Raw genomic sequence first — 444,353 nt, forward strand, 5'->3', positions numbered from 1 at the left:
CGAGCGCACATCGACAGTTGTTATTTATTTTTCAATCTCAGCAACCGTCATTTCGCTGGCGAGCATTCCTTTTGGCTGGGTTATGCCAAGTGGCCCGCAGCTGGCAATGTTGATTGGCGCGGGCATCGCTGGTGGCATCGCTCAAATTCTACTCACCGAATGCTATCGTCATGCCCCCATGAGCACGATCGCACCGTTTGAATATACATCGATGCTGCTCGGTTTGGCGATTGGCTTCTTCTTTTTCGGCGATATTCCGACATTGGAAATGCTGTTAGGCAGCGCGATTGTCATGAGCGCCGGCGGCTATATTATCTATCGTGAGCATAAGCTTGCAATTGCGCCGCATAAGACCAATACGCCGCAACAAGCACAGTGAGACCCATGTCTGGACGATTTATTCTGATCTTGGATCAAGCTGCATGGTTTCAGGCGTGGGCTGCCCGTCGGGTGTATAAATCTTGAACTCAGTTTTCTGATCGCTGACGGCTGGGCGCTCAAAGCGGCGGATACGCCAAAAAGCATGCAGCCCATAGGCGGCATAGGAAACGGCCATTGTGACAAAGAAGCCGGAGGCCCCCATAACATCCATGAGCTGGCCTGATAGCGCAGGACCAATAACGCTGCCCGCTCCGTAAATGATAAGCAACCCGCTTGAAACTTTCACGAATTCGCTGGCATCAGCATAGTCATTCGCATGAGCGACATTGAGGCTATAGACCGGATAGATGACCGAGCCGAAGAGAAACATCATCGTATAAAGTGCATAGGGTGATGTGGGGTGCACGATCAGCATGATCAATGAGATTACAAAGCCGATAACACCGGCGATAACCATCACATAACGGCGATCGACAACATCAGAAGCGCGACCAAGCGGATATTGGAAAATAACACCGCCTATCATGGCGCATGCCAGCATTGTCGCTATACTAAAGGTCGAAAGCCCGTTCATCTCGCCGTAAATCGCAGCAAGAAAGCTCCATGTGCCAGCAACGATTCCGGCAATCAGTGAACCAACAGCTGCCGCAGGAGATCGGCGGTAAAGACCTTTGAGATCGAGTGTGACCTGTGTCAGTGGGTTTGGTGATTGTGCGCTGGAAAGAGCGGTCGGCAGAAGCGCGCTGGCGTAGATGATCGCACAGATAATGAAGAGGGTCTGCGTCGTGGCATTGCCAAAGGGCAAAATATACTGCCCGCACATGAGCCCGAGCATGGTGATGATCATATAGATCGAGAAGACGCGGCCACGTGATTCATTGGTCACGCGTTCGTTCAACCAGCTTTCGATGATCATGTAGGAACCGGCCAGCGAAAACCCCGCAATGCCGCGAAAAACCATCCAAGCATAGGGATTGACGATAAGCGAGTGGAGCAGCAGCGCGATGGATAAAAGCGTCAGCAGCGCGGAGAAGACGCGGACATGGCCGACACGGCGCACCAGATGGGGGATAACGATGCAGCCAATCGTGAAAGCAAGCGCATAGGTCGTGCCCATCCAGCCGATTGTTGTCGTGGACCAGCCCTCAAGCCCGCCGCGGATCGGCAGAAGAATGCCCGCAAGGCCACCGGCAAGCAGCATGAGAAATGTGCTTGTAAGCAAAGCGGCTATGGGCAGAAGCTGGCCAGCCATGAAAAACTCCACCAAGAGCTATGTAAAAAGAATATCAGTCACGTCGATATGGCCGATTAATAGAAGTTTACGGCATGTTGGTGACATGTGGCTCTGCCGATGCCATTCAAATCAGTGAAGATCAATCGCCAAATTCGGCGAGCTTCATTTTTACGGCAAGAAAATCGCGCCATGCAAAGCGCTTTTGTGAAGGCGTGCGCAACAAATAAGACGGATGCAGGGTTGGCATAACAGGAATTTCAATGCCTGAAGCCGTGCGGTGTATTTTCCAGTGGCCACGCAAACGCAAAATGCCTTCCGTCGCCCCAGTCAAAGCTTTGCCTGCGGGGCCACCAAGCGCAACAATCACTTTGGGAGCTGCAAGCTCAATCTGTCGTTCGATGAACGGGCGGCACAATTCTGCTTCCAGCGGCGTCGGTGTGCGATTTCCCGGCGGGCGCCATGGTATCGTATTGGCGATATAGACGTTCTCGCGCTTAAAACCGATGGCCTCGATCATATGATCAAGAAGCTGGCCCGACTTGCCGACGAATGGCAAGCCTTCCATATCCTCGTCACGTCCTGGAGCCTCACCAACAAACATAATGTCTGAAGACGGATCACCATCCGCAAAACATAGATTCTTGGCGGTAAATTTGAGATTGCAGCCATCAAATGCTGCAAGCTTTTCACGCAATTCATCAAGCGTTGCGGCTTGTGAAGCCAGTTCATGGGCCAGAGCGATCTGGCTATTGTCGGGAACGTCGGCGGCAGCCTGCACGGGGCGGCTGGTCGGGGAAGGCGTTGCTGCTGGGCGTGGGGGCTGTTGTTGCGCGCGCTGGCGCTCCACTTGCGACGATGGTCTGCTTTCCGGCGCTGCTGGTGAATGCGCTGATTGACGCTGCGGCTCAGCAAAGCGATCAATGGGTGTATCGGAAAGCGGCATGTCAACGCCCGCTTCCGCATAAAAGCGCAGCAGACCTTCCATATCCAGCGTTTCCCGATCATTGATCATGTTTCTACCTCACAGATTGAGGTGGCGAATTTTGATCGTGAATGCAAGAGCAAGGCGTATAATTCCGGTTCATAGAGTGACTGGGCGCGCAGAAATATGTGTTGCGTCACAATAGCCCACAGCCCGTTCACCGCTTTTTTCAATTGACGTTTACGTTAAGGTAAATATTATCATTGCTGTTATTGCAGTGATTTTGGACAATTGGACGCATATGCGCCAGTCTTTAACTCTGCGAGAGGGTAAGACGTCAATGGGAACAAGACCAGTAAGATATGGTTTATCGCCATTCGCGATAGGTTCATGAGCAAAAAACAATTGGATGCATCACCTGCGCTGAAATAGTGAGGGGGAATGTAAACCAGACGGAGGCACGAATGTCTGAAGGCCCAGCAATCGCGAGCCATGAGCTTCCCGAACGCGAAAGCATGGAATTTGATGTTGTGATTGTCGGCGCAGGCCCTGCTGGCCTTGCTGCGGCGATCCGGTTCAAGCAGATCAATCCTGAGCTTTCAGTCGTTGTTCTTGAAAAGGGCGGGGAAGTCGGCGCGCATATTCTCTCAGGCGCAGTCGTTGATCCAAGCGGTATTGATCAGCTTCTTCCGGGCTGGCGAGAGGAAGAGGGGCACCCCTTCAAGACGCCAGTGACGGCTGACCATTTTTTGTTGCTGGGTCCTGCTGGCTCTGCGCGCTTGCCAAATTTCATCATGCCGCCGCTGATGAACAATCACGGCAATTACATTGTATCGCTTGGCAATGTCTGCCGCTGGCTTGGTACGAAGGCTGAAGAGCTTGGCGTTGAAATCTATCCGGGCTTTGCTGCGACGGAAGTGCTTTATAATGATGAAGGCGCTGTGATCGGTGTGGCAACGGGCGACATGGGCATTGAGCGCGATGGCACACATGGCCCGAATTACACGCGCGGCATGGCATTGCTTGGCAAATATGTGCTGATTGGCGAAGGTGCGCGCGGTTCGCTGGCCAAGGAACTGATCACCAAGTTCAAGCTTGATGAGGGGCGCGAGCCAGCCAAATTTGGTATTGGCCTCAAAGAGCTTTGGCAAGTCGATCCATCCCAGCATAAGCCTGGCTTGGTGCAGCATTCATTCGGCTGGCCGCTGGACATGAAAACCGGCGGTGGCGCGTTTCTGTATCACCTTGAAGACAATATGGTTGCGGTTGGTTTTGTGCTGCATCTCAACTATAAAAACCCGTATTTGTCGCCGTTTGAAGAATTTCAGCGCTTCAAGACGCATCCGGCAATCCGCGCTACTTTTGAAGGTGGCAAGCGCCTGTCTTATGGCGCGCGCGCGATCACCGAAGGCGGATACCAATCGGTGCCAAAACTGTCTTTCCCTGGCGGCGCGCTGATCGGTTGTTCGGCAGGCTTTGTCAATGTTCCACGCATTAAAGGCAGCCACAACGCGGTTCTGTCTGGCATTCTTGCCGCCAATAAAATTGCAGAAGCCTTGGCGGCTGGCCGTGCCAATGATGAGCCGATTGAAATCGAAAACAGCTGGCGCAACAGTGCCATCGGCAAGGATTTGAAGCGCGTTCGCAACGTGAAGCCGCTGTGGTCGAAGCTTGGAACAGTTGTGGGTGTTACTCTTGGTGGTCTTGATATGTGGACCAATCAGCTGTTTGGCTTTTCGTTCTTCGGCACGCTGAAGCATGGCAAGACCGATGCGCAGGCATTGGAACCTGCAGCAAAGCATAAGAAGATTGACTATCCGAAGCCGGATGGCGTTCTGACTTTTGATCGTCTGTCGTCAGTGTTTCTGTCGAACACCAATCACGACGAAAACGAGCCAGTGCACTTACAAGTCGCTGATATGAAATTGCAGCAGACGTCAGAACATGATGTTTTTGCTGGTCCATCGACACGCTATTGCCCGGCGGGCGTTTATGAATGGGTGGATGCTGACGGCAATTCTGCAACTGACCCACAGGCCAAAGACGTTCGCTTTGTAATCAATGCGCAGAACTGCGTGCATTGCAAAACGTGCGACATCAAGGACCCGAACCAGAACATCAACTGGGTTCCGCCACAAGGCGGCGAAGGACCAGTTTATGTAAACATGTAATGTTTACAGGAACTGTGTCCGTCTCGTCCGCCGCTGAAAAATGCCGGCGAAGGACCGGTTTATGTAAACATGTAATGTTTACAGGAACTGTGTCCGTCTCGACCGCCGTTGAAAAATGTCGGCGAAGGACCAGTTTAGGAAAACATGTAAATGGAAAAGGCGGTTTCAAACCGCCTTTTTTATTGAAGCATAACGGATTGCGTTTCCGGCTCATCAGTATCGGGCCGGACAGGCAAAGGAACTGAAAAATCAAGCCTGACGGGCAGATGATCCGACCCTACGTTGTCGCGTGAAATGGCAACAGGTTCTTGGATTTCGTCGCTTACGAGAACCTGATCAATAGGCAAACCGATATAAGGCGCGAGTACCACGGAAAGACTTTGTGGCATCCATGTGCCGCCGATTCCGGTCAACGCCCTCGTGGCCGAAGCCTTTTCAATACGATGGACTGCATTGCTCCACGGCGTTGCGTTGAAGTCACCCGCAATCATCGACGGGCCGTTGAATTTTTGCAATTCCGGCGCCAATGCATCAATGGTCGTGGCTTGATTAAATGGCCATGGAAGGGCGGCGTGATAAGCCGCAACGTTGACGCTTGTGCCACTGAAATCGATCGCTGTCATAGCAAGGCGGTTATCGCCAAGGCAGAGTTGTTTGCTGCCTTCACTGAATGGGCGGCGGGACAAAATACCCACGCCCATCTTGCCGCCATCGATGTGGCATTCAAAATGATAAGGATATGTGCCTTTGAGAATATCGATCCACATAGCCCAATCGGAACCGGCTTCCTGATAGGTGATCACATCAGGTTTTTCCTGCGCAATCATTTGCAAGACGCGTTTTGGTTCAGGATTATTATAGCGTAGATTGATCTGCACCAGACTATAACGCGCAGCAGATGCTGGTGTCGTGGCCTGGGCTGCGGATGATCCTTCAAGCAGATTGCGTGCCGCGCTCACTGTTGTGCTGAAAGCAAGGATTGCAAACAGCAGGATCATTGCTCCCTCTCGCCGCATCGTTGTGAACAGAAGCGGCAGCGCAAAGAGCCCCATCAGAATTGCAAGATGTGGCCGGAAATGCGCAAGTGAATCAAACATCGGATGCGCTGCGCCGAGAAATCCGAGCACAAGCGGAACTGACACCAGAACGGCGGTGATCAGCAGGAAAAATGAAAGGCTTTCACGGCGTTTTGACATGACAGGCGCTTAGCGTTTGATTGCGGCGTGATGATGGTGCCGCAAGTAAACCCGCAGCACCCTTATCATTATTGAAACGCCGTCTCGTAGAAGCTCCTGAGTTTGCGTGAATGCAGCCTTTCGTCTGGCATGGCGGCAATCTTTTCCATGGCGCGAATACCAATCTGCAAATGCTGCGCGACCTGTCGTTTGTAAAAGTCCGTTGCCATGCCCGGCAGCTTCAATTCGCCATGCAGCGGCTTGTCGGAAACGCACAAAAGCGTGCCATAGGGAACGCGGAAGCGGAAACCATTGGCTGCAATTGTGGCTGACTCCATATCAAGTGCAACGGCCCGCGCCTGCGAAAGACGCTGAACCGGGCCGCGCTGGTCGCGCAATTCCCAGTTTCGATTGTCGATTGTGGCAACAGTGCCGGTGCGCATGATGCGCTTTAAATCATAGCCTTCAAGGCCGGTGACTTCCTCAACGGCTTCTTCCAGGGCAACCTGAATTTCTGCAAGAGCTGGCAGAGGCACCCACACAGGAAGATCGTCATCAAGAACGTGGTCTTCACGCATATAGGCATGCGCAAGCACATAATCGCCAAGCTCTTGACTGTTGCGCAGCCCAGCGCAATGTCCCAGCATCAGCCAGGCGTGCGGGCGCAACACCGCAATATGGTCTGTAATCGTCTTTGCGTTGGATGGGCCAACACCGATATTGACCATGGTGATACCGGAATGATCAGCCCGTTGCAGATGGTAGGCTGGCATCTGCGGCATACGCTGTAATGCGTTGCCGATACTCGGCGCAGATTCTCCGGCGTGCGTTATCGCGTTACCCGGCTCGACGAAACTGTCGTAACCGCCGCCACCTTCTGCCATAAGCTTGCGTGCATAGTCGCAAAACTCGTCCATATAGAACTGGTAGTTGGTGAACAGCACGAAATTTTGGAAATGTTTCGGGCTGGTTGCGGTGTAATGGGCAAGCCGGTGCAGCGAATAGTCAACGCGCTGTGCGGTGAAAGGAGCGAGCGGCATTGGCTCGCCGGGTATTGGATCAAAGTCCGCATTGACGATTTTGTCGTCAGTGGCAGCCAAATCCGGCACGTCAAACAGATCGCGCATTGGGTGCGTGAAGGCATTGGCAACCGATGCCTCGACATAGGTGCCTTCCATGAAGGCAAAATGGATCGGAATGGGGGTTGCCGATTCCCGAACGGTGACGGCAACACCGTGATTGCGCATCAGCAGGCGGATTTGTTCGTTGAGATAATGATCAAACAGATCAGGTCGTGTAATTGTTGCTGCATAATCGCCGGGCATGGTCACGTGGCCATAAGCAAGCCGTGTATCGACGTGGGCGAAGCTCGACGTAGACAGGCAAATTTCGGGATAAAAAGCCCTATACCGCTGCGGGCGGACCTCTCCCTTTGCCAATTGCTCAAAAGCCTTGCGGAGAAATGCGGTGTTGCGATCATAAAGTTTGCGCAGCGCGGCAACAGCCGCGCCAGCATCGGTAAAAACTTGCGGCTCCATAAAGGGCGGCATTTTAATTTCGTTGAGAAATGGATGATCGATTCGCTGTGTCATAGCCTAGTATAACAAAGTCTTTGACACGCGCATGTCTCACTTTATGAGCTTCGTTGCAGACTCACGTAAAGAACGAGTCCGGCGGCACTCATCTGTGCTTTCTGGCCGATTTGCGTATAGGCAAATGTAGCAGCAGGTCCGGTAAAAGCCGCTGTGAACAGTAAAACGCGCAATGCAATCAGTGCGGAGAGACGGCAACGTGAAATCATAGCCTTGTCTCTTCGCGCGCAGGTTTGAGATGCATCACGGTCATCGGGCTGATAACGGGGTTGTCACGATAGACATCATATTTTCGATCAACAAAGAGACCTGCAATGATTGCAAAACCTGCAATCATCAAACAGACTATTGTGACACGCCATAACAGCATATTTCCCCCGGCTTCAAAATCGTTTGATCTATGCGGTTGAGTTTAAAGCTGCCATCTGAACTGCTCCTGAGAGCTGCATTCATCCGGCGTTCAAAAATATTGATGTTTCATTAACTTGATCGCTTCGCACTTGTGCCAAGCTGCACGAATCTTATGTTAACTCGCATCGGAAATACGCACAAAGCCAAGAAAGCGGGAGACAAATACCTATGGCTGAGCAGATAAAACCCATTGAGCTTTACTATTGGCCCACCCCAAATGGCTTTAAGATCAGCATCATGCTGGAGGAATTAGGCGTTCCCTATGAAGTCAAATATGTGAATATCGGCAAGGGGGATCAGTTCCAGCCGGACTTCCTCAAAATCGCACCGAACAACCGTATGCCTGCGATTATCGATCCGGAAGGTCCGGGCGGTGAGCCGATCTCGGTGTTTGAATCCGGTGCGATCCTGCAATATCTCGGCAGGAAGTTCGGCAAGTTCTATCCAGCAGACGAACGCAAGCGCGTTGCCGTTGATGAATGGCTGATGTGGCAGATGGGCGGACTTGGTCCTATGTCGGGGCAGGCAGGGCACTTCCGCGTTTATGCGCCGGAAAAGGTGCAGTACGGCATCGACCGCTATACCAATGAAGTCAACCGTCTTTATGGCGTGCTCGATCGCCAGCTTGAAGGCAAAGATTATATCGCAGGCGAATATTCCATCGCTGATATGGCGAGTATCGGTTGGATCAATGCTTACAAAAATTTTGACCAGAAGCTGGAGGATTTTCCCAACCTCAAGCGCTGGCATGAAACCATGAATGCGCGACCTGCCGTACAGCGTGGTCTTGTGGTTGGTAAGGAAGAGCGCGAACGCGCATTGGCCTCGGCAAACAAGGAAGAAGAGCAGAAAGTGCTCTTTGGTCAGAAAGCGCGATAATGATAAAAGGCGGCTGAGAAGCCGCCTTTTATATATAGGTCTATTGCCTTGTGAGGCTTTCACTTTTGCAAATCAAGCCGCCCATAACGCAGCCCGAGAGTGATAGCGTGTTGCCCTTGACGCTTGCCTTGCCCGTATAGGTCTTGCCTTCGTCGAGCTTGTTGACTTCACCCTTATAGCTGCCGTCCTCGCCCGACATGGTGCCGATCGACTTGCCCTTATATTCGCCGGTCTGCACAGTGCCGCAATATTTGCCGCCACCACAGGCGGCATAGCTGATGATCGTGCCATTCGGACGTTTCCATGTGCCGACAATTGCCTCATTGGCAAAGGCAGGTGCTGCAAGCGTCGCGCTCAATGCAACAGTTGCCGTTATTCCCAAAAACAGTTTACGGATCATGCATTCCTCCCAAAATGCGGCAAGGCAATCAGCCTTGCGGAAAACTTACGCAAACGTAAACGTAATGGAGTTTTCGTCGAAGTGGAAGAGGGATAATTTGCGCACGGCAGCAATGTTTCTGACATGATCAATCTGCGTCATGGTTATCATCTGGTTTAAAGGTCCGCTGCCGCAAAATTGCGTTATTTTAGAAAAGCACAGCAATTGTCGGCCTTTGGATGTTTAACAAATTCCGAAGTTTACCCCTTGTTTGTATTTCGTTGTCGCGTTGTTAAGCATCTGTTTTAACGCGCATTTTAATCCTGTGGCTTATCTTGAAGACCATGAACGGAACGACAGATCCGACAATCTGCGGCGGCGAAAGCCCGTCACGGAAACAAAGAGCGGACGGTTCTCGGGATTTAACAGGGACAAAGAAAATGACACAGTTTCAGAGCGTTACACAGCACCACACGAAAACTTCACAGGATCGCATCCTGCTGGAGATGGGTTTGAAATATGCTATTGGTCGCGACTGTGAAATCGATGTGGTTGAAGCGCATAAATGGCTCAACATCGCAGCCATTCGCGGCAACCAGAAAGCTGAACGTATGCGCAATCAGGTTGCCGCAACCATGAGCAAAAGCGAATTGGCCGCAGCCCTTCGTGGCGCGCGTGAGTGGATGACCTCTCACTGACGGCAATATTCGGATTTTAACTCTGTTTCAATAAAAACGAGACAAGGGCATGTAATTTCGATATATTTACTTTGCGTATCTAAGCTAAGTAACACATAAAAAATGACAGTCAGAAATTTTGTGTTGTAGATAATGTTAATATTAAGCAATTGATTGACATATACCTTGTATCATATCAAGCTTAGTAGAGTAAGAAATATAAAAGCTATTGCGGTCGATCAAACACATTCGCTGTTTTGAAATATCGTGAGAAGCGATCCGTATACAACGAATTCAATAGTCCGTATCCGACAGGGAGCGACGCGATGTCTATTCGTACCTTCACAGCCATGGCCGGCACCGCAATGATTTTGGGCGCATCTGCCTTCGTTTTCTCATCCCCGGCAAGCGCACTGACCATGAAAGAGTGTAGCGCGAAGTATCAGGCTGCCAAAGATGCTGGAACGCTTGGCGGTGTAAAATGGAATGATTTCCGTAAATCGCAGTGTGGTGACGATGCAGCTGCAGCGCCCGCTGCTCCGGTTGTTCCGGCGAATAAAGCCGCAGCCCCTGCCAAAAATGCAGCCGCTCCTGCTGCAGATGATGCTGGCAAAGGCCTTAGCATGAAGCAGTGCAGCACAAAATATCAGGCAGCAAAAGATGCCGGTACCGATGGCGGTGTCAAGTGGAACGACTTCCGTAAGTCGGAATGTGGACCGGGTGCGGATCCGGTTGCGCTGACCACCGATGGCAATTCAGAGCCTCCTGCGCCAACTGTTGCTGCACCGCGTGGTGTGAAATTCCCGACAGCTGTTTCTGCCAAGTTCTCAAATGAATCTCCGGGCAAGGCGCGCATGCATACTTGCCTTGAGCAGTATCATGCGGCCAAGGATGCAAATGCGCTTGGCGGACTTAAGTGGGTCCAGAAGGGCGGCGGCTACTACAGCCTTTGCAATGCACGCCTGAAGGGCAATTCGTAAGTTCAGAGCTGTTCCCGCACGTTACAAACGGCGGGGACAGCCCTGTTTTTGCTCTACGCATTATTCAACGCAAAGGTTTTTCGCACTTTTGCTGGGGATACTTTATCTTAAACGGCTTTAAGTCGGTTTGAACTTGCACCGTTTTAGATGGAAGGGCCTTGCTGATCGGCAAGGCCCTTTTTTATTCGGGTGGCTGTTGCTCAGCCTCTTTTAAACCAGCCGCTCACTCCCACCACGAGCCAGCCCAGAATCAGGAGGCTCCCGCCGGTAGGCGCCGCCATCGGAAATAGCCTGTTCCCGATCATATCCCGCATAAACAGATCGCCACAGAACAGCGCCAGCCCCGCCACCAGCAATGCCGCGCCAATATTTGCGACACGGCTGTTTGGAATAATCAGTGACAAAACCAGCAGGGCAGGGGCGTGGCCGAGCAATATCGGAGCGATGGCACTTAGATGATTCTCCCCGCCATGTGCTGCACCGGCATAGGCCGCTATGGCCAGAGCACCACAAAGGCCTGCAAGTGTGCCAAACAGAATATTGCGGGGTTGGCTGCTGTTTTGGATCGACATATCATTACTCCGCTCTCAGGCTTTGTTTAAAGCGTTTCGGGCACTTGCAAGTGCAGCGGGCAATGCTGCTTCAAACATATCCAGTTGTTCATTCACCCCAACACTCACGCGAATGCAGCGATCAAGGACAGGCGCGCCGGGTTTGCGGACAAAAATGTCCCGTTCAATCAGACCATTGAGAACAGCGGTCGCAAAAGCTCCGTCATGTCCGCAATCAATGGTGACGAAATTCGTGGCTGAAGGAATAGGTTTTAGCCCCTGCTGTTCTGCGATTTTCGCTACTCGATCCCGGCCCGCATGAATCTTCCCTACGATCGCGTGCAGATAATCCTGATCTTTCAATGCAGCAATTGCAGCCGCCTGTGCAATCCGGCTGACCGCAAAATGGTCGCGGATTTTGTCAAATGACTTGATCGCATCTGCACAGCCTACAGCATAGCCGACGCGAATCCCTGCAAGTCCGTAAGCCTTGGAAAAAGTGCGCATGCGCAGGATGTTTGTGCGGTCGGTCTCAAAGGCCGGGAATGCTGAGGCTGGTCCGGTTTCGCAGTAAGCTTCATCGAGAATTAGCATTGTTGTTTCTGGGATGCGCTCGATAAATGCCTGAATATCCGCCCCGTCATGCCATGTCCCCATCGGATTGTCCGGATTGGAAATATAAAGCAGCGCCGGCTTTTCCTGATGCGCTTTATCAATAAGAGCGTCGAGGTCAGGCTTGTCAGCATTGTAAGGGACAGTCAGCAGATTTCCGCCAAAGCCCGCTACATGATAATTAAAGGTAGGATAACCACCGAGTGAATTGATGACTTTATCACCTTGTTGAACATATAGCCTGACAACAAGCCCCAGCAGCGCATCGACGCCTGCACCCGGCATGATGTTTTCAGGCTTTACCCGGTGATGAGCGGCAATTGCCTGACGAAGCGCATAGTTTTCCGGATCGCCATACTTCCAGACCTCTGAGGCTTCTTCCTGCATGGCCTGAATGACGGATGGAGCGGGGCCAAAGCTGCTTTCATTTGCACCGATGCGCGCTGTGAAAGGCTTTCCGCGCTGTAATTCCAGCGTTTCAGGCCCGGTGAAAGGAACGGTGGAGGGGAGGCTTTCAACAAGCGGCGTAAGTCGAGGCGATGCCATTTTGCTTCCGATTGATTTCTTTGTAAGTCTAAGAACGACAGAAGATGGAAACCTGTGTTCACAAACTCACGAATAATGACTTTTCCCTAGCCATATCAACTTGGATCAGTTTCTGCCAGTTGCAGACGGAAGCACAGCCGAATTATTGCAATATTTTGTCTTCGGCTTATCGGCTCTGCCAGAGCAACGAATATGCACCGCATATGATCGCTGTTTTGCTCTTCGAAAAAAAGCGCGTCATATCGCTGATACTGCGATCACAGCGCTTAAAGAATATCGCAACGCAACGGGGTCGAGCCTTTTTAACACAGTAGCCGGGCGGCTGGGCCACATCCTTCGGGCACCAAAATGAACAGGCGATCTGCTGCGTCAAGCCGTTGAGATGGGGACAGGTCCCATTCTTCGCGTCTTTCCTTGCATAGCTGGCCGTTATAGGTGTCATTTTCATTCAATGAATAGGCGTGAGCCTAACGATCAAGCTGTGATGATAACCAGAAAGAGCCTGACGCCGTTTCTAAGGCCAATGAGTGGATATCAACAGGGGGGGGCGGTTTTCGGATAGGATACGCGTTGTACTTACCCCGTTTCGTGCGTGAACCGCACCGCAGTGAGATGAGGATCGATAAGATTATGCTTGGAGCGCCGATCTGATCCAATCAAATCACCGCTCTAAGCATTTGTTTTAACGCGCATCTTTCCCGAAAGCCGTTTCACACTTTTCGGGATGCGCTCTAAAATGAAATTGGGCAGAGCACAGATCTGATTTAATCAGATCAAACCGCGCTTAGATGGTAGAAATAACTGACAAAATCGGTGCCAGTGCTTGTATCCCGACAGCCCTGAGTAAGAGCATTTCCTGTTTTGACTGAAGGGTTGGAAATGCTCTCCCTGTTTGTTTTTACGCATTATCCCACGCAGAACCGCTTCGCGCTTTTGCTGGAAACGCTCTACTGAATCTCCAGAACCTTCACACACGAATCGAGATCATGGGTTGCGAGATGGGCGTAACGCATTGTCATCTGCAAAGTTTGATGACCCAGCCACATTTGAACACGTCGAATATCGATCCCTCCGCGCACGAGACGCGATGCGCAGGTATGGCGCAAAATATGCGGAACGACCTGATCATCCGCCCCAAGGCCAACTTCAATTTTGGCATCGTTCCATACCTGGCGGAAACGAACCTGATTGAGCATCGAGAAAGGCCCTTTAAGGCGCTGTCGTTCAATCGTAGTCGCTTTGCGTGCACGGCGGGTCAAAGGAACTGTGCGGCTTCTGTTGGATTTTGTCAGCCAGAAGGTAACACGCTGATCCTGCAGGTCATTCCAGGTCAGCCCTATGGCTTCTCCGAGGCGACAGCCAGTATCGACAAGAAAAACGGCTAATCTGTAACTTTCTTCACATCGATATTTGATGGCAGCGAATAGTCGCTTTTCTTCCTCATATTCGAGAAATCGAATCCGTCCCACGCGCTCTTTTTGTCGGACAAATTCCGGCAGACTGTAAATATCCCCCATCTTGTTCGCCTTTCGCAGCAGCTTGCTCAAAGCAGCCATCTTTCTATTGATGGTTGCATTGCTGTTACCGCGCTCACGAAGCGAACCAATGACAAAGTCGAGCATTTCCTGATCGAAACCCGAAAAGCGGGTGCCTTTCAAAATCTCGTCTATCTCACCGAGAAACGATTTAACATTATACTTGTGCGATCCGTCATCCCAGAGAATGTTAATATATTTTCCTGTCAGTTCAGCCAGTGAGAATTGCTCGACAATTCTGTGTTTCTGATTTCTGACAGATGTATATTCCAGATTATAATCGACAACTGGCGAATATGTATCGCCACTATCAATCGTCGTGCCCCCAACGATGATCATAGTAGGTCCCCCATATTATTATGGAGAACACACTTAGAGAAATAACAAGTAAAGCACAAGATAAGCAAGCTAACATTAGTTGGAGACATATTACGATCCTCTAAAGACCCCATTGCCCCCTTTTTATTCGTTCCCGTAACTCTTCATTTTGTTCTATCGAAATCCCCATTTCGAAAGAACACAGGTTCAAGCACCTAAGAGCGCTTGCTTGGTAGCTGACGCCAACTTCGAGTGGTTGGCGTCAGTTCTTCATATCAGGTGACTTTTAGAAAGAACGCTGGAAGCGGATAATGCCGCCGAAAGCATCCTTGTTATAGGCGCGTCCGTCCATGAGGGCAGGGTGATCGCTATCCCAACGGGTGTAATTGACTTCTGGGGTGATGGTGAAGCCTGGAACGAGCTCATATGCAACGTTCGCAGCGATTGCGGTTTTGCCCCAGTCTTCGTAAGCGGCCTGTATGTTGAAAGTTGCTTTTTCGGTTGCGTTGAACTTCGCACCGCCCCAGACAGCCCAATTACCACCCCAGTTTCCGTACATGCCGATTGCATCCTCGTAAGAGGAATAACCGCCCTGCGCCCAGATCGAGAACTGGTCTGTGATGTTCACATCGACACGAACCTTGCCAGCCCATTCTTCTAGCAGCGAATCGTAAGCAGCAACACCGGCGATCGAACCCCAGCCCTGAGCATACTTCAGACCACCCACAACATGCGGCATGTAGTCGTCGATAACATTGGATTCCAGAAAGTCGCCGTCATTATCGAAATCGTCATTGTCAATATAGCTGCCGCCGCCCTGTTCAAGCGACAGGATTGCTGAGAAACCATTGCCACCGGAGAAGGTGTAGCTGATCAGATTTGTGCGATATACGCCTGCTGCAACAACGTCATCGTTGATGATGTCGCCGAGATAACCCGTGAAGGTGTGGAATGCCGATTCATCAAGACCAAGACGAAGGCCACCGAGCTGAATGTAAGCGAAGTTCAGCGTGTGGTCACCCTGATAGCCGTTCGTGAAGTTGAAACGGTTTTCTGTGTAGGTCTTCAGGGTGCCGAGTTCGGTTTCAGAAGCGGTTGAGGTGCGCAGCGTGAAGCGCGTGTTCTTGTTCCAGGTCTTTGAGTCGTACCCATCATACGCGTCACGGCCAGCGGCTGCATCATAACGGACATAACCGTGGATGCGCAGGCAGGTTTCGGTGCCTGGGATGTAGAAGTAGCCAGCGCCGTATGCATCGCAAACGCGGACATATTCAACTGCTTCTGGCTCTGGAGCGACGATAGCGTCTGCTGCCTGAGCGCCGGAAGCTGCAACGAGAGCTGCAGCGGAGCCGAGGAGAAGGCTCTTAATGTTCATTTCTGACCTCCAGTCAAGAATCGACTGGAACTCAATAAATGTCATTAAATCAATAACTTACAAATTTTCTACTGCGAAGATACGAGAAGACAGAAAGTTATAGAGGCTGGTAAAAAGCAGCCGCTCTCAGCTTGAAAGCTGAATTATTCGTTCTGAATGGGAACACAACCTCTATGTTGATGGCGGAGAGGATGGGATTCGAACCCACGAGACCCTTCCGGGTCTACTCCCTTAGCAGGGGAGCGCCTTCGACCACTCGGCCACCTCTCCGGTAAGGGCGAGATAGCCGGTACGCTTCATCATTTCAAGCGATTTGATAGGTGAATGGCAAATTTCACAGTAAAATTTATACTTTAATATATGCAGACGTGTTCATAAGTACGAATTTCCGGACATTCATCCATCATTTCAATGCCCGTATTGCGTGGATTCAGCATGAGGGATTTGCGCGGGTGGAATTCAGATTGTGGCGGATTCGATGCTGAGAGCTGATTTGCGACAGATTTCGATATTTATGCAGGGATTCGCTGTTTCGATTTTGCGGAATTGCTAAAAAATCCATGTTTTCAAACGTTAAGACAGATTAACCGCTGTTCATAAACACTAATAAAACCTTAATTTCCGAATTAAAGTCGGGCAATTTCGTGTCATTTCTGCAACAACGAGCTGTCATAGAGTGCCTCTGAGGACTGGTTGGCAATATTCGATGTTGAATAGAAAACGATGACGAGTATCTTCACATCCAGAAGAAGGAGCGCTTCGGGGCGACTTTTTCATCAGGGGATGGGGACAGGTTGTCCTTCAGCCAAATCAGAATGCCCAGACCCATTTTTAACTTTGACTGGAGGTCAGAAATGAACATTAAGAGCCTTCTCCTCGGCTCCGCTGCAGCTCTCGTTGCAGCTTCCGGCGCTCAGGCAGCAGACGCTATCGTCGCTCCAGAGCCAGAAGCAGTTGAATATGTCCGCGTTTGCGATGCATACGGCGCTGGCTACTTCTACATCCCAGGCACCGAAACCTGCCTGCGCATCCACGGTTATGTCCGCGCTGACGTTAAGGGCGGCGACGACGTTTACTACCGTGGCGGTGGTCTTACCCGTAACCCTGACGGCAGCACTGTTTTCGCTCAATCGGGTAAAAAAGATCGTGACACTTACGACTTCTTGACACGCTTCTCGCTGCGTCTGTCGACCGCTTCGGAAACCGAACTCGGTACTCTGAAGACCTATTCGGAAGTTCGCTTCCAGTACCAGAACGGTGCAGATTCAGGTTCGACCGGTACTCTGCGTTATGGCTATATCCAGCTCGGCGGTCTGCGCGTTGGTCTTGATGAATCCGCATTCGTAACCTTCCCTGGTTACCTCGGCGATGTCATCAACGACGACGTGATCCTTGCTGGTGGCTATCGCACCAACGCAATCAGCTACACCTTCACTGGCGGCAATGGCTTCTCGGCTATCATCGCTCTTGAACAGGGCAGCAACGGCGACGTAGACTACAATGGTATCATTGATGACTACACACCACATGTTGTTGGTGGCCTGAAGTATGCTCAGGGCTGGGGTTCGATCACTGGTGTTGCAGCTTACGACGCACGTAACGAAGAATGGGCTGGTAAAGTTCGCCTCGACGTAAACGTAACTGACCAGTTCTCCGTATGGGTAATGGGTGGCTATAAGTCCAATAACGACACCTACTACGGTTTCACAGATGCTAACGGTCAGTTCCGTGGTATCCGTGCAATCGACAGCTTCTACGGCACCTGGGGTGGCGATTGGGCTGTTTGGGGTGGCGCGAAGTTCAAGGCAACCGACAAGGCTACCTTCAACCTTCAGCTCGCTTACGAAGATGCGAAGACCTTCGCAGCAACTGCAAACGTTGCTTACGAACTGGTTCCAGGCTTCACCATTACTCCTGAAGTTTCCTACACCAAGTGGGACGACAAGCTTTCTGTCCTTAAGGGCCAGGACGCTTGGCAGGGTATGGTTCGCTTCCAGCGTTCGTTCTAATCCTAACGGATTGGTTACAGGAAACCCGGCAGCTCAGCTGCCGGGTTTTTTGTTATGTCTGTCTCTTAAATCCCGCGTAGCTCTTGCTTTTTCAGGCCTGGGGGTTTCTCTTTTGCTAAAGACAAGACACAGTTTCAGCGGAGATACTGGCTCATGTTAAAATGGTTCTGGCCAGGCGTGACGTGGACCGCGGCCCTGACCGCATTGGCGCTATGGTTCGGTACGGATCGCATTGAAGCCGATATTTCGGCACGTTCGGCGCAAGCATTGTCCTCCTATAGCTGGAGCGGTTTTGATGTCGATGGCCGTAACCTTGTGCTTAAAGGTGTGGCACCGGATCCCGAAACCCAAAGGGCGGCTATCCTCGCCTTGCGCAGTGTGCCGGGCGTTGGTGACATTTCAGATTTGACAACCGTGCTTGAGGCAGCCAGCCCATACATTTTCAAACTGACCAAAAGCGGGGAGGGAATCGTTCTATCCGGCTATATTCCCGACAATTCCATGCGTGATGCGATCATGGTTGCTGCCGAGTCGGCTGTGCAGAACGGATTGGTCGATGACGAGATGGCGCTGGCGCGGGGCGCTCAGCCGGAATTCGAAGACCGTGTTCTCTTCGCTGTTGATCTCGCCAGAAAACTCTCAAATGCGGAAATCGAAATTTCCGATACGAAACTATCGCTCAAGGGGATAGCTCTGAGCAATCAGGATTATGATGCTTTGATTGCTTTGTTGAATGCGCCGCTGGCCCTTGGATTGGAGCTTGCCGGTTCAAATATTGCAAGACCCTGATTCCAGAAAACTTTATTCGCTATGATCCCCTGTTTCTTCGCCGTACATGATTGACACCGGACCTCCGAGTGCCTTTCTGTATAAAGTGGCGGGTGTTTCGAAATGAATGTTAGGCGGACTCCATATGCTTTATCTTGCTGAGATGTTTTGGCCAGTGCTCCTGATTTCATGTGCAATCGGTGTCGCTGTCGGTTGGCTTACTGCTGGCAATTGATATAGGTCTGCGTAATTCTGGAACTGAATATCTGTGCGGGGTTTTTTGATTTGCTGCTGTGGCCATTTTGGTTGTGCGCAAAAGCGTTGAGTATGAGGGAACCTACATGCCGATGTTGATCATCCAACTGGCGATTTTGATTGCCGTTGCTTTTATAATTGGCTGCATTCTCGGACGCTTTGCCAAAGGCCGAAAGACCGTGGATACAAGCCAGGAAGACACGATCATTGCGGCGGCTCTTTCAAAGCCAGCGTTGAGTGAAAAACCTGAGCCTGTTGCAACGCCCAAGGCAGTCACAGTGGAAGAGCCTGTGAAAGATCAGGTTGAAGCTGCGGCTGAACCCGTAGACGAGACCGTTCAAACGGTGGGTTCAAAAGTCCCGGAAGCGGAGGCCGCGCAGACAGAAGAGATCACGATAGAAGATGAAATTGTAGAAGTCGGAGATCCTCATCGCCCGGAATTGCTGGATGCGCCGTTGAAAGCAGTTCCTGATGATTTGACGGCTATCCATGGCATCGGAAAATCAGTGGAAACGATGCTGCAGAAGCTTGGCGTTTTTCATTACGCGCAAATCGCTCAATGGAACTTGGATCAAGCCGCATGGATTGAGCGTCACATCGGTTTCGCCGGTCGTGTGTCGCGCGAGAACTGGATTGGGCAGGCAGCCAAACTCTTGCAATCGAATCAGCGCAGTGCCGCCAAAAAACGGGCAAAGCCTAAGAAATCCGGCGTCAAATCCAAAGCTCCCGCCCGCGCCAAGAAAACGCAAGCCTAGAGCACATCCCGAAAAGTGGGAACCGGTTTTCGGCACAGGATGCGCGTGAAAACAAAGAGATAGAGCATTTCCAATAATTCAATCAAAACAGGAAATACTCTAGCGTCGGCCATAGATAAGGTCAGTGCGAATATCCGCGCTACCTGTAAGGCGGGCTTTATAAACCTCGTAGTTTTCCATCACCCGCTGTACATAGTTGCGTGTTTCGGAAAATGGGATGCGCTCAATCCAGTCGACAACGTCTTCGATGGGCTTGCCGCGTGGATCGCCATATCGGTCCATCCATTCGATTGCCCGTCTTGGACCGGCATTATATCCGGCAAAAGTCAGCACATAAGAACCGTTAAAACGGTCGAGCTGTTCGCCGAGGAAATGCGCGCCCAGCGTTGCATTATAGGCCGCGTCATTGGTCAGTCTCTGGTCGGAATAGGCCATTCCATTGCGGGTCGCGATGCTTTTTGCGGTGGCTGGCATCAATTGCAGCAGCCCACGTGCACCGGCCTTGGAAACAGCCCCGACATTAAACTCGCTTTCCTGGCGTGCAATCGCGTAGGCCAGCGCTTTGCCGGAGCCGCTGATATTAGCATTTGCCGGAATGGCACCAATCGGATGTGACAATGCACCGACATCCAGCCCACGGAAAGCCGCAGTCTTGCCCACCCGCAGCGCGAGATAATGGTTCTTGTTGTGCTCCGCCATTACCGCGAGCAGCGCCAGCTCTCCAACGCTGTTGAGTTCTTGTGAAAGCTGCATGTAAAGAGCGTTGGCGCGATTGCCATAGCCGATCTGCTCAAGGCGCTTGATCGCCTGCACGGCAGGGCGGCCAGAGAAACGCACGCGATCTGCATCGCTTGGCCGAGGATAGGCCAGTTCGGGCGCTTTTTCGCGAAGCTTGGCTGCTGAAAGCTGTCCATAAAAGGTTGTACCAAAATGTGCAGAACGCCGATAATAATGCACTGCATCGCCGCCGGCACCTGCTTCTGCCGCACGTCCCAGCCAGTAATAGGCGCGGGAGGCGGAAATCGGACGGGATGAAATTTCGGCGATCCTGGCAAAATGCGGGGCAGCAAGTTTGGGTTGGTTGAGCGCGCGCAAAGCATACCAACCCGCATGGAATTCCGCCTCTGCGGCCATCGTGGGTGATTCTGCGGCATGGGCTGCGGCAAGCTTGTAGGCAAGCTGCGGCTTGTTAATGTCGAGAAGCTCGCGCGACAGGATACGGCGCTCTACCCACCACGCATCAGGATCAAGCAGCGACGATGCATTCTTTGGTGCTTTCAGCATCAAGTTGGTTGCTTCATCAAAACGATCGGCACGGCGCAAAAAGCGGATTTGCAGAAACATATAGGCAGGATTGGCGTGCCAGGAGCGATCCACAGCAGCAATCGCTTGCGCGGTGTTGGGTGATTTCTGTGCCAGTGCTGCATAGGCATTATAAAGCGACTGCGCCTGTGCAGGGCCAGCCAGAAGCTTTGCCGATTGCATGCGATCATTATAGAGCGCGCGCAGCAGGCGGTGCTGGTGATCATCACGCGTAAGAATGTTGGAAAATTCTTTCAGCACCCGTGTTTCATCGTCTGCGGAAAGGCGTTCACTTCTCCACCAGGGTGCGAGAAGCTGATGCGCCTTGGCGTTGCTTCCAATACTGACATAGGCGCGGGCAAGCGCGATCATGCCTTCCGTTGTCTGCGGTCGCGTGTTGTTAAACGTGGCAATCACTGTCGCAGCGGGCGCATTTTCCCGAAACAAAGCGCGCTCCGAATTGCGGCGCAGCGCCGACATGCCCGGCCAGCCTGCCAGTTCAGACGCCGCTGCCGAGATTTCACTGCTCGGAATGCCCGTGATGCCGGATGTTGCAATCGACCACGTCAGAATCTGGCGATCGAGAGAGCCTTTTGTCATGCCATTGCGATAGGCAATCGCTTCGACAATATTGTGCGCGTAAAGCGCATCAAGCCCGGCTTTCAGGGTGCCACTGATCGCGGCGGGATTTTCGCCACGGCGGAATGAAGAGGTAATGACAGGGTCTGGCGGTGCGGGGCGGGCCTTGGGCGTTACCAGATTGATCGGTGATTCATGCGACGATGTTGGTGCAAAAGGACGCGCCAGCGGGGTGGGAATATCCGTTGGGAAAGCGGATTGCGCGTAAGCGGCACTGATCTGCCCTGCTAAAAGCGAGGCAACAATCATCATTCCGCCCGAAACGAGCGCCCTTTGCTTTAATGGCTTATTTAAAGTTTTTCTACGCATGACCGAATGAGAATAGAGTGCCTGATAGCGGGCAAAATATTGTGCAAATCTGGCTTTTCTAAGCCTGATCTACCGAGAGGAGATTCTGCATAAGACTATGATGGTGATGGATGAAGCATTGGTTAATAAAAGGTTATATTTTTCTTTACGACCTAGTATTGGTTGGCCGGTTATTCGTGACCAAACAGGCACAGAAAAAAGCGGCGGGATTTTCGTAAAACTGTCACTTACGCGCTGATTTACGCTTTTCCCCCGCTTGCCGGAATTGCGCTGCGAGATTATGGTGCATCACCTCGCAGGCATTCTGGCTTATATGATCGTCGGGATGGTATTGTCGGGTTATGACTTATTTCTCAGGAGTTCACAGATGCTGAAAGGCTCGATCACTGCACTTGTCACGCCATTCGATAGTGAAGGAGCGTTCGACGAGAAAGCCTTTCGTGCCTTTGTGAACTGGCAGATTGAAGAGGGCACCAAAGGGCTCGTTCCTGTCGGCACAACGGGCGAAACACCGACCTTGTCACATGACGAGCATAAGCGCGTTATTGAGGTTTGTATTGAAGTCGCCGCTGGCCGTGTGCCGGTGATTGCGGGTGCCGGTTCCAACAATACGGTTGAAGCGATTGAGCTTGCACAGCACGCTGAAAAGGCTGGTGCAGATGCGGCTCTGGTTGTCACCCCTTATTACAACAAGCCGAACCAGCGCGGTCTTTACGAGCATTTTTCGCGTGTTGCCCGTTCGATCTCCATTCCGCTGATCATTTACAACATTCCGGGTCGTTCGATCATCGATATGACGCCTGAAACCATGGGCGCACTGGCGCGCGATCACAAAAACATCGTGGGCGTTAAGGATGCCACCGGCAAGATTGAGCGTGTTTCCGAGCAGCGCGCCACCTGCGGCAAGGATTTCATCCAGCTTTCGGGCGAGGATGCGACAGCGCTTGGTTTCAATGCGCATGGCGGTGTCGGCTGCATTTCGGTTACGTCCAATATTGCGCCGCGTCTTTGTGCAGACTTTCAGGATGCTTGTGAGGCGGGTGATTATCCAAAGGCCCTTGAATTGCAGGATCGCCTGATGCCGCTGCACAAGGCATTGTTTATTGAGCCTAACCCATCCGGTCCGAAATATGCTCTGTCGCGCCTTGGTCGCGTCGAAAATGTTCTGCGCTCGCCCATGGTCACAATTGAAGCCGCGACGGCTGAAAAGATCGATCAGGCCATGAAACATGCAGGGCTTGTCAATTAAGGCTGTTCAATTTGCCTGGTTGACTGATTTTTACGCTCTCGCCCGCGCGAGAGCGTTTTCATTTCCGGCAATGAGCATTATATGGTTGTATTATGAATAAGCCGAAAAACTCTCCCGCTCGCAAAATGGTCGCTGAAAACCGTAAAGCGCGCTACAATTTCGAAATCATCTATACGCTTGAGGCCGGTCTGGTTTTGACCGGAACTGAAGTGAAGTCGTTGCGCGCCAATCAGGCCAATATTGCTGAAAGCTACGCAAGCTTTGAGAATGGTGAATTCTGGCTGATCAATTCCTATATCCCGGAATATACACAAGGCAATCGCTTCAATCATGAGCCGCGCCGGTTGCGTAAACTGCTGATAAGCCGTCGCGAAATGTCGCGGATTTTCCAGTCCGTTTCGCGCGAAGGCATGACAGTGGTGCCGTTGAAACTCTACTTCAACGATCGCGGTCGGGCGAAACTCGAAATTGGTGTGGCGCGCGGTAAGAAGAATCACGACAAGCGTGAGACTGAAAAGCAGCGCGATTGGAACCGTGAAAAGTCGCGCCTCCTGCGTGATCGTGGCTGACGTTCACAGGTGAAGCTTTCAAAAATAAAAAGCGCCTTCAGGCGCTTTTTTCATTCAGAAAAGCACGCACATTTCTAAAAATATCCCGAAACATTGGATCAGTCAGCTTGCCGGTATTGGTATTATAGCGCGAGCAGTGATAGCTCGAAAATATCCGCAAGCCATTGATATTTGTCTCTTTGCCATGCCCGAACGGATGGCGGGACACCGGTGCGCCCATCGCACGAACCGTCGACTGATGGGCAATGGTACCCAGCGTTACAACGGCGCGCAGATTTTTAAAATGCGTGAGCAGGGGGCTGAAAAACTGACGGCAATTGTTGATTTCACTGCCAACCGGTTTGTTTTCAGGTGGCACACAGCGCACCGCATTGACAATACCGGCGTCAACAAGCCGCAGACTATCATCGGGCCGTGCTTCAAACTTGCCGCTCGCAAAGCCAAATTCGCATAGGGTGCTGTAGAGAAGTTCGCCTGCATAATCGCCGGTAAAAGGGCGCCCAGTTCGATTGGCCCCGCGCAAGCCGGGAGCAAGGCCAACGATCAGAAGCTGCACGTCATCGTCATGGGCAGGCAGAAATGGCGCAACCGGTGCGTTGTGCCATTCAGGCTCTTTGTGTCGCCATTCCTGAAGAAAAGCATGCAATCGCGGACAAATCGCACAGTTCGGTGAAGGTTCTGAAATCATAACCTTGCATGAACCGGACAATTGTCCGCGTCAATAGATCTGATCGCAGTGCATTCCGAAAACTGTGAAATGGCTTTCGGACAAGATGCACTTTCAATCAATAATCGTAATCCTGATCATCATCCTGACGACGCTGCTGCTGCGGGCGTTCAGATGGATCGCGACCAATTTCAGACTTCAGCGAAACAAGGTCGATGAAATGATCGGCCTGGCGGCGCAATTCATCGGAAATCATTGCTGGCTGGGTTGTCAGCGTGGAAACAACGGAAACTTTGCGGCCCTTGCGCTGCAACGCTTCTGCAAGCGAGCGGAAATCACCGTCGCCCGAGAAAATCACGAAGTGATCGACAGTGTCGGTAAGCTGCATAGCATCGACGGTGAGTTCGATGTCCATATTGCCCTTGACCTTGCGGCGACCCGTTGAATCCGTAAATTCTTTGGCGGCTTTGGTAACGACCTTATAGCCGTTATAGTCAAGCCAGTCGATGAGGGGACGGATCGACGAATATTCCTGATCCTCAACCAGAGCGGTGTAATAATACGCACGCAGCAAATAACCGCGTTTCTGGAAAGCCTTCAAAAGTTTCCGGTAATCAATATCGAAACCGAGTGTCTTGGAAGCTGCATATAAATTTGCACCGTCAATAAATAGCGCAATTTTTTCACGAGAATCGAACATCGTGCAATATATCCACTCTGCGACCTACAGGGAGTGGACCTGCGACCGCGTATTCAGATTTGTTTCTTAAACGACGGGGGTATTCTTTTTTTGTACCAATGACGTTTATTGGGTTCTACGGGGATATTATAGAAAAACAAGCAACTCATGGTTGTTATTTGCTGGTGCTTAATTGCTTATGCGAGATATTTGCCTTAAGCAATCGATAATTGACTAAAATCTATTGTCTCAATCGCGTCCTGCGCCTGTATTTGTCAGACAGATTTATAAACTGTGTTAAATCCGCTGGGCGTAATAAACGGCGTCGGACAGATTATCCGCTTTTGCTTGTAATTTCGGCGCATAAGCGTTATGTGCAAGAAAAATTCCGTTAAAGTTTAGGAAATGAAAGGGACCGCCCATGGCTCGCGTCACCGTTGAGGACTGCGTAGATAAGGTCGAGAACCGTTTTGAACTGGTTCTGCTGGCCGGTCACCGTGCCCGCCAGATTTCTCAGGGCGCTCAGATCACGATCGACCGCGACAATGATAAAAACCCGGTTGTTGCCCTGCGTGAAATCGCTGACGAAACTCTTTCGCCAGATGACCTGAAAGAAGATCTTATTCATTCGCTGCAGAAGCATGTTGAGGTTGACGAGCCGGAAGCAGCAGCACCTGCTCTTCTCGCCGATGCTTCCGGTGAACTGGCTGAGGGCATTGCCGAGGCTGGAGAAGAAGACATTGTTTCCTTCGACCGTATGTCGGAAGAAGAACTGCTTGCTGGTATCGAAGGCCTCGTTGCTCCAGAAAAGAACGACGACTTCTGATTGCCTTCCAGACTACCGTATTTTGCATGCGCTGTAGCCCGGCAAGGCTATGGCGCATGTTTTTATATGCATGCAGGCAATGTACAAAATGCGTTTCAGACGAATTTAAGGGCTAATTCGTCAGGAAATTAAGGTTGTTTGCAGAAAATGGGTCGGCAAGATCGCAAATTATTATATTTTTTAGCGATTTCCGTTCAAACTGGCCGCTGAATATGTGACGGGTAGGGAGTTTGCGTAGATGATGCGCCAATATGAGCTTGTGGAGCGTGTCCAGCGATACAAGCCAGACGTGAATGAGGCGCTTCTTAATAAGGCATATGTTTATGCCATGCAGAAGCACGGCAGTCAGAAGCGCGCGTCCGGAGATCCGTATTTTTCGCATCCGCTCGAAGTCGCAGCCATTCTCACAGACATGCATCTGGATGAAGCCACAATCGCCATCGCTCTCCTGCATGACACCATCGAAGATACCACTGCCACCCGTCAGGAAATCGACCAGCTTTTTGGGCCTGAAATCGGCAAGCTTGTCGAAGGACTAACGAAGCTCAAGAAACTGGATCTGGTTTCCAAGAAGGCCGTGCAGGCTGAAAACCTGCGCAAGTTGCTGCTCGCAATCTCTGAAGATGTACGCGTACTTCTGGTGAAGCTTGCAGATCGTCTGCATAATATGCGCACACTTGGCGTCATGCGCGAAGACAAGCGCTTGCGGATTGCTGAAGAAACCATGGATATTTATGCGCCGCTTGCTGGCCGCATGGGTATGCAGGATACGCGCGAAGAGCTTGAAGAACTTGCCTTTCGCTATATCAATCCCGATGCGTGGCGCGCGGTGACAGACCGTCTTGCGGAACTTCTTGAGAAGAATCGCGGCCTTCTGCAAAAGATTGAAGAAGACCTTTCTGATATTTTTCAGAAGAACGGCATCAAGGCGACTGTCAAAAGCCGCCAGAAGAAGCCATGGTCGGTTTTCCGCAAGATGGAAACCAAGGGCCTGTCATTTGAACAGCTTTCCGATATTTTCGGTTTCCGCGTCATGGTGGAATCAACACAGGATTGCTACCGCGCACTGGGTTTGATCCACACCACATGGTCGATGGTTCCCGGACGCTTCAAAGACTATATTTCTACACCAAAGCAGAACGATTATCGTTCGCTGCATACCACAATCATCGGTCCGTCCCGGCAGCGTATTGAGTTGCAGATCCGCACGCGCATGATGGATGAAATCGCGGAATTCGGTGTTGCGGCCCATTCGATTTACAAGGATCGCGGCAGCGCCAACAATCCGCACAAGATTTCCACTGAAACCAACGCCTATGCCTGGCTGCGCCAGACCATTGAGCAGCTTTCCGAAGGTGATAACCCGGAAGAATTCCTCGAGCATACCAAGCTCGAACTCTTTCAGGATCAGGTTTTCTGTTTCACGCCAAAGGGACGTTTGATTGCGCTGCCGCGTGGCGCGACGCCGATTGATTTTGCTTACGCAGTCCATACGGATATTGGCGATAGCTGCGTGGGCGCGAAGGTCAATGGCCGCATCATGCCGCTGATGACCGAGCTTAAAAACGGCGATGAAGTGGATATCATCCGCTCCAAAGCGCAGGTGCCGCCTGCTGCATGGGAATCGCTGGTTGCAACGGGCAAGGCACGCGCTGCCATTCGCCGGGCAACGCGCTCAGCAGTCCGCAAGCAATATTCGGGCCTTGGCATGCGCATTCTTGAGCGCGCATTTGAGCGGGCTGGAAAGACTTACAGCAAAGATATTCTTAAACCGCATCTGCCGCGTCTGGCGCGTAAGGAAGTCGAAGATGTTCTGGCGGCGGTTGGTCGTGGTGAATTGCCATCCACCGATGTTGTGAAGGCAGTCTATCCTGACTATCAGGACACCCGCGTAACGACACAGAACAGCCCGGCAAAGACCGGTGAAAAGGGCTGGTTCAATATTCAGAACGCGGCAGGCATGATTTTCAAGGTGCCGGAAGGTTCTGAAGGCGCGCACGAACCGGGAGAGACCGGTGACAAGCAAAAGCGCAAGGCTGTGCCAATCCGCGGCACCAATTCTGATTTGCCGGTGCGTTTTGCCCCGGAAGGCGCTGTCCCCGGTGATCGTATCGTCGGCATCATGCAGCCGGGCGCGGGCATCACCATCTATCCGATCCAGTCGCCGGCGCTGACAGCTTATGACGATCAGCCTGAGCGCTGGATTGATGTGCGCTGGGATATTGATGAGGGGATGCATGAGCGCTTCCCGGCCCGCATTAGCGTGTCTGCGATCAACTCACCCGGATCTCTGGCTGAAATTGCGCAGATCGTGGCCGCCAATGACGCCAATATTCATAACCTCTCAATGGTGCGCACTGCACCCGATTTTACTGAAATGATCATTGATGTTGAGGTCTGGGATCTTAAACACCTCAATCGTATCATTTCGCAGTTGAAAGAAAGCGCAAGCGTCAGTGGCGCAACGCGCGTGAACGGATAAGGCACTATGAAAACCGAAGACGTCCTTGCTGTCTTCCGCGAAGCGGGAGCGATCCTTGAAGGCCATTTTATTCTGACATCTGGTCTCCGCAGCCCGATCTTCTTGCAAAAGGCGCGCGTTTTCATGCATGCCGATAAAACAGAGAAGCTCTGCAAAGCCCTCGCGGAAAAGATCAGGGCGGCTGACCTTGGCCAGATTGATTATGTGGTCGGCCCTGCAATTGGGGGGCTTATCCCTTCTTATGAAACATCGCGTCATCTCGGTGTGCCGTCGGTCTGGGTCGAGCGCGAAAATGGCACTTTCCGCCTGCGCCGCTTTGATGTGCCAAAGGGCGCGCGGGTTGTGATTGTCGAAGACATTGTCACAACGGGCCTGTCGATTCGCGAAACTATAGAATGCATGACGGCGATTGGCGTTGAGGTTGTTGCCGCTGCCTGTATTGTGGATCGATCGGCAGGTAAGGCTGATGTCGGCACCAAGCTGATCGCGCTTGCCGAATATGAAGTCCCTGCTTATGCGCCTGATGATTTGCCGCCGGAACTGGCTGCAATTCCAGCAATTAAGCCGGGTAGCCGGAATATTTGATCGTTTTTGAATATAATCTTGATTGTGTTGAGCGCAATTTTGTCGTGCGGCGAAATTGCGCTTTGCGTTATTGGCCCCACCCCCCTATTTTAGGGAAAGGGCAATCCAATGCTCATATCCCCCCTGACTAGGAATTCGTCGTGGCTGTTGTGCCTCTTATATTCGACAAAAAGCCCTCTCATCGAACAGCCTGTGGCGTCTGTGTGGACTGTGACGTCCGCCGCATGGCAGTTTGCTCTGCACTCGATGATCGCGATCTTGGTGCGCTTGAAGCCATCATGACGTCGAAAAAGCTCGGCGCCAATGAAATGCTGGTGGAAGAGGGTGATCTCAAGCGCAGGGTCTTTAGTCTGACATCAGGCATGCTGCGTATTTATACATCTCTGCCCGATGGCCGTCGCCAGATTGCGGGTTTTCTGGTGCCAGGCGATTATCTGGGGCTGGCTGACGATGACGTCTATTCACAGTCTGCCGAAGCTGTTGTTCCTTCTGTTCTTTGCGCTTTCTCGGCAAAGGAAATGGATGGGCTGATGGAGAGCTTCCCGAAGCTGAAAGAGCGTCTTTACCAGATGACACGTGAGGCATTGCGTACCGCGCGTGACAATCAGCTTGTGCTGGGGCGTCTTGCGCCGGTGGAAAAGCTTGCAAGTTTTCTTCTCGTTCTGGCCGCACGGATCGAAAAGCATGGCGGCAAGGCCAATGTGGTTCATTTGTCGATGAACCGCACCGATATCGCGGATTATCTGGGCCTGACGATTGAAACAGTCAGTCGCAGTTTTACGAAGCTGAAAACGCAAGGCCTCATTCAGTTGCTTGATGCGAATACCGTGGAAATACTTTCGCGCCGGTCGCTTGCATCTGTTGCAGGCATGGACCCTGAAAATATCTGACCCCCAACTTCTTTGTTGCAGTTTCGTTGATCCAAATCAATGAAGATTGCCCGTGTGTCCATTACATCTGATCGTACAAATTGAGGCAGCTTATTGAGGCGCTGCCCGATGATAACGAGGTGAGCAGGTGTCATTGTGGCTGGCAATACCAATATCGGCTGTCATGTGTGCGGGATTCCTTGCAGACTCATGCCGACTTGCCCGGCAGAATGCCCGTCTTCTTCAAATGCGCGTAAGGGTGGGAGAATCTCACCGGATCGTCAGGAGCGGGGAGTGCAATCACCATGCATGAAGACGCGATAAGAAGATATGCGGCGCTTGCCGTTCCTCGCTACACGTCGTTCCCGACGGCCGTGGATTTCACCCCGATTACTGCTGACAGCACCAAAAGCTGGTTGCGTCAGATCGGTCCGCGAGAGAGTGTCTCGCTTTATATCCATGTGCCCTATTGCAAAGAGATTTGTCATTACTGCGGATGCCATTCCAAAATGGCCGTCCGCGAGGATGTTATTGAAAATTTCGTGATCGCTCTTTTGAGTGAGATCGAAACGGTAGGTGCAAGCCTGACGGTGCGTCCGCAGGTGGTGCATCTACATTGGGGCGGGGGCACCCCTTCAATTCTGCATGCAGACCAGTTCAAGCGCATTGTAGCTGCACTTCGTCTGTCGTTTGATTTCCACCCGGATATGGAACATGCCATTGAACTTGATCCGCGCACGGTCAATCCTGTTCTGGTCGAGGCTCTGGCCCAGATTGGTGTCAATCGTGCGAGTCTTGGCGTGCAGGATGTCAATGCAGAGGTACAAAAGGCGATCGGTCGCATCCAGCCGATAGAAACCGTTGCAAGAGCAGTAACACTTTTGCGCGAAGCTGGCATTGATCGCCTGAATTTTGATCTGATTTATGGTCTGCCACTTCAAACTGTGGAGAGCCTTCGCGAAACCTGCGAACGTGTGGCCGAGATGAAGCCGGATCGCATCGCTTGCTTTGGGTATGCACATCTGCCGCAACGTCGCGCGAACCAGAGATTGATTGACGAAAGTAGCCTGCCGGATGCGGATGAGCGCTTTGCGCAGGCAAGCGCAGTGGCCGAGAGCTTTATTGGTTTCGGTTATAAGCCAGTCGGCATTGACCATTTTGCATTGCCGGATGATGCGCTGGCCATTGCCGCAGAAAATGGCACGTTGCATCGTAATTTCCAAGGATACACGACAGACCGGTGTCAGACGCTGATTGGCTTCGGACCATCGTCGATATCCCAATATCCGGCTGGTTATACGCAGAACATCTCCGATGTTGGGCAATATAGCAAACGTGTTGTGACCGGGGGGCTTGCAACTGTGCGTGGTTATCCGATGCACGACAATGACAGACTGCGTGCAAGCATCATTACGGCACTCATGTGCAACTTCCGGGTTGATTTGAACCTTGCTGCACCGGGCGTTGAGTTCTCGGACGAAATGGCTTTGCTGCGCCCGCTCGTTGCTGACGGGCTGGTAGAAGTGCGCGATGGTGTCATCACGGCAACAGAGGATGGAAAGCCGCTGATTCGTCTGGTTGCGGCAACCTTTGATGAGTTCCGCAGAGAGAGCGTAAACGGCTTCAGCTCCGCTGTGTAAAATATTTCAGAGCTGCCGCTGTACCGGGCCGTCAGAAGGTCAGTGGCATCAGGAGCACCGTTCGTTGGGGGATGAGCGGTGCTCCATTTTTTCATAAGGGCTAAGTTTATTGAGCTCTTTGCATCTTTGGCAGGAAGATGGTCAGAAGGCCGAGAAGCGGCAGATACGAACAAATCTGATAGACAAACTCGATGCTTGTTCTATCGGCCACGATTCCGAGCAGCGCGGCGGCAATACCGGCGATACCAAAGGCAAGGCCGAAGAACAGCCCGGATACCATGCCAACACGTCCCGGAAGCAATTCCTGTGCAAAGACGATGATTGCCGGGAAAGCTGAAGCCAAAACGAAGCCGATGATGATGGTCAGAATTGCTGTGACTTCCAGGTTTGCATAAGGCAGTGCCAGCGTGAAAGGCAGAATACCGAGGATCGAAACCCAGATCACGGTCCGGGTGCCGATCCTGTCGCCGATAGGACCGCCAATGATCGTGCCTGCCGCAACTGCACCAAGAAACAGGAACAGCAAAAGCTGCGATGCCTGTACGGTCACGCCGAAATGGCTGATAGTATAGAAGGTATAATAGCTCGTCAGGCTCGCCATATAGACATATTTGGTGAAAATCAGCAGGGCGAGGATGCCAATCGAAGCAATCACCTTGTTGCGCGGCAGCGGCAGTGTCTTATCGGCCTTTGGCTTGTGCTTATTGGCCAGATTGTGCTGATTGTACCAGTTTCCAACATACCAGAGCAGGGCCATGCCGATCAGTGCTGCAATGGAAAACCACGACACGCTGGCCTGTCCGAAAGGCAGAACAACGAAGGCCGCAAGCAATGGTCCAATGGATGAGCCGAAGTTACCGCCCACCTGAAACATTGATTGTGCAAAGCCGTGGCGACCACCCGATGCAAGACGCGCGACGCGCGCAGCTTCCGGATGAAACACAGAAGAGCCAAAGCCGATAAAGGCTGCACCCAATAACAGGAATGAGAAATGGTATGCTGTTGCGAGCAGGATCAGGCCAATCAGCGTGCACCCCATGCCGAATGGCAATGAATAAGGCATTGGACGTCGATCCGTGTAAATGCCAACGATTGGCTGTAGAATGGATGCCGTTACCTGAAAGGTGAAGGTGAGTAGGCCGATCTGCCAGAAAGACAGGCTGTAGTTGTCCTTGAGCATCGGATAGATCGCCGGAAGGAGCGACTGCATCATGTCGTTGAGAAAGTGGCCCATACTCGTGGCCAGAATAATGGCGAGAACCGTATTGTTCGCGCCGGTGCTTGTTGGCTGCTCGGCAGCACTCGTGCTCATAAGTCCTACTCCGAAGGTAATTGGGAACGGGATTCGCCCGTCAATTGGCATGTTAGGGGTGGGACCCCTATTCGTCGTTCACAAATATTTCTAAACTGATCAATTCATAATTATATTGTTTCACGCCTGCTTTCGTGATTTGGTCCATTACCTTCGAGAGTGGGCCAAAGCGGATGAAGCAAAAATTGCCAGCGGGGCGAATATTGCCTCAAAGTGAGGAACTGCAACGGTTTCATGAACAGCGCATAGCCATGCTGGAGAATTTGCACGGACCAGTCATTGCTCTGCCGACAGAATACCCCGACGGTTATTTCGTGCCTCAGCACAGCCATAGTCGCGCGCAGCTGCTGTGTGCTTCACAAGGTGTCGTTCTAGTCACCACGCAGGCCGGTCGTTGGATGATTCCCAGTGACCATGCCATTTGGATTCCCGCCGGCGTCGAACATTCTGTCGAAATCGTTGGCGATGTATTGATGCGCTCAATCTACATTGCAGTTGACGTGATTTCTGGCGTGCCTGATTATCTTCATGTGGTTGGCATGACCGATCTGATGCGCTGCCTTATCATTGATGCGACCCTTGTCGATAGCATCCCCGAGCCGGGAAGCCGAGATGCTCTGGTAATCGAACTGATCTTGAAAGATCTGCGCACTTTGCCGCAAAGGCCACTTGGTCTGCCTTTCCCGACGGATATTCGTCTGCAGAAGCTTTGCCGTGAATTCGTAAAAACACCTTCAGCGCGCGCGACAATTGATGACTGGGCGAACCGTATGGCCATGAGCAGGCGCTCATTCACCCGTCATTTTCAGCGTGAAACGGGTGTAAGCCTGTCGATATGGCGGCAGCAAGCCTGTCTTTTCGCTGCTCTTCCGCGCCTGACGGAAGGCGAGCCGGTGACAAGTGTGGCGCTTGATCTTGGCTATGACAGCGTATCTGCATTTACGACAATGTTTCGCCGTATGCTGGGCGTATCGCCGAAGTTCTATTCGCCACGTATGCATGCGGCATCGGTCGAAGGGAATGGTCGGCACCCGTCCGCATCGTTATGATAATAACAATTGTTTCGGGGCGAAGAGAGCAGTATGAGAAGCCATGTTATTTCAACGCCGAAATCCGCCGACCCGCACTGAGCGTTTCCGAACGCTGGTTTGGCCGCGCCGTTCTTTTGCCCGCTCGTTTAAATATGGCGGCAAGCGCGTGCTGCGCATCACTGCGTCACCCCACGCAGTTGCTGCGGGGCTGGCCGTTGGCGTCTTTTCAGCTTTCACGCCGTTTTTCGGTTTCCATCTGATTATAGCAATTGTTCTGGCATATTTTCTGGCTGGAAATATTGCTGCCGCAGCGCTCGGCACGACGTTGGCCAACCCGCTGACGCTGCCTTTCATTTGGGGAAGCACCTATGAGCTGGGCCGTTTTGTGATCAGTGGCGATATTGAAAGCGCACCACCTCTGCATCTGGGCCACGCGCTTCAGACAATGAAATTCGGTGAAGTGTGGACGCCACTGTTAAAGCCCATGCTTTTCGGATCGACCATTCTCGGTGCAGTTTTCGCAGTGATTGCATATTTTGCCACACGCTTTGCCGTGAAGGCATTTCGCCGCCGCAGGCTTGAGCGGCTTGCTGCAAAGCAAAATTTGGCTGTTAAGCAGGAGCCGCAGAAAATATGATTGTCGGCATTGGCAGCGATCTGATCGATATTCGCCGCGTAGAAAAGACCCTCGAAAAGCATGGTGATCGCTTTATCCAGCGTGTATTTACCGAGATTGAACAGGCAAAATCGGATGGGCGCAAACAACGCGCAGCATCTTATGCAAAGCGGTTTGCGGCGAAGGAAGCTTGCTCCAAAGCTCTTGGCACTGGCCTTTCAAACGGTGTTTTCTGGCGGGATATGGGTGTGGTCAACACATCGTCGGGCAAGCCAACCATGAAGCTTACGGGTGGTGCTGCCGAACAGTTGAAAAACATACTGCCAGAAGGGATGCGCGCTGCCATACATCTGACAATTACAGATGATTTTCCTCTCGCGCAGGCCTTCGTTATTATCGAAGCTCTACCGGAAACCGACTAATCCATATTGCCGAATAACGGCATACACCAAAACAATTGCGATTGTGACAGGTAAACTCCTGCTCATAATCGTGCGAGAAGCGGGTGATTGGATTGCCTCAGGCAATCTTAGCCGTTATTAGATCGCACATCGGCAAGCGGAGATACAATGAGCGTGTCCAGCAAAAGTGAAACTAAAAAATCAGGCGGCATTCGCGAAACCGTCAGTGTTATCGTGCAGGCACTGCTGCTGGCACTGATCATTCGCAGCCTGCTTTTCCAACCGTTTAGCATTCCGTCTGGCTCAATGCGCCCGACTTTGCTGGAAGGCGATTATCTTTTCGTATCGAAATACGCCTATGGCTATTCGCGTTACTCGCTGCCCTTTGGTTTCGATCTGTTCAACGGTCGCATCTGGGGTGCAGAACCAAAACGTGGTGACGTTGTTGTCTTCAAGCTGCCAAGCGACACCAATATTGATTACATCAAACGCGTGATTGGCCTTCCGGGTGATCGCATTCAGATGCGCGGCGGCGTTCTTTATATCAATGATGTAGCCGTTAAGCGCGAGCGCGTTGGGACAATCGACAATCCCGATGTGACCGAGGTCAACCGTCCGGTGGAGGTCTATCGCGAAACGCTGCCCAATGGCGTGAGCTACGATACGCTTGATCTTGCGCCAAATTCCATTGGCGATGACACCCGCGTGTTCGAAGTGCCTGCCGGTCATTATTTCATGATGGGTGACAATCGCGATAATTCGCTCGATAGCCGTTTTGGTGTTGGCTATGTGCCGTTTGAAAATCTGGTCGGTCGGGCGAATATTATTTTCTTCTCAATTGCTGATAAGGCAAGCCCGCTCGAAATCTGGAAATGGCCGACTGATGTTCGTTTCAGCCGTCTTTTCTCATGGGTGAGCGGAAAGCCGCACACTGCCGTAACCGGAAACTGAGATGATTTCTGCAAATAAGGCAGCATCGATCCTGGAAGAGCGCACTGGACACCGTTTTCTTAATCTGAAACGGCTTGAACGGGCGCTCACCCATTCGAGTGTGCAGGGGCCATCGCGCCCAAATTATGAACGGCTGGAATTTCTCGGTGACCGTGTATTGGGTTTGGTTGTTGCGGAAATGCTTTTCGAGTCATTTCCCGACGCGCCCGAAGGTGAGCTGTCTGTTCGCCTCAACGCGCTGGTGAATGCCGAAACCTGTGCTGCAATTGCTGATGAGATCAGACTTGCAGACCTTATCCAAACAGGTTCAGACATAAAATCTTTAAATGACAAACGCCTGCTGAATGTGCGCGCAGATGTCGTGGAAGCTTTGATCGCAACGATTTATATGGATGGCGGACTTGATGCGGCCCGCCGCTTTATAAAGCGTTATTGGCAGGGCCGCTCACTTGAGACAGGTGCTGCGCGTCGCGATGCTAAAACTGAGTTGCAGGAATGGGCGCATCAGCAGGGCAATGTGCACCCATCCTATGTTATTCTGGATCGCAGCGGCCCTGATCACGATCCTTCATTTACGGTAGAAGTGACCGTGAAGGGGTTCGCGCCTGAAACGGGTGAGGGGCGATCCAAGCGGATTGCCGAGCAAAGCGCGGCCGAAGCCATGCTTTATAGGGAATCTGTCTGGAAGCGTGATGGTTCTTCTTAATGCGGCCCTCTGCTTTTTTCTGTAAAACTCGGCTATAATCAATCAAACAACAGCAGCAATAGGCTGCTGCCTGAGCAAGGCGGTGTCGGGGGACACCTTTTTGCGATTAATTTCGTCTCAAAGGATGACTAATGAACAACCCAACCGTGCCGTCAGATGGCGCAACTGAAACCTTGCAGACCCGCTCCGGCTTTGTTGCACTTATCGGCGCGCCAAATGCCGGAAAGTCCACGCTGGTCAATCAGCTCGTGGGAACCAAGGTTTCAATCGTCACACATAAAGTGCAGACCACGCGCGCGCTGGTTCGCGGTATCTTCATTGAGAATAATGCGCAGATCGTCCTTGTCGATACACCCGGCATTTTTCGTCCAAAGCGCAGGCTCGATCGTGCCATGGTCACGACCGCATGGGGTGGCGCGAAGGATGCCGACATCATTCTGGTGATCCTTGATGCGCAGGGCAGCCTCAACGAGAATGCGGAAGCTCTTCTCGAAAGCATGGCCAATGTTCGTCAGAAGAAAGTTCTTGTACTCAATAAAGTGGACCGCGTTGATCCGCCAAAGTTGCTTGAACTGGCGCAAAAGGCAAATGAGAAGGTCGCTTTCGACCGTACATTCATGATCTCGGCGCTCAACGGTTCGGGCTGTAAGGATCTGGCAAAATTCCTGGCTGAGAGCGTTCCAAACGGTCCTTGGTATTATCCGGAAGATCAGATCTCCGATATGCCGATGCGCCAGCTTGCGGCAGAAATCACCCGTGAAAAGCTTTATCTGCGCCTGCATGAAGAACTGCCTTATTCCTCGACGGTCGAGACAGAGCGTTGGGAAGAGCGTAAGGATGGCTCGGTGCGGATTGAGCAGGTGATTTATGTCGAGCGCGAAAGCCAGAAAAAGATTGTTCTTGGCCATAAGGGCGAGACGATCAAGGCAATCGGCCAATCTGCACGCAAAGAGATCAGCGAAATCCTTGAGCAGAATGTGCATCTCTTCCTGTTTGTGAAAGTGCGCGAAAATTGGGGCAATGATCCAGAGCGTTATCGCGAAATGGGTCTGGACTTCCCAACGTAAGGTGTATCAAAAAAGCCCATGGAATGGCGCGATGAAGGCATAATTCTCGGCACGCGGCGACACGGCGAAACAAGCGCCATTGTTGAAGTGATGACGCGCGAACATGGCCGTCATATGGGTATGGTGCGTGGTGGGCGATCCCGCCGCATGCAGCCGCTGCTCCAGCCCGGCAATCACGTTGATCTGACATGGTGGGCGCGGCTGGATGAACATATGGGTTCGTTCACAATTGAGCCGCTTGGCTTTGCTGCTGCCCGCCTCATTGAAACGCCTGTTGCGCTTTATGGCATCCAGCTTGTTGCCGCGCATTTGCGGCTTTTACCCGAGCGTGATCCACAACGTGCGCTTTATGAAACGCTGCGCCTCATCATCGAGCATTTTGATGACCCACTTTCATCAGGTGAGTTGCTGTTGCGTTTTGAAGTGATGATGCTGGAAGAACTGGGCTTCGGCCTTGATCTAAAAGAGTGCGCGGCGACGGGCGTTAGTGAAAACCTGATCTATGTTTCGCCCAAATCAGGACGAGCGGTTTGTGGCGATGCGGGTGCGCCATGGGCTGACAAGATGTTGCCGCTGCCTGCATTCGTCAACAGCACATCAGTGCGTCCATCCTGCTACGACGATCTTAATGATGCATTCAGGATGACGGGTTTCTTCTTCCTGCGCCATGTGTGGGAACCACGCGCACAAACTCCGCCTGACGCGCGGGGCGGCTTTCTCAATGCAGTGTCACGAAGTCTCAACCTGCAACAGGCAGGCTGAAAACATTGCCTTCAAACGCATCTTTTCCGCGGCCTATGGCGCGAATGGCCGTGACCATGCGGCCGCCGCGACCAAGCAACTGATCAGCCAGTTCGACTAATCGGATATTGGGCGTTGCAGAGGGGGAAAGCTGGCGCAGCCTTGCTGCAAGAGCCACTTCATCGAGCGCATGATTAAGCGCCATGGCAATGATATAGGCGCTGGCAGTGGAGCGCGAAATACCTGCGTAACAATGGATTAGCAGCGGCCTTTCCCGCTCCCATGTTGTCACAAATTCAAGCAACTCTTCCACATGGTTGTGTTGTGGCATCACCAAACCATCACGCGGCTCAACAATATCGTTGAAAATGAGGCTGAGCCGCTTCATTTCGCCGGGCAGGGAAGGCACATCGCCACTGCTCAGTGTTACGATATGACTTGGCTGATGCAGCGCAATTTGCGCCTCAAGCTTTGAAAGCGGGCTGACCACGATATGCGTCATGGCTTGTTTCTTTGTGCCTGTTCCAATGTTGCAAAGCGCGCCAGAAAATCATTCTGCACGTTTTGTGTCGGGCGCGGTGTCAGATCCAGCCCTGCTGGATCAAATCCGCGCGGACGCCCAAAATACTTGATCGCTTCCGTTTCGCTAAAGCCGGCAAGGCGGGTGGCCTCAAAGAAAGCTGCGACCTGATCAGCGCGCTTGATCAGCTTTTTGAGCGAAGCTGATATGGATGCGGGCAGCGAAAAACGCACATGAATGGCGCTTTCAAGCCGCGCTTCGATCAGCTTATAGTTCCCGCCCATCACTGCCTTGAATGGCGAGATCATGTCTCCAATCACATATTCAGGCGCATCATGCAGAAGGGTTAGCATCTGCTGCTCGACGCTTGCATCAGGCACAAGCCGATTGAAAATCTGTTCCACCAGCAGGGAGTGCTGGGCGACAGAATAGGCATGCTCGCCGACGGTCTGCCCATTCCAGCGCGCCACACGCGCAAGACCATGCGCAATGTCTTCAATCTCGACATCAAGCGGTGACGGATCAAGCAGGTCGAGCCTGCGGCCAGACAACATGCGTTGCCATGCGCGGTCTTTGCCAGATGAATGATCTGCGGACGCCATTAGTCTTTGTCCGTCTCGGTGGTGGGAAATGTGAAACGCACATGCGGTGGCAGCGCGAGTGTAATTTCGCTTTCACCGGCCAGAATCGGGGTGCCGGAATCAAGCGCATCCTTCACCCGATCAATACGCACCAGTGCAAGGCCAATCCGACCCGACGAGCTGCCGAGTGTTCCAACATCGCGTCCGGCCACCGTGATTGGAGTGCCCATGGCGGGCAGGGGCATATCCGATTTGGCGACAAGCACCCGGCGGCGTGGCGTGCCGCGATGATGCATACGCGAGACGACTTCTTGTCCGATGAAACAGCCTTTTGGGAAACTCACGCCGCCCGTCTGATCGAAGTTAATGTCGTGAGGAAACACGTCATTATAAGCAAAATCGGCTTCGCCTTCGGCAATGCCATATTCGGCCCGAAGCGCCACCCATGCGCTTTCATCGCTGATTTCACCGGCCTGTCCATAAATGCGGGTCACTTTCAGCTCTTCAGGAAAGCGCGTATCGCGCTTCATTGAATCACTTTCTGAGGAAGCGGAATCATTGTGCCAGCAAACGCTGACAAGGGATTCTGGCAATTGGATAATTTCCGCTTTGGCGCGCAGGCGATAAAGCGTCATCCGCTTGGCAAAATCGGCTGCGATGCTTGCTGGCATATCGAAACGAAAACCGTTTTCTATGCGTGACACGACAAAGTCGAACATGATCTTGCCTTGCGGTGCCAGCAATGCGCCCGGTTTCAATTCATCGGCGCCAAGCATGTCGAGATTGGTCGTAATCACGGCTTGTACGAATTTTTCCGCGTCTTCGCCCGTGATGTGAACCAGTGCTCTGTTGGAAAGATTGATCAATTCCGCTACCGTCGCCATCGCTTCTTCCTTGCCTTTATCACCATCGTTACGTAAGCCGCATTGAAAAGGCTCGCAAGTCCCATTCAGCCAGCAGGAGACAACAATGGCCCAAACGTTTGATACGATCCTGAAAGGTGCAACCATCGTCAATCATGACGGTATAGGAAGCCGTGATATTGGTATTCGTAACGGGCGCATAGAGGCGATTGGTTCACTCTCCACACATTCGGCTGGCGAAGTGATTGACTGCACGGGCCTGCATATTCTGCCGGGCGTGGTCGATAGTCAGGTTCATTTTCGTGAGCCGGGGCTGGAACACAAGGAAGATCTGGAGACCGGTTCACTTGCCGCTGTTCTGGGTGGTGTGACTTCGGTTTTTGAAATGCCGAACACCAAGCCGCTGACGACTTCTGCCGAAGCGCTGGAAGACAAGATTCGTCGCGGTCGTCACCGTATGCATTGCGATTTCGCATTTTGGGTCGGCGGAACACGCGACAATGCAAAAGACGTTGCCGAGCTTGAGCGCCTTCCGGGCGCTGCCGGTATCAAGGTCTTCATGGGGTCTTCGACTGGTAACCTCTTGGTTGAGGATGATGAAGGTGTCCGGTCCATCCTCAAGAACACGCGCCGCCGTGCGGCCTTCCATTCGGAAGATGAATTCCGTTTGAAGGATCGCGAAAATCTGCGGGTTGAAGGCGATCCATCAAGCCACCCTGTGTGGCGCGATGAAATTGCTGCCCTGCAATGCACGCAACGTCTCGTGCGCATCGCACGCGAAACCGGCGCGCGCATTCATGTGCTGCATATCTCGACTGCGGAAGAAATCGACTTCTTGCAGGGCCATAAAGATGTGGCAACCTGTGAAGCAACGCCCCATCACCTCACATTGTCGGCAGATGAATATGCGACCCTCGGTAATCTTATTCAGATGAACCCGCCTGTGCGCGACAAGCGCCATCGTGACGGCATCTGGAAGGGAATTGATCAGGGTATCGTCGATGTGCTCGGCTCCGACCATGCGCCACATACACTGGAAGAAAAGCAGAAGCCTTACCCGGCATCACCGTCTGGCATGACCGGCGTTCAGACGCTGGTGCCGATCATGCTCGATCACGTCAATGCTGGTAAGCTTTCGTTGGAACGCTTTGTCGATCTGTCGAGCCACGGCCCGAACCGCATTTTCGGCATGGCGCGCAAAGGCCGCATTGCTGTTGGCTATGATGCCGATCTCACCATCGTCGATATGAAGCGACGCGAAACCATTACCCATGAGCAGGCTGGCTCTAAGGCTGGCTGGACGCCTTATCACGGCAAGACTGTCACCGGCTGGCCGGTTGGTACTTTCGTGCGCGGTATCAAGGTTATGTGGGAAGCGGAAGTGGTTAATCCGAACAAGGGCGAGCCGGTCGAGTTTTTGGAAGCTTTGCCTCACCGCTAAACGCTTATCGATTGGCGCGATCTGTCCGGTCTTTGTCCGAACTCAATCTTTCGGCTTGGGTTGTGGGCGTTAATATCTCCTTGTATAAATTTGCAAGGAGCAAAAAATGTCCGCGAATGACACCGCACTGCTGGTTATCGATGTTCAGGAATCTTTTCGACATCGCCCCTATTACCGTGATGAAGAGGTTGCCGCTTACATAGAGCGGCAGCAGGCGCTCATTGATGGTGCGAAGCGCAAGGGTATTCCCGTTGTTCAAATTTTCCATGTCGAAAATGAAGGAGCGTTTTCGGAAGCCTCAGGTTTTGTGAAGGCGCTTTCACCTCTTTCGATTGAGCCGGATGTGGTTTTCCGAAAGAGCCGCCACAGTGCGCTGGTCGGAACCGGACTTGATGTCTGGCTTGTCGATAATGGCATTCATCACATTATCATTTCTGGCATTCGAACCGAACAATGCTGTGAGACGACGACACGTCACGCTTCTGATCTTGGTTATAAGATTGATTTCGTCGGTGAAGCGACACTGACATTTCCCATGACGGATGGGGCTGGTCGCGAATGGAGCGCTGCTGAAATTCGTGCACGCACCGAGCTGGTACTTGCGGATCGCTTTGCAAGGATAGCAACCGTGGAACAGGCTCTTGCGGGCAGCGCAGAACGGAAAGCTGCATGAACCAAGCCGCCGACAGCCATAAAACTGTGCGGGTCTTCGTTGTCGTCCCGCCGCGCACGCTTTTGCTTGACGTGGCGGGGCCGATAGAGGTTTTGCGCAAGGCCAATCTGGAGCAAAACAAGGTGCAGTTTGAGGTGAGCTTTATTGGGCCATCCGAGACCGCGTTAAGCTCCATTGGCCTCACGCTTGCCAATATCGATCCGATGCCGGAAAATCTCCCGGATAACGCGCTGGTGGTCATATCCGGCTCGGCAGATGCGCCACTTGGATCATCAGGCGTCAATCGCGACCATGACAGCGTGCTTGAAGTGCAAATTGTGCGCTGGTTGCAGCACACAATTCGCCCCGGTATCAGATTGGTTTCAATCTGCTCTGGTGCACTTCTTGCGGCACGTGCCGGACTGCTTGAGGGCTATGACTGCACCACGCATCATATGGCGATTGATGAGCTGCATCGACTCGCACCGACTGCGCATGTTCTGCAAAACCGTTTGTTTGTCGAGGATCGCGACAGGCTGACCAGTGCGGGCATCACTGCTGGTATTGATCTGATGTTGCATATTCTGGCCGAGATGGCAGGACATGCACTGGCTTTATCCGTGGCGCGTTATCTTGTGGTTTATCTGCGTCGCAGCGGTGGCGATCCGCAGCTTTCACCATGGCTTGAAGGCCGCAATCATATGCACCCTGTTGTGCATCGCGCACAGGATGCTGTGGCTGCAAATCCAGCCGAAAACTGGTCTGTTGAAAAACTCGCTGGAGCGAGCGGGGCGAGCCCACGCAATCTGTCACGCCTGTTCAATGAACATGCGGGCATGAGTGTCACGGAGTATGCCAATCGGCTGAAAATAAGCCTTGCGCGTGAAATGCTGTTGAACTCGGCTTTGGATATGGAAAGCGTTGCCGAAAAATCCGGCTTTGCTTCAACGCGACAGTTCCGCAGAGTCTGGGAGCGGGTCTATGACTTCCCGCCCAGCCATATGCGATCTTTTGTGGCAGACAGTTGCGTTTATTGAAGAACGCGATTTTGCAGGAAGGTTCCTGCAATGATCTGTTCGCGCATTTTCTCAATAAGGTCGAGCGCGCTGTCTTCGCCAGACGAACGCATCAGCTCAGTCAAGGCTGTGGTGAAAGCAGCTTCCGCCAGAATTTCCGGCTCAATCCCTTCGGAAATGCCATCCGCCCAGGCTTCGTTCTGGTACTCAATCGCCACAAGCTTCTTTTCGCGGGCGATCATCTCGTCCAGATCGGCTGGCATATATTCCATTGGTTTCATCCCGGCTTGCGCCCTTCTGGCTTCTCAAATGATCTCTCACCGCAATAGGGAGCGCGAACACTTGCGTAGCCTGCCTATCATTTAAGATAGTGTTAACAGATTAAAACGGACTTGAATGAGGCAATTTATGCCCATCCGCAAAAGACTGAATAATTGGTTAATTCCCATAGCGCGAGATCAGCTCGTTCGACAAGTTTTCTCCCTCTTTCATGTAGCGATCAATCGCCGCAAGAGCAGAAGGTGTGCAGCGGACATAATTGTCGCTGAAAACGCGGTATCCATGGTTGAAGCTTGAAACAAGGCGCACGCGCTCGGCTTCATCGGGCTTTTCGGCGGCAAGGAGGGCGTCCATCCGTTCGCGCCATTCATTGCTGGTTTCTCCGCAAAGATTACGCAGATAGTGAAGCGAGCCAAGCACTTCCGCAATTCTGAGCATTTTGCCCTCATAAGGCGCGTCCTGAGCAGAAAAGGCCGGTGACAGAATGCCCAGCCAGAATGCAATCGCCCATATGGAAAGCCGCTTTCCCTGCACTATGATCCCCCTGAATGAAACACAGTTTTGATGAAGAATCAGGGCCACTTCAAGGCGATCATGCGTTTAGCCCTGAACCATCTTCAGCCTCAGCGACCGATCGCGCAACGTCTAACGTGCTATCTGTCACATTGGCATGCGCCATTTCATCAATGCTTAACCAGTATATCGCTGCAGCATCGTCACCGGCCTGCTCAATGCCCGAAACATCCAAAGCACGATAGACAGAAAGAAAATAGCTCTTCGCGTAAGCTTTGCCCTCAAGCGCCAGATCAACGGTGATGACATGGCTCAAAGAGCGAACGTCCAAAGCTGTTTCTTCTTTGAGTTCCCGAATGGCCGCTTCTTCCGGCGTTTCTCCGGCCTCAATGCTGCCACCCGGAAAAGCCAGCCAACCCTTCCATGGCTCCTTGCCGCGTTCAACCAGCAGAAAGCGGCCATCGCGGCGGCAGATGAGAGAAACACCATGGATTTGAACGGGGGCGGGGATGACGGGAATTGTAACCATACACAAGCTATGATCCGGCCAGCCGCTTTTGGCAACAGCAAACCCCACTTGACCATTTCCGCAAAAGCTTGAACATGGACACTATGTGTGGACGTTTTTCTCTGACTGCCAGCCGCGAAGAAGTTGAAGCATTGCTTGGTGCAATGATTGAGGAGGATTTTCCTCCGCGTTACAATATCGCGCCAACCCAGCCGATACTCTCTATTCTTGCCGGTGAGACGCCGCCGCCGGGAAGCAATCGCCCTGACCGTATCGGCATGTTGGTGCGTTGGGGCTTTGTGCCGTCCTGGGTCAAAGATCCCAATGACTGGAATCTGGTTTTCAATATTCGCTCTGAAACGGCGGCAGAGAAGAACTCATTCCGGGCAGCTCTTCATCATCGGCGCGCACTGATTCCGGCCTCTGGCTTCTATGAATGGCGGCGTGAGGGTAAGAACAAGGCGCAGGCCTATTGGATCAGACCGCGCAACGGCGGCATTGTGGCCTTTGGTGCGCTGGTCGAAACATGGAGCAGTGCAGATGGCTCGCAAATTGACACTGCGGGTATTCTGACGACAGGCGCGAACACATATTTGCGTCCCATCCACGAGCGCATGCCGGTGGTGGTGAAGCCGGAGGATTATGCCCGTTGGCTGAATTGCAAGACGCTACTTCCACGCGAAGTGGCTGACATCATGCGGCCCGTTCAGGATGATTTTTTCGAAGCCATTCCGGTGTCGGACAAGGTCAACAAGGTCGCCAACACATCACCTGATATACAGGAGAGGGTAGACGAAAAACTTGTGGCGTCATCGTCAGCTCAATCCAAGAGCAAGAAAAAGCCTGACGATCAGCTTTCCATGTTCTGACAATTTTTTCGTCTGCCAAAAGGCAAAGCAAATCAGCCGATCTTTTTGACCGCCAGAATTGAATGGCGCGTATTGTCACCACGTTCTTCGTTTTTTCGATTTGTCTTGCTCATCAACGCTGCAACCAGCACCGCAGGCCCGATTTCACGATATTGGTCAATGAGCTTATCTTGTCGTGGCTGCAGTTCATTTTTAGACATTGGTCCATCCTCTTCCAATTCATCCTCACTATTGTGTGATTGATTGGGACAGAATGAAGGCTGTTTGGAGCCGGTTTTATGGATTCCCGGCCAACATGCACTGATCATCCCTGAAGTTGCTGAAATGTCACAGCGTTTTTAATGGAAAGCTCTTGACGGCCAAGGCTTCGATGAGGATAAGTAACGCCATGAAAACGCCGACCACGATCATTTGTACTGGTTCGATTATTATTGGCTAGCAGCTTGCTGGCCCGGCCGTTTTCGTCTCCCCATCATAAAACAGGATGATAACGCCCCGGCCAGTCGGCTGCGGTCTTTCGTACCCGTATTTCAGGTCCTTTTGGGGAATTACAATGGCTGATGCGCCGCAACTACGTCTATACAACACCGCCACCCGCATGAAGGAGGATTTCACTCCTATCGACGCGAATAATGTGCGCATGTATGTCTGCGGACCGACTGTTTATGACTTTGCCCATATCGGCAATGCACGTCCGGTTATTGTTTTTGATGTGCTGTTTCGTCTGCTGCGCCATGTCTATGGCGCGGAAAAAGTCACTTATGCGCGCAACATCACCGATGTTGACGACAAGATCAACGCGCGCGCAGCCAGCGAATATCCTGATCTGCCGCTCAATGAAGCCATTCGCCGGGTAACGGAGGGCACAAACAGCCAGTTTCAGGCGGATATCAAGGCGCTGGCCAATCTTGAGCCGTCGAGCCAGCCGCGTGCGACGGAGCATCTTGATGATATGCGCAATATCATTGAAAAGCTGGTTGAGCGCGGTGTTGCTTATGTTGCCGATGATCATGTGCTGTTTTCGCCATCTGCAATGAATGCATTGGGCGGCGCACATTATGGTGCGCTCTCGCACCGTCCGTTCGATGAAATGCTGGCAGGCGCGCGCGTTGATGTTGCTTCTTACAAGCGCGATGAAATGGATTTCGTGCTCTGGAAACCATCGCGCAATGGTGAACCGGGCTGGCCATCGCCGGCAGGGATTGAAACACTTGGTCGTCCGGGATGGCATATCGAGTGCTCGGCTATGTCGATGGCCAAGCTGCTGGCCCCGTTTGGCGGCGGTCTGAAATGCGATGATCCGCTTAAAAATCAGTTTGATATCCATGGTGGTGGTATCGATCTCGTCTTCCCGCATCACGAGAACGAGATTGCGCAATCATGCTGCGCCTTTGGCACCGAGCGGATGGCAAGCATCTGGATGCACAACGGCTTTCTTCAGGTCGAAGGCCAGAAGATGTCAAAATCTCTCGGCAACTTCATCACCATTCGTAATGTTTTGAATGATGGCCTGCCGCAGCTTGGGTCTTGGGACGACAAGGATGCGCGCGATCGCTGGGCTGGTTTGGCTGCACGGCTTTCGATGCTGCAAACGCATTATCGCGAGCCGATCAACTGGACGGCACAGCGTCTGGCGGAATCGGCCGAGGAACTGCATCGTTGGTACGGTCTTCTTCGTGATACGGGGTTTGCAGAGCCTTCAACGCTTTCAAGGGTTGCTGAGGTCGAAGAAGCGCTGTCAGACGATCTGAACACATGGATCGCCATCACAGCGTTGCGCAAGGCATTCAAGGCTAAGGACGTTGCCGCCTTGGGCGAGGGCATGGCGCTGTTGGGCCTGTTCGACCCTTATTTTGTGACGGCGCAGGATGTGCCGGTATTTGCGAAGGCGGATGTTGATGCCGCTGACATCGAAGCGCGTATTGCCGAACGCCTGAATTTCATCGCTGGCAAGAAGTGGGCCGAAGCTGATCGTATCCGTGATGAACTTTTGGCGCAGGGCATTCAGTTGAAAGACGGCAAGCATCCTGACACCGGCGAACGCATCACGACCTGGGATGTGGTAAGTTAAGCTCTTCTATGGGGAGGAGAGGACACGATGACGCTTGATAATAAGCCGCTTTATAGCGGGGGATGCCAGTGCGGTGCGGTGCGCTTTCATGTTGAGGGCGCACTCGGCTCTGCTTCAATCTGTCATTGCCGCATGTGCCAGAAGGCCTTTGGAAGTTTTTATGCGCCGCTGGTTTCTGTGGGGGAGGCAAAACTCACCTGGACCCGTGACGAGCCGAAGCGGTTTCAGTCTTCCAATCATGTCAAGCGCGGCTTCTGCTCTGAATGCGGAACCCCGCTCACCTATGAAGCACCGGATGGTGTTGCGCTCTCCATAGGCGCTTTCGATGCACCCGAAGAGATTGAGCCGACAGTACAATGGGGTGTCGAGGTCAAGCTTCCCTATGTCGATAACCTCGCAAAATTGCCGGGTTTTGAGACCGAACGTGATCCTGAAAGTATTGAGTTCGTAAGAACTCTTGTGTCTTACCAGCATCCCGACCACGATACTGACCATTCATAGATTACCCACCGACAGGCAGGCAAAATGGCACGCGAACGCATCTATATCTACGACACGACCTTGCGGGACGGACAGCAGACACCCGGCGTTGATTTCTCTGTCGAAGACAAAAAAGCGATTGTTATTCTGCTTGAAGAACTGGGCGTTGATTATGTGGAAGGCGGCTATCCGGGTGCCAATCCAACGGATACGGCCTTCTTCAAGAACCGTCAGACCGCGAAGGCCAAATTTGCAGCTTTCGGCATGACCAAGCGCGCAGGCGTTTCGGCCTCGAACGATCCGGGACTGACCGCGCTTTTGCAGGCTTCTAGCGATGCAGTTTGTTTTGTTGCCAAAAGTTGGGATTACCATGTGCGTGTCGCACTTGGCTGCACCAATGAAGAAAATCTGGAATCGATCACATCCTCGGTAACGGCTGTGCGTATGGCTGGCCGTGAGGCGCTGGTTGATTGCGAACACTTCTTCGATGGGTATAAAGCCAATCCAGACTATGCGCTGGCTTGCGCCAAGGCTGCCTACGAGGCCGGTGCGCGCTGGGTCGTGCTTTGCGACACCAATGGCGGCACACAGCCATCGGAAGTGGCTGAAATCATCAATGTTGTGAAAGCATATGTTCCCGGCGAAAGCCTTGGCATTCATGCCCACAACGATACCGAACAGGCAGTCGCTGTTACGCTTGCTGCCATTGATGCAGGTGTGCGTCATGTGCAGGGAACACTGAACGGCATCGGCGAACGCTGCGGCAATGCAAACCTCGTTTCCCTGATCCCGACATTGGCGCTAAAGCCTTACTGGGCGGAGCGCTTTGAGCTTGGTGTGCAGCCGGATGCGCTCAAAGCGATCACCCGTATTTCGCGCGCTTTCGACGATATTCTCAATCGTGCACCGACTGAGCAGGCCCCTTACACGGGCACATCCGCTTTTGCGACCAAGGCTGGCATTCATGCGTCCGCATTGCTGAAAGACCCGCAGACTTATGAGCATGTTCCGCCGGAAAGTGTCGGAAACCGCCGTCGCGTCATGGTTTCGGATCAGGGCGGCAAGTCAAACTTCATTGCTGAACTGGAGCGCCGCGGTATTCGGGTTGCCAAGAATGATGCGCGACTGGATACGCTTATTTCGCTCGTTAAAGAGCGTGAAGCGGAAGGCTATGCCTATGAAGGCGCTGATGCGAGCTTTGAGCTTCTGGCGCGCAACATGCTTTCTCCTCAGCCGGAATTTTTCAAGGTCGATTCTTTTCGTTGCCTTGTCGAGCGCCGCTTTGATGCCAATGGCTCTTTGAAAACCGTCTCAGAGGCCGTTGTAAAAGTCGAGGTCGATGGGGAAATGCACATGTCGGTCGCCGAAGGTCATGGACCGGTCAATGCGCTTGATATTGCGCTGCGCAAGGATCTTGGCCGCTATCAGAAAGAGATTGAAGATCTCGAATTGGTGGATTTCAAGGTGCGTATCCTCAATGGCGGTACTGCAGCGATCACCCGCGTTTTGATCGAATCTGGTGATGCTACGGGCGCGCGTTGGCGCACGGTCGGTGTTTCCGACAATATCATTGATGCATCGTTTCAGGCCCTGATGGATTCAGTCAATTACAAACTGATGAAAAACCGCGCGCTTGCAGGTCTTTTGGCGGCTGAATAGGCGTCAGTCATCACGAAGATTGATGCTTTGATCAGTTTAATTGAATGGATTTTATGGATTGATGCGCGCATAGCAAATGATATGACCCTGAATAGACAGTCTTTTTTAGGGAGTAATTATTTTATCGGAGATAGAAATGACCGAACAGACCTTATCCGGGGGGCAGCTTTCGGACGGAAGCCGTGGCTTCCTGATGGCTATAGGGGCTTATGGTCTTTGGGCAGTTCTGCCGTTCTATCTCAAGGCTTTGTCGCATTTGCCGGCCCTTGAAATCGTTGCACATCGCGTCATTTGGTCGGTTCCGGTTGCAGCCGTTCTGCTTGTGTGCATCGGACAGTTCAGAGCCATTCTGGATGCCTTGCGCAATCCGCGAATGCTTGCAATGGCGGCACTCACTGCATCGCTGATCACCATTAACTGGTCGGTGTATGTCTGGGCTGTTGCGCATGATCAGCTCATAGGAGCCGCTCTTGGATATTACATCAATCCGTTATTTAACGTGGTTCTGGGTGGATTGTTTTTGGGCGAGCGCCTGACAAAAGTTCAATATGTTGCGGTTGGCTTTGCTTTTGCAGCTGTGCTGGTGCTCACTTTAGATGCCGGTGGCTTGCCGTGGGTTTCGCTGGTTCTGCCGGTAACATTTGGTCTTTACGGCTTTTTCCGTAAGTCTTTGCCTGTGCAGCCTTTGCAGGGCTTTACGCTTGAAGTGGTTATTCTCTCCATCCCGGCCACAGCTTACATTTTCTGGCTTCTGGCCCACGGTCAGGACCATTTTTTCTCTGGCTCTGTTTACGATGTTTCGCTGCTTTTGCTCGCTGGCCCCTTCACGGCGATCCCGCTCATTCTTTATGCTGGCGGGGCGAAGCTTCTGCGTTATACGACACTTGGATTGATGCAGTACCTCACACCAACATTGCTATTCATCTTCGCAATTTTTATTTTTAATGAACCGTTCTCAACGGCACAGCTTGTGGCTTTCGTCCTGATTTGGATCGGATTAATAATTTATACGTGGTCTTCTTTCGCCAATCATCGCCGCAATCGTGTCAAAGCATGATAAATTTATCTTGAGGGATTAAAGCTTTGTTTCGGTTGATTGTGACCCTCAGAGCCTTAATTTAGCCGCGCTCTGGCCTTCTGGTTTATTTGTTAATTCAAATGAATTTCGGAGAATCGCGCTGCATGGTATTTCGTGCCGTCCACAGAGATAAGCAGATTCATGTGGTGGCGTTGCCGGATCTGATGATCCGGTCGGATAGGGCGCATGCGAAAATGGCACCGCTTTCGCCCTTTATGCTAAAGCCGTTGCAGCGGGTTCAGTTTTCTTTCAAAACGCATTATCGTGCCTGTGTGGCACTGGCGTCTGCAACCCTTATTGCGGGGGGGGCGTTGACGCTGCTCACGAGTGGCCTTGTGCGCCATGGCCATGCGTCCCAACCTGTGATGGTTGATCCGGCGACACTTGTTCATAGCCATGCAGCCATGAAGGAAGCCAGGCTGCTTCCTCACAATGCCATCGAGGATGATCGGCGCATTGCAAAGCGCATTGATATTGCAGAAGGCAGCCATGATGGTGCAGCCACACTCTTTACCTACCAGCATGTCATCCTTGATCTGCAAAATGATGCTGCAAAAGCGCCTTTGACGCGCAATCTCATGAAATCACAGGCCGAAGCCGATCCGCAAATATTGGCGCTCGCCAATCAAAAAGGTGTACCGCTCAATGTAAGCTTCGCAAGACCGGTCGATATGGCTCGGCAGAACGTCCATGAAATCGTTCTTGCACCGCAATCGCAGGAAAAATTGAGTGTTCTCATGCAAGCCGCTGGCATAGCCACACAGGATGCAGAGAACCTTCAGCAAGCCCTTGCGCGTAAAGAACTGGTGCCGGGGGACAATCTGGTATTGCTTCTCGATCAGTCGTCCAAAGCGCCTGCACGTATTCTGGTCGCAAGATTCAAGCATGGAAGCGCACCTGATTCTGTTTATGGTCGCACCGATGACGGGCTTTTCCGCTCCAATGGCAATCAGCGGCTTTTCGCACGTCTTTCTCATGATGCAATGCTAACTGCGGCCCATCCGCCCGTGAAGCTCGGTCACAACAGCTCTGTTCAATCCCGATTAATTGCAGCTGGTGTTCCCCGTGTAGTCGCGGACGATGTCAGAAAGCTCGCTCGCGAAAATAATATAGCGTTTGATAAGGGGGCGAATGCGGCGCAGAAGATTGAACTGCTTTTCCGGGAAAGCGTCGATACCCATCCGGAACTCGTTTTTGTTGAGTTTGACACAAAAGGCGAGAAAAAGCGTCTTTACAGGCACGAGGTTGAAGGAAACGCCGATTATTTCAACGAAGACGGCTCTTCAATGACCAAATATCTTATGCATAAGCCTTTGCCAAATGGCCGTTTGAATGACGGGTTTGGCTGGCGTATTCATCCGGTTCTGCATGTGCGCAAGCATCATAATGGTGTGGATTATGATGCGCCAATTGGCTCTCCAATCGTTGCAGCGGGAGACGGTGTTGTTGAACTGATTTCATCGCAAAAGGGCTATGGCAAATATGTCCGTATCCGCCATCAGGGAGGCTACAGCACAACCTATGCCCATCTTTCGGGTGAGGTCAAAGGTTTGAAAGTCGGCCAGCATGTAAAGCAGGGAGAGGTGATCGCCTATGTGGGATCAACCGGCTATTCGACCGGTCCGCACCTCTATTATGAGCTCAAGGTCGGAGATCATTATGTTGATCCACTTAAAGCGAATCTCAAGGCCGGTGAAAAGCTGACGGGTTCGTCCATGTCGAGCTTCCGTTCGGAAATCAATCACGTTGATAAGGTTTTCAAGCAAATGAGCCTGACGCCAACCATGGATGGCGACAGCAATCACACTGGACGGTAGGCGTTTGCAAGGGCTACGAATTCCTCGACGCTTAATGTTTCGGCGCGGCGTGTTCCATCAATGCCAGTCTTTTCCAGCAAGGTTGCACCGCCGACGGGCTTCAGGCTCTGACGCAGCATTTTACGGCGCTGGCCAAAGGCTGCCTGCGTAATCTGACCAAGCGCATCTGCGCGGCATGGCAGCGGATTTTCACGCGGGATAATATGCACCACCGAAGACATGACTTTTGGTGGCGGCGTGAACGCCTGTGGCGAAACATCAAACGCGATTTTCGACTGCGTGCGCCAGCCTGCCAGAACACCAAGGCGTCCATAATGATCCGTATCAGGCGCAGCCACGATTCGCTCAGCCACTTCGCGTTGAAACATCAACGTCATGGACGAATAAAACGGTGGCCATGGCTCGGTCAAAAGCCAGTTAAGCAGTAATTGTGTACCGACATTATACGGCAGGTTTGCAACGATCCGTGGCTTTGGACCGTCGGGAAACAGTGCCTTGAAATCCTGCTCCAGCGCATCACCTGAAATGATCCGCAATCGGCCCGGATAATGCGCTTCGATCTCTGAGAGCGCATCCAGACAACGCTCATCGCGTTCAATCGCCGTAACATAAGCCCCTTGTGCCAGAAGCGCGCGGGTGAGGCCGCCGGGGCCGGGGCCAACTTCAATGACCGGCTGGTCTTCAAGTGGGCCGGATTGTCGTGCAATCTTCGATGTCAGGTTCAGATCGAACAGAAAATTTTGTCCGAGCGACTTTTTGGGCATAAGATCATGGCGCTCGATGACCTCACGCAGCGGCGGAAGAGTATCTATGCTCATGATTTGCGTCCTGCCTGATTTTCTGCAAGTTCCTGCGCAAGACGAATGGCGGCAATCAGGCTGTCAGGTCGGGCAATGCTTTTTCCCGCAATGTCAAAGGCTGTGCCGTGATCGGGCGACGTGCGGATAAAGGGCAGGCCCAGCGTGACATTGACCGTTTCATCAAAGGCCAGCGCCTTGGCAGGGATCAGCGCCTGATCGTGATACATACAAATCGCCACGTCATAGGTTGCGCGTGCGGGAGCGTGAAACATCGTATCAGCTGGCAGCGGCCCCCAGGCATTGATGCCTGAAGTCTGCAATTCTTCCACGGCTGGACGGATGATCGCGTCATCTTCCTTGCCGAGTGCTCCGCCTTCACCCGCATGCGGGTTAAGACCGGAAATGGCAAGGCGAGGGGAGGCAATGCCGAAGCGGTCGGTCAGTTCCTGCGCTGTGATATAGGCCACTTCCAGAATATCATCCTTGGTCAGTAAACGTGGCACGTCCGCAAGCGGTATGTGGATCGTCACGGGCACTGCGCGCAGTTCGGGGCCGGCAAGCATCATCACCGGAATGACTGTGCGCCCCAGGTGTTTGCTCGCGAGCTCTGCGAGAAATTCCGTATGGCCGGGGTGTTGAAAACCTGCATCATAAAGCGGCTTTTTTGCAATCGGACACGTCACAACCGCAGACGTTTCGCCTGCTATTGTGAGACTTACGGCGCGCTCAATGGCTTCAAGGATACCCGCAGCATTTTCTGGCAAAGGCTTTCCGGGGCTTTCCTTGTGCCGGTTGACAAGCGGCAACACCGGCAGCTGCGTATCGAAAATCTCTACGGCCTGTGAGGGTGCCGTTATGGCTGCAACAGGCACATTCAAACCAAGAAGTTCGGCACGCGCCAAGAGCTGTTGTGGATCGGCAATTATCAGAAATGGCGGCAAAGAAAGCTCTGCGCGCTTTAGCCATGTATTCAGAGCGACGTCAGCCCCAACGCCTGAAGGGTCGCCAATGCTTATGGCGAGCGGAGGAACCGATTGAATGCGCATATGTTTTTCTCGAATTATAGAATAAGGGGGCAGAAGCCCCCTCAAATTATACTGTCATTTGGCGACTGCCAAGGCTTTAACGATTAACGATGGTTGCCTTTTCACGCAGTTCATCGACATATTTCTTGCTCAACGCTTCGGCTTTCTTCTCTTGCCCGGATGCAGAATCGGCACCTTCCATTGAGAAAACAAGCTGTGCAACGCGGTCATCGGAAACCTGACGTGTCGAGCACACTGCGAGAATTTCTACGCCTTTTTCCGTGTCATGCGGAGGTGTCGCACGATTAACGCTGGTGGCTTTTATGTCCTTGGCCCATTCGCCCGGAAGCTGCTGCTCAATAATGCGTCCCAGATCGCGCACAGTGACGTCGATCATGCCTTTGGTAAGCTGACGCGTGCTGTCGCAGCTTTGAAAACGCGAACGCAATGCATTTGCTTCCTGACGGCGCTTGCCCATTTCCGCTGGCGAACGCTTTGCGCTGGGAACAACAAAGATAACTTGCTGCAACTGATACTCGGTTGCGACCGGCTTTTTGCCACCATCCTTGAGCATGCGCTGTACCGCATCCTGCTCGCTGACCATACCCGTTGCGCGGAAACGGGCGCTGACAAGACGGCCCCAGCCCATCTGGACCATGATGTATTTTTTAAAATGGTCAGGCGTAATTCCAGCCTGATTCATAACCTGATTGAGCTGGGCGACACTCATCTTGTTTCGCGATGCAAACCCAGCATAAGCTTCGTCGACTTCCTTGTCGGAAATGTTCATGCCGCGCGTCTTCATTTCGATGCGCTTGAGCATTTCTTCCGTCAGTTCCTGACGAGCGGTCTGGTTAAGGTTGCCACCTTTGCGCTGCAACTTCAAAAAGTTGACGCGGCGTTGAATGTCACCATTGGTAATGACATTACCCGAGACAATGATCTTGGCCTCTGCTGAATTTGACGCGGCATGGGCCGGGCTCAGCATCGCAGCCGATCCAAGCGCCGTGAAGCATACGGCGGCGCCTATCATGGAGGCGAAAAGAGGTTTAGCAAACATCATCTTTCTTTCCCGGTTCCTTCAGGTCGGCAACGCAAAGCTTCGCCTGATCTTGTAACGTATCAGAGGTTCGCACGACAAAGCGACCCCAATACAAGCCAATCATATTAAGATGACTGTATAGAGGACCCAGTGCGGCGAAACAATGACCCGCGAGCATTTTACGACGTCTTTGAAGAGGCTTGGCTCAATAAAATTGATAAAAGCGCGTAGTATTCAGACCAAAAAACCGGAAGCAGTTTGGCTGCGTCCGGTTTTTCTTCTTTTAGAAGGACTGTGAACCGCTCCCAATATCGCCGAGTGTTCGGAACGATATATTGAAGCCCACACTATGCGTTGCCTTGCTTTCACCCGGATTACGCGTCTGTACGTAAGCCATCGAATAGGTAAAGCACTCATCGTCATAGGCAAGACCGGACGAGGCGCGAACCAATGTATCGGAAACCAGATCGTAGGTACCCGAACCAAACACACGCCAGTTGTCATTGACCTTGACGTTTGTGGAGCCGCTGACTTCCTGGCGCAATTCCGAATAGCCGTATGCAGGCTGCGGCGCGATATAAGCATAACGCGCGGAAACGCTCAGGCGAGACCAGTTCTGTTGGGCTTCAAGTTCACCGCGTTTGAGTGCGAGGCTGTCTTTATCAAAGCGTCCACGGGCTGCAAATGCGAGGCCGGTTGAATTCGACGTTCCAATCATGCCAACATAGTCGGAACGCGCATCCTGCAGGCCCGAATCTTCGCCGACATTGACAAAATCGCTCGTACCGAACGAGTTTAAACCGCCGAGTTGAATCGACTGACCGCCAAGGGCGTAAAGACTCCAATCGCTGTAGTCGAAGCTGCCCGAATAACGCAGCCCGAAATTGGCGCGAGTGCCCCCTTCAACGCGATCATAGCCGGAGAACTTGTCACGCGAGAAAAGATTCGTCGCATCAAACACGAAGCTCTGCGCATCTTCATTTGGAAGCTGGCCTGCATAGCGTTCATTGTTGCGCATATAGATCTGGGCAATTGGCTCCAGAATATGCGTCGAACTTGTGCTTGAGAACAGGATCGGCCAGCGCAGTTCAAGACCCGCAGTCGCCATCGCACGCAGTGCCTCAGACTTGACCACCGCATCCGTGAAACCCGCGACAGCGGGATCAAAATTCGTACTCACGTTGATCGCATCGGCGCGAAGCGCCAACAAAGGCGTAATCACGAGACCGGAATCGGTGATGATCGTGCGCTTCCACTCAACTTCGCCTGTCAGGCGGGTATTTGTGCCACTGAAACCTGGAATGCGTGGGTATGGCTGTGGAACAAACCTATCAAGAGCAGGATCATAAACCTGCGAAGCAGTGTTATTCGCGTTCTTGCGGTAAAGAACCTGCAAATTGCTGGTGAAGTTCAGCTCGCCGCCATAAACGGATTCAGGTGCTGTATAAGAATAGTCGAGGCTTGGGAAAACCCAAGGTTGCTTTGAGTGCATCTCCACATCGCTATAATCAGATGTGGCAGGATAGGATTCCTGCACGTTGAAGCGATAGAAGTTGAGGTCAAAGTAATTGCGATTATTGATGCCGCGCAGGTAAATATTGGAAACCTGTGTCTGGCTTGAATAACCTTCCAAACTATATGTGCGGCTGAAATTCCGATCAGTCTGGGCCATAATATCCCAGCCAGCCTTCCAGCGCGCATTGATGTCGAAATCACCTTTCGATGCGATCATGCCGCGATTTTTTTCTTCGCGATCAATTGTGTTTGCATCGAACTCGCCGGGCTTCATCTGGTGAATGCCCGCGATCTGGAGATTATAGGTGCCGTTCTCGAGACGATGACGCCATTCAGCCTGTGTCAGAAAACCTTGCTTTGTGTAAGCGGTGGTTGAAAGTGTCAGGTCATAATTGGGTGCAAGCGCCCAGAAATAAGCGTTCTTGATGCCGAAACCGAGCTTGTCTTTATATGCAAAGCCCGGAAACAGGAAGCCGCTCTTCCGCTTGACTGTTGGATCAGCCATCTCGAAAGCGGGGAAATAAGCGAGCGGCATTCCGAAAAGTTCAAATTTGCCGCGCTCGAAACGCACGGTTTTGGTCGCGCTGTTCCAGATGATTTTGCGTGCCTTGATCTGCCAGAGAACCGGCTTGTCAGGATTCTTTTCGCAAGCCTGACAGGCTGTGTAGACACCATTATTGAATGTGGTGATCTCGCCATTGCTGCGTTCCGCACTTTCGGCTGCAAAGCGCGTGTTGTCTGTCGTCTCAACGCGCAGACCATTGACGAAGCCATCGCGGAAACTATCCGTCACATCCAGATGATCGGAATAAATCTTGTTACCGTCGCGTTCGACGATCTCGACATTGCCTGTCGCTGTCATGCGACGGGTCTGCTGATTGTACGTTACCTGATCCGCAACGAGGCGATTGCCATCATATTCGATGCGCACTTTACCTTGAGCGGTAACAACATTGACGTCACGATCATAGACGAGCTCATCCGCCTGCAAAATCATGCGCGCATTGGGATCGCTCTGGTAATTTGCACCGAGAGCGTCCTGCGCATGAACCTGCGAAGGGAGAATTGCGACTGAAATGAAAGGTATAGCAAGGGCGCACACCAAAGACGTCCCGCGTGCGAGACGCGAGAATGAATGGGGCAATACCATGCGGGTGTTACTCAAACCCACTAACCATCCTCCTTATGCAACAAAAAGGAGACACCAAAAAATGTCGCAATAACAACTGGAACCCAGGCAGCAACGAATGGCGGAACGAATCCCGCATTCCCGAATGCCTTCACCAAGACTGAAACGACATAAAGCATGAAGCCAGCAACAACGCCACCCAGAATCATCGCACCGGACTGACCAAAGCGCACAAATTTCAACGACACTGTTGCAGCAATGAGCGTCATTGCCATCAAGAGCGCAGGTAAGGCCAGAAGTGACTGGTATTGCATGTCAAATGCGTTTGCCGAATAACCGAAAGAACGCGCAACCTCGATCTTGTGACGCAATTGCGTAAACGGAATCGTATCGGGGGAGGCGAGCTTTTCTTCCACATATTCCGGGCGCAGCTGCGTCGGAATACTGAAGCTTTCCATTTTGCGCGGCTCTTCACCGCGCGAAAACTGTGTGACGTCGGTCAGTTCCCAGTGACCGTCCATAAGCTTCGCGGTGCGCGCATCATAGCGTTTGCTGATTTTCTTCTTGTCATCGAATTGAATAAAGGTCGCATCGGCAAGCGTTGCTCCGCGATCCAGAATGCTTTTGGCGCCAATAATCGTTTCGCCTTCATCGGTCTTCTGTCGAAGCCATGGATCACGCAACGCTGATACGTCCGTCACTTTGCCAGTCTTCCAGTTGGAAGCGATTTCATCGGCTTTCGAGAAACCGTAAGCGGCAAACGGATTGAGAATAAAGATCGTCGCCAGACCAAACAGCAAAGCGCCAAAACAAGCTGGCAGCAGGAACTGCCATGCCGAAACCCCGACCGAACGCGCAACGACAAGTTCATACTTACGATTGAGCGAAATCAGCGTCGCCATGGCGGAAAACAAGGCCACAAAGGGGATCATCTGCTGCATGATGAAGGGAACGCGCATTGCAGAGATCCCAAGCGCGATCCAAACGGAATAGCCCGGAAGATTTGCAAGTTTGCTGGCGTTTTCCGTGAAGTCGAGCAGCAGAGCCAGCGCGAAAATGCCGAGCAAAAAATAGAATGTAATCTGCACATAGCGGACAAAGAAGTAACGCCCAAGGGTCCAGCCAATCATGCGTGCCCTCCTGAGTTTTTACGCAGTCGGCCAAGCACACGATTATAAATGCCGGAGGCATACCCCCTGAAGCGATCAAAGCCATCAAGAATGCGATCGTTCCACTTGTCAGGAAGCCCGATACGACGTCCCGTGAAAAGGGCAAAACCAGTCAACAGAATCACACCGAGCGGTATCAGATACATGATGAAAATATAGGTTTCGTCCTTGTCCGCACGGTCAGCCGAGAAATAGCCAGCCCAATAGACAAGCAATGCAGTGCTGATCGCCGAGAAGGACGCAGAGACACGGGCTTCGCGGTGCGAGCGCGAGTCACCGGCATAGGCAAGGGCAATCATCGCAAACACAATTGGGTAAAGCCATTCTGTCAGGCGACGATGCAATTCCGCTTTGTAACGAAGAGGACGCGTCTGCAGGATCGGATCGTTCGGATCCGGGTTAAGCAGATAGGACAGCGGACGATCCTTGGCATAAATAACAAAATCGTCGCCAGCCGATGTGAACTGGCTGAGATCAAATGCATAAGAATTGAACTTGATGATCGAAACCGTACCGTCAGAAACATCCCTGCGCTGGACTTCCCCATCCTTCATCAGCAACATGTCGCCTGCGGGCGTGGTGGCAATGTTGCCGTCTGCTGCATAGTAAATCAGATCAAGCGTCGGGTCGCGGGAATCAGCGATGAACAGACCGCCAATGCTGCCATCGGGGTGGCGCTCTGCGATCTGGATATAAAGATTATCGGCGAGTTTGCGGAAATTGCCTTCCTGTACAACGACATTGAGCATATCCGCACTCGCATTGGCGATCATGGCTCGCATATTCATGCGCGCATAGGGATCGACGTAGTTCGCAACCAGAAACGATACGAGCGAGATAATCGCTGCGAGTATCAAAATCGGACGCATGACGGCACTGCGTGGCGCGCCCGAGGCGTTGATGACGACAAGTTCGGAATCCTGGTTCATCGTCGAAAGTGTCTGCGTAATGGCAATGATCAGCGCAAATGGCATAACCAGAGGGATTGCAGACGGAATAAGCAACGAACTGAACTGGATGATTGTCTGAATGGACTGGCCGCTGGTGGTGAGAAAATCCACACGTTGAAGCACTTGCACTGTCCACGTAATGCCCACAGCAGCACCGAGTACCGCTAAGAACATGACCGCCACGCGGCGCAGGATGTACAACTCGATCAATCTCATGGGTGGAGTTTACATCCTGGTTCCGTTGAAAAAGCCTGACCCTTAAACAGAATCGTGGCTCGAAAATTAACAGCTACACTAATTGGACTTGGCTAAAATTAGCCAAAGAAATTAGGTTAACAGATTACTAAAGTTTTTTGGTTGATACCAGCGACCGTGTCTCTAAAGCCATTGGAATAATCGACGCAACCCATTTTCATCTATTTTCGCTGTAAGACAAGATAGGTTCATATCCAAGGCTCGCAAGTTTTTATTCGAGTTAACGCAAAACTGATTTTCATTGAACGTCACTCTTGCCGTTTCGCCATATTCGTCTCACATGAGTAAGGAAAAGTCGCGACACAATCGTGTCATCTCATGGTCTGAGTTTGTTTGGAGTTGTTATGTCGAAACGTCCTTCCATTTCTTTCAGTGAATTTTCAGCCCCCCATAAAGGCGTAAGCATCGTTCTGGTTGCCAAGGGCGGCGGCTTTTCAGAAGAAGCCGCGCAGGCCGTTGGCGGGTCAGAAAAAATTGCGCGCATCATTGAAATCTCTGGCTTTTCGGGTGCTTTGGGCAAAACTGCCGAAGCCATTGAAACGACGGAAGGCGGTATTGATAAGATCGTTTTGGTTGGTGCGGGCGACCCCGGCGAACTTGGTAATGACGACTGGGTCAAAATTGGCGGAGCCGCATTTTCGCGAATCGGCAAGGCAGAACGCGCGACACTCACGCTTGCACTGCCGGAAACCACAATCGCTGGCGACGAAGCAGGCGATGTGGCTCTGGGCATGATTCTGCGTTCTTATGACTTCAATCGTTATAAAACCCGCAAAAATGAAGAAAACAACGAGCCAAAGCATTCTGCAAAGGTTCACATTCACGTTGCTGATGTTCATAGCGCCAAAAGAGCCCTTGAAGTTGCTGACGCCGTTGCCGATGGCGTGCTCAAAGCACGCGATCTGGTCAATGAGCCAGCCAACATTCTTGGCCCTGTCGAGTTTGCTGAGGAAGCGCAGAAGCTTGAAAAGCTTGGCGTGAAGGTCGAGGTTCTCGGCGAAAAGGAAATGAAGAAGCTGGGCATGGGCTCTTTGCTGGGGGTCGCGCAGGGCTCTGTTCGCCCACCACGTCTCGTTGTCATGGAATGGCAGGGTGCCAAAGCCAAGGAAAAGCCGGTCGCGTTTGTCGGTAAAGGCGTGGTGTTTGATACGGGCGGCATCTCGATCAAGCCTGCCGCTGGCATGGAAGAAATGAAAGGTGACATGGGCGGCGCTGCTGCTGTCACCGGATTGATGCGGGCGCTCGCAGGACGCAAGGCGAAGGTCAATGCAATCGGTGTTATTGGCCTTGTCGAAAATATGCCGGATGGCAATGCGCAGCGCCCCGGCGACATTGTAACGTCAATGTCCGGCCAGACGATCGAAGTCATCAACACGGATGCCGAAGGCCGTCTCGTGCTGGCAGATGCACTTTATTACACCAATGATCGCTTCAAGCCGCAGTTCATTATCAATCTGGCGACGCTGACGGGTGCGATTCTCGTGGCGCTTGGCACACACCATGCGGGTCTGTTCTCCAATGATGATGAGCTCGCAGACCAGCTTTATGACGCTGGTCAGGCAACAGGTGAAAAGCTGTGGCGTATGCCGATGGGCAAGGAATACGACAAGATGATCGATTCCAAGTTTGCCGACATGAAAAACAGTTCGGGTCGCTACGCCGGCTCAATTACGGCAGCACAGTTCCTCAAGCGCTTTGTCGGTGATACACCTTGGGCGCATCTTGATGTGGCGGGAACGGCGATGGCATCCCCAACCAACGAATACAGCCAGACCTGGGCGTCGGGGTATGGCGTTCGTCTGCTGGACCGTCTTGTGCGGGATAACTTCGAAAGCTGATTTCGATTCAGAAACAACGGTATGGGCTGAGAAGGTGAATCGCTTTCTCAGCCCCGCCAAATCCTATACAAAGAGCGCATGGCTGAAATTCTCTTTTATCACCTCACAGAATCGACGCTGGATGAAGCGCTTCCGGGCCTTGTCGAACGTTCGATAACACGTGGATGGCGCGTCGTCATTCAGGCTGTGACCGAGGAACGGCGTGACGCTTTAGACAGTCTTTTGTGGACTTTCTCGGATACGTCTTTTGTGGCCCATGGCACCGATCATGAGCCGCTTGCTGAGCATCAGCCGGTCTTGCTGACCACATCGCAAGCCAATTTGAATGGCGCCACTGTCCGCTTTCTTGTGGAGGGGGCGGCGCTTGAAGATGCAAGCCCTTATGATCGGCTGGTTGTCATGTTTGATGGTCATAATCAGGAGCAGCTTGAAAATGCGCGCGCCCAGTGGAAAACTTTCAAGATGGGGAACCACGATTTGACCTATTGGCAACAGACAACGGATCGTCGTTGGGAGCGCAAAGCCTGATGCGTGCCGTCTTTATCGCAATGATTGTGGTGGGCTTCGGTTTAGCCCTCGGCTACCCATGGTATATGCGCCATTTCACAGGCGATGAGATTGGGCGCTGGCCGATTCTTGAAAGCCGTCAGGCTGGCTTCATTACACAGGAAGTTAAGCTTGAAGCGAGCGATGCACCGGTTCGTATTTTCGTGGATGCCACGCCATTGCCGGGCTATGTACCAGCTGAACGCCGTTCGGCGATAACTCTGGCTGTCAGCCGCGATGGTTTCCCAGTTCTTTCTCAGGGGTTGGATTTTGCTTCGGGCAGCAGTTCCATCAACACGGATCGTCCGCAGGATGGAAGTGTTTTGCGTCAGAGTGCAGGCGATATCGATCCTGTCTTGTCTGGCACTTATGCATTTCACGCTGTTCAGGGCAATACGGATGGTTTGCAACTCTCAAAGGCCGAACTCGTGCTGAGACGCGGTGCTGAGGAAGCGGATGAGACTTATACAACGATCGGACTCATCCTTGGTGTGCTCGGTGTCTATGCGCTGATGCGCACGCGCATTCGACGGCGGGTTGAATAGAAACTTATTCGGCCATTGCTTCTTCATATTCGGAAGACATTTCCAGCCATTTGTCTTCCGCATCGGCAAGCGCTGATTTTGCTTCGCTCATTTCCTTGTTGAGGCGTATCGCCTTCTGTGGCTCTTTCTCATAAAGGGCGGGGTCTTCCAATTGCGTGGTGAACCCTTGAATCTGTTTCTGCAGTTTCTGCATCAAGTTCTCGGTTTCCTTGATCTTTTTGAGCAAGGGCGCGAATGTCTCACGCTTCTGGGCGGCAAGCTTGCGCTGCTCTGCCTTGTTGATCTTCGGCCCTTCGTCGCGCTCTGAAACCTGTTCGCCCTTGGCATCGGCCAGAACGATCTGGCGATATTCGTCCAGATCGCCATCAAATGCCTTCACAGCCCCTTCACGCACCAGCCACAGACGTTCCATGGTTGCTTCGATCAGGTGACGGTCATGCGCAATCAGGATAACGGCGCCATTGAAGGCATTGAGCGCATGAACCAGTTCTTCACGGCTGTCGATGTCGAGATGGTTGGTCGGTTCGTCGAGGATCAGCAGGTTCGGACCATGGAAGGTTGCAAGCCCCATCAGAAGACGTGCTTTTTCACCACCAGAGAGATCTCTGGCAGGTGTCAGCATCTTTTCTGTCGAAAGCCCCATCTGGGCAACACGCGCACGCACCTTTGCTTCCGGCTCGCCCGGCATGAGCTTGCGCACATGCTCAATTGCATTGTCTTCCGGAATGAGATCATCCATCTGATGTTGCGCAAAGAACGCCACTTTCAGATTGGGCGAAAGCGTCAGCGTTCCTTTTTCCGGCTGCAACCGACCGGCAATCAGCTTGGCAAGCGTCGACTTACCGTTGCCGTTTGAACCGAGCAGTGCAATGCGGTCATCATTGTCGATACGCAGCGTCACGTTGCGCAAAACCGGCTTGCCCGGCACATAACCGACATCGGCATTATCCAATGCGATAATCGGCGAAGCGGCTTTCTTCTCTGCATCGGGAAAACGAAATGGCTGCACATTGCTTTCAACATAAAGCTCAATGGGCTTGAGCTTTTCCAGAGCCTTCATGCGCGATTGTGCCTGACGTGCCTTGGTCGCCTTGGCGCGGAACCGCTCTACAAAGGATTCCATATGCTTGCGGTGCGCTTCCTGCTTGGCATGGGCCTTTTGCTGAAGCTCCAGCATTTCGTGGCGCTGCCGTTCGAACTGATCATAATTGCCGCGCCAGAAGCTGATTTTCTTCTGGTCGAGATGCATAATTGACGATGTAGCCGAATTGAGCAGATCGCGATCATGGCTGATGATGATGACGGTGTGCGGATAACGCTTCACATAATCAACCAGCCACAACACGCCTTCAAGATCGAGATAGTTGGTCGGCTCGTCGAGCAGCAACAGATCGGGTTCGGCAAAAAGCACGGCTGCAAGCGCCACGCGCATACGCCAGCCGCCTGAGAAGGCGGAAGCGGGGCGGCGCTGTGCTTCGGCGTTGAAACCAAGACCTGACAGGATCGCGCCTGCGCGCGCTTCCGCTGAATGGGCATTGATGTCAGCAAGGCGTGTATGAATTTCAGCAATCCGGTGCGGGTCGGTTGCCGTCTCCGCCTCTTCAAGAAGCGCTGCACGTTCCTTGTCCGCTTTCATGACGATTTCAATGAGCGCATCTTCTGTGCCGGGCGCTTCCTGCGCTACTTGACCAATACGTGTATTTTTCGGCAGGGAAATACTGCCGGTCTCAGAGGCGAGATCGCCGGTGATGACACGAAACAGGGTCGATTTTCCGGTGCCGTTGCGGCCGACAAAACCTGTCTTCGAACCCGCTGGCAGCGTGATGCTGGCGTGGTCGATCAGGAGGCGTCCGGCGATTCGTACGGAGATGTCGTCAAGAATAAGCATGGTGAAAAGGCTTTTGCACGGCTTGAGATATTTCCGCAAGTATCAACTATTCGCTATCAGGCGAAACGGCGGCCCGCTTCGCTGCGCTGAAACTGAATAAGATCAAGCGATGGCGCATCCGCACGCAACCGTGTGAGTCCTGCATGGATTTGCCCACGATGGTGCGTTTGATGGTTGAAGAGATGGGCGAGTGCCGGGGCGACCCGCTGGCTGATCGTTCGCACATTGGTTGCTGTCATGTAGGTGAAGCGTCCAGCAAGTTGTTCAGCATTCATGCTTTCAACATATTTACAGATGCGCTCATCTTCAGCCTTTCGCATGGTGCGGAGCTTTATAAAATCATCAGTGATAATTGCATCAAGCTGGTTGGGATGGTCGCCTTCGCCGGTAAAGCGCTTCATCCAGATGCGGTCTGTGACCAGCAAGTGATTAAACGTGCGGTGTATCGATCCAAAATACAGGCCGAGATCTACTCGATAGTCGATGTCGCTCAGATCAGCCGCTGCTGAATAGAGCAAGTCATTGGCCCAGTGATTGTAATGAGCGAACATTAAAAAGTGCTGTTCCATGATTTTTCCCCCCGAAGGCATTTCCAGCAAAAGCGCACAGCGTCTTTGTATGAGATAACGCCAAAGACATAACGACAGAGCAGCTATTTTGCATCCCGAAAGACATATGACGCTCTGGTGAATCGAATTACCCTTCTATGCAGCCAATTTTCTGCTCTCTCAAGCTGATAAGCGCGTTGGGTGAGGCGCTCCCCCTTGGCAATCGGGCCTATCACGGTTATAGAACCCCACTTTCCGAATTTTCCATCATACAAGGTGTCATATGGCAATCGAACGTACTTTCTCCATGATCAAGCCTGATGCAACCCGCCGCAACCTGACCGGTGCGATTACTGCCAAGCTTGAAGAAGCTGGTCTGCGCGTTGTTGCTTCCAAGCGCGTCTGGATGAGCCGCCGCGAAGCTGAAGGCTTTTACGCAGTTCATAAAGAGCGTCCTTTCTTTGGTGAACTGGTCGACTCGATGTCTTCGGGTCCGACAATCGTTCAGGTTCTCGAAGGCGAAAACGCAATTGCCAAGAACCGTGAAGTCATGGGCGCAACCAACCCGGAAAACGCAGACGCTGGCACGATCCGCAAGGAATTCGCACTGTCGATCGGCGAAAACTCGGTTCATGGTTCGGACGCTCCTGAAACGGCTGCTGAAGAAATCGCTTACTGGTTCTCCGGTACAGAAATCGTCGGCTAATTCAGCATTTCCAGCAAAAGTGCAGCGCGGTTTTGCGTAGGATAATGCAATAAAGAAGTCAGATGGATTGAAAAAGCCCGGTCGCAAGACCGGGCTTATTTTATTGCGGCATTTGAGACGATCAAAGGCTCTGTGCAAGCCTTGCCAACTCGTCGCCGCTCTCATCAATCAGGACAAGTTTTCCAGAATCCATTTTGTATGAACGTGTTTTGCCGAGCACATCGAGGAACTTGCGTTCTTGATTCATCAGTGCAGGTGGGCACTGCATGTAGGTCGAACCAATTTCACCGAAAGAAATATTGCTGCCTGATATCGTTGCCTTGCTCATGAAACGGTTGCAACCGCCGGAGCCGCTCACTGTGCCATCGGAATCAACCATAAGAGTGGTCTGGGCAGTATCGATGACGCCGCCGCCCTGAATATCCTCTGCGAGCCAGTCTTTGCCTTCGATCCCGATTGCAACGGCATCGTCTGTGCCTTTACGGACCATAACGAGCTTGAGTTCGATGGGGGCTGTGACATTTTTGGGATCAACCGTGTAACGCTCGTCAGTGACAAACCATAAGGTATCACCGGCAGCAATGCGTGCCTGCAAGGCATAGCTGTGCTGTGGTTCGAGTTGGTCTGTATCGAAGCTGATCGCAAAGGGGATCGGTGAGCCTTGTGGTGCTTCTATCCGTGTCTCCCCAATTGTCTTGGAAGGAGCGTCCGCGCGAGAAACATCAATGAGCTGCACGATAAGGTGCGCTTCGGGGGGAAGCGCAATGCGCTCACGATAGGAGGCCTTGCCGCTGATTGTCTTTTCGGCAGCAATACTCGCGGTTGGCATTGATGTTGTGACAAACATTGCGGCACCACCAAGCATGCCAATGCCGGCAGTGAGCGCTGCCACGATAGAAAGGGTTTTTGTCAGACCTTTTGCCATTGCCAAATTTAAAACTTTCGTTCCCCCAATTTTTAGTCATGCGGCTGCAGACATGTTACCGGATGTTCAAGGCAACCGAATTCGCGCGACACCATGACGAATGAGGCAAACATTAACCGTTGCTTCATGTGAAAATTGTGGCGGTGTGATTTTATGCCGTCAATAGTTCCCATATTTTAGGGGGTTAAATAGTTAATTCGCCATTAAATGCGTCTTACGATATCTGATAAATTGGAAAAAGAATGTTGCGGGCGACTTCTTGGGTTCGCTTTTCAGTCTTTCTGCCAGCGCTGGCGGCTTTGCTCGTCTTTGGCTTTTGATTCGACCCAGCCGCCGATTTTTCCATCCATCAGATGCTCGCGCTTCCAGAAGGGGGCTCCGGTTTTCATGAAATCCATGAGATAGGATGCGGCCTCAAAGGCCACCTGACGATGCAACGATGCTGTGACAACGAGAACGATGTTTTCGCCGGGCTTGATAAGGCCGTAGCGATGAATGATCGAAACGCCACAGAGCGGCCAACGCGCTATCGCTTGCTCCGCGATGCGGCGAATCTCCGCCTGTGCCATGCCGGGATAATGTTCAAGTTCAAGCGCGGCAAGCGTACCGCCTTCATCGCGACAAAGGCCCGTGAAGCTGACAATCGCACCTATATCCGTCCGACCATCGCTAAGCTTTCGGACTTCCACGGCCATGTCGAAGTCGGCATCACGGATATCAATGAAGAGAGGGCAGATGTCAGGCTGCACCATTTCAACCACCGGTCATAGGTGGAAAAAGCGCCACTTCATTGCCGTCTCTGACCAGTTCATCATGGTCAGCGTGCTCCTGATTAATCGCGGCGCGAATAACCATTTCATGCTCAAGCGCAGCGTCATATTCTTCGCCAAGGCTTTTGAGGTGTGCGATCAGATCTCCGACGGTGATTGTCTCGCAGGCAAGTTCGATGGCTTCCTCTCCCTTGCCGATCTTTTCACGCACCCAGGCGAAATAGACGAGCTTAATGCGCATAATTATCAATCCATGACGTGCTTAAGGCCTGCGCGGAAATAATCCCAGCCCGTGTAGAGTGTCAGGATTGCAGAAATCCAAAGCAGAACAATGCCGATCTCAGTCGTATAGGGCAGGATTTTTTCGCCAGCGGGCCCCGCCAGCAGAAAGGCCAGAGCAACCATCTGTGCGGTTGTCTTCCATTTTGCTAGTTTCGAAACCGGTACGCTGACTTTCAGCTCGGCAAGATATTCACGCAGTCCCGAAACAAGAATTTCACGGCAGAGAATGATGATGGCTGCCCACAGCGTCCATCCGGCGATGGTGCCATCGGCTGCCAGCAGCAAAAGACATGCCGAAACCAGAAGCTTGTCAGCGATTGGGTCAAGCATACGGCCGATGGTCGATGTTTGCTGCCAGATGCGGGCAAGATAACCATCAAAGAAATCAGTGATGCTGGCGATGGCAAAAATTGCCAGTGCGGTCCAGCGCGACGTGTCACTTGATTGAAGACTGCCCTCCACAAAAAAGCACAAAACGACAAGTGGCACGGCGATAATCCGTGCGTAAGTCAGTATGTTTGGCAAGGAGAGAGTGTGATTTTTCCGCATAGCACCGTCGCATTCGTTATTCGTGCACAACAACAGGGATGACCGAGAAAATCAACACCTGCTCATGTGTTCTTCCGGGACGTAATGACGCCCTTGGAGGAATAGTTGCCGAAACCCGGACAAAATTACGTCATCGGTCGTGAAAATGATCGTGAATCGTGCGCGCCATGGCTTCCGATATGCCATCAATCTGCATCAGGTCTTCAATCGCCGCTCTGGAAACGGCTTTGGCCGTGCCGAAATGGTGGAGAAGGGCACGCTTGCGCGTTGGACCGATTCCCGAAATTTCATCAAGCGGATTGGCGACCATTTCTTTTTTGCGGCGCGCGCGATGCGTGCCGATGGCAAAGCGATGGGCTTCATCGCGCATACGCTGAATGAAATAGAGCACAGGATCGCGCGGTGGCAGCGTAAAGGCCGGCTTGCCTTCCACGAAAAAGCGTTCCCGTCCCGCTTCGCGATCAACGCCCTTGGCAATGCCGATGGCCGTCACAAGATGGCTGATACCCAGTTCACCAAGAATCTGGCGCACCGCGCCCACTTGCCCCTGACCACCATCGATAAGCACGACATCCGGCCATGAAGGGAAGGCGTCGTTGGTTTCCGCATCGCTTACAGGCTCAGGCTCGCCATGTTCCTTGACCAGCCGTGAAAACCGCCGTTCGATCACTTCGCGCATCATGCCAAAATCATCGCCCGGCGTGATGTCCGTCGATTTAATATTGAACTTGCGATACTGATTCTTCACGAAGCCTTCCGGTCCGGCAACGATCATACCGCCGACAGCATTCGTTCCCATGATATGCGAGTTATCATAGACCTCGATGCGGCGTGGTACATGCGGCAGGCCAAAGGTTTCGGCCAGCCCTTTGAGCAACCGTGTTTGCGAAGACGTCTCGGCCAATCGACGTCCCAGTGCTTCGCGGGCATTGGTCAAAGCGTGATCAGTCAGCTCTTTCTTTTCGCCACGTTGCGGCACAGTGACGTGAACGCGATGATTGGCTCGGGTGGATAAGGCTTCTGCGAGAAGCGTCTGATCCTCAATGCTTTGCGAAAGCAGAACCAGCTTCGGGCAGGGCTTGTCATCATAAAATTGCGAAAGGAAGGCACCGAGAACCTCCGCAGGTCCGAGCGAGCTGTCGGCTTTCGGGAAATAGGCGCGGTTGCCCCAGTTTTGGCCGGTGCGGAAGAAGAAGACCTGAATACAGGTCATGCCGCCTTCCTGATGGATGGCAAACACATCGGCTTCTTCGACAGTCTGCGGATTGATGCCCTGATGCGATTGCACATGTGAAAGCGCTGAAAGGCGATCACGATAAACGGCTGCATGTTCGAAATCGAGATCAGCAGATGCCGCCTGCATGGCTTTTGCAAGATGGTCTTTGACGTTCTGGCTTTTACCCGACAGGAAGGCTTTGGCTTCGCTCACAAGCTCTGCATAACCCTCGTCGCTGATCTCATGCGTGCATGGGCCCGAACAACGCTTGATCTGGTAAAGCAGGCAGGGGCGGGTGCGTGTTTCGAATACTGAATCTGTGCAGGTGCGCAGCAAAAAGGCGCGCTGCAATGCATTGATTGTGCGGGTAACAGCACCGCCGGACGCAAATGGTCCGAAATATTCTCCCTTGCGCGTGCGGGCGCCGCGGTGCTTGAAAATGCCGGGTGCGCGGTGGTTTCCGCTCAACAGAATATAGGGAAATGACTTATCGTCACGCAGCAGCACATTAAATCGTGGCCGCAAACGCTTGATAAGATTCGCTTCAAGCAGCAGCGCTTCCGTCTCCGTGCGGGTGACAACAAATTCCATTGTTGTCGTTTCGCTGATCATGCGTGTGATGCGGTTGGAATGTCCAATGCCGCGCGCATAATTGGAAACGCGTTTTTTCAGACTGCGCGCCTTGCCAACATAGAGGACATCGCCGGCGCTGTTAAACATCCGATAAACGCCAGGATTGTTTGGCAGATGCCTCACGAATGCATTGATGATGTCGGCGCCGCTCAGGCCTTTTGTATCCGGCAGCCCTTCCGATGAATCCCACTCAATAGAATCGGCAATCGGTGCGACAGGCACGATCCCTTCCAGATCGCCGTCATCGTCTTCATCCATGTCTGCATCATCGATGACAATGCCAGCCGCATCCTCTTCATCATTCGATGGCAGGTTTGGAGCATCGTCATGGGGCTTGCGCGGGTCATTCATTCCGTAATTCCTGCTATATCCGGCGTTTCCCACGCCAGATGCTGCCCACTATCAAGCGCGATCATCTGTCCTGTCACCGATCGGCTTTCCCAGAAGTAGCGAATAGTACGTCCAAATTCTGACAAATCGGGCGCGCGTGCCAACGGCAGACGGCTGACCTGCAACTCAAAATCATCCACGCTCTGCCTCTCGCTGGGAAGTGTGGGGCCAGGAGCTATGGCATTGACCCGAATGCGCGGGGCCAGCGCCTGCGCCAGCGTTTTTGTGGCGTTCCACAACGCAGTTTTAGAAAGCGTATAGGAAAAGAATTGTGGATTGAGCTTCCAGACGCGCTGGTCAATCACATTGATAATAAGGCCATCGCTGCCATCGGGGAGGGCTTTTGCCATTTCTTCAGCGAGAATCACCGGGGTTTTCAGATGAATTGCAAAGTGGCGATCCCAAAGCTGCATATCGAGACTGCCAACCCGATCATCTTCAAACAATGAGGCATTGTTAACGAGCAGACGAATCGGCCCAATCTTGTTGGAAGCCCGTGCGATTAAACCTCTAACATCATTCTCATCGGCAAGATCAGCTTTGACAATGCAGGCCTTTCCGCCTTTTGCCATGATCTGATCCGCAAGAACACGAGCTTCTTCGGCGGAACGATTATAGTGAATCGCGACAGGAAAACCCAGAGCAGCCAGGTCTTCCACCATGGCTTTGCCTATGCGCCGTGCCCCGCCGGTCACCAGAACTGGGCAAGTTGCAAGCGGATTGGTTTGCGGATTTTCCAACAGGGTAAACACTTTCTTATCGTGATTCATCGCTTCGATTCTTGCCATCTTACCGGGAAAAATACAGCGTAAAACTGAAACTCTGATGACCTCCACTGACAAAAAACTAACAAATTCAGTGGTTTCAGTTTCATCACCTTGTCTTCAAGCAACGCTTTCGGTGTTGCAAGCCGTAATATAGGGGCAATATCGAGGCGTTGCCAGAATGCAACATCACAGTTTTGCCATGTTCTCGACAGGTTCTTTCCACAGAAGCGGAAAGATCATGCCGCAATTACCAACGATATGTCTGTCCTGTCAGCGCGGCATGGATGGATCACTCCCAATTGCTGTCCGCCCGATAAGGGACCGCGCTAAAGGTAATTTATTGAAGGAGAATGCAATGCGCACTCTTAAGTCTCTCGTAATCGCCTCGGCTGCGCTGCTGCCGTTCTCTGCAACTGCTTTCGCAGCAGACGCGATCATGGAACAGCCTCCTGTTCCTGCTCCAGTTGAAATGGCTCCTCAGTACACCTGGGCCGGCGGTTACACTGGTTTGTACCTCGGCTACGGCTGGAACAAGGCGAAGAACGAATCGTCCGTTTTCAGCGATCCTACAATTAAGCCTAATGACTGGAAAACCGGTGCTTATGCTGGCTGGAACTTCCAGCAGGATCAGTTCGTATACGGTGTTGAAGGTGACGCAGGTTACTCTTGGGCTAAGAAGTCCCGCGATGGTCTGGAAGTTAAGCAGGGCTTTGAAGGCTCGCTCCGTGGCCGTCTCGGTTACGACCTGAACCCAGTTATGCCTTACGTAACTGCTGGTGTTGCTGGTTCGCAGATCAAGCTCAGCAATGCTGTTGACGACGAAAGCAAGTTCCGCGTTGGTTGGACAGCAGGCGTTGGTATGGAAGCTAAGCTTACCGACAACATTCTGGGCCGCGTTGAATACCGCTACACCCAGTTCGGTAACAAGACCTACGACCTCGGCAACGAATCGGTTCGTAACAAGCTCGACACACAGGACGTTCGCGTCGGTATCGGCTACAAGTTCTAATGACTTCGTAATTGAACGAAAAAACCGGGCAGGAAACTGCCCGGTTTTTTTATTTTATTTTTTAAGCGTGAGGCAGCAGCTTTGAGAGTTCGGGGTGCAGCTCTTCGAACCGCTTCATCCAGCGCTTGAGCTTTGGCCGTCCACGCTCCCATTTGCCTTCAAAGCGCAGCGCCAGATAACCGAGCGTGGCCGCCAGGGCCAGATGGCCACCATGCAACTTAGCCGCAAGACGCGGCGGGGCTTCGTTTAAAAGATCAAGCGCACGTTCAGCCTTGCGCCATTGCAGGTCGAGCCAGGGCTGATGAATTTTGTCTTCAGGACGTGAGCGGCGCTCATAGACATGGGCGAGAAGGACGTCAGACAGGCCATCCGCGATGGCTTCAAAGCGTTCGGCATCGGTACGCTTTTCTGCATTGCGCGGGAAAATTTTGTTGCCTGATACGCGATTAAGGTACTGCATAATCGCACGGCTATCGAAAACACTCTTTCCGTCATCGGTGATGAGTGTTGGAATTTTCCCAAGTGGATTGGCGTTGATAAGATTTTCTGGCTCAGCAGAGGTTGTCACAACCACGCTTTCAAATGGAACTTGTGCATAAGCGGCGGCCATTCTTACCTTCGCGCTATAGGGCGAGGCGGGAGAATAAAGGATCTGAGTCATTATTATTCCTGAGGTTAAGATTATCGCGTCGCTGGCATCAGAACGGAACGGCTGCGACATGCATTATTGTTAATTTGTTCGCAGGGCCGAAATTTAAGGTCTTTCGTCATGCAGATTCGGACTTCCTGCAAATAATTTCGATTGCAGGAAATGGATATACCATCCTGCTTCATGCCCGGATTAGCCGCAATGAAGGCCTTTTCCACCAGCATAGGATCAACGCGGCGCGAGATCGCAAGATTGCGGAGGCTGGGCGGAATGTTCACTTGCTCATAAGCCTGACGGATTGTCGAAAAATATTCGTCCTGCGCAAGACCTGAACAGCTTCCATGCTTGCGCCACTGATGCGCAATCAGACCTGTCGATGGCATAATGTCGGATACGCTGGAAACAATTTGCCGGGGAACGAAACTGTCGCGACTGCGGCTATTGTCCAACTGGCAATTGGCCGGATAGCCCCATTCGTTCTGTGGCCAAAGACCATGCACGACGAAGCCGAAGGGGCGCGACGTCCCGCATTGCTGTTTGTTGGCTCTTGGCCCTTCAAGAGTGCAATAGCTTGGCGACCATGAAAGGGAGAGAACATAGAAATCGAAATCACCGGGGCGGCTATTGCCCCGGTCCTGCGCCATTGCTGATAGCGCTGAAAGGGAAGTGGCAAGAAGGGCGGCGGTTATCGCCGCCAGTTTGCGCAGCATCGCTGACACGATCAGCGCAGGACGCGGCAGCTGGCGTCGAAGACATACCAGCGGTCAAAGCCGTCGACGCAGAATTCAACATTGCTGCCCACGCCTGCAAAGCCCTGGCCTTCTTCAACCAGGTACCAGACCGGGCGATACTGGCCATCGCTCAAAACGGCTGTTGCCTTACAATAGGTGCGCTCAATCTGGGCCGGATTGTTTTTTGGCTCATAGCGTGTGAGACGAACATCGCTCATCGCGGTTATGCCAACCTGCGGCAGATGTGGCACATGGCGAACCTGATAGCCGAAATCAGAAACCACGCGGCGCAGTACGCTTTGCTGATTGCACAAACCTGCATCGCCAACAACGGCTGGTGCCGGCGCCAAATAGTCGGCAGCACTTGCGGGCAGGGAGGCAAACGTCAGCGGAATGGCCGAAGCAGAGAGAAATGCTGCCCTAGAAAACTGTCCGATGCGATCCAACTTGCGTTGCATATCTCTATCCTGTCTTACAATTCGAGCATGACGCTCGCTTTTCAAACTCAGGTGCAGTTTCTTTCAGCAATGGCCAGCGGTCAAGTGCGATCCGTCTCGCTGCGTATCCATTGAATGCTGAAATTGCTCCCCTTTTCTTCCGCAAGTAATTTGGTAAGGCAGGGAAGCAGGATTTGCATCTCACTTTCGAGTGTGTAAGGCGGATTGACGACAATCATCCCGGTCCCATCAAGGCGCGGTTCGGAAGATGGTGCGCGAATCGCAAGCTCGATCTTCATGATTTTCGGGATCTCGGTTTCCCGCAGGCGCTTTGTGAATCGGTCAGTCTCTTTCCGGTCTTTGACCGGATACCACAGCGCATAAGTCCCGCCGGGAAAGCGTTTGTAAGCCTTCACAAGCCCATCGACGAGACGATCAAACTCGCCTTCTATCTCGAATGGCGGATCGACCAGAACAAGCCCACGCTTTTCTTTGGGCGGCATATGCGCTCCAAGCGACAGCCAGCCATCAAGCGCAATGACCCGCGCCTGATAATCACCATCAAACAGTTTCGCCAGTTTCTTGGCATCCTGCGGATGCAGCTCCAGCGCCGACAGACGATCCTGTTTGCGCAGAAGATGGCGCGTAAGAAGCGGCGAGCCGGGATAGTGTTTCAGCTCATTGCCCTTATTGACCGACCGAACGGCATCGAGATAAGGCTCAAGCAGTTCGATTGCTTGTGGCGGGATTTCAGCCTTTTCAACGGCATCCATGATGCGGCGAATACCGCCGATCCATTCGCCAGTCTTGCCGGCCTCCGTGCCACGCAGATCATAGAGGCCTATGCCTGCATGGGTATCGACCACGCGGAAGGCTTGTTCCTTGCGCTTGAGATATTCGATGATGCGGGAAAGGATGACGTGTTTGACGACATCGGCAAAGTTCCCGGCGTGATAGGCGTGACGGTAATTCATATTCGCGCTTGTTTCATGCCTCGTCGCTTTCGGCAATATCCCAGTGCTGCGAAATGTGAGATACAACGCTCATCATCTGCTCTTATTCGAGTCGTGTCTTTCATGTCCGGTACTGTTCTGCTGATTGTCCTTTGCGGCGCGTTTTTCCACGCAAGTTGGAACGCTATTGTTAAAGGAGGGGGCGACAAGTTTTTTGCCGCTGCCTGTGTGGTCGGCGCAGCCGGACTGATTGCAGTTTTCTTTCTGCCATTTCTGCCTTTACCGCATCCCTCAAGCTGGATCTATATTGCGCTTTCGACCATCACGCAGATATTCTACATGTCGCTGGTCGCCGCCGCCTATAAATCAGGCGATATGAGCGAAGCCTATCCGATCATGCGCGGAACGCCGCCTTTGCTGGTGGCGCTGGTCAGTGCACCGTTGATTGGCGAAACTATCGGTTTGGGTGGCTGGATTGGCGTTATGCTGATTTGCGCTGGCGTTCTGGCCATGGCGCTGGACGCGCGAAGGCGCAATGGTGGCACATCAAGCAGGACGGCTTTGCTTGCGCTTACAAATGCGGGGTTTATCGCAGCTTACACCATCATTGATGGTGTGGGCGTGCGGGCATCGGGGCATACTTTGTCCTATACGCTCTGGCTGTTTCTGGTGAACGCATTTCCACTGGCGGGCTGGGCTCTGTATCGTGAGCCGGATCGCTTCTTGCATTATATTCGAAACCACTGGCGGCCATCGCTGATCGGCGGTTTAGGCACTTTGTTATCGTATGGTCTTGCGCTATGGGCCATGACGATGGCCCCAATCGCTGTTGTTGCTGCTCTGAGAGAAACAGCTATCTTGTTTGGTATTCTTATTTCTGCATCCATTCTCAAAGAGAAAATTGGCTTGCCGCGTTTTCTGGCCGCAGGGCTGATCGTATTGGGTGCAATTACGCTGCGATTGGCTTAAAAAGCATTATGAGCCAGACGTCCCCCAAAACGAATATCAAAATCGGACATTCCGCTTGTCCGCATGATTGTCCCTCCACATGCGCACTCGATATTGAGTTGCTGGATGAGCGAACGATTGGCCGCGTGCGCGGCGCAAAAGACAATAGCTATACCGCAGGCGTGATCTGCGCCAAGGTCGCGCGCTATGCTGAACGTGTGCATCACCCGGATCGCTTGAAACATCCGCTTATTCGTGCAGGCCGCAAGGGGGATGGCGAATGGAAACAGACATCTTGGGAAGCAGCCCTTGATCTGATCGCCGAGCGCTTTCTCAAAGCCGAAGAGACATATGGCAGTGAAAGCGTCTGGCCTTATTATTACGCGGGTACGATGGGGCTTGTGCAGCGCGATTCCATCAATCGTCTGCGTTATGCCAAGCGCTATTCAAACCAGTTTGACAGTTTCTGCACCAATATGGCTTGGACCGGCTACTTTGCTGGCACCGGCAGCCTGACGGGGCCAGACCCGCGCGAGATGGCAAAGGCGGATGTGGTTGTCATCTGGGGCACCAATGCCGCCGCCACACAGGTTAATGTGATGACCCATGCGGTGCGGGCACGCAAGGATCGCGGTGCCAAGATCGTGGTCATCGACATCTACGCCAATGCGACTGTGCGTCAGGCCGATATGGGCATCGTGCTGAAACCCGGCACCGATGGCGCTTTTGCCTGTGCGGTTATGCATGTGCTGTTTCGTGATGGTCTTGCCGACTGGGATTATCTCAACCGCTACACCGACGATCCAAAAGGGCTGGAGGCCCATCTTTCAACCCGCACACCGGAATGGGCCGCTGAAATCACCGGCTTAAGCGTGGAGGAAATCGAGGCTTTCGCGCATCTGGTGGGCAAGACCAGACGGACCTATTTCCGTCTTGGCTACGGCTTTACGCGTCAGCGCAATGGTGCGGTTAACATGCATGCGGCGGCATCGATTGCCTGTGTCACTGGTGCTTTCCAATATGAAGGCGGCGGCGCATTTCATTCCAATGCGGGCATCTTCAAGATGGACAAGCGTGAGATCGAAGGCAGCACTATGCAGGATAAAAGCCTGCGTTTCCTTGATCAGTCGAAGATCGGGCGCATTCTCACAAGTGACAGCGAAGCGCTCTACGGCGGTCCGCCTGTGATGGCAATGCTGATCCAGAACACCAATCCGATGAATGTGACGCCTGAACAGCGCCTGGTGCGTCAGGGCTTTGCGCGTGAAGACCTGTTTGTTGCAGTGCACGAGCAGTTCATGACGGATACGGCCAAAATGGCCGATGTTGTTCTGCCTGCCACGACCTTTCTCGAACACGACGATATTTACCGTGGCGGCGGTCAGCAGCACGTGGTCTTAGGGCCGAAACTGATCGAACCTCTTGCAGAGGCTCGCCCCAATGTCTTTGTTATCAATGGGTTGGCGGAGCGACTTGGCGTTGCGCATCTGCCGGGCTTTAACGTCGACGAACGCACATTAATCGACAATATGAACACCAACAGCGATCTTCCGCATTTCGATGAATTGAAGGAAAAGCGCTTTGTCGATATGCAACCACCCTTTGAGGAAGCGCATTATATCAAAGGCTTCAAATGGCCGGATGGCAAGTTCCGCTTCCGCCCGGACTGGACCGGTAGCCCAGCACCCAATAAGCCGCCTGAAGTCATGGGGCTGCAAGGGCCGCATCATTCAATTCCAGAGTTTCCGGACTATTGGAATGTGATTGAGGCAGTCGATGATGAACATCCGTTCCGACTGGCCACATCGCCGGCTCATAATTTTCTCAATTCAACGTTTGCCGAAACACCCACCTCTCTTGCCAAAGAAATCCGGCCGGAACTTCTCATCCACCCGGATGATGCGGCTCAACTGGATATTGCGGATGGTGAGCGGATTGAAATTGGCAATCATCGCGGCGAGGTCGTGCTTCATGCCGTGCTGCGTGCCGGTCAAAAGCGCGGCGTTGTGGTGTCGGAGGGCATTTTCCCGAATTCGACCTTCGAGCGCGGTGAGGGGATCAATACGCTGATCGGTGCTGAGCCTGCTGCGCCATATGGCGGGCTTGCGGTTCATGACACCAAAATCTGGATCAGAAAGCTTTCATAAAATAAAAAAACCGCGCTTAATTTAAGTTAAGCGCGGTTTTTGCTTGTATCAGACCGGATTAGCCTGCGTAGTTCAGCTTAAGCTTCGAGAGGCCAACAGCTGCATTGAGACCCTTCTGCCCTTGAAGCGAGATAGGCTGCAACGAGATGGTTTTCCATGAGCCGCCGGTCAGGATATTGGTGCCTGCGCCGATGCCAATTGCGGCATTTGCCGATGCGCCAACATAACGGCCCTTGAGCGCGCCCTCTGGGCGAACAGTTGGAGCCCACACCGCCCAAGCCATCGTGCCGCCATTGATAAAGCCAATATCAACGCCAATTTTGGTGATATTGCCTGTGTAATGCTCAATGGGACCACGGCCGCGAACGGGCTTGAATACGCAATTTACGTCCTGCTGGCTTCCAATGATCACACCAATTGCCGGGGAAATATCGCAAGTCAAAGTGCCAACTTCCGAACGCGGCTGTGTACGGCCTGAGCCGGGAGCGGCCACGAAGTCAGCGGCAAGTGCCGGGGCCGTCATTGCGATGCCTGAAGCAACGGCCATAGCTGACAGGAATGAAGTCGAAAAACGGAGAGACATGATTTTGTCCTCTAATAAACACATACTGAAAGAGACGCTTATGCGACTCTCATAGGGTTGCCGAAGCAGCTTCCCTTACGCACCCGAATTAGGGCATTTTCGCGAGAATTAAAGTTTTGTTAACGAAAAAATTGGGGTGTGATTAATTTGTCGCGCTTCATTGTGCATTGCCGGTCAGGCGCTGATTACCATTGCATCTTGTGACAGGCTCGTTTCCACGTCACCACTGGCAAACTTTTTGAGCGCCAAAGCGTAGACCTTGTGCTCTGCCTTCAGCACACGGGCAGCAAGCGTGCTTTCCGTGTCTCCATCAATAATCGGCACTGCGGCCTGCGCCAGAATCGGACCTTCATCCATGCCTTCCGTCACCAGATGCACGGTACAGCCAGCAAGCTTCATCCCTGCGTCAAGGGCACGCTGATGCGTGTGCAGGCCCGCAAAAAGCGGCAGCAGTGAAGGATGGATGTTGAGGATACGGCCCTCATAAGGCGCAATAAATTTTGCAGAGAGAAGCCGCATATAACCTGCAAGGCAGAGAATGTCCGGGTTTAATGCTGCAAGCGCTTCAAGGATAGCGCCTTCATGCGCTTCCTTGGAAGCATAATCCTTGCGATAGAACACCTGCGTCGCGATGCCTGCGGCTTGCGCTTTTGCAAGGCCGCCGGCATTAGGCTTGTCGGAAAAGACCGAGATAATTTCAGCCGGAAAATCGGGTGCCTGAGCAGCGCGGATCAGCGCCTCCATATTGGAGCCGCCACCCGAGATGAAAATGACGACCCGCTTGCGGGTCATAGCGCCAAAGTGCCCTGATAAACAACGCCTTCGCCTTCGCGCTTGACCATGCGGCCGAGCGTAACAACGTTTTCGCCTTCCTTGGCGAGCGCGGCAACCACGTCTTCCACCTTGTCGGGCGAGACCACAGCAATCATGCCGATGCCGCAGTTAAACGTGCGCAGCATTTCGAGCGGTTCGACGCCGCCGGTCTTGGCAAGCCAGGAGAAAACGGCCGGAACATCGATTGCATCAAGATTGATTTCGGCTGCAAGACCATCTGGCAGAACGCGCGGAATATTGTCCGGAAAACCACCGCCTGTGATATGCGCCAATGCCTTGATGCCATCCGACGCTTTGATTGCTGCAAGCAGAGGCTTTACATAAATGCGGGTTGGCTCCAGCAGGGCTTCACCAAGCGTTGCGCCTTCCTTGAACGGCGCATCCGATTTCCAGCCAAGACCGGATATTTCAACGATGCGGCGCACCAGCGAGAAACCGTTGGAGTGAACGCCTGATGACGAAAGGCCGAGAATAATATCGCCTTCGGAGACATCGCCGCGCGGCAGCAGGCGATTGCGTTCTGCGGCACCAACCGCAAAGCCAGCAAGATCATAATCGCCATCGCGATACATTCCCGGCATTTCAGCGGTCTCGCCACCGATCAGCGCACAGCCAGCCTGAAGGCAGCCTTCTGCAATGCCGGAGACAATGGCGACACCCTGATCAGGCGACAGCTTGCCGGTCGCGAAATAATCGAGAAAGAACAGCGGCTCTGCGCCCTGTACGACAAGATCGTTCACGCACATGGCAACAAGGTCAATGCCAACGGTGTCATGCTTGTCTGCATCGATTGCAATTTTCAGCTTGGTGCCAACACCGTCATTGGCTGCGACCAGCACTGGATCGGTAAAGCCTGCGGCCTTGAGATCGAACAGGCCGCCGAAGCCGCCAATTTCCCCATCAGCGCCGGGACGGCGTGTCGAGCGCACAAGTGGCTTGATCTTGTCGACCATCAGATTGCCCGCATCAATATCGACGCCAGCCTCCGCATAGGTCAGTCCATTTTTTTGGGCGGGGTTATTTTCAACGGTCATGACCTGCTCCTGGAGATTGGGCGGGAATAATTAAGCGCGCAATGACATGAGATTGCCTGTCCTGCAAGGCCGCAGAGCCGGAAAAGCACAAAACAACGCAGGAATCTGCGGAAAATCACGACCTTGTGGGTTGCCAGCCACGTTCAAACTTGCACCGCGCACATCCATTGCAATCTTTCTGCGTTGGACTAACTATCATCCTCGCCCAGTGCTTATAACAATAGTAATATGACTATTTATCGGACAAGCTCACAACCTGCCTTTTCAGAGAATGGATGAATATGGCCAAGAAACCAGCGCCCGTGACCGATGCCACGAGCAAAACCATACAGCAATCGGATGCTGTGGCGCGTGATGGCGACATTCACGTCAATGTCGAAGTCGGTGGCTTCACCGGTTCGGTCGTGCGTCGTCAGGCCATGTTCTGGACATGTGCCATATTGGTGTTCATCCTGTTTTTGGTCGTGTTCAGCCCGGTTCTGCTGCCATTTGTGGCCGGTATGGCTTTGGCTTACTTCCTTGATCCGGTTGCGGACCGGCTGGAGAAGTTGGGATTGTCGCGGCTGGCCGCAACCATTTTCATCCTGCTCGTTTTTCTGATCATACTTGTGGTCGGGCTGATGATCATCATTCCGATTTTGGCTACGCAGCTCGTGGATTTGATCGGCAAACTACCCGATTACATTTCGCAGCTTCAGGCATTGATGGCGAATGAAAATTCCCAGTGGCTCAAGCGTTATATTGGCATCGACAGCTCAGTCATTCAGGAGAATCTCAGCTCGCTGCTCCAGCAAGGGGCTGGTTTTCTTTCCACTTTGCTGCAATCCCTGTGGAATTCGGGGAAATCTCTGATCGATATTGCAGGCCTTTTCATCGTCACGCCCGTGGTTGCGTTCTACATGCTGCTCGACTGGGATCGCATGGTTGATCGTATCGATTCATGGGTGCCGCGCAGACAGCTTTATACGGTTCGCAGTATCGCGCGTGACATGGATAAGGCGGTTGCAGGCTTTGTGCGTGGGCAGGGTACTTTGTGCCTCATCCTCGGCACTTATTATGCCATCGGCCTGACACTCGCAGGTCTTAATTTTGGCCTGCTGATCGGCTTTTTCGCCGGCGTTATAAGCTTTATCCCCTATATCGGATCCTTTATCGGACTGGCGCTCGCCATCGGTGTTGCGCTGGTGCAGTTCTGGCCGGACTGGATTGCGATTGTGGTTGTTGCAGGGGTGTTTTTCCTGGGCCAGTTCGTGGAAGGAAATATCCTCCAGCCCAAGCTTGTTGGCTCATCGGTCGGGCTTCATCCGGTCTGGCTGATGTTTGCTCTGTTCGCCTTCGGTTCCCTGTTTGGCTTCACCGGAATGCTGGTTGCCGTGCCTGCTGCGGCGGCAGTCGGGGTGCTTGTGCGATTTGCGCTGAATCGCTATCTCCATTCTCCGATGTACGACCCGGCGTTTAAGCGTTCGCATTCCGATAAAGGGTTGTTGATCGAAGCTGGCGAGAATGCAGGCAAGGAAAAATGAAATCGAACTGTAACCCGGTTGAAAGCACAGGAGAAAGCGATGAGTGACGCCCCGCGTCAAATTCCGCTCGATCTCGTGCATCAACCCGGCTATCACCGCGAAGATATTATCGTCACGGGGTCGAACCGTGCTGCGGTGGATCTGATTGATCGCTGGCCGAACTGGGTTGCGCCGGTGGTGATCCTTGCAGGGCCGACAGGTGCGGGCAAAACGCATCTGGCAGAAGTCTGGCGTGCGGCAACAGATGCATTATTGGCCGATCCGAAAGCCATCAGCGATGATGTGGTGACGGGGGCGGCAGAATATCCGGTTTTGATCGACAATATCGGTGGAGCGGCTTTTGACGAAACAGGTCTGTTTCATCTCATAAACAGCGTCCGGCAGAACGCCGCCCTCGGACCGGGGCCGTCGCTTTTGATGACGTCGCGTCTTCTACCTGCCAACTGGAACGTCAAGCTCCCCGATCTTGCATCGCGACTGAAGGCTGCAACAGTCGTGGAGATTTCAGAGCCGGACGATATGCTGCTTGGCGGCGTCATCCATAAACTGTTCGCCGACCGCCAAATCAGCGTCGAGCCGCATGTGGTGAGCTATCTGGTCAGCCGGATCGAGCGCTCACTTTTGTCGGCAATCCAGATTGTTGATCGCCTTGATCGCGTGGCACTTGAACAAAAAACCCGCATAACCCGCACGTTGGCCGCACAGGTTTTGTCGGATAGCGGTCACGGTGATGAATGAAGATCGCCGTCACCGGAGCCAATGGATTTATCGGAAGCGCTGTTCTTGGACATTTGGCGCAAGAAGGCCATGCAAGCCTTGCTCTGTCTCGCAATGACCTTTCAAACCCCGACTTCTATGGCGTGGATACGGTTATTCATTGTGCTGCCCTTGCGCATCGCACAGGGGCGGGCAGGCCACAGGCAGAGGCCTTTGATGCCGTTAATCATCGCCTGGCAGTTGAACTTGCCGAAAAAGCCCGACAGGCCGGTGTGCGTCGCTTCATTTTTGTCTCGACGATCTACACGATTGCACAAAACCCATCGCCGCTTACGCCGGATATGCCGCTTGCCCCGCGTGACGATTATGGACGTGCCAAAGCCAAGGCCGAAATTGCTCTGCTTGCCATGCGTGGTATCGAAGTGGTGATTGCGCGTCCTGTGCTTGTCTATGGACCGGATGCGAAGGCCAATCTGCGCGCTTTGATGCGGCTTTGCGACAGCGGCCTGCCTTTGCCATTGGGCGCTGCCAACAATCGCAGAAGTTTTGTCTCACTGGAAAATGTGGCGCGCGCCTTGGTGTTTTTGGCCAGCGCACCCTCAAATGCAGTTTCGGGCCAGATATTCCATCTTGCCGAGCCGGAACCACGTTCAACACGCGCGCTTGTATCAAAAGCACGTGCCGCGATGGGGCGTCCGTCGCGATTGCTGCCGGTGCCAGCCATTTTTATGAATATTTTGCTGACGTTGGTCGGCAGGAAGACGCTTTATGAACAGCTGTTCGGCGATATGGTCGCCGATACCGCATCATTGCTTGCAATTGGTTTTAACTATCTGCCGGGTGATCCCCAAATCGCAGCCATGGCGAAAGCTGCGCAGAAAGTTTAGTTCTTCTGTCCAACGGCCATCGGCGGCTGAATGCGTGTCTTCTGCACCACGGGCACCGCTGGGGCGGGCGCTTGTGGTTTTTTGGCAACCGATCCGGTGATCATCCCTGCGCTGTCAGGTTTGCTACGGCCACCGAGCAGCTGCTCTTCATGCACCCAGCCAATCATATTGGTCGAGGGCACAACAACACGGTGCCATCTACCTGTTTTGCCATAGGAGCGCATTTCGCGCCCTTTATCCACAGTGCCGATTGAAGGCGACTTATCCCAGGCATTTTTGTGAATGATAAGCTTCGTCTTTGCATAGACCACGGATGGCGAGTGTGCGGCTGCATTTGTGCCGCGCGGCGGCATTGGCAAAGCACGTGCAGAGGCCGGGGGCGGTGGGACGAGCTTCTGCGTTGGCATCGGCGGCTTAGGCGCTTGAATGGCGGCTTGCTGCACAGGTTTGGGCTGTGCAGGCGCAACGGGTGCCGCAGGGCGAGGGACAGGACCAGCCGCGCCCGCATAATCTCTGGATTGCGTTTTCTTCTCGATCACTGCCCTTTCGGTAGGCTGTCGGGTCTCTGTCTTTGCAGGGGCAGAAGAGACGGTCTTTGGCGCACTCTGTTTGAAAAGCGCAGAAATGGCGGCTTGTGGGCTTTTATGTTGTGCCGTTGCCCACAGACTAAAAGCACCCAGACCCAATATTGCGCCGAGCGCCAATATTGGTGCGGATGAGCCTGAACTGGTTTTGCGCCCGCCTGAACGCCCACTTGAGCGTTTTGTCGGGCGGGAACTCCGTTTGCGTGGTGCCATTTCTATGTCCCCTGTCCTGCTCGTAACGGTGTCCGAATCGCGACAGGAAGACACTAGCTCGTCTTCCTTCGCATTTGGTTACTGCGGACAAGCCGAACCTAAACGGAGCGGGTGAGGCCACCATCAACGCGCAGATTTTGTCCCGTGATATAAGCGGCACCTTCAGAGGCAAGAAATGCAACGGTTGCAGCAATTTCTTCGCTGGTTCCGTAGCGCTGCAATGGCACGCTGTCGCGGCGTTCTTCGGTGGCAGGCAGGCTGTCGATCCAGCCCGGCAGAACATTGTTCATGCGGATATTGTCTGCTGCATAGGTGTCTGCAAAAACCTTCGTAAAAGAAGCAAGGCCTGCCCGAAAAACCGCCGAAGTCGGGAACATCGAGCTTGGCTCGAAAGCCCATGCAGAGGATATATTGATGATCGTGCCGGATTTCTGCTTTTGCATGTAAGGCACCACAAGGCGGCTTGGGCGCACGACGTTGAGGAAATAAGTATCAAGACCCTTGTGCCAGTCTTCATCGGTAATATCGAGAATAGGCGCACGTGGGCCATGACCGGCACTGTTGACCAATGTATCGATACGGCCCCATTTTTCGACTGCGAGATCGACGAGTTTCTTTAGATCATCCACCGACTGGTTGGAGCCGGTCACGCCAATGCCGCCCAGTTCTTTGGCAAGTGCTTCGCCTTTGCCTGAAGATGATAAAATCGCGACCGCAAAGCCATCCTGCGAAAGACGCTTTGCAGATGCAGCACCCATGCCGCTGCCGGCTGCGGTGACGATTGCTACTTTTTGTACCGACATTTCGCTATCCTTATGGGGTGAAGATGAAAGGAACGTAGCGCAGCAGCTTGAAATCCCAAGTCAATTTTCTTGAATTTAAGGTTTCATGATGCTGGTGGACAATAAAAAACGCCGCTTGCGCGGCGTTTGTTAAAAGACAGTCTGATCAACTATTCCGGTTGAGACGACGTGCTTCCCGAAAAAGAGTCAGCAGATGCGGGCTCGTCGCGTTTCTGGCGCAATTCTTTTTGCTGAACGGCATCCCGAAATGCTGCCCATTCATTTTCGTGACGACGGTAAAGCGCATTTGAATTCTGCATATCCATTTCGATACTCCCGATTTTCGAGCCTCTGTTGACTTGACAAGCCAATTAACACGGACCGCGAAAAATAGTTGCATCACAAACGGTAAGCGATTGAAATCTTAATCGATTTATATGTTTTTAACTCGATTAAGTATCCGACAAATGTGGATATTAGACGCGCATTTCAGACTAAGGGATTAGTTCTCCTGAATGGAGACACCATTTTCTCCGATTTTCATCTCTATACCGGAAGGCTTCGTTTCTTCCTGATAGGTATAGACCGCGAATCCGGCCACGATGACGATAAGAGCACCTATAACCAGATAAAGACCGTTGCGATTCACTCTGAAACTCCTGAAAATGTGAAGATGCAACTGAAACGCCCCAGCCTGGTGATTTGTTCCGACTTTTTGTTTAAACCAAAAACGCCAATAAGCGTATGAATGTGAATAAAATTCGCAAAGGCACTTTTTATCGCTTGCTTTATTTCTGTCGATTAACTAGGGAAGGGCCGCTTACAAAGCACGGAGCGTAGCGCAGCCTGGTAGCGCACCTGATTTGGGATCAGGGGGTCGGAGGTTCGAATCCTCTCGCTCCGACCATTTTCTTCAAGACAGTTTGCAAAGATGAAGTATGTCGCAGGCAGATGCTGTGGCGTGCGCCTTTATCGCGTTGACATGATGTGATGTGTAAACTATTGCCTTGATGAAATTGTCGCCATTGATATGCGCGTCAGCAAAAGATTTGGATCAAGGTTCTTCAAATGGTTGCACGTATTTACCGTCCAGCTAAGACCGCAATGCAGTCTGGTAAAGCCAAAACAGAAAACTGGCTTCTGGAATATGAGCCGGAGAGCGCCCGCAAGGTTGAGCCTCTGATGGGCTATACATCATCCGGCGATATGAAGAGCCAGATTCGCCTGTCATTTGACAGCCGTGAAGACGCAATCGAATACGCGACCCGTAACGGCATTGCTTATCGCGTGATCGAGCCGCACGAAGTGAAGCGCCGCAAGGTTTCCTATTCGGATAACTTCAGCTTCTATCGCGCCCAGCCTTGGACGCATTAACAGCTTTTCCCGGCCTCATGCTTCATGCTATGGCCGGGTTCTGATGGTGAGGTCCCGTAGCTCAGCTGGATAGAGCACCGGCCTTCTAAGCCGTAGGTCACTGGTTCGAATCCAGTCGGGATCGCCATTACTTTTCAATCGTTTATTCGATGTTCGTGCGGGAGCAGTTTACCGTTTTTTGGGGCGGTTTACAGAATAGTTGCTTTTCATCCTGCTGTTGCGTGCCTATTGGAGCGAAGCATGGATCGATAAAATGATGCTTCAACAAGATTGAAATGCATTCGAAGTCAGCGATTTCATCGTCATTTCGTTTTGGTATCAACATCAACTGCTTGTCTGGAATCTAACGGGAGCCGCACAGTGGATGGGTGGCGCATGAGAATTCCGCCTGCACCGGTATCTCCATGCAGGTGCTGGAGTTTTCCAAACAGGTGTTGCGGTATCAAGGCCGGCGGCAGCGACGACTTTCCGTTATGAGACATGAGTGGATGAGGTCCAGCCTTCGCCATCATTGTTCTCAGGTGTTGTCTGGGGACATATGGCATGTCGCCAAGCAACAGAAGCGCATGGCTCGCTCCGCGTCTTTTTACGTATTGTAACCCGGCCCTCAGGCTCTGGCTTTGCGTTGATGAGTTCTTGGGAAATAAAGGGCGTAAACCTGTGTGCCTGAATAGGCCTGCAACCGAAGGATCGCTTGCAACAATGACACCAAAACTAAATGGCAGCCCCTGGAGGGACGCTGCCACATGGGCTGCTAAGGGTTTTCCGTTATAGCGCGAAAGAAGTTTATTTCCGGCGCCAAACCGCCGGGATTTGCCAGCAGCCAAAACAAGTATTGCAATTTTTGCAGCCCCTCTCATTGCGCGTCTTCTGCATGCATGCCTGAAAACGTACCATCCGTCGCATTTTGCAATATATGCGCAAGCACCGATACGCCTAGCGTATGGGGATCACGAGTCGATGGAATAAGCCCGAGGGGAAAACGCAGCTTTTCGATATGCTCTGGCAAACAATTATGAGCGCCGAGCGTTTCGCATCGTTTCACATGGGCGCGTCTGCTGCCCTGCGAACCGACAAAAAATGCGAGGCTGCTGAGTGCCTTAGATAAAATTATCGGCTCGCGATCATGATCGTGAAAGAACGTTACAACGGCAGTTCTGTTGTCTATTTCGACATTCTCGGGCCAATTGTTTGTAACAAGAGGCGAGGCCCAGGAAAAACGCGTCAGCACGTTCGGGTCTGGCGAGAACAATTCTACCCGACAACCGGCAGCAAGCGCGAGTTCGGCAAAACAAACTGTTTCCATGCCTGTCCCAAAAATCAAAACCCTGATCTGCGGCAGGATTGTTAATTGCAGGCCCACGCCGGCCGGATTAAGTGACAAAGTTCCTTCTTCCCCCAAGCTCAGCATGGCTGGCGTTCGTGCCTTGAGTTGCGCTGCAACGACACTCAAAAGCTGTTTGTCAGGAAACGGAAAAATCTGAATATCGAGCGCTCCACCACATGGGAGAGGAACATCCCAATAAGGCGAACCGCTGCCGTAACGCACGCGCATGGCTTTGCCGGTTTCCATGGCCTTTTTCGCATTGAGCGCGACACTTTTGTCGATGCAGCCGGAGGAAAGATTTCCCCAGCTGCGACCAGAGGCATCGATCACCATTGCAGCACCGCAACGGCGATAGGATGGGCCTTCAACACCCACGATCACGGCAAGAGCGCAACATTCAGCGGATAGGGCTGGCATCAAAGGAAAGTCATTTTCGTTGATCGAAACGGCGCGCACAGCCTCTTTCGTATCCGCGAACTCAGTTTGTCCCGTTGGCTTCATGCGCGTTCCCCGCTCTTTGCCGAAGTTCCCGAAAAACTCACTCACCCAACGCTTTTTTGATCTTTTCCGGTGTGACCGGCAAATGATAAAAGCGCTTGCCTGTCGCATCGGTGATGGCGTTTCCAATGGCAGAGACAATTGGGATCATGACCACTTCTGCCAAGCCTTTTGGCGGTGAGCTGTCAGAGAGTGGGTCGAGATATTCCGCTGTCTGGGTCCAAACCGCGACATCCTTACTGCGTGGGAGCGTATAGCGATTAAAATTCCACGTCCCGTCACCCGGACCATCATCATAAAGCGGCAGTTCCTCCATCAAAGCATGGCCAATACCCATCGCGACACCGCCTTGCTGCTGGCCTGAAACCAGCTGTGGAACGATAATGCTTCCGGGATCAAGCAGGCTGTGATGCCGCATAATCTCCACTTCACCGGTAAAGCTATTGACGTTCAATTCCACAAGACAGGCCGCAGGCGTATAGGTTGTGACACCGGCATTGTTGCGCTGAACAGGCGGATAGTTGACGCTGCGGCGTTTGAGGAAATCATAGCCTCCGGTCGTCATGCGGCTTTTGAGATCGTGGGAAGCGCCATCGCCATAACGCAAGGCGAGAAGGTCGACAGGCAATTCCCGGATTCCTGTGCCGGGTATATCAAATGCGGCAGTGGCCCATTCCCACCGGCTGAAACAATGAAGCGCCACACCGGTAATCAGCCCCATTTCATGCGCCTTTTTGGCAAGGCGTTCAAACGACAGTGTTTCCATGCCGCTGCCGCCAATGCCGCCCTCCACAACACGAAGATCGCCGAGTGTCATCACACCGCTCGCTATCTGCCCACCTGAAACGCCTTCGCTCCAGATCGCGCGGCCAGCAGGCCAGAGCGTATTTTCAAACAGGAATCGTGCAGCTTGCTGTGTGCCAAAACCAAGGAAATAAGCGCTGTTGGAGGCACTCATCGCCGGAAGTGTGAACGGCACCCAAAATGGGTCCTTCTCAAGCTCATCCTGTTGGGGCTGGGTGGTTGTGTAGGGCGAGAAATTGCTGACCATGGGCAGCTCAGCGAATTCAGTCACGCCAAATTCGACGACATCAGGCACCTTGCCCAACATTTTTCTGACCATAACCTGCTGTGCAGTCGTGGCACCAGTGCCGATTTCCTGCACACAATGGCGCATTGTCAATTGGCCATTTGCGTCAAATTCGAGGGCTAAGGCACTTGTGTCTGCACCGGAGCCATAATCTTTTTGCACCTGCGCAAACCCAACCCCGTAAAGTCGGCCGGGATGGGCTGAATTATACTCGGCTCTGGCTTTTTCCCGGTTAAGCCACAGAGGGTGGTTTGCAGCACGATCAAGCATTTCCACATTGCGCAAATCGCCGAGCGGTTGTGCGCCCTGGGTGTTTTCATCACCGGCATGCATGGCATTGCGGCGGCGCAATTCCATGGGATCGATACCCAATTCATCCGCAATTTCATCTACCATCAATTCGGTGATGCTCATGACCTGAATGGTGCCATAGCCGCGCATGGAACCGGCTTCGACGGCTGGTGTCGCAAGTGCTATGGCTGTCAGGTCCGATTGCGGGAAATAATAGATAGATTGTGCGGCGGTGGCAGCAACCTGTGCGACTGAGAATGAGAAATTGGCCCGCCCGCCACCGTTGCAATTGTAAAATCCTTTCAGGATTTCAAACTTTCCGCTTTTGCGATCAGCAACGATTGTTACATCCATTTCGATCGAATGGCGTTTCATCCCCAGCTGAAACTGTTCGTAACGATCATTGGCCAACCGCACGGGCAAACCACCGCCATACAAACACGCGACGAGAGAATAGAAGGGGAAGATCGAATGATCTTTTGAGCCATACCCGACTGTTGTTCCCGTCAAAAGCTTAATCGTTTCCACGGGAAACTGCTTGTTGTCCTTGACGATCAATGCCGCTACCCGTGCCACTTCAAAAGGTGACTGTGCGGCGACAATCAAATGAAGCGACCGGGTGCTGGCGTCATACCAGGCGTTGCCGTTATCAGGCTCCATGGCACTCGGATCAATGGACTGTGAAAAGCCGTGCCGCTCCAACACAAATTTTCTGTCGTCCTTGCGTGCAGCATCAATGGCTTTTTCGATGTCGGCAGCCGCATTCATGCCGCGCTGCATTGGTTCATAGTTTTCACGCGCGACAGCAAGCGGGTCACGCACGCCACCACCGCCGCGATGTTTGGTGGTCACCGAAGTGGGGACGAAAACGCCCGTTGCGCTTTCTGATGGCCATGTTGGCGTGTTGCCGTCAAAGCCGCCCCAGATCACCGAATCCTGAATCGGCGAAAAAACAGATGAGGCTGACGGCGTATCCCCGCCGATGCGCACATAACGGGCCGCGCCGTAATTGGCTGGTGGCTTTGGTCCTGTTTCAGCACCATATTTCACCACGCTCGTTTCAAAGCGCAAACGGCGTTTGGCAGCATCAAAGCGATCAAAATCGCGGTAAATGAGCAGGGCAACCGGCTGTCCGAGCAAGGGCGCGGTCTCGCCCTTGGGCAAAAGAAAATACTTTCCATAAAAGCCTTCATCCAGCCCTTCGGGTTGCGGAGCCAGAATGCCATCGCGTTCAAGGTCTTCATGCAGGATCAGGCGATCAGGTTGTAAATCGGGACCCAGAACGGAGAGGTCCACCATCTCAAATGCCCGATCGGCTTTTGTCGCCTTGATAAAAAAGGCATGCGCCTGATCTTTGGGCCAGCCTTCGAGATCGCGGGCGCGATAATCGCGTGAGAAGGTCTTGTCACCCGTTACCTTACGAATGGCATCCCAGCGGTAGCGTGCCTTTCCATCCTGGCCCAGCCAGTCAGACGCGCTTAGGCCGGATTGTACCTCTTCTGCATGTGCTGCGGGCAGGCGTCCAATCATCACAGCAATGCCGGCAATTGTTCCCAGCTTGATAAAATTACGACGTGAAATATGTGAATCCATTATGCCCTCCGGCGTGATCCGATAGCATTACAAAACAGCTTACAGTCTTTGGGTTTGGCCATGTATTTTTGTAGAAATTTCTTATAGCGGCGGATCTGTTTTTCCAGACCCGCCTCTTCTTAATCGACTGCGCTTTCCTGCGCCGCCACCGCTTGCGTAGTAACGGGTGTGCTTTGCCCACCCCATTCAGCTCTGATCCAGCTTATGAGTGCCGCAATCTCGGGGTCATCCATACGATGTGCAAAAGGCGGCATGGCATACATGCGCTGACCATTGGTGAAAGTCTGCGTTGGAATGCCGTTGACCACAACATTGATCAGTGTCTGCGGATTATCCATCGCAAGCGTTGCATTGCCCTTCATAGAGGGCGCCACATTCGGGATGCCTTCGCCGTTCACACCATGGCAGCCGGAGCAGGCCGATATGTAGGCAAGTCTGCCTGTATCCATAACACTTCCGGGGGCAGGGGACGCGGCTTCCGGTAAGGGCGCAGGTGGTGCAGAGGCTTTGGCGATATTGCCCTGTTCATCGGTCAACAGATAGGTTGCAATCGCCCTGACGTCGTCGGCTTCCATAACGCTTGTAGAGAAATGCGTCACGGTGTTCATGCCGGCAAACGAAGTGCCCTGAGGGGCGATGCCGGTTTGCAGATACTGGCTCAGTGTCTCGATATCAAAGCCATGTTTGGCCAGAGCTTCAGTGGTTATATCAGGGACAGCCATACCATCAACTTCCCCACCTTGCAGAGCGCGGGAAAAGTCGCTGCCCATCATGATATTGCGTGGCGTATGGCAGGCACCGCAATGGGCAAGACCCTCGACAAGATAAGCGCCACGGTTCCATTCTGCCGAACGCTGTTCATTATGCGGTGCTTTGCGATCCGGGAAGTTCAGCAACGTCCAGAAGTTCATAAACGGGCGCACTGGCAGCACGAATACGCCGGTGTTTTCCTTGTTGGCCACCGGCATGGCAGGGATGCTCATCATATAAGCATAGAGCGCATCCAGATCGTCAGGCGTGGTGATATGTGTATCGACAAAGGGCATTGCCGGATACAGATTGCCCTTACCCGCCGCTATTCCATCGCGCAGTGCGCGATGAAAGTCCGCGCGTGTGTAATTGCCGATACCATACTGCTTATCCGGGGTGATATTCGTGGAATAAACAGTGCCAAATGGTGTGCCGATTGCCACACCACCTGCTGCCATTGGCCCTTCGGGCAAAGAGTGGCAGCCAAAGCAATCGCCAGCCAGTGCAAGTTCGCGTCCCCGCGGGATCAGATCTTTCATCTGCTCCGGTGACATCGCTTGCTCTGCCTGTGGAGCAACGCTCGACATGCGGAAAAGGCCAAACAGAATGGCAAGCGCAACCACTGCGCCCAACACGATGATGGCTAAGATCGAATTACGCAATCTATGGCTTTTCATCGTTGGAACTCCTATCCGATCACGCAACCGGGTGTGGCAAGCGCCACATCGCGGATGGCTTCATAATAACGCACATAGCCTGTGCAGCGGCAGATATGGACGTCCAGCGCTTCTTCTATGGCGCCTTCAAGATCTTCGCGCCGGACAGGCTGGCGCTTGAGTTGATCAATGAAAACAGTCGCTCCCGCCACAAAGCCCGGCGTGCAATATCCGCACTGGAAAGAGAAGTGGTCAATGAAAGCCTGCTGAATGGGTGTCAGCTTCAAAACCTTGCCATCGGCATCCGTTTCGGCCTGACCTTCGATTGTGATGATCGATTTCTCGTTGAAGAAATGAGCATCGTAAATGCAGGTACGGCTTTCTGTTTTGCTACCGTCAGGCTGCAATTCCATGACAGTGCAAGCATGGCAAATACCTTGACCGCAACCAAAATGCGTTCCGGTCAAATCCAGATATTCATGCAGAAAATCAATCATTGGCATGCCAACCGGAACCTCAATCGGGCCGATTGGCTTGCCATTGATAGTCAGCGACAACGGACGTTTTTCGATGCTCATGACAAGGCCCTCTTTATCTTTTCCGGTGTGATCGGGAATTCATAGAACCGCTTTCCGGTGGCATGGGTAATCGCATTGCTGGTTGCCGGCAAAATCGGGATCATGCCCAGTTCAGCCATGCCCTTGGGGGGCGATGTCTCTGACAGTGGTGGAAGATAATCCGTGGTCTGGTTCCAGACTGCCACATCTTTGGCACGGGGGAGCGTGTAGCGATTGAAGTTCCATGTGCCATTGCCGGGACCATCATCATAAAGCGGCATTTCTTCCATCAATGCATGCCCCAGCCCCATCGCGGTGCCGCCTTGTATCTGGCCCGATACCAGTTCCGGCACAATCATCGTGCCCGGAGCCATCATCATATGATGGCGCATGACCTGCACCTGACCGGTAAAGGCATTGACATTGAGTTCAACAAGGCAGGCTGCTGGGGTCACAGTTGTGGGATCAGCACCCGCACGTTTTGTGGGCGGGTAATAGGCGATCTTTCGCTTGATAAACTCATAACCTGCTGTGGTCATTCGGCTTTTGAGTTCCTCAGACGCACCATCGCCATAGCGCACGGCAATAGCATCAAGCGGCAGCGTTCTGTTGCCAACCGTTGGAATATCGAATTCAGCCCTCGACCATTGCCAGCTACTATAGGCATGAACAGCCACACCGGTGATCAGCCCCATTTCGTGGGCTTTTTTTGCCAGTCGCTCAAACGGGATCGGCTTCATACCGCCGCCACCGATACCATCGGGCCCGACACGAATGTCCGACAGCTCCACATTGAGGCTTTGAAGCGGACCACCGCCAACCCCTTCGCTCCAGAGCGCCTTTGCGGCAGGCCACAGGCTGTTTTCGAGCAGGAAACGTCCAGCCTGGCGCGTTCCAAAACCAATATAATAAACCCCGCTGGAAGAGCTCATGTCGGGGATCAGCGCAGGCGTCCAGTACGGATCACTCTTGGCGAGCTCGTCCTGTTTTTTCTGATCGGCATAACTGGTGTGTAGGGGCAGTTGCTCAAACTCGGTCACGCCGAAATCGACAATATCAGGCGCCTTGCCCAATGCCTGCCAGATCATCACCTGCTGCGCTGTGGTGCCGCCGGTTCCGATTTCCTGCACGCAATGACGCATGGTCAATTGACCATCCGCATCAAATTCAAGCACCAAAGCGGTTGGAACGCCACTGGAACCATAAACCTGCTGTACCTGCGAAAAGCCCACGCCATAAAGTTTGCCGGGGTTTGCTGCTTCAAATTCCGCCTTGGCTTTCTCGCGGTTTTGCCAGAGCGGGTGTTTTGCTGCCAGATCAAGCATTTCAACATTGCGCGGGTCGCCGGCGATAATGCCACCCTGCGTATTGGGATAGCCTTCCAGAATTGCATTGCGACGGCGCAGCTCAATCGGATCGATTTTGAGCTCATTTGCAATTTCATCGACCATCAGTTCCGTCACGGCCATGGATTGCAGCGAACCAAATCCGCGCATGGAACCGGCCTCAACGGCGGGTGTCGCCATGGCCAGCGCCGTCAAATCGGATTTAGGAAAATAGTAGATCGATTGTGCGCCACGCGCTGCCACATGTGAAACCGCAACAGACAGATTTTCACGACCACCGCCGTTGCAGCTGTAAAAGCCTTTGAGCACCTCAAACTTGCCCGTCTTGCGGTCTGCAAGGATGGAGACATCCATCTCGACGGCATGGCGCTTCATGCCCATCTGGAACTGTTCATAACGATCATTGGCCATGCGGACGGCACGGCCATCGCCATAAAAACACGCTGCCATCGCATAGAACGGAAATACGGAATAATCTTTCGATCCGTAGCCGACGGTTGATCCGGTCAGAAGAACGATGTTTTCGACCGGAAAAAGCTTGTTGTTTTTGGCAAGCATCGCAACAGCATTCACAATGCCGGTCGGCGATTGCGTTGCGGTCATCACATGCATGGTTTTGGTGGATGCATCATACCACGCATTGCAATTGTCCGGTTCCATCGCGCATGGATCGATGGATTGCGAAAAACCATGCCGCTCCAGCACAAACTTGTCGGGATTGTTGCGCGCGGCATCAATTTCATCGGAAATTGCGCGGGCATAGTCCATGGCAATACCCTGTGTATCCGGCTTTTCATCTGCGCGTTGCAGCGCTTCAATGAAACCGCCGCCTCTGTCTTTGCGAATGACAGGCGGAACGGCGACCGCTTTTTCGGGCGCATAAGGCGGCCAGACAGGCGTATTTCCGTCAAATCCACCCTTGATTCCAGCATCCTGAAATGGCGAAAACTTTGACGCCTCATAAGGTGTGTCGCCGCCAATACGCACATAGCGACCGGCACCGTAATTGGCTGGTGGTCTGGGGCCGGTTTCTGCGCCGTAAACAACCGCACGGTCTTCAAAGCGCAAAAGCCGCTTTGCAGCATCGAAGCGATCAAAATCCTTATAAATCAGGATAGCAACGGGATGCCCCAGAATGGGTGGTGTCTCACCTTTGGGCACCAGAATATTGTAGCCGTAAAAGCCTTTGCCCATATTGGTATCCTGCGGGATATTCAGCCCGTCGCGGGCCAGATCTTCCTGCAGGAGAAGCTTGTCTGGTTGCAGATTAGCACCAAGGACGGAAAGGTCAACGCCTTCAAAACTACGATCTGCTTTGGTCGCCTTGAGCATGAAAGCATGGCTTTGCTGTTTCGGCCATCCGGGAATGTTGCGTGCACGATAGTCCCGTGCAAAATTCTTCTGCCCTGTCACCTTGCGCACGCCATCCCACCGGAAGCGCGCCTTGCCATCCTTGCCGATCCAATCCGTCGATGTCGGTCCCGAATGGACTTCCAGTGCGTTTGCAACAGGAATGCGTCCAAGCATGACGGTTATGCCAGCAACACTGCCAAATTTGATAAAATCGCGACGCGAAATGCCTGAAGCCATGCGTAATCTCCTCAGCACAAGGTTCCGGACGCCAGCGGGTTGCCCGGAAGAGCTTTCGTGAAACAGTTCCCGCCGGTGGGCATACAGACCACTAGTATTCGAGTTGTCTCGGGGTCGTTGTTGACTTCTTTTTTTCAGATCCGTCGGACTCTTTGCGTGCGCCATCCTCCTGTTCTTCGAACAAAACGCCGCCGAGTGCTGCGACAAGGATCATAAATCCTGTGCCAAGAAGCCACGACAAATACCAAGGTCCGTAATCACCCAGAATAATGCCAACAAGAATGGCTATGACCGCGATGATCATTGCCAGCACAAAACGCCAGAATACGCTCATCATGGTCTCCTTAAAATGCGTGGTGAGAGGCCTTGACCTGCTCGGAATCCACCTTGCCGCGCATAACCCAGAAGGCCCAGCTCGTATACATAACGATCAGCGGCATGAAGATAACGGTGAAGCCAAGCATCCACATCAGTGTCAGCTGGCTTGAGCCGGAATTCCACACGGTCAGACTGTGGGACGGCTGAGTGCTTGAAGGCATCAGGAACGGGAACATGGCAACGCCTGCGGTGGCGATGACGCCAATCCATGCAATTGCGCCAAGCCACCATCCGAGCACAGCGCGGCGTGCGGCAATCGCCAGAAGTCCAAAAACAATGCCAAAATAGGCAAGGGCAGGGATGCCCCATAAAATGGCGTAGCTATGGAAATTGGACAAAAGCGCACCCGGTATACGCTCGACCACCTGATGAAGCGGTGTTTGCGGCACGCCCGGATTTGGGCCTTGAACGATGTGATATCCATCCATGCCCGAAACCCACAAACCGCCGATACTGAACAGAACAATCGCCAGAACGCCACCGAGCAACGCCGCTTTGCGTGCGCGTTGCGCAAGTTCGCCAAGCCCGCCACTCATGAGCATCGCTCCGCCCATGTAAATGGACAGCGACACGGATAGAAGCCCGCAAAGAATTGCGAACGGATTGAACAGTTCGATGAAGCTGCCGGTGTAATAGGACGTCATCCGCCAGTCGAAATTGAAGGGCACGCCCTGAATGACGTTGCCGATAGCGGCACCAAACACCAGCATGGGCACAAACCCGGAAATGAAAAGGCACCAGTCCCAGGCATTTCTCCAGCGTGGCGATGGCAATTTGCTTCGATACTCAAATCCAAGCGGCCGGACGATCATGCTCCAGAGCAGAACCAGCATGACGATGTAAAAGCCGGAGAAGGCTGTGGCATAAACCAGTGGCCAAGCGGCAAAGATGGCGCCACCACCAAGGATAAACCAGACCTGATTTCCATCCCAGTGAGGGCCGATGATGTTTAGGGCCACGCGGCGATCGGTGTCACTGCGTCCGACATAACGCAGCACCGTACCCACACCCATGTCCATACCGACCATGATGGCAAGCCCCATGAGCAGCACGCCGAGAAGAGCCCACCAGATCAGTTGAAGCGCGAAATAAATATCCACGGCAGAACCTCCTTCTTAATAAGCCACAGCCGGAGCTGATGAGGTTGCAGGGCTTGCTTCTTCCGGCCCATCCGGGCCTTTGCGGATGAAATGAAGCATGAGGAACAATTCGACGATGGCGAAGATTGTGTAGAGCAGGATGAAGCCTGCCAGTGACACGATCATATAGCCGACCGTATGGGTTGATGCTGACAGCCATGTCGGCAGCACCTCATAGACCGTCCAGGGTTGTCGCCCGACTTCCGCAACCAGCCAGCCCATTTCACAGGCAATAAATGGCACTGGGATCATCCACACCGAAGCGCGCAGGAACCAGCGATAATGATGGACGGAATTGGTCAGCGTGAGAATGAAGGATAGGACGAAATAACCGAGCATCAGCAGGCCAAGCCCTACCATAATGCGGAACGACCAGAAGATGATCCAGACTTCAGGTATCGTGTCTTTTGCTGCTCTGTCGATATCGGCATCCGTTATGCGTGTGATGTCGCCGTCAGGTGCATAACGCTGAACGAGAAAGCCGTAGCCGAGATCATCCTTATGCAGATCGAACTTGGCAAGGGCTGCCGCATCCGTCGGATTTGCGCTCAAAATCTGCATGGCCTCGATTGCGGGGATACCGTTCAGAATGCGTTTTTTGGCACGCGCTTCCAGCACATCCGCAGCCGGTACGGTTCCTTCCAGCGAGTGCGTCACGAGGATGGAAAGCATTGCCGGGATTTTAACGGCAAACAGATTGCGTTGTTCGCTTTGTGAGGGAATTGCGATGGCATTAAAAGCCATCGGCGCTTCTTCGGTTTCCCAGAGCGCTTCCATCGCGACAAGCTTGGTGGGTTGCGCATGGGCGCCGACAAAACCCAGCGCATCGCCAAGCGTCAGCACACCACCGGTTCCAAGCACGCCAAACAACGCGGCAATGCGGAACGAACGCTTGGCAATATCCATATGGCGGTTGCGCAACATGTAAAAAGCGCTGATGCCACAAACGAAAATTGCAGCGGTGACATATCCGGCAAGGACGGTATGCACAAACTTCGCCTGCGCATCCGGGTTGAAGAACATATCGAAGAAGCTACTGAGCTCCATACGCATGGTGACAGGATTGAAGTCCGCCCCTTTGGGGCTCTGCATGAAGCTGTTGGCGACAAGAATCCACAAAGCAGAAAGGTTTGAGCCAAGCGCTACCAGATAGGTGACAACCAGGTGCTGCATTTTGGTCAGACGATCCCAACCAAACACCATCAGTCCAAGGAACGTCGATTCCATAAAAAATGCCATCAGCCCTTCAATGGCCAATGCAGTACCAAACGCATCGCCCACAAAGCTGGAATAGAATGACCAGTTCATGCCGAACTGGAATTCCATCGTAAGACCCGTTGCCACGCCGAGTGCAAAATTGATCAGAAGCAGTTTTGCCCAGAACTGTGTCATACGGCGATAAACTTCACGCCCTGTTGTGACATAAACCGTCTCCATAATGGCGACCAGAATAGTCAGGCCCAATGTCAGTGGCACAAAAAGAAAGTGATATAAGGCTGTTGCCGCAAATTGAATGCGTGAAAGATCAACTACCAGATCGTTTACCACGACTAGTCCCCCTCCTTTTCTAGTCCGTAATCACAGAGCTTTACTTTACAAAGCTCTGGTTGCCTGACATCGGACGCATGAAAAGCTGTTTTATAATTATGCTTATTGGATATTATATACTGCTAATTATCAAAACTCTATTTTTGAGTGCTTCTAAACGCCGCACCTTATCCTCATGTCTCGGACGCGGTGTTTTATAATGAGGCACGAAATTCGACCCGAAGCAGAGGAAAATATCCCACGGGTATCTTCAATTTCTCGCAAAAAACGCGATAAAGTTCAAATTAGTATGCTGAATATTTCTTCGCCTTTATTACGGAAAGGCGACCTTCTCCCTGAAGGAAGAATAGATCAGATTAAGTCAAAATTTCCATTAAAATTATTGGCTGCCGTCATTTTTATCCGAGTTTTAACGTGTGTAGCGCGCAAGAATGCATCGTAGCGCGCTACAGTTTCAACACTTATAACGAGGCAGGCGGCGCGTTTACGCCTTGCGTAAAAACTCGGTGCGCAGAACAAGTCCTTTGACCTGTTTGGTGCTGCAATCAACCTCGTCGGGGTTGCCCGTGAGGCGAATATTCTTCACGAGTGTTCCGCGCTTGAGGGTGGTGGATGTACCTTTTACCTTCAGATCCTTGATCAGGGTAACAGAATCGCCATCGTTGAGTTGCGTGCCGTTGCTGTCGCGTACGATTTCATCAGACATAATTTTATCCCGATTATGAGTTGCCGCAGTGCCATGGATTATGACAACTGTCGGTTCGTGAACGGTAGGTGAGCCTACTCTTCTTCTTGGTTGCAGCTTTGGATTTCCATTGAGAGCAGTGATCTGAATGAATGGGATCAGTGCTCTAAGGTTTTCTTTTTCAAGCATAATCTTATCGATCTTCGCTTCGCTCCGGTCGGACTATGTTCTAAAAAGAATGGTTTCGGTCGCCACATCTGATGCTTCTACAATAAAAAAACGCCGCATACATTGCGGCGTTTTGTATTCAGCAAAATTAAGTCTATTGTCCTCGCGGGCCATCGCCTCTATCGCTGGATCTCAACCGAAAACGTTGGTCGCCCCTATAAGGTCGATCCCAGTTGCGTCCCCGATCCCAGTCGTTGCGGCGGTCCCAACGACCGCGGTTCCAGTTTCGTCGCTCATAACGACGATTGTCCCACCGGTCATTGCGATCATTAAGCGCTGCACCAAGGGCGGCACCGGCAATCAACGGTATACCGATGAGCGCTGCTGTATTGCCAAAATTATTTGAGTAACCGCCACTCGAACCTTCGCGCATGGCGAGATAACGTGAGGATGCCCAGCCAGATAATCCGCCATAATTGATCTGGCACCAGCCATAGCCGGAAGTGCACGCCTGAACAGTGACAGGGGACCGGCTCGGAATACTGCCAAGAGCGGCATATCCCGTGCCCGGTCCAGTGCGAACATTCAGATTGGTTGTTACAATAGCATTTGCTGCCTGTGCAGCGCTCGCGGAAAAGACGCCTAAAACCAAGAGTACTGCTTTGAAAGAAGGTCTCATCGGAGGGTTCCCTGAACAACTCTATTGGTTAATAAACGATGAAGATGTGCAAGAGGTTCCCGTTGGCAGTTATATTGCCGGTGATTTAGAGCATTTCCAGCAAAAGTGCGCAGCGGTTTTGCGCAGGACAATGCGTAAAATAAATAGCTAAGGCATTTCCAGCAAAAGTGCGCAGCGGTTTTGCGCAGGACAATGCGTGAAAACCAATGGAGACAGCATTTCCAGCAATTCAATCAAAACAGGAAATGGGTTAGCGGCGGCGGTGACGCAGAATGACGGCAATGGCGAAGCCTGCCAGCCCAACGGCGATGACACCCTGCAACACGAATATCCAGTTCATCATGGCATTTTCCTTTGGTGCATTGTGCACCTGAATTCACGAGCGCATCTTGATCTCCATGAATCAGGTCGGCGCTCTAAGGCTTTTTACGCAACGCATAAAACTTATCAGAGTTTGTCTCTCGCCGATAAGTTTTATGCACTCGACGGTGTTCTACAGCATCGGCTAAAGAATCATAATCATTTTTTGGAAAGCCGAAAACACACATCAAATGGTGAAGTCGTAACTATTCCTGTGGCCCGAAATATTTGTTTTTCAAAGCCGTCAGTTCTTCATTCTCCTGCAAGCTGATGATCGCGATTGAAGCTGGTTTTACGAGATCACTGTGACGCGGGAAAGCAAAACCGTATTTATCAGGGCTGAATATGTTTCCAACGATTTCTACCGGTTCGCCTGCATGTCTATGGGTATAATATTCCAGCACCGGGCTATCGGCGACAATTGCTGAAATTTCATCATTGGTGAGTGCCGCGACAGCCTCTGGGAGATGATCGAAAGTTACAGTCGATATAGAGCGGGCTTGCAAAAGCTGTTGTGCAATGCTTCCCGTCCGTACGCCGACAGTCTTATTCTGCAAATCAGACAGACTATTGATATTATTGGATATATGGGCAACAGTCATGACGCTTGTGACGGACGATGTTACATAGGCAACGAGGGCGATGCCAAAGATCAGCCAGAAAGCCTGCCATATTCGACCCGCCCAGCCAAAGAGATTTTTGCGCGTGCTTTTGCCGGATGTGGCAAGCGAAACCACATGATAAAAGCTTTCGGCCAGACCTTCCATCCAACGGCGTGGGAAATTCTGATCGAATTTGCGATCAAAGATCGTCAGCAGAATCGTGGCAATCAGGATGACAATGCCAATCCATGCATAGGTTGCCAGGTGACCGGCATCTTCAAGATCGCTGATCAGGTCTTCCCAGCCATTGCCAGCTTGCGTGTGCACCATGATACGCAGACCGGCGTCAAACCATGGATGCGTAAAATCAACCACTTCCGCGCGTTTTTCTGTGATGGTGAGATTGGTGACAGCTGCGTCGACCTCATTTTTGGATACGGCCTCCACGAGCGCGGAATAGTTGGGATATTCGATAAACCGTGAGAGAAGCCCCAAACGCGCGCCGATGTCGTTCCAGAGGTCTATCGCCATTCCATTGAATGTCTCGCCCTGTTTGTTGACGAATGGTTCGCTGACATAAACGCCAACCCTCACCTGCCGCAAAGGCGCATCCTGCGCATTCGAGGGTAGGGCTGCAACAATGATAAAAAGAAGGGCAAGCAGGCTTTGCGAGACGATGCAGAGCGATTTTTTACTTAAATTCCACGATGACACAGGTTCAAGCCGATTTTTGTTTCCCACCGTCTCAAGTATAAATATTCCAGCTCAATTTGGAAGTAAGCGAGCGATCTATTTTCTTTAATTTCTAATATTTAAATATGCCTAATGTTTTATATAAATGGCAAGTAATGTGGGCGTCAGAGTGGCTCTGCTCAGCAGCGTATTGATAGAACCACTCTGATTGTAGAAGCGCGATCAGATCGCAGCAAAGCCTTTTTCGAGATCGGCGATCAGGTCAGGCACATCTTCCAGACCGATTTGCAAACGAATAACCGGACCGGGATATGTGGACGTGGCGAGCGTGCGGTCTTTCAGTCCGACCTCGTTTGCAAGGCTTTCATACCCACCCCATGAGTAACCGAGGCCGAAAATCTCAAGTGCATTGAGAAACGCATGTGCTTCTTTTCGCTCTCCGCGTTTAAGAACAAAGGCAAATACCCCGGATGAGCCTTTGAAATCCCGCTTGAACAGCGCATGACCGGGATGGCTTTCGAGTGCGGGATGCAATACACGCTCAACAGCCGGATGGCTTTCGAGCCAATGGGCAATTTCAAGTGCACTTTTACGATGATGTTCCAGTCTCACGCCCATGGTGCGCAAACCACGCAGGACTTGATAGGTGTCGTCCGGTGCTGCACACAGCCCAAGTGTGCCATGGGTTTCAAGCAATTGCGGCCAGCATTTTTCGTTGGCAGAAATCGTGCCGAACAGAATATCGGCATGACCGGAAGGATACTTTGTTGAGGCTTGAATGCTAATATCCACGCCAAAATCAAGCGGCTTGAAATAGAGCGGTGTCGCCCATGTGTTGTCCAACATAACAATGGCACCCGCTTTGTGGGCGGCATCCACGATCGCCGGAATGTCCTGCACTTCGAATGTGTTAGAGGCAGGGGATTCCGTAAACACGACCTTGGTGTTGGCACGCATAAGGGTTGCGATCTCACTGCCGATCTCAGGATCATAATATTCAACCTCTATGCCCATGCGCTTGAGAATCGTATCGGCAAAGTGGCGGGTTGGATTGTAGATGGAATCGACGAGCAACGCATGGTCACCCGGCGACAGAAAGGCGAGAAGTGGCACCGTAACTGCTGCCAGACCTGATGGAACACAGACCGTGCCGGCAGAACCTTCAAGTGCATCAATAGCCTTACACAAGGCTTCGCTCGTTGGCGTTCCTCGTGTGCCATAGGTGTATTTTTGATTGCTGGTTGCCATGGTCTGAGCATCTGGAAACAGCACCGTGGAAGCCCGCACAACAGGTGGATTGACGAAGCCATGATAGTCCTTCGGATCATAGCCGTTGTGGGCCAAGCGTGTGTTTATGCCCAGCTTTTCTGTCTTGTTCTGCTTGTTAGTCACGAAATTGCCTCCAGGCCATGTTGCATGCTGATCAATCGATTCTTGTTTGCGGTTGCCGCAGAGAAGGTATCTGTATCCGCTTTTAGAGCGCATCCCGAAAAGTGTGAAACGGTTTTCGGACAAAGATGCGTTAAAATGAAGAGTTAGAGCGCCGATCTGATGCAATCAGAGCGAAAAGCGCGCTAAGGAAAGAGTATCCCCGACATGAATGAGAGCAAAGCCACGAGCACGATCCTTTATCCATTTCGTGCCGCGTTGGAACTCTTAAGAGCATTAGTACGGCCGGCTTATGCCGGTGCACCGTCCAGCTGGACGATGGAAATGACGGCAATTGTCGTGCTTTTGCCTTTCGTGCTGCTGGTCCTGCATCTATGGGACGCGCAGATCGTTCGCGCTGCAATGCATAGTGATTTTATTGTCATGGAGCTGCTGCGCGCCATAACTGATTTGATTCGCACAGTTGTGTGGCTTGGTATTGCTATTCTTGTCTGGCTGATAACGGCATTGCTGCTTTCACCGGGAATTCGTCTTGTTTGCCAACAATTGCTCGTTCGTTTGCATGGATGGGCGACGCTTGTTCTGGCTTCTATCGTTGTCGGCAGTATTCCCACCGAGATCGGAAAGCTTGCCATTGGGAGGGCAAGGCCGCTTCTGCTTGATGAGCTTGGTTCTGCCTATTTTGCCCCGTTTCGCGGCGAGCATTCTTATGAAAGCTTTCCGTCAGGCCACTCCATGATGGCGGGCATAATGCTCGTCTCCTTGTGGATTTTTCTGCCGCGCTGGCGCTCTCTGACTGCACCTGTGTGCCTCTTGTTTGTCATCAGCAGGCTCGCGGCTGGGGCGCATTATCCGACAGATGTCGTTGCTGGGTTTGCAATTGGCTTTATTGCGACATGGTGGGTTGCTCGCTTCATGGCCACGCGAAATATTATTTTTTCAGTTGATAATGATAGCATGATGCCAAAAGTCTGATTTTGACGGAACAGCAACGTTTTTCACGTTTAATTTCATGCGGCATTTCATCTAAACATATGTTTGTATTGACTAATTTTTTTACCGTAAAGTTACTCCGATAAGTTGGGAGTAAATACACAAAAACCGGGAAAGCATGTAAAAATTGCTATGTCACGCGGTCATTTTTTTGAAGAATGGTTTTTTTCTCTCGCGTTAATAGCTTGACCAAAACCAAAATTTCGCCTTCGATAGAGTGGTGAAGGTGGCAGGCTTCACTGAGCCCAAACAAAATGAGAGTCGATAACGACTCCGGGCAAGGGTTGCCTGCATGATGCAAGGGATTGGGGAGGTCTCTATAAAGGACTCTCCTGAATTTTGCGGAAAATAAGCAACAGAGACGTTGGGCTGTTTGGCCTCACGATCTCCCGGGAACATAAAGGTTGCAGGCCAGATGAAAAAAACTGTTTTGACAGGGGTAGTGGGTTTAGCGGCGCTGTTTGCTGCTGCTTCAGGGGCGTCGGCAGATACGCTTTCCGATGTGAAGAACAAAGGTTTTCTGCAATGCGGTGTGAACACGGGCCTGCTCGGCTTTGCCTCGCCCAATGATAAGGGCGAGTGGTCTGGCTTCGATGTGGACTATTGCCGTGCTGTGGCTTCTGCGATTTTCGGTGATCCAACCAAGGTGAAGTTCACGCCGCTGAACGCGAAGGAGCGTTTCACGGCTTTGCAGTCGGGTGAAGTGGATGTCCTGATCCGTAACACGACTTGGACAATCAGCCGCGACACTGCGCTCGGCCTTGATTTTGCTGGCATCAATTATTTTGACGGCCAGGGCTTCATGATCAATTCGAAGAAGCTGTCGGGCATCAATTCCGCATTGCAGCTTTCCGGCGCTTCCATCTGCGTTCAGGCCGGCACGACAACCGAGCTGAACATGGCCGACTATTTCCGTTCCAACAAGATGGAATATAACCCGGTTGTCTTTGAGAAGATCGAAGAAGCGAATGCTGCTTACGATTCCGGCCGTTGCGACGCCTATACGACCGACCAGTCCAGTCTTTACGGGGTTCGTCTGGCGCTCGCCAATCCGGATGATCATGTCATCTTGCCGGAAATCATCTCCAAAGAGCCGTTTGGCCTGACTGTTCGTCAGGGTGACCCCAAGTGGGCAGATGTCGTTCGTTGGACGCATAATGCGCTGCTCAATGCCGAGGAATACGGCATTACGCAAGCCAATGTCGAAGAGATGAAGAAGTCCGACAACCCGGACATCAAGCGTCTCCTTGGTGTGGAAGCAGACACGAAGATCGGCACCGATCTTGGCCTCGACAATGATTGGGTGGTGAAGATCGTAAAGGGTGTTGGCAATTATGGCGAGATATTCGAACGCAATATCGGTGCCGGCAGCCCACTCAAGATTGCACGTGGTCTTAACGCCCAGTGGAACAAGGGTGGCCTGCAATATGGCATTCCCGTGCGCTAACGGGTCTTGCTCTTCAGACTGATCGTCGGCGGGTGCAGGAGCACCCGCCGGATTTGTCGGCTTTGCAGTTTGTTCGTTTGTGAATGTCCCCACGTCATGCGGGCATATAAACGTTGACGATCTGCATTTTGGAATTCAACCGCGTCTTGTCGGTGCGCGAGTTCGGGATGATCCTGAACAGAGGATGACAAGACCGAACGGTTCGGCATTCGATGCCTCAATTTCAGGAATTGCTCCGCAAACGCGGTCAGCCTTTCTCGCTCGACATCGATGCTGCCAGCCGAGAAGCACAGGAAACATATGGCTTCCTATTCTGTAACTGAACGTCGCGAGGATAGCGGCAAAACTTCGCTCCTGTACGATCCGCGAATTCGCGGCATCTTCTATCAGGTCATTGTTTTTGGTGCGGTGATTGGCGCAATCTATTGGATTGTCGGAAACACAATCACCAATCTCCAGCGCGCCAATATCGCTTCCGGTTTCGGCTTTCTAAATGGCCGTGCGGGTTTCGATATCAGCCAGACGCTGATTCCATATTCCAGCGATTCGACCTATGGAAGAGCTTTTCTTGTTGGCCTTCTGAATACGCTTTATGTGGCAGGCCTGGGCGTTGTTCTGGCGTCAATCATCGGCTTTCTTGTCGGCGTCGGGCGTTTATCCCGCAACTGGCTTATCCGCAAGATCTGTATGGTCTATGTTGAGGTTTTCCGAAACATCCCGCCTCTGCTTGTGATTTTTTTCTGGTATTTCGGGGTGCTTTCCGTGTTGCCACAGGCAAGGGAAAGTCTGTCTCTGCCGCTCGGCACCTATCTGAACAATCGTGGGTTTTTCATGCCGTCGCCCGTATGGGGTGAAGGCGCATGGCTGCTGCCAGCCGCATTGTTGCTTGGAATTGTCGCTTCTTTCATCGTTGCGCGCTGGGCGAAGCATCGGCAGATGGCGACAGGAAAACCGTTTCATACAATACGCGTTTGTGCGGCTTTGATCATCGGTTTACCGATACTGGCGCTGATTGCGACCGGATTTCCTGTTTCGTTTGATTTTCCAAAACTTGGCACCTTCAATCTGACAGGCGGCGCGCAGGTTAAGCCGGAATTTCTCGCACTGTTTCTGGCTTTGTCGTTCTATACCGCTTCCTTCATTGCAGAAACTGTGCGCGCAGGTGTGCTCGGTGTAAACAAAGGCCAGACAGAAGCTGCCTATGCAGTTGGCTTGCGTCCGGGGCAAACAATGCGGTTGGTCATCGTGCCGCAGGCGCTGCGCATCATCATTCCACCGCTCTCCAGTCAGTATCTCAATCTGATCAAAAATTCCTCTCTCGCTATTGCGATCGGTTATCCGGATCTTGTGGCTGTTGGTGGCACGATCCTCAATCAGACGGGGCAGGCGGTTGAAGTCGTCGCGATCTGGATGGTGATTTATCTCAGCATCAGCTTGATCGTTTCCGGTCTGATGAACTGGTTCAATGCGAAAATGGCACTGGTGGAGAGATGACCATGGAAAACACAAATCTCCAATACGTTCGTTCGCAATTGGTCGAAGGCGAAAAGCCGCCCCGCTCAGTTCATGGCTTGTCACATTGGCTGCGGGTCAATCTTTTCGCGACGCCCGCTGATGCGGCGCTCACAATTTTTGGTCTGGCCGTTGTGGCGTGGTTTCTGCCGCCCATGATTCAGTGGCTGTTTGTTAATGCAGCCTGGACTGGTGCAGACCGAACAGCCTGCCTGACTGTCACGCAGGGTGGTATACAGCCGGAGGGTTGGTCTGGTGCGTGCTGGGCCTTTGTGAAGGCGAAACACGAGCAGTTTATCTACGGGCGTTATCCGGTTTCGGAACGCTGGCGTGTCAACCTGACTGCGGTTTTTTTCGTGGTTCTGCTGGTTCCTTTGCTAATCCCGAAAATACCGCATAAGGTCATTAATGCGATTTTATTCTTGCTGGTTTTTCCGGTGGTTGCGTTTTTCCTGATGGTCGGTGGCTCATTTGGCCTTCCTTATGTGGAAACGGCGCTCTGGGGTGGTCTGTTGGTGACGCTGGTACTGTCTTTCGTGGGCATAGCCGTGTCGCTGCCATTGGGTGTGGTGCTGGCTTTGGGACGACGCTCCAAGCTGCCGGTCATCAAGACCTTCTGCATCATCTTTATTGAAATGGTGCGCGGCGTGCCGTTGGTGACCGTGCTTTTCATGGCGAGTGTGATGTTGCCTCTGTTCCTGCCGCCGGGCGTAACTTTCGACAAGTTGTTGCGTGCGCTTATCGGTGTGGCGCTGTTCGCTTCGGCCTATATGGCAGAAGTGGTGCGCGGTGGGCTTCAGGCCATTCCGCGAGGGCAATATGAAGGTGCGGATGCACTTGGTCTTAGCTACTGGCAGAAGACCAACCTCATCATATTGCCGCAGGCTTTGAAGCTGGTCATTCCGGGCATCGTCAACACGTTCATTGGCTTGTTCAAAGACACCAGCCTTGTCTACATCATCGGCATGTTTGATCTGCTTGGTATTGTGCGTCAGAACTTTTCCGATGCGAACTGGGTTTCTCCACAGACACCTGCAACCGGCTTGATCTTCGCGGGCTTCGTTTTCTGGATTTTCTGTTTCGCCATGTCGCGATACTCTATATTCATGGAACGAAGGCTCGACACGGGTCATAAACGATAAGAATCAAGGGAATAATGAAAATGAGTGCACAAAGCGCCCTCCCGCAATCCGAGCTCGGTGTCGAAATTGACCGTTCAAAACTGGAAGTCTCAAAGACTGAAGTGGCGATCGAGATCAAGAACATGCACAAGTGGTATGGTGAATTCCACGTGCTGCGTGACATCAATCTGAAAGTGATGCGTGGCGAACGCATCGTCGTTGCCGGTCCTTCGGGTTCCGGCAAATCGACCATGATCCGCTGCATCAACCGTCTGGAAGAGCACCAGAAGGGTCAGATCATTGTCGATGGCATTGAGCTCACCAATGATCTCAAGAAGATTGACGAAGTGCGCCGTGAAGTCGGTATGGTCTTCCAGCATTTCAACCTCTTCCCGCATCTGACCATTCTGGAAAACTGCACATTGGCACCAATCTGGGTTCGCAAAATGCCAAAGAAGCAGGCGGAAGAAATCGCCATGCATTATTTGCAGCGCGTGAAGATTCCGGAACAAGCCAACAAATATCCGGGCCAGCTTTCGGGCGGTCAGCAGCAGCGTGTGGCCATTGCCCGCGCACTGTGTATGAACCCGAAAGTCATGCTGTTCGATGAGCCGACTTCTGCACTTGATCCGGAAATGGTCAAGGAAGTGCTCGATACAATGGTGAGCCTTGCCGATGAAGGCATGACCATGATTTGCGTCACGCATGAAATGGGCTTTGCGCGGCAGGTTGCAAACCGCGTGATTTTCATGGATCAGGGCCAGATCGTTGAGCAGAATTCACCTGCCGAGTTCTTCGACAATCCGCAGCATGAACGCACCAAGCTGTTCCTCAGTCAGATTCTACACTGACCAAACGAATTGTTTCATAACAACACCCGCCGCTGATAACGGCGGGTGTTTTGTTATCGGGATTATGGTTGCCTTGGTATGCCGGGGTTTATGAGGTGAAGATGACAGACTTTCATTGGAGCGAATATCTGCCTCCCGAGGCGCATCGGGAGTTTTATTCTTTTTACAGGAAAGAGTGGTGGACTGCAGCGCGTTCGTTTGAAGATGTCATAAAGATGCTCAAACACTGCGATCTCACATTGTTTTGTCGTGATCAGAATGATGAAATCATTGGTTTCGCACGCGTTTTGACCGATTTCACATTCAAGGCGATGATTTTTGATGTCATCGTGGCCGAGCAAACACGCGGGCAGGGGCTTGGGAAAATGCTTGTTCAACGTCTACTGAACCACGAGAAGCTACGCGGGGTGAGCAGCTTTGAACTCTATTGCCCTGATTGTCTGGTGCCCTTTTATGAAAAACTGGGCTTTGTAAAAGGATCTTCTGCGTTGCTTTTTAATCAACCGCGCACAGCCTGAACGGCATCATAGCCATAAAGCCAGTCCAGATCTTTGAGAAAGGCATCAGCGCTGCGCGTGGCAAAAAGCATGTTGCGTCCGAGCGCAAAGATACCTGTTGCGTGGTAGGCAAACCGATTCATCTGACCGCGTTTGCCAACGGCAGCAATCCGCGCTTTTCGAACAGAATCAAACCGCTTTAGCGCTGATTGTGGCTCCCGGTCATCCAGTGCCTCGGCAAGTGCTGCCGCATCTTCAATTGCCATGGCAGCCCCCTGCGCAGCAAAGGGCGTAACAGCGTGTGAGGCATCGCCAAGGAAAATCGTTCTGTCTGGGCCGACAAACAGCGCTTCAGCCATTTCAAAAAGTGGCCAATAAGTCCATTGCGTTTGTGCAGCCAGAATATCACGAACCGGTGCACTCCAATCTGCGTAAATTGATCTTAGCCGCGAAACATCACCCGTCTTTGACCAAACTTCGCCGGGATTATCGCCAGTCGTAATGGCGACAAAGTTGAAGAAGTCTCCGCCCTTTACCGGATAGGCAATGAAGTGCGCTTTGTTGCCAAGCCACGCAGAAACAGCCTTTTGTTCCGGGACTGCTGCCTTAAAGCTTGCGGGTAGCGCGTCAGTTGCAAGTGTTGTGCGCCAGGCAATGTGACCGCTGAAACGCGCTTTATTATATCCGGCCTTCGCGCGTTGCGCAGACCAGACGCCGTCACAGGCGATCAGATAGCTGGCTGCGATTTTTTCCTCTGCTGCACCACGTCTGACTGTTGCAGAGATGCCGTTGTTATCAGCCTTATGTTCGATAATTTCCGAGCCGAGATTGATTTCAATATTTGGATGGTCGGTGCAGGCATTTAACAGAGCTGATTGCAAATCAGCGCGATGGCAGACAACATAAGGATGGTGCCACCGTTGTAATGCCTCATCACCCAACTGCATTGCGAGCAGGGGGCGAGCCTTGCGTCCATCCATAAGGTAGAGTGCTTGGGGCGTAACAGCTTGCGAGCAGAGGCGATCTGCAACGCCAAGGCGTTCAAGGTGACGCATCGCATTGGGGGCGAGCTGCAAGCCTGCGCCGACTTCCGACAAGGCTTGCGCTTTCTCAAACAGTTCAACACTCCAGCCCCGCGCCGCACATTCCAGCGCGGCACTCAGACCGGCAACTCCGGCCCCTGCAATCAATATGTGGCGTTTGCTCAAGCTGCTCATCATATCAGCGGCACGCATGCCGCTTGCTATATTCAGGCAGCTTTGTCTGCGGGTGCTTCGTAAACACAGCCGGCAGGCACGGTCTCGTCAGCATGAAGCTGTGCATTGTAGCGGTACAGCGTCGAGCAATATGGGCAGACGACTTCACTTTCGTCGCCCATGTCCAGAAAGACGTGCGGATGATCAAAAGGTGGGTTTGCGCCGACGCACATGAATTCCTTCACGCCGATTTCTATAGAATTGTGACCAGCGTCGTTCTGGAAGTGCGGGATGATGTGATCGGACATGATAGGCTCCGGAGCTTGTGGATCGCGATACCCAATTCAGGATAGCTATTTTTTTAGCATTTACCGTGTACGGCTTGTTTCTGAAAGCGTTTTCATCAATTCTGGGGACATTTCAAGCGGTTTGCTATCAAACTGTCATATGACAGCCATAGGCTTATCGTCGCGCCGGGATATGCCGGTAGTAACCGGGATAGGAAAAATGAACGAAAACAGCGTTGTGGCAACTCAGACCGATAATTTGCCAGCTCCTTTGGAAAATGGCCATTCCATGGGCCAGAAGTCCGTCATTGCTCAGAATGCTCACGAAGCTTTGAACAGTGACAAGACAGCCGAGCTGATGCAAAGCCCTGAACGCTTCGTTAATCGTGAGTTTTCGTGGTTGCAGTTCAATCGCCGTGTGCTGGAAGAAGCGGCCAACATCCGCCAGCCCTTGCTGGAACGTTTGCGTTTTCTGTCGATCTCAGCGGCAAATCTTGATGAGTTTTTCATGGTGCGCATCGCGGGCCTTGCCGCGCAGGTGCGTGCAGGCGTTGCCTTGCGCAGTGCGGATGGTCGCACGCCACAGGAGCAGCTTGATTTCGTTCTGGAAGAGGTCGGTCGCTTGCAGGAGGGGCAGCAAGCGTGTTTGCGCACGCTGCGTGAAGAACTTGAAAAAGAGAATATCGAGATCGTGCGTCCATCGGCTTTGTCGAACACAGAAAAGGAATGGCTGGAAAGCCACTTCCTGGAAACGATTTTCCCGGTTCTGACACCGCTTTCAATTGATCCGGCGCATCCGTTCCCGTTCATTCCAAACCTTGGCTTTTCGATCGCGTTGCAACTCGCGCGCCGTCTCGATGGCCATCCAATGACAGCCCTCTTGCGTATTCCGGTCGCCTTGAAGCGCTTCATTCAGCTTCCGCCAGAACAACAGAATGCTTTCCGCTTCATCACAATTGAAGATGCGGTCAGCCTGTTTATCGGTCGCCTGTTCCCCGGTTATGAAGTGCGTGGCGCAGGCACTTTCCGCATCATTCGCGACAGCGATATTGAAGTGGAAGAAGAAGCCGAAGATCTGGTTCGTCTTTTTGAAACAGCGTTGAAACGCCGCCGCCGCGGTCAGGTTATCCGCATTGAGTTTGATGGAGAAATGCCTGAGGCACTTCGGATTTTTGTGGCGACAGAACTTGGCGTCTCGGAAAACCGTATCAGTGTTCTCGAAGGTCTTTTAGCACTCAACATGATTTCGGAAGTTGTTTCGATTCCGCGCGATGATCTCAAATTTGTTTCCTATAATCCGCGTTTCCCTGAACGTATCCGCGAACATGGCGGCGATTGCTTTGCCGCGATTCGTGAAAAGGATATCGTGGTTCACCATCCCTATGAATCATTTGACGTCGTGGTGCAGTTCCTGCGTCAGGCTGCGGCTGACCCGGATGTGCTGGCAATCAAGCAGACATTGTACCGTACCTCCAACGATAGCCCAATCGTGCGCGCGCTGGTTGATGCGGCAGAAGCTGGCAAGTCGGTGACAGCCCTTGTTGAGCTCAAGGCGCGTTTTGACGAAGAAGCAAATATCCGCTGGGCGCGCGATCTGGAGCGCGCAGGCGTTCAGGTGGTGTTTGGCTTTATCGAACTCAAAACGCACGCAAAGATGTCATTGGTCGTCCGCCGTGAAGACCAGAAACTGCGCTCCTATGTTCACCTTGGCACGGGCAATTATCATCCGATTACGGCGCGCATTTACACCGACCTGTCTTTCTTCACGTCCGATGCCGACATTGCGCGTGACGTGGCTCATATCTTTAACTTCATCACCGGCTATGCGCAGCCTGCTGAAGAAATGAAAATTGCGATTTCACCACTGACATTGCGCGCGCGAATCTTGAAGCATATTGATGACGAGATCGCCAATGCGAAGGCCGGGAAGCCGGCGGCCATCTGGATGAAGATGAACTCGCTCGTTGATCCACAGATTATTGATGCACTTTACAAGGCCAGCCAGGCTGGTGTGCATGTGGACCTTGTCGTGCGTGGCATCTGCTGTCTGCGGCCAGGCGTTCCGGGCCTTTCGGACAACATTCGCGCCAAGTCGATTGTCGGGCGTTTTCTCGAGCATAGCCGCATTTTCTGCTTCGGAAACGGCCATGATCTGCCTTCCGACAAGGCGATCGTCTATATCGGTTCCGCCGACATGATGCCGCGTAATCTAGACCGTCGCGTCGAGACACTGGTGCCGATCACCAATGCCACAGTGCACCAGCAAATCCTGTCTCAAATCATGTTTGCCAACATAATTGATAATCAACAGAGCTATCAGCTACTTGCGGATGGTACCTCTCGCCGGATAGAAAAAGAGGATGGAGAAGAAGCTTTCAACGCGCAGGAATATTTCATGACAAATCCGAGCTTGTCGGGTCGCGGAAAGTCGCTGAAGTCATCTGCCCCCCGTCTCATTGCGCATCGTAAGCGTGTGCAGGCGGAAAGAAACACGACTTCATGAGTCCAGCAGTCGCACAAGGCCGATTGAAGGGTCTTAAACCCGTTGCGGTTATCGATATCGGTTCCAACTCGATCCGTGTTGTCGTTTATGAAGGCATTGTCCGGTCTCCGACAGTGCTTTTCAACGAAAAGCTTCTCTGCGGTCTTGGCAAAGGACTGGCCAAGACCGGGAAACTCAATGAGAAATCTGTCGATATCGCGCTGCGCGCATTGAAGCGTTTTCGCGTTCTGGCCGAACAGGCGGGGGCGATCTCCATTCATGCGCTGGCAACTGCCGCTGCACGCGAAGCAAAAAACGGCCCCGATTTCATTTCTCAGGCCGAGGCTATTCTTGGACGGCACATTGAAGTGCTGTCCGGCAAAGAAGAAGCTTACTACTCCGCTTTGGGTATCATTTCAGGTTTTTACAAACCGCAAGGCGTAACCGGCGACCTTGGCGGTGGTAGCCTGGAGCTGGTTGCCGTCAATGACCATGAGGTCGGGGAGGGCATTACCCTTCCATTGGGCGGTCTGCGCTTGCAGGATATGTCCAACGAGCAACTGCCGGAAGCGGCGAAGATTGCCCGTACGGAATTGGCGCGTGCAACCCTTCTTGAAGAGCATCAGGGGCAAGTCTTTTATGCTGTTGGCGGTACTTGGCGAAACCTCGCCAAGCTGCACATGACGGCCAAGCATTATCCGCTGCATGTCATGCATGGCTATGAGATGGACCCTGTGGAAGCCAAAAGCTTTCTCACACGTGTTGCCAAAGGCAATATCGACACAATGCGCGGCATTGAAGCGGTGTCGAAAAACCGCCGTCAGTTGCTTGGCTATGGCGCTACGGTTTTGCTTGAAACCATCCGTCGCATGAAGCCATCCAAGATTGTGTTCTCGGCGCTGGGTGTGCGTGAAGGCTATCTTTATTCACTGTTGCCTAAAAACGAGCAGCGGCTTGATCCGCTTCTGGCATCAGCGGAAGAGTTGGCGATCCTGCGTTCGCGTTCACCGCGCCACGCCCGGGAGCTTGCAACATGGACAACGCTTTCCTTGCCGGTGCTTGGGTTTGATGAAACCGAAGATGAAGGCCGTTACAGACAGGCAGCCTGTCTGGTGGCTGACATCAGCTGGCGCGCGCATCCTGATTATCGCGGCTCGCAGGCGCTCAACATTATTGCGCATGGCTCATTCGGCGGTATCGATCATCCGGGCCGTTCTTATATGGCAATCGCCAATTACTATCGCCATGAAGGATTGGTTGAAGACGAGATTGCGCCGGAGATTCTCCAGCTTGCCACACCGCGCCTGCGCGAGCGAGCAAAGCTTCTGGGGGCTTTGCTGCGCGTTATCTATCTGCTTTCCGCATCCATGCCGGGCGTGATCCCACGTCTTTATTGGCGTGAAGAAGAAAATGGCATTGCGCTGGTCGTGCCTGGCGATCTGGCTGATCTTATTTCGGATCGTCCAGAGGGGCGGTTGCAACAGCTTGCAAAACTGACGGAAAAAAACCTTTACTTCGCCGTCGGTGACAGCGCGATTGACGCAAACGAGCATCATTAAACGTATCAGAAGTTATCCATGAAAAGGCCGGCAGGAGTTTTCTCTGCCGGCCTTTTGATTTAGTTCAGGTCAACCGCTTGAATACGCCGGTTTTCGAACTTGATACCAATCTTGCCATCAATCAGATCAAGCGCTTTCTGACCAAAAACTTCACGGCGCCAGCCTTGAAGGGCTGGAACATTGGCTTTTTCGCCTTCGGCGGCGATCTTGTCGATATCGTCGGAGTTTGCGACGATCTTGGCTGCCACACCGTGTTCTTCGGTCACAAGCTTGAGCAGGACCTTAAGAATATCTGCTGCGGCCGCGCTGCCTTCAGGTGAATGCGATTGTTTCGGCAACTTTGGCAGGTCTTCTTTTGGAATAGCCAGTGCAGCCTGAATGGCGTTTACCAAACCTGCCGCCTGAGCCGAACGTTCCCAGCCTTTTGGGATCGAACGCAGACGTCCAAGCGCTTCCGCATCTTTTGGCTGCTGCTGGGCGATTTCAGCAATCGTGTCGTCCTTGATAACGCGGCCACGTGGAACGTTGCGTTCGCGTGCTTCGCGTTCGCGCCATGCCGCAACCGATTGTACGATCGCAAGCTCGATTGGCTTGCGCATCCGGGTTTTCACGCGCTTCCATGCATCATCCGGGTGCAGATCATAGGTTTCGCGCGCGCTCAGCACGGCCATTTCCTCATTGACCCACTCGCAGCGCCCTTCTTTTTCCAATTCTGCTTTGAGATAAAGATAGATGTCGCGCAGATAGGTAACATCAGCCAGCGCATAATCGAGTTGCTTTTCAGACAGTGGACGGCGGCGCCAGTCGGTAAAGCGTGATGATTTGTCGATATGTTTTCCGGTGACTTTCTGCACCAGAGCATCATAGGAAATAGCGTCGCCAAAGCCGCAAACCATCGCGGCCACCTGACTGTCGAAAATCGGCGAGGGGATCAGGTCGCCCAAATGGAAGACAATTTCAATGTCCTGACGCGCTGCGTGGAAAACCTTGACCACCTTTTGGTCCGCCATCAGACGAAAGAATGGCGCAAGGTCCAGCCCCGGCGCCAAGGCATCGACCAGTGCGGTGTGATCGGGAGAAGCCATCTGAATAAGACAGAGCTCCGGCCAGAAAGTCGTTTCCCGAATGAATTCGGTATCGACTGTCACAAAGTCGGATTTGGCTAGGGCGGATACGGCCTCTTCAAGGGCCTCTGTGGTCGTGATGAGCTGCATGTTTTTCTTTTAGAGCGCATCCCCAAAACTGTGAAGCGATTTTCGGATAAGATGCCCGTTAAAACAGAAATGACGCGCAGGCCGTCTGGCGCGCCGGAAGAATGATATATCGATGGAACATCTCGGAAATAGTGATTTTTGTCGACATATTCTGTCAAGCTGGTTTAACACAGACACTGTCGGCTTGACAAAGCGTGATCAAAATGCGCTTTTCCGCCCAAATTGCAGCGCTTTGCATGCACAAGATTTATAAAGTTCCAAAAGGCAGAAATCATGCACCGTTATCGCAGCCATACCTGCGCAGCCCTTCGCAAATCGGATGTGGGTTCCAATGTCCGTCTGTCCGGCTGGGTTCACCGCGTCCGTGACCATGGCGGCATTCTCTTCATCGATCTTCGTGACCATTATGGCATCACGCAGATCGTGGCCGATCCTGATTCGCCCGCGTTCAAGGTTGCTGAGACCGTTCGCGGCGAATGGGTTATTCGCGTCGATGGTGAAGTGAAGGCCCGCGCAGGCGATGCCGTGAACGCCAACCTGCCAACAGGCGATGTTGAAATCTTCGCCACCGAGATTGAGGTTCTGGCCGCGGCCAAAGAACTGCCGCTGCCAGTGTTTGGCGAGCCGGATTACCCGGAAGATATCCGCCTCAAGTACCGCTTCCTTGATCTGCGCCGCGAGACGCTGCACAAGAACATTATGAGCCGCACGAAGATCATTAGCGCGATGCGTCGCCGCATGACCGAAATCGGCTTCAATGAGTTTTCAACGCCAATCCTGACGGCTTCCTCACCGGAAGGCGCGCGCGACTTCCTCGTGCCAAGCCGTATCCATGAAGGCAAGTTCTACGCGCTGCCGCAGGCTCCGCAGCAGTACAAGCAGCTTCTGATGGTTGCCGGTTTCGACCGCTACTTCCAGATTGCACCTTGCTTCCGTGATGAAGATCCGCGTGCAGACCGTCTGCCGGGCGAATTCTATCAGCTCGACCTCGAAATGAGCTTCGTAACCCAGGAAGAAATCTGGGAAACGATGGAACCTGTCATGCGCGGCATCTTTGAAGAGTTTGCAGAAGGCAAGCCTGTCACGCAGCAGTTCCGCCGCATCCCTTATGACGATGCGATCCGCACTTATGGTTCGGACAAGCCTGATCTGCGCAACCCGATTGAAATGCAGGCAGTGACCGAGCATTTCGCTGGTTCCGGCTTTAAGGTCTTCGCAAACATGATCGCGAACGATCCCAAGGTTGAAGTCTGGGCGATTCCGGCAAAGACCGGCGGTAGCCGCGCATTCTGTGACCGCATGAATTCATGGGCGCAGGGCGAAGGTCAGCCGGGTCTTGGCTACATCTTCTGGCGCAAGGAAGGTGACAAGCTTGAAGGCGCAGGCCCGATTGCCAAGAACATTGGTGAAGAACGCACCGAAGCTCTTCGTGAGCAGCTTGGCCTTGGCGACGGCGATGCCTGCTTCTTCGTAGCCGGTCAGCCATCGAAGTTCTACAAATTTGCAGGCGACGCCCGCACGCGTGCCGGTGAAGAACTCAACCTCGTTGATCGTGATCGTTTCGAACTGGCCTGGATTATCGACTTCCCGTTCTACGAATGGGACGAAGACAACAAGAAGCTCGACTTCGCACACAACCCGTTCTCGATGCCGCAGGGTGGCATGGAAGCGCTGGAAACGCAGGACCCGCTGTCGCTCAAGGCTTATCAGTACGATCTGGTCTGTAACGGCTTTGAAATCGCTTCCGGTTCGATCCGTAACCAGTTGCCGGATGTTATGGTCAAGGCGTTCGAGAAGGTTGGTCTCAGCCAGCAGGACGTGGAAGAACGTTTCGGTGGTCTTTACCGCGCGTTCCAGTATGGCGCACCGCCACATGGCGGTATGGCAGCCGGTATCGATCGCGTGATCATGCTGCTCGTTGGTGCAAAGAATCTCCGCGAAATCTCGCTGTTCCCGATGAACCAGCAGGCGCTTGATCTTCTGATGAACGCGCCTTCGGATGTCTCGCCAGCACAGCTGCGCGATCTGCATATTCGCTTAGCACCAATCCAGAAAAGCTGATCTTCTCAGTTTGAAATAAAAAGCCCGGTCGCGAGACCGGGCTTTTTATTTAGGGCGTTAAAAAAAACCGGTGAGCAGCGCTCACCGGTTTTCGTTGAACCAATTTGTCTATGATCAGTTGTTGGCTTCTACGCCGATTTTGAGAAGCGGGATAATCTTCGTCGGATCAAGTGACGCTGTCGCAACGATGGATGCAAAGCTGACCGACTGATCTGGAGATGCGCTGATTGTCAGCGATTTTGGATCGTCAAAATACTTTTCAGCCGCAGTCTTCAGCTGCTGGGCAAACTCTGGATTCTTGAGCTGTGTTGCCATCAGCGGCACCATCATTTTAAGCTGTTCACCAAGCGCTTTGCCGTCAGCGCCCTGCTGCTTGCCATAATAGTCGAGCAGCTTCTGGGTGAGAGTTTTATTGTCAAAGCGGATTGTCAGGTTCTTGAGGCTGAGCTGTTCAGCAAGGCCGAGAATCGCCAGACCGGCAGCATCCTTATCGGCATCTGCATTGGTCATGTTCTGCTGGGTTTTCTGAACAGCTTCGAGGAAGGCAATATCATAGCCAGCAAGTGCACCGGTAATGTCAATTTTGCCTAAATCCGTTGCATTGATTTCAAACTGATCAAGGGATGCATCACCAGACTTCGGCGACCATGTACCTTTCGATGCGACCGAGCCATTGAAGGCGGTCATGTCGAGGGGCGCCAGCGGGTTCTTTTCATCATCTTTGAAGTTCGCATTTACACTGGCAATGTTCAGCGCATAATCGATTTTTTCGGAACGGTCGGCTGCATTCAGCGAAACTTCGAGGCCTTCGACGGTTGCCCCATCTTCACCTGGTGTTCCGAATGCCATTTCATCGATTTTCATCTTGTCGTAGAAAAGGATCTGGTTGAGTGCACCTTCAGCCTTTTCGGATGGAATCGAGACGTTTTCCATCGAGATGCCTTTGATGGAAACCTTGTCATTTTTGTTTGCTTCGCCAGCAGGGATGTCCATGTCAGGAACAGTGACTTTTTCAATGCTGTATCCGCCGTCTGCGGCGTCCTGTACATTTTCAAGCGTAACGTCGCCAACAGCCATTTCCTTGTCGGAAACCGTTGCAAGCTTGATCTTGGTCCCTTCAAGCACAATGTCAGAGCCATCTGCTTTGACATTGGTAAAGCTTAACGCGCCACCCTGCTTTGTGTAGAGTGCCTTGATGCGTTCAGCGACTGCATTCGCATCAGCAGCCATTGCTGCGCTGCCAAGAACGAGCGAGAGTGCCGTACTTGCCGCGAAGACGCGCGCGGCCTGCTTGCTAAGAACGAAAACCTGCATTTATTGGCTCCTGATTATTGGGTAAAAATTCAAATGCCTACATAAGCTTTTACAAATGGAAAAACAGCCCGATTTGTTCATCCAATGATAGCTGTGGAGAAAATCACTACATTTTCTTTATAGGAGATCAATGACGGCATATTTACGACGAATGTACTGGATTGGTTCTCATCTCTACTTGCTGACGAATCGCGCAATTGGTACGGATAGGCATGGGTAAAAGTCTGATTCCGCCGGGTGACGGCGAAGAACACATCGAACGGGTTGATCTTAAGTCAGCTCTCGAGGAGCGCTATCTCGCTTATGCGCTGTCCACGATCATGCATCGTGCGCTGCCGGATGTGCGCGATGGCCTGAAGCCGGTGCATCGCCGCATCATGCATGCAATGCGTCTGCTGCGCCTCAATCCCGATCAGGCCTATGCGAAATGCGCGCGTATCGTTGGCGACGTGATGGGTAAATTCCACCCCCATGGCGACGCCTCGATTTACGATGCGCTTGTACGTCTGGCACAGGATTTTGCCGTGCGTTATCCGCTCGTGGACGGGCAGGGCAATTTCGGCAATATCGACGGCGATAATGCGGCGGCCATGCGCTATACTGAAGCGCGTATGACCGAAGTGGCAACATTGCTGCTTGAAGGCATCAATGAAAATGCCATCGATTTCCGCCCGACCTATAATGAAGAGGACGAGGAACCCATCGTCCTTCCGGGCGCATTCCCGAACCTGCTGGCCAATGGCTCGGCCGGTATTGCGGTCGGCATGGCCACCAATATTCCGCCGCATAATGTGGCGGAGCTTTGCTCATCGGCGCTGTATCTCATCAATCATCCCGACGCGAGTGTTGAGGAACTGATCACGTCACCTCAACAATGGGAAGAGTTGAAGAAGGAAGCGGAAAGCGATCCTGCGGCCCTTTTGAAGTGCAAGGTGCGGGGTCCCGATTTCCCAACCGGCGGTATTCTGGTCGAAGATCATGCCAATATTGTCGAAGCCTATCGCACCGGGCGTGGTTCTTTCCGCGCACGCGCACGCTGGGAGAAGGAAGAAGGCAATCGCGGAACCTGGGTGATTGTTGTCACTGAGATTCCATATCAGGTTCAGAAGTCGCGCCTGATCGAGAAGATTGCGGAATTGCTTCTGGCCAAGAAGTTGCCGCTGCTCGACGATATTCGCGATGAGTCTGCGGAAGATATCCGCATTGTTCTTGAACCGAAGAACCGCACGGTTGATCCTGAGTTGCTGATGGAATCGCTGTTCAAGCTGACCGAGCTTGAGAACCGCGTTTCGCTCAACATGAACGTGCTTTCGCATGGTAAGGTGCCGAATGTTCTGTCACTGGGCGGCGTGCTCAGGGAATGGCTTGAACACCGCAAGGAAGTGCTGGTTCGCCGCTCTGAATATCGTCTGGCAGAAATTGAGAAGCGACTGGAAATCCTTGGCGGTTTGTTGATTGCTTATCTCAATCTTGATGAAGTTATCCGCATCATCCGTGAGGAGGATGAACCGAAGCAGGAGCTGATCCGAACCTTTGAGTTGACGGATAATCAGGCCGAAGCGATCCTCAATATGCGCTTGCGCTCTTTGCGCAAGCTTGAAGAATTTGAAATCCGCAAAGAATTCGACGGTCTGACCGCTGAGAAGACGGATATTGAAGGCCTGCTGGCTTCGGGCACACGCCAGTGGAAAAAGATCAGCGCTGAGATCAAAGCCGTCCGCGAGAAATTTGGACCGGCAACCAAACTGGGCAAGCGTCGCAGCACCTTTGCTGAAGCGCCGACACATGATCTTGAAGACATTCATCAAGCGATGATTGAGCGTGAGCCAGTCACAATAGTCGTGTCTGAAAAGGGCTGGTTGCGCGCGATGAAGGGCCATATGGCCGATTTCTCGACGCTCTCGTTTAAGGAAGGCGATAAACTCAAGCTCGCATTCCATGCGGAAACGACGGACAAGCTTCTGTTCTTCACGACAGGTGGCAAATTCTTCACCATTGGTGCGAACACGCTTCCGGGCGGTCGCGGCCATGGCGAACCGATCCGCATCCTCGTTGATATGGAAAATGATCAGGATATCCTGACCGCCTTTGTCCATGATCCGCAAGCCAAGCTTTTGCTCGTATCACATGAAGGCAATGGCTTCATCGTGTCTGAGAATGAAGCGGTCGCCAATACCCGCAAGGGTAAGCAGGTGATGAATGTGAAGGCGCCGGATGAAGCCAAGCTTTGCCAGCGCATTTCGGGTGATCACATTGCCGTCGTGGGCGAGAACCGGAAGATGGTTGTCTTCCCGCTTTCGGAAATCCCGGAAATGACACGCGGCAAGGGCGTTCGTTTGCAGAAATATAAGGATGGCGGCGTGTCCGATGTCCGCACTTTCGCAATCGCTGATGGCCTGTCATGGCAGGATTCGGCAGATCGTACTTTCAATCGCAGCAAGGAAGAACTTGTTGAGTGGATTGCAGCGCGCGCTTCCGCAGGGCGTCTTGTTCCAAAGGGTTTCCCGCGTTCGGGCAAGTTTTAAAATAAAGGCGGCCTGTGCCGCCCTTATTGTTTCTAACCCTCAAATTTCTGCCAGCCGCGTGGGCTAAGATGCTCTTGCGGCCTGAAGCGCGTCTTATATTGCATCTTGCGCGATCCCTCGACCCAATAGCCAAGATAGACGTAGGGAAGGCCAGCCGTGCGTGCACGCTGGATATGATCGAGGATCATGAAAGTTCCGAGCGAACGCTCATGCATATGCGGCGTGAAAAAGGAATAGACCATCGACAGGCCATCCGCCATCACGTCAGTGAGCGCTACCGCGATCAGCTCTCCATCGCCCTTGGCACTGATAAAACTGTCCGGCCCGCGTCTGCGGTATTCGATAATCTGCGTGTTGACATGGGTGTCTTCGACCATCATCGCATAATCGAGTACCGTCATATCGGACATGCCACCTGAATGGTGACGGGCATCCAGGTAGTCACGGAAAAGGGCATATTGCTCTGTGCTTGGTTGGGCGTTGTGCTGGCGACCAATCAGATCACGATTCTGATTCCAGACCCGGCGCATACTGCGGTTCATTTCGAATTCGCCCGTCAGAATGCGCACCGAAACACAGGCGCGGCAAAGCTCGCAGGCTGGGCGATAAGCAATATTCTGTGAGCGGCGAAAACCACCCTGTGTCAGCAGGTCATTGATTTCGTTGGCCTTATCACCCACAAGATGTGTGAAGACCTTCCGCTCCATCTGGCCGTCAAGATAGGGGCAGGGCGATGGAGCCGTTAAGAAAAACTGCGGAGACTGTTGCGGTTGATGGGTCATCCAATATCCACGAAACGGCAATGCCGAACCATCTATTCTGCTTTAAAGATTGAGCCGGCTGTCCAAAACGTCAATAGACATTTTGTGCAGCCGACCCTGAATTTTTTTGATGATTAACGATCCGAACGGATAACTGCAGTTCCAAGCAACAGGTCATGCACGGTGCGCTTACGGTCAATCACCAGTGTCGCGAGCAGGATCAGTGGTGTAAGAACGACATTTAAACCCCAGAAAAGAACCGTGTGAACCACTGCAAGCATTGGATCGACGCTCCCGCCCTCAAGGCGCACCAGTTTGATGTTCATCATCTGCATGCCCTTTGTGGCCTGCTGAGGTCCGCCCAGCGTGCGCGATACATATAGCAGCGCGACGATCGGGAACATGAACGCATAAAGCGCCCACCCCAGTGAAAGCGTTATGATGCCCAGAACGAAAATCACGATTGCAGCCGGAATGCATAAAAGAAAGACAATGAGATAGTCGATCAGAAAAGCCATAATGCGGCGTGTGCGCACGCCTTCAAAAAAAGCGCGGCTTTCAAAACGCGGGCCCATGATTTCGCCGTGCAGAATATTGTCGGACATTTTTCCTTCCAGTCCTTGTAAAGACACGTCCGGGAACAGCCGTCCGCTGTTCCGCCCAATGCGGAACAGTTTCAAGGTGGTGTACGAAGCTGGCTATTTCAAGGAAATAATATTTCGACCTGTCAGCGCTGACTGTTCAGCTTTTCGGCAACATCAAGTGCAAAATAGGTCAGAATGCCATCACAGCCTGCGCGTTTGAATGCCAGCAGGCTTTCCATGATAACTTTTTCTTCGTCAATCCAGCCATTCATGCCGGCCGCTTTGATCATCGAATATTCGCCTGATACCTGATAGGCATAAGTCGGCAGGCGGAATGTGCTCTTGAGGCGATGGATGATGTCGAGATAAGGCATTCCAGGCTTGACCATCAGCATGTCTGCGCCTTCAGCCACATCCTGTTCAGCCTCGCGCACCGCTTCGTCAGGGTTTGCAGGATCAATATAATAGGTCTTCTTGTCGCCTTTCAGCAGACCGGCGGTCCCGATTGCATCGCGGTATGGTCCATAGAAGGCGGATGCGAATTTTGTTGCATAGGACATGATGGGCACATGGTGGAAGCCATGGGCATCCAGCGCCTGACGAATAGCGCCGATCCGTCCGTCCATCATATCGGACGGTGCGATAATATCGGCACCGGCTTCGGCCTGGGCAAGCGCGCCGCGAACGATCATTGCAACCGATTCATCATTGATGATCTCACCATCCCGCAACACACCGTCATGGCCATGCGTTGTGAACGGATCGAGTGCTGCATCGGTAATGATGCCGATTTCCGGTACTTCTTTTTTGATCGCACGCACGGCGCTATTGATCAGATTGTCGGGGCTTGCGACGAAAGCACCATCTTCTGTTTTGACTTCCGCTTTTTCGCGCGGGAAAGGGGCAATCGCCGGAATACCGAGCTTGGCGGCTTTCTCGGCCATGCGTACAGCCATATCCACTGAATAGCGTTCAAGTCCCGGCATCGCGTCCACTGGTTCGCGGACATTGGTTCCGCAAGTCAGGAAAAATGGCAGGACCAGATCATCGACCGTCAGATGTGTTTCCTGCACCAGTCTGCGCGACCAGTCAGCCTTGCGCATTCGGCGCAGACGACGACTTTGCGTCACATCATCGACGTGAGCAGAAATGTTGGCAGAAGAAATGTTGGACAAACGATCAGTCATATACATGTTCCCGAGAGAAGAAAGCTTGGGAATCTAACGGTTCGGAAGCTTGTTATCAGATGGGCACGGTTTATCACGGGAAAAGTGGCTAAACCAAGCACAATGGCCTGTGCAGGATTGACGCGGGGCGTTTCACTTTCTACCCATTAAAGCATTTCCAGCAAAAGTGCGTAGCGGTTTTGCGTCGGATAATGCGTGAGTGAAAAATCATTTCCAGCAAAAGTGCGTAGCGGCTTTGCGCAGGTTGTAGCGGTTTTGCGTAAGAAAGAATGGTTAAAGTGGTTTCAGCGATTCAGTCATGACGGGAGTCGCTTTGGTCATAGGGGAGAGACATGATGCAAATCGATTTCGGTGGTGGCAGTGAAATCAGCTTTGAGCGCAAGGGAAAAGCGGGGCTGGTGAAACTGACGCGCACATCCGCGCTCAATGCTCTGACGCATAAAATGATTCTCGCCCTCGACCGCGCTTTGCAGGCCTGGGCAACAGACCCGGATGTCGCCTGCGTTATTATCGAAGGCGAAGGCCGCGCCTTCTGTGCAGGCGGCGACGTTGTTGCAGCCTATAAAGCAGGACGCGAAGGCACACCCGCCTTTGACTTTTTCCGTGATGAGTATCGACTGAATGCCCGCATCGGACGTTTTCCAAAGCCGTATATCTCGCTGCTTAATGGCATTGTGATGGGTGGTGGCGCTGGTATTTCGGTTCATGGTTCGCACCGGATCGTGACGGAAAACACGCTTTTTGCAATGCCTGAAACCGGCATTGGTTTCTTCCCGGATGTGGGTGGAAGTGCCTTCCTGCCGCATCTTCATGACAATTTTGGCTATTATCTTGCGCTCACCGGCAACCGCATTCGCTGGGGCGACTGCCTGCAAAGCGGTATCGCGACCCATGCGGTGGCTGCCAGTGATCTCGAAGACCTTCGCGACGATCTCATTGCCAAAGCCGATGTCGATGCAGCTTTGGCGCGTGTGCAGTACCCGGATTTTGAGACCACGCCCGAAACCCGCAAAATCATTGCGGAGAGTTTTGAACACGCAACGCTTGCCGAATGCCTCAACGCTTTGGAAAAAGCCGCAGCCGCAGGCAGTAAACCTGCAACGGATATTCTCAACGTCATTGCCACACGTTCGCCAACCAGTGTGGCTGTCACATTCCGCCAGATTGCTGATGGTCGAGCGCTGAAACTTGATGATTGCATGCGCATGGAATACCGCATTGCATCGCGTATGCTGGCTGAGCATGATTTTTATGAGGGTGTGCGTGCTGTGCTGATCGATAAGGATGGCGCGCCAGTCTGGAAGCCGGCTTCAATCGATGAAGTAAAGCCGGAAATGGTCAATGCGTATTTTGCTAATCTTGGCGAGAGGGAACTAAGCTTTTGATGCGCCAGGATGAACTGCACCAGCATAGACAAATCAGCGGCACCGAATGGTCCTTTGTGTGGTTTATAAGGATGATTGCACTCGTCGCTCTTGCGAGCGGCGTTTATTATTGGATTAAACTTATTGGGGTTCAGCCGGGCTTGCTGTGGCGTTTCGATCTCATGCCATGGCAATGGCAGACCGCGACCGTTGCACTTGCGCTGCTCTTGCCAGTCGCGGCGACCGGTCTGTGGATGCGCGCGCCATGGGGGCCGGTCTTGTGGTTTATCGCAGCATTTGGCGAAATCGCCATCTATTCAGTTTTTGCACGCGACTTTGAATACAGGCCTGTGACGGTGGGCTTTAACGTTGTCTGCATCCTTATTTATATTGTTTTCCGTGTGCTGCTTTTCCTTGAAAAAAGACAGCAATCCCGCATCGGCCTTATCAGCTGAAAGAGCCAATCAGTAACACAACGTTAAGCCTGAAATTGCATTTCTCTTGGTAAGCTACTGTTAAGGCTGACTTTTAATTCGAATTTTATGCATCGCATCTAAAGTCCTCTCAAGAACGGTGAGAAAATACACCGGACCAACAGGAAGAGAGCAGCCTCATGCAAGGTTGCTCCGACAGAGAGGCAAAAGAAATGAACAATGCACAACATAGAATGGATGCATCTGCTCCGCTTTTGAATCCCGAAGCAGCTCTCCGCACACTTTATCTCGAAGCATTGCAATTGGTTGAGCGTCTGCACCGTCGTCTGCTTGATGTGATCAAGGACGAATTTGATCGCAATGGCCGCAACGACCTCAATGCAACGCAGGCGCTGCTCCTGTTTAACATCGGCAATTCTGAACTCACCGCCGGTGAATTGCGTTCGCGCGGCTACTATCTCGGTTCCAATGTTTCCTACAATCTGAAGAAACTGGTCGATATGGGCTTTATTCATCATGAGCGCTCAAGCACCGACCGTCGCTCGGTTCGGGTTAGCCTGACGGATAAGGGCAATGAAATTGCCGACCAGGTGCAGTCGCTTTATCAGCGCCACATTGCGTCCATTGAGCAGGTCGGCGGCATTCAGGTTGAAGAGTTTACAGCTATGAACCGTTCTCTGCAGCGGCTTGATCGCTTTTGGAACGACAGCATCGCCTACAGGCTCTGATCAGGGCATAAGTCCTGTGAGATCAAAGCGCGTTCATGTTGCAGAACGGTCACAATCAGTAGAGTTCATTCGTTGATCTTTATAATAGCGAGCTATTTAAGTCGCACCGGCCTTGAATTCCCGGCATTGCGACATGATTAAGCCATAAAAACCGCTTTTAGAGCATTTCCAGCAAAAGTGCGAAGCGGTTTTGCGTGGGGTAATGCCTGAAAACAAACACATAGAGCATGTTTAATGGTTCAGTCAAAACAGGAACTGCTCTAGCCGATCTTTACAGCGCATTATCTGGGGTTGTTTTCGGATACACGTGTCCGGATTAAACTGATTAGCTTCTTGGGACAAAGAACATGACCAAAACCGACAAGAATACCGATGCTTTGAATGCAAGTCGCCGCAGCTTTTTGCGTGGCGCAGCAACTGCCGGTCTGACTGCGGCTGCTTCGGCCATGGTTCCTGCTGCTTTCGCACAACAACAGGCTTTAAACGAAATTCTTGCCGCACCGCGTCGCGGTAACTGGGATGACCAGTTCGATGCGCGTGCGACGGGCGGTCAGAAAGTTGCCACCAATCAGCCGGTTATCAGCCCGCAGACTGTTGGTGATCTTCAGTCTGCCATCGCTCAATATGCAGATATTGCAGGTCGGGGAGGCTGGCCGCAGGTGCCGGGCAGTGCAAAGCTACAGCTTGGCGTCACGGATCCCTCGGTGCAGGCTCTGCGTCAGCGCCTTATTATTTCCGGTGACCTTCCGCGCGAAGCAGGCGTTTCCAGCGCATATGACACCTATGTCGATGCAGCGGTCAAGCGCTTCCAGTCGCGTCATGGCCTGCCAGCCGATGGCGTGATGGGCCAATTCACCTATGCTGCGATGAATGTGGACGCCAACACGCGCCTCGGCCAGTTGCAGACCAATCTTCAGCGCCTGTCGAGCATGGCGGGTGCAAGCCAGACCGAACAGCGCTTCGTGATGGTCAATATTCCGGCAGCGCGTATTGAAGCCGTTGAAAATGGCAGTGTTGCGCAGCGCCACACAGCGATTGTTGGCAAGATCGACCGTCAGACACCGATCCTGAATTCCAAAATCCACGAAGTTATTCTTAATCCTTATTGGACGGCACCAAAGTCGATCATTCAGAAGGATATCATTCCGCTGATGCGGAAGAATCCGCAATATCTGGCGAACAATAAGATTCGTCTTTACAATGCGCAGGGTCAGGAAGTTGCACCGGAAACTGTGGATTGGAATACTGATGACGCCGTGAAGCTGATGTTTCGTCAGGATCCAGGCAAGATCAATGCCATGTCTTCGACTAAGATTAACTTCCCCAATCCATATGCCGTTTATATGCATGACACGCCACAGAAGAGCTATTTCAACAAGCTCATGCGCTTCGATTCGTCGGGCTGTGTCCGCGTGCAGAATGTCCGCGATCTTGACGTATGGCTGTTGCAGAATACGGCTGGCTGGGATCGCCAGAACATCGAATCTACGATTGCATCTGGTGTCAATACGCCTATTCAGCTGACCGATCCTGTGTCGTTGCACTTCGTCTACATCACCGCATGGTCGACAGGCGATGGCGTGGTGCAGTTCCGCGACGACATTTATAAGATGGACGGTGCGACTGCGTTGGCACTTGGCACCGATACTTAAGTTGCATTCACGTTTAAGAAAGCCGCCCGAACCTGTTTCGGGCGGCTTTTTTGTTGCAGCGTTGGCCGTAAGCTACGTCATGCCGCATTTTGGAACATGCTTTTCGCATCACGGCCATTGGCCTTGCCTGTCGAAGTGTGATACTGCGCCTCATCTCTTATAGGTGTGACCGGCTATCCCGGAGGGTGTGAAACATGTCTCAAGCCAATACCGCTTTTTTCAACGCAACTCTTGAAGAAATCGATGCCGATATTTTTGGTGCGATCCGCAACGAACTTGGTCGTCAGCGTCATGAAATCGAGTTGATCGCTTCTGAAAACATTGTTTCGCGCGCGGTTCTTGAAGCGCAGGGCTCCATCCTCACCAACAAATATGCCGAAGGCTATCCGGGCAAGCGCTATTATGGCGGCTGCCAGTATGTTGACGTCGTAGAAGAACTGGCAATCGAACGTGCGAAGAAGCTGTTTGGTGCAGAGTTCGCCAACGTGCAGCCAAATTCCGGTAGCCAGATGAATCAGGCCGTGTTTCTGGCGCTTCTGCAGCCGGGCGACACGTTCATGGGCCTCGACCTCAATTCCGGTGGCCATCTGACCCATGGTTCACCAGTCAACATGTCCGGCAAGTGGTTCAACGTTGTTTCTTATGGTGTCCGTAAGGAAGATCATCTTCTGGATATGGAAGAAATCGCTCGCCTCGCACGCGAACACAAACCAAAGCTCATTCTCGCTGGTGGTACAGCCTATTCCCGCGTCTGGGATTGGAAACGCTTCCGCGAAATCGCTGACGAAGTTGGCGCATATTTGATGGTTGATATGGCACATATCGCAGGTCTTGTTGCTGCCGGTGTTCATCCATCACCCGTACCACACGCGCATGTTTGCACGACGACGACTCACAAGTCGCTTCGCGGTCCACGTGGCGGTATGATCCTCACCAATGATCCTGATCTGGCGAAAAAGTTCAACACAGCTGTTTTCCCTGGCCTTCAGGGTGGCCCGCTGATGCACGTGATCGCTGGTAAGGCTGTTGCATTTGCAGAAGCACTCAAGCCGGAATTCAAGGTCTACGCTCAGAACGTCGTCGATAATGCACGCGCATTGTCGGACGAACTGAAGTCTCACGGTCTCGACATTGTTTCCGGTGGTACGGACAACCATCTGATGCTGGTTGATCTGCGTCCAAAGAATGCAACCGGCAAGCGTGCAGAAGCCGCTCTTGGCCGTGCCAACGTCACCTGTAACAAGAACGGCATTCCATTCGACCCGGAAAAGCCATTCGTAACATCGGGTATTCGTCTTGGTACACCCGCTGGTACGACCCGTGGTTTCGGTAAGGCTGAATTCAAGGAAATCGGCTCGCTGATTGCGGAAGTGCTCGATGGTCTTAAGGTTGCAAATTCCGATGAAGGCAATGCAAAGGTTGAAGCAGCGGTTAAGGAAAAGGTGGTTTCTCTGACCGAGCGCTTCCCGATGTACGGCTATCAGGGATAAGAGTTCAAATTTTGATGAAGCCCCACTCAACCCTGTTGAGTGGGGCTTTTTTTGTATTTGACTGTATTAGGCAGCATGGCCGTGATGGGGTATCATCTGCAGGAATCATTTCATTTAGTCAGTTGAAAGAGTGCCATGCGTTGTCCCTATTGCCAGTCTGAAGATACGCAGGTGAAGGATTCCCGCCCGGCGGAAGACGGCGCTGTTATTCGCAGGCGTCGTGTGTGTTCGGTCTGTGGTGGGCGATTTACGACATTTGAGCGCGTGCAGCTCCGCGAGCTGATGGTCGTCAAGAAAAGCGGTCGCAGGGTGCCATTTGATCGTGAGAAGCTTGCCCGTTCCATCGATGTAGCGCTGCGTAAGCGCCACGTGGATGAAGAGCGTGTTGAGCGTGCAATTTCTGGCATCGTGCGTCAGCTTGAAAGCTCGGGTGAAGCGGAAGTGACATCAGATGAAATTGGACGTCTCGCAATGGACGCGCTCAAGGGTGTCGATGATATCGCCTATATCCGCTTTGCTTCCGTCTATCGCAATTTCAGCAAGGCTGTTGATTTCCACAATGTCATCGACGAACTGACTGTAGCTGAAACTGATGGCGATCCGGACGCATAAGATGAGCCGAGTGGAATTTCCGCATGCAAATGTCACGCCGGATGATGTTCGCTTCATGGAGGCGACGATCCGCCTTGCACGCCGCAACAAGGGGCTGACCGGCACAAACCCGTCAGTCGGTACGATCATTGTCAAGGACGGTATCATCGTCGGACGCGGTATCACGGCACTTGGTGGCCGTCCTCATGCCGAGCCGCAGGCTCTGGCCGATGCAGGCGAAGCGGCAAGGGGCGCTACAGCCTATGTCACACTGGAACCTTGCGCGCATCATGGCCGCACGCCGCCATGTGCGGAAGCGCTGGTGCGCGCAGGTGTCGCGCGCGTGGTCGTTGCGGCTACGGATCCTGATGAAAGAGTGAGCGGAAAAGGCTTTGCCATATTGCGCGAAGCAGGCATTGAAGTGGTGCCGGGCGTTCTGTCGGTCAAGGCGGCGGATGATCTGGCGGGTTATCTGAATCGATCTTCTAAAAAACGCCCGGAAGTGATTCTGAAACTTGCACTTTCTGCCGATGGCTTTATCGGAAAAAAAGGCGAGGGGCAGGTCACGATTACCGGTCCGATTGCACGTGCCCAGTCACATATTCTGCGTTCACAGACCGATGTGATTCTCATCGGGGTTGATACGGCAATCGCTGATGATCCCATCCTCAATTGCCGTCTTCCGGGATTGGAACAACGCTCACCCATTCGCCTCATATTGGACAGCGGATTGAAATTACCGCTCGATTCAAGGCTTGTTCGCAGTTCGGAAGCCGTTCCATTGTGGCTTTCGTGTTGCGAAAACGTTGCGCCGGAAAGGCGCTATGAGATGCAGGCAGCCGGATGCCGCATTGTTGCAGCGGAAAGTCATGAAGGTCGTATCGCTTTACCGGAGCTGATGGACGATCTTGCAGCAGAGGGAATTTCTTCCGTGCTGGTTGAAGGCGGGGCCAATGTTGCCAGGAATTTTCTGAAAGAAGAGCTGGTAGACCGGCTTATCCTGTTCCATTCACCTGTAGAAATCGGCGCGATGCATGGGGTTGCCGTTACAGGTCTGCAATCCCATATCGATGATGAATTTACAATTTTGCGCGAAACGCAATACGGCGACGATGCCTGTATCGAGTATGTAAGGAAAACGTGATGTTTACTGGGATTGTCACCGATATCGGTAAAGTGGATCGTATCAAGCCTTTGAATGAAGGCGTTTTGCTGCGTATTGAAACAGCCTATGACCCTGAGACAATAGAGCTTGGTGCGTCAATTGCCTGCTCTGGTGTGTGCCTGACCGTTGTGGCGCTGCCGGAAAAAGGCACAAATGCCCGCTGGTTTGAAGTCGAGGCATGGGAAGAAGCGTTGCGTCTGACCACGATTTCCACTTGGGGAAGTGGCACCCGCATCAATCTTGAGCGCTCGCTCAAGCTTGGCGATGAAATGGGCGGTCATCTGGTTTCCGGCCATATTGATGGACAGGCAGAAATTGTTGAACGCAAGGAAGAGGGCGATGCTGTACGCTTCACCCTTCGCGCATCGGAAGAGCTTGCACCATTTATTGCACAGAAGGGCTCGGTCGCGCTTGATGGCACCTCGCTGACGGTCAACGGTGTCAATGGCAACGAGTTTGATGTTCTGCTCATTCGTCATTCGCTGGGAGTGACCACCTGGGGCGACCGCAAGGTGGGCGACAGGATCAATATTGAGATTGATCAGCTCGCGCGATATGCAGCAAGGCTTGCGCAATATCAGAAATAAGCTTAGAGCCTACATTCTAAAGCTATAACAGCATTTTTCGAATTCAGCGTTGACCGCAGGTGTTGCGGTCCGCGATTTCTGCCATGGAGTCTCTCATGTCGAAGCACGAGGCGCACGCGCCGCATTTGCTCATTGTTGAAGCGCGTTTTTATGAGGAACTGTCCGACGCGCTTCTGGACGGCGCGAAGGCTGCTCTTGATGCGGCTGGCGCGACCTATGACGTTGTGACAGTGCCTGGTGCACTGGAAGTGCCTGCGACCATTTCTTTCGCACTTGATGGCGCGGAAAATGGCGGCACTTATTACGATGGTTATGTGGCTCTTGGCACGGTTATTCGCGGTGAAACCTATCATTTTGATATTGTTGCCAATGAATCCTGCCGTGCGCTGACCGATCTGTCCGTGGAAGAAGGTCTTGCTATCGGCAACGGCATTCTGACCGTTGAGAATGATGAGCAGGCCTGGGTGCGTGCGCGTCGTGAAGACAAGGACAAGGGTGGCTTTGCGGCTCGTGCTGCGCTCACCATGATTGAACTGCGTAAGAAATTCGGAGCCTGATACGATGACTTCTTCTTCTGAAGGCCGTTCGGCACCAAATCTTCCGCGCACTGCAAATAAGCGTGGCGTTGCACGTCTTGCAGCCGTACAGGCGCTTTACCAGATGGATGTCGCCGGCACAGGCGTCATGGAAGTCGTGGCGGAATATGAAGCGCACCGACTTGGCAAGGAAGTCGATGGTACGCAGTATCTCGACGCTGATCCACAATGGTTCCGTGCCATTGTTGCAGGCGTTGTCGATAGCCAGTTAAAGCTGGACCCGATGATTCATCAGGCGCTGACCGAAGATTGGCCGCTATCGCGTCTCGACTCGACACTGCGCGCCATTCTGCGTGCCGGTGCATGGGAATTGCAAACCCGCAAGGATGTGCCGACTGCCGTGATCGTTTCGGAATATGTGGATATTGCCAAAGCCTTCTACACCGAAGATGAGCCAAAGCTTGTTAATGCCGTGTTGGATCGTCTCGCCTTTGAACTGCGCGGCGAAAGCCGCGGTTCCAAGGCGCGTGGCAGATAAGTATCGCTCACTGCAATGCTGATTAAAAAGGCTACGATTTTTCGTAGCCTTTTTGCGTGGTTATGCAAAAAACTACGGCTTGACCTTTTAAGATGGCTTCCGCATGTTGGGTGCGCGGCATTGAGAATGCTCAAATGCATAAATAGCTGATGAACAAGCCGAAGAAGCCCGGTGAATGGTCGGCTTCAGGTTCTTCCTTGCCGCTATTCCAGGTCCGGGGAGGGGTTTCGGGCCTTTCATGCGCCAATGTGTGCAGGCAATTGCAAACTTGATTGCGAGCGATCTGTCTATAGCTGGTGCGCACTCAATGGGAGTTGGCCTAAATGGGAATCGGAATTCTTCTTCTTGTTATTGCCTGTGGTGTAGTTTCCGTTCTTTTCGCCATATGGGCGACGCGGTCTGTTCTGGCAGCGGATCAGGGCACGGCGCGCATGCAGGAAATTGCTGGTGCCATTCGTGAAGGCGCATCAGCCTATCTTACCCGACAATACACCACGATTGCCATTGTTGGCATCGTCGTCTTTTTGGCAGTCTGGTATCTGCTGTCGATCACTGCCGCTATCGGCTTTCTCATCGGAGCCGTCCTGTCTGGCTTGACTGGCTTCATAGGGATGCATGTCTCTGTGCGTGCAAATGTGCGCACGGCGCAGGCAGCTTCCTTAAGTCTTGCGGGAGGATTGGAACTCGCATTCAAATCCGGCGCTATTACAGGTCTTCTTGTCGCCGGTCTCGCACTGCTTGGCGTCTCGGTGTATTATTTTATTCTGACGGTCTGGATGGGCTATGCGCCTTCCGACCGCACCGTTATTGATGCCCTCGTGGCACTTGGCTTTGGCGCTTCGCTGATTTCAATCTTTGCGCGGCTTGGCGGCGGCATCTTCACCAAGGGTGCTGATGTCGGCGGCGATCTGGTTGGGAAGGTCGAAGCAGGTATCCCGGAAGATGACCCACGCAATCCGGCAACCATAGCGGACAATGTTGGTGATAATGTCGGTGACTGCGCTGGCATGGCAGCGGACTTGTTCGAAACCTATGCCGTGACAGTTGTTGCGACGATGGTTCTGGGCGCGATCTTCTTTGCTGGCTCGGATATGCTTTCAAGCGTGATGCTCTATCCACTGGCCATTTGCGGTGCCTGTGTCATCACGTCGATTGCCGGCACATTTTTCGTTAAACTCGGCGTTAATGGCTCCATTATGGGTGCGCTTTACAAGGGGTTGATTGCAACAGGCCTGCTTTCCATCGTGGGTATTGCCGTCGCCAACACGCTGACAATTGGCTGGGGCGAGGTCGGCGTGGTTGCAGGCATGTCTATCACCGGCACCAACCTGTTTATCTGTGGCATTATCGGTCTGATTGTGACGGGACTGATTGTTGTGATCACCGAATATTATACCGGCACCAACAAGCGCCCGGTCAACTCGATCGCACAGGCTTCGGTTACCGGCCACGGCACCAATGTTATTCAGGGGCTGGCTGTTTCGCTCGAATCAACTGCCCTGCCTGCAATTGTGATTGTGGGTGGTATCATCAGCACATATCAGCTCGCAGGTCTGTTCGGTACGGCAATTGCTGTTACAGCCATGCTTGGCATCGCGGGCATGATCGTGGCGCTTGATGCTTTCGGTCCGGTCACGGATAATGCAGGCGGCATTGCGGAAATGGCGGGGCTGGATCCCGAAGTGCGCAAATCGACCGATGCGCTTGATGCTGTTGGCAATACGACCAAGGCCGTCACCAAAGGCTATGCAATTGGATCGGCGGGTCTCGGTGCTCTGGTGCTTTTTGCGGCCTACTCCAATGATCTTGCTTATTTTGCCGCTAACGGACAAACCTATCCATATTTTGCGAATATGGGGCCGGTGTCGTTTGAGCTTTCCAATCCTTATGTGGTTGCCGGTCTGATCTTTGGCGGTCTTATTCCCTATCTCTTTGGCGGCATGGCGATGACGGCTGTCGGTCGCGCGGGCAGTGCGGTGGTGCAGGAAGTGCGCCGCCAGTTTCGTGAAAAGCCGGGCATTATGACGGGACAGGATCGCCCTGATTATGCGCGGGCTGTCGATCTTCTGACCAAAGCTGCCATTCGCGAAATGATTATTCCTTCGCTCCTGCCGGTTCTAGCCCCACTTGTCGTCTATTTCGGCGTGCTGCTGATTTCCGGCTCCAAAGCGGCTGCTTTCGCGGCACTTGGCGCATCGCTTCTGGGCGTCATCATCAACGGTTTGTTTGTGGCCATCTCCATGACATCCGGTGGTGGTGCCTGGGATAATGCCAAGAAGAGCTTTGAGGACGGCTTTACCGATGCTGATGGTGTCAAACACATGAAGGGATCGGAAGCGCATAAGGCTTCGGTAACGGGTGATACTGTCGGTGATCCTTACAAGGATACGGCCGGACCAGCCGTTAATCCGGCCATCAAGATCACCAACATTGTGGCGCTCTTGCTGCTCGCAGTGCTCGCGCATTCGGCTTGATGCTTAAACACTAAAAAACCCGCCGTTAGGCGGGTTTTTCTTTAAGAGCATTTCCTGCAATTGATGGATTCGTTGGACATGCCCCAGCGATGAATTTGCAGGATTAATTATTGCCGCCCGCACTCATGCCGCCCGGAAGCGATGTCGGGGCTTTTGCAACGCCCTGAATAATCTGTCCGATAAAGGTCTGATCCTTGCCGCCTGTTGGCGTGGTGCGCGAGACAAAATCAAAGACCTTGCCATCCTGAAGACCATAATTAGCGATATGATCGACCTTGCCGTCCTTGTCGAAGTAGATAGCAAGGATGTGACGGTCAATAATCTTCGGCTTCATGAATTGCGCCGCACGATAACGCTTCTGCGAAATGTAGTAAAACACTTCATTGTCGAAGGTCGCCGTCGTCGATGGCGTACCAAGTGCCAGAAGCACCTGTTCACGACTGGAGCCCACCGGCACCGAGTCGAGCGCCTGTGGATCAAGCACGTAACCCTCTGTGATCGTTTCCGACGGATTTAGCGTGGATGCAGTGTTGCAACCGGCAAGAGCCGCCGAAAAGAGAATTGCCGTGCCTGCGAGAAGGGCACGCTGTGTGCGTGCGCTTGGGAAAATTCGCTGCAACAAAGACCTCTCCATACATTCAATATCAGCGCGGCACTTTCGCCGTCGGGTGAACTTCGGTAAACCACCTTGCTTCTGGATGCAACAAGTACGGTCGTACGATAATGATTCTTCGACTATTTCGCCGCAAATCTAAGGCAAATGAGACAGTTGTGCTTCGCGTTTACGAGACGATCGTGGCGGCGGCGCGGCAAAAACGTTTTTATGCACAATTTCAGGTGCCTGATACGCCATTGGGGCGCTATGAGATGCTGTCGGTGCATATTTTTCTGGCCCTGCATCGTATGAAGGGCGAAAATTCGCCGCTCATGCCGCTCGCGCAGGACATTGCAGACGAGTTTTTCAAGGATGTCGATCATTCCCTGCGCGAATTGGGAATCGGTGATCAGGGTGTTCCAAAGCGCATGAAAAAGCTTGCACGCATGTTTTATGGGCGCGTCAACTCCTATGGTACGGCCCTCGACGACAATGACAGGAATGCGCTCGCAGCTGCTTTGACACGAAATATTCGCCCCGATCTCGAATTATGGCCGCAATCTCACTATTTGAGTGAATATGTCTTTGCCTGCCGTGATGATCTTCAAAAAATCGAAGATCAGGCTTTGGCAGCGGGCGACATATCCTTTATGGATGCGGAGAAAATGGCGTTTACGTCAACTGATATGGAAATAAAGGCACACGAGAATGACTGATAAACCGGCACTGAGCTATCCCGTTCCGGTTCTTCATCTGCCCGCGAAGGGCTTGACGGTGAACATTGGAACCAATGATAAGGAAAGAGCCGCATTGGCATCTGAACACGGCCTTCAGGCGGTTAAATCCTTTGATGCCGAGTTTCTGCTGACGCCTTGGAAAAAGAAGGGCGTTCGCCTGCGCGGTACCATTAAAGCCGAAGTCGTTCAGTCTTGCGGTGTGACACTCGAGCCAATCAATGCGAGTGTTTCGGAGGATGTCGATACGATTTTTGTGCCCGAAGATTCGCGTCTGGCCAAAGTCCAGCTTGATGAGAGCGGTGAATTGCTGCTCGACGCGGATGGCGCAGATATTCCTGAGACGTTTGTTGGCGATAAAATTGATATTGGTGCGGTTGCCGAAGAGTTTTTTGAACTGGCACTGGATCCATATCCGCGCAAGCCGGGCCTGCCAGTGGATGCTGAACCAGTCGTTTTTGGTGATACGGGTGAGGAAGATAAGCCTGATTCGCCTTTTGCAAAGCTCTCGGAATGGTCTAAGAAGCCGTGATTTAACCGATGGTTGAGAGAATCTGGTTGTGCGCGACCGGAAAAACACTATTTTCGCGGAGAAGCCCTCTGCGTGTATAAGCAGGTTTGGGCTAGGGATCGCACAGGAATAATCAAGAGTGATAAAAATTTCGATTGACGCCATGGGCGGTGATTTTGGCCCTGAAGTGGTCATCCCTGGTGCGGCGAAGGCGCTTGAGCGTCATCCTGATACCCGGTTTATCTTTTTTGGACTTGCCGGACAGGTTGAACCGGTGCTTGCGCGGTATCCGAAACTTCAGGCTGCATCTGAATTTCGCGCCAGTCAGGTTGCGGTCAAGATGGATGACAAACCAAGTCAGGCGCTGCGTTCGGGGCGTGGTAAGTCTTCCATGTGGCAGGCAATTGAAGCGGTAAAAACCGGCGATGCCGATGTCTGTGTTTCCGCTGGAAACACCGGTGCACTGATGGCAATGTCGAAATTCTGCCTGCGTATGCTTTCCGATGTCGAGCGCCCGGCAATCGCCGCCATCTGGCCAAGCCTGCGCGGCGAAACCATTGTGCTGGATGTCGGCGCAACGATTGGTGCCGATGCGCGACAGCTTGTTGATTATGCCGTCATGGGCGCTGGCATGGCGCGCGCGCTGTTTGAGGTTCGTAAGCCAACAGTGGGTCTGCTCAACGTTGGCACTGAAGAGATCAAGGGCCTTGATGAGATCAAGGAAGCCGCGCAGATTTTGCGGGATACCCCCTTGGCAGGTCTGGAATATACCGGCTTTGTCGAAGGCAATGACATTGGCAAGGGCACAGTCGATGTGGTCGTGACCGAAGGCTTTACCGGCAATATTGCACTCAAAACCGCTGAAGGGACTGCGCGTCAGACGGCAACTTTGCTGCGTCAGGCCATGTCCAGAACGCTCCTTGCCAAGATCGGATATATTTTTGCGAAAGGTGCGTTTGATCGTGTTCGCGAGAAAATGGACCCGAACAAAGTCAATGGCGGTGTGTTGCTTGGCATGAGTGGCGTTGTCATTAAAAGCCATGGCGGTGCGACCGCAGAAGGATTTTGTTCTGCAATTGAAGTCGGTTATGACATGGTGCGCAACAAGCTTCTCCAAAAAATTGAAGCGGATCTGGCGCATTTCCATCATAGTCATCCGCACGCTGCGTCTACTGACGGCAATGGAAGCAGCTAAGTAAATAAGGCCCCCCAATACACGGGCACTAATTTTGACCAGCATACGTGTGTTTCGCTGTAGTCAGGCTAGGACAGGAAAAACGATGATAAGATCTGTCGTAAGAGGAATTGGTTCTGCTCTCCCCAAGCGGATCATGAAAAATTCTGATTTTGAAGGCGTTATAGAAACCTCTGACGAATGGATCGTTCAGCGCACAGGCATTCGCCAGCGCCACATCGCAGGCGAGGGCGAAACCACCGTATCATTGGGCGCAGATGCCGCACGTGCTGCATTGGAAAATGCAGGCCTTCAGCCATCCGATATCGATCTGGTGCTTGTTGCGACTTCGACCCCAAATCATACTTTTCCGGCCAGTGCAGTGGAGATTCAGCGTGAGCTTGGCATCACGACCGGATTCGCATTCGACTTGCAGGCGGTTTGCAGCGGCTTCATCTATGCCATAACCACGGCCGATCTTTATATCCGTGGCGGTCTGGCCAAGCGGGTGCTGGTGATTGGTGCCGAAACATTCTCGCGCATTCTCGACTGGAATGACCGCACGACCTGTGTGTTGTTTGGTGACGGTGCAGGCGCACTTGTGCTTGAAGCATCCGAAGGCAAGGGGCTGACGTCTGATCGTGGTATTCTGACTGCAAACCTGCGATCCGATGGCAATCACAAGGAGAAACTGTTTGTCGATGGTGGTCCATCCACGACCCAGACAGTCGGTCATCTGCGAATGGAGGGCCGCGAAGTCTTTAAACATGCCGTGGGCATGATCACCGATGTGATTGAGGCTTCTTTTGCAGAAACAGGCCTGACAGCTGACGATATTGACTGGTTTGTGCCGCATCAGGCCAACAAGCGCATCATCGACGCTTCAGCGAAAAAGCTGAATATTGCCGAGGATAAGGTGGTGATCACCGTTGATATCCATGGAAATACCTCTGCGGCTTCCGTTCCGCTGGCGCTCGCAACAGCGGTTGCGGATGGCCGGATCAAGAAGGGCGACCTCGTTCTTCTGGAGGCAATGGGCGGTGGATTTACCTGGGGCGCGGTTTTGTTGCGCTGGTAATTGGAAATTTGATAGGCCGCGAGGAAACTCGCGGCTTGACCGAAGGCCGTTTATCTGTGTAACCTCCTGTCACTTAAGGATATTATCTGTTCAAACGCTAACCAGGTAGGTTCGGTCATGGGAGGTAAGACGGTCACACGCGCTGATCTGGCAGAGGCTGTTTACCGAAAGGTAGGCTTGTCCAGAACAGAATCGGCAGCTTTGGTCGAAATGATTCTCGACGAAGTCTGTGATGCCATTGTGAACGGCGAAACTGTAAAACTGTCGTCCTTTGCGACATTTCAGGTTCGTGACAAGAATGAACGCATCGGGCGCAATCCGAAGACCGGTGAGGAAGTTCCAATTCTCCCACGTCGTGTCATGACATTCAAAGCATCAAATGTTCTCAAGCAGCGTATCCTGCAAGAACACCAGAAACGCGGCGCAAAATCGGCGAAATAGCTGTTTTAAAAGATAAAATAGAATTTTTATGAAATCGCTCTTCGGGGCGATTTTTTCGTTTTTGAAGATCCCGGTCTTAGAGCATTGCCTGTTTTGATTGAACCATCGGAAAGGCCCTATCTATTTGTCTTCATGCATTATCCCGCGCAAAACCGCTTCGCACTTTTGCTGGAAATGCTCTTTCTTCCTGTCATATTTGAACAGGTGCTTATAAAGTTATTCTATTATATAATGGATAAATGGAGTGACTCGTTTCTCTAATATAATGAAGCGATTAATTGGGGCTTTTCGTTTAGCAATTTTATGTTAAACGCGTCCAATTATTATGATATTTTGGCTGGCACTGAGTTATGTGCCGATTGCCATTTGAACTATCTGGGCTGGCAGGCTTGCTGAACGGCAAAGCCAAACCACTGGAAAGGGCAAGCAGATGGACAAAAGCCCTGATGCATTCAGGACTATCAGTGAAGTTGCAGAGGATCTTGATCTTCCGCAGCATGTGTTACGTTTTTGGGAAACACGCTTTACCCAGATCAAGCCCATGAAGCGGGGTGGGGGACGCCGCTATTATCGTCCGCTTGATGTGGAACTGCTCAAGGGCATCCGTCATCTGCTTTATGATCAGGGTTACACGATCAAGGGCGTGCAGCGTCTGCTTCGTGAAAACAATGCGCAATTCATTATTGCGCTTGGCAACGGCGATGTGCAGGCCATTGAAGCGATCACACGCCAGAAACAGGCGGTGGCTGATAAGCAGGCGATGGAAAACGCTGCTGATAATGAAATGGCGCTGCCAAATGGCATCAAACCACCGCAACCGGCTCGCAAGCTTTTTGGCTTGTTGAAAGGTGAGGAGGATGGCCCGATCGGCGCCGATGGTAAGCGTCCATCCAAGGATAACCGGGGCTTGTTGCAGGAAGCGCTTTTTGATCTTCTAGAGTGCAAGCGCCTGCTGGATCAGGTTCGATAAGATAAAAGGGAGGCTCTTGCCTCCCTTTTGTTTTTTTCAAATCTATGATGATGATAATTTCAGGCCGATAATGCCTGCCAATATCAAAGTAACGCTGGCGACACGGAAAAAAGTTGCAGCCTCACCCAGAATGACGATTCCGACAATGAAGGCACCCACGGCACCGATGCCGGTCCAGATAGCGTAAGCAGTGCCAAGCGGCAGACTGCGCATTGCAACGGAAAGCAGGGCGAAACTACCGATCATTGTAACGATTGTGATGATGCTTGGCGTTAGCAGCGAAAAGCCTTCCGACTTTTTCATGAAATAGGCCCAGACGATTTCGAGGCTGCCAGCAAGTACAAGATAAACCCATGCCATTATGGTGCTCCTTGGGTATGGGCCGTCCCATAGTGAACACAGACGCGGGTCGTCCCGCGCAGTTCTTAGATAGAGTTATTTTTTCCGACTGCAAGCATGAATTGAGCGGCTTTTACGCTATTCTGAGGTTCATGCCCATTCATTTAATAGATCCGCAACACGCTCTGTCTGAAGCGGGAGGGCGAGGGGGGCGTTTTTTGTTCTGACACTAGACACGCCATGCATCTGTGTTCATTTTGTTCTTTTTTCATATTTTAAGGGCTTGCGGTTTAAACCTTTATAATCTAGTGATTTTTCATGGTTCGGAGCGTAGCGCAGCCCGGTAGCGCACTTGACTGGGGGTCAAGGGGTCGTGGGTTCGAATCCCGCCGCTCCGACCATTTAAAATCAAGGACTTAGACCCCATCCTTGAAGTTCTCGAAAATCGAAAATAGCCACCGTGTCGCCACGAAACACAGAAACGTGCGGCAATATTATACACCGTGGCTATCTGGCTCATTTGCGAGTTGCGATGCGCTCGTCAATCCAGCTGTCAACCTCAGCGCGGACAAAGGCTATGCGCTTCACTGTCAGTTGAATCGGCTTCGGAAAATGACCTTCTTTTGCCAATGCCGCAATTAGGAAACGTGACATGGTCGTGGCTTCGGTGACTTCCGCAAGCGACATCAATCGCGAAGAGGGGTTATGATACGAATTGTCTTCGGGCATTTGGCCTCCTAGTTAAGTGCAATTGACACAAGGCTTGGTGAAGGCCATATGCCGGTTGTCGGGGTGGTACCCGAAAGGAAACGGAGAGTTGGTGGCGAAAGTCTCCTCGTGGCTCTCCGGATTACGGAGGACGGCGGCTTACGGGTGGTGCCGGGCATAACGCCGTCCTTTATTGATTCATGCAGCTGGAACAAAAACGCTTCGATCTCGTTTTCTTATTGATAAACAAGGAGATCATTATGCTCACAGCTGGCGTTATGTGGCTTTTCGGTGTGCCGCTTGTCGTTGTTGTCCTGATTTATTTCTTCATTCTCAGAAGACGTTGATTTTTGCAGCCACCGGCTGTTGATAGCCGGTGGCGTATTCCTTCCTCGTGCGTGGTACTTCGCGCTGGTGAGACGCGAAAACAATGGCGATCCCGGCAGGATTCGAACCTGCGACCTACGGCTTAGAAGGCCGGTGCTCTATCCAGCTGAGCTACGGGACCGAATTTCTAACGCCTACGCGGGTCGGTATAGACGATGATGGCTATTACGGACCATGATCCGACAATGCCGCAGACGCAGCCAATAACGAATGATACTAAGTCCATTAATCTGACCCCACTCGCGGTTGCGCTTTCGCAGCCTGGTCGTTACGGACCACGCGCCGTTTAAGCGTTTTCAAATACGACGGCTCTTTCGTGGACGGCTTGTGGTTACCCCGCAGGTTCCTCTTATATCCCGTACTCACGACGGAACCTCGTCGGACAGCTCTTTCTGCCACGCTGCAAGTGCGCGCTGCAGTCTATCGGCATTGTGAGCGATCTGACGCGCGAGGAAGTCCTGCCGCACGTCGTCCTTGTCAAAGAGGTCGGTGAGAATGAGCGACAACGCGTTGTTGTCGTTAACGGCCTGTACCAGACGTTCTTGAGGAGTCATGCTGCTGTTTCCTTAAACTTAATGCCTTCGATGATTTTGATGAGCTGGCGCCGATTGTAAGTCGCTACGTGCTCACCGCCGTGATGAAGTTCCCAGCCAATGGCATCGTGATGCTTGCCGAGAACGAATGCCTTGCCGTTGATGAAAACGGTCGCGCCTTCGTGGAAGATATTGTCGTAGGTCATGATGCGGATTTTCATGCTGCCACCCTCAGCCGTAGAACGCTTTACGGACTTCCCGCGATGAACAGCGTATATTCGCAATGTTTATGTCGATCACTTCCAGCATGTCCGACAGCGGCTCGTAAGCCAGTTCTTGACCTTTGACATTGATCTGCCGGTAGGCCCGAAACTCTGTGAGGAAGGCCTGCATGATTTCGTCTGTCGCAATGGCCAGACGGTGCAGCTCTGATATCTTCTCCTCATTATCAAATATCTTGTCTCTATCGGACAAGGCTTCGCCGCCGGCCGGCGCAGGTGTGCGTGGCATGATGGTCTCCTCGATTAATAGTTTGGTAACTGTGTTTGGCGGTTTGCGTTGCGTCCTCGCTAATTACACTTTAAAGGTATTTTAATGCACCTAGAGTGTCAACACCTGAAGCGTATTTTTTTACACCTGAGGGGTATTTATGCTGACTGCTGATCAAGTGAGAGCCGCTCGCGCATTTCTTAAGTGGAAACAATCTGACCTGGCTACGCGATCGAGCTTGTCCGAGGAAACAATCAAGAGAATTGAGAAATTAGGTGGGCCGCTCCTTAGCGTTAATACGAGTACACTACATGCAATTGAAAATGCCTTCACAGCAGCCAACATTGAATTCATCAACACACCTGACCATGAGGGCATAGTTAGAAATTTAAATAAGTTTCAAAAATAGATTTTGGTAGATCAGCCACTAGCAAACTCGTCAGGCTATCGTGAAATGCATCAAATTATTTGGTTTTTATGCGCTGTCTTTGGTTTTGTATCTTCAGCCAGCGCGATGGACGTTCGAATAGACAAATCAAATGGTCCCATGGGCCCTAGCATTGGAGTGCATTTGACCGGTCCTATTGTAACAGGTGATGCTGAGAAGGTTTGGAACGCAGTTCGGCAGAGCAATATTGAACAACCGGGTACAAATATTCATGTCATGTTATCCTCTCCTGGAGGATCTCTTCAGGAAGGTTTGGAACTAGGTCGCTTGCTAGCGAGTCTGCCAAAGATACTACCAATAACTGTTTCTTCTGCAGTTTCTGAAAATGGTCATGCAAGCGATTGCGCAAGTGCATGTGTATTGATTTATTTGGGGGCCACATTCCGCTTCTTAGACCCAAGCAGCCGTATAGGTGTCCATCAGTTCGCATTCGATAATGCCAGTGGGATTGAAGCCACTACTGCAACATCCATCTCTCAGTTGTTATCCGCAGAGGTAACTGAATATCTGCGAGAAGTTAATGTCGATACAAAGCTATTCTCATTTATGTCAAAGACCAATCCTGAAGAAATACATTGGGTTGATCATGAAATTCTTAAGAATTTAGGGGTCTTAAACGAATTCGTTTACGACGAATCGTCTGAGTATAAGAATGCTGACGGCCAGTATTATCTCCTTCTAAGGCAACAGAGTTACTTCGGAGAGAATAAGATTATAGCTGCATGCGAAAAAGGAGATATGGTGTTCATTGCCTACCTCCAGCCGCCTAGGCTTGATGTAATTGCAGAAACTGAACACGAGCTTACTGTAATTGCAGATGGGCATGAATTCCGCCCAACGTTTTATGAAAAACCGACGCCGACGGCTAGATTTAGTAGCTCATTGTTCGAACTTGATCAGCAGCAACTCCAGCGTTTGATAAACGCGAGGTCAGTCGGTGCTAGAATGAAAATCCCTGGAGACAGTTTGTTTTTTGGATTTGAAATGGTGCTAAAAGATACGAAACTCAAGGATACTATAAGCGGTTGTAGTAAGCACTAAGCTTTTCGTCACGTACAGCTACTTCAAAAGCGAGGTTTTCACTTGCCTCTCCCTAACGGTGCGATCTAAATTCCATTAACAACATTTGGGGGCAAACATGGCTGCTAATGCCGCAAAACTCATTGGTCTTTTTAGTTTGGTTGCGGCTGCGCTCCTGGCTATAGTCGGACTCGCAGCGCTAGACCGTGGCGGCGTATTCTTTCTAGTTTACGGAGCATCAGCTCTTGTGACCGGCGTTTTCATGTTTTGCATCTCGGCTATCGTAGAAAACACCGCCCGCTCAGCGGCCGCACAGGAGCGCTTGGCCGAGAAGCTGGGGAAGTGAAATGGCAGATTTTTCCTATTCTTCGGAATGAACGCCATCTATTGAATATCTATATGCGGGGCATCGATTATGGCGGTTGTTAAAGCACTAATTTTGAAAAACTTTAAACGTTTTAAAAATTATGAAGTGGAGTTCGACCCTGAACTAAATATTCTAGTCGGTGAGAACGAAGCTGGAAAAAGTTCCATTCTTCAAGCCTTGGACTACGCACTTAGCGCTAGCAGAAGCAAACTTGAATCAGTAGGTCTCGAATCTTTATTCAATAAGGATTGCATTTCGGAATTTCTAAAAGGCGATAGGAAAATTGCTGATCTACCCGAGATTTTAGTTGAAGTATATCTTGAAGGTCTTACCGATAAGCCCGAATTAGATGGCCGAAACAATAGCAAGAGAATTGACCATATTGGCATAAAAATGGTCTGTCGACCAGTTGAGGAGTTCACAAAGGAAATACAAGCTGTACTCGCTCAAGGTAATGATAGTTTCCCTTTCGAATACTATGCCATTCAGTTTCTCACCTTTGCAGACGAAGCATTATTTCCATTTAGAAAACCTATAAAACATATACTTATAGATAGCGCTCAGATTAATAATGAATATGCCACTCGGGAATACACACGCGAGATGTACGCATCTCATGCTTCTGTAGCGCAGCGTAATGCTAATAGTTATGAGTACCGAAAGGCGAAACAAAAGTTCAAAAATGAGGTGCTTAAGTCAATTAACGATGAATTGGATACATACAACTTCGACATTCGTACAAGTCATAAAGCGAACGTCGATACAGATATCATAATCACTGAGAATAATATACCTATTGATAATAAGGGTAAGGGAAGACAGTGCTTTATCAAAACTGAGTTTGCCCTAAAGAACCGCGAGCACATGTTAGATGTTCTTTTACTCGAAGAGCCTGAGAACCACCTAAGCCCTGTGCATATGCATAAGCTTATTGACCGCATCAGAGCTTCGGTTAAAAAGCAGCTTTTTATAGCGACCCACAGCAGCTTTATTGCGACCCGTCTAAATCTGAAAAAAGTTCTTATACTGAGCGAGAATAATGCTGATCGCCCTACGTCACTTCAACATTTAACTGCGGACACCGCTACTTTCTTTATGAAGGCACCCGATAATAATGTTCTGGAGCTTGCACTTTGCAATAAAGCTATACTCGTCGAGGGGGATGCTGAATTCATCTTAATGGATAGCTTATACAAGAATAGTACGGGCGGAGCCACAACTGAGGCTGACGGCGTCCATGTGATATCGGTGGATGGAACAAGTTTTAAACGTTATCTCGAACTCGCCAGGCTAGTTGGCATCAAGGTTGCGGCTATTCGAGATAACGATGGTGACTATCAAGCGAATTGCGTAGATAATTACGCAGAATATGTATCGGACTATATCCAGATTTTTGCGGATCAAGATGATGAGCGTTATACTTTCGAAGTCTGTGTTTACCGTGATAATACGGTAATCTGTGAGGCAGAGTTTTCAGCAGGTCGCAAAAAACTGACTGTTGAAGAGTATATGCTTAAAAACAAAACAGATGCCGCATTCCATTTGCTCGCCAATAAAGGAGATGAGCTCGTAACTCCGGCTTACATGAGGATGGCGATCAAGTGGATAAGAGCGTAATTTTTGCGGTAGCGGGAGCCGGAAAAACATCACATTTGGTAAATCAACTGGATGCGGAAAAGCGGTTCCTAATTATTACATACACTGAGGCAAATTATGAAAACCTACGAAGGAGGGTATTATTACAATTTGGCTATATGCCACCTAATATAAAAATATACACATATTTTAGTTTCTTGCATAGTTTTTGCTATAAACCATTTCTTAGGGCTGAGAAGCAAACAAAAGGCATAACCTTTAAGTTGCCTGCACCTTTCCCAAGGTATGCACTGGCGGATGATCGCCGTTTTATTTCTCCCAGCAGACGAGTATATTCAAACAGGCTAGCCAAGTTCATTGAGCAATCGAAACTGATGGGCGACGTCATTGCACGAGTGGAGAAGTATTTCGATGTATTATTCGTCGACGAGGTTCAAGACTTCTCGGGGCATGATTTTAATTTTTTGATCGCGATTAGTAAAGCACAGCTCAGGATCACTTTTGTGGGTGATTTTTTCCAGCATACATTCGATACTAGCCTTGACGGCAATGTGAACTCCAACCTTCATAGTGATTATACCAGCTATAAGGCCCGGTTCAAAAATGCAAATCTAAATGTCGACACGGAAAGTCTTATAAAAAGTTATAGATGCAGTAAAAGTGTCTGCGATTTTATTACTGATAAAATCGGGATTTCAATCGAGTCTCACGATGGGCGCGAGACTGTTGTTAGCTACCAGGACGACGCAGATGAAGTCACTAGAATATTTAAAGACACTGATACTGTGAAACTATTTTTGAAGGAGCATCATAAGTACGATTGTCATTCTCATAACTGGGGCGCATCTAAGGGCATCGACCGTTATCAGGACGTTTGTGTCGTACTCAACCCTGCTAACGTGAGAGCTTGGCAGGCCGGTGATTTTCGAAACATCAATGCTCAGACAAGAAATAAACTTTATGTTGCATGTTCTCGTGCGAGGGGCAGCTTAACCTTTGTGCCTGAAAGCTCGTTAAAAAGCTATAAGCGGCGTTAAATTTCGGGTCGTGGAATTAATCACCTCGGCACCTCAATCAATTTGAAACTGGCCGTCGGAAAATGACCGCTTGCCATTTGAAAGCTGTCCTTCACGAGTCGAGTGTTCATCTCGGGACGCTTAAACCGCACGGTTGCACCGTAACGGCCCGATTGCTACCGCCTGTTTAAGCAAGGCCTCGTGACGTAAGACACGTCTTTAGCGACGTCGTTAATGACGTGTCTTGAGATTGAGGTAGACGATGCGGATGGAGATACTGGGCCACGAACGCCGACGTCGGTGGCGGGCCGAAGAGAAGCTTGCGATAGTCAATTCGGTTGGGGTTGATGGCGCGACCGTAACAGAAGTTGCGCTACGTCACGATGTATCGCGTCCGCAGATTTATATGTGGCGTAGCGAGTTGAAGAGGAAGGGGCTTCTGCCTCCCTCGCCGGAGCCCTTGTTTCTTCCCGTTGACATGACTGCCGCTCCGTCCGGCTCTGAGGCGAACAGTTCCGTCGATGCTTCATCCTCAATGGTTGAATTGCAATTGCGCTGCGGCCGCCGTCTTTGTTTTGACAGCCAAGTGGAAGGCGCGGTGCTGACGCGGCTCATCCGGGCGGTGGAACAGGCATGATTGGACCGGGCACCGGCGTTCGGGTTTACCTTGCCTGTGGCGTCACAGATATGAGGAAGGGTATTGAGGGCCTTTCGATGTTGGCTCAGGATGTCTTGCGTCAGAAGCCAACTGGCGGAGCGGTCTTCGCTTTTCGCGGGCGGCGTGGTGATCGGGTGAAGCTCCTGTATTTTGATGGCCAGGGATTTTGCCTTTATTATAAAATTCTGCAGAAAGGCCGTTTCCCCTGGCCCTCAGCGGCCGATGGGACGGCTCGACTGACAGCCGCGCAACTGGCGATGCTATGGGAAGGAATAGACTGGAGGCGTCCGGACTGGGGTGCTCCGCCGGCACGTGTCGGTTGATTTTTATCTTACTGAAACTACTTGTTTTTATGGCGTTCTGCCCTGACTTATGCTAGTCAGGATCATGTCGAATGCGAGCTCAATTCTTCCTGACGATCCAGCCTTTCTGAAGGCGATGATCACCGCCTTGCAGGCGGAGAATGCGAAGATGTCGGCGGCGTTGAAAGCGCATGATCACCTGATCCAGGGTTTGAGGCTGCGCATTGCCCGGCTGAAGAAACAGGTCTTCGGCAAGTCTTCTGAAAAGATTGAGCGGGAAATTGCGCAACTGGAGCTGGCGCTGGAGGATCTGTTGATCGCCAGTGCCGAACACGAGGCTGCGCCCGTTGAAGAGCTTGAAGACGAGATGGCTTGCGTCCCGGAGGAGACTTCACAGCCCCGGCCTCTGCGTCGACGTCCGCGCGTATCGGAAAATGCCGTTCGCGAACGCCGGGAACTTGATCCCGGTCATTGTTGTCCTGCCTGTGGCGGAGAATTGCGCCTTGTCGGAGAGGATGTCAGCGAAATCCTCGACATGATCGCAGCGACGATGAAGGTCATTGAGATCGCCCGACCAAAGAGGTCGTGCCGTTGCTGCGAGAAAATGGTGCAGGTTCCTGCGCCCAGCCGCCCAATACCCGGCAGTATGGCGGGTGCCGGGCTTCTGGCCTATATCCTGGTCTCGAAGTTCGATGATCACCTGCCGCTCTATCGCCTCAACGAGATCTTCGCGCGGATGGGTGCCGATATACCTGACAGCACATTGGTGGACTGGTGCGGTCGTGCCATGCAAGTGCTTCGGCCGCTGATCGAGCGAATTGAGAAGGAGATCATGAAAAGTGATCTCCTCCATGCTGACGATACCCCGATCCGGGTGCTGGATCGCTCACTGCGCGACAAGGAACTGGGCAAAGGTGTGAAGAAGGGCAGGATCTGGACATATGTCCGCGATCAGCGTCCATGGGCAGGCGGCGCACCGCCGGGTGCGGTTTATTACTTCGCTCCCGACTGGAAGGAAGAGCACGTCCATCATCATCTGCGAGAAGCGAGCGGCATCCTCCAGGCTGATGGTTATAAAGGCTACGCAAAACTATACGAACCTGATGCGGGTGGGAACTGCCGCTTCCGCGAGGCTTCCTGCTGGGCGCATTGGCGGCGTGACTTTCATGATATCTGGGTCGCGAACAAATCCGTGATTGCGCGCGAGGCTCTCGATCGGATCGGAGCGCTGTATGATATCGAGCGGGATATTGCAGGCCGGCCCGCCGATGTACGGCTCGCCACGCGCCAAAAGCACAGCAAGCCGAAGGTCGAGGAACTGCGCGCATGGGCGGAAAAGCAGTTGCTTAGCATTCCGGGCAAAAGCGAACTGGCGAAAGCTTTGCGCTATGGGCTGAGCAGATGGCCGTCACTCTGCCTGTTCCTGGAGGACGGTCGTGTGGCCATAGACAACAACGCTGCGGAGCGAGCCCTGAGGCCCATTGGTGTTGGACGTCGGAACTGGTTATTCGCAGGCGCTGATACTGGCGCGGAAACTCTGGCACGTGCCATGACGATCATTGAAACGGCGAAGATGAGCGGTCTCAATCCGCAGGCTTATCTGGCCGATGTGCTCGACCGCATTCACGATCACAAAATCAATCGGCTCGATGAGTTGCTCCCATGGAATTGGGTGCCTCTCGGAGCAGAACATGCTGAGGCAGCCTGATGGCCACGGTCACGTTTTTCTACACCACAGACTATGTCGCTGAAATGCTCAACGAGGATGCTGACCTTCTGTATGCGATCATCCGCAATGACGATAACCTGACTTATGGAAATATAGTCACTGTCGTAACCGGCGAGGATCAAACCACTTCCGCTCTAACGGACGACGGCATCGATGAACTCAGACAGATACTCGCCGACGCGCGTCAATCAGCCGAAAAATGGCAAGAATTCCTCGAATGCTTTGTCGATGACCAAGAAGTCGTCGAACGTGTCAAGACATATTCCCCACGGTAACAATCGGGCGGTTACGTTGCACCAGCGCCAACGTAAGACGATATCGGCTGATCGACCTTGACAGTCAGTGTCGTGCTGGCGGCAACACCGCCAATGACGACCTGCAGCATTTGCCGATAGTCGCCACTTTGAAGTGAGAACAGGTCTCCTGGATTTAATATCAAGCCCGGAACGACGTTATTCAGTTGAACTGTGTATCCGCCTGTCACTACTCCGCGCTTGGCTGTGCCGCTTATCTGAGGCTTATCAGCGTCGCCCCAATAGGCTTGCGGGATGCAAATATGTGTCGGTCGATAAATTATCGTTTCAGCGCCGCCCTTAGCCGCCGCGATGAAGGATTGAAGCTGAACAGCTTGCCCGGCTGTGAGTGGCACAGTTTCCATTTCCACGGTGCGATAGCTATCAGCGTACTGCACTGTTGATATAGTTCTGCCGCCGTACTTCGTCTGGCTGGTCGGAATCGTAAGCTGAGGATAGGACGGCTGGAAGCCGATGCTTGCTGGAAGATCGATCATGGAATGTCCTAGAATTCAGTGCGAAATAGATTAGTCAGATAACCATTCAAATTGGAACGAAATCGACTGAATGGTGTTCCGCTATCGAGAATGTAACCGGAGCTCGCCTGTGTCAGTAAAAAATGAAATGCGTAGGTCGGCAGAAGCCGTAGGCGAAGTTTCAAAAAGCCTGTCGATTATATTGCGGCGAAGCACGGATATCGCTTCAATTGGAGACACTTTGCGGCGCATGAATTGCGTAAGTCTGGATGAGGACGAAAGTCGATTCGAAGAGCTTCTTGTAAGGCTCGCTAGATGTAAGAAATAACTGTCTCAAAATCTCAGCCAGCAAACACATTTGCAAAAGTCTGCCTTTAAGTGACCTCAATTGTTAGCTTGCTATTATATCGAAAATGACGGACTCTAGATTGTCAGTATTAGATTTTTACTCGGGTTCGCTGGCAGGACTAGATCGTCCGTACCCGCAACTTGAAAGGAGGACTCCATGTCTTCCAATATCCATCTCGTCGACTTCCACATTAGCAACCGCATCCTTAATCAAATGATGGCTAAGGCTGGTTATGTAACGTTAAGAATGAAGCCGCTATCCGGGCCACTCTTTCACCAGTCGAAACTAGTTTTGCAGAATTTTATGACGGGCGTCATGCGTGACCATCGTGCTGATATCGCTCCATTACCTGAAGCTACGTCGGCATATGGGGCGGCCTAGTTACCCCAGCTTTATCGTCGGAGAGTTCACCGTCCGGGAGGGCTCGCCGTAATAAGTTTTGTTTAAATATTGGTTTTGTTATGCCTTTATTAAAATGTTAGATATTTGTTATTATGAAATAATTCATAAATATAATTTGACAAAATCCGATGAGTATATTAGGTATTAATTATCGATATTTTCTTGATGTGTTTTGCTTATTGCGCTTTTAGCGTCGCGCCCTGAACGAACCCCCTTTTAAAAATCGTTATCACTTTGCGTCACGCAAATGCGTGCTGCTATCTTTATTGCTATGAAAGGGTTTATTATGACCACTGGCACAGTTAAATGGTTCGATTCCACCAAGGGCTTCGGCTTCATTCAGCCTGATAATGGCGGCCTCCATGCTTTTGTTCACATCTCTGCCGTCGAGCGCGCCGGAATGCGCGAACTCATCGAAGGCCAGAAAATCGGCTACGATCTGGAACGCGACAACAAATCGGGCAGGATGTCGGCTGGTAACCTCCAGGCTGCATAAATAGTATTCTTCTTTCCTTTGACCACGGATGTACTGGCACTGTTGAAAGAAGTTTACTTAATAGGTCAGGCGTTGCCTGACCTTTTTTACTTCAAAAGGAATTCTTTTATGTCCATTGAAACGCAACTAACCTACACAAAAGAGACACTCTTTAAGCCAACCTCGTCTGTTAAAGAAACCATCGCAGCCAGAATAGATCGCACTGCGCGCGCTATACAACAGGTCGAGATGGACGCTCGAATTGAAAAGACTCTCCGGCTTAGAAACGCTCGGATGGAATATGAGCAAACTATTGTTCTGCCAGTTGCGAAAAAGAAGAAAACAAGGAAATCACATTAAGGCTAGAACAGGAGTAATTTATAACTTTTCATGTTTCCCCAATAAGTATTTATGGACGGCTCGAAGGCCGCCCGGATTTAATGTTACTTAAAGCTGTGTCCTAACCACTGGCACTGGCTCGCACTCAAGCGAGTGCTTTGCGATGCCTTCGAACACGATGAAGCGTTCGCCTGGATAGGTTCGAGCCAACCTCTCAGCTTCATTGGCTGCGTCGAGCGTGTTTGAATAAGCAGCCGCTTCTGGATCGACTATCCGAAGATCGCCATCAGACCAATTGTCTGGTTCACGAGTTACAAAAAACAATTTCATTTCAGCCTCATATAAAAATGGGTGGCACACTGGTCACCCGGTTGTTAACGTAATAAGCCACGCTTATTGGCCTGCCGAATTCCGCCCGTCACGGACAGAACGAAGTTACTGCTCTCGCTCCAAGTCTTAATTCCCTGCGCCACGCCTTGCTGCACCATATTGGCCACCTCGGCGTTACCAGTGGCACCGCTTACATTGACGTTGATAACCGGAGCACTGTTCACCGAGTTGTCTGTTTGAGAGTTATCGGTGCTGGAGCTTCCCGCGACCAACTGAGCGGCCGAAGGAATAACCGGCACGGGTATCGATGCCCGCGGGGTCATCGGTGCAGGAATGCCGATCTTTCCACCATTACTGAACTCGGGCAGTCGTCCCGCATTCATGGCTTCGAGAATCGGCAAGAATTTCTGCGTGGCGTTGGCGTTCATCATGAATTCGCCGTTACTGCCCCACATGAGCACCTTGTCGTCCCTTGGGCCACCAGGACCACGAACACGGCCTCCGCCTGCATAACCGGGAATAGGGCCGCCGTCCTTACGTCCAAGAAGACCACCCAGCAAGCTGCCCGACGTACCGAAGATGCCGTCAAACAGCGACTGGGACAGGATATCCAGAAGCTTATCCAAGACTTTGCCTAACGCGTCCGCAAAGGCTTCAGCTGCATCCTTGCCTGAGGCGAGATCGCTGACCAAACCCTTGAACGCGCCAAGCTCGGTCGATCGCCATTCTTCCGATTTTTGCTGAATTTTGGCTTGCGCCTCACTCAGCTGATTGGCTTCGACAGTAGCCAGCGCCCACTGTTCAGCGGTTGCGGCAATCTCAGCGCGCAGTGCCGGTGTCACTTCCACACCAGCCTTCTGCGCCGCATTGAGCAATTCCTGCTCGGTGCGCGCTCTTTCGACCGCATAGCCATAATCGTCCATCAAAGGATTAATCTGGCGTTGAGCTTCTGTCTCGGCAATCAGTGCTGATGTCCGGTCAGTGATGCTTTGAAGGTCGCCGTCGAACTTATCGTCGGGTGTTTTCTTTTCCTTCTTTGGCTTTTTGCCTTCAGCGGTTCGTGACCTGTCGCCTGCCAGTTCAGCCTCAGCAATGCGCTTAATCTGATCTTCGGTAAGCTTAGCGTTGTCCGATTCAGAACGCTTCCGAACTTCTGCTATCTTGTTCTCGAGTGCGAACTGATCCTTGCCTAGCTGAGCTTTTCGCAGTGCATTGCGCTCATATTCTGCGGCAGCTTCGTTCTCAGCTTTACGCTGTAGAATATAAGGATCTGCGGTTGCCCGAGATGCCTTATTTTCATCGGGACCGAGCGGATAGGCTTCACGCATCGTTTGCAAAGCGGCCGCTGCCACCGAACGAACATTACCAAGGACGGTAATTGCCTGAGCCATTTTCGCGAAGAACTGGCTCATGTCAGGATTTGCTTGCGACAGGCCGTTGATTGCGCGCACCGCATCCTCTGCGCTGCCACCAGTTTTAACGAACTTATCAATGATGTCCTGGGTGTCAGCCTTTAACTGCGGACTGATTTCGCCCTTTGTGGCAAGCACATCAAGCTGCTCGACTAAATCGTGTACCTTTTGAGTGGCAGCAGTCAGTTCTGGCATTTCGCCGACCCTCGTCGACATTGCCTGCAGTCCGGACATGTTAGAAATGGCATCAAGGACTTGTTTATTCAAATCAACAACGGCATCACTAACGGGCGTGTTGTTTATAGCCTCAAGGCGTTCCTTCGCTTTTTCCGCGGTAATTTGGAACTCTTGGAGATCCGAGATTATGTTGAGTATCTCGCGACGAGCGTCTTTGTCCGCAGTCGGCATAGTAACGTTCTGATAGACGTTTTCCAGCGGCCTTTTAACTATCGCGGCAATGGTGTCGAGTTCATCACCTTGACTGAACATTGTGCCAAGGAAATTGACACCACCCTTACGCAACCGCTCGAGCTCGTCAGCAATATTCTTGAGCTTACGTGCCTTGGCAGCATCAGTTAGTTTATCGAGCGCTTCCGCAGCTTGATCGATACCTTCAGCAGTCTGGGGTGCCGCAAGGCCGAGGCGCTCCATTTCGGCGCGCAGCTGATCAGAGTTCTGCTTCGCTTCCATGGCCTTCAGCGTGTAATTGCCAACAGCAAGAACCAGCGCACCGCCGATGATGGCGCCGAGAGGACCGGCAGCAGCACCAAGGCCACCGAGAGCAGACGCCATTTGCCCGGCGCTCTGCGCGGCTTTCATCGCCTGAGTGAACTTTACGACTGCAGCAGTTGTCGATCCGAGCGTGCGAACCAAACCGCCAAGCGAACGCCCGATAATAGCACCAGCAAACACCGCCGCCACCTGCATACCAGCGTCGGCAACTTTATCGAAGTTGTCGGCGATGAGGATAAGCGCTTGCGACATGGTCGACGATGCCGTCGTCACGTTATCTACATTGCCGACGTATTGAAGCAGCGCATTATTCAGAAGTGTAAAGCCATCGCCGATCGTGGCGGGCATGTCTTCGGCTTCTTTCCGCAAAACCGCCATTTGGCTCGTCAGGCTCTTTACAATGTCGTTGCCGGTAATCTTGCCCTGAGAGCCGAGAGCACGCAGGCCGCTGACTGTTGTGCCAAGTCCAGCTGCAAGTGCTTCGGCCGCACGGCCACCAACTTCGATGACAGTGTTCAGATTATCGCCGGACAGCTTGCCGACAGCCATCGCCTTCGCCAACGCATCAATAACGCGCGCGGCACGCTCACCTTTCGCACCCGACACAACGAGCGCATTGTTCAACGCTTCGGTGTAATCCAGTGACTGGTTGGTCGAATAACCCAGGTCGCGCAATGCTGTCGAATTGGAAAGGTAACTTTCGGCGGTCTGCGTCAGATCCGAATATGTGCGTCGTGCCATTTGGCCGAGGCGGTCCATGACCTGCGTGCCTTCACGGGTCGAGCCGGCAGCCAGATCCACGCGCGACGTTAAATCGGTCCATGTGTCGGTGAGCTTACGAAGCTCGTTCAAGCCGACGACAGAGCCAACAGCAGCCACCCCCTTGTTTATGCCGCTCCCCAGTGGCTTGTTAAAGCTGGCATCAAGCTGGCTGCGCAGACGCTTTGCGCTTTCCTCAATCTGTCGAAAATTCTGATCGGCAGTTTTAGCCATCTGGTTCAGCGTTTTATCTGAACTCCTGCCAATGGCATTCATGGTCTCTTCCATACGCTTTTGCGCGCGACGCAAGGACGCCACATCAGCGGAGATCGAAAGAATGATATCGTCGTTATTGTTTTCGTCGGCCACGCGGACCTCCTAAAAAAAAAGGCCGCACGAGGCGGCCTGAAATTAACTTCCGTATTTGCTGATAAGATCGTCCAGCTGATCCTGACTTGGAGCATCGATCTGCTTCTTGCCGCCGCGGGCTATCGCGAAGCCCTCCAAGGCGGATAGAAATTCGCTCAGTGACGAATTCCAAAAAGTATCAGGCGTCCATCGCAAGACGCCAAAGGCTGACTGTTGCCATTCTCGCCAGGGAAACTCCGCCTCTACACTGTCGCCCCGGCTTCCCCGTTTCCCGATTGATCATCCTTGAAATGGTGCGCGAGCGCTGCCTCAAAGGCTTTCGAGAGGGCCGGAAAATGGCCGAATTTTAGAACTGCTAGGGCAGCAGAAGCATCGCCGCGAACTGTCAAATGACGAATCGCTGACATCGCAGCTGCGACTTCGACGTTGGAAAGGCGGTCAAAGAGATCTTGCATCGACTTGCAGCCCAGCTCTGTCGATACCGCCGCTAAGCCGCCCATGGTTGCTGCAACCACGATATCGACGCCACCAATGGTGACGCCGACTTCGCCGCGAGCCCCGTTTACAGGGATCTGCATCCTTATACCTCAGCCTCAAATTCAAGCGGGCCGGCCGCTTCGAAGGTCGCTGAAAAGTCCATCATGCCTTCAGCTTCGCCGCTGAATTCGAAGTCGGTAACAAACCAAGGGCCAGTGTAAGAACCGAGACCCGGAACGATCACTCGGGCATTGAAGATGGTCGCATCATTCACATGATTGATAAAAGTCGCGCTGTCTGCGCCTGCGACGAACTTACCGGAGCCTGTAAAGGTGCGCTGCTTGATTCCAGGAACGCCGGTTTTCTGAGGCGTTGCTTCCGGATTGTTGCAATCAGGAATCGTGGTGTCGACGCTATTGGCCGACATATTGAAGCTGCGCGTGGTGATGCCGCAGAGATTTTTGAAAACCTCAGGGGAAGCGCCGTCGCCAATCTGAATGAGGAGAAGACGGCCGATTTGCTGACCAGTAGCCATAGGGATATTTCCTTTGAAAACAAAAAAGCCCGCCGAAAAGGCAGGCTGGGAGGATTTGATTTTTGGGGTGATTAGATTTTGTCGACGTATGCGGTGAGCTCGATCACCGCATGGGAGTGAATGCCGTCGAGATCACGAAACGTTCGTGTTTGCCGATTATGAAGACTGACGAGACGGTTTGTCGGAAGCTGCAAAGGAGCATCGTGCAGCGCGTCTGCAACGGCCTCTGCAACTTTCTTCACCTCGGTAAAGCCACCGCCGTAATTCGACCACGCGTGAAGCGTGGCGTAAATCACGCGGGAGCCAGCACAGGTGACGTCGGCCCGATGTTCGTCAAAATCGCCCATCACAACGTAAGGCGGTATTGCTTCAGGCGGTGACATGTCGAAGATGTTCTCGCCGACAAGACTTGTTAAAGCTGGTGTTGCCAGAAGGTGCGAAACGATTGCACCTTGCAGTTCAAGAGAAGCTGAACTCATCGACTTTTCAGAGCCTCCCGAATGCCCTTGTTCATGGCGTTACGTATGCGGCTCATTGCCTTTTTCCGCATGCCTCGCCAGACGGGGAAGATATGCGGCTGAGCTGGTGTCGCGCCATGGGCTTGAGAGCCCTTAGTCATCACCTTGCCAGATTTGTAGCGCCGATCAGCACGCGGAGCCTGAGCACCGCTTGCTTTGGTTCCGAACTCAATGAACCGCCAGATGAAATTCGCGTAGACACCCACCGCAGTCGGATCTTTCGACTTCCTGGCGCCGAAGACAATCTTGTCAGGATTGTCGGACTGGAGGCCAGCGCGAATGCTTTCTGCGTAATCACCGGATAGACGTGGCGCGCGCGCTTTGATGGATGCGGCTGCTTCTTCAGCAACCTGCAACTTGACTTCATCCATTTTCTCAATCGCCTTAGGAGCGATCTTACGAATTTTATTCGTCAGCTCCACGCGGCCTAAGAGTTTCGCTCGAAGCACCATCAACCACCGCCTTCGTCAGTCACCATGGCCTCGATGTAGGCGTTGCTTTCATCGGGGTTCATGATCGATTTGATATTGTAGGTGCGTTCGTTCCGCGCGTTGCGAATGCGCCACGCTGGGGTAACAAGGCGCGTTCGGCTGTTTGAGTGCACTGTAAGAGTGTAGGGCTGAATACCTTCAAGCCGTGCTGCAATGACAGTCTCAGATCCAAGACGCGGACGCAGCCGGGCACGCTCCTCGAACTTGTCGACCCATTCGCCTCGAACGCCACCACCTTCATCTCTGACATTTTCGCGCTGTTGGAAAACAACGCGTTCATTCATCGCCGCGTTAGGCGTCCGGGGTGTTTTCGACATTCGGCAATTCACCTTTGCGTGGTGTTTTCAAACGAGATGCTTTGCCACTCGCAATCGCGGCCGCAGCGCAAGGCGTAGTCACGAGGCCGGACCAGCCAGCCTTATAAGCGACGGTGACAGCCGGAGTTACGCGGTGATTGAAGTCACCGCTGAATTTTATCCAGGGCATGATAACCTCACGCTAGAACGGGTTTGCGGTATCGATAGAGGATCGAGGTAATCCGTCGATCGAGGTACCCGTCTGCCGGTGCATAGAGCGGGTCAGCATCGCCACGATTGGCCCACATAAAACCGACCTGAAGCAAAACCGCCGCCTGAATAAGTGGGGGCGCTGTTTGATCATTCCATGCTGGGTCAGATTTATTGATATAATTCAGAATGATGTCTGATGCCTGTTCGATCATATCATTGAGATCGGTATCATCATCATCGTGAAAAATCCGCTGACGTCGTTTGACGGCTTCAAGTGTGACGAGTTTTACCATTTGACACCGTCCAGGCCAAGCTGGGTAAGATCACTGCCAGCGCGACCTTCTGGGCCGCGTTCGCCGCGCTCGCCATCTTTGCCGTTTTTACCATCGCGCCCGCATTTTACGGCTAAGCGCCAAGCATCTGACGTTCCCGGTCTATCTTCGGTGGCCTTCTGAGCAATCCACAACGAGCCACCATGTGTGACGGCATCGCCGCGAATATAGCCGGCTCCAGCTTTGTGCTGGCCTCGGTCGAGCGGGATGGGGAGCATGATTGGAAATTCCTTCACGCGTTCACCCTGAATGAACCGCAAAGTAATGCCACGTTCTCCGTCATACTCAACAGATAAGTCATCGAAGCCAATCCCATCGGCTCCATCCTTGCCGTGCAGGCCGTCATTGCCATTATCGCCGTCGCGACCCGGAACTCCCGGCAGTCCGTCACGGCCATCTCTGACGTCGCGGGCCTCAATGGCTGCAAGTCGCTCACTCAGTTTGCTGTAGGCCGCGTCGACATATCCCCTGAGCGTTCCAAGAACCGCATCGGCCAGTTTAGTCGCATCAATCATGAGAATACCTCTGCGGCTTTGGTGGTGAAAGCTGCGATCAGCTTGTCTGTTTCATCTTCTGGCTCTGGCAGCGGTTCAATCGGGCTTGCTGTTGTTTGTTTTGCAAACGGGTCATCCAATTGATCGCGCTTATCAAGCGCCGCGAGAGAATAGTTTTGCTGCTGTAGATACGGGGTTGCACCACCCGCGACTGGGGGAAGATTGAGAACGCGTCTACTTTCGTTTGGTGATTTAATCCCGGCTTTGACCGCGTCCGCTTCTGTTTTAATGAGCGTTGCACTATCCATGCGAAAAAGATCACTAAGGTCAAATTCGGTTCCCTCTCCAACTTCGCAATCAAACCCACCATCCAAACAGAGCTCGATGCCCTCGATATGGATTTGGACGCACTGGGAATAATATTGCTGATCAAGGGCTTCGACATTATTGAACGACGGCGCTTGGCCAACTCCGACTTTGTGAGGAGGAACGCCCATTACAGAGCAAATAGTTTCGGCAGACCAGCGAAGCTGCTCGATAAGCTGAGAGTCGAGTGCATTCATCGCGAGGGACTCGTACTTCAGGTTATCACCAAGGACAGCGATCTTTCCCGCATTATTGCCGGTATAATTATTTTCCCAGAAGTCTTTAAGACGCTTCGCGTTTTCCTCATCAATCGCGCCTGGTGCGCTCAGTATTCCGCCAGGCATTGAGCCGTTACCGAAAAACTTGGCTGAACTTTTTTGAATTTGTAAGCCCTGCAATGCAGCAAGTCCGCCTGCAGTGATTGGCGACAAACCAACCATTGGGTGAAAAATTGTATTCCAGCGATCGTGAATGATCTCAGACGCTGGCACGGTAACGCTATCGGCACTCTGCCCGGCTAAATCGTCACGCTGAAGCTGGTAATAAACGGACCCGTCAGTTGAAATAAGCACCTTCACCCGATTTGGATCGAGAATATAAAGCGATACGATTTTTCCAGCTGTGGATCGTCGTTTCAAAATGTACGTATTGCCGTGCGCCAGCTTTGAAAGCATCCAAGATTCAAAGAACTGGATACGGTTCTGAAACTGATTAGGGTTTCGCAACAATGGGCTGATTTCAGGATGTTCGACTTCCGACCAGATATTATTGCTATCCTCTACCACATACCGAATGCGCATTTTCGAGATGTCAGATGAAATCAACGACAGGCATCGAAACAGGGTCGGATTGGTAACAGCGGTATCCGTGCTAACCTCGATATTCTTCTGCCAGGCACCAGTAAATGATTCACGAATAATGCCCCACAAGCCGCCTCGGTTATCGACGGGCGCAAGGCTTGCTGTCTTTTGCCGCGTAATCGACAAACCGAAAACTTTCATACTATTCTCCAGCTTTGGTGCGGCGTGATCGTGGCTTAACCGAGGAAACGTCCTGAGGTTTAGGCTCAGGCTCAGAAGCTGCTTCTTCGGCCTTCTTGATAGCCTTCAGCAACTTGGCGTCTTTTGCAGACGCCTCAAATTCATCGCCGGATAACAGCGATTTACCCGCGTAACGGAGCGGTTTTAATGCAATGAGTTTCAAGCGTCTCTCCATTGATAAAAGAGAGGGGAGCCGAAGCTCCCCAATCAATTAACCGCCGTAGTTGGCACTATCGATGAACTGAACAACGCCGTTTCGACGCTTAGCCCAGTTAATGAAGCGCTCCGCACGAATGCCGACCATGTTGTGCTGCCACAACGACACCATGACAGTTGATGCCGTGACAGGGTTGGTGGGCGCGCTTTCCATCTCAAGAGATGCTTCACGCGATGCATCCAACAGCACCTGTCCGTCGTCAGCTAGAAGAATTTCCGTGGCCTTGGCGAGAATAATGCGCGAACCGGCACCTTCTATAGGATCGCCAGTGCCTGCATTGGCAGGGATATTCTCGGAAAGAACAACCGGCAGACCAAACCAAGTTCCGCCGCTAGTCCCATTGATCGACAGGCCTGGGAATTCTGGCTGACCGAGAGGATTCAACATAAGCGCAAGGCCGAGAGCCTGCGTTTCGGTCATAATCCACACGCTACCTGCCAGCGACATGTTGGCGGCAAGGAAGTTGCCGAAAAGCTTCTTCACATCAGCACGGACATCATCTGCAGTGGTACCGCTCGCCACGACTGGCGTAACGCCATTGGTGATAGACGCAGGCGATACACCGTTCGCACCAGCAGCCTTAGCTGGATCAACAAAGTCCTTGTCCATGGTCTGAACAATGGTGTTGACCAGATCCTGACGCACCAGCGCTTCCGCAGAAGGATTGGAGAACCGCACCAGTTCGTCCGTCAGAACCACAATACCGGCGAGCTTCGCAAAACCAAGCTTGATATTGTCGAATGCCAGTTCACTGACCGGCTTCGGCTTACCTTCACCTACCCACTGTGCCGATGAACCAGCAGTCTGGCGTGGAATATTGATGTTGAATGGCACTCGGCGAAGACCAGGAATTCGACCGACGATCGTCTGCGGGCGAAGTAGTTCAATAAACTCATTCGCCATTGTCTGGTATTCGACCAACGGCTTTGCCCATTCGGCATCGGTTGTGGTGCCGGCAGACACTGCTGCACGCAGGACCGTCTCAACTTCAGGTGTGTCGCCCCAAGCCTTGGAAACTTCCGCAGCCTGCATCAGATTGCCCTTAGAACGAGCCAGCGCAATCGCATAACGCGTGAATGCAGTTCCCTTCGGCAGGTCTTTCTTCGCAGAAGCTGGGACCGCACCGCGGGCCTTGCTACCGTCGTCGACGGTTTTGACGCCAGTCACGTCGGTTGCACCTGCGATACTCGCAGCCTCTAGGTCTTTTAGGCGTACCAAATGCTCGTCAATCGACTTCACTTCAGCCACAAGGGCATCATATTCATCGGACTGATCGGCATCCAACGTAACGCCGTCTTCTGCTGCTTTCTGCATCAGGCCGGTCATTGCTGCGGACTTCTGCGCACGAGTAGCTTCAAAGGCTTTAATTTGTTCCTGAATATTCATAGATGACTTCCTTTTCGGAGTTGTCGGGGAGGATTTGACCGAAACGCCGGTCGAGGAGGGTCGTGCGGCAATAACAGCGGATTTGCCTGACGCGGCGCGCTGCTGATTATCGATCGACTTGATATTGTTGATGGTTGCGTCAGCGTTGGCTGGAATTGTCACAAGGGAAAGCTCGAGCCATTCCCATTCAGTGAACCGCAACCCGCCTGTCTTCATGATCTCATAGCTGAGAGATCGGAACCCAATCGAGACGGCACGCACCAGGCCCAGCTTGACGCTTTGCCATGCTTCGTCCGTTCGATCTTTGAGTGTTCCGGGCTCATCGATCTTTACAATCCTAGCCTTAAAGGGGATGCCCTTTTCGGTCGGCTCTGCAAACTCGACGTGTCCGACCGGCATATTGGCGTTATGCTGCCATAGTAGAGGCATCGGGAGTGCAAATTTCGCTCCCATAGGCTCGACAACATCGTCCATGCGATCCGCAGACGGTGTTGAAGCAATGCCTTCTATGAGACGTTCGTCTTCATTGACGGTCCTGATATTCAGAACCGAATAAGCTCTATTCATCGATTTTCCTTAGAAAAATCAGCCAAAAACCATGATTTGATATTGGCGCTTTGGCTTTTCGAGAGGCGTGTCAGCCGCAAATCCCGTCACCATCGCCAGAGCAACAGCAGCGTCGATGCGGACGGAAGCTTTGGTTTTCACGAACCAGCGGTTATCGAGTGGATCGCGATCAAACGTGGCGCCCATCAAAGCTGTCATCAACACCGGGTTTCGCCGAAGCCGCACGCGGCCGTCGATAATGGCGTTTTCCAATTCGGTGACCGATCCCGGCATCCACAAGCCTTGCGGCTCCGGAAGGCCGGCGGCTTTTGCAGCTTCGATTTTCTTTTCGCTGGCCTTTGATCGTCGCTTACCACCTTGCGGATGCGGTATTTGCTCAACTTCAACGCCGATTGCGTCAAGCTCCTCGCGGAACTTGTCGTAAGCATAAGGGTCATACGCTATTCCTTGAACGTCGAAATCTTGCGTAAGCTGAGCCACCCGTGCTGCGACGAAGTCAAAGCGAATTCGCTTGCCGGGCGATGCATTCAGATAACCTTGATCAACCCACGTTTCGTAAGGCGCATTGTCTGCGGCTGCGCGGGCTTTCAACGTTTCTTCAGGCGTCCAAGCTTCGATCCACATATCGAAAGTCGGCAGTTCGATTGTTGATCCATCCTCACGTTGCATTGACTTCGTGCCGGTTTTTACAGCGCAAGCCAAAGCAGTCATGTCGCGAGCTGCTGACAAATCGACACTGATATAGAGTTGCTTACCAGCATGCTCTTCTTCGGGGTCGAAATCATCCATGACAGCTTCAACCGTATCGCGCGGCATCCAAGCCTGATCGGCATCAGTCCATTGGCAGAAATGAAGCCGCAAGATGCCGTTCAGTTTTCCCGGAATCTGCCGAGCCTGCGAAACAACACCCGCAAGATATTCTTGCGTCAGGATTACGCCGAGAAGTGGATTAGCTTTTTTCCAACATGTGGGATCATCAAGTGGGTCATCGTCTTTGTCCAACGAACAGACATAAGAAAACGTCGTGTCGTCATAGACCTCACCAACATAAGTGAAATCTTCATCAGGCGTCTCGGTTCCAGCTGCTGTTCGAACAGCATGTTGGTGCTCTTCCCAGCACACTGAATTTCGATCAGAACCGCTGTTTGTGATCATGAAAAGAAGCGGCTGCAGCCGAAACTTAAAACCGCGCTCCAGCATTTCCATCACGGTGCGGTCAGGATGCTCATGCACCTCATCGCACAGCGCGAAATGAGGCCTGGGACCGGACCCTGTTTTACCGGCTTCCTTCGAAATCGGTCGGAAGAACGACGCTTTCTCGTGGAACGCGATATTGTTCTCTTTACCGAGACCGCCGCTGAATTTCAGCCGCTTCGAAAGCTTCGGAGCCGACTGAGCCATCTTTACTGCATCATGGAACAGAATGTCCGCCTGAGCTTTCTTAGCAGCGGCAGCATAAATCTGAGCGCCAGATTCACCATCTGCCATTAAGCCAAGTAGACCAAGTCCACCCGCGAAGGGTGACTTTCCATTGCCTTTGCCCTCTTCGATATAGGCGCGGCGAAAACGGCGGGTGCCGTCTTCCTTCACCCATCCGAATAGCGATCCCAGCTTGAAAGCCTGTGAAGCATGCAGAATGAAGGGCTTGCCATCAAACTGGCCTTCCTTCAGTTTCAGGCGCTCTTCAAAAAAGCGCATTGCCCGGTGAGCTTTAGCATCATCCCAGTACAGGCCGCGCTCGTGTCCATGTTCGATATCATCAAAGTGACGTCGGCATGCATTCCTGACATGAGGCCCAGCGATTTCAGTCCCGTCGAGCACAGCTTGCGCATAAGCGCTGACACGCTCAAGTGCAGGTGTATCAGTCAACAAGATCGTCCTTATCCTCTTCGTCAGGCATTGAAATCTTGGTCGCGTCCGCAGGCGTAGCGCCCATCTGGCCCAGCATCTGACGCAGCAGGTTCATCGCCTGCACTCCAACCTCTTGGCCCGCCATCATTCGCCCCTGAATATTTGCGGCCATTCCGACCAACATGCGGTGTGACTGGTTCAGCCACGGCAGTTCTTTCTCAAACAGTTTCCAGGCAGCTTTGGCTTTGCTCTCTGGCGTATCCTTCAACCAGGCGGGAGGATTACCAAGCGGGCCATCAGCTTTAACGTCCTTGCGATCTTTGAAGCGGGTAGGATGTGTTTTGTCGCGCCCCTCCGCCTTGGCTTTAGCGAGGGGATTCCGTGGTCGAGCCATTGAATCCTCACAGGTTTTGTGTAAAATATATCCAGCCGTCGAGCTCCGCTCCGGCGAAAATCAGGGTCATATTTTCAAATGGTTTTGCGTGCGTGTTTGCCCACAACCGATCCCACGCTATCGCGCCTCCGTCGGTCGGTAACCACCCCCGGGGGGGGCTGGATTACCCGATCGGCCACCCTGATGCGTCGAATCTGATCACGGTCTGCCCTAGGTCTTCACGTTGGCCACGAGACGCGTGGCACCGCTTGCATGTCGAGATGAATGGTCCTGACCAGAAGATGCTTTCACTACCGCGATGCGGTATCGCGTGATGAACCTCATTTGCAGGTTCAACAATTTCCCGCTCTAAACACCATTCACAAAGCGGCTGCATTCGCAGTTGAGCTTCCCGGATGCGTTGCCAGCGGGCGGTTCTGTAGAGGCGAACCCGTTTACTTTTTTCCATGATGTAACGGTTTAAACGTTGATAATATTAGTTTGGATCACCGAGGATCTCTGATTACGCCTTTTTCAAAAAAAGAAAAAGAATATAGACAACACGTATGAATAAACAAATCGAAATAACTGCAGTAAATATCCAAATTATTCTATAGAATAGATTAGCAAATCCATTATCATCGAGCACAAAAAAGCCAACCAGCGATACTATGAGCAATGTTAATCCGCCAAGCTCTGCTTCAAGAATATATCGATAAAAAAAGCCTTTGTATCCCGAGCTTGCTAGTTTTTTAAATACTGGCGTTCCGGTCAAGCCAACGACAATCGCCTTGGCGGTTACCAAAAAACCAACAATAACAGCGGAAACAGTCCCTGTTGCACCGATTAATGCAGAAGCGTTCGTTGGAAAGGTCGTCCCTAGGTACTTCCACCAAAAAATGGTGAACCCGATCGCAAAAATGTAAGGCCAAAATGCCTCTATGTTCTTACCGCTCATTGATCCACCCGTGGTACACGACCTGTTTCGATCCAAGTGCGCAAGGTTTGACCTATGGCATCCCACCGCGTTTGTCTGTCGTATCTAGCGCCCGCTGCTAGCGGAAGTGTCACTTCTTGGGAAATGCGATCACTAACTAAGTTCACGGCTTCAGACTTATCTTCATCTGTTGGCTTACCTTTAACAACAGCAGACTTAACGGCTTGGCCGAGTACTTCGAGCTCATTCAACCAACCTCGAATCCCTTCATCACCCAAAGAACCATCTCGTGATGGTCTGGCCTGAAGTCCGATAGTAATCGTTTCGACACCTTCTGGTAGGGGGGCATTGAGAATACTCGTTAAACTCCGTCCCGCTTCCATATCTGCGGCCTGTGCTCCTGGGACGCTCACACTAAATTCGATGGATTTATATATTCCCCACCTTCTCAGCCTAGCATAGGCATCTGGCTTCAGCACCGCACCAAATCGAAAACCAAATAATTCTTGATCTTCAACACCATCCGCTCTTTGTCCTCCGCCGAATGCAACGTCTGCGGAATAAAGGTACTTTTCTATTCCTATTGATCGCGGTCCATAATGATTATACTGGATCGCTAGGTATCCAGAGATCGGATCAAAGGCGATAGCTGTATCTTCTCCAAACGAATGCCCTTCCTCTAAGGGAATGCCCTGGAGGGGGGCGCCTCTCGCCATTCTACCTGGTCCATGGCCATTTCGCGGGGCAGCAAAATCGGCATACCAAAATCCTTCACGCTGATCGGCTTCTTCCAAGCGCATAAAGCGATCACCCATGTAATGCCGATCATTTAAGTCTGCATTGTTGATGAGTTCAAGTAACTGCCCCAATGCCCGTCTGCCATTTTGCTGCACTCTAAAAGCATATATCTTCATGATTCTCGCCCAACCGTTTGGCTTGGACGATCAATTTTCTTTCAGATACTGTCAACTAGAATTAGACTAACAACTAACAGAGCGGTCGATAACTCTATATTTAGACATTTACCCATTTGCTGTGAAACAAACGACGACGTAAGTCGCCGGGAGCGCGGACCATCGCGCTGCACCGGCTCTTTGCTGCTAGCAGAGGAGGAGGAGACAACTCCCAGCAGCGTACCGTCGCGGGTCATGAGCAACCGGCGACGATCTCAGAAATAGAAAAAGCCCGGCGCAATGACCGGGCTTAGTTTTGTTATTCTCTTCTCCCCATTACGAATGGGAGAGGGTTTGACGTATAAGTCACGCTGCTAAGTGGAGCTTCTGCCGTTCCAGACGAGCACGAGCACGATCAATGTTCGTGATGGCCTGGCGTGCTTCCTTACGCTGTCGTCGCTTAATGCGATCCCATGTTTCGCGCAGACCATTGATGGCAGCATTGATTAGTGCTTTTCCGGCAGCGGATGCCTGCACGCCTTTAAAGCCCCTCGCTTCTCCTATCTCGGTCAATGTCTTGCCACCGAGCACAGCATCTTCGAACGGTGCCAATCCGACACCCAAGGAAGATCTGAGTTCTTCAAGAATGGGACGCATGTCGATCTTAGCAATCATGATGTTCTCATTGAACTTCACGGCAAAAGGTCGTTCTTTGACCTTGGTGTCGTCGTCGGCAGCCATGGCGCGTTTCGGTTGATGTACCCAATCAAGATCGGACCTACTGCGCTTTCGCACACTCCCGTATCGTATTTCGCCACCCGGGATGAAATTCGTTGGCCAGTTCTTGGCAGCAGCTTCGTCGATGTCGTCGGTGGTCATCGTATCGGATGCGTACTCCTTCACCGCACTAGCATCATACCCATAATCGATGCCCCGCAAAGGTTGGCTTGCTATAAGGCTGCAAAGACCGCGATAGAATTCTACTGCTTCCACATCGTCATGGCGTTTCTCCCGGCGAAGCTGGCGCAAGAGTTCCCAGCCTTGCAAATTGTCGTTTGCGGCAGATTCCGCGAGACCAGCATGCCGCTTGTTGATGCGCTCGACAGCAGCAATAATCTGAGCGTCGCGCAATACACGGGCGTGTTCGGCCTGAGCATGCATCAATGCACGCTCTGCTGGAGAATGTTCAGGCATGACTTTCCCATCCAATAGAGTTTTTGCAATTTTGTATTTGTTATCCGTTCCGGCAATCAAAGCCATCCAAGCTTCACGGCGAGGATCGACGACCGTTGCACGGCGAGTTACCTTTCGCGGTTCTCGAACTGGCAACCCATCTTCGTCACGGATCAGCTTGCCTGATTGATCACGCAGCCACTTGGCGTTGGTGCGGTACGGGTTACTGACTGGCGTTGCAGGCACTGCAAAGATGTTCGTGGGTGCGCCTGCGTGTCCGAAAATAGGAGCGTTGTCGTTGTCGGCCTTCATGCGGATGCCTCCGATCTAGGACGCTTTCGACCTGTCAGCTTTTCGAACTGATCCCATGAAAGACGACGACCCGTAGTCGTGGATTGCCGAACCTCACCCTCAACCGGTTCAGGGGTGTATGCGCTCGATTTAAAACGACGCGGTTCCCTGAATGGCACCTTCATGTCACTTGCACGCCATGCGGCCCTTGCGGATATCGTCAGGTGCGCAATTTCTTCCCGCATCATCCGCATCCGATCAAGCGTTGCGGTGTCTTTATTGCGGCGATGGTATGCCGCCCGGATTTGATACATCGCGCCGAGCAGCGCGGCTGATATCCATGCCTTGGAATTCGCGGCAGTCGTGAAGGAAGGACCGCAAGGGAGGTCGTTCAATGGGCTGCCCTTGATGAACGCCAATTCTGCCAAGTTCTGGAATTCGACAGTCGGGCGATCTTTGTCCTCTGCCCATTTCTCAGTGGCGGTTCGCAATTCGATCTGTTCAAAATCTGAAACTCCGATCAAACCAGCAGCGATGTTCTTTTCGATATTAGTCATTTGTCATCCTCGTGGTGGTTGGCTTGGTTGCCGGTGGTTGTGGTGATGGTGCGGTCTGTTGATAAATGCAGTGTTAACGGGGGGGGCACTTGCGCCACTTGCGCATTGCGCGCGTTATGACTGAGTAGATTTTTCCAAATTTAATAAGAGAGAGAGTGATTTTAGATTTTGTCTCGTACGCAATGGCAAAGTGGCGCAAGTAGTAGTCATTAAGATGCGTATCGCTGGATCTCTTCCCGGATTGCCTGACGTTCAGCAGCGATAGGAGCAGCCCTGTCAGAGAATTTGGAATGAACACGCGGATTCACGGTGTAGCGCGGCGACTTTTCATTCCGTTCAAGCTGTTTTGGCTCGAGCCACGAAAAGCCATCTAATCGCTGCATAACGCGTTGCATTTCCCAATCATCCAGTTCGCGTATCATTCGAGTGCTCCATTTTCGAAGTGACGAAACGGAAACCACATCGCGCAGACGTTCATTTGTCAGGATAGACCCTGCCGCATCCAGAACCGCATCCTGCATATCGCTGGCCCCCAAGACGTTAAAATGTAAAGCGATGGCATGCATGAAAAGATAGTCGTGCAGCAGCGACTGAGCTTTGCATGCAGTTTTCAGACTCACTTCATTCGGAAGTACCGTGTCATAGATATGCTCAACGATGTGTATGAGCAGAGCCAGCCGACCGAACAAACCGTCAAACTTTCCGATATGCGTAGCAATCCGCTTGTTAATGCGCGACCAATTCAATTCCATCTCATGATGCTTTGCAGCTAAGTCACTGCGGAGACATTGAGCGTCAGCACTAAATTTAAAGCATTTACCCGCCATATATTTAGTACGCAGATCATAGAGACGCGAAATCAAGTCGCCGTATACATTTTCTCCAACTGCCGAAGGCTCATCTCGGTCGATACCGGATGGTGCGAGCATGATGCAGAACATACGCTGCAATAAGCCATCATCGGTTAGGTCCTTTGCAATTTTTGTTAACGGATCTGGTTGGATACCACCAAGGAGCGTTATTGAAATGTTGGGAACCCAGATAGACCCGCGTCCAATACGATCGACGGAGTAGTGGCCGCCGCCAAATGATTTAAGCCAAAACGCTCGATCGGCACCGGAACCCTTGGCACCCGCATATTTTTCCATACGAGCAAACCAACCTGATAGTTCATCATCGATCAGAGCGAGTCCGTTCTCGTTGTGCGATAAAATTTCACCCACCTTTTCCGGAGAGCTATCTTCGGTAGCAATGCGTTTTTCGATCGGCTTAGACCGTCCTTTTTGTTCATCTTTAGACAAACCCATCCACTGTTTCATTGCCAAGCGATTATCTTGCTGAAGGTCAGCTTCAATTTTCATCAAAGGTGCACTGGCTACCTTGATGATCGGCGATTTACGTGTCGAAGGATCCCCGACGATCATGGTCCAAATCCGGGCCGACTCCTTCCAGCTTTCGTGCACTTTCATCTTCAAAGTAAGGTTGTCGGGTATCGCTGCGGCGCAGATCGTCAGGCATGCCATAGCAATACCGCCAGGGTCGACGCCCATTTGATCGCCACGCGCACGAGCGAACTCTTCTATTACCTCTGGAAAGACGTTAATCGGCATGCTTGGGCTGGTGGTTTCCGACCATATATCGATGGGTTCAGGGAAATTATCATTCGCGGGCGTCACCGATGCCTTTGAACCCGCTTCGAGCTTAGATGTATCGACCGTCGGCGCATCATCATGCTTTTCAAACTTCCCCCACATCCGAGCAAAATCCGCGTCGAGACGTTCTTCAGTTGCATAGCGTTCTTTCCACTTGCCCTCACACGCCTTTATCAGGGCTAGCGCCTCTTCTGGTGTGTGACCGTCAAAGGACAGCCTTTCAACAACGCGTGCAGCGTGTGTCGAACGATCTGGCTGACCATCGCCTTGCAACAGTTCTTCCGCTGCACCTGAAACAATGATATCCGCGACATCAGGAAGATCCCCAATGCTGACAGCACGCGTCTCTGCCGGCAATGCGCCAGCAGCTGCGCCCACTGTCACCGCGAAAGACGTTGTATCTACAAAACTCCCGTCCCATTCCTGTAAGACGGTTACTTTCGCAGGTTCCCTATCGCGTCCACGTTCAATCTTTTTGGCGTTCGGCCAATTGAGGGTACCCGGAATACGCCAGACATGGCTAATATCAGCCGTGCCGAAATCAGAGCTTGTCGCACGCCGCAAAGCTGCAGCGATCGGTTTTGCAACTGTTGGAGCCAACGGCTTATCGAAGATCCAGAATGGTTGCTTGTTGCCAGGAGAAGTCTGAAGCACGAAGCTTGGATCAAAAGGCATCTGGCCGATCTTACCAGTATCTGCGTCCATATCTGCAACTAAGCCAAGCACAGCAACTATGTCAGATTCAGTCCCGCGTTTCCCTCGCCCCAACCCCTTGCGCATCACCTGCAGACCAACATAGACGTTCGCTTCTGGCGTTTCGGCGTGAGCTTCAATAGCGTCGACCATGCCGTCGACATCACCCACGTTGTGATGCGTAACGGTACCTGGTCGGTCATCTTCACGGTTAGGAGACGCGAAGAAAGTTGAAACGACAAGAACTCCATCAACGCCCTTAGCGGCGTTATGAAGCAATTCTACATGTTGACGGATGGCAGAGGCTGAATGCGCTTCACGCTGAAGTGCTATTTCGGTCATTGGTGGCTCGGCCTCCGTTAAGCGCAGTCCAAGCTGCGGCAGTTATCTTGGATGAAAGTTCTGGTGAGAAGGTAACGCAATGCCGTCCCTGCGAATTGGGAGACACAATGCGTAATTCACCACTGCCATTGCGGCGAAGCGATAGATTGTAAATCCGGCAGTCGGTAGACAGTTCAACATCGATGAGGGCAAGCGTTCTCTCACCGACGCCGAATGGCGCCGGTCGTATCGAAATGATGTTCATGGGTTAAGCCGCACTCCTATTAAACTTGGATGTGCTCCAAATGTAGGTTCCGGCTTCGCAAGACCATGTAGGGTGTTCTGAGAGGCCAGCAGCGGGAAGAATGTCAAGTTGCCCGATAGCTGTCGCGATTGAGGCAATCCTGCCCTCACGGATGTCCGCAAAGAATGGTCGGAATAAAAATTCTTCGTGGCTGATCTCTTTACCGACTTTTTTAATCCCAAATAATTCTACGTACGCATCTGTTTTCATGCGAATGGCGGTTGCGTCGATATCATTGCTAGTCCTCACATAACAACGAGACACTATTTCCCCGCAGAATTTACCAGCCTCAGGGCCATCAATTACGTGAGCGTGAAGATTGGAATATATCAACCCTCGTCTCTCACCCGCTGTAAATTCCATACGGTACAATCCATCAGGGATTTTGTGGTCTTCGGTTGGCTTCATTCTATTCTCCTCGTATAAGCGCGCGAATCCGTGGCGCGGATCGCGCATGGTGGTTTTGGTTGGTGTTGGTGGTTGAATTAGTGCAGGGCGGTGCTTATGCCGAGCGGAGCGAATGGGCCAACGACGTGCCACTTAAGTTGTTATTCGCAGCCTGCCATGTGGAAGTAGCAGCACGCTCGTTGCGCCATGCGTCCAAGTCAGCCACATCGTAAATGATGGTGCGGCCGAGCTTGAAGTAGCGTGGTCCTCCGCCGAAGTGGCGCAGCTTGTCCATTGTGGATTTCGATAGGCCGAGGTAGACAGCGGCCTGTTTAACGCGAATATTCTTTTGCATTTGTATTCTCCTCGTGTTGGTAGTTGGCTGGTGAGGCCGGGTGTATGGTGCATCCACTGAATAAATGGCGGATTAATGAGATGCAGTCCATTTCGTTTGGTATGAATGAATATGCGTTCTTTTCATTTGGAAGTCAGCCGCACAAACATACTAACATCGTGCGGTTGACTTAATCGGCGCTCTCATCGGCCTGGTTCCATAGGGTGTAGCACTTTTGGACGTGCCGCTCCGAATAGCCGAAGCGGATAGCAGTCTCAGCGACAGCATGGGCGTATGTGGTCCCATCGTCCCGAAGATGGTTAACCATTTCAGCAATATCGTACCAATCGGTCGGTAGAGCCGCAGCACCGTTTCGCAACGCTTTTGCGTCTCCCGGTTTGATTCCGACTGTCAGTATCCATTCCGCAGCGAGCGTCTGGATCGTAGAATCTGCTTTGCCACTTTCCAATATTTGAGCAAGCTTTTGCATCGCTTCCTCGACCCGGCCTTCAGAAATTGCAGATCTTATGGGTATAGCTGGAATGCTAAAGCTCTTCGGTAAAGGCGCCATCATATACCTCTCATTGCAATTGCTATTTCATCCGCGATCAGATCGGCAGCCCTCCGGACCGGATCAGCTGCGAGGTGGGCGTATTTCTCTGTTGTTTTAACATCAGCATGACCGAGAAGCTTACCAAGGATTGGAAGGCCAAGACCGCCTGCAGCTCCAACCGAGGCAAAGGAGTGGCGTAGGTCATGCAATCGCACACCGTCCAGACCAGCGCGCTTTGATATTGCGCCCCAAGGCCTTTTAAGATCGGCGCGGGGTTTTTCCTCTTCGGTGCCGGCGCTTTCTGACGCGATCACATATTTTCCAACACGCGTGATTGCTTTCAGAACATCGATTGCAGCGGTTGACAGAACCACGGTCTTCTTGCCGGTCTTGCTATCAGCCAGAAAAAGCATGCCTCTTTCGAAGTCTACATCGCGCCACTCAAGATGAAGAATCTCGCGAAGCCGGCAGCCAGTGAGAAGCAACAGACGGATTGCAGCGGTAACATGGGGAGAGAACTTAACCCTGCGGTTCTCCTCCTTCGGCGCGTGCTTCGATTTTTCTTTCGTAAGATCGACAGAGTAGGGCACGCCAATCGTCTCAGCCTCTATCAGCGCAGCGCCAAGCGCGGACATTTCTTCCTTGGTAAGAAATCTCTCCTTCGATTGCTCTCGGTAACGCTCCACTTTCATCACTGGGTTGTGGCCCTCCGGAACCAAGCCTTCGCCGTCAGCCCAGCCGTACATTGCAGATAAGACAGCAAGTGCCCGATTAGAAATCATCTTACCGCCCTTGTTGTCTTTCCGCTTTGAAATAGACGACTGCATCCGAGCTACATCTGGCCGCGTCACCATTGAACCGCGCATTGATCCGATATTGGGAACAATGTGCGTATCTATCACATGCTTGTAAAAGCTGGCGGTACTGGCTTTCCGTTTCGCTTCAACGTGCTTTTCCAAATAAAGTTCGGAAATCTCTTTAATCGTCAGCGCTCCACGCTCTTCGGATCTCGCAGCAGCCGGGTCTCCGCCGAGCGTTACACGAGCCAGAGTTCGAGCTGCCTCATCCCGCGCATCTTCCGGCGAGTGCGTGGCGGGCGTCCCAATCTTGATGCGCTTCTTAGCAACACCACGGCCGCCGACGCCTGGACGGTATTCCAATATCCAAGATTTTACACCCGAGGGCATAAGGCGTATGCCAAAACCTTTCAAATCGGTATCGTAAAAAATGGTCGGCTTTTCCACGATTGGAAGGTTTGAAACGGCCTTCCTGGTTATCTTAATTGTTGGCACCGGTGACCCCTTGTCTTAAAGCTCGAACTGCTGCTGTGTAGCCACCGTGTCGCCACCGAAGCGATTAATGACACTAAACTCACGGAAACAATATGATGCTGAGAACGAAAATAATCAATATATAACAATGCATTATGAAACATACGGAAATGTTCTGAAACACAAATATTAATTCTGGGGGTCAAGGGGTCGTGGGTTCGAATCCCGCCGCTCCGACCATTTTCCTTTAATAATGCAAGTATGTTTTAGTCTGATCTTCGGTCGGGTTGAATAAAAAGGCCCCTGTCGTGACAGGGGCAGTTTAACTTTTATGCAATTGATGAGGATCGTGCAAAGGGGGGTGATTAACGATCCGTTTTGATGAAGTATATTTGGCTTTCTTTTTAAAGACTGACTTTAAAAATTTCCTGCTTTTTGAAACAACGTAATTAGAACTTATTTTCATGTGTGTTTCAATCATACTTGTGTGCTCACAATAAAATCGAAAAATGGCGGGTGTCATTGATGGCTATCTTGTTATAAAAATTCATCAATTCGCTGTTCAATAAACGGTTTATATGTAAGGCTTCTTAAATGAGCTTATTGGTTGAAATCATAAAATATGTATCGATTGTCGTGATTGGCTTGCTGCCTATTATGAATCCTCTGACGACAATTCCGATATATATGTCGCTGACAAAGCGAATGAGTGCAGAGAATAAGCGAGCGCAAGCACGGAAAGCCTGCATTTATGCATTTTCGATCCTTATCGTGTTCATGCTGCTGGGGAACGGAATTATCTCGCTTTTTAGCATATCTATGCCGGGGATTCGTGTCGCGGGTGGCATTATCATCATGATCCTGGCGCTTCGCATGATTTTTTCAGGCGAGGACACATCATCTGAAGTGGATGCGGCACCGGTCGATATTAAGAAAGCTGATCTGGATTACTCGTTTTCACCTCTGGCAATGCCGAGCCTTGCAGGTCCGGGCTCAATTGCTGTCGTGATGAGTTTTTCATCTCAGGTTCCGACGGATCATAACGTTCTGGGATACATTATCATCGCCATTGGCATCGCGATTGTCGTTGGCATTGCATATGTCGCCCTCTCATCTGCAAGCTGGATTGAGAAAGCGTTAGGTGAGCATGGGATGCAGGCTGTAACGAAAATTATGGGCTTTCTGCTGACTTGTGTAGCCGTGCAGTTTCTGGCCTCCGGTGTTCGTGATTTCGTTATAGAATTCAGTAAGTTTTCCTGATTTGCCCATGATATAGCGCGCCCACGGCGCCGGTAATAGAGCATTTCCAGCAAAAGTGCGAAGCGGTTTTGCGCGGGATAATGCGTGAAAGCAGGGAAAGGCATTTCCAGCAAAAGTGCGAAGCGGTTTTGCGTGGGATAATGCGTGAAAACAGACAAATAATTAGAGCATTTCCAATGGCTCAATCCAAACAGGAAATGCTCTAATTGCCGCGCTCAATAGGCGTTTTCCGTATTGAGAAGTCTGACCGGTGTGAGAAACAGGATTTTCAGATCGAACCAGAGGGACCAGTTTTCGATGTAGTAGAGATCAAATTCTGTGCGCATCCTGATCTTGTCTTCATTGTCGATTTCACCGCGCCAGCCATTGATCTGTGCCCAGCCTGTTACGCCCGGTTTCACACGATGACGGGCGAAATACCCATCGACAACTTCATTAAAAAGCACATTGTGCGAATGCGCTGCGACCGCATGCGGACGCGGGCCGACAAGTGATAGCGAACCGGACAGTGAATTGAAGAACTGCGGTAATTCATCAATGGATGCCTTGCGAATAAATCTACCCACCCGCGTTACGCGCGGATCGTTTCTGCTCACAGCATTGCGTGCAGTCGCATCGGTTTGCTCAGTATACATTGAGCGGAATTTCCAGACATTGATAATTTCATTGTTAAAGCCATGGCGCTTTTGCTTGAAAAGCACGGGGCCTTTGCTGTCCAGCTTGATGGCAATCGCTGTTGCAAGCATGATGGGAGAAAGAAAGATAATGCCAAGCAGGCTGAATACGATATCAAAAATGCGCTTGGCGACCGAATCCCAGTCATTGATCGGCTTGTCGAAAATATCGAGCATCGGCACGGTGCCAATATAGGAATAGGCGCGCGGTCGAAACCGGATGTGACTGTTGAGCGCCGACAAGCGTATATCGACGGGCAGAACCCAGAGCTTGTTCAGGATCGTAAGAATGCGCTCTTCAGCGCTGATAGGCAGCGACACAATAAGCATGTCGATATGCGCTATACGTGCAAATTCGATTAATTCCTTGATATTGCCGAGCTTGGGATAGCCTGCAACCACCGGTGGGGATCGCTTGTCATCGCGGTCATCAAAAATGCCGCAAATACGGATATCATTATCGGCTTGTTGTTCCAGCGAACGGATCAGCGCTTCGGCATTGGGGCCACCACCGACAATGACTGCGCGCCGCTCCATAATGCCGTTGCGCGCCCAGCGGCGAATACGCCATGAGACGAACAGGCGCGAGATCATGAGGATAATCAGCCCACTCAGCGCCCAGATCAGGAACCACGCACGCGAGAAGTCGGAAGAAACCTTGAACAGGAAGCCCGTAACGGCCACAAGCCCCAATATTGTCGCCCATGTCATGAAAACCCGTTTCAGATGGCGGCTTGGACTACGCAGAATATGGATCTGGTATCCATTGTTCATTTCCATAAGCAGCACAAACAGTGCGCCGCTGACGATCATAACGAGGAAATAATAAGCGATATGCGGCGTGCTGAAGCTGACATAGGAAGCAAGACTGACGATACCTGTTATAAGAATGATCGCGAATTCAATAAGACGTATGACACCGCTGAACATGCTCGGAGACAGTGGGTCACGCGCATATTGCTCAGCCATCTGGCGCGCCATAGGATTGAGCTCGACCTGTTCCTGCGACCTGGAACGGTCCTGCTGATCGGGCTTGTTTTTTTCCGGATCAACTGGAGAAGTCATATCAGTATTCCGCAAAGTTTTGCTCCCACGGTCCCAAGCGCCTGCGCATATTTAGCCGTAAATCCTAAGGAAATACTGATTAAAAATGCACGATCGCTCTGAGAGTGTCAGGATCGTGCCAGACGGTAAACCAATTCTATAGAATGGGCGACCACATGGCGATGCCAGCAATTTTTCGATTAAAAACGCAGCTGGGCTACGGCGTTTTTTGTCGAAGTGCAGGCGACCGCCTAGCGGTGAATGGATACGGGCTACGCGAGACTTAAAAACCCGTAGAGCTGAGCCGGACAGGCAGGTAAAAACGCCGCCTTGGGCGCCTCGTCCGTGCAGGGTGTCCGACTGCAATTTCTTGATGATGCGATGGGCTTTGTCGGCGGCTCGAACGTCACCGATGCCGATATATTGCTGTTTGTCGATGAGATCGCAGCCACGGCGGAGCAAGCGACCCGCGGATTTGCGAAAACAGTGGGTGATCGGCAAACGTGCGTCATCAGACATTGATCGCCATCAGAACAGACGCTCGCGCACATAAATTGTGTCACCGGGCAGGACCGGATCAGTGATCAACACGCGCCCCGTAATAACCTTTTCGTTGATTGTGCGGGTGATATCGACATTTTCCTGATTGGCGCGTGGCGAAAAACCGCCCGCCGCCGCAATTGCCTTTTGCACCGTCATCCCCGGGACGTAGGAATATTGGCCCGAGCCGCCCACTTCACCCATGATGAAGATCGGACGATAGCGGTCAACTTCAACGCTCACATCAGGATCGCGCAAATAACCACCGCGCAGTTTTGACGCGATAATTCCTTCAAGCTGCTTGACGGTCTTGCCGCTCGCCGGAACGCTGCCAACAAGCGGAAATGCGATATAACCGGACTGATCGACACTGTAATTATTGGTCAGGCTTGCTTGTTCAAACACTGTAATGCGCACACGATCACCGGCATTGAGCAGATAGGGTTCGGTTAGCGCGGCATGAAAGGCGGGCGGGGCAGGGCGATAGCTTGAACATGCGGAAAGCATCATCGCCGCAAGGCCGAGCGCAACAAGAGCCATTTGGCCTCCGCGCTGTCTATGAGTTTTCTGCATCGTCATTTTCGCCTCGGTTTCTTCCGAAAAGCATTGCCCCATCACAGATTCGGGTCAAAAGATCCAAATGCTCTGAATGATGTTATCGATTGATTAGGGTTAATGGCTGGTAAAGAACCTCACTTGTGGTGAAAAAAACTTGTCGTAAGCAGGGGGAATTCCAAAGCATAACTGCCAAAAACGGGAGCCGGTTTCAGGTTAAGGACATGCCTACAAACAGAGACCACTAACCTCGCGGTTTAACGCTCTGGTTACCTTGTTCGTTTACTTTTAGAAAAGAAATAGGCCTCATTCCTGTGAATAGGCGAGGATGATTGCGCGATACTGCAAAGACGGGTATCGGGCGGAGTACCGAAATGTCCCTGATTGATGGCCTGTCGAAACATATAGACATTGATATTGGTGCGCTTTTTGCGAGCTTGCGCCGCAATTGGCTGTTGATTTTTGGTGGTGCGATCGCTCTTGCCATTCTGGCGTGGATTGTTTGCCTTCTCATTGTGCCTGACTACCGCGCTCAAGCCCGTATCCTGATTGAATCACGCGAGCCGGGGGTTGCGCGTCTTAATGGTGAAACAACGACCAAGCGGCCGCTCATGGATCCGGAAGGGATGAAAACTCAGGTCGAGGTTCTCACTTCCGGTGCCTTGCTCAAACAGGTCTCTGACAGGCTCAATCTTGCTGAAGAAGCGGCATTTACCGCAACAAATATAAAGCCTTGGACGCGCGTGTTGATTCTTCTTGGCATGCACGATGATCCGGCTGACCAGTCGCCGGACGAACGTGTTTTGCAAAAGCTGCGTCAGAACTTGCAGGTTTTCAGCGATACCGGATCAAGTGCGATCATTGTGCAATATGCGTCTTCAAATGCAAACAAAGCCGCAGAGATCGCCAACGCTGTAGCTGAGGCATATATCGCGCTGCATGATACAGCAAGGCTCGAATCCTATGATGACGCAAGGGGTTGGCTTGCGCAGGAGATTGAGGGCTTGCGCGGCAAGGTCCACGCTTCAGAAGCAAAGATTGCGGCTTATCGGGCTGCAAAAGTGCCGCTGGCAGCGCAGGCCAACAGTTCGATTGCGCCCGAGAAAATCGTAGAAGTGAGAAGCCAACTCACACGTTTGCGCGCTGATCGCGCGGCATTGGAAGCACGCGCCGAGGCTGTGCGTCAGGCGATTGCGTCCGGGGTTGATGGTGATGCTTTGCCTGTTGATGTTACGTCGGGCACGATGCAACGGCTGGCAGAACGTCGTATTGAACTCAATTCACAGATTGCTGATCTCTCTTTGACGCTGCTTGAGGAGCATCCACGTATTAAAGCCCTGAGATCGCAGCTTGTTGATGTTGAGCATCAGATCAAGGCGGAAGAACGCAAACTGCTTGCAAGCCTCAACGATGAGATAAATGCTGCAAAACTGCATGAAGATGAACTCACAGCTACGTTAAATCGGCTTAGGGCGCAGGAAACGCAAGCCGGGACGCAGAAAGTGGAACGTCGCGCTCTTGAGCTTGAAGCGGCCACCCAGCGTCAGCTTCTTGAAACCTATCAGACGCGCTATCGCGAAGCCGCGGCACACGCGCGCAGCAATGGTGCCTCGCCATATGCTCGGATATTAGCCCGCGCTGATGTGCCTGCCGCGCCTTACACTCCCAAAACCTTACCGATTGTTAGCGCAACCTTTGTTGTGGGGCTGCTTTTGCTCTCGGCCTTCGTTCTGTTTCGTGAAGTGTTGAACGCCCGTGCTCGGGTGAGCGCTGATGAGCGTCGTTTTGCAACGGTCGAAGAAGTTGCCATGCCGGTGATTGCGGTTGCAACCGGCATGGCGTTTGCTCCTGCTTCGGAGGATCAGCCAGTGCAGCGATGGACTTCGCCTCTCATGTCAGGCACTTCGGTTATCGCGGATGAAAATCCACATAGTGTGAAATTCGTTGCCGATCGCCTTATGGCAGGCACGTTGAAGCGTGTTATCGCTGTTTCACCCGAAGGTGACAATGCATCGGCTGCAACGGTGAAACTTGTGCGAGAAATTGCGGATCGCGGCAAGCGTGCGATTCTGATCGATATGACCGCCCATGGCACGCTTGGTCTGGTTATGCTTGATGGCAACAATTGCGCTGGAATTACCGAGCTTCTTGCCGGTGAGTGCCGCTTCAACGATGTCATCCATGCGGATCATTATTCTCAGGCGCATATCATGCCGCTTGGCAGGGTCAGGCCGGAAAACGCCATGCGGTCCGCAGATCGGCTGCCATATATTCTGGACGCACTCGAAACGGTCTATGATTTTGTGGTGACTGAATGTGGCCCATCCACATCACGCCAGATACGCCGCATAGCCGATGGTCCGGCAGTGGTCATCATGAATGTTGTCGAACCGGACGATAACAGCGTGATTATCGCAGCCCTTGATATGGATCAGGATGGCTATGAGGATGTGATTATTATGATGGATAATTCTCGTCAGGCAGTCGGCTCAGATATTGGGATGCGGCCTCCCGAACCTGATTTCACGCCAAGATCGCATTATTCCTTCGTATAGCCGCATTTTCGGTGCCGAAGGCTGCTTTTTCGTCCCGGTTATCAATCAATGGCGCTTTGGTCGTGGGGGCTGCGCCATCCACCAGATGATCCCCATGGCAGGCACCACCCAGAGAACGCCTGTGAACAGGAAATAGAGCAGATGAACCCACGCGGGTGACTCTGCGAGCTGCGCGACGGCGATGATTGTTGCAAAAACTGCATAGACGATCACAAGGGCGACCAGCAGAAGCGTGCCTATGAGTTTTTTCAGCCGAACGGGCATGTCATTCTCCTCTTTATTTGTCATCACTAGCTCGTGAGCAGGTGCAAAGGAAGCGAAAACGCGTCGGCATGTCGCGAGAACTTGTCTTGTAACGCTATCGCCTATGCGGCATGTATCCCTGATCTGAAATTTAAGGATGAGATGGCATGACGGCAGTTTCCGTTCGACAAAGCGATGAGAACAATCGCAGGCTGATCCGTTATTGGCTTTATGCGGTTTTCGTCGTGCTGATTGCGATTGTCATGGTTGGCGGTGCAACCCGCATGACTGGCTCGGGTCTGTCGATCACCGAATGGAAACCCATTCATGGCGTTATTCCACCGCTCAATCATGCAGAATGGCTGGAAGAATTCGATAAATATCGCCAGATTCCGCAATATCAGCAGATCAACAAGGGCATGTCACTGGAAGCATTCCAGTCCATTTTCTGGTGGGAATGGGCGCATCGTATGCTTGCGCGCTTCGTGGGCTTTCTGGTTGCGATCCCACTCGCATTTTTCTGGCTGACTGGACGCCTTAATACCACGCTGAAATATCGTATGCTCGGTCTACTCGCATTGGGCGGCTTTCAGGGCGCGATTGGCTGGTGGATGGTGGCATCGGGCTTAAGCGAGCGCACCAGTGTGAGCCAGTATCGCCTTGCAATCCATCTGACAACCGCCTGTATCATCATCACAGCCGTGTTTTATATCGCGCGCGGTCTGGCAAAATATACCGAACGCCCGGCCAAGCGGGCGATCCAGTGCTTTGCCGGATGGCTTGTCTTTGCCGTCTTGGTGCAGATTTATCTGGGCGGTCTGGTTGCTGGCCTCCATGCCGGTCTGACCTACAACACATGGCCATTGATGGATGGTTCGATCATTCCGTCAGACTTGTTTATTCAGTCGCCATGGTGGATCAATCTGTTTGAAAATCCAAAGACCGTCCAGTTTGTGCATCGTATGTTTGCATATACGGTTGTGGTCCTTGCCATTCTGCACTTGGTTCAAGTCTGGAAAAATGCAGCCGGAACCACGCATGCCCGCCGCGCAATCGTTTTGCTGGGCCTCATTCTGGTGCAGGCCGCGATTGGTATTGTAACGCTTCTGATGAGTGTCCCGCTTGATCTGGGGCTGACGCACCAGTTCGTCGCACTTATGGTATTGGCCTTTGCTGTTGCTCACTGGCGCGCAACCAAGGGGGCGTATCAGGATTAAAAAAAGCCCGGCTTAAATTAAAGCCGGGCTTTTCATTTCATGTTCGGATTATTTGCCGAGCATCAGGTTCATGTTCTGAACGGCTGCACCCGATGCACCCTTGCCAAGATTGTCAAGCAGTGCCACGAGATTGACCTGATTGTCGCCTTCGGTGCCAAACACGAACAGCTTCATACCGTCCTGGCCCGCAAGCTCTTCCGCATCGATACGCGAAAGCCTGCTGCTTTCTTCTAGCGAAACTACGTCCACAATATCCTGACCGGCATAATGTGCGCTCAAAGCCGCATGAACATCCTTAAGCGATGGCTTGCCTTCAAGCTCTGTCACGAACAGTGGAACCTGAACGATCATACCCTGCGGAAAACGGCCAACGCTTGGGCTGAAAATCGGACGACGATCCAGACGACTATGCAGCTGAAGTTCCGGCACATGCTTGTGGTGCAAGGATAAGCCATAAAGGAAGTTATTGGCCGTCAGATGCTCTGGATGGCTCTTGTCTTCCATCTGCGCGATCATCTGTTTGCCGCCGCCCGTATAGCCGGAAACCGCGTTGACGCTGATCGGATAGTCGGCCGCCAGCAGACCCGCATCGCGCAATGGACGCACCAGCGCAATTGCACCGGTTGGATAGCAGCCGGGATTGGCGACAAGACGGGCTTCTGCAATGCGTTCACGCTGTCCTTTTGCAAGCTCTGCAAAGCCATAGGCCCAGTCGGCATGGATACGATGCGCAGTCGAGGTATCAATGACACGCGTCGAGTTATGACCTTCAAGCAGCGCAACAGCTTCTTTTGAAGCATCATCCGGCAGGCAGAGGATCGCAATATCGGCAGCACGCAGATAGTCGGCGCGCAAATCCTTGTTGCGTCGCTCGGCTTCCGGGATGGAAATCACTTCAAGATCGTCGCGTTCGGCAAGGCGGCTGCGGATTTGCAGACCGGTTGTGCCGTGTTCGCCGTCGATGAAGATTTTCGGTTTCATGCGCTTTGCCTTTAGATTTCAGTAAGTTACGCCAATATTCGGAATCGATTTTAGAGCTTCTTGAATCAGTTTCTGAGCTTTGTTTATCGTCGTCGTGCCTTTTGTTCAGCCAGAAGCCCAAGATAATACATTGCAATGGTCGCTCCTGCGATTGCCGTTATATCAGCATGATCATAAGCCGGTGCAACCTCAACAACATCTGCACCCACAAAATCAAGTGCTGTGAGCTTGCGAAGTACGGAAAGCATCTTTGCCGAAGACGGGCCACCCGCAACAGGTGTGCCGGTTCCGGGCGCAAAGGCCGGATCAAGACAATCAATGTCGAAAGTCAGATAAGTCTTCTTGCCAGCGGTGCGCTTGAGAATTTCATCGGCAATAGCCTGCGCCGACATATCCTCGACTTCGTGGCCATAGATGATCTTGATACCGCAATCTTCTGGCGCATGTGTGCGTATGCCGATTTGGATCGAAAGGTCCGGATCGATAATTCCGTCACGAACGGCACGCGCGACGAAAGAGCCGTGATCGATGCGTTTGCCATCGTCAAACCACGTATCTTGATGTGCATCGAACTGAACGAGCGCCAGCGGACCATATTTTGCTGCATGGGCCTTGAGTAGCGGCCAGGTGATAAAATGATCACCGCCAAGGGTGAGCAAAAACGCATCGGATTTGAGGATTTTCGCGGCTTCCCGCTCAATCGTTGCGGGCGTTTTGTAATGATTGCCGTAATCGAGCAGGCAGTCGCCATAGTCGATGACAGCAAGATTTTCGAACAGGTCGCGTTCAAAAGGATATTGCGGATCATTGTCGAAAATCGCTGATGCACGCCGGATGGCCTGCGGACCAAAGCGCGCACCGGGGCGATTTGAAACCGCAGCATCGAAGGGAATGCCCCAGACAACAGCTTCAGCACCTTTTAGCGACTTGCTGTAAAGACGCCGCATAAACGACAGCACACCCGCATGGGTGGGGTCGGTGGCAGCGCTTGTCAGGCTGCGAGCGGTAAAAGCGTGGTCAATCGTTTTAGAGGGCATAGCCGGCTCCCGTATGGCATCTCAACTCTCTTAGCGCTTCACGAGGCAAAAGGGGAGATTGCTTTATGCGGTTTTCGCTTCAAACCCGTAAGCACGTTCTACACGGGCAATACGAACGCAATAAGTTTCGTACCACTTCTGACGGCCCAGCTTTTGCGCCACAAGATGATCGACGTCGCGTTTCCATGCGCGGATGCTGTCATCATCAGCCCAGAATGAATTGGTGATGCCAAAGCCTTCCGTATCGCGCGCACTCTCAATACCCAGATATCCGGGCTGCTGTGCGGCAAGCTCGACCATGCGGTCGGCCATTTCGCCATAACCATCATCATCATCGCGAAAACGCTGCGACGAGAATGAAACAACGAAGTAGGGAGGTTGGGGTGTGTTGGCGAAGCGCTGCGAAGACATTGACTGATTCCAGTTTTATATTCGGGCGACCAATAGCAAAAAAGCGGACCCGAAGGCCCGCTTTTCTGTAATTCCAAAGCGATAAATATTAACGCTTCGAGAACTGGAAGCTACGGCGAGCCTTAGCCTTACCGTACTTCTTACGTTCAACAACGCGGCTGTCACGGGTAAGGAAGCCACCCTTCTTGAGAACCGTGCGAAGGCCTGGTTCGTAGTAGGTGAGTGCCTTGGAAATGCCGTGACGAACAGCACCGGCCTGACCGGAAAGACCACCACCAACAACGGTAGCGATGACATCGAACTGGCCAGCGCGGTTTGACGCAACGATTGGCTGCTGCAAAATCATCTGCAGAACCGGACGTGCGAAATATGCGGCGAATTCTTTGCCATTGACTGTGATCTTGCCAGAGCCTGGCTTGACCCAGACGCGAGCGATCGCGTCTTTACGCTTGCCGGTAGCATAAGCGCGGCCCTGAGCGTCGATCTTCTGGACGTGAACTGGAGCGGCTTCTGCAGATGCAGATGCGATGCTGCCGAGTTCTTCGAGCGAGTTGAGCTGCTCAGCCATGATTATGCATTCCCTTTGTTCTTGCGGTTCAGCGCTGCGACGTCGAGGACTTCGGGCTGCTGAGCTTCATGCTGATGTTCTGCACCTGCATAAACGCGCAGGTTCTTCATCTGGCGACGGCCGAGCGGACCACGTGGGATCATGCGCTCGATAGCCTTTTCAAGAACGCGTTCCGGGAAACGGCCTTCGAGAATCTGGCGAGCAGTACGCTCCTTGATGCCACCTGGGTGACCAGTGTGCCAGTAGTAAACCTTGTCGGTGTACTTCTTGCCGGTCAGAACAACCTTGTCGGCATTGATGATGATGACATTGTCGCCATCGTCAACGTGCGGGGTGAAAGTTGCTTTGTGCTTACCGCGCAGGCGATTGGCGACGAGCGATGCGAGACGACCGACGACGAGACCTTCTGCGTCGATCAGAATCCACTTCTTCACCACTTCGGCTGGCTTCTGAGAAAAAGTTGCCATTGAAGTCTTCCTTGACTTAATCCCTGATCTTGCGATCCGGGCTTTTCTTGTTGCTTGTGTTGGTCTTACCAGTCGTAATGACGGTCAACCGTAACAGCATATGAAAGTAGATTCCCATATGTGCTGGGCGGGTCGATACACAGGTTTTAGCTGGCCGTCAAGAGCTTCTTTTGCATGGCTTTCGTAAAAATCAATTAAAATCAATGACTTATGCATTAGGTATTATAATACCCTATCTTTTTACCGTGGTGGAATGGAATAAGTTGCCGTTGCATGGGCAATGAGGTCATTTGTTTCACCGCTTGTAAGGCTTACATCCAGAACAGCCAAACGCTTGCCGAGCTTCAGAATTCGCGCCACGGCTTGCACAGTGCCCGGATCGGCTTTGCGCAGAAAATTGATGTTAAGGTTTGTGGTCACTGCCAGCGCTACAGGTCCGATATGCGCCAATATCGCTGCATAAGCCGCCACATCTGCGAGAGCAAAGAGAGAGGGGCCGGAAACAGTGCCGCCGGGACGCAAGTGCTGATCATTGGCGTGCAGGTGCATGGTCGCAGCACCCTCATTGACCGCGAAGATCTTAAAACTTTCATCAAGCTGCGGAAATTCGCGCTTCATAAAAGCCTGCAAATCTTCAATGCTCATGACGGGACTGAAGTCCGTTTGGTATGTGGTGGTGTCGCTCATCTTCTCTCCCTTATAATAATGAATAGGGGGAGTGTGGCTGCTCTTGCAAGCCTGTGTTTCTGTATGCTTACAATAAACGCCGGAATGATATTGGAGGCGCGCTATGCAGATATCTTCAGATAACGAAATTCGTGATATTCTTCAGTCCGTCAAAACGATTGCGTTGCTGGGTGCGTCCCCAAAGCCCGAGCGGCCAAGCAATGGCGTCATGAAGTTTCTGCTGAACCGTGGCTATCACGTTATTCCGGTTAATCCGGGGCAGGTGGGGAAAACCATCCACGGGCAGCAAGTCGTAGCAGAGCTTGCCGACATCAACGAACCGGTTGACATGGTGGATGTGTTTCGCGCGTCGGAAGCGCTCCCCGGTATTGTGGATGAAATGATGTCTCTGAAGCATCGGCCAACGGTTCTTTGGACGCAGCTTGATGTGGTGCATGAAGAAGCAGCAAAGAAGGCTCAGGCTGCTGGTATAAAAGTCGTCATGGATCGTTGCCCTGCGATCGAATACCCGCGTCTCATTGGTTAATCCTAAACCACGGAATTAATTTCTGTATTTGTGTCGCTTGGCGCAAATTCTTCCTTTGCTTTCTTTCAAGCAAAGCCTAACGTCCGGTCATATTATTTGGCATAGGCTGTCAGGAGGAACTCATGTCTAAGCGCTCACCCGGTATCGAAACACTCGCCGTTCATGCAGGTGCAAAGCCTGATCCAACCACCGGTGCGCGTGCCACGCCGATCTATCAAACAACGTCCTTTGTGTTCGATGATGCCGATCATGCAGCATCTTTGTTTGGTCTTCAGGCGTTTGGCAATATTTACACGCGCATCACAAACCCGACCACAGCGGTTCTGGAAGAGCGAATTGCAGCGCTTGAAGGCGGCACAGCGGCAGTTGCAACCGCTTCGGGACATGCTGCGCAGCTATTAGTGTTTCACACCCTGCTTCAGCCGGGTGACAATTTTGTTGCCGCGCGCCAACTTTACGGCGGCTCAATCAATCAGTTTGGCCAATCATTTAAGTCATTCGGCTGGCAGGTTCGCTGGGCTGACGCAACCAATCCTGCCGATTTCGCAAAGCAGATTGATGATCGCACGCGTGCAATCTTTATTGAAAGCTTCGCCAATCCGGGTGGTATCGTCGTTGACATTGAAGCGATTGCGGAAATCGCCCACAAGCATGGTCTGCCACTGATTGTCGATAATACGCTGGCTTCACCTTATCTTGTGCGCCCGATTGAACATGGCGCAGATATTGTCGTGCATTCGCTGACCAAGTTCATTGGCGGCCATGGCAATTCGATGGGCGGTATTCTGGTGGATGCCGGTACATTCGATTGGGCCAAGTCGGGCAATTATCCGCTTCTGACCGAACCGCGTCCCGATTATGCAGGTCTTGAATTGCATAAGACCTTTGGCAATATCTCTTTTGCGATTGCCGCGCGTGTTCTGGGTCTGCGCGATTTCGGCCCGGCTATTTCTCCATTCAATGCCTTCCAGATCCTGACAGGCGTTGAAACGCTGCCACTGCGTATGCAGCGTCATTCGGATAATGCATTGAAGGTCGCTACATGGCTGCATGGCCATGAAAAAGTGTCCTGGGTGAATTATGCAGGACTCCCGCATGACAAGTATCACGCACTTGCACAAAAATATTCGCCGAAGGGCGCGGGTTCTGTTTTTACCTTTGGCCTCAAGAGCGGTTATGAAGCTGGCGTCAAGTTTGTCGATAGTCTGGAGCTGTTTTCACTTCTGGCCAATATTGGCGACACACGTTCGCTGGTTATTCACCCGGCTTCCACAACGCACCGTCAGTTGACGGACGAGCAGAAAGTGGCCGCCGGTGCTGGCCCGGATGTTGTTCGTCTGTCGATTGGTATTGAAGACGCCGATGATATTATCGCTGATATCGAACAGGCGCTTGCCAAGGTCTGATGCGATGAGCCGGTTCCTCAGCTTTGATATTGATGGTGTGGAACCAGAAGAAAGCGCTCCGTTGCCGGAGCGCGTTCTTTTGGGCGATCCGCGATTTCTGACGTGGAATTTCGAGGAAAGTGCCGATGGCAAACTCTTTGCCGGCATATGGGAAAGCTCGCCGGGAAAATGGCGCATCGAATATGATGAGTGGGAATATTGCTATATCCTGTCTGGCCGCTCGATTGTCACAGAAGAGGGCGGGGAGAGCCGCGAAGTCATCGCTGGCGACCGCTTCGTTATCCGTCCGGGCTTCAAAGGGACATGGGAAGTGATTGAAACAACGCGTAAGGACTATGTGATCAGACTTTAAATGCTGAAAAGCGCTCAATTGCGCCCGCGTTCCCGTAAAGTTTGAGAAACAGCTCGACGCCGTGTGACACTCTTAGACTGATCTCTTCCTTACTCAACGGTTCACGCACTCCGAGCTTGATCTCGAGGTTGACAAATCCCAGCCACAGCCCTGCCAAATTGTCCGCAGCGACTGCAGGTTCTATGGCTAATAGTTCATTTCGGGAGCACGCTTTTGCTATAATGTTTGTAAGCAGTTCCTGCCCACGCCCCGGACCAATATCAAAAAACCTGCGAGGAAGTTCAGGATGGGCGGCCGATGCAGAGGCAATCAACCTGTCCCATCCATAAAGCTCGCGTCCGTTGATGAAATTGACATAGCGCAATCCGAAGGCAAGCAAAGCTTCCTTGATCGGAAGGTTTTGGGCAGCTCGGAATTCCTCATCTGTGATGGTACGGTCCGACTCTCGTCGGATTACGGCCTCGATGAGGTCTTCCTTGCTCGCCACGTGAGAATAAATGGTTGCCTTTGATACATTCGCAAGCCCAGCTATTTCGTCAAGCGTAACATCAAGGCCCTTTGCCAGAAACAAATCACGCGCAGCATTCAACAAAGCCGTGAGCTTCGTCTGGTCTTTTGGACGACCTCTTTGCCTGTTGGGCTTGCTCATACTGCGTTTCATTTCCAGCTTTTATCCCGTTAATAGGAGAGTATCGCGGCCATCAGCAAACCGCCCACAACGGTCACATGCTCAAGTGCGATCTGGAACTCATGCGTCTTTTTGGGCTCCTCGAACTTCCAGAATGGATGTCCGAGAGGAATTGACAAAAGCGTGAAGACACCCAGCGCACCGGCTCCAAGCCATCCTAGACCATAGACATTTGTGATAATCAAGGCTGATCCGAGCAATTGGCAGATGATCATCGCGACTGCGCAGGTCCTTGGAAACCTAAGCCCCGCGTCTTCCATCTCCTTTAGCACCAGGGGGAAATTAAACACCCCGAATAACCCAGCCATCCAGAAGAGAAGCGTTAGAAGAATTCTGGCGATAATCAATGTGACGGGATTTTCCAGAATGAGCACTATTATGTCAGGCATGGCGTCCTCAAAAAATTAACATACTCACCAGTATAGAAATTATTAACTAAACCGTCGAGTATGAAATATTGAACGCTGTGTTTCTATTTAAGCGCTATAAATCGTCAGAAAGTGCTGTATCCTCGCTGATCGCTACCAATTTAAAAGGAAATCCAATGTCGAAGGTTTTGGTTCTTTATTATTCCGCATATGGCCATATTGAAACGATGGCTTACGCAGTAGCTGAGGGTATTCGCTCGGCAGGTTCAGAAGCTGTTGTGAAGAGAGTTCCGGAGCTCGTTCCTGATGACGTGGCAAAAGCCTCTCATTTCAAACTTGACCAGGAAGCCCCGATCGCATCCGTCCAGGAACTGGTTGAGTACGACGCCATCATCGTTGGCGCGGGTACGCGCTTTGGAACAGTCGCTTCGCAGATGCGTAATTTCTGGGATCAGACTGGTGGCCTATGGGCGCAAGGTAAGCTCGTTGGTAAAGTAGGCTCGGTATTTACATCTTCCGCGACCCAACACGGCGGACAGGAATCGACCATACTCAGCTTCATACCAACGCTGCTTCACCATGGTATGGTGGTTGTAGGCTTGCCATACGCGTTTCAGGGGCAAATGGGTGTCGAAGAGGTGAAGGGTGGATCTCCTTATGGAGCTTCAACGATCACCGATGGCGACGGATCGCGCATGCCGTCTCAGGTTGAACTGGAAGCCGCTAGGTTCCAGGGCGCTCATGTGGCGAAAATCGCCGCCAAACTTGCATAACTCAACGGGGTTGATGGCAAGTTCATCTTAATTCGGAAATCGAGGAACAAGTCTCTGTGATAAGCAGGGGCTTTGTCCTCTATGCATATCTGCGTGGGAACCGCCCACGCAGAACTCAAGGTCAAAGACAGTGTCAGCTTTATTTTCTGCATTTCAACTAAAAGACGTCAGCCTGCGCAATCGTATCGCCGTTGCTCCTATGTGTCAGTATCAGGCACGCGATGGCTTTGTGAACGACTGGCATTTTGCACATTACGCGAGTCTTGCTCGTGGTGGGGCCGGTCTCGTCATCGTCGAGGCAACTGCCGTATCGCCTGAAGGGCGCATCACGCCCGGCTGCACCGGACTTTGGAAAGACGAGCAGACCGAAGGCATGGCAAAGGTCGCGGCTCTGATCAAGGCGGCAGGCGCTGTTCCCGGGATACAGATCGGACATGCGGGTCGCAAGGCAAGCGCCAACCTTCCATGGGAAGGTGACGATCATATTCCAACAGACGATCCTCGTGGCTGGGAGACAATCGCACCATCTCCGATTGCCTTCGGTGGTGGTCTCTCCAAAGTGCCGAAAGAGATGTCAATTTCGGATATTGAACGCGTTAAAGCGGATTTTGTATCTGCTGCAAGGCGTGCGAAGGAGGCGGGTTTTGAATGGCTCGAACTTCACTTTGCACACGGCTATCTGGCCTCCAGTTTCTACTCGGCCTATTCAAACCAGCGGACAGATGCCTATGGTGGAGATCAGGCCGGAAGAAATCGTTTCCTTATTGAGACATTAGCAGCCGTTCGCGATGTCTGGCCCGAAAACCTGCCACTTACCGTGCGTTTCGGTATCGTGGAATTTGATGGTCATGACGAGGAAATGCTCGCTCAGTCAATCAGCCTTATAAAGCAGTTTAAGCAGGGCGGTCTCGATCTTCTAAGCACGAGCATGGGCTTCTCTGCTCCGGTGGGCAAGGTACCATGGGGACCGGCGTTTCTGGTTCCGTTCGCTTCGCGTATACGCTCCGAAGCAGGTATTGCTGTCGGCTCGGCTTGGGTGCTAGATGCGCCGGGCGATGCCGAAAAAGCAATAGCGGACGATCAAATTGATGTGGTCATGATGGCCCGCGCTATGCTTGCGAACCCTCACTACCCCTATCAACTCGCGATGGCGCTAGGAGAAGAAAACCCTGCCTGGACGTTGCCCGCCCCGTATGCTCACTGGCTCGCGCGTTATCGGTCGAACAAAGGTGCTCTTTGAGAGCTTCGCTTTCGACCAATTTCTTTCCACCGACGGCGCGTTCGCTTTTACGCGTCTAACGCCGACCCTAGGCCAAAAGGTGATGAATGACCTCTCGTCCAGTTGCTCGCCATCCGCATCCTCACCTCTTGGCTGCTTCGCTTCCGAGGAAAATTCCGGACGCCCGGATCCGTTATGGAGAAGCAAGCCCGGTGCAGTTTGCTGACCTCCGACTGCCAAAAAAAACACCCCCAGCTGGCGGCTTTCCAGTTGTAATCTTTGTGCACGGCGGCGGATGGCTGGCAGATTGGAGCAAGGATTACGCAACGCCTTTCGTCGAGGCGCTGACTGAAACTGGAGTTGCCACTTGGGACATCGAGTTCCGGCGCCTCGGCAACCGGAATGGTGGATATCCGGGAACATTCCAAGATGTCGGCTTGGCTGCCGACCACCTGCGAAATCTCGCGCTTAAATACGCCTTGAACATCAATAAAGTTATTGCTGTAGGCCATTCCACCGGTGGTCATCTTGCTCTGTGGTTGGCGGGGCGGGGCAATTTACCATTAAATTCACTGACTTTTTCTGCTGATCCAATAGCTCTAAAAGGGGTCGTTTCACTCGGCGGTGTGAATGACCTTGAACATTCTCTCACGAGGGGAAGCAGAACGGATATCCATGATTTGCTAGGAATTCATTCTAGCCAGGTTGCTGAGCTTTTCACAGAAACGTCCCCTGCATGTCTCTTGCCGTTTAAAATCCCGCAAATATTGATCGCAGGAACACTGGAAGACGATTGGCGACGGGAAATGACCCGAGTCTACGCTGAGAAAGCGCGCGCTTGCGGAGACATCATCCGTTTAATGGAACCTGCGGACATTGATCATTTTGATCTGGTAGACCCACTTGGGCCGGCTTTATCGTTAGTTGCTGACGCGATCAAAACACTTATCGACCTTTAAGCTATGAGAATGAGCTCAAACAAAAAAAACATGATTAACGTGGTTGAGGCGGTTTGTCTGGGCTAGAAGGAACTGGTCTGCCCTTTAATTACGCCTCCTTGTCAAATATGTGCTGCATCCTTGCCGGAGCATGATCACTTTAAGGTCAATGCCTTATGAGAATGTTCGGGTCGCGTGAACTTTGAACGCTGTTGAAAGCTTGGGACGGCTGCACGGGTTTGCTGGGAAATGCTTTTATTAGAGGCGTGTCCCGGAAGGAGAATGACGGCTTTTCAGCCGATAAATAAAAAGCGGTCAATAAACGGTTGGTTTGACTTCGATTTCAATGGTTCTTTCTAATCTCGATACCATATTAGAAATGCACTGCCAGCCCAAGTATCGGCCCTTTTTGAATTACATCATAAACGAAACTATCTTGACTATAGTCGACACCGAGCGCGCGATAACCTGCAACGGCAGATAGATTGTCCTTGAACTGGTATCCGAGTGTTCCAGCAAAATCCCAATCCATTTTTGCCTGCCCCGCACCCACGACACCCCAGCCACTGAAGTAAAGATCATCTGTTAGGAAGTACTTACCTTGCATTCCGGCGACAGCATCAACCCATGCAGCGCTGTCGCGGCCGCTGTGCGCATCGAATAGCTACACATTTTGAGACTAAACGATTGGGAACGCGTGTCATCTTGATACAGCCTTTATCACTTACTGGCTGCTTTATGGGCTTCGAACGCCCCTGCTTTCTTAGACAAAAGTTTAGCCTGCCTGTTAATATCCCTGATGCGTCTTGACATGTTGGGGGAAATTGCGCATCCGGCATCATATTATTCTGGTTGCAACGTTGTTGTTTTGCGTGTGGGGCGCGAGAAACATCTGACAATTCGGCAACTAACGTATGCATAGTTCAATCGGGGGCGTATTGAAATGCAATTTGGTATGAATTGGGCTCCCTTGGGTGGCGCTGTAGTAATTTTAATATCGAGCTTCGTTCCCGCACAGGCGCAGGAAGCAGCTGACTCCATGGATAAAAAGGAAGCGCCTGCCATTGAGTCAAAGCGTTTTGATGGCAGGTTTTATCGTTTCGCTGAAGTCAAAGCCGCTGACGGGAAAGCTCTCACACTGGCTATTGCGAAGACCGCATCCGAAGCCGGCAAGAAGCGTTCCGGCAATGAGCCGTTATTGACCGCACTTGTGCCGTTGAATGCTGTGCTGCCAATTGGTCTTGGTTTGGCTGCCAATGGCAAAAATGTCGTCACGATCCCTTACCGCAATTGCAATCATGCTGGATGCTGGGCGCAGCAAAAGCTTGATCAGAAAATGCTGAGTGATTTGCAAAAAGGGTCTGCAGGTGAGGCGCGGCTGCGCCTGATGAACGGCCAGAACATCATTCTCAAATTTTCGTTGAAGGGCGTCACCAGGGCTCTCGCGGAATGGCAACTAACGGTCTCTTCACCCGCAATGAGATCACATGGCGCACGTTGCCTTGGAAGGGCAGTGAACTCCTGACCAGGCGGCTCAGCGAATTGCCGCCCTATGCGAGCGTTGATTATGACCATGTTTTGAACAGGCGCGATTTAGAATTGAAGGTGGCGATGGTTCTGGTTGGACTGTGGCAACGCGTCTGGCGGATGGCAATATTAATGCCGATATCGGCTATTCACCCATCATCAAGAGTACGGCCGATACCAACGGCAAGGATTTGTTTTTCGTCAGCACATCGCAGCAGTGGTGATGTGTGATCAGGGGGAACTATGGCAAATTTTGAGGCAATTACGATTAATAAACTTAAACGGCTTTTTGTTGCGACCATGACTGTGGTCGCATTGAGCATTGTTGTTGCTGGGTGTGTCACGACAAAGCGTGATCCGCAATTGATAGCTGCTTTGCAAGGTATCCGCGTATCGGAAGTACAAGTGCAGCTTGAACCCAAAGTCGTCAGTACGGTGCCTCTTATGAATGGACTGACGGTTGATCGGCAGGCAGAGATGGTACGGGCCGCTCTTATTTCAGAACTGAAGCGAGAGCTTATCGGCTATCCAGGTGGAACTCGCCCGGCTCGATTGATCGTCACTGTCACCCATCTTGATCTTGCGTCCGAGCAAGGGCGCGTACTTAGGTCTACAGATAGCACTGTTGAAGCAGAAGTCAGGTTGGAAGATGCACGCACGCGCCAACTGATAGCGTTTAATCCGAAAAGTCGTGGTGCAGATATTGGCTACAAGGGAGGTGGTTTGGCTATTCCTATTGCCATGGCTGTGAATGCAGCGACCACAAAGAGCCAGCAGCATCTTGTGGAGAAGCTAGCTGCTTACTTCACGCAGGGAGTAAAAGTCTGGCTGACGCCTCAGTGACGTATCAGCCAGCAAATTTATTAATCAATAAAATTATATGCTAGATCAGGAAGTCCAAAATGAAACGTGCTGTGTTATTTGCATTGCTTGGAACATCTGTCGTCCTTGCAGGCTGTGGTGGTCGTGAAGCAAAACCTATAGCAATAACCAATCCGACCGATAGCGCTTTTGATTGTGCGGGGATTTCCCGCGAGTTTGCTGCAAATGAGCGGCAGATAACGGTTACGCTGAAAGAACGCAGTCAGGCGCAGGGCAAGAATATCGTTCTGGGAGCCGCAGGCGTATTCTTCCTTCCCGCATTGTTTTTCATGGATCCGAAGTCACCTGAGAAGGTGGAGATTGATGCGCTGCGCAATCGCAACAAGGTTCTCGAAGACATTGCTCGCACCAAGAAATGTGCGGCACCAAAATCCCAACTGACCGAAGTTTACAAAAAACTCGATAATCCCGGCAGCGGGCAGTCCGTAAAATCCAGGGATTAAAAGGTGATGTTTGAGAGTTTAATCATGCAATGTTTCTTCAATAGCTTCGAGATCACAAGAGGATGCGAAAAATGAAAAATATATTAAAAAAATATACTTTAATTCTTCAGAAGTTTTTCCAATTTACATTGGTTACACTCATTGCTTCTGGTCTAACGGGGTGCAATTCAGTTGGTTCTTCGGGCGCGCCAGCAAATGTATCTCAAAAGGAAGAGCTTCAGGATTATGCCGGACTAAAAGCTTTCAAGGCGATATGTCTGGATACTGCCCCCTCATTCTCCAACGCTGTGGCAGTTGCTAGGCGTTTTGGTGTTCAGGATTTTATTGAGCTTGGCGAAGGCAAAGCGGGAATGTCTGCAGACAATTCCCTTTCTGCTCAGATAAAGCCCAACCACGAATGTGCCGTGACGACAGCCAAATACTCTGGAAACAGATTGGCTTTGCGTAAGGCCTTTATTGCGACTGTCTCATCGGTCACAGGAAAAGGCATGTCCGGAAGCAAGGTTCCTTTTACAGCAGAAATTCAAGGAGTTCCTTTGATTTTTATGCATGACCCAAATGGCGGAGAAGCATTTGTCATTCTTAGAGCCAAGTAGATTAATTTCAATCATCTAATTGTTATTATTAGGCAGGGTCGGCCACGAGGAATTTTGCATGCCGCCAATATTTCTCGCATGTATCCGCTTTTCCCAAGGGAACCAAGTGGATACATCGCTGGTTTGATCCTGCCGCATTTGCCAGCAAAGGCGTTGGCAGCCTACTTAGCGGGTTGTTGGTGTTTCAGCCTGTCTTACTGCAATCACGGCAACTGACACCTGATGTCAATGCACCGATTGGCAATCAGTCCGGCATAGGAGCTGCACCAAGCGGTGTTCCACTCGTTGATATTGTGACGCCCAGCGGATAGGGACTGTCGTATAATAAATAGGGCAACTTTAATGCCGGCACGCCCGGTCTGATCCTCAACAGTCACAATGGCGAGCTTGGTACATCGAAACTCGTTGGCGTGGCACCGGGTAATGCCAATCTGAAGAACAGCGGCCTGCGAGTGTCATTCTCAATGAAGTGACAAGCGGTAAACGAACTGTTCGACACGAATGGCTCGACCAGCACATCATTGAAAGTATAAAAGAGGCTCAGGACTTCGCAACACAATGGCTCGGGACAACGTTGTTCAGAGCGCGTCTTACGCCGGGGCGCAGTCGGCCCGACTATAGTGGCTTCACTGATCCAAAACGTAACACAGCCACGCTTTCGAAGACCTGCTTCATATTCTGTCCAGCTTGTAACCTTAAACTTTTGCTTCGATATCCAGTGACGACGAGCGGATTTGTGTTTGAAAGGCTGCGGCTTGTCCCAAATTCGCAGCAAGTCACAACACTACAAGCCAATGCTGCGGAACTCTGAAACAGAAATGGTATTCATGCACCGAACGCCCACAGGGACAAACGCCCCATTCCAGCGACGCGGTCAGCTTACAAACCATAAACAATCTATAGCTTTTATCGCCAAGGCGAGGGGTACGATGCTTGTCAAATTAAGGCATCACCCGTTTTCAAACATAACGCCCTCCCAGATTGATTAAAGACGACGTCCTAAGGTGATTATATAGTCACCACCTGGCTGCCTAGGCCGTATAACATCATTTCCAGTAATGCTCCGGCCCGTTTGAATTGATTCCCAACCTGCCCCGTTATTTCCAAGCCCACGTCTAATATATCTCCATCTGTCCCATCTATATGGATCCCCACCAACTTGTACGGAAAAATCTCTGTCTTTATAAACATAATATCTAGTTCCACGGCGAACGACGGGAACTTCTATAATTCTGTCATGCGTTTCATCTGCGGTCACTGACATATTATAGTTATAATCTTTCGCAACATCAATTAATGTCGAATTACTGTCCCGTTCTTCTACTCTTTGTCGTATATCTTCTGGCACAGGGTTCAACCTTGGCGGACCATAGTTCAGAGCTTCAGGAACGCGAGGCGCGACTGGCCCTGGGCGGGCGTAAGGCTCTACTCTGCGCTGATGTGGGAATGCGGCTTGTCGCGAGGCCCGCCCAGCACCTTCATGAACCGGCGAGGGCTCACGCATGCGTGCGTGAACACCGTCCTGTAGATCGGCCGAGGCTCTGTCAATGGCAATATGTGCCTGGGGTCGGGCTGCCTGGTCGCGCGCATGAAAATTAGCCACGTCTCTGTCAATGATTTCCGATGCACGAGCCATCTCAGGATCAAATGGAGCCTCAGCATCTCGCAGAATATTGAATAGTTCTTCGTCCATTAAACTACCTTTAAAAAAACAAGCAGCTTAAATTTGGCAACAAGACGTTTTGCTCGGATTGAATATGCAGATTGCATTCCTTGCCTCGCATACCACCCTGTCCGTTCGTCTCGTCTCATAAATGGAAACACAATAACACCGCGGCATAAACTGTCATAAGTTGTAGGTGAAAACGGATGAGGTGAGCTGATTGCGGGTGGCTTTGCAATTTCAGGCATGCCAGTGCGCAGGTCCACATCACTGCGCGGCGTTGGTGCATGAATGCCATTTCTGTTTCAGAGCACCTACAGTATCGGCTTGTAATGTCGTGACTTGCTGCGAATTTGGGGCAAGCCGCAGCCTTTCAAACACAATTCCGCTCGTCGTCACTGGATAACGAAGCAAAAGTTTAAGGTTACAAACTAGGCAGAGTATGAAGCAGGTCTTCGACAGCGTGTCCGTGGCGTGACATGCACGAACGCTATGGCAAATGGAAGTCGGTTTCGTGAGTCCTTTTTTATGCCGACTGCACAATGATGTGCTCGGACCACGGTGCTATTGATCGTGTCGGGGTGACGTCTTGCTCGACCATTTCCGCCAGCGTCTCCAGCATCACCTCGAACACACCTGTCGAAACCCAGCGCCGGTAGCGCCAGAAGACGCTGTCCCATTTGCCATACTCGTCGGGCAGGTGACGCCACTGTGATCCAGTTCGTGCAATCCACATCATGCCCCGAAATACAGCCGGTTGTCCTGCGCTGTATGGCATCCGCGCGCCCTTTCAGGTGGCAGAAATTCTCCGATGATCGCCCAAGGCCGCCTCTGAAAGACAGCCATGAATCAACAGCTGAGCCCCATGTCAACCTTTGTCCACGAAACCTAGCAACTGTTGCTAGCTTTATTGCTTCTCACTCACGAATTTCGTGAATAGGATATTCGGGAAAATTGCGGGATCCGCGGATAATAAAAACATCGAATACGATTCGACCGTTTTCACTAACTAAATGCTTCGCCAAGTGATTTGGGTCGAAAATCCGGGATAAATAAGGAAGTCGAGCTTTGCAGGATGCAGACACGGACGTGTCGCTAGCTTTTGTGTAGTTGCTAGCCTGTTGCTAGGTGAAAAACACAAAAAAGAGCCGCGAGGCTCTTGGTAAATTATATCAATGTTTTCAAGGAGGTAAGTGGTGGGCGATGAGAGACTCGAACTCCCGACATCTTCGGTGTAAACGTGGCGGTTGAAGCTTAAATCGTTGATTTATATTAGCTTTTTTCCGCGTTGGTTCCCGTTCGTTCCCGCTGTGTTCCGTTGATTTCTTGGCAAATCTTGGCGGTTCGTGGCGGTATTCGCCTTGTCAATCACTTCCCAGATTTCCAGAAAATGAATGACAAATCTATCATAGCAGACTGCTCCAGTCTCTTCTAGAACCCGCTCTTTTGACCTTCTCCCGGAGCATCGCAATATCTGAATCAGGTGTCTGCTCAACGATAGGATAGATCTCAAAAGGTGCATCCACGAGATCAAGCATATCACGAATAGCTCTGCGATGAGCATCGGCTTCAGATGTTGAAGAAGATACCGAAGTAGCAGTCGGAACCTGAATTTTCTTCGCATTACGCGAACGAATGCGCCCAGCTTTACCAGTCGTAAACAATCCATCGATGTCGCCCTGGTGATCAGGATGGTGATGCCCATAATGTTTTTTCAGGGTCCGCTCGTCAATGGAAAGGTAACCAGCGATATCACTGGTATTACCGCCGCCTTGCATGAGCCATGTCGCGGCCGTGTGGCGCATGGCATGCCGATTCAGGTCTTTACGTTCGACGTCGTCAGGAATGACTTTTTTTAATTCGCTGAAGAAAGCCTTAGCTGTCGAGCCTGCAGGTTTTCCAGAGCGTTCCACCAGATATCTAGCACCATTTTTATGCCACCGGCGCATATGCGCGAGCAACCGCATGGGGATGCGAATGGGGTCGGCTCGCTTGTTAGATGGCACCATCTCGCCTTCCCATGAACGGTAGAAGATGCCGTTTTCGAGGTCGATCCACGGACGGCCTTCTTCCTTGATAAATGAGGCTTCTTCCATGCGCTCGGTGCGCGTCCCTGTGTAAATACCAGTCAGGAAATATCGAGCGATGTGCCGTGTCGGGCGGGCCTTCGTCGTTATTGTAACACCACGGTTTTCTGCTTTCGCTCGCTTTCCAGTGTACGAATACGTCCCTTTTTTTCGGTAGAACGCCCAGAGTACTTTCGCGGCTTGATCGCGTGTGAAGAAGCCGTAACGAGACTTTTGAGGCGCTGGAAGCTTAAAATTGATCCGAGCATCAGCCATAACGTCGTCGCCGATGGCTAATTGAACAGCAGCGCGCAGATCTTCGAGCATGCGTCGAGTCGTTGATGCTGCATGTTTAGTTGCAAATTCCTCGCAACTGCGCTTGTTAATGTCAGATACAAGTTTGCGACCCCAAAAATCCAGGATCGCTTCCATTCGCTTGATAAAGTCGCGCTTTTGCTTTTTCTTGCTTTCCAAGCGTGGACTGATGTCGTGAATATAATGGTTGACGACATCCGCAATCGGCATCTCGTGCGCGGGCGTCTTCTGAGGCGTGCCCTTAAGAACCTGTTCAGAATGCTTCTTTGTCAGGTATGCTTGGAGGAACCTTTCAGCGCCGCCAAGGTCGTCAACGCCGCATCCAGTGCTGTACTGTTTGTCGTCGTCGTAGACGAAATAGACGGCTTTGTGTGTGACCCGCCCTGCGGCATCACGTCGTTCCTTCCTGAGCTTGAGATGCGCAGTTTTGCGGGGTCTTGACAACTTTCTAGCCACTCCTTGATAGCTTTTCTGGTCACGTAAAGGTTCTTTGTATTCGGACGAAGGACGGCAAGATGACCATCCGCTATGGCTTTTCTCAATGTCTTTATAGACATTGATTCTGATGGTGTCCGGAGCGTCGGTTCAATAGCAAAATACCCCTGAAGCTCCGGCAGACATATTGCATCTTCGAGTTTGAGCGGTGCGGTCTCATGTATATCTGCAGGAGATTTTCCTTGTAGATAGTCATCGAGTTCATCCAAGACCGCAAACGCCTCTTCTTCTCTAACTTTCTGAGCTTCGAGTGTCCGTATGCCGTCGTTTAAGAGGTCGAGGATATCGACCTTGTCTTTTTCAGATTCATTGGTCATCAGTCGCCAATCATCCCATATTCGTACATATAGCTATATTTTTTACATACTTTCTTATTCAGTCTACCTTCATACAAGTTAATCTGAGCAAGCTGGGGCCAGTGTCTTACATAAACACCGTCTTTGCCAATTCGCCCCGAATATTGCTGTTCGACCGCCGTTGAAGTGTCTTCTTTTGTGGCGACAATTTTAGTCGAACACAATACTTTGCTGGAATTCATTCGGTCAGCTACTACATGTCTGATTACGAGAGAATTCTTCTTATCTTTTACCTCAATCCAACATTGCGTTTTTTCCGTGTTAGAACACGTTCCGCTGCTTGCATAATGTCCTGACAAATCACTAGCCTGCGCGGTTGCACTCAGCGACAAAAATGCAACCGTAACAATTGCAATATTCTTCATTCTCAAGCCCCTTCTATTTCCCAATTTTCTTATCTTTCAGATGCTCAAAGATGTCATCTGCCAAAATCTGCGTCATAGTGCGCGGATCGTCCGCGCAGCTATTATTCATGTACCAGCTATCTGTCAGTCCGCAGGTTGGGCATCTTTCTGGCTTCCAACCCTGACCTTCGGTGTCACACTCGACGCAGAGCCATCGCCATTTTTGCTCAAGCGCACTCATAATACGCCTCCGGGAATTCAAATAATTCTTCCGGTTTCTGCATGCTTTTGAGCAGCCGAAGCCGAGTTTTGGACTTCAAAAGCTGGGTGATTTCATCACCCGTTAGCCGACCTCGTTCGATAAGTGTATTCGCGAGTTTCCGCACATTATCACGTCGTTTTTCGATGATGGTTTTGACTTCAGACATGCACTCTTGAAGAAGCGACTCAACCTTTTTCTGGACGTCAGGACGGCTCTTCAGTGTTGACAAAACAGGGTCAACCTCGGCTTCTGCAAGAAAAATGAGTTGATCCTGCTGACCTGTAGACAGCCACATGCGTGCACACCAAAAAGTTGCTTCTTTCAAGTCTGACCATCCGCCATCACCCTTATCACCGAAAACGATTTCTTCGGCTGCTAGACCGCCGAGCAGATGACGAACCATCGTCAAAACTTGGCTTTTTGTACGTAGATAAATCTCTGATGGTGGTCTGATGATTGCTACGCAACCACCGTTAAATTCACCTGAATCTGTCAAAACCTCGCGGCAAACTTCCGCGTAATCGATCTCTTTCTCATACTCAATTGCAATTATTGCGTGTCCGGCTTCGTGAACTGCGGATCGTGCTAAGGCTTCTGCAGGCATCGGCGTGCGAGCTGGAAGTGCTGCCAACAAATCTTCTAGCTTCAGATCACGACGCGCACGTCGAGCTGTCCGTCTAGCATTGCGTACGAGCGACTCTAACCACGCGCCAGCCATGCCACTTGTCCTGCTGACCACGGGTTCAAGATCAACGCCTTCGAGATCATTTTTCAGATGATATCTCAGGATTCCTTCACGTGCCGGGGCATCTGGAAGCGGGATTTCAATGACTTTATCTAGACGGCCGGGGCGTCTGAGCGCGGGATCGATTTTGGAAGGTAAATTCGTAGCCGCAATTACAACTACACCCTTACGCCCTTCAGAGCCGTCCAAGCATTCGAGCAAGCCATTAATCGCTTTAGTGTCGTAAGATTCATTGCCAGAAGCCCCCGAATTTCGGTCGCCTGCGCTATCGAATTCGTCGATGAATAAGATACATGGTGCCTTTTTACGGGCTTCTGCGAAGCTCGCACGCATGGCTTTCAGATAGTCGCCGAGGTGTCCTTTAGATTGCCATTGCGCGTACGATGTCATTACAATTTTGACGCCGCATGTGCGTGCAAGAGCTGACGCAAACGTGGTTTTTCCGGTACCGGGAGCACCAAAAAGCAGGATGCCTTTGTCGACTTCTGACCATGAAATTTCACCAGATTTCCAATCAGCGAGGTCGATTGCGAGATCACGACCCCAGTCGCCAGCGGCCCCTAAACCATGCAAATCATCGAGTGTGGGGCCATCATTTTCCGGTCGGAAATCGCCTTTGGTTTTCGCGATTCCGTCGCTCTTTCCGACGTTCAAATACGTGCGTACCATCATGACGCTCTGGCCAGTTGAACGATCTTTTGAGAAGATTTTCATCAACGTGAAAAGTGGAATCTTCACGAGTTGTTGGCCGATTTCCTTTGGCAAAAAGAAGTTCGGATCGATGTATTTTTTGACAGATTTCTCAAGGATGGATGGCGTGAGTTTAAGCTCGATATCAGCGTCAACAAGCTGATGAATCTCGCTGTAAACAGCGTGATCTGGACGCGCGTAGATAAAGACGCGCGTGTAATCGAAAATATGACTCAGAAGATCCGTTGCGTTTTTTAGAGAGCCTTCTGCATAATTTTCAAAATTCAGAGTAGTCGTTTTTTGAGGTCGATTACCGTGGTACTGCTGCTTGAAATTTCCTTCGAGCACATCTTCAATTCCGGCGTTAAACAGGTCGATTTGTTGCTCTTCAGCACGCAGGATAAAAGTGCAGGATGCACTAGCATCGAAAAATTTTGCGCGAGCTTCATCTGAGTGCGCGCACACACTTTCAGAGAAAATTTCATACAGAAGTCCGACTTTGAAATCTTCGATTACAGGATCAAAAAAATTGCTTTGCTCATTTGCGGAATCATTCTCATCAGGAAATGCAAAGTCGTCATCGGGGAGATTAATCGCATCTAGAATGTCATGATGCTGATCATGAGCATCCAATTCTTTTGCGACTTCAGCGCCGAAGCGTGGCTTCTCTTTATCCTTGCTGTTCATGGGTTTCTCCTTGTTTGAGCGCTCGACCCAGAAAAACTCTGGGGAGCTGGCATGTGCATGCGTAGTCCGCGAAAAATAATGTCGACGGCTGAAGTCAGGCCGTGGCGAAAGCGGTCACGGCAGGAAGACTGGCTTTAAGATGCTGAAAAGTTCGCGGCGTATAAGCGATATCAGGCAGATCGACACCGACGTCTCGGCTCATGCCTACGGCGTCCAGCTTTCCATGGGAATGGCCGTAGAAATGGACAGACCCGCGATTTGATGCAGGCCAAACGCGATGAGCATAGTGAGATAAAAAGACCCGTTCGCCGCCGTCAGAAGTGACAAGTGCGTGCGTGGGTTCCTGATCCCAGTCCAGTTCTGCGAGATGTGATAAAACGTTGCCGTCTCTGTCGACATCATGGTTGCCCAAGATCAGGATTTTGCGACCATTGAGCCGTCTAAAAATAGCCTTAGCGTGCGCAGGGCCGCCAAAGGAAAAATCGCCGAGGTGATAGACAATATCGGTCTGCTTGACGGCTGAATTCCACGCGTCGACGAGGAAGTCATCCATTTCATTTACTGAAGAGAATGGTCGATTGCAGAGACCGAGGATTGCTTCGTGTCCGAAGTGCGTATCTGCAATATAAGTCTTTTGAACGTAACTCATTTTAGGTTCCTTTCTAGTACGATTATGCAATGAATACGGGCAGTTAGCCTGTCGCCTTTCATGCAGTTATTCGTATCGAGAGAAGGAACCTCGTCATTTGTTTACGCCTCGGAAATGACACCTATGGCCGAAGAAATCGGACAACAATGTCGTTGATGAGACCATCATATACTAGGATCTCATTCCTATTTCAAGTATTATTAGTATGCCATCGTGCTTGAATCGTGGTCGCTTTCTTTTTCGATGAAAACCTTCTTATCGCCGTTGTAATTGATGACGCGCTGGCAGCTATCTATTACTCCCTGAGGATTTCCGCGCATCAAACATACGCCGAACGACTTCCACCAAGTCGGAAAATGGGGATTTTCAGCAATGGTAGACATCGTATCTTTTATCAAACCGCCGATAGCTTTATCTGCACGAGCTATATGAGACCACGTATCAAGCTTTTCTACATAGTATTTTCGAACCCAAGCCCTATCAGACGATGGAAAAATACGGTTTAAAGCATCGTAAAATTGACGTGCTTGATCTTTGAAGCCTTCGGTACACATGAAGCGCAAATTTTCAGGCACAGTTTTGATGTCGATTGGATTTATGCCGGGGTCTTTTTCACCGATACGCGGCTTTGAAGGCGGCGCGTCTTTCGACACTGATATGCAATCGAAATTGTGTTTTAACGTCCAATTCTCATAAACATCTTTGTGTGAAACTTTCAGGAAATCATCTATCTCTTGAAGTAAGCCTAGATCAGCAGGTATCATAAGACCTGTAGGCGATTTAAATGAATAATTCTTATCAGATGAAGAAAAAACAAGCTCGTATAGATCACCTTTTATTTCATTATGTGCAATGTATTTCTGATAAATCTCATTGATAAACTCTTTTTCAAGATCAGCCCATGACTGCCAGCATGAGCTTTTGTAAGTCAACACAAGCGCTTTTTCGACGATGTATTTTGGCTGCTCTATTTCTAATTTTTGAGATTCAGCTGATTTATATGTCGTCAATCTATATAGCACTCGTCCATCGAGTTCGCTCTTCTCTACCGTCGATCCATCTTCATCAATAAATGTGATACGTGGCTCAGATAATTCATTGGTCATCTTATATACTCCTCTAAATTTAAAGTCTCATGCAATACGCGTTCGTTATCAAGTCTTCGAGAAATCTCATCGATATCTCTCTGAGAAACAGGAAGAACACCGAATGTAGATTCAACTACAGCTCCCCAATTCCACCATCTGATAGTCAACTTTATTCGATGTGTGTGATCATGTTCATCGAAATAATAATTTTGTAAAATAGGGAACACTTGATCTTTTATTTCTTCTTCATCAAGTTCATCATCCGCTGACCAAATAATTTCTTTTACACCGTCCAGCTTTGATACCGGTGCTTCTTCATCGTCCGCGATTATTTCTGCTAAAAATGCCGAAGCAATATCGTCTACGCCAAAATCGTCTTCAATTTCTGCAGGTTCGAATTCGACAGGTTCATCAACCTTGGTTTCGATTACTGACTTTTTGAAAACCTGTGGTTCATCACTGGATATCAAATCGTTGAGCATCTCGACGTCGATGTCGCTTATATCGATGTCAAGTGCCTCTTCTTCGATATAGGATACTTCAGCAGATGCTGGCTGAATGTTGTTGAACGCGGGCTTGGTGAACGGAACCGCCCGTAACTGGTCGTTACGTTCACTATTAGAAGCGGGTTTCTTCGTCTGAACGTTTTTTGATGCTTCTATTCGGGCTTTTCTGGCACTCTCAGCGTCTTCATGATCGACAGTCAACGATGGAGAATTGTGTTCAATAATGTCAGGATTGGCGACTTCTTCAGCGCAGAATTTGAAGGCTGCTTCATCAGCTCCGAGCGTTGCAATAGCGTTGAGCAAACGCTGTCCGCGATACTCGCGCGTCGTGTAACACGGTGACACTGGAGCCTTGTCCAGTGCTTCTTGAAGAGCTACCTGCCAAGCCGAAAAGTAAACATCGTGAGGGCGCTTCTGGATACGCCAGAATTCGTTTTGGGCTTTGATCCAGATATTTGAATTCACGCGGTAATCCGAAGCGTCCACGCCGCCTATATGGCGCTGCTTATGTTCACCAGGTTCGAAAGTTGCACGCGTCATGTGATGAGATGGTGCGCGGAGGTTCAAATGGAAATCGACACGTTCCAGCGGACGACCACGGCCTTCTCTCCTGATTTCTTCAACACGCAGTCCAAAGCGTCTAACTGTTGCCAGCTCTTTGTCTAAATCGCTCAGGACACGCTGACGGAATTTACCAAAGCTCATGCTTCCGTCTTTATCAGCTGGAAATCCAGTCCATTGAAACAAGTCTTCCAAGCTCGCTGATACGATAACCTTGTTTTGTCCATGTGGTGTCCATTTTTCACGAGCAGCCGCTGCGGCAAGCACTCTATATAAGCGTACCGAATATTTAGATTTCATCTGGCTGATAGGCGCGAGTTCGAGATAAGCATATGCGGGCATCTCGCGCATCAGTATGCGGATTGGCTCAGGTAGGCTGTATCTGATGATGTCTTCTTTTTCAGTACTTTCGAGCCAGCTGAAAAGGAGGGGTACGTTTTCAAAGCGACGTGTCTTCTTTGTGCCGTAAGATACGGTTGTAGACATCAAACGTCTCATGGAGACCTTCAGAGCGTCTCTGCGAGCGTGATCTCCGAGAAATTTTAAGGCTGTTGCGACGGGCAGAGACGTGAAATCGCTGGCCATATCTTTATCAGCTTCATAAGCAGCAGATATCAGTAGCTCGTGAAGTGCGGCATCGTCGGCGGTTAAGATGTCTGCTGATGTAATTTCTACTGCGTCGAGCATTTCCAGCGGTCTAGGGCTTTCCGGTGCTATCTTTGTAAGTGATCTCGTAGAGACTGCTTCTATTATATTGCCGCGTGTTTCGGGTTGTATAAATCTAGTCATTATTATTGTCTCAAGGCTTATGTATTGAGTATGATTTCATCGGCGCAAATAAGTCAAGACGTTTAAATGACATGGTTTGAAAACATGTCATATAGACGTTTTTGTTTAAATGACATACTTGGGAATCGTGTCATCTAGTCATGGATACTGTTTAGATGACATGTTTTTGAGTTGTGTCATATAAACATATTTTGCGTTTATCTACGTTTAGATGACGTGTTTTCGGATCATGTCATTTAGTCGTGACATTGTTTAGATGACATAGTTGGGAATCATGTCATTTAAACATTTTTGGCGTCTATATGACGTGGTTTTCAGTCGTGTCATTTAAACGCAATCCGGGATTCTTGTCATAAAAACAATGTTGACGAGCGTAGACCGTCAAACGGTTTTAGACCGAAAGTGTCAACACTGATTTTGACGATTCTAAATAGAGCTGTTGGCGGTCGATTTTTGGTTTGTTTTTGAGACTATCCCGTGCCGCTTCGCGGGGGGTGCTTCGCACGAGTCTGGTAGAGCCTTTTTCTTCGGTCGTAGATAGTGCGATTTAGCGGAGCATGCTCACGTCGGTGTCGAGCGTTTGACGTTTGACGAGGTTCGAAATTCATCGGCGGATTTAGCGTCGGCTAGTTTCTTGCAACGCCGTATCTCATTCTCATCTCGTAGAGACAGAGGAGATTGAATATGCCGCGTCCAGTGAATTTGAGTGCAGCAGGTGTTGCAAAGGCCCAGCGTCAAGCAAAATATCGCAATAAGCTCGTGCAAAGCGGAGAGCCAGAGGCTGACCGCGTAGATACGGCTATTGCTCAGGCATGCGTTGCTCTTTTAGCGCATGTTGATGCCGAGCGAATAGAAACCCTCAGACCTGCGCTTCATGCACTTATTCGGGGTGTTTTGGATATTTTGGATGCAGACGGTTTTGATCGTGGTGCTTCTAGCAAAGTCCTGCGTCGTCGGATGTCATTGCTAGCACGCCCGGAAATTCAGCATTTTGTCGAAAAAGGCCGTTTTCATAAGCGTCTCAGAGAATATAGAAAATAAGTAGTCCCCCCATTACTTGCTACTTATGAATCTTGAATCTGACGATGCTCTTCGAGACGGATATAAGCAAATAAACGCTAGAATCTTGCAGAGCATTCGCAAACGCTATTCTCTGAAATAAGGAGAATAGATATGCAAAAATCGGCTCATTCTGCTGTTATAGCAACGCGGTTAAATAATTTGGAACAGAAATTCGATGAACTTAACGATGATCCGTCTGAACTGAATTTATTGCTTATGCGATTAGCTAAAATGACAGTCGAAGGAAGCCAAATAAACGGATCTATGTATGATCCGTGGCAGTCTTTAGAATATCATTTTGATGAGGTGGGTTATTCAATTCCAAGAGCGATTTTCGGTGATGGCACAGGGTACGCGCACAGATACGAGCATGTAAAATATAATCATAATCTGTGGTGGCTGATATTCGAAGATTTCATCGACGATGAAATAATCAATTCAAATACAGTACCGTCCGTGTACGGAAGAGTATTCGGCAGCGATTTTGTCAAAAAATTCGGATTTGGATTTGATGAATCTTTGTGCGCTGATATATTTGGAAATCCGGAAAATTTAGATGATTTTAGAAATGGAAGTTTGGGTAATTTTAGACATAGTCTATTTGAAGTTATTGAATTTCACAATGAAGAAATAGATAATCCTCTAGTGCTTTACGAATTTAACGGAGAAAACAGAATTGATGCTTCAAATAGCGGGCTACGAGCTTTATGCAGAAATTATGAAGGTAGAATAAGAAGTTTGGAGATTGATATAGAGGTTCTACGTAATAGAGTATCTTCACTAGAAGAGCGGATATAAATTATTTTCACTTATTTTTATATTTTCTCTTGCAACTTACATTTCACGCAAGCAATATATATTAACACTGGATGTTTTCCTTTCCATCCAGTGTTAGTTAGTTGGTAATAGAGCATACTCCACGTCCGCACAGTTTTCAGGGTTTACTGTGCGGACATATTTTTAAGTCGAGATATTTTAGCATGAGACTAGATTTCCAGTTTGACGAGCGAGCGTTACAAAAATCCCTGATCCACCTTGAAAAATCTGTATTCCCGAAAGCCGCCGCAGGCTTTCTAAATGGTCTCGCATTCGAAGCCCAAAAAACGCTGAAAAATCACGTAAAAGAAGCATTTGACGGCTCAGTCCCCTTCACTGAGCGTGGCTTCGTCGTGTCAAAAGCGAAGCCAAATTCTTCACTCGGGACGATGTTTGCCGAGGTTCGAATCCAGCCTGCTCAAGCTGCCTACCTGAAATTCCAGATCGACGGCGGCACTCGCAAAACGGGAGATGCAGGCTCAGGGCCTTTTGACCTTTTTGTTTTCGGATCGAAGAAAAATAAGGCAGGCAACATACGGTGGGGCTATCCCAAGCAGCTTAGCAAGCAGAATCGTGAGGAAAAATCAAAGCGTGCATCCCTTCGCTCGCAAAGAGAAGCCGCACGCGCGCAGGGGCAAGATACTTCACCGTTTGCGTATTTCAGAGCATCTCGAAATCGTCCAGGAATCTTCTTCGGTGAAGTGGGCGGTGTGAAAGGATATTGGCAACGGCCAAAACGGTCAAAAGCGGCCCGCAAGCGTCTTCCCGGCGTCATATCTGTTCGTCCGACAGAACAGCTGAAGCCTCTGCTAAGCGTAGCAGATCACGCGCGTTACAAACCTCGATATCAGTATCAAGCACAGATCACTAAAGCTCTGCGCGTGAAAGCTACTCAGCAGTCTTTTGCACACGAGCTGAATCGTCAGATGTCGAAAAATACCCGTTAAATCAATGGTTTAATAATTTTTCAGAAAAATCGCTTTTCGGTATTGCCGCCGCTGAAAATTTCGGTCAGCATTTAATGGTAAGCAGCATACTGAAAGGAATTAATATGTCTGTAAAACAAGAATATTATGACGATATCATCGCGACGTTCGGCCAGTTTTATAAAGAGAATGGCGGCAACTGGGGCACAATGTCGGATCTTTTTGAAGAAGCCAAATTCGATTACGAAGCTCTCGCTAATTTAATGAAAAAAGGGCGCGACGAAGGCAATCCAAATCTTATCGCGCTCGCTAGCATCATCACGAAGCTCTCAAAAGCGCAGAAATCGCAACTTGAAGCGAAGGCTCTCGAATACGCGGGTGTGACCGCGTAAGTCATATAGCATCGAAAACCAAAGCCTCCGTTTCGGGGGCTTTTTTATGACATTGCCGCCGGCGGCTAATCATCTGAAAGTGTAGATAGAAATCCCAATCGGCTTTGCTATTATATGGCGACTACCTTGGGGGATTTTATGCGTACAATCGCTTTGAGCATTGTTGCTCTCTTTGCATCCGTCTCAGCTTCTTATGCCGATTTTCAATGCCCAGCTGGTCAGCCAGCTTGGCATGCTCAGAATAAAAAGAATGCCGACTTTTATCTCTACGGCACAAAAGGCTTCGATTGGGAAAGTAAGCTTTATCTCGAACGATGGGATAAAGGGTCTCTGACTTGGCGCGTATCTCCAGAGCGCACATGTTCGAATGGTGTATCGACTTGTTACATGCTCTTTCCAAAGCTAGAAGAGTATCGTGACGAGACAAAGAAAGAAGATGACCGTCTATCGGTATCATACGAAATGATTTCGGATGATCAGGATGAAAATAGATACATCGTGTTAGCAGCTTTAACTCAGAGTGCATGGTACGCAGGTGGAATTGATGTCGAGAGATTCAACAAACCTGAAACCGAGGAAGAACGCGTAATCGCACCCAACGTATATACTAAGATGAATTGCGGCGAACATGGCAAGAAGCTTGTATTTCTGAATGCAGCTAAAATCGGCATTAACAAGGCTAAAATTGCACCTGACGACATTGTTTCAGCGAGATTATCTGGAAAAATGAAATCAATGTATGATTGCAGTCCAGAGTTCAGAAGCGCTTGCTTAGATATGCTTTACAAAACTGACGATTACATCAAGCAGCACAAAGATGAATACGAAATAAACGAATGGGGTGAATGGTATGACATGGCTCCAGATGACAAAGGTCGCAACGAATATTGGGCTGATCAGCATCGGCAAGCCGCAAAGGAAGGTTACAATCTCTTTACGAATGCGGAATTGCAAGAAGCAGCTGGCGTGAACTTTCAGAAGAAGTAATTCGAACGCCGAAATTTCTCCGGTAGCCACAATTTTTGCGCGAACTTGGTCTTGCGGTAAATTAGTTCTTTGTTTAATTGCATTTGAATTCATGATTTGGGGCGATAGATTTGGAAAACAAACCTAACAAATACGTAGTTCGGGTCAGCGCTGTAATTTATTGCCTCGCTTATGTTTTATACGTGCTTGGTGTCGTGATTACAGTTTTAGTTAACATCGAAAATCACTATCGATTTGACCCAAGTCCACTATTTGGCTTTGGTGTTGTAGGGTTAATTGTTAATTTAATTGGGATGGCTGTATACTTTGTTTCAACAGGTAAATTTTCTCTTACCGTAAAAGATATAATGAAGATTTAATTTTATTCGATGGGACCCTGAAGAATTCTGAAAGGATGCGGGTAATTGGCGACCGCAGCCTATCTCTCTTTTTGAAATTTTTTTTTAGCATTCATCATCATCACCCCCTCATCCATCCCAAATCCAATCTAGAATCTTGCAGACGCGTGAAGTCCAATAATTTCAAGGAGTTTTAAAATTGTTGGAGCAATTATGGCGAGAAAAAAAGTAACTAACACGGTGCTGAAATCCGCCGACGAGAATGCTGAAGCTTTCAGCACTGACGACACTTTTAGAAATATTTCAGCATCATCGCGCGCTGCTATCAAAAATCGGATCGTTTCGCTTCAAGAGCTGTCAACATTATTACATCGAGACCGTAATACAATTTCTGCTTGGCTTAAGCACGGTCTTCCATACGTCGAAGCCGCCGACAAAAATATTGGAAAAGCGTGGTCGTTCGATACTGCAGAAGTCGTCCGATGGCTAGAGAAGCGGGCCGCAGATTCAGCGGTAGAAAAGCTTGGTGTTCTGGGTAGCGACGGTAAAACTTCAGAAGAAGAAGCCAAGCGACGCCGAGCTGTAGCCGCTGCCATTATCACAGAGCTTGAAGCCGCTGAAGCAGTGAAGACCGTTGTCCGCGTGTCGCACGTTGTCGACAGAATTTCAGCAGATTATTCAGAAATCCGAAGCCGTCTGATGTCTCTTCCAGACGCTATCAGTGGTCGCGTAGAGACAAAAGTCGCGCAGAAAGTTCGCGAAATAGCTGACGAACAAGTGCGTTCAGCACTGAAAGCCCTCCGCGTTGATAGAGATTTTCATCAAGCTGAAGGGTGATCAGCATGCTGAATGAATCCCTTTTTGAACAACTGGATCTATCAGAAAGTGCCATCATTTTTGACGAAGCACTAGACGATTTACGCAACGATGTCCTGCAAATTCCGCCGTTTAAAGATCCTGTGGAATGGATTTTTGACAGCATTGAGCTTCCTAAACAGGCCACTTTTCGACCAGGCAACATGCGCCTGAACGGCTTCCAGCGACCTGTCGCGCTTGATGCTCTTGATCCAGAAGTTGACCAGATCACCGTACTAAAGGGGGTGCAGGTTGGCTGGTCGTCATTCCTAAAAGCCATGCTCTTCTACGGCATCAGCTACCTCGCGCTGAAAGCTATCCTGACTCAGCCCACCGATGACGATGCGAAGGGCTACTACAAAGACCAGATAGAACCCCATTTCAACGATGTGCTTTCAGGCATTCGGCGTTATCCATCTCGCGGAGAAGTACAAGACACATGGGACGAACATCGTTTTAACAACGGGTCGCAATTGTATTTTCGCGGTGCCGCATCCGATGACGCCTTCCGCCGTATATCGGCTCAATGGATGATGGCGGATGAAGTCGATGCCGACGCTTGGCTTCCGAGATCTGAAAAGAAATCACAAGCTGATAAGCTCGCTCTGTACAGAGACCGTGGTACCGCGTTCATAGATTCCAAGCTCTGGGTCGGGTCAACACCTCTTTCACGAGATACATCGCTTGTATGGCGTGAATGGCTACTATCGGATCAACGCCGCCTACATGTAGCTTGCCCGCACTGCGGTGCCAGCCAGTATCTGAAATGGGGAACGGCAAAAACCGATTATGGATTCCGCTGGAATATGAACGAACACGGACACGTGACAGAAGCGTGGTACCAGTGCGAGGCCGAAGGTTGCCGCATAGACGAGCATCACAAGGAAGATATCGTTGAAAACGGTGAGTTTATACCGACTGCGATACCTAACCGTCCTGGACACCGTGGCTATCATTGGCCAGCTTGGCATTCATCAGCACCGAAAGCACGATGGACGATTCTTGCCCAGCAATGGTTGGATGCTCAAGGCGACACGGAACTTCTGAAGCGCTTCATCAATAACGTCCTCGCTGAGCCGTGGGATGACCTGGGCGGCGAAGCTATCGACACTGACAGCCTGAAAAGCCTTCGTATTCCGTATCGTGCTGAGGTTCCAGATGACGTCGTTGTGTTGACACTTGGCGGTGACACCCAGACAAATAAAGAGGGCTTAAAGGGCGGCGACCATGACAGCATCGCTAGCCGTGAAGTGTCCGTTGTTGGCTGGAACAAGAAGCGCATGCCACGGCTAATCTTGCATAAGGTGATCCTCGGAGAACCAGGCGATGCAGACGCAGACGACGAACTCGATGAAATTATTAATCGCCGATTTAAAAAAGCTGACGGAACGGAAATGAAGATTTCAGCGTCTGCTATTGATCTGGGCGGCACGTACGGCGATCAAACAAAAGCTTTTGCGAAGTCTCGTTCGACAAAACGTGTTTGGGCTGTGAAAGGTAACAACATTGCCAAAGGGAAACGTTCAACCTCAGTCTGGCCACGTAAAGTTTCGCGCAGCACACGAAATGGCAGCTCGTGGTATATGGTCGACACACAGCTTGCGAAAGATGCTATTGGCAGGATGCTTGCGATCCGTGGCCCCGGTTCCGCTACTTTCCCAGCTGATATCCCAGATTCATATTTTGATGGCCTGAGTGCTGAAAAATTGCACATAGACAAAAAAGGTCTCCGTCACTGGCAGCGCAAGAAATCATCACAGACGGGTGAAGAATGGGACTGCCTCGTGTACGCATATGCGGCTCTCTGCGGTCTTCAAGCATCCGTGCGCGAATATCGCAACTTGAATCTTGCAGCTAAACGGCTCGGTATAGAAGACGTGCTACCTCCGCACGATCCGGAAACCGGAGAACTGCTGGACGACGCATCTGACGTAAGTTTATCCACAGCCTCTAATAAGCAGAGAACAAAGGGTGAACAAACGACAGAAATACCGCAACGGCGAGGTGCCGAAGAGACACAGGACGAGGAGCCAAAGGAGGTTCCGAAGCCTGTGATCAAGCGGAAAAAGAAAGGCGGCCGTGTCGTAAGCTCGACAGCCAGACGTTGGTAAAATTGGGATATTTTTGGAGATTTTGGAAAATGAGATTGTTTAAATTTTGGACGCGAGAGCAGTGCACGGATGCGATCCTTGCACTTGAAGAAGGCCTTGCATCAGGGGCTCAGAGCATCAGCTATCCTGCTGGAGGATCCCTTTCATATACCAATTTCGAAAACGCCGAGAAGCTTCTCGCACACTTATATGCACGACTAGATGAACTCGATGGCAAGCGTAAGAAACCTTCTGTGAAGCTGCTCACTTTCGTCGTGAAACGGGGGTACTAAGCTATGTCTCAGCAAGCAAAATCCCGCGCTTCAGCACCAAAATCCAGACGCATCAGCACGCATGTGCGCAGTGTCAGGTCATCCATTTTTTCTAATATTTTCAAGTCCGCTAAACACTTCTTTGAAGCAGCTTCAAATTCAAAAACAATCGAACAATCCGTTGACGTCGGCCCTAACGGATACAATTCCGAAATCGAAAAAGTCAGACGTCGCTCACGTTGGATGTATGCCAATGACAGTTTTTATCGACAGGCTTGCAGGCAGGTTGCGAATAATGTGGTTCATTATGGGATCAAACCCGTCATCAAAGATAAAGCGCTTCTGAAACTCTGGAATCGTTGGCAGAAAGAGGCCGACGTTCGCGGCCGAATGGATTTCTATGGTCTTCAATATGTAGCTGGTTTTGTCATTCCACGCGACGGCGAAGCCATTATACGATTCAGGGAACGCCGCGAAGGTGATATGCGCAGCGGTATCAATTTTCAGCTTCAGATGCTAGAAGCCGACCATTTGCCACTCGACTACACGATGCAAGCTCCAAACGGCAACTGGATCGTATCTGGAGTGGAAAGAGACGGCATCGAGCGGCCATCTGGCTACTGGTTATACGATTTTCATCCCAAGGATTGGCAAGGCACCGGTCAGCAGTCACTCATTCCTAAACGTGTATCTGCTGAAGACGTATTACATATTTATATGCCAGAGCGCCTATCAGATTCACGTGGGTATCCTTGGGGAGCATCGGCGCTCAATATCACTGAACGAATTCGCACTAGCGATGAAGCTCAAGTCGAGAAGCAGCTTACGCAAGCTGGATTCGCTGGCGCTTTCAAGAAACCACGACTTTCGACAGATGAGCCATCGGAAGAATTCGAAGCAGAAACAGACGAAAACGGCACCGATTTTGTTGCCGTCGAACGCGGTTCATTTGCAGTCGTGCCCGAGGACTGGGATGTCGAATTTGCGCCTCAAACGCAGTCTGACGCTAATTATGGTGTCTTCCGTCGAGAGCATTTATCTGGCCTCGCGGTAGCCATGGGATTGGCCGTCGAACATATCACGATGAATTTTGAGAAGCTCAATGACCGCACTTACAGAGCTGTGATGCTCGAAGCCCAGCGCTTCATCGAGAGCATCCAATACCACCTATTTGTCAACCAATTTTGTGCTCCTGTTTGGAAGCGGTTCCTTTCTTATGCTGTCCTTCATGGTCTTTGGACACTGCCTGCAGGTCAGGACATCGAAGATTTGTACGATGTGGAATGGATGGCTCCGGCTCGCGGACATATTCATCCGGTTCAAGAGATTGAGGCATTTGTAAGAGCTGTCGAAAATGGCTTCACAAGTCGCAAGCGAGTGGCTGCTAGTTTCGGTGAAGATGCTGAAGATATTGATGCAGAAAATGCTGAAGATATGCGTCGTGCTCGCGAGATAAATGTCGCGTATCCGCTTTATCCTGCTGTCGTCAAAGACGATCTGACATCGTCAGTCGAACAGTACGGTGTAGCAGTCCGTGCGGGCGCGATCACCCCACAATCTGAAGATGAAGCCGCATTCCGTGAGGCCTTTGGTCTGCCTGGAATGTCGGATGCTGTTGGTGAATTCTGGAAATCCACGGGCGGTATCAAGCAACCTATTACACTTGCGTCAGAAACATCGGCAGCGCCGACTCCGGAAGATACACCAGAGTCAGTTCACTAATCTGCCGAAAAAGTGCGACGACTGCCGAAAATTTTATAATTCGGCAGTCGATTGTAGAGATTTTAGTGACAGCCCAGATGGATCACCCAGACGATGCCAAGCTTCTTTATATTCATCGAGGCAGTACATTTTTGGCTGAAGCCAATAGGATATCTTTTCGGTTTTAGGGCTGACACCTCGATGCGCAGATGCCTTCACTTCGTCAAGTGTCATTACAAAACACGTAGGTAGATCGGACGTTGCATTAATCGTAATGATCCACCATCTTGACCGCAGATTTTCCAATGAAGCACCCAAAGGCACGGGGTCTCGCTTACTGAGCGCTTTCGACTGAATGGGCAGAACTATGCTTTCGTCCTCGGATGCCGCATACAGATCTGCACCGCGAGCGTTCCTGACTGTCGGCATCACATGCCAGCCTCGCCGAGAAAGTTCTCTGGCTACGTGATAAAGCCCAGAATTCCCTGTAAGTTGATGTCTCATTAATTCACTTCAATTTCACTACATTTTGCAACAGTTATTGACGGCGTGTTTTTTCCATCATCCTGTCCATCTATAAAGCCGAAACTGTAGTAATATTGAAATCTATTAGTTGTGAAATCAAATATCGCGCCATATCCAAGACCGCCACAAATAATACGGGTTGAGAGCTCTCCTCCCGTGGAAGCTCTCTCACAAGTGAATAAATTACTATTATCTCCAATAAGTTTGATGGAATAATTTCGGTTATCTTTAGATGTGATTATATACTTTTCATCATTGACTCTGAATGACGTTCCGATCCACTTACCGTTATTTAACGCAACCCCACCGGACGCTTCAGAAATACATAAATATGAATCCGCATTTGACTCCGGCACGAATAAGACTGAGATGACGCAGGTTGTTAAAATGGATAATTGTAGGCGCATACTTCCCCCGATAATGCTAGCACATGTAGAGATACAGCCGAACGCTGATAGTTTACAACTTAATTTGTTAGTCCCGATTTTTTAAGAATTCGAAGTAGAATCTTGCAGAAGCGGCATTCATCATCATCTCAGATAACAATTTCTGGGACGATGAATGCCGAAGAAACTTCAGCAAAATCAGGGACAACTGCGCACACGGGCCTTCGCTCGCGTGCCTGCTTCCGTTGATGTCGACAAGAAATCTTTTGGCATCGTCATCAGCACAGAGACGCCTGTGCGGACGTCCATTCGAAATCCAGACCAGCCGAAGCTAGATGCCGCCGACGCATATATAGAAGTCGACGAAATCCTTCTCGCTTCAGGTTTGGATTTCAGCCGCACTGTCGGGATGCCTCTTGTTGACTGTCACGACACCTTTTCCGGCGTGAATACCATTCTCGGCAAAGTCGATGATGTCCGTTCGGTCGGAACAGAAGTCCACGGGACAGCCATTCTTAACAGCCGGAATGCCGACCTCATCGGCGACATCAATGACGGCCACTACAACCAGATTAGCGCAGGCTACGGCGTAAACGCCTACGAAATCGAACACCGCGAAGGCGACGTACCCGTTGCTTATGCGACCTCGTGGACGCTTTATGAGGCTTCCCTTGTAGCTGTCGGAGCTGACCCGAATGCGTCGGTTCGGTCAGCAGGTCGTACTATTCCGACACCGACGATTTCCTTCCGCAACAAGCCGAAGAAGTCGGCCTCGAAGGGCAAAAATTCCACTCGAAACAAACGAAAATTGGAGAAAAGAAAAATGGATGAATCCACTCTTGAAGACCTGATCACGACTGCAGAAGACGCGGTTGCGGCTGTCGAAGAAGCTGTTGTCGCTGTTGAAGATGCGGTTGCTGAACTCGGTGATGAAGCACCTGAAGAACTCATTGAACGTGCTCGCAAGCTTCGTGCAGATGATGCCGAAGACCAGGAGCAACGCAAGCGCAAGAAGCGCAATGACGACGACGACGATGAGCCCAAGGACGAACGCAAGAAGCGTGCTGATGACGAGGATGAAGAGAAGGAAGAACAGGAAATTCGTTCTATTCGCTCCGTAGCTAAGTCTTATGGCCTCGGCCAGCTCGTCACTGATTTAGCAAAGCTCGGAACGCGATCCTCAAAGATCCGTAAAGCTGTTGGTGATGCCATAGCAGCTCGTTCTGCGACTTCGGATTTCGGTTCAAAAGCATCCGACATCGAACCGCGTAAGCGTTCAGTCGCTCCGACGCTCGATACATCAGCAATCTACGCACGCAGGAATGGCCTCAAGTAAGGGGCCTTTCCTGATCATTTAACGCAATCAATTTGGAGAAACTATAATGTCTGAATTAATTATGACGCCGAGAGATGAGGCTTTTCTTCTCACCGAAGCCAACGGTTTTCGCAGCCGCGATGCCATCACTTTGAAGCAGTCAACCGCCGTTTATCAGCCTGGTTCTATAGTTGTCCTGCTCGCTGGAAAATATGAGCTTGCGACCGCAACAAATCTCGATGACGGAGATGATGGTCTCGCTGGCAATCTAGCAATTGTCGCTAGATTCACAGACGCAACGCTCGGCGATGCTGATGCCGCTGCTATCACGGGCGATGCCGAGGTTAAGGATTCCGAACTCGTGCTCGATGCTTCTATCGACGTCGATGATGTCGTACCGCTTTTGGCAGCCAAGGGCATCAAGGTTCGCGACACCATTTAATAATTAAACAAAACAGATACTTGGAGAAATTTTATGAGTAATCTCGCAAACATTTTTAATAGCGATCTCTTCAGCTTCACGTCGTTGACGTCCGCTGTGAACATGATTCCTGAAAAGCCTCACCAGCTGGGAACCTGGTTTAACTGGAATGGTCAGGGTGTGAACACAACTTCGATCATTGTCGAAGAGCTAGAGGGTCGTCTTGCTGTTATTCCTTCAGCGGCTCGAGGAACTATCGGTAAGGGACAGGCAAATCCGAAGCGTAAGGCTCGCTCTTTCGTTATTCCTCATTACCCGCACTACGACATGATTAAGGCAACTGAAGTCCAGGGCGTTCGTGCTTTCGGCTCATCCAGTGATTTTGAAACCGTCGAAGCGAAGCTTGCTGAAAAGTACGTTTCGATGCGTGATAATCATGACGTGACCGAGGAATTCGCCAAAGCTGGTGCAATCTCGGGTATCCTGCGCGATGCTGATGGCTCAGTAATTTACGATTGGCATCAGGAATTCAAGGTATCTCGCAACACGCACGATATCGATTTCACCGATGTGTCTATCAATCTTCGTGATGAACTCATCGCTGCTAAGCGCAAGGGTGAAAAAGCCATCGGTGGGACATTGCTTTATAGCGGTTGGAAACTTGTTTGCACTCCTACGATTTTTTCAGCCATTACCTCGCATCCGAGCGTCGTGGCGGCATATGAGCGTTGGCAGGATGGGGCATTCTTGCGCGCTGATAATCGCAAAGGCTTCATGATCGCCGACGACATCGAGGTCATCAGCTATCATAACAACCAGGTCGGGGATGTGGAATTCATCACCGAAGGCGAAAGCTATCTTGTGCCGAATTCGCCAAATCTTTTCCAGAGCCGCTTTGCACCTGCAGACACAATGGAAGCTGCCAATACGATTGGACTACCGCTTTATATGATGTCGGAGCCGATGCCTTTCGGCCGTGGCGTAGACCTCGCAACTGAGCAGAACGCAATTTATTATGCTGTTCTTCCTCGCGCCATCGTTCGCATCAAGCAGAAATAATCTGCCATTCCCCGCGCTTTCTCCTCCTAGCGCGGGCATCAGGCCGAGGGCGAGTGGCTCCTTCTTGCCTTCGGCTTTCATATTTCGGAGCCGATATTTTTAGGAGATTTTTAGATGACCATACCTGTTGTAAAGACCGCTATTGCGCCAAACGGTGGCATGCCTGCGCATCCAGCTCCATCAGCTGTAAGCATGAATGTCAGCCAAATTTCTGTAGATATTGCATCACCTGCTGATCATACGGTCGCCCATTCAACGACGCTCATCCAGATTTATGCGACATCCGACATTCTGTTTTACACAGACAAATCTGGCGAGCCTTTCACTCCTGATTTCGGCATGCCACTTACAGCAGGCGCATACTTCAGCTTCTCCGTGGATGCAGGTTGCACTCTGCATTTTTCAGCCGAGAAATCAGCTCTCGTATACATTCTGGAGGGCTAAGCTATGCTGAATCCGATTTTACCAAAATCGACATCTGGCGGCGTAGATCCGGCTCTCGAAGGCCGTGTGACGAATCTGGAAAACACTTTTTCAGACGTCGAGCTTCGCGTATCGGATTCTGAAATCCAAATATCAAATGTCGCATCTGACGTTGAGACTCTGCATATAAATGTGTCACAACACGACGAAGAAATCACAGTACTTCGCGATATTCGTTTTGCTCTCGTCGATGAAAATAGGAATGATTACACAGCAGCTTGGCTCTTCGGTCAGCCAAATAATTGGCTTTCTCAAAATTCGAAATTGGCTGACTACGGTGTCACCGAGCGCGATTATGTTTTCCAAGTAAACGGCGTCGACCGAGCAATACAGTTCGTTGCAACTGACACGATGAACGACATCTTGATGAAATTCATCGACATCGCGTCGATGAATAGTGTCTCCTACACCGTCGAGCTGTTTGGCGGCCAGATCCGATTTGAAGTCGGCGGAGGCGACAGCCTCGTTTTTCCGACCCCAGGTTTCCCAGATTTCCAGCATCTTTGGTATGTCCTCGGGCTTGCCGGACAAAGTGCTATTTCGACAGCTGTAGAAGTCCCGTATTCGCTTCGTGATACCGATATTTGGACGTTGCAAGGTACTGTAGATAAGCAGATTCAGCGGCTTTCTCTAGATGCGAGAGCAGCGGCTTCTGCTGCTTCCAGATCTGCAAGTTTGCCGCTGCTCGATCAGCCAATGATTATCAACACGGGATACATATTTCCCGATAATACGGGAAATATACTGTCGGAAAACACCGATCTTTCGAACTATCTAACTGATACGGACACTTTTGAAATCACCGTTGATGGTACGCCATTTTCGATAACGGCTGGCCCATTTTTGGACGTACCGAATATCCTTGGAAATCTGAATACTGCGGGAATACCCGACTGCTTTTTTCAATATTTTGCAGGCGGAGTGCGTCTGGAAGTACGCTCAAATTCTTGGACTGATCACGAAATCAGTATCACAGGCGGCAAGATAGCTCAGGTCTTAGGTCTGTCAGGTAAATCTCTATCTTACAAAGCTGTCGAAAACTTTTCTTCTGGCTTAGATGTGTCGGCTATCTCTCGATACAGCCCGTACGTCGGAGGTCAGGAAGGTATCGAAGCTCTCATAAATGTTCAGCGACAGGAAATCGACGCGCTGAATCTGCTCACAAGCAAACTAGCTTACGAGATCGAGCAATTGAAGGCGGGTTCCTGATGCTGAATCCGATACTACCGCGCGGAGGCTCAGGTGGTGTTTCTCTTACACCTGAAGATTTTCCCGAAGCTGACGTTGTAACCGGAGTTGATCTCGTTCTACTAGCTATAGAAAACGAGTTTGCATCTGCTTCTGTCAACAAACTTCTCCAGCCAGTGACTGAGCGTTTAGACGCACTTGAAGGCGGCGATAGCGGCGAGGAAGAAGTCGACGGTGTAATCCAAAAAAACAAAGTTTTTAGTTATACTGGCAGAATTATCGGTGATGTTGGAGCTATCGAATTAACGCGCACAATGGAAAGCCTTGGTCTTTCGGCGGCGGCTTCCTTTGCTTTTACGCTTACAGGCGTTACTGGTGGAATATCTGTGCCCGTGCAACCCATTGATACCGTCAATACAGTTTTTGTAAACGTGCGCGCAGCACTCGCTGCAAAAAGCGCAAGCACGTTTATGAACATCGGACTTTATGCAGGTAGCACACTCATAGAAGTACTGCCAGCCAACCGTACTGTGTCAGTTGTATCTTCAAATCTTGTTGCTCAAGCACTTGGAATTGCTGGTAAAAATGCAAAATCGTACACGAAATCAGAACCGCTTTCGGTAAATGGGCAACTTGTAAGCTCAGGCAACGGTTATAGTTCAGTCGCGAATGACTTGCCCGAACTTTTCCAGAAAACGGCAGCTCTTGAGCGTGCTAGCGGTCGCGTCATTTCTGTCGAAAATAGTGTGATTGCTTTGCAATCTACGGTGTCAGAACAAGCAACAATAATATCAAACTTGCAGTCGAATCTTGCAGATGTGACAAACAGACTTTCAACAGCAGAAACAACTATTTCAGAGCAGGCGACCACGATTGTAAACATTGTAAACAGATTAGATGCATTGGAAGGTAAGGTTATAGAGAGTGGGACGCCGAGGTATTCGTCGTCGACGGCTTTCATCACTCAAGGATTGACTTCGGCATCGCCGGAAACTGAATAATTAGGAGATTTTTATAATGACTATTCAAAGCATAAATATTGGAAGTGGTCCAAATTCTGTTGACGCCGAAAGCACACGCGACGGCTTTGCAAAAGTAAATTCTAATTTTGCAAGCGTTGATAGCCGTATTCAAAAACTTGAAAGACTGACACACCCCTTCGGTTCTTACGAAGACCCAGGACTTCCGCCTTTTCCTGCTTTTACATATGCAAGTAAAGATTGGGAAAAATATACATCTGTTACGAGACATCATGAAACAGAAAATTTGACATCTTTGACTATGTCAAATACCGCAAAAATTGTTGCTATGTCGGCAACCAGATTTATGCTCGTATCTAAGTCATCTACAATTTTGACGATAAAAATATTTGAATTGGCATCGGGTGTTTTATCACGCGTTGCGCAAACAAATATTACCGTTTTGACAGGCGCTCAAGTGCTTGGAATCGCTGTTGTTTCCGAAGATTTTGCGAAAATATCATTGCAAAACGGAAGTTCAATAGGAGCGCTCACACAAAATTTTGTTGAAGTTTATTATGCAACCGGAAGTGTAAATGCAACATTAATAGCAGCTACAGCACCCATTGCTTTTTCCGGCCAAGGTTCTGTTTATCCGTCAAACAATTCTCGTGCTCCGCTTCTCGCATCGACATCAGCTATGTCTATATATATCGCCGCGAGTTCTTCGAATCCGGTAGACATTTCTGGCCTCTGGATTCAACGTTTTTCGACGGGTCAAAGTCAAAATTCGCATCTCGAAACAAGCCTTGCGATGTCGGCTGAAAATAGAGTTTCACCGTCCTATGACTACCTCGGCGGCGAAAAATACATCGTCGCATCCGCAGGTGCAGTCCTCGGAGATCATACTGCACGACTTACAATAAGTGTCTTATCAGCAAACGATAACGCAACAAAATTGCTCGGAAACACCAGTTTCATGGGTAGTTCACCTGACGGCGGTGTGTCTGTATTCGCACTTTCGCCTGCGCTCGCGATAATTTCATGGTCGTCTTCTGGTATTCAAAAAGCGATATCGGTGGCTATCGACAGCTCTGGTCAACCGATGATCCTCGGAGCCGCATCATCAGCTGGCGCGCTTGGAAGCGCTATAACTTCAGGCACACCGTATGATCAAACTTCGCTTGTAGCAGGCTCGTGGCCAGTCGATACCGATCCTGGGAAACTTGTAAAGCTCGATGTCGATACTGACACAGGTGTGATTTCAGAAGCTAATCATATTGCATATTCGCTGAGCTGGGCGGCGGCCAGAGGAAAATGGCTCGACATGATACGCTTAAGTGCCGACCGCGTGCTTGTAGCTATCCAGCCCACGGTTACGCCGTTCGGTGTAGCTTTAGATATCATCGATCTGGATGTCGCATAATGAGCAAACATCCCGCTTTCCGCACCCTTGCACGCACAGCTAACTGCATCTTCAGAGAACGCGGTAACCATTATTGGCATCAGCACGATGCAGATATTGCGCAGCCGATTCAGCTGATTTTTAATGATGCTTATGCGCCCATCGATGCGGCCGGAGTGCAAGTAGAAGAAGCTCGGCCAACGGCTTTCGTACTCATAGAAGATGCGAAAAGGCTGGCTCCGGAGCGTGCGAATGGATCGCTGGATTTGTTGTTTTCTAATCGCGACGAACTGGAAATCAACGGTCGTAAATACGAAGTAGAATCTTGCAAAAGCGACGGTTACGCTCAGCTAGAGATAAAATTAATTGCTGAGAAAATTCGCTGATGACGCATGTGAAGACGCAGATACGAAATGGAGTTATTGAAGTGCTTAAGGCGCTTCCTGACTTCGCGTCTGCTCATTCTGCAAGTCGTATGCTTAGACAATTTCAGAGAACAGATTTTCCATTAGCAATCGTCTCGGTTGCTGAAAACGTCGCTGTTTCTGGCTCTAACGGAACACCGGGACATCGACAACTTCAGCGTGACATGCAGATTTCCGTAACTGTCGGCATACATGAAGAAACTTCTGACGCAGAAGACACACTTGATGAGCTGTCTGTGCTAGTTGAGAAGACGCTTGCTAAGCCTTCGGCTATCGGCGTCGGGAAGCTCCTTTTCTGGAGATACTCCGGCAGTGCGGAGCCGACAGGACAGCCGACCGAAGACGGCTTGATGCTTATTCAGACACTCAATTTTTCATGTTCTGTAAGAACTACAGATACCGATCCAACAACCATTGTTTAATTTTTTGGAGAACGAAATGGCAACATTAGCATTACAGCCGATTTTAGATAAGCAGCGCGTCAGTGGCGGTCAGCTCATATTTCGCAAAAAGGGTACTGACAAATATGTGAACCTGGGCGCATTAGCGTCTATGGAATTCACGCCGAACTTGACCGAAATCGAGTCATACACGCAGGAATTCGGCGACCGCCGCCTCATCAAGAAGTACGTGACCACGAAAGACGGTCAGATTAGTTTTACGTGCGAGAGCTGGACGGATATCGGATATGAAATCCTGTTCATGGCAAATAGACGTCTGCTTACTCAGGCAGCAGTGACAAATGGAGCTTTTACGATTCCAGATGCCAAAGTCGGCGATGCGATTAAGATTCCTGGCTTTAAACCTGTTGTAACTGGTGTTTCTGACGGCGACGCGAATGAGCTAATTGAAGATGTGCACTACACCGTTCATCGGGCTGGATATTTGCAGATAGTCGCACTTCCTGAAGGATTCACAGGCGATTTAATCGGCGAGTATACACAGCCAGCTATCACAGAATCTGAAGGCCTCCTGGATCTCGATCTGATGTCGACAGCAGGCGTGCGCGGTGAACTCGTGTTTATCGGCGTGACTTCGGAATCTGGAGACGGCGAGGAATTCGAACAGACTTACCACGATGTTGAGTTGCGCCCGAGCGGTGCAGTGCCTGCATTCGGCACCGAACAGCTGAACCAATTTACTGTTCAGGGGTCGGTTTACGCGACTTCTAACAAAAACTCATACGGCACGATCCGTTCGATCCCAAAAGCAGTATAAAAAATTACAAAGACGGTAGTTAAATAGATTTCCGTCTAAATTAATAATTCATTAAATATTACAAGGAGTTATACTAATGAATGCTATAGTAAAGCAAGATGTTAAGTCAATCGATGATTTATTGACAGCAGTAGACCATTCATATCAAGAAGTAGAAATACTAGGAATGACTACGAGACTGCGTCCGGTAACTATTCTTGAGTGCCTAAGGCTCGTCAAGCGCTTTCCAAAACTCATCGATCTGTTTGAGCCAAAACTGGATAAAGACGGCAATCTTTTGCCTGAGGAGCTTCAGCCGTCTTTGATCAGCGTATTCATGGATTCTGGCATCGAGGCCGCCGCTGCTTTTATTTCGTGTGCAGCTGGCAAAGAGGGCGATCTAGCTTTCGAACAATTAATCACGCAGAAGCCAGACGACTTGACGCTAGCGCTCTTCTCTTCATCCGTGAAAGTGACCTTGGGCGACGGATCACTCGAAGATTTTTTTACGAAAATCACGGCGGCTCTACAGACAATCTTTCCCAAAAAGTGACGTTTCCGCCGCCGCGCCGAAAGGGTGGTCTGAATCTTACAGGGGTGTTTGTTGGTCTCGTGAAAGACGCCATCAGCTACGAGAATCAGACCGGAAATTCGGGCTTAAATCTTTCACCGCGCGCGTTGATAATGAGAATGAAAGTTCTCCGAAGTGACAAAAAACGTCAACAAATTCAGATGGCTGAAGCGTTCTTGGTAGCACAAAGCGGAGATAAAAAAGTTTGGGAAGAGTTTGTAAGGAATGTCTAACGTAACGCCGGAAATCAAGACAAAATTCAGCCTCGGAGGAATGTCCGAGGTCACATCCGGCTTTCGTAAATTTCAGCAAAGCGCTCGGAATTCCATTGATAATATTAAGCAGAGCGGCGCAAAGGCTTTAGAGCCATTCCAGAAAGATATCGAGAAGTCCAAACGTTCACTCGCAACGCTTAAATCTGCATCATTGTCAGTCGGAAGGGTCGGCTTCGGTGGTCTGAAAACTGGCGCTGAAACAGCCTTTAAAACCATTTCCATCGGTGCCGCATCGGCTGTCGGCGCACTCGCCACGGTGTCAGCCGCAGCCATAAAAATGAGCAAAGATACTTCTGTCGAGTGGGACAAGCTTTCCAAGCAGAGCCGTGCACTCGGTGTGTCTCCTGAGGATCTGTCAGTGCTTGGATTTGCTGGCGCTGGCGAAGGCGTGCCAGGCGATGAGATCGTGAAAGGCCTCGCGAAAATAGGCAATGAATTTCTCGGCATCAGGCAGAAGATTTCTGAAGCAAATGATGAATTTTCTGCTTTCAAAACCAATGCCAGAAAAGATGCCATTTTCTCACTTCGCGCAGGCGATATCGGCGGTCTGACGTCGGCAGGTGACGCTGTCGGTCAAGCTCGTATGTCGTCACTTGCTGGCATACAAGAGCGAAAAGGTCAGCTCGAAAACTACATCGCGCGCGCGGCTCCGTATGAAAACAATAACCTCCAGACGCAGACGTTTGTACATGGATTGCGCCAGCAGCTCGCTGAGCTTGAGAAAGCTGAGCGCACTCTGAAGAAATCTTTTGGCCCAGTTGGCGAGGCTTTATTCGGTCTCGAAAAATACGGATTGGACGTTGAGAAAGCATCAAAAGGCGGCATGGAAGGCCTACTTGCGCTATCCGATGCGATGCAGAAAGTTGACGACCCGACACAGCGCCTGCGCTTTGCAATCCAACTTTTTGGTGAAGACGCTGGAGCTAAAATGGTGCCTTTACTGGAAGGCGGACGCACGGCAATTGAAGCTTATCGCAAAGAGCTGGAGCGTCTGGGCGGCGTTGTTACTAAGCAGGACACGCAGATCGGGGAAGCTTATGAAGCTTCTGCTGAGAATTTCAGGCGTTCGATCAGCGGTGTGAAGATGGCTGTAGCTCGTGAAGTCTTGCCGCTTTTGACGGAATCCACAGACGCCATGACAGAATTCATGGTGAGCTATCGCGAGCGAATTGCTGGGATTCTGAAAGACGGGTTTGTCTACGCTCGCAATCTTGTCAGCGATATTATCGCTGTTTTTCAAGGTAAGAGAACGGGATTCAAAACACCCTGGCTCGACACCCTTTTTGAGAAATTGGAAGGCGCTCGAAAGTACATATCTGACATGTACGGTGAGCTGAAAAAGCTCTGGGACGGCGATGATTCACGTTTTGAATGGCTCAACAAGATCCGAGATGGCATCGCTGTCGCGATCAAATTTGTCAAAGATTTGTATGCTGTTCTGACCGGACAAGATGCTTCTCAATTCAAATGGCTTAATGATTTAAGAGATCAAGCCAAGGCCTTCGGCGCAGATTTTATGCAAGCGCTGGAGATGGTCAAAACTGTTTTGACTGCGATCCATTCACTGCTTCAACCCGTCGCTGACCTGTTCGGTCTCGATGTGACGACCCTCCTTTTGTTCGTCGGAATGACCAAATTTATTGGGCTTTTTGGACTTGCTTCGACGGCTGCTGGTCAGCTCATGAAAGTCCTTGGAACGCTTTTTGCTATGGGCGGCGGCGGCGCATTAGCAAAGGGTATCGCAGGCATCGCGACAGCAGCTGGTGGAGCATCAGCAGTCGGTGGCGTTGGTTCTGCTGTAGGAGCTGGCGCTGCGGGTGCCCTTGGTCTTGGAGCAAGGGCTGGAATACTCGGTGTAGCCGCAGTCGGCGGAGGATTAATAGGTTGGTACGGCGGCAAAAAAGTTTACGAATTATCGGGAATGAAAGAAGCCGCAGAAGCTCGTCAGACTGATCAGCAAAAAAGATTAAAGAAATTATATGATGCCGATTTTGACCTAGCTTTTGCTCGATACGACCGAAAAAGGCAGGGAGACTGGTACAGAAGCCAGGGAATTAATACTCAAATGGGGCTTGAAGATGCCCATCTTTTGCCTGGCGGTGTGCTTGATGTTTGGAAATCTCCACTTTCCGATTTTGATCTAGATTACTTTAAAGGCATCAAAGAAAGCAACGATAAATCAAAGGCTTCTACGGAAACCGTAAACGTAAACTTGACGCTGAATGACCGCAGTCTCGGCACGCTTCAAACCGACCCGCTGACTGCTCGGAAAATGAATCAAACCCTTTATTCCATGCAAAGAACAGGGGGGTACTGATGGCCGATTTTCCAATAACAACGACACTCATTTCTGATGATCTCGCAATCGGATGGCAGACAGCTCTCGGCCTGACTGTCGATTTTTCACCTATCGAAGATTCAGGTCACATAGTCAGATCATGGAACGGCCAAGCCAGAAATCTCGCAGCCGATGAATTCAAATTGTTTCAATGTACTATTTCATCGTCCGACGACATGCGCCCGCCTGCGCTATCACATATGTGGCCGGGGTCGACTTTCACAATAATTCCACCATGTGAATTTTCGGATGCTATTCAGCCAGGTGCTCAGTCGAGAACGCTTATTCGCTATCCGTATAAAGAAGATGAAACGGGCTATACATCTATCCGTTGCCTGACGAAGAATTTTGAACCCGTGCCGTTTACTGTCTGGAATAAAGTCGTCACTTTGGCCGCGCCAGCGACCGAAACTGTCCGTATTTTTTATCGCCCATGGATCGATTTGTTTGTCACGGAGCCATGGTCGTCATCAACGCACGAGCAAAATGCTACGGTGCAGTGGAGCCTGACCGCTGAAGAAATTGGCGGACTCGACTGGCAGGAGGATAACTGATGTTATTTCTGTCTTGGCTCCCTGCTTACAACACACCTTTTGATCCAATTTCTCATGCTCGCGAAGACGAATTCTGCATACGCGGATCGATTTTTGAGCAAGAAGAAGGCGACATAATCACGAGCGGATTCGAGGTTGAAATCCCGAATCCTGGTCTGGGCTTAATTGGGCTCGGCCGTAGCGAGCGGTATGCTGTACTAAGCGAAAAGCTAGCTTCCGATAATATGCCCGTGGAACTCGCTCGTGGCCGCGTAATCTCTGTGCCGTCCGAACTCGGTCAACAGACTTTGACGCTCAGATTTCAGTGTGTACCGCCTGACGAAGATGTTGTTTTGAAAGCCGCCGCTAATGCTTTGCGCACTGGAGAAATCGATGGGTACGATCCATACGGACATCCAGACGACCGCGAGAAATTCGAGACGTACGACGCACTTTTTCATAGCCGTGATGCCTCAGATGATCCCATGAGTGCGCTTGCTGGCCGTCTGGAGTTCTGGCGTTGGGATCGGAAAACACTGGCAATTGAACGTGTCAGCATTGTCACGGGTGGAGCTACACATGTCATCGATTCAGATGGCTTTGAGACTACTCTGCAAGTCACACTGCGGAATCCACCTCGTGCAAAAACGCGCCTTCGCGTCGTCGCATCATGGACGCAAGAGGCCAAAGGTGTGCAGTCTTTGCCTGCTGTTAATTTGCCTGTCGACACTTTCAGCTGGCAAGACCTTATACAGAATCTTCCGCAACCAGGCACATCAGTCGGGGAAAACACTGGCTGGCATGTCGCCGAGAGCGCTATTCAATATTTCAACCAACATTCCATTCTGGATTCATTTGATGTGGGGTTGGAAAAATACGCTTTAAATGATGATAAAGTGCTGGGTTGTCAGGTACTTATGCAAGCCGCAACGGTCGGCGTTCAGATACGACTTGGCTACGATTTTCAACAGCAGAGAGAGGAATTACTGACGATATCGATGCCTGTGGCGCAACAGGAAATTCTTGGTGACGACAAGAATGAAACGGCCGATGTCATCCATTTAGCGCCTTTGAATCTCGATCCGTCGACTCCGTTGTGGTCGTTCGAAGATCCGACCACGCTGGAACCGATGCAATATGAAGTAGGCGACGAAGTCATTTATAATGGCCATAAATGGCGCTGTATAACGGCGCATACGGCGTCCACGATCTTCTCTTATTCGTCGTTCGTACAAGTCGAAAAGCGCGCTGCTATCAACCCGATTTCTGCTCGTTTTTTTGATTCAACTCGTGGAACTCGCGCAGTCAGATACGCAGTCCGTATGCTTCAACGCCGTGTTTATGTCCGTGCGCGGTGCTTGGAAATCTCATTCCAATGTGAATGGTCAGCCGCGAGATCAATGAAATGCGGAGATTTCTGCCGAATTTATAATAGAAAAATAGGCACAGTGCAGTCGAAGATTTCGAGCATCAAGCTCGTCGCCGCTGGCGCTAAAAGATACGCTGAAATCACGCTTTTGGCGTACCTCGGTGACGGTTCTTTAGCGCCTGTTCCCGAACCAGGCGAGGAGCAGACGGGTCTGATCACGTACAGACTTTCAGCAACATCAGCATCTCAGCCGACCAACGCATCAGCTCTGCGTGCGCAAGTGCATTTTGTGGACGTCGTCAACGACTACGCGTTCCAGAAGTCTTCTGCGCTCTATGAACAAGATCCAGTCGCGATCATAGAAGGTCTGCCGACGCGCATTGAGCTGGACGTCGATCCGATCCGAGAAGAAGACCTGCTTACGCGAAATCTGACGGTGACTTGTAAACCTATTTGGCTACCTCGCGAAGCAGTTATCGGAAGCTAGAGGAGAACGATTATGGATATGGAAATCGAGAATTCGAGCGAATTATTCGGTGCTATGAATGCGATGAGATTGCAAGCGCAGGATCAAGCTCGTCGAGATCGTATAGCTCAGCCGACCAGGAGTTCTATAAGAGATAGCAGCGCTCGACGCAGAGATAGCTTGTCAACGAAATTGGTGATGGGCTCGACAGAAAAATGTGATCTGTCGAGCGCCATAGTTGCTACGAATGTTGTGCGCAGCTCTTTATGATTATGGGATTTCGATGGGCACCAGTCTCGTCGTCGCGTAATCAGACATGAGACGAATTTTCTCGACAAGCTCCGCAAGAACTGCAGGATTGTCAGATTCATTTTCAAGTTTTTCGGCGATTGCAATCAGCATGTCTTGACCTGACAGCATGTCATCCGCATTTACGGTTCCCAAGCTGACGGCTTTCTCGATTGCAGAAAGAAGATAAAGACCGTCTTCAGGTAGCGAAGTGATTTCTGACTGCGTCTTCAGTTCCTCTGCTTCTTCGTCTGTAATTTTCACTTTCACTAGATCGATGCTCATATGCGGCTCCTTTTTTGAGAGCGCATATACAGAGATCTTTCGGCTTTGTCCGGGATTTTTTTATAGAATCTTGCACTTGAGCGTGGTCTCGTAAACTATCCAATTATATTCACGAGACCATTTTTTATGACAACAGATTTTCCGTCAAAAGAGCTTTTAGAAGTCATCCGAGGTCAAGCCAGGATGGAAGAAAAGCTAGATACATTTATTAAAAGCACGACGTCAATGCAGTCCGAAATTGCTGTAATCAAGGCCGACGTAGCCGAATTGAAAGCGAAAAGGAGAGAAGACAAAGCTTACATAGCAGCATTGTCGGCGGTTTTCTCAGTAGCTTTTGCTATTATTTTACCCGCCGCCAAGAAATTTTTCGGAATTTAATTTACCTGTTTTCTCCTTGTAACATCTAAGAATGTCAACAAAGTTTACGATAAGTAATTGATTTTATTAAAAAAAGTGTTTGTATTGATCATGAATACGCCAAATAATTACTTGTCAACTTGAGCGAAAGGAATTCAAAATGACAAGTAGAAAAATGAAACAACATATTGAACGTGAACTAGCTACACAACTGGATATGGAAATTGAAATACGTAAAACACCTGAAGAACTATTTAAAAGCGGACACTCGATACGTGATGTTGCTACAGCATGTGAACTTACTTTCTACGCTGCTCGCAAAATCTGGCTTTCCATAAATAAGCCTGAAGCACCAAAATCCGCAGCAGAAGCAGTCGAAAAGATTTGGCCTTCGGAAGCCTCAGAGGCCCCCTCAGAAGACGAAAAACCTGCGAAAAAGAAAGCTCCACGCATACAAGAATTGCCGACGATTCAAGCTGATCTGGAACCTGGAGTTGTCCATCGCTTCCTAATTTCGGCGGCTCAGGACGACACTCCCGTGCATACCGAATTCCTGAAAAATATGGAGGCTTATGCGGCTTATATAGGCGCTCATATCGTGATCGGGGGACACACATACCAGCTGGGGCTGTTTGAAGATCATGCCGCGTCGGCGAATGTTTATGACCCTGCCATTCACGAATATCTTTGTCACGACCGCGTGCAACTGACGCCTGATTTGCTCTATTTAGGGAGTGCTAATGTTCTTCCGACGACTGCTAATCCATTAAATGGATGGCTGACGCAAAACCATGGTGGTCATGTCATCGTTCCTCACTCTCGAATTGCACTACAGAGCATCCCAAGGTTACAGGGCCAAGACCCCCGTTTTGCAATCTCGACTGGCACCGTCACAATGCCGAATTACACTGCCAGAGCGGCGGGTCAGAAGAGCATTTTTCATCATACTTTTGGTTTCACGGTCGTTGAAATTGATGTTGATGGCGAAGTTTTTTTACGACCAGTTTCGGCCGACGACGATGGATCATTTCAGGATCTGAATACGCTTGTGATGGATGGAAAATGCGATGGCGATAAGCGTGTTCGGGCTATCAGCTGGGGCGATATTCATCATGAACAGCTCGACGCCACGATTGCCGCCGCGAGCTTCGGATATGACCGGAAAACCAAGCAGGTATTGAACAACATCAACATTTTGGACGGCCTTCAGCCAGAAATCCAATTCTTCCACGACACGCTAGATTTTCGCCGTCGAAACCATCACAATTTGGCTGATCCTCACGTGATGGCGTTGGTGTCAGCCAATGGTTCTGAAAATGTCGAGGCCGAGGTGCAAGAAGCTTCTGATTTTATAGCAGCGTGCACTCGTGATTTTTGCACGACGGTCGTCGTTGAGAGCAATCACGACAATGCGCTTGCTCGCTGGCTTAAAAATGTTGACGGGGCTGGAGACGTCAAAAATGCATATTATTGGCACGATTTGAACTCGGCCTGGCACAAAGCGATACGCGCTGGAAATGACAATTTTAATGTCGTCGAATATGGCCTGCGGTTAGCAAATCTTCCTGATTCCGTGGAATTTGTCGGCGCAGGACAAGGATATCAGGTCGATGGCATAGAATGCGGGTTACACGGTGATCTAGGGATTTCTGGAAGTCGGGGATCACCGAACCAGTTCAAAAGATTTGGTGTTCGCACGTCCACCGGACACACTCATACGCCATCGATATCAGAGGGTGCTTATGTCTCGGGTGTCTCTGCGAAGCTCGACCAAGGATACAACAAGGGGCCAACGACGTGGGCGCATGCGCACATCGTACAATATCACAACGGAAAACGTACACTGCTCCTGATGTCTGCTGATGGCCGCTGCCAAGCAATGGGCGACCGCATTCATGTGATGATGGCTGCATAAGAAAAATCTTGCAACTTACATCACGATAGAACAAAATGGGAACATAAATTAAGAGTTCCCATTTTATGCGAAATATCAATACTTTAGTAGTTCACTGCACAGCTACCCCTGAAGGCCGCGATGTAGACGTCAACACCATCCGAATGTGGCATACACGAGATAATGGCTGGAAAGACATAGGATATCACTACATTGTCTACCGTGACGGCTCTGTCCACAATGGTCGTCCTGTTGAGCAGGTCGGAGCGCACGTAGCGGGCCATAATTCTGGATCAATTGGTGTTGTTTACGTCGGCGGTTGTGACGCGTCGATGAAGCCCAAGGATACTAGGACACCTGAGCAGAAAGTTGCGCTGCGCAAACTTCTGGGCGACCTCGTCCAAAAATACAAAATAACAACCCTCGTTGGCCACAGGGACTTCGATAAAGGCAAAGCCTGTCCGAGCTTCGATGCTAAGTCCGAATACGCAGACTTAATAAAGGGAGGGTCGAAATAATGGCCCGACCTATCTCTCCATTCTCATATCGATGCGCCAGCTTCAGAAATCTTCAGGACGATCTGGTCGTCGCTCTCGAAAATCATATCAAGCAAAATAATTTATCAGCTGCTGAAATAGCAACGCGATATCCCTCCGTTAGAGACGGCCATATACGCAAAATTCGCACAGGCAACGGGCATGAGCTGGGCATGAAGATGCTTCTGTCGATAGCCGAAGCATCTGGTCTTCAAGCAAGATTGCAGGTGTCCGCATGAGCAGTGAAAAAGAGATTACTCGCCGATTCTCAAAAAAGATCACTATCGCAAGCTTGGGGGCACTCTTCGGGATCGCAGGCGTTGGCCTGCTCATTCGGAATCCAGATACCGCCGCCATCGTTGACGCTCTCGGCCCGTGGGTGGTGGCTCTGCTCGCAATCTATATGGGTGTCGGTCACATGGATTTCCGTACATCAAAAGGCTTTCCAAGCTTCTTTACCAACATACTCGGGTTGGCTTTCAAGCGACGTCGAGATGACGGGTCGGAAAACAAAGGAGAGGAATAATGCCATTCCTCTCCAACATCCGCATCATCGTCGGCCTTTTAATAGCAGCCATCCTCATTGCTGGCTGGCTATATATTTTACACCTGAAATCTCAACTGTCCGAATCCGACGCACAGCTTGCTCTGGCAAATGCTCAGCTTAAGTTCACAGTCGACGTCGCCAATGCTAATGCAGAAGCCGTGAAACAAGCCGATGCCGAGCACAAACGGACGCTTGATCTGCTAAATGATGTGACGACCTCACTAAATGAAACAGCCATCATAAATCGCGAATTGGAGCGCGAAATCGCTTCGACGACACCAGAAAATGATGGCTCCGTGGCACCTGTCCTTGAAAATTTGAGAAAGCGAAAATTCGCCGGAGGTGTCCAGTGAAGATGTTAATCGGATTTTCTACGGCCATTTTATTGATTTCTGGTTGTGCTCATAAGCCTGCTGTCGAAGTCGTTACAAAGATCGAGACACGCCAGATCGCGGTGCCCGAGGCACTTCTCACGTGCATGCCTGAGCCTGAAGCTCGCGAAGTCTGGAAATCACAAAAGGACGTCGCGCTGTATCTCATTCAAGTTTCTGAAGCTGGAGAAGATTGCAGGCAAAAATTGGACGGCGTTAGAAAAATATTGGATCAGAAATGACAAAACCCTCGGAAATCCGAGGGTTGGTGGCTTGTAATTGATGAGAATTCAGTAGCTGAAACACCGTTCTTCTTCTTCCAAAAGCTCATCTTTATGACGTTCGATATATTGAATGGCTTCAGATGGAAAATCCAGATACCGCTGCGGGTTCAACGTTGGAATTTTAATGCTTTGCTCTTCGCGGTAATCATTCATCCAGTCAATTATGATATTGTTTTTATTGACATAAACTTCAAAGTAGCTCGCGATATCGAGCATGCATCTTCCGTGTCCCGTCAGCCACACAATTGCTCGGCGGTCACCGTCGTAGTCCACGGATTTTACATATGGTGCATAAGTATTTCTCATTTTCAGGGTTCCTCTCGTTATTGTTGTTTTTGAAAAAGGCCCCGGTTTTCAAGGCCTCCTTTCTCTATGATGTTAAATCAATCATACCAATCATCTTGGACTTCGCCGACCATTTCAAATATAGTCGTCGTAGCGAATATTTCAGGGTCTTCCAGAACCAAATTCATTATATATTCAAAATTTAGTATTCCTTTTTCATTTTCGAAATTAAATTTATGTATATCTTGATCTACCACGTAATCTTTATCAACATATGTCCCCGCCATAATAAAATCTTCTTCTATTATTATGCTATATCCGTAAACATATTTACTCGCTTCTCCGATACTTACACCAACTTTCTTCGATAAATATCTTATCGGTGTGACGCCATCTTCATAATATTTTTCAATAGTAAAACCATGGGCTTCTACAAGCTTCTTTGCGTAGCTATTCCATACTTCATTATCAATCTTAGACATTTTATTTTCCTCTCATGAGACAGCCGGGTTATTTGTTTGCTGCTCATATAAAAATGATGGTTCGTATTTATGATCAATACAAGTAAAATTTTTAATTATTTTTCTTACTACTGCAAAATTTGTTGTCTAACATTGATGAATACAGGTGAATTATTTGTAATTATTTATTGACAACTACTATTATTATCGGCCGATTTCCTTAAATGCATTTCCGCCGACAAAAAAAATCGGCGCTTTTTAGACGCCGATTGCTTGTTCAAGGTTGTCTACCCAGTTTTCTGTCGGCGGAATTCCCCATTTACAGGCATGAAGTCCGACGCGACCGACATCGTATTTTGAGAGACCCGTTGCTGACATGAGCTGCTCACGAGATGCCCGTCTAGCGGCGAGAAACCATCGCAATAATAAGGCTTCATCATTCGTAAGTTCGTCTGCGTGCTTATTATTCGCTCCAGGTACTACTGCTTCACCCGTCAGAGCTGCTCTATACAACGCACGAGTACGCGATTTTGTCGTCAAATCTCCGACAGTCCAGGTGTCGCGTTCTCGGCCGAATGGGTCATGATATCCGTCTACTATAGCAACGATTTCCTGAGCAGTTTCTTGTCTGAGCATATCGAGTGCATCAGCGGATATCTGACGATAGCCTTTGCTTTCCAGCTTGTGTCCGTGCTGATACCAAGATTGACGAGGGATTCCGAGAAGACCTGTGAAGTCCTCGGTTTTCCAACCTTTTCGTACGAGCATCCATTTTATATGCATGAATGCATCGCGAATTTCCTCGGACGTCGTGTGTGATGTGTGGATCGGATGCGGATTCAATTTCTTTGCGCTTACATAAACCATTGTTTTTCTGCCTTTTTCTCTGCTCGAATGATAAGCCTTTCTTCGATGTCTTCGTCTGTCATCTGCTCGACAAAATCGCCGTCCTCATTTTCAATGAATGACGGTGCATAAATTCCGTGTTCAGCGAGAGCACGCACATGCTCGATAGCATCAAGCGTTTCGTCGATATAAAGCGTCATGCGATGTCCATTCACTGTGTCGACAGTGACAAGATCGAACCCGAATTCCCATTCTTTGACGTCAGCGATTCTTGCATATCGGGCGATTGCGTTTTCAAATTCTCGTAGTGACATAGCTACTCCTTAAATAATGTCTGTATAAAAATGATGGTTCGTATTGACGACTAATACAAGTGAAAACTACGCCGACAAAAACAGAAATCTATATTTCCGTAATGCACTCAATACATCGTTCCATTGAGTTAATTATGGAAAACGTATTTTATTCAGGATGTTAAAGTGGATTTTGTGTCTTGCTTGATACGACGCGAAAATGGTTATCTATGAGTAATTAAGGAGAAAACCCATGCTAAAAAACCAAATTGTCGCACCATTTCATATGGCAGCTAATACATTGATCTGGATTGAGAAAATGATCATCGCGGTGCTGAATTCGATATTGAAAATCTTCGGCATGAAGCAGATGCCAATGCCGAGCCGTCAGATTCCGCAGCTCTCAATTCGTCCCGACGATATATTATCGGAAGTTGGAAAAGATGGGTCGGAGGTCGGTCTGGCTACTTCTGAAAAGCTTTTAAAGCCGACAACTGATGCAGGACATACGCTCTACAGATACGCATGTGCACAGTCCCCGTCTGAGCGCTCGACAATTGATCTCTCGGCGCTCACTGATGATCAGCAATACTGGCTTTATCAGCTTTCTGACGCCGATCTCTCACGGCTTTCAAAAGCAGGGCTGGATGCATGTACGAGGGCAATGGACGGCAAGCGTTGCGGTGTAGGTGGGCTTCCAAAATTTGTGAAGCAAGAGCCAGCTGAAGCGACCAGAAAGACGTCGCCTTTGGCTGAACGGATTCATGCTTACAGATTGAATCCTGCGTTCGCTTAAGAGCCTTTACGCATACGTTCCAGAAGAGCCTGACGCTGATTCAACATCTTCGTCAGGCTTTCGTTTTTCTGCCGCTCAGCGGCAAGTTCCTGAGCCAGACGAATGGCAAGCTTACCCATTTCTTCGGCGTCCCTCACGATCTCATTGACCGCCGCATCATATCGAGCGTCGTCTTCAGCTTGTCGTGCTGCACGCATAGCAGCCATGCCACGCTCGTGCGCCGAGTAAGCGCCAGCAGTCAAAAATGCGATGGTAGCGGCCGAGCCGTAAACAATGTTGTTTCCTTCGCGTGACATGGTTGATCTCCTGAGTTGAGGGCCGATATAGCAGGATCTCGGAGACTTGTCCGGGCATTTTTTGAATTATTTTAAAGCAACAACGGTTTACTAATTAAGATTTTATCTAGTTTCGTCAACATATTGTATTGTTTATGTAATTTGCGCCGATGGATTACTCGGTGCACGATTTCCTTCTACTTACTAGTGAAAGGAAATCACGATGACTTATAACGGGAGAATTGGACTATTTAAATTTAGACAAAAATATTCGACTTCGGATCGCTATACATCTGTATCAAAAGGCTGCTTACATCTGTTTCCTGATGCGCTTTCAGCTATCGGCCTTCAAATTGGGAATAAGTACACCGTCGAAAAGGGCGATGAAGAAGGATTGGTAATTGTCCGACATTCAAAATCGCCGACCGCCCCGGTTCTAAAAGAACCTGAAGCCATCCGATTTCAGCCAACATTTGTTCTGGAATTCCTCGGAAATAATGCGAGAATTTCGGCTCAGGACATGCCGCTTACCGATATCACTTTCGAAGCGTCAGGCGACAAGCTGATCGGCCGACTTCCAGAATCTGTGAAGACATCCGCACTACAAGCACGAAAACAGCAAATTGCAGATGATGGCGACTTCCGTGATGTAATCCGAGGATATAGCGGTGCGGCGGCGGCTATAGTGCTAGAAGCGCATCGGTACGGCATGAAAGATACGCCGATTGCCTTGGATCAGATGGTATTCCTACTGCGTGACGAAGGGCATCGCGTTTCGCAGATCAATGAACGCCTGTGGCGACTGGACGAGAGCACGGCGACGCTTGGCGACTTGATTCAGCTAGCGAGAAAATATGAAGACGGTCTGGTGCTGGTGGCGGCGTGACTGCAGATTCATAAATTTCAAAACAGGCTTCTTCGGAGGCCTTTTTTGTTGTCTGACGATGTCACCTATAAGTGACAAATGCAAATCATCTCAATTTGAAATGGATTGCCGACGATGTGTATTACCGAGCGGTGATTTTTGATGATTTGGACGTCGGATATTACCGAACGGGAATATGGGTCATGATCCATATTTCATTAGGAATATGTCGTAAAAGACATAAAGCCAAATATGTTGTCAGAAGCATAAACCGTCTGAGATAATTAGTTTTCGTGGCGGTTTTCGTGGCGGTAAAAATAAAGGCCACCGAGGTGACCATCTAAATAATTGATATCATTATGAAAAAATGGTGGGCGATGAGAGACTCGAACTCCCGACATCTTCGGTGTAAACGAAGCGCTCTACCAACTGAGCTAATCGCCCGACTGACTTGTCAGCCGCTGTGAGAGCCGTTTAGGCTGTTCGTTTGAAGAGTGCAAGCGTAAAAATTACAAAAATGCATTTTTTTATTTGTTCGGCTAAAAACGTCGCGCTCGCTGGGGATAACTCACATAGGCCCTCTCTATCGAACTGTAAGTGGACGTGAGATTCATTCGTTTGAGCTCGCCGTGTGATTCCATTTTCCATTTAATTTGAATGCTTTCCGGTGAAATATGCAGAAGGGTGGATAAAAGCAGATCACTATAAAGGCCCGCAAAAGGGCGGCTTTTAAAATAAATTTGAAATTCTTGTTTTTTCTTCAGATCACTCGCTTGACAGTGGTGAGAGAACCCCTTAAACGACCGCTCACACCGAACGGAAACGTCGGTGACTGACCAGCCAAATGGCTGAAAATGAAATGCGCGGGTGTAGCTCAGTTGGTTAGAGTGCCGGCCTGTCACGCCGGAGGTCGCGGGTTCGAGCCCCGTCACTCGCGCCATTTTCATTCAAGAATTAGCCAATGAATCTTGTGAAAATGGCGCTCTTCGCGTTTCGCCTTGTTTCCCCAGAATATCATTAATTCAAGATGCGCCCTTGAGTTTGTTGATGCAAATCATTGCGGTGCTCTTTGCGCGCATGAACCAGCTTATCGACATCATTAATGGTTCCGGGCTGAACTATTTCGCTTTGCGCTTCCAGGACAGATAGGCGACAGAGAAAATCCCGGCCAAAATGACCAGGACGTCGCCGCTCGTGAGCAAATATGCGCTCAAACCTCCATCCTTTCCTTGTGCCTCACTTTTATGTCGAGGGGTGAGGTGTTTTGCGCTGCCGCTCTGTTGAACTCAGATCCCGGTTGGCGGTGCGCACTGCGATTGCGTTCAAGAGGAATTCTAAAAGCCGGTAACGGATTGCTGAAGGCAAGCAGGACTACAGATTAAAGTGCCACTGCTTTTTCATTTTACGAATCGCCCTTCTGGCGATGCGAAATTTCTGTCAGCCGCGACATGTCACCAGAAGGAAAGGGAAGGGGTGTTTTGCACTTTATATATAAGTGCAATTTCTGAGCTCTCTATATCAAGCATGGTCAGCCGGTTTGCTGAATGGTTGAGAGGCGATTCTGAGCGCAATCCAAGCTCGGTCTTGATCGAACGAAGTCCAGCTTCGATTCTGTCTGCCGCATCTGGGTCGATTGATTCTGCGCGCTTAATAATGGCGAAAGATAGGTCCGCAGCTTTTGCTCACGAAATTATGATATTTTCATGCTATATAGGGTTTGGGTGCGTATTCAGGCTTGATGCTGTCGCTTATTAAGCGTCTGGAACACACTATACCCGTCTGTTCGCGTTGGAGGGGTTGCGCTTGCGTGCATGCTGCGCTAACCGTCCGGCCAAATACTTAAGTTCGCACGGCATGCCCTTTGAAGCTGCTTGAGGCGACGAGGTCGCAAGAGATGCAATGTGTCGCATGGTGGTAAGCTCTAAAAAGCTTATTACAGGCGGCGCAGCCTCGTATTCAAGCCGGATAAGGATCATGAACGAGCTTTTAAGTTCCTATTTGCCGATTGTCATCTTTCTCGGCATTGCAATGGTAATCGGTGTAGCCCTTCTGGTTGCGCCGTTTCTAGTCGCGTACAGACAGCCCGACCCGGAAAAGCTTTCAGCTTACGAGTGCGGGTTTAATGCCTTTGATGACGCTCGCATGAAATTCGACATCCGTTTCTATCTGGTGTCGATTCTCTTCATTATCTTCGACCTTGAAGTCGCTTTCCTGTTCCCGTGGGCTGTGTCCTTCGGTGCAATTGGATGGTTTGGTTTCCTGTCGATGATGCTCTTCCTTGGTGTTTTGACCATCGGCTTCATCTATGAATGGAAGAAGGGAGCGCTGGAATGGGATTGACCGGCACAAACCAGGCATCGGGTTCGACGCTCATTGCCCCGCAGCCAAAGGGTATTCTCGACCCGCGCACGGGCAAGCCTGTTGGCTCCGACGATGCGTTTTTCAATGATCTGAACAGCGAACTGTCCGACAAGGGCTTCATCGTCACATCTGCTGACGCTCTGATCACCTGGGCGCGCACAGGTTCGTTGATGTGGATGACCTTTGGTCTCGCATGCTGTGCTGTGGAAATGATGCATATTTCCATGCCGCGCTATGATGCCGAGCGTTTTGGTATCGCGCCGCGCGCATCTCCGCGTCAGTCAGACGTGATGATCGTTGCTGGTACGCTGACCAATAAGATGGCTCCGGCTCTGCGCAAGGTCTACGATCAGATGCCTGAGCCGCGCTATGTTATTTCGATGGGTTCATGCGCGAATGGCGGCGGCTATTACCACTACTCTTATTCTGTAGTGCGTGGCTGTGACCGCGTTGTGCCGGTCGATATTTATGTTCCCGGTTGCCCGCCAACCGCTGAGGCTCTGCTTTACGGCATTCTCATGCTGCAAAAGAAGATCCGCCGCACGGGTACGATCGAGCGCTGATCGGGCCTTTCCGGTTCGAGCAGTGCAAGAGGTTTATTGGAGCCCGGTCTGTTTTCCCAAGGGTGGACAGGGTTCTGAAAGAGGAAGTTAGAGATATGAGCGAAGAAGCTCTTAATGAACTTTCCGGCTATATCAAGGAACGTCTCGGCGATGCGATCGAAGAGGCGAAGCTGGCCTATGGTGAGCTGACGCTTGCTGTTCCGGTCAGGAGCCTGATCAGCGTTCTGACGTTCCTGCGCGATGACGTGCAGTGCCAGTTTGTGAACCTGACGGATATTTCCGGTGTAGACTATCCGCAGCGCGCACAGCGCTTCGATGTTGTCTATCAGCTCATGTCTCCACGCCAGAACCTTCGTATTCGCGTCAAGGTTCAGGCCGATGAAGACACGCTGGTTCCGTCTGCTGTCGGCGTTTATGTCGGTGCTGAGTGGTTCGAACGTGAAACCTACGACATGTATGGAGTTCTGTTCTCCGGCCATCCTGATCTGCGTCGTCTTCTGACTGACTACGGTTTTGAAGGTCATCCGCTGCGCAAGGATTTCCCGACGACTGGTTTTGTTGAGGTTCGCTACAGCGACGAAGCAAAGCGCGTTATCTATGAGCCTGTTGTGCTGCGACAGGAATTCCGCAATTTCGACTTTCTCTCGCCATGGGAAGGGACCGATTACGTCCTGCCGGGCGATGAGAAAGCCAAGACGAACTGAGCGACAGGAAGCTGAACATGGCTGAGACTCAGGTCCGCAATTTTAATATTAACTTTGGTCCGCAGCATCCCGCTGCGCACGGTGTTTTGCGTCTTGTTCTTGAACTCGACGGCGAAGTCGTGGAACGCGTCGATCCGCATATCGGTCTGCTGCATCGCGGCACCGAAAAGCTGATGGAAACGAAGACCTATCTTCAGGCTGTGCCTTATCTCGACCGCCTCGACTACGTGGCGCCGATGAATCAGGAACATGCCTATGCTCTGGCTGTTGAGCGTCTGCTTGGCATTACAGTGCCGAAGCGTGGCCAGCTGATCCGCGTGCTTTTCTCGGAAATCGGCCGTATCCTCAACCACCTTCTCAACGTGACCACACAGGCTATGGACGTTGGCGCGCTGACGCCGCCGCTCTGGGGCTTTGAAGAACGCGAAAAGCTGATGGTGTTCTACGAACGCGCTTGCGGCGCTCGTATGCACGCAGCTTATTTCCGTCCGGGTGGCGTTCATCAGGATCTGCCGGATCAGCTGATTGAAGACATTGGTAAATGGATCGATCCGTTCCTGACGACAACGCTCAAGAACCTCGATGATCTGATCACGCCAAACCGCATTTTCAAGCAGCGTAACGTCGATATCGGTGTTGTTTCGCTCGAAGATGCATGGGCATGGGGCTTCTCCGGCGTCATGGTTCGCGGTTCGGGTGCAGCATGGGATCTGCGCAAGTCGCAGCCTTATGAATGCTACAACGAAATGGAATTCGATATTCCAATCGGCAAGAACGGTGACTGCTATGACCGTTACCTGATCCGTATGGAAGAAATGCGCCAGTCGGCTCGCATCATGCGCCAGTGCGTTGATCTTCTGCTCGGCAAGGAACGTGTCGGTCCTGTTTCAAGCACTGATAACAAGATCGTGCCGCCAAAGCGCGGCGAGATGAAGCGCTCAATGGAAGCGCTCATCCATCACTTCAAGCTTTACACGGAAGGCTACCATGTGCCTGCCGGTGAAGTTTACGCAGCCGTTGAAGCGCCGAAGGGTGAATTTGGCGTCTTCCTCGTATCGGATGGCTCCAACAAGCCTTACCGCTGCAAGCTGCGCGCGCCGGGCTTTGCCCATCTTCAGGCTATGGATTTCCTGTGCCGCGGCCACATGCTGGCTGACGTGTCGGCAATTCTTGGCTCGCTCGATATCGTGTTTGGTGAGGTTGACCGCTGATGTCCGTTCGCCGTCTCGCAGATGATGCCGTCCAGCCGGCTGGTTTCGCTTTCAACGCGGAAAATCAGGCCTGGGCGCACAAGACGATCGCAAAATATCCGGAAGGCCGTCAGCAGTCGGCTGTTATTCCGCTGCTCATGCGTGCGCAGGAGCAGGAAGGCTGGGTTACGAAAGCCGCTATCGAACATGTCGCCGATATGCTTGATATGCCGCTGATCCGCGTTCTTGAAGTTGCAACCTTCTATACGCAGTTCCAGCTCAAGCCGGTTGGCACACGCGCGCATATTCAGGTTTGCGGCACCACGCCATGCATGTTGCGTGGCTCGGAAGCATTGATGGATGTCTGCCGTCATAAGATCCACCACGATCCTTTCGAGCTCAATGCCGATGGTACACTGTCGTGGGAAGAAGTTGAATGTCAGGGTGCTTGCGTTAATGCGCCGATGGTCATGATCTTCAAGGATGCCTATGAAGACCTGACGCCGGAACGCCTTGCTGAAATCATCGATGCATTTGAAGCAGGCAAGGGCGACACTGTTACGCCGGGTCCACAGGATGGCCGTATCACGTCTGAACCTATGGGCGGACTGACGGCTCTGACCGAAGATCTGGACTACAAAAAAGTTGGTCTGGAAACCCGTAAGGCATCGGACGCAGCCGTTGCCAAAGCCAAGGCAGAAGCTGAAGCCAAGGCTAAGGCCGAAGCTGAAGCCGCAACCAAAGACGGAAGCAGGTGAGACATGCTGGCTGATAAAGATCGCATCTTCACCAATATCTATGGCTTCAAAGATATGTCGCTCAAGGGCGCCATGTCGCGCGGTCATTGGGATAATACCAAGGGCTTCATCGAGAAGGGCCGTGACTGGATCATCAACGAAATGAAGGCGTCCGGCCTTCGTGGACGTGGTGGCGCGGGCTTCCCGACTGGCCTGAAATGGTCGTTTATGCCGAAGGAAGTGACGGATCGTCCGCATTACCTCGTCGTGAATGCTGACGAATCAGAGCCGGGCACCTGTAAGGACCGCGAAATTCTGCGCCACGATCCGCATACGTTGATCGAAGGCTGTGTGATCGCCGGTTGTGCCATGAACGCCCACACCGCATACATCTATCTGCGCGGCGAATTCATGCGTGAGCGTGAAGCGCTACAGGCAGCGATTGATGAGTGCTATGACGCTGGCCTTCTCGGCAAGAACAATAAGTGCGGCTGGGATATGGATATTTTCCTCCATCACGGTGCCGGTGCTTATATCTGCGGCGAAGAAACCGCTCTGCTTGAAAGCCTGGAAGGTAAGAAGGGCCAGCCACGTCTGAAGCCGCCTTTCCCTGCCAATATGGGTCTTTATGGCTGCCCGACGACGGTTAACAACGTTGAATCGATTGCGGTCGCCCCGACGATCCTCCGTCGCGGTGGTGCATGGTTCTCCTCGATTGGTCGTCCAAACAATGTCGGCACCAAGCTGTTCCAGATTTCTGGTCACGTGAACACCCCTTGCACCGTTGAAGAAAGCCTCGGCATCACCTTCCGCGAGCTGATCGAAAAGCACGCTGGCGGCATTCGCGGTGGCTGGGATAATCTGCTTGCAGTTATTCCCGGCGGTGCATCGTGCCCTGTCGTTAAGGGTGAAGACATGATGGATGCCATCATGGACTTCGATGGTATGCGCGAGCTCAAATCTTCTTTCGGCACGGGTGGCGTGATCGTCATGGACAAGTCCACTGACATCATCAAGGCAATTGCCCGTCTTTCAGCTTTCTTCAAGCATGAGAGCTGCGGCCAGTGCACGCCTTGCCGTGAAGGTACGGGCTGGATGTGGCGTGTCATGGAGCGCATGGTCAAGGGTAACGCGCAGAAGCGCGAAATCGACATGCTTCTCGACGTAACCAAGCAGATTGAAGGTCATACGATATGTGCGCTTGGTGATGCCGCTGCATGGCCTATTCAAGGTCTGATCCGCAATTTCCGTCCGGAAATTGAAAAGCGCATTGACGATTATACACGCAACGCTGTTCAGAGCCGCAACATCCGCCTCGAAGCGGCTGAGTAAGCGGAAGAATACGTTGTATGTCCGCCCGGGAAGGGCGGACTTTAGAGTTTGACATCTGGAAGATGCGGCAAGAGCCGCAGGTTTGGATAAGCGATGGCAAATATTAAGGTTGACGGCACAGAGATCGAAGTACCCGATCACTATACGCTCCTTCAGGCTGCCGAAGCCGCGGGGGCTGAAGTCCCGCGTTTTTGTTTCCACGAACGGCTTTCCATCGCCGGAAACTGCCGCATGTGCCTTGTTGAAGTGAAGGGTGGACCGCCAAAGCCGGCAGCGTCCTGCGCTATGGGCGTGCGCGATCTGCGTCCCGGCCCGAATGGCGAAGCACCGGAAATTTTCACCAACACGCCTATGGTCAAAAAGGCCCGCGAAGGCGTGATGGAATTCTTGCTCATCAACCATCCGCTCGATTGCCCGATTTGCGATCAGGCAGGTGAGTGCGATCTGCAGGATCAGGCAATGGCGTTTGGTACCGATGGCTCGCGCTATCGCGAAAACAAGCGTGCGGTTGAGAACAAGTATATTGGTCCACTGGTCAAGACCGTGATGACGCGCTGCATTCACTGCACGCGTTGCGTTCGCTTCACGACCGAAGTGGCTGGCATTTCTGAACTCGGCCTGATCGGTCGTGGTGAAGATGCTGAAATCACCACCTATCTTGAACGCGCCATGACTTCGGAGCTTCAGGGCAATGTTATTGACCTTTGCCCGGTTGGTGCGCTGACTTCGCGTCCATATGAATTCCAGGCTCGTCCGTGGGAACTCAACAAGACTGAAACCATCGATGTGATGGATGCGGTCGGTTCGAACATCCGCGTTGATACGCGTGGCCGTGAAGTGATGCGCATCATGCCGCGCGTGAATGAAGCGGTGAACGAAGAGTGGATTTCCGACAAGACCCGCTTCATTTGGGATGGTCTGCGCACCCAGCGCCTTGATCGCCCCTATGTTCGCAAGGATGGCCGTCTGGTCGCAGCGTCATGGCCTGAAGCTTTTGCAGCAATCGCTGCGAAGGTCTCGGCAACCTCTGCTGATAAAATCGGTGCAGTCGCTGGCGATCTGGCTTCGGTTGAAGAACTCTACGCTCTGAAAAGCCTCATCGCATCGCTCGGCTCGATCAATATTGACAGCCGTCAGGATGGCGTAGCACTCAACCCGGCTCTGGGACGTGCAAGCTATCTCTTTAACACAACGATCGAAGGCATTGAAAATGCTGACGCTCTTCTGATCATCGGCTCCAACCCACGTGTTGAAGCTGCTGTTCTGAATGCGCGCATTCGCAAGCGCCAGCGTATGGGCCATTTCCCGATCGCTCTGATCGGCGAACAGGCTGAGCTGCGTTACGATTATGAATATCTGGGCGCAGGCGCAGACACACTTTCCGCAGTTGCTTCCGGCAAAAACGCATTCCGTGACGTGCTGGTAAAGGCTGAACGCCCGCTGATCATCATCGGTCAGGGTGCGCTTACCGGCGAAAACGGTGCTGCTGTTCTGGCAGCCGCTGCGAAGCTTGCGCAGGATGTTGGTGCAATCAGCGCTGAGTGGAACGGCTTCTCTGTTCTTCATACTGCCGCTTCGCGCGTTGGTGCTCTTGATCTCGGTATCGTTCCGGGTGAGGGCGGCAAGGCAGCAACTGATATGCTCGGCAATCTTGATGTTGTGTTCCTGCTTGGTGCAGACGAACTCGACATGACGGCTAAGGGCTCGAGCTTCATCGTTTATATTGGTACACATGGCGATGCCGGTGCACATGCTGCTGACGTTATCCTTCCCGGTGCAGCCTATACCGAAAAATCGGGTACATGGCTCAACACCGAAGGCCGCGTGCAGCTTGGCAATCGTACAGGCTTTACTCCGGGCGAAGCCAAGGAAGACTGGGCAATTCTGCGCGCTCTTTCCGACACGCTCGGCAAGCGTCTGCCGTTTGACAGCCTCGCACAGCTTCGCGCCAAGCTCTATGCCGACTTCCCGCATATGATGGCAATCGACACGATTGCTCCTGCGAATGCAGACGACCTGTCGGCACTTGCAGCAAAAGCAACTACCCTTTCTGGCGGCGCTGCTTTTGTTTCGCCGATCAAGGATTTCTATCTGACGAACCCAATCGCGCGTGCTTCCGCCGTCATGGCCGAGTGCTCGGCGCTTGCGGCCGGCAGCTTCCAACAGGCAGCTGAGTAAGCGAGAGAGAGACGGAATAATGGACGGAATTTTTGCAGCTTACGTCTTGCCCGCGCTGATTATAGCGCTGAAGTCGGTCGTTCTGCTTGTCGTATTGCTGATCGTCGTGGCTTACCTGCTTTATGCAGACCGTAAGATCTGGGCAGCTGTACAGCTTCGCCGTGGTCCAAACGTTGTTGGTCCATGGGGTCTGTTTCAGGCTTTCGCCGATCTTTTGAAGTTCGTCTTCAAGGAACCGATCATTCCTTCGGGCGCAAACAAGGGTGTGTTTCTTCTTGCACCGTTTGTTTCTGCGGTTCTGGCAATGGCAACCTGGGCGGTCATCCCGGTCAATGAAGGCTGGGCGATTGCTAACATCAATGTCGGCATTCTCTATATCTTCGCCATTTCTTCGCTTGAAGTTTATGGTGTGATCATGGGCGGCTGGGCCTCCAATTCGAAGTACCCTTTTTTGGGCGCGCTTCGTTCGGCAGCTCAGATGGTCTCTTATGAAGTGTCGATCGGTTTCGTAATTGTTACTGTTCTTCTGACGGCTGGCTCGCTTAACCTGACGGATATCGTGCTGTCGCAGAATACGGGTCTGGGTACGTCGCTCGGTCTGCCTGCTTCGTTCCTGGACTGGAACTGGCTGGTCCTGTTCCCGATGTTCGTGATCTTCTTTATTTCAGCGCTTGCTGAAACGAACCGCCCGCCATTCGATCTTGTCGAAGCTGAATCCGAACTCGTGGCCGGTCACATGATCGAATATTCGTCCACGCCGTTCCTTCTGTTCTTCCTGGGCGAGTATGTGGCAATCACGCTGATGTGCGCCCTGATGACCACACTCTTCCTCGGTGGCTGGTTGCCTCCGGTTGACGTATGGTTCCTCAACTGGGTTCCGGGCATCATCTGGTTCATGCTCAAGCTCTGCTTCTGCTTCTTCATGTTCGCCATGGTGAAGGCTTTCGTACCGCGTTACCGCTACGACCAGCTGATGCGTCTGGGCTGGAAAGTGTTCCTGCCGATTTCGTTGGCAATGGTTGTGCTGACCGCGACCGTCATCAAAGTCTTCGGTCTGGTGTAAGGAGAAAGACAAATGGCTTCATTCGCACAGGCCGCGAAATCCCTCCTTCTCAAGGAGTTCGTCGGTGCTTTCTTCCTCTCCATGCGTCAGTTCTTTGCGCCGAAGGCAACACTGAACTACCCGCATGAAAAAGGTCCTGTTTCGCCGCGTTTTCGTGGCGAGCATGCGCTGCGCCGTTATCCCAACGGCGAAGAACGCTGCATTGCCTGCAAGCTCTGCGAAGCGATCTGCCCGGCGCAGGCAATCACCATTGAAGCGGGTCCGCGCCGCAATGACGGCACGCGCCGCACAGTGCGTTACGACATCGACATGGTGAAGTGCATCTATTGCGGCTTCTGTCAGGAAGCTTGTCCGGTGGATGCAATCGTTGAAGGTCCGAACTTCGAGTTTGCGACCGAAACCCGCGAAGAGCTTTACTATGACAAGGACAAGCTCCTTGCCAATGGCGATCGCTGGGAACGCGAAATTGCGCGCAACATTGCGATGGATGCGCCATATCGCTGATTGGTTTTGCTGAAACCGTTGTTTCAGCATCCGGTTTGGAAAGCGGCAACAGGAAGGGGCGGCCCGTCTTGTTGCTGGAATTTAAGTTTCGCGATTATTCGCGGCAAACAAAGACTAAAGCGGATGAAGCAATAGGGCTTTGTCCACGGAAAGGTGTTGGGGGATCCCCATGCTGACAGGTATTGCGGCAGCGTTCTTCTATCTGTTCGCCTTTATCATGATCGCAAGTGCGTTCATGGTGATTGCGGCACGCAACCCCGTGCATTCGGTGCTGTTTCTGATCCTCGCTTTCTTCAATGCGGCGGCGCTGTTCCTGCTGACGGGGGCCGAGTTCCTCGCCATGATCCTGCTCGTCGTTTATGTCGGTGCTGTGGCGGTTCTCTTCCTCTTCGTCGTCATGATGCTGGATGTTGACTTCTCCGAATTGAAGCGCGGCGCACTGCAATATGCGCCGGTTGGCGCTCTGGTCGGTCTCATTTTGCTGGGCGAGCTGATTGTTGTATTTGCGGGTTCGGTGTTCTCACCAAAGCTGGGGCAGGGCGCGGTGCCGATCCCGGATATTGCTGAACGCACCAACACAGCAGCCCTCGGTGACATTCTTTACACCGACTACGTTTTCAACTTCCAGATTGCAGGATTGGTCCTTCTCGTTGCCATGATCGGTGCGATCGTTCTGACGCTGCGGCATAAGCCGAATGTTAAGCGCCAGTCGATCCCGGATCAGGTTGCTCGTACGCCTGAGACGGCGATCGAGATCAAGAAGGTCGAACCGGGCAAGGGCATCTGAGGAAAAGAATATGGAAATCGGTATTGCTCATTATCTGACCGTTTCGGCCATCCTGTTCACCCTTGGCGTTTTCGGTATTTTCTTAAACCGCAAGAACGTCATCGTTATCCTGATGTCTGTCGAATTGATCCTTCTTTCGGTCAATCTCAACTTCGTGGCGTTTTCATCTGTACTAGGCGATATGGTCGGACAGGTTTTCGCGCTTTTCGTTCTGACTGTTGCGGCTGCTGAAGCAGCTATCGGTCTGGCAATCCTCGTTGTTTTCTTCCGTAATCGCGGTTCTATCGCGGTGGAAGACGTCAATGTTATGAAAGGTTGACGGGCAAATGCTCTATAACGCGATCGTCTTCCTTCCGCTTATTGGCTTTCTTGTTGCTGGTCTCTTCGGCAACAAGATTGGTGCCAAAGCGAGTGAATACATCACTTCCGGCCTGATGGTGATCGTTGCGATCCTGTCTTGGGTCGTCTTTTTCAAGATCCCGCTCGGCGTCGATGCCGAAACGGTGCGTATCCCGGTTCTTCATTGGGTTACATCCGGTTCGTTGTCTTTTGACTGGGCTCTGCGTATTGATACGCTGACCGGCGTCATGCTCGTCGTGGTCAATTCGGTGTCAGCACTGGTGCATATCTATTCGATCGGATACATGCACCACGATCCACATCGTCCGCGCTTTTTTGCCTATCTGTCGCTTTTCACCTTTGCCATGCTCATGCTGGTAACGTCGGACAACCTGATCCAGATGTTCTTCGGCTGGGAAGGTGTGGGTCTCGCATCTTACCTTCTCATCGGTTTCTGGTTCCAGAAGCCTTCGGCAAATGCCGCTGCAATGAAGGCATTCGTGGTCAACCGCGTTGGTGACTTTGGCTTCCTTCTGGGTATCTTTGGACTGTTTGCGCTGTTCCAGTCGGTCGATTACAACACAATTTTCGCGGCTGCTGCGAACTATCTGCCAGCTGAAGGTTCAGCGGATGCTGGTGCTGTTGTTCTGAATTTCCTCGGCTATGAACTGCACAAGGAAACAGCACTCACCGTTGTCTGCCTGCTGCTTTTCATGGGCGCGATGGGTAAGTCGGCGCAGTTCCTGCTGCACACCTGGCTTCCTGACGCGATGGAAGGCCCGACACCTGTTTCCGCACTTATTCATGCGGCAACCATGGTGACCGCGGGCGTGTTCTTGGTTGCGCGTATGTCGCCAATCTTTGAACTCTCGCACACGGCTCTTCTGATCATCACGATCATCGGTGCAACGACGGCATTCTTTGCCGCAACCGTTGCGCTTGTGCAGAACGACATCAAGCGCGTTATCGCTTATTCGACCTGTTCGCAGCTTGGTTACATGTTTGCGGCTCTGGGTGTCGGCGCTTACGGTGCAGCTGTCTTCCACCTTTTCACGCACGCTTTCTTCAAAGCGCTTCTATTCCTTTGCGCAGGCTCGGTTATCCATGCCGTTTCTGACGAACAGGATATGCGTCGCATGGGTGGTCTGCGTAAGCTGATCCCGGTCACTTACTGGATGATGATGATCGGTACTGTTGCAATTACGGGTCTGGGTGTTCCGGGCACGATTATCGGTACGGCTGGCTTCTTCTCGAAAGACGCCATCATCGAGTCGGTCTTTGCATCGCACAGCCTTGCTTCCGGTTATGCCTTCACGCTTCTGGTGGTTGCAGCTCTGTTCACGAGCTTCTATTCATGGCGTCTGATTTTCATGACCTTCTTTGGCAAGCCACGCGCTTCCGCTGAAGTCATGCATCATGTGCATGAATCCCCACCTGTCATGCTTGTGCCACTGCTGATCCTTGCTGTTGGCGCGCTGTTTGCCGGTGTCGTTTTCAAGGAATATTTCTTCGGCCACGATTATGCCGAGTTCTGGAAGGGTGCGCTCTTCACACTGCCAGGCAACGAAATCCTGGAACATTATCATCATGTTCCGCTGTGGGTTAAGCTGTCGCCGTTCATCGCTATGCTGATCGGTTTGGTAACGGCATGGGTCTTCTATATCCGTGCGCCACACATTCCGAAGGCACTCGCAGAGCGTCACCGCGGTCTGTACCAGTTCCTTCTCAATAAGTGGTACTTCGACGAACTTTATGACTTCATTTTTGTCCGTCCTGCACGTTGGCTTGGCCGCTTCTTCTGGAAGGTTGGCGACGGCAAGATTATTGACGGGTATGGTCCTAATGGTGTCGCTGCACGTGTCCTTGATGTTACAGGTCGCGTTGTGAAGATGCAGTCGGGTTACCTTTATCACTACGCATTCGCGATGCTTATCGGCGTCGCCGCGCTCGTCACCTGGATGATGCTCGGGAGCTCTTTCTGATGACCGATTGGCCAATTCTTTCTACGGTCACATTCCTGCCGCTCGTCGGCGCCTTGTTGATCCTTCTCATCAAGGATGACAGCGAAGCCTCGCGTCGCAACATCAAGAATGTTGCGCTGCTAACCACGGTTTTCGTTTTCATTCTCTCTCTGGTTATCTGGGCCGGATTTGATAATTCAAATCCGGGCTTCCAGATGGTCGAACAGGTTGACTGGCTTGGTGGTGGCATTTCCTACCACATGGGCGTCGACGGTATTTCGATGCTGTTTGTCGTGCTGTCAGCTTTCCTTATGCCGTTCTGCGTGCTGGCAAGCTGGTTTGCGATCGAAAAGCGTGTCAAGGAATACATGATCGCGTTTCTTATTCTGGAAACGCTCATGATCGGCGTGTTCTGCGCGCTGGATCTGTTCCTTTTCTATGTATTCTTTGAAGCAAGCCTTATCCCGATGTTCATCATCATTGGTGTCTGGGGTGGCAAGCGCCGCGTTTATGCAAGCTTCAAGTTCTTCCTCTATACGCTGCTCGGCTCCGTGTTGATGCTGATCGCGATCATGGCAATGTACTGGCAGGCCGGTACACTCAATGTGGTCGAATTGCTGAAGTACGATTTTCCGGCAGGCATGCAGACGTGGTTATGGCTGGCATTCTTCGCGTCTTTCGCAGTGAAGATGCCAATGTGGCCGGTTCACACCTGGTTGCCGGATGCGCACGTTGAAGCGCCGACAGCAGGTTCGGTTATTCTGGCGGGTATTCTTCTGAAGCTTGGTGGCTACGGCTTCCTGCGCTTCTCGTTGCCGATGTTCCCGCTGGCATCCGCCGATTTCGCTCCGTTCATTTTTGCCCTGTCTGCGATTGCGATCATCTACACCTCGCTCGTCGCCTTGGTACAGGAAGACATCAAGAAACTGATCGCATATTCGTCGGTTGCGCACATGGGCTATGTCACCATGGGTATCTTTGCAGCCAACGAGCAGGGCGTGCAGGGTGCAATCTTCCAGATGCTCTCGCATGGCATCGTCGCGAGCGCGCTCTTCCTTTGCGTGGGCGTAATCTATGATCGCATGCATACCCGTGAAATTTCGGCTTTTGGCGGTCTCGTCAACAATATGCCGAAATATGCCGTGGCCTTCCTCATCCTGACGATGGCGAATGTCGGTCTTCCGGGTACGTCTGGCTTTATCGGTGAATTTCTCACGCTGTTCGGTGTCTTCCGCGTCAATACGTGGGTAGCACTGTTCGCAACATCGGGTGTGATCCTGTCGGCAGCCTATGCGCTGTGGCTCTATCGCAACGTGGTGTTTGGTGCGCTGACAAAGGAAAGCCTCAAGGGCCTTCTCGACCTCAGCCCGCGTGAAAAGCTGATCCTGTATCCGCTTGTGATCCTTACCATTTTCTTCGGTGTGTATCCGGTGCCGGTCTTCGATGTGACCGCAAGCGCTGTGCATGCACTGGTTACTAATTATGACGCAGCGCTGGCAAATGCCGCTAGCGCTACGCTGGCGCAGTAAGTAAAGGCGTAGGCTTGATGCAAACCGACCTGATTGCTTCCCTGTCTCTCGCAGCTCCCGAGGTTCTCCTCGCGCTGAGCGGACTGGCATTGCTCATGATCGGCGTGTTCTCCGGAGAGCGCGCCTCCACTCTCGTCAATGGGCTTGCTGTTGCCGTTCTGATTGCAGCACTCGCTCTTGTCGTTATCTTCCCGCACAATGGCAGCGCCTTTGGCGGTGCCTTTGTGAGTGATGCTTTCGCACGTTTCATGAAGGTGCTGACACTGATCGGCTCCATCGTGGCGCTGATCATGTCTGTTGGCTTTGCGCGTGAAGACAAGTTCGATAAGTTCGAATTCCCGGTTCTGATCGTGCTGGCAACACTCGGCATGCTCATCATGGTGTCGGCATCGAACATGCTCACACTCTATATGGGCCTCGAATTGCAGTCTTTGGCACTTTATGTGCTGGCAGCCTTCAACCGTGATAGCGTTCGTTCGACTGAAGCGGGCCTCAAGTACTTCGTGCTTGGTGCACTTTCGTCGGGCATGTTGCTCTATGGTATCAGCCTTGTTTACGGTTACACCGGTCATATCGGTTTTGCCGAAATCGCAAACGCAATCACCGGCGGCGAACGTCAGCTTGGTCTGGTCTTCGGTCTGGTGTTTATCCTTGCAGGTCTCTGCTTCAAGATTTCCGCCGTTCCATTCCATATGTGGACGCCGGATGTTTATGAAGGTTCACCGACACCTGTAACCGCATTCTTTGCCGCTGCTCCAAAAATGGCAGCAATGGCGCTGATCGTTCGCGTTGCTGAAGGCGCTTTCGCTCCTGTTACCCATGACTGGCAGCAGATCATCACCTTCGTTGCAATCGCTTCGATGGTGCTGGGTGCTTTTGCTGCAATCGGTCAGCGCAACATCAAGCGCCTGATGGCTTATTCCTCGATCAGCCACATGGGCTATGCCCTTGTTGGTCTGGCTGCGGGTACCGTTGTCGGCGTGCGTGGCGTCGCACTTTACATGGCGATTTATCTCGTCATGACGCTCGGCAGCTTTGCCTTCATCCTGTCCATGCGGACAAAGGACGGCAATGTTGAACAGATTGACGATCTCGCAGGTCTGTCGCGCAGCAATCCGCTTATGGCCTTTATCATGACGATCATGCTCTTCTCGCTTGCAGGTATTCCGCCGCTCGCTGGCTTCTTCGGTAAGTGGTATACCTTTGTTGCAGCCGTTGAAGTGGGCCTCTATCCGCTGGCGATCATCGGTATTGTCGCTTCGGTTGTTGGCGCGTTCTACTATCTGCGCATGATCAAGATCATGTGGTTCGATGAGCCGGTGACGACTTTCGTTCCGGCAGCAATTGAGCTGCGTCTCGTGCTGCTTGTTTCAGGTGCATTTGTTCTCTTCTATGCACTGATTGGCGGCTGGCTTGGCGGTCTTGCTGAAACTGCAGCAAAGACTTTCTTCTGAGCATGACTATCAATAAGGCCGCAGGTGATGGCAATGGTTTCACGCTGGCACCTGCGGCTTTAGCAGACAACTATCGGCTGGAGTTTTTTCCCGTCGTTGGTTCTACCAATGCAGAGGCGCTTGATCGGGCAACTGCCGGCGATGCCGGGCGCCTCTGGTTCGTGTCTCCGAAACAGGAAAGCGGACGAGGGCGCCGGGGCCGTACATGGACTGCTCCCGAAGGCAATCTTGCAGCAACGCTTCTTCTCGTCGATCGCTTTGATCCGAAAATTGCAGCCACGCTTGGCTTTGTTGCAGGACTTGCGCTTGCTGATGCCGTTGATGCGGTTTTGCCGGAAGCTGTGGCTTCGCGCGTGACTGTTGCGCTCAAATGGCCCAATGACGTGCTGGTTGATGGCGCAAAACTCTCCGGTATTCTCCTTGAATCGACGCTGCTTTCTGACGGTCGTTTTGGTCTTGCGGTGGGCATGGGCACAAATGTTGTCGCCTCTCCGCAAGGCTTGCCTTACCCCGCGACATCCTTGCGTGAACTTGGCAGTCAGGTCGATGCAGCGACATTGTTTTTGGCACTTTCGGATGCATGGTGTCATTATCATTCAATATGGAATGCTGGGCGAGGGCTGAATGAAATCCGTCTGCGCTGGCTCAAGCGCGCGCATGGGCTGGGCCAGCCCGTTATGATGCAGTTGAATGGCCGTATTGTTGAAGGTGTTTTTGAAACCATCGATTCGGACTGCCGCCTTGTTATCCGCGAAGATGACGGTACACGTGTGCCGGTAACTGCCGGGGACGTCTATTTTGGAACGGCAGCCTCTGTTAAACCCGTTTCCTGATTGAATAATTGTGCACAATTGAACGCTGTGCGGGTTGTTCCGGGCTTGCAAACTATCGGCAGGCGGTTCAACAGGGGCATAATAAATTCTAAGTAAAGAACAGGGAGGCATTATGCCCCGCTCACCATCGACACAATTTGTCTTCCTGCCGCTTGGCGGTGTCGGCGAAATCGGCATGAACCTTGCCATGTATGGCTTTGGTCCTGAGGACAAACGCGAATGGATCGTGGTCGACATGGGCGTAAGCTTTGCTGGCCCGGAGCATCCGGGCGCGGATCTGATCCTGCCAGACATTCGCTTTCTCGAGGCTGAGAAGCATAATCTGCGCGGCATTATCATTACCCATGCGCATGAAGACCATTATGGCGCCTTGCTTGATCTTTGGCCGCGTCTGAAGGCGCCTGTTTATGCCACGCCGTTTACGGCAGGCTTGTTGGAAGCCAAGCGTCAGTCGGAATCTGGTGCACCGGAAATTCCGGTCAACATATTCAAAGCGGGTGAGACCTTTGAGGTTGGTTCCTTCGAGATAGAAGCGATTGCGGTTACGCACTCGATTCCAGAGCCTGTTTCGCTCGCCATCACCACACCGCTTGGTACAGTCGTTCACACGGGCGACTGGAAGATGGACCCTGATCCATCCATGGGACCGTTGATTGACGAAGCACGTTTCCGTGCAATCGGCGATCAGGGCGTTTTGGCGTTGATCTGCGATTCCACCAATGCGATGCGCGATGGTGAATCACCGTCTGAGCGACAGGTCGGTGAAAGCTTGCGCGAGCTTATTGAAGGCGCGCGTGGTCGCGTGGCGATTACAACGTTCTCATCCAACGTTGGCCGTATCCGCTCCATTACAGAAGCGGCGCGCGATGCTGGCCGTCAGGTGCTGGTGGTCGGTCGTTCGATGAAGCGCACAATCGCAGTTGCGACCGAGCTTGGCTATATGGAAGGCTTGCCGGAGTTCCTCAGCGAAGATGATTACGGCTATATCCCGCGCGAAAATGTCGTAATGATCCTGACGGGCAGCCAGGGAGAGCCACGTGCAGCGCTGGCCAAGCTTTCGCGTGATGAAATGCGCAGCATCGCGTTGTCGGCAGGCGACACGGTTATTTTCTCATCGCGTCCGATTCCGGGCAATGAAAAGGCTATTCTCGACATCAAGAACAAGCTCATTGATCAGGGCATCAAGCTGATCAGTGATGATGATGCGCTTGTGCACGTTTCCGGCCACCCGCGCCGCAGTGAGCTAAGGCGCATGTATTCTTGGGTGCGTCCGAAGATTCTCGTGCCCGTTCATGGCGAGGCAGCGCATCTTGTCGCGCAAGGGTCGCTCGGTGCTATGGAGGGCATTGAAGAGATTGCACAGGTGCGCGATGGCGACATGTTGCGCCTGGCACCAGGCAAAGCAGAAATCATCGATGAAGCACCTGTTGGCCGTATCTATAAGGACGGCAAGCTGATCGGCGACGAAGACGAAATCGGCATGGTTGAGCGGCGCAAGCTCGCTTATGTCGGCCATGTCGCTGTTTCTGTGCTGCTCGACCGTGATTTCAAGATCATGGATGAGCCCGATCTGGTTGCCTTTGGCCTGCCTGAAGAAGACAGGCAGGGCGATTTGATCGAAGATATTCTGCTTGATGCGGCAATCGAAGCGATCGACAGCATTCCACGGGCGCGCCGCAAGGATCTTGAAGTGGTCCGTGAATCGGTTCGCCGTGCGGTTCGTGCTGCGACAAATGAAGCATGGGGCAAAAAGCCGGTGGTGACAGTCTTCATCAACCGGATAAAGTAGCTCTGTTTTCGGAGGAGGAAGATAGATGCTCAAACGCCTGAACCATGTTGCAATCGTGGTTCCAGATATAAAGTCCGCCTCTGCGCTTTACACAGGACAGCTTGGTGCGAACGTGACCGCGCCGCAAGCTTTGCCTGAGCACGGGGTGACGGTGGTCTTTATTGATGTGGGGAACACCAAGATCGAATTGCTGGAACCGTTGGGAGAGGGATCGCCCATTGCGAGTTTTCTGGAAAAGAACCCTTCGGGCGGAATGCATCATCTTTGCTATGAAGTTGACGATATTTTAGCCGCACGCGATCATCTCAAGGCGCAAGGGGCACGCATTCTCGGTAATGGTGAGCCAAAGATTGGTGCCCATGGCAAGCCGGTGCTGTTTTTGCATCCCAAAGACTTCAATGGCACTTTGATCGAGCTTGAGGAGGCATGAGATGACGATTGTTTCCGGTATCGCGATGTATTTTATCTTCTGGTGGATAACACTATTTGCGCTCTTACCGGTTGGATTGCGCACGCAGGCGGAAGAAAATGACGTGACATTGGGAACGGTCGCGAGCGCGCCAGCCAAACCACGCATCGGACTTGCATTTCTGCGTACCACGTTTGTCGCCACCGCGATCTTCTGCATCTATTATTACCTGACGCAGGTTCAGGGCTTCAGCCTTGATGATATTCCGCATTTTTTTCCCGATCTGAAGTAAAATCGGACATTCTGTTTCTCGATAAATGAAGCGCTACAAGACATAGTGCCTATTTTTTAGGCGCTATTTTTTGAGGCGGCATTTTTGTCGCTTGCTTCAAGATCATGCGTTGAATCTAAAATGTATCAATCCGTTATAACGGTTTGAAAAGAAAGAAATTTAGTGCCTTTCCAGCGAAAGCGCGTAACGGCTTCGCCCAAGACAATGCGTGATAAAAATTGAGACAGCATTTCCAATGATCCACTCAAAACAGCAAATGCTCTGAGCTTTGGAAAGCTTACCTGTGACGCTGCGCTTTGCATTGAAAAACTGAAAAATATCAGAGGCTTATTTTGCCAGGTGAGAGCTTTTTCTCTTGAAGGCACGGCAAAGCCAAAAAAAAAGCAAGGCTTTCGCCTTGCTAGTCGAATACGCGTTCGATCCGTTTCCGTATTACAGGCGGCTGCGAATTAACGCGCCTGGATCCATCCTCCCAAGACTTTGACCGCGTGAAACAACGGTTAGCTCCGTTGTTATGCTTATTGATGAAAAAAATAGCGGACTGCATAGCTTTTGTCACCAAAAATCTTTTGTGATGTCATATTTCCTTCGCAATTTTGCCGCCTCTCGTGTGCGATATGCATAATACATTGAAATTTAAAATGAATCTCGGCGCCTTTCTTAAATGATCTTTTTCGTCATTCTGGCGGTGATGGCTGTGGATGGGAAAAAACCTTCTGATTAAAGCACGGGGAGGCGGGTTTTCAATAGCGGTATAACCCGTTATGAAGCCAGCAAGTTTGCTTAATTTTTGCCTGATTCTACACACAGTCGGTTGCTATTCAGGTAATCTCTCTCTTGATCGGTGGTCACGATGCGTCTGTCGCAGTATTTTTTGCCCATTCTGAAGGAAAACCCAAAAGAGGCAGAAATTGTCTCTCACAGGTTGATGTTGCGTGCGGGTATGATCCGTCAGCAGTCGGCAGGCATTTATTCATGGCTCCCGCTTGGCCTGAAAGTGCTCAACAAGGTCTGCAACATCATTCGTGAAGAGCAGAACCGTGCAGGCGCCAACGAAATTCTGATGCCGACGATCCAGTCCGCCGATCTTTGGCGCGAAAGCGGTCGTTACGATGCATATGGCAAGGAAATGCTGCGCATTCAGGACCGGCAGGAGCGCGAAATGCTCTTTGGTCCGACCAATGAAGAAATGGTCACGGATATTTTCCGTTCTTATGTGCGCTCCTACAAGGATCTGCCGCTGAACCTCTATCACATCCAGTGGAAGTTCCGCGATGAGGTGCGTCCGCGTTTTGGCGTGATGCGCTCGCGTGAGTTTCTTATGAAAGACGCCTATTCGTTCGACCTCGATTACGAGGGCGCGAAAATGGCTTATTACCGCATGTTCGTGTCGTACCTGCGTACATTTGCGCGTGTTGGTCTTCAGGCGATCCCGATGCGTGCCGATACCGGCCCGATTGGCGGCGATCTCAGCCACGAATTCATCATTCTCGCTGAAACCGGCGAAAGCCAGGTTTATTGCGATAAGGCATATCTTGAACTGGCTGTTCCGGGCGCAGATACGGATTTCCGTAACGATGAGCAACTGACCGATATCGTCAAGCGCTGGACAACGCCTTATGCAGCAACCGACGAGATGCACGACGAGGCTGAATGGGCAGCTGTAAAAGCTGATGATCAGGTTTCAGCGCGCGGTATTGAAGTCGGCCACATCTTCCATTTCGGCACGAAGTATTCTGAGCCGATGGGCGCAAAAGTGCAGGGGCCTGATGGCAAGGAACACGCTGTATCGATGGGGTCTTACGGCATTGGTCCTTCGCGTCTGGTTGCAGCGGCAATCGAAGCTTTCCACGACGAAGCTGGTATCATCTGGCCCAAGGCAATTGCGCCTTTCGGTGTTGGCATTGTCAACATGAAGCCCGGTGATGAGGCTTGCGATGGCGTGAGCGAAAAGCTCTATACTGCCTTCACCAATGCCGGTCTTGATCCACTGCTTGACGACACGGATAACCGTGCGGGATCGAAGTTTGCAACGATGGATCTGATCGGTCTGCCTTATCAGGTGATTGTTGGTCCGCGTGGCGTTGCTGCCGGTGAAGTTGAAGTCAAGGATCGCAAGACTGGTGAGCGTCAAAACCTCACCATTGAGGCAGCAATCAACCTTTTGACGGCATAACCATGAGCAATGCGGCGGCAGCAAAATCTGACGGCAAGCAGAAGGTGCCTAACAAGGCGCCTTCTTCAGGTCCTTTCTCCGCTTATGAGCGGATGATCGCATGGCGCTATTTGCGAGCGCGCCGCCGCGAGACGTTTATTTCGGTCATTGCCGGTTTCTCTTTCACGGGCATCATGCTCGGTGTTGCAACACTCATTATCGTCATGGCGGTGATGAACGGTTTTCGCGCCGAGCTGCTCAATCGAATTCTCGGTATTAATGGCCATCTCATCATGCAGCCGATAGATCGGCCGCTGGATGACTATGCGAGCCTGATTACACGTATTGACGGTATTTCCGGCGTAAAATTTGCCATTCCGGTGGTTGAAGGTCAGGCTTTGGTGCAGGGCAATATTGGCGCAGGCACCGGTGCTCTGGTTCGAGGGCTTCGTGAAGAAGACCTCGACAAGCTCAAGCTTGTTTCGGACAATATCAAACAAGGCACCCTGAAAGGCTTTGATCAAAGCGGAGGCGTGGCCATTGGCACGCGTATGGCTGAAAATCTTGGTCTTTCTGTCGGTGATACGCTCCGCGTTATCTCACCCGATGGTGATGTGACACCGTTTGGCGTCAATCCGCGGGTTAAAGCCTATCCTATCGTTGCAATCTTCGAAATTGGCATGTCGGAATATGACGCGTCGATTGTCATGATGCCGCTTTCAGAAGCCCAGCTTTTCTTTAATCAGGAAGGCAAAGTGCAGTCGCTTGAAATCTTCGTCGATAATCCTGACAAGGTGGATGCAATGCGCGCACCGGTCGAGGAAGTTGCGGCTCGTCAGATTTCCATGGTCGATTGGCGCCAGCGCAACCAGACCTTCTTCTCGGCTTTGCAGGTCGAGCGCAATGTCATGTTCATGATCCTGACGCTGATCGTGCTCGTCGCAGCCCTTAATATCATTTCCGGCCTGATCATGCTGGTGAAGGATAAGGGCCGTGACATCGCGATCCTTCGAACCATGGGCGCCACACGTGGGGCTATCATGCGAATATTCCTTATGACAGGCGCAGCCATTGGTGTCACGGGTACGTTTGCAGGCGTGGTTTTAGGCGTGGTTGTGTGCCTCAACGTCGAACGTCTGCGCGAGTTCTTCTCGTGGCTTTCCGGCACGACCCTGTTTAATCCAGAGCTCTATTTCCTGAGCACGCTTCCGGCCAAGATGGATGTCGGCGAAACGGTTTCCGTCATAGCTATGGCTCTGATCCTTTCCTTTATTGCCACCATTTTTCCGGCCTGGCGCGCTGCTAAACTCGATCCGGTCGAAGCATTGAGGTACGAATAATGGCGGCTGAAGTTATTCTGCGTCTGGAAAATGTCAGCCGGGCCTATAAGGAAGCTGATCGCGAACTGGTCATCCTGAAAGATGCGAGTTTTACACTGCATCGTGGCGAGATGGTTGCACTGGTTGCCCCGTCTGGTGCTGGTAAATCGACATTGCTGCATACGGCCGGTTTGCTGGAGCGCCCGGATGCGGGTGATGTTTTTCTCGATGGCCGCTCCTGCAGTGCCCTTTCAGAGGATGAGCGCACAGCCGTTCGCCGCAACGATGTTGGCTTTGTTTATCAGTTCCATCATCTTCTGCCGGAGTTCACGGCACTTGAAAACGTGATGATGCCACAGATGATCCGTGGCCTGCCACAAAAGGCAGCGTCCGTTCGCGCGCAGCAGTTGCTCGACTATATGAAGATCGGCAAACGTGCTTCGCATCGCCCATCGGAGCTGTCGGGCGGCGAGCAGCAGCGCGTTGCCATTGCGCGCGCAGTTGCCAATGCACCTCTGGTATTGCTGGCCGATGAGCCAACCGGCAATCTTGACCCGACAACATCCTCTTATGTTTTTGGTGCGCTGGAAGCACTGGTGCGGCAGTCGGGACTGGCTGCGATGATTGCGACGCATAATCACGAGCTGGCGCGTCGGATGGATCGTCGTGTGACGTTGAAAGACGGCAAAGTCGTCGATCTTTGAGAGCGCTTTGACGTCGCTCTAAGCTTTTCGTTCAATCGCCCTATAGAGCGCCGGTGGCCATGCTGCCGGCGTTTGCATGTTTATTTTTCATAAACCTTAAATACACGCGATCGCTTAAATGGGTGTTGACTTTGGAACAGAAATGGAACAAACAATAAACATACGTGAACAAAGAGGAGTTATTCCAATGACCGATCTCGTCTACGACGTTTTGTCTTTCGTCTCCATCAGCCTTTTCGTTGCGACCTTCGCCATATGGGTGAGTGCAATCTGAAAGCGCAAAGCGGGTTCTTCTGTGAACCTCGCTGATAGTAACGGCGCTCACTCTGGACATCGTTACCGTATTCCCCGAAAGTGTGACGATGGGCGATAAGAGTCGCCCGTTACCCTGTGCAAATCTCATATCGTGAGCAGCACTCGGATGGCGCTGAAAACATGATTTCGCTATCATGGTGTTGCGGCGCAGTCAGCTCTGCAAAGATCGGGGAATGAATATGAATGATACAGCAAGCATGCGTGCGGGCGAGGATATGACGTCACCTCGTTTCGTTCATCTGCGAGTGCATTCTGCTTATTCCTTGCTTGAAGGCGCCTTGCCTGTTGGCAAGATCATCAAACAGGCGATTGCCGATCAGGCACCGGCCATCGCGATAACTGACACCAACAATCTGTTTGGTGCTTTGGAGTTCGCCCAGAAGGCATCTAAGGATGGTTTGCAGCCGATCATCGGTTGCCAGCTCGATGTTGCATTCGGCGATCACAATGATAACAGCCGCAGTGCCAATCGCCGTCTGGTTCTCGACTTGGCACCCTTGGTTTTTCTCGCTTCGACCGAGGAAGGTTATGCGAATATTGTCCGGCTCGTCAGCCGCGCATTTCTCGACACGCCTTCGGGCGACCCTGTGCATGTCGATGCTGGGTGGCTGGCTGGCCTGTCAGAAGATGTGATTGTTCTCTCCGGTGGCCCTCTTGGACCAATCGGACGCGCTTTTGCCGCTGATCGCCCGGATCGTGCAGAAAGCCGTTTGGCTTTTCTGAAAGAAGCATTCGGTGACCGGCTTTATGTCGAGTTGCAGCGGCAGGCAGGTTATGATCGTGCGCTTGAGGCGAAGACCGTTGAACTTGCTTATGCAATGGAATTGCCACTCGTTGCGACCAATGAAGCTTTCTTCCTTAAGGCAGAGGATTTTGAAGCGCATGATGCGCTGCTCGCCATCGCCGAAGGGCAAATTATTTCAAATGATGATCGCCGTCGTCTGACGCCGGACCACCACTTGAAAAGCCGCGCAGAAATGGCGGCTCTGTTCGCCGACCTGCCGGAAGCGCTCGAAAACACGATTGAAATTGCGGAGCGTTGCAGCTGGTTCACCCAGACACGAGCGCCAATCCTGCCGCGTTTCACGGGTGAATCCGACGATCCCGAAGCCGCAGTTCAGGCGGAGGCCGAAGAACTGGCGCGACAGGCGCGCGAAGGTTTGAAGATGCGGCTGGAAACAGCCGGGCTTGCTGAAGGGTATACGCAAGAACAATATGCCGAGCGTCTCGATTATGAGATCGGCATTATCACGCGTATGAAGTTCCCGGGCTACTTCCTCATTGTTGCGGACTTTATCAAATGGGCCAAGCAGCAGGGGATCCCTGTTGGCCCCGGTCGTGGTTCGGGTGCGGGCTCTCTCGTCGCTTATGCATTGACGATTACTGATGTTGATCCGTTGCGCTTTTCGCTGCTGTTTGAGCGCTTCCTCAATCCTGACCGCGTATCGATGCCAGACTTCGATATCGATTTCTGTCAGGATCGGCGCGAAGAAGTCATTCGCTATGTGCAGGGAAAGTACGGTCGCGATCAGGTCGCACAGATCATAACTTTCGGAACACTTCAGGCGCGCGCTGTGTTGCGTGATGTGGGTCGCGTTCTCGAAATGCCTTACGGGCAGGTCGACCGTCTCTGCAAGCTTGTGCCGCAGAATCCGGCCAATCCGGTGTCTCTGGCGCAGGCCATTGAAACAGAACCCAAGATTAATGAGGAACGTGAGAAAGAGCCGGTTGTCGGCCGTCTTCTCGATATGGCGCTCAAGCTTGAAGGGCTTTATCGCCACGCATCGACACACGCAGCCGGTATCGTTATCGGTGATCGCCCATTGTCTGAACTGGTGCCGATGTATCGCGATCCGCGCTCGGATATGCCGGTCACGCAGTTTAATATGAAATGGGTCGAACAGGCCGGTCTGGTCAAGTTCGACTTTCTTGGTCTGAAAACGCTTACGGTTCTTGAGACGGCAGTGAAGCTTGTTGCGCGTAAAGGCATTGAGATTGACCTGTCGCGCTTGCCCTTGGATGACCAACTGACTTATGAAATGCTTTCGCGTGGCGAAACGGTCGGCGTGTTTCAGGTGGAAAGTGCCGGAATGCGAAAGGCGCTGCTCGGCATGCGCCCGGACCGCATTGAGGATATTATTGCGCTCGTGGCGCTTTATCGTCCGGGTCCGATGGAAAACATTCCGACCTATAACGCGCGCAAGAACGGTGAGGAGGAGATTGCCTCCATCCACCCAAAGATTGATGACCTGATCAAAGAAACGCAGGGCGTTATCGTTTATCAGGAACAGGTGATGCAGATCGCGCAGGTTCTTTCGGGCTACTCGCTCGGTGAAGCTGATCTTTTGCGCCGCGCCATGGGTAAGAAAATCCGCGAAGAAATGGACAAGCAGCGCGTCCGCTTCGTGGACGGTGCCATTGAAGGCGGTGTCGACAAGGCGCAGGCGAATATGATTTTCGACCTGTTGGCCAAGTTCGCCGACTATGGCTTCAACAAGTCGCACGCTGCTGCTTATGCGATTGTATCTTATCAGACCGCCTACATGAAGGCGCATTATCCCGTTGAGTTTCTCGCCGCTTCAATGACATATGATATGTCGAACGCCGATAAGCTGAATGATTTCCGCCGCGATGCAAATCGTCTGGGGATCGATGTGGTGACGCCATCGGTCATGACGTCTTTTCGTCCCTTCGAAGTTGGCGAGAAGAAGATCTTCTACTCGCTTGCCGCAATCAAAGGTGTTGGTGAAGCCGCCGTTGATCATATCGTCAGTGTGCGGGCCGAAAAGCCGTTTGAAAGCCTTGAAGATTTCTTTGAGCGGATTGATCCGAAAATTGTCAATCGCCGCGTGACGGAAAGCCTGATCAATGCAGGCGCTCTCGATTGTTTCGGTCGCGACCGTGCGGCCATGAGCGCTGGCATGGACCGCATCATGGGGTTTGCCCAACGCACACAGGAAAATGCGGCCAGCGGTCAATCGGATATTTTTGGTCTTTCCGGCGCGCCCAAGGAAACCCTGATCCTTCCGCAGGCAGCCCCTTGGTTGCCTTCGGAAAAGCTGCATCGCGAGTTTCAGGCGGTTGGCTTTTATCTTTCTGCGCATCCGCTTGACGAATACCGTCAGGTGCTTGATCGCATGCGTGTACAGAGCTGGGCTGATTTCTCGGCAGCAGTCAAGCGCGGCGCAAATGCCGGGCGTCTGGCGGGTACGGTGACGACACGGCAGGAGCGCAAGACCCGCACAGGCAATAAGATGGGCATTGTGCAGTTGTCCGATGCCACTGGCCAGTTTGAAGCGGTCCTTTTCTCGGAAGGTCTTGCGCAATATCGTGATCTTCTGGAAAGCGGTAAGTCTGTCGTTATTACGGTTGCCGCAGAAAATCGCCCGGAGGGTATCGGGCTTCGCATCCAGACCGTGCAATCGCTGGAGGATCGGGCTTGCGCAATGCAAAAGGCATTGCGGCTTTATCTACGCTCGGCTGAAGCGGTGAAAAGTATCGTTCCGCATTTTAACACGCGCGGCGATGGACAGGTAAGCCTGATCGTAATCAAGGAAGAGGGGCAGCGTGAAGTGGAGATCGAACTTCCACACCGCTATCGCGTCAGTCCACAGATTGCGAGTGCCATGAAAGCTATTCCGGGCGTTGTTGACGTCGAGCTGGTCTAGAGCATTTCCAGCAAAAGTGCGAAGCGGTTTTGCGTAGGATAATGCGTGACAACACACAGAGCATTTCCAGCAAAAGTGCGAAGCGGTTTTGCGTAGGATAATGCGTGACAACAAACAGAGCATTTCCAGCAAAAGTGCGAAGCGGTTTTGCGTAGGATAATGCGTGACAACAAACAGAGCATTTCCAGCAAAAGTGCGAAGCGGTTTTGCGTAGGACAATGCGTGACAACAAACAGAGCATTTCCAGCAAAAGTGCGAAGCGGTTTTGCGTGGGATAATGCGTAAAAAATATAGAGCATTTCCAGCGATTCAAACAAAGCAGGAAATGCTCTAAAAACCGGCCAATTAGAATTGGCCGGTTTTTTCCATGTTTTTAGTAAGCAGCAGTGAAACGCTTGCCGATATGTTTGCCCTGTTCTGCTTCATCGACAATCGCCACGGCCAGATCTTCAACCGAGATTTTGCTTTCGCCTTTGTCATCAAAGACTGGCTCGTCTGCGCCAAGACGATATTTGCCGGTGCGTTCGCCGGGTTGAAGAATGATTGCGGGCGAAACAAAGGTCCAGTCGAGGTCTTTTTCTTCACGCAGTTCATTGAGTGCCTGGCGTGCGCCAAGCGCGCCTTCTTTCCACTCGGCGGGAAAATCCGGCGAATCCACCAGCTGATGGCCGTTGATTTCCAGACTTCCGGCGCCGCCAACTGCGATGAGACGCTTCACGCCTGCTTTCTTGGCAGCTTCGTTGATGGAACGGCTGCCCTTGATGTGGTTTTCGCGGATATTGCGGTCTGTCCAGCCGGGATTAAAGGCTGAAATAATCACGTCATGGCCTGCAATTTGCTTGGCGAGCGCATCCGTGTCGAATACGTCGGCCTTTACAGCGGTAACATTGTCGAGTTTCGCAACCTTATCTGTATGGCGGACAAGTGCTGTGACGCTGTGACCGCGCGATTGTGCTTCCTTGAGAATTGCAGCGCCGACAAAGCCGGTAGCGCCGATGAGTGCGATTTTAGCCATTTCATGTTCCTTTCAAATCAGTCACTGAAGTGATATTTAATAATCAGGTTCTTTATAGTAACTACGTAGTCGATATGATAAACCTTGTGAAGAACGCACTTTTTCATGATTAGGGTACATGGAGGTAACTGCATGCCCGACAAGGCCACTTAGGGAAGTAAAATGAAAATCACGACCCAACCGGATAACGGAACACCGCTTCTATCATCGACGGCTGCTTTTCAATCGGAGCCCGATGGAAAGGGGCTTTGCCCCATTCGTGAAGTGCTCGACCGGGTGGGCGATACGTGGAGCATCCTCGTTATTTTTAATCTGCAAATGGGATCAATGCGGTTTAATGCATTGCGCCGATCTGTGGAGGGTATTTCACAAAGAATGCTGACCGTGACGCTGCGTTCACTTGAGCGCGATGGCCTTGTGGCGCGTCATGTGCGCCCAACATCGCCGCCGGAAGTGAATTATTCCCTGACCGAACTTGGACATTCACTTGCTGTGCCGATTGATGTGCTGGGGCAGTGGGCTGTCGAAAACCGGGAACAAATGCGCGATGCCCGTCGGCGTTTTGATGCCGCTGCAGAAGATTAGGCTCAAGCCCGCTTTAATAAATGGGGCCAGAGCCAAACGAACCGGATGCCGGAATGCTCGTTACTCGTTTCAACAAAGGAGAATGAAACATGCCTGCAAAATCAAAAGCACAGCAAAAAGCAGCGGGTGCTGCACTTGCCGCAAAGCGCGGCGAGATCAACAAGAGTGAACTCTTTGGCGCCTCAAAAGAAATGTATGAAACAATGACGGAGAAAGAGCTCGAAGAGTTTGCCGAGACCAAACACAAAGGTCTTCCCGAGCACGTCTCAGACAAAAAAAGCAGCTGACTCATCATCAGCTGCTCTTCTTCTATGATCTGTTAAGCGCTTACTTCGCGCCGTTTGCGGGTACAAATTCGATGGCTTTGAGCTTGCCGCCGCTAATTCCGCAGCGCAAGGTTATCGTGTCCCATTGCGTGCCGCCAGTTTTGCGCCGTGCTTCTCCGGGTACGGAAATGACGGCAGAAACTTTACGTGCATCTTTTGTGCTGAATTTCGCAGATTTGTCGTTTGTTGTTGCCGCGGAAATATCATCTTTTGTAAAACCAAGACGATCATATTTCTTGCTCTTTTTAACATAATCATAAGCACTTGCAACGCAGTCAGCCACCTGTGGTGACGCCTGCTGATCCTTGACAAGTGTCTGATAATTGCCAGTAAAATCTTTTGAACGCTTCGGAACACTGTCGGCATGGGCGGCGCCGGCTACGCCGAAAGCGAAAATTGCGGAAAGTATGATCTTGGTCGATTTCATGATTTGCTTCCTTGGAAAAGCTACCGCACCAATCGGCGGTTAGCAAAATCGATAATGAAGATAATATTAGTGAGGCAGTTTGAATTTTTTATGTTCGCTGTCTGCGTGCAGAATATCTTATTGGCAGATTCGGGCAAGACAGGTTTTTCCATGACATCCCTGATCAAGATGCATGTTTGTTATGTGCGCGGCGTCCCCTTCAGGCCCGATTACCGTCATGAAAAGTTTGCAGCTCGCATCATGAACCGCACGCCAAAAGGCTTTTTCCTTTTCCGATCCGTTCCAGCCACTTTTCAATTCGGTCACAGAACCATCCGAAAACTTAAACGACATGATATCGAGCGCATTTGCAAATGCATGTTCGGACACGCGCCCCTCTGATGCACCATTGACATTGCGACACTGATAGTCGGACCCCGTGCCAACTTCTGTGACTTTCACATCGTTGCCATAGACCTTGCTTGCGGCTTCACTGACATGCTCCGACCATTTGGCAAGCGTAACAGCCATAGCGCAATTTGTTGTGACAGGATTTGCGAACTTCAGGGGCTGGGCTTTACCAATTGCAGTCAGCGAAAGCGGCGACTGCGCGCTGCATTGAGGACTATCATTGATCGGTGGGGAGAGCTTTCCCTCCACGTCGCCTTGCATGAGGGCTGGGCAGGCAACCTGATAGATGCGCTCGTTTTTCTCTGGCCTTGGTGTTTCAACATTGCTTTTAGCCGGTTCTGCCGATTGGGCCGGCTCTTTTTCGCGTCGTGGCGCATCCGCTTCTCGTCCTGGCGCTGGCGTGGGAACTGGAATCACAGTGACTGGCGCTGACTGCGGCTTTGATCGTTGCTGCCTGGTGCTGCGTTTCTTTTTGGTGCGTTTTTGAGGCGTGGTCTTCTTTGTGTTTCCGCTTAATGCGCGTTCAATAAGATTTTGCGCATTTGCTGTTCCAGTCCTCGGCCAGTTCCCGCCGCAAATCAACGTAATCGAACATGCGAGGAGGAGGGTCGTTATCGCTTTGGGAAAGAAAGAGAAAGAAACGGCCATGTTTGCCTCTTTTGATATGACGCACCCTGGTTTAATGTCGATAAGGCAGTTGTCGTTCCTTCACGCTTCGTGGCGCACGGTTATATATGGCCAAATGGCTTAAAATCCGGGCTTAAGCCTTGACAAGATGACACGCTAATGACTACAAGCCGCCATCGCTGGAGCTTCATCGCTCCGGCGTTTCATTTGACGTGTCCCGTGGATGAAGATCGCAGCTGCGCGCTTCATTCTGTCAGTCTCTGGAAAACAGGGGCAGAGGAGGGCGCGTTTCCTGTCTGCGCCGTAAGGCGCATCAACTTTTTAAAGGAAATGCGATGAGCAAGCGCGAATCCGCTAAGTACAAAATTGATCGCCGCCTTGGCGAAAACATTTGGGGTCGTCCGAAGTCCCCTGTAAACCGTCGTGAATATGGCCCAGGCCAGCACGGTCAGCGCCGTAAGGGCAAGCTTTCCGACTACGGTGTACAGCTCCGTGCAAAGCAGAAGCTCAAGGGCTTCTACGGTGATATTTCGGAAAAGCAGTTCCGCAAGACCTATGACGAAGCAGCTCGCCGCAAGGGCGATACTGGTGAAAACCTCATCGGCCTGCTCGAATCGCGTCTGGATGCTGTCGTGTACCGCGCAAAGTTCGTTCCAACGATTTTTGCTGCACGTCAGTTCATCAACCACGGTCACGTTAACGTAAACGGCCGCCGCGTCAACATTCAGTCCTACCGCCTCAAGGCTGGCGACGTTGTTGAAGTTCGCGAAAAGTCGAAGCAGCTCGTCATCGTTCTCGAAGCTGTTGCGCTCGCTGAACGCGATGTTCCTGACTACGTTGAAGTTGATCACAACAAGATGGTTGCGACCTACTCCCGCGTTCCAACCCTGGCTGACGTTCCATACGCAGTTCAGATGGAACCAAACCTCGTCGTCGAATTCTATTCGCGTTAATTCTGAGCCTCTGGCTCAGAGCATTTCCAGCAAAAGTGCGAAGCGGTTTTGCGTGAGGGAATGCGTGAAAGCAAAAATAAATGGCCGCCCTCGGTTTTCCCGAGGGCGGCTTTTCTGTATGTAGACGTTAATCTGTTTCTCTCATGTACAGGAAGCATAATGAACGCTTTCGATCCCAATAGTGCGGAGGATTCCGGCACTGATGGCTGTCATCCGCTTTTCCGCGATGTCCCTGCCTCCGTTGAATTCAACAAGCTGCGCAAGCGTTTGCTGCGGCTGACACGTCAGGCCATTGAAGATTTTGCAATGGTTAAACCCGGCGAGCGCTGGATGGTTTGTCTGTCTGGTGGCAAGGATTCCTACGGTCTCTTGGCACTGCTGCTTGATCTCAAATGGCGTGGTCTGTTGCCAGTGGAGCTGCTGGCAGTCAACCTCGATCAGGGGCAGCCCAATTTCCCAAAGCATATTCTGCCGGACTTCCTGAACCGGTACGGCATCGAACATCGCATTGAATATCAGGACACCTATTCGATCGTCACGCAAAAGCTGCCCGAAAACAGCACCTATTGCTCGCTTTGCTCGCGTTTGCGCCGCGGCAATCTTTATCGCATTGCGCGTGAAGAAGGTTGTTCGGCGATTGTGCTCGGCCATCACCGCGAAGACATCCTCGAAACCTTCTTTATGAATCTGTTTCATGGCGGGCGACTTGCCGCCATGCCGCCAAAGCTTCTTAATGATGAAGGCGACTTGATGCTGTTCCGTCCGCTTGCTTATGCGGCGGAAGAAGATATGGAAAAATTTGCGACAGCCATGCAGTTCCCGATCATTCCGTGCGATCTTTGTGGCAGTCAGGAAGGGCTTCAGCGCAATGCAATGAAGGCAATGTTGATCGATATTGAAAAGCGGATGCCGGGCCGCAAGGACACGATGATCCGCGCCATGACCAACGTTCGGCCAAGCCATCTGCTGGATCGCAAATTGTTTGACTTCGCAAGTCTCATGACCAGTTCTGACGTGGAGAATACCAGTGCAGTTTAACGAAAAGCAGGTTGATTGGTTGGCAGACCTTCTGGCCGAAGCCGCAAATGCTGAGATTATGCCACGCTTCCGCCAACTGGGGCAGGGTGATATTCGCCAGAAAACGTCTGCTGCCGATCTCGTTACCGAAGCTGACGTGAATGCAGAACGCTTTATCACTGCACGTCTCAAGGAGCGCTTTCCCAATGCGCTGATTGTTGGCGAAGAAGCCTGTTCTGATGATGAAACATTGCTCAATGGTCTTGGTGATGCAGAGCTCGCATTCACTATTGATCCGGTGGACGGTACGTTTAATTTCGCTTCAGGTGTTCCGCTGTTTGGCGTGATGCTGGCCGTTGTTGTCAAAGGCGAGACGGTTGCCGGTATTATCTATGATCCTGTGGGTAAAGACTGGATTCTCGCTTCAAAGGGCAGCGGTAGCCATATCCGCTATGCCAATGGCTTAATGAGCCCTGTGAAGGTCGCAGCATCAGCGGATATTTCGCAGATGACGGGATCGGTTTCCTGGCAATATACGGCTGAACCAGTTCGGTCGCGCCTTGCGCGCAATCATACGAAATTTTTGTCGCAGATTGGCTATCGTTGCGCGGCCCACGAATATCGTATCATCGCCACGGGTGGCGCGCATTTCGCTTGCTACAACAAGTTGATGCCGTGGGATCATTTGCCCGGCGCACTCATCCATCAGGAAGCAGGCGGTTATCTTGCGCGCTGGGATGAGAGCGATTACCTGCCATCGCATACAGGCGGCGGCCTTCTGGTGGCGCCAGACAAGGAAAGCTGGAAAGCAATTCAGTCGGCCCTTTTTGCAGAATGAAAAAAGCCCGCCAAATGGCGGGCTTTTCCAACGGTTCGTCAGAGTGGCTTGTTATGCTGCCTGAACATCTTGCCGCGTTCGGCAATCAACACACAGATGAATGCGATAAAACCCAGCACACAATAGCCTGCCGCAACGGGTGTTGTCGTTCCGTCAAATGCCTGACCGATGATCGCTCCAAGCGCTGCACCAATCACGGTCTGTGTAAAGCCGAGAACAGAAGACGCTGTACCAGCGACTTCGCCGAGTGGCTCCATTGCCAGCGCGTTGAAATTCGACGTTACCAAACTGAACGAGAACATGATTGTCATATAGATCATCATAAGCATCCAGAATGGTACCGGTCCGCTCAGGCTAAGGGAAAGCACGACCCAAAGCAGGCTGAAGCCAACAAAAACCAGCAGCATCGTCTGCGAAATGCGGCGCATCCCATAACGTCCGACCAGACGTGAATTAAGAAAGGATGCAAGAGCGAGCGTCATGGCCACCGCTGCAAAGGCCAGCGGAAACATTGTGCCGAGATTGTAAATATCGACAAAGATCTGCTGCGCCGAGTTGATATAGCCAAACAGCGCACCAAGGATGAATGACGTTCCCAACATGTAAAAAAGCGCTATGCGGTTAGACAAAACAATGCCGAAGCCACCGATGATGCTTTTCAGCGTCAATGGGCGACGGTGGTTGACGGGCAAAGTTTCCGGCAGGCGGATATAGGCCCAGATGGCAACGATCGCAGCCATCACCGCCATGGATAGGAATATCAGATGCCATTCACCAAACAGCATGATCAGCTGGCCGGTTGCAGGCGCAATCACCGGCAGGATCATGAACACCATCATCACGAGTGACATGACCTCAGCCATCTGACGGCCTGCAAAACGATCACGCACAACCGAAACGGCAATGACACGCGTTGCTGCCGCGCCGAAGCCTTGCAAAACACGCAGCACGATCAGCGTCGTGAAATCGGTGGCAAAAGCCGCGCCGAGTGCTGCCAGAATGTAAATCAGCAGGCCGCCAAAAAGTGGAAGTCTTCTGCCATAGCGATCGCTGAGCGGACCGTAAAACAGCTGTGATACGCCAAAGCCCAGCAGATAAGCGGTGATGACATATTGAGCATGATTTTCCGATAGAATACCGAGACTCGTGCCGATTTGGGGTAGACCGGGCAACATGATGTCCACTGCCAGCGCATTGATCGCCATGATTGCAGCAATAAGCGCAATAAATTCACCACGTGCACCCGCGGGCGTCTGTTGGTCCAATGAGCTTTTCTGAATATCGGTTGGCATTAGGGTAGTCCTCGATAAGCGGCACACCGGTCAGAGGATCGCCGGTGGAGCAGTCGGAATTTATAAAACAGATGCCTGTCATGACGATGCGTCAGGCAAGAGAAAAGGCGCCGTTTCATGGCGCCTTTTAGAAAAGGTGAGCTTTAAAAGCCGTATGAGGGGATAATTAATCCTTAAGCGGCTTTGGTTGCAATACCCTTATCGGCAAAAAGTGTCTGCAATTCGTTGGACTGGAACATTTCGCGGATGATGTCGCAACCGCCAATAAACTCGCCCTTTACATAGAGCTGAGGAATGGTTGGCCAGCTGGAATAGTCCTTGATGCCCTGACGGATTTCGTCGGATGCAAGAACGTTTACACCCTTATAATCGACGCCAAGATAGTCGAGGATCTGCACGACCTGACCGGAAAAACCACATTGCGGGAAACCTGGTGTGCCCTTCATGAACAGCACAACATCGTTGGTCTTCACTTCGTTGTCGATGAAATCGTTGATTCCGGTCATTTTAGTTCCTTTCAGGATGCCGGTTCAAGTCCCGGCCCGCGTAGGGAGAGGCTCTGCCCCAATATAGTAAGTTGAGCTTTGGTAATCACCCTCTAAAGGTGAAAGCAAGTCAAATTAGCGCGAAAACAGGCTGTTCTGGGGGCAACATCTTGCCGCAGTAACATAGCGCCGCCACATATTGCTTTCTGAAAGCGCATCAAGGGCGGCGCTGATATGTTATTCTGGTATGCTGGTCTGGAGCGCGAGCGCATGAAGAACGCCGCCCATATTGCCTTTAAGTGCGTCATAGACCATCTGGTGCTGCTGCACGCGTGACTTGCCACGGAAACTTTCCGCAACAACTTCAGCAGCGTAGTGGTCTCCATCTCCGGCAAGGTCGCGGATCGTCACCTTTGCGCCAGGAATACCTTCGCGTATCAGTTTTTCGATCTCATGTGCGTCCATAGCCATGCAAAATCTCCTGCCTTTCAGGGCTTCTTCTTGTTCGTTTCGAATCGTAACGCATCATCGTGATACGTCAATCTTCAACTGTCTAACGTTTAAATGAGCGACAAGCAAACGCCCGGCACAGAGTTCCCGGCCGGGCGTCAATTGGTAACAGTGCCGACCAATAACGCTTAGTTATCGACCGCAGCTTCGCCGCTCATAAAGCTTGGGAACCAGCCTTCAAAGGCAGCCGTGAGGTCTGCGACCGAAACATCGATGATCGTGCCGAATTTCAGACGATCACCGCCAACTGTTCCAAGTATGCGGAATGCCAGGCCCGCACCTTCAGCATTGAGCGCAATCAGCTTTGCCATTTCAGGCGTAGCTGAGACGACATAACGTGCCTGATCTTCACCAAAGAGCGTTGCATGTGGCAGGCCGTCACCGGCATCAAGTACAGCGCCCTTGCCAGATTTGATTGCCATTTCAGCTACACCAACAGCAAGGCCGCCGTCGGATAGATCGTGACAGGCTGTCACCTGACCATTGCGGATCGCCGAGCGAACAAATTCGCCGGTACGCTTTTCAAGCCCAAGATCAACGGCTGGTGCCGGACCATCCGCGCGGTCAAACAGATCACGAAGATAGATCGACTGACCGAGATGCGAGCCGTCGCTACCCAGCAGAACCAGCGTGTCGCCATCCTGCATGCCGCCTATCTTGGCCATCTGAGACCAGTCAGGAATAAGGCCGACACCCGCTATGGTTGGAGTCGGCAGGATCGCCTCGCCATTGGTTTCGTTGTAGAGCGAGACGTTGCCCGAAACGATTGGGAAATCGAGCGCGCGGCAAGCCTCGCCGATACCTTCGATTGCCTTGACCAGCTGGCCCATGATTTCCGGCTTTTCAGGATTGCCGAAGTTCAGGTTGTCGGTCGAAGCGAGCGGCTCAGCACCGGTTGCGGTAATGTTGCGCCAGCATTCAGCAACCGCCTGCTTGCCACCTTCAAACGGATCAGCTTCGCAATAGCGTGGCGTTACGTCAGACGAGAAAGCGAGTGCCTTGGTGGGATGGCCTTCAACGCGGATCACACCGGCGTCACCACCCGGAAGCTGCAATGAATTGCCCTGAATGAGCGTGTCATACTGCTCATAAACCCAGCGGCGCGACGAACCATCCGGCGAACCGACGAGCTTGAGCAGCGCATCGGAATAGTCTTCAACCTGCGGCACATTGGCTGCTGGTAGCGGAGCGTGCTTGCCCGGTTCCATCCACGGACGATCATATTCAGGAGCTTCGTCACCGAGTTCCTTGATCGGCAGATTGGCAACTTCTTCGCCCTGATGAATGACGCGGAAGCGCAGATCATCGGTTGTCTTTCCAACGATCGCGAAATCAAGACCCCACTTACGGAAGATCGCTTGTGCTTCTTCTTCCATTTCAGGCTTGAGAACCATGAGCATACGCTCCTGGCTTTCCGACAGCATCATTTCATAAGCTGTCATATTCACTTCGCGAACCGGAACATGATCGAGAATGAGCTCGATTCCAAGATCGCCTTTGGCACCCATTTCAACGGCAGAACAGGTGAGGCCAGCCGCACCCATGTCCTGAATCGCAATAACAGCACCCGAAGCCATCAGCTCAAGACAGGCTTCGAGCAGGCACTTCTCGGTGAATGGGTCACCAACCTGAACGGTCGGGCGTTTTTCTTCAATTGATTCGTCAAACTCGGCCGATGCCATGGTGGCACCGCCCACGCCATCACGGCCCGTCTTGGCACCGAGATAGACAACCGGCAGGCCAACGCCCTTGGCTTCTGACAGGAAGATGCCGTCATGCTTGGCAAGACCGGCAGCAAAAGCATTGACGAGGATATTGCCGTTATAGCGCTTGTCGAAATTGACTTCGCCGCCGACGGTCGGAACGCCGAAGGCATTGCCATAACCGCCAACGCCGGAAACAACACCGGAAACGAGGTGGCGGGTCTTCGGATGATCAGGCTCGCCGAACCGCAGCGCATTCATGGCTGCAATCGGACGTGCGCCCATGGTGAAAACATCGCGCAGAATGCCGCCAACGCCTGTCGCAGCCCCTTGATAAGGCTCAATGTAAGATGGGTGGTTGTGGCTTTCCATCTTGAAGACGACACAGTCGCCATCGCCAATATCCACAACGCCGGCATTCTCGCCGGGGCCCTGAAGTACGCGGGGACCAGTCGTTGGCAGCGTCCGCAGCCACTTCTTCGACGACTTGTAGGAACAATGCTCATTCCACATTGCAGAAAAGATTCCGAGCTCCGTGAAGCTTGGTTCGCGTCCGATCAGATCAAGAATACGCTGGTATTCGTCCGGCTTGAGGCCGTGGGCAGAGATAAGTTCCGGCGTGATATCGCGCTTATTGGAAATAGTCATGGAGATGAGGGACCCCGTCGCAGGCTGCGGTACCCGGAAACTTCTGCCGAAGGGCGGACACCTAAGGTTTCAAGGGGCCTCTTTAACCTAACTCTGTTGGAAGCGCGACAGGAAAATGCCGATTTCCCGGTTCAAATGCTGCCTTCATAGCCTGCTTGTTCGTTTTCCAGCAGCTGACGTAGGGCTGTGAAGCCATTTTCGACATCACTGCGGTCGGCCGGCGAGGAAAAAGCGATGCGAACCCGATGATATGTCCGATCGATACGCCCGGCTTTGAACTCGTCTTCATCATCGATCAGCAATCCGTTTTCATAGGCCGCGGCTTTAAACGTGCTGGCAAGCCAGGGCTCGGGCAGTTTCAACCAGAGGATAGGCACATGCGGTGAAGAAACGAAGTCGTAACCGGCAAAGATTTCGCGGGCCAGCCGCTCGCGCCATTCGATTTCCGCAGAGCACTTGTCCAGCAGGGCATTCGCCTGACCGGAAAGCACGGTTTGAGCAGCCGTTTCAGCGAGCAGAAAGGACACGCCGCCAGTCATCAGCTTATGGGTCACCCTCAAACGCTGCGCACAATGCGGAGGGCAGGCCACCCAGCCACAACGCAAACCAGCCGTTACCGCTTTTGAAAGACTGCCTAAGAGAAAGGTGCGCTCTGGCGCAATGTCTGCAATTTTCGGGATATTTGATCGAGTCATGACCCCGTAAGTGTCGTCTTCGATCAGCCAGACATTGTGCCGCGCTGCGATATTGGCAATTGCAACCCGGCGCTCATAGGGCATGGTTGCAAGTGTGGGGTTGTGGATGCTTGGCATCAGAAATGCCATTGTCGGATGCTGTTGATTGCAGACCCGCTCAAATTCTTCCGGTATCATTCCGTATTCATCGCTTGCGGCAATCGCAATGCGTCGCCCGGTAATTCGGACGGAACGGCTCACCTGTGTATAAGTGAGATCTTCAAAAACGATCCTGTCACCGGGTGCGGTAAAGGCCGTAATTGCCGCAACTGCACCCGCATGCGCGCCGTTGGTGACCACAATGTTGCTCGCATCGGCGGGCGCATTTTCCTGATTGAGCCATTGGCGACCGGCCTCAAGCCAGTGTTGCGGAAAATACCGCGTGTAATTAACGATTTCATGCGGGAAATTGCGGATAACAGACGTGATAAGTGGCTCAAGCGCCGCGTTCTGTCCAATATCCGGTGCCGCTGTCGTGTCAAAGCGCCCTTTGTCGAGCGGGGCATCCTGAATTCGCGTGCCCGCTATGCCATCGCTGGAATAGGCGAGGGGCGCATCCTTTCGATCAGTCTTGCCAAGCACATAGGTTCCGCGGCCAACTTCGCCGGTTACAAGCCCACGTTCGTGCGCAAGCGCATAAGCGCGCCCAATTGTACCGATTGTCACCTTTAGATCGAAGGCCAAGTTGCGCTGGGGTGGCAGTTTCTGCCCCGCTGGCAAAGAGTTGTTGGCAATTGCCTCTTCAATCGCATCAGCGAGTTGCAAATAAAGCGGACCGGACTTGCCGGTGAGATCGGGGAGCCAATTTGTCATGGTCACAATATAAGCATTGTGTCGGTTCTTGAGTCAATTGTATTTGAGCAGTCAAGCGTCAAACGAACGTGAAATAGCGGTTTTGCCCATATAAAAGGCTCTTTGCTATGACATATACGTCAATTAAGCATGATGAAATAGATACAATTGATACAATCATCGCGCGGGAAAGTGAATTTTGTTATGCTTCCCGCTCTGTCTGGCAGCGCTTTGTCGAATGGTGGAAATTGCGTGCCATGCTACGCCGCAGCCGCATTCAATTGATGAACCTCACGGACGATCAGTTGCGCGATATTGGTATTACGCGGGTGGACGCTGACATGGAAGCGCGCAAGGTACGCTTCCATATCCGCTAATTATTTATCCGGTCAGCAGCCCTTTTCGCCTGATGCCCAGCGATTGATATCCGTAGCGATCCGGCTGCCATGGCTCTGCTGCATCATAGGACCAAAGGCCTCGATCCGGGCTGGATTGCCCTGGGCCTGAACAACGAGCAAGGGACGCCCTGCAAGATTGCGCGACGGAACCACCAGAATACGCGGACGGCCAGTAAATGAATTTAACTCTGGCGCTAATGCATAACCGCGGAAGCCTTTGTCCTTTGATTTAAACCAGCAACTGTTGGCACCTAGCGCAATGCGCTCCATGGTTGGCAGCGCTGCCTTATTCGAATCAAGGGCAACAGGGCCGGGGGCAGGCGTTGGCGAGCAGGCTGAAAAAAGCGCAAGAGCAGGCAGAGCGACAAGCGCAATGGTCTTATTCTTCAAGGAAGACTCCATCAAAACGCGTTCGGCAGAGCGCAGAAATTGGCCAGCCGATAAGCGTGTAGAAACAAGGTGTTAACGCGAACCCTAAAAGCTCACATTGTGTCAGGTGAGATCATTCAAGCAAGTTGCGGCATGAAAGCCTTCAATCCGTCACTCATTTCATTCCATATGAGTTCGAATGCAGGGTCGCGCGTTGCTTTCACGGCATATGTGTCGAATTTTGGGTAAGCCGCCAGCAAATCGTCTTTTCCAGAAAGCTTCTTGAGTGGCTCCATGAGAAAACGCACGGGCAGCAGCCATGCATCGGCAAGTGTCGGCGCATCATTGAGTGCGAAATCATGATCGGTCAGGCGCGATTCAACAACACTCAGGCCCTTATGCAGCTTCGTGAAAAGCCGCTCGATCGTTGCCGCGTCTCGTTCTGGTTTGCTTTGAAGAATAAAGAGCTTCATTGCCGGTTCGAGTATATCGATTTCAGCAATACGTGCCAGAAGCCGGATCAGAGCGCGCTCGCGCGGGCTTCCGGGCAGGACAGGCGTGTCTGGATAATGATCTTCAAGATATTCAGCAATGACGATTGCTTCAAACAGCGTTTCGCCCGAGCCGGTAATCAGCACAGGAACACGCTTGAGCGGTGTCACATCGCCAAAATCAGCAGGAAATGGGTAAGACAGATTGAGCGGTTTGAATGGCAGCTCTTTGAGATAAAGAACGCCGCGCACAAAAGCGGAATAAGGGGAGAGAGGGCGTGAATATAATTGCATCGGTATCGTTCCCCGATTCGGTTGCCGCAGGAAGTATCCACCGCATAAGCTGGCATGAATTTTCAAAGAGTGCCAGAGGATTGAGTATCGGTTTAACCGGGAAATAAAAAACGGCCTCCGGGTTTAACCGAAGGCCGTTTCGCGATGAGTGTAATTATTTTCAGGCTCAGGCAGCAATACCAAGAGCGCCTGCAAAAAGCGCACGGCCATCGCTGCCGCCATGGGCCGCTTCAATCAGGTTCTCGGGATGTGGCATCATGCCAAGAACATTACCGCGTGCATTGACGATACCAGCAATATCATTGACCGAACCATTCGGGTTGGTGTCTTCAGCATAACGGAACACAACCTGACCTTCACCTTCGAGGCGCTTCAGCGTTTCAGCATCGGCGAAATAGTTGCCGTCATGATGCGCAACCGGGCAGCGGATGATCTGGCCCGGCTGATAGCCGCGCGTGAATGCGGTGTTTGCATTGCTGACTTCGAGCTTCACTTCGCGGCAGACGAACTTCAGTGATGTGTTGCGCATCAGCGCACCCGGCAGCATTCCGGCTTCAACCAGAATCTGGAAGCCATTGCAGACGCCGATAACCATGACACCCTTGTCGGCTTTCTCACGAATAGCCTGCATCACAGGCATACGTGCTGCAATTGCACCGCAACGCAGGTAATCGCCATAGGAGAAACCACCCGGAATGAGGATCAGATCAACATCGTCAGGGATGGAAGTATCTGTCTGCCATACGGTGATTGGTGCCTGACCGGAAATCTTAGTGATGGCCGCAATCATGTCGCGGTCACGGTTGAGGCCCGGAAGAAGAACGACTGCTGCTTTCATGGCGTTTTACGTCTCTTTGATTTGAGTGCCCTTCAAAATCGTTGCTTAAGCGAGTTGAAGGCGCGCAAAAAACTTGGTTTCAGCCGCAGTGCGTCAGGCGATGACGATTGCGTAATCTTCAATGACCGTGTTGGCGAGCAGCTTCTCACACATGGCCTTGATTTCGGCTTCAGCTTTCGCCTTGTCTGTGCCTTCGAGTTCAAGATCGAAGACCTTGCCCTGACGGACGGAGTTGATTCCTTCGAAGCCCAGACTGCCGAGCGCGCCGACAATAGCTTTGCCCTGCGGGTCGAGAACGCCGTTTTTCAGTGTAACGGTGACGCGTGCCTTGATCACTTGGTAGTTCCTGCTGATCTGTAATAAAGACAATGAAAACAGCCCGGAACGCGAGTTGCCGGGCTGTGCGGATTTTTACTTCACAAGCGTAGGGCCGGAAGGACGGGGCGATTCGTTCTCGTTCATGATGCCGAGACGACGCGCCACTTCCTGATAAGCCTCAACCAGTCCGCCCATATCGCGGCGGAAGCGGTCCTTATCAAGCTTGTCATTGGTGTTGATGTCCCAAAGACGTGCTGAGTCTGGTGAAATTTCGTCAGCAACGACGATGCGCATCATATCGCCTTCAAACAGACGTCCGCATTCCATCTTGAAGTCAACAAGCTGAATGCCGATGCCGAGGAACAGGCCGGTCAGGAAATCGTTGACGCGAATGGCAAGAGCCATAATGTCGTCGATTTCCGCAGGGCTTGCCCAGCCGAAAGCGGTGATGTGCTCTTCGGTGACCATAGGGTCATCAAGCGCATCTGCCTTGTAATAAAACTCGATGATCGAGCGCGGCAGAACCGTGCCTTCTTCCAGACCAAGGCGCTTGGATAACGAACCAGCCGCAACGTTGCGCACAACGACTTCAAGCGGGATGATTTCCACTTCCTTGATCAGCTGCTCACGCATGTTGAGACGGCGGATAAAGTGGGTTGGAATACCAATGCGATTAAGCTGGGTAAAGATGTGCTCGGAGATGCGGTTGTTTAACACGCCTTTTCCGTCAACAACTTCATGCTTCTTCGCGTTGAACGCGGTTGCGTCATCTTTGAAGAACTGGACAAGAGTACCGGGTTCAGGGCCTTCATAAAGAATCTTGGCCTTGCCCTCGTAAATACGGCGGCGACGGTTCATGGCTTTTCTCGGATTTCCAAAAATGTGATGATCGGCTTGTGCCGCTATTCTCGCGGGCTACGTATAGCAATTGTGGGCTTTTAACAATCCTGCTTTACACCCGTTCCCCCGTTTTAAGCGTTTAACGGCCATATTAATCAAGAAAGTGATGTTTGGCACTTGTATAATCTTGCTCTCCTTGCCAGCTTTAGGCAAGAGAACGGATAACGATCTTATATAAGTTAACAGCTTGGGAGTTGTATGAATGGCCACTGGCATGGATGAACGCCGCAACGCTTTCGAAAGCAAGTTTGCACATGATGCCGAGCTTCGCTTCAAGGCAGAAGCGCGCCGTAACAAGATTCTTGGTCTTTGGGCCGCAGAACTGTTGGGCAAGCACGACGCAGATGCAGAAGCCTATGCTCGTGACGTTGTCGCAGCCGACTTTGAAGAAGCAGGTGATGAAGACGTATTCCGTAAGCTGCGTGCTGATTTTGATGCGGCTGGGGTGAAGGTGGAAGACGAAACCATTCGTGAAAAAATGTTCGCTTTCCTTGAGGAAGCGGTTCAGCAAGTGCAGAAAGACTAATCAGTATGTCGGGGCGGAAATGTAGATAGCATTTCCGCCCTGAATATTTGTAATGGGGAATAAGCATGTCTTTGTCTTCGCGTCTTCGTGCCGGAGAAACAGTTCTTTCTGCATGGTCATCCTTGCCGGAAGCACTCACTGTAGAAGTTCTGGCGCATAGCGCCTTTGAAGCGGTCACGCTTGATATGCAGCATGGTGGCCATGATGAGCAGAGCGTTCTGCGCAGTCTTGGCTTGATTCTGAATGCGGGCAAGCCGCCGGTTGTTCGTGTTCCTGTTGGACGCTTCGATATGGCAAGCCGTGCGCTCGATTTTGGCGCGCAAGCCGTTATCGCGCCAATGATTAACTCGGTTGAAGATGCGCGCAAATTTGCCGCTTCAATGAAGTATCCGCCAATAGGCGAGCGTTCTTGGGGCGTGTTCCGCGCCAATGCCGATTACGGCGCACCGGGCTCGAATGACTATCTTGTCTCGGCCAATCAGGACACACTTGCTTTCGCGATGATTGAAACACGCGATGCTTATGATGCACTGGATGCCATTCTTGATGTGCGTGGCATTGATGGTGTTTTTGTTGGCCCTGCGGATTTCTCGATTGCCTGGAGCAATGGCCGCGAAGCCAATCCGAATTCCGAAGCCATCATTGAACCAATCAGCACAATTGCCCGCAAGGCGGCTGCCGCTGGAAAATTCGCCGGCATCTATTCGCCTTCGGCAGAATTCGCGCGGCGTTATATCCCGCTTGGCTTCCAGTTTCTGACACTTGGAAATGACGGTGGCTATCTGCGCCTTGGCGCAAAAACACTGATAGATGCTGTTCGTTCATAAAGAAAAGCGGCAGATTTTTCATCTGCCGTTTTCAAAAGTTAAATTGAATCTTTTTGTTTAGAAAAGCATACAACACATTGATTTAATGTGATTTTGGTGGTTGCAGATTGGTCATGAATTCTGCAAAAACCATCGTGCCTTCGGGCCATGGTCCGTGACCTGAGTCCGCGTTGATGTGGCCGGAATCACCGGCATCAATCAACATTGCACCCCAATCCTTCACCACGTCTTCTGCGGCTTCAAAGCTGGAGAAGGGGTCGTTGCGGCTGACAACGGCAATCGTTGGAAACGGCAAACGCACACGTGGGTAAGGGCCGAATGTCATGAGGTGCTTCGGTCGGATTTTTTCATTCGCCACATCGGGAGGCGCAACAAAAAATGCACCAGCAACCTTGTGCTGAATTTGCGGAATGGCATGAACAGCTGTGGCAACGCCAAGTGAATGAGCAACGAGCACAACTGGCTTCGTTGTTTCATTGGCGGCTTTGACCACCTGTGCAACCCAATCGTCTTTGACTGGCTTCGACCATTCCGCCTGTTCAACCCGCCTTGCCGTGGAGAGTTTTTTCTCCCAACGGGTTTGCCAGTGATCGGGGCCTGAGTTGGTGTAGCCGGGAATAATGAGAATATCTGCGTCTTTGACTTTCATGACCCCTATTTAGAGCTGTTTCAATGCATCTTCAAGCTGGGCTATAGCGCTGTTTTACGAGCGTAGGTGATGCAAATGATGAACAGCTTGTTCGCTGATCGCTATCTTGTGAAACGCTCGCTAAATTGTGATCTTTGGAGGGAAGATAATTACGGAGAGGGTTCCACGGCTATGACCATAAGCAGAAGAACGATACTTGGTTCTGCAGGCGCTGCTGTGATGAGCAATATCCTTTCCGCGCGTGCGGACATGCCGCCGAAGGAGAATAAAATGACAGATACACTGAATATGGCGACTGCTGAAAAGAGCGCTCCTTTGCCTTTCGCAATGACAACACCGGTGCGTGTCGCACGCGTGGGCCTTAAGGCACGTGATGCGGAGGCACTGGCCGAGTATTACCGCGATGTCGTGGGCTTACGTGAAATGACACGCCGTGGCGCTTCTATTGTACTGGGCGCAGGCGACCGTGAGTTGATGGAAATCGAGCAGTTCTCTGCTGCAAAGCCTGATGATCCACGCAGCGCTGGTCTCTACCACACGGCTTTCCTGCTGCCGACCCGTGGCGATCTCGCACGCTGGTCACGCCGCGCTATCGATAAGCAGCTGCCTGTCGCCGGTGCTTCGGATCATAATGTCAGCGAGGCCATTTACCTGACCGATCCCGAAGGCAACGGCATTGAGATCTATTCCGACCGTCCACACGATACCTGGCAGTGGAATGGTGATCGCGTGAAGATGGGCACCGAAGCGCTCGACGTCAAAAACCTTATCGACGTTGTTGATCGCGAAGGCGGTGAGTGGATCGGCGCGCCACAGAATACAGTGGTCGGTCACGTTCATCTGCGCGTCGGCAACGCGCAGGATGCGGAAGCCTTCTGGCATCAGCAGCTTGGCTTTGACACTGTTCAAACCTATGGCGACAAGGCCGTGTTCTTGTCCACTGGCGGCTATCACCACCACATTGGTGCCAATGCCTGGCAGAGTTCAGGTGCTGGCTTGCGCGATAAAGATCGCACTGGTTTGGCATGGGTTGAATTGGAAGATACGCGTGGCGGTAATAACCACGTCTTTGAAGACCCATGGGGCAATGTGATCAATACGATCAAAAAGAGCGCCTGATTTGAATGTCAAAAAGCCCCATGTTTACAGAAACATGGGGCTTTTTTCGGATTCGTTTTATGAAGGCTTATGCTTCACCGAAAACCCGTTTGAAAATCGTATCGACGTGTTTCGTGTGATAGCCAAGATCGAACTTTTCGCGGATCTGTTCTTCGGAAAGCGCTGCACGAACTTCCTGATCAGCAAGCAATTCTTCGAGGAAGTCTGCACCCTGTTCCCAGACCTTCATGGCATTGCGCTGCACGAGGCGGTAGGAATCTTCACGCGATACGCCAGCCTGCGTGAGTGCCAGCAGAACGCGCTGCGAATGCACAAGACCACGGAACTTGTTCATGTTTTTGAGCATGTTTTCCGGATAGATCACCAGCTTTTCGACAACGCCAGCCAGACGGTTGAGCGCAAAGTCGAGGGTGATCGTGGTATCCGGGCCAATCGCACGCTCAACGCTTGAATGCGAAATATCGCGTTCATGCCAGAGAGCAACGTTTTCCATGGCAGGCACAACCGACATACGAACCAGACGGGCAAGGCCGGTCAGGTTTTCTGTCAGAACAGGGTTGCGCTTGTGCGGCATTGCGGAAGAGCCTTTCTGGCCGGGCGAGAAGAATTCTTCTGCTTCCAGAACTTCCGTGCGCTGCATGTGGCGGATTTCGATGGCGACGTTCTCAATCGACGAGGCAATAACGCCGAGTGTTGCAAAGAACATGGCGTGACGGTCGCGCGGGATAACCTGCGTTGAAACTGGCTCTGCTTCAAGACCAAGCTTTTCACAGACATATTCTTCAACGCGCGGGTCGATATTGGCGAAGGTGCCAACAGCGCCCGATACAGCACCGGTCGCGATTTCCGCGCGTGCTGCAACGAGGCGTGCACGGTTGCGCACCATTTCGGCGTAGAACCGGGCGAAAGTCAGTCCCATTGTGGTCGGTTCGGCATGAATGCCATGGCTGCGGCCAATACGAACGGTATCCTTATGCTCGAATGCGCGCTTTTTAAGCGCTGCCAGCACACGGTCCATGTCTGCGAGAAGCAGGTCAGCGGCACGAACGAGCTGCACATTAAGCGTTGTGTCGAGCACGTCCGACGAGGTCATGCCCTGATGCACGAAACGGCTGTCTGGACCGATGAATTCAGCGAGATGCGTGAGGAACGCGATGACGTCGTGCTTGGTGACGGCTTCGATCTCGTCGATGCGCGCAACGTCGAACTTGGCGGCATCACCCTTTTCCCAGATGGTCTTTGCAGCTTCCTTCGGGATGACGCCCAGTTCAGCAAGCGCTTCGCAGGCATAGGCTTCGATCTCGAACCAGATGCGAAACTTTGTTTCGGGAGACCAGATGGCGACCATTTCTGGTCGGGAATAGCGCGGGATCATGGGCATATCCTGTTTTGGCGGCCCGTCTGCTGGGCTGCAGGTATTTAGAGGGAATACGCGGTGTTTAGCAGAGCGTAAGGCTCTGCTCAACGCATTCCACCGGAAAAGTGGCTTGTTTAGCGTGCTGCTTCTGCGGCTGCGCGAATGGATTTGATGTTGGCGGCATAGCTCTCGACTGAGTTGCCTTTATAAACAGCAGAACCGGCGACAAGAATATTGGCGCCGGCCGCAACGACCAAACCGGCAGTGTCTGGCGTAATTCCGCCGTCAACTTCAATATCAATCGGGCGGTCGCCAATCATCTCGCGCACGCGTTTGATCTTATCGAGCATCGGCGCAATGAATTTCTGGCCGCCAAAGCCCGGATTAACAGTCATGACAAGTACGAGATCAACATCATCAATGACGTTGGTCAATGCTTCGACAGGGGTAGCGGGATTGAGCGCCAGACCGGATTTCTTGCCCAAAGCGCGGATGTTCTGGAGTGAGCGGTGCGTATGCGCGCCAGCTTCGGCATGAACCGTGATCAGGTCACAGCCTGCATCGGCAAAAGCTTCAAGATAGGGATCGCAAGGCGCGATCATTAGATGCGTGTCGAAGAAAGCCGGCGTGCGCGGGCGAATTGCTTTCACCACCTGTGGGCCAAACGTAATATTCGGTACAAAATGCCCATCCATGACGTCGATATGAATCCAGTCGGCACCGGCTTCAAGCACGGCATCGACTTCTTCTCCCAGACGCGCAAAGTCGGCGGATAAAATGGATGGGGCGATAGCGATAGGACGCATGGTTGTCTCCCTTGGCAAACACTTGCCTTATTCAAACAAAAAAGCGTCCGACCTTTGCTGGCCGAACGCAGATATTGATTTCTAGCCCCAGCGCTTGTGGAACCACATCCACTGGCCAGGATATTCGCGCACCCAGCCTTCAACCGTATCGTTGAGGAGCTGCGCGGTCGCGGCGATATCGATCTCACCCTTTTCATCGCGCGGCAGTTCCATGCGCTCTTTTAGCTCAAGCCGGTATCGCCCGCCGGGCAGGCGAATGCAGCGCGCCGGGTAAACGTCGCAATCATACTGGCGCGCGAGCTTTGCGAGCAACGGATTGGTCTTAACCGGACGGTTGAAGAAGGTCGAAGGTACTCCACGCTGGAACTTCTGATCCACCAGCATACCGACATTGCCATCAGCATCCAGAACGCGCGCCAGCGACCATGCGGCGCCAGCCTTTGATGGCACCAGATGCCCCATATTGGTCTTACGTGCTTTGAGAACGGTCTTGGCAATATAGGGATTGTTCGGCGGGCGGAAGAGGGCGGTTACATCCAGACCGAACGTACCGGCGCAGATCGGCAGAAGCTCGAAATTGCCGGTATGTGCGGTGAAGAAGATGTGCGGCTTTGTCTCGTCACGCAGACGTTCGAAAATCGGAATGCCGTCAACTTCAATTAGGCCGGGTTCTGTAGCGTTCGGATCAAAATCGAAGATCGCATCGAGAAAGATATATTCTGCGAAAAGACGCGCCATCGAATCCCACATTTCGACGGCGATCTTTTCGATTTCAGCATCGCTCTTCTCAGGATAAGCATGACGCAGATTGTTGGTCGCGACCTTATGCCGTGGCGTGAGTGGGCCTACTTTGCGCGCAAACCATGCAGAAAAGCGGATTGCGCTTTTCGCAGGCAGGAGACGCAGCAGAGCCAGCGCGATAAAGACGGCCTGCGCCCAAAGCCAGTAGTTAAACTGCTTGAGCTTGCGTGACCACTTGAAGAGAAGAAGCTTAATCTTGAACATTCAGGCTTAGTCGATCTGCAACACGATCTTGCCAAACACGTCACGGCCTTCCATGCGCTTCAGAGCGGTGCCAATGTCATCAAAGCCGACAATGGTGTCGATGACCGGATGAACAACGCCCTGCGCCATTTTCTGCATCGCATCAGCCATGTTTTCCATGCGGCAGCCAAAGGAACCGAGGATTTTAAGCTGCTGCTGGAAAAGCTGCATCAGGTTCATGTTGGTTGAAACGCCAGAGGTCGAACCACAGGTCACGAGCCGTGCGCCGCGCTTCATGCAAAGCATTGAGCCTGCCCATGTGTCTGCACCGACATGTTCGAACACTACATCAACGCCCTTTTTCTTGGTGAGCTTGCGCACAACACCTTCAAAGCGATCCACGCGATAATTGATGACATGATCGGCACCGAGTGCCTTGGCCTTTTCGATCTTGTCGTCCGAGCCAACGGTGGTAATGACCGTGCAGCCCATCTTCTTGGCAAGCTGAATGGCAGCCGTACCGATACCGGAGCCACCAGCCTGAACCAGAACGGTTTCACCCGGCTGGAGCTTCGCATTATCAAACAGCATATGCTCGACCGTACCAAAGGTAACAGGAGCAACAGCCGCACCAATGGCATCAACGCCGGGAGGTGCGGGAACCAGCAAACGTGCTGGCAGATTAACCGCTTCACAGGCAAAGCCATCAAGATGGAAGCCATGAACGCCGCCGACATGCTCACAGAGATTGTCGCGACCTTCGCGGCAGGCCTTGCAAAGACCACAGGTGCGCGCACCATAGATCGAAACAAGCTGACCCGGCAGAACATTGGATACGCCGGGGCCGATTGCATCGACGACGCCGGAAGCTTCTGCACCGATCACCAGAGGCATCTTGCGCTTGGCAAATGCCATGCCGCGCCAGCCCCATACGTCAATATGGTTGAGTGCGACGGCCTTGATACGGACTGTCACTTCACCATTGCCGGGGGCAGGTGGCGGAGCAATATCGGTCATTTCAAGACGACGATCGTCGAGAAGCTGCAAGGCGCGCATGAATTTATCCTTTTCAAGACATAATCCCGGAAAGCAATCTGCTGACCGGGATTACCGAGAATATATAACTTTGGACCCGATTAATTCGGATTTGCTGTCAATACAAGGCTGGTATTCTGTCCGCCAAAGCCAAATGAGTTGGAAAGCACGGTAGAAACCTGTGCGTCGCGCTTCACATTTGGCACGACATCCAGCGGAATTGCCGGATCTGGGTTGTCGTAATTGATGGTTGGAGGCAAGGTGCCTGTCTGAATTGTCAGCAATGAGAATACCGCTTCAATCGCACCGGCAGCGGTCAGCGTGTGGCCGATCATCGACTTGTTCGATGAAACAGGGATCGAAGAGAGCCGGTCGCCAAACACAGTTGAAAGCGCAAGATATTCCATCTTGTCGTTCTCAGGTGTGGAAGTGCCATGTGCATTGACATAGGAAAGCTGATCTTCGGTAAGGCCTGCATCACTAAGTGCGGCACGCACTGTACCAATTGCAGGTGAAGCGTCGGGCTTTGAGCGGGTGCGGTGGAAATCATCAGCCTTTTCGCCACAACCGGCAAGAATGCCAAGCACTTTCGCGCCACGCGCAAGCGCGCTTTCAAGCGATTCCATGACCAGCGCACCAGAGCCTTCGGCCATGGCAAAACCATCACGGTCTTTGGAGAAAGGCTTGGATGCCTTTTCCGGCTTGTCGTTCTGTGTGGACAATGCCGAGAGCAGCGAAAAGCGAATGAGCGATTCAGCCGATACCGAACCATCTGTGCCAATCGAAAGAACACGGTCACTTTCGCCACGACGAATGGCCTCAACGCCGAGCTGAATTGCGGTTGCACCTGAAGCGCAGGCGGTCGAGAGTGTTACCGGCAGACCGCGTGTGCCAAAAGCTTCCGACAGGCGTTCTGCTATATAGCCGAACTGTGTTGTATTGAAGAGCTCATCCTGACGTGTACGACGGCAGGCTTCAAGCAGAAGCTGATAGCTTGCCGGGCCTTCATCCTTGATGCTGGCATCCAGTGCAAAGCGGCTCTTCCAGTCGAGCTCAACAGGAGGGGCTGCAAGGAAAAGCGGGCCGCCAAAATTGGTAACTGAAAGACCTGACTGGGCGAGGGCTTCTTCACCGGCAAGACGCGCCAGCGCCTCAGACAGCGCGGACGAGCCAATATTGCTTTCAGGAAGAAAATCCACCGTGCCGGAAAAGCGCGTTTTCAGGCTTTCTGTCGGAAAACGGCTGATTTCATGAATGCCCGAGCGTCCACCGGTAAGCGAGGCCCAGTTGTCTTCCTTGCCCTGTCCGAGCGAAGAAACAACGCCTGCACCCGTGATGGCAACAATGGGACGGCCGAGATGGTCTGTATATTTGGTCATCTTATGCTCTCACCAGCTTTGCGGCACCTTCAGCGCGTGTTGCACCGATGGTGGTGACAATGGCTTCACTGATTGTTCCATCAATGGCTTTTTCAGCCGCGCTTGATGGTGTGAAAGCCTCACCTTTCCAGACAGAAATCGCTCCAAGCGCCAGCGCCAGCGGAAACTGTGCTTCACGCAAATGACCGGTCAGGCCGGCAATCCCGCGATAGGCGGCATTGATGCCTTCAAGTGCTGCCTTTTCACCAGTTGTTGCAGCATGCGCGCCGGAAGCACCCGAAACCACATATTGAGGCTCTTTGCCGCCATTGGCCGCAATCACAAGATCGCGAATTGCGTTTGTAAGATCAGCAGTATCGCGGCGGATTTGCTCGCTTTCAATGCTTGCGATCTCGGCATAGGCACGTGCACCGCGCTTTTGCGCGTGTTCAGCGCTTTCGAGCACCAGAAACACGCCGCCAGAACCGGAAATCATGCCACCACCGGCTGAACCTTCACGCTCCCAGAGCGGTGCCCAACCATCATGCTTGAGCAAACCGCCAAGCTCGTGGCCGAGAATCATATCGAAATGTTCAGCATTATAAGAGCCGCCGACCAACGCATGCGTGCTCTGTCCTGAACGAATGCGGGCAGCCGCTGTTTCAATAGCCGAAATACCCGAACCTTCCTCGCCCATGAAGGTGCGCGAAGAACCGGTGACTTTGTGAACGATGGAGATATTGCCCGCCAGCAGGTTGGAAAGCTGGGCAAGAAACAGGGTAGGGCGCAACTCTGTCGAGAGCTTCTCGTTGAGCATCTCACCGCGATTATTGCTGATGCGTCCTTCTTCGAGAATTTGCATATCGACAGTAATGTCGCGTTCACCACCACCGGCTCCCACGATCATGTCCATGCTGGCGCAAAGGGCTTCGTTGTCCTTGATACCGGCATCTTCGAGCGCAAGGCCTGCCGCATAGGTGCCGAGCCGCTGCCATGTTTCCATCTGGCGCTGGTCGCCACGCTTGGGTATCTGCAACCCCCAATCGACTTCACCAAGCGGATGAACTGTATAGGGCGCAAAGGCTTGCTTTTCGAGGCGCGGTTGAGAACCTGACGTTGAAAAAGCGTTCCAATGCGCATCCAGCCCTTCGCCGAGCGAGGAGATGATGCCAATACCGGTAATGACGACTTTATTGCTTTGCATGGTTCGGCCTGCCCGTAAATGCTGCGCTTGATCCTGAAACGGAATTAGGGCGAACAGGGATGTTCACCCTTTTTAACGCATCCCGAAAAGTGTGAAACGGTTTTCGGATAAGATGCGCGTTAAAAATAAGTTAGAGCGCCAATCTGATTTTATCAGATCGAAGGCGCTCTAATACCGTCAGCTTGCGTGGCTGTTCAGCCCTTCTTGGCTGCAACCAGCTCGTCAATCTTGGCGCAGAGGTTTTTCAGAACGAAGTATTCTTCGGTCGGAGCCTTACCTTCGTTGACTTCCTGCGTCCACTGTTCAAGCGGAATCTTGATGCCGAATTCTTTGTCGATAGCGAATACGATGTCGAGGAAGTCGAGGCTGTCGATGCCAAGATCATCAATGGTATGGCTATCGGGCGTGATGGTGTCACGGTCGATTTCGCTTGTTTCGGCAATGATGTCGGCGACTTTGTCAAAAGTAGAGGACAAGTTTCGATTCCTTTATTCTTGGCGATGCCACAACAGGCATGCGTCTGAGTATCTGCGCGTATCTAGCGTTTTTCCGATGATAGGGAAAGTCATAATAGTTCCACGATCACCGGCATTTCGCTGGACTTTGATTGCGCATATAAGGTGCACAATGCGCCAAGCGCAACATAAAGCCCATTACAAAAAATTGAAATGTCCTTCGGAGGGGGCTTGTTCAGGGTTCATTCCTGATCCGCTTGATGAAGTACCAAAGGCCAATGGCGGTGCATGCAAGCATGATGATTGCGAGCGCATATTGCACCGGTCCATTGCCGGATGCGATTGCCGCAAGGCCTGATATTGCGCTGCCCAAAGTGCCGAGCGCTTCTGGATGTTTGAGTGCGGTACTGATGGCTGTATCGCTTTGGCGGGCTTTCGGTAGCGGGTCAGCATTCGGCTCGGCGGGTTCGGTGGCAGGGGGCGTTGCGGCCAATGCAAGCGCGCGTGAGCGCACCCGCTCCACCCGCGCCAGCCAGCCATTGCCAAAGGTTGCAGCCGTGGAAAGTCCCTTGAGCCACGCTGCGCGTGCATCGCAGAGTGCATTGATAATGACTTCTGGAGGATAACTGGAAACTGCTGCAATGGTTTGTGCGCCGATTACAGCATCTTCTGGTTGATTGACGATTCCTTGCAGTGTTTTTGCAGCCCGCCCCGGACCGGAGTTCACCGCAAAATCAAACACGGCATAGTCGACCCCCGATGGCAGCTTGTCGCCGTCAACCTTGTTCCAGAATTGCTGTTGATAGATTCTTGTTGCTTCTGCCGGAGAAAGTTTCTCAACATCCAGTTTAGAGACAGGGTGCCCCTTCCATGCAGACAGTGTTGCTATGGTAATTCCCATGTTGGTCGCCCCACCGGGATCGCGGGGATCATCTGCATATCCGCCTTCTTCACTGAAAATATAGGGCATAATATTTTTGAAATTTTCTTTCATCGCTAAAACCCCTAATTTAGTTAATAATATTAAATCAATACTTGTTATATATTTATATTACGCTGAAATTTGACAAAATAATATTAACTTATGTTTTCCGGGTCTTGCTGGGCGGTTTTAATAATCGGTGTTCCCTCTTGCGTCATCTTCACGATGCGGATTTGATGCAGCTTTCGAAAACACATCAAAATGGGCGAGCACAGTGACATCGGAAATTTTTGGATATGCACCCGACGGGCAGGCGGTTTATCGGATGACCATTGCCAATGGTCCGCTTGAGGCAAAGATTATCACATGGGGCGCAGCCATTCAGGACCTGCGCATGGAAGGGCACGATGCGCCGTTGGTTATAGGCTATCGTGACTTTGCCGATTATCCTGAACACTCGCCGCATCTGGGCGCAATTGCGGGCCGCTTTTCCAATCGCATTCGCAATGCTCATTTTGAGATTGATGGTAAAGGCTACGATGTCGAGCCGAATTTTCAGGGCATTCATAATCTCCACGGCGGAAGTCATGGTCTTGGCAACCGGGTCTGGAAGGTTACAGGCTCTGGCTCAGATTTCGTGACGCTTGCAACGATCGCAGCCGATGGTGAGATGGGTTTTCCGGGCAATCTGAAGGTAAGTTGCACTTATATGCTCAATGCACACGGCACGCTGATTGTCCGCCTTGAAGCCGTCACTGACCAGCCAACACCCTGTAGCCTTCTCCATCACAGTTATTTCAATCTCGATGATGGTGGCGAGAGTGATATTCTTGATCATCAGCTTAAGATCGAAGCCGAGGCCTATATGCCCGTTGATGAAGCGCTGATACCGGATGGCCGCATTCTGCCGGTCAAAGACACGCCCTATGATTTCCGGGAATTTCGTCCGATTCGGTTTAATGAAAACGGCAAGCAACTCGAATATGACAACAATTTCTGCTTAACAGCTGCGCGCGGACCGTTGCGCCCTTGCGCTTCCGTCAAGGGCGCGCGTTCTGGCATCCGTCTTGATATTGCGACCACAGAACCTGGTGTTCAGTTCTATGCGGGCAATACGATGGCCAATGACTGCATTGGCCTGACAGGTAAGCCCTACGGCAAACATGCGGGCTTCTGCCTTGAGCCACAGCTGTGGCCTGGCTCGTTGGAATATTCTTATGTGCCGCAGTCGATTCTGCATCCGGGCGAGGTATACGCCCAGATGAGCCATTTCACATTTACGCGTGACTGATTTCGCTAAGATACGCGGCGCGCGCTGCTTCCATTGGAGCGAGTGCGCCGCGAATTTCAACAACACGGGCAGCAACCGCATGGGCTTTTCGCGCAGCCTCAACGGGTGACAGGCCCTCAAGACGGGCGGCAAGATAGCCGCCGTTAAAACTGTCGCCGGCCCCTGTCGTATCAACTGCATTGGCCTTGACGGCAGGCACAAGGGCCTGTTTGCCGTCAGCGATAATAAGCGCAGGCTCGGTGCCGTCTTTCACAACGATTTCCTTCACACCCAGGCCGATAAGCCGATCTGCACAGGCTTGCGCAGTTTCGTCGCCAAACAACGCCTGCTCATCCGGAAAGGTCGGCAGCGCAATATCGGCGATCTGCATCGCCGCGCTGATAATTTTTTTGGCGGCTTCGCGGTCTGGCCAAAGCTGATGACGGAAATTGGGATCAAAAGCGATAAGCGCGCCATTTGCACGGCACTCGCGCAAAATATCGAACAATGTTTCGCGGTGCTCAGGAAACACAATGCCAACCGAAATACCGGAAAAATAGATCATATCACGATTGGCGAGACTTAATCTCAGCGCATTCTCATCGCTTGCGAGGCGCTTTGCTGCGGCGTCACTGCGCCAATAGGTGAAGGAGCGTTCGGCACCGTTCAGGGTAATTGCGTAAAGACCCGGATGAACGCCTTTGATGGTAGGGCTGTGGGCAATACCAATGCCATTGGAGGTGAGAAAGTCGCGCTGCTTTTTTGAGAACTCGTCTTCGCCAAACGCAGTAACATAATCTACAGGAAAGGCCTGATCCGTGAGCGCGCGCGCATACCAGGCCGTATTGAGCGTATCACCCGCATATCCCATGCGCCATTGATCGTCACCATTGCCTGAAAGCTCGATCATGCACTCACCGATCGACGCAAAACCACCCATAGTCATCTCCTAATTTTATCCGGGAATACGCCTATACGAATTTGTCAGGATGTAAAATATTGATGTGATCTTCCTTTATCGACTTGCCACATTCGGCGTGTAACGATCCCGGCAAAAGAGGAATCACGATGCGTTACGCAATCTATTTTACGCCGCCGTCGGGTGATGCGCTTTTGAAAGTCGCGGCAAACTGGCTGGGGCGCAGTGCATTTAGTGGAGAGGCGGTTAAGGTTCCGGCGATTCGCACACTCGCAGCCGAAGATATCGCCGCGTTGACCGAAGAGCCGCGCCGTTATGGCTTTCACGCAACGCTCAAGGCGCCGTTCAGGCTGGATACAGCTTATAATGAAAGCGATTTGCTTTCGGCCCTGATGTATTTTGCATCGTCGAGCCGGCCATTCATGATTCCACGCCTGCGAGTACAGGGTATAGGTCCATTCTTTGCGCTGGTGCCGGAAGAGCCGGTTGCGGAGCTTAATCAGCTTGCCAATGATGTTGTTGTCTCGTTTGACCGTTTTCGTGCGCCTCTGCGTGATTCCGAAATTGCAAAGCGCCGTCCCGAGCGCTTAAGCGAAGCGCAGCGTCAAAATCTTGATCGCTGGGGGTACCCATATGTTTTCGATGAGTTTCGTTTTCATATGACGCTCACCGGATCGGTGGAAGAAAAACAGCGCCCGCATGTCGAGCGCGTGCTTGATGATTTTTTCGCACCTGTTCTGGACGATGCGGTGGAGGTTGCCAATCTTGCTTTGTTTGTTGAATCGGAAAAAGGTGCACCTTTTGAGATTCATTCGCTACATCCGATGACCGGTGGTAATAAGATTCCCAAACGGTCCTCGCGGGCTGTGGGGAGGCCTTAAGGGATGACGACGGAATTAATTCTGAAAAATGCAAGCATCGTGCTGCCGGATGAGGTTATCCGCGGCACGGTGAAAATCGTTGATGGAATCATTGCTGATGTTGCGTCTGGCTCGTCTGTGTCTGGTAAAGACATGGAGGGAGATTATCTGACGCCGGGGTTGGTGGAATTACACACCGACCATCTTGAAGGGCATTATGCGCCGCGTCCGAAAGTGCGCTGGAATCCGATTGCGGCCGTTCAGGCCCATGATGCGCAGATTGCGGCGTCGGGTATTACCACGGTTTTTGACGCTCTTCGTATTGGCTTTGATGAAGAAGCGCAGACCGGTATTGATGATATGCGCAAGCTATCATCAGCCATCGCCGAAGGGCGCGAGGCAGGACGGCTGCGCGCAGACCATTTTCTGCATTTGCGTTGTGAGGTTTCGGCTCCTGATTGCCGTAGCGCTTTTGAACGGTTTGGTGAACATCCGCTGGTCCGACTGGTGTCATTGATGGATCACGCGCCGGGACAGCGCCAGTTTACGGATTTAGAGACCTATAAGCTTTACTACATGAGCAAGCTTAGGGTCTCGGAAGAAGAATTTATCCGCTATTGCGAAAAGCGTATGGGGCAGTCACAACAGCATTCGGTATCAAACCGAACGGCCATTGCGAGTGCTTGTAATGCACGTGGAATTGTTCTTGCCAGCCATGATGATGCAACAGTGGATCATGTTATGGAAGCAAAGACACAGGGCATTCGCGTTGCAGAATTTCCGACCACGCATATGGCTGCGCAAGCCTCGAAAGAGGCGGGGATGTCGGTTCTGATGGGCGCGCCCAATGTCGTGCGTGGTGGCTCGCATTCTGGCAATGTTTCGGCCCGTGAACTTGCGAAAGCAGGGCATCTTGACATTATTTCGTCAGATTACATTCCGGCAAGCATGATGCAGGCGGCATTTTTTATGGCTGATGTGATGGATGAAATCACCCTGCCGCAGGCGATTAAACTTGTCTCAGCCAATCCGGCAAAGGCCGCTGGTCTTGATGATCGCGGAGAAATCGCGATTGGCAAGCGTGGCGATCTGGTTCGTGTGCAGATTGCTGAACATGTGCCGATTATCCGCACCGTATGGCGTGAAGGACGGCGCGTGATTTAACGCGCGCCGTTTTTAATATTAAGCAGCAGCATCAGCAAGAGAGAGAAGGCCGGTATCGCCGTCTACCGAAAGTTTCAACTCGTGATAGCTGTTGATGCTTCTATGTGACGTCTTTGGTGAATGCGGATGTGTTGCTGTCACCACCACAACGCTTGCCCCTGCCGTTTCGCCTGCAACAATACCGGCGGGCGCATCCTCGAAGACCAGACAATTATGCGGGTCAAAACCAAGGCGCTTTGCACCAAGCTGGAAACATTCCGGGCTTGGTTTCCCCCGTTCGACGTCTTCCGCAGACACAATTGTCTTGGGCATCGGCAATCCGGCAGCTTGAAGGCGACGACGCGCAAGCTCAATCGGTGCGGATGTCACAATTGCCCATCGGTCTTCGGGGAGCGAATTGACAAAATCCAGCGCACCTTCAATGGCGACAATCCCATCGAGATCAGCCATTTCGGCATCAAGCAGAATTTTGGCTTCTGTATCGGGATCAAGATGCGGCAAACCAAGCCTGCGCACCGTATCGACCGCACGAACACCATGAATGGTTGGAACAAAAGTGACCGGATCAATGCCATGGCGGATAGCCCATTGTCCCCAGACGCGTTCTGTTGCCGCTATTGAACTTAGAACAGTACCATCCATATCAAACAGAAAAGCATCGAAGGTTTTATTGAAGGGGGACAGGTCGGTCAAAACGGGGCCTCGAACTTTCATGGTCAGAATCGTGTATGATGATCTTAGAGCGCATCCCTAAAAGTGTGAAACGCTTTTCGGATAAGATGACCGCCCCGGCAACTTGATCATTTGCAGCGTTTGTGGCTTTTTGCGCCACTTGAAGCGGGGCATTTTATATGAAGCCAGCAAGCTTGCATGAATCGCATTCTCAGGATTATTGCTTAAATGACTGATATTAAATATAAAAATCACAATTATCCTGATCACCGGTTCTCCGTAGCACCTATGCTCGACTGGTCCGACAGGCATTGTCGTTATTTTCATCGACTGTTTTCAAAGCGTGCGCTGCTCTATACCGAGATGGTTGTGGCCGATGCGGCCATTCATGGACCGCGCGAGCGTCTTATGGGTTTTGATAACACGGAGCACCCGATTGCGCTCCAGCTTGGCGGCTCCGATCCAGTCAAGTTGCAGGAAGCAGCACGGATTGGTGCGGGCTTTGGCTATGATGAAATCAATCTGAATGTCGGTTGCCCGTCTGATCGCGTTCAATCAGGAACTTTTGGCGCCTGTCTGATGCAAACACCGGATGTGGTTGCGCGCTGCGTCGCGGCCATGAAAGAAGCCGTTTCCGTGCCGGTGACTGTTAAATGCCGGATCGGGGTCGATGATCAGGACCCGGAAGAAGCCCTTGATGCATTGGCCGATCAGGCTCTTGAAGCTGGTGCTGACGCGCTCTGGGTTCATGCGCGCAAAGCCTGGTTGAAAGGTTTGTCACCGAAGGAAAACCGCGATATTCCACCGCTTGATTATGATCGCGTCTATCGTTTGAAGCAGCGCCTTGCTACGTCCTTCATTGGTATCAATGGGGGGGTCGGCTCTCTGCAGGAGGCCGTTGCGCATCGTGATCATGTCGATGGCATTATGCTGGGACGTGCCGCCTATCACAATCCGGCCATTCTCGCTGATGTTGATCATCTCATGTATGGCGATGACGAAAAGCCAACCGATATGGCTGAAATCATCGAAGCAATGTGCGCCTATATCGACAGGCATATTGCAGATGGCGGCAGGCTTTCCCATATCAGCCGCCACATGGTCGGCCTGTTTATGGGGCAACCTGGTGCACGCCGTTGGCGCCAGATATTGTCAACGGATGCGTCCAAGCCCGGTGCAAACAGTGATGTGCTGCGTCAGGCCTATGCCTCCGTCATGGAAGCCAGTGCGGAAGCAGCCTGACTTAATCCATCATGATCAACTGATCGCCGCGAACGCTGAATCCGCCCAGTGTTTGAAGGAAGTTCATACCGAGCAAGCTGCCGGTCATCAGGCCTTCCTGCGTGACCATGGCGCGAATATTGTGCCGCTCAATATCGCCAATCTGCAATGTCGCAATGGTTATGCTGGCGGCTGTCGCTCTGCCATTGGCCGTATTAATCGGTACGTTATAGGAAAGCGATGAGGTGTCTATGCCCGCGCGCTCGGCGTCTTGTTTTGAAAGCACGACGGACGATGCGCCGGTATCGACGAGGAAATGCACACGCGCATCATTGACGCGACCATTCACCTCAAAATGACCGTTGGACGATTTTGCGAGCGTGACTGTGAGCGAGCCATCGGCGGCGCGCCCTGAAATCGGGCTGCCGGGAATAAGCCCGGCGGTGATGCGGCTTCCGACATCCTGAAGCTCGTAGCGATATTGATAGGCGGCAACCAGAGCAAGAATGATGACGGCCCAAACGGCCATATTGCGCGCGAAATCGCTGAGTTTGATACCGGAGCCCAATATGCCTGCCGCAAGCACGACGCCCCAAATACCCATATAGGCAGCCTGACCAAATGCATCATTGGCAAGGCCGAGCGTTGTGCCGCTATCATTGTTTGCCATCAGCAGCAGAATAACAACTGCAATGGCTGCAATCACGATCCAGAACAAACGCCCCATCAGTCTTCTTTCTTTTCCAGTTTTTCATGCCGTGCCGGTAACAGCGCCATGATCGCCTTTCGTTCGTCCTGCTTCATAGCGGACCAACCGGCAATTTCATCAAGGGTGCGTGCGCAACCGAGGCACAAACCGCTTTCGCTGTCTATCACGCAGACGAGCACACATGGAGTTTCGATCGCTTCTGCACTCATGGGATCAATGTGGTTTCATCAAAGCGAGATAACAAGGCCAAGCAATATGGTGAGCACACATATCTGCTGTGCTGCGCCCAGCGTATCGCCGGTTTGTCCGCCAATCCTGGCAACGCAGAGCCTTGCAAAGCCAAAAAGCACCACACCGCTGATAACCAGTGCTTTGATAAAGCCGGAAACGCCGACGGAAGCAACGACAGTCACCAATAATAATACCAGACCAATCAAGCAGGCGCAGACAAGTGTTTCCCAGTTTGGTCGCCCCAGATTGTCGGCAAGGCCTCCGGGACGGGCAGAGGGAAGGCCGTGCCAAAGTGTGAGCATTGCAGCACGACTTGCAGCTTCCGCACCAATTAAGGCCAGCGCCGCAGAACACGCACCCGCGCGATCGATGATTGCAGCCAGCAGCGCGACCTTGATACCCGTCGAGATAATGAGAGCAAGTGCTGCAAACGTGCCAATGCGGGAATCTTTCATAATTGCCAAGCGCCGCTCTGGCGTGGATGCGCCAAAAAATCCGTCGGCAGTGTCTCCGAGACCATCTTCATGCAGTGCGCCGGTCATGGCGGCGAGTATACCGACTGCGATAAAACCCGAAACAATTGATGGCAGGGTGAGATAATCGGATATGAGCAGCCCTATGCCAGCCAGAACTCCAAGAACAGCACCGGCAAGTGGAAAAGCGCGCGCACTTGTTTTTAGCGAATCGCTTCCATCTTCAAACCAGCCATCGGGCAGCGGCAAGCGGCTCAGAAACCCGAGAGACCGAATTGTGTCGCTTAACAAGCTTTTCTTGTGCAACTGCTTGCTCCCGAAAGGAATAATTGCAGCCATTGAGGCATGGCGCAAAGAGGTGATTTGAAAAATTGCGTAAGTGCTTATAGGACGAGCACAACGATATTGCATCCTCCATTGATTGATTGGACCAGACGATATGAGCGCCAGTGGCCTTCCTTTTGACGATTTCCGAGAACTTATCCGCAATCTTCCGGGACCTGATCTTGATGCGGAAGCGGCTGTACGTGCGCGAGAAGTGACATTGACCAAGCCAGCAGGTTCGCTCGGACAGCTTGAAGAGATCGTCGCATGGCTTGCAGCATGGACCGGCAAGTCAACGCCGCAAATCAACCGGCCGCTGGTTGCTGTTTTTGCAGGCAATCATGGTGTGACGGAAAAGAATATCACGCCTTTTCCATCAAGCGTGACCGCGCAGATGGTTGAGAATTTCGCCGCCGGTGGCGCTGCAATCAATCAGATATGCATTGCTTATGATCTGGGCCTTAAGGTTTTCGATCTGGCGCTGGAACATCCCACTGCTGACATCACCGAAGAGGCAGCCATGGACGAGCGCACCTGCGCGGCCACCATGGCGTTCGGTATGGAAGGCATTGCGGGCGGCACCGATCTTCTGTGCATCGGCGAAATGGGAATCGGAAACACGACCATTGCCGCAGCCATTGCGCTGGCGCTGTTTGGTGGCGAAGCTGAAGACTGGGTTGGTCCGGGCACAGGATCAACAGGCGAGCTTCTTGAGCGCAAGCTTGCCGCCGTGCGTAAAGCGGTCGCACTGCACGAGGCCCATATAAAAGATCCGCTGGAAGTGCTGCGCCGTCTGGGTGGCCGTGAACTTGCGGCTATGGCCGGTGCAATCCTTGCGGCGCGCATGGAGAAAATTCCGGTCATCGTCGATGGTTTTGTGGCAAGTGCTGCTGCAGCAGTCCTTTATGCGGCCAACCCTGTTGCCTTGGATCATTGCCTTTTCGGCCACGTATCTGCAGAGCCGGGCCACCGCCTGCTTCTCGAAAAAATGGGCAAAAAGCCGCTGCTCGATCTTGGCATGAGGTTGGGAGAGGGTACAGGTGCCGCATTGGCAGCCGGCATTGTAAAGGCCGCAGCGCTTTGCCATAGCGGCATGGCAACGTTTGAACAGGCAGGCGTTACCGCTGGTAAATAATACAAAAAAGCAACGGTGCTTGGCATGCAGCACCGTTGCTTTTTGTTTGATTTTCAATCGCTTAATTGCTCTCTTTATCCAGAAGCATGTAATCAAGCGGCAATTCGGTTGTGTACTTGATCTGCTCCATTGCAAAAGACGAAGACACATCGCGAATTTCGATCTTGCTGATCAGCCGTTTGTAGAAAGCGTCATAGGCCGCAATATCCGGCACTGCCACACGCAGCAGATAATCGACATCACCGCTCATGCGATAGAACTCGATGACCTCCGGAAACTCCTGAACCACTTCCGAGAAGCGCTTGAGCCATTCATTGCTGTGCGAGCTGGTGCGAACGGAAACAAACACGGTGACCCGCGTATTGACCCGTATCGGGTCAAGAATGGCGACGCGGCGTTTGATAACGCCATCTTCCTCAAGTTTTTGAATACGGCGCCAGCAAGGGGTCGTGGATAGGCCAACCTTCTTTGCGACATCAGCGACTGCCAGTGTTGCGTCTTCCTGCAATAAGCGCAGTATTTTTCTGTCTAGCCTGTCCATGCGTTTTTTATCCCGGTATTAGAAATTGTTTCCCGAACTGTCCGTGTAGGTAAAACTAATTACCTTATCGATTGTATTTGTCTAAACTTACAGGAAAGATATTCTATTGAGAATGCGGGTTATAAAAATTATTTTCCGGGATGAATGAGTTTGCGTATTTTTTGCTGAAGTACTGGTACGACATCGGTATCAAACCATGGATTGCGCTTGAGCCAGCCGCTGTTGCGCCATGAAGGATGTGGCAGTGGAAGTACGGTGCGCCCGGCAGCATTTGGCGTTTCCATAAAGTTGCTCCAGTTCTCCACGGTTTCGGTCAGGCTGGTTTTTCTCCATTCGGGCAAATGATAGGCAAGCGCGTATTGTCCGACAACGAGAATGAATTCGAGCTGCGGCATCGCAGCAAAAACGCGATCATGCCACGTCTGCCGACATTCGCGACGCGGCGGAAGATCGCCGCCATGCTTGTCATAGCCGGGAAAACAGAAGCCCATAGGCACGATTGCAAAAAGCGCAGGATCATAAAACTCCTCGCGCGTTGTGCCCAGCCATTGACGCAGGCGATCACCGGACGGATCATTGAAGGGCAGGGACGTGTTATGCACGCGAATGCCCGGAGCCTGCCCGCAGATCGCAATGCGCGCGGTATCCGAGATGGTGCAGACCGGATTGGGCTCGTGTGGCAAAGGCGGCAGAAACAGAGGCGTGTCGCGGCAAATCCGGCAGTTTTTTATGGAATGGCTGAGTTGTTGCAACTGGTCCATGCAGACCATTCTACTCCCCTGGATCAGATGTTTAAAAAGCGGAAGATGATCTTCCTTATATAGTCAATCAATCCGCGTGTTCCATCAAACGCTGGCACATCATGGCTGGTTTCCGCTCCCGCATGTGGCTTTTGATGCGCCTTGCGCCATTGATCAGGCATTTCAAAACGACCAGCCCATATTCCGCGTTTGTGGCGCCGGGCTTCGGCTTCTTCAGTTCTGTAGTCGCCATAAGAAATAGCCCAGCCTTGTTCCACCATCCACTGGTTGAGATTGGCCTCACCGCGATAGCATCGGCCAAGAGTACGCCCAAATTTATCGAAGCCATGTTTCTCGCACCGAATCGCTGCTCCATCGGTTTTTGTGCGCAGCGCATTACGGGCGTCTCTGCCGCAAAGGTAGTCATGACCAGCAATCTGACAGCTTTGCTCCATCTCCGGTGCATCGATGCCCAGAAGGCGAATATGAGCCTTATTGAGAACGAGTGTATCGCCATCAATCACATAGACGCTGCCCGAGAGCGATTCCTGTGGCTGACGGTTGGCCGGAAGATATACAATGATTGCAATAAGCGTAAAAAAGATGAGCAAAGTTAAGAGGATACTGCGTATAGCGCGCCCTCTCACTGGCTTCCTTCGCGGGTAGGGTCGCCTGTAGCTGCGCCATTTGCCGGTCATTTTTGATGCCCCCGTCTCGTGCGGGATCATAACCCAAGTCCAGCGCCGGGCGAAATCGATCTAAATTTGCTCAAACAAAACATCGCAATTTATTGGGGATGAGAAGAGTCCGTTTGTGTTGATTCAGCAACAGTCTTTACTATTGCTTTAGGTTAGAAAGCAGGAAGGTGCTTTCTGCCCATTTCCCGCCACAAAGGCGCGTCACCGCTAAGGAAAGGCGAAAGTGAATAACGACTTCGGAAAGCTTTGGTTTCATCAGGACAGGAAGAAATGAGGAAAGACGCATTGTTTAACAACGATCCGTTTTCGGGCAGCGAAAAGACTGCACGGTCTTCCTATCTTTTTTTTGGTAAAGTTCGAGCTTTTTTCGGTCAAGATCAGGTCGCACTGTTGACGAAAAGACAGTGCAATTTGTCACTTATGTTTTCCACGTCCAACCATTGTGAAAGACCCGCGTTGTGATGCGTATTCGCAGTTTTTCATATCCCCTTATTGCCGCGGCACTTGGACTGGCGATTGCCTGTAACAGCGCACTGGCTTTTGACCTGAACGATGACTCTGAAAAGTCGCGGAGCCCGTTCGAACTCTTCAAGTTCGGTTTCTCTGCTTATAAGAGCGGTCACAAGGACGAAGCTATCAAAGCGCTGCGTTATGCTGCTGAACGCGGCCATCAGGGCGCGAAATGGAAGCTTGCGCGGATGTATGCCGATGGCGACGGCGTGGCTGAAAACGACTATGAAGCGTATCAGATTTTCGAAAAAATCGTCCGTGATGGCGCGGAGCCGGGTTCGGAGAACGAACCCTATGTCGCGGATGCGCTTGTTGCGCTTGCAGGCTATGTGAAGCGCGGCATTCCAGGTTCTCCAGTCAATGCCAACCCCAAGTTTGCACGTAATCTCTATGTGCAGGCTGCATCGAATTTCGGTGATCCGGCTGCGCAGTATGAACTGGGCAAGATGCTTCTTGATGGTGAGGGTGGAGAACCCAACCCAATGCAGGCCGCCCGCTGGTTCCAGCTTGCAGCCAAGAAGGGCAATGCAAGTGCGCAGGCAATGCTTGGCAATATGCTGTTTCAGGCTGGCAAGACCGTTCGTGGCCTTGCCCTGCTGACGGCTGCCTTTGAGCGCTGTTCGTCAGAAGATTGCTCGTGGATTCGCGATATGCAGGAGCAGGCTTTCTCGATCGCTGGTGAAGCGGATCGTCGCAATGCAATTGCGTTGTCCAGCAATATGACGGCCAAGGGCGATTTCTGATAAATTTAAATCGGCCTCATGATCAGAGTGCTAATGTAACCGTGACCGGAACATGATCTGACGGCTTTTCCCACGCGCGGACATGTTTTTCGATGTCAGTTGCAACGAAATGGTTCGCCGCTTCTGGCGACAGCATCAGATGATCGATGCGAATGCCGTTGTTTTTCTGCCATGCACCAGCCTGATAGTCCCAGAATGTATAGAGCCCCACATCATCGGTTGCCGCACGCACGGCTTCAGTAAAGCCCAGATTTTCAAGTCTGCGCAAAGCCTGGCGTGATTGCGGCTGAAACAGCGCGTCGCCTAACCATTGTTGCGGGTTTTGGGCGTCATAGGGTTCAGGGATCACGTTATAGTCGCCTGCAAGAATCAGCGGCTCTTCCAGCTCAAGCCTGTTCTTCGCCCAGTTTTCGAGGCGCTCCATCCATGAAAGCTTATAGGAAAATTTTTCCGTATCGATCGGATTGCCGTTGGGTAGATACAGCGACACGACACGAAGAACGCCTTTATCAGTCGAAAAGACGGCTTCGATAAAGCGGGCCTGTTCGTCGCTTTCATCGCCGGGAAGTCCGCGATTGACCTCGTCAGGTGATTTTTTGGAAAGAATGGCAACGCCATTAAAGCCTTTCTGGCCATGCGTCTCGACATGATAGCCAAGCGCTTCAATCTCCAGTCGGGGGAACAGATCGTCCACCGACTTGATCTCCTGAAGACAGGCAATGTCAGGTGATGTTTCCTTCAGCCAATGCTGGAGGTTTTCGATGCGCGCTTTGACGCCGTTAATGTTCCATGTCGCGATTTTCATGATCAAATGATTAGGCGCAAGAGACGGCGAGGGCAAGCGCTGCTCCCTCTCCATCACAGAATTTCGCCTTGGCTCGATAATTATTCAAATGCCATTTGTATTGCTGCTTTCGCGTTCCTATCTCCATAAAACCGTAGCTAAACAGGAGATTTGAATGTTCGACGCCAAAAAGCTTCTTGACCAATTTCTGGGGTCGCAAATACCGGGTACGTCAGGAAGTGTTCGTGACAAGGCAGGGCAGGTCACTGATCTCGCAAAGAAAAACCCCTTGGCTACGGGGGCAATTGCCGCGGCAATTTTGGGCACAAAAACCGGGCGCAAGCTTGCCGGTAATGTAGCGACTGCTGGCGGCATTGCAGCGATCGCCGGTCTTGGCTATCTCGCTTACAAAAATTATAAGTCAGGTCAGCAGCCGCAGGCAGCCGGGCAACCAGTGGCAAAAGAACCGGAATTACTTCCGCCACCGCCAGCCGATTCTCCGTTTCATCCGCAATCTCCCACAATGAGCAATAGTTTTGCACTCACACTCATTCAGGCGATGATTGCAGCCGCGAAGGCTGACGGTCATATCAATGATGCAGAGCGTGCCCGCATTATGGAAAAGGTGCAGATTTCTGGGCTCGACAACGAAGCGGAAGCTTTCTTTGAGAAAGAACTTGCTCAGCCAGTCGATATTGATGCGCTGGTTGCAGCCGCGCAGACCGAAGAACAGAAGGTCGAGCTTTACACCGCTTCCCGCTTGACCATTGATCCCGATAGCCGTGCAGAACGGGGATATCTGGACATGCTTGCCGGGCGCCTTGGTCTGCCGGATGCGCTGGTCGATCACATCGATGCGACAGTTTCATCCGTCAAAGCCTGATAAAGAAAAACCGGCTGCACAGAGCGGCCGGTTTCCCTTTTCAAATTGTAGACCTGATCAGATCGCAAAGCTTGTTCCGCAGCCGCAGGATGCGGTGGCATTCGGATTGCGGATCTGAAACGATTGTCCCATCAGATCATCAACAAAGTCGATTTCCGATCCATCCATGTAAGGCACGGAAATGGAATCGATGAGCACCTTGGCACCAAGCTTTTCAATAACGATGTCATCGTCGGATTGATCATCTACAAGATCATATTTGTACGAGAAGCCGGAGCAGCCGCCGCCTTCGACCGAAACGCGAAGCGCAGTCTTGCCCGGTTCAGAACCGATAATTTTTGCGATCCGCTTGGCTGCGGATTCAGAAACGGTAATATCTGTCATCTGCCTTGTTCCGCTTGCAATTGCACTTGCCCAGTTGGAATTTTCGAAATTCACGACCAACGCATACTTGCCTTCATGTTTAGCTGATAGCTATGAACGCGAGGTGTGGAAGTCAATGTCTACCTGAATTTAGCGTAATCATATTACAGTGAGGAATGCATCGCAATGTCCCCGGAAGGAATTGGGTCACTTGACGGAATAGGCTTCGGTTATCGTGACCGAGCACCCTATGCCAGCAATCCGATTTTGAGCCGTGGACGGCTGGTGCCGGAGCCGGAAAGCGCCACACGAACGCCGTTTCAGCGCGATCGTGACCGAATCATACACTCAACCGCATTTCGCCGTCTCAAGCATAAAACGCAGGTCTTTATCGCGCATGAAGGCGATCATTACCGAACCCGCCTGACCCACACAATTGAAGTGGCGCAGATCGCGCGCGCGCTGGCACGTGCTTTGCGGCTGGATGAAGATCTCGCCGAAGCCGTAGCGCTCGTGCATGATTTTGGCCACACGCCTTTTGGCCATACCGGCGAAGATGCCCTGAATGAGCGCATGAAGCCCTATGGCGGCTTTGATCACAATGCGCAGTCTTTGCGTATCGTGACCAAGCTTGAGCACCGTTATGCGGCTTTTGACGGTTTGAACCTCTCATGGGAAACGCTGGAAGGGCTTGTCAAACACAATGGTCCGCTGATTGGTCCTTTTGCGAGCCATTCGGATGAACCGGTTCCGCTGCCAATTCTTGATTTCAATGCACGCTATGATCTTGAATTGTCGCGCTTTGCGAGCCTTGAAGCACAATGCGCGGCAATCGCCGATGATATAGCCTATAATGCGCATGATATTGACGACGGTCTCCGCTCCGGTTTGCTGACGCTTTCAGGTTTAGACGAGGTGCCCCTGACCAGAAGGCTTCTGGATATCGTCAGAACCCGCTATCCGGGGCTTGATCCGGTACGCACAGGCCATGAGCTTGTGCGTCGGCAAATCACCGTCATGGTTGAGGATGTGATCGCTGAGTCGCAGCGCCGCATCGCAGGCGCCAATCCGCAGACGCTTGAAGATGTGCATGCCCAGCCATGTGCCCTTGTTGGCTTCTCGGAGACGATGCGGGATGAAGAAAAAGCCCTCAAGCGCTTCCTGTTCAAAAATCTGTATTTTCATGAAAGCGTCGTGGTGCGCAGACATGCAGCAGATAAAATCGTACAGGATCTGTTTGATATTTGCTTCAATGATCCATCCATCATGCCTGCCGAGTGGCAATCGGGCTGTGAAACGCTTGATGAGGCGGGCAGGGCACGCCGTATTGCCGACTATCTCGCCGGCATGACTGACAATTATGCCGTGCGCGAACACCGACGATTGTTTGACCATACACCCGATTTAGCTTAATCGGGTCCTCACGAAGTGGGTTGTGGCGCTTAGATGCGTCAAAGTCTCCGCTATTTTTATGACGAGCCAACGCCGGAAACCGCAACAATTGCCGGACGGAAGCCTGACAGGACGAACCATGAATATCTTTGCAGATTTCGACGCACGTATCAAAAAAACGTTGCAAGATATTGATCTGAAAGCGAAAGATGGCGGCGAGCTTGATTTGTCGCGTATCAGCGTTGAACCTCCACGAGATGCGACGCATGGTGATATTGCAACCAATGCGGCCATGGTGCTTTCCAAGGCTGTCGGCCAGAATCCGCGCGAGCTTGCAACTGCAATCGCCGAAGCGCTGAAAGGTGACCCGGACGTTGCGACCGTCGATGTGGCGGGCCCAGGCTTTATCAATCTTCGCCTGAAAGATGTCTATTGGCAGCGCGAATTGGCCGCGATGCTGAATGAAGGGACAGACTTTGGACGTTCGAAGCTCGGCAATGGCACCAAGGTCAATGTCGAATATGTTTCGGCCAACCCCACAGGTCCGATGCATGTTGGCCATTGCCGTGGCGCGGTCGTCGGTGATGTGCTTGCAAATCTGCTTAAATTTGCAGGCTTCGACGTCACCAAGGAATACTACATCAACGATGCGGGCGCGCAGATCGATGTGTTGGCCAATTCTGCAATGCTGCGTTACCGCGAAGCGCTCGGTGAGACGATTGGCGAGATTCCAGCCGGTCTTTATCCGGGTGACTATCTGGTGCCGGTCGGCGAGGCGCTTGCCAAGGAATTTGGCAAGAAACTTCTGGAGATGCCCGAAGAAGAAGCGCTTGTGCTGGTGAAAGAGCGCACGATCAACGCGATGATGGCGATGATCCGTGCCGATCTTGAGGCGCTCAATGTTCATCACGATGTTTTTTATTCGGAACGCAAGCTTCACGCCGATCACGCGCGTATTATTCGCGCCGCCATCAATGATCTGACGTTGAAGGGCCATGTCTATAAGGGCAAACTGCCGCCGCCAAAAGGCCAGCTGCCGGAAGAATGGGAAGATCGTGAACAAACCTTGTTCCGCTCGACGGAAGTCGGCGATGATATTGACCGTCCGCTGATGAAGTCCGACGGCTCCTTCACGTATTTTGCGGCTGACGTTGCTTACTTTAAAGACAAATATGATCGTGGTTTCAATGAGATGATCTATGTGCTGGGCGCAGATCATGGCGGCTATGTCAAGCGTCTCGAAGCCGTTGCTCGCGCTGTTTCCGATGGCAAGGCGAAGCTCACTGTGCTGCTTTGTCAGCTTGTAAAGCTATTCCGCGACGGTGAGCCGGTCCGCATGTCGAAGCGTTCGGGTGAATTCATCACACTGCGCGAGGTGGTGGATGAGGTGGGGCGCGATCCTGTGCGTTTCATGATGCTTTATCGGAAGAACGATGCGCCGCTGGATTTTGATTTTGCGAAGGTGACTGAGCAGTCCAAGGACAACCCGGTCTTTTATGTGCAGTATGCTTCGGCGCGTTGCAATTCGGTTTTCCGGCAGGCCATTGACCAGCTCGGGCTCGCGGATCTGGATCGCGTTTCGCTTGGTGCACATCTTCACAAGCTGACCGATGAGAGCGAAATTGCACTTATCCGCAAGCTTGCAGAATATCCGCGTCTGATCGAATCTGCCGCGACCCATCAGGAGCCGCATCGTCTGGCTTTTTACCTTTATGATCTTGCGAGCGCACTTCATTCGCAATGGAATAAAGGCACGGAAAACTCAGACTTACGTTTTATTAAGGTTAACGATCCAGAATTGTCTCTAGCAAGGCTAGGGTTGGTACAGGTGGTTTCCGATGTGCTGACGTCCGGTTTGACAATAATCGGTGCAGATGCTCCGACGGAAATGCGCTAAGACGGTTTCGTTACCCGCAAGATCAACAAAGGTTTTGTGCGGGGGTGGATAAGTCAAAAAGATGGAAGATCAGCGAATGTACAAGTCGTCGATCTTCCTTCAGGTGCAGAAAACTTCCGTCAACTTTTGCCCACATTGCCTCGCTACAATTTAGTGTATCGAGACGTCTTGTGACGTCCAGGGTTTGAGTTAGGAACACACCATGACGGACAGCAGTGCTAATTCCCGTAATTACGGCGAGCGTCCGCTGCACGAAGACGATCCGCTAATGGAGCTTTCGCGGATCATGGATTTCGGAGCGCCTGCTGATAACAACATTGCGCGAAACAACGACGCGCGCGAGCCGAATTTTGATTCTGCTGATGATGCGCTTTCCTTTGATCTCGAACGCGAGTTGTTGGGGGATTTCGGCGACGTTTCAGAGCCCGAAGAATACGCAATACCATTTTCGCAATCGCCATCTTACGACACGCCTCCCTATCAGAGTGCCGAGCCTCAGCGTGCCGAAGACGATCTCGCATTGGCGCTGGATGAAGAGCTTGATCTTGGTCTCGATGCAAACGAGCAGCTTTCACCTGGCGAATCTTATGAGTTCGTGGAGTCCGTTCGTTCAGACGCCAGCGCGGCTTACGTTTCGCAACATGTGGCGCAGGACGATGTGGATTATCGCCCCGCTGCCGATCAGCAGTCCGAAGCACCTTATGGCGATGCATATTTGAACGAACCGGAATTGAATGCAGCGTTTGGCGATAATTGGGAAATCCCGTCATCCGAACCGTTTGAACGCAGTGCTGCTGGCGAGCCTGTTCATCAGTCTTTGTCGCTTGAGGACGAGCTTGAAAATTTGCTTTTCAGTGACGATCCACGTTCTACCGTCGAAAACCAGTCAACCTATGGGAATCAGCCAGAGCAGGCTGCATCTTTTGCGCCGCGCTATGAAGACAGCGTTGCAGAAGCACCGTCTTATGCAGAGCCTGCCCGATATACAGAGGCTGAGCCTGTTTTCGATAACTCTCAGCTTGAAGACCCGCAAGCCTATGAGCCTGTAGAACAGGCAACAAGCTTCGCGCCTGAATCTTATGATGCACCGCAAAGCACATCGCAGGAACCTGTCTACCCGCATTACACCCTGAGCAATTTCGCACCGGGTGGCGCAACGGCAGGCGTGCTTTCAGCCGAACCTGTTCGCGCAGCTCATGCTGGCTATGAAGATGAGCCAATTGAACTGGCTGATGACTTCTCATTCGACGAAGATTTCTCACTGGAAAGCGAACAAGGTTTCACGTCTGTTGCTGCCGAAGCAACTGAGGATGAACTGTCTGGCCTTGATGACATTTCGTTCAATGAAGATGATTTTGGATTTGAAGCTTCCGGTGATGTTTCGTCACCGCCTGTGGTCGAAGACGAGAATATCTTCACTGAAGAAGATTTTTTCATCGAAGACGATCTCGATTTGGCGCCGGAAATTGCCGACGAGCCTGTTTACGCGCATGCGACCTATAATGAACAGGAACAGACGACAGCGCCTTCCTTTACCAATTATGCCGATCCGCGTTCGGCTTTTGCCGCACCTGCTCCTGAAATCGAAACTTTGAGCGTGGCTGACAGCAAGGTTGAGCAAACCCATTCGCTTGATTTGCCTGACGTGAATTACGGCGAAGAAGATCCAGCCGCTTCACTGACCGATCTTGAAGCCGAGTTCGCCGAAGTGTTCAGCACAATCGATGTTGATGACACTGCGGCAAAAACAGAAGTCCAAAGCGAAGCTGATCGGGCTTTTGAAGATATTTTCCGTGAAAGCGCTTCGTCCTACCTGCCAAATGCCGGCTTAGCGGCAGGGGCCGCCTTGGGTGCCGGAGCAGCGGCGGCGGCTTACGGCCGTTATTCCGCGCCACAGGACACTGTGTCTGAAACAAGCGCAAGCCAGGATGATTTCTATAATCATTGGGCCGCACAGGGCGCGCAGACAATCAAAAGTGAAGATTTGGGCACGCGTGCATCCATGCAGCCTGAAGATGATCTGGGCCGAGCATCTGAAGCTTATCTCAACCGTCCGGTGCGTGGGCGTCGTGGCCTCATTCTTGCAAGTGTTGCCGGCATTGCCGTGCTCATTGGCGGTATTGGCTATCATTTCATTGGTGGCAGCGGATCGGGTGAGCCTGTTGTGATTCGCGCCGATAACCAGCCGATCAAGGTTCAGCCGGAAAATCCGGGCGGTGCGACGGTGCCTAATCAAGATAAGGCCGTTTATGATCGCGTTGCAGGCACATTGCCGAATAGTCCTGAACAGCAGACTTTGATTTCTTCGGGCGAGGAGCCCGTTGATCTCGGCGCGCAGGATAATGATGTTGGCACGAACGATTCTCCAGAGCCAAATCAAAGCGCTGAGGCGCCTGCTAGTTCCGGTCAGGATGCGCCGCTGATCAAGACGCGTGAAGTTCAGACCATGATCGTTCGTCCAGATGGCACGATTGTCCAGCCACAGGAACAAGAACCCGCACCGAAACAGGCTACAGCAACAAATGATTCGTCGCCGATTGCGCCGCCTGCTGAAACGGATGAGATCGCTGCAATTGCAGCAGGCAGCCAGCCACCGCAATCAACGGTGAACACGCCAGCAGCCCAACCGGCACCGACTGTGCAAACACAAGCTGCCCCAGCAGTACGTGCACCCGTTGTGCCGTCCCGTCCGGCTGCACAACCAACGACGATTGTCGGCAATGTTCCTCAGCGCACACCGGCTGCAGCACCTGCTGCGGCGCAGGTCGCGTCTGCCGCGGTCGGGGGCTATTTCATCCAGATCGCCTCACAACCTTCTGCGGAACTCGCACAGAAGTCTTATGCCAATATGGCGCAGCGTTATGGCAGCGTCATCGGTGGTCGTGCAGTGGACATCAAGCGTGCCGACATTCCGAACAAAGGGACGTATTACCGCGTGCGCGTTCAGGCTGGCTCCAAAGAAGAAGCAAATGCACTGTGCGCCCGTTTCAAGAGTGCGGGCGGTAGCTGCTTTGTGACGCAATAAGTGTTGCAAAACATGCTTTTTGAAGAGGGCGGCATTGGCCGCCCTTTTTCATATGCTACCATAGAGTAGTTTTTTGGTCTAAATCTCCCCAGACCCCAAGCGCAAACAGATCGAAGGAATGTTGCATGAAAGAGTGCAAGGCGTGGATCGCCGGTGTGGCGGGAACGAAGCTTACGCCCGACGAGGTGGCCTTTTTCCGCAATGAAAGGCCGTGGGGTTTTATTCTCTTTGCACGCAATGTGGAAAGTCTGGAGCAGGTCGCGGACTTAACTGCGCAATTGCGCGATGTGACAGACCGCCCGCAAACACCGATATTTGTCGATCAGGAAGGTGGCCGCGTCCAGCGCCTTCGACCACCGCTTGTTCCGAATTATCCTGCGGCAGCAGAAATTGGTGCGATTTATGATCGCGATGCCGATGCTGGCCTTCGCGCCGCATGGCTGCATGCGCGCCTTCATGCCTTCGATCTTTTGAAAGTCGGCATCAATGCTGATTGTTTGCCGGTTCTCGATGTTCCGATTGAAGGCGCACATGATGTCATTGGGGCACGGGCCTATTCCAAAAACCCGTATAATGTTGCTGCGATGGGCCGCGCTGCTGCCGAAGGATTGCTGGCTGGCGGTGTCTTGCCGGTCATCAAACATATGCCGGGCCATGGCCGCGCCTTCAGCGATACCCATAAGGAACTGGCGCGCGTGGGGGCGCCGCTTTCCGAATTGGTCGCACATGATTTTGTACCGTTCAAGGCGCTGAATGATCTGCCAATGGCTATGACAGCGCATGTGATCTTCGATTGCATCGATCCAAAGTGGCCATCCACTTTGTCGCCAACGGTGATCAATACGATCATTCGCGATGTCATTCAGTTCGACGGACTGGTCATCAGCGACGACATTTCCATGAAAGCTCTGTCGGGCGATCTGGGCGATATTGCCGAAGGTATTACCAATGCGGGCTGTGACATTGTTCTTTATTGTGCGGGTGTGATGGAAGAGCTGGTGAAAGTTGCAGCGCGCGTGCCGGTGCTTGAAGGCAAATCCCGCAATCGTGCCGACCTCGCAGAGGTTTATGCTGGCGACCCCGATCTTTCGGATGAGGAAGAATTGCGCGAAGAGTTTGGGCAAATGTTCGGCGTGGTCGCTTAAACAATGAAGCTTGGTCGATCAGCCTACGAACAATAGCAGTCAGGAAAAACGGGTGGCTCAATCGGTAACCAACACAAGTGGCAAAGACGGTACCAACGTGCCGATGGATACACTGTGGCAGGGCGAAACCGACCGCGCTGAGAACGAGCCTTCACTGCTGATTGATGTGCAGGGCTTTGAAGGCCCGCTTGACCTGCTGTTGCATCTTGCGCGCAATCAACGAGTTGATCTGTCACGCATTTCCATCTTGGCGCTTGCTGAACAATATCTGCACTTTGTTGAGCAGGCGCAGGCGCTTCAGCTTGAGCTTGCCGCCGATTATCTCGTGATGGCGGCGTGGCTTGCTTATTTGAAATCCAAGTTGCTGATCCCGAAGCAACACGATGACGATGAAGCGACTGGAGAGGAACTGATTGCGTCGCTGCAATTCCGCCTCAAGCGGCTTGAAGCCATGCGGGATGCTGCCGCAAAGCTCGTAAACCGCAATCGTCTGGGCCGCGATGTGTTCGCCCGTGGCATGCCCGAATTGGTCGTGGTTGATCGCTCCAGCCAGTTTTCGGCTTCATTATATGAATTGTTGACAGCCTATGCCTCGCAACGGCAGCGGCAGGCCGTCTCCCATGTCCAGATTGAAAAGCGTACTGTATGGTCTTTGAAGGAAGCGCGGGGTGCGCTCGTGCGTCTGATGGGGGCAAGTGCAGACTGGGTCGCTCTTGATCATTTTCTGATCCATTATGCGCTGACGCCGCAGGAGAGGGCTTCCGCTCTCGCGAGTTCTTTTGCCGCAAGCCTGGAACTGGTGCGTGAAGGCAAACTGGAAGTACGGCAGAATGCACCTTTTGAGCCAATCTATATGCGCGCAGCACATGGATTGCGCGAACTGGATGAGGACGACAATGTCTGAAGCGGAAATCTCAAGGGATGGTGATGACGATAGTCAACATCCGACTGATACTACAGCGCTTGCGGAAAATGCCCGTGTGGTGGAAGCCATAATCTTTGCATCAGCAGAGCCTGTTTCCGAACGGGCTCTTGCGGAGCGCCTGCCTGCCAATGCCGATATTCCCGCGATCGTGTTGCATCTTCAGAAAATCTATGAAGGGCGTGGTGTTCATCTGGTTCAGGTGGGGGCAGCATGGGCTTTTCGCACGGCTCCCGATCTTGGATTTCTTCTGAGCCGGGAGACTGTGCAGCAGCGCAAGCTTTCGCGTGCGGCAATGGAAGTGCTTGCAATTATTGCCTATCATCAGCCGGTAACACGCGCAGAACTTGAAGATATTCGCGGTGTTGAAACCTCCAAGGGCACGCTTGATGTGCTGATGGAAACAGGCTGGATCAAACTCCGTGGTCGTCGCCGGACGCCGGGACGCCCGGTGACTTATGGCACGACCGACGCCTTTCTCGACCAGTTCGGCTTGCCGGAGATTCGGGATTTGCCGGGTTTGGAAGAATTGCGTGGCGCGGGGCTTTTGTCAGCGCGCATACCATCAGGATTTAGTGTTTCCGTTCCCAATATTGACCCGGATGAACTAACCGATGATGAAGAGCCACTCGAAGATATTGATCTTGAAGGGCTGGGATTGCTTGCGCCGCGTGCAGAGTGAAATGCGCGTTTCCCGAAAATGGGAACAGGGCATGCATAAACAAAGATGAAGGCGGTTTGCTTGATTTGAATAAGATACGGCACACTTTCGAAAGTCGAGATTGAGCAAATAAAATCAATCTAACAGCGCTCACCGCCATACTTCCGTTTGAAAGATTTGTTGAAAGCGCTTAAATCATAGTCAGCAATACAGGAATAAGCCGTGATTTCACGGCAATGAGAGGAATAAAATGGGTAGCTTTTCTATCTGGCACTGGCTGATCGTTCTTGCAGTTGTGCTGCTTCTGTTTGGCCGTGGCAAGATTCCTGAACTGATGGGCGACGTTGCCAAGGGTATCAAGAATTTTAAGCAGGGCATGTCTGAAGAAGACGCTGCTAAGGAAGACGCCAAGACCGATACACGTACAATTGATGCCAAGGCGGAAGAAACCGTCAGCGATGTCAAAAAGACGACAAAGTCCTGATCTGTCGTGAAATTGTGCTGTGATTATTCAAATCGCGGCATATTTTCCATAATAATATGCGGTTTTCCGCCGAAAGACGGGACGCGCGCGATCAAAGCGCGGAGTAGCAAAATATGTTGGATATCGGTTGGTCTGAACTGCTGATTATCGCGATCGTCATGATCGTGGTGGTTGGGCCAAAAGATTTGCCGAAGATGCTCAGAGCTTTTGGCAAAGCGACGGCGCGTATGCGTTCGACAGCGAATGAATTCAAACATCAATTCAATGAGGCTTTGAAAGAAGCTGAACTGGAGGATGTGAAGACTATCGTTGATGAGGCGCGTAAGCTCAATCCACGTTCCAAACTGACGGAAGTGTTTGACCCGATTCGCAGTGCTGGCGAAGATATTCGCGCTGGCCTTCAGTCCACAACATCCATGTCTCCGCCTGAACCTGCAAAAGTGGCCGAGGTTGCAATGCCGGTCGAAGCCACCGGTGCTACGGTTCCCGTTGATGCGCCTGTTGAGGCGGCTGTGATCAAGCCAAAGGCAACGCGCAAGAAGGCTTCGCCTGCAGTTTTGGCTGAAAAGCCAGCTAAGACGAAAGCGACAGCGGCAAAGCCTAAGACCAGCACCAAAGCAGAATCCGTTGCAAAGCCTGCTGCGCCGAAGAAGGTATCTGCGGCCAAGCCTGCAGCAAGCAAGCCCACGAAAAAGACGACTGAAAAGACAGGAACCAAAGCGTGAAACGGGATGAGGCCGAAATTGAACAGAGCGCCGCACCTCTGCTCGAACACCTGATTGAACTGCGTCGTCGCCTGATCTGGGCGATTTTGGCGTTCTTTATTGCTTTTGTTTTCTGTTTTGCTTTTGCAAAACATCTCTTCAATCTGCTCGTCGTGCCGTATCAGTGGGCAATTGACTGGGCGGGTATGGATCGTTCAAAGGCTGAACTGATCTACACCGCTCCGCAGGAATTCTTCTTTACGCAGGTCAAGGTTGCCATGTTTGGCGGCGTTGTTCTGGCATTCCCGATTATTGCTGCGCAGATTTACAAATTCGTTGCGCCTGGCCTCTACAAGCATGAGCGTATGGCGTTCCTGCCTTTCCTGATTGCTTCGCCGATTCTGTTCCTCATTGGCGGCGCGCTTGTTTATTTCTTCTTCACTCCGATGGTGATGTGGTTCTTCCTGGCGATGCAGCAGACCGGCGGTAACGGGGAAGTGCAAATTTCGCTTCTGCCGAAAGTGTCTGAATATTTGAGCCTCATCATGACGCTCATTTTTGCTTTTGGTCTCGTGTTCCAGTTGCCTGTTATAACCAGCCTTCTGACACGTGCGGGTTTGCTGACTTCGGAAGGGCTCAAAGACAAACGAAAATACGCAATTGTTATCGCGTTTGTGGTTGCTGCGGTGCTCACACCTCCCGATCCTGCCAGCCAGATCGGTCTTGCCATTCCGACGATCCTTCTCTACGAGATTTCCATCATATTGGCCCGGATGATTGAGAAGCAGCGGAGTGAGGCGAAAGAAGACGCTGAGGACAGCGCTTCCTGATCCGGACATATGCTAAACAGAGGCTGCAACCCGGCAGCCTCTCTTGTTGTTAAATTTCAAGAAACGGCTTTTCCCATGCTCGATATCAAATGGATTCGCGAAAACCCTGAAGCTTTCGATGCAGCGCTTGCAAAACGCGGAGCAGGGGCAGTCTCGTCCGAACTGATCGCGCTGGATGAAAAGCGTCGTGAGCATGTTGGCAAGGTTCAGGCTGCTCAGGAGCGCCGCAATGCTGCTTCCAAGGAAATCGGCAAGGCTATGGCCGAGAAGGATGCAGCAACGGCTGATAAGCTCAAGGCCGAGGTGGGTGAGCTGAAGGCGTTCCTCACGGAAGCTGAGGAAACAGAACGTCGTTTGGTGAAAGAACTCAATGACGCGCTCTCAAGCCTTCCAAATGTGCCGGCAGATGATGTGCCACTCGGCAAGGATGAGGCGGATAACGTTGAAATCCGCCGTATTGGCAATCAACGCAATTTCTCGTTCACACCAAAAGAGCATTATGAGTTGGGTGAGGCGCTCGGTTACATGGATTTTGAGCGCGCGGCCAAAATTGCCGGTGCCCGTTTTACCGTTTTGAAAGGTCCACTTGCGCGTCTTGAACGTGCTTTGGGCCAGTTTATGCTTGATCTGCACACCACAGAGCATGGCTATCTGGAAACCATGCCGCCACTGATGGTGCGCGACGAGGCTGTTTATGGCACGGGTCAGTTGCCGAAGTTTTCGGAAGACCTGTTTCGCACGACCGATGGCCGCTGGCTTATTCCAACCGCCGAAGTGCCGCTGACCAATCTGGTTGCGGACGAAATCGTTGATCTCAAGTCGCTGCCACAGCGCTATACAGCCTTAACGCCTTGCTTCCGTTCGGAAGCCGGTTCTGCCGGTCGTGATACGCGCGGTATGTTGCGTCAACACCAGTTTCTTAAAGCGGAAATGGTGTCGATCACCGATGCAGAAAGTTCGACCGCCGAACATGAACGCATGACAGCTTGTGCGGAAGAAGTGTTAAAACGCCTCGGTCTGCCATTCCGCACCGTGGTTTTGTGCACGGGCGACATGGGCTTTGGTGCGCAGAAGACTTACGACATTGAAGTCTGGATGCCGGGCCAGAATGCCTATCGCGAAATCTCCAGCTGCTCGGTATGCGGCGATTTTCAGGGACGTCGCATGAATGCGCGCTATCGGCCGGAAGGGGAGAAGACCACGCGCTTTGTTCATACGCTTAATGGTTCGGGTGTCGCTGTTGGCCGTGCACTGATTGCTGTTATGGAAAATTATCAGCAGGAAGATGGCAGCGTTCATATTCCTGAAGCATTGCAGCCCTATATGGGCGGCCTCACGCGCATCGAAAAAGCCGCGTGAATTTAAACAGTTAATGACCTGAATGAAGGAGAGACGACGTGCGAATTCTGCTGACGAACGATGATGGTATCCATGCTGAAGGCCTCGCAGTTCTGGAGCGTATCGCACGCCAGCTCTCTGATGATGTCTGGGTAGTGGCACCGGAGACTGACCAGAGCGGTCTCGCACACTCGTTGACGCTTTCGGAGCCGCTTCGCCTGCGCCAGATCGATGACCGCCATTTCGCACTGCGTGGCACGCCCACTGATTGCGTGATCATGGGTGTGCGTCATGTTCTCCCGGAAGCACCGGACCTCATCCTGTCCGGTGTCAATTCGGGTGCCAACATGGCCGACGATGTGACTTATTCGGGCACGGTCGCGGGAGCCATGGAAGGCACACTTCTTGGCGTTAAATCGATAGCACTCTCGCAGGAGTATGAATACGAGGCCGACCGCCGGATTGTTCCGTGGGAAACAGCAGAGGCCCATGCGCCTGCTCTTATCAAAAAGTTGATTGAGGCCGGCTGGCCGGAGGGCGTGCTGCTCAATATTAACTTCCCGAATTGCGATCCCGACGACGTGAAAGGCACATGCGTGACCGGGCAGGGTAAACTCAGCCACGACGCCCGTCTTGATGAGCGCCGAGACGGTCGTGGCTTTCCCTATTTCTGGTTGCAGTTTCGCCGCGCCAAATCTGAAGTTGCTGTCGACAGCGATATAGCTGCTATTCGCAATGATCATATATCTGTAACACCGCTTCAGCTTGATCTGACAGCGCATAAGGTTCGGGCTGATCTGAGCAAGGCACTTGGGGTTGAAGCATGAATCAGGCTGTGTCTGAACGCCCGCAGCTTTCGGACAGGGAAGGATTTGCATCCTTCGTCATGCGTATGCGAGCGCGGGGAATCAATGATCCCCGCCTCTTTGCAGCCATTGAATTAACGCCGCGACAGAGCTTTATGGGGTCGGCGTGGGGACATATGGCATTCAGCCAGCGGACTGTGCCGCTTGATTGCGGAGAGTATATCGAAGGCATCGATGATCAGGCTCGCGTGATTGCGGCTTTGCAACTCGAGTCGGGCCATCGTGTTTTGGAAATCGGCACCGGCTCCGGTTTTACAGCGGCAGTCATGGCGACGCTTTCGGGCCGTGTCACGACTGTTGAGCGTTATCGAAAATTATGTGACCGCGCCTTGCAGCAATTTGTAACGCTCAAGCGTGAAAATATCATGGTTAAACACGCTGATGGACGCCATGGCATGCCCGGCGGGCCGTTTGATCGCATCGTGATATGGCTTGCCTGCGAAGATATTCCGCGTCATTTCGTTGAGCTTCTGGCAACGCACGGTGTGCTTATCGCACCGATCGGGCCTGGCGACGGCCAGCAGGTTATGACGCGCATCGCAAAGGTTGGAAGCCGCTTTGAGCAGGAAAATATTATGCCTGTGCGCTATCAGCCATTTATTGAAGGCCTTTCCTCGGTTTTATGACGACTGCGAAGCTCTGGCGATTTCGCGTCGGAATGGCTTTTCGCGCTTATGGTATTTAATTGGTGAATATTTTTTCGAAGAAAGAGGCCTTCTTAACCAGCGAGTAACATTAACGCGTTTTAATGAGTCCAAGTGAGTTTTAGAGTATGGGCGAGTTGAACATGCGTTTTCCGATATTGCAGCATACGTCCGAACGTCTTCTGCGGAATGCAGCGATCGTTCTGATTGCCGGTTTTGGTGCAGGGTGCAGCGCCGATACAATGCGCTTCACGGATGGTCTTTATACCGGCTCCACGCCTAACCAGCGCGTCGTGCAACAGTCAGCCAGCGATAATTATGCGCCGGTGGCGGCTGCGCAACCTGTTTCAAGCGGGTCGGTTCAGCGCAACAGTTTGCCGCCGGTTTCTTCTGCACCTGTTGCCGCGGCGACAGCACAGACAAAGAATCAGATTAATCAGGCGCAAAATGTTGCTGCCAATAAGGTAAACAGTGCTGGAACGCAGATGGCGAGTGCCGCGGGCACTGCAGTCAACGCAAATTCCAAAGTTCTTGGGCAGTTACCGGCCACAGCAAACGGTGTTCCGCTTCCGGCTGCTAACCATGTCACGACGCCTCCGGCGCAAGCTCCGGTCGCAGCAGCGAAGACTGTTGCAGCGGGTGGCTATACGGTCAAGTCTGGCGATTCGCTTTATTCGATTGCGCAAAAGCACAATGTTCCGGTCGAGACGCTCAAGCAGGCGAATGGTCTTACCAATGGTGCAATCCGTGTCGGTCAGTCTCTGACAATTCCATCGGCAGCGGGTGGCACAACACAGGTTGCAGCAGTTGCACCCCAGCCGGTAAAACCAGCTACAGAAGCACCTGTGAAAACAGCTTCGATTGCACCGAATGAAGCATCCAATGTGAAGCCTTATACGCCGCCGCAAGCGAGCAATAAGGTGATCGAAGACGCTGAAAAGGATCAGTCAGCAGCACCATCTTCGACGGGCATCTCTCAGATGCGTTGGCCAGTTCGCGGTCGCGTTCTTGCAAGCTTTGGCCAGCGTGAAGGGACGTCTGTCAATGACGGCATCGACATTATGGTGCCGGAAGGCACCGCCGTTAAGGCCGCCGAAAATGGCGTCGTTATCTATGCGGGCGATGGCTTGAAGGAGTTTGGTCAGACGGTTCTGATTCGCCACGACAATGGTCTGGTGACGGTTTATGGCCACAACAGCCAAATTCTCGTGCAGCGCGGACAGAAGGTTCGCCGCGGTGAAGACATTGCAAAATCCGGCATGAGCGGCAACGCGAAATCGCCAAAGCTGCACTTTGAAGTGCGCAAGAATTCTTCGCCGGTCAATCCATCCAAGTATCTGGAATCCTGATAGGAATTTCATTAAAAAGCAACAAAGGCGGGTTTCAAACCCGCCTTTTTTGGGTGTTTAAATTGCTTGACCCAGGCGGCCAGCGAGATCCTGAATATATTGCCACGCAACACGGCCAGATCGGTTGCCGCGTGTGGTTGACCAGGTCAGTGCTTCTGCATGCATCGCCTGCGGATCGTAATCCAGCTTGTAATGTGCGGCATAACCGTCGACCATCGCCAGATAGTCATCCTGACTGCACTTATGGAAACCGAGCCACAGACCAAATCGGTCCGACAGCGAAACCTTTTCTTCGATCGCTTCCGATGGATTAACGGCAGTCGAGCGCTCATTATCAATCATATCGCGCGGCATCAGATGGCGGCGATTGGACGTTGCATAGAAAATTACATTGTCCGGGCGGCCTTCAACGCCGCCTTCAAGCGCTGCTTTCAACGACTTATAGGACGTGTCGTCGTGATCGAACGACAGATCATCGCAAAACAGAATGAAGCGATAGGGCGCTTCCTTGATGATGTTCATCAGGGCAGGGAGACTGTCGATATCTTCGCGGTGAATTTCAACGAGCTTGAGTGGTGGTTTGCCAACCATTTCCGCATTGACGCTGGCTTGCGCTGCTTTGACGAGCGATGACTTGCCCATCCCGCGTGCGCCCCAAAGCAGAACATTGTTCGCGGGGTAACCTTTGGCAAAGCGGCGGGTATTATCGACAAGCTGATCGCGGACAAGATCAACGCCGCGAATGAGCGCGATATCAACGCGGTTGACGCGCTTGACCGGATCAAGGGTCAGCCGCTCCGGTGCCCAGACGAAGCAGTCGGCGACTTCAAGGTCCGGGACGCCTGGCTGTGGCGGTGCTATGCGTTCCAGAGCAGCGATCAGGCGATCGAGTTTCTGGCTGAGTATATTTTCCGTCGTCATTCCATACCCTCAGATGATGAGGCTCAGGGCTTAACATGCCACAGCATGCAGGAAAAGTGTTAGACCTTGACTGAGTAAAGTCATCGTCGGTTGCAATTGGCGCACTAACCATTGTAATGCCATTAAGAATTTGTCTTCGAGACTTCAGAGGAGTTCCTAATGTTCGTAACCCCGGCTTTTGCACAAGCCTCCGGCGGCGCCGCTGGACCAGATATGCTCATGAGCATTCTGCCATTCGTTTTGATCTTCGTGATCATGTATTTCCTCATCATCCGCCCACAGCGTACGCAGATGAAAAAGCGTCAGGAAATGCTGGCTGCTGTTCGTCGCGGTGATACGGTTGTCACCGGTGGTGGTATCGTCGGAAAGGTCCTGAAGGTTCATGACGACGGCGAACTCGACGTTGAAATCGCTGAAGGCGTTAAGATCCGCGTTCTGCGCAGCGCTCTTTCGGAAGTGCGCGTTAAGGGCGAACCAGTCGCCGACAACAAAAACAAATAATTTTATAAGACTGATGGAGTCCCGGTAAGGTTTCCATAACCGGGGCTCTATCATTATCGTGCATGTCCCGGCAACTGCCGTGGTGCTTTCACATGGCTGGAGAGCAGTTCGCGAAATGCGCTCTGGCACGATCTATACAAGCCGAAACGGATTTGTTGCCCGATGCTTTATTTTTCACGTTGGAAATCGGCTTTGATCTGGTTGGCAATCATTGCCAGCTTCATCATAGCGTCGCCTAATTTTTTCTCGCGTGAAACACTGGCCAATCTGCCCGGATTTTTGCCGACAAAGCAGGTGGCGCTTGGGCTCGACCTTTCCGGTGGTTCTCGCCTCATTCTTCAGGTGCAGAATCCTGGCAGCGGCGATCTTGATCGCACCAAAAACATTATGCGGCAGCGCCTTGAAGAACTGGGCTACGGGAGCCCGGTCGTTGAGGAAGAGGGCCGCAACCGTATTCGCGTAGAAGTTCCGGGCCTTTATGACGCTCAGCTTCTAAAAGATATTCTTAGTATCCGGGGTAATCTTTCGTTTCGTGCGGTTGATGACAGCATGTCACCCGACGATGCGATCCGCGGAGCCCCCCCAGCCGACAGCAAGATTATTTATTCCTATGATGATCCGCCGGTTGGTTATCTTGTAAAAAATGAGCCGGTTTTTACCGGTGAAGATGTCACCGATGCAAAAGCCACGCTTTCCGAAGATGATAATGAGCCCGTCATTACACTGACGCTTGATGAGAAGGGGCGCCGCAATCTCGCAGCTGCGACCGCTCATGCTATCGGCAAAAGCTTCGCAATCGTTGTCGACAATCAGGTTGTTTCTGCACCTGTTGTCAGCGAGCCGCTTGATACGGATGAATTGCAGATATCAGGCGCATTCGATCTGCAATCTGCCAATAATATGTCGGTGGTTTTGCGCTCCGGTGCGTTGCCTAAGGCTGTAACGGTTCTCGAAGAACGCACAATTGCATCTGCGCTCGGCGATGATTATGCGAGCGCCGCTGTTTCCGCAGCGCTTCTTGCAGCGTTTCTTGTCGGCCTGTTCATGATCCTGTCCTATGGCGTGCTTGGCGTGATCGCCATGGTCGCGCTCGCCGTCAATGTGATTATCCTTGTGGCAATCATGTCCTTGATCGGCGCATCGATTTCACTGGCCAGTGTGGCCGGTATCGTGCTGATCATTGGCATGGCGGTTGATGCCAATATTCTGATTTATGAGCGTGTGCGCGAAGATCGCCGCAAAGGCTATTCAGTCGTTCAGGCAATGGAATCGGGCTTTTATCGCGCGCTTTCAACCATTGTTGACGCCAATCTTACGACCATGATTGCGGCTCTGGTGCTGTTCTTGATGGGGTCTGGACCGGTTCATGGCTTTGCACTCACCGTCACAATCGGTATTCTCACGACGCTGTTTACGACGCTGACCTTTACGCGTCTGCTGATCGCCCAGTGGGTTCGGACCGCAAAGCCGAAAGAAATTCCGAAGCGCCGTTTGAAGCTCGTTCCAACCGTTACGCATATTCCGTTTATGCGTCTTCAGTTCGTGACGCTTGGCATCTCGGTTCTTGCATGCGCAATCGTTGTCGCGCTGTTCGTCAATATCGGCATCAACTACGGTATTGATTTCCGTGGTGGCTCGATGGTGGAGTTGCAGGCGCGCAGCGGGGATGCAAATCTGCCTGATATTGAAGAACGCATGAGCGAGCTTAATATTGACAGTGCACGTGTTCTTCCCGCCAAATCGCCACGCTCGGCTCTTGTGATCATCGGCAGTCAGGAAGTTGGCGACGATGCGGAACAGACAGTTGCAGTCAAACTGCGCGGCGAATTTGAGCCGGATTATTCGTTCCAGCGCGTTGAAGTTGTCGGGCCTACTGTTTCCGAGCAACTCTCCCAGGCAGGTCTTTTGGCGCTGTTTTTGTCGTTGGCCGGTATCTTTGTCTATGTCTGGATCCGATTCCGCTGGCAGCTGGCGCTCGGTGCGGTTCTTTCGACGCTCCATGACGTTATCATTCTTGCGGGTGTGTTCATTGTCTTCCGTATGGAATTCAATCTCTGGAGCGTAGCAGCGGTTCTGACGATTATTGGTTATTCGCTCAACGATACGATCGTGATCTATGACCGCGTGCGTGAAAATTTGAAGCGCTACAGCAGTGCGCCACTGCCTGCGATTATTGACGCTTCCATCAATCAAACCCTCTCGCGAACATTACCGACAGCCTTTGTGACTTTCATTGCGCATGTTCCGCTCTATATGTTCGGTGGTGCTGATATTCGCATGTTCGCATTGGCATTGAGTGTAGGGATTATCGTAGCGACTTATTCTTCGATCTTTATTGCAGCGCCTCTGCTCGTGCAGTTCGGCCTCAAGCCGCGTGCAGCCGATGGTGATGATGCAATGGGCGACGATCTTGCGAAGTCGCTCAATCTGGATAACTAAAATGGTAAAAGGCATAGAAATTCGAGAGGCTCACTTTCCGGGCCGTGCACCCATTGATGCATATGGCAATGGCGGTTTCCGCTTTGCAGAGATGTCTCATATTGGCTCGATCCTGTGCTTGCCGTCAGGCATTCATGGCTGGCAACCACACACGCCGCCGGTCCTGTCGTGTGATGATCTCGGCGCTATTCTCGAACAGGCAAATGACATCGAAATTCTTCTGGTAGGCACCGGAATGGATCTGCGCCGTATTCCCGAGGATGTTCGCGCTTTGCTGCGCGAGCATCGTATTTCGTCTGATCCAATGAGCACGGGCGCTGCTGTGCGCACCTATAATGTGCTGCTTGCGGAAGATCGTGCCGTTGCGGCCGCACTCATTGCGGTAGACTGATTTCCATGAACCAGAATGAAGACCATTGCCTGACGCTTCTGCGCGAAGCCGACCGGGATCGTTATCTTTCAGTGCTTTATGCGCCAGAAGACAAACGTGGCGGGTTAGCAGCGCTTTATGCTTTTAACGTAGAAATTGCCCGCATTCGTGATCTGGTGCATGAGCCACTACCCGGTGAAGTGCGTCTGCAATGGTGGCGTGATCTCATCAATGGTGAAGAACGCGGAAGCGCGGATGCGCATCCGGTTGCAGCAGCCCTGATCGACACGATCAATAAATATGATCTGCCGCGCGTGGCTTTCGATAATTATTGCGAAGCGCGCATTTTCGATCTCTACGATGACCCGATGCCAAGCCGGAATGATCTGGAAGGCTATTGCGGCGAAACCGCTTCGGCACTGATCCAGCTTGCTGGGTTTATTCTTGATCGTGATGCTGCCCAACAGCATACTGAAACGATTGGCCATGCGGGTGTTGCACAGGCGGTGTCAGGGCTCTTGCGTCTAATGCCTGTTCATCGTCGTCGTGGGCAGCTTTATGTGCCTGGGGATATGTTGCAGGCGGTTGGCGTGACGCGTGACGCCTTCCTCGGTAATGAAGATAAATCTGCGCATGAGCGCGTGATCACTGTTATGACCGCGCTTGCACGCGAGCATCTGGCATTTTTTGACAAGGCCAAAAAGAACCTGCCTAAAAGTCTCGGTCCGGCATTTCTGCCGATGGCACTTGTTCCTGATTATCTCAAGTCCGTTGAACGGCTTGGTGGTAAAGCTGCCGATCAGGTCGCCGATCTCTCAGCCATACGCAAACAATGGCTGATGTTTCGCGCTAATTTTTAAAAAGAGGCGGTTTTCTGCGTAAGAAAACCGCCTTATCACTTTGATTTATAATCTCTTTCGAAATTATGCGTCGCTATCAAGCCATTGCTTGAAATCGCTGAGTGCGCGTTGAGACAAGGCGCGCTTTTTAGCAATCGTCTTTTCCTTGCCGCGCAGCCGCGTGCCTTCCGGCTTTGGTACGTCGATTGGTGGAAACAGGCCAAAATTCACATTCATTGGCTGGAATGAGCGTTTGCCGGGTTCATCGTCGTCAGCAACGATGTGGCCTCCCGTAATGTGGCCGAGCAGGGCACCAAAAGCGGTGGTCTGCGGTGGCGCAACAGGCGTCTTGCCGAGCTTTTCAGCAGCGGTAAAACGTCCGGCCAGGAGACCAATAGCCGATGATTCGACATAACCTTCACAGCCGGTAATCTGGCCAGCGAAACGCAGATTTTCGCGAGACTTCAACCGCAGCACATTATCAAGCAGCACTGGCGAGTTAAGGTACGTGTTGCGATGCAGACCACCCAGACGCGCAAACTCGGCATTCTCAAGACCGGGAATCATTTTGAAGATGCCGGTCTGGGTGCCGTACTTAAGCTTCGTCTGAAAGCCGACCATATTATAGAGCGTGCCCAGCGCATTATCCTGGCGCAACTGCACAACCGCATAGGCCTTGACCGTCGGATTATGCGCGTTGGTCAGGCCCATCGGCTTCATCGGGCCGTGACGCAGTGTTTCAGCACCACGCTCGGCCATAACTTCGATTGGCAGGCAGCCATCGAAATAGGGCGTGCCTTCCCATTCCTTGAAATCGGTCGTATCGCCTTCAATGAGGGCTGCAACGAAAGCCTCATACTGCTCCTTATCCATGGGGCAGTTGATATAATCCTTGCCGGTGCCGCCGGGACCGACCTTGTCATAGCGCGACTGGAACCAGCACACATCCATATTGATCGAATCAAAGTGAATGATCGGCGCAATGGCATCGAAGAAGGCGAGCGCATCAGCACCTGTCTGTTCCTGAATGGCTTTCGCAAGAGCCGGTGCCGTTAACGGACCGGTTGCTACAATCGTTGTGCCCCATTCTTCCGGGGGCAGGCCGGTGATTTCTTCGCGCTCTATGCTAATCAGCGGGTGCGCTTCGAGTTTCGCTGTCACTGCCTGCGAAAAGCCCTCGCGGTCAACTGCGAGTGCGCCACCAGCCGGAACCTGATGCGCGTCGGCGCACGCCATGATCAGCGAACCGGCAAGACGCATTTCGGCATGAAGCACGCCGACAGCATTGGTTTCTGCGTCGTCAGAGCGGAAGGAGTTCGAACAGACGAGTTCTGCAAGCTGCTCCGTCTTATGCGCATCTGTGCCGCGAACCGGCCGCATTTCATGCAGAACCACAGGCACGCCGGCCTGCGCAATTTGCCACGCGGCTTCGGAGCCTGCGAGACCGCCACCAACGACATGTACGGGGGAGAGATTGGTATCTTTTGACATGGCAAATCCCTTACCTTCTTTGCCTGTCGCCTTCAATGGGAGAAGAGCCCAGCAGTTCGGAAAGAGTACCACAAAAACAAATGGCATCCGGCGCGGGAGGAGGTGCGACGGATGCCATTATTGTCAGACCGGAATTGGGAGGAGGAGAGACCGGTCTTAGTATCGCAAAGCATGGGAGGAGGAGTGCTTTGCGACAAACCGGGCCTGATGGGAGGAGGATTCAGGCCCAGCAAAATGAATTCTATTTAGCGAGCCTTGGACTGACGCGCTACATAAGGAATGTCTGCGCGGGAAATGCCGAGGTCGTTGAGTTCGCGAGTCGAAAGCTGGTTGAGCTCATTGACAGTATCGCGGTAACGGCGCCAGTTGTTGTAAGAGCGTACGAGGTTCATGGTATTATTCCTTCATCGTTGAGGAACTGTGGTTCAATTCATCTTTTCTGTGTTCATGATATAACGCATTGTTTTCGTTAGTTGCAGGCCCGAGTTTGCATAGCTGCCTTGCGGGTTCTGCAACACACGCTAAATCGATTAGACTGGTCGGGCACAAATTTGCCTCAAACTGATTTGCGTTGCCTCTTTGCCAGCTGGCGAGTTTCCTATATGTTCCCAATCACTTGAATTAAATTTAGCATCAACAGATAGATCGTTCAGGAGTTGTTTTGTCGTTTTCAGTTTCCGTAGAGCGCCTGATCGAGCGTTGGCAGGATGACGGCCTTATCGACGCCGAAACCGCCTCGCGTCTCAATGTTGATCTTAAAAAACGGGGACCACGCTTCAGTCTTGGCTCGGTGCTGGCCACACTGGGGGGGCTGCTGCTCGGTGCCGCTGTCATCATGCTGATTGCCGCCAACTGGCAGGACATGCCGCGCATCATGCGGATCGGTCTTGTCTTCGCGCTTATCTGGGCCTGTTATCTCGGTGGTGCATGGCGGCAATTGCGTGGCGACAAAGTGCTTCCGCAGGCCCTTTATATCGTTGGCGCTGCATCATTTGGTGCAGGTATCGCGCTTGTCGGTCAGATGTATCATCTGTCGGGCGATGTGCATTTGGCAGCACTTGTCTGGACCGGTGGCGTCTTAGCCGCTGCCTTGCTGTTGCGCTCGTCCGTTCTGACAGCGTTTGGTGCGGGCGTGGCCTGCTTCTATCTCTCCACCTATGTATATGACAATAATTATGGTGATCTCAGTTACCGCCTGATTGGACCGCTGCTCGTGCTGATTGGCGCTGCTGTGGCGCGCTATACCCGATCCCGTCATGCGGCGCATTTGTGGTGCCTGTTTGTACTTGGCTGGGCGTTACTTCTTTATGTCGAGAATGAAAACCGTATGATTCTCGGCTTGATGCTTCTGTTCGGCATGGCATTCATGCTGGCGGATGCTTTCGCACATGATGCACTTCAGAAGCTGACGCGCTTTGCGCATCCTCTTGCGTCTTACGGTCTGCTGCTCGCATTGCTGGCGCTTGGCATCTTGCAGGTTGACAGAATGTTCTCTTATTCCACGCCCGAGGGCATAGCGCATGATGTTATTTATGGCATCTTCGTTCTCGCACTTTCTATTGGAGCGCTTGCAATATGCGGACGCGACAATGGCAGTTTGCGTTCTATTGCTTATGCGGCCTTCTCGTTTGAAGTGCTGTATCTGGCCTTTGCGACGGTTGGTTCGATGATCGGCACGTCAGGATTTTTCCTTACAGCCGGTATTCTGGTGCTTCTTCTCGCTGCTTTTGTGCGCCGTATGGAAAACAGGTTCGGCCGAAAGCGCGGGCCGGAGGTGCAGCAATGAGTGTTATGAAAAGCAAATGGCTTTATGCAGGTGCGGTTGCGGCCGCATTGCTTCAAACAGGCATTTTATATTCGAGTATTGAAAAGCGCGCCTCTGTGCTGCGGTCTGGCCATGAAGTGGTGTTGCAAACCCAGCCAGTCGATCCTCGCGATTTGATGCGTGGCGATTATGTCATCCTCGGCTATGATATTTCGACGATTGCGCTGACGCGCATTCAAGGAAAACCTCCCCGCGATGCTCGCGATGTCTATGTGGCGCTGAAACCCGATGCTAACGGCATATGGCATTTTTCACGCGCGGCTTTCGTGCCTTTCACGGACCTCGCTTCTGATGAAGTGCAGATTCATGGGGAATCAAATTATGTAATCCCTGATTATTCCGATGCCACCATCAACCTGCGCTACGGCATAGAACGCTATTATGTGCCCGAAGGTGAGGGGCGTGAGATCGAAGACAGCCAGCGAGATTTAAGCATTACAGCGGTGGTTGCCATCGACGATAAGGGCACAGCTGTCATGAAGGCTTTGCGTGATAATGGTGTGCCGCTTTACGAAGAGCCGCTTTATTAATATCGCTGCTTTCGAAAAGGGGCTTGGCTCTTGCGACAGGATCGCTATATAGGGGCAGAAAGCACGAAAGCGCTTCGGCTTGAAAGAGCTGGCAAATCAATGCCGGTAAAAAGGCTTTTTTCCTTTGAACCGGGAAAATTGAATGATATAGAGACGCGCGCTTTCGAGGGCAGTTCAATATCTGAGACGAATTCAGTGCGTTCGGTTGAATGCACTTCGGCTTAGAAGCGGATATGGCGAAATTGGTAGACGCACCAGATTTAGGTTCTGGCGGGAGACCGTGGGGGTTCGAGTCCCTCTATCCGCACCATAACTCTCACATAGAAAATCAGCTAAAGCATTGTAATTAAACAATAAATCGACAATTGAAAAATTGTTGATTTACAAGTTCGCCCGAAATTGTGATACATAACGCGCTACATGGTGGGTTTTTTACGCTGTTTTGAGGTGCGTTTATGGGGCGGTTTACGAACAAAAAGGACCCGGATCGGTTCCTGTTCGAGCGGGCTGGCAATTATTATTATCGTCGCCGTGTCCCCGGAAATATCTCTCATGTCGATGAGCGAGCGCCAACGATTCGCGTTTCGCTCAAGACTGACGATCTGGCACTTGCCAGATCCAAGCGTGATTTGATGGAAGAGGCTGACAATATCCTCTGGGCATCGATGATCATGGATGAGCCGCGTGATCCTGCCCGCGCGCGCTATGAGGCTTCTATGCGCCGAATAGAGGCACTTGGGCTTACTTACAGATCCTCGCATGCCATGGCCGCAAATTCTTCGCTGGAAGAGATTGTAACGCGACTTGAAATGGTCGCCACACAAAGGATGCCGCAGGAGCTGGCGCAAGGTGTGGCAGGTATGATCCCTGTGCCACCAGTGACCGTCAGCAAGGCATTCGAGATTTACTGTGATGAGATCGTTCCCGATGAGCTGGTCAATAAAAGTGCTGTTCAGAAAGCGCAGTGGAAAAAGGTGAAGCTGCGCGCGGTGAATAACTTCATCCAGATCGTCAGTGACAAGGCTATGATCGACATCACGCGCGATGATGCGATGAAGCTCTATCGCCACTGGCTGGAGCGGATCGCCCCAAAGGATGGCAAAATTACTCACTCTGCCTCGTCAGGCAATCGCGACATCGGAAACATGCGTGTGCTGTATGACGCGTATTTCAATTACATTGGCGAAGAGGGAAAGCAGAACCCGTTTGCTCGCCTGAATTTCTCGAACAAGAAAAAGCGTTCTCGTCCGCCGTTCCCGCGTGAATGGCTGATCAGCACGATCATGAAGCCGGGCAATCTCGACACGCTGAATGATGAGGCAAGGGGAATCGCGCTTGCTTTGATTGAAACAGGTGCACGTCCAAGCGAACTGGCGAACCTTTCGCCATCATCAATCCGCCTTACGCACAAAGTGCCGCATATCGCGATAGAGCCGCGCGATGATCCGGACGATCCGCGCGAGATTAAAACCTCGTCATCGGAGCGTATCGTGCCACTGGTGGGGGTAGCACTGGCTGTATTCCAGAAACATAAGGAAGGCTTTCCGCGCTATCGAAACCGCGAGAATGACCTGTCAGCTACGTTGAACAAGTATTTTAAGGAAAACAGCTTGTTTCCAACGCCAAACCATAAGATCTACTCGTTCCGGCATTCATTCGAAGATCGCATGAAAGAAGCAAACATTGACGACGAGCTGCGCCGGATATTGATGGGGCACACAATCGAACGCCCACGCTATGGCATGGGCGGGTCACTTGAATGGCGTCGTGATGAGTTGAAGAAAATTGCGCTGCCGTTCAGTCCGATGATCGTCTAGCCGTTGAGCGCTTGGCGACCCGTCTCTGTGATGTGCTTTGCATCTTCAAGCTGCATTGCTGTCTCCTGTATGGCGTACAGGCTTGAGAAAGCAAATCCAGTGCGTGTTCGCCTGCTTGCCGGACACATGCCCGACAACGGGCTGAACATCAGTGAGCGCGAGAATTTCCCGCACTTTGATCTGCGTTTCGTTCCATTTGAAAATCAGTGTGCCGTGGGGTTTCAAAACGCGGAAAGCTTCGGCAAATCCCTGCCGCAGATCCTCACGCCATGTCTCGCGGCACAGTGCGCCATACTTTGCCCGCAGCCAGCTTCTCTCACCAGCATTAACCAGATGCGGTGGATCAAAGACGACAAGACTGAATGCTTCGTCGTTAAAAGGCAGGCTGCGGAAGTCCATAATGCGATCTGGCGAAATGATTAACTCGCGGCCGTCGCATAGAACGTGGCTTTCTTCGCGTATATCTCCGAACACAGCCCGGTCATCTTTCTTGTCAAACCAGAACATGCGAGAGCCGCAGCACATATCAAGGATGGGCTTCATTCCGACGCTCCCGTTGAGACTGGGAGGCTAAGGAAGGTGCGAGCTTCGTCAATTTCCTTTTCGAATCGGTCGGCATCAATAACAACAATGCGGGAATAGTCGATGTAGTAGGAAAAAACGCCGGATTGCTTGGAACTCCAAAACCTCCAAAACTCCCTGAGCCAATCGTAATCTTTGATAAGATCGCGTGCATCTTCGTGATGATGGTCAGCAAGGTAGCAATCGATAGCTTCCTCCAGATCGAAGCTGAATACGTCCTCTGTGGTGCAATAAACCCACGCTGGCAGTAATGCCTTAATGTTTTCCTCGGTCGGCTGTTCATCGTTGCATTTGTCTTCGGCTATCCGTTCGGAATAGCGCTCAATCAGCGCATCGATGCTCTCGAAATAGTCGTCTTCATCGCCATCGCATGTCACCCAGCCATCGTAATTTTCTACGATTTCCGCATTAATCAATCGGCTCGCCAGCATCCTGCGGCGCGACCTTTCCTGATAATCTTCGGTATCCATGAGCATCGATTTCTCGGCCCATTCACGCTCGTAAAATACGCGCTTGCCGTCCGATGTCGCAAAACAGTTCGGGCTGTCGTGGTCAACTCGAATCCGCAAGGGGAGAGGTTTGGAATGATCGTGATCGTCTGGTACGCGCACTGTAATATGCTGGCAGTTGACAGGTAAACCGTCGAGGCGTGGTTCTGCATTATTGGCAGCCGTGGCGGGGCGGTTGTCGAGTGCTTTGGCAATTGCGCCCGGCGCGATGCCGCGATCTGGATCACCACGCACAAGTAATTCCTGAACGTCTGCCGGAATACCAGCTTCGGAAAGAGCAACCATTGCGGCTGTTGTTTGGTCAAGCTTCAATTCATTCGCCATTGGATTGTGCCTCCGGGGCTGGAATATGAAATATGTTCTTGTCAGCGCCGCATGATGGGCAAGTGATTGAAGCTAATCGCCTCGAAAACTCTGACATTTCCATGGGGGTGTGAAGTCCGATCCACTCGTGATCGCAGCTGCCACAGCGTAGCCAGAATGGCTTTGCTTCGGGCGGGGTGAGACGTTCCGGCCAATGGGTGTCGCCACGCTTGCGCTTGGCCTCGACGGCAACATCATAGCTTTTGCGTGAATCGTCCCGCGGGTCATACTCGGTCATGCGTATGCCCTCACGCTAGAGGCCTTGAGGAAGTCCACAAAGGGAATATCGCCAGCGTCATTCACATAGCGATAGACATCATAACGGGCCGCAGATCGCGATTTGGCTGTCACAATCTTCGACCATTCCCAGTACGAAACGACGAAAATCTTATTGTCGCGCAATTGTTTCAGGTGATCCGCCAGTGCGTGACGGCCAAGATCGGTGACGGCGAAGTACGCCATATCGCCGTTCTGTCCGCTTTTTCTCCAATGTAATGACTTGGAAAAATCCTTCGCAAGCTTGCTGTCTGTGCCGATGGCAAAGTAGTTTCGGTACGTTTCCTTGAGTGGGAACGTTGGGCGACCTAAAGCGTGGTCGATCAGATCCAAGGCTTTATCTTTAAGATAGCGGTTAACCGTCGGATTATCGTTCAGGATCATTAAAGTTCCTCGCGATCTGGATTCTGAATGCCGTAAAGAGCCGTTTTTGCGTCGGCAATAATGCGGTCAAGTTCCTTGAGACCCGCATATCCGTTGTGGCAATTGACCGGGAAATCCTTGTCCCATTTGATTAAACGTGTTGCGATGCCCGCCAGATCCCGTTCCCGCTTGGTCGCGGCGACGGCTGGCTTGCCGTCAAAATCGGTTCCAATTTCTTTGAAAGGATCACGAAGGGCGTACAGAGGCACAGCGAAGTATTCTTCGTTGTTCTCCATGGGGTCGCTTTCCAGTGTCCAACTGTCTTCCGACAGTGCGCGATGGCCGTTGAGATAGCCGAAAGGGCCGTAAAGATAACTGGCTGCTGATTGCGGAGAGATGAATACAGAATTGATTGCTTCCGCTATTTTTGAATACTGCTCATCGGTAATTCTGTGCGCAGCATCGTATGCTATGCCAAAAACGATTTCCCATAATTCGGGGCCGTCCAGCTTCACATATGGGACAACGCCCTTGCCGCCGCAGATTTCGCACAGCAATGAAGGATAGCCGACAAGGCAATGTTCATCCTGCTGGATCTTGGTGCATGCGCAGTCAACATATTGTTGCGCAGACAGATGCTTCGCTGCCATCGCGCCCCAGATATTGCGCACAAGTTCGCCATGATTCTCGCTGTCTTCCCAGACGAGATCCAGAGCAGCTTTAATCATTTCCGGCGTTGCGACCGTAGGTGCGCTGAAAAGGATAGGGCGGTCGCTCATTGAACTGACCCCGCCTCAACAAAGTACGGCGTTCCATCAGGTGTGACATCAAACCTGTAGGCGATACTGTCGCCCCACCAATAAATCTGAATGCTATGCTCACCGGCGCTCATAGGTCCGCTATCTTCGCCGCAGAGCTGAACCATATCATTCAGGTTGTCTACGACGTTCTCACCGTCTGATTCATAAAAGCAGTTTGCTTTGCTAGGATAATCACCGTCGATCCAAAATGAGCCATCCTCGGAAACGTGAAGTGTGAACCGGCCATACATTTCTGTCTGCTGGAAATGCACGATGTCCCCGACGCTGAGTTTGATCAGTCGGTGTTCTTGTTCTTCGATCTCGCTCTGTAGGGTGAGGTCATCTTTGCTCTTCTTCGGAATAACGATGAATGATCCGTCATCGCACTTGTGAATGAAATCGCTCGGATGGCGCAAAGTTGCGGGAATGTATTCATCCATCCATTCTGCGGGTAGGTACGTGATCTCATGGGTATTCATGTCAGGTCCTCTCGGCGCTATGCCGCTTGCGCTCGCGATTTGACGCGGTTGATTGCTTTTGCGACGATGTCATCAACGTCTCGCAATCCCTCCAGCTCGCTTTCCAGCCTTTGCCAAAGAGGGGCACCAAGGGCCGCTTCACCATTGCGCGCACCGGCCATGATGTTTGCGAGAATATCGAGCGCGTTTTCCACGCGCTCTGCTGTCATTGGAGGTTTCTTGCGAGATCTGGCCATTATTCAGTCTCGACAGGCTGTCCGCTCTTAAGCGTGTAATATGTGTCGGTTTTGATGCCGTCGCGGCCTGCAATGCCTGACCAAACGGAAACGATTTCCATCCGCTCGTTTCGCTCGACGAGGAATAGGGCGCAGCCTTCCTTGCCTCGCACCTTGCCTTCATATCCTGTTGCGGTGGCAGCGCTCCATCTACCTGATGCGGTGGCAGCGCTTCCGATACCTGTTGCGGTGGCAGCGCTTCGATTACCCGATGCAGTGGCAGCGCTCCAATCACCCGATGCGCTGGCAGCGCTCTCGATACCTGTTGCGGTGGCAGCGCTCCATCTACCTGTTGCGGTGGCAGCGCTCCAGTCACCCGATGCGGTGGCAGCGCTCCAGTCACCTGATGCGGTGGCAGCGCTTCGATAACCTGTTGCGGTGGCAGCGCTTCGATAACCTGTTGCGGTGGCAGCGCTCCATCTACCTGTTGCGGTGGCAGCGCTCCATCTACCTGTTGCGGTGGCAGCGCTCCGATCACCCGATGCGGTGGCAGCGCTCCATTCGCCTGTCACAGTCGCAACAGATCTGTCGCCCTGTGCTTTCACCAGCTCACGCTCTCCGGTCGCATGATTGCCGTCCACGCGCTTCGTCCGGTCGATGATGTACCGAACGGCTGCTGCGACAAGCTCCGGAATTTTCAACTCGCATTTGATGGTGATTTCTGCGGCTGCAATCTTGGTGTCGGAACCTTCCTTGCTGGTTTCGCCGGAAAGCTCGACCTCACCAAAGCGGCTTGATGCAGGCGCATAATATCTAAAAATATCAAGCGGATATTCGCAAGCGTGAAAGCCTTGCTCGCAGGCGATGACCGGACCGTCATGCGTGTAGCTCTTGCTCAATTCAAACTGGAAGTTGCGGCATTGAAGCTGAGCGTCAAAGCCCTTGTATGCCAATATCTTGGTCATCTTGGTTTAATTCCCTCTCGCGGGTGGATTTGAATGCCTGGATAAGTCTGTCAGCCGCTATTCGCGGGATCGCTTCGCGCCATTCGGGCGCGGCGGTGTGTGTAATCAGATCGGCTGTCGCTCTCAGAAGCCCGTCAATCAGCGCGTCTAAGGTTTGATCTGGCTTAAGTCCTGTGTCGCGAACCTCGCGCCAGTGCAGATAGATTGTGTCGAGCAAGACCTGTCGCGTTTCATCTGAGACGGTTTGTTTCAGATCGGTGCCGGTCCTTGGTGTCGACAATTTAAAGTGTCAGCCAAGAATGATTTGCGCGCCGACCGTGCTGACGACAAACACGCTCGCGATAAGCGATGCGATTGCAATCATGTGGTCGTAACGGCGGCGGCTTGCCTGATAAGCTATCGGAAGGTTGAAGCCACAATCGACCTCTGTCTTGAATTGGATTTCGTCATGCATGGTCATGCATCCTTGCCGGTTGTGATTGGCATTGGCCGTTCGCTCGCTTCGAAAAATCTGCACGATGATGCGTGGTGCGGTATGAGCCGTTTTGCCTTGTTGAGGATTGGCTTAAGGCAGTAAGCGTCCTTCGGTTTGCCGGGATGCTCTTTGTGTCTCTTGCTGTTTCGCTTCGGATTTTCGATCTTCTCGACGATATTTCCATCGGCGTCTTTGAGGCGTTTTTTTTTGCCCCATAGCTTGCACTCACGGCAGGTTGTGCCTTGCGGTCCGGTTCCTGCGATGTGCGCCTGTCCAAGAAAGGTGTTGCTGATTGGGCAATCAAAGTCCGCAGCTGTTAAGTGCGGCGTGATTGAAAGATGCGCTGCCATTAAAACCTCCATCGACAAGAGGCCGGATCAAGTGATCAGGCGTGGCTCGCAATTTGTTTGATGGAAAGGCGGCGAGCGAGTGCGACAGCGCGTTCGCCAAACTTCTCCACCATGTCGCGGGTGAAGCCATAATGCGCCAATGTATCGGGGGAGACGTTTTCACCTGCGAACGCCATTTCGCGCATCGTATCAGCCATTCTGGCGACGACCGTATCGCGGCAATTCTTGGCAGGTTTTGAAATAGGCTTCTTTTTAAATTTAATCATGGCTTGCTCTCCATCGCTGTAAACCCGCAAAGGAGAGATCGTGCCGTTACTCGTTACTCAACCGGCACGATCTGCTCGGTGGGGGCGAGTAGAGATATAATGGGGACAAATGTCCCCTGTCAATATAAAAAAGGAAATTTGTCCCTAAACTCCAAAAAGCTCATTCATGTCGAGGACTTTGTGCACGCTGACGATGTCCTCAAGTGAGAAGGTTAGCGTCATTTCTGGATTTAGTTTACCGATGACCAACTGCGTTGCTGTGCGCTTCACAAGATGTCCGATCATTGCATCGAAGGAAAGTCTGCCGTCGTTCTTAATCTGGATAACAACGCTATCGCCAACGCGTGCAGGCTTATGCGGGTTTATGAACCGCAGATCGCCGTGTCGGTGTTCAGGGTCCATTGAGGACCCTTCAACAAATATAGAATAAATGTCTCGGGAATTCATAAGAGCTGGTGGTCGTCTAACGTAGTCGATAACGCCCTCTGTCAACTGAAATGCTCCTTCCATAGAACCTGCGGCGGTTCCAAGCACAGGAACATCATTTGGCATTACTTGCCTTGATGGCGGGTTAACATTGGCGTTTTTAACATCGGTATTCGTAAATTCAACGCTCGGCTTTTCTACTACCGAATCATTTGCAGATATGAGTTGCGTAATGTCTACGTCGAGCGCTTTGGCTAGAGCTTCAAGAGTATTGCCGCGTGGTGACGCCGATGGTCGCTCGAATAACTTGCGCAGATACGTTTTGTCCAAGCCTGCCTTGCGACTGGCTTGTTCTGGTGTCAGATCAAGAGCTTCCAAGCGCTCTCGAATGCGCTTTTGAATAGTATTTTCCATACGGGGATTATCGTCCTCAGAGATTTGTCCGTAAGGGGGACAATTATCCATTGACAATGGGGAAATATGTCCCCTATGTTCCGCCAGAACGTAAGGATTAGTAGCGTTGGCGGTATCATCAGTGAAAAGCAGGCTCATCGAAAATCTCATTTCTGAAGCTGATCGCTATTGCGATTTAGCTGGGGTGTCGCGTTCGTCTGTTTCAAAGGCACTGTTTGGTCGTGGTGGTCATATTGACGATCTCATTGCTGGAAAGCGCGACCTTTCTACTGGCATATTCGAACGTGCCATGAATTGGTTGAAGGAGCAGTCTTGCACTGTTTCTGACGGTAATTCGCCCGATCACCTCCCATCGGGTGAAGCTGGAGCGCAGCGTTCTTCGGCTGGCTGCGCTCCAGCGTCTCATTCTGACAGTGCGGTGGCTCCATGAGTTCATCGTTTTCAGCCTTTCGTAAGCGTTGGGCGTGTGGCCCGCCAGTTTGAGTTGATGGCTAAGCTGTAACGGCAAGGCCTGAGAGTTTCACCGAATCCTTTGACGACTTTTTTTCCTTGAAATTTTCAGGGGGGTGTTTCGTGCGCACTATTTCCGAGCAAGAACAGCGTTCTCTCAAGTCTGCCACCGATGGGGCGTATGCCTTGGCGGGCGGTATCAGCAATATTCTTCCATTTACCCGCGTCGGCACCTCTACGTTGTCAAAGTATGCTTCGTTCAATGATGAGCATCACGACAGTTTTATGCCGATTGATGTGGTGATTGAGGTCGAGCGCAAAGCTCAGACGCCGACAATCATCAGGCAGGCGGCGGCTTTGCTCGGTTTTGAGCTGGTTGCAGCAAAATCCGTCCAGGGTGATGAGCCGCATGCACCGATTACCGAAATGGATGCTCACCGCGTCATGTCTGAAACGATGGATGTTTCGCGGGCGGTTCTTGCTGCACTCGATGACAATCGCGTCGATGCCGGTGAGCGCAAGCTGATCGCCAAGGAAGTGCGCGAAGCAATGCGCGCCTTGCAGGATTTGCTCAACAAGGTCGAGGCGTAGTCATGGCCTCACTCGCAAATCTCGTTGATCAGTGGATTTCAGTTAATGGTGCGCCGCGCCGTTTCGAGCCGCAGGTGCGCTGTTCGTTTTATTATGCGCGGGATTATCTCGGTGAGTTCGGCATTCGCCTGCATCTGCATGACGGACAATGCAAGATGCTTGAAGGTGGTCGCTGGAAGCGTCTGCGCTGGCCGCAGGTGCTGAAACTGGTTGATGAAAAGCGCGTGTCGCAAGGCTTGCAGCCTTTTCAGGCGGTGCGCCAATGATCAGGCGATTGCTTTCAAACGATTTTCTTATCCCTGTCATCGTCGCTGTCATGATCAATCTGGCGGCGGCTTCTCCGTTTTTTATTGCTATTTATCTCGCGGAAAGGCGCTGACATGGATGCACCTGTCCAGATCAAAGTTGCCGATATTGATGTGAGCGACCGCTTGCGTGAAGTCGATACAGGCAAGGTTGAAGCTCTTAAGCAGTCGTTTGCCGAATTGGGCATGCGTACGCCGATTACAGTCCGTATCAATGATGGTGGCGCTTTGCCGTTTGCTTTGTCGGCGGGCGCGCATCGGCTGGAAACGGCCATCCAGCTTGGCTGGGATGAGGTTCCGGCATTCGTTCGAGATGAAAGCAAGCTGGATGCGGAACTGTGGGAGATTGATGAAAATCTTGCACGTTCTGAATTGTCACCCGCTGAACGTGCTGTCTTCACGTTTCGTCGTAAAGAACTGTATCTGCTCAAATATCCAGATACGCAGCATGGTGGCGACAGGAAATCAAGTCGCCAAGTTGGCGACTTGATCGACCGTCAGGAGCGGCGCAGTTTTGTCGCGGCGACGGCTGAACTGACAGGTAAAACCGAGCGCTCTATCCAGCGCGATGCTGAGCGTGGCGAAAAGATTTGTGAAGTGGCTATGCGCAAGCTGCGCGGCACGCGTCTTGATAATGGCGTTACGCTCGACCGGCTCAAAAAGCTGCCAAACGATCTGGCGCAGATAGCTTTTGTCGAGGGTGCACTTGCCGACGAAAAACGCATCAGGGGCGAAAGCAAGGAAATCCGCGCGCAGCAACAGAAGGTCAAACATGCAGTTCGTTTGATCGAAATGAAGATTATTGCGGATCGTGGTGTCGCCACGGCACCGGCTGAGCTGGGGCGCGTTTATCCGATCTATTATTTTGATGCGCCGTGGCAGTTTGGTGTTCATTCCGAAGTGACAGGGCGCGAAAAGAGCGCAGAAAATCATTATCCGACTATGCTGACAGATGACATTGTCGCTCTCCTGTCGGGGCTGATTGGCGGCACCAATCCTGCGGTGTGCTTTGCGTGGGCAACCAATCCGATGTTGCCAGATGCCTTGCGAGTGCTGGATGCCTGTGGCTTCACCTATGTTCATCACTGGATCTGGGACAAGGAAGTCGCCGGAACCGGATATTGGGGCCGTGACCGCCACGAGCTGCTGCTGATCGGTCGGCGCGGCGATGTCGCGGCACCTTTGCGCGGCTCACAGCCTGAAACCGTGCATCGCGAACGCAAGGGAAAGCATTCTGCAAAGCCTGCATTCTTCGCGGAACAAATCGAGCGGCTTTATCCCGATCTTCCAAAACTCGAACTGTTTTGCCGCAATCCGCGTCCGGGCTGGGATGCATGGGGCTTTGAAGCTGCGGGGAGGGTTGCGGAATGACCGACACCATGCTCCCCATTTTGCGCGCCATGCACGATGCCGGAAACGACGCCGAACGCGCTGAAATCCTTCTGACGTGCCCGATTTCAATCATGTTGAAATACCGGCAGGTGCTGGAAACATCGTGCGAGCGGCACGGATTTGACGCTGGAAGTGAATATCTCACATGTTTTTACGCTGCCATGCACGAAACGCGCCATCGCGGCGCGCTCAAAGGTGCTGCGCTCAAACATGCGCAGGGTCATCTGCTGTTGCTTTGTGGAGCGGTGTCGCCATGAGCGCAGAGGGTATCGAACTTCGCCGCATCCGGGAAAAACTGGCAGCGCTAAACGGCGACGACTGGCAGCTTTGCTGCGAGGGTGGCGTATCATTTGTCGAAGCAAAAACGCGCCACGGCGAACTCAATAAGGTCTGCACGTTTCACCCTGGCGCAACGCCAGATGAGATTGACATGGTTGTCGGTGCGCCAAGCATGGCGGCATTTATGCTTGATCTGGTGGATCGCGCGATTGTCGCTGTACGGCAGGCCTCACCACGGCAGGGCGCGCCACGGCAGAGCCGTCAGTACAAGCCTCGTGACTTTGCGGCAGAGGCTTCAATGAAGTGCGATGACCCTGTTTTCAAGGCGTTTCTTGAAGAGCGGCACGGCCTTGAACGGCCATTAACATCGGATCGCGCGGCGCAACGGCTGCGCTCGATCCTCAATATTAGATCCAGAAAAGAACTGAACGAAAGCAGCGATGCCGCCGAACGCTGGCGTGATTTGCGCGGTGCTTTCGAAGCATGGAAGAGGGCGGGGCGATGAGCATCACTGTGATGTCGCAGATTTTTAAGAAACAGATGGGGTCGTCGAGCCGCAAGATGCTTGCTGTTCGCTTGGCGGATTTTGCGGACGACAACGGGCGCGGAATATGGCCGTCTGTGAACACGCTGGCGCGTGAAACTGACCTGTCAGAGCGCACCGTGCAGCGGCTTTTGCGCGACTTTGTGGAAGAGGGGCTGCTTGTCGTGGTTTCCGCTGCCAGTGGTCGTCCGGGTGAGGCCACGCGCTATGATTTCAATATGCGCACGTTGATGGGTCTGCGGGATGCGAAAGCGCCTATCGACGGGTGTCATGGTGTCACCGGTGACACGGTGTCACCCGTGACATTGGCGGCAGAGACGGGTGACATTGACGACGCAGACGGGTGTCATGGTGTCACCCGAACCGTCATAGAACCTTCAGATAAACCTTCATCTGAGAGAGAGCGCGAGAGTGAGCATGAAGGGAAAGAAAACCGTAAGTCCATCGAGCGGGCTTTCAAGAAGGCTTTCCATGCTTGGCCAACTGCTGTCACTGATAGCGAGCCTGATGCATTCCGGATCTGGAATACACTCACTGCTGAGGAACGCTTGGCAGCTTCGGAAGATGCCAGCCGATATGTCGAGGCCGCTAAAGCAACCGGTCGCAAGGTTGTTTGCTCCTATGCGGTCTATCTCCGTGAAAAGCGCTGGGAAAAGCTACCAGTCAAAGCGGCGACGGCGCAATCGCCAGATTCACAATCGGCACCTGCTGCACCGCTGGGGAAGATATGGGGAGCGAGAGTTTATGAACTTTTGCTTGCCGGGCCTTCACGCAGCGTCTCACTCAACGATATCGAGCGCAGCGTAGCCGAAAGCGGTCGCTTCACGGAAGATGAGCTTCTTCTGGAAAAGCAGGCACGCCAAGGGTTTCCATCAGTGAATGAGCTTTTTGAGCGCGCATCCAATCGCCGGGGTGCTCTCGTTCCATCGCGCTTGCAGGCAATCAAGGATTTGCTCGTACAGGTTCGCATTGGTGGCGACGAATGGACAGCTTGGGAAGTGTTTCACAAACAGCGCGGTTGGCCTTGGCTGTTGAACACGGGCACCGCTGAGTGGGCCTATTTCCCGGCTGGTGGCCCCGATGGATTAAACGGTTTCGAGATCGCTTTGAGGGGATTGGGTGAATATGATGGCAATTGATCAACGTCAGATCGACACGGCAATAGCATCAATGCCCAGTGAGGCGCATTGCAGGGCGATTGATAAGGTGCTTGCGGAGCGTCGTCGCATCGCTCGTTTAAGGTCTGTGGCTGCGAATCGCGTAAGCGATGATTCTCCATGGCTTGTACTTCAAGTCGCATCAGGACGTGAATTTGTGGTTCGCGATGCACTATCAGGCGAAAATATTGAGGTGCTTGTCCCCATGAAAATGGGGCCGAAAGTTCGCAGGCAGGGGCGTGAGATACCGGCTAAAATTCAGCCTGTTATGAATGGATATGTGCTGGTCAGGTGCGCGGTCTCTAATGAATGCATCGCGGGGCTTTTAAGTTTTGACGGCGTGGTAACGGTGCTTGGTGGATATGAAACTCCATTTCTGGTGAGCGCTGAAAAAGTTATTCTTTTCAAGGTGAAAGCCGAAGGCGGTAAATATGATCATGAACATTTTCACCGCAAGTTTGTCGGTGTGAAGTGGGTGCGGATTTCAGACGGACCATTCGCAGGAAGTCGTGCTGAACTGGTTTCAGGAGGATCTAAGGGCAATGGTCTGGTTGTGGTTGAGGTCTCAGTCATGGGGCGGTCTGTAGCAATGACTTTGCCTATTGCAATTCTCGAACCTCTGTGAGCTTAATCCGATCACTGGACAATCCGGTTTAGATAGTGATCCTCGATACACGGTAACACGTGGGGACAAGTTCCTGAGGTGGCCACGCTCGGACCCAGCCCTGACAGTCTCAATGACGAGACACCGATTCAGGGCCAGTGCGTAAGCTATGTCTGCAATTCACCAATCACACTGAGCGCCCTTTGAGGCGCTCTTTCTGCTTTCTATAGAGGCTGATCATGGCGACCATCACTGCGCATTGGGCTGACAAGCACCTGTCTCTGTTTGGTAGCAGGCTCGATCAGATGAACTCTCGCTTTCCAAAAGTGTTGCCACGTATCGTCAATCAGGTTGGCAACAGGGCAAAGACGCAAGTTATCCGGGCGCTGACAAAGCAGACCGGATTGCAGCGCAAGGTTATCGTGAAGGCGATTGGTGATCCGGGTGTCGCAAGGCCGGGCAAGCTTTCCTATGACATGGTAACGCGAGGCGGTAACATCCGTCTGAAATACCTGTCACCAAAAGAAACCCGCAAGGGTGTCTCGGCCAAACCGTTCGGACAGCGTAAGGTTTTCGCAGGTTCGTTTATGAAGGGCGGCAAATTTCCCAATCGTCAGGTGGTGCCAAAGTTTAACGGTCACGTTTTCCAACGCATAGATAAGGCAGGCAAGAGACTGACTTACACCCGCTCGGACGTTCGCATCCCATGGGAAATGACGACAGGTTCAACGAAGGCTGCATTCGAACGCACAGCATCGCCATTGCTTCAACAGCGTGTCGACGCAGTAATTAAGAAGCTGTTGCCATAGAACAACGTCGATCTAACCATGTAAGACATTGAAAACATTATCTTTTAATGGATTTTTGATCGAAAAGCGCCTTCGACCCTGACCCCACCCCCTCCATTGGGTCCTTTCCCCGGTCTGGCAGGCTTGCGGGTGAGCGCGACTGCGGGATTTCAGCCTGTGTAATATTTCATAGGGGGATTCCCCCGCCATTTGGATGGAATCGGAATCAGATGGCTAAAGGCTATTCGGATGAGCTCCGGCAACAGGTGATTGCCTTCATCAATGAAGGCAACACAGTCCGTCAGGCGGCTGAGAAATTCGGTGTCAGCCCCAGCTTTGCGGCGAAAGTACATAAAAAACACGCAGACCAGCCTGAAGCGCCATTGTTTACCGCTGATCTGGTTACAGAAGCTGATCAAAATGCGGAAGATGATGGCAGTGTGACAGCCTTGGAGCTTGCCGAAATGATCGGCGTCTCGAAGCGGGCAATCTCTGATTATGCCGAACGTGGAATCATCGTGAAGACAGGGCGGAATCGCTTCGACTTTCGCAAGTCGGTCCAAGGCTACTGCGAGCATATTCGAACAATGGCAGCTGGGCGCGGCGGTGAAAATGTCGATGTGCTGGCAACCGAACGAGCACGCCTTGCACGTGAGCAGGCCGATCAGGCTGCTATGAAAAACGCCGCGATGCGCAAGGAACTGATCATGGTCGCAGAAGTCCGGCACGAGTGGGTGTCCATCGCTCGCCGGATTCGAAACGTTGTCATGTCTGTTCCTTCGCGATGCCGACAGATGCTGCCACATCTCACAACTTACGATGTTGATTTGATCGATACGGAAATTCGAGCAGCGTTAGCGGAGCTTGGCGATAAGGACGATGACAGCGGCTCTGATGACATTGCGACAAGCAGTTTGGGAGGCGTTGACGCCTCCGCCCAAACTGAAGCTGTCGGACTGGATCGAGAAGACAGTTTACCTTCCTGAAGGTGTTTCATCGCTTACAGGTCGGGTGCGTCTGTGGCCTCCGCAGCGAGAGATTGCTGACACCATCGGCGACAGCGCAATCGAGCGGGTGACGCTGGTAAAGCCGGTTCGTGTCGGTTTCACCACGCTGCTCACAAGTGCGATGGCAAGTTTCTGTTCGAATGATCCTTCGCCGATCCTGTCACTGCTACCGACTGAGGCGGACTGCCGCGATTATATGGTTTCGGATGTTGAGCCGATCTTTGACGCTTCACCGGATCTGCATGGGTTGCTGACTGGTGACGTCGACGAGGGCGGGCGAAACACACTTCTTTCCCGGCGCTTTCCGGGTGGCTTTCTGAAAGTCATTGCTGCCAAAGCACCGCGCAACCTTCGTCGTCACAATGTCCGCATCCTCTTTATCGATGAGGCGGACGGCATGTCGGCAACGAAGGAAGGTTCGCCGATCCTTCTAGCAGAACGTCGAACATTATCATTTGCGGATCGCAAGATCGTAATGGGATCGACGCCGGTCTACGAGGAAACCAGCCATGTGCTGCAAGCCTACAAGGATTCGGATCAGCGTATATATGAGGTGCCTTGCCCTGAGTGCGGGCATTTTCATGAGATCCAATGGTCAGACATTCAATGGCCGGAAGGTGAGCCGGAAAAGGCCTATTATGTTTGCCGCGAGTGTGGCTCTCTTGTCGACGAACGCCATAAGCCGGGAATGGTTACGAATGGCAGATGGCGGTCACTTAAGCCCGATGTGAAAGATCATGCCGGGTTTCGGATGAACGCTCTGATTTCGCTTCTGCCGAATGCGTCATGGGGGCGTCTGGCGAAGGAATTTGTTAGCGCGAAGAATGATCCTTCGAAGCTGCAAACCTTCATCAATACGATCCTAGCGCAAGGTTGGAAAGAAAACACCGACGAACTGGACGATATCGAGCTTGCAAGTCGGGGTGAAGACTTCAGTCTCGTGGCGGAAGCAGCTGAGGACGAGAGCGAAACGGGCACCACGGGTATCCCGATCCAAGTTCTGATCATCACAGCGGGTGTTGACGTGCAGGATGATCGTTTGGAAATCACTTTCATTGGCTGGGACAAAGACGGCATTCCTTACGCGCTCGGACACGAAGTGATCTGGGGTCGCTATGACGATCACACGACGTGGTCGGAATTGGATATCGCTCTCGGCACACAGTGGGATCATCCGCTTGGCGGCAAGATCAAGGTCGACGCAACCTGCATAGATAGCTCGGATGGCGAGACGATGGAAACTGTCTATCGTTACGCGTTCCCGCGTTTTCGCAGGCGCGTGTTTGCGATCAAGGGTGTCGGCGGTAACAGGCCGTGGATTGAGAAATCCAAGTCGACAGTCAAAGGCGGCAAGCTGTTTATCGTCGGTGTCGATGGTATCAAAAGCCATATCTTTGGTCGCTTGGCGCGTGCCAGTTCCATGCGCTTTTCGAAGGCTCTGCCGGATGTCTGGTTTGAGCAGCTCGTGGGCGAGCAGCTGGTTGTTAAATACTCACGCGGTCAAACCATACGGCAATTTGTACCGGTACCTGGTCGACGACATGAGGCGCTAGACTGCACAGTTTACGCCTTTGCAGCGCGACAAATGGTCAATGCCAACTGGGCGCATCGTGAGGGCGAACTTTCTACGCCACCTGAAACCAAAAGGGTTTCAAACATACCAGAAATCGCACCTTCGGAGTGGTTATAGCCATGGCGACCTTGGACGATCAAATTGCGGCGCTCGAAGATGCGATTGCTACGGGCGCAAAGAAGGTAATTTTCCATTCGGGCGGCACGCGCCGCGAGGTGGAATATCATTCCCTTAAAGATATGCGAGAGGCGCTTGCGGATCTCAGATCCCGCAGACAGGGTCGTTCGCGCATCATACTGGCGGCGTTAGACTGATGAGCATCACCAATATCCTTGATAAAGCAATCGGCTATGTCTCGCCGCAGGCTGGCTTGCGGCGGGTGCAGCAGCGTGCCGCTATGGAAATTGCACAGCGCAGTTACACCGGGGCTGAAACAAGTCGGCTAAAATCTGGCAGGCGTGCGAAGTCGACTTCGGCTGACGCTGAAATCACGCGGGCTGGAAGAGTGCTTCGGGACCGCATGCGCGATCTTGTGCGCAACAATCCTTATGCTGCGAAGGCTGTTTCAGAACTTGTCAGCCATGCGATTGGCGACGGGATCATTCCGCGCTCTAAGAACAAGAAGGCAATCAAGCTTTTCCAAGAGTGGAGCAAAGTTTGTGATGCTGATGGCGATCTTGATTTTAATGGCATGGTCGCTCTGACTGTCCGTGAGATGTTTGAAAGCGGCAATGGCATAATTCGCCGTCGCCGCCGCAGACTGGAAGATGGTTTGCCAGTTCCGCTGCAATTGCAGGTTCTGGAATCCGACCTGATCGACACCACGAAAGAAGGTGTGCTTTCAGGGGGCGGTAAAACCATCCAAGGTATTGAGTTTGACGCCATCGGACGCAAGCGCGCTTATTGGATGTTCGGATCTCATCCCGGAAACAGCTTCTTCGATCCCCAGTCGACCATCGTTTCCAAGCCAGTTCCCGCCGCTGACATTGCTCATGTTTTCGAAAAGCAGCGTACACAGGTGATGGGGGTGCCTTGGGGTACACCTGCAATGGCAGATACGTTTGATCTGGCTGAATATGAACAAGCGGAACTTGTTCGCAAACGGTTGGAAGCTTGCCTTGTCGGCGTGATGACTGGTGGGGATGCCGATGACAATATCGGGATGCCAATACCTGGCGAAGATGGAACCGGGCAAAAGCCGGGGATCTATAACACGCGAGGGCAGCGGGTCGAAAAATTCGAGCCGGGCATGTTCTATAATGCAGTGGGTGGTCGCGATATGAAGTTTTCGCAGCCTGCCGTCACTGACAGTTATGATCCCTACAAAACTTCAATGTTGCATACTATTTCGGCTGGCTGGCGCGTGCCATTTGCCATCATGACCGGACGGCTCGACAAGGTGAATTACTCGTCGAGCAAGATCGGGCTGGAAGGCTTCAGACGCCTGATATCGATGGTGCAATGGCAGATGATCATTCCGATGCTCTTGCAACCTATTTGGGACTGGTTTTGCGAAGCTGCATATCTGGCTGGCAAACTCACTACACCAACTGTTGCCGTCGAATGGTCGCCACCGCGCTTTTATTCAGCAGATCCTCTGAAAGACGTGAATGCGCGCATCAAAGAAGTCCGTGCCGGTTTCCGTTCCCTTTCGTCAGCGATTGCTGAGACGGGCGAAGATCCGGACGATGTTCTAGATGAAATCAAGTCCGACAACGCCAAGCTCGATAAGCGCAAAATCGTTCTTGATAGTGATCCCCGGCGCATCTCGCAGGCCGGGCAGACGCAACAGCGTTCGGATGATGAACCTCCTGATGAGGACGAAAACAATGACGAAACTTAGTATGCGTAAGGTACCGGATAGTCTGCCGATGCAGATGCAGGAAGTTCGCTTGCTGCCATCCGGTATCAATGTCGAAACCCGAACGGTTGACCTTGTCTGGACAAAGGGCGCGACGGTACGGCGCCGCCGCTATGTGGGTTGGGATACGGTCGTTCCCTTCGATGAGGTCCTCGTTGTCAGTGACAAAGCGATTGATCTCAAGCGCATGAATGCGGGCGCTCCGGTTCTCGATAGTCATTCGTCGTGGTCGACATTTTCACAAGTCGCAGTAGTTGAGCGGGCTTGGATTGAAGGCGGCGAAGGGAAGGCGACGGTTCGTTTTCCGAAAGCCGGTATTGATGAGCGTGCTGACCGTATGTTTGGACTCGTCTCTGACGGCATCATCAAGAACGTGTCAGTTGGCTATTCCATTGACAAAATCCGTGTCGAGGAAGCTCAGAAAAAAGGCGATGTCGAAAAGGTCATTGTCGAGCGCTGGACGCCGAATGAAATTTCCTTTGTGACAATCCCCGCAGATCCTGATGCGCAGGTTCGCTCGCAGGCTGGCACATTCCCGCTTTCATACGAGGGCGCAAGCTTTTCGAGTGCAGCAGCTGCCGCACGTATGAGAATGGCGGAAGCCGTTCGCCGCATCGGCTGAAATTTCACGACAATTTATCAGTTTGCCGCCTGCAACTCCGGGGTTGCAGGGCGACGGCGCTTGTTTTGCCCGGTACTTAGAAGGAAGCGCACACCATGAAAAAGGGTGCTCACATTTTCGCGACCGTCGCCGCAATCTTCTGCGTCGGTCTGGCATTTGCAATCGTTTCGGCAGATCCGTCACATGCAGCAACCTTGGATTATGGCCTGCTTTCCAAGTCTGCGGGTCTGCATCATGTCTTTGAGGCATCCCCGGTGCTTTTGGGCCTGCGAGCGCAGCTTGCGGATATTACAACGCGAGCTGAAGCCAAGCGGGCTGAAATCACCGACGATATGGATGAAGCGGCAGTTCGCGCAATCGAAACCGCTCACGCTGCGATCTTGGCTGAAGCCGTTCCGGTACAAGCTGATATTGCCCGCCTAGAAAACGAACAGCGCAACGCACCGCCTGTCACAACTGATCCGCAGACTGTCGCCGCCGAAGCTGTCCGCGCAGAACGTGAACGTTCTAACGCGATTGAAGAACTGGCCTCACGTTCTGGTTTTGCTGACTTTGGCCGTGAACATGTCCGCTCCGGTACAACTGTCGATGCTTTCCGCAGTTTGTTGCTTGATCACATGGTCAGCAATGAGCGGAACGCGCCAACCGACAGCCGTGTCAACGTAATCCGTGATGAAGGCGATACCCGCCGTTCTGCACAGATTGAAGCTCTTGCCTATGGTCTTGGCGCACCAACGCCGGACGCCGGTCCATCACAGGCTGCTCGGCAGTTTATGGGTATGGGCCTTGTGGATCTCGCGGCTGAAAGCGTGAACTATCGCGGTCGCCGCATGATGAATGCTCGCGACATCGACGATGTATTCACCCGTGCATCGCATTCAACGTCGGACTTCCCTGTAATCTTCGAAGGCGCTGTCAATCGAACGCTGGAACAACGTTACGCATTGGCCCAGCCGACATTCAAGCGATTTGCGCGTAAGCGTAATTTCCGCGACTTCCGTCCAGATACCACCGTCAAGGTCGGCGATTTCCCGCTTCTGAAAAAGGTGCTGGAAAACGGCGAGATCAAGTATGGCTCGTTCGGTGAAGGCAAAGAGCAGGTGCAGGCATTCAGCTATGCGATTGCGCTCAACATCAGCCGTCAGATGCTTATCAACGATGATCTCGGCGCAATCTCGGAACTGCTGACAAGTTATGGCGCGTCGGTGGCTTTGTTCGAGGAAGTTACCTTCTATGCAGGTGCCTTCAACGGCAACCTTGCCGACGGCAAGACGGTCTATCATGCCGAACACAAGAACCTTGCCGGAACCGCTTCTGCCATCACAGTTGATGCCGTCGGCGAAGGTCGTAAGGCGATGAGCAAGCAAAAGAGCATTGATGGTAATCCACTGCTTTCGAACGCTGCTCGCATCATGCTGGTTGGTCCGGACAAGCTAACCGAAGCTGAAAAGTTCCTTGCTTCGATCACGCCTGCAACCGTTGCGACCGTCAATATTTTCTCCGGTAAATTCGAACTCATCGAAACCAATCAGATCGAAGGCAATGCCTGGCATCTGCTTGCAGATCCTGCATCCGGTTCAAATTATCGCTGGGGCTATCTGGAAGGCTATGAAGCCCCACGTGTCCGCATGGATGAGCCTTTCGGACGGCAGGGTTTCAGTATGTCGGTTGAACATGACTTCGGTTGTGGCGCTACCGACTATCGCTTCGGCTACAAGAACGCTGGGGCTTAATCGAACATCGGCGGATATCATTGATCCGCCATTCCTCCCGTTTCGATATTCAGAAGGGTTATTCCCATGAAAAACTATATCCAGCCCGGCAAGACGATCACCGTTCCTGCACCTGCGGATGTGAAGTCTGGCGATCTCGTCGTTGTCGGCGACCTGTTTGGAGTTGCTGAGTTTTCAGCCGCAGAAGGCGATCCGGTTGAAATTGCTACCGATGGTGTCTTTGAATTGCCAAAGGTTGCAGCACAGGCTTGGACCGTTGGTGCCAAAGTCTATTACATCGCAGCAGATAAGGTTCTGACGACGGCTGCATCGGGCAATACCTTCATCGGTCACGCAACTGAACCGGTTGCCAATCCGTCCGGATCTGGCGCTGTTCGCCTGTCGGTGTAAACAGACATGGTGAACTGGCGTAAACTTGAAGCTAAGGTCGATCAGAAGATCGGCCAAAGCTACGGCGAGTCAGTTCGCCTGTCTTTCTTAAAAGGGCAGGTTGCTGATGCGTCCCGGCCCATGATTGATGTCAATGCCGTTCTGCATGTCGGTGGCGACGACTCTCACGCTCCCGGTCCTACCGGCACGTATCGCTCCCGCTTGTCATTGGGTGAAGCTGAGCTGTTTCTTGATCGCTCGACCTATACCGGCTCGATGCCGCAAGAGGGGGACAAAGTTCGCGCCAATGATCGGGACGGAGAGCCATGGTTTGAAGTGGCTGCGGTTTCTGATCGCTATAGCAATCTCATCGTTTTGAAGCTGGGGCAGTCCTGATGTCTGTTGGCCGTATCGCTCTGCGCATTGCGACGATTGAAGCTTTGCGCGGCAACACATCCGTTGAAGGCAATGTGCTGGATAGTGAAATCGGATCGCTTGATGTAGCCGCAGACGAAAGTCTGCGCACCAATCAAGAGAAACCATTCATCTCAGTCTACACCGACAGCGCAAAAATCGACGATCTAAGCAGTGGTCGCAGACTTTGGATAAACGGCCTCACGGAACTGCTGATTGAAACGGGCATTGCAGCGTCAATGACGGAAACTGATCAGGAGACCGGGGAGAGTACGATTATCGGTGGCATTCCCGCCACCGACTCAGCGTTCGAGCTGTTTCTTGATGTCGTCGACCGGGAGACTGTCACCGCGCTGATGGACCCCGATAATGTCTGGGCCGAGATCTGGCGCGGGCTTGTAAGCAATATTGCGAAGGTCGAACGCAGGCGAACGGCGGATGCAGAAACCGGAACACGGATGGCAGCGCATCAGCAATGCATTCTCTGTGAAATTTTGCCGGATCCGGTTTACGGCGCGTCGATAGCGCCAACGTCACTTTGGCAAAAGCTGCTTAGTCAGATGGCAGAGATCAATCACCCATACCTCGAAACCATACGCAAGCTTCTGGGTCTGGATATGGTGCAGCTGCAATCTACGGAACAGCGTCGGCGGTTCGGTTTGACGCTTGATGAGGCGCGCGCGCTTTGCGATATGCCGCCCATTGAGTTTGAACAAACTGAGCCGAATATCAGCAAGATCGAAATAGAGAAACTCAATGGCTGACGGCTTGGCAGAAATCCTCGTTGAGATGCAGCGGCGGCTTTTCGAAGTCGAGCGCCGTCTCGCCAATCATCGTCGGACCGGCGTCATTGATGAAATCGATCACGGAAAGGGTGTGGCTCGCGTAAAACTGCAGGGCAGCGATCAATCGTTCCGCACTGGTTGGATCCCATGGAAAGAGATTGCTGCAGGTGGCATCTCGACCCATATTCCTCCCACGGTTGGACAGCAAGTCGATGTCATGTCCGAAAGCGGCGATCTGACGGATGCGGTAATTGATTTTTCCACGCATTCTAATGCGAACCCGCGCCCGCACGATGGGCCTGACGCTGTCATCACCAAAGGCGGTGTAAAGCTTTTCATCAGTGACGACACCGTCACGATTGATGCAGCCAATATCACCTTTACAGCTTCTAGCGGAAACTTGGCCTAATGCCCCTAATTGTCAGACTGGGTGACACCGGATCGCATGGCGGGTCGGTGATTTCGTCAGCATCGAAATGGCATTGTGAGGGGAAGCTGATCGCTCGCAAGGGTGATGTTTATTCCTGCCCAATCCACGGACCGAACGCCATTACAGGCGGCTCTGGCAAATATGTTTGCGAGGGCGCGCCAGTAGCAAGACACGGCGATGCGACAGCCTGCGGTGCCTCACTTATCTCGGGTGCGACCAAGTGGTCGTGCGAATAACAAAGGAGAAAACACGATGAATGTCATCGTTAAAGAGAGTGGTTTCTACGGCGGCACCTACTACACCGCCATGGCGAAACCGCAGGATATCCCGGACGCCGTCGCCAAGCAATTCATGTCGCCTTATGGTCATCAGCTTGAAAAACCGGAAGATCGCCAGAAGGTCATTCGCCCAGCCAAGGATTAAGCCATGTCGTCAATCGGCTTTTCGAATGTCGACGGCTCGCTGTTAACGGGCTTTGACCACGTTCGGCAGTCGATTGAAGTGATCCTTAACACGCCGATAGGTTCGCGCGTAATGCGTCGGGATTTCGGGTCCGAGTTGATGGCGTTGATCGACAGGCCGTCGAACGATCAAATCATTCTTTCGATCTATTCAGCCTGCGCGACGGCAATTGCAAAATGGGAGCCGCGCTTTGCTCTCACCGGGATCAGTATCGGGGATTTAACCGTGCAGGGCGCGGTTAGTCTCCAGATAAGCGGCATCTATTACCCAAATGGTCACAAGGGAGATTTCTCAGTGACCGAGGGCGAAACCTCGACGAGCATCACAATAACAAGGACAATGTCATGAGCCGCTTTGTTGCGCCTAATCTGGCTGACCTCGGCGATGTTCCCAGTGTCGTTCCTGTCGACTTCGAAGAAATCAAAGCGTCTCGTGATGATTACCTGGTTGCAGCGCTGGCACGTTTCGGCGTGACTTATGACGTCGTCAAGCTCGAAACCGATCCGATGGTGATCGCGTATTCGGAAGGCGGCGGCTATCAGGAAATGAAGTTTCGTCAGCGGATCAATGAAGCAATTCGCGCGTTATCTCTTGCAACCGCGATTGGCGGGGATCTCGATCATATCGCCGCAACCTACGCCGGGATATCGCGCCTTGTTTACGACAATGATGCGGATGATCAGCCTGAAAACTCGCAGTGGGATGATATTCTCGACAAGTGGGTCGAACACGACAACACTTTTCGCGCCAGAATACTGCTTGCATTTGAGGCTTTCTCGACAGCGGGACCCGAGGGCGCTTACACATTCCATGCGCTTGAGCTCGATGGAAAGCGCGACATTGCTGATGTAGCGGTCTATTCCGAGGAAGATGGCGCGGTCTACACATCTGGACTTCACGCTGACGCGTTTTCTATGGGACTGATCGCAACGCCATTTACGGGGCGGAATACAGGAGATCCCGTGCTTGCACCTGAGATCCTGATTGTCGTCTTGCCGACTATTACCTATGGCGCGGCCAATCAATCACTGATGGACCGGACTTTTACTGCGGTCACTCCGAAGGACGTTCGACCAATTGGTGACAATGTTCGCATCGAACCGGCGACGGTGGTGTCATATAATATCGAGGTGACGTTATATTATGCACCCGGCGTTGATGTTTCTGCCATGGCTGCAGAAGCAAAGCGAAGATTGACAGCTTACGCACAATCGCGCCGTCGTATTGGCCTTGCAGTCCAACGTGAAGTTATCGGCGGACGCGCTGCTATCGATGACAATGTTACTGTCGAGGTGACTTTCCCTGCAGCGGACATTGAGCCGGGGTCGAAGGGTGTCGGTCAAGTAGGCACCATCACCGTCAACACGGTCCAAACTCAAGGGTCATGGCAATGACAGCAGCGGAAGCAATTGATGCTGTCGCTGATCTTGCCCGCTCCATACTTCCACCCAGATCTTCGCCACTCACATTGGCTATTCTGGCTGCGGAACTTGCAAGAATTGCGACGGTTGATCCAACGGTTATAGCAACAATTTGGAACCCTGCTACGTGTCCAAAGATACTGCTGCCATATCTGGCAATGGGTGTTTCCGTGGATGTCTGGTCGGCGGATTGGTCGGAAGAGCAACAGCGGCGCGTGATCGCTGCGTCTCCGATGGTCCACCGCCTTAAGGGTACAAGAGGGGCTGTCGAGCGTGCGCTTGCAGCCTTCGAACTTGAAACTCGCATCGTCGAGTGGTGGGAAGATGGATCCCGGCGCGGCACATTTCGCGTCGAAATCCTCTATCGCAACGGTAGTCCGGTTTTTGATTTGGAAACGCAGGCTTCGGCGATTTCATCTGTGGATGCTGCAAAGCCGAAATCACGAGTCTTTACAACGCGCGCGGTCCTTCAGGCGCGTGGCAGCATTTATCTTAGCGCCTTTGCTCAAACGCATATCGCTGCGATTGCGCACCCGTACGCCTTTGATCCTCCTGTGCTGAGGGCTTCTACTTTCGTCGGCGGCGCGCCCTGTGCGTTTGTTTCTGGCACTGCTCATTACAAGGTTTAGAGAATATGGCTCAAAATTCATTCGCGCTTATGACTAATCTTGGTCGCGCAAAGGAAGCTGCAGCGCTTGCGAACGGCACGGCAGTCGTCATAACGCACATTGCGATTGGCGACGGGACAACCGTGCCGTCGGGCGGGGAAACGGCGCTTTATAATGAGATCGCCCGTAAGGCTATTTCTGGCCATGGCACAGTCGTAGGTGCATCAAATGTCGCCTATTTCGATATCTTCCTCGCCGCTGCTGAAGGTCCGTATACTATACGTGAGGCCGGTCTTTACGATACTGCTGGCGATCTCATCGCAATTGCGAGATATGACCCGCCTATTAACAAGCCGGTGCCGGCTAGCGGGCAGACTGTCGAGGGCACTGTTCGTCTCGAAGTGGCGTTTTCGAACCTCGCTAATGTGACAATTGTTGTCGACCCATCTTTTACGATTCCGTTACAGCGTCTCTCACGTTTGCCATGGATCCCAATCTTATCGATGAGCATAACCGCTCCGCCTGCATCGCCAGCAATCGGCGACGCTTACCTTATCCCGATAGGGGCGACAGGGGCTTGGGCGGGGCAATCAGGCAAGATAGCTGAATTTACGACCGCTGGATGGGGGATTATTACGCCGCCAGATGGTCACGGCGTAAGTTTGCCTGACGGTAGAGTTTTCGAAAGGATTGGAGCGGGATACTCGGAAAAATTAGCCCTCGACGCACAGTCGGGTAAATGGAATTACGTCGTGGCTGGCGGAACGGCCAATGTCCTGACTGCCGCGCTTTCCCCTGTCCCGTCTGCCTACGCGAATGGCATGCTGGTTTTGGTCGGAGTTGTCACAACATCCACAAGCACGACTCCAACTTTGAATTTGAACGGCTTGGGTGCCAGATCTATCGTCAATCCTGATGGATCCGCTCTTACGGCTGGCGCGCTAGTCGGAGGAGCTAAGCAACTCGTCGCCTTTGACAGCACATTAAACAAATTCATTCTCATGACGCCAGCTAACACCGGGGTCAAATTAGGGAGTAGCTGGATAAGGCACTCTGACGGCACCTACGAAGCGTGGGGAGTGGTAACTTTTCCCGGAACAACAACCCAGCTTGATGTGACGCTTCCTATTACTTTTCCGACAAGCGTGGATAGCGTTCTTGTGACAGATGTTGGCTCATCCGTTTTTGTAGGGGCTGCCAATGCTCTCAGCACTTCACAGATCCGCTGCTGGACCACGCCTTATTTTGTCAACAACACCGGCTCCATTTCTCAAAAAAACGGCTCGGTCCTACTCTGGTACCGTGCGTGGGGTAAATAATTATGGCTATCTTTTTCTCTCCATCTGGTCCGGCTTTCTACGACGACGCTATTCCGACTTCAGTGCCGGACGATGCAATAAAGGTCACTGAATCCGAACGCGACGCGCTCTTGAATGCCATAAACAGCGGGGGTTCTTTCGAGGTCGTCGGTGGCAAGCCGAGGCCAGTTGCTTATTCAGGCCCTGATTTGATGGAGATCAGAATCGCCCTGAAGCGGCAAGTTGACGTTGACGCCGAGACGGAACGATTGAAATACATTACTCCCGGCAACGGGCAGACAATGACATATCAGCAGAAAGTCACAGAGGCGCAGGCGTTCAAAGTTGCCGCGAGTCCGGTTGAAGCGGACTATCCAATCCTGTCTTCAGAAGTTGGCATTACTGCTGAAACGCTTGGCGAGGTTGCTGATATAGTTCTTGCAGCCTTCGCTCAATGGCAGCAAATCGGTGCCGCTATCGAAAGTATCCGCCTGGGCGCCAAGCGTGACATCGATGCGGCGCAAGATGAAGCCGCAGTACGCGCAGTCGTTAATGCAATCGTGTGGCCACACCCGGCGCTCTGAGTTCCTCTGAACATTTAATTCCAGAAAACCTGACCTAGTGAGGTCTTAATCAAGGAGTGCCGCAATGGCATCTGTGTCCTTTCATCATGGCACGCGTGTATTCGAAAGTGCTGAAACCCCTCTTCTCGTTCGTATCGGTCGCACGGCTGTCATCGGATTGATTGGCACCGCACCTGATGCTGATGTTTTGGCTTTTCCTCTAAATAAGCCAGTGCAGATCTTGCGCGCGCAGGATGCGAATGCGCTTGGTGACGACGGTACGCTTAAATCAGCTATTGATAGCATCTTCGATCAAGTGGGTTGCCCCATCATTGTTGTACGTGTTGAGGCTGGCGCTACTACCGCTGAAACATGGGCTGCATTGATCGGCGATCAAACGGCCTTCACAGGCGTTCATGCATTCCGACGCGCTTCATCCGATGGCCTTTACAAGCCTAAACTCCTGATTGCTCCCGGCTTCACACAGTCTGCTGCTGCGGATGGTATTGCTTCTGTTAATGTTACAGTCGGTGGCAGCGGCTATGAAGCGGACACGACAACTGTTGCAATCACCGGTACTGGATCCGGCGCTGAGGCTGAGGCCATTGTTGCAGAAGGTGCAATTACCGGCATTATTATCCGCAAAGCGGGTTACGGCTACACTGGCACGCCTACAGTTACGATCACTGGAAAGGCTGGATCAAAAGACGCGGCTGCGACTGCCAACATCGGATCTGTTATGAACCCGGTCGTTGCTGAACTGGCAGGTGTTGCAGAAAAGCTGAAAGCTCTAGCCTACGTCGATGGTCCCGACACAACCGATCATGCGGCGGTACAATATCGCGGACTGATCAATTCAGGACGCATCGCAATTTGCGATCCAAAGGTACTGAAGTTCGATACAACGCTTGAAGCAAATGTGCCGTCGCCGTCCTCGCCAATCTTCGCTGCACGTCAGGCAAAGATGGATCTAGAACAAGGTTTCTGGTGGGCCGGTTCAAATGTCGCTGTTTCAGGCATCGTCGGTGTCAATCGACCGATCGAATATGGCGATCAGTCCAATTACCTCAATGAAAACCGTATCAATACGATTGTTAATATCGATAACACGGGGTTCCGACTCTGGGGTGTTTGGACATGTGCTGCAGAGACGCTCTGGCAGTTCATTCCGGTTCGTCGAACTGCTGATGCGATCAATGAAGCGCTTGAAAAGGCCTATCTCGAATTCGTCGATAAGCCATTCTCCAAGGCCAATCTCAAATTCATGGTCGAAGGCGGTCGCGCGTTCATGCGCCAGATGGAAGCTGAAGGGGCGATCCTGCCTGGCCATGATTGCTGGCTGCTCGACAGCAACACTGAAGGCGATATGGTGCAAGGTATTATCAAGCTCGGCGTGAAGTTCGAGCCGCCTGCACCGATGGTTGATATTCGCATCACTGCGCACCGCAATGTGGCGAGTTACACGCTTCTACTCAATCAGGTCGCACAGCAGATCTCGTCTGGCACGACCGGCTAACTCCCGGTCACCGACCTCTCACACAATCTCAACGTTGATAAAGGGTTAGGCTCATGTCTGACATGCCACGTTATATTCTGCGCGACTGCACAATCTTTGCTGATCGCGTCTCCAAGATCGGGCAGGCGAGTGAAATCACGCTTCCTGTTCCGACTGAAAAAGTTGAAGAACTTCGCAATGCTGGAATGGTTATGCCTATCGACGTTCCGATGGGCTATGAGAAAATGGAAGCCAGTTTCAAGCTTTCAGGTTTCGACCCGCAGGTGATCGTGCTGTTTGGTCTCGAAGTGGGTGCCGAACGTGAGTTCATGGTGACCGGCGCGCTCGTGCATGAGGATGGGACTGTCGTTAATGCGACCGCCTACATCCGGGGTCGCCTTATCAAGAACGATCATGGCGGTTGGAAAACCGGCGATATGGCTGAGAACGATCATCAGATCACTCTGCGTTATTACAAGCTCGAAGTTGAGGGCGCGACCCTTATCGAAATGACGCCGTTCGATGTTTCGATCGGCGGCACTTCGCGCACGTCATCCATTCGCGCGGCACTCCTCGCTTAAGTCTGTCCAGCTTCAAAGGTTAGAAAAATGTCGGATACTCAAACGATCAAGCTGTCCAAGGCGTATAAGCTTGGCGGCACCAATATCGAAGAAATTACTATTCGCGAACCTAAGCTCGCGGATCTGATTGTTGTCGAGAATATAGCCAAGGGCGGCGGCAACAATGCTGTCATGGCGTTGATGATCGCGCAGCTTTCTGGTGCAACGCAGCCGGAAGTCACTGAATTGTCGCTGCCTGATTATCAGAAGTGCGCAAAGGTCGTTTCCCCTTTCTTGAATCAGGCCAGTCCGGCTGGCGACGACTGACCGTCTGGCTCTGCCAGAAACTTCACACCCCACTGACGACGTTTCTGGAAATGCCGCCGCAGGAAGCGCTGCGGTGGCGTGATGAAATCTTAGAGCTTGAAAAATTGCAGAGGCGATAATGGCTGTTCTGACTTCAAAACTGATTGTCTCACTCGTCGATCAGATTTCTGGCCCAGCTCGCGGTGCGGCTGCAGCCTTGCGAGGTTTGAGCGGTCACGCAAGCAAAACTACATCCGCCATCATGGGGGCTGGCGGCAATTATTCCGCGGGTGCCTTGGCTCGAAATCTTCTAGCCATCGGCGCGGGATATGTTGGTGTACGGGAAGGCATCGGCGGCACTGTCGGCGCTGCCATGAAGTTCGAGGAAGCTTTTGCAGACGTGCGCAAGGTTGTCGACGGTACGCCTGCGCAGCTGTCGGTTCTTAAGAATGAGATCCTCGAAATGTCGAAAGTCATTCCGACTTCGGCCGAGGGTATCGCAGAGATCGTTGCTGCAGCCGGACAATCGAACATCCCGTATCAGGAACTCGGCAAGTTCACCGAGATGGTCGCTAAGGTCGCCGTTGCCTGGGATGTTTCAGAGCGTGAAACATCGGAGTCGCTGGCGAAGATCAAAACACAGCTCAACATGAATACCGATGAGATCGGACTATACGCCGATGCCATCAATCACCTAAGCAACAATACGGCAGCTACGGCACCGAACTTAGTCGATTTTGCCAAGCGTGTTGCAGCGCAGGGTGACATGTTTGGTTTCACTGCCACGCAGTCACTTGCTTTCGGCGGCGCGATGATTGCAGCTGGTGGCGAAACTGAAGTTGCAGCAACCTCATTCCGCAACATGGGTATGGCCCTTGCTGATGCGGCAAATGCGCCAAAGCGGACGCAGGCTGCGTTTAAGGCCATTGGCGTCAACTCTCAGAAGATCAGCAAGGCCTTTAATAAAGACTCTGTTGGCACGATGCTCGATGTGTTCGAGCGCATAAACAAGCTTCCAGAGCATGAGCGTCTAAGCGCTGCCATCGGCGTATTTGGCCGTGAAGCACGCGCTTTGATGCCGCTCATTAATGATACGCGTGAACTGCGTCGACAGCTCGGCCTTGTGGGAAAGGAAGCGGACTATTCCGGATCTGCGTTTCAGGAGTTCGTCATCCGCGCAGATACCACAGCGAACGTGCTCGATTTGCTTGGCAATAAGTTTCGCGCTCGTGGGATCAAGTACGGTGAAAGCTGGCTTCCGACGCTTAAGCAGTTCTCGTTGGGTGTGAGTGACGTGATTGATACGCTGGATAAGCGTGTCGGTGTTATTGACAATATCCAGATGGCTGTAAGCGGCCTTATGAGCGGTTTCGGTTACGGCGGAACTGGCGGTATGCGCGAGATGATCAACGATCTCGGCGATCTGTTGTTCGGGAAGGCTTTTGACGGTGATGGCACCCAAGTCGATCAGCGCATGACCGATCTTGCCAAGCTTTCGAATAACTTTCGAAAGATTGGCTTGGATCTCAAGGCGTTCGCAACTGACATCGGCGTGGGCAATGTCTCCGGTGCAATGCATAATCTTGGTGAAGCAATAAGCAAGATGTCCGGTTCTGCAACCGTGATCAGCGCTATAGGCATCGCTGCTACTGGTGCAGCAATGATTACCATGGGGAGGGGGATCGCGCGGCTGGCTTTATCACCCTTTGGACGGATAGGGTTGATCGCGGGTACGGCTATAACGCTCATTGATGCCGTAAAAGGAGCTAACAGCATAGGTGAGTTTGCCGACAATTTAGCAAAGTTATCCATGGTTGAGTGGGCAATGATAGCGGGCGGGCTGGTATCTGTTGCTGGGCCGCTATTGAGTTTGAGAAACCTTATCGCTGGCGGAGCTGCGGCAACTGCCGCCACAACCGCCGCAGGAGCAGGTGGCGGTGCCGCTGCGGCGTCGGGAAGTGCAGGCGCAGGGGCAGGAATGCTTAGTCGGATCCTCGGAGCCGGTGGCGGCACAGGTGGGATGGTTGCTAGAGGCGGTCTTTGGGGATTGATTGCCTATGGCTTCTATAAAGGCCTTGAAGCCAAGGGACCCTCGGACCCTCGCTATATTGAGCCTGAATTTTTCGTTCAAAAATCAAACGAAAACAAGTTTATCGATACGGTGAATGGTGACAATACTGAACAACGCAAAGGTGCAGAGCGTGCGCTTCCAGCGGCTCCTTTGCCAAACCAACCGACTCAAACCGTTACGCAGCCGTTTAGTCTTGGAGCAATCTGGGACGCACTGACGGCGCCGTCACCTACAGCTGGGATTGGAAAGCCAGATGGACCGTCGGATGTTCTGTTAGTCGGAACGCCTGCTGTTGCGGTGGCGACGCCTGTGGAAACGCGGCCGAGCGGCGTACAGGATGTTCGCTTGACCAATCCGCCGGAGCGTCCGTCAATCACCAATCACATCACCGTCCATATGACATCCAATGCTTCGCCTGACGCTACCGCTCGTGCGATTGCGGACAAAGTGGCGGCGGCGTCCAATGGCGCATATTCAGACGGGGGTATGTGATGGCTATTCCTATGTGTCTCGGGCCGTTTATGTTTCACTCTCTGCGTTTCGGCTACAAGGGTCTGCGGCGCGACTTATCCACGAAATGGGCAAGTATTAACACTGTAGGCGGACTAAACCGCCTACAGTGGACGGGGGGCGATGAGGATACTTCGTCGATAGAAGGTGTTCTCTTCCCTCACGAATTTGGTGGGCTTGCGGTGTTAGAAGGCCTTCGTGGTGCCGCATCGGCTGGGGCGGTGCTTCCGCTTATTACTTTGGCTGGAAATGTCTACGGTTTGCACGTTGTCGAGGGGGTGACTGAGGATCAAACCTATCACACCAAGCTGGGACAGCCTCGCATGGATGTGTACCGCATACAGCTTAAACGTTATACTGGCGGCGCGTTCTCGCCGGTATCTGTCGTTCAGTCGTTGTTTGGGTGATGATTATGGGTAGGGTTTACACAACCATTCAGGGCGAAATGCTGGATGCTATCTGCCGTAAGGTCTACGGTGATGAAAGCGGATATGTTGAACAGGTGCTTGAAGCCAATCCGGGTCTTGCTGGCTTGTCGCATCGTTTGCCGATTGGCACAAAAATTCATCTGCCAGACTTAAGTCCGGCAGATGATAGTCAATCTGTGGTGTCACTCTGGGATTAGCTTATCCAGCGTCTACCTGAAACATGGTTTTCAAGAATGAGGTCCATGTATTTGCAACCTCACCGACGCAGGTGAATGTTTGGCCCTTCTTAATTTTGGAAACTTGATCAGTCCATTTTGATGACATCCCGCAGCGCACGAGAATACTTCGACCGATATCAACGTCAACCCAATAGCCTGAGAATGTCCCTTTTTCAACTTCAGTAACCTTGCCAGTTAGCTGGTAGGTCTTGCCGGACATATTGCTCTCCCACCACTTCTCCTGTTCCAGCTCGGTTTTGTTCTTCGAAATTCCTGCGCTTATTTCAGATGCTGTTATTGTAGGCGGAGCATCGACAGTGGGTGCGGTGAGCGTTTCTGTAGATTGAGATCTAATATGTTTTCCACTCAATACGGCGGCATCTATTGCGGGCATTTCTGGATTTTCTTGACATGTTAAATACAGACTAAGGTAAATGCTTTCACTTTCTTTTGTAGTTAGTTCGGAAAATTTTCTACCTGTTTCAGATAGGTAAGATCCCAGCGCAACAATGTTCACGTTGAAACCGTTGCCACCTATTTTTTTATTGTTTGAGTTTTCTGCAACTAGTTTCTGCATGTCGACTGCGTAGTCTTTGCAAGTTATCGGATGAAGATCGTCGGCCATAGCGCTCGAGCAAAACAATGCTGTTAGCAGCGTGAAAACACTCTTTCTTAACACTTGAATTCTTCCCCCTGTGTCGGATGATTATAATGAAGACTCCAGCCTTTGAAATAAAAGTCAACGGCAAAGCTGTCGCGTCCATTATGAATGAACGCCTCATTTCTTTGACTGTTACCGATAAAGAGGGTGTTGGCTCGGACGCCGTCGATTTTGAAGTTAATGACGGCAACCCCTTTGCAGAAATACCAAAGAAAGGTGACGATCTCGAAGTGTCCCTTGGCTATCTGGAAACGGGGATATTAGCTTTCGGCTCTTATACGATTGATGATCCCGAAGTCCGCTGTCTGCCATATGGCATGAACATCAGGGGCAGGGGTGCTAATGTCCGCGACAAATTCAAACAAAGCCGTTCGCGCCACTGGGACGAAAAGACCGTCAAAGAAATCTTGCAGCAGATCGCGTCCGAGAACGGCTTGCAGCCTGTCATTGATGATGAGGTTGCAGCGCATAAGTATCCATGGTTTGGGCAGCAAGATGAAAGCGACATGCACGTCTGTGAACGTCTTGCGCGTATTCATGGTGCATTATTCTCGATCAAGGATGGCAAGCTGGTTTTTGCAAAGCGGGGCAGTGGCAAGTCTGCCACCGGCAAGGATCTAACGCCTATTGTGGTTGGGCCGTATGAGATCGTGCAGGGCACCTGTCGAATAAACTTTGCGTATCGAAAGAAGATCAAGAAAGTGCGGGCTAAAACTCGCGACAGGGCAACGGCTGAAACTGTCGAAGTCGAGGAAGATAGCGACGATGAGGGTACAGCCGATTACAACCTGAAAGAAAACTACGGTTCGGAAGCTGAAGCAAAGAAAGCCGCTAAGTCAAAAGCTGAAAGTTTGAAATCTGAAACAGTCAAAACGTTTGTGACTGTTTTTGGAGATCCGTCGATCCGTGCGGGCGCTCCATTCAGTTATGCAAATGTCCGTCCAGAGATTGACGGAATGGAATTCATAATCGAGACGGCTACGCATAAGATCTCCAAGGCCGGTTATACCACGGACATTGAGGCCAAGCTTAAGCCGGTCGCAGATAAATCAAAGTCGACCGACAAGAAAAAGTCGACGACGCCAAAAACAAATCAAAACAGTCCGAAAACACCGGAAGTTCCCGTGCCTAAGCCGCAGGCTCCTGCTGTTTCAACGCCTTCTACAGGCGGCTCTCCTATGGGCTGGGGCATTGGTCGCGCATAGCGCGAAATCGTAACAAACAATCGAGATCACAATGAAATACATCATCGGGAATTACCCGATCACCTTTCTCAAGTGGGTGATCTTCGGGCTGCTATTGCTTGGCCTGAAAGTTTTTGCCGTGATCTTGTCGCCAGCGCTGGCGTTATGGTCCGTCTTGGCGGGACGAACAATCTTACCCTATCCGTTTTCGCTGTTTCACACCCATGATGACGATCTGGACGGCGGGCAACACCAATTAGGTTGGCCGCAGGTCTCTAGCTTTAAACTGTGGTGGCAGCGAACGAAATGGATTGCCCGAAACCCGGCATATGGCTTTGCGGCGCACGTGCTTGGGTTTTCGACGGTGGGTGTCGTGACAAGCTATGAGCTCATAAAACGTAACTTCGATTGGTCAAAACCTGATGCCCGATACGAGTGCGTAATGCATGATGCTAAGGGCCGAACGTTCTTTTCCTACCGCTCTCGCTTTAAGATTTTTGGCAAGCAATGCGGCTGCTGGATTGGCTGGAATTATGCAGCCTATGACGGGAAAACGCATCAGCTGAAAATCGCGGTTATCTCAATCTCAAAATAGAGGCTGTCATGCAGCTTGTGCCCGACTGGCGGCACGTCTTGCGAAAGGCGTGGTCTGTCCGCCTGATCCTGCTTGCCGGTCTGCTGACCGGGTTTGAAGTCGTGTTGCCGCTGCTCGGCGATGCTTATCCAATCCCTACAGGCCTATTCGCAATTCTGTCCCTCGTCGTGACGATGGCAGCTTTTGTGATGCGCCTCGTTTCTCAAAAGGTATTCCGTGATGGTGAGTAGATTGAAAAAGGCCGGTATCGGCGTGTCTGTGGCAGGTGCTGCGGCTATTGCCCTTGTAGGTGGTTATGAAGGCCTGCGGCTCAAAAGTTATCCTGACATCGTCGGTGTGTGGACCGCTTGCTATGGCGAGACCCGCAATATCAAGCCGGGGATGAGGTTTAGCAAAGCCCAGTGCGATCAGATGCTTGCTGACAGGCTGGTCGAATTTGAACAAGGGATGCGCAAGTGCCTGGTTAAGCCTGACACAGTGCCTATCCAGCCATATATCAGCTTCGTTTCCCTCTCATACAACATCGGTACAGGAGCGTTTTGTCGTTCAACTGTCGTTCGTAAGGCCAACGCGGGGGATTTGCGCGGCGCTTGTGACGCCATTCTGCTTTTCAATAAAGCGGGCGGTCGCGTTGTTAAAGGATTGGTCAACAGGCGGACTGACGAACGGAAACTGTGCCTTGAGGGCCTCAAGTGATGTTCGGCCTTCTCGATTATCTCAAAATAGGAGCGGGGATTGCAGCAGGGTTCATTCTCGCTGCGGCTTACTACAATGGCATCCCGATCCTGAAAGACATTCCGTACGTTGGCAGAGCGTTCGAAGGGCAGGCAAAGAAGGGCTTGGTACCAGAGTTTCAGGTGAAGGCACTTGAAGCCCAGATAGCCGAGGAGACACGGCAGCGGAAAGCGGGGCAGTTCGTTATCGCCTCCTATCAGGTGCAGCTGCAGAACGCTCGCGCTGCGGAAGCCGCTCAAATGGAAAAAACGGAACAGGAGATAGGGGATTATGAAAAGCGGCTTGCTGAGGCGGGGCGGGCTTGCCTGCTTGACGGCAATGATATTGAGTTCCTGCGCCAGCGATAAGCTGTTGCAGGAAGCTGCTGTGCAAAAGGGGAAAGCACACGCGCGGGTAATCCTTCCAGCCTATCCGGATGACTGCCGGCTGAAGGAAGCGCATGCGCCTTTGATTGTCGGTGCTGAGATCCGATCGATCTTAAGGCGTGAGAGACAAGCGTTGGCAAAGCAGAATGCTCGCACTGATCGCTGCGCCGGTTTTTATGACGAATTGGTCGAGGGGATGAGGTGATGCCAATGGATACGGAAGCGCCAGTCGTGGGCAAGATGATCGACTTGCCCGATGAAACCCGTGAGTTCCTTTCCCAGCTACGAGAGGAAGATATAGACCTGATGAAGGACGGGCTTGATCTAATCCGTTCGCTGCGCACGATTGGCCGCTTCATGCGGTGGGTAATCCTTGGCGTACTCGCCATCCTGATCGGCGTAGTGTCGCTGTATGAAAACACTGTGAAACTTCTGGCATGGTTTCAGAAGTAAACAAAGCCCCGCTCGTGCGGGGCTTTTTTGTTTGTGCTGTGGTAAGCGATTAGAAAAACATAATCAAATCATACGGCCCGTTCCTGTCCCACTTTTCTGCAAGCGATTGAATTATCTCGCTTTGTGTAGAACCTCCCGGACTCCGACGTTAGTAACGATAAGGTGGCGTGAACGCTCCATATTTTACCATCATATAGATTGCTGCTACGGACATGATTACAGGAATAATGAAACCTTGGATCCATACGTAGAAAAACCCAAAAAGTGAAATAGCTGTAAATTTCTTTCCAGCGTGTTCCAGTCTTACGGAATACAATTCTACATTAGTTACGAAGTCCCTGTGAAGACGCTTGTTATCTTCGTCGAGTGATTGAAAATCACTACTTTTCATATAGAAATTGTTGAATTCTTTTAATGCTTTAATGCCACCCCAAATGAAATCGCTATTAATTTTCAATTCAGTTCCGAAATTCGTTGTAATGGCGCTCTGTGAGTACCATAGGCGGAAAGATATGAGGTCGCCTAACCACTTAATCAGGTACGAGTAAGTGTACCATAGAGTCAAAGCAAGTAAGCTAACATCTACAATTGCGCTAGGAAAATCCATTCCAAGTAATTTAAAATCGTTGATGGGTAGTTCATATGCTTTGGCTAAAATAGTTATACTTGTTACCAGAAAGAGTTTAACCTGTGACTTCTCTGTAGTATCAGTAAGCACATCGCGTCCGCTAATCTTCGGCATAACGCCCCCGCTCAATTTATTTCTGTTGAAGTATGGTTAATAAAAATAACTGATGCCGTATCAAGGTGTCAAAAGGCTCACCGGCATTATGAACAAAAATATCTTCTGTTATTCATCTGGCTCTGTGCCGGTGTAGCCGCGATACATGCCCGCCGAAACAACCTTAATGGCTGTCGCTGTTTCTTCAGCTGACCAGCCTGCTGCAACCGCATCATCGATCAAGTCTCGTATCCCCGGCACGCCTGTGTCGGCAATAGCAGCTGCGGCATCAGCTTCTGATGTGCCTGATAATGTTGCTTGCTCGATCAAGTCTGCAATGCCTTGCGCTACTGCTTCCTGACAATCCAGATCGCGATCTGGGTAACTGCCTGCTTGTTTTGGTTTCAACATGGTGCTCTCTCCCTTTTTAGGAGAGCAGGTAGCGCGCTTATTATCTTCGTCCAGCCAAGGCGTCCTCACCTTGCTGCTTATGTTCGTAGCAAAACCAAAGTTGGCCATACTTCGTTTTGTAACCGTATGTGCCCCATGCCTTGCATTCGTCAGCATCGCACCAATGCTCCCACTTGCCGCCGGGCTTGGAAACACGGCCATCATCGGTTCCGTATCCGCTCATGCCAGACCACCCACAAACCCGCTCATTTCTTTGAGGCGCACCATGGAAAGGCGCATTGTGCCTTTGCAGCCTCTCCCCTTGCAACGTGCCATGCTCTCAATCTGATCGAGATAGAGTTGCGACCGATCAACAGTCTCGCAGAGCAATATCTTATCGGTGTAGGCTAAACGGTTACACTTCCGGCAGATCAACTCCAGCTTTTGATCATCTGCCAGATCGCCAACTTTGATTGTCGTTTTCCAGTTTCCCATCACCAAAAGTCCTCAGCGGATGGTATGCGGGTGTAACTGATCTTTCCGCCTACGTGTCCGCCTGCCGGTGGCTTCCATTCCCCCATGCTGACGATGGTGCCGGAATATTTGCTGTTGAGTTTATCGACGGCACCGTTTGCGCGTTCCCATTTCTGGCGCAGATGATCGTCATTGTTGAGCAGATCGATTTGGCGCTCGTCGGCTGGCGATAGATCATACAGGGTGACGCCGACCCGGAAGATCGTGGTTCCTCTAGGAAATTCGCGGCGGACACGGTTCCAGAGTGCATTAAGGCCAGCCAAGATTGCTTGATCGTCATTCACGACGGATAGCCCTTGTTTGCCCAGCCATGAGCCGTCATGGATCGAAAGCCAGAGCCATAGACCTCCAGCGTAGAAGTTTTCGCGGCGCAGGCGACGTGCGGCTTTTGTCAGCAAGAGGCGTGAGATTTCGTAAGCGCCGTCGATCTTGCGGGATTCTGGCGGCAGCACGCGCCCATGGCCAAACATGCCGCGCTGTTGCTCTGGCGCTTGGATGTCATATCCATGCAGGGCATACCAAAGCCGCTCACCGTTCACGTTGTTCCAGATCTTGCGCATGTGCTTCGGTTGCAACGCGTAAAGCTGTTCTGTCGTGTACACGCGGTTTTTGTAAAGCCGTTGCGCCAAGCTCGATCCAATGCCCGGAATGTCTTCCAGTTGGATTTTCAGTAAGGGTGCTGGCATCGATGCCGGATGCCAGATCGCAAGGCCGTTGCCATAACTGCCGTGACGTTTACTTTCGTCTTTCCCAGCCTTGCACGCGATCTTCGCCAGCTGGCGGTTTGCTGCAAAACCAATCGAGCTGGTGATATATGGCCCGATGTTGTCAGCGATAGCGGCCTTGATGCGTGCTGATAGCAATTCAGGATCACGCTTGCCACTATCGTCCAGTACGCACGTCAGCTCATCGATACTCTTTGCCGTATCAATCGCAATGACGGTTTCAATCTCGCAGAGCAGGGCATTATGAGCGCGACGATATAGGTCTGGTTTCTGTGGCACGAGAATGAGATCCGGACAAACCCGCAGCGCGTCCTTGATTGGCATCACATTCTTCACGCCCAGCGCTTTCGCTTCTTTAGAGCAGGCGATCACGGCGGTTCTATTGGTGCCTTCAAACGGAACAACACCGATTGGCCGACCTCGTAGCCGCTTGTCGCACTGCTGCTCGACCGAAGCAAAGAAGCCGTCAAAGTCGAGATACAGCCGTTCAATCGTCTCAGGCAGGCGCATTTCAAACTCCAGAAAACAGGGCGCACGAAACCTGTCCCGAGTACATAGGCACTAAGGAACATATTCCGCAATTAGGGGAATGTTCCTAAAATGTTCTCATTTTATGAATTAGTCAACTCTGCATTTTTTCGATGTGGAAATGATGTGGATTAATGGCGGCTGTTGTTCGCGTAACATCGGCAGTCATTTTCCGACCTGATTTTCACTAATGACATCTCTTCGGTGTTATAAAATTCGGCCTTGAATTGGCTGGAATTCATTCCGATCTTGTCTTTTGTCGGCTGTGATTGTAGTAGGTGCGCCAACGTGTGATTTTGCAGCGCAATCTTGCGTTACGCACAGTGACACAAAATGGGATACAAGCCTACCGGATTGGTGGATATTGTGTAACAAAATCAATAGATGGGGTTAGGTGCGGCTGCTCTCTATCCGCACCAACTGCTGCAAGGCAACAGAATTTCTCTCCCGCGACAAGGCACATAGGCCGGCAACGGCGGGACAATGACAAGAAGTGAAGGTTTGAACATGCAGGTTACCGAAACGCTCAATGAAGGGCTGAAGCGCGAGATTAAAGTCGTGGTTCCGGCCGGAGATCTCGAAGCCAAGCTCTCTGAGCGGCTCGAAACTGCGCGTGGTCGCGCCAAGATTAACGGTTTCCGTCCAGGCAAGGTGCCAACGGCACACCTGCGCAAGACCTACGGCAAGTCCTTCATGGCTGAGATCGTGAACGAAATCCTCAACGATTCGTCGCGTTCGATTCTTGCGGACCGCAACGAAAAGTCGGCAACGCAGCCCGTCGTTTCGATGTCGGAAGACGAAAAAGAAGCTGAAAAGGTTCTCGACGGCAAGGCCGATTTCGTTTTCTCGCTGACCTACGAAGTTCTGCCAACGATCGAAGTCAAGGACTTCACGAAGATCGCTGTCACCCGTGAAGTCGTCGATATTTCGGAAGAAGAAGTTGACGAACAGGTCAAGCGCGTTGCTGCTTCGACCCGTACCTTTGAAGCAAAGAAGGGTAAGGCCGAAAACGAAGATCGCGTAACGATCGACTATCTCGGCAAGCTCGATGGTGAACCATTTGAAGGCGGCGCAGACACCGATGCGCAGCTCGTTCTTGGTTCGGGACAGTTCATTCCTGGCTTTGAAGAGCAGCTTATTGGCCTCAAGGCTGGCGACGAGAAGGTTATCAACGTAACTTTCCCTGCTGAATACGGTGCGGCGCACCTCGCAGGTAAGGAAGCAACCTTCGACATCACCGTAAAAGGCGTTGAAAAGGCTGGCGAACTCGTTCTCGACGATGAAACCGCTAAGAAGCTCGGTATTGAGTCGCTTGAGCGTCTGCGTCAGGTTGTTCGCGAACAGATCGAAAGCCAGTACGGACAGATCACCCGTCAGAAGGTAAAGCGTCAGATTCTTGACGCGCTTGATGGCGATTACCAGTTTGAAACCCCGGAAAAGCTTGTTGAAGCCGAATTCAACAACATCTGGCAGCAGATCAACTTCGACCTGCAGCAGGCTGGCCGCTCCTTCGAAGACGAAGAAACCACGGAAGAAGCTGCTCGCGAAGAGTATCGCAAGCTTGCTGAACGTCGCGTTCGTCTCGGTCTGGTTCTCTCCGAAATCGGCGAAAAGGCTGGCGTAGAAGTTTCTGAAGAAGAACTGCAGCGCGCTGTCTTTGATCAGGTACGCCGCTACCCAGGTCAGGAAAAGGAAATCTACGAATTCCTGCGCAAGACGCCGGATGCCGTTGCGAACCTCCGCGCGCCAATCTTTGAAGAAAAGGTCGTTGACCATCTGCTCGCAAACATCAACGTGACCGACAAGAAGGTCTCGAAGGAAGAGCTGACCGCAGAAGACGAAGATGCAGCTTCGGAAGCAAAGCCAGCCAAGAAGGCTGCGCCTAAGAAGAAGGCCGCTCCTAAGAAGAAGGCAGAAGAAAAGTCCGACGAGGCTTAATTCTTTTCACGCCCACTTTATCAGAAGGCCGCGCAATGCGCGGCCTTTTTCGTTTCATCTCCTGCAATTGATTGGCCGAAAAGCTTGCATCGTTGAGGGCTTTGTTCTAGCCAGTATGCAATCCGTTTTTAGCTCAATCCGAATATTTGCGAGCCAGCATGTCCCTTATCGATACGCGTATACCTGAACCAAAACGTTTCATTTCTGGCGCAACTGGCGACTGGGAAGTGGTCATCGGCATGGAAGTCCATGCGCAGGTTACGTCCGAGTCGAAGCTGTTCTCCGGTGCCTCCACATCCTTTGGTGCTGATCCGAATGCCAACGTATCTCTGGTTGATGCTGCCATGCCAGGCATGTTGCCGGTGATTAATCTTGAATGCGTCAAACAGGCTGTCCGTACAGGCATTGGTCTGAATGCGCAGATCAATCTCAAGTCGGTTTTTGATCGCAAAAACTATTTCTATCCCGATCTGCCGCAAGGCTATCAGATTTCGCAGTTCAAGCAGCCGATTGTTGGCGAAGGCAAGATCATGATCTCCGTTGGTCCTGACAACAAGGGCCAGTTCGAAGATGTTGAGATCGGCATTGAGCGTCTGCATCTCGAACAGGATGCGGGCAAGTCGCTGCACGACCAGCATCCAACCATGTCCTATGTCGATCTGAATCGTTCCGGTGTGGCGCTGATGGAAATCGTTTCCAAGCCAGACCTGCGTTCGTCTGACGAAGCACGTGCTTATCTGACCAAGCTGCGCACGATTGTTCGCTATCTCGGCACCTGTGACGGCAATATGGACGAAGGCTCGATGCGCGCTGATGTGAACGTCTCCGTTCGTCGTCCGGGCGGTGAATTCGGCACGCGTTGCGAAATCAAGAACGTCAATTCGATCCGCTTTGTTGGTCAGGCGATTGAAGTTGAAGCACGTCGACAGATTGCTATTCTGGAAGACGGTGGTTCAATCGATCAGGAAACCCGCCTGTTTGATCCTGTAAAGGGCGAAACCCGTTCGATGCGCTCAAAAGAAGAAGCGCATGACTATCGCTATTTCCCGGACCCCGACCTTCTACCGCTCGAATTCGATCAGGCTTTCGTTGATGCGCTTGCCACTGATTTGCCTGAGTTACCCGATGTCAAAAAAGACCGCTTGGTCGAAACGCTCGGCATTTCGGTTTATGACGCTTCGATTCTCGTCTCGGAAAAGGCAATTGCAGACTATTACGAAGCGGTGAGTGAGGGTCGTGACGGCAAGCTGGCTGCAAACTGGGTCATCAATGATCTTCTTGGCGCATTGAACAAGGCTGGCAAGGACATTGAAGAATCGCCTGTTTCGCCAGCGCAGTTGGGCGGCATCATCGATCTGATCAAGGACGGAACAATTTCCGGCAAGATTGCCAAGGAACTCTTTGAGATCGTCTGGAATGAAGGTGGCGATCCGAAGAGCCTCGTTGAAGAACGCGGTATGAAACAGGTCACGGATACCGGTGCGATTGAGAAAGCCGTTGACGATATTATCAGCGCCAACCCGGACAAGGTTGAACAGGCCAAGGCCAAGCCAAGCATGGCGGGTTGGTTCGTTGGTCAGGTGATGAAGGCAACAGGCGGCAAGGCCAACCCGCAGGCCGTCAATGATCTGGTTAAGTCCAAGCTTGGGATTGAAGAATAATGTGGGTTCGCAGCGCCAGTGAGGCCGATCTGAAGGCTGTGCACGAGTTGCTGGTTTCGACTTGGCATGCGACCTTCGATGACGTTCTTGGCCGGGAGACGGTCGACGCCGTTACCGGAAAATGGCACTCGGTTGCAGCACTCAAAGCCAATCTCAAGAAGCCATATTCGGAATTTATCGTTGCAGATAACGGCGAGGGCGGTATCGATGGAATGGCTTTTGCAAGCCAGACCGGAGAAGGCAAAGCCTCGCTGCACCAGCTTTATGTGCGCCCCGAAGCGCAGGTACAGGGCATCGGCACAATGCTTCTGGCAGAAGTCGAAATGGCTTTCCCGGGTGTGAACACGATGCGCCTTGAAGTGATTGAGCGCAATGAAAAGTCGGTTCGTTTCTATGAGCGCAAAGGCTATGCGCGGGTTGGGCGCAGTGAAGATTGGGGTGATCCCAATTGCAAGGAACCGGTGCTGATTATGGAAAAGTCTCTTGAAGGCTGGAGCATGTAGGAACGCGTTGCTGCCGCTTCATACTCTTGTGACAGCGGCAACTTGCCCCTTGCGTTGCGCGTTTGATAGGGCCATAAGCGTTGAAAACCCGGCAGTTTTACTGCCTGTGGCAATAACGGATCTGGATAGGTCATGAAGAAATTTCTTACGCAAGTCTTCACATGGTGGAATGGCCAGACACTTGGCACCCGCTTTCATACCTGGCGCAAAGGCGAACGGGTTGGTGAAGACGAGTTCGGCAATATTTACTATCAGGGTGGTAAAGACTCTGAAGGTCGTACACGCCGCTGGGTCATTTTCAATGGCTATGCGGAAGCAAGTGCTATTCCTCCGGGCTGGCATGGCTGGATGCATCACCGTGTTGATACACCGCCAAGCAAGGAAGATTACAAGCCGCGCGACTGGCAGAAGCCACATTTGCAGAACCTGACAGGTTCGCCGCTGGCTTATCGTCCAAAAGGTGCTATCGCGATTCCGGGAACGCAGCCTGCGGAACGCCCGCGCGTGACCGGCGAATACGATGCCTGGACACCGGGCAGCTAAGTTTTATGAAAAGATCGGCGTGTGGTTTACCGCCGGTCTTTTTCTTTAGCGTCATACTGCAAAAGCCCTGAGGATAGATGTTTGCGAAGCATTGTTGCTTGCAGCTGGGCTACGAATCGTCACAATTGGCGATTAGAAACGATTGCGGCTCTATATTTAACCAGATTGTACGGATATCCGTTTTGACGAAGCATTCTCCCGGCACGGCTGTTAACGGAAAGAACTGGATAATGAGTGCTGCGAAACTCGCTTTGCTCACAGCTCTCGCTGGTACATTGAGCTTTAATACAGCCTATGCAGAGCGCATTTCCAATCCTGTTGCCGAATTTTCGGGGTTGGACAAGATCACTGGGCGCATCACAACCTTTGATGTTTATATCAATGAGACAGTGCAATTTGGTGCGCTGCAGGTAACGCCCAAGGTTTGCTATTCTCGCACTGAGAATGAGGCACCGCGCACAGATGCCTTTGTCGAAGTTGATGAAATCACACTTGACCGAAAAATCCGCCGGATTTTTACAGGCTGGATGTTTGCGGATAGTCCTGGCTTGAACGCCGTTGAACACCCGATTTATGACGTATGGCTGAAGAACTGCAAGCAGTCTTCTGACGTCCCGCCGCCTGATCAACGCAAATAATCTTGAGATTCAGAATAAAGCTGTTCCCTGAAGCGCGTCTTCGAGCAGCTTTTCATATTTCTTGCGCCGGACTTCGATCGCACCGAAGCGCTCAAGATGCGCGGTCGTGAACTGGGTATCGAGCAGCACAAAGCCCTGCCGCTTCAGATGTTCCACCAGAAAAGCGAGGCAGACCTTTGATGCGTCACGCTTGCGCGTAAACATGCTCTCGCCAAAGAAAGCGCGTCCCAGCGTAACGCCATAAAGTCCACCCACGAGCTTACCCTCATGCCACGCTTCAACGGTGTGGCAATGACCGGCATCAAAAAGCTGACCATAAGCTTCGCGAATTGGCCCGTTAATCCATGTGCGTGCTCGTTCGCCGGTGCCGCTTGCGCAGCCGTCGATAACTCCCTCGAAATCGCTGTCGAGACGGATTTCAAAAACTGCTTGCCGGATGGTTTTTTGCAGGCTTTTCGGAACGTGAAAGCCATCAAGCGGGATGATGCCGCGTTTTTCAGGACGAACCCAGAAAATCTCCGGGTCATCCGCTTCTTCTGCCATCGGAAAAACTCCGGTGGCGTAGGCCCGCAGGAGCAACTCCGGGTCGATTGAATAGTCGTCCGGGGAAGCTCCTGCGGTCACTTTACTTATGCACCTGGTGTTTCAGACTGCTTGGCCAGATATTTTTCCAGCCAATGAATGTCGTAGTCGCCATTGGCGATGTCCTGATTGGAAATCAGGTCCTGGAACAGGGGCAGGGTCGTCTTGACACCATCGACCACGAACTCATCAAGTGCGCGACGCAGACGCATCATGCATTCAACGCGGTTGCGGCCATGAACGATGAGCTTGCCGATGAGGCTGTCATAGTAAGGCGGGATGCGGTAGCCGGAATAGACGCCCGAATCCACACGAATGCCAAGGCCACCCGGCGTATGGTAATGCGTGATCAGACCCGGTGAGGGCGTAAAGTTACGCGGATCTTCCGCATTGATACGGCATTCAATGGCATGACCGGAGAAGCGGACTTCATCCTGCTTGACCGAAAGACCGAGACCTGCTGCCACACGGATCTGCTCGTGTACGAGATCAATGCCGGTGATCGCTTCGGTAACCGGATGCTCCACCTGCAAACGGGTGTTCATTTCGATAAAATAGAACTCGCCGTTTTCATATAGGAACTCAATCGTGCCAGCACCGCGATAGCCCATGTCGGCAACAGCATTGGCGCAGACCATGCCGATCTTGTCACGTGCTTCAGCGTTCAACGCTGGGGAATTGGCTTCTTCCCAAACCTTCTGGTGGCGGCGCTGCAACGAGCAGTCGCGTTCGCCCAGATGGATTGCATTGCCTGCACCATCGCCCATCACCTGAACTTCGATGTGACGCGGCTTTTCGAGATATTTCTCGATATAGACTGCATCGTCACCAAATGCCGCACCCGCTTCGGTACGAGCGGTTGAGAGAGCGACTGAGAGGTCTTCCTCGGTGCGTGCAACCTTCATGCCGCGACCACCACCGCCGGCGGATGCCTTGATGATGACCGGATAGCCGATTTCTTTTGCGATGCGCTTGGCTTCGTTTTCGTCGGTTACACCGCCATCTGAACCCGGAACGACTGGAATGCCAAGGCGCTTAGCCGTGCGCTTGGCTTCAATCTTGTCGCCCATGATACGGATATGCGAAGAGGTTGGTCCGATGAAGGTAATGCCGTGTGCTTCAAGAATTTCAGCAAACTTAGCATTTTCCGACAGGAAGCCGTAGCCCGGATGGATTGCATCCGCGCCTGTGATTTCGCAAGCGGCAACGATTTGATGAATATTCAGATAGCTGTCGCGTGATGGAGGCGGTCCAATGCACACACTTTCGTCCGCAAGGCGAACATGCATCGCATCGGCGTCTGCCGTGGAATGAACTGCGACCGTCTTGATGCCCAGTTCTTTACAAGCCCTGAGCACGCGAAGAGCGATTTCGCCACGATTGGCTATGAGTATCTTTTGAAACATTGCGCTTTGCTGCCCGTTCATTGAATAAGCCGAAATTCTTCTGACCAAATCGTCGTCTTATTCGATGACGACCAGCGGCTCGCCGAATTCGACGGGCTGTGCATCTTCGATCAGAATAGCCTTGACTGTACCGGCGCGCGGAGCGGCGATCTGGTTCATGGTCTTCATGGCTTCGATGATCAGAAGGGTCTGGCCTTCCTTAACCTGTGTGCCAACTTCGATGAAGTTGCGTGCGCCGGGAGCAGGCGCCAGATAGGCGGTGCCGACCATTGGTGAAGGAACAGCGTTCTTGCTGAGTTCAGCCTTGGTTGGCTCTGTGGCAACAACAGCAGCGACAGGTGCTGGGGCCGCGGCGGGTGCTGCCTGCATCACGGTGGCAGCCGCCTGAACCGTTACCTTGCGCGAAACGCGAATACGCAGATCGCCATGCTCGACTTCAATGTCGGTCAGGTCGGTTTCATTGAGAATGTCCGCGAGATCGCGGATTGTTTCTTTGTCGATGACGGATGATTTGCTGGACATATCAGGCCCCTTTACGCTTGCCCGTTGTTTTCTTCTTCTTTGGCAATTGCCGCGAGTGCGCGCAGGCCGAGCAGGTATCCTTCCGCGCCAAAGCCGCAGATAACGCCTTTGGCGACTGCGGAGACATAGGAGTGATGCCGGAAAGCTTCACGCGCATGAATATTAGAAAGATGCACTTCCACAGCCGTAACCTTGGCCGAGCGGATGGCATCGTGAATAGCAACCGAAGTATGACTGTATGCAGCCGGATTGATCAGGACATAGGCGTTTTTCTCGCCTGCTTCCTGAATCCAGCTCACCAGCTCACCTTCATAATTGGTCTGGCGAAAATCGATAGCAAGGCCCCATTGTTCAGATTCACGTTTGCAGCTCGCTTCGATATCATCGAGCGTTGCCACACCGTAGATACCCGGCTCGCGCTTCCCCAGAAGGTTGAGATTGGGACCATTCAGAACAAAAACCGTTTTTACCATGTTCATCCGTTGTGGATTACGGGCCTATTACGAAATTTCGACTACACTTCGCATTTCATATAGAGGGCTTAGACGCAAGCTGAAACCCTCTAAATCAATGCTAATGTTTCACCACCGCGTTTTTCCCGCTATTCTTTGTGGAATGAACGCAATATGTGGCAAAAATAGTCATTTATACGCTCTGATTAAGTGATTGCGCGTCCTCGAAAATCAAGAAGATGCGATCTCAATCAGGCTAGCTTTTGTTTGCCGAGCGTGCGGCTGCGATTCTTTCGATCAAACCTTCGGCACCAATTGCACCCGGAACAAGTTCGTTTCCGATGATGTAAGACGGCGTTCCGGTGATGTTGAGCTTTTGGGCAAGCTGATAGGTTGCCTGGAAAGCCTTGGTGATGGCTGGATCTTTCATCTTTTCACGAAGCTGTGTTTCATCCGCTCCGAGCTTGACCGCGTCAGCTATCGCAGACGCTTCCGTTGCGCGTTCCTGTGCACCGAGAAGAAGCTCATGATATTCGACGTATTTTTCGGGCATCAAAGCTCTGAAAGCTTGTGCCACGACATGTGCACGCATGGAATCCGGGCCGAGAATTGGGAATTCCTTCATCACGAAGCGCACATTCGGATCGTTTTTGAGAATGGCTTCCATGTCGGGCAGGGCACGTTTGCAGTAGCCGCAGTTATAATCGAAAAACTCATAAACAGTGACATCACCGTTTGGATTGCCAAACACAGCATCATGCGCTGGATTGAAGAGCTGGTCTTTGCTGGAAGCCAGGATTTGCTTGACCTGTTCCTGCGCGGCCTCTGCCTGCTTGGTTTCAAGCGCCGTCTGCACCTCGACCATGATTTCAGGGTTCTGCAACAGATAGTTGCGAATAATGTTCTCAATGCCCTGTTGGGTCATTGCGGGGTTAGCCCTCGCGACGACAGGGGCTACCGGCGCGGCCTGATTGGCTGTACTGCCTGCATAAAAACCCAGAGCAAGGGCTGCGGCACCAACAACGCCACCAGCGATCGAGCCCAAAATCACGTTCTTCATAACTTTCACTTTCTTACGTGCTGAAAAGCTGTGCAGGACATCGATGCCAAGCCTAGCTGATATAGCGTCTGTGCTGATTATTTTTTTGCCTTTGCGTTGATAATATCCTGCGCACGCAACCAGTCGGGCGTTCCCCGCTTAAGCTGTTTTTGCGCACGGATCGCAAATATCTGCGCCTGTTGTAGGTTCCCGGAATAATAGTTCATGTCCGCGGTCGCAAGGTCTGCGCGTGCCATGTCCCCTGACTGGCCGTAGGCTTGCGCCAGAAACCCATATCCGCCGGGGAATTCCGGGTCCGCAGCGATGCCGGCTTTCAATTCTCTGATGGCCGCAGGCATATTGGTTTTGTTACCCGTGAGCATCAAGGCACGACCATAGCTCATGCGAAGCAATGGCGATTTGCGTGTATCGAGCGAGACTGCGCGCTCGAAAGCCTTGGCAGCAGCTTCTGGATTGTTCGCCTTGATCAGAACTTCTCCCATCATTTCCTGAAAATACGGGTTCTTCGGTTGTTCTTTAATCAGCGCTTCGAATTTTGGTATTGCGGAGCGTGCGGAACCGTTCAGATAAGTTGTAATCGCGTTGCCATATCGGGCGGGTAAGCCGCCGGGATTGGCGCGGAACATGCGCTGCAATGCGCCCATATTATTGGAATAGGCTGCGATCTTGGCGCGCGCCATGTCATGTCGGAGCTGGAGAGCGGGTGAATCGACCTTGTTGAAATTCGGGCTCTTCTTCGCAAGCTCCTCAAGATTGGCAATGCGTTCGCGCGGCAGCGGGTGGCTGATGCGATACTGGTCGATCTGCGTGCCGGAAAGCGAAAGCGCAGATGCAAAACGCTGGAACGTATCCAGCATACCCTTCGTGGATTGGCCTGTTGCATTGAGATAATTCACAGCCAGCCGATCTGCGGTGATTTCTTCGGTGCGCTGATAGCTGAGCAGGCTACGCATTGCCATTTCAGAACTGCCCATAGCAATGCCCCCACCAGCGCCAGCAGCAGCACTGCTACCGGTTGCTGCACCTGCAACACCCGCCCCAACACCCAAAAGCATACCGATAACGGCCATGGTGCGTGCGCGGCTTAATTGTTCACGCAGCCGGTCCTGATGACCACCTGCAATGTGGCCCGCTTCATGCGCAATCACGCCGATGATTTCATTGGGCGTTTCCGCCTGCATGATTGCACCGGTATTGATAAAAATACGGCGACCATCAACGAAGGCGTTGAAACTCTGCGAATTGACCAGGATGACGCGGACACCGCGTCCGCCAAGTTTTGCTGCTTTGAGAATGGGGGCGGCGTAATCTGCAACCAGCGCTTCAATTTCAGCATCGCGAACAATCGGAACACCGCCGCCGCGCGATTGCGCCTCTGCAGGCGATATGCCTGTCACAGCCACAGCGAGGGCTGCAAATGCGGCCACTGAGCGGCGCATCATAGTTTGAAAGGAAATCGCTTTGGCTGAGAAAGTTGCAGTCATACTTTCCATATTGCCCCTCATTCTCCTCAAATCTGGCTTATAATTAATAGGGTTTTGGTGCGAATCTTAGCACTTCCATATGTCTCTAAGTATCTTAAATCAAACTTCATCGCTGTTTTTACTATAGCGCTGTTGCTTTACCAATCCGGCGATTATAGGGCGGGGGAGTTGAATTGCATTCACCGCTTTTCTGGAGGCCAAGTTGAATATTCTTTCCAACCGTAGCGCAGTCGAACCGTTTCACGCCATGGATGTTCTGGCGGAAGCCAATCGTCGTCGTGCTGCGGGCCATCCGATGATTTCGATGGCAGTCGGGCAACCGGCAGACCCGGCACCGCAAGCCGTCCGGCTGGCTGCGGAGCGTGCACTGAAAGATGGCCGCATCGGTTATACGGATGCGCTTGGCCTGATTGAACTGCGCGAAGCGATTGCTGAGCATTATGCGCACAACTATGGTGTGTCGGTTTCTCCGGAACGCATTGCGATTACCACAGGGTCGTCAGCAGCCTTTAATCTAGCATTTCTCGTCTATTTCGACCCCGGTGATCGCGTTGCGATCACGCGTCCGGGCTATCCAGCTTATCGCAATATCCTGAAGGCTCTTGGTCTTGAAGTGGTGGAAATTGCCAATGAGGGCGGAGCATCCGGCGCGTTGACGGCAAAGGCGCTTGCCGCAGCCCACGCAGAAAAGCCGTTGAAAGGGGTGCTTTTTGCAAGCCCTGCCAACCCAACGGGCGCGGTGATTGACAAGCCCGAACTCAAAGCAATCATTGAGACCGCGCAGGATCTCGGCATCCGCGTTATTTCTGATGAAATCTATCACCGCCTTTCCTATGAGAAGGAAGATGTGACGGCATTGCAGATGTCAGACGATGTAACGATCATCAATTCGTTCTCCAAATATTATTGCATGACCGGCTGGCGCATCGGCTGGATGGTTCTGCCTGATGCCGATGTACGCGCTATCGAATGTCTGGGGCAGAGCCTTTATATTTCCGCACCGGAGCTTTCGCAGCGCGCAGCAATTGAAGCGTTTAACGCGACCGCTGAGCTTGAACGAGTCAAAGACCGCTATCGTCAGAACCGGAAAATTCTGCTTGAGCATTTGCCGCGCATGGGGCTCAATCTCGCGGCACCGATGGATGGCGCATTCTACGCCTATTGTGATGTGTCGCGCTTTACCAATGACAGTATGCAATTTGCGCGTCGCATGATCGCTGAAACCAACATAGCCGCAACACCCGGACGTGATTTTGATCCGATCGATGGTCACCGGACGATGCGTTTTTCTTATGCAGGCAGCCTTGGAGAAATAGAGGAAGCGGTTCGTCGCCTCGAAGAATGGCTTCCGCAGCAGAAAATCTGATCGCTACTAAATCGATATTGTAAAACAAAAACCGGCGTCTCCGCCGGTTTTCTTATATTCTACATCAGAATTTTGGCAGGGCTTAGAAAAAGCCCTTTTTCTGCCACCAGCCACCGCGCTTCGGCTTCTGTTCTTCAGCGTCGCTTGATGTAACAACGGGCTCTGAAACCTTCTGCGGTTCTGCAATGGTCGCCACTTCTGCCTCGGCAACAGTTTCCTTGACCGCAGTCTCTTCAACCTCCGGCTTTGCTGCCGTCTTGCGTGGACGACGCTTCGGTTTTTCCGTTTCAACGGCTTCCGCAGGCGCAGGCGCTTCTGCCGGAGTTTCCTCCTCAACAGCCTTCTTGCGCGAGCGTGTCTTGCGGACAGGCTTGGTTGCTTCATCTGCAACACCATCTTCAGAAGCAACTTCTTCAGACTTCGCAGTCTTGCGACTACGCGGCTTGCGGGCTGGCTTTGCGGGTTTTTCCGTATCTTCAACGCTGGCCGCTTCGGGCGCTTCTACCACATCAACCGTAACGGCTTCTGCTGCAACAGCTTCGCTGGCAACGATGTTCGCCGGTTCTTCTTCAACCTTAGCCGGGATAACCGGTGTGTAGCCGACAAATTCCGGATCAGGTATTTTTTTGACCTGAATATCGTCTTCACGACGGTTCTTGCGTCCACCACGGCGGCCACGACGACGCTTCTTGCGACGATCTTCTTCGCTCTGTGAAGCGCTTTGCTGAGTGCCCGTGTTCTCTTCATCATCTTCGTCAGATGCGTCAGAGTCCGTTTCAGCCTGTCCGTTCTGCTCACCATTTTCGCGATCACGACCACCGCGACGGCGGCGGCGACGGCGACGTTTGCGATCACCTTCTTCGCTGTTTTCTTCGCGCGGCTGCGCTTCGGTCTTGATTTCTTCTTCACCGTCATCCTCATCAAGCGGGATGTCGGGGTCGTTGAGATCATCTTCGTAGACAATTGGCTGCGCAGGCTGGATTGTCACTGGACGCGTCGATGGCGCACCCTTGTCGATGACAAAATGCTGATGACCAACGCTGTCGTCTGCATCAATGCTGATTTCGGCACCGAAGCGGCCTTCAAGTTCAGCCAACAATTCGCGCTTATGGTTCAGCACATAAAGTGCTGATGCAACCGGGGTGCGGACAGTGATGTCATAGCCCGAGTGACGCAGAAGATAGTCCTCAATGCCACGAATAATATGCAGCGCCATCGACGAGTCGGAGCGAACATGTCCCGTGCCACCACAATGCTGGCAAACCTGCATCGTGCTTTCCAGAACCGATGCGCGGATGCGCTGGCGCGACATTTCCAGAAGGCCGAAATGTGAAATGCGACCGACCTGAATGCGCGCGCGGTCGTCTTTCAGGCAGTCCTTCATCTTCTTTTCGACAGCACGGTTATTGCGCTTTTCTTCCATGTCGATGAAGTCAACAACGATCAGACCGGCAAGGTCGCGCAGACGCAGCTGGCGCGCAACTTCTTCGGCTGCTTCCAGATTTGTCTGGAGGGCAGTGTCTTCAATCGAATGTTCGCGGGTCGAGCGCCCCGAGTTTACGTCGATCGCAACAAGCGCTTCGGTCTGATTGATGATGAGGTAGCCGCCTGATTTCAGCGTCACTTGTGGCAGAAGCATCCGATCAAGCTGTGCTTCCAGACCATAACGTGTGAAAACGGGAACCTGTTCGCGATAAGGCTGAACAACTTTTGCGTGGCTTGGCATAAGCATCCGCATGAAGTCTTTCGCTTCACGATAGCCGGTTTCACCTGCAACGAGGATCTCTGTGATGTCTTTGTTATAAAGGTCACGGATCGAGCGCTTGATCAGACTGCCTTCTTCATAGACGAGGGAAGGTGCCGTCGATTGGAGGGTGAGCGTGCGGACATTTTCCCACATGCGCATCAGATATTCATAATCGCGCTTCACTTCCGCCTTGGTGCGGTTTGCACCCGCGGTACGCAAAATCACACCCATGCCCTGCGGCACTTCGAGGTCTTTGACGATTTCCTTAAGGCGCTTGCGGTCCTGCGGATTGGTGATCTTGCGCGAAATACCGCCGCCACGCGCGGTGTTCGGCATCAGAACTGAATAACGACCGGCCAGTGAAAGATAAGTCGTGAGAGCTGCGCCTTTATTGCCGCGCTCTTCTTTGACCACCTGAACCAGAATGATCTGGCGACGCTTGATCACTTCCTGAATGTTATATTGACGGCGATTGGTGCGACCATGCGATGGAAGTTCTTCCATTGCATCTTCGGACCCAACCGATTCAACCATGTCTTCTTCATTTTCGACATCGTTGTCGTCATCATCGTCGGCATCAATGGCTTCGGAAATGACATTGCCGTTCTGCTTCATCAGGGCGATGGCAGGTGTTCCGGGAACATAATTTGCAAAGGCCGGCCCGACGGGCTCTGCCGCAGGCAGACCGTTATTGGCGTTGCTGGAATACGAATCACCATTCTGATCATCGCGACGTCCGCGACGGCGATGACGACGCGAGCGATCATTGGCTTTCGCCTTTGGCTCGTCTTCGTCTTCTTCTGCACGCGCGGCTTTTGCTTCCGCTTCCAGCAGTGCCAGACGATCAGCAACCGGAATCTGATAATAATCAGGATGGATTTCAGAAAATGCCAGGAAGCCATGGCGATTGCCGCCATATTCCACGAATGCAGCCTGAAGCGAGGGTTCGACGCGGGTAACGCGCGCGAGGTAGATATTCCCTTTTAACTGCTTCTTATGCTCCGACTCAAAGTCGAATTCTTCAATTTTGTTGCCACGCGTTACGATAACGCGCGTCTCCTCCGGGTGGGAGGCATCTATAAGCATTTTGTTGGACATTAGTGTCTTTCCTGCCGGCGCGAAGACGCAAGCCGCGTGCGCCGGACGAAACCCTGAAGGCTGTCGTCCTGGCTGGGCTGTATCTGCCGGATGATATTGGGTTCGTCGGAATAAAAGCTGCTGTTGCTGCGCGCGATGGCCTCGTGGCGATCACGGTCTTCAGGCTTGCAATGGTCAGTCTTGCTTGACCCATAGCTGTTCCGAACGAAACGACCTCATATATGACCCGAAAAAGCCGGGCCGACCTCTTTGCTCTTCTGGAGCACTGGCGACAGCGCGTACCCATGCGCAGTCGGCCGATTAAAAAACGGAGATGGCAGGGGAGCCGTATTCCGTTGAATTCTGTGCGGGTTAATGGGTGGCGAACTTATTACACCACTGTTTTCGCTGACTTTCCTCGCGCTCCGTTTTGAAAACCGGCAAACGAATCTGGCAGCGATGCCATAACCTAACTTTAGCTTTTATGGCCTCGTTTGAACGATGACAAGTACGAATATCAGTTGACAGCCTCATCGCAATTTTGACGAAAGGTAGTTATAGAGCTGAAATTCGTTGATTGAGTCCCCGAAATGCGGGTTGAAAAGCCTTCATTAACCACAATTTTGTAGGGGTAGATTTGGAAGGCTTCGGGCTCAAAATCATTCCATAAAGTTTGGATAGCGATTACGGATGCAATGTCTGAACCAAAATTTTGATGATCAAAAAAAGTCGGCCATACGAATTGCTTTCGTGGCTTTCTCGATCATTTGTGCGGTCTTTTTTCAAATGGCCACAGCGAAAGCGGCGCCGGATGCACCGCTGATGGCGCTGACCTATCGCATGGCGGGCGATGATTTGCGCATGCGGATTGTGATTAATTTTGATCGCCAGCCGAAATTTTCCACATTGTTGCTCGCCAATCCGCATCGTTTGGTTTTTGATTTGCCGGAAACACGTTTCGGTTTTGATGACAAAAGCCTTGAGGCGAGGGGAATTGTTTCACGCGTGCGTTATGGTCTGGTCAGTGAAAACCGGTCCCGGCTCATTCTGACATTGCGCGGTCCTTTCAACGTCGAAAATGTTCAGGTTCTCCCGAATGAGACGACGCCCGGCTATCGTCTGGTTGCTGATATTGTTGCATCGTCGGATCGTGAATTCGCGGAAAAACTTGCGGCCCAGTATGACGTCACCGGTTCCACGGAACGTAAGCACGCCGCCAGTGCCACGGCACTTCCCCTCAGAAGTGATAGCAAGCGCCCGTTTGTTGTGATGATTGATCCCGGTCATGGGGGCATCGACAGCGGCGCTGAAAGCCTCAGTGGTATCAAGGAAAAAGATCTGACACTCGCTTTTGCGAAAGAATTACGGGACCGACTGGCCAAAGAGAAGAACATCAAAGCTTTGATGACGCGAGATGACGACAGGTTTCTGCGTCTTTCTGAACGTGTGCGTCTGGCGCGCCAGCATGATGCGGATCTTTTCATTTCGATCCATGCGGATACGATCAATCAGGGCGATATTCGCGGCGCAACGGTCTATACGATCTCCGATAAGGCGTCGGATTTCGTTGCGCGTGCCATGGCCGAGCGAGAAAACAAATCCGATAGCATCGGAGGTGCTACTCCTGAAGCGCAACCTGAAGTGGCCGATATCCTGCTTGATCTGACGCGGCGCGAAACGCATACATTTTCGCTCAGTTTTGCCGAGAAAGTCATTGGTGCGCTGCAAGGCGAGGTCAACCTTATCAACAATCCGCATCGTTTTGCAGGCTTTCAGGTTCTGCGGGCGCCGGATGTGCCGTCTGTTCTGATTGAAATTGGCTATTTGTCGAATGCAGAAGACGAAAAACTGATCAGCAATCCTGAATGGCGTCGGAAGCTTGCGGACCGCATTGCGGTGGCTATCAGAGCATTTGAAATTCAAAAACGTCCTGATATTTTGTCAAAAGGCTGAAATAGTGTAGTTTTCAGTAGGATTTAATATCTGGCGTTGCTTATAAGATGCATGGTTGCAACAGCTTTACGTATTTTTGTCACCCTTTTCGTATTGTGGGGGTTTAATTGGTAAAAACTTGGAAACGATCTTGCCTTTGACGCATTTGGTGGTCACTAACCCATCTGTTGGTTGAAGCGTTTTTGATCGGCGGGCAGCATTAAAGATGCTCCCTTGTTTTTACTGATAATCTGAAGGCGGGATTCCGGATAAATGGTAAGGCTTATCGGATATTTCTTTGGAATTGGAACGGTTCTGGCTCTGATTGTTGCCGGAGGCGTTGCAGTTTATATTGGAAGTCTCACCAAGGATTTGCCTGATTACGAGGTGCTCGCAAAATACGAGCCGCCAGTAATGACACGCGTCCATGCATCGGACGGTAGCCTTATGGCCGAATATGCGCGCGAGCGCCGCATGTATCTGCCTATTCAGGCTATTCCGAACCGCGTCAAGGCTGCTTTTATCTCAGCTGAAGACAAAACCTTCTATGAGCATCATGGTCTCGATTTTGGTGGTCTTACCCGTGCGGTTCTCACCAACTTGAAGAATATAGGTTCTGGTCGCCGCCCGGTCGGTGCTTCGACCATTACGCAGCAGGTCGCAAAGAACTTCCTTCTTTCGTCAAATCAGACCTATGACCGCAAGATCAAGGAAGCCATTCTTGCGATGCGCATTGAGCAGGCCTATTCCAAGGACCGCATTCTTGAGCTTTACCTTAATGAAATTTTCTTCGGTCTTGGCTCCTATGGTATCGCCAGTGCAGCTCTGACCTATTTCGATAAGTCCGTTGGCGAGTTGAGCATTGCCGATGCCGCTTATCTGGCAGCCCTTCCTAAAGGTCCGAACAATTACCATCCGTTCCGTTACCCTGAACGCGCGATTGAACGCCGCAACTGGGTGATCGACCGTATGGCTGAAAACGGCTACATCACCACCCAGGAAGCTGAGGAAGCCAAAAAAGAACCGCTTGGCGTGAAGACCCGCACAGCAACCCATTACCTGTTTGCGTCTGAATATTTCAGTGAAGAGGTGCGCCGCCAGATCATTCAGAAATATGGCGTTGATGCACTTTATGAAGGCGGACTGTCTGTCCGGACGACGCTCAATCCTACCTTACAGGTCGAAGCCCGGAAGTCGCTTCAGTCAGCATTGCTTCGCTATGATGAAGCGCGTGGATGGCGCGGTCCCGTGAAACATGTCGAAATCGGCAGTGATTGGGCCACAGCCTTCGGTGATATGCAGTCCTATGAAGATGTGCCCGAATGGCAGCTTGCTGTTGTGCTCAATGTTTCTGCGGCCGGTGCCGATATTGGTCTTCAGCCTGCCGTTGAAGGTTCAGGCTCGCGCAGCAAGGAACGCAAACGCGCATTTATTTCAGCCGATGACATGAAATGGGCAATGCGTGTTACCAACATTGATGGCAAGCGCGGAAGTGCAAAATCGCCAGAAGGCGTGTTGAAAGCTGGCGACATTATTTATGTGTCGAAAGTCGGTGAGGGCGATTCCCGTTTCCGTTTGCAGCAGCCTCCGAAGCTGCAAGGGGCATTGGTTGCAATGGACCCGCATACGGGCCGTGTTCTGGCGATGGTGGGCGGATTTTCCTACGGTCAGTCTGAATTCAACCGTGCCACGCAGGCCTATCGCCAGCCTGGTTCGTCCTTTAAGCCATTCGTTTATGCAGCAGCCCTTGATAATGGCTACACACCGGCTTCCGTTGTTCTCGACGGTCCGCTGGAGGTCAATCAGGGTGGCTCACTTGGCGTATGGGCTCCCAAAAACTATTCCGGCAAGTTCTCCGGTCCCTCGACGCTTCGTTATGGTATCGAACAGTCGCGTAACGTCATGACCGTGCGCCTTGCACAGGACATGGGCATGAAGACGGTAGCCGAATATGCGGAGCGCTTCGGTATTTACGACAAGATGCTGCCCGTCCTTTCTATGGCGCTTGGTGCCGGTGAAACGACAGTTCTGCGCATGGTTACAGCTTATTCTGTCATCGCCAATGGCGGAAAAAGCATCACGCCGTCAATGATCGACCGCATTCAGGATCGCTACGGCAAGACGGTGTTCAAACATGATGCGCGCAAGTGCGAAGGTTGTAATGCTCAACAATGGTCTAATCAGGACGAGCCGACATTGATCGATGATCGCGATCAGGTGCTTGATCCGATGACCGCCTATCAGATTACATCGATGATGGAAGGTGTTGTGCAGCGCGGTACGGCCCAGATTCTTAAGAGCCTTGACCGTCCGCTCGCCGGTAAGACTGGCACGACCAATGACGAAAAAGATGCATGGTTTGTTGGCTTTACGCCTGATCTCGTTGTCGGTGTATTCATGGGATACGACACACCAACGCCGCTTGGCCGGGGTGGTACCGGTGGTGGTTTGGCTGCTCCTGTGTTCAAGGATTTCATGACGCAGGCTCTGGCTGGCACGCCGAAAGTGGATTTCCGTGTACCGGAAGGCATGACGCTGATTGCTATCAATCGGAAGACTGGTATGCGTACAAATCAGGGCGATCCGAATCTGATCATGGAAGCATTCAAGCCGGGTACCGGTCCTTCTGATACCTATTCCGTGATCGGCATGGACCAGTATCGTGAAGGCTCGCCAGTTCAGCCGCAGTCACCGCAGGCAACCCGCGCCATCAATTCTGGATCGGGCGGACTTTACTGACCTCTGCCCCTTTACACTGTGCCGCGTGCTAATTATGGTCCGCGGCGCCTGAACAGCTTTGCATGTTCAGTTCAGGGTGTGAGACTGGCTCTTTAAGAGTTTTGTTTTCTCCACAAATTGCAGAATAATTGAAGGAACGATTTGCCCATGCGCGCGGAAATCGAGACGCTGGTTGACGAAATCCAGCAGGCGATAAGCCTGCTGAGGAGGCATCTTTGACTGGGATCAGGCAATCAAACGTCTGGGCTATCTGAATCAGAGAGCTGAAGATCCAACGCTTTGGAATGATGCACAGGAAGCCCAGAAGTTGATGCGTGAGCGCCAGCAGCTGGAAGATAGCATCAATGGCATTAATGGTCTCAGGCAGACCCTGAACGACAGCATTGAACTCATCGCCATGGGCGAAGAAGAAGATGACAAGTCGATCATCACGGATGCCGAAAATACGATTCGTGAACTGAAACAGGAGGTCGATCGCCGCCAGATCGATATGCTGCTTTCGGGCGAAGCCGATGCAAATGATACCTATCTTGAAGTGCATGCCGGTGCAGGCGGTACGGAAAGTCAGGATTGGGCGTCGATGCTTTTGCGCATGTATACCCGCTGGGCTGAACGCAGCGGACGCAAAGTCGAGGTAATGGAAGTTCATTACGGCGAAGAAGCTGGCATTAAGTCTGCGACGATTCTTATCAAGGGCCATAATTCCTATGGCATGGCGAAGACGGAATCGGGTGTTCATCGTCTGGTTCGCATTTCGCCTTACGATTCGAATGCGCGTCGCCATACGTCATTTGCGAGTATCTGGGTCTATCCGGTCATCGATGACAATATCGATGTTCAGGTGACGGAAGCCGATGTTCGCATTGATACGTATCGCGCGTCGGGTGCGGGTGGTCAGCACGTCAACACAACAGATTCGGCTGTGCGTATTACGCATATTGCGTCGGGTATCGTTGTGCAGTGTCAGGCCGAGCGTTCACAGCATAAGAACCGTGAAAAAGCCTGGTCGATGCTGCGCGCGCGTCTTTACGAGGAAGAGCTGAAGAAGCGTGAAGAAGCCGCAGATGCTGCCAATTCCAGCAAAACGGATATTGGTTGGGGCCATCAGATTCGGTCTTATGTGTTGCAGCCCTATCAGCTCGTCAAGGATCTGCGCACCGGCGTTGAAAGCACCAATCCACAGGAAGTGCTGGATGGTGCCGTCACACCATTTATGGAAGCAGCCCTTGCGCATCGCATCAATGGCGGTGCTGAACTCATCGAGGACATTGATTGAGTTTGGTCGGATAAAATTTAAAAAACCGGCCTTGTGCCGGTTTTTTTGTGTCTTTCAGGAATTCTTGGACCCAGCGCGTGGCTTATATGCGCGGGGCCCCGTGATAATAGGATCAATCGTTTTAATCATAAGCGCGTCTTCAGGTGTGAAAAGTTCGGGCCGGGTGGAGACGCCAGGAGGTGCCTCTGAAGGCATTTCGGGCAATGGCTGCATCGTGGTCGGCCTCTTCAAGATCGCTGCAACCTTGCTATTTGGTTTATCAAGGCCTTGTTCATTGTCAGGAGCCTTTTCAAATCCGCTATAGATGCTTGCTCCAATGCCCGCACACACAACCATAAAGCCAAGCAATGCTATATGCGCTCTTTTTATGGAAACAGACGGCGCGATAGGATCACTGTGACCTTTCTCGCGCTTTGCTTTCTCTGTCTTGTTCCACTTTTGCGCCATGCCTGCTGTCTTCGCATCCTCAATTGTTGATTCGACTTCACGCTATCATGGTAAACGAACCTTATGCGAGGCTTTCACACTCAAAGTGCTTGCGCTGCTTCAAGCACAGCCTGAGCATGGCCATCGACTTTTACTTTTTCCCATATTTTGGCGATACGGCCATCGGCATCAATCAAAAACGTCGTCCGTTCAACGCCCATATATTTCCGGCCATACATGCTTTTCTCAAGCCATACGCCGTATGCTTCGAGCGCAGTCTTGCCTTCATCTGCTGCCAGATCGACACGCAGCGCATGCTTTTTGCGAAATTTCGCATGCTTTTCCGCACTGTCTGGCGAGACGCCAATGATACGGGCGCCAATTTTCTCGAACTCCGGCTTTAGCTGTGAGAAGGCGATGGCTTCTTTCGTGCAGCCCGAAGTGTCATCCTTTGGATAGAAATAAAGAACGACCGGTTTGCCCTTCAGCGATGAAAGAGTGATCGTATCGCTGTTGTCTGAAGGCAATGTGAAATCGGGTGCCTGATCTCCAACTTGGGGACGAGCCATATCTGCGCCTTTCTTTTATGGATAAACGGGGAAACTGCCTGTTACATTTACATTTAAAGCTATCGCATTCAGGGTGAGCTTGTGCAACTGTCCAGACCTGTCGAACCATGCCACGCAACATCTGACAAGAGGGTGTTAAACAAAGCGATCAACGGTTTGGCTAATATGCATAAATGGAATAAAAACAGATAGATATGGAGTTTTTATAATCCGCATTGCAGGGGTGAGCATTTGCAGAAATTACGGGTTCGGCTCAAATATTGACAGATAAACCGCGCAAAATTCGCTTTACGAAGCGGGAGATGAAGAGAATCGAACGCCTCGCCATTGAAGGCGATGAGGGCGGCGTGCTTCCGTTATGGCGTCCCCGACGTTCGTTTTTGCGGTGGTGTTCGCACGCCGTTTTATCGTTGTGCATCCTTATGGTTCTGGTTGGTGGCGTGGGGTTTGTGATCCTGCGTGGTGGCGTGAACAGCGACCTTCTGCGCGACGAGGCGCAAAAGAGCCTTAGTCTTCTGCTCGGAAAAGATGCATCTGCAACGATCGGCAGTGCCGGATTATCGCTTGATCAGAACAGTCTCGTTGCAATGGAGGCGAATAACGTCTCGATCAATGATCCGCGACAGGGCATTGAAATCAAAAATATCAAATCGGTGCGACTGGGCTTGGCACCATTGCCGCTGCTGGCGGGCAAGATTCGTGTTGCCGAACTTGAGATCGATGGCGCAGCCTTCGATTTACCAGAGCAAGAGGGGGCAGGATTCTGGAAATCGCTCCCCTATGACAAGCGGGGTTATATTGATTTCGACGCCGTTTCGGGCGAGCTTTTTTCCACTATGCGCCGCAATCTTGAATTGCTGCAGAACCAGAACACTCGGGCTATCGGGCTGCTCAACACCACAATCCGTTTTAAAACCGGTGATCAGCAGCAAAGCATTGACGTGAAAAAGCTTCGGCTTGTCGAGGATTCGGGAAAAATCTCGGTGAGCGGCAGTGTCGTATGGCATAATCAGATAATTTCGGTTGATGGCAGCATAGATCGCAAAGGCCATGAGAATGATCTGGATGGCTTTCAGATCAAGATCAGCAATTTGCCGGTTGATCTGGGTTCACCGGAGGAAGTTGCAGCCATTATCGATGGCAACAGAGCCAATCCTGCGCATTTCGATTTAAAAGCCACGGCGAGCCTTGCTTTGTCTGGCAAGGTTGCCAATGGGGATGTGCCTGAGCACGTGACCGCGCAACTCATCGCTGATGACATCAATATAGAGGTTGGTCGCGTTTCGGATGTGCGCGGAAATGCGGTGCTGCTGATAGAGCATTCTGTTGGCAGCGGGAAAATTGAAATCAAGCCGTCGCGCTTGCAGTTGGGCGGTTTAACTGCGGCCTTTAATGGTGCTTTCGGACCGGAACCGGACGAAACAAATAAAAGCGGCGGTCCTGATTATCGATTTGAAGTGGTGACCAGTTCCGCCACCAGCATGCCAGCAGAATCAAATGATCCGCAATTGGCTTTCGGCGTGAGGATCGCCGGCCATTTTCTGGCTAATCAACAGCGTCTTCAATTCTCTAATCTCGATATTAAGACGAATAATGGTGAACTTTATGGACAGGGCAGCATGGGGTTTGGCGATGGTTCGCCAGAAATGATTTTCATGCTGCGCATCCCTGAAATGCCGGTTGCGGACGCAAAACATCTCTGGCCGATCGATGTTGCCGATGGTGCACGTGAATGGGTTCTCAAAAACCTCTTTGGTGGCACGTTGAAAGACAGCCGCATTGATATTTCGCTTGCAGGGGGGCGCTTTAATGGCCCCGGTTTGCCGCCGCCATTGACAGGCGAAGAGATCAAGGCCGATTTCAATGTGGCCGATACGCGCTTTGATGTGATCGGAGAACTGCCGCCGGTGCGCGATGTTGCAGGAAGCATTTCAGTGCGTGGCGCGCATACAACAATCAAGCTGGCAAAGGGCGTTGCCTATACTCCGGATAATCGCAAAGCGATGGTTTCAGACGGAACGCTGATTATTCCGTGGGGGCCGCAACGGCCAGTAATCGCTACACTTGATTTGCTCGTTTCGGGCGAAGCTGCGGCGATTGCCGAGATTGCCGGTAAAAAGCCCATTGATGTTCTCAAAAACGTTCCTTTCAAGCCGGAAGATGCGACAGGTGATGTGAAAGCCCATGTTAAGGTCGGCTTTGCTGTTTCCAAAGGAGCGCCACCCGGCACGCTGACATGGGATGCTGATATTGGATTTACGAATCTTGCCATTTCCAAGCCGGTCGGAGGCTCTACCGTTACCAATGCAAATGGCAGCATCAAGGTCAATCAATCCGTTGCTCTTATCTCAGCCGATGCCAAGCTTGACGGGGTACCTGCAAAAATATCGATGACCGAGCCTGTGGACCGCTCTGGCCCTGCTAAACGCGAACAGAATATCAGGCTTGAGCTTGACGATAATGCGCGTGGCAAGGTGTTGCCCGGACTGAAAGACCTGTTTACTGGACCGATTTCCGTTGATCTTGGCATGGAAGAAAATGGCAAGCGGCATGTTGCAGCCGATCTGAACAAGACGCAGATCAATTTGCCGTGGCTTGGCTGGCGCAAGGGGAGCGGGGTTCCGGCCAAGGCGACTTTCGATTTGGTTAGAAGCGGTGACGCAGATAGCAAGATCGATATTCGCAATCTGGTTTTGACCGGCGATGCCTTCGGCGCGAAGGGCAATCTGTCAATTGTCGGCGGTGATTTGCAGTCTGCTGATTTCGACGACATACGTCTCACGCGTTCAGATCGCATGAGCGTGAAAGCGACGAAAGGAACGGGCGGCTATCGTGTAACGGTGCGCGGATCGCAGTTTGATGCCCGGTCGATCATCAAGCAAGTGTCGGACCTTCAGAAAAAGACTGAAGCCTCGGGTGGCAAAAGCCCCCGCGTGATTGTGAGTGCTCAGATTGATGAGGTCACTGGCTTCAACGATGAGAAGCTGCGCAATGTCGCCGTTTCTTACGAGAATGCAGGAAGTAAGATTTCCGGCGTTTCGGTCAATGCGATCACCTCTTCTGGCGAAACCTTTGTCGCAACGAATAATGATCAGGGTGACGCACGATCAGTATCGTTACAATCCAATGATGCCGGTGCGGTTTTGCGGTTCTTTGATTTTTATGACAAAATGCGCGGTGGCAAGATCACTGTCGGCCTCGCGGGACAGGGCAATGGACCTCTAAGTGGTCAGATTGACGCTCGTAATTTTGCAATCATCAATGAGCCCCGACTGGCAAAGATTGTTACGAGCTCTCCAAATACGGGCGGCGCCAGTCTTAGCCAGGCTGCTAAACGTGATATTGACGTGTCGCGGGTTGATATTGAGCGCGGTTTTTCTCTGATTGAAAAGGGCGAAGGCTATATGAAGCTTTCGAAAGGCGTCGTCCGTGGTCCGTCAGTCGGAACGACTTTTCAGGGAACGTTGTATGATCCGCGCGGCAATATGTCGATCACCGGCACATTCATGCCTGCTTATGGGGTAAACCGCATTTTTGGTGAAGTGCCGATTTTCGGAGCGCTTTTGGGCAATGGACGGGATCGTGGTCTTTTGGGTATTACTTTTAAGCTTGAAGGCAGTGCCAAGCAGCCGCAGGTGATTGTTAATCCGATCTCAATCATCGCGCCGGGTATTTTCCGTTCCATTTTTGAGTTCTGATCACAACAAGAAAAGCCGGGCAAAACCCGGCTTTTCTTCATCTTTAGTTTGGATTACGCAGGGCGAATAAGCACATGGCGCTTCTTGCCGAGTGACACCTTGATGACGCCTTGCTCATTGAGCGCTGTTGCATTGATGCTCAAACGTGGATCAGTGACCGTTTCATCATTGATGCGCACAGCACCACCTTCGATGTGACGGCGGGCTTCACCATTGGTGGTGCAAAGTTCTGCAAGCACCATCAAAGCCAGCACGCCGATACCGTCATTGAGTGTCGCCTTATGAACGCCGACGGTTGGAAGATTCTGCGACAGTTCGCCATCTTCAAAAGTCTTGCGCGCGGTTTCTGCCGCTTCTTCCGCAGCATCGCGCCCATGAAGGATCGCGGTGATCTCGGTCGCAAGTATCTTCTTCGCTTCGTTGATTTCCGAGCCGCCAAGTGCAGCAAGCTTTGCAATTTCATCCATTGGCAATGTCGTATAGAGCTTCAAGAAGCGTTCTACGTCAGCATCTTCCGTGTTGCGCCAATACTGCCAGAAGTCGTAGGCGCTGAGCATATCGGCGTTCAGCCAGATCGCGCCACCCAACGATTTGCCCATTTTCTGGCCCGATGCCGTGGTGAGCAAAGGCGAGGTGAGGGCATAAAGCTGCGGCGTTCCCATACGGTGACCGAGATCGATCCCGTTGATAATATTGCCCCACTGATCCGAGCCACCCATTTGCAAACGGATGTCGTAGCGCTTGTTGAGCTCTACAAAATCATAGGCTTGCAGGATCATATAATTGAATTCGAGGAACGAAAGCGACTGCTCGCGATCAAGGCGCATCTTGACCGAATCAAACGACAACATGCGATTGACCGAGAAGTGGCGGCCAACATCACGCAGGAATTCAAGGTAGTTGATGTCGCGCAGCCAGTCGGCATTGTTGACCATCAGCGCATCGGTTGGGCCATCGCCGAAGCTCAGGTAATTTGCGAAGACACGTTTGATACTTGCGATATTCTCAGCAATTGTATCTTCCGTCATCAGTTTGCGCGCTTCATCCTTGAAGGATGGATCGCCCACCATGCCAGTGCCGCCGCCCATCAGAGCTACAGGGCGGTGTCCGGTCTGTTGCAGCCAGTGCAGCATCATGATCTGGATCAGACCGCCAGCGTGAAGGCTTGGCGCTGTCGGATCAAAGCCAATATAAGCCGTCACAGTTTCCTTGGCCAACAATTCGTCTAGGCCTGTTTCATCAGACATTTGATGAATGAAGCCGCGCTCGGAAAGCGTGCGAAGAAAATCGGATTTAAAACCGGACATGCCCTTTTCCTGACTGGTTAGGCGAGAATGGAAATAACAGTAATCAAGTGCTTACCGCCTTATGATATTTTGCCTTTAACATCATTCAAGCGGGAATAACAAGGAAACTCCGGTATGGGCGATTTGAAACGCGCAATAGGGTTGATGAGCGGTACTTCCATGGATGGTATCGACATTGCGCTTTTGACCACCGATGGCGAAAACTGGGTTGAGCGGGGGCCATCCAGTGCGGTGTCTTATTCGGACGGGTTTCGGGCACGTTTGAAGGCCGCGCTTGTTGATGCGCGAGGCATCACGGATCGCCATGAGCGGCCCGGTGTTCTTAAACAGCTTGAACATGACCAGACATTACTTCATGCGGTCGCAATACAGGATTTTTTATACGCACATTCGTTCAGTCCAGAAGACATTGACGTGATCGGATTTCATGGCCAAACCGTGTTGCATCGTCCGCGTGAGGCGCTGACTGTCCAGATCGGAGATGGACCGCTTCTGGCGGCAGAAACCGGCATTCCTGTTGTCTATGACATGCGTGCCGAAGATATGCGGCACGGCGGCGAAGGTGCACCGCTTATTCCTGCCTATCATGCAGCGCTTGCCACCAATCTTCCGTTTGGTCTCGAAGGCCCGGTTGTTTTCGTCAATATTGGCGGCATATCCAACCTCACCTATGTTGGCGAAGATGGTTCACTGATGGCCTATGACAGTGGACCGGGCAATATGCTGATTGACCAATGGATGGAGTTGCACGAACAGGGCAGCTTTGACTCCGGCGGTATTACAGCCATGAGCGGCACCGTGGATAAGATCTTGGCTCTGAGGTATCTTGATCACGCCTTTTTCAAGGGGAACCATCGCCGGTCACTGGACCGTGGCGATTTTGCTGTACCAGCGAAAGATGAGGCAAGCGTTGCAACAGGTGCGCGCACACTTAGCTATGTGAGTGCCGCCGCCATTCTGCGCTCGGCTTCGCATCTGCCTGCAAAGCCACGGACCTATGTGATCAGTGGTGGCGGACGCAAGAATGCGGCCATTATGGCGGAGCTGACCGCACTTGCAGAGCGCGAAGGCGCATGTGTGCTGGATGCGGATAAAGCCGGTTTTGATGGGGATGCGATGGAAGCGGAAGCATGGGCCTATCTGGCCGTGCGTTCCATGCGTGGGCTGCCCCTGACATACCCAAACACAACAGGTTGCGATAAGCCTGTTTCAGGCGGTGTTCTTGCGCTTCCACCAAAAATAAAAGCCCGGTGAAAACAATCACCGGGCTTTAACAAGAGTCAGATTTTATTTGTTTAACGTAGACGCTTCTGACGAATTTCAACCAGTTCGCCAGCAAGTCGGCGTTCCAGATATTCCGAGCATTCGTCGATCAGTTCATCACCCATGCCGGAGAAGAAGTGGTTTGCACCTGGCATCGTGTTCTGCGTGATGTTGATACCCTTCTGTGTCTTGAGCTTATCAACCAATCCCTGCACATCCTTTGGCGGCGCAACCTTGTCCTGATCGCCATGAATGATCAGGCCGGACGATGGGCAAGGTGCAAGGAACGAGAAGTCATAGGTATTCGGCTGTGGTGCAACCGAAATAAAGCCTTCGATTTCCGGGCGACGCATCAGAAGCTGCATACCGATCCATGCGCCGAACGAATAACCGGCAACCCAGCAATTTTTGGAATCAGGGTGCAGAGCCTGCACCCAATCAAGTGCGCTGGCAGCATCTGACAATTCGCCCGCGCCATGATCGAACTCGCCCTGACTGCGGCCAATGCCACGGAAATTGAAGCGAAGCGTTGTAAAACCACGCTGCTGGAACATGTAGAACAGATCATAGACGATCTTGTTGTTCATTGTTCCGCCAAACTGCGGATGCGGATGCAGGATGAGAGCGATAGGCGCATTCTTTTCGCGCGAAGGCTGATAGCGGCCTTCAAGGCGTCCGGCAGGGCCGTTGAAAATGACTTCTGGCATGTGTACTCCGCTGGTGATCGGAAGATCGGCTTTAAAATGGCGAACTTGACGTGAGTGTGCGCCGCTTCTAAAACCGATTGGAAATTTCGTTAGACTGGACCAAAGTTCAGTACCTGATGTGGCTTAATAGGCTTTTCTGGATTGAAAATTCAAGAAAATTGCGCTTGAGGCCACTTTATGATGTTGCTTAGGAGATAGTATCGGTGATCGGAACCGGCAAGAGGCTCTATCTGGATTATAATGCCAGTGCGCCTTTGCTCGATGAAGCACGCAATGCGGTTATCGAAGCATTGGGCATTGTGGGCAACCCATCCTCCGTTCACCGTGAGGGGCGCATGGCGCGTGGGCTGGTCGAATCGGCACGTCGCAGTGTGGCAGCCCTCGTGAATGCCAGGCCTGACCACGTCTTTTTTACATCTGGCGCCACCGAAGCCGCATCCACACTTCTAACACCAGTCTATATGATGGGGCGTTCGCCGGTACGCCTGTCCCATCTTTATGTCAGTGCGACCGAGCATCCTTGTGTGCTGGCCGGCGGGCAATTTGCACCGGAAAACATCACGATTCTTCCTGTTGATGAATATGGTTGCCTTCGTCTTGATGCTCTGGAGCTGGCTTTGAGAGCGCACGATAAGAGAGCGGGCTTGCCACTTGTCGCTGTTCAGGCTGCGAATAATGAAACTGGCGTCATTCAGCCAATACGCGAAATTGCGGCAGCGGTGAAAGCCGCAGGCGGCATCTTTGTCGTTGATGCGGTACAGGCCGCAGGACGCATTAAGATCGATATGACAGAGGGTTGTGGCGATTATCTGATAATCTCCTCACACAAGATCGGTGGTCCCAAGGGCGTTGGTGCTGTGATCGCAATCTCTGATCTTATGATGCCGAAGGCGCTCGTTCGTGGCGGTGGTCAGGAAAAAGGACATCGTGCGGGTACGGAAGCGCTGCCGTTGATTGCAGGCTTTGGTGCCGCCGCAGATATTGCGCATGCACGCCTGAACGGCAATGGCTGGTCGTTTGAAGCGCGGGACAGGCTTGAAGCGGGGCTTATGGAGATCGCACCAAGTGCCATGATCCACGGCAAATCCGTTGATAGGCTGCCCAACACAACATTCTTCTCGCTCGACGGGCAAAAGGCTGAAACCGTTCAGATCGCATTCGACCTTGGTGGCATAGCGCTCTCGGCAGGCTCAGCCTGTTCTTCGGGGAAGGTCGGTCCAAGCCATGTGCTGGCTGCTATGGGCCATGAAGAAGGTCCGGGAGCGATCCGTGTTTCGCTTGAGCCCAATGCGCCTATCGAATCTGTTGATCAGTTTCTTGACGTTTTGGGAAAAATCGTCGCCCGTCATGAACGCTCAAAGGCCAGTTAAGTGCGTAATCGGGCCTATCTCTGTAAATTATTCTTGAATTTTACCGGCAAATTTAAAGCTGGGCTTGAAATTTAGTTTAGAGAGGTTTTAAAGAAGCGTCACGCACACTATATTGTGGCGAGGATAGTGACTATCATCGCCCTGACGTTTGCAACTGTCGGACCTTGAATTCGACGAGGATGGAGAACGCCAATGCCTGCAGTGCAGGAGACCATTGATCAGGTTCGCGGCTTGGACGTGGACCAGTATAAGTACGGATTTGAGACGGAAATCGAATCCGAAAAAGCCCCTAAAGGCCTCAACGAAGATATCATTCGCTTTATTTCGGCCAAGAAAGACGAGCCGGAATGGATGCTGGAGTGGCGTCTGAAGGCCTATGAACGCTGGCTCACTATGGAAGAGCCGGAATGGGCGCGTGTCGATTATCCAAAGATCGATTTTCAGGACGCCTATTACTATTCCGCTCCGAAGAATCAGTCGGGTCCGCTTTCACTTGATGAAGTCGATCCCGAACTGCTGCGTACATATGAAAAGCTTGGTATTCCACTGCGCGAGCAGGAAATTCTCGCTGGTGTGCGTAAGCAGGGCGAGCCGAGTGAAATTGATGGCAATCCATCGGACAATGTTTATGCATCGGGCCGTGTGGCCGTTGATGCGGTCTTCGACAGTGTTTCGGTTGTCACGACTTTCAAGGCAGAGCTTGCGAAAGCAGGCGTGATCTTCTGCTCGATTTCAGAAGCCATTCGCGAGCATCCTGAACTGGTTCAGAAGTATCTCGCTTCAGTTGTTCCTGTTTCGGATAACTATTATGCGACGCTGAATTCGGCTGTCTTCACCGATGGCTCGTTCGTCTATGTGCCAAAGGGCGTTCGTTGCCCGATGGAGCTTTCGACCTATTTCCGTATCAATGAAAAAAATACGGGCCAGTTTGAACGCACGCTGATCATCGCGGAAGAAGGCGCTTATGTCTCTTATCTCGAAGGTTGCACGGCACCACAGCGCGACGAAAACCAGCTCCACGCAGCCGTTGTTGAACTGATCGCGCTTGAAAACGCTGAGATCAAGTATTCGACTGTTCAGAACTGGTATCCGGGCGATAGCAGCGGCAAGGGCGGTATCTACAATTTTGTGACCAAGCGTGGCGATTGCCGTGGTGATAATTCCAAGATTTCGTGGACGCAGGTTGAAACAGGCTCCGCTGTAACGTGGAAATATCCGTCCTGCATTCTGCGCGGTGACAATTCGCGCGGTGAGTTCTATTCGATTGCCGTGTCCAACGGTTATCAGCAGATCGACAGCGGCACCAAGATGATTCATCTTGGCAAGAACACGTCGAGCCGCATCATTTCCAAGGGTATTTCGGCCGGAAATTCCAGCAACACCTATCGCGGACAGGTTTCAGCCCATCGTAAGGCTGAAAATGCCCGTAACTTCACCCAGTGCGACAGTCTCCTGATCGGCAACGATTGCGGAGCGCATACCGTGCCCTATATCGAGGCGAAAAACGCCACGGCACAGTTTGAGCATGAGGCAACCACCTCCAAAATTTCCGAAGACCAGCTGTTCTACGTTATGCAGCGCGGTATTCCGGAAGAGGAGGCAATCGCCCTCATCGTCAATGGTTTTGTGAAGGAAGTTATTCAGGAGCTGCCAATGGAATTCGCCGTCGAGGCGCAGAAGCTCATTGGCATTTCGCTTGAAGGCAGCGTTGGTTAATCCGACGCGCTTTAACTGCCTTTCTCCAATTTTTCTGACCAGCCTTTTCCTGGTACAAGAACAAGGTTTATACCCATGCTTGAGATCAAGAACCTTCATGCAAAGATCGCTGACACGGATACTGAAATTATCCGTGGTCTGAACCTCACCGTAAACAAGGGCGAAGTTGCCGCCATCATGGGCCCGAACGGCTCGGGCAAGTCGACATTGTCTTACATCCTTGCAGGCCGCGATGATTACGAAGTGACCGAAGGCGACATCCTTTATAACGGCGAGTCGATCCTCGAACTTGACCCTGCTGAACGCGCTGCCAAGGGTATCTTCCTTGCGTTCCAGTACCCGATGGAAATCCCAGGCGTTGCCACGATGGAATTCCTCAAGGTTGCCATGAACAGCCAGCGCAAAGCGCGGGGCGAGCCAGAACTCAAAATTCCTGAATTCATCAAGCGCGTGAAGGAAGCGGCTGGCGGCCTTAACATCGATATGGACATGCTCAAGCGTCCGCTCAATGTGGGCTTCTCGGGGGGCGAAAAGAAGCGTGCTGAAATTCTTCAGATGCAGCTTCTGGAGCCAAGCCTCTGCGTTCTCGACGAAACAGACTCCGGCCTCGACATTGATGCGCTGAAGATCGTTTCCGATGGTGTGAATGCGCTGCGTTCGCCAGACCGGGCTGTGATCGTGATCACCCACTATCAGCGTCTGCTTGATTATATCGTTCCAGACAGCGTGCATGTTCTTTACAAGGGACAAGTCATCAAGTCTGGTGACAAGACCCTTGCAAATCACCTTGAAGAAAACGGCTACGCCGACATTATTGGCGAAGTAGCCTAAGGAGGCGGATTATGAATATCCAGACCTCAAAGCCAAGGACGCAAGCCGAAAGCGCACTGATCGACAGTTTCGCGACCCGTATGGGCGAGCTTCCGGGCAATGCCGATGTCGTGGTTGCACGTGACAATGCGCTGGAATCGTTGAAAGTGAACGGTCTTCCGTCGCGCCGCATTGAAAGCTGGCATTACACGGATTTCCGCACGTTGCTCAAAGGCGTTGCTGATTTCAACCCGAGTGCAGGCACCAATGCGCTTCCCGCATTGCTGGCAGGCTCTTCTGTCATTGCGGTGAGCAATGGTGCAACGCTTGCAGCCAAGGCACCGGAAGGTGTGACCTTGACTGCCGTGCGTGACCGGCTTGCGGATGGTTCGCTCGTTTCGCAGCTTAACACTCGGGGAACCGATGATACGATTGGCCAGATCAACGCTGCCTATGTCAGCGACGGCTGGGGATTGTCGATTGCGGCTGACACTGAGCTTGAAGCACCACTTGAACTTCAGAACATCCAGAAGACCGGGCAGGGCCACACGCGCTTTCCTGTTGAAATTGGGGCGAACGCCAAGGCAACGATCATTGAACGTCAGTCAGGTGGCGAAGGCGATGCTTTCTCAACCTCTGTCAGCCATGTGAGCGTTGGCGATGGCGCTGATGTCATCTGGGTTATTCTGCGTGATTTTGGTCAGGCAACGCAGCTTGCTCAGTTCAACGCAACCATTGGCACAGGTTCGAAGCTCACGCTTTACATCGTCAATGCTGGCGGCAAGCTGGTTCGGCAGGAAGTGCATCTGACAGTGGCAGGCGAAGATTCGGATTTCGAGCTTCGCGGCCTCAATCTGCTGGCAGACGATTCCCACACCGATGTCACCATGACGGTTGCACATCTGGTTGAGAACACGCGTTCGACCCAGATTATCCGCAACGTGGTCAAGGATCGCGCACGCGGCGTTTTCCAGGGCATGATCCGTGTTGCACAGATCGCCCAGAAAACCGATGCGCGTATGGCCTGCAACACGCTGCTGCTATCGGATGATGGCGAGTTCGATGCAAAGCCAGAGCTGGAAATCTTCGCTGATGACGTGGCTTGCGGCCATGGTGCAACGGTTACCGAGCTGTCGAAAGACTACCTCTTCTATTTGATGGCGCGCGGTATTCCGGAAAATGAAGCACGCGGCTTGCTGATTAAAGCATTCATCGCCGAACTGATAGAAGAGCTGGAAAACGAAGCTTTGGTTGAGGCGCTGGAAGACGTGCTCTCGAACTGGCTTGCAGCCCACGCTTGATTGAACAAGGCGGAGTCATGCTTGCTCCGCCTTTTCTGCCTCAAGGGTAGAAGGAACGGTCATGGATCATAAGAATCCGCTTGTAGCGCGCTATGATGTTGAAGCGATCCGCAGAGATTTCCCCATCCTGTCACGACAGGTTCATGGAAAGCCGCTTGTTTATCTGGATAGTGGTGCTTCTGCACAAAAGCCGCAAAGCGTCATCGACGCTGTCACACATGCCTATGCAAATGAATACGCAAATGTGCATCGCGGCCTGCACTTTCTTTCGAATGCTGCCACAGATGCTTACGAAAAGTCGCGCGAAACCGTTCGCCGCTTTCTGAATGCTGGCTCTGTTGACGAAATTGTCTTTACGAAAAATGCCACCGAAGCGATCAACACGGTCGCTTACGGCTACGGTATGCCCAATATCGGCGAGGGTGATGAAATCCTTCTGTCGATCATGGAGCATCACTCCAATATTGTGCCGTGGCATTTCATCCGTGAGCGGCAGGGTGCAAAGCTTGTCTTCGCGCCGGTGGATGACGAAGGCGTGTTTCATATTGAGGAATTTGAAAAGCGCCTGACCGAACGCACGAAGCTTGTGGCAATCACCCATATGTCCAATGCGCTTGGCACAGTGACACCGATCAAGAAGATCGTTGAACTGGCCCATGCACGCGGTATTCCGGTGCTGGTCGATGGCAGCCAGAGTGCTGTCCATATGCCAGTTGATGTGCAGGATCTGGGCTGTGACTGGTATGTGTTTACTGGCCACAAGGTTTACGGCCCGTCAGGAATCGGCGTTCTCTTTGGTCGTGCTGAAATGCTCGAAAAGATGCGCCCGTTTCAGGGCGGTGGCGAAATGATCGAAGAAGTGACGGAGGAAAACGTTACGTATAATCATCCGCCGCACCGTTTTGAGGCTGGCACACCACCAATCGTTCAGGCGATTGGGTTAGGCGCAGCGCTTGAATATATGGAAAAGATCGGCCGTCATGCGATCGCAGCCCACGAGGAAGACTTGCGCAACTATGCGCATGAGCAACTGGGTAAGATCAATTCACTGCGCATTTATGGCAATGCACCCGATAAGGGTGCGATCATCTCATTTGCGCTTGATGGCATTCACGCGCATGATGTCTCGATGGTCATTGACCGGGCAGGGGTCGCGGTGCGTGCGGGCACGCATTGCGCACAGCCACTCTTGAAACGCTTTGGCGTTACCTCTACATGCCGTGCATCTTTTGGCATGTATAACACCCGTGCTGAAGTTGACGTGCTGGCAGAAGCCTTGGAAAAGGCAAGGAAGTTTTTCGGATGACCGAGACCGAGCAAAAAGTTCAGGAACAGACTGAAGCCAAAGCCGATGATGTGAATGCATCGGCGGATGGAAAGTCTGTTTTTTCCGCCTCTGCTATTCCTCAGGAAGAGCTGCTTCGGCTGACCGATGACATCATCAGTGCGTTGAAGACGGTCTATGACCCTGAAATTCCAGCGGATATTTACGAGCTCGGTCTGATCTACAAGATCGACATCGAAGATGACCGCACGGTTAAAATCGAAATGACACTGACGGCTCCCGGCTGTCCGGTTGCAGGCGAAATGCCGGGATGGGTCGAGAACGCGGTTGGAGCTGTCGAAGGTGTTTCCATGGTCGAAGTCACCATGACCTTCGATCCACCATGGTCTGCTGACCGCATGTCGGAAGAAGCACAGGTCGCTGTCGGCTGGTACTAAAGCGTGTCGCGCTTAATCGTACCCGATACGCTCACTCTATCTTCTTATTTTAACGCATGTCGTTGTCGGATCGTGGCGGGAATAGCAATCAGTCCGGTTGGACTGATTTCCCCGCGAAGGCGGTCCCCACTTTTCCGTGACATGCTCTAATAGTCAAAGAGAAGCCCCTCGCATTGCGTGGGGCTTTTTCTATTTGGCATTAAAAACCAGTCGTATTGGCGTAATGAAGAGATTTTCTTCCAAAACACCCCTGAAACAGACCAACGACGCCACCGAGAGCCGTGGCCGCTGAAACAAGGCCTTGGCCGCCCCTGAACGGTATGGAGAGGCTTGCGCCTAAAAACTTTAACCCGCGGCCTGCAATCTTGAGCGGCAGCTTTTTAAGTGTCTTATTGGGGTTTTCCCGATAACGCGCACCGAACTCGGTAATATTATGATCGCGATTGCGGCGATAATGATAGCTCAGTGTCAGGCGAGACGGGGGTACGGTTTCGTAGACGATGGCATCACAAGCCCAACCAGTTTTGGCGCCAAGCGACTTTGCTTTCGTCCAGAGGTTCCAGTCTTCGCCGCCAGTCAGGCCAAAATGGGAATCAAAACGCAAACCGGTCTCGCGGAAAAAGTCCAGTTTTCCCATCCAGCTTCCCGTCGCAACTTTGATCGAATCGCCACGCCCCATTGCGCATTTCTGTCGGCACTTGCGCTCGGATTTATAGCCACTGCGTTCGATCCCCGACCAAACAAGTTTCTGAACAATTGTCAGGTTCTCATCAAATGGCTTCGGCCTTACTGGAGAGCCGACAATATCGAGATCAAGTCGGTCACGCTCTGAAAAAAGTTTCACGAGCCAGTCTGCCTCTACAAACTCGTCGTCATCCACATAGACAAGATAATCAAAACCCTGTTCAATGGCGTGGTTCAGCGCACGGTTACGCGCCGATGATATGCCTAAAATGACCTCGACAACATAGTCGATCGGATCGTTTGGCATAAGCGCACGAAAATCTTCGATGGTTCCATCAAGCGTAGGGGAGGCGTTATTCTCGACGACAAGGAAGGATACATCTGTATCGTTTGGCTTCTGAATAGAAGCCAAAGACGAAAACAGATTACAGAGCATCTTAGGCCTGTTCCTCGTGACGACGGAAATGCAGATACGCCGTTGATGCATGATTAATCAGCCTAAGTGATCATTTGATATATTCAGTAAGCTTAATATACAATTATTATGGAGGCAATAGTTGTATTGAGCGTAAATATAGCCGCGATAATGGCTGACATCTATTACAGGGTAAGTTATTTTTTTTGAAAAAATACAGTGTTCATACACAACTGCTTAAAGTGGTGCCCCCAGAGAGACTCGAACTCCCGACCCCCTGATTACAAATCAGGTGCTCTACCAACTGAGCTATAAGGGCAGCACTGGCGTCGAATTAGCATAATTCTGGCGCGTGTAAAGCAAAAATTCACATCGAGCAGGGAATAGTCAGCAGGTTTTGCATATGATAGCCATTAAGCCTGTGGAAACAGCATCTTTTTGGGCGCATTGGAACCGAATAATATGAACGATAAATCTCTGGCGCTTCACTTTTTGCCATCTGGAACAGAAGAATCACTGGCTGCACAAAAAGAGCTGGTGAAGCGCTATGGGCATGTTGCGGCTGAGGATGCGGATGTTGTCGTGGCACTCGGGGGCGACGGCACCATGTTGCAGGCACTGCGAGATTTCATGAATAGCGGGGTGCCTGTCTATGGCATGAACCGTGGTTCGGTCGGCTTCCTCATGAACGAGTTCAGCATTGAGGATTTGCCCACGCGCATTCTCGCCGCACAAAAGGAAACGATCCGCCCGCTCGAAATGATTGCAGAGACGGAAGATGCGCCGCCTTTCAAGGCGCTGGCAATCAACGAAGTGTCGCTTTTCAGGCAATCCTATCAGGCGGCAAAGGTTCGGATCACCATTGATGGCAAGATACGGCTTGATGAACTTGTCTGCGATGGCGTGATGGTTGCCACGCCTGCGGGTTCTACCGCCTATAATCTCTCGGCACAGGGGCCAATTCTGCCGTTGGAAGCGCCTCTACTCGCCTTGACACCCGTCAGCCCATTTCGCCCCCGCCGGTGGGGCGGCGCGCTTTTGCCAAAACATGTGACCGTGCGCATGGATGTGCTTGAAACGGAAAAGCGCCCCGTGAATGCGGTTGCTGACAACAACGAGGTTAAATCAGTAAGATCAGTCACAGTGCGCGAAGATCTGGACAGTCAGGTTGCGATCTTGTTTGATCAAAATCATTCTTGGGATGAGCGAATTCTAACAGAACAATTTAGACATTAGTTGGCTATGATTTTAGTAAATTCACGCATTGGTGTTGGAGGAAGCACAATAAAATACAAATAATAAGCATTTTTATATTCTTTGATGGTATTTTAGTTGACTTTTGCACGCTGTGGACGTAGGCGATGCTACGTGAAAACGCTTTTTGCGTTGCAGACGCCTTTTCTGCCTTGGTTCCTGCGCCGGATGACGCGGCTGCAATGACAGGATGGGTGCAATTCATTTCCAAAAAAGAGAGCTGCGCCTCCATTGACGACATTTGCCGAACTCGGTCTTTCCCCGAAAGTGCTCGCCGCTGTTGAAGCTGCGGGTTACACCGCGCCAACGCCTATTCAGGCAGGTGCCATTCCTCCCGCGCTGGAGCGCAAGGATGTGCTCGGCATCGCCCAGACAGGCACGGGTAAGACTGCATCTTTCGTTTTGCCAATGCTTCATCTCTTGGAAAAGGGGCGTGCACGTGCTCGAATGCCGCGCACGCTTATTCTTGAACCGACGCGCGAGCTCGCAGCGCAAGTTGAAGAGAATTTTGTTAAATATGGCGTCAATCAGCGTTTGAATGTAGCGCTGCTGATCGGTGGCGTCTCGTTTGATGAGCAGGAACGCAAGCTTGAGCGCGGTGCAGATGTACTCATCGCGACCCCAGGTCGTCTTCTTGACCATTTCGAGCGCGGTAAACTGCTTCTGACCGGCGTTGAAATTCTGGTTATCGATGAAGCTGACCGTATGCTTGATATGGGGTTTATTCCTGACATTGAGCGTATTTGCAAGCTGATCCCATTCACCCGCCAGACGCTGTTCTTCTCGGCGACCATGCCGCCGGAAATCACCAAGCTGACGGAGCAGTTTCTGCATTCGCCGACGCGCATTGAGGTTGCAAAGGCATCCTCAACTGCCAAAACAGTGACCCAGCGTCTTGTGAAGTCTGGCAAGAAGGATTGGGACAAGCGCGCAGTGCTGCGTGATTTGATTCGTGCTGAAGGCGATTCGTTGAAGAATGCGATCATTTTCTGCAATCGCAAAAAAGACGTATCCGAACTCTTCCGCTCGCTTGTTCGCCACGAGTTTGATGCCGGTGCTCTGCATGGTGATATGGACCAGCGCGCGCGCATGGCGATGCTTGCCGGTTTCAAAGAGGGTAAATTGCGGCTTCTCGTGGCTTCGGATGTCGCAGCCCGTGGCCTCGATATTCCTGACGTCAGCCACGTCTTCAACTATGATATTCCGATTCATTCGGAAGATTATGTGCACCGCATCGGTCGCACAGGGCGTGCAGGCCGTTCGGGCAAAGCTTTCACGCTGGTGACTGCTTCGGACACGAAATACCTCTCGGCAATCGAAACCATGATTGGCGAAAAAGTTGAATGGCATGACGGTGATCTTTCGACCTTGCCAGCAACTGACGAATCTGACGATACGTCACGCAAGGGCAAGAATGCTCGTGGCAAAGGTAAAGACGCCAGGGGCAAATCGAAAGATAAGCAGAAGGTCGAGACACCTGTGATTGTTCAGGCAGATGAGCCGCAGCCGGTAATCAGCGAAATCAAAGAACGCCGTGATCCGATCCGTACGTCAAATGATGATCGCCGCGGCAGGCCGCAAAACGATCATCACAAGCGTCGTCGTGATCGTGATGATGATGACGGTCCGGTGCCGATTGGTTTCGGCAATGATATCCCAGCATTTATGCTGATCCCCACCGGGGTTCTGGCATAAGACAATAAAAGCCGATCTGGTTAAACCAGGTCGGCTTTTTTAGTGTATTTCCCACAAACGTGCGAAGTGTTTTGCGCGGGATAATGACGAAAACCAGATAGTTAGATTATTTCCACTGTTTCAATTCAAACAGAAAATGCTTTAGTTTTTCGTACCGGAGCGAAGACTGGCTGCAAATGCCAGTTTTACCCAGTCGGCCATGATTTCCGGGTCATCAAAGGCGTCATCGGGCACGCTCCAATAGGGCATTGCGACCGGCTTACCGCTCTTTCGGTTATCATATGACCATTGTCTTGATCCGGCCTCTATGAAAGCTGGCGCTGTTTGTGCGTCCACCTTCAAAAGCAGCTCGTCGTTAACAACGAGCGCTACGATCAGACCCTGGTGATAAATGCCTTTGCCGCCAAACATACGGCGAATGCTGATCGCACCTAAGCCTTCAAAAAACTCCCGAAGAGATTGGTCATCCATCCAGCTTTAAACAGCGTCCTGAATTTGGCGCAGCCTTTCGGCTGATGCAGGCTGAATCTCAACAGATTCACCACAGCCACAAGCCGACGTCTGATTTGGATTGTTGAAAACAAATCCTGTTCGCAAAGTTGTCACTTCAAAGTCCATTTGGGTGCCCAGCAGGAACAGCACAGCTTCGGGCGCGATATAGACCTTCGCATCATCCTTTTCGACACAATCATCACCGGCTTTTGGCTCTGTGACGAGATCGATTGTATATTCCATACCGGCACAGCCACCTTTTTTCACGCCCACGCGAATGCCCAGTGAGCCTTCACGGGAGGCCATGATTTCACGAACGCGCGCTGCGGCTGCATCGGTAAGCGTCAAGACTGAGAAACGGCCCATTTTCATCTCTTCCGGCGTTGTGCTGGTTTACGATTGAAGAATCATTCAATCTGCCCGAGGCAAAGCGCTTTTGTGTTCGGTTGCCACGTTTTTACTATAGTTAGTGTTGTAACATCATTACTGCAAGACGCCAAATCAGAGAGCCGCGATAACCGGCTTACACAAGTTGGTGTGCTGTAACAAAAGAATTGCTGGAAGAGGAAAAGCGAATGTCGATTAAGCGCATGCAGCCTTTGATACTTGCCGGAGTTGCCGGCGTTTTCAGCACGATTTTTTTTATATCTGGCACTCAAGCGCAGGATGCGCCGAAAAAGGCCGCTCCCGCACAGGAGCAGGTCAACCCTGTCGAGGAAACCAAACCCTCAGAGCAGACACAAGACGTAGCTGATGGTGCGATTCTTCCTGATTATCGTGATGATCGCTCAACACCACAGGCACTCATTGAATCCTATTATAACGCCATTAACCGTCAGGAATATGCCCGCGCATACGGATACTATTCGGAAGAGGGACGTGAGCCTGACTTCGCGAAATTCGTCAAAGGTTATAAGGGTACGAAGAGCGTAAAGGTTGCCGTTCGGAAGGTTGAGCCAGATCCGGGCGCAGGACAGATCTACTGGAGTATGCCGGTCGCGATAGAGTCGGAGAGTGAGGATGGCAAGAAGCAGGTATTCACTGGCTGCTACACGATCAACCTGACCAATCCCGGCATTCAGGCAGTGCCTCCATATAAGCCAATGCAGATTATGACGGGTTCTTTGACCAAATCGCCAATAGAAATTGAAAAAAGCGTACCGGAGAGCTGCGAAGCACCATAGTCAAATTATTGGCTTGACCTTGCCACGATGGAAAGCTGCATCATGGAAAAAGTTCAGACAAGGAGTAATTTGAATGGTGACGTTTTCAATCCCAACGATGAAATGTGGCGGCTGCGCGAAAAGTGTTACAAGCGCTTTGCATGAAGTTGATCAAGCAGCCAAAGTAACGGTTGATCTCGATAAAAAGGAGATCACCTTGGACAGCGTTGCATCCGAGCAGCAAGTGCTGGATGCGCTTAAGGCTGCCGGTTATCCAGCAACCATCGCGTAATGATTTGACATAAATTTGATTGTACGTGTCTCGTAACACAAACATACAAAGCACAATTGCCGGACCTTTAACACGCCCGGCATTTTATGAGAGCGCTCTGCACCCAAAAGGGTGTACGGCGCTCTAAGACCATGCGGGATTGGCGACCAAGTGTTGCAGTCGGTTGTGCGTTTCTTGTGTTTGATTGACTGTAGGGCCGTTTTTTGCCACATCAACGACAAATCTCGTTTATGGTACCCGTAGCGACAGCGAATTTCGGTGGGGCGGCTTTGCCGTGCCAACAGGGGCTGGTCGTAAAAGGGGATCGGAACATACAATCATCGCATGACCGCGATAAAGAAGGATGTAAGGCATGGCTATGGTAGCCGATTTCCAGGATCTTCGCACGAAGATGGTTGATAATCAGATCCGCACAACGGATGTCACGGACCTTCGGGTTATTGATGCTTTTCTGACCGTTCCCCGTGAAGTCTTTGTTCCTGCAAACCGTCAGGTCCTTGCCTATATCGACGAAGACCAGTTGCTTGAAGGCGAGGGCGCTGCGCCGCGCTATCTCATGGAGCCGTCGCCTTTCGCGAAGCTGGTACAGCTCGCAAAAGTGAGCAAGGACGATGTCGTTTTGGATGTCGGCTGCGCCACTGGATACTCTTCGGCTATTCTTTCTGAGCTCGCAGGTTCGGTTATTGGCCTTGAAAGTGATTCCGCTTTGTCCGCTGTTGCAGCGGCTCGTTTGCAGGAACTTGGCCATGACAATGTTGTGATCGTTTCAGGTGATCTGAATAAAGGTTATGCATCAGAAGCGCCCTACGATGTGATTTTCATCGAGGGTGCAGTTGATTTTGTACCGGAAGTACTTTTCAATCAGCTTAAAGAAGGTGGCCGTCTGGTCGTTGTCGAAGGGCGTGGAAATGCCGGAATTGCGCGACTTTACGTAAAAGAAAACGGGATTGCTTCGGGGCGCACCGTTTTCAATACGGCAGTTCGTCCGCTTCCTGGTTTTGAACGCGTTGAGCAGTTCGAGTTTTGATCCAGCGCGTGGGGCAATTCTGCAACGATGTGAAAATTGTTTGTGAAAGCACTGGTGGGAAAGATGGAAATAACCGAATTTACACGTTATTAAGTCTTCCCGAACCAATCGGTTCGATTGTGGATTCGTTTGTTCTTATATGAGGTATACGGTGTTCAAAGCGTGCAAAGGACTTATGGCAGCAGCAATCCTTCTGTCGGGCACCGTATTATCGGGACAGGCCGCTCTGTCAGAGACGCTGACTGGCGCTCTCGTAAAAGCCTATAAGAACAACGCGACACTCAACTCGTCGCGTGCTGGCGTTCGTATTCAGGATGAAAACGTAGCGATTGCGAAATCCAATTATCGCCCGCAGGTGACCGGGTCTTATAATGTTGGCCGCAGCAAGTCGCCCGTTTCAGGCTATCGCACAACCGGCACATACGGCATTGAGCTCAATCAGATGCTGTTCGACGGCTTTCAGACGAAGAATAACGTCGCAGCCGCAGAAACCACTGTCTTTGCGCAGCGCGAAAACCTTCGTAACACTGAACAGAACACACTCCTATCGGCTGTTCAGGCTTATATGAATGTGTACCAGCTTCGTCAGATTGCAGTGCTGCGTGAGAAAAACCTTGCAGCTATGAACGAGCAGGTTCGTGCTTCGCGCGCGCGTCTTGATGTTGGTGAAGGTACACGCACTGACGTTGCTCAGTCGGAAGCGCAGCGTTCGACTGCTATCGCACAATTGAATGCAGCCCGCGCTGACGTTAAGTCTGCAGAAGCGACATATGTTCAGATTGTCGGTGCACAGCCTGATCGCCTTTCACTGGCACCAGCAGCTAAAAACCTGCCGCGTTCTCCAGAAATGGCTTTTGCGAATGCAAAGAATATTCATCCCGGCATTCTTGCAACTCAGTATGCAGTTAACGCACAGGGCTATAACGTCAAGGCCAAGGAAGGCGCGTTGCTTCCGACTGTTGGCTTGACCGCGAGCGCAAGCCACCTCGACACTTATGCCGGCACCAATGCAGGCGATGGCAACTCGGCATCGGTCGGTCTCGGTGTGAGCATTCCGATTTATACCGGCGGACGCACATCGGCACAGGTCCGTCAGGCGAAGGAACAGTTGGGGCAGGCTCGCATTGAGGTTGATGTTATTCAGGATCAGGTTCGTCAGGCAATCAGCTCTGCTTGGTCGCAGCTGGAGGCAGCGCGTGCTTCTGTGAAGGCTAATCGCGACGGTATTGCCGCTGCTCAGCTCGCACTTGATGGTGTTATCGAAGAGCGCAAGGTCGGTCAGCGGACCACACTTGATGTTTTGAATGCGCAGAATGCTCTTGTTGATGTTCAGATCGCGCTTGTGCAAGCAGAACATGACTCGATTGTCGCGAGTTATGCACTTCTGGCTGCCAGTGGTCGTATGACAGCGCAGGATATGCAGTTGCAGGTTGCTCAGTATAAGCCGGAAGAGCATTACAATGCAGTCAAAGACAAATGGTTCGGCCTGCGTACGCCGGATGGTCGTTAAGCAATTGCTGCAATAAAGTTTACCGAACGGCGCCAAGGGCGCCGTTTTTGATTCTCGAAACAAAGCATAATTCTTAATAAATTGATAAAGCTGTGGGTTCGGATTGCACATGGCTGTGCAGGGATTCTCAAACCATCGAAGGTTCTGTACCCTTAATCCATTGATTCTTTGCCTGTGCAGGCAATTGACAATAAGGAAAGACGGACAGCTATGGCACAAACATCAAGCGCGGCGCGTGAACCGTCAATGGAAGAAATTCTCGCTTCCATTCGCCGGATCATTGAAGACAGTGATGTTTCCCGCCACCCGATTGTTGCCCCACCTTCGTTTTCGGCGCGTAGCGAGGTTGCAAAATTTCGCAAGCCTGTTTCCGTTCAGGAAACTCTGCCCGAACCGGGCATCCTTTCTGAAGAGACCGTACTGCGTGGTTCCATTCAAGAACCGGCACTGAAAGAAATCAGAGCAGTGGAAGCACCGGAGGCGGACGACGACGAAGATTTCGTTCTGGATGCACAGAATGATGACAAGCGTAGCGATGTTTTAGAACTTGCCGCCAGGATCGATGATATGCCTCCACTTGAAACGCAGATTGCGAACGAACTGAAGGTTTCGGAGCCAGTTGAAGAGCGCAAGCCGCAGGTTGAAGTCCCGCCTGCCGATTTGAAGCCGCAGAGTGCCGCACATATTTTATCGGAAGGTACGGAGCGAAAGGTCGCTGCCGCATTTCAGGATTTAAACCACGCTGTGCATTCGGAACCGCGGCGTTCGTTCGATGATATTGCGGCTGATATTCTGCGTCCGATGCTACAAGACTGGCTCGATAAGAATTTGCCGACGCTCGTCGAACGGCTCGTTCGCGAAGAAATCGAACGCGTGGTGCGTGGTGAACGCTAACAAAACTGCACCAGAGCGGACTATTTGACCCGTCTGTCTTGCAGGCGGGTTTTCACTTTTAGGGTGATTTGTTGGCTGTTAGTTGCTATTGAGCCGTCAATCAATTCATTCCGAATTCAGACCGGATATTTCTATGCTTGAGAAGACTTATGACGCTGCGGCTGTAGAGCCGAAAATCGCTGAACGCTGGGAAGAAGCCGGCGCTTTCAAGGCGGGTGCAGGTTCAAAGCCGGGCGCTGATCCTTTTGCAGTCGTCATTCCGCCACCCAATGTGACGGGCTCGCTGCATATGGGCCATGCGCTGAACAACACCGTTCAGGACATCATGGTTCGCTTTGAGCGTATGCGCGGCAAGAATGTTCTCTGGCAGCCGGGCCTCGACCATGCGGGTATCGCCACGCAAATGGTGGTTGAGCGTCAGCTTGCAGAACGGCAGGAGCCGAACCGTCATGCCATGGGCCGCGAAAAGTTCATTGAACGTATCTGGCAGTGGAAATCTGAATCGGGCGGAATGATTTCTAATCAGCTTCGTCGTCTTGGCGCATCCTGCGATTGGTCGCGTGAGCGTTTCACGATGGACGAAGGTCTGTCGCGCGCTGTCATCGAAGTCTTTGTTTCGCTCCATAAGCAGGGACTGATTTATCGTGACAAGCGGCTCGTGAATTGGGATCCAAAGCTTCTGACCGCGATTTCCGATATTGAAGTCGAATCCCGTGAGACCAAGGGCCATCTTTGGCATCTGCGTTATCCGCTGGAAAACATTCCGTTTGATCCCGAAAACCCGCACACCTTTATCGTGGTTGCAACGACCCGTCCTGAAACTATGCTGGGCGATACAGGGGTTGCTGTAAACCCGAAGGACGAGCGTTATCACGCCTCTGTCGGCAACAACATTGTTCTGCCGCTTGTTGGCCGTCTCATTCCCGTTGTTGCGGATGATTATGCTGATCCTGAAGCAGGTTCCGGTGCCGTCAAGATCACACCGGCACATGACTTCAACGATTTTGAAGTCGGCAAGCGCAATGATCTGCGCGCGATCAACATCCTGACACCATCGGCTGCCATCACGCTGAAGGACAATGTTGACTTTCTGGAAGGTCTGGAACTGACGTCCGAACTTAACGCGCTGATAAGCGTGTTTGAAGGTCTCGATCGCTTTGCTGCGCGCAAGCGCCTTGTCGAAATGCTTGATGAACAGGGCTATCTGGAAAAGATTGAAGATCACACTCACGCCGTTCCGCATGGTGATCGTGGTGGCGTGCCGATCGAGCCTTATCTGACAGATCAGTGGTATGTGAATGCCGCAGAGCTGGCAAAGCCTGCCATGGCTGCCGTTCGTGATGGCCGCACGCAGATTGTACCCAAAAATTGGGAAAAGACCTACTTCGACTGGATGGAAAACATTCAGCCATGGTGCGTTTCACGTCAGCTCTGGTGGGGACATCAGATTCCGGCATGGTACGGCCCAGACGGCAAATACTTCGTTGAAAAGAGCGAAGAGGAAGCCAAAGCCGCTGCGCGCGCGCATTATGGCGAAGAGGTTGAACTTGAACGCGATACCGATGTTCTGGATACTTGGTTCTCGTCGGGTCTCTGGCCATTCTCCACACTTGGCTGGCCCGACAAAACGCCTGAGCTCGCAACTTATTATCCAACAAGTGTTGTGGTAACGGGTTTCGATATTCTGTTCTTCTGGGTCGCCCGCATGATGATGATGGGCTTGCATTTCATGGAGGAGGTTCCGTTCCATACGGTCTATCTTCATGCACTCGTGCGCGACAAGCACGGCGCCAAAATGTCCAAGTCCAAGGGCAATGTCATTGATCCGCTGGAACTCATGGACGAGTACGGCGCGGATGCGTTGCGCTTCACCCTTGCCATTATGGCGGCGCAAGGCCGTGACGTGAAGCTCGATCCAGATCGGATAGCAGGCTATCGCAATTTTGGTACCAAGCTCTGGAATGCAACGCGTTTTGCACAGATGAACGGCGTAAAGCTTGACCCGAATTTCAAGCCGGCTGATGCAAAGCTTGCCGTCAATCGCTGGATTTTGACTGAACTGACCAAAGCAGCTGCTGCTGTTACGGATGGTATTGCAAATTATCGTTTCAATGAAGCGGCAGGCGCTGCATATCGTTTTGTCTGGAACCAGTTCTGCGACTGGTATCTTGAGTTGCTCAAGCCGATTTTCATGGGTGAAGATGAGCTGGCCAAGGCGGAAGCGCAGGCAACGGCTGCTTACTGTCTGGATGAAATCTACAAGATTTTACATCCATTCATGCCGTTCATGACCGAAGAGCTCTGGACGCTGACCGCAGGCGAGGGCGAAAAGCGTGATACGGTTCTGGCTTTGGCGAAATGGCCGGAATTGACGTTCGAGGATGGAGACTCCGCCACCGATATCAACTGGCTGGTTGATCTTGTTATGGGGATTCGCTCTGTTCGTGCAGAGATGAATGTTCCTGCGCGCGCGGTCGCTCCGATTGTGGTCCTCGAGGCCAATGCCGCCACTGTTGATCGGTTTGCGCGTCACGATGCGGCAATCAAGCGTCTGGCACGCGTTGAAAGCGTATCATTTGCACAGGAAGCGCCAAAAGGTTCTGCCCAGTTGGTACATGGTGAAGCGACGATCTGCCTGCCGCTTGGCAGCCTGATTGATCTTACGGCTGAAGCAGCGCGTATGGCCAAGGAAGCGGGTAAAATTGCCGCCGAAATGGAAAAAATCGAGAAGAAGCTCTCGAATGAGAAGTTTGTGGCCAATGCCAAGGAAGAGGTCGTTCGTGCCGAACGTGAACGCTTGACCGAACTAAAGGATGCTGCCGCACGCGTTGCGACGGCTCAAGCACGTATCCGCGAAGCAGGCTGATTCAGGCTTCCAGCTGAAGCCTAAATCGAATCAAGCACCCGGCAGCTCTGTGTTGCCGGGTGTTTTCGTTAAACATGTTGGTAAATGGCCCCTTTCAAGGAGCCTGTGCCCTCATCGAACCACGGTTTCGATTGTTTTTTACTGATGTTGCGCTTTAGCAACAAGGCGGGAAAAGGGCTTAAAAGTGGCCGAAATTGGCAATTCTCGAACGTTTATCTCCAGGAAACTTAGCAGAATTCCTGCTCGCTCCCATTATTTTGGGGTTTTCGATAAACCTAGGCTCCGATAGGCCGAACCTGTTCCATTTATGCATCTTGCAGCTTGAATCATTCCTGATTTACGTTTGCGTCAAAGTAAAAGTTTCGGGTTCACGTTATTTTGTTTGGGAGGACATTTCATGAAGGCCAACAGCCTGAAAATAGCGGGTATTGCGACTGCGCTGCTTGGAAGTGCGGTTGTTGCACATGCAAGCGGCCTGGAGCGCAGTTCGCAGGATTTTGATATCCTGTTTGAGCAGGGCACGGTCGTTGATACGACAGGAACGTTTGTTGCCCCGCAACGTAAGCTCAAGAATATTCGTGGTTCGGCCGTGGGGGCAGCAACTGGGGGCATTAACCCAATCACCAGACAGCCTTATGGTACTGAAGTTGATGAAGCCAAGAGTTATTGGGTTCCCAAATTTTCAGCTAAGGTTGATCTGACAAACGACCTCGCTTGTGCTGCACAGTACCGCCAGCCTTGGGGTATTCATACCGACGTTGGCACTGACACAGTGCGTATGTTTACGGCCATTGAGCAAAAAATTTCTTCACATGATTATGGTCTGAACTGCTCGTACAGGTTCTCCGCAGGTGAAAAAGGTTTTTTCCGCCTTCTCGGTGGCGTTAGTTATCAGGAGCTTAGTGGCGAGCAGACACGCATGATCCCACCGGGATCGGCTTTTGGTGGCTCGTTCCGTGTGGCTTCGCTTGATGTGGAAGATAAGTCATTCGGCTGGCGTATTGGCGCTGCCTATGAACTCCCTGAATATGCAATCCGCGCAAGCGTTGTGTACCAGTCGGAAGTGAAATACACCCTTGAAGGCACCATTGATAATCTGGCTCTAAGCCCGATTACCGGGCGTGGGCTTCCGATTAGCGTTGCTGGCGATGTCTCAACGCCACAGTCAGTGGAATTCAAGTTCCAGACCGGTATTGCCCCGGATTGGCTTGCTTTCGGTTCGGTCAAATGGACTGATTGGTCAAGCGTCGAGAAGGTTGCATTCAATTCTTCTTCAAACCTTCAGCTGGCACCGGGTGTTGTTATTCCTAAGGGAACAAATATCACCAACCTGAACCTCTACTATCAGGATGGCTGGACTGTCAGTGGTGGTGTCGGTCATAAGTTCAATGAACAGTGGTCTGCGGCTGCAACGGTTACGTGGGATCGCGGGACGACAACCGGGCTTACATCGCAGACAGACGTGTGGCTGTTTGGTCTCGGAACAAACTACAAGGCGACGGATAATTTCGAAGTTCGTCTTGCTGGTGCCGCTGGTTGGCTGACGTCCGGTGAAATGGACGACACTTATATCAATGGTAAGTTCAATCCGACTGGTTCTAAGGGCGATTTTGGAAACGATTTCGTGGGCGCTTTGTCGCTGACGGCCAAGATCAAGTTCTGATCGTTTAATGTCGACAAAAAAGCCCGGCTCGAAGCCGGGCTTTTTTGTTCAGAGCAGCGTTTATTGCTCAAGGCGTGCAAGCAGTGACGATGTATCCCAGCGTCCGCCACCGTTTTTCTGGACTTCCTTATAGAACTGATCAACAAGCGCTGTGACGGGCAAAAGCGCACCGTTTCGGTCTGCTTCGTCAAGGCAAATTCCCAAATCCTTGCGCATCCAGTCGACCGCAAAGCCAAAGTCATATTTGCCTTCATTCATGGTGCGGTGGCGATTTTCCATCTGCCACGAGCCAGCTGCCCCTTTGGAAATGACCGCAATCAGCTTTTCTATGTCGAGGCCGGCCTTCTTACCGAAGTGAATGCCCTCGGCCAGCCCTTGCATGAGACCGGCGATGCAAATCTGATTGACCATCTTCGCCAACTGACCAGAGCCGACAGGTCCCATCAACCCAACGGAGCGCGCATAGGCTTCGATGATTGGCTTGGCACGGTCGAAAATTGGTTCCTCTGCGCCGACCATTACAGTGAGAACGCCGTTTTCAGCACCTGCCTGACCGCCGGAAACCGGAGCGTCTATGAAATGAAAGCCGCGCGATTGCGCTTCTGCGTCGAGCTCGCGCGCAACCTCTGCGGAAGCCGTTGTATTGTCGATGAAGATCGCTTCTTTTTTCATGGTGGAGAAGGCGCCATTCGCTCCCACCGTCACTTCGCGCAGATCATCATCATTGCCGACACAGCAGAAAATGAAATCCGCATCTTTCGCTGCTTCCGCCGGAGTGGCTGCATGCTTGCCGTTAAACTGTTCTGCCCATTTGATCGCCTTCGCATTTGTCCGGCTATAGACCGTAACGTCATAGCCACCTTTGTTTTTAAGGTGGCCTGCCATCGGATACCCCATGACGCCGAGGCCGAGGAAGGCTACTTTAATTGCAGTCATTGTCTGTTACCTCCGAGAGGGAATATAAGAATGCTTAAAAGCAGGGATAAATATATGTCGCTGTGCAAGTGCGGCGGTTAGGTCAGGGGCGTCATCACGGCTTTCCGATAGGCCGCGCGCTGCGAAAGGCGCTGATACCAATCTTCTAGATGAGGCATTGACGGACGTGTGATCGGAAACGCGAACCAAGCATAGACATAGCAACCAAGTGGTATGTCACCAATGCCGAAACTTTCCCCCGATAGCCATTTTTGCTGGGAAAGAGCATGATCTGCAATCTTGAGCGATCGCGTCAGGCCCTCAATTCCGCGCTGCGCAACGGCCTTGTCGCGCTTGTCTTCGGGAAGCCGGATCAAATTTGCCATCACATTGCGAAAATCTGCATAAAGCGTGGAGGATGCCCAATCCATCCACTTTTCCGCCTGCGCACGTTCGGCAGGGGCTTCAATCCAAAGGCCGCTCTTTGCATGCGTTGCAGCAAGATAGCGAACGATCACATTGGATTCCCAGAGTGTTGTGTCACCATCTTCGAGGAGCGGAATGAGACCATTTGGGTTACGAGCGAGGAAACTCGCCTCCTGCAGGCCACCAAACTGCCCGCCTAAATTGATCTGCTCATAGTCGAGCCCGAGTTCTTCAGCTATCCAAAGCACCTTTTTGACATTGGTGGAATTGGTTCGACCCCAGATTTTCAGCATGATTAAGCCTGTCGATTTGCGATTGAAAGACGTGCGTTGCGCTTAAGAGAGCTATGTATTTAAAGCAGATCGCCCCCGGTAGCTGCAAGGCGAACGGGGGCGATAAATTTTCTTTATTCGTAATCTCAGCGGATCAAATGCCGTGTCAGGCGCCTTTCTAGGAAGTCCCAGACGTGCCGAAGACATTCAACGATAATCAAATAGATGACTGCCGCCCAGATATAGGTCTGAAAGTCGAATGTGCGCGAATAAGCGCGGCGCGTCTCTCCCATAAGATCGAGCACAGTGATGATCGCGACAATAGCCGATCCCTTGATCATCAGAATGATTTCGTTGCCATAAGGGCGCAGAGCAACGATCAGAGCCTGTGGCAGGATCACTTTAACAAAAGTCACGCGTTTGGAAATGCCGAGCGCTGCAGCGCCTTCCCATTGGCCGAGTCCAACGCTTTGAATGGCCCCGCGCAGGATTTCTGCCTGATAGGCGGCCGTGTTCAGCGAGAAGGCGAGGATCGCGCAATTCCACGCATCACGGAAGAACACCCAAAGACCGATGCTTTCAAGAAAAGGGCGGAATGTGCCAAAGCCGTAGTAGATCAGGAAGGTTTGAGCCAGAAGCGGTGTACCGCGAAAGAAATAGACGTAGCCAAACGCAAGGCTGCGCAGCCAACGGTTTTTGGACATGCGCGCAGCCGTAATCGGTAGCGACAAAATCGCTCCAATCACGATGGAAATAGCAACCAGTTGCAGGGTAACGAGAAGCCCCGACCAATAGCGCGGTCCATAGGTCTCAAAAAGATCAATGCGCCAGCTGTTATAGAGATAAATTGCAAGACCGAGGAACATCAAAGCCCAGAAGGCAACGATGATATGTCCGGCAATTCGTGTGCGTGTCCAAACTTTTGCAACGGGGGGCGGTGCCAGAACTTTTGCGGTGCCTGCAGAGATGACTTCACTCATAATCATGCTCCCCGCGATGCATTGTTACTGGCATCGGCCCAGCGAGCGATGCGGTTTATGAAATAGGACGAGATAATCGCAAGTCCAAGATAAAGCAGACAAGCCACGCCAAAAAACAGGAAGGGCTCTTTGGTGACGCGTGCGGCAATCGATGTCTGACGCAAAATATCCGACAATGTGATGACGGACACCAAAGATGTGTCTTTAAGCAGAACCAGCCAGAGATTGGCGAGGCCGGGAAGGGCAATGCGGATCAATTGCGGAAAAATGACTTTGCGCATGGTCTGCCAATAGGAAAGACCGACGGCATAACCACCTTCATATTGTCCGCGTGGAATGGCGCGGAAAGCCGACAGAAACACTTCACTCGAATAGGATGAAAACACAAAGCCAAGCGCAATCATGCCCGCTACAAAAGCGTTGATCTCAATATTCGCATTGATATTGAAAAAGGTGAGCAATTGCTGGAGCAGAAGCGACGCACCGAAATAGACGAGAAAAAGCGTCAGAAGCTCCGGCAGGCCACGAAAAATAGTGGTGTAGATATTGCTGGCCAGTCGCATCGAGCGTTCACTCGACTGCTTTCCTAAAGCCACAATAAAACCCAGAACAAGACCGACGGGCAAGGTTGCAAGGGCCAGACTGATTGTGACGACAAATCCCCAAGCGATACTTTTACCCCATCCCCCAGGGCCAAAGCTTAACAATGTGGCGTAATGTTCCATGCGCCTAATCTCTTTCTGAGGGCTTCAAATCGATTGCGAAAATGCGATTTGACAACTTTTGAAAGTTTCTCATTATAGCCCAAATAGTTACGCCGGTTTACGTGGGCGTAAACCGGCGTCTGATATTAAGAAATTTTAGTTTTCTGCACCGTAGGCGTCGAAATCGAAGTACTTGTCATTGATTTCTTTGTACTTGCCGTTGGCGCGGATTGCCTTGATGGCTTCATTGAATTTTTCGATGAGTTCCGGGCGGCCTTTTTTGAATGCAACGCCTGCACCCGGACCGTGAATCTCGATCACCGGCGGGAACGTGCCGACCATCTTGCAGCATGCACCATCTGGGGTCTTGAGCCACTCGGAAAGCGTCACGCTGTCGTCGTTGACGGCATCAAGTCGACCGTTTGCAAGATCCAGACGATATTCTTCGGCCGTTGGATAGGCTTTGATCGTGCTGTCGGTAAAGGTTTTTTCCGAGTAATTGGCATGCGTGGTTGATCCCTGCACGCCAATGGTCTTGCCAGCGAGGTCTTCCTTGGTCACGCCTTTGATGTCGGTGTCTTTCGGAGCCGCAATGCCGGGAGGGGTGTTGTAGTACTTGTTGGAGAAATCGACCTGCTTCTTGCGTTCATCCGTGATGGACATCGAGGCAATAAAGGCATCGAACTTGCCCGACTGAAGGGCAGGGATGGCGCCATCCCAATCCTGGGTTACGAATTCACATTGGGCCTTCATTTCATCGCAAAGTGCCCTGGCAATATCTACGTCGAAACCGGAAAGCGTGCCATCTGGCTGAATGAAGTTGAAGGGAGGGTAAGCGCCTTCTGTACCAATCTTAAGCTTCAGAGGCTCTTGAGCATTGGCAATGCCAGCGCTCATGCTGCCAAGAGTAATTGCAAGTGCTGCTATTGATGTCGCCGCAGCGATACGCTTAATAACGCGCATTCTTAGTCCTCTCGTTTTGTTTCGGCTGGCTCCCTGATTATTTTTCTGGTTCAGCCGCATTTAAGGAGCATTATCGACGAGGATTGTTCGGTCGCAGGTCTGACAATGTGATCCCTGATTTCTATAATTAGATGCTAGAGCTGATAACGCGCAATAATTATTCGCACTTATGCCCATCCATCCGCCCATAACCCCATAATCCCACCATTTTTCATCGAATGGCAAGACGGTTTGAGTAATTTAATTTTTAGCGTAAAAAGGGATTTTCCAAAGAAAAGGCATGATCGAAAGATATTTTTCAGTGTTTTCCGTGTCGATATAATCAATTGTTAGTGAAAACCTCAAAGCTCCATCAATTGTTGAATGAAGTCTGCAATTTCTTCGATTTGATCAAGATGAAACACCGGTAATCTTTCATGGCTTTGCATATGATCGCTGGCAATGGCAACAATGCTGGAATCGCTATCGCAAAGCGGTGGCCCTTCGTGGCTGCCAATACGCCTAAGTTCGATCTTCTTATGAGGTTCGTTTTTGTAGCCTTCAATCAGAACCAGATCGCAGGGGGCCAGCTTGCTGACAATGACTGGTAATGACGGCTCTTCTTCGCAAAGATTTTCATGCATGATCGCATAACGTGCAGATGAAACGATTGCGACTTCCGCAGCGCCAGCATTGCGGTGCCGCCAGGAATCTGTCCCGATATGATCAATATCAAAATTATGATGAGCGTGTTTCACCGTCGAGATGCGATAGCCACGTTTGGTCAGCGCCTGAACGAGGCTTTCCGTCAGTGTGGTTTTGCCAGCATTTTTCCAACCGGTGATTCCGAACAGTTTATGGGTCATTGGATGGCCTCAATCAGCAGCTTTGCTGCCTCAAGATCTTCAGGTCTGTTGATGTTGAAGAAGGGGTCATAAACTGCGCCATTGGATGTAAGTGCCACGAGCGCAAACACCACCTCTTCAAAACCGACATTTTGCGCGAAAGCAAGCACACTGGCCGTTTCGGTGCGTGCCAGCCAGTCAATAAGCGGTTGCAGCAGTTCTGTTTTCCAAAGCCCGCAAGTCGGATGAACACGGCCATTGGAACACGCAAGCACAATGCTGGCACCGGTTTTTGCTTGCTGCTCGTAAAGCCGCGATACAAGGTCAAGCGGCAGAAAGGGGCAGTCGGCTGCAACACTCAGGAGCAACGGGAAGCCGGCGGCATATTCCAATGCTGTCTTGAGCCCCACAAGTGGCCCACCATGCGCGGAAATGGAGTCCGCTGTCACAGGTATCCCTAGTTTTGGAAGACGGCCATGATCGCCATTGGCGTTGAGAAAAAGCTGATCGACCTGCGGTGAAAGGCGCTTTGCAACATGTTCAAGAACTGTCTTTGTGCCGAGCTTTTGCAAAAATTTATCACCCGGCACACCGCCCGCCTGCATGCGGCTGGACTGGCCTCCGGCAATAATGGCACCTGCGATACGGTGCGTCTTTCCTGTCACGTGGGTTCTACTCCCGTGGGCGCAGCAGCCAGTGTGCTTTTATAGTGTTCCCGCTTTTTGAGAACATTTTCGCGGTACACCATATAAATACCGCTGCTGACGACAAGAATTGATCCAAGGATTGTATAAGTGTCTGGCGCTTCATTGAAGATCACAGTGCTTAGCAGGATCGCCCAAAGCAGGCTCGAATAGCGGAATGGCGAAACAAATGAAATTTCACCTTCACGCATCGCCAAAATGATAAAGTGATAGCCAACCAGCAAAAGTGCTGCCGCCACAGCCATGAAAAGAATTGGCTCCAGGCCGATGGGTTGCCAGCCGCCCATAGGCACTATGAGTGCTCCACCTGTGAGTGCAATGGCACCGGCAGTGAGCGTTGAGAGATAAAGTGTCGGCACATGTGCCGGGACGCGGCGTGTCGCAATATCGCGCATCGCTGCAAAGCAGACGCTGGAAAGCAAAATCCCCACGGCGGCAAGCGTTGTTGAGGTGTCAGCGCCAGGACGAATGATAATCAGAACCCCGATCAACCCGAATGAGATACACATCCAGCGCCGCCAGCCGACTTTTTCATTCAGAAAAAGCACGGCGCCAACGGTCACAACCAAGGGCGTTGCCTGAAATACGGCTGAACAGAAAGCCTGTGAAAGATGCCCGAGCGAATAGATATATGTGACTGTTGCCAGCACTTCGCCCAGAACACGCAGCAACGTCATCTTATCCATCGACATGTTGCGAAGCGCTCCGTTGCGCCATGCGAGCAGGCCGATTGCCGTTGTTGCAAATATTCCTCGAATGAACATGTACTGACCACTGTTCATATGGATCAGCAAATATTTGGTAATTGAATCGCCGATGGTGAATGTCCCCATGGCGAGGAGCATGAAAATGCTTGCACGAAAATTTGCAGTTTGCGGCACAATATAAAATCCGATTTTGGGACTTTCTATCGCTACCTTATGATTTAGATAACGTCCAATGCATATGTGTTGCGAATTGATTTAAATTATTTATCCGCCAGTCAGGCTCATGTGACGTGCAACAGCCGGGCGATTATGGTCGCGATCAATGATGAAATCATGGCCCTTGGGCTTGCGTGAAATGGCCTCGTCAATCGCATCATTGAGAACGCTGTCACTTTCGCTTGCACGCACTGCGGTGCGCAGATCCGCATCATCGTTCTGACCAAGACACATATAAAGCATGCCTGTGCATGTCAGGCGCACACGGTTGCAGCTTTCGCAGAAATTATGCGTAAGGGGTGTGATAAAACCGAGCCGGCCACCCGTTTCTTTTATGGTGACATAGCGGGCAGGGCCACCGGTATGATAGGAATTGTCGGTTAGTGTGAACTGCTTGCCAAGATCGACACGAAGCTGCGAAAGCGGCAGATATTGATCCGTGCGATCAATCTCTATTTCACCCATCGGCATGGTTTCGATCAGCGTCATGTCCATGTCACGACCATGCGCCCAGCGGATCAGCTCTGGAATTTCAAACTCATTGAAGTTTTTCAGCGCAACAGCGTTGATTTTAATGCGAAGACCGGCCTTCTGCGCAGCGTCAATACCTTCAATGACGCGATTAAGATCACCCCAGCGGGTAATAGTACGGAATTTATCAGGATCAAGCGTGTCCATCGAGACATTGATACGCTTTACACCACATTCTGCGAGTTCATCAGCATAACGGACAAGTTGCGACCCGTTGGTTGTGAGCGTCAGCTCTTCCAACGCGCCGGTTTTGAGGTGACGCGACAGCCCGCGGATCAGATGCATGATGTTTTTGCGAACAAGCGGCTCACCGCCTGTCAGGCGCAACTTGCGCACACCCTTATCGATAAAGGCGCTGCAAATCCGATCCAGTTCTTCGAGCGTCAGCAGGTCTTTTTTCGGCAGAAACGTCATATGCTCTGCCATGCAATAGGTGCAGCGGAAATCACAGCGATCTGTCACTGAAACGCGCAAATAGGTGACAGCGCGTCCAAACGGATCAATCATATCTCCGGTCGAAGAAACAGCAGGCAATGTCTGAGATTGATTCATAGAATAAGCCATTGTTTCAAAACGCTGCAAAGTCACCCTCTTCAAGAGATAAGTTCCCTTGAGGAGTTTGTCCAGTTTATGTGACTGTCATCCTGTATATTGCAGAATCAAACGCAGCGGGAATGACGGAGAACAATTATGAGTGATGTCTGGCCGACCGAGTTGCGGGTGTCGAAGGATCGCAAGCTTTTGACGGTGGCTTTCGAAAACGGTGAGCGTTTTGAGCTGACAGCAGAATTCTTGCGTGTGCTCTCTCCTTCGGCAGAAGTGCAGGGCCATTCACCAGAACAACGGGTCACGGTGGGCGGCAAGCGCAATGTGGAAATCATGCGTATGGACCCGGTCGGCAACTATGCCGTCCGTATTACTTTTGATGACATGCACGATACCGGACTGTTCTCGTGGACTTATCTGCACAAGCTGGGCACTCAGAAGGATACTCTCTGGCAAACCTATCTGGACGAGCTTGTGGAAAAAGGGCTGAAACGCGACCCGAAATAAAAAAAGGGGCGATAAACGCCCCATTTTTAACCGAGATTGAGCTCTTTGAAAAAGTCATTGCCTTTGTCGTCGATGACGATAAAGGCTGGAAAATCGACCACTTCAATGCGCCATATGGCTTCCATGCCGAGCTCTGGATACTCGACCACCTCAACCTTCTTGATGCAGTCCTGAGCAAGGCGGGCAGCAGGGCCACCAATCGAACCCAGATAGAAGCCGCCATGTCTGCCACACGCTTCACGGACCTGACGCGAGCGATTGCCCTTGGCGAGCATCACCATCGAACCGCCAAATGACTGGAACTGATCGACATAAGAATCCATGCGGCCAGCCGTCGTCGGCCCAAAGGAGCCGGATGCATAACCGGTTGGCGTCTTGGCTGGGCCTGCATAATAAATCGGGTGGTTCTTGAAATAATCCGGCATAGGTTCGCCGTTTTCCAGCCGTTCGCGGATTTTCGCATGCGCCAGATCGCGTGCGACGATGATTGAGCCAGTCAAAGAAAGCTGTGTCTTTACAGGGTGTTTCGACAGTTCCTTAAGTATCTGCTCCATGGGCTGGTTGAGGTCAATTTTGACCACATGCGATGAGAGCTTTTCCTCGTCAATCTCTGGCATATACTGCGCGGGATTGGTTTCGAGTTTCTCAAGGAAGATACCGTCTTTCGTGATTTTGCCTTTGGCCTGCCGGTCGGCAGAGCAGGAGACACCCAGACCAATTGGCAGCGATGCGCCATGGCGGGGCAGGCGGATAACGCGTACATCGTGGCAGAAATACTTGCCGCCAAACTGTGCACCGACGCCAAGCGACTGTGTCAGCTTATGGATTTCAGCTTCCATCTCCAGATCGCGGAAAGCATGACCGTCTTCCGAACCCTTGGTTGGGAGACTGTCGAGATAGCGCGTGGATGCGAGCTTCACCGTCTTGAGGTTCATTTCAGCGGAGGTTCCGCCGATAACGATTGCCAGGTGATACGGTGGGCAGGCCGCAGTGCCGAGGCTTAAGATCTTATCCTTAAGGAAATCAATCAGGCGGTCATGCGTCAGCAACGATGGTGTGCCCTGATACAAGAACGTCTTGTTGGCAGAGCCGCCGCCCTTGGCAACAAACAGGAATTTATAGGCGTCTTCGCCCTCTTCATAAATGTCGATCTGCGCAGGCAGATTGTTCCTGGTGTTCTTTTCTTCGAACATCGATAACGGGGCGAGCTGCGAATAACGCAGGTTCTTCTTGTTATAGGCATCCAGAACGCCGGCAGCGAGCGCATCAGCATCACCGCCTTCTGTCCAGACGCGACGGCCTTTTTTACCCATGATGATTGCTGTGCCGGTGTCCTGGCACATGGGCAACACACCGCCGGCCGCAATATTGGCATTTTTCAGCAGGTCATAAGCCACGAAGCGGTCATTATCGGTGGCTTCCGGGTCTTTCATGATATTGGCAAGTTGCTGCAAATGGCCGGGGCGCAGCAGGTGATTGATATCCGCAAAGGCAGCTTCCGACAGAATGCGCAGGCCTTCAGCATCAACGCTCAGAACTTCCTGTCCCTTAAACATATCGACCGAAACATGATCAGATGTCAGTTTGCGATAAGGAGTGTTGTCTTCGCCAAGTGGAAAAAGATCAGCGGCGCCTGCTTCTGCCATTGTGGTACCTCGCGTGCTTGCCAGTTACATATTCTCGCCGGGCTTTTAGCGTGATGCTGGGTGGATTCCACTGCGGCACTTTGTGCAGATCCGGAATTAATCGTTTCGTATGTGTCTGCAAAAACGCTTCTCAAGAAAAATTGATAGAACTGCCCGAAAAAAAATGAGGAGATTGCGTTAACGTTAAAAGATTCTATACGAGATTCATCAATTCTATGGGCGAAGATTGACGCAGGCCGCTATAGCGGTTGTACTGAATTGGCGGTTGGAATGCAGTTCTCCAGAAATTTGAATCGGAACATTGAAGATAATCGCAAACGTGGTCCTTATGTCCGCAAAGCGATGGCTTTCGCACTGGCCGCATCGACACTTTTCTCGACAGCGCAGGCGCAGGCAGCAAATTCGCTGCTTGAGCTGTTCCAGCAGCGCCGTCAGCAGCAAGCCCAACCGGTTCAACCGCCAGTGCAGGCCACACCGGCACCCAAGATTGCAAAGCCGGTTTCCGTGCCCAGAGCCGCCATACCGCCCGCACAGCGTGTGACGGTTAAGGGACCGCAGATATACGATTACAAGCCGGACGCCTTGATTAATATCGATTTCAGCGCGCTCGATATGCAGGTGACCGCAGCTGTCGCTGCTGCGCAAACAGATGCTCTGACGTCAGGCATGTCGCCGATTGGCCCAACAAAGAAGGTGACGGAAACACCGGCTGAATTAGCTTTTGATGCGGCGGCGGATTATCTCAAGACTGTTAATGTGAAAGCAGAAAAGCAGATCGCGGACGCCATCGTCAGCTTCTATTCTGAAAACCGCAAATTCCTCTGGTCAGCCGATAATAAGGCCCTTGATAAGGCGCGCAGCGTCGCCGCGTTCTTTGCGCAGTCGGATGAAGATGGGTTCAACCCCGAGGAATATGAAGTTTCAATTCCCGGCGATCATTTTGATGAATCGCAGCTTGCAGAACGCCAACAAAAACTCACGGATTTTGAAATCCGCATGTCAGCGCGCGCGCTGCGTTATGCAATCGACGCAGGCGAGGGGCGTATTGTTGCTGACCGCTTGAGTGGCTTTCACGACCTGCCGCGTAAGCGCGTCGATCCAAAGGCGGTCCTTGCTCGTCTGGCGACTGAAACTGATCCGGTCGCCTATCTGAAAAGCTTTCAGCCAAACAATGAAGCCTATTCGGCCCTGAAGCGCGAACTGGCGAACACAGAGGCGCCAGCAGGCGAACCAATTCGCATTTCACTCGATAAAGCCATTCGTCCGGGAGATACCAGCGATCAGCTGGCCAAGGTTGTGGCGCTTATTACGCATCATGCACCGTCGAGCTATATCGAACAGCATCGCGATGTGTTGCAGGCCCATGCCGATACAACCATTTACGACCCGGAGCTGACCACGGCCATCAAGGATTATCAAAGGCTTTCGGGCAGCACGCCTGATGGCATCATCGGCAAAAATACGATCGCAGCGCTTCAGGGTGAGCAGGATTCGATCAAGCGTGATCGTATTCTCTATTCGATGGAACGTCTGCGCTGGCTGCCACATGATTTCGGATCGCGCTATGTGATGGTCAATCAGCCATCCTATCGCGCTGAATATTTCGAAAACGGCAAAGAAAAGCTGGCAATGAATGTCGTGATCGGTTCACCAACGCATCAGACCTATTTTTTCTACAACAAGGTGCAGACCGTTGTGTTCAACCCATCGTGGGGTGTGCCGCGCTCAATCATCCTGAATGAAATGTTGCCCAAAGTGATGCGCGATAACAGCTATCTCGACCGCAATGGCTATGAAGTTTATGTTGGTGGCAAGAAGGTTTCGGCAAGTGCGGTTAATTGGAATGCCGTTGCCGCAGGCAAAGCCCATGTTGGCATCCGACAGAAGCCAAGCCTTGATAACGCTTTGGGTGAACTCAAGATTTTGTTCCCAAATGCCCATGATATTTATATGCATGACACACCGGCAAAATCTTATTTCAGCCGCGACATGCGTGCCTTAAGCCATGGCTGTATTCGTCTAGAGCGTCCGCGTGATATGGCGGCGGCGGTTCTTGGTAAGCCTGTTGCAGACCTGAGCAAATATTTCGGCAAGGATGAGCGCGGCATCAAAGTCGCTGATCCTGTTCCGGTTTATATTGCCTATTTCACCGCATGGCCTGATGCATCAGGCACAGTTCGTTTCTACAACGATGTTTATGGCCGTGATTCCGGTTTGCAGAAGGCTTTTGATAAAACGGCTGAATCGCGATTAGCTTCTCTTTAAGTCGCTATCTTATTTATTGACGGATGGCATTTGAAAAAGGCGGACTTAGAGCGCATTTCGATCTGATTGGATCAGATCAGCGCCCCAAGTCCGCCTTTTTAACTTCAATTTTGAATATAGCAGGCTTTTCCCTGACCCCGCGCCGGATCACCGAAAGTCTGATTGTTACATGGTACGCCGTCACGGAAAACGCGTTCTACGAAACGCCCTTTCGCACCATAACGAACGAGCTTGCGGCCATAAAAATCACAAAAGCCATTTTCTTTGGCGCATTGCTGCCATTGGCTACGGCCCCGGTCGTCTCGTCTACCACCACGCCAGTCGTTACGTCGATCATCACGACGATCCTCGTAACGCTCACGCACGACATATGAGCAACTTTTTCTTCTCTTGGGCGCAGGATCTCCAAAAACGCGGTTCGAACAGCGAACTTCCGGGCGGTCGATAAAGCGCGATGTACCCTGCCCATCAGCGCCGTAAATAACCTCGGTCGGGTAAGGCAATTGGCAAATGCCGTTTTCCGATGCACATTTTTGTAGACGCGCTGCTTCTGCGGAGGCAGGCGCGAGCACATACATGGATGCGATGAAGGCTGATATGCCTGCAATCAGGCTGAGTTTGTTAGACAGAAGAGCTGCCATGCGAACACCATTGTTTGAGTATTGATCTGCTGAAAAATATAGAACCCGCATATTGAATATAGAGTGAACGATAATTCACGTCTCTATCTATCTGAATTTGATGCACGCGTCGTTTTATTTGAGAGAAATGATTGTAAAATCCCGTTGCCGCAGTTTCCTTTCTGTCTTGAATCCGCAACAGTGCACCTGAAGGTTTCTCGTCAGTAAGGTCGTTTGAAATGCATGGTGAATATAAGGTCCACGGTGGAAAGCTGGTCGTTATCGATCTGGAGGTTCAGGACAATAAACTCTGCAACGTACAGGTTGCCGGTGATTTTTTCCTCGAACCCGGCGAAGCCCTTGATGATATTCGCAATGCATTGAATGGCCTGCCTGCAACGGCGTGCGCTGAAGAAATCGCGGATGCCGTGCGCAAAGGGCTTCGTCCCGATGCCTTCATGATTGGTTTCAGCCCGGAGGCGGTGGCCATTGCGGTTCGTCGCGCTCTCGGCGTTGCACGGACATGGCGCGATTACGAATGGCAGATCATTGATATTCCGCCACTCAGCCCGACAATGCATCTGGCGCTTGATGAGGTTCTGGCGCGCGAAGTTGCTGCCGGGCGCCGTGCACCCACATTGCGCTTTTGGGAGTGGGAGCGTCCTTCAATCATCATTGGTGCATTTCAGTCACTGCGTAATGAAGTGGACATGGATGCTGCCGAAGAAATGGGCGTGGAAACGGTGCGTCGCGTAACCGGCGGCGGTGCTATGTTTGTCGAACCTGGCAATACGATCACCTATTCACTTTATGCGCCTGGGGATTTGGTCCGCGATATGAGTTTTGCCGATTCCTATGCATTTCTTGATGAATGGGTGCTGAAATCCCTCAACTCGCTTGGAATTGACGCTTTTTATAAGCCGCTCAACGATATTGCGAGTTCGAAAGGCAAGATCGGAGGAGCCGCCCAAAAGCGTTATTCCGGTGGAACCGTTCTGCATCATGTCACGATGGCTTATGATATGGATGCAGAAAAGATGGTGAAGGTCCTGCGGATCGGCCGTGAAAAACTCTCTGACAAGGGCACGGCCAGCGCCGTCAAGCGCGTCGATCCTGTCCGCAGTCAGACCGGCCTGCCGCGCCGCGAGGTCATTGATCGTATGATGGAGACATTCATCTCGCTTAATGGCGGTGTAAGCGGCACGATTACGCCGGAGGAATTTGCCGCAGCAGAGCAGCTCGTGGAAGAAAAATTCGCGACTGAAAAATGGCTGCATCATATTCCGTAAGCAAAGAATAGCTGCAAGCTGCGCAGCGCCGCGTGACAGCGGCGTCAAGCCATGTCATAGGGAGGCCGAGTTTTCACAAGGCCTCCCGCGCATATGATCCGTTTAGACAATATCAGCAAGTCCAATAGCCATCGCATTCTGTTTATCGAAGCTTCAGCCGCTTTGAACCGCGGCGAGAAGATTGGCCTCGTCGGGCCGAATGGTGCTGGCAAGACAACGCTTTTCCGCATGATTACCGGCGAAGATCTGCCTGACGAAGGGCAGGTCAATGTCGAAAAAGGTGTAACGATTGGCTATTTCAACCAGAATGTTGGTGAAATGGGTGGGCGTTCGGCTGTTGCCGAAGTGATGGACGGGGCAGGGCCGGTAAGCAGTGTCGCGGCTGAATTGCGCGAACTTGAAGCCGCCATGTGCGACCCCGATCGTCTTGATGAGATGGATGCCATTATCGAGCGTTATGGCGAGGTGCAGGCTCGTTATGAAGAGCTTGACGGTTACGGGCTGGATGGCCGTGCGCGTGAAGTTCTGGCAGGGCTTAGTTTTAGTCAGGAAATGATGGATGGCGATGTCGGCAAGCTGTCCGGCGGCTGGAAGATGCGCGTGGCGCTTGCCCGTATTCTGCTGATGCGCCCGGATGTTATGCTGCTTGACGAGCCAAGCAACCACCTTGATCTCGAAAGCTTGATCTGGCTCGAATCCTTTCTTAAAAACTATGATGGCGCGCTGCTCATGACATCGCATGACCGCGAATTCATGAACCGCATCGTGACCAAGATTATCGAAATTGATGCCGGGTCGCTGACCTCTTATGCGGGGGATTACGCCTTTTATGAAGGCCAGCGCGCACTCAACGAAAAGCAGCAGCAGGCGCAATTCGAGCGCCAGCAGGCAATGCTCGCCAAGGAAATCAAGTTTATCGAGCGTTTCAAAGCGCGTGCATCACATGCTTCGCAAGTGCAAAGCCGCGTCAAGAAACTCGAAAAGATCGACCGTGTGGAGCCTCCACGCCGACGCCAGACGGTTGCTTTTGACTTCGCTCCTGCACCGCGCTCAGGCGAAGATGTGGTCAGCCTTAAGGGCGTCAGCAAAACCTATGGAAGCCGGACGATCTATGATGGTCTGGATTTTATGGTTCGGCGCCGCGAACGCTGGTGCATTATGGGCGTGAACGGAGCAGGCAAGTCAACGCTGCTTAAACTTGTGACGGGCGCAACCGAGCCGGATCAGGGCATTGTGAATCTTGGTGCAAGCGTGAAGCTTGGCTATTTCGCGCAGCACGCCATGGATATTCTGGATGGTGAAAGCACTATTCTTGAATGGCTGGAGCAGCGTTTTCCAAAGGCAGGACAGGCACCTTTACGGGCATTGGCTGGCTGTTTTGGTTTTTCCGGCGATGATATTGAAAAGAAATGCCGTGTGCTGTCCGGTGGTGAAAAAGCGCGCCTGGTGATGGCGGCAATGCTGTTTGATCCGCCGAATTTCCTCGTGCTTGATGAGCCGACAAACCATCTTGATCTCGACACAAAGGAAATGCTGATCAAGGCGCTTTCAGCTTATGAAGGCACAATGCTGTTTGTATCGCATGATCGCCGTTTTCTGGCAGCTCTGTCTAATCGGGTTCTGGAACTCACTTCCGATGGCATTCAGCAATATGGTGGTGGTTACACCGAATATGTCGAAAGCACCGGGCAGGAAGCGCCCGGTTTGCATGTCGGATAAAACAAACAAAGGCGGGACATTCCCGCCTTTTCTTTTGCGCTTTTATCGCAAGCGGCAAAGGATCATCTTTGATATTAAATTAGCGCAGCGACCTTTTCATGATCAGAGGCCCATCTGTTTTCTGCTCAACATATCGCATAATAACCCGCACAGTCCGTGAACGCACCGAGGTTTTGCTGGCGCACTTTAAAATGGCATCCTGTGCCGAGACAGCAAACTCTCGTCCCGCTTTTCTAACCGGCTGAAACTCCACTGTTAAAATGCGCGTCAGTTGGCCATTTCCGTCATAAGTAACTTCGAAAGTTGCAGACGCACGGCTGTAGTTCACATCTTCCGGCAATTGCCAACACTGTTCGGCCATCTCGGTCACAATTTCAGAGTCAGTTGCGGCCGTTGCAATTGTTGGGATAAGCCAAAGTGCAAAAACGACAATTCCGATTAACTTTTTCATTCGTCTCCCAAGCAGCTTCGCCTCTGGCTTTGTTTAAGATAGGCATTCAGAAAACAAATACCAATCATAAGGCCGATAATTGCTTCGGCAACAGGGGATACCATTTGCGCTTGTAACACCAAGCAATATCACGGAGGTCGGAAATAAGAGGGGATGATGTTTACCGGCTAAATGACTGAAATGGCGCACCCGACAGGATTCGAACCTGTGACCTCTGCCTTCGGAGGGCAGCACTCTATCCAGCTGAGCTACGGGTGCATCACCGGGAGGCGTGAGCCTCGTCTACCGAGGTTCTAAACGAAGCGATTGATTGCTTCAATGGCCTATTTGGGAAATTCTAATGGTTTATCCGCAAATTTTGCACGTTCAGGATTTTACGCTCGAACTTTGATGACACCACCGCCAAACCACTCAAGTCTCTCGGTGTAAAGCAACGGTGCTGTCAACACTTGTCATCACTCCCAAAAAAGTCCCTAAAGGCAGATCATCATTAACACGCAGCCAATCCTGATATCCAGTTGAGCTGCGACCTTTTACGAGAGATGAAGCTGGTGAAGGCTTGGAAAACGGAATATCGCGGGTCAACTCCAGATATTCCCCATGTGAAATAAGGCCGCCATCAGCCATTAATTGTTCACGCAGCTTTCTGACATTTAACGGTAAACTATCTGTAGCCCTGGCGTTTATTTTTGAACCAGCCTTGAGAGTGTAAGCACCATCTTCATAGCGTAAAAATGCCTTCTCGTTTTTTCTGTTCGGTAGCGTTGCATAAAGATCAAACGGCGCTATTTCCGATACTTCACTTTGGTTTATTGATGCCGGGGAAGCTGTAATACGCTCCTGCACTGAGAATAAGTCGTAGCCAAGTGCCTCAAGCACATAGATCATGTTGCGAAGATAGGTTTGCATAGTTGCAATGTCTGCGCGTGGCAAATTTGAGCCGGTCGGCCGGTTAGAATTGGCAACGAGTGCCTTGCCACTATTATCTTTTAGAGCGTTTCCCTGCCTGATTGAATCGGCAGGCTTTGCAAATCAGTCACTTTCTGATTCAAGCTATCTGCCGATGGAGGTCGGCAGATATGTCGCGAGCCCTTTCCATTGATCTTCGCATACG

At 51.9% G+C, this 444,353-nt stretch carries 459 protein-coding genes, 10 tRNA genes and 2 pseudogenes (1 of these 471 only partly in view); 260 read left to right on the forward strand and 211 right to left on the reverse strand.

Annotated features, from left to right (window positions below):
• Positions 1 to 379: the final stretch of a DMT family transporter gene (locus OPR82_RS04385; RefSeq protein WP_265983862.1), read on the forward strand. It extends 530 nt beyond the left edge of the window; only the last 379 of its 909 coding nucleotides appear in the window; its start codon lies off the left edge, out of view; it ends in the stop codon at positions 377 to 379.
• A gap of 18 nt (positions 380 to 397) precedes the next feature.
• On the opposite strand, the gene OPR82_RS04390 is transcribed toward OPR82_RS04385, so the two are convergent.
• Positions 398 to 1,633 (reverse strand): MFS transporter, encoded by a 1,236-nt coding sequence (locus OPR82_RS04390; protein WP_265983225.1) that lies wholly within the window; start codon positions 1,631 to 1,633, stop codon positions 398 to 400.
• A gap of 121 nt (positions 1,634 to 1,754) precedes the next feature.
• Positions 1,755 to 2,627: a uracil-DNA glycosylase family protein gene (locus OPR82_RS04395; RefSeq protein WP_265983227.1), complete on the reverse strand. Its 873-nt coding sequence runs from the start codon at positions 2,625 to 2,627 to the stop codon at positions 1,755 to 1,757.
• Positions 2,628 to 3,001: 374 nt separating this feature from the next.
• Here OPR82_RS04395 and OPR82_RS04400 point away from each other — a divergent pair, with 374 nt between their 5' ends.
• Entirely contained in the window at positions 3,002 to 4,708 is a 1,707-nt protein-coding gene (locus OPR82_RS04400; RefSeq protein WP_265983229.1) for an electron transfer flavoprotein-ubiquinone oxidoreductase, read from the forward strand.
• Positions 4,709 to 4,887: 179 nt separating this feature from the next.
• On the opposite strand, the gene OPR82_RS04405 is transcribed toward OPR82_RS04400, so the two are convergent.
• From OPR82_RS04405 to OPR82_RS04415, 3 genes are all read right to left on the reverse strand, one after another.
• Complete coding sequence (locus OPR82_RS04405) at positions 4,888 to 5,904, reverse strand: endonuclease/exonuclease/phosphatase family protein (RefSeq protein WP_265983230.1); 1,017 nt, start codon at positions 5,902 to 5,904, stop codon at positions 4,888 to 4,890.
• Between the two features lie 68 nt (positions 5,905 to 5,972).
• Positions 5,973 to 7,475, reverse strand: a complete 1,503-nt coding sequence (locus OPR82_RS04410; RefSeq protein ID WP_265983231.1) for an AMP nucleosidase — start codon at positions 7,473 to 7,475, stop codon at positions 5,973 to 5,975.
• Positions 7,476 to 7,680: 205 nt separating this feature from the next.
• On the reverse strand, positions 7,681 to 7,845 hold the full coding sequence (locus tag OPR82_RS04415; RefSeq protein WP_265983233.1) for a hypothetical protein: 165 nt from the start codon (positions 7,843 to 7,845) through the stop codon (positions 7,681 to 7,683).
• Between the two features lie 209 nt (positions 7,846 to 8,054).
• Here OPR82_RS04415 and OPR82_RS04420 point away from each other — a divergent pair, with 209 nt between their 5' ends.
• On the forward strand, positions 8,055 to 8,765 hold the full coding sequence (locus OPR82_RS04420; protein WP_265983234.1) for a glutathione binding-like protein: 711 nt from the start codon (positions 8,055 to 8,057) through the stop codon (positions 8,763 to 8,765).
• A gap of 40 nt (positions 8,766 to 8,805) precedes the next feature.
• Here OPR82_RS04420 and OPR82_RS04425 read toward each other — a convergent pair whose 3' ends face one another.
• A complete protein-coding gene (locus OPR82_RS04425; protein WP_265983235.1) occupies positions 8,806 to 9,165 on the reverse strand; it encodes a DUF2147 domain-containing protein in 360 nt (119 codons plus the stop codon).
• Between the two features lie 419 nt (positions 9,166 to 9,584).
• On the opposite strand from OPR82_RS04425, the gene OPR82_RS04430 reads away from it, so the two are divergent.
• Both OPR82_RS04430 and OPR82_RS04435 read left to right on the forward strand, forming a co-directional pair.
• Positions 9,585 to 9,842, forward strand: coding sequence for a sel1 repeat family protein (locus OPR82_RS04430; protein ID WP_265983236.1), 258 nt, complete (start codon positions 9,585 to 9,587; stop codon positions 9,840 to 9,842).
• Between the two features lie 305 nt (positions 9,843 to 10,147).
• Positions 10,148 to 10,801, forward strand: a complete 654-nt coding sequence (locus tag OPR82_RS04435) for an antifreeze protein (protein WP_265983237.1) — start codon at positions 10,148 to 10,150, stop codon at positions 10,799 to 10,801.
• 200 nt (positions 10,802 to 11,001) lie between these two features.
• Here OPR82_RS04435 and OPR82_RS04440 read toward each other — a convergent pair whose 3' ends face one another.
• The 5 genes from OPR82_RS04440 to OPR82_RS04460 all read right to left on the reverse strand — a co-directional run bounded on the left by OPR82_RS04440 (position 11,002) and on the right by OPR82_RS04460 (position 16,008).
• A complete protein-coding gene (locus tag OPR82_RS04440; RefSeq protein ID WP_265983238.1) occupies positions 11,002 to 11,373 on the reverse strand; it encodes a DUF423 domain-containing protein in 372 nt (123 codons plus the stop codon).
• Positions 11,374 to 11,388: 15 nt separating this feature from the next.
• Positions 11,389 to 12,510 carry a pyridoxal phosphate-dependent aminotransferase gene (locus OPR82_RS04445; RefSeq protein ID WP_265983240.1) on the reverse strand — a complete coding sequence of 374 codons (1,122 nt, stop codon included), beginning with the start codon at positions 12,508 to 12,510 and terminating at the stop codon, positions 11,389 to 11,391.
• Between the two features lie 947 nt (positions 12,511 to 13,457).
• Positions 13,458 to 14,384: a tyrosine-type recombinase/integrase gene (locus OPR82_RS04450; RefSeq protein ID WP_265983242.1), complete on the reverse strand. Its 927-nt coding sequence runs from the start codon at positions 14,382 to 14,384 to the stop codon at positions 13,458 to 13,460.
• Positions 14,385 to 14,649: 265 nt separating this feature from the next.
• A complete protein-coding gene (locus tag OPR82_RS04455) occupies positions 14,650 to 15,738 on the reverse strand; it encodes a porin (RefSeq protein ID WP_265983243.1) in 1,089 nt (362 codons plus the stop codon).
• Between the two features lie 180 nt (positions 15,739 to 15,918).
• Positions 15,919 to 16,008, reverse strand: a tRNA-Ser gene (locus OPR82_RS04460).
• Positions 16,009 to 16,592: 584 nt separating this feature from the next.
• Here OPR82_RS04460 and OPR82_RS04465 point away from each other — a divergent pair.
• The 3 genes from OPR82_RS04465 to OPR82_RS04475 all read left to right on the forward strand — a co-directional run bounded on the left by OPR82_RS04465 (position 16,593) and on the right by OPR82_RS04475 (position 19,525).
• Positions 16,593 to 17,747 carry a porin gene (locus OPR82_RS04465; protein ID WP_265983245.1) on the forward strand — a complete coding sequence of 385 codons (1,155 nt, stop codon included), beginning with the start codon at positions 16,593 to 16,595 and terminating at the stop codon, positions 17,745 to 17,747.
• 153 nt (positions 17,748 to 17,900) lie between these two features.
• Positions 17,901 to 18,536 (forward strand): BON domain-containing protein, encoded by a 636-nt coding sequence (locus OPR82_RS04470; protein WP_265983246.1) that lies wholly within the window; start codon positions 17,901 to 17,903, stop codon positions 18,534 to 18,536.
• Between the two features lie 320 nt (positions 18,537 to 18,856).
• The gene (locus OPR82_RS04475) at positions 18,857 to 19,525 is read left to right on the forward strand and encodes an endonuclease (RefSeq protein WP_265983247.1); all 669 of its coding nucleotides are present in this window, start codon (positions 18,857 to 18,859) and stop codon (positions 19,523 to 19,525) included.
• Between the two features lie 99 nt (positions 19,526 to 19,624).
• Here OPR82_RS04475 and OPR82_RS04480 read toward each other — a convergent pair whose 3' ends face one another.
• Positions 19,625 to 21,718, reverse strand: coding sequence for a lytic transglycosylase domain-containing protein (locus tag OPR82_RS04480; RefSeq protein ID WP_265983248.1), 2,094 nt, complete (start codon positions 21,716 to 21,718; stop codon positions 19,625 to 19,627).
• Between the two features lie 424 nt (positions 21,719 to 22,142).
• On the opposite strand from OPR82_RS04480, the gene dapA reads away from it, so the two are divergent.
• A complete protein-coding gene (gene dapA, locus OPR82_RS04485) occupies positions 22,143 to 23,024 on the forward strand; it encodes a 4-hydroxy-tetrahydrodipicolinate synthase (protein WP_265983249.1) in 882 nt (293 codons plus the stop codon).
• A 92-nt stretch (positions 23,025 to 23,116) separates the two neighbouring features.
• Positions 23,117 to 23,593, forward strand: a complete 477-nt coding sequence (smpB, locus tag OPR82_RS04490) for an SsrA-binding protein SmpB (RefSeq protein WP_265983251.1) — start codon at positions 23,117 to 23,119, stop codon at positions 23,591 to 23,593.
• Between the two features lie 37 nt (positions 23,594 to 23,630).
• Here smpB and OPR82_RS04495 read toward each other — a convergent pair whose 3' ends face one another.
• Together OPR82_RS04495 and OPR82_RS04500 are read right to left on the reverse strand one after the other, a co-directional pair.
• Positions 23,631 to 24,281: a uracil-DNA glycosylase gene (locus OPR82_RS04495; RefSeq protein WP_265983253.1), complete on the reverse strand. Its 651-nt coding sequence runs from the start codon at positions 24,279 to 24,281 to the stop codon at positions 23,631 to 23,633.
• 97 nt (positions 24,282 to 24,378) lie between these two features.
• Complete coding sequence (locus OPR82_RS04500; RefSeq protein ID WP_265983255.1) at positions 24,379 to 24,960, reverse strand: LabA-like NYN domain-containing protein; 582 nt, start codon at positions 24,958 to 24,960, stop codon at positions 24,379 to 24,381.
• Positions 24,961 to 25,360: 400 nt separating this feature from the next.
• Between OPR82_RS04500 and rpoZ the strand changes: the two genes are divergently transcribed.
• The 5 genes from rpoZ to hemN all read left to right on the forward strand — a co-directional run bounded on the left by rpoZ (position 25,361) and on the right by hemN (position 31,341).
• The gene (gene rpoZ / locus OPR82_RS04505) at positions 25,361 to 25,765 is read left to right on the forward strand and encodes a DNA-directed RNA polymerase subunit omega (protein ID WP_265983257.1); all 405 of its coding nucleotides are present in this window, start codon (positions 25,361 to 25,363) and stop codon (positions 25,763 to 25,765) included.
• 238 nt (positions 25,766 to 26,003) lie between these two features.
• Positions 26,004 to 28,247 carry a RelA/SpoT family protein gene (locus tag OPR82_RS04510; RefSeq protein WP_265983258.1) on the forward strand — a complete coding sequence of 748 codons (2,244 nt, stop codon included), beginning with the start codon at positions 26,004 to 26,006 and terminating at the stop codon, positions 28,245 to 28,247.
• 6 nt (positions 28,248 to 28,253) lie between these two features.
• Positions 28,254 to 28,832 carry an orotate phosphoribosyltransferase gene (gene pyrE, locus OPR82_RS04515; RefSeq protein WP_265983259.1) on the forward strand — a complete coding sequence of 193 codons (579 nt, stop codon included), beginning with the start codon at positions 28,254 to 28,256 and terminating at the stop codon, positions 28,830 to 28,832.
• Between the two features lie 140 nt (positions 28,833 to 28,972).
• Positions 28,973 to 29,722: a helix-turn-helix domain-containing protein gene (locus OPR82_RS04520; protein ID WP_396996868.1), complete on the forward strand. Its 750-nt coding sequence runs from the start codon at positions 28,973 to 28,975 to the stop codon at positions 29,720 to 29,722.
• Between the two features lie 284 nt (positions 29,723 to 30,006).
• Positions 30,007 to 31,341 (forward strand): oxygen-independent coproporphyrinogen III oxidase, encoded by a 1,335-nt coding sequence (gene hemN, locus OPR82_RS04525; protein ID WP_265983260.1) that lies wholly within the window; start codon positions 30,007 to 30,009, stop codon positions 31,339 to 31,341.
• Between the two features lie 106 nt (positions 31,342 to 31,447).
• Here hemN and OPR82_RS04530 read toward each other — a convergent pair whose 3' ends face one another.
• A complete protein-coding gene (locus tag OPR82_RS04530) occupies positions 31,448 to 32,653 on the reverse strand; it encodes an MFS transporter (RefSeq protein ID WP_265983261.1) in 1,206 nt (401 codons plus the stop codon).
• Positions 32,654 to 32,856: 203 nt separating this feature from the next.
• Between OPR82_RS04530 and OPR82_RS04535 the strand changes: the two genes are divergently transcribed.
• From OPR82_RS04535 to recO, 7 genes are all read left to right on the forward strand, one after another.
• Positions 32,857 to 33,702, forward strand: a complete 846-nt coding sequence (locus OPR82_RS04535; RefSeq protein WP_265983262.1) for an AraC family transcriptional regulator — start codon at positions 32,857 to 32,859, stop codon at positions 33,700 to 33,702.
• Positions 33,703 to 33,745: 43 nt separating this feature from the next.
• On the forward strand, positions 33,746 to 34,321 hold the full coding sequence (gene bspA, locus OPR82_RS04540; RefSeq protein WP_265983263.1) for a type IV secretion system effector BspA: 576 nt from the start codon (positions 33,746 to 33,748) through the stop codon (positions 34,319 to 34,321).
• Positions 34,318 to 34,722, forward strand: coding sequence for a holo-ACP synthase (acpS, locus tag OPR82_RS04545; protein WP_265983264.1), 405 nt, complete (start codon positions 34,318 to 34,320; stop codon positions 34,720 to 34,722). The genes bspA and acpS overlap by 4 nt, the downstream gene beginning before the upstream one ends.
• Before the next feature lie 147 nt (positions 34,723 to 34,869).
• Positions 34,870 to 35,652: a signal peptidase I gene (lepB, locus tag OPR82_RS04550; protein WP_265983265.1), complete on the forward strand. Its 783-nt coding sequence runs from the start codon at positions 34,870 to 34,872 to the stop codon at positions 35,650 to 35,652.
• A 1-nt stretch (position 35,653) separates the two neighbouring features.
• Positions 35,654 to 36,358: a ribonuclease III gene (gene rnc / locus OPR82_RS04555; RefSeq protein ID WP_265983266.1), complete on the forward strand. Its 705-nt coding sequence runs from the start codon at positions 35,654 to 35,656 to the stop codon at positions 36,356 to 36,358.
• Positions 36,359 to 36,489: 131 nt separating this feature from the next.
• Positions 36,490 to 37,425 (forward strand): GTPase Era, encoded by a 936-nt coding sequence (era, locus tag OPR82_RS04560; protein ID WP_265983267.1) that lies wholly within the window; start codon positions 36,490 to 36,492, stop codon positions 37,423 to 37,425.
• Between the two features lie 18 nt (positions 37,426 to 37,443).
• Positions 37,444 to 38,187 carry a DNA repair protein RecO gene (gene recO / locus OPR82_RS04565; RefSeq protein ID WP_265983269.1) on the forward strand — a complete coding sequence of 248 codons (744 nt, stop codon included), beginning with the start codon at positions 37,444 to 37,446 and terminating at the stop codon, positions 38,185 to 38,187.
• Here recO and OPR82_RS04570 read toward each other — a convergent pair.
• The 3 genes from OPR82_RS04570 to ygfZ are packed head-to-tail and all read right to left on the reverse strand — an operon-like array spanning position 38,165 to position 40,151.
• A complete protein-coding gene (locus tag OPR82_RS04570) occupies positions 38,165 to 38,668 on the reverse strand; it encodes a tyrosine phosphatase family protein (protein ID WP_265983271.1) in 504 nt (167 codons plus the stop codon). The genes recO and OPR82_RS04570 overlap by 23 nt on opposite strands.
• Positions 38,665 to 39,288 (reverse strand): HD family hydrolase, encoded by a 624-nt coding sequence (locus OPR82_RS04575; protein WP_265983272.1) that lies wholly within the window; start codon positions 39,286 to 39,288, stop codon positions 38,665 to 38,667. Before OPR82_RS04575 ends, OPR82_RS04570 begins: the two co-directional genes overlap by 4 nt.
• Complete coding sequence (gene ygfZ, locus OPR82_RS04580) at positions 39,288 to 40,151, reverse strand: CAF17-like 4Fe-4S cluster assembly/insertion protein YgfZ (protein WP_265983273.1); 864 nt, start codon at positions 40,149 to 40,151, stop codon at positions 39,288 to 39,290. Before ygfZ ends, OPR82_RS04575 begins: the two co-directional genes overlap by 1 nt.
• Positions 40,152 to 40,236: 85 nt before the next feature.
• Here ygfZ and OPR82_RS04585 point away from each other — a divergent pair, with 85 nt between their 5' ends.
• From OPR82_RS04585 to OPR82_RS04595, 3 genes are all read left to right on the forward strand, one after another.
• Positions 40,237 to 41,571: a dihydroorotase gene (locus OPR82_RS04585; protein WP_265983275.1), complete on the forward strand. Its 1,335-nt coding sequence runs from the start codon at positions 40,237 to 40,239 to the stop codon at positions 41,569 to 41,571.
• A gap of 106 nt (positions 41,572 to 41,677) precedes the next feature.
• Complete coding sequence (locus OPR82_RS04590) at positions 41,678 to 42,244, forward strand: isochorismatase family protein (protein ID WP_265983277.1); 567 nt, start codon at positions 41,678 to 41,680, stop codon at positions 42,242 to 42,244.
• Positions 42,241 to 43,260: a GlxA family transcriptional regulator gene (locus OPR82_RS04595; RefSeq protein ID WP_265983278.1), complete on the forward strand. Its 1,020-nt coding sequence runs from the start codon at positions 42,241 to 42,243 to the stop codon at positions 43,258 to 43,260. The genes OPR82_RS04590 and OPR82_RS04595 overlap by 4 nt, the downstream gene beginning before the upstream one ends.
• On the opposite strand, the gene OPR82_RS04600 is transcribed toward OPR82_RS04595, so the two are convergent.
• The 3 genes from OPR82_RS04600 to OPR82_RS04610 all read right to left on the reverse strand — a co-directional run bounded on the left by OPR82_RS04600 (position 43,254) and on the right by OPR82_RS04610 (position 44,560).
• Positions 43,254 to 43,511 (reverse strand): hypothetical protein, encoded by a 258-nt coding sequence (locus tag OPR82_RS04600; protein ID WP_265983280.1) that lies wholly within the window; start codon positions 43,509 to 43,511, stop codon positions 43,254 to 43,256. The genes OPR82_RS04595 and OPR82_RS04600 overlap by 7 nt on opposite strands.
• Positions 43,512 to 43,677: 166 nt before the next feature.
• The gene (locus OPR82_RS04605; protein WP_323054537.1) at positions 43,678 to 44,031 is read right to left on the reverse strand and encodes a TIGR02301 family protein; all 354 of its coding nucleotides are present in this window, start codon (positions 44,029 to 44,031) and stop codon (positions 43,678 to 43,680) included.
• A 79-nt stretch (positions 44,032 to 44,110) separates the two neighbouring features.
• A complete protein-coding gene (locus tag OPR82_RS04610; RefSeq protein WP_265983866.1) occupies positions 44,111 to 44,560 on the reverse strand; it encodes an NUDIX hydrolase in 450 nt (149 codons plus the stop codon).
• 83 nt (positions 44,561 to 44,643) lie between these two features.
• Here OPR82_RS04610 and OPR82_RS04615 point away from each other — a divergent pair, with 83 nt between their 5' ends.
• Positions 44,644 to 45,408, forward strand: a complete 765-nt coding sequence (locus tag OPR82_RS04615) for an SOS response-associated peptidase (protein ID WP_265983867.1) — start codon at positions 44,644 to 44,646, stop codon at positions 45,406 to 45,408.
• 32 nt (positions 45,409 to 45,440) lie between these two features.
• Here the strand turns inward: OPR82_RS04615 and OPR82_RS04620 are convergent, their stop codons facing one another.
• Positions 45,441 to 45,608, reverse strand: coding sequence for a hydrolase (locus tag OPR82_RS04620; RefSeq protein WP_265983281.1), 168 nt, complete (start codon positions 45,606 to 45,608; stop codon positions 45,441 to 45,443).
• A 353-nt stretch (positions 45,609 to 45,961) separates the two neighbouring features.
• Between OPR82_RS04620 and cysS the strand changes: the two genes are divergently transcribed.
• From cysS to OPR82_RS04645, 5 genes are all read left to right on the forward strand, one after another.
• Positions 45,962 to 47,479 carry a cysteine--tRNA ligase gene (gene cysS / locus OPR82_RS04625; protein ID WP_265983283.1) on the forward strand — a complete coding sequence of 506 codons (1,518 nt, stop codon included), beginning with the start codon at positions 45,962 to 45,964 and terminating at the stop codon, positions 47,477 to 47,479.
• Between the two features lie 27 nt (positions 47,480 to 47,506).
• Positions 47,507 to 47,980, forward strand: coding sequence for a GFA family protein (locus OPR82_RS04630; RefSeq protein WP_265983284.1), 474 nt, complete (start codon positions 47,507 to 47,509; stop codon positions 47,978 to 47,980).
• 24 nt (positions 47,981 to 48,004) lie between these two features.
• Complete coding sequence (cimA, locus tag OPR82_RS04635) at positions 48,005 to 49,618, forward strand: citramalate synthase (RefSeq protein WP_265983285.1); 1,614 nt, start codon at positions 48,005 to 48,007, stop codon at positions 49,616 to 49,618.
• A 136-nt stretch (positions 49,619 to 49,754) separates the two neighbouring features.
• A complete protein-coding gene (rarD, locus tag OPR82_RS04640) occupies positions 49,755 to 50,675 on the forward strand; it encodes an EamA family transporter RarD (RefSeq protein ID WP_265983286.1) in 921 nt (306 codons plus the stop codon).
• A 125-nt stretch (positions 50,676 to 50,800) separates the two neighbouring features.
• Positions 50,801 to 52,513, forward strand: coding sequence for a M23 family metallopeptidase (locus OPR82_RS04645; RefSeq protein WP_323054530.1), 1,713 nt, complete (start codon positions 50,801 to 50,803; stop codon positions 52,511 to 52,513).
• Here the strand turns inward: OPR82_RS04645 and rsmA are convergent.
• The 6 genes from rsmA to lptF form a co-directional block, all read right to left on the reverse strand.
• Positions 52,498 to 53,331, reverse strand: coding sequence for a 16S rRNA (adenine(1518)-N(6)/adenine(1519)-N(6))-dimethyltransferase RsmA (rsmA, locus tag OPR82_RS04650; RefSeq protein ID WP_265983288.1), 834 nt, complete (start codon positions 53,329 to 53,331; stop codon positions 52,498 to 52,500). The two genes, OPR82_RS04645 and rsmA, sit on opposite strands and share 16 nt — an antisense overlap.
• Positions 53,328 to 54,359, reverse strand: a complete 1,032-nt coding sequence (pdxA, locus tag OPR82_RS04655) for a 4-hydroxythreonine-4-phosphate dehydrogenase PdxA (RefSeq protein WP_265983290.1) — start codon at positions 54,357 to 54,359, stop codon at positions 53,328 to 53,330. Before pdxA ends, rsmA begins: the two co-directional genes overlap by 4 nt.
• A gap of 76 nt (positions 54,360 to 54,435) precedes the next feature.
• Complete coding sequence (locus OPR82_RS04660) at positions 54,436 to 55,401, reverse strand: SurA N-terminal domain-containing protein (protein ID WP_265983292.1); 966 nt, start codon at positions 55,399 to 55,401, stop codon at positions 54,436 to 54,438.
• Between the two features lie 262 nt (positions 55,402 to 55,663).
• Entirely contained in the window at positions 55,664 to 58,045 is a 2,382-nt protein-coding gene (locus OPR82_RS04665; protein WP_265983868.1) for an LPS-assembly protein LptD, read from the reverse strand.
• 20 nt (positions 58,046 to 58,065) lie between these two features.
• Positions 58,066 to 59,154 carry an LPS export ABC transporter permease LptG gene (lptG, locus tag OPR82_RS04670; RefSeq protein ID WP_265983293.1) on the reverse strand — a complete coding sequence of 363 codons (1,089 nt, stop codon included), beginning with the start codon at positions 59,152 to 59,154 and terminating at the stop codon, positions 58,066 to 58,068.
• Positions 59,151 to 60,359, reverse strand: coding sequence for an LPS export ABC transporter permease LptF (lptF, locus tag OPR82_RS04675; protein ID WP_265983295.1), 1,209 nt, complete (start codon positions 60,357 to 60,359; stop codon positions 59,151 to 59,153). Before lptF ends, lptG begins: the two co-directional genes overlap by 4 nt.
• A gap of 383 nt (positions 60,360 to 60,742) precedes the next feature.
• On the opposite strand from lptF, the gene OPR82_RS04680 reads away from it, so the two are divergent.
• The 3 genes from OPR82_RS04680 to bspB all read left to right on the forward strand — a co-directional run bounded on the left by OPR82_RS04680 (position 60,743) and on the right by bspB (position 63,327).
• A complete protein-coding gene (locus OPR82_RS04680; protein ID WP_265983297.1) occupies positions 60,743 to 62,236 on the forward strand; it encodes a leucyl aminopeptidase in 1,494 nt (497 codons plus the stop codon).
• Positions 62,237 to 62,314: 78 nt separating this feature from the next.
• Complete coding sequence (locus OPR82_RS04685) at positions 62,315 to 62,764, forward strand: DNA polymerase III subunit chi (RefSeq protein WP_265983299.1); 450 nt, start codon at positions 62,315 to 62,317, stop codon at positions 62,762 to 62,764.
• The gene (gene bspB / locus OPR82_RS04690) at positions 62,764 to 63,327 is read left to right on the forward strand and encodes a type IV secretion system effector BspB (protein WP_265983300.1); all 564 of its coding nucleotides are present in this window, start codon (positions 62,764 to 62,766) and stop codon (positions 63,325 to 63,327) included. Before OPR82_RS04685 ends, bspB begins: the two co-directional genes overlap by 1 nt.
• A 4-nt stretch (positions 63,328 to 63,331) precedes the next feature.
• On the opposite strand, the gene OPR82_RS04695 is transcribed toward bspB, so the two are convergent.
• Both OPR82_RS04695 and OPR82_RS04700 read right to left on the reverse strand, forming a co-directional pair.
• Positions 63,332 to 65,215 (reverse strand): ABC-F family ATP-binding cassette domain-containing protein, encoded by a 1,884-nt coding sequence (locus tag OPR82_RS04695; RefSeq protein ID WP_265983301.1) that lies wholly within the window; start codon positions 65,213 to 65,215, stop codon positions 63,332 to 63,334.
• Positions 65,216 to 65,271: 56 nt separating this feature from the next.
• Positions 65,272 to 65,784, reverse strand: a complete 513-nt coding sequence (locus OPR82_RS04700; protein WP_265983303.1) for a DinB family protein — start codon at positions 65,782 to 65,784, stop codon at positions 65,272 to 65,274.
• A 262-nt stretch (positions 65,785 to 66,046) separates the two neighbouring features.
• Here OPR82_RS04700 and ndk point away from each other — a divergent pair, with 262 nt between their 5' ends.
• Positions 66,047 to 66,469, forward strand: a complete 423-nt coding sequence (gene ndk / locus OPR82_RS04705) for a nucleoside-diphosphate kinase (protein ID WP_265983304.1) — start codon at positions 66,047 to 66,049, stop codon at positions 66,467 to 66,469.
• A 121-nt stretch (positions 66,470 to 66,590) separates the two neighbouring features.
• On the opposite strand, the gene OPR82_RS04710 is transcribed toward ndk, so the two are convergent.
• The 6 genes from OPR82_RS04710 to OPR82_RS04735 all read right to left on the reverse strand — a co-directional run bounded on the left by OPR82_RS04710 (position 66,591) and on the right by OPR82_RS04735 (position 72,004).
• Positions 66,591 to 67,394 carry an META domain-containing protein gene (locus tag OPR82_RS04710; RefSeq protein ID WP_265983306.1) on the reverse strand — a complete coding sequence of 268 codons (804 nt, stop codon included), beginning with the start codon at positions 67,392 to 67,394 and terminating at the stop codon, positions 66,591 to 66,593.
• 272 nt (positions 67,395 to 67,666) lie between these two features.
• Positions 67,667 to 68,146, reverse strand: coding sequence for a molybdenum cofactor biosynthesis protein MoaE (locus OPR82_RS04715; RefSeq protein ID WP_265983308.1), 480 nt, complete (start codon positions 68,144 to 68,146; stop codon positions 67,667 to 67,669).
• A 1-nt stretch (position 68,147) separates the two neighbouring features.
• The gene (gene moaD / locus OPR82_RS04720) at positions 68,148 to 68,405 is read right to left on the reverse strand and encodes a molybdopterin converting factor subunit 1 (RefSeq protein ID WP_265983309.1); all 258 of its coding nucleotides are present in this window, start codon (positions 68,403 to 68,405) and stop codon (positions 68,148 to 68,150) included.
• 5 nt (positions 68,406 to 68,410) lie between these two features.
• The gene (gene pgsA / locus OPR82_RS04725) at positions 68,411 to 68,995 is read right to left on the reverse strand and encodes a CDP-diacylglycerol--glycerol-3-phosphate 3-phosphatidyltransferase (protein WP_265983311.1); all 585 of its coding nucleotides are present in this window, start codon (positions 68,993 to 68,995) and stop codon (positions 68,411 to 68,413) included.
• Positions 68,996 to 69,125: 130 nt separating this feature from the next.
• The gene (uvrC, locus tag OPR82_RS04730) at positions 69,126 to 71,195 is read right to left on the reverse strand and encodes an excinuclease ABC subunit UvrC (RefSeq protein WP_265983312.1); all 2,070 of its coding nucleotides are present in this window, start codon (positions 71,193 to 71,195) and stop codon (positions 69,126 to 69,128) included.
• Positions 71,192 to 72,004: an SDR family oxidoreductase gene (locus OPR82_RS04735; RefSeq protein WP_396996894.1), complete on the reverse strand. Its 813-nt coding sequence runs from the start codon at positions 72,002 to 72,004 to the stop codon at positions 71,192 to 71,194. Before OPR82_RS04735 ends, uvrC begins: the two co-directional genes overlap by 4 nt.
• Positions 72,005 to 72,356: 352 nt before the next feature.
• Here OPR82_RS04735 and omp25 point away from each other — a divergent pair, with 352 nt between their 5' ends.
• Positions 72,357 to 73,010, forward strand: coding sequence for an outer membrane protein Omp25 (gene omp25 / locus OPR82_RS04740; RefSeq protein ID WP_265983314.1), 654 nt, complete (start codon positions 72,357 to 72,359; stop codon positions 73,008 to 73,010).
• Between the two features lie 61 nt (positions 73,011 to 73,071).
• Here the strand turns inward: omp25 and OPR82_RS04745 are convergent, their stop codons facing one another.
• From OPR82_RS04745 to OPR82_RS04760, 4 genes are all read right to left on the reverse strand, one after another.
• A complete protein-coding gene (locus OPR82_RS04745; protein WP_265983315.1) occupies positions 73,072 to 73,671 on the reverse strand; it encodes a glutathione S-transferase in 600 nt (199 codons plus the stop codon).
• A gap of 20 nt (positions 73,672 to 73,691) precedes the next feature.
• Positions 73,692 to 74,369 (reverse strand): ribonuclease T2 family protein, encoded by a 678-nt coding sequence (locus tag OPR82_RS04750; protein ID WP_265983870.1) that lies wholly within the window; start codon positions 74,367 to 74,369, stop codon positions 73,692 to 73,694.
• A gap of 11 nt (positions 74,370 to 74,380) precedes the next feature.
• On the reverse strand, positions 74,381 to 74,848 hold the full coding sequence (locus OPR82_RS04755) for a phage portal protein (RefSeq protein WP_265983316.1): 468 nt from the start codon (positions 74,846 to 74,848) through the stop codon (positions 74,381 to 74,383).
• Positions 74,849 to 74,928: 80 nt separating this feature from the next.
• Positions 74,929 to 75,801, reverse strand: a complete 873-nt coding sequence (locus OPR82_RS04760; RefSeq protein WP_265983318.1) for a 23S rRNA (adenine(2030)-N(6))-methyltransferase RlmJ — start codon at positions 75,799 to 75,801, stop codon at positions 74,929 to 74,931.
• Between the two features lie 102 nt (positions 75,802 to 75,903).
• Between OPR82_RS04760 and OPR82_RS04765 the strand changes: the two genes are divergently transcribed.
• A complete protein-coding gene (locus OPR82_RS04765) occupies positions 75,904 to 76,749 on the forward strand; it encodes a DMT family transporter (protein ID WP_265983319.1) in 846 nt (281 codons plus the stop codon).
• An 8-nt stretch (positions 76,750 to 76,757) separates the two neighbouring features.
• Positions 76,758 to 78,875 (forward strand): molybdopterin oxidoreductase family protein, encoded by a 2,118-nt coding sequence (locus OPR82_RS04770; RefSeq protein ID WP_265983320.1) that lies wholly within the window; start codon positions 76,758 to 76,760, stop codon positions 78,873 to 78,875.
• A gap of 58 nt (positions 78,876 to 78,933) precedes the next feature.
• Here the strand turns inward: OPR82_RS04770 and OPR82_RS04775 are convergent, their stop codons facing one another.
• From OPR82_RS04775 to purM, 3 genes are all read right to left on the reverse strand, one after another.
• Positions 78,934 to 79,458 (reverse strand): DUF992 domain-containing protein, encoded by a 525-nt coding sequence (locus OPR82_RS04775; RefSeq protein ID WP_265983322.1) that lies wholly within the window; start codon positions 79,456 to 79,458, stop codon positions 78,934 to 78,936.
• 174 nt (positions 79,459 to 79,632) lie between these two features.
• Entirely contained in the window at positions 79,633 to 80,250 is a 618-nt protein-coding gene (gene purN, locus OPR82_RS04780; RefSeq protein ID WP_265983323.1) for a phosphoribosylglycinamide formyltransferase, read from the reverse strand.
• A complete protein-coding gene (gene purM / locus OPR82_RS04785; RefSeq protein ID WP_265983325.1) occupies positions 80,247 to 81,326 on the reverse strand; it encodes a phosphoribosylformylglycinamidine cyclo-ligase in 1,080 nt (359 codons plus the stop codon). Before purM ends, purN begins: the two co-directional genes overlap by 4 nt.
• Before the next feature lie 281 nt (positions 81,327 to 81,607).
• Here purM and OPR82_RS04790 point away from each other — a divergent pair, with 281 nt between their 5' ends.
• The 3 genes from OPR82_RS04790 to OPR82_RS04800 are packed head-to-tail and all read left to right on the forward strand — an operon-like array spanning position 81,608 to position 84,453.
• Complete coding sequence (locus OPR82_RS04790) at positions 81,608 to 82,849, forward strand: AI-2E family transporter (RefSeq protein WP_265983327.1); 1,242 nt, start codon at positions 81,608 to 81,610, stop codon at positions 82,847 to 82,849.
• Between the two features lie 39 nt (positions 82,850 to 82,888).
• Positions 82,889 to 83,587 carry a DnaA regulatory inactivator HdaA gene (hdaA, locus tag OPR82_RS04795; RefSeq protein ID WP_265983329.1) on the forward strand — a complete coding sequence of 233 codons (699 nt, stop codon included), beginning with the start codon at positions 82,889 to 82,891 and terminating at the stop codon, positions 83,585 to 83,587.
• Positions 83,584 to 84,453, forward strand: a complete 870-nt coding sequence (locus tag OPR82_RS04800) for an NAD-dependent epimerase/dehydratase family protein (RefSeq protein WP_265983331.1) — start codon at positions 83,584 to 83,586, stop codon at positions 84,451 to 84,453. The genes hdaA and OPR82_RS04800 overlap by 4 nt, the downstream gene beginning before the upstream one ends.
• Here the strand turns inward: OPR82_RS04800 and OPR82_RS04805 are convergent.
• From OPR82_RS04805 to OPR82_RS04820, 4 genes are all read right to left on the reverse strand, one after another.
• Entirely contained in the window at positions 84,450 to 85,250 is an 801-nt protein-coding gene (locus OPR82_RS04805; RefSeq protein WP_265983332.1) for a hypothetical protein, read from the reverse strand. The two genes, OPR82_RS04800 and OPR82_RS04805, sit on opposite strands and share 4 nt — an antisense overlap.
• Before the next feature lie 98 nt (positions 85,251 to 85,348).
• Positions 85,349 to 86,053 (reverse strand): SDR family oxidoreductase, encoded by a 705-nt coding sequence (locus OPR82_RS04810; protein WP_265983334.1) that lies wholly within the window; start codon positions 86,051 to 86,053, stop codon positions 85,349 to 85,351.
• Between the two features lie 149 nt (positions 86,054 to 86,202).
• A complete protein-coding gene (locus OPR82_RS04815) occupies positions 86,203 to 86,358 on the reverse strand; it encodes a hypothetical protein (protein WP_265983335.1) in 156 nt (51 codons plus the stop codon).
• A 176-nt stretch (positions 86,359 to 86,534) separates the two neighbouring features.
• Positions 86,535 to 86,681 carry a hypothetical protein gene (locus OPR82_RS04820; RefSeq protein ID WP_265983337.1) on the reverse strand — a complete coding sequence of 49 codons (147 nt, stop codon included), beginning with the start codon at positions 86,679 to 86,681 and terminating at the stop codon, positions 86,535 to 86,537.
• A 181-nt stretch (positions 86,682 to 86,862) separates the two neighbouring features.
• On the opposite strand from OPR82_RS04820, the gene OPR82_RS04825 reads away from it, so the two are divergent.
• From OPR82_RS04825 to OPR82_RS04835, 3 genes are all read left to right on the forward strand, one after another.
• Positions 86,863 to 86,939 (forward strand) — tRNA-Pro (locus tag OPR82_RS04825).
• Positions 86,940 to 87,100: 161 nt separating this feature from the next.
• Positions 87,101 to 87,406: an ETC complex I subunit gene (locus OPR82_RS04830; RefSeq protein WP_265983338.1), complete on the forward strand. Its 306-nt coding sequence runs from the start codon at positions 87,101 to 87,103 to the stop codon at positions 87,404 to 87,406.
• A 50-nt stretch (positions 87,407 to 87,456) separates the two neighbouring features.
• Positions 87,457 to 87,533: transfer RNA gene (locus OPR82_RS04835), tRNA-Arg, on the forward strand.
• Positions 87,534 to 87,708: 175 nt separating this feature from the next.
• Here the strand turns inward: OPR82_RS04835 and OPR82_RS22755 are convergent.
• The 13 genes from OPR82_RS22755 to OPR82_RS04895 all read right to left on the reverse strand — a co-directional run bounded on the left by OPR82_RS22755 (position 87,709) and on the right by OPR82_RS04895 (position 104,748).
• Positions 87,709 to 88,266, reverse strand: a complete 558-nt coding sequence (locus OPR82_RS22755; RefSeq protein ID WP_396996903.1) for a nucleotidyltransferase family protein — start codon at positions 88,264 to 88,266, stop codon at positions 87,709 to 87,711.
• Positions 88,263 to 89,234: an XdhC family protein gene (locus OPR82_RS04840; protein WP_265983340.1), complete on the reverse strand. Its 972-nt coding sequence runs from the start codon at positions 89,232 to 89,234 to the stop codon at positions 88,263 to 88,265. The genes OPR82_RS22755 and OPR82_RS04840 overlap by 4 nt, the downstream gene beginning before the upstream one ends.
• A 37-nt stretch (positions 89,235 to 89,271) precedes the next feature.
• The gene (locus tag OPR82_RS04845; RefSeq protein ID WP_265983341.1) at positions 89,272 to 92,205 is read right to left on the reverse strand and encodes a xanthine dehydrogenase family protein molybdopterin-binding subunit; all 2,934 of its coding nucleotides are present in this window, start codon (positions 92,203 to 92,205) and stop codon (positions 89,272 to 89,274) included.
• A gap of 119 nt (positions 92,206 to 92,324) precedes the next feature.
• Complete coding sequence (locus tag OPR82_RS04850) at positions 92,325 to 93,632, reverse strand: cytochrome c (RefSeq protein ID WP_265983343.1); 1,308 nt, start codon at positions 93,630 to 93,632, stop codon at positions 92,325 to 92,327.
• 11 nt (positions 93,633 to 93,643) lie between these two features.
• On the reverse strand, positions 93,644 to 94,189 hold the full coding sequence (locus OPR82_RS04855) for a (2Fe-2S)-binding protein (RefSeq protein ID WP_265983345.1): 546 nt from the start codon (positions 94,187 to 94,189) through the stop codon (positions 93,644 to 93,646).
• Positions 94,186 to 97,104, reverse strand: coding sequence for a xanthine dehydrogenase family protein molybdopterin-binding subunit (locus tag OPR82_RS04860; RefSeq protein ID WP_265983347.1), 2,919 nt, complete (start codon positions 97,102 to 97,104; stop codon positions 94,186 to 94,188). The genes OPR82_RS04855 and OPR82_RS04860 overlap by 4 nt, the downstream gene beginning before the upstream one ends.
• Before the next feature lie 91 nt (positions 97,105 to 97,195).
• Positions 97,196 to 97,438 (reverse strand): Asp23/Gls24 family envelope stress response protein, encoded by a 243-nt coding sequence (locus OPR82_RS04865; RefSeq protein ID WP_265983348.1) that lies wholly within the window; start codon positions 97,436 to 97,438, stop codon positions 97,196 to 97,198.
• A 10-nt stretch (positions 97,439 to 97,448) separates the two neighbouring features.
• On the reverse strand, positions 97,449 to 98,582 hold the full coding sequence (gene cydB / locus OPR82_RS04870) for a cytochrome d ubiquinol oxidase subunit II (protein ID WP_265983350.1): 1,134 nt from the start codon (positions 98,580 to 98,582) through the stop codon (positions 97,449 to 97,451).
• A gap of 15 nt (positions 98,583 to 98,597) precedes the next feature.
• Positions 98,598 to 100,169 (reverse strand): cytochrome ubiquinol oxidase subunit I, encoded by a 1,572-nt coding sequence (locus tag OPR82_RS04875; RefSeq protein WP_265983353.1) that lies wholly within the window; start codon positions 100,167 to 100,169, stop codon positions 98,598 to 98,600.
• A 484-nt stretch (positions 100,170 to 100,653) separates the two neighbouring features.
• A complete protein-coding gene (locus OPR82_RS04880; RefSeq protein WP_094506899.1) occupies positions 100,654 to 100,875 on the reverse strand; it encodes an alkylphosphonate utilization protein in 222 nt (73 codons plus the stop codon).
• A gap of 301 nt (positions 100,876 to 101,176) precedes the next feature.
• Positions 101,177 to 101,701 carry an SH3 domain-containing protein gene (locus OPR82_RS04885; protein WP_265983355.1) on the reverse strand — a complete coding sequence of 175 codons (525 nt, stop codon included), beginning with the start codon at positions 101,699 to 101,701 and terminating at the stop codon, positions 101,177 to 101,179.
• Between the two features lie 566 nt (positions 101,702 to 102,267).
• Positions 102,268 to 103,404, reverse strand: coding sequence for a transporter substrate-binding domain-containing protein (locus OPR82_RS04890; protein WP_265983356.1), 1,137 nt, complete (start codon positions 103,402 to 103,404; stop codon positions 102,268 to 102,270).
• 174 nt (positions 103,405 to 103,578) lie between these two features.
• Positions 103,579 to 104,748: a cystathionine beta-lyase gene (locus OPR82_RS04895; protein WP_265983357.1), complete on the reverse strand. Its 1,170-nt coding sequence runs from the start codon at positions 104,746 to 104,748 to the stop codon at positions 103,579 to 103,581.
• Positions 104,749 to 104,952: 204 nt separating this feature from the next.
• On the opposite strand from OPR82_RS04895, the gene lpxE reads away from it, so the two are divergent.
• The 6 genes from lpxE (at position 104,953) to OPR82_RS04925 (ending at position 111,187) form a co-directional block, all read left to right on the forward strand.
• Positions 104,953 to 105,720: a lipid A 1-phosphatase LpxE gene (gene lpxE, locus OPR82_RS04900; protein WP_265983359.1), complete on the forward strand. Its 768-nt coding sequence runs from the start codon at positions 104,953 to 104,955 to the stop codon at positions 105,718 to 105,720.
• 433 nt (positions 105,721 to 106,153) lie between these two features.
• A complete protein-coding gene (locus tag OPR82_RS04905; protein ID WP_265983361.1) occupies positions 106,154 to 107,185 on the forward strand; it encodes an amino acid ABC transporter substrate-binding protein in 1,032 nt (343 codons plus the stop codon).
• A 300-nt stretch (positions 107,186 to 107,485) separates the two neighbouring features.
• Positions 107,486 to 108,679, forward strand: a complete 1,194-nt coding sequence (locus tag OPR82_RS04910) for an amino acid ABC transporter permease (protein WP_265983362.1) — start codon at positions 107,486 to 107,488, stop codon at positions 108,677 to 108,679.
• 2 nt (positions 108,680 to 108,681) lie between these two features.
• On the forward strand, positions 108,682 to 109,839 hold the full coding sequence (locus tag OPR82_RS04915) for an amino acid ABC transporter permease (protein ID WP_265983363.1): 1,158 nt from the start codon (positions 108,682 to 108,684) through the stop codon (positions 109,837 to 109,839).
• A gap of 20 nt (positions 109,840 to 109,859) precedes the next feature.
• Complete coding sequence (locus OPR82_RS04920; RefSeq protein ID WP_265983364.1) at positions 109,860 to 110,669, forward strand: amino acid ABC transporter ATP-binding protein; 810 nt, start codon at positions 109,860 to 109,862, stop codon at positions 110,667 to 110,669.
• Between the two features lie 101 nt (positions 110,670 to 110,770).
• Complete coding sequence (locus tag OPR82_RS04925; protein WP_265983365.1) at positions 110,771 to 111,187, forward strand: GNAT family N-acetyltransferase; 417 nt, start codon at positions 110,771 to 110,773, stop codon at positions 111,185 to 111,187.
• Here OPR82_RS04925 and OPR82_RS04930 read toward each other — a convergent pair.
• Together OPR82_RS04930 and OPR82_RS04935 are read right to left on the reverse strand one after the other, a co-directional pair.
• Positions 111,169 to 112,356: an FAD-binding protein gene (locus OPR82_RS04930; RefSeq protein ID WP_396996961.1), complete on the reverse strand. Its 1,188-nt coding sequence runs from the start codon at positions 112,354 to 112,356 to the stop codon at positions 111,169 to 111,171. The genes OPR82_RS04925 and OPR82_RS04930 overlap by 19 nt on opposite strands.
• Positions 112,357 to 112,415: 59 nt before the next feature.
• Positions 112,416 to 112,670, reverse strand: a complete 255-nt coding sequence (locus tag OPR82_RS04935; protein WP_265983366.1) for a zinc-finger domain-containing protein — start codon at positions 112,668 to 112,670, stop codon at positions 112,416 to 112,418.
• Between the two features lie 268 nt (positions 112,671 to 112,938).
• On the opposite strand from OPR82_RS04935, the gene OPR82_RS04940 reads away from it, so the two are divergent.
• Positions 112,939 to 115,152: an RNA degradosome polyphosphate kinase gene (locus tag OPR82_RS04940; RefSeq protein WP_396996963.1), complete on the forward strand. Its 2,214-nt coding sequence runs from the start codon at positions 112,939 to 112,941 to the stop codon at positions 115,150 to 115,152.
• On the forward strand, positions 115,149 to 116,690 hold the full coding sequence (gene ppx, locus OPR82_RS04945; RefSeq protein WP_265983368.1) for an exopolyphosphatase: 1,542 nt from the start codon (positions 115,149 to 115,151) through the stop codon (positions 116,688 to 116,690). Before OPR82_RS04940 ends, ppx begins: the two co-directional genes overlap by 4 nt.
• 59 nt (positions 116,691 to 116,749) lie before the next feature.
• Here ppx and rnd read toward each other — a convergent pair whose 3' ends face one another.
• Positions 116,750 to 117,904, reverse strand: a complete 1,155-nt coding sequence (rnd, locus tag OPR82_RS04950; protein ID WP_265983369.1) for a ribonuclease D — start codon at positions 117,902 to 117,904, stop codon at positions 116,750 to 116,752.
• A gap of 273 nt (positions 117,905 to 118,177) precedes the next feature.
• Here rnd and aspS point away from each other — a divergent pair, with 273 nt between their 5' ends.
• Positions 118,178 to 119,965 carry an aspartate--tRNA ligase gene (gene aspS, locus OPR82_RS04955; protein WP_265983370.1) on the forward strand — a complete coding sequence of 596 codons (1,788 nt, stop codon included), beginning with the start codon at positions 118,178 to 118,180 and terminating at the stop codon, positions 119,963 to 119,965.
• Between the two features lie 114 nt (positions 119,966 to 120,079).
• On the opposite strand, the gene OPR82_RS04960 is transcribed toward aspS, so the two are convergent.
• The gene (locus OPR82_RS04960) at positions 120,080 to 121,279 is read right to left on the reverse strand and encodes a hypothetical protein (protein ID WP_265983371.1); all 1,200 of its coding nucleotides are present in this window, start codon (positions 121,277 to 121,279) and stop codon (positions 120,080 to 120,082) included.
• 212 nt (positions 121,280 to 121,491) lie between these two features.
• On the opposite strand from OPR82_RS04960, the gene OPR82_RS04965 reads away from it, so the two are divergent.
• Positions 121,492 to 123,804 carry a DNA topoisomerase IV subunit A gene (locus tag OPR82_RS04965; protein WP_265983372.1) on the forward strand — a complete coding sequence of 771 codons (2,313 nt, stop codon included), beginning with the start codon at positions 121,492 to 121,494 and terminating at the stop codon, positions 123,802 to 123,804.
• A gap of 32 nt (positions 123,805 to 123,836) precedes the next feature.
• On the opposite strand, the gene OPR82_RS04970 is transcribed toward OPR82_RS04965, so the two are convergent.
• The 3 genes from OPR82_RS04970 to hemB all read right to left on the reverse strand — a co-directional run bounded on the left by OPR82_RS04970 (position 123,837) and on the right by hemB (position 126,336).
• Positions 123,837 to 124,586: an arginyltransferase gene (locus OPR82_RS04970; RefSeq protein WP_265983373.1), complete on the reverse strand. Its 750-nt coding sequence runs from the start codon at positions 124,584 to 124,586 to the stop codon at positions 123,837 to 123,839.
• Positions 124,587 to 124,699: 113 nt separating this feature from the next.
• Positions 124,700 to 125,170: an RDD family protein gene (locus OPR82_RS04975; RefSeq protein ID WP_265983374.1), complete on the reverse strand. Its 471-nt coding sequence runs from the start codon at positions 125,168 to 125,170 to the stop codon at positions 124,700 to 124,702.
• A 122-nt stretch (positions 125,171 to 125,292) separates the two neighbouring features.
• Entirely contained in the window at positions 125,293 to 126,336 is a 1,044-nt protein-coding gene (gene hemB / locus OPR82_RS04980; protein WP_265983375.1) for a porphobilinogen synthase, read from the reverse strand.
• Positions 126,337 to 126,671: 335 nt separating this feature from the next.
• On the opposite strand from hemB, the gene OPR82_RS04985 reads away from it, so the two are divergent.
• The 11 genes from OPR82_RS04985 to OPR82_RS05035 all read left to right on the forward strand — a co-directional run bounded on the left by OPR82_RS04985 (position 126,672) and on the right by OPR82_RS05035 (position 137,895).
• Entirely contained in the window at positions 126,672 to 127,721 is a 1,050-nt protein-coding gene (locus OPR82_RS04985; RefSeq protein ID WP_265983872.1) for an enoyl-CoA hydratase/isomerase family protein, read from the forward strand.
• Positions 127,721 to 128,155 carry a DUF6163 family protein gene (locus tag OPR82_RS04990; RefSeq protein WP_265983376.1) on the forward strand — a complete coding sequence of 145 codons (435 nt, stop codon included), beginning with the start codon at positions 127,721 to 127,723 and terminating at the stop codon, positions 128,153 to 128,155. The genes OPR82_RS04985 and OPR82_RS04990 overlap by 1 nt, the downstream gene beginning before the upstream one ends.
• A 191-nt stretch (positions 128,156 to 128,346) precedes the next feature.
• On the forward strand, positions 128,347 to 128,862 hold the full coding sequence (gene ldtR / locus OPR82_RS04995; protein ID WP_265983377.1) for a transcriptional regulator LdtR: 516 nt from the start codon (positions 128,347 to 128,349) through the stop codon (positions 128,860 to 128,862).
• A 347-nt stretch (positions 128,863 to 129,209) separates the two neighbouring features.
• A complete protein-coding gene (locus OPR82_RS05000; RefSeq protein WP_265983378.1) occupies positions 129,210 to 130,514 on the forward strand; it encodes a L,D-transpeptidase family protein in 1,305 nt (434 codons plus the stop codon).
• 194 nt (positions 130,515 to 130,708) lie between these two features.
• A complete protein-coding gene (gene glyA / locus OPR82_RS05005) occupies positions 130,709 to 132,004 on the forward strand; it encodes a serine hydroxymethyltransferase (protein WP_265983379.1) in 1,296 nt (431 codons plus the stop codon).
• A 135-nt stretch (positions 132,005 to 132,139) separates the two neighbouring features.
• Entirely contained in the window at positions 132,140 to 132,616 is a 477-nt protein-coding gene (gene nrdR / locus OPR82_RS05010; RefSeq protein WP_265983380.1) for a transcriptional regulator NrdR, read from the forward strand.
• A 1-nt stretch (position 132,617) separates the two neighbouring features.
• Positions 132,618 to 133,739, forward strand: a complete 1,122-nt coding sequence (ribD, locus tag OPR82_RS05015; protein WP_265983381.1) for a bifunctional diaminohydroxyphosphoribosylaminopyrimidine deaminase/5-amino-6-(5-phosphoribosylamino)uracil reductase RibD — start codon at positions 132,618 to 132,620, stop codon at positions 133,737 to 133,739.
• Positions 133,739 to 134,347 carry a riboflavin synthase gene (locus OPR82_RS05020; protein WP_265983382.1) on the forward strand — a complete coding sequence of 203 codons (609 nt, stop codon included), beginning with the start codon at positions 133,739 to 133,741 and terminating at the stop codon, positions 134,345 to 134,347. Before ribD ends, OPR82_RS05020 begins: the two co-directional genes overlap by 1 nt.
• Before the next feature lie 95 nt (positions 134,348 to 134,442).
• A complete protein-coding gene (locus OPR82_RS05025; protein WP_265983383.1) occupies positions 134,443 to 134,904 on the forward strand; it encodes a 6,7-dimethyl-8-ribityllumazine synthase in 462 nt (153 codons plus the stop codon).
• Between the two features lie 4 nt (positions 134,905 to 134,908).
• Entirely contained in the window at positions 134,909 to 135,421 is a 513-nt protein-coding gene (nusB, locus tag OPR82_RS05030) for a transcription antitermination factor NusB (protein ID WP_265983384.1), read from the forward strand.
• A 323-nt stretch (positions 135,422 to 135,744) separates the two neighbouring features.
• Positions 135,745 to 137,895 carry a sodium-translocating pyrophosphatase gene (locus OPR82_RS05035; RefSeq protein ID WP_265983385.1) on the forward strand — a complete coding sequence of 717 codons (2,151 nt, stop codon included), beginning with the start codon at positions 135,745 to 135,747 and terminating at the stop codon, positions 137,893 to 137,895.
• 103 nt (positions 137,896 to 137,998) lie between these two features.
• On the opposite strand, the gene OPR82_RS05040 is transcribed toward OPR82_RS05035, so the two are convergent.
• The gene (locus OPR82_RS05040; RefSeq protein WP_265983386.1) at positions 137,999 to 138,517 is read right to left on the reverse strand and encodes an outer membrane protein assembly factor BamE; all 519 of its coding nucleotides are present in this window, start codon (positions 138,515 to 138,517) and stop codon (positions 137,999 to 138,001) included.
• A 101-nt stretch (positions 138,518 to 138,618) separates the two neighbouring features.
• Between OPR82_RS05040 and OPR82_RS05045 the strand changes: the two genes are divergently transcribed.
• The 6 genes from OPR82_RS05045 (at position 138,619) to OPR82_RS05070 (ending at position 143,398) form a co-directional block, all read left to right on the forward strand.
• The gene (locus OPR82_RS05045) at positions 138,619 to 139,206 is read left to right on the forward strand and encodes a ubiquinol-cytochrome C chaperone family protein (RefSeq protein WP_265983387.1); all 588 of its coding nucleotides are present in this window, start codon (positions 138,619 to 138,621) and stop codon (positions 139,204 to 139,206) included.
• Positions 139,199 to 139,756: a YceD family protein gene (locus OPR82_RS05050; protein WP_265983388.1), complete on the forward strand. Its 558-nt coding sequence runs from the start codon at positions 139,199 to 139,201 to the stop codon at positions 139,754 to 139,756. Before OPR82_RS05045 ends, OPR82_RS05050 begins: the two co-directional genes overlap by 8 nt.
• Before the next feature lie 118 nt (positions 139,757 to 139,874).
• Positions 139,875 to 140,930, forward strand: coding sequence for a phosphate acyltransferase PlsX (gene plsX, locus OPR82_RS05055; RefSeq protein ID WP_265983389.1), 1,056 nt, complete (start codon positions 139,875 to 139,877; stop codon positions 140,928 to 140,930).
• 85 nt (positions 140,931 to 141,015) lie between these two features.
• Entirely contained in the window at positions 141,016 to 141,987 is a 972-nt protein-coding gene (locus OPR82_RS05060; protein ID WP_265983390.1) for a beta-ketoacyl-ACP synthase III, read from the forward strand.
• 117 nt (positions 141,988 to 142,104) lie between these two features.
• Positions 142,105 to 142,428, forward strand: a complete 324-nt coding sequence (locus OPR82_RS05065; RefSeq protein ID WP_265983391.1) for an integration host factor subunit alpha — start codon at positions 142,105 to 142,107, stop codon at positions 142,426 to 142,428.
• 430 nt (positions 142,429 to 142,858) lie between these two features.
• Complete coding sequence (locus OPR82_RS05070; RefSeq protein WP_265983392.1) at positions 142,859 to 143,398, forward strand: MerR family transcriptional regulator; 540 nt, start codon at positions 142,859 to 142,861, stop codon at positions 143,396 to 143,398.
• Positions 143,399 to 143,440: 42 nt separating this feature from the next.
• Here OPR82_RS05070 and sugE read toward each other — a convergent pair whose 3' ends face one another.
• On the reverse strand, positions 143,441 to 143,758 hold the full coding sequence (sugE, locus tag OPR82_RS05075) for a quaternary ammonium compound efflux SMR transporter SugE (protein WP_265983393.1): 318 nt from the start codon (positions 143,756 to 143,758) through the stop codon (positions 143,441 to 143,443).
• A gap of 303 nt (positions 143,759 to 144,061) precedes the next feature.
• Here sugE and OPR82_RS05080 point away from each other — a divergent pair.
• Positions 144,062 to 144,138 (forward strand) — tRNA-Pro (locus OPR82_RS05080).
• A gap of 115 nt (positions 144,139 to 144,253) precedes the next feature.
• Here OPR82_RS05080 and OPR82_RS05085 read toward each other — a convergent pair.
• From OPR82_RS05085 to OPR82_RS05105, 5 genes are all read right to left on the reverse strand, one after another.
• Complete coding sequence (locus OPR82_RS05085) at positions 144,254 to 144,466, reverse strand: helix-turn-helix transcriptional regulator (protein WP_265983394.1); 213 nt, start codon at positions 144,464 to 144,466, stop codon at positions 144,254 to 144,256.
• Between the two features lie 410 nt (positions 144,467 to 144,876).
• Positions 144,877 to 144,953: transfer RNA gene (locus OPR82_RS05090), tRNA-Arg, on the reverse strand.
• A 241-nt stretch (positions 144,954 to 145,194) separates the two neighbouring features.
• Complete coding sequence (locus OPR82_RS05095) at positions 145,195 to 145,386, reverse strand: hypothetical protein (protein WP_265983395.1); 192 nt, start codon at positions 145,384 to 145,386, stop codon at positions 145,195 to 145,197.
• On the reverse strand, positions 145,383 to 145,586 hold the full coding sequence (locus OPR82_RS05100) for a hypothetical protein (RefSeq protein WP_265983396.1): 204 nt from the start codon (positions 145,584 to 145,586) through the stop codon (positions 145,383 to 145,385). Before OPR82_RS05100 ends, OPR82_RS05095 begins: the two co-directional genes overlap by 4 nt.
• Positions 145,587 to 145,596: 10 nt before the next feature.
• The gene (locus OPR82_RS05105; protein ID WP_265983397.1) at positions 145,597 to 145,875 is read right to left on the reverse strand and encodes a hypothetical protein; all 279 of its coding nucleotides are present in this window, start codon (positions 145,873 to 145,875) and stop codon (positions 145,597 to 145,599) included.
• A 433-nt stretch (positions 145,876 to 146,308) separates the two neighbouring features.
• Between OPR82_RS05105 and OPR82_RS05110 the strand changes: the two genes are divergently transcribed.
• From OPR82_RS05110 to OPR82_RS05145, 8 genes are all read left to right on the forward strand, one after another.
• The gene (locus tag OPR82_RS05110) at positions 146,309 to 147,343 is read left to right on the forward strand and encodes a COG3904 family protein (RefSeq protein ID WP_265983398.1); all 1,035 of its coding nucleotides are present in this window, start codon (positions 146,309 to 146,311) and stop codon (positions 147,341 to 147,343) included.
• Between the two features lie 97 nt (positions 147,344 to 147,440).
• Complete coding sequence (locus OPR82_RS05115) at positions 147,441 to 147,668, forward strand: hypothetical protein (RefSeq protein ID WP_265983399.1); 228 nt, start codon at positions 147,441 to 147,443, stop codon at positions 147,666 to 147,668.
• Positions 147,669 to 147,737: 69 nt separating this feature from the next.
• Positions 147,738 to 149,306 carry an ATP-dependent nuclease gene (locus OPR82_RS05120; RefSeq protein WP_265983400.1) on the forward strand — a complete coding sequence of 523 codons (1,569 nt, stop codon included), beginning with the start codon at positions 147,738 to 147,740 and terminating at the stop codon, positions 149,304 to 149,306.
• Positions 149,291 to 150,322 (forward strand): AAA family ATPase, encoded by a 1,032-nt coding sequence (locus tag OPR82_RS05125; RefSeq protein WP_265983401.1) that lies wholly within the window; start codon positions 149,291 to 149,293, stop codon positions 150,320 to 150,322. Before OPR82_RS05120 ends, OPR82_RS05125 begins: the two co-directional genes overlap by 16 nt.
• 241 nt (positions 150,323 to 150,563) lie before the next feature.
• Entirely contained in the window at positions 150,564 to 150,938 is a 375-nt protein-coding gene (tnpA, locus tag OPR82_RS05130; protein ID WP_265983403.1) for an IS66-like element accessory protein TnpA, read from the forward strand.
• The gene (gene tnpB / locus OPR82_RS05135) at positions 150,935 to 151,282 is read left to right on the forward strand and encodes an IS66 family insertion sequence element accessory protein TnpB (RefSeq protein WP_011982990.1); all 348 of its coding nucleotides are present in this window, start codon (positions 150,935 to 150,937) and stop codon (positions 151,280 to 151,282) included. Before tnpA ends, tnpB begins: the two co-directional genes overlap by 4 nt.
• 64 nt (positions 151,283 to 151,346) lie before the next feature.
• Entirely contained in the window at positions 151,347 to 152,969 is a 1,623-nt protein-coding gene (tnpC, locus tag OPR82_RS05140; RefSeq protein WP_265983404.1) for an IS66 family transposase, read from the forward strand.
• The gene (locus OPR82_RS05145; protein WP_265983406.1) at positions 152,969 to 153,265 is read left to right on the forward strand and encodes a hypothetical protein; all 297 of its coding nucleotides are present in this window, start codon (positions 152,969 to 152,971) and stop codon (positions 153,263 to 153,265) included. Before tnpC ends, OPR82_RS05145 begins: the two co-directional genes overlap by 1 nt.
• Positions 153,266 to 153,276: 11 nt before the next feature.
• Here the strand turns inward: OPR82_RS05145 and OPR82_RS05150 are convergent, their stop codons facing one another.
• Positions 153,277 to 153,780, reverse strand: a complete 504-nt coding sequence (locus tag OPR82_RS05150; RefSeq protein ID WP_265983407.1) for a hypothetical protein — start codon at positions 153,778 to 153,780, stop codon at positions 153,277 to 153,279.
• A gap of 484 nt (positions 153,781 to 154,264) precedes the next feature.
• Between OPR82_RS05150 and OPR82_RS05155 the strand changes: the two genes are divergently transcribed.
• From OPR82_RS05155 to OPR82_RS05165, 3 genes are all read left to right on the forward strand, one after another.
• Positions 154,265 to 154,489 (forward strand): hypothetical protein, encoded by a 225-nt coding sequence (locus OPR82_RS05155; RefSeq protein ID WP_265983408.1) that lies wholly within the window; start codon positions 154,265 to 154,267, stop codon positions 154,487 to 154,489.
• A 307-nt stretch (positions 154,490 to 154,796) separates the two neighbouring features.
• Positions 154,797 to 155,006, forward strand: coding sequence for a cold-shock protein (locus tag OPR82_RS05160; protein ID WP_265983409.1), 210 nt, complete (start codon positions 154,797 to 154,799; stop codon positions 155,004 to 155,006).
• Between the two features lie 108 nt (positions 155,007 to 155,114).
• Positions 155,115 to 155,345 (forward strand): hypothetical protein, encoded by a 231-nt coding sequence (locus OPR82_RS05165; RefSeq protein ID WP_265983410.1) that lies wholly within the window; start codon positions 155,115 to 155,117, stop codon positions 155,343 to 155,345.
• A gap of 87 nt (positions 155,346 to 155,432) precedes the next feature.
• Here the strand turns inward: OPR82_RS05165 and OPR82_RS05170 are convergent, their stop codons facing one another.
• The 25 genes from OPR82_RS05170 to OPR82_RS05290 form a co-directional block, all read right to left on the reverse strand.
• Positions 155,433 to 155,654, reverse strand: a complete 222-nt coding sequence (locus tag OPR82_RS05170; protein WP_265983411.1) for a hypothetical protein — start codon at positions 155,652 to 155,654, stop codon at positions 155,433 to 155,435.
• Between the two features lie 44 nt (positions 155,655 to 155,698).
• Positions 155,699 to 158,926 (reverse strand): tape measure protein, encoded by a 3,228-nt coding sequence (locus OPR82_RS05175; RefSeq protein WP_265983412.1) that lies wholly within the window; start codon positions 158,924 to 158,926, stop codon positions 155,699 to 155,701.
• A gap of 42 nt (positions 158,927 to 158,968) precedes the next feature.
• Entirely contained in the window at positions 158,969 to 159,202 is a 234-nt protein-coding gene (locus tag OPR82_RS05180) for a phage tail assembly chaperone (protein ID WP_171379820.1), read from the reverse strand.
• Complete coding sequence (locus OPR82_RS05185; protein ID WP_265983413.1) at positions 159,169 to 159,504, reverse strand: hypothetical protein; 336 nt, start codon at positions 159,502 to 159,504, stop codon at positions 159,169 to 159,171. The genes OPR82_RS05180 and OPR82_RS05185 overlap by 34 nt, the downstream gene beginning before the upstream one ends.
• A gap of 2 nt (positions 159,505 to 159,506) precedes the next feature.
• Positions 159,507 to 159,938 (reverse strand): phage tail tube protein, encoded by a 432-nt coding sequence (locus tag OPR82_RS05190; RefSeq protein WP_265983414.1) that lies wholly within the window; start codon positions 159,936 to 159,938, stop codon positions 159,507 to 159,509.
• Positions 159,939 to 160,009: 71 nt separating this feature from the next.
• Complete coding sequence (locus OPR82_RS05195; protein ID WP_265983415.1) at positions 160,010 to 160,417, reverse strand: DUF3168 domain-containing protein; 408 nt, start codon at positions 160,415 to 160,417, stop codon at positions 160,010 to 160,012.
• Positions 160,414 to 160,908, reverse strand: coding sequence for an HK97 gp10 family phage protein (locus OPR82_RS05200; protein WP_265983417.1), 495 nt, complete (start codon positions 160,906 to 160,908; stop codon positions 160,414 to 160,416). Before OPR82_RS05200 ends, OPR82_RS05195 begins: the two co-directional genes overlap by 4 nt.
• Positions 160,908 to 161,264, reverse strand: coding sequence for a phage head closure protein (locus OPR82_RS05205; RefSeq protein WP_265983418.1), 357 nt, complete (start codon positions 161,262 to 161,264; stop codon positions 160,908 to 160,910). Before OPR82_RS05205 ends, OPR82_RS05200 begins: the two co-directional genes overlap by 1 nt.
• Complete coding sequence (locus OPR82_RS05210; RefSeq protein WP_265983419.1) at positions 161,239 to 161,433, reverse strand: hypothetical protein; 195 nt, start codon at positions 161,431 to 161,433, stop codon at positions 161,239 to 161,241. The genes OPR82_RS05205 and OPR82_RS05210 overlap by 26 nt, the downstream gene beginning before the upstream one ends.
• A gap of 7 nt (positions 161,434 to 161,440) precedes the next feature.
• Positions 161,441 to 161,749, reverse strand: coding sequence for a head-tail connector protein (locus OPR82_RS05215; RefSeq protein ID WP_265983420.1), 309 nt, complete (start codon positions 161,747 to 161,749; stop codon positions 161,441 to 161,443).
• A complete protein-coding gene (locus tag OPR82_RS05220) occupies positions 161,743 to 162,303 on the reverse strand; it encodes a collagen-like domain-containing protein (protein ID WP_265983421.1) in 561 nt (186 codons plus the stop codon). Before OPR82_RS05220 ends, OPR82_RS05215 begins: the two co-directional genes overlap by 7 nt.
• On the reverse strand, positions 162,300 to 163,649 hold the full coding sequence (locus OPR82_RS05225) for a phage portal protein (protein ID WP_265983422.1): 1,350 nt from the start codon (positions 163,647 to 163,649) through the stop codon (positions 162,300 to 162,302). The genes OPR82_RS05220 and OPR82_RS05225 overlap by 4 nt, the downstream gene beginning before the upstream one ends.
• A gap of 1 nt (position 163,650) precedes the next feature.
• The gene (locus OPR82_RS05230) at positions 163,651 to 163,851 is read right to left on the reverse strand and encodes a DUF7210 family protein (RefSeq protein ID WP_265983423.1); all 201 of its coding nucleotides are present in this window, start codon (positions 163,849 to 163,851) and stop codon (positions 163,651 to 163,653) included.
• Between the two features lie 48 nt (positions 163,852 to 163,899).
• The gene (locus OPR82_RS05235) at positions 163,900 to 165,858 is read right to left on the reverse strand and encodes a phage major capsid protein (protein ID WP_265983424.1); all 1,959 of its coding nucleotides are present in this window, start codon (positions 165,856 to 165,858) and stop codon (positions 163,900 to 163,902) included.
• A gap of 18 nt (positions 165,859 to 165,876) precedes the next feature.
• Positions 165,877 to 167,727, reverse strand: coding sequence for a terminase large subunit (locus OPR82_RS05240; protein ID WP_265983426.1), 1,851 nt, complete (start codon positions 167,725 to 167,727; stop codon positions 165,877 to 165,879).
• Positions 167,720 to 168,103 (reverse strand): hypothetical protein, encoded by a 384-nt coding sequence (locus OPR82_RS05245; RefSeq protein ID WP_265983427.1) that lies wholly within the window; start codon positions 168,101 to 168,103, stop codon positions 167,720 to 167,722. Before OPR82_RS05245 ends, OPR82_RS05240 begins: the two co-directional genes overlap by 8 nt.
• A gap of 502 nt (positions 168,104 to 168,605) precedes the next feature.
• Complete coding sequence (locus OPR82_RS05250) at positions 168,606 to 169,040, reverse strand: hypothetical protein (RefSeq protein ID WP_265983429.1); 435 nt, start codon at positions 169,038 to 169,040, stop codon at positions 168,606 to 168,608.
• Positions 169,037 to 169,933 (reverse strand): DUF6731 family protein, encoded by an 897-nt coding sequence (locus OPR82_RS05255; RefSeq protein WP_265983431.1) that lies wholly within the window; start codon positions 169,931 to 169,933, stop codon positions 169,037 to 169,039. Before OPR82_RS05255 ends, OPR82_RS05250 begins: the two co-directional genes overlap by 4 nt.
• Before the next feature lie 345 nt (positions 169,934 to 170,278).
• Entirely contained in the window at positions 170,279 to 171,397 is a 1,119-nt protein-coding gene (locus OPR82_RS05260) for a hypothetical protein (protein WP_265983432.1), read from the reverse strand.
• Entirely contained in the window at positions 171,394 to 171,933 is a 540-nt protein-coding gene (locus tag OPR82_RS05265; protein ID WP_265983434.1) for a hypothetical protein, read from the reverse strand. Before OPR82_RS05265 ends, OPR82_RS05260 begins: the two co-directional genes overlap by 4 nt.
• Positions 171,934 to 172,142: 209 nt before the next feature.
• Entirely contained in the window at positions 172,143 to 174,620 is a 2,478-nt protein-coding gene (locus OPR82_RS05270) for a DUF3987 domain-containing protein (RefSeq protein WP_265983435.1), read from the reverse strand.
• A gap of 247 nt (positions 174,621 to 174,867) precedes the next feature.
• Positions 174,868 to 175,311 (reverse strand): hypothetical protein, encoded by a 444-nt coding sequence (locus OPR82_RS05275; RefSeq protein ID WP_265983436.1) that lies wholly within the window; start codon positions 175,309 to 175,311, stop codon positions 174,868 to 174,870.
• Between the two features lie 94 nt (positions 175,312 to 175,405).
• Positions 175,406 to 175,645, reverse strand: a complete 240-nt coding sequence (locus OPR82_RS05280; protein ID WP_265983438.1) for a helix-turn-helix transcriptional regulator — start codon at positions 175,643 to 175,645, stop codon at positions 175,406 to 175,408.
• Between the two features lie 169 nt (positions 175,646 to 175,814).
• Positions 175,815 to 176,114: a hypothetical protein gene (locus tag OPR82_RS05285; protein WP_265983440.1), complete on the reverse strand. Its 300-nt coding sequence runs from the start codon at positions 176,112 to 176,114 to the stop codon at positions 175,815 to 175,817.
• Positions 176,115 to 176,194: 80 nt separating this feature from the next.
• Positions 176,195 to 177,421, reverse strand: a complete 1,227-nt coding sequence (locus OPR82_RS05290; RefSeq protein WP_407673207.1) for a tyrosine-type recombinase/integrase — start codon at positions 177,419 to 177,421, stop codon at positions 176,195 to 176,197.
• A 621-nt stretch (positions 177,422 to 178,042) separates the two neighbouring features.
• Between OPR82_RS05290 and OPR82_RS05295 the strand changes: the two genes are divergently transcribed.
• Positions 178,043 to 178,708 carry a MarC family NAAT transporter gene (locus OPR82_RS05295; RefSeq protein ID WP_265983443.1) on the forward strand — a complete coding sequence of 222 codons (666 nt, stop codon included), beginning with the start codon at positions 178,043 to 178,045 and terminating at the stop codon, positions 178,706 to 178,708.
• Between the two features lie 215 nt (positions 178,709 to 178,923).
• On the opposite strand, the gene OPR82_RS05300 is transcribed toward OPR82_RS05295, so the two are convergent.
• Positions 178,924 to 180,462: an undecaprenyl-phosphate glucose phosphotransferase gene (locus OPR82_RS05300; RefSeq protein WP_396996941.1), complete on the reverse strand. Its 1,539-nt coding sequence runs from the start codon at positions 180,460 to 180,462 to the stop codon at positions 178,924 to 178,926.
• 309 nt (positions 180,463 to 180,771) lie between these two features.
• Here OPR82_RS05300 and OPR82_RS05305 point away from each other — a divergent pair, with 309 nt between their 5' ends.
• Positions 180,772 to 180,948 (forward strand): hypothetical protein, encoded by a 177-nt coding sequence (locus OPR82_RS05305; protein ID WP_265983445.1) that lies wholly within the window; start codon positions 180,772 to 180,774, stop codon positions 180,946 to 180,948.
• Positions 180,949 to 180,954: 6 nt separating this feature from the next.
• Here the strand turns inward: OPR82_RS05305 and OPR82_RS05310 are convergent, their stop codons facing one another.
• Positions 180,955 to 181,539: a polysaccharide biosynthesis/export family protein gene (locus OPR82_RS05310; RefSeq protein WP_323054531.1), complete on the reverse strand. Its 585-nt coding sequence runs from the start codon at positions 181,537 to 181,539 to the stop codon at positions 180,955 to 180,957.
• A 356-nt stretch (positions 181,540 to 181,895) separates the two neighbouring features.
• Here OPR82_RS05310 and OPR82_RS05315 point away from each other — a divergent pair, with 356 nt between their 5' ends.
• Positions 181,896 to 184,076 carry a GumC family protein gene (locus OPR82_RS05315; protein WP_265983447.1) on the forward strand — a complete coding sequence of 727 codons (2,181 nt, stop codon included), beginning with the start codon at positions 181,896 to 181,898 and terminating at the stop codon, positions 184,074 to 184,076.
• Between the two features lie 45 nt (positions 184,077 to 184,121).
• Here the strand turns inward: OPR82_RS05315 and OPR82_RS05320 are convergent, their stop codons facing one another.
• Positions 184,122 to 184,340, reverse strand: a complete 219-nt coding sequence (locus tag OPR82_RS05320; RefSeq protein WP_265983449.1) for a DUF2842 domain-containing protein — start codon at positions 184,338 to 184,340, stop codon at positions 184,122 to 184,124.
• A gap of 146 nt (positions 184,341 to 184,486) precedes the next feature.
• On the opposite strand from OPR82_RS05320, the gene OPR82_RS05325 reads away from it, so the two are divergent.
• On the forward strand, positions 184,487 to 185,536 hold the full coding sequence (locus OPR82_RS05325) for a COX15/CtaA family protein (RefSeq protein WP_265983451.1): 1,050 nt from the start codon (positions 184,487 to 184,489) through the stop codon (positions 185,534 to 185,536).
• 48 nt (positions 185,537 to 185,584) lie between these two features.
• Here OPR82_RS05325 and argC read toward each other — a convergent pair whose 3' ends face one another.
• From argC to OPR82_RS05355, 6 genes are all read right to left on the reverse strand, one after another.
• Positions 185,585 to 186,517, reverse strand: coding sequence for an N-acetyl-gamma-glutamyl-phosphate reductase (argC, locus tag OPR82_RS05330; RefSeq protein ID WP_265983453.1), 933 nt, complete (start codon positions 186,515 to 186,517; stop codon positions 185,585 to 185,587).
• Between the two features lie 83 nt (positions 186,518 to 186,600).
• Positions 186,601 to 187,554, reverse strand: a complete 954-nt coding sequence (gene speB, locus OPR82_RS05335; protein ID WP_265983455.1) for an agmatinase — start codon at positions 187,552 to 187,554, stop codon at positions 186,601 to 186,603.
• Positions 187,555 to 187,617: 63 nt separating this feature from the next.
• Positions 187,618 to 187,965, reverse strand: coding sequence for an antibiotic biosynthesis monooxygenase family protein (locus OPR82_RS05340; RefSeq protein ID WP_265983456.1), 348 nt, complete (start codon positions 187,963 to 187,965; stop codon positions 187,618 to 187,620).
• A gap of 88 nt (positions 187,966 to 188,053) precedes the next feature.
• The gene (gene rpsI, locus OPR82_RS05345; RefSeq protein WP_094506946.1) at positions 188,054 to 188,533 is read right to left on the reverse strand and encodes a 30S ribosomal protein S9; all 480 of its coding nucleotides are present in this window, start codon (positions 188,531 to 188,533) and stop codon (positions 188,054 to 188,056) included.
• Positions 188,534 to 188,535: 2 nt separating this feature from the next.
• A complete protein-coding gene (gene rplM / locus OPR82_RS05350) occupies positions 188,536 to 189,000 on the reverse strand; it encodes a 50S ribosomal protein L13 (RefSeq protein WP_007874511.1) in 465 nt (154 codons plus the stop codon).
• Positions 189,001 to 189,240: 240 nt separating this feature from the next.
• Complete coding sequence (locus OPR82_RS05355) at positions 189,241 to 189,687, reverse strand: PaaI family thioesterase (protein ID WP_265983460.1); 447 nt, start codon at positions 189,685 to 189,687, stop codon at positions 189,241 to 189,243.
• A 103-nt stretch (positions 189,688 to 189,790) separates the two neighbouring features.
• Between OPR82_RS05355 and OPR82_RS05360 the strand changes: the two genes are divergently transcribed.
• The 3 genes from OPR82_RS05360 to OPR82_RS05370 all read left to right on the forward strand — a co-directional run bounded on the left by OPR82_RS05360 (position 189,791) and on the right by OPR82_RS05370 (position 191,971).
• Positions 189,791 to 190,213, forward strand: a complete 423-nt coding sequence (locus tag OPR82_RS05360; protein WP_265983461.1) for a CoA-binding protein — start codon at positions 189,791 to 189,793, stop codon at positions 190,211 to 190,213.
• Positions 190,214 to 190,335: 122 nt separating this feature from the next.
• On the forward strand, positions 190,336 to 191,619 hold the full coding sequence (locus tag OPR82_RS05365; RefSeq protein WP_265983462.1) for an O-acetylhomoserine aminocarboxypropyltransferase: 1,284 nt from the start codon (positions 190,336 to 190,338) through the stop codon (positions 191,617 to 191,619).
• 4 nt (positions 191,620 to 191,623) lie between these two features.
• Positions 191,624 to 191,971 (forward strand): cupin domain-containing protein, encoded by a 348-nt coding sequence (locus OPR82_RS05370; RefSeq protein WP_265983463.1) that lies wholly within the window; start codon positions 191,624 to 191,626, stop codon positions 191,969 to 191,971.
• Here the strand turns inward: OPR82_RS05370 and OPR82_RS05375 are convergent.
• Together OPR82_RS05375 and OPR82_RS05380 are read right to left on the reverse strand one after the other, a co-directional pair.
• Positions 191,961 to 192,563, reverse strand: a complete 603-nt coding sequence (locus OPR82_RS05375) for a TetR/AcrR family transcriptional regulator (protein WP_265983464.1) — start codon at positions 192,561 to 192,563, stop codon at positions 191,961 to 191,963. The genes OPR82_RS05370 and OPR82_RS05375 overlap by 11 nt on opposite strands.
• Positions 192,564 to 192,649: 86 nt before the next feature.
• Positions 192,650 to 193,048, reverse strand: a complete 399-nt coding sequence (locus tag OPR82_RS05380) for a DoxX family protein (protein WP_265983466.1) — start codon at positions 193,046 to 193,048, stop codon at positions 192,650 to 192,652.
• Between the two features lie 155 nt (positions 193,049 to 193,203).
• Here OPR82_RS05380 and wrbA point away from each other — a divergent pair, with 155 nt between their 5' ends.
• The 3 genes from wrbA (at position 193,204) to OPR82_RS05395 (ending at position 195,978) form a co-directional block, all read left to right on the forward strand.
• The gene (gene wrbA / locus OPR82_RS05385) at positions 193,204 to 193,800 is read left to right on the forward strand and encodes an NAD(P)H:quinone oxidoreductase type IV (protein WP_265983467.1); all 597 of its coding nucleotides are present in this window, start codon (positions 193,204 to 193,206) and stop codon (positions 193,798 to 193,800) included.
• A gap of 130 nt (positions 193,801 to 193,930) precedes the next feature.
• Positions 193,931 to 195,040 (forward strand): NADH:flavin oxidoreductase/NADH oxidase, encoded by a 1,110-nt coding sequence (locus OPR82_RS05390; RefSeq protein WP_265983468.1) that lies wholly within the window; start codon positions 193,931 to 193,933, stop codon positions 195,038 to 195,040.
• 86 nt (positions 195,041 to 195,126) lie between these two features.
• The gene (locus tag OPR82_RS05395) at positions 195,127 to 195,978 is read left to right on the forward strand and encodes an alpha/beta hydrolase (protein ID WP_265983469.1); all 852 of its coding nucleotides are present in this window, start codon (positions 195,127 to 195,129) and stop codon (positions 195,976 to 195,978) included.
• Positions 195,979 to 196,330: 352 nt separating this feature from the next.
• Here OPR82_RS05395 and OPR82_RS05400 read toward each other — a convergent pair.
• Positions 196,331 to 196,597 (reverse strand): annotated as a pseudogene (locus OPR82_RS05400) (hypothetical protein); the annotation flags it as partial.
• A 399-nt stretch (positions 196,598 to 196,996) separates the two neighbouring features.
• Between OPR82_RS05400 and OPR82_RS05405 the strand changes: the two are divergent.
• The 5 genes from OPR82_RS05405 (at position 196,997) to OPR82_RS05425 (ending at position 199,405) form a co-directional block, all read left to right on the forward strand.
• Positions 196,997 to 197,482 carry an invasion associated locus B family protein gene (locus OPR82_RS05405; protein ID WP_265983470.1) on the forward strand — a complete coding sequence of 162 codons (486 nt, stop codon included), beginning with the start codon at positions 196,997 to 196,999 and terminating at the stop codon, positions 197,480 to 197,482.
• Positions 197,483 to 197,585: 103 nt separating this feature from the next.
• A complete protein-coding gene (locus tag OPR82_RS05410; RefSeq protein WP_265983471.1) occupies positions 197,586 to 197,708 on the forward strand; it encodes a hypothetical protein in 123 nt (40 codons plus the stop codon).
• 19 nt (positions 197,709 to 197,727) lie between these two features.
• Positions 197,728 to 198,327 carry a hypothetical protein gene (locus OPR82_RS05415; protein ID WP_265983472.1) on the forward strand — a complete coding sequence of 200 codons (600 nt, stop codon included), beginning with the start codon at positions 197,728 to 197,730 and terminating at the stop codon, positions 198,325 to 198,327.
• 59 nt (positions 198,328 to 198,386) lie between these two features.
• On the forward strand, positions 198,387 to 198,809 hold the full coding sequence (locus tag OPR82_RS05420; protein ID WP_265983473.1) for a hypothetical protein: 423 nt from the start codon (positions 198,387 to 198,389) through the stop codon (positions 198,807 to 198,809).
• Between the two features lie 71 nt (positions 198,810 to 198,880).
• Positions 198,881 to 199,405 (forward strand): hypothetical protein, encoded by a 525-nt coding sequence (locus OPR82_RS05425; protein ID WP_265983474.1) that lies wholly within the window; start codon positions 198,881 to 198,883, stop codon positions 199,403 to 199,405.
• Positions 199,406 to 199,979: 574 nt separating this feature from the next.
• Here OPR82_RS05425 and OPR82_RS05430 read toward each other — a convergent pair.
• The 10 genes and pseudogenes from OPR82_RS05430 to OPR82_RS05475 form a co-directional block, all read right to left on the reverse strand.
• Positions 199,980 to 200,171, reverse strand: a pseudogene (locus OPR82_RS05430) (IS5/IS1182 family transposase); the annotation flags it as partial.
• Between the two features lie 1,423 nt (positions 200,172 to 201,594).
• Positions 201,595 to 201,846, reverse strand: a complete 252-nt coding sequence (locus OPR82_RS05435) for a transposase (protein ID WP_265983475.1) — start codon at positions 201,844 to 201,846, stop codon at positions 201,595 to 201,597.
• Positions 201,847 to 202,474: 628 nt separating this feature from the next.
• On the reverse strand, positions 202,475 to 203,659 hold the full coding sequence (locus tag OPR82_RS05440; RefSeq protein WP_265983476.1) for a site-specific integrase: 1,185 nt from the start codon (positions 203,657 to 203,659) through the stop codon (positions 202,475 to 202,477).
• A 59-nt stretch (positions 203,660 to 203,718) separates the two neighbouring features.
• Positions 203,719 to 204,261: a hypothetical protein gene (locus OPR82_RS05445; protein ID WP_265983477.1), complete on the reverse strand. Its 543-nt coding sequence runs from the start codon at positions 204,259 to 204,261 to the stop codon at positions 203,719 to 203,721.
• Positions 204,261 to 204,665, reverse strand: a complete 405-nt coding sequence (locus OPR82_RS05450) for a hypothetical protein (protein ID WP_265983478.1) — start codon at positions 204,663 to 204,665, stop codon at positions 204,261 to 204,263. Before OPR82_RS05450 ends, OPR82_RS05445 begins: the two co-directional genes overlap by 1 nt.
• Before the next feature lie 13 nt (positions 204,666 to 204,678).
• Positions 204,679 to 204,885, reverse strand: coding sequence for a hypothetical protein (locus OPR82_RS05455; RefSeq protein ID WP_265983479.1), 207 nt, complete (start codon positions 204,883 to 204,885; stop codon positions 204,679 to 204,681).
• Positions 204,872 to 207,028 carry an AAA family ATPase gene (locus OPR82_RS05460; RefSeq protein ID WP_265983480.1) on the reverse strand — a complete coding sequence of 719 codons (2,157 nt, stop codon included), beginning with the start codon at positions 207,026 to 207,028 and terminating at the stop codon, positions 204,872 to 204,874. Before OPR82_RS05460 ends, OPR82_RS05455 begins: the two co-directional genes overlap by 14 nt.
• A gap of 94 nt (positions 207,029 to 207,122) precedes the next feature.
• Positions 207,123 to 207,677 carry a metallophosphoesterase family protein gene (locus tag OPR82_RS05465; protein ID WP_265983481.1) on the reverse strand — a complete coding sequence of 185 codons (555 nt, stop codon included), beginning with the start codon at positions 207,675 to 207,677 and terminating at the stop codon, positions 207,123 to 207,125.
• Between the two features lie 200 nt (positions 207,678 to 207,877).
• Positions 207,878 to 208,783, reverse strand: a complete 906-nt coding sequence (locus OPR82_RS05470) for a hypothetical protein (protein WP_265983482.1) — start codon at positions 208,781 to 208,783, stop codon at positions 207,878 to 207,880.
• Positions 208,780 to 210,519, reverse strand: a complete 1,740-nt coding sequence (locus OPR82_RS05475; RefSeq protein WP_265983483.1) for a RepB family plasmid replication initiator protein — start codon at positions 210,517 to 210,519, stop codon at positions 208,780 to 208,782. Before OPR82_RS05475 ends, OPR82_RS05470 begins: the two co-directional genes overlap by 4 nt.
• 780 nt (positions 210,520 to 211,299) lie before the next feature.
• Here OPR82_RS05475 and OPR82_RS05480 point away from each other — a divergent pair.
• From OPR82_RS05480 to OPR82_RS05520, 9 genes are all read left to right on the forward strand, one after another.
• On the forward strand, positions 211,300 to 211,662 hold the full coding sequence (locus OPR82_RS05480) for a hypothetical protein (RefSeq protein WP_265983484.1): 363 nt from the start codon (positions 211,300 to 211,302) through the stop codon (positions 211,660 to 211,662).
• A gap of 132 nt (positions 211,663 to 211,794) precedes the next feature.
• The gene (locus tag OPR82_RS05485) at positions 211,795 to 212,481 is read left to right on the forward strand and encodes a hypothetical protein (RefSeq protein ID WP_265983485.1); all 687 of its coding nucleotides are present in this window, start codon (positions 211,795 to 211,797) and stop codon (positions 212,479 to 212,481) included.
• Between the two features lie 182 nt (positions 212,482 to 212,663).
• On the forward strand, positions 212,664 to 213,446 hold the full coding sequence (locus OPR82_RS05490) for a hypothetical protein (protein ID WP_265983486.1): 783 nt from the start codon (positions 212,664 to 212,666) through the stop codon (positions 213,444 to 213,446).
• A gap of 104 nt (positions 213,447 to 213,550) precedes the next feature.
• Positions 213,551 to 213,817, forward strand: coding sequence for a hypothetical protein (locus OPR82_RS05495; RefSeq protein ID WP_265983487.1), 267 nt, complete (start codon positions 213,551 to 213,553; stop codon positions 213,815 to 213,817).
• A gap of 138 nt (positions 213,818 to 213,955) precedes the next feature.
• Complete coding sequence (locus OPR82_RS05500) at positions 213,956 to 214,804, forward strand: hypothetical protein (RefSeq protein WP_265983488.1); 849 nt, start codon at positions 213,956 to 213,958, stop codon at positions 214,802 to 214,804.
• A gap of 110 nt (positions 214,805 to 214,914) precedes the next feature.
• The gene (locus tag OPR82_RS05505) at positions 214,915 to 215,163 is read left to right on the forward strand and encodes a hypothetical protein (protein ID WP_265983489.1); all 249 of its coding nucleotides are present in this window, start codon (positions 214,915 to 214,917) and stop codon (positions 215,161 to 215,163) included.
• A gap of 192 nt (positions 215,164 to 215,355) precedes the next feature.
• Positions 215,356 to 215,979, forward strand: coding sequence for a terminase small subunit (locus OPR82_RS05510; protein WP_265983491.1), 624 nt, complete (start codon positions 215,356 to 215,358; stop codon positions 215,977 to 215,979).
• A gap of 5 nt (positions 215,980 to 215,984) precedes the next feature.
• On the forward strand, positions 215,985 to 218,108 hold the full coding sequence (locus tag OPR82_RS05515) for a terminase gpA endonuclease subunit (RefSeq protein WP_265983492.1): 2,124 nt from the start codon (positions 215,985 to 215,987) through the stop codon (positions 218,106 to 218,108).
• 275 nt (positions 218,109 to 218,383) lie between these two features.
• Positions 218,384 to 220,081, forward strand: coding sequence for a phage portal protein (locus tag OPR82_RS05520; RefSeq protein ID WP_265983493.1), 1,698 nt, complete (start codon positions 218,384 to 218,386; stop codon positions 220,079 to 220,081).
• 482 nt (positions 220,082 to 220,563) lie between these two features.
• Here OPR82_RS05520 and OPR82_RS05525 read toward each other — a convergent pair whose 3' ends face one another.
• Positions 220,564 to 220,992, reverse strand: a complete 429-nt coding sequence (locus OPR82_RS05525) for a hypothetical protein (protein ID WP_265983495.1) — start codon at positions 220,990 to 220,992, stop codon at positions 220,564 to 220,566.
• A 154-nt stretch (positions 220,993 to 221,146) separates the two neighbouring features.
• Here OPR82_RS05525 and OPR82_RS05530 point away from each other — a divergent pair, with 154 nt between their 5' ends.
• From OPR82_RS05530 to OPR82_RS05595, 14 genes are all read left to right on the forward strand, one after another.
• Positions 221,147 to 222,307 carry an HK97 family phage prohead protease gene (locus OPR82_RS05530; RefSeq protein ID WP_265983497.1) on the forward strand — a complete coding sequence of 387 codons (1,161 nt, stop codon included), beginning with the start codon at positions 221,147 to 221,149 and terminating at the stop codon, positions 222,305 to 222,307.
• A 46-nt stretch (positions 222,308 to 222,353) separates the two neighbouring features.
• Positions 222,354 to 222,728 (forward strand): head decoration protein, encoded by a 375-nt coding sequence (locus OPR82_RS05535; protein WP_265983499.1) that lies wholly within the window; start codon positions 222,354 to 222,356, stop codon positions 222,726 to 222,728.
• 33 nt (positions 222,729 to 222,761) lie between these two features.
• A complete protein-coding gene (locus OPR82_RS05540; RefSeq protein ID WP_265983500.1) occupies positions 222,762 to 223,766 on the forward strand; it encodes a major capsid protein in 1,005 nt (334 codons plus the stop codon).
• A gap of 114 nt (positions 223,767 to 223,880) precedes the next feature.
• A complete protein-coding gene (locus OPR82_RS05545) occupies positions 223,881 to 224,210 on the forward strand; it encodes a hypothetical protein (RefSeq protein ID WP_265983501.1) in 330 nt (109 codons plus the stop codon).
• A 3-nt stretch (positions 224,211 to 224,213) separates the two neighbouring features.
• Positions 224,214 to 225,458: a hypothetical protein gene (locus tag OPR82_RS05550; protein WP_265983502.1), complete on the forward strand. Its 1,245-nt coding sequence runs from the start codon at positions 224,214 to 224,216 to the stop codon at positions 225,456 to 225,458.
• Complete coding sequence (locus tag OPR82_RS05555) at positions 225,458 to 226,438, forward strand: hypothetical protein (protein WP_265983504.1); 981 nt, start codon at positions 225,458 to 225,460, stop codon at positions 226,436 to 226,438. Before OPR82_RS05550 ends, OPR82_RS05555 begins: the two co-directional genes overlap by 1 nt.
• A 16-nt stretch (positions 226,439 to 226,454) precedes the next feature.
• Positions 226,455 to 227,822: a hypothetical protein gene (locus OPR82_RS05560; protein WP_265983505.1), complete on the forward strand. Its 1,368-nt coding sequence runs from the start codon at positions 226,455 to 226,457 to the stop codon at positions 227,820 to 227,822.
• Entirely contained in the window at positions 227,822 to 228,187 is a 366-nt protein-coding gene (locus OPR82_RS05565; RefSeq protein ID WP_265983506.1) for a head-tail joining protein, read from the forward strand. Before OPR82_RS05560 ends, OPR82_RS05565 begins: the two co-directional genes overlap by 1 nt.
• Entirely contained in the window at positions 228,187 to 228,648 is a 462-nt protein-coding gene (locus OPR82_RS05570) for a hypothetical protein (protein ID WP_265983508.1), read from the forward strand. The genes OPR82_RS05565 and OPR82_RS05570 overlap by 1 nt, the downstream gene beginning before the upstream one ends.
• Before the next feature lie 16 nt (positions 228,649 to 228,664).
• Positions 228,665 to 229,444: a hypothetical protein gene (locus tag OPR82_RS05575; protein ID WP_265983510.1), complete on the forward strand. Its 780-nt coding sequence runs from the start codon at positions 228,665 to 228,667 to the stop codon at positions 229,442 to 229,444.
• Positions 229,445 to 229,520: 76 nt separating this feature from the next.
• Positions 229,521 to 229,976, forward strand: coding sequence for a hypothetical protein (locus tag OPR82_RS05580; RefSeq protein ID WP_265983511.1), 456 nt, complete (start codon positions 229,521 to 229,523; stop codon positions 229,974 to 229,976).
• A gap of 243 nt (positions 229,977 to 230,219) precedes the next feature.
• A complete protein-coding gene (locus OPR82_RS05585) occupies positions 230,220 to 232,586 on the forward strand; it encodes a phage tail tape measure protein (RefSeq protein WP_265983512.1) in 2,367 nt (788 codons plus the stop codon).
• Positions 232,586 to 233,161: a hypothetical protein gene (locus OPR82_RS05590; RefSeq protein ID WP_265983513.1), complete on the forward strand. Its 576-nt coding sequence runs from the start codon at positions 232,586 to 232,588 to the stop codon at positions 233,159 to 233,161. Before OPR82_RS05585 ends, OPR82_RS05590 begins: the two co-directional genes overlap by 1 nt.
• Positions 233,161 to 234,996 carry a carbohydrate-binding protein gene (locus tag OPR82_RS05595; protein ID WP_265983514.1) on the forward strand — a complete coding sequence of 612 codons (1,836 nt, stop codon included), beginning with the start codon at positions 233,161 to 233,163 and terminating at the stop codon, positions 234,994 to 234,996. Before OPR82_RS05590 ends, OPR82_RS05595 begins: the two co-directional genes overlap by 1 nt.
• 249 nt (positions 234,997 to 235,245) lie before the next feature.
• Here the strand turns inward: OPR82_RS05595 and OPR82_RS05600 are convergent, their stop codons facing one another.
• Positions 235,246 to 235,548 carry a hypothetical protein gene (locus OPR82_RS05600; protein WP_265983516.1) on the reverse strand — a complete coding sequence of 101 codons (303 nt, stop codon included), beginning with the start codon at positions 235,546 to 235,548 and terminating at the stop codon, positions 235,246 to 235,248.
• Between the two features lie 126 nt (positions 235,549 to 235,674).
• On the opposite strand from OPR82_RS05600, the gene OPR82_RS05605 reads away from it, so the two are divergent.
• The 7 genes from OPR82_RS05605 (at position 235,675) to lysC (ending at position 239,495) form a co-directional block, all read left to right on the forward strand.
• A complete protein-coding gene (locus tag OPR82_RS05605; RefSeq protein WP_265983517.1) occupies positions 235,675 to 235,926 on the forward strand; it encodes a hypothetical protein in 252 nt (83 codons plus the stop codon).
• A 139-nt stretch (positions 235,927 to 236,065) separates the two neighbouring features.
• Positions 236,066 to 237,820 carry a hypothetical protein gene (locus tag OPR82_RS05610; protein WP_265983519.1) on the forward strand — a complete coding sequence of 585 codons (1,755 nt, stop codon included), beginning with the start codon at positions 236,066 to 236,068 and terminating at the stop codon, positions 237,818 to 237,820.
• Between the two features lie 65 nt (positions 237,821 to 237,885).
• A complete protein-coding gene (locus OPR82_RS22760) occupies positions 237,886 to 238,317 on the forward strand; it encodes an N-acetylmuramoyl-L-alanine amidase (RefSeq protein ID WP_407673212.1) in 432 nt (143 codons plus the stop codon).
• On the forward strand, positions 238,317 to 238,574 hold the full coding sequence (locus tag OPR82_RS05615) for a hypothetical protein (RefSeq protein ID WP_265983522.1): 258 nt from the start codon (positions 238,317 to 238,319) through the stop codon (positions 238,572 to 238,574). Before OPR82_RS22760 ends, OPR82_RS05615 begins: the two co-directional genes overlap by 1 nt.
• The gene (locus tag OPR82_RS05620; RefSeq protein WP_265983523.1) at positions 238,571 to 238,861 is read left to right on the forward strand and encodes a hypothetical protein; all 291 of its coding nucleotides are present in this window, start codon (positions 238,571 to 238,573) and stop codon (positions 238,859 to 238,861) included. Before OPR82_RS05615 ends, OPR82_RS05620 begins: the two co-directional genes overlap by 4 nt.
• Positions 238,861 to 239,235 carry a hypothetical protein gene (locus OPR82_RS05625; RefSeq protein ID WP_265983525.1) on the forward strand — a complete coding sequence of 125 codons (375 nt, stop codon included), beginning with the start codon at positions 238,861 to 238,863 and terminating at the stop codon, positions 239,233 to 239,235. The genes OPR82_RS05620 and OPR82_RS05625 overlap by 1 nt, the downstream gene beginning before the upstream one ends.
• A gap of 2 nt (positions 239,236 to 239,237) precedes the next feature.
• Positions 239,238 to 239,495, forward strand: a complete 258-nt coding sequence (gene lysC / locus OPR82_RS05630) for an Rz1-like lysis system protein LysC (RefSeq protein ID WP_456094074.1) — start codon at positions 239,238 to 239,240, stop codon at positions 239,493 to 239,495.
• Between the two features lie 48 nt (positions 239,496 to 239,543).
• Here lysC and OPR82_RS05635 read toward each other — a convergent pair whose 3' ends face one another.
• From OPR82_RS05635 to OPR82_RS05650, 4 genes are all read right to left on the reverse strand, one after another.
• Entirely contained in the window at positions 239,544 to 239,843 is a 300-nt protein-coding gene (locus OPR82_RS05635; RefSeq protein WP_265983527.1) for a hypothetical protein, read from the reverse strand.
• 77 nt (positions 239,844 to 239,920) lie between these two features.
• Positions 239,921 to 240,304 (reverse strand): hypothetical protein, encoded by a 384-nt coding sequence (locus tag OPR82_RS05640; protein WP_265983528.1) that lies wholly within the window; start codon positions 240,302 to 240,304, stop codon positions 239,921 to 239,923.
• Positions 240,305 to 240,541: 237 nt separating this feature from the next.
• Positions 240,542 to 241,150 (reverse strand): hypothetical protein, encoded by a 609-nt coding sequence (locus OPR82_RS05645; protein ID WP_265983530.1) that lies wholly within the window; start codon positions 241,148 to 241,150, stop codon positions 240,542 to 240,544.
• A complete protein-coding gene (locus OPR82_RS05650; RefSeq protein WP_265983532.1) occupies positions 241,138 to 241,443 on the reverse strand; it encodes a hypothetical protein in 306 nt (101 codons plus the stop codon). Before OPR82_RS05650 ends, OPR82_RS05645 begins: the two co-directional genes overlap by 13 nt.
• Positions 241,444 to 241,675: 232 nt before the next feature.
• Between OPR82_RS05650 and OPR82_RS05655 the strand changes: the two genes are divergently transcribed.
• Positions 241,676 to 242,218, forward strand: coding sequence for a hypothetical protein (locus OPR82_RS05655; RefSeq protein WP_265983533.1), 543 nt, complete (start codon positions 241,676 to 241,678; stop codon positions 242,216 to 242,218).
• Here the strand turns inward: OPR82_RS05655 and OPR82_RS05660 are convergent.
• A complete protein-coding gene (locus OPR82_RS05660; protein WP_265983535.1) occupies positions 242,215 to 242,514 on the reverse strand; it encodes a hypothetical protein in 300 nt (99 codons plus the stop codon). The two genes, OPR82_RS05655 and OPR82_RS05660, sit on opposite strands and share 4 nt — an antisense overlap.
• A 202-nt stretch (positions 242,515 to 242,716) precedes the next feature.
• On the opposite strand from OPR82_RS05660, the gene OPR82_RS05665 reads away from it, so the two are divergent.
• Positions 242,717 to 243,379 (forward strand): hypothetical protein, encoded by a 663-nt coding sequence (locus tag OPR82_RS05665; protein WP_265983537.1) that lies wholly within the window; start codon positions 242,717 to 242,719, stop codon positions 243,377 to 243,379.
• Positions 243,380 to 243,726: 347 nt separating this feature from the next.
• On the opposite strand, the gene OPR82_RS05670 is transcribed toward OPR82_RS05665, so the two are convergent.
• Positions 243,727 to 243,802, reverse strand: a tRNA-Val gene (locus OPR82_RS05670).
• Positions 243,803 to 244,221: 419 nt separating this feature from the next.
• Here OPR82_RS05670 and OPR82_RS05675 point away from each other — a divergent pair.
• From OPR82_RS05675 to dnaE, 24 genes are all read left to right on the forward strand, one after another.
• Positions 244,222 to 244,298: transfer RNA gene (locus OPR82_RS05675), tRNA-Asp, on the forward strand.
• A gap of 1,034 nt (positions 244,299 to 245,332) precedes the next feature.
• A complete protein-coding gene (locus OPR82_RS05680) occupies positions 245,333 to 245,698 on the forward strand; it encodes an NADH-quinone oxidoreductase subunit A (protein ID WP_007874537.1) in 366 nt (121 codons plus the stop codon).
• Positions 245,689 to 246,282: a NuoB/complex I 20 kDa subunit family protein gene (locus OPR82_RS05685; protein WP_024897475.1), complete on the forward strand. Its 594-nt coding sequence runs from the start codon at positions 245,689 to 245,691 to the stop codon at positions 246,280 to 246,282. The genes OPR82_RS05680 and OPR82_RS05685 overlap by 10 nt, the downstream gene beginning before the upstream one ends.
• A gap of 95 nt (positions 246,283 to 246,377) precedes the next feature.
• On the forward strand, positions 246,378 to 246,986 hold the full coding sequence (locus tag OPR82_RS05690) for an NADH-quinone oxidoreductase subunit C (protein ID WP_265983541.1): 609 nt from the start codon (positions 246,378 to 246,380) through the stop codon (positions 246,984 to 246,986).
• A gap of 17 nt (positions 246,987 to 247,003) precedes the next feature.
• Positions 247,004 to 248,197: an NADH-quinone oxidoreductase subunit D gene (locus OPR82_RS05695; RefSeq protein ID WP_265983543.1), complete on the forward strand. Its 1,194-nt coding sequence runs from the start codon at positions 247,004 to 247,006 to the stop codon at positions 248,195 to 248,197.
• On the forward strand, positions 248,197 to 248,934 hold the full coding sequence (nuoE, locus tag OPR82_RS05700; RefSeq protein ID WP_265983544.1) for an NADH-quinone oxidoreductase subunit NuoE: 738 nt from the start codon (positions 248,197 to 248,199) through the stop codon (positions 248,932 to 248,934). Before OPR82_RS05695 ends, nuoE begins: the two co-directional genes overlap by 1 nt.
• Before the next feature lie 3 nt (positions 248,935 to 248,937).
• Entirely contained in the window at positions 248,938 to 250,245 is a 1,308-nt protein-coding gene (gene nuoF, locus OPR82_RS05705) for an NADH-quinone oxidoreductase subunit NuoF (RefSeq protein WP_265983545.1), read from the forward strand.
• A gap of 93 nt (positions 250,246 to 250,338) precedes the next feature.
• A complete protein-coding gene (gene nuoG, locus OPR82_RS05710) occupies positions 250,339 to 252,423 on the forward strand; it encodes an NADH-quinone oxidoreductase subunit NuoG (protein ID WP_265983546.1) in 2,085 nt (694 codons plus the stop codon).
• A 19-nt stretch (positions 252,424 to 252,442) separates the two neighbouring features.
• The gene (gene nuoH, locus OPR82_RS05715; protein ID WP_265983548.1) at positions 252,443 to 253,486 is read left to right on the forward strand and encodes an NADH-quinone oxidoreductase subunit NuoH; all 1,044 of its coding nucleotides are present in this window, start codon (positions 252,443 to 252,445) and stop codon (positions 253,484 to 253,486) included.
• Positions 253,487 to 253,498: 12 nt separating this feature from the next.
• Positions 253,499 to 253,990, forward strand: a complete 492-nt coding sequence (gene nuoI / locus OPR82_RS05720; RefSeq protein ID WP_007874549.1) for an NADH-quinone oxidoreductase subunit NuoI — start codon at positions 253,499 to 253,501, stop codon at positions 253,988 to 253,990.
• Between the two features lie 169 nt (positions 253,991 to 254,159).
• Positions 254,160 to 254,777 carry an NADH-quinone oxidoreductase subunit J gene (locus tag OPR82_RS05725; RefSeq protein ID WP_265983549.1) on the forward strand — a complete coding sequence of 206 codons (618 nt, stop codon included), beginning with the start codon at positions 254,160 to 254,162 and terminating at the stop codon, positions 254,775 to 254,777.
• A gap of 10 nt (positions 254,778 to 254,787) precedes the next feature.
• On the forward strand, positions 254,788 to 255,096 hold the full coding sequence (gene nuoK, locus OPR82_RS05730) for an NADH-quinone oxidoreductase subunit NuoK (protein WP_140905091.1): 309 nt from the start codon (positions 254,788 to 254,790) through the stop codon (positions 255,094 to 255,096).
• Between the two features lie 7 nt (positions 255,097 to 255,103).
• Complete coding sequence (gene nuoL, locus OPR82_RS05735; RefSeq protein WP_265983552.1) at positions 255,104 to 257,098, forward strand: NADH-quinone oxidoreductase subunit L; 1,995 nt, start codon at positions 255,104 to 255,106, stop codon at positions 257,096 to 257,098.
• On the forward strand, positions 257,098 to 258,606 hold the full coding sequence (locus tag OPR82_RS05740) for an NADH-quinone oxidoreductase subunit M (protein WP_265983553.1): 1,509 nt from the start codon (positions 257,098 to 257,100) through the stop codon (positions 258,604 to 258,606). The genes nuoL and OPR82_RS05740 overlap by 1 nt, the downstream gene beginning before the upstream one ends.
• Before the next feature lie 17 nt (positions 258,607 to 258,623).
• A complete protein-coding gene (gene nuoN, locus OPR82_RS05745) occupies positions 258,624 to 260,060 on the forward strand; it encodes an NADH-quinone oxidoreductase subunit NuoN (RefSeq protein ID WP_265983554.1) in 1,437 nt (478 codons plus the stop codon).
• Positions 260,061 to 260,062: 2 nt separating this feature from the next.
• Positions 260,063 to 260,893 (forward strand): biotin--[acetyl-CoA-carboxylase] ligase, encoded by an 831-nt coding sequence (locus OPR82_RS05750; protein WP_265983555.1) that lies wholly within the window; start codon positions 260,063 to 260,065, stop codon positions 260,891 to 260,893.
• Between the two features lie 112 nt (positions 260,894 to 261,005).
• Positions 261,006 to 262,682 (forward strand): ribonuclease J, encoded by a 1,677-nt coding sequence (locus tag OPR82_RS05755; protein WP_265983557.1) that lies wholly within the window; start codon positions 261,006 to 261,008, stop codon positions 262,680 to 262,682.
• Between the two features lie 25 nt (positions 262,683 to 262,707).
• Complete coding sequence (gene mce / locus OPR82_RS05760) at positions 262,708 to 263,112, forward strand: methylmalonyl-CoA epimerase (RefSeq protein ID WP_265983559.1); 405 nt, start codon at positions 262,708 to 262,710, stop codon at positions 263,110 to 263,112.
• 1 nt (position 263,113) lies between these two features.
• The gene (locus tag OPR82_RS05765; RefSeq protein ID WP_265983560.1) at positions 263,114 to 263,383 is read left to right on the forward strand and encodes a DUF1467 family protein; all 270 of its coding nucleotides are present in this window, start codon (positions 263,114 to 263,116) and stop codon (positions 263,381 to 263,383) included.
• 853 nt (positions 263,384 to 264,236) lie between these two features.
• A complete protein-coding gene (gene proS, locus OPR82_RS05770) occupies positions 264,237 to 265,559 on the forward strand; it encodes a proline--tRNA ligase (RefSeq protein WP_265983562.1) in 1,323 nt (440 codons plus the stop codon).
• A gap of 2 nt (positions 265,560 to 265,561) precedes the next feature.
• Positions 265,562 to 266,878, forward strand: coding sequence for a lipoprotein-releasing ABC transporter permease subunit (locus tag OPR82_RS05775; RefSeq protein WP_265983564.1), 1,317 nt, complete (start codon positions 265,562 to 265,564; stop codon positions 266,876 to 266,878).
• Positions 266,878 to 267,561, forward strand: a complete 684-nt coding sequence (locus OPR82_RS05780; RefSeq protein WP_265983566.1) for an ABC transporter ATP-binding protein — start codon at positions 266,878 to 266,880, stop codon at positions 267,559 to 267,561. The genes OPR82_RS05775 and OPR82_RS05780 overlap by 1 nt, the downstream gene beginning before the upstream one ends.
• A gap of 142 nt (positions 267,562 to 267,703) precedes the next feature.
• Complete coding sequence (locus tag OPR82_RS05785; RefSeq protein ID WP_265983567.1) at positions 267,704 to 267,835, forward strand: hypothetical protein; 132 nt, start codon at positions 267,704 to 267,706, stop codon at positions 267,833 to 267,835.
• 220 nt (positions 267,836 to 268,055) lie between these two features.
• Positions 268,056 to 271,544, forward strand: coding sequence for a DNA polymerase III subunit alpha (gene dnaE, locus OPR82_RS05790; RefSeq protein ID WP_265983569.1), 3,489 nt, complete (start codon positions 268,056 to 268,058; stop codon positions 271,542 to 271,544).
• 373 nt (positions 271,545 to 271,917) lie between these two features.
• Here the strand turns inward: dnaE and OPR82_RS05795 are convergent, their stop codons facing one another.
• Positions 271,918 to 272,559 (reverse strand): NAD(P)-dependent oxidoreductase, encoded by a 642-nt coding sequence (locus OPR82_RS05795; protein ID WP_265983571.1) that lies wholly within the window; start codon positions 272,557 to 272,559, stop codon positions 271,918 to 271,920.
• Between the two features lie 162 nt (positions 272,560 to 272,721).
• Here OPR82_RS05795 and OPR82_RS05800 point away from each other — a divergent pair, with 162 nt between their 5' ends.
• Positions 272,722 to 273,144: a winged helix-turn-helix transcriptional regulator gene (locus OPR82_RS05800; protein WP_265983572.1), complete on the forward strand. Its 423-nt coding sequence runs from the start codon at positions 272,722 to 272,724 to the stop codon at positions 273,142 to 273,144.
• A gap of 89 nt (positions 273,145 to 273,233) precedes the next feature.
• On the forward strand, positions 273,234 to 273,431 hold the full coding sequence (locus OPR82_RS05805) for a DUF3008 family protein (protein ID WP_265983573.1): 198 nt from the start codon (positions 273,234 to 273,236) through the stop codon (positions 273,429 to 273,431).
• 40 nt (positions 273,432 to 273,471) lie between these two features.
• Here OPR82_RS05805 and bspC read toward each other — a convergent pair whose 3' ends face one another.
• Together bspC and OPR82_RS05815 are read right to left on the reverse strand one after the other, a co-directional pair.
• A complete protein-coding gene (gene bspC, locus OPR82_RS05810) occupies positions 273,472 to 273,897 on the reverse strand; it encodes a type IV secretion system effector BspC (RefSeq protein WP_265983574.1) in 426 nt (141 codons plus the stop codon).
• Positions 273,898 to 274,014: 117 nt separating this feature from the next.
• Positions 274,015 to 274,935 carry an extensin-like domain-containing protein gene (locus tag OPR82_RS05815; protein ID WP_407673215.1) on the reverse strand — a complete coding sequence of 307 codons (921 nt, stop codon included), beginning with the start codon at positions 274,933 to 274,935 and terminating at the stop codon, positions 274,015 to 274,017.
• A gap of 314 nt (positions 274,936 to 275,249) precedes the next feature.
• Here OPR82_RS05815 and rpsD point away from each other — a divergent pair, with 314 nt between their 5' ends.
• From rpsD to OPR82_RS05830, 3 genes are all read left to right on the forward strand, one after another.
• A complete protein-coding gene (rpsD, locus tag OPR82_RS05820; RefSeq protein WP_265983576.1) occupies positions 275,250 to 275,867 on the forward strand; it encodes a 30S ribosomal protein S4 in 618 nt (205 codons plus the stop codon).
• 159 nt (positions 275,868 to 276,026) lie between these two features.
• A complete protein-coding gene (ttcA, locus tag OPR82_RS05825; protein WP_265983577.1) occupies positions 276,027 to 276,905 on the forward strand; it encodes a tRNA 2-thiocytidine(32) synthetase TtcA in 879 nt (292 codons plus the stop codon).
• Positions 276,895 to 277,722: an inositol monophosphatase family protein gene (locus tag OPR82_RS05830; RefSeq protein WP_265983579.1), complete on the forward strand. Its 828-nt coding sequence runs from the start codon at positions 276,895 to 276,897 to the stop codon at positions 277,720 to 277,722. Before ttcA ends, OPR82_RS05830 begins: the two co-directional genes overlap by 11 nt.
• Before the next feature lie 38 nt (positions 277,723 to 277,760).
• Here OPR82_RS05830 and OPR82_RS05835 read toward each other — a convergent pair whose 3' ends face one another.
• The 5 genes from OPR82_RS05835 to OPR82_RS05855 form a co-directional block, all read right to left on the reverse strand.
• Positions 277,761 to 279,014 (reverse strand): multidrug effflux MFS transporter, encoded by a 1,254-nt coding sequence (locus tag OPR82_RS05835; RefSeq protein ID WP_265983580.1) that lies wholly within the window; start codon positions 279,012 to 279,014, stop codon positions 277,761 to 277,763.
• 173 nt (positions 279,015 to 279,187) lie between these two features.
• Positions 279,188 to 279,520, reverse strand: a complete 333-nt coding sequence (gene grxD / locus OPR82_RS05840) for a Grx4 family monothiol glutaredoxin (RefSeq protein ID WP_265983582.1) — start codon at positions 279,518 to 279,520, stop codon at positions 279,188 to 279,190.
• Positions 279,521 to 279,736: 216 nt separating this feature from the next.
• Positions 279,737 to 279,970: a BolA/IbaG family iron-sulfur metabolism protein gene (locus tag OPR82_RS05845; protein ID WP_134153339.1), complete on the reverse strand. Its 234-nt coding sequence runs from the start codon at positions 279,968 to 279,970 to the stop codon at positions 279,737 to 279,739.
• Positions 279,971 to 280,137: 167 nt separating this feature from the next.
• Positions 280,138 to 282,360 carry a phosphoribosylformylglycinamidine synthase subunit PurL gene (gene purL, locus OPR82_RS05850; protein ID WP_265983583.1) on the reverse strand — a complete coding sequence of 741 codons (2,223 nt, stop codon included), beginning with the start codon at positions 282,358 to 282,360 and terminating at the stop codon, positions 280,138 to 280,140.
• Positions 282,361 to 282,491: 131 nt separating this feature from the next.
• The gene (locus OPR82_RS05855; protein ID WP_265983875.1) at positions 282,492 to 283,907 is read right to left on the reverse strand and encodes an aminotransferase-like domain-containing protein; all 1,416 of its coding nucleotides are present in this window, start codon (positions 283,905 to 283,907) and stop codon (positions 282,492 to 282,494) included.
• A gap of 107 nt (positions 283,908 to 284,014) precedes the next feature.
• Here OPR82_RS05855 and OPR82_RS05860 point away from each other — a divergent pair, with 107 nt between their 5' ends.
• Positions 284,015 to 284,263, forward strand: a complete 249-nt coding sequence (locus OPR82_RS05860; protein ID WP_265983584.1) for a DUF1127 domain-containing protein — start codon at positions 284,015 to 284,017, stop codon at positions 284,261 to 284,263.
• A gap of 12 nt (positions 284,264 to 284,275) precedes the next feature.
• Here the strand turns inward: OPR82_RS05860 and OPR82_RS05865 are convergent, their stop codons facing one another.
• The 5 genes from OPR82_RS05865 to purC all read right to left on the reverse strand — a co-directional run bounded on the left by OPR82_RS05865 (position 284,276) and on the right by purC (position 287,452).
• The gene (locus tag OPR82_RS05865) at positions 284,276 to 284,674 is read right to left on the reverse strand and encodes a hypothetical protein (protein ID WP_265983585.1); all 399 of its coding nucleotides are present in this window, start codon (positions 284,672 to 284,674) and stop codon (positions 284,276 to 284,278) included.
• Positions 284,675 to 284,790: 116 nt separating this feature from the next.
• Entirely contained in the window at positions 284,791 to 285,438 is a 648-nt protein-coding gene (locus tag OPR82_RS05870) for a glutathione S-transferase family protein (protein WP_265983586.1), read from the reverse strand.
• 166 nt (positions 285,439 to 285,604) lie between these two features.
• A complete protein-coding gene (purQ, locus tag OPR82_RS05875; RefSeq protein ID WP_265983587.1) occupies positions 285,605 to 286,276 on the reverse strand; it encodes a phosphoribosylformylglycinamidine synthase subunit PurQ in 672 nt (223 codons plus the stop codon).
• Positions 286,277 to 286,369: 93 nt separating this feature from the next.
• A complete protein-coding gene (gene purS, locus OPR82_RS05880; RefSeq protein ID WP_265983588.1) occupies positions 286,370 to 286,612 on the reverse strand; it encodes a phosphoribosylformylglycinamidine synthase subunit PurS in 243 nt (80 codons plus the stop codon).
• Between the two features lie 75 nt (positions 286,613 to 286,687).
• Positions 286,688 to 287,452, reverse strand: coding sequence for a phosphoribosylaminoimidazolesuccinocarboxamide synthase (gene purC / locus OPR82_RS05885; protein WP_265983589.1), 765 nt, complete (start codon positions 287,450 to 287,452; stop codon positions 286,688 to 286,690).
• A 244-nt stretch (positions 287,453 to 287,696) separates the two neighbouring features.
• Here purC and OPR82_RS05890 point away from each other — a divergent pair, with 244 nt between their 5' ends.
• Together OPR82_RS05890 and OPR82_RS05895 are read left to right on the forward strand one after the other, a co-directional pair.
• Positions 287,697 to 288,020, forward strand: a complete 324-nt coding sequence (locus OPR82_RS05890; protein WP_265983590.1) for a DUF1476 domain-containing protein — start codon at positions 287,697 to 287,699, stop codon at positions 288,018 to 288,020.
• A 59-nt stretch (positions 288,021 to 288,079) separates the two neighbouring features.
• A complete protein-coding gene (locus tag OPR82_RS05895) occupies positions 288,080 to 288,847 on the forward strand; it encodes an HpcH/HpaI aldolase family protein (RefSeq protein ID WP_265983876.1) in 768 nt (255 codons plus the stop codon).
• An 82-nt stretch (positions 288,848 to 288,929) separates the two neighbouring features.
• Here the strand turns inward: OPR82_RS05895 and OPR82_RS05900 are convergent, their stop codons facing one another.
• Positions 288,930 to 289,496 (reverse strand): RBBP9/YdeN family alpha/beta hydrolase, encoded by a 567-nt coding sequence (locus tag OPR82_RS05900; RefSeq protein ID WP_265983592.1) that lies wholly within the window; start codon positions 289,494 to 289,496, stop codon positions 288,930 to 288,932.
• 249 nt (positions 289,497 to 289,745) lie between these two features.
• Between OPR82_RS05900 and OPR82_RS05905 the strand changes: the two genes are divergently transcribed.
• Complete coding sequence (locus OPR82_RS05905) at positions 289,746 to 290,615, forward strand: VOC family protein (protein ID WP_265983878.1); 870 nt, start codon at positions 289,746 to 289,748, stop codon at positions 290,613 to 290,615.
• 67 nt (positions 290,616 to 290,682) lie between these two features.
• Here the strand turns inward: OPR82_RS05905 and purB are convergent, their stop codons facing one another.
• The 8 genes from purB to OPR82_RS05945 all read right to left on the reverse strand — a co-directional run bounded on the left by purB (position 290,683) and on the right by OPR82_RS05945 (position 298,808).
• The gene (gene purB / locus OPR82_RS05910) at positions 290,683 to 291,990 is read right to left on the reverse strand and encodes an adenylosuccinate lyase (RefSeq protein WP_265983593.1); all 1,308 of its coding nucleotides are present in this window, start codon (positions 291,988 to 291,990) and stop codon (positions 290,683 to 290,685) included.
• A 116-nt stretch (positions 291,991 to 292,106) separates the two neighbouring features.
• Positions 292,107 to 292,778, reverse strand: coding sequence for a ribulose-phosphate 3-epimerase (rpe, locus tag OPR82_RS05915; RefSeq protein WP_265983594.1), 672 nt, complete (start codon positions 292,776 to 292,778; stop codon positions 292,107 to 292,109).
• An 81-nt stretch (positions 292,779 to 292,859) separates the two neighbouring features.
• Complete coding sequence (locus tag OPR82_RS05920) at positions 292,860 to 293,783, reverse strand: lipid A biosynthesis lauroyl acyltransferase (RefSeq protein WP_265983595.1); 924 nt, start codon at positions 293,781 to 293,783, stop codon at positions 292,860 to 292,862.
• A gap of 6 nt (positions 293,784 to 293,789) precedes the next feature.
• Positions 293,790 to 294,818 carry a zinc-binding dehydrogenase gene (locus OPR82_RS05925; RefSeq protein ID WP_250039692.1) on the reverse strand — a complete coding sequence of 343 codons (1,029 nt, stop codon included), beginning with the start codon at positions 294,816 to 294,818 and terminating at the stop codon, positions 293,790 to 293,792.
• Between the two features lie 80 nt (positions 294,819 to 294,898).
• Positions 294,899 to 296,176 (reverse strand): beta-ketoacyl-ACP synthase, encoded by a 1,278-nt coding sequence (locus OPR82_RS05930; protein ID WP_265983597.1) that lies wholly within the window; start codon positions 296,174 to 296,176, stop codon positions 294,899 to 294,901.
• Position 296,177: 1 nt separating this feature from the next.
• Complete coding sequence (locus OPR82_RS05935; RefSeq protein WP_265983598.1) at positions 296,178 to 297,359, reverse strand: beta-ketoacyl-ACP synthase; 1,182 nt, start codon at positions 297,357 to 297,359, stop codon at positions 296,178 to 296,180.
• Between the two features lie 194 nt (positions 297,360 to 297,553).
• Positions 297,554 to 297,835 (reverse strand): acyl carrier protein, encoded by a 282-nt coding sequence (locus OPR82_RS05940; RefSeq protein ID WP_024897522.1) that lies wholly within the window; start codon positions 297,833 to 297,835, stop codon positions 297,554 to 297,556.
• A 214-nt stretch (positions 297,836 to 298,049) separates the two neighbouring features.
• A complete protein-coding gene (locus tag OPR82_RS05945; protein WP_265983600.1) occupies positions 298,050 to 298,808 on the reverse strand; it encodes a glycoside hydrolase family 108 protein in 759 nt (252 codons plus the stop codon).
• Positions 298,809 to 299,010: 202 nt separating this feature from the next.
• Between OPR82_RS05945 and OPR82_RS05950 the strand changes: the two genes are divergently transcribed.
• Positions 299,011 to 300,027, forward strand: a complete 1,017-nt coding sequence (locus OPR82_RS05950) for an aldose epimerase family protein (protein ID WP_265983601.1) — start codon at positions 299,011 to 299,013, stop codon at positions 300,025 to 300,027.
• On the opposite strand, the gene OPR82_RS05955 is transcribed toward OPR82_RS05950, so the two are convergent.
• Entirely contained in the window at positions 300,014 to 300,946 is a 933-nt protein-coding gene (locus OPR82_RS05955) for a sugar kinase (RefSeq protein ID WP_265983602.1), read from the reverse strand. The genes OPR82_RS05950 and OPR82_RS05955 overlap by 14 nt on opposite strands.
• 128 nt (positions 300,947 to 301,074) lie before the next feature.
• Between OPR82_RS05955 and OPR82_RS05960 the strand changes: the two genes are divergently transcribed.
• Positions 301,075 to 301,806 (forward strand): DUF1045 domain-containing protein, encoded by a 732-nt coding sequence (locus OPR82_RS05960; protein WP_265983604.1) that lies wholly within the window; start codon positions 301,075 to 301,077, stop codon positions 301,804 to 301,806.
• A 3-nt stretch (positions 301,807 to 301,809) separates the two neighbouring features.
• Entirely contained in the window at positions 301,810 to 302,949 is a 1,140-nt protein-coding gene (locus OPR82_RS05965) for an alpha-D-ribose 1-methylphosphonate 5-triphosphate diphosphatase (RefSeq protein ID WP_265983606.1), read from the forward strand.
• Between the two features lie 18 nt (positions 302,950 to 302,967).
• On the opposite strand, the gene OPR82_RS05970 is transcribed toward OPR82_RS05965, so the two are convergent.
• Positions 302,968 to 303,642, reverse strand: a complete 675-nt coding sequence (locus OPR82_RS05970; RefSeq protein WP_265983880.1) for an HAD family hydrolase — start codon at positions 303,640 to 303,642, stop codon at positions 302,968 to 302,970.
• Positions 303,643 to 303,849: 207 nt separating this feature from the next.
• On the opposite strand from OPR82_RS05970, the gene dusA reads away from it, so the two are divergent.
• Positions 303,850 to 304,863, forward strand: a complete 1,014-nt coding sequence (dusA, locus tag OPR82_RS05975; protein ID WP_265983608.1) for a tRNA dihydrouridine(20/20a) synthase DusA — start codon at positions 303,850 to 303,852, stop codon at positions 304,861 to 304,863.
• A 1-nt stretch (position 304,864) separates the two neighbouring features.
• Here dusA and OPR82_RS05980 read toward each other — a convergent pair whose 3' ends face one another.
• The 3 genes from OPR82_RS05980 to OPR82_RS05990 are packed head-to-tail and all read right to left on the reverse strand — an operon-like array spanning position 304,865 to position 306,561.
• Positions 304,865 to 305,569, reverse strand: a complete 705-nt coding sequence (locus OPR82_RS05980) for a TIGR02281 family clan AA aspartic protease (RefSeq protein ID WP_265983609.1) — start codon at positions 305,567 to 305,569, stop codon at positions 304,865 to 304,867.
• Complete coding sequence (locus OPR82_RS05985) at positions 305,569 to 305,760, reverse strand: DUF1289 domain-containing protein (protein ID WP_265983610.1); 192 nt, start codon at positions 305,758 to 305,760, stop codon at positions 305,569 to 305,571. Before OPR82_RS05985 ends, OPR82_RS05980 begins: the two co-directional genes overlap by 1 nt.
• Before the next feature lie 18 nt (positions 305,761 to 305,778).
• Positions 305,779 to 306,561, reverse strand: coding sequence for an adenosylcobinamide-GDP ribazoletransferase (locus OPR82_RS05990; RefSeq protein ID WP_265983611.1), 783 nt, complete (start codon positions 306,559 to 306,561; stop codon positions 305,779 to 305,781).
• Positions 306,562 to 306,694: 133 nt separating this feature from the next.
• Here OPR82_RS05990 and cobT point away from each other — a divergent pair, with 133 nt between their 5' ends.
• Positions 306,695 to 307,714 (forward strand): nicotinate-nucleotide--dimethylbenzimidazole phosphoribosyltransferase, encoded by a 1,020-nt coding sequence (gene cobT / locus OPR82_RS05995; protein ID WP_265983612.1) that lies wholly within the window; start codon positions 306,695 to 306,697, stop codon positions 307,712 to 307,714.
• A gap of 61 nt (positions 307,715 to 307,775) precedes the next feature.
• Here cobT and OPR82_RS06000 read toward each other — a convergent pair whose 3' ends face one another.
• From OPR82_RS06000 to OPR82_RS06010, 3 genes are all read right to left on the reverse strand, one after another.
• Positions 307,776 to 308,255 carry an Lrp/AsnC family transcriptional regulator gene (locus tag OPR82_RS06000; RefSeq protein WP_265983613.1) on the reverse strand — a complete coding sequence of 160 codons (480 nt, stop codon included), beginning with the start codon at positions 308,253 to 308,255 and terminating at the stop codon, positions 307,776 to 307,778.
• A gap of 128 nt (positions 308,256 to 308,383) precedes the next feature.
• Positions 308,384 to 309,016, reverse strand: a complete 633-nt coding sequence (locus OPR82_RS06005) for a uracil-DNA glycosylase family protein (RefSeq protein WP_396996706.1) — start codon at positions 309,014 to 309,016, stop codon at positions 308,384 to 308,386.
• Between the two features lie 23 nt (positions 309,017 to 309,039).
• Positions 309,040 to 309,693 carry a thermonuclease family protein gene (locus tag OPR82_RS06010; protein WP_265983615.1) on the reverse strand — a complete coding sequence of 218 codons (654 nt, stop codon included), beginning with the start codon at positions 309,691 to 309,693 and terminating at the stop codon, positions 309,040 to 309,042.
• Positions 309,694 to 310,154: 461 nt separating this feature from the next.
• On the opposite strand from OPR82_RS06010, the gene OPR82_RS06015 reads away from it, so the two are divergent.
• Positions 310,155 to 310,946: a tetratricopeptide repeat protein gene (locus OPR82_RS06015; protein WP_265983616.1), complete on the forward strand. Its 792-nt coding sequence runs from the start codon at positions 310,155 to 310,157 to the stop codon at positions 310,944 to 310,946.
• 22 nt (positions 310,947 to 310,968) lie between these two features.
• Here the strand turns inward: OPR82_RS06015 and xth are convergent, their stop codons facing one another.
• A complete protein-coding gene (gene xth, locus OPR82_RS06020; protein WP_265983881.1) occupies positions 310,969 to 311,751 on the reverse strand; it encodes an exodeoxyribonuclease III in 783 nt (260 codons plus the stop codon).
• A gap of 154 nt (positions 311,752 to 311,905) precedes the next feature.
• On the opposite strand from xth, the gene OPR82_RS06025 reads away from it, so the two are divergent.
• Complete coding sequence (locus tag OPR82_RS06025; protein ID WP_265983617.1) at positions 311,906 to 312,613, forward strand: tellurite resistance TerB family protein; 708 nt, start codon at positions 311,906 to 311,908, stop codon at positions 312,611 to 312,613.
• Positions 312,614 to 312,670: 57 nt separating this feature from the next.
• Here OPR82_RS06025 and erpA read toward each other — a convergent pair whose 3' ends face one another.
• Complete coding sequence (erpA, locus tag OPR82_RS06030) at positions 312,671 to 312,997, reverse strand: iron-sulfur cluster insertion protein ErpA (RefSeq protein WP_007874671.1); 327 nt, start codon at positions 312,995 to 312,997, stop codon at positions 312,671 to 312,673.
• A gap of 165 nt (positions 312,998 to 313,162) precedes the next feature.
• Between erpA and OPR82_RS06035 the strand changes: the two genes are divergently transcribed.
• The 13 genes from OPR82_RS06035 (at position 313,163) to dipM (ending at position 328,233) form a co-directional block, all read left to right on the forward strand.
• Positions 313,163 to 314,389, forward strand: coding sequence for a deoxyguanosinetriphosphate triphosphohydrolase (locus OPR82_RS06035; protein ID WP_265983618.1), 1,227 nt, complete (start codon positions 313,163 to 313,165; stop codon positions 314,387 to 314,389).
• A 118-nt stretch (positions 314,390 to 314,507) separates the two neighbouring features.
• Positions 314,508 to 316,265 carry an arginine--tRNA ligase gene (gene argS, locus OPR82_RS06040; RefSeq protein ID WP_265983619.1) on the forward strand — a complete coding sequence of 586 codons (1,758 nt, stop codon included), beginning with the start codon at positions 314,508 to 314,510 and terminating at the stop codon, positions 316,263 to 316,265.
• Positions 316,266 to 316,467: 202 nt separating this feature from the next.
• Positions 316,468 to 319,290, forward strand: a complete 2,823-nt coding sequence (locus OPR82_RS06045) for an SPOR domain-containing protein (RefSeq protein WP_265983621.1) — start codon at positions 316,468 to 316,470, stop codon at positions 319,288 to 319,290.
• Positions 319,291 to 319,415: 125 nt separating this feature from the next.
• On the forward strand, positions 319,416 to 320,435 hold the full coding sequence (nagZ, locus tag OPR82_RS06050) for a beta-N-acetylhexosaminidase (protein ID WP_265983622.1): 1,020 nt from the start codon (positions 319,416 to 319,418) through the stop codon (positions 320,433 to 320,435).
• 103 nt (positions 320,436 to 320,538) lie between these two features.
• Complete coding sequence (locus OPR82_RS06055) at positions 320,539 to 321,339, forward strand: segregation and condensation protein A (RefSeq protein WP_396996704.1); 801 nt, start codon at positions 320,539 to 320,541, stop codon at positions 321,337 to 321,339.
• Complete coding sequence (gene scpB / locus OPR82_RS06060; protein WP_265983626.1) at positions 321,332 to 322,039, forward strand: SMC-Scp complex subunit ScpB; 708 nt, start codon at positions 321,332 to 321,334, stop codon at positions 322,037 to 322,039. Before OPR82_RS06055 ends, scpB begins: the two co-directional genes overlap by 8 nt.
• A gap of 229 nt (positions 322,040 to 322,268) precedes the next feature.
• Positions 322,269 to 322,502, forward strand: a complete 234-nt coding sequence (locus OPR82_RS06065) for a twin-arginine translocase TatA/TatE family subunit (protein ID WP_265983627.1) — start codon at positions 322,269 to 322,271, stop codon at positions 322,500 to 322,502.
• 113 nt (positions 322,503 to 322,615) lie between these two features.
• Positions 322,616 to 323,227, forward strand: a complete 612-nt coding sequence (tatB, locus tag OPR82_RS06070; protein WP_265983628.1) for a Sec-independent protein translocase protein TatB — start codon at positions 322,616 to 322,618, stop codon at positions 323,225 to 323,227.
• Positions 323,224 to 324,036, forward strand: coding sequence for a twin-arginine translocase subunit TatC (gene tatC, locus OPR82_RS06075; RefSeq protein ID WP_265983630.1), 813 nt, complete (start codon positions 323,224 to 323,226; stop codon positions 324,034 to 324,036). Before tatB ends, tatC begins: the two co-directional genes overlap by 4 nt.
• Positions 324,037 to 324,111: 75 nt before the next feature.
• A complete protein-coding gene (serS, locus tag OPR82_RS06080) occupies positions 324,112 to 325,395 on the forward strand; it encodes a serine--tRNA ligase (RefSeq protein ID WP_265983632.1) in 1,284 nt (427 codons plus the stop codon).
• Positions 325,396 to 325,433: 38 nt separating this feature from the next.
• The gene (gene surE, locus OPR82_RS06085; protein ID WP_265983634.1) at positions 325,434 to 326,201 is read left to right on the forward strand and encodes a 5'/3'-nucleotidase SurE; all 768 of its coding nucleotides are present in this window, start codon (positions 325,434 to 325,436) and stop codon (positions 326,199 to 326,201) included.
• Positions 326,198 to 326,866: a protein-L-isoaspartate(D-aspartate) O-methyltransferase gene (locus OPR82_RS06090; RefSeq protein ID WP_265983636.1), complete on the forward strand. Its 669-nt coding sequence runs from the start codon at positions 326,198 to 326,200 to the stop codon at positions 326,864 to 326,866. Before surE ends, OPR82_RS06090 begins: the two co-directional genes overlap by 4 nt.
• Before the next feature lie 146 nt (positions 326,867 to 327,012).
• Positions 327,013 to 328,233 (forward strand): cell division endopeptidase DipM, encoded by a 1,221-nt coding sequence (gene dipM / locus OPR82_RS06095; protein WP_265983637.1) that lies wholly within the window; start codon positions 327,013 to 327,015, stop codon positions 328,231 to 328,233.
• 57 nt (positions 328,234 to 328,290) lie between these two features.
• On the opposite strand, the gene OPR82_RS06100 is transcribed toward dipM, so the two are convergent.
• Positions 328,291 to 329,154: an ATP-binding protein gene (locus tag OPR82_RS06100; RefSeq protein WP_265983638.1), complete on the reverse strand. Its 864-nt coding sequence runs from the start codon at positions 329,152 to 329,154 to the stop codon at positions 328,291 to 328,293.
• A gap of 159 nt (positions 329,155 to 329,313) precedes the next feature.
• Here OPR82_RS06100 and yajC point away from each other — a divergent pair, with 159 nt between their 5' ends.
• The 4 genes from yajC (at position 329,314) to OPR82_RS06120 (ending at position 333,324) form a co-directional block, all read left to right on the forward strand.
• Positions 329,314 to 329,655 carry a preprotein translocase subunit YajC gene (yajC, locus tag OPR82_RS06105; RefSeq protein ID WP_265983640.1) on the forward strand — a complete coding sequence of 114 codons (342 nt, stop codon included), beginning with the start codon at positions 329,314 to 329,316 and terminating at the stop codon, positions 329,653 to 329,655.
• A 162-nt stretch (positions 329,656 to 329,817) separates the two neighbouring features.
• Complete coding sequence (secDF, locus tag OPR82_RS06110) at positions 329,818 to 332,094, forward strand: protein translocase subunit SecDF (RefSeq protein ID WP_265983642.1); 2,277 nt, start codon at positions 329,818 to 329,820, stop codon at positions 332,092 to 332,094.
• A 1-nt stretch (position 332,095) separates the two neighbouring features.
• Positions 332,096 to 332,485, forward strand: coding sequence for an Mth938-like domain-containing protein (locus OPR82_RS06115; RefSeq protein WP_265983644.1), 390 nt, complete (start codon positions 332,096 to 332,098; stop codon positions 332,483 to 332,485).
• Between the two features lie 5 nt (positions 332,486 to 332,490).
• Positions 332,491 to 333,324: a phytoene/squalene synthase family protein gene (locus OPR82_RS06120; RefSeq protein WP_265983646.1), complete on the forward strand. Its 834-nt coding sequence runs from the start codon at positions 332,491 to 332,493 to the stop codon at positions 333,322 to 333,324.
• Between the two features lie 63 nt (positions 333,325 to 333,387).
• Here the strand turns inward: OPR82_RS06120 and trmFO are convergent, their stop codons facing one another.
• Positions 333,388 to 334,794, reverse strand: a complete 1,407-nt coding sequence (gene trmFO / locus OPR82_RS06125) for a methylenetetrahydrofolate--tRNA-(uracil(54)-C(5))-methyltransferase (FADH(2)-oxidizing) TrmFO (RefSeq protein WP_265983648.1) — start codon at positions 334,792 to 334,794, stop codon at positions 333,388 to 333,390.
• Positions 334,795 to 335,039: 245 nt separating this feature from the next.
• Complete coding sequence (locus tag OPR82_RS06130; protein WP_265983650.1) at positions 335,040 to 335,186, reverse strand: DUF1127 domain-containing protein; 147 nt, start codon at positions 335,184 to 335,186, stop codon at positions 335,040 to 335,042.
• 269 nt (positions 335,187 to 335,455) lie between these two features.
• Between OPR82_RS06130 and OPR82_RS06135 the strand changes: the two genes are divergently transcribed.
• The 4 genes from OPR82_RS06135 to OPR82_RS06150 all read left to right on the forward strand — a co-directional run bounded on the left by OPR82_RS06135 (position 335,456) and on the right by OPR82_RS06150 (position 338,966).
• A complete protein-coding gene (locus OPR82_RS06135) occupies positions 335,456 to 336,580 on the forward strand; it encodes a DUF2157 domain-containing protein (protein WP_265983652.1) in 1,125 nt (374 codons plus the stop codon).
• Entirely contained in the window at positions 336,577 to 337,149 is a 573-nt protein-coding gene (locus OPR82_RS06140) for a GDYXXLXY domain-containing protein (RefSeq protein ID WP_265983654.1), read from the forward strand. The genes OPR82_RS06135 and OPR82_RS06140 overlap by 4 nt, the downstream gene beginning before the upstream one ends.
• Before the next feature lie 227 nt (positions 337,150 to 337,376).
• Positions 337,377 to 337,459, forward strand: a tRNA-Leu gene (locus OPR82_RS06145).
• 145 nt (positions 337,460 to 337,604) lie between these two features.
• The gene (locus tag OPR82_RS06150; RefSeq protein ID WP_265983655.1) at positions 337,605 to 338,966 is read left to right on the forward strand and encodes a DUF6538 domain-containing protein; all 1,362 of its coding nucleotides are present in this window, start codon (positions 337,605 to 337,607) and stop codon (positions 338,964 to 338,966) included.
• 45 nt (positions 338,967 to 339,011) lie between these two features.
• Here OPR82_RS06150 and OPR82_RS06155 read toward each other — a convergent pair whose 3' ends face one another.
• The 13 genes from OPR82_RS06155 to OPR82_RS06215 all read right to left on the reverse strand — a co-directional run bounded on the left by OPR82_RS06155 (position 339,012) and on the right by OPR82_RS06215 (position 345,587).
• Positions 339,012 to 339,509 carry a class I SAM-dependent methyltransferase gene (locus OPR82_RS06155; protein ID WP_265983656.1) on the reverse strand — a complete coding sequence of 166 codons (498 nt, stop codon included), beginning with the start codon at positions 339,507 to 339,509 and terminating at the stop codon, positions 339,012 to 339,014.
• Complete coding sequence (locus OPR82_RS06160) at positions 339,506 to 340,381, reverse strand: hypothetical protein (RefSeq protein ID WP_265983658.1); 876 nt, start codon at positions 340,379 to 340,381, stop codon at positions 339,506 to 339,508. Before OPR82_RS06160 ends, OPR82_RS06155 begins: the two co-directional genes overlap by 4 nt.
• Positions 340,371 to 340,658: a zinc-ribbon domain-containing protein gene (locus OPR82_RS06165; RefSeq protein ID WP_265983660.1), complete on the reverse strand. Its 288-nt coding sequence runs from the start codon at positions 340,656 to 340,658 to the stop codon at positions 340,371 to 340,373. Before OPR82_RS06165 ends, OPR82_RS06160 begins: the two co-directional genes overlap by 11 nt.
• Positions 340,655 to 341,080 (reverse strand): hypothetical protein, encoded by a 426-nt coding sequence (locus tag OPR82_RS06170; RefSeq protein ID WP_265983663.1) that lies wholly within the window; start codon positions 341,078 to 341,080, stop codon positions 340,655 to 340,657. Before OPR82_RS06170 ends, OPR82_RS06165 begins: the two co-directional genes overlap by 4 nt.
• On the reverse strand, positions 341,080 to 341,838 hold the full coding sequence (locus OPR82_RS06175; RefSeq protein ID WP_265983665.1) for a hypothetical protein: 759 nt from the start codon (positions 341,836 to 341,838) through the stop codon (positions 341,080 to 341,082). The genes OPR82_RS06170 and OPR82_RS06175 overlap by 1 nt, the downstream gene beginning before the upstream one ends.
• Positions 341,835 to 342,338: a hypothetical protein gene (locus tag OPR82_RS06180; protein ID WP_265983667.1), complete on the reverse strand. Its 504-nt coding sequence runs from the start codon at positions 342,336 to 342,338 to the stop codon at positions 341,835 to 341,837. Before OPR82_RS06180 ends, OPR82_RS06175 begins: the two co-directional genes overlap by 4 nt.
• 17 nt (positions 342,339 to 342,355) lie before the next feature.
• Positions 342,356 to 342,547, reverse strand: coding sequence for a hypothetical protein (locus OPR82_RS06185; protein ID WP_265983669.1), 192 nt, complete (start codon positions 342,545 to 342,547; stop codon positions 342,356 to 342,358).
• 26 nt (positions 342,548 to 342,573) lie between these two features.
• Complete coding sequence (locus OPR82_RS06190) at positions 342,574 to 343,518, reverse strand: DUF7666 domain-containing protein (RefSeq protein WP_265983671.1); 945 nt, start codon at positions 343,516 to 343,518, stop codon at positions 342,574 to 342,576.
• Positions 343,487 to 343,798 (reverse strand): hypothetical protein, encoded by a 312-nt coding sequence (locus tag OPR82_RS06195; protein ID WP_265983672.1) that lies wholly within the window; start codon positions 343,796 to 343,798, stop codon positions 343,487 to 343,489. The genes OPR82_RS06190 and OPR82_RS06195 overlap by 32 nt, the downstream gene beginning before the upstream one ends.
• 9 nt (positions 343,799 to 343,807) lie before the next feature.
• Positions 343,808 to 343,972 (reverse strand): hypothetical protein, encoded by a 165-nt coding sequence (locus OPR82_RS06200; protein ID WP_265983674.1) that lies wholly within the window; start codon positions 343,970 to 343,972, stop codon positions 343,808 to 343,810.
• 2 nt (positions 343,973 to 343,974) lie between these two features.
• Positions 343,975 to 344,343, reverse strand: a complete 369-nt coding sequence (locus tag OPR82_RS06205) for a hypothetical protein (protein WP_265983676.1) — start codon at positions 344,341 to 344,343, stop codon at positions 343,975 to 343,977.
• Positions 344,344 to 344,378: 35 nt separating this feature from the next.
• Positions 344,379 to 344,609 carry a hypothetical protein gene (locus OPR82_RS06210; protein ID WP_265983677.1) on the reverse strand — a complete coding sequence of 77 codons (231 nt, stop codon included), beginning with the start codon at positions 344,607 to 344,609 and terminating at the stop codon, positions 344,379 to 344,381.
• Positions 344,610 to 344,753: 144 nt separating this feature from the next.
• The gene (locus OPR82_RS06215; RefSeq protein WP_265983680.1) at positions 344,754 to 345,587 is read right to left on the reverse strand and encodes an XRE family transcriptional regulator; all 834 of its coding nucleotides are present in this window, start codon (positions 345,585 to 345,587) and stop codon (positions 344,754 to 344,756) included.
• On the opposite strand from OPR82_RS06215, the gene OPR82_RS06220 reads away from it, so the two are divergent.
• The 32 genes from OPR82_RS06220 to OPR82_RS06375 all read left to right on the forward strand — a co-directional run bounded on the left by OPR82_RS06220 (position 345,571) and on the right by OPR82_RS06375 (position 370,272).
• Positions 345,571 to 345,879 carry a hypothetical protein gene (locus OPR82_RS06220; RefSeq protein ID WP_265983681.1) on the forward strand — a complete coding sequence of 103 codons (309 nt, stop codon included), beginning with the start codon at positions 345,571 to 345,573 and terminating at the stop codon, positions 345,877 to 345,879. The genes OPR82_RS06215 and OPR82_RS06220 overlap by 17 nt on opposite strands.
• A 143-nt stretch (positions 345,880 to 346,022) precedes the next feature.
• Positions 346,023 to 346,490 (forward strand): phage regulatory CII family protein, encoded by a 468-nt coding sequence (locus OPR82_RS06225; RefSeq protein ID WP_265983682.1) that lies wholly within the window; start codon positions 346,023 to 346,025, stop codon positions 346,488 to 346,490.
• Between the two features lie 2 nt (positions 346,491 to 346,492).
• Entirely contained in the window at positions 346,493 to 346,756 is a 264-nt protein-coding gene (locus OPR82_RS06230; RefSeq protein ID WP_265983683.1) for a hypothetical protein, read from the forward strand.
• Between the two features lie 114 nt (positions 346,757 to 346,870).
• Positions 346,871 to 348,166 carry an MT-A70 family methyltransferase gene (locus OPR82_RS06235; protein WP_265983684.1) on the forward strand — a complete coding sequence of 432 codons (1,296 nt, stop codon included), beginning with the start codon at positions 346,871 to 346,873 and terminating at the stop codon, positions 348,164 to 348,166.
• On the forward strand, positions 348,163 to 348,444 hold the full coding sequence (locus tag OPR82_RS06240) for a hypothetical protein (RefSeq protein WP_265983685.1): 282 nt from the start codon (positions 348,163 to 348,165) through the stop codon (positions 348,442 to 348,444). The genes OPR82_RS06235 and OPR82_RS06240 overlap by 4 nt, the downstream gene beginning before the upstream one ends.
• Positions 348,441 to 348,971: a hypothetical protein gene (locus OPR82_RS06245; protein WP_265983686.1), complete on the forward strand. Its 531-nt coding sequence runs from the start codon at positions 348,441 to 348,443 to the stop codon at positions 348,969 to 348,971. The genes OPR82_RS06240 and OPR82_RS06245 overlap by 4 nt, the downstream gene beginning before the upstream one ends.
• On the forward strand, positions 348,968 to 350,149 hold the full coding sequence (locus OPR82_RS06250; RefSeq protein ID WP_265983687.1) for a helix-turn-helix domain-containing protein: 1,182 nt from the start codon (positions 348,968 to 348,970) through the stop codon (positions 350,147 to 350,149). The genes OPR82_RS06245 and OPR82_RS06250 overlap by 4 nt, the downstream gene beginning before the upstream one ends.
• On the forward strand, positions 350,136 to 350,792 hold the full coding sequence (nusG, locus tag OPR82_RS06255) for a transcription termination/antitermination protein NusG (protein ID WP_265983689.1): 657 nt from the start codon (positions 350,136 to 350,138) through the stop codon (positions 350,790 to 350,792). The genes OPR82_RS06250 and nusG overlap by 14 nt, the downstream gene beginning before the upstream one ends.
• Positions 350,793 to 351,010: 218 nt before the next feature.
• Positions 351,011 to 351,580 carry a hypothetical protein gene (locus tag OPR82_RS06260; protein ID WP_265983690.1) on the forward strand — a complete coding sequence of 190 codons (570 nt, stop codon included), beginning with the start codon at positions 351,011 to 351,013 and terminating at the stop codon, positions 351,578 to 351,580.
• A gap of 209 nt (positions 351,581 to 351,789) precedes the next feature.
• Positions 351,790 to 352,545: a MerR family transcriptional regulator gene (locus OPR82_RS06265; protein WP_265983691.1), complete on the forward strand. Its 756-nt coding sequence runs from the start codon at positions 351,790 to 351,792 to the stop codon at positions 352,543 to 352,545.
• On the forward strand, positions 352,439 to 354,256 hold the full coding sequence (locus tag OPR82_RS06270; protein ID WP_265983692.1) for a phage terminase large subunit family protein: 1,818 nt from the start codon (positions 352,439 to 352,441) through the stop codon (positions 354,254 to 354,256). The genes OPR82_RS06265 and OPR82_RS06270 overlap by 107 nt, the downstream gene beginning before the upstream one ends.
• Before the next feature lie 2 nt (positions 354,257 to 354,258).
• Entirely contained in the window at positions 354,259 to 354,453 is a 195-nt protein-coding gene (locus tag OPR82_RS06275; RefSeq protein ID WP_265983693.1) for a phage head-tail joining protein, read from the forward strand.
• Positions 354,453 to 355,982, forward strand: a complete 1,530-nt coding sequence (locus tag OPR82_RS06280; RefSeq protein ID WP_265983694.1) for a phage portal protein — start codon at positions 354,453 to 354,455, stop codon at positions 355,980 to 355,982. Before OPR82_RS06275 ends, OPR82_RS06280 begins: the two co-directional genes overlap by 1 nt.
• The gene (locus OPR82_RS06285; RefSeq protein WP_265983695.1) at positions 355,969 to 356,622 is read left to right on the forward strand and encodes an HK97 family phage prohead protease; all 654 of its coding nucleotides are present in this window, start codon (positions 355,969 to 355,971) and stop codon (positions 356,620 to 356,622) included. Before OPR82_RS06280 ends, OPR82_RS06285 begins: the two co-directional genes overlap by 14 nt.
• A 95-nt stretch (positions 356,623 to 356,717) precedes the next feature.
• Entirely contained in the window at positions 356,718 to 358,355 is a 1,638-nt protein-coding gene (locus OPR82_RS06290; RefSeq protein WP_265983696.1) for a phage major capsid protein, read from the forward strand.
• 66 nt (positions 358,356 to 358,421) lie between these two features.
• Positions 358,422 to 358,745: a DUF2190 family protein gene (locus tag OPR82_RS06295; protein WP_265983697.1), complete on the forward strand. Its 324-nt coding sequence runs from the start codon at positions 358,422 to 358,424 to the stop codon at positions 358,743 to 358,745.
• 6 nt (positions 358,746 to 358,751) lie between these two features.
• The gene (locus tag OPR82_RS06300) at positions 358,752 to 359,120 is read left to right on the forward strand and encodes a hypothetical protein (protein ID WP_265983698.1); all 369 of its coding nucleotides are present in this window, start codon (positions 358,752 to 358,754) and stop codon (positions 359,118 to 359,120) included.
• A complete protein-coding gene (locus OPR82_RS06305) occupies positions 359,120 to 359,902 on the forward strand; it encodes a hypothetical protein (protein WP_265983699.1) in 783 nt (260 codons plus the stop codon). Before OPR82_RS06300 ends, OPR82_RS06305 begins: the two co-directional genes overlap by 1 nt.
• Positions 359,895 to 360,332 (forward strand): phage baseplate assembly protein V, encoded by a 438-nt coding sequence (locus OPR82_RS06310; protein WP_265983700.1) that lies wholly within the window; start codon positions 359,895 to 359,897, stop codon positions 360,330 to 360,332. The genes OPR82_RS06305 and OPR82_RS06310 overlap by 8 nt, the downstream gene beginning before the upstream one ends.
• Positions 360,332 to 360,589, forward strand: a complete 258-nt coding sequence (locus OPR82_RS06315; RefSeq protein WP_265983701.1) for a PAAR domain-containing protein — start codon at positions 360,332 to 360,334, stop codon at positions 360,587 to 360,589. The genes OPR82_RS06310 and OPR82_RS06315 overlap by 1 nt, the downstream gene beginning before the upstream one ends.
• Positions 360,590 to 360,605: 16 nt before the next feature.
• Positions 360,606 to 360,776, forward strand: coding sequence for a hypothetical protein (locus OPR82_RS06320; RefSeq protein ID WP_265983702.1), 171 nt, complete (start codon positions 360,606 to 360,608; stop codon positions 360,774 to 360,776).
• Between the two features lie 3 nt (positions 360,777 to 360,779).
• On the forward strand, positions 360,780 to 361,163 hold the full coding sequence (locus OPR82_RS06325; RefSeq protein ID WP_265983703.1) for a GPW/gp25 family protein: 384 nt from the start codon (positions 360,780 to 360,782) through the stop codon (positions 361,161 to 361,163).
• The gene (locus OPR82_RS06330) at positions 361,160 to 362,209 is read left to right on the forward strand and encodes a baseplate assembly protein (RefSeq protein WP_265983704.1); all 1,050 of its coding nucleotides are present in this window, start codon (positions 361,160 to 361,162) and stop codon (positions 362,207 to 362,209) included. The genes OPR82_RS06325 and OPR82_RS06330 overlap by 4 nt, the downstream gene beginning before the upstream one ends.
• Positions 362,206 to 362,865, forward strand: a complete 660-nt coding sequence (locus OPR82_RS06335; protein ID WP_265983705.1) for a phage tail protein I — start codon at positions 362,206 to 362,208, stop codon at positions 362,863 to 362,865. The genes OPR82_RS06330 and OPR82_RS06335 overlap by 4 nt, the downstream gene beginning before the upstream one ends.
• Before the next feature lie 5 nt (positions 362,866 to 362,870).
• Positions 362,871 to 364,163, forward strand: a complete 1,293-nt coding sequence (locus OPR82_RS06340; RefSeq protein ID WP_265983706.1) for a phage tail-collar fiber domain-containing protein — start codon at positions 362,871 to 362,873, stop codon at positions 364,161 to 364,163.
• 2 nt (positions 364,164 to 364,165) lie between these two features.
• Complete coding sequence (locus OPR82_RS06345) at positions 364,166 to 364,726, forward strand: hypothetical protein (RefSeq protein ID WP_265983707.1); 561 nt, start codon at positions 364,166 to 364,168, stop codon at positions 364,724 to 364,726.
• A 64-nt stretch (positions 364,727 to 364,790) separates the two neighbouring features.
• Positions 364,791 to 366,221, forward strand: coding sequence for a phage tail sheath subtilisin-like domain-containing protein (locus OPR82_RS06350; protein WP_265983708.1), 1,431 nt, complete (start codon positions 364,791 to 364,793; stop codon positions 366,219 to 366,221).
• A 53-nt stretch (positions 366,222 to 366,274) separates the two neighbouring features.
• A complete protein-coding gene (locus OPR82_RS06355) occupies positions 366,275 to 366,781 on the forward strand; it encodes a phage major tail tube protein (RefSeq protein WP_265983709.1) in 507 nt (168 codons plus the stop codon).
• A 27-nt stretch (positions 366,782 to 366,808) separates the two neighbouring features.
• Complete coding sequence (locus tag OPR82_RS06360; RefSeq protein WP_265983710.1) at positions 366,809 to 367,087, forward strand: phage tail assembly protein; 279 nt, start codon at positions 366,809 to 366,811, stop codon at positions 367,085 to 367,087.
• Positions 367,088 to 367,205: 118 nt separating this feature from the next.
• Entirely contained in the window at positions 367,206 to 369,629 is a 2,424-nt protein-coding gene (locus OPR82_RS06365) for a phage tail tape measure protein (RefSeq protein ID WP_265983712.1), read from the forward strand.
• Positions 369,629 to 370,054: a phage tail protein gene (locus OPR82_RS06370; RefSeq protein WP_265983713.1), complete on the forward strand. Its 426-nt coding sequence runs from the start codon at positions 369,629 to 369,631 to the stop codon at positions 370,052 to 370,054. Before OPR82_RS06365 ends, OPR82_RS06370 begins: the two co-directional genes overlap by 1 nt.
• Before the next feature lie 5 nt (positions 370,055 to 370,059).
• Positions 370,060 to 370,272 (forward strand): tail protein X, encoded by a 213-nt coding sequence (locus tag OPR82_RS06375; protein WP_265983714.1) that lies wholly within the window; start codon positions 370,060 to 370,062, stop codon positions 370,270 to 370,272.
• Position 370,273: 1 nt separating this feature from the next.
• Here the strand turns inward: OPR82_RS06375 and OPR82_RS06380 are convergent, their stop codons facing one another.
• Entirely contained in the window at positions 370,274 to 370,870 is a 597-nt protein-coding gene (locus OPR82_RS06380) for a hypothetical protein (RefSeq protein ID WP_265983715.1), read from the reverse strand.
• 134 nt (positions 370,871 to 371,004) lie between these two features.
• Between OPR82_RS06380 and OPR82_RS06385 the strand changes: the two genes are divergently transcribed.
• The 6 genes from OPR82_RS06385 to OPR82_RS06415 all read left to right on the forward strand — a co-directional run bounded on the left by OPR82_RS06385 (position 371,005) and on the right by OPR82_RS06415 (position 374,286).
• A complete protein-coding gene (locus OPR82_RS06385) occupies positions 371,005 to 372,159 on the forward strand; it encodes a phage late control D family protein (RefSeq protein WP_265983716.1) in 1,155 nt (384 codons plus the stop codon).
• Positions 372,160 to 372,190: 31 nt separating this feature from the next.
• On the forward strand, positions 372,191 to 372,733 hold the full coding sequence (locus OPR82_RS06390; protein ID WP_265983717.1) for a DUF7338 family protein: 543 nt from the start codon (positions 372,191 to 372,193) through the stop codon (positions 372,731 to 372,733).
• 8 nt (positions 372,734 to 372,741) lie between these two features.
• The gene (locus tag OPR82_RS06395) at positions 372,742 to 372,963 is read left to right on the forward strand and encodes a DUF7940 domain-containing protein (protein ID WP_265983719.1); all 222 of its coding nucleotides are present in this window, start codon (positions 372,742 to 372,744) and stop codon (positions 372,961 to 372,963) included.
• Positions 372,953 to 373,429 carry a lysozyme gene (locus tag OPR82_RS06400; RefSeq protein ID WP_265983720.1) on the forward strand — a complete coding sequence of 159 codons (477 nt, stop codon included), beginning with the start codon at positions 372,953 to 372,955 and terminating at the stop codon, positions 373,427 to 373,429. Before OPR82_RS06395 ends, OPR82_RS06400 begins: the two co-directional genes overlap by 11 nt.
• A complete protein-coding gene (locus OPR82_RS06405; RefSeq protein ID WP_265983721.1) occupies positions 373,429 to 373,815 on the forward strand; it encodes a hypothetical protein in 387 nt (128 codons plus the stop codon). Before OPR82_RS06400 ends, OPR82_RS06405 begins: the two co-directional genes overlap by 1 nt.
• A gap of 222 nt (positions 373,816 to 374,037) precedes the next feature.
• Entirely contained in the window at positions 374,038 to 374,286 is a 249-nt protein-coding gene (locus OPR82_RS06415; protein WP_265983723.1) for a hypothetical protein, read from the forward strand.
• A 148-nt stretch (positions 374,287 to 374,434) separates the two neighbouring features.
• Here the strand turns inward: OPR82_RS06415 and OPR82_RS06420 are convergent, their stop codons facing one another.
• The 4 genes from OPR82_RS06420 to OPR82_RS06435 all read right to left on the reverse strand — a co-directional run bounded on the left by OPR82_RS06420 (position 374,435) and on the right by OPR82_RS06435 (position 377,166).
• Positions 374,435 to 375,028, reverse strand: coding sequence for a hypothetical protein (locus tag OPR82_RS06420; RefSeq protein ID WP_265983724.1), 594 nt, complete (start codon positions 375,026 to 375,028; stop codon positions 374,435 to 374,437).
• A gap of 108 nt (positions 375,029 to 375,136) precedes the next feature.
• A complete protein-coding gene (locus OPR82_RS06425) occupies positions 375,137 to 375,418 on the reverse strand; it encodes a hypothetical protein (RefSeq protein ID WP_265983726.1) in 282 nt (93 codons plus the stop codon).
• Between the two features lie 219 nt (positions 375,419 to 375,637).
• Positions 375,638 to 375,892 carry a hypothetical protein gene (locus OPR82_RS06430; RefSeq protein WP_265983728.1) on the reverse strand — a complete coding sequence of 85 codons (255 nt, stop codon included), beginning with the start codon at positions 375,890 to 375,892 and terminating at the stop codon, positions 375,638 to 375,640.
• On the reverse strand, positions 375,892 to 377,166 hold the full coding sequence (locus tag OPR82_RS06435; RefSeq protein WP_265983729.1) for a Y-family DNA polymerase: 1,275 nt from the start codon (positions 377,164 to 377,166) through the stop codon (positions 375,892 to 375,894). The genes OPR82_RS06430 and OPR82_RS06435 overlap by 1 nt, the downstream gene beginning before the upstream one ends.
• Before the next feature lie 525 nt (positions 377,167 to 377,691).
• Between OPR82_RS06435 and tig the strand changes: the two genes are divergently transcribed.
• From tig to OPR82_RS06460, 5 genes are all read left to right on the forward strand, one after another.
• Complete coding sequence (gene tig, locus OPR82_RS06440; protein WP_265983884.1) at positions 377,692 to 379,122, forward strand: trigger factor; 1,431 nt, start codon at positions 377,692 to 377,694, stop codon at positions 379,120 to 379,122.
• A gap of 158 nt (positions 379,123 to 379,280) precedes the next feature.
• Positions 379,281 to 380,783 carry an Asp-tRNA(Asn)/Glu-tRNA(Gln) amidotransferase subunit GatB gene (gene gatB / locus OPR82_RS06445; protein ID WP_265983731.1) on the forward strand — a complete coding sequence of 501 codons (1,503 nt, stop codon included), beginning with the start codon at positions 379,281 to 379,283 and terminating at the stop codon, positions 380,781 to 380,783.
• A complete protein-coding gene (locus tag OPR82_RS06450) occupies positions 380,783 to 381,286 on the forward strand; it encodes a GNAT family N-acetyltransferase (RefSeq protein WP_265983733.1) in 504 nt (167 codons plus the stop codon). Before gatB ends, OPR82_RS06450 begins: the two co-directional genes overlap by 1 nt.
• 132 nt (positions 381,287 to 381,418) lie before the next feature.
• The gene (locus OPR82_RS06455) at positions 381,419 to 381,829 is read left to right on the forward strand and encodes an NADH:ubiquinone oxidoreductase subunit NDUFA12 (RefSeq protein WP_265983735.1); all 411 of its coding nucleotides are present in this window, start codon (positions 381,419 to 381,421) and stop codon (positions 381,827 to 381,829) included.
• A 182-nt stretch (positions 381,830 to 382,011) separates the two neighbouring features.
• Positions 382,012 to 382,467 carry a DUF2155 domain-containing protein gene (locus tag OPR82_RS06460; RefSeq protein WP_265983737.1) on the forward strand — a complete coding sequence of 152 codons (456 nt, stop codon included), beginning with the start codon at positions 382,012 to 382,014 and terminating at the stop codon, positions 382,465 to 382,467.
• A gap of 9 nt (positions 382,468 to 382,476) precedes the next feature.
• Here the strand turns inward: OPR82_RS06460 and aat are convergent, their stop codons facing one another.
• From aat to OPR82_RS06490, 6 genes are all read right to left on the reverse strand, one after another.
• Positions 382,477 to 383,046 carry a leucyl/phenylalanyl-tRNA--protein transferase gene (gene aat / locus OPR82_RS06465; protein WP_265983885.1) on the reverse strand — a complete coding sequence of 190 codons (570 nt, stop codon included), beginning with the start codon at positions 383,044 to 383,046 and terminating at the stop codon, positions 382,477 to 382,479.
• 50 nt (positions 383,047 to 383,096) lie between these two features.
• Positions 383,097 to 384,455 carry an acetyl-CoA carboxylase biotin carboxylase subunit gene (gene accC / locus OPR82_RS06470; RefSeq protein ID WP_265983739.1) on the reverse strand — a complete coding sequence of 453 codons (1,359 nt, stop codon included), beginning with the start codon at positions 384,453 to 384,455 and terminating at the stop codon, positions 383,097 to 383,099.
• Between the two features lie 57 nt (positions 384,456 to 384,512).
• Complete coding sequence (gene accB, locus OPR82_RS06475; protein ID WP_265983740.1) at positions 384,513 to 384,977, reverse strand: acetyl-CoA carboxylase biotin carboxyl carrier protein; 465 nt, start codon at positions 384,975 to 384,977, stop codon at positions 384,513 to 384,515.
• A gap of 11 nt (positions 384,978 to 384,988) precedes the next feature.
• The gene (gene aroQ, locus OPR82_RS06480; RefSeq protein ID WP_265983741.1) at positions 384,989 to 385,450 is read right to left on the reverse strand and encodes a type II 3-dehydroquinate dehydratase; all 462 of its coding nucleotides are present in this window, start codon (positions 385,448 to 385,450) and stop codon (positions 384,989 to 384,991) included.
• A gap of 235 nt (positions 385,451 to 385,685) precedes the next feature.
• Entirely contained in the window at positions 385,686 to 386,489 is an 804-nt protein-coding gene (locus OPR82_RS06485) for a DsbA family protein (protein WP_265983743.1), read from the reverse strand.
• Positions 386,490 to 386,566: 77 nt separating this feature from the next.
• Positions 386,567 to 387,982 (reverse strand): M48 family metalloprotease, encoded by a 1,416-nt coding sequence (locus tag OPR82_RS06490; protein WP_265983744.1) that lies wholly within the window; start codon positions 387,980 to 387,982, stop codon positions 386,567 to 386,569.
• A 193-nt stretch (positions 387,983 to 388,175) separates the two neighbouring features.
• Between OPR82_RS06490 and OPR82_RS06495 the strand changes: the two genes are divergently transcribed.
• Entirely contained in the window at positions 388,176 to 389,339 is a 1,164-nt protein-coding gene (locus tag OPR82_RS06495; RefSeq protein ID WP_265983745.1) for a pyridoxal phosphate-dependent aminotransferase, read from the forward strand.
• Between the two features lie 82 nt (positions 389,340 to 389,421).
• On the opposite strand, the gene OPR82_RS06500 is transcribed toward OPR82_RS06495, so the two are convergent.
• Positions 389,422 to 392,184 carry an Rne/Rng family ribonuclease gene (locus OPR82_RS06500; RefSeq protein WP_265983746.1) on the reverse strand — a complete coding sequence of 921 codons (2,763 nt, stop codon included), beginning with the start codon at positions 392,182 to 392,184 and terminating at the stop codon, positions 389,422 to 389,424.
• A 2-nt stretch (positions 392,185 to 392,186) separates the two neighbouring features.
• Here OPR82_RS06500 and OPR82_RS06505 point away from each other — a divergent pair, with 2 nt between their 5' ends.
• The 4 genes from OPR82_RS06505 to prfB all read left to right on the forward strand — a co-directional run bounded on the left by OPR82_RS06505 (position 392,187) and on the right by prfB (position 398,110).
• On the forward strand, positions 392,187 to 392,372 hold the full coding sequence (locus OPR82_RS06505; RefSeq protein WP_265983748.1) for a hypothetical protein: 186 nt from the start codon (positions 392,187 to 392,189) through the stop codon (positions 392,370 to 392,372).
• A 577-nt stretch (positions 392,373 to 392,949) separates the two neighbouring features.
• The gene (locus tag OPR82_RS06510) at positions 392,950 to 394,116 is read left to right on the forward strand and encodes an N-acetylmuramoyl-L-alanine amidase (protein ID WP_265983749.1); all 1,167 of its coding nucleotides are present in this window, start codon (positions 392,950 to 392,952) and stop codon (positions 394,114 to 394,116) included.
• A gap of 252 nt (positions 394,117 to 394,368) precedes the next feature.
• On the forward strand, positions 394,369 to 396,834 hold the full coding sequence (locus tag OPR82_RS06515) for a penicillin-binding protein 1A (protein ID WP_265983751.1): 2,466 nt from the start codon (positions 394,369 to 394,371) through the stop codon (positions 396,832 to 396,834).
• A gap of 147 nt (positions 396,835 to 396,981) precedes the next feature.
• A protein-coding gene (gene prfB, locus OPR82_RS06520) for a peptide chain release factor 2 (protein ID WP_265983752.1) occupies positions 396,982 to 398,110 on the forward strand; the annotation gives its coding sequence in 2 pieces (ribosomal slippage) (positions 396,982 to 397,050 and positions 397,052 to 398,110; 1,128 coding nt in all).
• 527 nt (positions 398,111 to 398,637) lie between these two features.
• Here the strand turns inward: prfB and bcp are convergent.
• Positions 398,638 to 399,105, reverse strand: coding sequence for a thioredoxin-dependent thiol peroxidase (gene bcp, locus OPR82_RS06525; protein ID WP_265983753.1), 468 nt, complete (start codon positions 399,103 to 399,105; stop codon positions 398,638 to 398,640).
• A 302-nt stretch (positions 399,106 to 399,407) separates the two neighbouring features.
• On the opposite strand from bcp, the gene OPR82_RS06530 reads away from it, so the two are divergent.
• Positions 399,408 to 402,803 carry an RNA-binding protein gene (locus OPR82_RS06530; protein ID WP_265983754.1) on the forward strand — a complete coding sequence of 1,132 codons (3,396 nt, stop codon included), beginning with the start codon at positions 399,408 to 399,410 and terminating at the stop codon, positions 402,801 to 402,803.
• Positions 402,804 to 402,856: 53 nt separating this feature from the next.
• Here OPR82_RS06530 and tyrS read toward each other — a convergent pair whose 3' ends face one another.
• Positions 402,857 to 404,110: a tyrosine--tRNA ligase gene (tyrS, locus tag OPR82_RS06535; protein WP_265983755.1), complete on the reverse strand. Its 1,254-nt coding sequence runs from the start codon at positions 404,108 to 404,110 to the stop codon at positions 402,857 to 402,859.
• A gap of 114 nt (positions 404,111 to 404,224) precedes the next feature.
• Between tyrS and OPR82_RS06540 the strand changes: the two genes are divergently transcribed.
• The gene (locus tag OPR82_RS06540; RefSeq protein ID WP_265983756.1) at positions 404,225 to 405,364 is read left to right on the forward strand and encodes an anhydro-N-acetylmuramic acid kinase; all 1,140 of its coding nucleotides are present in this window, start codon (positions 404,225 to 404,227) and stop codon (positions 405,362 to 405,364) included.
• Positions 405,365 to 405,405: 41 nt separating this feature from the next.
• Here OPR82_RS06540 and OPR82_RS06545 read toward each other — a convergent pair whose 3' ends face one another.
• Positions 405,406 to 406,080: an alpha/beta hydrolase gene (locus tag OPR82_RS06545; RefSeq protein WP_265983757.1), complete on the reverse strand. Its 675-nt coding sequence runs from the start codon at positions 406,078 to 406,080 to the stop codon at positions 405,406 to 405,408.
• Positions 406,081 to 406,283: 203 nt separating this feature from the next.
• On the opposite strand from OPR82_RS06545, the gene OPR82_RS06550 reads away from it, so the two are divergent.
• From OPR82_RS06550 to OPR82_RS06575, 6 genes are all read left to right on the forward strand, one after another.
• On the forward strand, positions 406,284 to 407,450 hold the full coding sequence (locus OPR82_RS06550; protein ID WP_265983758.1) for a cysteine desulfurase family protein: 1,167 nt from the start codon (positions 406,284 to 406,286) through the stop codon (positions 407,448 to 407,450).
• Positions 407,451 to 407,642: 192 nt separating this feature from the next.
• Positions 407,643 to 409,166, forward strand: a complete 1,524-nt coding sequence (gene sufB, locus OPR82_RS06555; protein WP_265983759.1) for a Fe-S cluster assembly protein SufB — start codon at positions 407,643 to 407,645, stop codon at positions 409,164 to 409,166.
• Positions 409,167 to 409,241: 75 nt separating this feature from the next.
• Positions 409,242 to 409,997 (forward strand): Fe-S cluster assembly ATPase SufC, encoded by a 756-nt coding sequence (gene sufC, locus OPR82_RS06560; protein ID WP_265983760.1) that lies wholly within the window; start codon positions 409,242 to 409,244, stop codon positions 409,995 to 409,997.
• An 11-nt stretch (positions 409,998 to 410,008) separates the two neighbouring features.
• Positions 410,009 to 411,277 (forward strand): Fe-S cluster assembly protein SufD, encoded by a 1,269-nt coding sequence (gene sufD, locus OPR82_RS06565; protein WP_265983761.1) that lies wholly within the window; start codon positions 410,009 to 410,011, stop codon positions 411,275 to 411,277.
• A gap of 61 nt (positions 411,278 to 411,338) precedes the next feature.
• Complete coding sequence (locus OPR82_RS06570) at positions 411,339 to 412,583, forward strand: cysteine desulfurase (protein WP_265983762.1); 1,245 nt, start codon at positions 411,339 to 411,341, stop codon at positions 412,581 to 412,583.
• Positions 412,580 to 412,999: an SUF system Fe-S cluster assembly protein gene (locus OPR82_RS06575; protein ID WP_265983763.1), complete on the forward strand. Its 420-nt coding sequence runs from the start codon at positions 412,580 to 412,582 to the stop codon at positions 412,997 to 412,999. Before OPR82_RS06570 ends, OPR82_RS06575 begins: the two co-directional genes overlap by 4 nt.
• Positions 413,000 to 413,198: 199 nt before the next feature.
• Here the strand turns inward: OPR82_RS06575 and OPR82_RS06580 are convergent, their stop codons facing one another.
• Together OPR82_RS06580 and OPR82_RS06585 are read right to left on the reverse strand one after the other, a co-directional pair.
• Entirely contained in the window at positions 413,199 to 414,170 is a 972-nt protein-coding gene (locus tag OPR82_RS06580) for a glycosyltransferase family 2 protein (RefSeq protein WP_265983764.1), read from the reverse strand.
• Positions 414,171 to 414,341: 171 nt separating this feature from the next.
• A tRNA-Thr gene (locus tag OPR82_RS06585) sits at positions 414,342 to 414,417 on the reverse strand.
• 143 nt (positions 414,418 to 414,560) lie between these two features.
• Between OPR82_RS06585 and OPR82_RS06590 the strand changes: the two genes are divergently transcribed.
• Together OPR82_RS06590 and OPR82_RS06595 are read left to right on the forward strand one after the other, a co-directional pair.
• Positions 414,561 to 415,334, forward strand: coding sequence for an NAD kinase (locus OPR82_RS06590; protein WP_265983765.1), 774 nt, complete (start codon positions 414,561 to 414,563; stop codon positions 415,332 to 415,334).
• Positions 415,335 to 415,583: 249 nt separating this feature from the next.
• Positions 415,584 to 417,047, forward strand: coding sequence for a DEAD/DEAH box helicase (locus OPR82_RS06595; RefSeq protein WP_265983766.1), 1,464 nt, complete (start codon positions 415,584 to 415,586; stop codon positions 417,045 to 417,047).
• A gap of 141 nt (positions 417,048 to 417,188) precedes the next feature.
• Here OPR82_RS06595 and OPR82_RS06600 read toward each other — a convergent pair whose 3' ends face one another.
• Both OPR82_RS06600 and sufA read right to left on the reverse strand, forming a co-directional pair.
• A complete protein-coding gene (locus tag OPR82_RS06600) occupies positions 417,189 to 417,518 on the reverse strand; it encodes a TfoX/Sxy family protein (RefSeq protein WP_265983767.1) in 330 nt (109 codons plus the stop codon).
• A gap of 6 nt (positions 417,519 to 417,524) precedes the next feature.
• Positions 417,525 to 417,905, reverse strand: a complete 381-nt coding sequence (sufA, locus tag OPR82_RS06605) for a Fe-S cluster assembly scaffold SufA (protein ID WP_265983768.1) — start codon at positions 417,903 to 417,905, stop codon at positions 417,525 to 417,527.
• A gap of 209 nt (positions 417,906 to 418,114) precedes the next feature.
• Here sufA and OPR82_RS06610 point away from each other — a divergent pair, with 209 nt between their 5' ends.
• From OPR82_RS06610 to OPR82_RS06640, 7 genes are all read left to right on the forward strand, one after another.
• Positions 418,115 to 418,723 carry a Cif family virulence factor gene (locus OPR82_RS06610; protein WP_265983769.1) on the forward strand — a complete coding sequence of 203 codons (609 nt, stop codon included), beginning with the start codon at positions 418,115 to 418,117 and terminating at the stop codon, positions 418,721 to 418,723.
• Between the two features lie 73 nt (positions 418,724 to 418,796).
• Positions 418,797 to 418,994 (forward strand): heavy-metal-associated domain-containing protein, encoded by a 198-nt coding sequence (locus OPR82_RS06615; protein WP_265983770.1) that lies wholly within the window; start codon positions 418,797 to 418,799, stop codon positions 418,992 to 418,994.
• 358 nt (positions 418,995 to 419,352) lie between these two features.
• Positions 419,353 to 420,021, forward strand: a complete 669-nt coding sequence (locus OPR82_RS06620; RefSeq protein ID WP_265983886.1) for a protein-L-isoaspartate O-methyltransferase family protein — start codon at positions 419,353 to 419,355, stop codon at positions 420,019 to 420,021.
• 139 nt (positions 420,022 to 420,160) lie between these two features.
• Positions 420,161 to 421,531 carry a TolC family outer membrane protein gene (locus OPR82_RS06625; protein ID WP_265983771.1) on the forward strand — a complete coding sequence of 457 codons (1,371 nt, stop codon included), beginning with the start codon at positions 420,161 to 420,163 and terminating at the stop codon, positions 421,529 to 421,531.
• Between the two features lie 210 nt (positions 421,532 to 421,741).
• A complete protein-coding gene (locus OPR82_RS22700; protein ID WP_323054532.1) occupies positions 421,742 to 422,425 on the forward strand; it encodes a PopZ family protein in 684 nt (227 codons plus the stop codon).
• Positions 422,426 to 422,558: 133 nt separating this feature from the next.
• Entirely contained in the window at positions 422,559 to 425,291 is a 2,733-nt protein-coding gene (locus OPR82_RS06635) for a valine--tRNA ligase (protein WP_265983772.1), read from the forward strand.
• 397 nt (positions 425,292 to 425,688) lie between these two features.
• Positions 425,689 to 426,954, forward strand: a complete 1,266-nt coding sequence (locus tag OPR82_RS06640; RefSeq protein WP_265983773.1) for an OmpP1/FadL family transporter — start codon at positions 425,689 to 425,691, stop codon at positions 426,952 to 426,954.
• Between the two features lie 60 nt (positions 426,955 to 427,014).
• Here the strand turns inward: OPR82_RS06640 and OPR82_RS06645 are convergent, their stop codons facing one another.
• The 9 genes from OPR82_RS06645 to moaA form a co-directional block, all read right to left on the reverse strand.
• On the reverse strand, positions 427,015 to 427,890 hold the full coding sequence (locus OPR82_RS06645; protein ID WP_265983775.1) for an NAD(P)-dependent oxidoreductase: 876 nt from the start codon (positions 427,888 to 427,890) through the stop codon (positions 427,015 to 427,017).
• Between the two features lie 77 nt (positions 427,891 to 427,967).
• Positions 427,968 to 428,588 (reverse strand): glutathione S-transferase family protein, encoded by a 621-nt coding sequence (locus tag OPR82_RS06650; RefSeq protein ID WP_265983776.1) that lies wholly within the window; start codon positions 428,586 to 428,588, stop codon positions 427,968 to 427,970.
• A 125-nt stretch (positions 428,589 to 428,713) separates the two neighbouring features.
• Positions 428,714 to 429,547: an ABC transporter permease gene (locus OPR82_RS06655; RefSeq protein WP_265983777.1), complete on the reverse strand. Its 834-nt coding sequence runs from the start codon at positions 429,545 to 429,547 to the stop codon at positions 428,714 to 428,716.
• Positions 429,548 to 429,549: 2 nt separating this feature from the next.
• Positions 429,550 to 430,272, reverse strand: coding sequence for an ABC transporter permease (locus OPR82_RS06660; RefSeq protein WP_265983778.1), 723 nt, complete (start codon positions 430,270 to 430,272; stop codon positions 429,550 to 429,552).
• 135 nt (positions 430,273 to 430,407) lie between these two features.
• Entirely contained in the window at positions 430,408 to 431,214 is an 807-nt protein-coding gene (locus OPR82_RS06665) for an ABC transporter substrate-binding protein (RefSeq protein WP_265983780.1), read from the reverse strand.
• A 341-nt stretch (positions 431,215 to 431,555) separates the two neighbouring features.
• A complete protein-coding gene (mobB, locus tag OPR82_RS06670) occupies positions 431,556 to 432,059 on the reverse strand; it encodes a molybdopterin-guanine dinucleotide biosynthesis protein B (RefSeq protein WP_265983781.1) in 504 nt (167 codons plus the stop codon).
• Entirely contained in the window at positions 432,056 to 432,703 is a 648-nt protein-coding gene (mobA, locus tag OPR82_RS06675; RefSeq protein ID WP_265983782.1) for a molybdenum cofactor guanylyltransferase MobA, read from the reverse strand. The genes mobB and mobA overlap by 4 nt, the downstream gene beginning before the upstream one ends.
• Entirely contained in the window at positions 432,700 to 433,587 is an 888-nt protein-coding gene (locus OPR82_RS06680) for a DMT family transporter (protein ID WP_265983889.1), read from the reverse strand. Before OPR82_RS06680 ends, mobA begins: the two co-directional genes overlap by 4 nt.
• Before the next feature lie 126 nt (positions 433,588 to 433,713).
• Positions 433,714 to 434,748: a GTP 3',8-cyclase MoaA gene (gene moaA / locus OPR82_RS06685; protein WP_323054533.1), complete on the reverse strand. Its 1,035-nt coding sequence runs from the start codon at positions 434,746 to 434,748 to the stop codon at positions 433,714 to 433,716.
• Positions 434,749 to 434,886: 138 nt separating this feature from the next.
• Between moaA and OPR82_RS06690 the strand changes: the two genes are divergently transcribed.
• Positions 434,887 to 435,249 (forward strand): DUF971 domain-containing protein, encoded by a 363-nt coding sequence (locus tag OPR82_RS06690; protein ID WP_265983783.1) that lies wholly within the window; start codon positions 434,887 to 434,889, stop codon positions 435,247 to 435,249.
• A gap of 26 nt (positions 435,250 to 435,275) precedes the next feature.
• On the opposite strand, the gene OPR82_RS06695 is transcribed toward OPR82_RS06690, so the two are convergent.
• A complete protein-coding gene (locus OPR82_RS06695) occupies positions 435,276 to 436,895 on the reverse strand; it encodes a fumarate hydratase (RefSeq protein ID WP_265983785.1) in 1,620 nt (539 codons plus the stop codon).
• Positions 436,896 to 437,165: 270 nt separating this feature from the next.
• Between OPR82_RS06695 and OPR82_RS06700 the strand changes: the two genes are divergently transcribed.
• Positions 437,166 to 439,160, forward strand: a complete 1,995-nt coding sequence (locus tag OPR82_RS06700; RefSeq protein ID WP_396996617.1) for a L,D-transpeptidase family protein — start codon at positions 437,166 to 437,168, stop codon at positions 439,158 to 439,160.
• Between the two features lie 104 nt (positions 439,161 to 439,264).
• Here OPR82_RS06700 and OPR82_RS06705 read toward each other — a convergent pair whose 3' ends face one another.
• Complete coding sequence (locus OPR82_RS06705) at positions 439,265 to 439,801, reverse strand: hypothetical protein (RefSeq protein WP_265983786.1); 537 nt, start codon at positions 439,799 to 439,801, stop codon at positions 439,265 to 439,267.
• A 218-nt stretch (positions 439,802 to 440,019) separates the two neighbouring features.
• Here OPR82_RS06705 and OPR82_RS06710 point away from each other — a divergent pair, with 218 nt between their 5' ends.
• Both OPR82_RS06710 and OPR82_RS06715 read left to right on the forward strand, forming a co-directional pair.
• Positions 440,020 to 441,069, forward strand: a complete 1,050-nt coding sequence (locus tag OPR82_RS06710; protein ID WP_265983788.1) for a lipoate--protein ligase family protein — start codon at positions 440,020 to 440,022, stop codon at positions 441,067 to 441,069.
• Between the two features lie 93 nt (positions 441,070 to 441,162).
• The gene (locus OPR82_RS06715; RefSeq protein ID WP_265983790.1) at positions 441,163 to 442,788 is read left to right on the forward strand and encodes an ABC-F family ATP-binding cassette domain-containing protein; all 1,626 of its coding nucleotides are present in this window, start codon (positions 441,163 to 441,165) and stop codon (positions 442,786 to 442,788) included.
• 79 nt (positions 442,789 to 442,867) lie between these two features.
• Here OPR82_RS06715 and OPR82_RS06720 read toward each other — a convergent pair whose 3' ends face one another.
• The 3 genes from OPR82_RS06720 to OPR82_RS06730 all read right to left on the reverse strand — a co-directional run bounded on the left by OPR82_RS06720 (position 442,868) and on the right by OPR82_RS06730 (position 444,148).
• Positions 442,868 to 443,239, reverse strand: a complete 372-nt coding sequence (locus OPR82_RS06720) for a hypothetical protein (RefSeq protein ID WP_265983792.1) — start codon at positions 443,237 to 443,239, stop codon at positions 442,868 to 442,870.
• A gap of 181 nt (positions 443,240 to 443,420) precedes the next feature.
• A tRNA-Arg gene (locus OPR82_RS06725) sits at positions 443,421 to 443,497 on the reverse strand.
• A 153-nt stretch (positions 443,498 to 443,650) separates the two neighbouring features.
• Entirely contained in the window at positions 443,651 to 444,148 is a 498-nt protein-coding gene (locus OPR82_RS06730) for a DUF4357 domain-containing protein (RefSeq protein ID WP_265983793.1), read from the reverse strand.
• Between the last annotated feature and the right edge of the window lie 205 nt (positions 444,149 to 444,353).

It is taken from the genome of Ochrobactrum chromiisoli (assembly GCF_026241335.1).
Classification (GTDB): Bacteria; Pseudomonadota; Alphaproteobacteria; order Rhizobiales; family Rhizobiaceae; genus Brucella; species Brucella chromiisoli.

Excerpts from the sequence above, each read along its gene's own strand:
- bspA (WP_265983263.1), top strand. The coding sequence starts at position 33,746 with ATGTTATTTCAACGCCGAAATCCGCCGACCCGCACTGAGCGTTTCCGA.
- OPR82_RS04985 (WP_265983872.1), top strand. The coding sequence starts at position 126,672 with ATGCAAATCGATTTCGGTGGTGGCAGTGAAATCAGCTTTGAGCGCAAG.
- aspS (WP_265983370.1), top strand. The coding sequence starts at position 118,178 with ATGCACCGTTATCGCAGCCATACCTGCGCAGCCCTTCGCAAATCGGAT.
- yajC (WP_265983640.1), top strand. The coding sequence starts at position 329,314 with ATGTTCGTAACCCCGGCTTTTGCACAAGCCTCCGGCGGCGCCGCTGGA.
- tatB (WP_265983628.1), top strand. The coding sequence starts at position 322,616 with ATGTTGGATATCGGTTGGTCTGAACTGCTGATTATCGCGATCGTCATG.
- lepB (WP_265983265.1), top strand. The coding sequence starts at position 34,870 with ATGAGCGTGTCCAGCAAAAGTGAAACTAAAAAATCAGGCGGCATTCGC.
- OPR82_RS04860 (WP_265983347.1), bottom strand. The coding sequence starts at position 97,104 with ATGGCTTCAGGCATTTCGCGTCGCGATTTTATCAAATTTGGCAGTGTT.
- OPR82_RS04425 (WP_265983235.1), bottom strand. The coding sequence starts at position 9,165 with ATGATCCGTAAACTGTTTTTGGGAATAACGGCAACTGTTGCATTGAGC.
- OPR82_RS04390 (WP_265983225.1), bottom strand. The coding sequence starts at position 1,633 with ATGGCTGGCCAGCTTCTGCCCATAGCCGCTTTGCTTACAAGCACATTT.
- nusB (WP_265983384.1), top strand. The coding sequence starts at position 134,909 with ATGACTTCTTCTTCTGAAGGCCGTTCGGCACCAAATCTTCCGCGCACT.
- dnaE (WP_265983569.1), top strand. The coding sequence starts at position 268,056 with ATGAATGATACAGCAAGCATGCGTGCGGGCGAGGATATGACGTCACCT.
- OPR82_RS04400 (WP_265983229.1), top strand. The coding sequence starts at position 3,002 with ATGTCTGAAGGCCCAGCAATCGCGAGCCATGAGCTTCCCGAACGCGAA.
- purC (WP_265983589.1), bottom strand. The coding sequence starts at position 287,452 with ATGAACCGTCGCCGCCGTATTTACGAGGGCAAGGCCAAGATTCTTTAT.
- OPR82_RS06115 (WP_265983644.1), top strand. The coding sequence starts at position 332,096 with ATGGTAAAAGGCATAGAAATTCGAGAGGCTCACTTTCCGGGCCGTGCA.
- recO (WP_265983269.1), top strand. The coding sequence starts at position 37,444 with ATGGAATGGCGCGATGAAGGCATAATTCTCGGCACGCGGCGACACGGC.
- OPR82_RS04455 (WP_265983243.1), bottom strand. The coding sequence starts at position 15,738 with ATGAACATTAAGAGCCTTCTCCTCGGCTCCGCTGCAGCTCTCGTTGCA.
- ttcA (WP_265983577.1), top strand. The coding sequence starts at position 276,027 with ATGAACGCTTTCGATCCCAATAGTGCGGAGGATTCCGGCACTGATGGC.
- rpe (WP_265983594.1), bottom strand. The coding sequence starts at position 292,778 with ATGCGTCCTATCGCTATCGCCCCATCCATTTTATCCGCCGACTTTGCG.
- OPR82_RS06330 (WP_265983704.1), top strand. The coding sequence starts at position 361,160 with ATGAGCCGCTTTGTTGCGCCTAATCTGGCTGACCTCGGCGATGTTCCC.
- OPR82_RS05250 (WP_265983429.1), bottom strand. The coding sequence starts at position 169,040 with ATGAGCGGTAAGAACATAGAGGCATTTTGGCCTTACATTTTTGCGATC.
- OPR82_RS06090 (WP_265983636.1), top strand. The coding sequence starts at position 326,198 with ATGAATCAGGCTGTGTCTGAACGCCCGCAGCTTTCGGACAGGGAAGGA.
- OPR82_RS05245 (WP_265983427.1), bottom strand. The coding sequence starts at position 168,103 with ATGGCTCGACCACGGAATCCCCTCGCTAAAGCCAAGGCGGAGGGGCGC.
- OPR82_RS05835 (WP_265983580.1), bottom strand. The coding sequence starts at position 279,014 with ATGCCAACCGATATTCAGAAAAGCTCATTGGACCAACAGACGCCCGCG.
- OPR82_RS04865 (WP_265983348.1), bottom strand. The coding sequence starts at position 97,438 with ATGAGCGTATTCTGGCGTTTTGTGCTGGCAATGATCATCGCGGTCATA.
- OPR82_RS05515 (WP_265983492.1), top strand. The coding sequence starts at position 215,985 with ATGCTGAATGAATCCCTTTTTGAACAACTGGATCTATCAGAAAGTGCC.
- OPR82_RS04480 (WP_265983248.1), bottom strand. The coding sequence starts at position 21,718 with ATGATGATTGTTGCCTCGCTTTTAGCAGGGCAGATCAGTGCCGCTTAC.
- OPR82_RS05200 (WP_265983417.1), bottom strand. The coding sequence starts at position 160,908 with ATGGTGCTTCGAGCGAAACTCTTAGGCCGCGTGGAGCTGACGAATAAA.
- OPR82_RS05500 (WP_265983488.1), top strand. The coding sequence starts at position 213,956 with ATGCGTACAATCGCTTTGAGCATTGTTGCTCTCTTTGCATCCGTCTCA.
- OPR82_RS05455 (WP_265983479.1), bottom strand. The coding sequence starts at position 204,885 with ATGAGTGCGCTTGAGCAAAAATGGCGATGGCTCTGCGTCGAGTGTGAC.
- OPR82_RS05380 (WP_265983466.1), bottom strand. The coding sequence starts at position 193,048 with ATGCCTGACATAATAGTGCTCATTCTGGAAAATCCCGTCACATTGATT.
- OPR82_RS05235 (WP_265983424.1), bottom strand. The coding sequence starts at position 165,858 with ATGAATAGAGCTTATTCGGTTCTGAATATCAGGACCGTCAATGAAGAC.
- OPR82_RS04610 (WP_265983866.1), bottom strand. The coding sequence starts at position 44,560 with ATGGTTACAATTCCCGTCATCCCCGCCCCCGTTCAAATCCATGGTGTT.
- OPR82_RS04715 (WP_265983308.1), bottom strand. The coding sequence starts at position 68,146 with ATGGTGCAGCCTGACATCTGCCCTCTCTTCATTGATATCCGTGATGCC.
- OPR82_RS04410 (WP_265983231.1), bottom strand. The coding sequence starts at position 7,475 with ATGACACAGCGAATCGATCATCCATTTCTCAACGAAATTAAAATGCCG.
- OPR82_RS06160 (WP_265983658.1), bottom strand. The coding sequence starts at position 340,381 with ATGGCGAATGAATTGAAGCTTGACCAAACAACAGCCGCAATGGTTGCT.
- OPR82_RS06055 (WP_396996704.1), top strand. The coding sequence starts at position 320,539 with ATGGATACACTGTGGCAGGGCGAAACCGACCGCGCTGAGAACGAGCCT.
- OPR82_RS06230 (WP_265983683.1), top strand. The coding sequence starts at position 346,493 with ATGGCCTCACTCGCAAATCTCGTTGATCAGTGGATTTCAGTTAATGGT.
- OPR82_RS05115 (WP_265983399.1), top strand. The coding sequence starts at position 147,441 with ATGGCTGCTAATGCCGCAAAACTCATTGGTCTTTTTAGTTTGGTTGCG.
- OPR82_RS05965 (WP_265983606.1), top strand. The coding sequence starts at position 301,810 with ATGACGACGGAATTAATTCTGAAAAATGCAAGCATCGTGCTGCCGGAT.
- OPR82_RS05635 (WP_265983527.1), bottom strand. The coding sequence starts at position 239,843 with ATGAGAAATACTTATGCACCATATGTAAAATCCGTGGACTACGACGGT.
- OPR82_RS05280 (WP_265983438.1), bottom strand. The coding sequence starts at position 175,645 with ATGCAAAAGAATATTCGCGTTAAACAGGCCGCTGTCTACCTCGGCCTA.
- bspC (WP_265983574.1), bottom strand. The coding sequence starts at position 273,897 with ATGAAATCGACCAAGATCATACTTTCCGCAATTTTCGCTTTCGGCGTA.
- OPR82_RS06150 (WP_265983655.1), top strand. The coding sequence starts at position 337,605 with ATGGGGCGGTTTACGAACAAAAAGGACCCGGATCGGTTCCTGTTCGAG.
- OPR82_RS05195 (WP_265983415.1), bottom strand. The coding sequence starts at position 160,417 with ATGAGTTCAGCTTCTCTTGAACTGCAAGGTGCAATCGTTTCGCACCTT.
- accB (WP_265983740.1), bottom strand. The coding sequence starts at position 384,977 with ATGTCCAGCAAATCATCCGTCATCGACAAAGAAACAATCCGCGATCTC.
- OPR82_RS06280 (WP_265983694.1), top strand. The coding sequence starts at position 354,453 with ATGAGCATCACCAATATCCTTGATAAAGCAATCGGCTATGTCTCGCCG.
- OPR82_RS05605 (WP_265983517.1), top strand. The coding sequence starts at position 235,675 with ATGACAACAGATTTTCCGTCAAAAGAGCTTTTAGAAGTCATCCGAGGT.
- OPR82_RS06175 (WP_265983665.1), bottom strand. The coding sequence starts at position 341,838 with ATGAGCGACCGCCCTATCCTTTTCAGCGCACCTACGGTCGCAACGCCG.
- OPR82_RS05845 (WP_134153339.1), bottom strand. The coding sequence starts at position 279,970 with ATGGCTATGGACGCACATGAGATCGAAAAACTGATACGCGAAGGTATT.
- erpA (WP_007874671.1), bottom strand. The coding sequence starts at position 312,997 with ATGACAGATATTACCGTTTCTGAATCCGCAGCCAAGCGGATCGCAAAA.
- OPR82_RS05520 (WP_265983493.1), top strand. The coding sequence starts at position 218,384 with ATGTCTCAGCAAGCAAAATCCCGCGCTTCAGCACCAAAATCCAGACGC.
- OPR82_RS22700 (WP_323054532.1), top strand. The coding sequence starts at position 421,742 with ATGGCACAAACATCAAGCGCGGCGCGTGAACCGTCAATGGAAGAAATT.
- OPR82_RS05945 (WP_265983600.1), bottom strand. The coding sequence starts at position 298,808 with ATGAAAGAAAATTTCAAAAATATTATGCCCTATATTTTCAGTGAAGAA.
- accC (WP_265983739.1), bottom strand. The coding sequence starts at position 384,455 with ATGTTTCAAAAGATACTCATAGCCAATCGTGGCGAAATCGCTCTTCGC.
- OPR82_RS06660 (WP_265983778.1), bottom strand. The coding sequence starts at position 430,272 with ATGGAACATTACGCCACATTGTTAAGCTTTGGCCCTGGGGGATGGGGT.
- argC (WP_265983453.1), bottom strand. The coding sequence starts at position 186,517 with ATGAAACCGAAAATCTTCATCGACGGCGAACACGGCACAACCGGTCTG.
- OPR82_RS06700 (WP_396996617.1), top strand. The coding sequence starts at position 437,166 with ATGCAGTTCTCCAGAAATTTGAATCGGAACATTGAAGATAATCGCAAA.
- OPR82_RS06355 (WP_265983709.1), top strand. The coding sequence starts at position 366,275 with ATGTCTGACATGCCACGTTATATTCTGCGCGACTGCACAATCTTTGCT.
- OPR82_RS05980 (WP_265983609.1), bottom strand. The coding sequence starts at position 305,569 with ATGGGGCGTTTGTTCTGGATCGTGATTGCAGCCATTGCAGTTGTTATT.
- OPR82_RS04800 (WP_265983331.1), top strand. The coding sequence starts at position 83,584 with ATGAAGATCGCCGTCACCGGAGCCAATGGATTTATCGGAAGCGCTGTT.
- bspB (WP_265983300.1), top strand. The coding sequence starts at position 62,764 with ATGCGTGCCGTCTTTATCGCAATGATTGTGGTGGGCTTCGGTTTAGCC.
- nuoI (WP_007874549.1), top strand. The coding sequence starts at position 253,499 with ATGGCTTCATTCGCACAGGCCGCGAAATCCCTCCTTCTCAAGGAGTTC.
- OPR82_RS05740 (WP_265983553.1), top strand. The coding sequence starts at position 257,098 with ATGACCGATTGGCCAATTCTTTCTACGGTCACATTCCTGCCGCTCGTC.
- hemB (WP_265983375.1), bottom strand. The coding sequence starts at position 126,336 with ATGACTGATCGTTTGTCCAACATTTCTTCTGCCAACATTTCTGCTCAC.
- OPR82_RS06405 (WP_265983721.1), top strand. The coding sequence starts at position 373,429 with ATGTTCGGCCTTCTCGATTATCTCAAAATAGGAGCGGGGATTGCAGCA.
- OPR82_RS05440 (WP_265983476.1), bottom strand. The coding sequence starts at position 203,659 with ATGCCGATTGCGGATGTCGTCAACCATTATATTCACGACATCAGTCCA.
- OPR82_RS06645 (WP_265983775.1), bottom strand. The coding sequence starts at position 427,890 with ATGACTGCAATTAAAGTAGCCTTCCTCGGCCTCGGCGTCATGGGGTAT.
- cimA (WP_265983285.1), top strand. The coding sequence starts at position 48,005 with ATGGCACGCGAACGCATCTATATCTACGACACGACCTTGCGGGACGGA.
- pdxA (WP_265983290.1), bottom strand. The coding sequence starts at position 54,359 with ATGCGCATTCAATCGGTTCCTCCGCTCGCCATAAGCATTGGCGACCCT.
- acpS (WP_265983264.1), top strand. The coding sequence starts at position 34,318 with ATGATTGTCGGCATTGGCAGCGATCTGATCGATATTCGCCGCGTAGAA.
- OPR82_RS04830 (WP_265983338.1), top strand. The coding sequence starts at position 87,101 with ATGGTTGCACGTATTTACCGTCCAGCTAAGACCGCAATGCAGTCTGGT.
- nuoE (WP_265983544.1), top strand. The coding sequence starts at position 248,197 with ATGTCCGTTCGCCGTCTCGCAGATGATGCCGTCCAGCCGGCTGGTTTC.
- OPR82_RS04965 (WP_265983372.1), top strand. The coding sequence starts at position 121,492 with ATGGGTAAAAGTCTGATTCCGCCGGGTGACGGCGAAGAACACATCGAA.
- OPR82_RS04450 (WP_265983242.1), bottom strand. The coding sequence starts at position 14,384 with ATGATCATCGTTGGGGGCACGACGATTGATAGTGGCGATACATATTCG.
- OPR82_RS04960 (WP_265983371.1), bottom strand. The coding sequence starts at position 121,279 with ATGCAGGTTTTCGTTCTTAGCAAGCAGGCCGCGCGCGTCTTCGCGGCA.
- sufB (WP_265983759.1), top strand. The coding sequence starts at position 407,643 with ATGCCTGCAGTGCAGGAGACCATTGATCAGGTTCGCGGCTTGGACGTG.
- OPR82_RS04620 (WP_265983281.1), bottom strand. The coding sequence starts at position 45,608 with ATGTCTAAAAATGAACTGCAGCCACGACAAGATAAGCTCATTGACCAA.
- OPR82_RS05205 (WP_265983418.1), bottom strand. The coding sequence starts at position 161,264 with ATGTCGAAAACACCCCGGACGCCTAACGCGGCGATGAATGAACGCGTT.
- OPR82_RS05100 (WP_265983396.1), bottom strand. The coding sequence starts at position 145,586 with ATGAAAATCCGCATCATGACCTACGACAATATCTTCCACGAAGGCGCG.
- OPR82_RS06315 (WP_265983701.1), top strand. The coding sequence starts at position 360,332 with ATGCCCCTAATTGTCAGACTGGGTGACACCGGATCGCATGGCGGGTCG.
- uvrC (WP_265983312.1), bottom strand. The coding sequence starts at position 71,195 with ATGAATGACCCGCGCAAGCCCCATGACGATGCTCCAAACCTGCCATCG.
- OPR82_RS05340 (WP_265983456.1), bottom strand. The coding sequence starts at position 187,965 with ATGTCTTCGCAGCGCTTCGCCAACACACCCCAACCTCCCTACTTCGTT.
- glyA (WP_265983379.1), top strand. The coding sequence starts at position 130,709 with ATGTCTCAAGCCAATACCGCTTTTTTCAACGCAACTCTTGAAGAAATC.
- OPR82_RS06400 (WP_265983720.1), top strand. The coding sequence starts at position 372,953 with ATGGTGAGTAGATTGAAAAAGGCCGGTATCGGCGTGTCTGTGGCAGGT.
- OPR82_RS04750 (WP_265983870.1), bottom strand. The coding sequence starts at position 74,369 with ATGCTGCGCAAACTGGCGGCGATAACCGCCGCCCTTCTTGCCACTTCC.
- OPR82_RS05085 (WP_265983394.1), bottom strand. The coding sequence starts at position 144,466 with ATGCCCGAAGACAATTCGTATCATAACCCCTCTTCGCGATTGATGTCG.
- OPR82_RS06415 (WP_265983723.1), top strand. The coding sequence starts at position 374,038 with ATGCCAATGGATACGGAAGCGCCAGTCGTGGGCAAGATGATCGACTTG.
- OPR82_RS06600 (WP_265983767.1), bottom strand. The coding sequence starts at position 417,518 with ATGGATGACCAATCTCTTCGGGAGTTTTTTGAAGGCTTAGGTGCGATC.
- OPR82_RS06270 (WP_265983692.1), top strand. The coding sequence starts at position 352,439 with ATGACAGCGGCTCTGATGACATTGCGACAAGCAGTTTGGGAGGCGTTG.
- proS (WP_265983562.1), top strand. The coding sequence starts at position 264,237 with ATGCGTCTGTCGCAGTATTTTTTGCCCATTCTGAAGGAAAACCCAAAA.
- OPR82_RS06570 (WP_265983762.1), top strand. The coding sequence starts at position 411,339 with ATGGATCATAAGAATCCGCTTGTAGCGCGCTATGATGTTGAAGCGATC.
- OPR82_RS04435 (WP_265983237.1), top strand. The coding sequence starts at position 10,148 with ATGTCTATTCGTACCTTCACAGCCATGGCCGGCACCGCAATGATTTTG.
- OPR82_RS05465 (WP_265983481.1), bottom strand. The coding sequence starts at position 207,677 with ATGAGTTACGTTCAAAAGACTTATATTGCAGATACGCACTTCGGACAC.
- OPR82_RS04445 (WP_265983240.1), bottom strand. The coding sequence starts at position 12,510 with ATGGCATCGCCTCGACTTACGCCGCTTGTTGAAAGCCTCCCCTCCACC.
- OPR82_RS05925 (WP_250039692.1), bottom strand. The coding sequence starts at position 294,818 with ATGCGCGCCTTGCAGCTTCTCGACGATCGTCGTCTTGAAATGACCGAT.
- OPR82_RS06260 (WP_265983690.1), top strand. The coding sequence starts at position 351,011 with ATGGCGACCATCACTGCGCATTGGGCTGACAAGCACCTGTCTCTGTTT.
- OPR82_RS04465 (WP_265983245.1), top strand. The coding sequence starts at position 16,593 with ATGAACATTAAGAGCCTTCTCCTCGGCTCCGCTGCAGCTCTCGTTGCA.
- OPR82_RS06350 (WP_265983708.1), top strand. The coding sequence starts at position 364,791 with ATGGCATCTGTGTCCTTTCATCATGGCACGCGTGTATTCGAAAGTGCT.
- OPR82_RS04470 (WP_265983246.1), top strand. The coding sequence starts at position 17,901 with ATGTTAAAATGGTTCTGGCCAGGCGTGACGTGGACCGCGGCCCTGACC.
- OPR82_RS04405 (WP_265983230.1), bottom strand. The coding sequence starts at position 5,904 with ATGTCAAAACGCCGTGAAAGCCTTTCATTTTTCCTGCTGATCACCGCC.
- OPR82_RS06185 (WP_265983669.1), bottom strand. The coding sequence starts at position 342,547 with ATGACAGCAGAGCGCGTGGAAAACGCGCTCGATATTCTCGCAAACATC.
- OPR82_RS05215 (WP_265983420.1), bottom strand. The coding sequence starts at position 161,749 with ATGGTAAAACTCGTCACACTTGAAGCCGTCAAACGACGTCAGCGGATT.
- OPR82_RS04510 (WP_265983258.1), top strand. The coding sequence starts at position 26,004 with ATGATGCGCCAATATGAGCTTGTGGAGCGTGTCCAGCGATACAAGCCA.
- OPR82_RS04940 (WP_396996963.1), top strand. The coding sequence starts at position 112,939 with ATGGGCCAGAAGTCCGTCATTGCTCAGAATGCTCACGAAGCTTTGAAC.
- aroQ (WP_265983741.1), bottom strand. The coding sequence starts at position 385,450 with ATGGTAAAAACGGTTTTTGTTCTGAATGGTCCCAATCTCAACCTTCTG.
- gatB (WP_265983731.1), top strand. The coding sequence starts at position 379,281 with ATGTCCCTTATCGATACGCGTATACCTGAACCAAAACGTTTCATTTCT.
- OPR82_RS04935 (WP_265983366.1), bottom strand. The coding sequence starts at position 112,670 with ATGTCCGATCACATCATCCCGCACTTCCAGAACGACGCTGGTCACAAT.
- OPR82_RS22755 (WP_396996903.1), bottom strand. The coding sequence starts at position 88,266 with ATGAGAGGGGCTGCAAAAATTGCAATACTTGTTTTGGCTGCTGGCAAA.
- OPR82_RS04905 (WP_265983361.1), top strand. The coding sequence starts at position 106,154 with ATGAAAAAAACTGTTTTGACAGGGGTAGTGGGTTTAGCGGCGCTGTTT.
- OPR82_RS06130 (WP_265983650.1), bottom strand. The coding sequence starts at position 335,186 with ATGAACCTCGTACGCTCTTACAACAACTGGCGCCGTTACCGCGATACT.
- OPR82_RS04920 (WP_265983364.1), top strand. The coding sequence starts at position 109,860 with ATGAGTGCACAAAGCGCCCTCCCGCAATCCGAGCTCGGTGTCGAAATT.
- OPR82_RS06540 (WP_265983756.1), top strand. The coding sequence starts at position 404,225 with ATGGGCGATTTGAAACGCGCAATAGGGTTGATGAGCGGTACTTCCATG.
- purL (WP_265983583.1), bottom strand. The coding sequence starts at position 282,360 with ATGACTATTTCCAATAAGCGCGATATCACGCCGGAACTTATCTCTGCC.
- OPR82_RS06380 (WP_265983715.1), bottom strand. The coding sequence starts at position 370,870 with ATGCAGAAACTAGTTGCAGAAAACTCAAACAATAAAAAAATAGGTGGC.
- OPR82_RS05185 (WP_265983413.1), bottom strand. The coding sequence starts at position 159,504 with ATGCAGATCCCTGTAAACGGGGCTCGCGGCGAAGTCGGCGTCACCATT.
- OPR82_RS06360 (WP_265983710.1), top strand. The coding sequence starts at position 366,809 with ATGTCGGATACTCAAACGATCAAGCTGTCCAAGGCGTATAAGCTTGGC.
- OPR82_RS05170 (WP_265983411.1), bottom strand. The coding sequence starts at position 155,654 with ATGAAATTGTTTTTTGTAACTCGTGAACCAGACAATTGGTCTGATGGC.
- pyrE (WP_265983259.1), top strand. The coding sequence starts at position 28,254 with ATGAAAACCGAAGACGTCCTTGCTGTCTTCCGCGAAGCGGGAGCGATC.
- OPR82_RS06430 (WP_265983728.1), bottom strand. The coding sequence starts at position 375,892 with ATGGGAAACTGGAAAACGACAATCAAAGTTGGCGATCTGGCAGATGAT.
- OPR82_RS05150 (WP_265983407.1), bottom strand. The coding sequence starts at position 153,780 with ATGATCGATCTTCCAGCAAGCATCGGCTTCCAGCCGTCCTATCCTCAG.
- OPR82_RS05620 (WP_265983523.1), top strand. The coding sequence starts at position 238,571 with ATGAGCAGTGAAAAAGAGATTACTCGCCGATTCTCAAAAAAGATCACT.
- OPR82_RS05690 (WP_265983541.1), top strand. The coding sequence starts at position 246,378 with ATGAGCGAAGAAGCTCTTAATGAACTTTCCGGCTATATCAAGGAACGT.
- OPR82_RS05110 (WP_265983398.1), top strand. The coding sequence starts at position 146,309 with ATGCATCAAATTATTTGGTTTTTATGCGCTGTCTTTGGTTTTGTATCT.
- OPR82_RS05805 (WP_265983573.1), top strand. The coding sequence starts at position 273,234 with ATGCCTGCAAAATCAAAAGCACAGCAAAAAGCAGCGGGTGCTGCACTT.
- OPR82_RS06625 (WP_265983771.1), top strand. The coding sequence starts at position 420,161 with ATGAGGTATACGGTGTTCAAAGCGTGCAAAGGACTTATGGCAGCAGCA.
- OPR82_RS06250 (WP_265983687.1), top strand. The coding sequence starts at position 348,968 with ATGAGCATCACTGTGATGTCGCAGATTTTTAAGAAACAGATGGGGTCG.
- OPR82_RS05870 (WP_265983586.1), bottom strand. The coding sequence starts at position 285,438 with ATGCAATTATATTCACGCCCTCTCTCCCCTTATTCCGCTTTTGTGCGC.
- OPR82_RS05765 (WP_265983560.1), top strand. The coding sequence starts at position 263,114 with ATGACGATTGTTTCCGGTATCGCGATGTATTTTATCTTCTGGTGGATA.
- OPR82_RS04975 (WP_265983374.1), bottom strand. The coding sequence starts at position 125,170 with ATGTCCGACAATATTCTGCACGGCGAAATCATGGGCCCGCGTTTTGAA.
- OPR82_RS05165 (WP_265983410.1), top strand. The coding sequence starts at position 155,115 with ATGTCCATTGAAACGCAACTAACCTACACAAAAGAGACACTCTTTAAG.
- OPR82_RS04415 (WP_265983233.1), bottom strand. The coding sequence starts at position 7,845 with ATGCTGTTATGGCGTGTCACAATAGTCTGTTTGATGATTGCAGGTTTT.
- OPR82_RS05775 (WP_265983564.1), top strand. The coding sequence starts at position 265,562 with ATGAGCAATGCGGCGGCAGCAAAATCTGACGGCAAGCAGAAGGTGCCT.
- OPR82_RS04910 (WP_265983362.1), top strand. The coding sequence starts at position 107,486 with ATGGCTTCCTATTCTGTAACTGAACGTCGCGAGGATAGCGGCAAAACT.
- OPR82_RS04880 (WP_094506899.1), bottom strand. The coding sequence starts at position 100,875 with ATGTCTGATGAAATCGTACGCGACAGCAACGGCACGCAACTCAACGAT.
- OPR82_RS04430 (WP_265983236.1), top strand. The coding sequence starts at position 9,585 with ATGACACAGTTTCAGAGCGTTACACAGCACCACACGAAAACTTCACAG.
- OPR82_RS05065 (WP_265983391.1), top strand. The coding sequence starts at position 142,105 with ATGGGAGGTAAGACGGTCACACGCGCTGATCTGGCAGAGGCTGTTTAC.
- ribD (WP_265983381.1), top strand. The coding sequence starts at position 132,618 with ATGAGCCGAGTGGAATTTCCGCATGCAAATGTCACGCCGGATGATGTT.
- OPR82_RS06295 (WP_265983697.1), top strand. The coding sequence starts at position 358,422 with ATGAAAAACTATATCCAGCCCGGCAAGACGATCACCGTTCCTGCACCT.
- purN (WP_265983323.1), bottom strand. The coding sequence starts at position 80,250 with ATGACCCGCAAGCGGGTCGTCATTTTCATCTCGGGTGGCGGCTCCAAT.
- OPR82_RS05310 (WP_323054531.1), bottom strand. The coding sequence starts at position 181,539 with ATGCAGAAAACTCATAGACAGCGCGGAGGCCAAATGGCTCTTGTTGCG.
- OPR82_RS06385 (WP_265983716.1), top strand. The coding sequence starts at position 371,005 with ATGAAGACTCCAGCCTTTGAAATAAAAGTCAACGGCAAAGCTGTCGCG.
- OPR82_RS05755 (WP_265983557.1), top strand. The coding sequence starts at position 261,006 with ATGCCCCGCTCACCATCGACACAATTTGTCTTCCTGCCGCTTGGCGGT.
- rpoZ (WP_265983257.1), top strand. The coding sequence starts at position 25,361 with ATGGCTCGCGTCACCGTTGAGGACTGCGTAGATAAGGTCGAGAACCGT.
- OPR82_RS05050 (WP_265983388.1), top strand. The coding sequence starts at position 139,199 with ATGACTGATAAACCGGCACTGAGCTATCCCGTTCCGGTTCTTCATCTG.
- OPR82_RS06170 (WP_265983663.1), bottom strand. The coding sequence starts at position 341,080 with ATGATCCTGAACGATAATCCGACGGTTAACCGCTATCTTAAAGATAAA.
- ldtR (WP_265983377.1), top strand. The coding sequence starts at position 128,347 with ATGAACAATGCACAACATAGAATGGATGCATCTGCTCCGCTTTTGAAT.
- OPR82_RS04805 (WP_265983332.1), bottom strand. The coding sequence starts at position 85,250 with ATGGCACCACGCAAACGGAGTTCCCGCCCGACAAAACGCTCAAGTGGG.
- OPR82_RS06335 (WP_265983705.1), top strand. The coding sequence starts at position 362,206 with ATGACAGCAGCGGAAGCAATTGATGCTGTCGCTGATCTTGCCCGCTCC.
- OPR82_RS05590 (WP_265983513.1), top strand. The coding sequence starts at position 232,586 with ATGGCCGATTTTCCAATAACAACGACACTCATTTCTGATGATCTCGCA.
- OPR82_RS04990 (WP_265983376.1), top strand. The coding sequence starts at position 127,721 with ATGCGCCAGGATGAACTGCACCAGCATAGACAAATCAGCGGCACCGAA.
- OPR82_RS05680 (WP_007874537.1), top strand. The coding sequence starts at position 245,333 with ATGAACGAGCTTTTAAGTTCCTATTTGCCGATTGTCATCTTTCTCGGC.
- OPR82_RS04665 (WP_265983868.1), bottom strand. The coding sequence starts at position 58,045 with ATGGTATTGCCCCATTCATTCTCGCGTCTCGCACGCGGGACGTCTTTG.
- OPR82_RS05815 (WP_407673215.1), bottom strand. The coding sequence starts at position 274,935 with ATGGCCGTTTCTTTCTCTTTCTTTCCCAAAGCGATAACGACCCTCCTC.
- OPR82_RS05420 (WP_265983473.1), top strand. The coding sequence starts at position 198,387 with ATGAAACGTGCTGTGTTATTTGCATTGCTTGGAACATCTGTCGTCCTT.
- OPR82_RS05160 (WP_265983409.1), top strand. The coding sequence starts at position 154,797 with ATGACCACTGGCACAGTTAAATGGTTCGATTCCACCAAGGGCTTCGGC.
- nuoN (WP_265983554.1), top strand. The coding sequence starts at position 258,624 with ATGCAAACCGACCTGATTGCTTCCCTGTCTCTCGCAGCTCCCGAGGTT.
- hdaA (WP_265983329.1), top strand. The coding sequence starts at position 82,889 with ATGAGTGACGCCCCGCGTCAAATTCCGCTCGATCTCGTGCATCAACCC.
- bcp (WP_265983753.1), bottom strand. The coding sequence starts at position 399,105 with ATGGCTCGTCCCCAAGTTGGAGATCAGGCACCCGATTTCACATTGCCT.
- speB (WP_265983455.1), bottom strand. The coding sequence starts at position 187,554 with ATGCCCTCTAAAACGATTGACCACGCTTTTACCGCTCGCAGCCTGACA.
- tnpB (WP_011982990.1), top strand. The coding sequence starts at position 150,935 with ATGATTGGACCGGGCACCGGCGTTCGGGTTTACCTTGCCTGTGGCGTC.
- nuoF (WP_265983545.1), top strand. The coding sequence starts at position 248,938 with ATGCTGGCTGATAAAGATCGCATCTTCACCAATATCTATGGCTTCAAA.
- OPR82_RS06450 (WP_265983733.1), top strand. The coding sequence starts at position 380,783 with ATGTGGGTTCGCAGCGCCAGTGAGGCCGATCTGAAGGCTGTGCACGAG.
- dusA (WP_265983608.1), top strand. The coding sequence starts at position 303,850 with ATGACTGATATTAAATATAAAAATCACAATTATCCTGATCACCGGTTC.
- OPR82_RS04440 (WP_265983238.1), bottom strand. The coding sequence starts at position 11,373 with ATGTCGATCCAAAACAGCAGCCAACCCCGCAATATTCTGTTTGGCACA.
- OPR82_RS06035 (WP_265983618.1), top strand. The coding sequence starts at position 313,163 with ATGTCCCCGGAAGGAATTGGGTCACTTGACGGAATAGGCTTCGGTTAT.
- OPR82_RS05855 (WP_265983875.1), bottom strand. The coding sequence starts at position 283,907 with ATGACAAATTGGCTCCCCGATCTCACCGGCAAGTCCGGTCCGCTTTAT.
- ygfZ (WP_265983273.1), bottom strand. The coding sequence starts at position 40,151 with ATGGCGACGGTAGCGGAATTGATCAATCTTTCCAACAGAGCACTGGTT.
- OPR82_RS05035 (WP_265983385.1), top strand. The coding sequence starts at position 135,745 with ATGGGAATCGGAATTCTTCTTCTTGTTATTGCCTGTGGTGTAGTTTCC.
- moaA (WP_323054533.1), bottom strand. The coding sequence starts at position 434,748 with ATGAATCAATCTCAGACATTGCCTGCTGTTTCTTCGACCGGAGATATG.
- OPR82_RS05370 (WP_265983463.1), top strand. The coding sequence starts at position 191,624 with ATGAGCCGGTTCCTCAGCTTTGATATTGATGGTGTGGAACCAGAAGAA.
- OPR82_RS06515 (WP_265983751.1), top strand. The coding sequence starts at position 394,369 with ATGGTAAGGCTTATCGGATATTTCTTTGGAATTGGAACGGTTCTGGCT.
- OPR82_RS05060 (WP_265983390.1), top strand. The coding sequence starts at position 141,016 with ATGATAAGATCTGTCGTAAGAGGAATTGGTTCTGCTCTCCCCAAGCGG.
- OPR82_RS05860 (WP_265983584.1), top strand. The coding sequence starts at position 284,015 with ATGACATATACGTCAATTAAGCATGATGAAATAGATACAATTGATACA.
- nuoG (WP_265983546.1), top strand. The coding sequence starts at position 250,339 with ATGGCAAATATTAAGGTTGACGGCACAGAGATCGAAGTACCCGATCAC.
- lptG (WP_265983293.1), bottom strand. The coding sequence starts at position 59,154 with ATGATTGGCTGGACCCTTGGGCGTTACTTCTTTGTCCGCTATGTGCAG.
- OPR82_RS06155 (WP_265983656.1), bottom strand. The coding sequence starts at position 339,509 with ATGAAGCCCATCCTTGATATGTGCTGCGGCTCTCGCATGTTCTGGTTT.
- grxD (WP_265983582.1), bottom strand. The coding sequence starts at position 279,520 with ATGACCGGAATCAACGATTTCATCGACAACGAAGTGAAGACCAACGAT.
- OPR82_RS05955 (WP_265983602.1), bottom strand. The coding sequence starts at position 300,946 with ATGGGTGGTTTTGCGTCGATCGGTGAGTGCATGATCGAGCTTTCAGGC.
- OPR82_RS04590 (WP_265983277.1), top strand. The coding sequence starts at position 41,678 with ATGTCCGCGAATGACACCGCACTGCTGGTTATCGATGTTCAGGAATCT.
- OPR82_RS04765 (WP_265983319.1), top strand. The coding sequence starts at position 75,904 with ATGTCCGGTACTGTTCTGCTGATTGTCCTTTGCGGCGCGTTTTTCCAC.
- OPR82_RS06245 (WP_265983686.1), top strand. The coding sequence starts at position 348,441 with ATGAGCGCAGAGGGTATCGAACTTCGCCGCATCCGGGAAAAACTGGCA.
- OPR82_RS04585 (WP_265983275.1), top strand. The coding sequence starts at position 40,237 with ATGGCCCAAACGTTTGATACGATCCTGAAAGGTGCAACCATCGTCAAT.
- OPR82_RS06340 (WP_265983706.1), top strand. The coding sequence starts at position 362,871 with ATGGCTCAAAATTCATTCGCGCTTATGACTAATCTTGGTCGCGCAAAG.
- OPR82_RS05595 (WP_265983514.1), top strand. The coding sequence starts at position 233,161 with ATGTTATTTCTGTCTTGGCTCCCTGCTTACAACACACCTTTTGATCCA.
- sufD (WP_265983761.1), top strand. The coding sequence starts at position 410,009 with ATGAATATCCAGACCTCAAAGCCAAGGACGCAAGCCGAAAGCGCACTG.
- ppx (WP_265983368.1), top strand. The coding sequence starts at position 115,149 with ATGAGTCCAGCAGTCGCACAAGGCCGATTGAAGGGTCTTAAACCCGTT.
- OPR82_RS05665 (WP_265983537.1), top strand. The coding sequence starts at position 242,717 with ATGACTTATAACGGGAGAATTGGACTATTTAAATTTAGACAAAAATAT.
- mobB (WP_265983781.1), bottom strand. The coding sequence starts at position 432,059 with ATGACCCATAAACTGTTCGGAATCACCGGTTGGAAAAATGCTGGCAAA.
- OPR82_RS06005 (WP_396996706.1), bottom strand. The coding sequence starts at position 309,016 with ATGGACCAGTTGCAACAACTCAGCCATTCCATAAAAAACTGCCGGATT.
- OPR82_RS06710 (WP_265983788.1), top strand. The coding sequence starts at position 440,020 with ATGCATGGTGAATATAAGGTCCACGGTGGAAAGCTGGTCGTTATCGAT.
- OPR82_RS05225 (WP_265983422.1), bottom strand. The coding sequence starts at position 163,649 with ATGAAAGTTTTCGGTTTGTCGATTACGCGGCAAAAGACAGCAAGCCTT.
- OPR82_RS05405 (WP_265983470.1), top strand. The coding sequence starts at position 196,997 with ATGGATAAAAAGGAAGCGCCTGCCATTGAGTCAAAGCGTTTTGATGGC.
- OPR82_RS06140 (WP_265983654.1), top strand. The coding sequence starts at position 336,577 with ATGAGTGTTATGAAAAGCAAATGGCTTTATGCAGGTGCGGTTGCGGCC.
- OPR82_RS06655 (WP_265983777.1), bottom strand. The coding sequence starts at position 429,547 with ATGAGTGAAGTCATCTCTGCAGGCACCGCAAAAGTTCTGGCACCGCCC.
- OPR82_RS04630 (WP_265983284.1), top strand. The coding sequence starts at position 47,507 with ATGACGCTTGATAATAAGCCGCTTTATAGCGGGGGATGCCAGTGCGGT.
- dipM (WP_265983637.1), top strand. The coding sequence starts at position 327,013 with ATGGGCGAGTTGAACATGCGTTTTCCGATATTGCAGCATACGTCCGAA.
- OPR82_RS06635 (WP_265983772.1), top strand. The coding sequence starts at position 422,559 with ATGCTTGAGAAGACTTATGACGCTGCGGCTGTAGAGCCGAAAATCGCT.
- OPR82_RS06325 (WP_265983703.1), top strand. The coding sequence starts at position 360,780 with ATGTCGTCAATCGGCTTTTCGAATGTCGACGGCTCGCTGTTAACGGGC.
- trmFO (WP_265983648.1), bottom strand. The coding sequence starts at position 334,794 with ATGTCAAAAGATACCAATCTCTCCCCCGTACATGTCGTTGGTGGCGGT.
- OPR82_RS05470 (WP_265983482.1), bottom strand. The coding sequence starts at position 208,783 with ATGACCAATGAATTATCTGAGCCACGTATCACATTTATTGATGAAGAT.
- OPR82_RS06165 (WP_265983660.1), bottom strand. The coding sequence starts at position 340,658 with ATGACCGAGTATGACCCGCGGGACGATTCACGCAAAAGCTATGATGTT.
- rnd (WP_265983369.1), bottom strand. The coding sequence starts at position 117,904 with ATGCAGCTCATCACGACCACAGAGGCCCTTGAAGAGGCCGTATCCGCC.
- tyrS (WP_265983755.1), bottom strand. The coding sequence starts at position 404,110 with ATGTCCGGTTTTAAATCCGATTTTCTTCGCACGCTTTCCGAGCGCGGC.
- OPR82_RS04755 (WP_265983316.1), bottom strand. The coding sequence starts at position 74,848 with ATGCAACGCAAGTTGGATCGCATCGGACAGTTTTCTAGGGCAGCATTT.
- OPR82_RS06580 (WP_265983764.1), bottom strand. The coding sequence starts at position 414,170 with ATGCATCAACGGCGTATCTGCATTTCCGTCGTCACGAGGAACAGGCCT.
- rplM (WP_007874511.1), bottom strand. The coding sequence starts at position 189,000 with ATGGCAACTTTTTCTCAGAAGCCAGCCGAAGTGGTGAAGAAGTGGATT.
- OPR82_RS04760 (WP_265983318.1), bottom strand. The coding sequence starts at position 75,801 with ATGAATTACCGTCACGCCTATCACGCCGGGAACTTTGCCGATGTCGTC.
- OPR82_RS06180 (WP_265983667.1), bottom strand. The coding sequence starts at position 342,338 with ATGAATACCCATGAGATCACGTACCTACCCGCAGAATGGATGGATGAA.
- OPR82_RS04840 (WP_265983340.1), bottom strand. The coding sequence starts at position 89,234 with ATGAAGCCAACGGGACAAACTGAGTTCGCGGATACGAAAGAGGCTGTG.
- OPR82_RS06345 (WP_265983707.1), top strand. The coding sequence starts at position 364,166 with ATGGCTATCTTTTTCTCTCCATCTGGTCCGGCTTTCTACGACGACGCT.
- OPR82_RS06365 (WP_265983712.1), top strand. The coding sequence starts at position 367,206 with ATGGCTGTTCTGACTTCAAAACTGATTGTCTCACTCGTCGATCAGATT.
- OPR82_RS05475 (WP_265983483.1), bottom strand. The coding sequence starts at position 210,519 with ATGCTCGACGCAGTAGAAATTACATCAGCAGACATCTTAACCGCCGAC.
- OPR82_RS05905 (WP_265983878.1), top strand. The coding sequence starts at position 289,746 with ATGCCGCCGAAGGAGAATAAAATGACAGATACACTGAATATGGCGACT.
- nusG (WP_265983689.1), top strand. The coding sequence starts at position 350,136 with ATGATGGCAATTGATCAACGTCAGATCGACACGGCAATAGCATCAATG.
- OPR82_RS05660 (WP_265983535.1), bottom strand. The coding sequence starts at position 242,514 with ATGTCACGCGAAGGAAACAACATTGTTTACGGCTCGGCCGCTACCATC.
- era (WP_265983267.1), top strand. The coding sequence starts at position 36,490 with ATGAACAACCCAACCGTGCCGTCAGATGGCGCAACTGAAACCTTGCAG.
- OPR82_RS06620 (WP_265983886.1), top strand. The coding sequence starts at position 419,353 with ATGGTAGCCGATTTCCAGGATCTTCGCACGAAGATGGTTGATAATCAG.
- OPR82_RS06665 (WP_265983780.1), bottom strand. The coding sequence starts at position 431,214 with ATGCGCGTTATTAAGCGTATCGCTGCGGCGACATCAATAGCAGCACTT.
- lpxE (WP_265983359.1), top strand. The coding sequence starts at position 104,953 with ATGAATGAGAGCAAAGCCACGAGCACGATCCTTTATCCATTTCGTGCC.
- OPR82_RS04770 (WP_265983320.1), top strand. The coding sequence starts at position 76,758 with ATGAGCCAGACGTCCCCCAAAACGAATATCAAAATCGGACATTCCGCT.
- OPR82_RS06235 (WP_265983684.1), top strand. The coding sequence starts at position 346,871 with ATGGATGCACCTGTCCAGATCAAAGTTGCCGATATTGATGTGAGCGAC.
- OPR82_RS05645 (WP_265983530.1), bottom strand. The coding sequence starts at position 241,150 with ATGGTTTATGTAAGCGCAAAGAAATTGAATCCGCATCCGATCCACACA.
- OPR82_RS05155 (WP_265983408.1), top strand. The coding sequence starts at position 154,265 with ATGTCTTCCAATATCCATCTCGTCGACTTCCACATTAGCAACCGCATC.
- OPR82_RS04575 (WP_265983272.1), bottom strand. The coding sequence starts at position 39,288 with ATGGCGTCCGCAGATCATTCATCTGGCAAAGACCGCGCATGGCAACGC.
- OPR82_RS05120 (WP_265983400.1), top strand. The coding sequence starts at position 147,738 with ATGGCGGTTGTTAAAGCACTAATTTTGAAAAACTTTAAACGTTTTAAA.
- OPR82_RS06510 (WP_265983749.1), top strand. The coding sequence starts at position 392,950 with ATGGCCACAGCGAAAGCGGCGCCGGATGCACCGCTGATGGCGCTGACC.
- OPR82_RS05460 (WP_265983480.1), bottom strand. The coding sequence starts at position 207,028 with ATGAACAGCAAGGATAAAGAGAAGCCACGCTTCGGCGCTGAAGTCGCA.
- OPR82_RS05425 (WP_265983474.1), top strand. The coding sequence starts at position 198,881 with ATGAAAAATATATTAAAAAAATATACTTTAATTCTTCAGAAGTTTTTC.
- xth (WP_265983881.1), bottom strand. The coding sequence starts at position 311,751 with ATGAAAATCGCGACATGGAACATTAACGGCGTCAAAGCGCGCATCGAA.
- rarD (WP_265983286.1), top strand. The coding sequence starts at position 49,755 with ATGACCGAACAGACCTTATCCGGGGGGCAGCTTTCGGACGGAAGCCGT.
- OPR82_RS04500 (WP_265983255.1), bottom strand. The coding sequence starts at position 24,960 with ATGTTCGATTCTCGTGAAAAAATTGCGCTATTTATTGACGGTGCAAAT.
- OPR82_RS04685 (WP_265983299.1), top strand. The coding sequence starts at position 62,315 with ATGGCTGAAATTCTCTTTTATCACCTCACAGAATCGACGCTGGATGAA.
- hemN (WP_265983260.1), top strand. The coding sequence starts at position 30,007 with ATGCATGAAGACGCGATAAGAAGATATGCGGCGCTTGCCGTTCCTCGC.
- OPR82_RS04845 (WP_265983341.1), bottom strand. The coding sequence starts at position 92,205 with ATGGATTCACATATTTCACGTCGTAATTTTATCAAGCTGGGAACAATT.
- OPR82_RS06455 (WP_265983735.1), top strand. The coding sequence starts at position 381,419 with ATGAAGAAATTTCTTACGCAAGTCTTCACATGGTGGAATGGCCAGACA.
- OPR82_RS04745 (WP_265983315.1), bottom strand. The coding sequence starts at position 73,671 with ATGACTCAGATCCTTTATTCTCCCGCCTCGCCCTATAGCGCGAAGGTA.
- OPR82_RS06275 (WP_265983693.1), top strand. The coding sequence starts at position 354,259 with ATGGCGACCTTGGACGATCAAATTGCGGCGCTCGAAGATGCGATTGCT.
- tnpC (WP_265983404.1), top strand. The coding sequence starts at position 151,347 with ATGTCGAATGCGAGCTCAATTCTTCCTGACGATCCAGCCTTTCTGAAG.
- OPR82_RS06190 (WP_265983671.1), bottom strand. The coding sequence starts at position 343,518 with ATGACCAAGATATTGGCATACAAGGGCTTTGACGCTCAGCTTCAATGC.
- OPR82_RS05555 (WP_265983504.1), top strand. The coding sequence starts at position 225,458 with ATGCTGAATCCGATACTACCGCGCGGAGGCTCAGGTGGTGTTTCTCTT.
- OPR82_RS06045 (WP_265983621.1), top strand. The coding sequence starts at position 316,468 with ATGACGGACAGCAGTGCTAATTCCCGTAATTACGGCGAGCGTCCGCTG.
- OPR82_RS06575 (WP_265983763.1), top strand. The coding sequence starts at position 412,580 with ATGACCGAGACCGAGCAAAAAGTTCAGGAACAGACTGAAGCCAAAGCC.
- OPR82_RS05610 (WP_265983519.1), top strand. The coding sequence starts at position 236,066 with ATGACAAGTAGAAAAATGAAACAACATATTGAACGTGAACTAGCTACA.
- cobT (WP_265983612.1), top strand. The coding sequence starts at position 306,695 with ATGAGCGCCAGTGGCCTTCCTTTTGACGATTTCCGAGAACTTATCCGC.
- OPR82_RS06215 (WP_265983680.1), bottom strand. The coding sequence starts at position 345,587 with ATGAGCCTGCTTTTCACTGATGATACCGCCAACGCTACTAATCCTTAC.
- OPR82_RS06545 (WP_265983757.1), bottom strand. The coding sequence starts at position 406,080 with ATGCCAGAAGTCATTTTCAACGGCCCTGCCGGACGCCTTGAAGGCCGC.
- lptF (WP_265983295.1), bottom strand. The coding sequence starts at position 60,359 with ATGAGATTGATCGAGTTGTACATCCTGCGCCGCGTGGCGGTCATGTTC.
- OPR82_RS05355 (WP_265983460.1), bottom strand. The coding sequence starts at position 189,687 with ATGAGCGACACCACCACATACCAAACGGACTTCAGTCCCGTCATGAGC.
- scpB (WP_265983626.1), top strand. The coding sequence starts at position 321,332 with ATGTCTGAAGCGGAAATCTCAAGGGATGGTGATGACGATAGTCAACAT.
- tig (WP_265983884.1), top strand. The coding sequence starts at position 377,692 with ATGCAGGTTACCGAAACGCTCAATGAAGGGCTGAAGCGCGAGATTAAA.
- secDF (WP_265983642.1), top strand. The coding sequence starts at position 329,818 with ATGCTTTATTTTTCACGTTGGAAATCGGCTTTGATCTGGTTGGCAATC.
- OPR82_RS06120 (WP_265983646.1), top strand. The coding sequence starts at position 332,491 with ATGAACCAGAATGAAGACCATTGCCTGACGCTTCTGCGCGAAGCCGAC.
- OPR82_RS05580 (WP_265983511.1), top strand. The coding sequence starts at position 229,521 with ATGAATGCTATAGTAAAGCAAGATGTTAAGTCAATCGATGATTTATTG.
- OPR82_RS05615 (WP_265983522.1), top strand. The coding sequence starts at position 238,317 with ATGGCCCGACCTATCTCTCCATTCTCATATCGATGCGCCAGCTTCAGA.
- OPR82_RS06310 (WP_265983700.1), top strand. The coding sequence starts at position 359,895 with ATGGCTGACGGCTTGGCAGAAATCCTCGTTGAGATGCAGCGGCGGCTT.
- OPR82_RS05935 (WP_265983598.1), bottom strand. The coding sequence starts at position 297,359 with ATGCAAAGCAATAAAGTCGTCATTACCGGTATTGGCATCATCTCCTCG.
- OPR82_RS04495 (WP_265983253.1), bottom strand. The coding sequence starts at position 24,281 with ATGATTTCAGAACCTTCACCGAACTGTGCGATTTGTCCGCGATTGCAT.
- OPR82_RS05025 (WP_265983383.1), top strand. The coding sequence starts at position 134,443 with ATGTCGAAGCACGAGGCGCACGCGCCGCATTTGCTCATTGTTGAAGCG.
- rsmA (WP_265983288.1), bottom strand. The coding sequence starts at position 53,331 with ATGAGCATAGATACTCTTCCGCCGCTGCGTGAGGTCATCGAGCGCCAT.
- OPR82_RS06590 (WP_265983765.1), top strand. The coding sequence starts at position 414,561 with ATGAACGATAAATCTCTGGCGCTTCACTTTTTGCCATCTGGAACAGAA.
- tnpA (WP_265983403.1), top strand. The coding sequence starts at position 150,564 with ATGCGGATGGAGATACTGGGCCACGAACGCCGACGTCGGTGGCGGGCC.
- OPR82_RS05365 (WP_265983462.1), top strand. The coding sequence starts at position 190,336 with ATGTCTAAGCGCTCACCCGGTATCGAAACACTCGCCGTTCATGCAGGT.
- OPR82_RS06425 (WP_265983726.1), bottom strand. The coding sequence starts at position 375,418 with ATGTTGAAACCAAAACAAGCAGGCAGTTACCCAGATCGCGATCTGGAT.
- OPR82_RS05655 (WP_265983533.1), top strand. The coding sequence starts at position 241,676 with ATGCTAAAAAACCAAATTGTCGCACCATTTCATATGGCAGCTAATACA.
- OPR82_RS05485 (WP_265983485.1), top strand. The coding sequence starts at position 211,795 with ATGCAAAAATCGGCTCATTCTGCTGTTATAGCAACGCGGTTAAATAAT.
- OPR82_RS04810 (WP_265983334.1), bottom strand. The coding sequence starts at position 86,053 with ATGTCGGTACAAAAAGTAGCAATCGTCACCGCAGCCGGCAGCGGCATG.
- OPR82_RS06695 (WP_265983785.1), bottom strand. The coding sequence starts at position 436,895 with ATGGCAGAAGCAGGCGCCGCTGATCTTTTTCCACTTGGCGAAGACAAC.
- rpsI (WP_094506946.1), bottom strand. The coding sequence starts at position 188,533 with ATGGCTGAGCAGCTCAACTCGCTCGAAGAACTCGGCAGCATCGCATCT.
- OPR82_RS06100 (WP_265983638.1), bottom strand. The coding sequence starts at position 329,154 with ATGACGACGGAAAATATACTCAGCCAGAAACTCGATCGCCTGATCGCT.
- OPR82_RS05725 (WP_265983549.1), top strand. The coding sequence starts at position 254,160 with ATGCTGACAGGTATTGCGGCAGCGTTCTTCTATCTGTTCGCCTTTATC.
- OPR82_RS05560 (WP_265983505.1), top strand. The coding sequence starts at position 226,455 with ATGACTATTCAAAGCATAAATATTGGAAGTGGTCCAAATTCTGTTGAC.
- OPR82_RS05260 (WP_265983432.1), bottom strand. The coding sequence starts at position 171,397 with ATGAAGGCCGACAACGACAACGCTCCTATTTTCGGACACGCAGGCGCA.
- OPR82_RS05395 (WP_265983469.1), top strand. The coding sequence starts at position 195,127 with ATGACCTCTCGTCCAGTTGCTCGCCATCCGCATCCTCACCTCTTGGCT.
- OPR82_RS05685 (WP_024897475.1), top strand. The coding sequence starts at position 245,689 with ATGGGATTGACCGGCACAAACCAGGCATCGGGTTCGACGCTCATTGCC.
- OPR82_RS05575 (WP_265983510.1), top strand. The coding sequence starts at position 228,665 with ATGGCAACATTAGCATTACAGCCGATTTTAGATAAGCAGCGCGTCAGT.
- OPR82_RS04735 (WP_396996894.1), bottom strand. The coding sequence starts at position 72,004 with ATGAATCACGATAAGAAAGTGTTTACCCTGTTGGAAAATCCGCAAACC.
- OPR82_RS04700 (WP_265983303.1), bottom strand. The coding sequence starts at position 65,784 with ATGGAACAGCACTTTTTAATGTTCGCTCATTACAATCACTGGGCCAAT.
- OPR82_RS04915 (WP_265983363.1), top strand. The coding sequence starts at position 108,682 with ATGGAAAACACAAATCTCCAATACGTTCGTTCGCAATTGGTCGAAGGC.
- OPR82_RS05360 (WP_265983461.1), top strand. The coding sequence starts at position 189,791 with ATGCAGATATCTTCAGATAACGAAATTCGTGATATTCTTCAGTCCGTC.
- OPR82_RS06285 (WP_265983695.1), top strand. The coding sequence starts at position 355,969 with ATGACGAAACTTAGTATGCGTAAGGTACCGGATAGTCTGCCGATGCAG.
- OPR82_RS06205 (WP_265983676.1), bottom strand. The coding sequence starts at position 344,343 with ATGGCAGCGCATCTTTCAATCACGCCGCACTTAACAGCTGCGGACTTT.
- OPR82_RS05325 (WP_265983451.1), top strand. The coding sequence starts at position 184,487 with ATGACGGCAGTTTCCGTTCGACAAAGCGATGAGAACAATCGCAGGCTG.
- OPR82_RS05020 (WP_265983382.1), top strand. The coding sequence starts at position 133,739 with ATGTTTACTGGGATTGTCACCGATATCGGTAAAGTGGATCGTATCAAG.
- OPR82_RS04420 (WP_265983234.1), top strand. The coding sequence starts at position 8,055 with ATGGCTGAGCAGATAAAACCCATTGAGCTTTACTATTGGCCCACCCCA.
- OPR82_RS05695 (WP_265983543.1), top strand. The coding sequence starts at position 247,004 with ATGGCTGAGACTCAGGTCCGCAATTTTAATATTAACTTTGGTCCGCAG.
- OPR82_RS04660 (WP_265983292.1), bottom strand. The coding sequence starts at position 55,401 with ATGATGTTTGCTAAACCTCTTTTCGCCTCCATGATAGGCGCCGCCGTA.
- OPR82_RS04615 (WP_265983867.1), top strand. The coding sequence starts at position 44,644 with ATGTGTGGACGTTTTTCTCTGACTGCCAGCCGCGAAGAAGTTGAAGCA.
- OPR82_RS04475 (WP_265983247.1), top strand. The coding sequence starts at position 18,857 with ATGCCGATGTTGATCATCCAACTGGCGATTTTGATTGCCGTTGCTTTT.
- OPR82_RS06240 (WP_265983685.1), top strand. The coding sequence starts at position 348,163 with ATGACCGACACCATGCTCCCCATTTTGCGCGCCATGCACGATGCCGGA.
- OPR82_RS04570 (WP_265983271.1), bottom strand. The coding sequence starts at position 38,668 with ATGACGCATATCGTGGTCAGCCCGCTTTCAAAGCTTGAGGCGCAAATT.
- OPR82_RS04710 (WP_265983306.1), bottom strand. The coding sequence starts at position 67,394 with ATGGCAAAAGGTCTGACAAAAACCCTTTCTATCGTGGCAGCGCTCACT.
- rpsD (WP_265983576.1), top strand. The coding sequence starts at position 275,250 with ATGAGCAAGCGCGAATCCGCTAAGTACAAAATTGATCGCCGCCTTGGC.
- OPR82_RS05890 (WP_265983590.1), top strand. The coding sequence starts at position 287,697 with ATGGCCACTGGCATGGATGAACGCCGCAACGCTTTCGAAAGCAAGTTT.
- OPR82_RS06290 (WP_265983696.1), top strand. The coding sequence starts at position 356,718 with ATGAAAAAGGGTGCTCACATTTTCGCGACCGTCGCCGCAATCTTCTGC.
- OPR82_RS04790 (WP_265983327.1), top strand. The coding sequence starts at position 81,608 with ATGGCCAAGAAACCAGCGCCCGTGACCGATGCCACGAGCAAAACCATA.
- OPR82_RS06305 (WP_265983699.1), top strand. The coding sequence starts at position 359,120 with ATGTCTGTTGGCCGTATCGCTCTGCGCATTGCGACGATTGAAGCTTTG.
- nrdR (WP_265983380.1), top strand. The coding sequence starts at position 132,140 with ATGCGTTGTCCCTATTGCCAGTCTGAAGATACGCAGGTGAAGGATTCC.
- OPR82_RS05190 (WP_265983414.1), bottom strand. The coding sequence starts at position 159,938 with ATGGCTACTGGTCAGCAAATCGGCCGTCTTCTCCTCATTCAGATTGGC.
- OPR82_RS06000 (WP_265983613.1), bottom strand. The coding sequence starts at position 308,255 with ATGGACAGGCTAGACAGAAAAATACTGCGCTTATTGCAGGAAGACGCA.
- OPR82_RS05270 (WP_265983435.1), bottom strand. The coding sequence starts at position 174,620 with ATGACCGAAATAGCACTTCAGCGTGAAGCGCATTCAGCCTCTGCCATC.
- OPR82_RS06705 (WP_265983786.1), bottom strand. The coding sequence starts at position 439,801 with ATGGCAGCTCTTCTGTCTAACAAACTCAGCCTGATTGCAGGCATATCA.
- purM (WP_265983325.1), bottom strand. The coding sequence starts at position 81,326 with ATGACCGTTGAAAATAACCCCGCCCAAAAAAATGGACTGACCTATGCG.
- OPR82_RS05540 (WP_265983500.1), top strand. The coding sequence starts at position 222,762 with ATGAGTAATCTCGCAAACATTTTTAATAGCGATCTCTTCAGCTTCACG.
- OPR82_RS04645 (WP_323054530.1), top strand. The coding sequence starts at position 50,801 with ATGGTATTTCGTGCCGTCCACAGAGATAAGCAGATTCATGTGGTGGCG.
- OPR82_RS05510 (WP_265983491.1), top strand. The coding sequence starts at position 215,356 with ATGGCGAGAAAAAAAGTAACTAACACGGTGCTGAAATCCGCCGACGAG.
- mce (WP_265983559.1), top strand. The coding sequence starts at position 262,708 with ATGCTCAAACGCCTGAACCATGTTGCAATCGTGGTTCCAGATATAAAG.
- OPR82_RS06500 (WP_265983746.1), bottom strand. The coding sequence starts at position 392,184 with ATGTCCAACAAAATGCTTATAGATGCCTCCCACCCGGAGGAGACGCGC.
- dapA (WP_265983249.1), top strand. The coding sequence starts at position 22,143 with ATGCTGAAAGGCTCGATCACTGCACTTGTCACGCCATTCGATAGTGAA.
- OPR82_RS05265 (WP_265983434.1), bottom strand. The coding sequence starts at position 171,933 with ATGACTAATATCGAAAAGAACATCGCTGCTGGTTTGATCGGAGTTTCA.
- OPR82_RS05315 (WP_265983447.1), top strand. The coding sequence starts at position 181,896 with ATGTCCCTGATTGATGGCCTGTCGAAACATATAGACATTGATATTGGT.
- argS (WP_265983619.1), top strand. The coding sequence starts at position 314,508 with ATGAATATCTTTGCAGATTTCGACGCACGTATCAAAAAAACGTTGCAA.
- OPR82_RS06300 (WP_265983698.1), top strand. The coding sequence starts at position 358,752 with ATGGTGAACTGGCGTAAACTTGAAGCTAAGGTCGATCAGAAGATCGGC.
- OPR82_RS05640 (WP_265983528.1), bottom strand. The coding sequence starts at position 240,304 with ATGTCTAAGATTGATAATGAAGTATGGAATAGCTACGCAAAGAAGCTT.
- OPR82_RS05525 (WP_265983495.1), bottom strand. The coding sequence starts at position 220,992 with ATGCGCCTACAATTATCCATTTTAACAACCTGCGTCATCTCAGTCTTA.
- OPR82_RS06615 (WP_265983770.1), top strand. The coding sequence starts at position 418,797 with ATGGTGACGTTTTCAATCCCAACGATGAAATGTGGCGGCTGCGCGAAA.
- OPR82_RS05320 (WP_265983449.1), bottom strand. The coding sequence starts at position 184,340 with ATGCCCGTTCGGCTGAAAAAACTCATAGGCACGCTTCTGCTGGTCGCC.
- OPR82_RS06025 (WP_265983617.1), top strand. The coding sequence starts at position 311,906 with ATGTTCGACGCCAAAAAGCTTCTTGACCAATTTCTGGGGTCGCAAATA.
- sufC (WP_265983760.1), top strand. The coding sequence starts at position 409,242 with ATGCTTGAGATCAAGAACCTTCATGCAAAGATCGCTGACACGGATACT.
- OPR82_RS06730 (WP_265983793.1), bottom strand. The coding sequence starts at position 444,148 with ATGCAAACCTATCTTCGCAACATGATCTATGTGCTTGAGGCACTTGGC.
- OPR82_RS05585 (WP_265983512.1), top strand. The coding sequence starts at position 230,220 with ATGTCTAACGTAACGCCGGAAATCAAGACAAAATTCAGCCTCGGAGGA.
- OPR82_RS04395 (WP_265983227.1), bottom strand. The coding sequence starts at position 2,627 with ATGATCAATGATCGGGAAACGCTGGATATGGAAGGTCTGCTGCGCTTT.
- OPR82_RS05900 (WP_265983592.1), bottom strand. The coding sequence starts at position 289,496 with ATGAAAGTCAAAGACGCAGATATTCTCATTATTCCCGGCTACACCAAC.
- OPR82_RS05495 (WP_265983487.1), top strand. The coding sequence starts at position 213,551 with ATGTCTGTAAAACAAGAATATTATGACGATATCATCGCGACGTTCGGC.
- OPR82_RS05535 (WP_265983499.1), top strand. The coding sequence starts at position 222,354 with ATGTCTGAATTAATTATGACGCCGAGAGATGAGGCTTTTCTTCTCACC.
- OPR82_RS04680 (WP_265983297.1), top strand. The coding sequence starts at position 60,743 with ATGTCGAAACGTCCTTCCATTTCTTTCAGTGAATTTTCAGCCCCCCAT.
- OPR82_RS06375 (WP_265983714.1), top strand. The coding sequence starts at position 370,060 with ATGGGTAGGGTTTACACAACCATTCAGGGCGAAATGCTGGATGCTATC.
- OPR82_RS05220 (WP_265983421.1), bottom strand. The coding sequence starts at position 162,303 with ATGATTGATGCGACTAAACTGGCCGATGCGGTTCTTGGAACGCTCAGG.
- OPR82_RS05570 (WP_265983508.1), top strand. The coding sequence starts at position 228,187 with ATGACGCATGTGAAGACGCAGATACGAAATGGAGTTATTGAAGTGCTT.
- OPR82_RS05435 (WP_265983475.1), bottom strand. The coding sequence starts at position 201,846 with ATGCCATACAGCGCAGGACAACCGGCTGTATTTCGGGGCATGATGTGG.
- OPR82_RS06320 (WP_265983702.1), top strand. The coding sequence starts at position 360,606 with ATGAATGTCATCGTTAAAGAGAGTGGTTTCTACGGCGGCACCTACTAC.
- OPR82_RS04600 (WP_265983280.1), bottom strand. The coding sequence starts at position 43,511 with ATGGAATATATGCCAGCCGATCTGGACGAGATGATCGCCCGCGAAAAG.
- OPR82_RS05920 (WP_265983595.1), bottom strand. The coding sequence starts at position 293,783 with ATGTTCAAGATTAAGCTTCTTCTCTTCAAGTGGTCACGCAAGCTCAAG.
- OPR82_RS05960 (WP_265983604.1), top strand. The coding sequence starts at position 301,075 with ATGCGTTACGCAATCTATTTTACGCCGCCGTCGGGTGATGCGCTTTTG.
- OPR82_RS05780 (WP_265983566.1), top strand. The coding sequence starts at position 266,878 with ATGGCGGCTGAAGTTATTCTGCGTCTGGAAAATGTCAGCCGGGCCTAT.
- OPR82_RS05650 (WP_265983532.1), bottom strand. The coding sequence starts at position 241,443 with ATGTCACTACGAGAATTTGAAAACGCAATCGCCCGATATGCAAGAATC.
- OPR82_RS05600 (WP_265983516.1), bottom strand. The coding sequence starts at position 235,548 with ATGAGCATCGATCTAGTGAAAGTGAAAATTACAGACGAAGAAGCAGAG.
- OPR82_RS06720 (WP_265983792.1), bottom strand. The coding sequence starts at position 443,239 with ATGAAAAAGTTAATCGGAATTGTCGTTTTTGCACTTTGGCTTATCCCA.
- nagZ (WP_265983622.1), top strand. The coding sequence starts at position 319,416 with ATGAAAGAGTGCAAGGCGTGGATCGCCGGTGTGGCGGGAACGAAGCTT.
- OPR82_RS06265 (WP_265983691.1), top strand. The coding sequence starts at position 351,790 with ATGGCTAAAGGCTATTCGGATGAGCTCCGGCAACAGGTGATTGCCTTC.
- OPR82_RS04775 (WP_265983322.1), bottom strand. The coding sequence starts at position 79,458 with ATGTCTCTCCGTTTTTCGACTTCATTCCTGTCAGCTATGGCCGTTGCT.
- OPR82_RS06210 (WP_265983677.1), bottom strand. The coding sequence starts at position 344,609 with ATGATTAAATTTAAAAAGAAGCCTATTTCAAAACCTGCCAAGAATTGC.
- OPR82_RS05550 (WP_265983502.1), top strand. The coding sequence starts at position 224,214 with ATGCTGAATCCGATTTTACCAAAATCGACATCTGGCGGCGTAGATCCG.
- OPR82_RS06715 (WP_265983790.1), top strand. The coding sequence starts at position 441,163 with ATGATCCGTTTAGACAATATCAGCAAGTCCAATAGCCATCGCATTCTG.
- nuoL (WP_265983552.1), top strand. The coding sequence starts at position 255,104 with ATGCTCTATAACGCGATCGTCTTCCTTCCGCTTATTGGCTTTCTTGTT.
- purQ (WP_265983587.1), bottom strand. The coding sequence starts at position 286,276 with ATGAAAGCAGCAGTCGTTCTTCTTCCGGGCCTCAACCGTGACCGCGAC.
- smpB (WP_265983251.1), top strand. The coding sequence starts at position 23,117 with ATGAATAAGCCGAAAAACTCTCCCGCTCGCAAAATGGTCGCTGAAAAC.
- OPR82_RS06435 (WP_265983729.1), bottom strand. The coding sequence starts at position 377,166 with ATGCGCCTGCCTGAGACGATTGAACGGCTGTATCTCGACTTTGACGGC.
- OPR82_RS05255 (WP_265983431.1), bottom strand. The coding sequence starts at position 169,933 with ATGAAGATATATGCTTTTAGAGTGCAGCAAAATGGCAGACGGGCATTG.
- OPR82_RS04925 (WP_265983365.1), top strand. The coding sequence starts at position 110,771 with ATGACAGACTTTCATTGGAGCGAATATCTGCCTCCCGAGGCGCATCGG.
- OPR82_RS05105 (WP_265983397.1), bottom strand. The coding sequence starts at position 145,875 with ATGCCACGCACACCTGCGCCGGCCGGCGGCGAAGCCTTGTCCGATAGA.
- OPR82_RS05210 (WP_265983419.1), bottom strand. The coding sequence starts at position 161,433 with ATGCCCTGGATAAAATTCAGCGGTGACTTCAATCACCGCGTAACTCCG.
- rnc (WP_265983266.1), top strand. The coding sequence starts at position 35,654 with ATGATTTCTGCAAATAAGGCAGCATCGATCCTGGAAGAGCGCACTGGA.
- OPR82_RS06370 (WP_265983713.1), top strand. The coding sequence starts at position 369,629 with ATGGCTATTCCTATGTGTCTCGGGCCGTTTATGTTTCACTCTCTGCGT.
- wrbA (WP_265983467.1), top strand. The coding sequence starts at position 193,204 with ATGTCGAAGGTTTTGGTTCTTTATTATTCCGCATATGGCCATATTGAA.
- purB (WP_265983593.1), bottom strand. The coding sequence starts at position 291,990 with ATGATCCCGCGCTATTCCCGACCAGAAATGGTCGCCATCTGGTCTCCC.
- OPR82_RS05295 (WP_265983443.1), top strand. The coding sequence starts at position 178,043 with ATGAGCTTATTGGTTGAAATCATAAAATATGTATCGATTGTCGTGATT.
- OPR82_RS06690 (WP_265983783.1), top strand. The coding sequence starts at position 434,887 with ATGAGTGATGTCTGGCCGACCGAGTTGCGGGTGTCGAAGGATCGCAAG.
- OPR82_RS05545 (WP_265983501.1), top strand. The coding sequence starts at position 223,881 with ATGACCATACCTGTTGTAAAGACCGCTATTGCGCCAAACGGTGGCATG.
- OPR82_RS04695 (WP_265983301.1), bottom strand. The coding sequence starts at position 65,215 with ATGCTTATTCTTGACGACATCTCCGTACGAATCGCCGGACGCCTCCTG.
- OPR82_RS05275 (WP_265983436.1), bottom strand. The coding sequence starts at position 175,311 with ATGAAGCCAACCGAAGACCACAAAATCCCTGATGGATTGTACCGTATG.
- OPR82_RS06065 (WP_265983627.1), top strand. The coding sequence starts at position 322,269 with ATGGGTAGCTTTTCTATCTGGCACTGGCTGATCGTTCTTGCAGTTGTG.
- nuoK (WP_140905091.1), top strand. The coding sequence starts at position 254,788 with ATGGAAATCGGTATTGCTCATTATCTGACCGTTTCGGCCATCCTGTTC.
- moaD (WP_265983309.1), bottom strand. The coding sequence starts at position 68,405 with ATGCGCATTAAGCTCGTCTATTTCGCCTGGGTGCGTGAAAAGATCGGC.
- OPR82_RS06485 (WP_265983743.1), bottom strand. The coding sequence starts at position 386,489 with ATGAAGAACGTGATTTTGGGCTCGATCGCTGGTGGCGTTGTTGGTGCC.
- OPR82_RS05285 (WP_265983440.1), bottom strand. The coding sequence starts at position 176,114 with ATGCAAAAGCTTGCTCAAATATTGGAAAGTGGCAAAGCAGATTCTACG.
- OPR82_RS05795 (WP_265983571.1), bottom strand. The coding sequence starts at position 272,559 with ATGGCTAAAATCGCACTCATCGGCGCTACCGGCTTTGTCGGCGCTGCA.
- OPR82_RS05045 (WP_265983387.1), top strand. The coding sequence starts at position 138,619 with ATGATTCTTCGACTATTTCGCCGCAAATCTAAGGCAAATGAGACAGTT.
- OPR82_RS22760 (WP_407673212.1), top strand. The coding sequence starts at position 237,886 with ATGCGAAATATCAATACTTTAGTAGTTCACTGCACAGCTACCCCTGAA.
- OPR82_RS05070 (WP_265983392.1), top strand. The coding sequence starts at position 142,859 with ATGGACAAAAGCCCTGATGCATTCAGGACTATCAGTGAAGTTGCAGAG.
- OPR82_RS05000 (WP_265983378.1), top strand. The coding sequence starts at position 129,210 with ATGACCAAAACCGACAAGAATACCGATGCTTTGAATGCAAGTCGCCGC.
- OPR82_RS05490 (WP_265983486.1), top strand. The coding sequence starts at position 212,664 with ATGAGACTAGATTTCCAGTTTGACGAGCGAGCGTTACAAAAATCCCTG.
- sufA (WP_265983768.1), bottom strand. The coding sequence starts at position 417,905 with ATGGGCCGTTTCTCAGTCTTGACGCTTACCGATGCAGCCGCAGCGCGC.
- OPR82_RS05530 (WP_265983497.1), top strand. The coding sequence starts at position 221,147 with ATGCCGAAGAAACTTCAGCAAAATCAGGGACAACTGCGCACACGGGCC.
- OPR82_RS04970 (WP_265983373.1), bottom strand. The coding sequence starts at position 124,586 with ATGACCCATCAACCGCAACAGTCTCCGCAGTTTTTCTTAACGGCTCCA.
- OPR82_RS06395 (WP_265983719.1), top strand. The coding sequence starts at position 372,742 with ATGCAGCTTGTGCCCGACTGGCGGCACGTCTTGCGAAAGGCGTGGTCT.
- OPR82_RS06680 (WP_265983889.1), bottom strand. The coding sequence starts at position 433,587 with ATGCTCCTCGCCATGGGGACATTCACCATCGGCGATTCAATTACCAAA.
- OPR82_RS05565 (WP_265983506.1), top strand. The coding sequence starts at position 227,822 with ATGAGCAAACATCCCGCTTTCCGCACCCTTGCACGCACAGCTAACTGC.
- OPR82_RS04885 (WP_265983355.1), bottom strand. The coding sequence starts at position 101,701 with ATGAGACCTTCTTTCAAAGCAGTACTCTTGGTTTTAGGCGTCTTTTCC.
- OPR82_RS06015 (WP_265983616.1), top strand. The coding sequence starts at position 310,155 with ATGCGTATTCGCAGTTTTTCATATCCCCTTATTGCCGCGGCACTTGGA.
- OPR82_RS04815 (WP_265983335.1), bottom strand. The coding sequence starts at position 86,358 with ATGGATATGCAGAATTCAAATGCGCTTTACCGTCGTCACGAAAATGAA.
- OPR82_RS05750 (WP_265983555.1), top strand. The coding sequence starts at position 260,063 with ATGACTATCAATAAGGCCGCAGGTGATGGCAATGGTTTCACGCTGGCA.
- pgsA (WP_265983311.1), bottom strand. The coding sequence starts at position 68,995 with ATGCGGAAAAATCACACTCTCTCCTTGCCAAACATACTGACTTACGCA.
- OPR82_RS05095 (WP_265983395.1), bottom strand. The coding sequence starts at position 145,386 with ATGACTCCTCAAGAACGTCTGGTACAGGCCGTTAACGACAACAACGCG.
- OPR82_RS05930 (WP_265983597.1), bottom strand. The coding sequence starts at position 296,176 with ATGACCAAATATACAGACCATCTCGGCCGTCCCATTGTTGCCATCACG.
- OPR82_RS06640 (WP_265983773.1), top strand. The coding sequence starts at position 425,689 with ATGAAGGCCAACAGCCTGAAAATAGCGGGTATTGCGACTGCGCTGCTT.
- OPR82_RS04855 (WP_265983345.1), bottom strand. The coding sequence starts at position 94,189 with ATGAGCATCGAAAAACGTCCGTTGTCGCTGACTATCAATGGCAAGCCA.
- OPR82_RS04850 (WP_265983343.1), bottom strand. The coding sequence starts at position 93,632 with ATGAAAAGCCATAGATTGCGTAATTCGATCTTAGCCATCATCGTGTTG.
- OPR82_RS06650 (WP_265983776.1), bottom strand. The coding sequence starts at position 428,588 with ATGCTGAAAATCTGGGGTCGAACCAATTCCACCAATGTCAAAAAGGTG.
- OPR82_RS06610 (WP_265983769.1), top strand. The coding sequence starts at position 418,115 with ATGTCGATTAAGCGCATGCAGCCTTTGATACTTGCCGGAGTTGCCGGC.
- OPR82_RS04595 (WP_265983278.1), top strand. The coding sequence starts at position 42,241 with ATGAACCAAGCCGCCGACAGCCATAAAACTGTGCGGGTCTTCGTTGTC.
- OPR82_RS05785 (WP_265983567.1), top strand. The coding sequence starts at position 267,704 with ATGGAACAAACAATAAACATACGTGAACAAAGAGGAGTTATTCCAATG.
- OPR82_RS06490 (WP_265983744.1), bottom strand. The coding sequence starts at position 387,982 with ATGGAAAGTATGACTGCAACTTTCTCAGCCAAAGCGATTTCCTTTCAA.
- OPR82_RS06420 (WP_265983724.1), bottom strand. The coding sequence starts at position 375,028 with ATGCCGAAGATTAGCGGACGCGATGTGCTTACTGATACTACAGAGAAG.
- OPR82_RS05985 (WP_265983610.1), bottom strand. The coding sequence starts at position 305,760 with ATGAGTGCAGAAGCGATCGAAACTCCATGTGTGCTCGTCTGCGTGATA.
- OPR82_RS06010 (WP_265983615.1), bottom strand. The coding sequence starts at position 309,693 with ATGACCGGCAAATGGCGCAGCTACAGGCGACCCTACCCGCGAAGGAAG.
- OPR82_RS05800 (WP_265983572.1), top strand. The coding sequence starts at position 272,722 with ATGAAAATCACGACCCAACCGGATAACGGAACACCGCTTCTATCATCG.
- cysS (WP_265983283.1), top strand. The coding sequence starts at position 45,962 with ATGGCTGATGCGCCGCAACTACGTCTATACAACACCGCCACCCGCATG.
- sugE (WP_265983393.1), bottom strand. The coding sequence starts at position 143,758 with ATGGCATGGGTTTATCTTGTACTTGCTGGCAGCCTCGAAATCGTCTGG.
- OPR82_RS05445 (WP_265983477.1), bottom strand. The coding sequence starts at position 204,261 with ATGACCAATGAATCTGAAAAAGACAAGGTCGATATCCTCGACCTCTTA.
- OPR82_RS06530 (WP_265983754.1), top strand. The coding sequence starts at position 399,408 with ATGAAGAGAATCGAACGCCTCGCCATTGAAGGCGATGAGGGCGGCGTG.
- OPR82_RS05450 (WP_265983478.1), bottom strand. The coding sequence starts at position 204,665 with ATGAAGAATATTGCAATTGTTACGGTTGCATTTTTGTCGCTGAGTGCA.
- OPR82_RS06390 (WP_265983717.1), top strand. The coding sequence starts at position 372,191 with ATGAAATACATCATCGGGAATTACCCGATCACCTTTCTCAAGTGGGTG.
- lysC (WP_456094074.1), top strand. The coding sequence starts at position 239,238 with ATGTTAATCGGATTTTCTACGGCCATTTTATTGATTTCTGGTTGTGCT.
- ndk (WP_265983304.1), top strand. The coding sequence starts at position 66,047 with ATGGCAATCGAACGTACTTTCTCCATGATCAAGCCTGATGCAACCCGC.
- OPR82_RS05625 (WP_265983525.1), top strand. The coding sequence starts at position 238,861 with ATGCCATTCCTCTCCAACATCCGCATCATCGTCGGCCTTTTAATAGCA.
- OPR82_RS06200 (WP_265983674.1), bottom strand. The coding sequence starts at position 343,972 with ATGCATGACGAAATCCAATTCAAGACAGAGGTCGATTGTGGCTTCAAC.
- nuoH (WP_265983548.1), top strand. The coding sequence starts at position 252,443 with ATGGACGGAATTTTTGCAGCTTACGTCTTGCCCGCGCTGATTATAGCG.
- serS (WP_265983632.1), top strand. The coding sequence starts at position 324,112 with ATGCTCGATATCAAATGGATTCGCGAAAACCCTGAAGCTTTCGATGCA.
- OPR82_RS05145 (WP_265983406.1), top strand. The coding sequence starts at position 152,969 with ATGGCCACGGTCACGTTTTTCTACACCACAGACTATGTCGCTGAAATG.
- omp25 (WP_265983314.1), top strand. The coding sequence starts at position 72,357 with ATGCGCACTCTTAAGTCTCTCGTAATCGCCTCGGCTGCGCTGCTGCCG.
- OPR82_RS05415 (WP_265983472.1), top strand. The coding sequence starts at position 197,728 with ATGGCAAATTTTGAGGCAATTACGATTAATAAACTTAAACGGCTTTTT.
- OPR82_RS04530 (WP_265983261.1), bottom strand. The coding sequence starts at position 32,653 with ATGAGCACGAGTGCTGCCGAGCAGCCAACAAGCACCGGCGCGAACAAT.